Below are 458,069 nucleotides of genomic sequence, written 5' to 3' on the forward strand. Positions count from 1 at the left end.
GGCGCATTAATGCTGCAGGCCATGGGTCTGGGTGGCTGGATGTATGATGGCCTTAATCCGTTCAGCGTTTTGGGCGCAAGCGGTGACCCGCAAGTGCCTGGTCTGGGCTTTCGTTTCGACATGCTGCCGGATCAGCCATTGCCTCACGTAACCGGACTGGATGGCATATTGGAGGGGCATTGCCAGCCCCATTTCAAGGATATGCGCGCCGCGGTTGAATCGGTAGTGAAACGCAAATTTGGAAAAGGCGGGCCGTTTAACGGCAATACACCCGGCCACTATAAGGAAACCGACGCCGTGCGGCGAAGCGCAGCGCCGATTGATGATGAGTTTATCGATTGTGTGGCGACTATGGCGCAATATGTACAGGACACGTTCGGTCGGTTTCCTGCCAAAGTTCCGGCCATATTAACGCTGATGTATCTTCAGGCCCATAAGCTGGATACCGGCTTTTACGATACGCATTTCGATGCCGGTGCCTATCTGAAAACCCACGCTGATCACCAGAAAAACTGGAACTAAACCAATAGCAAGCCGCCCGCAAAAGGCGGCTTGCTATTGGTTCCTCTCGATAAGGATCATGATATGATACGCAAAAGTCTGATGCTACTCTATGCCCTTGGTGCCTATATTGTTGGCATCGCTTCCTTACTCTACATCATGGGTTTTCTTATCGATTTTGGAGTGCCCAAGGGAATAAGCGGCAATGAGACAGGTGGTGGCAAATCTTTTGGGCTTTGGCCGGCCATATTGATCAATTCGGGACTGATAGGCTTTTTTGGCCTGCATCATTCGGTTACTGCCCGAACATCGTTCAAGCGTTGGTGGACAAGAGTGATTCCCGCGCCAATCGAACGGGCAACCTATCTGTACATGACCGTGGCGATGACAGCATTACTGGTATTTTTCTGGCAACCTATCCCGATAACGATATGGCATGTTCCATCCGGTCTGGCTGCTGGCGTGATATATGCGGCTTATGCCTGCATATGGCTGATGATGGTCGCGGCCACATTTCACTTTGGTCATTTTGGATTTATGGGCGTTGCACAGGCTTGGCAAAACTTTCGGAATGCGAAACCGGATCCGTCCGATATGACCGCCCGTTATCTCTACGCGCTGGTGCGCCATCCGATCAGTCTTGGCTGGATGGTTGCCCCTTTAACGACACCGCATTTCACCGTTGGGCATATGGTCTTTGCAGGCGCTACTTTTGCTTACATCATTCTCGCGACGCCATTTGAAGAGGCAGATTTGATCGAAGAGATTGGAGAGCCCTATCGCGATTATCGTGATCGGGTGCCCAGTTTTGTGCCCTTTCTTAAAGCGCGCCGCTAAGAAGCGGTACCTATGTGCAAACCTTGGTCATCCTTCGCCATCATTATTTATGGATCAACCGGATCGGTCGAATAATAGCCCATGATCGGTTCGGTCTTTAAAAGGCTATTGATATGGGCCCAATCTCCGGATGCAACTATGCGATCAAAATGTTCACCGTGTTTTTCTTTCGAAGCCCACACTTCCTGCAGTACAAATGCAGTAGGCCTTTCGACATTCTGATAGACAATCGCTGACACAAAACCGGGCTCTGAAGCCATTGCGTCTGCTACACCGGCCATTATGTCCGAAAACTCAGACAGCCCTTCGTCGCTTGCCTCGAAGTTAATGATCAGCGTCACAGGCGGCCCTGAATCTGATGCGGCGGGCACATCTGTGCAAGCCGCGATTAGTGTCAGGGCAAATGCAGCCAAGACATATCTAGAAATAGTCTTGAATCGATTCTGTATCATTGGGGGGGCTCCTTGTTCGTCGACCAGAGGGGTTGCGCGGCCTCATCTGGCTCAGGACCCAAGCCAGCGACTGCCAATAGTTCATTGATGAAATCCTCGTCCGGCCGGGCCTTCAGCACACTGCTGCTGTGAAGACCGATCCCCCCATGAACCAGCATCCAATAGCGCATGACGGCTCTACGCTTGTCATCGTCACTGCCTTGCCCAGGCGCGAGCAAGGCTATTGACCTGCCAATCATCGCATCGGCACCCGCCCGCAATGCTGGAATATTTTCAAATTGTGTGTAGCTGCGGTTCATCATGATTGCATAGAGATTGCGGTGGCTGAGCGCGAAGGTCGCATAGACGCGGACAAATTCTGCTGCATCTTTGGTTTTGCCGAGCAGATTGGCTAACTCATGATAGCCGGTTGCCGCAACTGCGGATAACAATGCATCCTTGTCAGCAAAGTGATTGTAAATGGCCCGGTGGGCGACACCGATTTCCTTCGCCAGAGATCGCATACTAAGCTTATCGACATCGCCCTGATCAATCCGCTTGCGCGCAAGGTCCAAAACCGTCTGATGCAGATCACCATGATGGTAATTTTCGCGCGCCTTTTTTGTCATGCGGCAGCCTTGGAAACATGCCAGTCGACCAGCATGGTTGCGACTTCCGTCTCTGCTTCATCGCGCATACCGACCTCCACCGCAAATTGAACCTTACCGACCTCGTCCAGTTCATGCAGCAAAGCCTCGGCAGGGTCAGACAGCTTTGCAAACGCGCGGATTGGCCCTTTGGCAACCTTGAGATATAGGATGGAAGCATTGGCAGCCACAGGCCTCACTGCCATCAGGACCGATATAAAGCCCCCAGCCATAGCTGCGCCAGAGGCCGCTTCGCCGAGCGTGAACAACGCACCGGCATGTTGGCTGCCAATATGGTTCAATGTTACATCCTGAGCGGGGAGTAGCGCCTCACCGATCCCATTCTCGATAGAAACCAACTCAATTCCAGTATGACTGGCAAATGGGACGGTCTGGGAAATGCTTTCCCGTATCATGTCATATGGTGTCAAAGCAGGTTCCTTAATATATCCAATGGATATATTTATCGCTGCCGATAGCAGAATTGTCAACCGGGCACAGGTTTAACTTGGTCTTACAAAAACCTCACTCGCACCCAGGCAAACAGTTCTCCCGCCGTCATTGCTCTGCCCCGCGAGCTGATCCCACTACCTTTTCACTCACCTTGTTCTTCTCCAGCGCCGCTGGATCAAACCAGACCGGTTTCAGCTTCTTGTCCACAAATAGCTGCATCTGGTCGGTATAATGCGGGCTGTCGGGACGGGTGGTCGCGGCACCGAAGGGCTGGATCGAGCGTGAGTTCACAGCACCGGCCTTGTCCCACTCGACGAACATGATGAAGCTGTCGCCATGACGAACGGAAAGGCGGCCATCATCTTCAACATCCCATAAGGTGGAGGCTCGGATAGTGTCATTGCCGCCATCAATGGGAAGGTCCACATCGCCCTGACGCAGGCGGAGCACCTCCAGCATCGGCGGGTCGATACGGCCGAAATATTTGTTCAAATGATCGACGGTCTCCTGCAATATCTCTCGCGGATCAGGAACGGTACCACGCTGATAATGTGCCTTGTTCGCTGGGCGCAGCATTTTTAGCGCCAGCGCATCGGCGGGCCCCTTGCCATCAAGATCCCAGTCCCATTTTGCGAGCAAAGCCTGTGCTTTGGCGAGTTCCGGATCATCTTTCAGGTCCAATGCTGCGACCTTATCCAGCCAATCTTTGGCATATCCTGCCTGAGCATAGGCGGTGTCATATTTGATTCGGCGGATTTCTGCATCACCGATCTTGCCAGTGGCTTCCAGCAAATCGATCGACCGGCGTGACCGGTTCGTCTGGTCATCCTCAATCCCCATCAGTGGAGAAAAATTCTCCGGGTTCAGTTCATCACCTGGCCCTGCCGCAACATAAGGCGTGTTATTCGCGTTCATTACATAGCCGGAGCCGGGATTAATCAGCGCGGGCACGCGCGTAAACGGTAATGTATTCTGCCACAGCGCGTTCGGATTGTCCCCGGGCAGAACCGTCCGCCAGTCAAAACCCGGCGCGCGGTCGGGGAACATAGCGTTATAGAACATCCCAATATTACCCTTGGCATCGGCATAGATGAAATTGGTCGCAGGAACGCCCTGCCCGGCCATGGCGGCTTGCCATTCATCAAAATCCTGCGCCTTGTTGATCCGGTAATATTGGGTGAGCATGTCGAGCTGGTCCATGCCCGCATAGCGCAGCGCATAAGCGCCACTGCCGTTCATGATTACCGGGCCGTGGACGGATCGGTAGACCATTTGCGGATAGGGAATGACAAACGGCCCATATTTGATTTTCAGCCAGATGCGCTTTTTCTCGAGCGGCAACCATTCGCCATCATATTTATAGGCATTGCCCTTTTCGTTGAGCGTCAGCTTGTAAATATCGATAAGATCAGGCCGATTGACCGTATTGGTCCAGCCCAAATTCTTGTTATGCCCCAGAAACGGGAAAGGCGATCCAGGGAAATTGGCACCAGCGAAATCCCAACCTTCTTCACTATGCACGACCAGTTCATACCACGCGACATTACCGCGCAACGGCTGGTGCGAGTTGGAAATCAGGCGGGTTTTATCATCGGTGGAACGCTCCGGTGCAATCGCATAAGCGTTGGAACCATTTTCATCAGGATCGGGGCCGACCGGTGTAATGATTTTGTCTTCGCTCAATGGATGTACGGTACGGTTCTCAATCGGAACGGCCAGACTGGGGCCTCCCTCCCGGCGCAGCGGCTTGCCTTCCGTCAGCGCCTGTATCGGGCCATTAAGGCCAAAGAAAAACGGCGAGCGCAGGGCGAAACCAGCGGCAATATCCCGGCCATTGACAGGGAATAGCTTGGAAAGCTCTACCTCATCCGGATGTTCGTCGGCATAAGCATTTAGTCCCGACGCATAGCCATCCAGCACTGCGCGCACGTCTTCCGGCAGATCATCATATTTGCGTTTCACCGTACCATCGACATCAAGCAACGCCGCGACAAAATCAATCGGTGCGCCATCTGCACCGTTGAGGGTTGCAAGCCGACCCCGGGTCATCGCGGTGACTTCTTGCAGTGTTATAAAATCATCCTCGGCATGAGCATAGGCGACACCATAGGCGACATCCGCATCGGTCTTGCCGAAAATATGCGGCACGCCAAAGCTGTCGCGCACAATCCGCGCCTCATAGTCGCGTGCCGAAGGTGCTTTTCCTTCTGTAACGGAAAGCGGCTCCCAAACCGCCAGCGCGATGGCGACCAGCAAAATCAGGATCAACAATCCTATTCCAGTTCGCTTGATCGCCTTCATTTCATTTCCTTTTTCTATGGCAATCGACCTTGCCCTTTTAATCGTTCTTGCGCAAAGTTGTAACGTTGGTCAACCGGATTACCTCCCCATCGTCTCAGCCAAAGGATTGTTCATGCCGAAATCAAAAATTTCTCACCTAGCCCTGTTCTCCGCCTTGTCTGCACTTACATTTGCCGCCCCGACAACAGCGCAAACCGTTGTTGGATCAGGTGTCCCGGCCAGTACCGTTCCCAATAGTACCGAACGTCCGATTGCCTTTGCCGAGCAGGCACCCGCCGATGCCGGTCTGGTGATCCTGATGCAAGGCGCTGCATTGCCGAACATCCCTGCCCTTTCTCCCGCTGAACGGAGTGCCGTGGAAGCGGCAATCGCCTCTGCCGACTTCAAGGGCAAAACAGGAAGCACTCTGAAACTGCGCGGGATCGGCAGCCGTCCGCTTATCATGCTCGCCGGTGCAGCCAAGCCAGATGACCAAGGAGCAGACTGGAAATCTGCTGCTGGCAAAGCCGTGCAAAAGTTGATTACGGAAGACACGGAGTTGGCACTAGTTGGTCCTCCCGATGCTGCAGCGATGGCAGATGCGGCACTTGGTCTTGATCTCGGCCAATACCGTTTTGACCGCTATCAGACGGATGTCGAAACAGCTCCGGCAAGCCAAGGGGTGACAATTTCCGGACCACAGGCATCTGCTGCCCAAGCCCTCTGGAATAATCGCCACAAACATCTTGCTGACAGTGTCCGGATGACCCGCGATCTGCAGAGCGAACCGGCCAATACACTCTATCCACAGAGCTTCGTTGATCGGGTTAGCGCTGCGTTCAAAGGTGTCCCGAATATCCGCATCGAAGTCCTCGACGAAGCCGCGATGCGAAAAATGAACATGGGCGCAATTGTCGGTGTCGGTCAGGGCAGCCCGCGCGGTTCGCGGATGATGGTCGTCCGCTATACGGGTGGAAGCGGCGCGCCGCTGGCCCTGGCTGGCAAGGGGATCACTTTTGACACCGGCGGTATCTCTATCAAGCCCAACAAGGGCATGTGGGCGATGAAGGCCGACATGTCTGGCGCCGCCGCTGTGATGGGCGCGACATTGTCGCTGGCCAAGAGCCGTGCGCCGGTGAATATCGTAGCGGTTGCCGCACTTGCCGAAAACATGCCGGGTGCCAATGCTCAGCGACCAGGCGATGTGGTGCGCACCTATGGCGGCAAGACCATCGAAATCCTTAGTACAGATGCGGAAGGCCGGTTGGTGCTCGCGGATGCCGTGCAATATGTGGCGGATCGGTACAAACCATTTGCGCTAGTTGATATCGCGACTTTGACCGGATCGGTTGGACGGGCCGTGGGTGATCAATATGCTGGACTATTTGCGCGTGAGGACGAAATAGCTGATCGTTTACTTAAAGCCGCTGAGGATAGCGGCGAACATCTATGGCGGCTCCCCCTACATCCTGCCTATGCCAAAGCCATCCGCTCGGACATTGCCGATGTAAAAAATTCGGGTGTTACGGACGCGCCAGGCGCGAGTGCCGGGGCTCATTTTATCGGCTATTTTGTGGATGAATCCCTGCCTTGGGCGCATCTGGATATTGCCGGCGTGGATTGGAATAAGTCCGCAAAACCACTGACGCCCAAAGGGGCATCTGGATATGGTGTCCGTTTGCTCGATCAACTTGCGCGCGACTGGACCGCTGAATAGGCTTCGATAACAATTATTTGTCCCGCTCCCTTGTGTGATAAAAACATCACTCCATATCGGTTGAGAACCATGAACGAGGGAACGGGACAATGAATCTCGAGAAATTTACCGATCGCGCCAAAGGCTTTTTGCAATCCGCTCAGACCGTAGCGATCCGCATGAACCATCAGCAGATTACCGCTGCGCACTTGCTCAAGGCGCTGCTCGAAGACGATCAGGGCATGGCATCCGGCCTAATCACCAAGGCGGGCGGTAACGCCAAACAGGCGCATCTCGAGATTGATGCGACATTGGACAAAATCCCTGCCGTGTCGGGCAGCGGGGCACAGCAAACACCGGGACTGAACAACGACACCGTGCGTGTATTGGATCAGGCAGAGCAAATCGCGGAAAAAGCGGGCGATAGCTTTGTCACGGTCGAACGTCTGTTACTTGCTCTGACACTGTCCAAAGATACTGCGGCTGGCAAGGCACTGACCAACGCGGGCGTGACACCTGATGCTCTGAATGGAGCAATTAATGATTTGCGCGGTGGACGTACAGCCGACACAGCCTCTGCCGAAGATCGTTATGATGCGATGAAGAAATTTGCGCGCGACCTCACCGAAGCGGCACGCGAAGGCAAGATGGATCCGGTTATCGGCCGCGATGAGGAGATCCGTCGCACGATCCAGATTTTGGCGCGTCGGACAAAGAACAACCCGGTCTTGATCGGCGAACCGGGCGTCGGCAAGACCGCTATCGCCGAAGGACTAGCGCTGCGCATTGCCAATGGCGATGTACCAGACAGCCTGAAAGACCGCCGCTTGATGTCGCTCGATATGGGCGCGCTCATTGCGGGTGCGAAATATCGCGGAGAGTTTGAAGAGCGATTGAAAGGTGTACTTGATGAAGTACGCGGTGCTGATGGAGAAATCATCTTGTTCATCGACGAGATGCATACATTGATCGGAGCAGGCGCATCAGAAGGTTCGATGGATGCGAGCAATCTTTTGAAACCAGCGCTGGCGCGGGGCGAACTGCATTGTATTGGCGCGACAACGCTGGATGAATATCAAAAGCATGTTGAAAAAGATCCGGCTTTGCAGCGGCGGTTCCAACCCGTTGTTATCGGCGAGCCGACGGTGGAAGACACCATTTCAATTCTACGCGGCCTGAAGGAAAAATATGAACTGCATCACGGCGTGCGAATTACCGATGGCGCACTTGTGAGCGCAGCCACCCTGTCGCACCGCTATATTTCCGATCGCTTCCTGCCGGATAAAGCCATTGACCTTATGGATGAGGCGGCATCGCGCATCCGGATGGAAGTAGAGTCCAAGCCAGAGGAAATCGAAACCCTCGACCGGCGGATTATCCAGATGAAAATTGAACGCGAAGCCCTGTCCAAAGAGAATGATGACGCATCCAAAAGCCGTCTCGAAACGCTGGAAAAAGAACTCGCCGAACTGGAACAGGAATCGACCGAATTAACCACTCGCTGGCAGGGTGAAAAAGACAAAATCCATGCAGAAGCCCATGTGAAGGAAGAACTGGATGCTGCGCGTCTGGAGCTGGAGCAGGCAGAACGTGCCGGCGATCTCGCCAAGGCAGGCGAGCTGAGCTACGGCACAATTCCCAACCTCGAAAAGAAACTGGAAGAGGCTGGCGATGCGACCGAAGGTGCGATGTTGCGCGAGGAAGTGGTCAGCGAAGATATTGCCTCTGTTGTTTCCAAATGGACCGGTATCCCGGTTGACAAAATGCTCGAAGGCGAACGCGAAAAACTGCTCGCCATGGAAGAGTTGATCGGCAAGCGGGTTATCGGTCAGAAAGATGCGATTGAAGCGGTATCCTCCGCTGTCCGGCGCTCGCGTGCCGGGTTGCAGGACCCCAACCGTCCGCTCGGTAGCTTCCTGTTCCTCGGCCCCACTGGTGTCGGCAAGACGGAGCTTACCAAGGCACTCGCTGGATTTCTGTTCGATGATGATCAGGCAATGGTCCGTATCGACATGTCCGAATTTATGGAGAAGCACAGCGTCGCAAGGCTAATCGGCGCACCTCCGGGATATGTCGGCTATGAAGAAGGCGGCGTGCTAACAGAAGCGGTGCGCAGGCGACCCTATCAGGTGATCCTGTTTGACGAGGTTGAGAAAGCACATAGCGATGTGTTTAATGTGCTGCTGCAGGTGCTCGACGACGGGCATCTCACTGATGGTCAGGGCCGCAAGGTTGATTTCTCGAACACGTTAATCATCCTCACCTCCAACCTCGGCAGCCAATATATGGCGAACCTGAAAGATGACGAGAAGGTCAAGGATGTCGAGCCGCAAGTCATGGAAGTCGTCCGCTCGCATTTCCGGCCCGAATTTCTCAACCGGCTGGACGAGATCATCCTGTTCCACCGGCTGGCCGAAGAGCATATGGCACCGATTGTAGAAATACAGGTCGCCCGCGTGCAGAAACTGCTCAAGGATCGTAAGATCATTCTTGAATTGACCGATGCCGCCAAACGCTGGCTCGGCCGGGTCGGCTATGATCCCGTTTATGGTGCAAGGCCATTGAAACGTGCGATCCAGAAATATCTGCAGGACCCGCTGGCTGACATGATCTTGCGCGGCGATGTGCCGGACAACAGCACTGTACAGATTGATGAAGGCGACGGCGCGTTGAAAATGGAATCAGCAGCAACAACCGAAGGTTGATCTTGCGCTATTTGCCGATGTTCGGCAGATAATATCTATGATCAACACTGTGCAACAGAACGAAATATTGGGTGATGCCAACTATCTGGCTCATCGCTATGATGAAGTGAATGATGCTTTTCGGTTCCTTGATGTTCCGCGCGATGTCCATCGCCAATGCACGTTCATCACGGACGAGCATCTGCCCAATATTGAGCAATTCCATTCTATACCGCGATCGGAGGTAGCCCAGGCGTCTCCGCCGACAGCGCCGGTCCATTTTATCTTTCATTCCGCTTATTGTTGCTCAACGATGCTGGCGCGGGCCTTCGATATCGAAGGCGTCTCCATGGGACTCAAAGAGCCAGTCGTCCTCAACGACATGATCGGATGGCAACGGCGCGGCGCTGATGCAGCGAAGCAAAGAGAAGCGATGGACCAAAGCCTGACCTTACTCTCCCGCCCCTTTGGCGAAGATCAAGCGGTCATCATCAAGCCTTCGAATATTTGCAATCCGTTGGCGATTGAAATGCTGAAGATGCGCCCGGAGGCCAAAGCATTGCTACTCTATGCGCCGATTGAGGGGTTTCTCAAATCCATCGCAAAAAAGGAAATGTGGGGCCGTATCTGGGTACGCGATGTGCTGATTGGTACGTTGAAAGACGGCTATGCGATTGGCGGCTTTTCTCACGAAGAGCTACTACAACTAACGGACCTGCAAGTCGCCGCAATCGGATGGCTGTCCCAGCATGCGCTGTTTGCTAGAGTTATCGAGGAAATCGGCGCAGATCGTGTCAAAACGCTGGACAGCGATACTTTTCTCGGACAGTCGCCGGAGACTATTGCGGCTCTGTCAGAGCTTTATGGATTGGGAATGAATAAGGCGCAAATTAGAGCCGTTATTGAAGGCCCCGCATTTACCAGCCATTCAAAGCTCGATCAGGCTAAGCGCGGCCAAGTTTTCGATGCGAAAACACGCGATGAAGAACAGCAAAAAGTGGCGCAGGTTCATGGAGCCGAGATTGAAATGGTGGCCACGTGGACAAAGGCCGTGGCCGAAAGTCAGGGGATCAACTTCTATCTCGAGCCACCACTTCTTTGATTGCTTACACCTAGTTTGGCGTTGCCATGAAACCCGGCTGGTTATCATCAACAAATTCTTTGGACTCGCTGCTGCCCTTGCGGGTATAAGCGACCCATTGGGCATTGGTCATGCATATCCGGCGTTTGCGTGAAAGCGAACCTATAATCGGCTCCGACCTACATCTCACATAGTCAGGATGTCCACGGTCGGTAATTTTCTCCGGCTTTTTCTCTTCAGTTCCTTCTATAGTACCGGTTTCCTCAGCAAAAGCAGAGGGTGCAGAAAGTGCCAGCCCCGACAACGCAATGATTGAAATGCTTCGGACAAAATCTTTCACAAATACTCCTTTGTCAACCGCCCTGATGCAGTGGGAATTTCCCACCGCACAGGCAAAATAATCGCTCTATTATTATCACTATTGGACTAGTTATTTCCTGGCGCAAATGTTGGTTGATTGTCATCTACAAACTCACGAGAACGTTTACTGCCTTCAATATTGTGGGCAGCCCACTCCCGGTTGGTCATGCACACTCTTTTTTTGCGAGCCAAAGAGCCAATGATGGGCTCAGAGCGACAGCGAACATAGTCAGGATGCTTTCGATCCGTAATTTTCTTTGGTTTTTTATCCTTCTTTGCCACATCTTCTGTAGTGGCTGTTTCACCGGCGAAAGCGGTAGAACTGGATACCGCAAGAGCGGATAAAGAGGCAATTGCTGCCGTACGAGTTAAAATCTTCATAGATACTCCATTGTAAATCTTGATAGGGGACGGTGATGGTTCTGGCCGCTTTATTGTGCAAAAAAGCCAGGCTGATTATCAGCTACAAATTCGGTGGCATATTTATTACCCAGTCTTATGGCCAATTTCCATTCGCGGTTGGTCATGCAGACACGGCGCGTTTTTAAGATAGAGCTCGCTACCGGCTCTATTCTGCAACGCACGTAATCAGGACTACGCTTGTCGGTAATTTTCTGTGCTGGTTTGGCTTTCGCATCGGGCTGGGGCATTTCTAGCTGCTCCTCTGACTGCAGCATCTTGACGATAATCAGACCCGACGGCGTCGTATCTTCCTTTTGATTTACAGAAGGATTCAGTTGAACAGATGCGAAAGCAGGGGGCGTAGTTGCACTGACTGCAATAACAATAGCGACTTTTAACGTTTTCATCGCCGTTTTCATCTTCAATACCCTCCACGTGCATCGCTGTATTGAAATAGTATCAAATTTACATTTATGTGCAACGAAAAAGGGCGGACCAATTGGCCCGCCCTCTTCATTTCAGTACTAATCGTTTGGATTAGAAGCTGAATTTCACGCTCGCACCATAACGACGACCCAGAGCATCATAGCTTGATGGGTAGATGTTACCGCTGTTGAACGCCGTTGAACCAATGTTCGAACCAACAACAGATGGTTGATTGTCGAACAGATTCTGCACGGTGATGGTGAGCAGTACATTTTCGTTAATGTCCCACTGACCCGTCAGATCGAAATAGCTCTCTGCAGGGATCTGCGTGAAGTCTACATCACCAAACAATGGAGAATCACCGATAAAGGCCTGGCCGTTATCAATAATATCCTGTGGCTCTTGCTCGACACCACTCAGGAAACGCCAGCGAAGAGACAATGTGTAGTCTTCGTCAAACGTCAAAGAGGTACGCTGTGTGAACGCGAACTCAGACTGTGGATTACAGTTGACTGAGTAGAAGCCTACACACTCACGATTGATCGACGTTGGAGTAGCTTGGAACAAGTTCTTGTTGGTCCATGTTCCGTCGAACGACATTGCCAGACCGATATTGTCTGTCAGATCCGTATTATAACGAACACTGAGGTCAAGACCATCGGTTGCAATGCGGCCCAAGTTACTCTGCTGAAGGATCAAGCCTTGTACCTGTGCTGGATCACCGTCGAGCCCGCCCGTAAATGCGCTACGAGAGATAAACTCTTGCTGACAGAACGGGTTGGTTCCTGATGGATTATCGAAACAAGCTGCAATTGAGTCACCTGGAGTAGGTGCAGAAATTGCATCGGTGACTTTGATGTTAAAATAATCAAGAGTTACCGACAGGCCAGGAACGAAGTCAGGCTGGAATGCCACACCAATAGTCCAGGTTGTTGCTTCTTCCGTACCGAGCTCGAGATTACCACCAGTTGTGATGTTAATCTGACCCGCAGCCGGTGGGGCAACGTTACCCGATGTGATAGCAGCTGCACCAGGGCTACCCGCAGGGACCTGAGCCAAACATGCTGCAAGCAGGTTTCCAGTTGGAATGCTACCAGTGGTAACGCCCATGGCATCAGTCACAGGACCCTGACATGGATCATTGGCGAGGTTGCTCAGCTGTGTAGATACAGGCGTAAACAGCTCACCAATATTTGGTGCGCGTGATGAACGTTGGTAGTTACCGCGGAAGGTCAGGCCAGGAATAACTTCCCAAGCACCACCCGCCTTCCAAGTAAACTCGGTTCCAGCAGTAGAATAATCGGAATACCGAGCACCCAAATCAATGGTGAGGCTTTCAGCGAAAGACTCCCCTTCGAAAATAGGAATACTGAGTTCACCGAAAGCATCATATACATCGTATGAGCCGTTAATGTCGGGAGCAGCACCGCCGCCGCCAACAACTGCACCAGGTGTCTGAGAAGCTTCATCAGACAAACGCGATGCAGTGAACTCACGATATTCGCCACCAGCAGCAAACTGGATTGGGGTTTCAGAGAAACCAAAGCCCAGATCACCAGAAACGGTACCGTTAACGGTAGCAATGGTTGTACCGGTGATCACTTGCTGCGTCAGATTAAATACATAATCCTGTGCCGCCTGAGGACCAAGGTTACCCAATGTGCCAAAGAAGTTGATTGGAACACAACCGTCTCCACCACCATTTACACAGGTCCCATCTGGAAGAGCCAGAATGGCTTGGTCGATACGTGCGCGACGGGCAAAGCCACTCTGACGCTGAATCCGCTCGCTCTCACCATAGGTAGCTGAAACATCATAGTTGATGTTGTCAGTAATGGCACCACGTGCGCCAACTACGATGTTGAACAATGTAGAAGTGAAGTCAGAATTACGCGTTCCAACTTCAACCGTACGACGACGAACTTGTGCTTGGAAAGTTTGGTAGTCTGGGTTTGCTGTACCATCGGCCAATGTTGGACCGTCTGGCGTGTTACGAGCTGCAGCAAATTGCGCCGCATCCAGGCCCAAACCAGTGCCTATCCGCTGTGCGATTGCATCAGGGATATTCGGGTTGTTCAGGTTGAACGTGTAAGTGTTAAAGAACGAACCACCTGGTGCGATAATTGTCGAAACTGTCTGCTTCGAAAATGCCGCCTGAGAGTAAAGTTCAATATTTTCATTGATCTCATAACGCGCAGCACCAAAAACGTTAAACCGTTCAAATGGTGTTTGGAAAATGTTGAACGGGTTAAAGTTAAACGGCGTTGGGTTGAACTGACCATTGTCCAGCAAATTGGCTGGGTCATTCGATATAATATCGGTACCCTCATTATTTATCTGAGCAGAGATACCACCGGTAAATCCAAGGCCGCCGAACGTGCTTTGCTGACCGTCTCTCAACAGGCTTCCCGTGATCAACGGGCAAAGCGTTGCATCGGTTGGATCTGCCAATGTTGTCGGATCACAAATAGTTGCCGGATCGATTGCGGAAGCAAAAACGATATTCGCAGGAACAGCGTTTGAAGAACCACCAGGGTTTCCTGAGAACGAGCTCACATTGAATTCGCCAAATGGACGATCGCCTTGGAAAACAGCGTCCTGATCCTGATAGCCAACGCTAAGAACCGCATTACCGCGTCCATCGTCAAAATTGGCACCAATGGTCAAGTCTGCACGGAACACGTTTCCGTCGCCTTGCTCAGTGATTTGCTCGCTGAGGTTCAACTCAACGCCAGCGAAATCACGCTTAGTGATGAAGTTAACAACACCTGAAATCGCGTCGGCACCATATGTGGTTGTAGCACCACCGGTCAAAACATCGGTACGTTCAATAACTGCCAATGGAATGGAGTTAAGGTCAACACGACCGGTTGTGTCAGCAGGAACGAAACGACGTCCGTCAAGTAGAACCAAGTTACGAACCGAACCGATGCCGCGCAAGTTAACGAAGGAAGAACCGCCGTTACCGTTGTTCACTGCAGAGCCGGTGCTTGGAATTGCACTTGGCAGTTCGCGAAGGAATTGCTCAGCAACGTTGGTTTGACGCAGTTCCAATTCTTCGGATGTCACAACACCAACTGGGCTAGAAAGCTCAAGGTTAGGGTTGCTGATACGAGAACCGGTAACAACGATGACTTCCTCATCTGCTGCATCCGCTTCTTGTACGTCTTGATCCTGCGCGTAGGCAGGTGCTGAAACCATTGCGAGACCAAGCACGACAGGTGCTGTTCCGCTCATCAGCTTCGTAAATTTTTTCATGTTATTCCAGTCCCTTATTCTGGAGGAGCAGGGCCCCCAATGGCCCGCTTCTTTGGTTGCCCAATCGAATCACACACGTTTTGGACACGCGCTAAATCCCATCGGAATGGCTGGCAGATGCCGTAAATGTACAATACTGTAAAGCTCATGTTCAGGTTTCAGGCGCGGTTTTGTAGATAATGTAACTATTTTGCCACAGTCACGTTGAGGCAGATATGCAACCTTCCGGTCGAATAAACGAGACTAATCTGACTATTCAGCCCCTAGAATTCGGCCTATTTCTTCTGATTCTAGCTGTAAATCATTGCACGACTGCCCGGATTTGCTAGGTGTAGATGCAATATTTTCGGTGCAACGGAGTAAGAAATGAACGATCGAAATAACATAGCGCGAAAGTTATCGGCTATACTACTATGTGCATCAACTGCCTTGAGTGCCCCCGCGCTGGCTGCAGACAAAGACGAAGCCATTTCGAAGCCTCCGGCCATTTATACGGATTTGGTCGCCTGCAAAAATATAACAGAAGCAGAGCAAAGGCTTGCCTGCTTTGATGAAAAGGTTGCTGCGTTGGAAACTGCGCAAACCAATAATCAGGTCGTCATTGCAGATCGAGAGCAGGTGCGTGAAGCTAGACGCGGTCTCTTTGGATTATCACTGCCTCGTATCAAGCTATTTGATGGAGATGGCGACGATGGAGATCAGATCGATCAAATCGAAGGTATAATCGCTTCTGCTCGTGCCTCACGTAGCGGTAAATGGGTAATCAAACTGGAAGACGGAGCCGTTTGGCAACAAACAGATGCGCCTCGAAGTACTTCGAGGCGACCGAGGGCCGACGATGCAATAGCCATAAAACGCGGCTCACTTGGAAGCTTTGTCGCTAAAGTAAATGGTGGTCGCGCGTTTAAGGTCAAGCGGATCGTAAACTGAACCGTATCTCTATACCTTTAAGTCTAGTCCATCGGCCCGGTTAACAATATCGGATCGATCCGGGCTTTATTCCACTTCATTGACCAGTGCAGATGCGGCCCTGTTGCGCGGCCCGTAGCACCGATGCGGCCAATAGGTTCGCCGCGCTTCACTTGCTGACCCTCTTTTACTAATATCTTCGAGGCATGGAGGAACGCGCTGTTCAGTCCCATACCATGGTCGATCATCAACAAATTGCCTTCCAGCGAAAAGGGTTTATTCGCAGCCAGCGTGACCACGCCATCGGCGGGTGCGACAAAATAAGTGCCTGCACCACCCGCAATATCGACGCCGCTATGATAGCTGCCCGGCGTGCCTTTATATATACGCTGTGATCCAAACATGCCCGAGATGCGTCCCTTGGCGGGCCAAATAAAGGTCTGACGCCAGCCTTTGCTGCCGCTCTTTACTTGCCGCGCTGCATTAATCTGCGCCAGCTCGGGACGCCGCCGGGCCATGAAGGCTGAACTCGGACCGCCACTGCGCTTGGCGACATTGACATGTTCAATCTTCCACTTACGCGGCGCTATGTTGAAAAACTTCTTGATCGTCTGGCCATTTTCCAGTGTCGCAACCATTTGCGCCGACTGACCGGCATCGCGGTTAAAGGCGATGATAAACTTGCCGTCCTCGTCCACCGGAACTGGCTGCCCGTCAAAAGACAGGCTTTGGGTACCAGCAGGCGCATCGCCCAGCATCACACCGCCTTGAATCTCTTGCCCGGAAAAACCGAATTTGACAGCTTGGCGAAAGGCCGATTCTTCCGCTTCGGCCTCACCCGTTTTAGCCAATGTGGAAGATAGAGGCAGGGAGATCGCGGCAACCGCGGCCAGTGCTACAGAACCAAAAATCGTGTTTTTCTTGAACCCCATCACTTTTCCTCTTCCGGTAAATGCGCCTGAGCGGAGATTTGGGCCGTTGCATAGGCCTCTTGTTTCTCGACACTCCAATAGCGCAGGTCTTCCAACGGTATCTGTTCGCTAGTCACTGCGCATAGTACATGGTCACCCGAAGATAGCGGGCGAAACCCGTTTGGCATATAATAGAGCTTTGCGACTTTGTTGCGATTGGACATTAACATAAGAAAAACCTTACTCTCTGCAGCATTTACCCCCGATTTACCGGCGTTTATTTACAGGTAAATATTTACGACTTTCATAACAAAAAATTACCTAGAACAAATCCTGTTGCCTGTCATCCGCCGGTTTTTTTACTCGGGCTAACTTCGGTTTTTTCCGGGATTTGTGAGTTTTCGGTGCCGTTTTTGGACTTGCCACGGGTTCATCGGTAATCTGTGCCCCGACTTTACCATCATGGAAATGCAGGTTTACGGCGCCGGCACGCTGCGCTTCATCGCGGCTGCCAACGAAGCTGCCATCCACTGCCGATATTCTGGCATAGCCGCGCTTAAGCGGTCCGTCTGGCGATACTTGCTGCGCCAGCCGCCACAGGCTGTCGAGCCGCCCGCGCGCATCGTCCAGCGGACGCTTCACCAAAGCCACAGGCAGATCAAATCTATCCAACCGGTTTCTGGCCGTGTCCAGCCGCTGCCGCAACATCGCGGGCCGCAAAGCCCCTTCCGATGCCGAAAAGCGACTACGCGCCTGAGCGACATTCTGGCCCATGGCATATTTCATCCCGTCGGATAGCTCATCCACGCCCTGCTGATGCGGGCGCAGCAAGTCAATGAGCGCAGGCATCAACCGGCGCTGTGCCTCCAGCCGCTCCTGCGCTGTCGCAAAGCCGCGCTGGACAGACCGTGCCATCCGCGCCTTGGTTTCACTGAGCGACGCCAGCCACTCGGCCCGCACGGGAACAGCCATTTCTGCCGCTGCTGTGGGAGTTGGCGCGCGCAGATCAGCGGCGAAATCGCATAACGTCGTATCGGTTTCATGACCCACAGCAGAAATAACGGGAATCGAACAATCCGCTACTGCCCTCACCACTTCTTCCTCGTTAAAGCTCCATAGGTCTTCGATTGAACCACCGCCGCGCGCAACGATGATCAGATCGGGCTTTGTGAGCGTGCCACCTAGCTCCATGCCCGAAAAACCGTTAATCGCTCTGGCAATCTGTTTGGATGCGCCTTCGCCTTGCACCAATACCGGCCATACCACCACATGACTGGGGCAGCGATCTGCCAGCCGGTGCAGTATGTCGCGGATCACTGATCCGGTTGGCGATGTCACAACGCCAATGGTTTTGGGCAGAAACGGAATAGGTCGCTTACGATCCTGATCAAACAGACCTTCACCCTGCAGCTTGGCCTTCAGCTTTTCAAAAAGCTGCATCAGCGCGCCCTCGCCTGCCAGCTCCATCTTGTCGATCACGACCTGATATTTGGAACGCCCGGGATAGGTCGTCAGCTTACCGGAAACGACAACTTCAATCCCGTCCTCCGGCTGGAACGGCAGCCGCCCGGCATTACCCTTCCACATCACGCCGTCGAGCACTGCTTTGTCATCTTTGAGCGCCAGATAGACATGGCCGGATGCAGCGCGCTTATAGCCGGAAATCTCGCCCCTGATCCGCACATAGCCAAAGCGATCTTCGACGACCCGTTTCAGCGTGCCGGAAATTTCTGAAACAGATAGTGGAGCGGCATTGTCGCCTGCACCGCTCTCCGCTAACAGCTTCGCATCTAATGAGAGGGAATCGTCCATGAATATCCTGTTGCTCGGGTCCGGTGGCCGTGAACATGCCTTGGCATGGAAGCTGGCGCAATCCCCGTCTGTCGAGAAATTTTATGCCAGCCCCGGCAATCCCGGCATCGCGCAACATGCTGAATGCGTGAAATTGGATGTTCTGGATCATGGCGCAGTTGTTCAGTTTTGCGGTCGCAACAGGATTGATCTGGTGGTGGTCGGACCGGAAGCCCCGCTGGTCGACGGATTGGCGGAGAATCTCCGCAGCGCTGATATTCGGGTCTTCGGTCCGGACAAAGCTCCTGCCCAGCTGGAAGGATCAAAAGGCTTTACCAAAGATCTGTGCGCCCGCGCAAACATACCCACCGCTGGTTATGTCCGCACGACCAATGCAACCGACGCGCTGGCTGCGCTCGACAAATTCACTATCCCGGTAGTGATCAAGGCCGATGGCCTGGCCGCTGGCAAAGGCGTGATCATCGCGGAAACACGCGAGCAGGCAGAAGAAGCGATCGCGATGATGTTTGAAGGCGGCTTTGGCGATGCGGGCGCAGAAGTGGTGATCGAAGAGTTTCTGACCGGAGAAGAAGCGAGTTTCTTTGCGATTACCGATGGCAAAAATGTCATCCCCTTTGGCACGGCACAGGATCACAAACGGGTCGGCGAAGGCGATGTTGGTCCCAATACCGGCGGCATGGGTGCTTATAGCCCTGCCCCCGTTCTGACCTCCGTGCTGCAAAAACAGGTGATGGATGAAATCATCCAACCGACTGTCGACACGCTCGCCGCAGAAGGCACGCCTTATAGTGGTGTTCTTTTCGCGGGCCTGATGCTGACCGAAACAGGCCCACAGCTGATTGAATATAACGCTCGTTTTGGCGATCCGGAATGTCAGGTGTTAATGATGCGCCTGAAATCCGATCTTGCCGCAATCATGTTGGCCACGGCCAAAGGCGAACTCGGTCAAGTCAGCGCGCCTCAATTTGATCCGCAATCCGCACTTACGGTAGTGATGGCTGCCAAAGGTTATCCAAGCACACCAGAAAAAGGCGGGAAAATCCAAAACCTTGGCCGCGCGGAACGCGAAGGCACGAAAATATTCCACGCGGGAACCGCCGAAGTGGAAGGCAAGCTGGTCGCCAATGGCGGGCGCGTCCTGAACGTCACTGCTTTGGGAGGCAATACCACCGAAGCGCAAGCCAAAGCCTATAGTGCGGTGGATCTGATTGATTTCGAAACTGGCTTTTGCCGCCGCGATATCGGCTGGCGGGAGGTCGAGCGAGAGGGCGTTTAGTCAAGCGCTTCTCGCAAAGTCCCACATTGCTATGAGACTGCAGCCCATCCCATTTTCTCATTCAGGCCCATCAGAAACGGCGGGCACATAGCGCAGCAAATCTCCGGGTGTGCAATCGAGATATTCACAGATTTTGGCAAGCGTTTCAAATCGAATGCCTTTGACCTTTCCCGATTTTAGCAGCGAGAGATTGGCGTCCGTAATGCCAACATGCGCGGCAAGATCTTTGGATTTAACTTTCCGGACGGCAAGCATCACATCAAGGGTTACTTCTATGGTCATCAGACGATCTGCCTCAGTTCATCTTGAAGTTCCCGTCCTTCGCGTAGAGCTCCGGCCAGTGCCAGAAGGACAATACCGACGAGCAAGCCCAGAGCATTGAGGTCAATCAGATAGATAAAGAAATCAACGCTATTTTCGAGGATCGATTCCGGTTCGATCAGCATCGGCAGCAGAACGTCGAAACTGAGGAAAACCACATATAATAATATCATTGAGACACCCATTCTGGACAGCGCATTGGCCGTACTATCCAGAAATAGCTCGCCTTTCTCTGCGTGCGCTAGAAACCGATTGATAGACCGGAACAGCAGCAGGAATGTGAAAACCGCGAGACTGCATGTGACAACAAGAGCAATCTGGGCAACCAAGCCCAGTTTGGGATCGTCCGACTCGATTTCGACCATATCGGTCAATAGCTCCAGATCTCCCATCAGAGCAGTCACGGCTGTCAGAATAATGGTCAATCCGACCAGCGACGTCATCACCCCGGAAACAATGCGCAAGAGCCGATAAAGCCACCGATTCTGGATACTGGCTTGCTGATTCATAGAAACTACCTTCTGAATGACAGATAAAAAATATTGTAAAACAATAAAAAATATTCATGTTTCAGAAAGATTTTAGAGTGTAGCGGGCGATATGCAATCGAAATATGCATGGAAGGAAACGCAGAAATGAGAATTCAAAAAACCAACGCCATCATGGCAATCGCCTGCGGCAGCCTTGCCCTTGGCGGATGTGCAAACACCGCATCTGGATATCGGCCAATCGTGGATGGCTATGAAGATGAAGTCTATCATGCAGATCTTGCCGACTGCCAGGCTCTCGCGAAAACGAAGCGCTATGATAATGGCGAAACCAAAACCGCAGCTCTGGCAGGTGCAGTTTTGGGAGGTGCAGTAGGAGCTATCGAAGGTGATTCTGTCGAAGGTGCCATTGCCGGCATATTGCTGGGCGGACTAATCGGTGCAGCGGGAGCTGCTGAAGAGACGCGGACGGACCGGAAACATATTGTTATCCGCTGCATGGATGGCCGTGGTCACGCCGTTGTGGGTTGATGAAATACCGGATTTCTTAGCAACCTGATCCAGCCGGCTACGACCGGAAATTTCACAAAATTAACAAAACTACCATCGGGCCTTGTTTTCCGAAGAAGGAACCTTGCGCCCAAATTTTCCCCAAAATGTCATGAAAGGACATAAAATGAAGAAGACCCTAATTATTTCCACCATCGCTGCTTTCGGCGTTCTGACCGGAGCATCAGCTGCTCATGCGCAGAATGACGATGAAAATTTTGAAGGCGTAAAAGTAGGCGTGCAAGGTGGCTGGGAACGCCGCAAGATAGACGAAAACTTGCTACCGGCCCCTAACAGTGCGCGCCTAAATGACAAATCCAGCGGTATATCCTATGGCGGCTTTGCCGGATATGATGCTCAATTTGATGAATTTGTGCTAGGTGTCGAAGCTGATTTCAGCCCTAATGGCAAAACGCTAAGCTCTGCGCTGCCCGGCGGTGGTTCGATTGAGCTAGACTCAAAATGGGCCGCAAACGTTTCCGCCAGGGCCGGCATTGCCATTGTTCCAAAGCTTCTGGCTTATGGCCGGGTCGGCTATGGTTTAAACCGCTATACTGTCAGCAGGTTCGCCGCAGGAAACGACACGGCTGTGGCGACTGACAAGGAGACAGGCAAAGGTATGCTCTACGGCGGTGGTCTGGAATATGCGATCAATCGGAACGCCTCGTTTCGTGTCGAGTACCGGCGCAATGATTATAAAGGCACGCTTGCCTCGAACCAAGTTCTCGGCGGCTTGACCCTGCGCTTCTAGCCCCCTCAGAAGCGCACCTTTGAAGGTCGGGCGATAGCGATTACTCCCACTCGCCTATCGCCCGACCTTATCATATCAAATCGCACCAACTGAAGGGTTCACACATCAGATGAAAGCGAACACATATAAAAGAATATACAAAAAGCAGCGCCGTCATCGGCGCTCACAGGTTCGGCAGAAATCTTCCTTGGTCGATAGCAAATCAGCCGGTTGTAACTGCAGCTATTGGCTGGTGCGTTTATTGATATGGGGTACTCGAAATTCCTGATACAGCTGTTAAATCAGCTCCCTCCATTCATTGATATGTTCAAGTCGCCTGCCGCGCTTCAAATGTGACAACATATCATTGGTTCATAATCCAGTCAGCTTGCTCTTGGCACTTTCTATCCTGGGTTGAATATTACGGGAGTGGATAGTCATGCGGCGTTTTTCAAATATTTCCAAAATCTTGTGCGGGTTTGCCGCCATTAGCTTGATCGGCACGCCCGGCGCGGCGTCCATGGATACCCAGTCAAGACTTGGAAAACAGATTGACCGCACGAGAATAGCCCCTCCGCAACCTGTGAATTGCGGCCTTTTTACGCGCTATGATCGTGATCAGGTGATAGCTAAAGGCTCAAGAAACAGCCGGGCAAGCCGCATTCAGAATTCCCCAGTTTCTGCTCTACCACCTCCACCGCCACCTCCCAACGCATCCCCCGTTAGACAGTCGGTCGCGGGCGGAGCTTTGTCTAGTCAGCGCCGCATCACACGCCCAGGTCCTTACCCCTATCCATATCCGCGCCCACAACCACAAGATCGCGAAAAATATGCTGGCGAGGATGTTGCGAGCATCAAGCGGGTAGCCGATGAACCGGTTTCCACCTTTGCCGTGGACGTAGATACTGGCAGCTATTCGAATGTCCGTCGCTTTCTTAATGACGGCAAGATGCCGCCGGAAGCTGCGGTAAGAACCGAAGAAATGATCAATTATTTCCGCTATGATTATCCGGCTCCCTCAAGCCGGGAAACGCCATTTAGCGTATTTACCGATATCTCGACCACGCCTTGGAATGATGCCAGCCGGCTGCTCCGCATTGGGCTGCGCGGTTATGATATTGACAGCAAAGATAGACCCCGCGCTAATCTGGTATTTTTAGTGGATGTGTCCGGATCCATGGGCAGCAAAGACAAACTGCCACTGGTTAAATCAACGCTGACAGCGCTGACCAATGAGCTGCGCCGCGATGACCGCGTGTCAATTGTGGTCTATTCTGGAACGGTCGGCCTGTTGCTTGCACCGACCTCGAACAAAGACCATGTCAAAGAAGCGGTTGACTGTCTTTACGCCAGTGGATCAACCGCCGGCGGTGATGCCTTGAAACTCGCCTATTCGACGGCTCGCCAAAATTTCCTAAAAGGCGGCATCAACCGGATCATCATGGCTACGGATGGTGACTTTAATGTCGGTACATCCAATACTGAACAGCTAAAAAAGATCGTCGCCAAAGAGCGGGAATCCGGCGTCACGCTGACCATGCTCGGCTATGGCACTGGTAATATCCGGGACGAGTTGATGGAAGGTATCGCCAATGTCGGCAACGGCAATTACGCCTATATAGACAGCGCGATGGAGGCACAGAAAGTGCTCGGAGACGAGCTCAGCTCAACGCTGTTTACGATTGCCCAGGATGTTAAGATCCAAATCGAGTTTAACCCAGCGCATGTGAAAGAATATCGACTGATCGGTTATGAGAACCGACTGCTGGCCGAGGAAGATTTCGACAATGACAAGATCGACGCTGGCGATATTGGCGCTGGCCACCAGGTCACTGCACTTTATGAAATCATGCCCGCCAAATCGTCAGGCTGGTTACCCGAACGCCGCTATCCCGCCAATCGCACTGTCCAACGTCAACAGGATTTCAACGGAGAGATCGCACAGGTGAAATTGCGCTACAAACTACCCGGCGGCAAAAAATCCCGCCTCATCAAACGACAGATAGGTGCAAGCGATCTGCAAAATGCAACCACGCCCAATGGCGACATGGCCTTTGCAGTGGCGGTTGCCGCCTTTGGCCAGAAACTACGCGGCGATAAATATCTCGGTGATTATGGCTTTCGGAATATTGAGAAGCTATCCGGCAATGGCGGTGATTTCTGGCGTCAAGAATTCCGCAAATTGAGCAGCTTGGCGCAAAATCAAAGCTGATAATGATTCGGCCACCGGCATGCTTTTCTGGAAAACCATTAACCCGTTAACCATATTTGCTAAGTAACTGTATCATATGGGGACAAATTCAGCCCGTTTCATCAGATAATGGACGGCCTGTCCAAATGGCTGAACTAGACTCATCGTTAATTATCCTTCATTTTGGGGGTGATTGAGAAGTACAACAAGAACTTAGTAAGGGGTTCCGTAATGGAAGTTGGGGGTAAGATATTGGTTGGTGCCGCCGCCACTGCAATTTTGGCGCTCGTCGGCCACTATGCCACTGGCGATGGTTACATTGCCGGTCTTGAAAATGCAGCGCAGACCGAATTGACCGCGCAAGGCATGGACGGCGTTAAAGTTGCGTTCGCGCGCGATCCTCTGTCCCGTAGGGCTGTTCTGGATGGCGATGTTTCCGATGATGTGAAGCTAAAAGCGCTGAATGCGGTTTCCGAAGTTACTGGTGCCAGCGCTGTCTGGGCTGGTGGTTCACCAGTCGATACCAGTGAAGCGAACGGCAGCGATCAAGGCACTGATCCAGCTGCAACCGGAGCGGCTACAGAATGCCAAAACGGCGTGGACACGGCTATTGCAGGTGAAAAACTCAGCTTTCGGTCTGGCAGCGCCTATATATCGCCCGCATCGAATAAATTGCTGGATAAGATTGCGACCGCCCTCAAGCCCTGTTCCGGCCTTGTCGTTGCCGTCGGTGGTCATACTGATGATAATGGCAATGCCCAGGTCAACAAGATCCTGTCACAGGAAAGAGCAGACCGGGTCCGCGCTGGCTTGATTGAACGCGGCATCCCGGAAAATCTAGTAACAGCAACGGGTTTCGGCGCTGAAAAACCGTTGGCTACAGGTGGAGGAGCCGATGCCGACGCACAGAACCGCCGCATCGAATTCAACGTGCAAGCTGCAAATAAAAATCAAATAAATGATGCGAAATCGCAACAGGAGGGATGAACCATGCCACTATTATTAGAAAATCTGTTGCTCCTGCTCACCACTTTTGCGATTGGGCTTGGGATTGGCTGGCTCATCTGGGGCCGGAATCGTGATGAGATTTGAATGGAACTGGTTTGTAGCGCAAAATATTGCCGCTCGACCTTCCAAATTTAAGAATGAAAATAGGGATTTAATACAATGATATCGCTGATTTCTGAAAATTGGCTGCTTGTTCTGATCGCTCTGCTAATTGGTGTTGCGACAGCATTTTGGGCTTGGGCTGTATCAGGCCGTGATAACTCGATCGATGGTTTTGACGCCGATGATGGGTTGCTGGAAAAAGCCGGCGACGCTGTCACCCCGGCACCGGAACCAGTGGCCCCGGCTCCCGCACCAGCACCAAAACCTGCCCCGGCACCAGCGCCCGCGCCAGCACCCGTAGCCCCAAAAACTGTTGCCCCGGCTGCGGTAGCTACGGCGGCTGTTGCCAAAGCCGCGCCTGCACCTGCGCCGCGCCCGCGCAAGCGCCCAGTTGTCGCTGACACAGCGCCTCCAGCACCAGCGGGAAAACCGAACATCGCTGAAGCAAAGGGTGATCCCGATAATCTTCGTCTGATCAAAGGCGTTGGTCCAAAACTAAACACGCTGCTCAACAATCTGGGCGTGACGCGCTATGATCAGATTGCCTCTTGGAAAGAAGCGGAAATTGAGGAAATGGACAAATATCTGGAGAGCTTTAGCGGCCGGATAACTCGTGATTCCTGGATTGATCAGGCCAAATATCTCGCAAAAGACGATATCGCCGGATTTGAAAAGAAATACGGCAAGCTCTGAAGCCTGGCTTGCTTAGTTGACAGGCATAACGGGCACATAAGAGGTCGTGCCCACCCTCGCCTTTAATGCCCCATTAGCAGCGGTATCTTTGCATCGTTGAGCAGGTTTTTTGTTACGCCGCCAAATAGCGTTTCACGCAAGCGGCTATGCCCATATGCGCCCATCACCAGAGCAGTAGCACCTTGCTCCACGGCAAATTCAGTGATGACTTCGGAGGCTTCATTGCCCTTGCCCTTCAATATGTGGAGCACGGTCGAAACGCCGTGTCGGGCCAAAAATGTCGAGGCAGCGACATGGGGGAACTCGCTGTTATCGTCGCCAACCGTGACCAAATGAACCTCGCTGGCCAATTTCAGCATCGGCAAAGCCAATCGCACGGCCTTTGCTGCCTCTGCAGATCCATTCCAAGCGACAGCCATTGGTCCCTGACAATCAAAAGAATCATTTTCAACGGGTACGACCAATATGGCGCAATGAGCATGGACCGCGACATCCCCGGCAATTGGCAAAGGCTCATCTCCGGCATTGCGTTTGCCATAGGATTGGCTGACAACCACCAGATCAGCAAGGCGGCTGCGTTCGGTCAATAATGTTGCCGGATCACCCAGCCCGGTTTGCCAGTCCCATGAAACATCTTCCTCTTTCAGGCGCTGTTCGATCCGTTCGCGATGCGATCGTTCCGCCGCATCCATATCTTCAAAATTTATACCGGTGACGAAATCACCGCCCAGCGGGCCAAAGGACATAGGTGCAAATTGTGTCGTGGGCTGAACGCAAGTCAGATGCCCATCATAACCACGAGCAATATCCAACGCGACCTGCAACCGCGATTCAAAACCACTATCTTCAAACACATGCAGTAATATCGTTTTCAAGACTCGTCTCCCATTGGCCCCTGTTTTGGACAAGCTGGGATTATTGCTTTGCCAGTATCATTTGCATTGATCTGGCTCAAAATTTTTACTCATGTTACTGCACAAGCAGCGGATCGTTCAAACGATCTCCATGATATCGCCAGGCTGAAGCTTTGGTAGCAAGGTATCCATTTCGGCTCGATCAATAGCAACACAGCCTTCCGTGGCTTTGCCTTTATAGCATATATGGAAGAAAATCGCACTGCCCTTGCCAGCTACTGGCGGACTATCGTTATGACCGAGGATGACAATAATATCATATAGGGGATCGTCTCGGATCAAGGTTTCGGCGCTGAACGGATGGGGCAGTCTGACTGGCCTGTTGTAACAGGGCGCGGAGGGATCATCCGACCAGCCATCCTGCGTGCCAATCCAGCGCCATGGAAGTTTTACCTGCGGTGGCGGTGCGCTGCGTCCGGGACGAAACAGAACTGCTCGAACTGGCCAGATACCAAGTGGCGTATGACCATCCCCCTCCCGTTTTTCGTCAGCCGGACACGGACCACTGCGCCCGATAATGCAATCGATAACGTCTTGTTCAAAGCTGAGTGTCAGAGTTTCCGTATCAACGCGAATTACGCTCAAAGCTTATGACCCGTACGGTCTCGCTTGGTATCAAGATAATATTCGTTGTGTGGATTGGCAGCAATTTTGACCGGAAGGCGTTTTTCGACCGAGATCCCGCAGTCCTCGAGCCCCTCAACCTTTTCTGGATTGTTGGTCATCAGCTTAACGGCCGGTATGTTCAACAAATCAAGCATCCGCGCCGCGATCGAAAAATCGCGCGCATCGATAGCAAAGCCCAGCCGCTGGTTAGCATCAACCGTATCAAAACCCTGATCCTGCAAAGCATAGGCGCGAAGCTTGTTGATCAGGCCAATTCCGCGGCCTTCCTGGCGCAGATATAAGAGTACACCCCAATTGGCTTCGCTCATCTGATCCAGAGCCGCATGAAGCTGCGGTCCGCAATCGCATTTCAGGCTGCCAAGCACATCGCCGGTCAGGCATTCGCTGTGTAGACGAACCACAGGGGTCGTGTCGTCGCGTTCACCAACAACCAACGCGACATGATCCGTAGAATCGGCTTCGCTACGAAAACCATAGATGTGCGCCTGCGTATTTGCAGCTACCGGTAATTTCGCATGGGCACTGATAATCAACGCATCGGAGTCGGCATAGGCGGCGACATCTTCGGTTTGCAGGCGGTCTTCAGCCGTTTCATCGACGACTAAAAAGGCCGGCAGCAATCCCCCTTGGCGCGCCAGCTCCATGGCCGCTTTCGCAGCCTCGGGATGGGTTAGCTCTTCGCTGCGAAACGGTCCTTTCATCGGGTGTCGCATGTCTAGCACGGGATCGGTAATCGCGATAATTTCAGCGGCACTGACCCCATCTGTAAGGCTAATCTGCACTGGCAAAGCCGGGTCAGCCGCTGCGCGCTGGTTGAGCAATTTCAACGTGTCCGCCCGGCTGGAAGAAATTAGCAGCGTGACTTGTGATTGTGTAGACAGATAGGCGTCCAGATCGACCGTTTCGACCGGCAACAGATTCAAGGTTCCTTGATCTGTCTCCACGCCTATTGGCCAGCCGCGCCGCAGCGCGTCTATCGCCCGCGCAGCACGCCGGGCGCCTTTGGAATCAGAGGCTACAGCGCCCCCCATTCAAAATTTAAACTCCGTAATGAGCGGCGCGTGATCGGACGGTTTGGTCCAGCCCCGCGCATCTTCGTGAACAACATGGCTCACCGCTTTATTTTCAAGTTCAGGGCTAACCCAGACATGGTCGAGCCGCCTTCCCTTGTCCGACTCGCGCCAATCACGGGCGCGGTAGCTCCACCATGTATAAAGGCGTTCAGGATCAGGGATGAATTTACGCCCAATATCGACCCAATCATGCGCAGCCTGCAGCTTGGCCATAATGTCGATCTCAATTTGCGTGTGGCTAACGACATTGATCAACTGTTTATGGCTCCAGACATCGGACTCCAGCGGCGCGACGTTGAAATCACCAAGCAATATGGTGGGCGTATCCAAGCTCGCAGACCAATCCGTCATGCGCTGATAGAAATCCAGTTTCTGGCCAAATTTCGGGTTTTCGTCCCGGTTCGGAACCTCGCCACCGGCTGGAATATAAACATTCTCGATACGAACACCATTTTCCAGACGCGCACCAACATGTCGGGCCTCGCCATTGGCTTGCCAGTCAAACCGTTCATCTTTGTGCAGTGGCACGCGGCTGATCATCGCGACGCCATGATGCATGGGCTGACCGTTTAATATCAGGTGATTATAACCCAATTGGCGGAAGGCCCCTTCCGGAAACTGGTCATCACGCACCTTGGTTTCCTGCAAGCAGAGCACATCCGGTGCTTCTTCCTTAAGGAAACGTTCGACAATTTCGATTCGGGCGCGGACGCTGTTAATATTCCAGCTAACGACTTTCAGGCTATCACTCATGGCTAAACTCCTAGCCATGAAAGCGGAAAAAAGCCAAGCCAAAAGCCAAGTAAAATCCTATATTTTTTGATGGTTTAAAGACGAAAAACCCCCACCTCCGGGGGCATTTAGGAGGTGGGGGCTAACTCGCGTTCGTCACGCATAGGATGGTCCGAAACTTATATAATCAGGTAACAGGGGGAAAACCTGATCGCCTCATCTCATCCTGTAACCCTTATAGAACCGTGTTTCTGTCGCTCAGATGAACGAGACCTGTCAGCCCTTCCGCTTGTCGAAAGCGCGCCTCCGTTCATCGTCTGCCGCGTCTTTTTCTTCGTGGATCTGTCCATTTGAACGCGTTTTTGGCCACTGGAACACCGAATTTCTGGTCGGAAAGCCGGATAGATGTCCGGTTATTCTTCGAATCGAGCGATACCCAGCCATCGAGCCGCAAACCTGCAGGAGCGCCAGCGACCTTAGTGAAAACCATGGTAATGACGCCATATTCAGGCCGTTTCGGGTCCCGAACTTCGACGCTCAGCACATTGGGATTACGAGTCGGGATGATTTTCCCATATTTGGATAAATCCCGTTCAGGATTAAGCAGCGCGCCCAAGGGGCTATTCCTGATCGGCCAGCGCTGAACCTGATTCACTTCATAATCAATCATCGTCAACGCTTTGCCGTCACCGACAATTAGCAAATTGGCTTTCTTGCCATATTGAAAGCGAATCCGGCCTGGCTGCCTTAACGTCAGTTTCCCGGGCAATAGCTGCCCGCTGCGGCTGGTTTGCGTGAAATTGGCCGTCATGGTGGTCATAGCGCGCAAATGGGCGGAAATCGCGTTGATATCGTCTGCTGGACTTTGCTGGGCTGTCGCTGGAACCGAGGCGGTGAACGCCAAAGGCGCCGCGACAAGGGCAAAAGCATATCTCAACATATTGAAAACTCCTGAAAAACCTTCTCAACGCTTAGTAGAAAGCGATTGAACATCACCTGAATTGCGACTTTTTAGATCACTTCACCGTTTTGATCGCGCAACACTTCGCGGCGGCCAATATGGTTGGGCGGACTGATAAATTCATCTTCTTCCATACGGTCGATAATCCGGGCTGCTGTATTATAACCGATTCTCAGTTGCCGTTGCAGCCAGCTGGTCGAGACTTTCTGGCTTTCGAAGATAATCTGACAGGCCTGCGCATATTGCCGGTCTTCCTTGCTATCGGAGAGATCAGCGCCATCGAGAGCATAGCTGCCGTCTTCTGGCTCCTCCGTGACCGCCTGAATATATTCCGGCGAGCCCTGTGCGCGCCAATGATCAGCAATCAGGCGGACTTCATCATCCGAAACAAACGGTCCGTGGACACGGGTCAATTGCTTGCCACCAGGCATGTAGAGCATGTCGCCCTTGCCGAGCAGTTGTTCCGCGCCTTGCTCGCCCAAGATGGTTCGGGAGTCGATCTTCGAGGTAACGTGGAAACTGATCCGCGTCGGCAGGTTGGCCTTGATCACGCCCGTGATAACGTCAACTGAGGGGCGCTGCGTTGCCATGATAAGGTGGATACCAGCGGCACGTGCTTTTTGGGCAAGGCGCTGGATAAGGAATTCGACCTCTTTACCGGCTGTCATCATCAAATCGGCCAACTCGTCGACGATGATCACGATTTGCGGCAGGACTTCATAATCCAGCTGCTCTTCTTCATAGATCGGCCGTGATGTCTCGGGATCATAGCCGGTCTGGACCTTGCGGCCGAGCGGTTCGCCCTTGGCTTTCGCAGCCTTCACCTTCTCATTATAGTTGGCAAGATTTCGAACAGATATGGACGACATCATCCGGTAGCGTTCTTCCATCTGCTCCACCGCCCATTTGAGAGCCCGGACCGCTTTGGCTGGCTCAGTGACAACCGGCGACAGTAAGTGCGGGATATCGTCATAGGTGCTGAGTTCCAGCATTTTCGGGTCAATCATGATCATTTTGCACTGATCCGGCGTGAGCCGATAGAGCAGCGATACAATCATGCAGTTGAGGCCGACCGATTTACCGGAGCCAGTGGTACCGGCAATCAGAAGGTGCGGCATTGGTGCCAAATCAGCGATCACCGGATCGCCAGAGATGTTCTTGCCAAGGATGATCGGAAGCTGTCCGGTCTGGTCCTGAAAACTGTCGCTGCCGATCATTTCATGCAGAACCACGGACTCCCGCTGCGCATTAGGCAGTTCGATGCCCATGACCGTGCGGCCCGGTATCGCCGCGACACGGGCGGAAAGCGCCGACATATTGCGTGCTATATCTTCGGCGAGCTGGATAACCCGGCTGGCCTTGATGCCCGGAGCCGGTTCCAGTTCATACATGGTCACCACAGGGCCCGGACGCACAGCGTTGATCGTGCCCTTCACATGGAAATCATCGAGGACGGATTCCAGCAGGCGCGCATTGCGTTCAAGTCCAGCCTTGTCGATTACGTTATTTGCCTCTTCTGGTCGCGGCGTAAGCAGGTCAATTGAAGGCAAAGAATAGGGACCAAAAAAATCGCCTTGCTTGCCGCTCGACAGGCTCGCTTTTTTGGGCGGTAACGCGCGGTCGCTAATTTCTGGCGGCGGCCGATTATCCGGCTTAACCTCTTTGCGCGGAGCCGGTGCTTTTTTCGGTTTCGCTGGAGCAGCACTTTCTGGCTCGATGACCAAACCACTGTCTTCCTCATCCGATTTGAAGCGTGGCAATTTCAATTGCGGCATGGAGAATAGCGGCTTGTCGAGCCGCAGACTGAAATAACCTAGTACGAGGCCGCCGGTAACAGTTATCGCTGTCAACACACCGGAAGCAATTCCGCTCCAGCTTTCAGAAATCGCGGCCAAGGCCGCGCCGATCCCCTTGCCAGAAACCATGCCAGCGAGCCCACCCCAGCCGGACGGCAGGTCTGCCTGACTGTCTGGAAACCACAAGGACAGGCCTGTGCCGATGAGGAAGGCGGCAATCAAGCACCAGAATAGCTGCTTTTTCCATTCAGCTTGCGGGATATCGCGCCATAATCTGCTGGCGAAAACCAGGATAAGCGGCAAGAATAGAGCCACCGGCACGCCAAGCAGGGACAGCAACAAGTCCGAGCTGTAAGAACCAAATACGCCCATCCAATTATGCTCGACACTGCCAGCAGCTGTGTTCAAAGACGGATCGCTAGGCGAATAGCTCACAAGAGCGAGAAACAGGAATGCAGCCAAAAGGCCAAGCGCAATCGCGCCAATCAACGCACCACTGCGCAGCAGGCTAAGACGCATCACTTCACGCCAATTTGCTTCTTTCGCTTTTCCGGCCATATTCTACTCCCGGGGCCCGTCTATTTTTGTGCAAAGGCCCGAACCCGCATTAACTATCCCTCCTTTGCGCGAATCGGTGACTCCGCGTCAAGTTTTGTCGGCCATAAGTTTACCGGAACATACTTTCTTTTCGGCCCCATGAAGCCTATCTTACGGGTAGCAACCAGCAAGATAGAGATCTGCATATGACCAGAAAAGCAAACCAGAGCGATGTGATCATTTTGGGCGCTGGGCTGATTGGCCTTACTCAAGCGCTAACGCTGGAAGCACATGGACTAAAAGTTACCGTGATTGATCGCGCCGACCCAGCCGATTTGCTAGATCCGAAAAATGATGGACGCGTTTCGTCTATTAACAGTGCCAGCTGGAACATGCTGTCAGCTATTGGCCTGACCGAGAAGCTGGAACCCCATGGCTGCAACATTGATAAAATCCTTATCAATGATGGCCTGAAACCCGGCAAGTTAGACTTCGCGCCCGATGAAAATGACGGCCCATTGGGCATGATGATTGAAAATGGTGTGTTGCAGCAGACGCTGTTTGAAGCGGCGCAGGCGCATGGCAAGATCGAATTGCTCCTGCCGAAACAGGTCCAACATATTGATCGCGGCGATCATCATGTCTCCATATCTCTGGATAGTGGAGAGCAATTGTTCGCCCCGTTGCTGATCGCTGCGGATGGCCGCGGTAGTGCGGTACGGGACGAGGCTGGCATCGTCATGGCAAAATGGCAATATGACCATAGCGCGATTATCTGCACGGTGACCCATGAGCAACCGCATGGGAATACCGCCTATGAGATTTTCTATCCCTCCGGGCCTTTTGCGATTTTGCCGATGCGTAAAGATGATCAAGGCCGCCATCGCTCCGCTATCGTGTGGACGGTGCCACGCGAGGATGGGCCGGCTTTAGCCAAAATCAATACGCGTGCGTTTCAAGCGGAATTGATGAAAAAAACCGGCGGATTTTTGGGGCAGATGGAGCTGCAGTCTGATCGCGCGACCTATCCGCTTGGCTTTCATCACAGCACCAGCCTAACAGCGGAGCGGCTCGCTTTGGTCGGTGACGCGGGCCATGGCATCCACCCGATTGCTGGCCAAGGGCTTAACCTTGGTATGCGCGATGTCGCAGCGTTGACCGAGTGCATTGTGGACGGGGCTCGCACTGGCCTTGATTTGGGTGATGCGCAAATATTGGCGCGCTATGATCGCTGGCGCTCGCTTGATAATCTGATGATGTCCGCTGCTACTGATATATTGACACGGCTTTTTGGATTGCCCGGCGATACATCCTCAGCCATCCGGCGATTTGGCATTGGCATGGTCCAGCGCATTCCACCGCTCAAAGATCAGTTTATGGCCGAAGCACGAGGCGAAAGTGGTGATTTGCCGCAATTGCTAATGGGTGATCTAGTTTAGGCGATCTATCGTGGTCCCTGACCGTCATCTACCTTGATGATGGTGCCGGTCACACATTCCGATGCTGGCGATAGCAGATAAAGCAACGTACTATCCATCTGATCCGGCTGGCAAATGCGCTTGCGAGGGAAGTTTTCGTAAAAATTACCCATTCGGCTCGTCATCCCGTCGGACATATCAGTTGCAAAAAGCCCGGGTGCAATTGCGTTGACGTTGATGAAGAATCTAGACCATTCAACGGCCAATGCTTCTGTTATTCTCGATATTCCAGCCTTAGTGGTCGAATAGAGCGCTGCACCGCCGCCGTCATAGTGAGTGCCCGCTATCGAAGATATATTGACGATCCGACCCGGTGTTTTTTGTTCGATGAGTGGGCGCGCAAACTCACAGGACAAAATATACGCAGCGCGCATGTTGGTATCGAGCACATCATCAATCAAGTCCGTGGACATCTTAACCGCGCGAGCGGCATCGACAATTCCGGCATTGTTGATCAAAATATCAGGCTGTCCGAGTGATTCAGATACGGCTGGGATGATTGCTTTCAATTGTTCGGCATCGCGAACATCCAGATCAAAGGCCTGAGCGGTGCCCCCATCGGCCGTGATTTCGTCAACCAGTTCATCCAATTTTTCCCGCCGCCGCGCCGTGCAGGCAACTTTGGCTCCACAAGCTGCCAAAACGCTGGCAAAGCGGCGTCCCAAGCCAGCCGACGCCCCTGTAACAATAGCAGTGCGGCCGGTCAGATCGATGGAAAAGTTTGGCGTCGTCATATGCGGGCATCCCTATTCTGTTCTCAGGAAAAGGATGCCCGAATGATCATCATTTTGGCAAGCAGAAGTTTGCCCGCTTAAAGGTCCTGCTCACGGATCGGTACGATCTTTAGCTCAACCCGGCGATTTGCAGACCGACCCTCTTCGGTGCTGTTACTCGCAATCGGCTGACTCTCGCCATAGCCGCGAGTTTCGAGACGTGCACGCTGGACACCGCTGTTGCTCAGATAATTAGCTACCGAGGAAGCACGGCGTTCGGATAGTGACTGATTATAGCCGTCTGACCCAGTGCTATCGGTATGGCCATAAATGTCGATATAGCTCTTTTCATATTGCGACAGGGTATTGGCAACACTACCCAAAGTTTCCTGAAATTGCGGCTGGATAGCGGCGCTGTTCACAGGAAAGGTTACGTTGGACGGCATGTTGAGAATAAGGTTGTCGCCGTCGCGGGTTACATCAATACCGGTACCCGCCGTCTGTTCACGCAGCTTCTTTTCTTGCTCATCCATATAGTAACCGACGCCCGCGCCAGCGAGACCGCCAAGCCCAGCACCGACGATTTTCGCGGTCCGGTCATTCCGACCGCCGATGATATCACCGAGCAGATAGCCACCCAATGCACCGCCAATGCCGCCAATCGCAGCCTTCGAAATTACCCGATTTCCGGTTTCTGGATTGGTGGTGCAGCCGCTGGACAGTGCCATTGCACTTACCGAAAGCGCCGCAATCAATATCTTTTTCGTCTGCATATTCTAATCCCTCATATTGAAGCTGCTATAATAAGCTTACTGTTTTCTGATGTGATGCCAGTAATTAACCATAGGCAAGATGAACCCAAAATTATGAACCGCCACTGACAGCAAATTTGATATTTTGTAAAACATGTGGCTATAGAGATTTTTTCGGGCTTATTCCCTATCTATTGGACAATATGACAGCTTTTCCTTGGTTTGATGTCGCAATCATCGTTATTCTGGTCCTGATCAATGGCGTTTTCGCTATGTCGGAACTGGCAATTGTTTCTGCGCGCAAAGCCTCTCTTCACGCATCCGCCGACAAAGGCAGCCGCGGCGCAAAGGTTGCGTTGCGTCTGGCTAGCGATCCCGGCAAGTTTTTATCTACGGTACAAATCGGCATCACGCTGATTGGCATTGTCGCTGGCGCCTTTTCGGGAGCGAGCCTCGGCGGCCCAGTGGCAGAACGACTTGCAGCAATAGGAGTACCGTCGGATTTGTCGGTTAGTCTGGGTTTTGCGCTGGTCATTGGCCTGACAACTTTTGCGTCTCTGGTCATTGGTGAATTGGTACCCAAACAGTTTGCGCTGCGCTCGGCTGAAAAAATTGCCGTTATCATGGCGCCGCCCATGGATTTACTCGCCAAAGTGGCGGCCCCGTTGGTGTGGTTGCTCGATGGCACCAGTGCCTTGATCTTCCGGATGCTTGGACTGAAACGTGATCAAGCCAATCACGTGACCGCCGACGAACTGCAAATGGTTTTTGCCGAGGCTACCCGTTCCGGTGTGATCGAGGAGCATGAGCGGGCCGTAATCGCTGGTGTCGTCCGCATGGCTGATCGTCCGATCCGCGAAGTGATGACGCCGCGCACCGAGGTTGACTGGCTCGACATCAGCGCCACCACAGAAGAAATTCATGCAATGCTGATTGAATCGCCACATAGCCGCTTGCCAGTGGCAGAAGATTCGGTGGATGAGATTAAAGGCGTTGTTGTAGCGCGCGATATTGTTGCTGCGCAATTTAGTGGACAGAAACTCGATCTGCGTAAATTGATGCGCCCGCTCGAGAAAGTGCCGGATCAGTTAGATGCGTTGGACGCACTGGATATTCTGCGCGAGGCGGATGTCCCGATGATATTGGTTCATGACGAATATGGTCATTTCGAGGGCATTGTAACGCCCAATGACCTGCTCCGTTCGATTGCCGGTGAATTTGTTTCTGACCAGGACGAGAAAACGCAACGCAGCCTTATCGAGCGCGCCGATGGCAGTTTTTTGGTGTCCGGCGCGATGTCTATGGATGCGCTGGCCGACCGACTGGGCATCAAGCTACCAGATGATCGGGACTATGCTACTGTTGCAGGACATGCATTGGGTCAGCTGCGTCACCTGCCCGAAGAGGGCGAGAGTTTTGAAGACCAGGGCTGGTTGTTCGAAATTATCGACATGGATGGCCGCAAAATTGACAAGTTGATCGTGCGCGCCTCCCATCCCGATGCGGATTAGGTCAGCCAGATTCCTTTGAAGCACTGAATACCCTATCCTGAAATAGCCTGTCGCTTCTCAACCCTCTGCGTCATCTCCATCATCAGAAAATTGCTTGCGTGAACAAAAGCCATGACAGGCTTTGACGCAATCATCGCGCTCTTCCTGCTCGGGATCAACTGGCACAGATACGGTGCGTGTCACACCATCGGCACCGCATACTGACAATGTCATCCTGCCGCTAGCAGGCGCAAGCGGTGTAATGACCAACATGAAGACCGCCAGAGCAGATAACTGGATCGGAAGTTTATGCTTCTGCATTGTTTGCCTTTCCTCTGACGTCTTCATCATCAGACGGTGTCCGGTCAGCAGGTGCTTCCTCGTCAATCAAGACGCGCTGGGCAGCGCCGTCCAGATCCTCAAATTGACCATTGCGCATGGCCCAGAAGAAAAATGCCAGGCCAGCCAGCCCCATCAGCAGGGCGACCGGGATAAGGATCGCTAGGCCGCTCATTTTTCTGACCCGTTCATTTTGCTGCTCCATTGAGGCGCAACGCATTGCCGACCACGATTAACGACGAGAGCGACATGGCAATGGCAGCGATTAGAGGCGTAACCATCCCGGTCAGCGCCAGCGGAACCGCCAATATGTTATAACCAATGGCCAAAGCGAAATTTTGCCGAACAATCTGCATTGTGCGTTGCGCGGTCTGAACCGCAAGTGCGACTGGCAGGAAGGAATCGCTCGTAAACACGGCATCCGCCGCCTGCTGGCCGACATCGCTGGCCGAACCGGGAGCAATAGACACATGCGCAGCGGCCAGCGCAGGTCCGTCGTTCAGTCCGTCCCCGACCATCAGCACCTTCGAACCGCTGGCGCCAAGCCGGGCGATGGCTTGCAATTTATCCTGCGGGCTAGCACCGGCTTGTGATGTGAGGCCTGTTGCTCTGGCAATTTTTGCAACCGAAACAGCATTGTCACCCGATATGATTGTGGCGGGCAAACCAAGGGCCATTAACCGTTTAATAGCCTCGACAGCGTCGGGACGAATTTCGTCCTGCAATTGAATATCAACCTGCTCATCGCCGATTCTCAGCTGACAGGAGAGATGATCGTCCGATTTAATCGGCTTACCTAGCGTAACGATGACACCGTCCCAGCGGCCAGACATACCTTCACCAGCCACTTCGTCCAGAGCATCAATCTGTACCGGTGCAATATCCTGTTCCAACAAGGCTGTGCGTATCCCCCTGCTCACCGGATGATTGCTGGCCTGCGCGAGCGCCAGTGCCACCTGTTTTTGCGGAAGCGACAAATGGTTCAAATCTACCGGGACCGGACGACCGAGAGTTAATGTTCCCGTCTTGTCAAACAGCGCGCGATCGGCTTCGGCGAGCCGCTCCAGCGCGCTGCCATCCTTAATCATCACGCCTTTGCGGAGCAGCGCACCAGAGGCCACGACCTGGGCCGCCGGAACCGCTAGTCCCAATGCGCAGGGGCACGTGATGATCAGCACCGCAACTGCAATCAACAGCGATTGATGCCAGCCCACGCCAGCAAACATCCAGAAGATAAAAGCCAGCAAGGCCAGACTATGCACGGCGGGTGCATAATAGCGTGCCGCCTTGTCTGCGATCCGGACATAAAAGGACCGTTGTTGCCCCGCCTCGTCCATCAGGCGCGCAATGTCGGATAAGCTGGTATCCTCACCTGCTGCAGTAATCCGCACGGTGACGGGGGCAGTTAGATTGAGCGTTCCAGCAAGCACCAGATCACCTGATGCCTTGGGCTGAGGTTCGCTCTCCCCGGTCATCAAAGCAAAATCAAAATTGCTACTGCCCTGTTCGATCACACCGTCGGCGGCAAGATTATCCCCTGCTGCCACAACCATGCGCATGTCAGGGCGCAGCTCTTTGACCGTTACCCATCGAGTGCTGCCATCATCATTCAATACCATCGCGCCCGGTGCGGTTTGCTTGAGCAACGCCGATATGCCATTTCGCGCCCGGTCACGCATCATGCCGTCCAGGACGCGACCCGCAAGCAGGAAGAAGATCAGCATGACCACACTTTCAAAATAAGCATGCGCGCCGCTGGTCATGGTTTCAAACAGGCTGAGACCAGTGGCAAGGATGATACCAATGGCTATGGGGACATCCATATTGGTGCGACCATAGCGCAGCGCCATGAACGCTGAGCTGAAAAAAGGCCGTCCAGAATAGAGAATGACCGGCATGGCGATCAAAGCTGATATCCAGTGGAACAGATCGCGGGTCGGGCCAACTGCGCCGGACCAAACACTGACCGACAACAACATGATATTCATCATGCCAAAACCGGCCACGGCGAGCGCGCGGATCAACTTGTCCGTGCCGCCTTTTTCTTCCGCCAACGGATTGTCGGCCAATATTTGGACGTCAAAGCCCAATTGCTCAATATTCGCTTTGATTTGATCTTCGCGTAGCCCCGGCAGATGTGAGACTGCGACCTGCTTGGTTGAGAAGTTGACGCGTGCAGAAATGATATCCTGCTCCTTGAGCAACCCATTCTCGATCTTCGATATGCATCCGGCGCACCGGATAGCGGGCACCGCGAAACGGGAGACCATGCTGTCCGCGCTATCCGCCGTAGCGGTGTCAAGATGGACGGCTACATTCAAAGAACTTCCTGTGCCAGTGCCATTTTATTGCCGCCATGGCTTATCGCGATCCGCAATTTCCAACGGCCTTCGGGCAGCGCGTTCCGGCTGACATAAGTTCCCGCATCATTCTCAACAAAGCTCAATATAATCGGGTCCGATCGGCCAACAGGGTGTTCAGCCACCGCAGTAATCTCTGCATTTTTCAGCGCACTTTCATCGGCTTGACGCACCATCACTGCAACTCTGTCTTGCACACGGATAATCTGTGAGGCGGTCCAGCCATGGGCTTGCTGTTTGCGGGCCTCCGCCAGCCACTTGTTATATTTCTGGCTGGCAACATAGCTGTTATCGACAACGGTACCGCCAAAGGTCGAGACGGCGAAACGCGCCATCACCATATTGACCGAAACGACGACTGCAAAAAAAGCAACAATCATGGCTGTGGCATGGTAGCCTGTAAATTTCTTGGGCTTTATAATTTCCATTTTCATTCGGCTATCTCCGGGCGTTCAAAGAAGACGTCATCGGTATCCTGTGCTGTCCGATCATCTTCGGCCCGAACAGTAAGCGTGAACTCTTCCCTTGCTGGCCCGTCACCCGAGGCAGCAACGAATAGTCGCACCCGGCCGACACTGTCAGCCGGTACCTTCACTATGACGTTCTGGCCGGCCGTTTCCCGTAATCCATCGCTCGACCATAACACAGCACTGTGAAGGCCTGACATGGAGATTTCCATGTCTCGCGGCCGGTTCTCCATATTGCGCAGGTTCACTGTATAGGCATTGCGCACATCGCCATCGGCAAGCTGCACATAGAGCGGATTGCGGTCATGATTGGCGCTGATATCAATGCGGGTACGGTTACCGACAGCAAACAGCATCGCCAGACCAATGGCACCCCATGCAGAAAAATAGAGTATCGTGCGCGGCCGGAACAACGTTTTCAGAACCGGGACATGAGGCTGGCCAGCCTTTTCAAGCGCGGTATCTTCTTCCGTGACATAATCAATCAATCCGCGTGGACGACCGACCTGATCCATCACCGTGTCACAAGCATCAATGCATAGCGCGCAAGTGATGCAGCCGATTTGCGGTCCTTCGCGAATGTCGATGCCGGTCGGGCATACCGCAACGCATTGATTGCAGTCTATACAATCGCCGAAGCTGCCGGGTTGTGCTTCCGCCTTTTTCACGCTGCCGCGCGGCTCCCCGCGCCAATCCTTATAGGTCACGGTGAGCGACTTTTCGTCCATCATCGCCGCCTGTATGCGCGGCCATGGACACATATAAATGCACACTTGTTCACGCATGAAGCCACCAAAGATGAACGTTGTCGCGGTCAGAACACCGACCGTGGCATAAGCGACAAAGGCGGCTTCACCAGTGAAAAAATCCTGCGCCAGAGTAGGAGCATCAGCAAAATAGAATATCCATGCGCCGCCTGTGGCCATCGCCACCAAAAGCCAAATCGACCATTTGCTGAGCCGCTTGACGATTTTCTTTGGCCCCCACGGTGCATCCTGTAATCGGAACTGGGCGTTGCGGTCACCGTCGATCGCACGCTCGATATGTTGGAACAGGTCTGTCCATACTGTTTGCGGGCAGGAATAGCCGCACCAGGCGCGACCAACAGCAGAGGTCACCAGAAACAGACCAATTCCGGCCATGACCAGCATTCCAGCGACATAGTAAAATTCATGGGGCCAAATTTCGATGCCGAACATGAAAAACCGCCGATTAGCCAGATCGACCAGCACAGCCTGATCCGGAGCATATGGCCCGCGATCCCAGCGGATCCATGGCGTGATATAATAGATACCCAGTGTCACCGCCATGATGAGCCATTTCAACCGCCGGAACGCACCATCTACTGCCTTAGGATAGACGCCTTTTCGCTTTTCATAAAGCTGTAGCTGGGGATCAAGAATTTCTTCAGGATTGCTCATCTGCCGGAGTCTCCGTTGCTGCCTGCTCTGTTGCAGCGTCCTCTGGTACTGGCGCGGCTTCACCGCCACCCAGTGAATGTACGTAGGCTGTCAGCATCCTGATCGTCGCCTCATCAAGCCGGTGCCCCCAGCGCGGCATTACACCATAGCGGCTGTTGGCAATCGTGTCGGTCAAAGAAGCACGGTCCAGCCCATAGAGGTTGATCGCATCCGTCAGATTGGGCGCACCTTGCGTCCGATCACCCTTGGCATCGCTACCATGGCAAACCGCACAATTGACCTCAAACAACTCTGCTCCGCGGTCTGACGAAGCGCTTTGCTCCTCGCGACTGCTCAGCACCCGGACATAAGAAACCAGGTCTTGAATTTCGTTCGGCTGCAATATGCCGTCGCGGCCAAAGGCTGGCATCTGCGAAAAACGTGTTTCCGCATGATCCGGGTTTCGAATGCCGTGGATCAGCGTATATTCAATCGCTTCCATATCGCCGCCCCATAACCATTCATCATCATTCAGATTGGGATAGCCCTTGGAGCCCGCAGCACCGGCACCATGACATTGCACACAATGCACTTTGAAAGCCGAGCGCCCGCCCTGAATCGCTTCATTGAGCAGCTCAGGATTATTAGGCAGATCATGGATGTCCGTGTTTACCAATGCAACGCGGATCGGTTCCAGTTCAGCTTCGCGTGCAGCGACAGCCTTTTGATAATCACCGCGACTCGACCAGCCCAATACGCCTTCAGTAGCGCTGTTGACCATTGGCCATGCCGGATAAAGCACAACATAGACCAGCGCCCAGACGATAGTCGCATATAGGGTCCACAGCCACCAACGCGGCATCGGGGTATCCAGTTCCTCGATCCCGTCCCATTCATGGCCCACCGTTTTGGTGCCCGTTGCTTCGTCAATTCTCTGTTTATCAACCATCGTCGTGATCCTCTTCAAAGATCATATGGGCCGCTTTTTCATTTTTCTGGCTTGATCCGGGCCGGAACACCCAGCCGATCAAAGTCAGAAAAACCATGCCTAGAAACACAAGGCCCCAGCTATCCGCAAAATGCCGTAAGTCTTCATAGTTCATCGCGGCTCCTCCAGAGCTTCGACCGCCTCAAAGTCAACCAACGTTCCAATCATCTGAAGATAGGCGACCAACGCATCCATTTCCGTCAGTCGGTCTGGATCACCATCAAAGTCGCGCGCCTGCGCCTTAGGATAGCGTTTGATGAGATCCGTCGTCACTGCTTCGGGATCGGCCTGCGCCATCAGGTCTTCATTGGCAGCGGCAATCGCTTCCTCGGTATAGGGCACACCCACACGCCGCTGTGCTGTTAGATGTTTGACCATATCGCCAGCTTTCAGGTCTTTCTCAGCCAGAAACGCATAAGGCGGCATGATCGATTCCGGCACCACCGAACGGGGATCGATCAGATGCTGGACATGCCATTCATCCGAATAGCGCCCACCAACCCGCGCCAGATCAGGGCCAGTTCTTTTCGAGCCCCATTGGAACGGATGGTCATACATGCTCTCCGCCGCTAGGCTGTAATGGCCATAGCGTTCCACTTCATCACGGAACGGCCGCACCATCTGGCTATGGCAGCTATAGCAACCTTCGCGAATATAGATGTTACGCCCGGCGAGTTCGAGCGGTGTATAAGGTCGCACGCCTTCGACTTTCTCAATCGTATTATCGATCCAGAATAGCGGAGCAATCTCAACAATACCTCCGATCGCCACAGTGACAAAGGCAGCCGCGCCAAGCAGGGTAACATTGCGTTCAAGCTTCTTATGTTTTTCAGCAAAGCCGGACATTTTCTCGTCTCCCTTATTCTGCTGGCGCAATTGCAGGTTTGCCCACAATCGGCTTGTCCAGGTCCTCGTTATGAGGCGTTTCGGTCATCGGTTTTTCGTCGCGCTGTTTGCCCGCGATCGTCATCCAGACATTGTAGACCAGCACAATGGCACCAGCGAGATAGAGCAAACCGCCCGCTGCTCGGATGAGATACATAGGCAGCATGGCAGACACGACTTCGGAGAAGGCATAAACCAGATAGCCATCTTCACCATATTCGCGCCACATCAGACCCTGCATAATGCCAGCGACCCACATAGACGCGGCGTATAGAACGATACCGAGCGTCGCGAGCCAGAAGTGCCAGTTCACCATGCGCAGCGAATAAAGCCGCTCTTTGCCCCACAGACGCGGGACCAGATAGTAAAGACAGGCAAAGGTAATCATACCGTTCCAGCCCAATGCGCCGCTATGTACATGGCCGATGGTCCAGTCGGTATAATGCGACAGGCTGTTCACGGCCTTGATTGACATCATCGGCCCTTCAAAGGTGCTCATTCCGTAGAAGGCCAGCGCGAGGACCATCATCCGGATGATCGGATCGGTACGAATTTTGTCCCATGCACCGTTCAGCGTCATCAGACCGTTGATCATACCGCCCCAACTTGGCATCCACAGCACAACCGAAAAGACCATGCCGAGCGTCTGCGCCCAGTCGGGCAGCGCCGTATAGTGCAGATGGTGCGGACCCGCCCAGATATAGAGGAAGATCAGGGACCAGAAGTGAATGATGGACAGGCGATAGCTGTAAACCGGCCGCTCTGCCTGTTTCGGTACGAAATAATACATCATCGCAAGGAAACCAGCTGTCAGGAAAAATCCAACCGCATTATGGCCATACCACCACTGCGTCAGCGCATCCTGCACCCCAGCAAAAGCGGCATAGCTTTTCGAACCAAGCAGGCTCACCGGCATGGACAGTCCATTGACTACATGCAGCATCGCGATGGTCAGAATGAAGGAGAGATAGAACCAGTTGGCAACATAAATATGCGGCTCTGACCGGCGTACAACCGTACCGATGAAAACAGCGGCATAGCAAAGCCAGACGATGGTCAGCCACAGATCGACATACCATTCGGGTTCGGCATATTCCTTAGACTGGGTGACACCCATAAGATAACCGGTGGCAGCCAGCACGATGAACAGCTGGTAGCCCCAGAAAACGAAACGGGCGAGGCCGGGGAAGGCCAACCTCGCCCTGCAGGTGCGCTGCACGACATAATAGCTCGTCGCGATCAGTGCATTGCCTCCGAAAGCAAAAATAACGGCAGAGGTATGGAGCGGCCGCAAACGACCGAATGTTGTAAATTCATTGTTGAGATTGAGTACCGGAAACGCCAGTTGCAGGGCAATGATCAGCCCAACAGCCATTCCGGCAATGCCCCAGAAAATCGTCGCAATCACGCCCCAGCGGATCGGATCGTCATCATAGATACCCGGATCGGCAGGCGCCTTCAAAATTCCGCGGCCGATCGCCGCATAGTCGGCCTTGTTGATGGTCACCCATAGGGTGATCCCCGCAGCCAAAGCGATAATCGCCATATGCACGGCAAAGCCAGCATCTGCTGCCAAGACCATTGCGATAAATGCAAGAAATACGATAGCCAGCCAGCCGCCAGCCTTCAATAAGAGCGTATCCATAATGTCCTTCCCAGTGTCGACAGTTCAAAACCGTCTTCAACAGAGAGGGGCATGGCAGGCCGCTGATCGATCCTCATTGATCTAGATCAACGAACGCTCCATCTCGGAAAATCAAACAAAATCTATCGCTAACCGGTGGTCTATTCAATGAGCAGTGATAGCACCCGCATCTGCAATATCCTGCAATCGGCTAGGATCGAGAATTTGAACATTGCGGTGATCCGGCAGTGCGATCACGTCATTTTTCTTTAACTGAGTGAGCTGGCGGCTGACCGTTTCGATGGTCAGACCCAATATATCCGCCACCTGCTGACGCCCGAACGGCAAAGCAAATAGCTGAAGATTGCCACCCACCACGCTACAGCTTGAATCCGCCAATCTCTCCGACATTTCAAGTAGGAAAGAGGCGACCCGTTCCGCTGCAGTTTTCCGGCCCAGCAACAGCATTGACCGACGAACGCGGTCGAGCTCCGTTAACGTACGCTGCAATAGCTTATGTTCAAGATCAGGATGTTCGCGGACAAATTCGTCAAAATCGGAGCGTGAGAATACACAGACTTTGGAGTCCGCCAGAGCCGTGACCGAATATTCATTCTTGTCGCCAAATGGCCGGCCAACAAAATCTGACGGGTATAGCAAGCCGATAATCTGTTCCCGGCCATCTTCCAAAGAAGAAGTAAGCTTGAAGGCACCTTCGACAACGTTGGCGACGATCAGACTATCGTCTCCTTCCCAAATCAGCGCTTGTCCGGCCTTGATCGCAACCTTGCGGGTGAGACGGTTAATCGCAATTAATTCATCTGGGTCGAGAGCAGAACAGATAGACTTGTTCCGTACAACACATTGTTCGCAATTGCTCAGCATGAATCATACACCTCGTCGAATTTTATGGGCACCTGCCCTTAACTATTCCCCGGTTGCTTTGACCGCCAAATTTCTTGACCAATAATATCCTGTCTTTGCGCCGCTCCCTCCTACAGAAACGCCGTCTAGACTCTACTAGAACGGAACGTCGTCGTCCAGATCGCTGTCAAATGCGCCGCCGCCCTGACCGCCTGATGATCCGCCGCCTGATGATCCGCCACCGGTACTGCCCCAACCGTCATTGGAACCACCGCTGGAGCCGCCACCAGAACCGCCGCCACTCCAGCCATCATTGCCGCCACCTTGGCCGCCCATGCCGCCGCCCTGACGGGAATCGAGCATTTCTAGTTTGCCGTCAAAGCCCTGCAAAACAATCTCGGTTGAATAGCGATCATTGCCGGATTGATCCTGCCATTTGCGGGTCTGCAGCTTGCCTTCAATGTAGACCTTGCTACCCTTGCGCAGATATTTTTCAGCTACTCCCGCCAGCCCTTCAGAAAAGATTGCGACACTGTGCCACTCGGTCTTTTCCTTGCGCTCTCCGGTATTGCGGTCTTTCCAGCTTTCGGATGTTGCGATGCGCAGATTACAGACTTTGCCACCATTGTTAAACGTACGCACTTCGGGGTCGGCACCCAGATTTCCTACGATAATTACTTTGTTGATGCCGCCAGCCATTTGCATTTCCCCTTGGATTATCTTTGATGTTTTTCGAGTCTCTGGAGGCTCTTTACAAGCCGAGTGCAACCGCCGTCCAGTAGGTAATCCCGGCAGCCAAATATGCGAGCCCGAAAAGATAGCCGAGCATGAACATAGGCCATTTCCAGCCGTTGGTTTCACGGCGCGTCACGGCAATGGTCGAAATACATTGCGGCGCAAAGACAAACCAGGCGAGAAACGCCAGCGCGGTTGGCAGTGACCAACGGCTCTGCAGGCGTTCAGTCAAGGATTTGGCTTCGGTTTCTTCATCCGGTGCATCGATCGCATATGTTGTAGCAAGCGCTGCCACTGCCACTTCGCGTGCGGCCATGGCCGGGATCAGGGCCAGAGCGATATCACGGTTGAAACCAATTGGTGCAACCACCGGTTCAATGACATTGGCAATCCGGCCCGCAGCGGAATAGTCCACCTGACTCACCGGACTATCGATCGGTACTTTGGGATAGGTGAGCATCAGCCACAACACTACAGTTGCTGCAAAAATAATCGTACCCGCACGGCGCAGGAATATCCACGCCCGCTGCCATAGACCCAGCAAGATATCCCGGATCCGCGGCATCTGATATTTTGGCATTTCCATCAGGAAGCCGCTATTCGGCCCCTTGGCCACGGTGCTGCGCAACACGAGCGCAACGATCATCGCACCGGCGATACCGAATATGTAGAGACCGAACAGCACCAAACCCTGAAGACCAACACCGCCGCCAACATCACGCGCGGGAATGAAGGCGCCAATTATAATTGCGTAAACCGGCAGGCGCGCAGCACAAGTCATCAGCGGAGCAACCAATATGGTGGTCAACCGATCCTTCGGGTCAGCAATGCTCCGTGTTGCCATGATACCGGGAATAGCGCAGGCGAAAGATGACAGCAGCGGAATGAAACTGCGCCCCGACAGACCAACACTGGCCATCAGCCGATCCATGATAAAGGCCGCGCGGGTCATGTAGCCGCTGGCCTCCAGAAGCAGAATGAACAGGAAAAGGATTAAAATCTGCGGTAGGAACACGACTACCGAACCGACACCACCAATGGCGCCTTCAATGATGAAATCGCGGAAAAAGCCTTCACCGAGATTAGCCTCCACGCCAGCGGCCGCCCATTCGGTTGCGCCCTCAATCCAGCCGATGGGAGCTTCTGACCAAGCAAAGACTGCCTGAAACATGACAAACATAATCGCCAACAGGATGATCGGGCCAGCAATCGGATGCAAAAACATCGCATCAGCCCGCTCCGACCAACGGCGCCCGGCGGTTTCCGAAACCACCGCCAGATTGGCAATTTTCTTCGCCTGTTTGCGCAGCCCTTGATCGCGTTCTTTGGAAACCACGACATCTTGCTGGTCGGTTTTCTGACCCAGCCGTTTTTCTATCGCCGCAGATAAATCTTCAAGTCCGCGGCGGCGTACGGCCACGGTCGGTACAACCGGCACACCCAACTCTGCTTCAAGCTTGGCAGGGTCCAGTGTCAAACCATCCCGCTCAGCCAAATCCATCATGTTCAGGGCAATCACCACCGGAAGGCCCAGCGCGATGACTTCCAGCGCAAAACGCAAATGATTGTCGAGGTTCGCAGCGTCCAGCACGATGATGATAGCATCGGGTTTGCGCTCGCCTTCCTGCAAACCCATGATCACACTGCGCGTTACCGCTTCGTCAGGGCTTGTGGGATCAAGACTGTAGCTGCCCGGCAAATCGACCAATTCCGCAGGACGCCCATCGGGAATCTGGAAATGACCGGATTTACGCTCCACAGTTACGCCGGGATAATTTGCAATTTTCTGACGTGCACCGGTAAGCGCATTGAACAAGGCGCTTTTGCCAGCATTGGGGTTGCCCGCGAGGACAATCAGGGGCGCTAGTTCACTCATGGATTATGCCGGAATAACTACCGATATCGCCGAGGCGTGAGATTTGCGAACCGCAATCATCATCCGGCCTACTTTTAGCGCGATGGGATCATTGAAACCGAACATGCCTTTGTGAAGTTTCTCTACCGAAACCCCTTCATCTATACCCAAAGCGCGGAGCCGAGCGCCTTCATTTTCTGACATAGCTTGCCAGTCAATGGCAGAGATTTCAGCGCGCTGGCGCATAGAAAGGCGATCCAGCGTAACCGCTAGTGTAACCGGTGCGTTCATAGATAAACTCAATAGATCTCAGTTGCGACTGATTATCAATATAGATTGCTTCTGGCGAGTCTTTTGTTTGTCCGTCTCATATATTCTATTGATAAGTCAGGCAGAAATCTATGGTCAGGCTCCGCGATAGCGCAGTCGCCCGATAAAACGCGCCATGCTGAAACGGTCGCCACTGGGCCGGGTGATCTTGGCTTTGACCTTTTCAAACTGCATGACATTCTCAATCCGGCGATCGAGAAACGCCTTGGTGTCAGCATGTTCTTCGCTTTCATCATCCAGAAAAACACTGATCGTGCTGCCATAGACAGCGGATAGCAAAGTACGCTTCGTATAATGATTATAGTCGGTTGCGGTATCACCCGCGAGCCGCCACATTTTGTCCGCCGCGCGCCAACCGAGCTTGGCGGCCGTTCTGAGGTTGGGCGGTGCTGCGAGTATCGCCAAGGCCCGGCGCAACCCTTCCCGGTCAGCCTCCAGTGCCTCCAGCCGCGCAATCACTAGCGCCGTAATCCGTTCTCGGATTTTCATCGCGCTCAGTATTTCTTCGGAAAATTTGGCGGCCATTGCTTCGTCGACCGACTGAAACCAGGCATCAATCATATCAACCGGACCGTCGTTAAACGCCAGTCGCGCCATATCTGTATCAACGCCGGTTTGCTGTGCCGCCGCTGCAACGGCTTCTTCATTCCAGCCATCAAAAGCGGCCTGCGATGCCAAAAGCGGTGCAAGATAGGAACGAACTTCGTCCAGCGTAGGATCGTCTCTCAGCGGCTCCAGAGTTTTAGCATACATATCCTGATGTTCCTCGATGGTTCGGCGGCCAATAAACAAGAGGGCCAACAAATCCGATATAGGCTGAAAGAAAAGATTTTCAAACCATTGCATTGCAAAGCACCACTGGTCTGACTAGCTATTCATCAAGCAGTTAAAAATAGCGAAAGAGCAGATATATGAGCACATTATTTGATCCCATTACTCTTGGCGCCATCGAAGCTCCCAACCGGATGCTAATGGCGCCCCTCACCCGGTGCCGTTCCACGATGGAGCATGTGCCAACACCGATCATGGGCGAATATTATTCCCAGCGCGCCGGCGCTGGTCTGATCATTTCGGAAGCCACCGGTATCAGTCAGCAAGGTCTCGGTACGCCCTTCGCGCCGGGCATCTGGAATGATGAACAAACCGAAGCATGGAAGCCAATTATTGAACAAGTTCATGCAGCTGGTGGCAGGATCATCTGCCAGCTTTGGCATATGGGCCGGATTGTGCACCCTGATTTCCTCGGCGGCGAAAAACCCGTTTCATCTTCTGCGACAACCGCGCCGGGCAGCGTGCGTACCTATCAGGGCAAGCGCGACTATGCCGAAGCCCGTCCGCTGGAATTGAGCGAAATTCCCGGCTTGCTCGACGATTACACCAATGCCGCAGAGAACGCCAAAAAGGCAGGCTTTGATGGCGTGCAACTGCACAGCGCCAATGGCTATCTGATCGACCAGTTCATCCGCTCCGGTACCAATTTCCGAACCGATGAATATGGCGGCTCGATCGAGAACCGAATCCGCCTGCTAGGTGAAGTCACGCAGCGGTTGGTCGATGTCTGGGGCAGCGACCGCGTGTCCGTGCGGCTTTCCCCCAATGGCGATTCACAGGGCGCGGATGACGCAACCCCGGTAGAAACATTTACCGCCGCAGCCAAATTGCTCGATGGCATCGGCATCGCGTTTCTCGAACTGCGCGAACCGCCGGCGCACGGCACCTATGGCAATACTGATATTCCAGCTGTCAGCCCCGATATTCGTCCTGTTTTCAGCAAACCTTTGGTGCTGAATAGTGATTATTTCTATGATAATGCCACGGAGGCTCTAGCCAACGACAACGCCGATGCGATCAGCTTTGGTCGGACATTCATGACCAATCCCGACCTGCCAGAGCGATTCCGCGCAGGCGCAGAGTTGAACCCGATCGACTTCACGCCATCATGGTATAGTCAGGGCGCAGAAGGTTATGTGGATTATCCTACGATGGAACAGGCCAAAGCTACGGCCTAAGGCAAACGCCTTTTAACCTTAGAATGAACTTTCGAGCCGTCGGAACATATCATGGACCGGCGGCTCTATCATTTCTTCATATTCCATCCGCGCCGAAAGGCGTTGCAGGCGCTGGAACAGCTCTTCGCTGTCATCGATAATTTGCCGCGCTTCCGCTGGGAATAGTTCAACCACCGGACCGTCACTGGCGGCAGCATAGCCCAATTCGCGATTATGGTTCCATGCCTCACCCTCGGTAAGATCTTCACCGTGAAGCGCCCGCTGGTTGAGCAACCACGCAATGCAATGCATCAGCCGGGTAGTGACTTTCAGGGACTCACATGAAAAGGCTACCGACAGCGCCGCTTCATCCTGGCATTCGTCATTGAAGCGGCCGGATTCAAAATAAGAGCGTGCCTCATCCGCAAGCACCATTGCCTGCGTATAAAGCGCATCCAATAATTTGGGCGTAATCAATGCTTCGCTGTCAGCCATTTGGAACTCGTAGCAAATTTTATATGAGCAAGGACAGTTAAAATTCGAGGGTCACAGAGTTAATTTGCAAGATGTTTCAATGTGACACGCCGCACGCCAAGGGGTTAATTGATGCACAAAAGCAGTTAATAGGGCCGGACCGTCGCAAATACGCGATCCCTAGGCTATAATATCCGGTATCAGCTGGTTTTCGATTTGTATGATGCGGTCCCGCAGGTGCAATTTACGCTTCTTTAAACGCGCCGCACGCAGCTGATCATGGCTTCCCGCTTCCATCAGGGCCGCGATAGCATCATCAAGATCACGATGCTCAACCTTCAGCAGTTCGAGCCGCTGTCGCAACTCTTGATCGCTTATCGCCATAATGGATCCATTCGCCCCTTGCATCGCTGCAACATTTTTGTCATCTTCACCCTATTCATGGTTCATGTCTAAACCAAGACAATAATATCATGAAGATCGTCGGCGACTTAATCACAAGCGCGACAGAAAGAAAGGGACACCCGCAACCACTTTCAATCAGCAACCATATAATAATCAGGAGAATATTATGGATCAGAATCATGTGTCAGCCCTGCGCGGAAAACACGAAGCCCTCGACCGCAAGATTAGCGACGAAGAGGCCCGCCCGGTTCCAGATACGATTCGAATCCATGACCTGAAAAAGCAAAAACTGCGATTGAAAGACGAATTGCTGGCCGACGCCTAATCTTTTAATGATCTAGCTTCATAAATTGAACCCGGTGTTTTGGATCGGGTTTATGGCACCCGCAAACTAAGCTAAATCATTCGCGTCATTGACTTACTCTCTGGTTTCCCCAAGGATTTGGGAATTAGATGTTAAGAGGACTGATCCGATGACCACAAACCAGATTTGGTATTTGCGCAAACGCCCTGTCGGCAAGATAGCTGAAGGTGATCTTGAGCTTGTGACCGAAGAAATGGCTCCGCTAGGCCCCGATATGTTACGCGTGCGGACGATCTACCTGTCGCTCGACCCTACTAACCGGATCTGGATGAGCGATATGGACGGCTATTTGCCGCCGGTTCCGATCGATGACCCAATGCGTGGAGGCGGCATCGGTATCGTTGAGGAAAGCAATTTTGATGACGTGCCGGTCGGCACCCTGATCAATACCGGCCTCTCCACCTGGTCCATGTATAACGACATTCCAGGCGGCATGGCGAGTGTATTGCCATCCATTCCGGGCGTTCCGTTGACGGCCTATATGGGGCCCTTGGGCGCGACCGGCATGACTGCTTATTTTGGTTTGATGGATATCGGCAAACCAAAAGAAGGCGACACATTGGTTGTTTCGGCGGCGGCAGGAGCTGTCGGATCCATGGTCGGGCAAATTGGCAAGATCCACGGATGCCATGTTGTTGGTATCGCCGGATCAGATGACAAGTGCAACTGGCTTACCGAAGAAGCAGGCTTTGATGCCGCCATCAACTATAAGACCGAGGATGTCGGCGCCGCGCTGGACAAGCATTGTCCGAACGGGATTGATATCAACTTTGAAAATGTCGGCGGAGACATCATGGATACCGTGATCGCACGACTGAACGACTTTTCACGCATGCCGTTATGCGGATTGATATCTACTTACAACGACACGGACGGGTCGCCCGGTCCTTCCAATTTCGCAAACCTGCTGATGCGGCGGACTAATTTACGCGGGTTTATCGTTCTGGACTATTTTGATCGCTTCCCTGAAGGCGCACAAGCCATGGCAGGATGGTTGATGGAAGGCCGCATCAAATTCGAAACGGATGTTGTTCAGGGGATAGAAAATGCCCCTGCATCGCTGGACCGACTGTTCACCGGTGCCAATTTGGGCAAACTCGCCGTGCAATTTGGCCCGGAACCGGACTAAAACACTTTAATCATCTAGCACAAGTCGCAGGGCGATATGTATTTTCTGGCTTTGGGCCTGTTTTGCATATCGCGCCTGCGAACCGTTTCTGCTAGATCATCGTCATGGCCACCAAACATACGTCTAGTCCTGTAACAGCTCGTAACATATTGACCGGACTCCGGTCGATTATGGCCTCGCCCGGCAATGCCCAATCCAAACTCAACCATGTCGTGGAAACTATTGCCGAAGCGGTGAGCAGCGAGGTTTGCTCGATATATTTACGCCGCGAGGGCGTGCTGGAATTATATGCCACACGCGGCCTTAATCAAGAAGCGGTGCATGTTACCAAATTGGCTTTTGGCGAGGGATTGACTGGCTATATCGCTAAGAATGTCGAAACGTTGAACCTTGACGAAGCGGCAAGCCACCCTGATTTCCAATATCGCCCGGAAACCGGGGAAGAGAAATTTCATAGTTTTGCTGGCGTACCGATCATCCGCAATCAGCAAGCCGTCGGGGTATTATGCGCGCAACATATGGAGCCGCGCAAATATTCCGAGGAAGAGATTGAATCCTTCCAGACAGCGGCGATGGTGCTTTCCGAACTAATTTCCAACGCAGAATTGATCGATGAAGAGTCTGGTGATGCTTCAGAAATCCGAAATGACGGGGCTGACCGGCTTAGCGGGCTGCAACTGGTCAAAGGCAAAGCCAGCGGCTTTGCGGTCTTCCATCAGCCGCGGGTAAAAATCGAACATACCGTTGCAGAGGATACCGAGGCAGAACGCCACCGAGTCTATTCAGCCTTTGACAAGATGCGCAACCAGATTGACCATATGACCAACCAGGCCGAATTTGGTGTCGGCGGTGAGCATGAGGAGGTGCTGCAAACCTATAAGATGTTCGCCTATGACGAGGGTTGGAGCCGCCGGATCAACGAAGCGATCGACAGCGGCCTGACCGCCGAAGCGGCGATTGAACGTGTACAGCAGCATACCCGCATGCGGATGCGTCAGATTGATGATCCCTTGCTTGCCGAGCGCATGCATGATCTGGAAGATCTCGCCAACAGGCTCTTGCGCATTGTCTCCGGCCAAATGGGTACGGCGGCAACCATGGGTCTGCGGCAGGATACGATTTTGGTCGCCCGCAATCTTGGACCGGCCGAATTGCTCGAATATGATCGGCGCCGCCTGAAAGGCGTGGTGCTGGAAGAAGGGTCGCTGACTGCGCATGTCACGATAATCGCCCGCGCCATGGATATTCCAATATTGGGTCAGGTCAAAAATGTCCGTCAGATTGTCCGGGAAAATGACCACCTGCTGCTCAATGTTGACGATAATGCGCTGTTCGTGCGCCCCAGCCCGTCAATGGAAGATGCATTTGAAACGCAGATTGAGCTGACCCAGAAAAAACGAGCAGCCTATACAGAGTTGAAAGACAAAGAGCCGGTTACCAAAGACGGCACGCGTATCACCCTCAATATCAATGCAGGCTTGCGTGACGATATGGGCATGCTGAATCTAACCGGTGCTGATGGCATCGGATTGTTCCGTACGGAATTCCAGTTTCTCGTCGCCGCCAATATGCCCGGGCGTTCGGGACAGCTGCGTTTTTATCGTGATGTGCTAGATGCCGCTGGCGACAAACCGGTTGTTTTCCGCACTGTCGATATTGGCGGAGACAAACCCCTGCCCTATTTTCAGGCCAGCGAGGTCAAAGAAGAAAATCCCGCCATGGGCTGGCGCGCACTGCGCATCGGCCTGGAACGCGATGCTCTGATGAAGGTGCAGGCCCGCTCGCTCATCGAAGCCGCAGCCGGACGAAAATTGAACGTCATGTTCCCGATGATTGCCGAGCCATGGGAGTTTGATGAAGCCAAGGCCGTATTCCAAAAACAGCTCGAATTTTTGAGGAGCCGTAAGAAGCAGGTTCCGCTTTCGATCCGCTATGGCGCGATGCTGGAGGTACCGGCACTGGCCGAATGCTTGGACCTGATGGCGCCACGTCTTGATTTTCTCTCGATCGGAACCAACGATCTCACACAATTTTTATTTGCTGCCGATCGCAGTAATCCCAAACTTGCCGAGCGGTTCGATTGGCTCAGTCCTGCAATATTGCGCTTCATTGGCCGGGTTTCACGCCAAGCCGATGATTTGGACATAGAGCTGAGCGTATGCGGTGAAATGGGCGGACGGCCTTTGGAAGCGCTGGCGTTATTGGGCCTTGGAATCAAACGTCTTTCCATCACACCGGCATCAGTGGGTCCAATAAAAGCCATGGTCCGTTCATTGGATTTAGCCGCCGCGAAAAAACAGCTACAAGCGACTTTGTCGGAGCCTTCGAGCGATCCGAGAGCGGCCTTATATCAATGGGCGCAGCAACAGGATATCGATCTCGATTGATCTGGAAGAGGTAACAAATTGTATCACGCTTTCGGAGGTGTTCGATTATCTCCGATCCATAGCGAATTCACGGTCGCTATGATTGTGATAATCATTGACTTTTCATTACTCTAGTGGCTTCTTCGGATTCATAGTATAAACGGGGTCGCACCGCGGACCGGCCGAAGGAGAGTATGATGGCCGAAGAGACTGACGCAGAAGAAACAGTGAATGAAAATGCTGAGTTGAACCTGCATAGCGTGGGCGACATGCTACGTCATGCGCGCGAGCAGAAAAATCTCAACATTGAAGATATCGCCAAAACAACGCGTATTCCCCAGCGCCATCTGGAGTCGATTGAATCCGGTGACTTTGCCGCATTGCCAGGCCGTACCTATGCCATCGGCTTTGCAAAATCCTATGCGCGCGCTGTGGGTTTGAGCGAAGTGACCATTGGCAGCCAGTTGCGCGAGGAAATGGATGACCAGGGGCATAGCGCCTATGAACCAGAAACCAGCGGCTATTCCCCAGCCAATCCGGGCAATATTCCGCCCAGATATCTCGCATGGACAACCGCAGGTATAGCAATAGCCCTAATCATCGGTTTTGCAGTTTGGCGAACTGTGTTCTTTGAAACCGATAGTTATCTGGAAGATGGTTCAGACACAGAATTTGTTGACGGCAGCGGCGAAGCCGATGGCACTCTGGACACCACGATTGAACCAGTTGGTCCAGCGCCCTCCCTTACAGGCACGGTGACGCTGACCGCAACCGAAACGGTTTGGTTGAAAATATATGATGAAGATGGCGAGCGTTTGTTTGAAAAGGAAATGGCGGCAGGAGAACAATATGCAGTCCCTGCCGATGCCAATGGCCCGCAAATCCTGACCGGTCGCCCCGATGCCCTGACGGTTACGATAGACGGCAAAGTCGTGCCACCACTGGGCACGGCCGATCGCACGATCAAGGATGTGGGGATTAGCGCTGCTGCATTATTGGCGCGCGCCGATCCGGGCGGATTGACCTCTGACGCCAGCGGTCAATCCACTACCAACCAAAATATAACCCAGTAAAACGGATCACCCACAACCCCATAGCTTTGTGGCCCGACGTAAATCTGTTTACTTTGCCCCGCAATTTATGGTTAACACAATCCAAATAGTTGGAGGCTGCTTATGAAATCCGTCCTGTTATCGACCCTTTGTGCCAGCGTATCGGCCAGCCTGCTGATCGCTACCCCTGTTTCTGCGCAAGACAGAAATGTCGGCAAAAGAGTAGACCGCCTCGAGCAGGAAATGAGGGCTGTGCAGCGCAAGGTCTTTCCGGGCGGTTCATCGCGCTTCTTCGAGCCGGAAATAAAACCCGACGCTGAGACGCCAACAACGCCAGCGACAACCAGTTCCGCGGTATCTGACCTGATCGCGCGGGTGGACGCTCTGGAACGCAGTCTTGCGACACTTACCGGCCAGGTGGAAGAAAACGGCTTTCGGTTGAAGAAAATCGAAGATAAATTGGCAGCAGCAGAGGTTCCGCCGGTCAGCACAAATCCGGGACAATTGTCTGCGATACCGTCCGGTGCACCTGATGCGGAAAACACACAAACAACCGCCACGCCCGATCCAGAACGCGTTACCGGCGTTGAGTCGATCGTGATGCCCGAAACCGGTGATGCCGGCGAAGATGCCTATATTTATGGCTACCGGCTGTGGGAGGCGAAATATTATCCCGAAGCGCAAGCGCAGCTCAAAAAAGCTGCTACCGATCATTCCGAACATCGCCGCGCCAGTTTTGCCAAAAACCTATTGGGACGCGCCTATCTGGATGACGGTAAACCGGCGCTCGCCTCGGTTGCACTATACGAAAATTATCAGGAATTGCCGCGCGGCGAACGCGCACCCGACAGCCTCTATTTCTTGAGCACCGCTCTGGTGCAACTCAACAAGAAAGCCGATGCTTGCCGCGTTCTTTCTGAATTGCAGGAAGTCTATCCCAGCGCGGCATCTGGCCGCCTGAGCGCACGTGTTACAAGAGGAAAGGCAGCGGCGGATTGCAGTTAAAAACCGCGCCAGACCAACTTAACCCATGACGGGCAACGCGCTTACCGATCGTTTTCGCAAAGCGGTAGTGGCGCTTGTTCCTGACTTTGAAAATGGCGATGCTACGTTGGGACTGGCAGTCTCTGGTGGGCCGGATAGTCTTGCGCTATTACTGTTGGCTCACGAGAGCTTTCCCGGTCGGATTGCTGCTGCCAGCGTCGATCATCAACTGCGCCCGGAAGCCCATGATGAATGCCTGTTTGTTTCCAAGTTGTGCGCAGAGCGAGAGATTCCTCATAGGATATTAAAGCCCTCCACTCCCATTCGTGGAAGCATACAGGCGGAGGCACGCAAAATGCGCTATTCCCTGCTCAATGGCTGGATGGAAAATAAGAATATCGCTTGGCTGGCAACGGCCCATCATGCCGATGATCAACTTGAGACGCTAGTCATGCGAATATTGCGCGGCAGCGGCATAGACGGCATGTCCGCGATCCGGTCAAAACGTGGGCATGTCATTCGCCCGTTACTTCCTTTTTCCAAGGAAATGCTGGTCGAGTTTGTCATCACTCAGGGTATCAAACCAATTGATGATCCGTCCAATAAAGATCAGAGTTTTGACCGTGTTCGTGTGCGACAAGCACTGTCGCAGCTATCCGGCTTTGATGTGGGACTGGCCAGCCAAAGTGCGGCAGCGCTGAATGATGCGCGCACTGCAATCCACTGGATGGTCGACGAATTGGCGGCAGTCCATATCCAAAAAACGAGTGAAGGCTGCCAGCTCAATAAACATGACTTTCCCCATGAAATTGTCCGACGGCTATTGCTCAAATGCCTGCATGTCTGCGATCCGGCCCTTTCCCCGCGTGGCAACCAGTTAGAGCCGCTGATTAAGGGTCTTATGCAAGGTGAAACGCTGACTATCGGAAATATCTTGTGCAAAGGCGGGTTAACCTGGACCTTTGCTCCTGCGCCAAAACGGAACAATAGCTAAATATTTCAACGTTTTGACGGCATATCCAGATATACGATCAGGGTGATCAGTAAAAACATTGCCGCTTATATTGTTATCCCGCGCAAAACCCCTATCTTTAAGGGATAGATTCGGCGGCGGTCTAAACCGGCGACACCAACACAGGACGTAATACATCATGAATGACGAACAGGATCCCAAGGAAAATCCGTGGATGAAAAGTATGCTCATCTGGGCGGGCGTAATCGTCGCCTTGTTGCTCACGGTTTCCATGTTCGGCGCTGGCGCTGGTGCGGACTCAGGCGATGCGATCAGTTACTCCTCTTTCCGTGCGAAAGTTGCTGAGGGCAGCGTCGAGAAGGTTGCAATTGCCCCAGATAAAATCACGGGCGAGCTCACTAATGGTGACAAATTCGCAACCACACCGGTTGGTAATGATCCCAGCCTCGTCAAACTGCTTGATGAAAAAGGCGTTGAATATAGCGGTCAGGCAGAAGAAAGCCCGAGCATCTGGCAATATCTGTTGATCCAGTCGCTTCCGTTCCTGCTCATTCTCGGTATCGCCTTTTTCGTATTGCGTCAGATGCAAAAAGGCAGCGGTTCCGGCGCGATGGGCTTTGGCAAATCCAAGGCCAAAATGCTGACCGAAAAGCAAGGCAAGGTGACATTTGAAGATGTTGCCGGCATCGATGAGGCACGCGAAGAACTGGAAGAAATCGTCGAATTCCTTAAAAATCCAAGCCGTTTCTCCAAGCTTGGCGGACAAATTCCAAAAGGCGCTTTGCTGGTTGGCTCGCCCGGTACCGGTAAAACTCTACTCGCCCGCGCTATTGCTGGAGAGGCAGGCGTACCGTTTTTTACCATTTCCGGCTCCGACTTTGTAGAAATGTTCGTCGGTGTTGGCGCTAGCCGCGTCCGTGACATGTTTGAACAAGCCAAGAAAAGCGCGCCTTGTATCGTGTTTATTGATGAGATTGACGCCGTCGGCCGTCATCGTGGTGCCGGGCTTGGTAACGGCAATGACGAACGCGAACAGACATTAAACCAGCTTTTGGTTGAGATGGATGGTTTTGAAGCCAATGAAGGTATCATCATCATCGCTGCGACCAACCGTCCTGATGTCCTCGACCCCGCGCTGCTGCGTCCGGGGCGTTTTGACCGCCAGGTTGTTGTTCCGCATCCCGACATCGAAGGCCGTGAGAAGATTCTTCAAGTACATATGAAAAAAGTACCTTTGGCCCCTGATGTGGATGCACGCACGATTGCGCGCGGCACACCGGGTTTCTCTGGCGCCGATCTCGCCAACCTCGTTAATGAGGCTGCCTTGATGGCTGCCCGGCGCGGCAAGCGTCTCGTCGCGATGGATGAGTTTGAGACCGCCAAAGACAAGGTCATGATGGGCACCGAACGTAAATCCATGGTGATGACCGAGGACGAGAAGAAAATGACCGCTTATCATGAAGCCGGTCATGCGATTGTCGCGGTTCATGAGCCTGCGTCTGATCCGATCCACAAAGCGACAATCATTCCGCGCGGTCGTGCGCTGGGTATGGTGATGCGCCTGCCGGAACGGGACAGCTACAGCTATCATCGTGACAAGATGCATGCGAATATGGCGGTATCTATGGGCGGCCGTGTCGCCGAGGAAATCATCTTCGGTTATGACAAGGTATCGTCCGGCGCCTCTGGCGACATTCAATATGCCACCAAATTGGCCCGAGACATGGTCACCCAATGGGGTATGTCGGACGAAATGGGACCGTTGCAATATGAAGAGGAGCAAGGCGAGACCTTCCTTGGCTATTCGCAATCCCAACGTGCCCATATGTCTGATGAAACCGCCAAGAAGATCGATAGCGAAATTCGCGGTTTGGTTGATGCGGGCTATGACCGGGCAAAAGATGTACTTACCAAGCATGAAGATCAGCTACACCTGCTGGCCAATGCCTTGCTCGAATATGAAACCCTGTCTGGCGATGAAATTGACTCGCTGGTCGAAGATGGAAAATTTGAACGCCCCGATGGCGACGTGGTCAAACCATCTTCCGTTCCAACCATCGGAACATCAATTCCGAAAGCGGGCAAGAAACGTAAAGGCCCATTTGGCGATCCAAAGCCGCAAGGGGCTTAATGACCATAGTAGCAGATTTTATTCTCGTTCCTATGGCCAGTATTTCATTTTGCTAAAGCGATCGGGCAAGGTTAATTTTTTGTTTATTTTTGTTCGCCGTTGTGCAATGCACAAATCGAAGATAGAAAAAGGGGCCTTAATATGAAAAAATATCTTGCGATAGCTACTTTGGCGGCATTGGCTTTGCCAGCTACTGCTAATGCAGCATCAGTTCTCGAAACACAGGCACAAACAAGCAGTGGCCAATTGTTCTCCTATAGTTTTAGCGGGCTAGGTACACCTACAGGGCCGGGTTCAATTACGATTACCGCACGCGGAGACTATACATTTGGTTTTCCTCAAATTGAGTCCTTGGACTATGATATAGAAGGCTTGCTTACCGGCAATCTTTCCCTTGAATCGGCGGATACAACCACTGCATTCTCTTTTGATGACAATCAGTTTTCGTCGACGTTCGCCCTATCTCTTGCAGATTTCCAAACTTTGACGGCAGACGGTGTTATCGACATAACATTAGACCTGTCGGACGGAGTTAATCTCTTCAATCCAGACACGGCATTTACATCCGTTGGCGTAACATTGGAATCCGTTGGTGCTGTTCCAGAACCAGCAAGCTGGGCGTTGATGATTGGTGGATTTGGATTAGTTGGTGGTGCGATGCGTCGTCGTCGCAAAGCAAATGTCAAAGTAGCTTTCGCCTGATCGAACTGAAATTGTTGACCGGGACACCGCGGCTGGATCGCCAGCCTATTGGTTGAGCAATTCACCCAACATTCACAAAAATTAACACAAAAGGCCTCTGTCGATATCGACAGAGTCCTTTTTTCATGACGCTAACCATTCGGTGCATCGCCACAATCCTGTTTCTATCATTGACGATACCGGCTTCCGCCATGCCTGTCTCCGAATTTCTGCCTAAGGCTGACAAGCTAATGAACGCCGGAATGGGCGCGATGTTCTCGAAACATCGCAAGCCGGTTATGGCTGAAATGAAAAAAGTCACCAAAGGCTATCGCGCGGATATAAAAGCCGCACGCGCAGCTGGGATAAAAACATCCAGCTGTCCGCCGCCGAAAGGAAAAGGCAAGCTCAATGGGAAGGAATTTCTCGCGCATCTCAAAACCATTCCGGTGGCCCAACGCGATATAGAAGTGAAGACCGCCTTCCACGGCTTCATGAAAAAGAAATATCCATGCTGAAGAGCATATTAACTTGATAGAAAACAGGCTTTCCTGACAGATGCAAACTGGCCCTGCGCCCGCGCGCAAGGCTCGATAAATTCTGGTGTGATTTGTGTGAACTTTAGATTTCCGTCACCGGATCCTTGCACCCATTCCACATAACTGCGAGAAAAGCCTATGTCCTTTCTCGAGCAATATGAAGCCATAATCAGGCTGACAGTCTTCGCGGGTATATTCCTGATCATGGCGCTGCTTGAGATCGCAATGCCGCGCAAACAACGCGTCCTTGCCAAAACCATCCGCTGGTTCACCAATATCTCGCTTGTGATTGTCAATACACTGACCTTGCGCCTGATCATGCCGATACTGGCGGTCGGCATGGCTGACTATGCTGCGGCGCGCGGTTGGGGTATATTAGTTTTCGTCGATCTACCGCTATGGATTGAAATCATCATCGCGTTCCTGCTGCTCGACATGCTGATCTATGCCCAGCATATCGCCTTCCACAAAATCCCGATCCTGTGGCGTTTTCACAAGGTCCATCATGCTGACCGTGATCTTGATGTCACCAGTGGCGCACGATTTCACCCGATAGAGGCCGTCTTTTCGATGGCCTATAAACTGCTCTGCATCGTGCTGATCGGACCAGCGGCTTTCGCCGTATTTCTGTTTGAAGTCGTGCTCAATGGCGCCTCGATGTTCAATCATGCTAATGTGCGACTACCGCTTGGCTTTGACCGGCTACTGCGTTTATTCATTGTAACCCCTGACATGCACCGCGTGCATCATTCGGTCATCGAACGGGAAACCAACAGCAATTACAGTTTCTTCCTGACCATCTGGGACCGGATATTTGGAACCTATATTGCCCAACCGGAAAAGGGACATGACGCGATGACAATCGGCCTGTCGGAATATCAGGATAGCAAACCAGCTAATCTTATCTGGAGCCTGATTGTACCATTTGCGCGCAATCGGAGCACCAAAACAAAAACAGGCGACAACTCTATCGAAGAGCGCCGCCCGGTTTTTAAATCAGATTGAAAGGTCGCGTGTTAGCGCCGGCCATATTCGTTTGATACGCCCGCACTGCGTGGCGGAGCCGCAGCCGTAAGGCGAAGCGCCTCAGCAGACTGGCTGATCGAGCCAATTTCATCTGGCGTATCGTCATCGTCAATCTGCACTTTCTGCAGCGACTGAACGAGGCTTTCTTCGAGATCCTTTGGCTTGATCGTTTCTTCTGCAATTTCACGCAGCGAAACAACCGGGTTTTTATCACGGTCGCGATCAATCGTCAGTTCAGCGCCGCCGGAAATCTCACGGGCACGCTGCGCTGCAAATAAGACCAAATCAAACCGATTGGTGACTTTATCAACGCAATCTTCAACGGTAACGCGAGCCATAAGGCGCTCCTGATTCTCTAAAATAGGTGAAATGAGGCTTGCATCTAGGGATCATGCCCCGTTTTGTCAACAAAATGGATCGTCTCACCGATGCCTGGCCCGGTTAAGCAATTGTCCGTTCAAGGCTAATAATCTATGTTGAAGCGCATGGACCAAGTTCCTCCCAGCCATGCCAATTCCATTGGTAACCCATCACAAATAACGGATGATCAAAAATGGTTTGATGTTGATGGCAACAAACTCAAGTTAATTCGCGAAGGGTCAGCACGCCTCAAAGCGCTGACCGACATTATCGAGCAGGCGAAAAAGAGCTTGAGCCTCTGCTTCTACATGTTTGAAGATGACGCTGTCGGGACGTTGATCCGAAATATGCTGATCAAGCTATGCAAACGCGGAGTCTCAGTGGAGCTGATCATCGACAGCTTTGGTTCCAATGGTGCGCCGACGGGGTTCTTCGATCCATTTATTCAAGCCGGCGGCCAGTTTGCCATTTTCAGCCCAAGATTTTCAACCAGCTATTTCGTCCGCAATCATCAGAAAATCGTTATTGCTGACAATTCCCGCGCGATGATCGGTGGCTTCAACATCACTGACGAATATTTTGATCGACAATCCGGCTTAGAAAATAGCACGGTTGATGAGACAAGTTGGGAGGATTTGGGCGTTGTCATTCATGGTCCAGAAGTCCGCAATCTCGCCGACTATTTTGAAAAACTGTCCGGTTGGGTACACCAGAATAATGGCAATATCCGATTGTTGCAGAAAATGGTGCGCGGATGGGATGCTGGCGACGGCAATTTTCGTTGGCTATTGGGAGGGCCTAGCAATCGCCTCAGCCGCTGGGCTGCTGCGGTAAAAAAAGACCTCGAAACCGGCGAGCAACTGGATCTGGTCAGCGCCTATTTCTCACCGGGCCAAGGTCTTTTGCGGCGGATCGCCCGCTTGTCAAAACGGGGCGGGCGGAACCGGCTCATTCTGGCAGGCAAAACTGACAATGGCGCCACCATTGGGGCAAGTCGTCTGCTATATGGCTATTTACTCAAACGCGGGGCCTGCATTTACGAGTATCAGCCCCGGCGACTACATACCAAAATGATAATAATCGACGATTCTGTTTACATCGGATCGGCCAATTTTGACCTTCGTAGCCTATTCATCAATGTCGAAATAATGGTACGGATAGAAGACGAAGCCTTTGCCGACCATGCACGCCTTCTTGTTGACAATATATGTGGTGACGCCCTTCCGATTTCCAAGCAACTGCACAAGGCACGAAGGGGGTGGATCAACCGGCTGCGCTGGACCTTATCCTATTTTGTCGTGAATATATTGGATTACTCAGTGACCCGGCGTTTCAATTTTGGGGTAAAAAAATAATCGATCATTTCGTCGCACACGCAGAATCGTTCGTCGCAAACATTGGTTTTGGCTCTGTTCAGGCAGAATCGTGTACGTAAAGCGATAGTTTGTAGTCGATATTACCGGCAGATTATTTTGACCGGGAACATCTCAACAGGGATCGGTAATAGTTTATGGTATTCGCACGGTTTGTGGTCATTCTCTTTGGTGTAAGTATCCTGACCGCCTGCGTGGCTCCGTCTCAGGGGCGACCGGTGGTTTCAAACGACCAGCGGGAAACACAGCGTCCACGCTACGACAATCCTCCACCGAAACAAACATATACACCGTCACGAAATCAACCTGACCCAGCCCTTGAAAAAGAAGTTGCTGATTTATGGCGCAGTTTCCCTGGGAAAACGGGCATCGCTATTAAAAGCATCGATGGCGGCTGGAGCATCGGTCATCGCGCCGATCAAAATTTCCCTCAGCAGAGCGTGTCAAAACTCTGGGTTGCAATGACCCTGTTGGACAAAGTCGATCAGGGACGTGTGTCACTTTCTGATGCGATCCAAATTGGCCCAGATGATCTGACTCTGTTTTATCAGCCGATGGCAGCAGAGGTGAAACGCGAAGGCAGCGTCGTAAAAAGCGTGTATACATTACTCGAAAGAGCTCTCGCCTATAGTGACAATACCGCAAATGATGCACTATTACGCCATGCTGGCGGGCCAGATGCAGTCAATGACTTCATTCGCCGACAACGCCTAGGCAAGATAAAATTCGGCCCCGGCGAACGGTTGATGCAGAGCAAAATTGCTGGACTGAAATGGAACCAAAGCCTTTCCCAAGGACGTAAATTTTATACCGCACGAGCAAATTTGCCGCTTGAAACGCGCCGAAAGGCATTGGCGGATTATCTTGCCGATCCCATAGACGGTGCCAGCCCGGGTGCCATTGTGGGTGCTCTCGATCAGCTTGCGCGCGGCGAATTGCTGTCGGAAAACTCCACCCAATTGCTGCAATCTATTTTAAAACGGACCCGCAGCGGGCCAAAACGCTTGAAAGCGGGCGTACCAGCTGGATGGGAGTTTCTTCACAAAACCGGCACAGGGCAGATTCTGGGCGCCGTATCAACGGGCTATAATGATGTGGGTATTATGACGGCACCGGACGGAAGTCGCTATGCTGTCGCAGTCATGTTGGGTGATACCACAGCCTCTGTGCCAGAACGGATGCGGTTGATGCAGTCGGTTACGCGCGCTGTTGGCCGATATCACCGGCGGTAAATCGGCCAAAGTTTATCATTGTGATCAAGGTTGCTGAGTAGCTTTTTCACTCGATGGCTCTTCCGGCGAGGCATTGCGCTCATCAAGCATCTCGGCGGCCTCATCCAATGCTTGGGCTTCTCCAACCGTTACGCCGCCTGGACCAGGATCATTCTGAGCAGGTCCGCAAGCCACCAATGATAACAAAGCTATATAGCCAACATGTCTTTTCATCATAATCTGCACCTTCAACGCTGAATAAAAAAAGGGCCACCCAAAAGGCGGCCCTTTCTTAAAATATGTCAAAAAGGCCTATTCAACTGCGCGTTTTGCAGCATCTGCGCCTTTTTCGATCAGGTCGTTAGCTGCGCCCTTTGCGGCGTCCTTAGCAGCATCTGCTGCAGAACCAGCGGCTTCGCCAGCTTCTTCAGCAGCGCCTTCAGCGGCATCTGTAGCTTCTTCGGCAGCGCCTTCAGCAGCTTCGCCAGCTTCTTCAGTTGCTTCAGCAGCAGCTTCGCCCATGGCGTCTGCAGAACCTTCAGCAGCAGACATCGCGTCGTCAGCAGCTTCTTCAGCTGTTGCTTCCGTGCCTTCTACAGCTTCTTCAGCACCAGCTTCTGCATTGTCAGCAGCACCGGAACAAGCGGCCAAGCCAAGTGCGCCAGCAAGAACGATAGATGTTGTAACTTTTTTCATTGGGTAAACCCTCTAATTTATTCCTCAAAAAACCAAGTAAACAGCTGATAAACTCCCTCAAACTGCTTACGGCCACGTGCTTTAGCTGTATGGAAAAAGGATAGCAATGGCGAACATTCTTACCCCATGATCCAGTGAGACTTTTTTTTGTAACATTTTGAAAAATACATATTCAAACTAAGCGAATCTAATAGATTGACTACATATAAAGAATTCTTTATATGATTTGTCAAATGAATGACCTCCTCACCATATTCAGAGCTTTGGCAGACCCTACACGGGTTCGAATCATGCTTCTGCTACTTAACATGGAGCTCGCCGTCGGCGAACTCGCTCAGATTTTAGATCAAAGCCAACCGCGAATTTCCCGCCATATCCGAATTTTGGATGAAGCCGGTCTAGCAGAACGTCGAAAAGAAGGGAGCTGGGTTTTTCTGCGCCCAGGGAAGGCACCGCAGCTTGAGATATTACGTCGTTTGTTCCGGTCTGATGATGTTATATCATCCAAACAAGCCCTTGCCGACCAGGTACAATTGTCACTTGTCCGAAAGGCCAGGGCCGAAATGGCCGAACGCTATTTTGAGGCGCATGCTGAAGAGTGGGATGCAATCCGATCGCTTCACCTGCCAGAAGACGATGTTGAACAGGCAATGCTGGCCCTTCTGAAAGATATCGATTTAGGCCATATGCTCGATATCGGCACGGGAACTGGCCGGATGGTTGAGCTGTTTGGGCCGAATTCGCAAAGAGTCACCGCGCTCGACAAGAGCCCTGAGATGTTGCGTCTGGCTCGCGCGAAATTGCTGGGGAATGAATCCGACCAGACCGACCAAGCGGTTTTGGCACGTAAGACAGAACTCAAACTCGGTGATTTCAATAATTTGCCTGTTGACGATGGACAAATGGACAGCGTTCTTTTGCATCAAGTACTCCACTATGCACAGCATCCAGAAGCGGTGCTCACAGAAGTATCAAGAGTAGTTCGTAAGGGCGGCACGGTGATGATCACAGATTTTGCCCCCCATGATCACGAAGAGTTACGGACCGCCCATGCCCACGCCCGGCTGGGTTTTTCTGATGATAGCATGAAGCGGTGGTTCACCGCTTCCCAGATCGATATGGTGCAAAGCCGAACGTTGGATGGCGGCAAACTGACCGTCAAAATATGGGTTGGCCGGAAATCAGGGCTTTCTCAAATTCATTCAAGTAGCGACGCCGACCTATCCAACAATTTCCCGCAAAAAAGAGCGCAATTATGAACGGAAACAATAGACCCTTAGGCTTGACGGAACTGGAGGAAGCAAAACGGGCGCTGGACGTTCCGCTGTTTGCTGGATTGAACGGCGATGCGGATGTTTCGTTTGAATTTTTTCCGCCGAAGACGGAGAAGATGGAGCAGACATTATGGGACAGTGTGGTTACACTCGAGCCGCTTAATCCGCGCTTTGTATCCGTCACCTATGGGGCTGGTGGCTCAACGCGAGAACGGACGCATGCTACGGTTGCGCGGATCGCCAAGGAAACACATATTCCAGCTGCCGCCCATCTGACTTGTGTTGGGGCTAGCAAGTCGGAAATAGCCGAAGTCGCGCAATCCTATTGGGAAGCTGGTGTGAGACATATAGTCGCCTTGCGCGGTGATCCACCTGCGGAAGGGCAGGCGTTTGAACCGCATCCGGAAGGTTACAAAAGTGCCGCAGAGCTTGTTAAAGAGTTGAAGGATATTGCCCCTTTTGAGATTTCGGTGGCGGCTTATCCGGAGACCCATCCTGAGGCGAGTTGTCCGCAGACGGACCTGGACAATCTCAAGCGCAAGCTCGATGCCGGTGCAAGCCGCGCGATTACGCAGTTTTTCTTTACCGCTGAAGCGTTTTTCCGGTTTAGGGACGCGGCGACCGCCGCAGGGATTGACGCCGAATTGGTGCCAGGCATCTTGCCGGTATCGAATGTTGCCCAGACGCGGAAGTTTGCGGGTATGTGCGGCGCAGAGATCCCGGCGTGGATGAATGACCTGTTTGAAGGGCTGGATGATCACCCTTCGGCACGTCAGTTGATCGCGGCCACTGTTGCCGCGGAACTCTGCCGCAAACTTTATGCGGGCGGCGTCCGGCAGTTTCATTTCTACACACTTAACCGGGCTGAGCTCAGTTATGCAATCTGTCACTTGCTCGGCAAACGCCCCTCCGGCGCGGCACAGGAGCAAGCGGCATGACCAGTCCCGGTGATCAACTTCGCGCTCTGGCGGCAGAACGTATCCTCGTGTTCGACGGCGGCTACGGAACCGCGATCCAGGATCACGGGCTGGGCGAGCGCGATTATCGCGGCGCATTGGAGCTTACCGATGATCAGAAGGGCAATAATGACCTGCTCAGCCTGACGCGGCCCGATATTATCGAAGGCATTCACACCGCCTATCTGGAAGCGGGAGCAGACATTGTCGAAACCAACACGTTCAGCTCGACCGAAATCAGTCAGGCCGATTATAGCTGCGAGCATCTGGTCAAAGACCTGAACATTAAATCCGCCGAAATTGCCCGTCGAGCATGCGACAAAGCAGAGGCCAAAGATGGCAAAAAACGCTTTGTGGCGGGCTCCATCGGACCGACCAACAAGACTTTGTCCTTGTCCCCAGACGTCAACGACCCCGGCTTCCGCGAGATTGATTTCGACTATCTCAAAGGTGTCTATCGCGAGCAATGCGATGCCCTTATTGAAGGCGGCGTCGATTTTCTGTTGATCGAGACAATCTTTGACACGCTCAACGCCAAATGCGCTGGCATGGCCGCTCAGGAAGCCGCCGATGCCTGTGACCGGGATGTGCCGTTAATGATTTCAATGACGCTGACCGACCTGTCGGGACGCAACCTATCGGGCCATACGGTCGAGGCTTTCTGGCACGCCGTGCGTCACTTGAAGCCGCTGACCATCGGCCTCAACTGTTCCTTTGGCGCAGACCAACTGCGCCCGCATCTCGCGATGCTGACCAAAGAAGCGGACACGCTGATCATGGCCTATCCCAATGCTGGCCTGCCCAACGAACTTGGCGAATATGATGAAATGCCGGAGCAGACAGCCGCCCTTATCGGCGAGTGGCTGGATGATGGCCTCGTCAATATTGTCGGCGGTTGTTGTGGCACGACGCCGGAGCATATTGGCGCCATTGCCAAGGCGGTTGAAGGTGCCGAGCCGCGCGCTATGGCGTCGCCAGCTGTCCAAACCCGCCTGTCCGGCCTTGAACCTTTCACGATGGCTGCCTGATCCGTTCACCGGCACCTTGCAAAAGAAAATCTGTAAATGACCACACCCCCTTCTTCCGCGCAATTCGTCAATATTGGCGAGCGCACCAATGTCACCGGTTCTGCACGGTTCAAAAAGCTCATCCTCAATGATGATTATGAAGCCGCCGTCGAAGTCGCGCGGCAGCAAGTCGAAAATGGCGCGCAGATTATCGATGTGAATATGGACGAAGGCCTGCTTGACGCGGAACATGCGATGACAACCTTCCTCAAGCTCATCTCGGCCGAACCCGATATTGCCCGTGTGCCGGTGATGATCGACAGTTCAAAATGGTCGGTCATCGAAGCAGGCCTGAAATGCGTCTCGGGCAAACCCATCGTCAATTCCATCTCGATGAAAGAAGGCGAAGAGGAATTCTTGAAATATGCGCGCAAGTGCATGGCCTATGGCGCAGCAGTTGTCGTCATGGCGTTCGATGAAACCGGGCAAGCTGACACCAAGGAACGCAAGGTCGAAATATGCGTCCGTGCTTATGAACTGCTAACCGGTATCGGCTTTCCGCCCGAAGATATTATCTTCGATCCCAATGTATTCGCGGTCGCGACCGGGATTGAAGAACATCGCCGCTATGGGCTCGACTTTATCGAAGCCACAGAAGAGATTAAAAAGCGCTGCCCGCACGTTCATATTTCGGGCGGCCTTTCCAACCTATCGTTCAGTTTTCGAGGCAACGAACCCGTGCGCCGCGCGATGCACAGTGTATTCCTCTATCACGCGATCCCGCTTGGTATGGATATGGCGATTGTCAACGCGGGTCAGCTCGACATTTATGATGATATCGACCCCGAGCTGCGCGAACATTGCGAAGATGTCGTTTTCGACCGCCGCGATGATGCGACCGACCGGTTGATCACGCTGGCCGAGAAATTTCGTGGCACTGATAAAGCGGCGGAAAAAGCCGCTGCCGAGTGGCGCGGCTATGACGTGACCAAACGGCTCGAGCATGCGCTGGTCAAAGGCATTGATGCCCATATTATCGAGGATACCGAAGAAGCGCGCCTCAATATTTTCAATGCTGGTGGCCGCCCGATTGAGGTTATCGAAGGCCCATTAATGGGCGGCATGAATGTCGTCGGCGACCTGTTCGGATCCGGCAAGATGTTCCTGCCGCAGGTAGTGAAATCCGCCCGCGTGATGAAAAAGGCCGTCGCGCATCTCTTTCCCTATATCGAGGCGGAAAAGGAAGAAGGCGCGAAGGGCAAAGGCAAGATCATCATGGCGACCGTCAAGGGCGACGTGCATGATATTGGCAAGAATATTGTCGGCGTCGTGCTGCAATGTAATGGCTTTGAGGTGATAGACCTCGGCGTAATGGTGCCCTGGACCGATATTTTGAAAGCCGCCAACGAAAATGACGCGGACATGATCGGTCTGTCGGGCCTGATCACGCCCTCGCTGGATGAAATGGTCACGGTTTCGGAAGAGATGGAGCGCGCCAAGATGACCATGCCGCTGCTAATTGGCGGGGCTACCACATCAAAAACCCATACAGCCTTGCGTATTGAACCCGCCTATTCCGGTCCTACTATCTATGTGCTCGACGCCAGTCGGGCAGTCGGTGTCGCCTCACAATTGGTCAGCGATACACAGGCAGAGGGCTTCGTCGCCAGCACCCGTGAAGATTATGAGCAAGTTCGAATAGCCCGCGCTGGCAAGACGGCGAAGAAGCTCGCCTCCCTTAATGAGGCCCGCGCCAATGGTGCTGCCTTGGACATGAGCAAAAAACCTCCTGCCCCCAAAAAACCCGGCCTGCATGTCTATGACGACTGGGATCTGGCGGAGCTACGCGACTATATTGACTGGACACCGTTTTTCCGTGCTTGGGAACTGGCTGGGACATATCCGGCCATCCTGACCGATGAAGTGGTGGGTGAGAGCGCCAGCGATCTGTTTAAAGATGCACAGGCGATGCTCGATACGATTATCGCGGAGAAATGGCTAACCGCGAAAGGTGTCGCAGGCCTATGGCGAGCACGCCGCGATGGTGATGACATCATGGTTTCACCCGAAAATGACGAAATCGCCCTGCCCATGCTGCGCCAACAGGTCAGCAAGCGAGCGGGCAAATCGAACAACTGCCTCGCCGATTTCATTGACACCTCCGATGACTGGATGGGCGGCTTTGCGGTCACCGCGGGTCACGGCATTGACGAACATGTTGCCCGGTTTGAAGCCGACAAGGATGATTATAACAGCATCCTAATCAAGGCGCTGGCCGACCGGCTGGCTGAAGCCTTTGCCGAGCGTATGCATGAGCATGTCCGCAAGGATCTGTGGGGCTATGCAGCGGATGAAGATCTCAGCAACAAGGCGCTAATAAAGGAACAATATCAGGGCATAAGGCCAGCACCCGGCTATCCCGCCTGCCCCGACCACAGCCTCAAACCTATATTATTCGATATGCTGGATGCGACGACCCATACCGGACTAGAACTGACCAGTAGCTTTGCGATGACCCCGACAGCTGCCGTTTCTGGCTTTTATTTTGGTCATCCGGAAGCCGATTATTTCGGCGTGGCACGCATCAGCGAGGATCAGGTGGAGGATTATGCAGCGCGGCGCGATATTTCGCTCGATCGGGCGCGGCAGTGGCTGCGGCCCAATTTGAACGAATAAAGCCGACCTCTCTCGAGACCGGCCTTATTCTTCGTGACGATTCGATTGTTAGGCGTAGCTGACCTTAGTGGTCATCTTGCGACGACGGCGCATGGCTCCGCCAACCAGACCAAAACCGCCGATCATCATTGCCCAGGTAGCAGGTTCCGGAACCGCCGGAGCAGCCGTAAGCACACGAACATAATCGCCCGGATCCGACGCGCGGAAGTTAAGGTTCAGCCTGTCGCCAACCACATTGAAGCTATCCGCACTTTCCAGTCCGCGAAGAGCCACGCTGAGATAGTTGACATTGGGATTGCCCAACGACGCGTCGGTCAAGTCCATATCACTTTTGGCATCCAGCACGCCCAATATATCACCGTCAAAGTCGACATAGCCAATCGCTCTGCGACTCGGACCGGGATCAAAGAAGACATAATGGCTATTCACCACCGTGCCCGCAGCCAATCCGCCGACGGCAGCTGCCAACGTCACACTCTGTTGCTCATCAAAAGCAAAAAGATTGTTCGATTGTTGGTTATTATCACCAAGCGTAAAACCAGGTGCAGGATTAAGTTGTTGAAAAACACCGCCATTTGCTTCAGCAGATCCACCAGTAAGTTCGCCCATGACGATAGCGGCATTTGCAGTTCCGCTGGTAGCTAAGGCCGCAACCGCGGTGGCGGTTAACAGTAGTTTGTGCATTGTAATTTTCCTTTTGCGAGCAAAAAGCGCGCGTTACAATGCGACCCGATTCGGAGCTTTAACAAAAAAATAACCATATTGCTATGATCAGGCGCACAGCTGTCCTGTTCCGGGACTCCAGCCTCTGCCAATCTCAAATTTTGTGATGCACCGGAATGTTAACCGATATCACTCAATGTGCATATTTTTGGGACAGAGCGATAGCTGATATTGTGCCTGGTGCTCCAGAACGATATCAGAAAGCCATATTTCCCCGCTTTTCCAGGAGCTTCAGACGTGAAAATTTCGGCCCATATTCTTATTGCCGCTGCCTTGGCGACCGTCGCTAGCCCTGCGGCATTAGCGCAAAATCGCGCGCCTTTTACTGTCGCTGAAAACGGGCAGGGCTTCTACAAGCTTTCAGACGCAGTCGAGGCAATTGGCGCGCGTAGAGGCACCATCGCAATTGCACCGGGTGCTTACGGCGATTGTGCGGTCCAGACGGAAGGACAGATCACCTATCGTGCGGTGGTGCCCGGACAAACCATATTGGACGGCGGTATTTGCGAAGGCAAAGCCGCCTTGGTCCTGCGCGGTCAATCCGCCGTGGTCGATGGCATTATCTTCCAAAACCAGCGCGTTCCCGATGGCAATGGTGCTGGCATCCGTCTGGAACGCGGCAATCTTACGATTACCAATGCGCTGTTCCGTAACAGCGAACAGGGTCTGCTAACCGCCGATGATGTCAGTGGTAGCATCGTGATTGATCGTTCGACATTCCAGAGGTTAGGCCGATGCGACCGAGGGCTATCCTGTGCACACAGCGTCTATATTGGCGATTATGGTTCGCTCAGCGTTACAAACAGCCGTTTTGAAAAAGGCAGTGGCGGCCATTATGTCAAGAGCCGTGCGCCGCGTATCACCGTGACCAATAGCAGCTTTGACGACACACAAGGCCGCACAACCAATTACATGATCGACCTGCCCGCTGGTGCATCCGGCGCGATTAGCGGCAACGTCTTTGTGCAGGGCCAGAATAAGGAAAACTGGAGCGCCTTTATCGCGGTCGCAGCCGAAGGCAAAAAGCATAGTTCGGCCGGACTCAACATTCACTCCAACAGCGCATCTCTCGCCAAGGGCGTTGAGCGCAATACCTGGTTTGTCGCCGACTGGAGCGGCGATCAAATGCGGATTGCGAATAACAGATTGGGCCGCGGACTGACCCGCTACGAGAAGCGGTAGCGTAGAAATTACTGGCAGCTATCCCCCGGGCCACCATCAATATCGAGACAGCGTCCATCGGTTGCGTCCGACGGAAGGTCCACACCAATTACCGCCGCCAAAGTTGGTGCGATATCGACAGTTTGGACAGCAAGCGGTTGTTCAAAATGGCTCATACCCTTGCGCCAGAACAGGATCGGAACGCGGCGGTCATAATCCCATGGACTGCCATGGGTAGCGACATAGCCGCGCATGGCAGTCGCAATCGGTGTCACTGCTTTTTTCAGTAACACTATGAAATCACCCGACCGGTCAGGATGGAAAGACACGCGTGTACGCTCAGCCATTGTCCACTCCTCTACAGGTCCTCGCGGCATCGGCATCGCGGCGAGATCTGCTCCATCAAATACGGCATGGACCTGGGGATGATCGCTTATCTGCTTGATCGCCTCGGCCTTCACTCTGGCCTTGGTATCGGCATCCAGCGCTAGACTGACATAATAGTCGCCAAATGGGCTGTCGGCATAAAGCAGCGGTTCCTCACCGGTCAGGGACAGCGCCTGCTTGATCTGTGCACCGATATCTTTCGCATTAAGCTTGGGGTCGACCCGCTGCGCTTTGGGAACACCTTGCAGCGTAAGCCGTTCAGGCAAGTCATGGCCGCCATGATCGGCAGTGAGTACGACCAGATAGTCGCGATCCATTTTGTCCAGATCATCAAAAAATTGCCCAAGATTTCTATCCAGCTCGGACAGATTGATGCACATTTCAACGCCGCCAGTGCCAAAGGCATGACCGACATAATCTGTCGCGGAAAGGCCGACATTCAAGACATCAGTAAACTCAAACGTACCCAACCGTTCATCCGCGATCATCTTTGTCGCCAGCGCCAATATCGCAGCATCGAAATCTGGGGACGCGCGAAAGATACGCGCCCCATTTTCCGGCCGCTGAAACCGATAAGTACCAATCGGATTGTCAGCGCTAACCGGAATGGGCCGATTACGGGCTTCGCAATGCGCGGGCACGGCGATGGGCGCACGTGGTTTGGCCAGCATCGCCTTTAACTCTGCGTTAAATTTGGGCAAAGCGGGCAGCATCAGGCCGCCTTGTTTGGTTTCAAAACCCTCGCCGCGCCACCAGAACACCATGTCAGGTGCATTGCCGCCCATCATCAAGGCCGACCTATCTTTCCCAGCCACTGCCATATTACGGGAACCAGGAGATTTTTTCTTCAGGCGCTCGCCCAAGGTAGGAACGAGCAAATGCCAGGCAGATGCAACATAGTCACCCTGCATAGGGGCAGTAATGCTGCCGAAACTCGTGCCTTCAATCCGTTCGTCTTCTGCACAATAAACGGTTTTATCATCACGCTTTATACCTAAATCGATCCAGTTATTGGCGATGATACCCGCACGCCCAGGATGAACGCCGGTCATGATCGTCGCGTGCCCCGGACAAGTCTCAGTCGCAGCATGGCCTTGATATCCCGATGGGAAAACGGCCCCACCCGCCAGCCGTTTCAGACCGCCCGTGAAGGTGCTGCGATACTCGCTGAACAGATCAGACGAAAACTGGTCGACCGATATCGCAATCACAAGTTTCGGTTTGCCGGATTTTGCTTCGCTGTGATGTTCCGCATTGGCCGCGCTGGAAATTGCAATAAAAGCTATGAAACTTGTAACATATTTGATGAAGCGCACGAATAATCCCCATGGTATAAAGCGGCTATGGCAAGAGAGCCGCAGATAGCCTAACAGCGTTAAAGTTTAAATGGTGAGTTTTTATGACATCTAGCAGCTCTTTGCCGACCCTCCGGTCAGCTCAGAATATTCGAACAGCTTTGCAGGCCTTATTTGCAGCGATTTTCTTCGCCGCGTTGATGAGCATCAGCTCGGCCCAGGCGCAGGTTGATCTTAACAAACGCGAGCTCAACGTACCGGCCACTCTGGTCGCGGAATCAGAGCAGGTGCAGGCCGGGCAAAGCGTAACGCTGGCCTTTGTCATGAATCCCAAGCCCACATGGCACGGTTACTGGGAAAATCCGGGTGACGCAGGCATTGGCATGAGCTTTGACTGGAAGCTGCCGGATGGTGTGACCGCCGGACGGGCACAATATCCAGTGCCGGATAGACTGCTGATTTCTGGTATTATGAATTATATTTACAAGGGCGATTATGCCGTCCTCGTCAATCTCGTCGTGTCTGAAAAAGTGAAGCCGGGGCCACTCCCAATCTCGGTTAAATCCGAATGGCTGGCCTGTACAGATGAAGTCTGCGTGCCGGAACAAGACGAACTGTCGATCAATCTACAAGTGGTTGGGCCCGATGCCGCTGTATCGCTCAACAATGCATTTAACGACTATCGCGAAGCATTACCGCGCCAGTTGGGCAGCGCCGCAACCTTCACGGTAAAAGATGACCTGTTCCGTCTGTCCGTTCCCTTCCCTGCCAATATCGACGTTGAGACACCCTATTTCTTCATCAAGGAAGATGGGGTTGTCGACTATGCTGCACCACAAAAGGTCAACCGCGATGGCGATAGGCTGATCATCGAAACCGCCGCGCGCGGTGATGAACTGCAAAATATCTCCGGCGTCCTGAAAATCGGTCAGGGCATGGGGCTCTCCTTGAAAGCGTCCAGCGGTGATGTCGCGATGTCGGGCGTTCCGCTCAGCAGCGGAGGGGATAGCGGAAATTTTATTGGTGGTGGCGACCAATCTAACGCCTCCTTGCTGTTCATCGCCTTGGGCGGGGCCATTATCGGCGGCTTGCTGCTCAATCTGATGCCCTGCGTCTTCCCGATACTCAGCCTGAAAGCGATCAGTCTTGCCAAAGCGGGCGGCGATGAAGGCGTCGTGCGCCGTGATGCCTTGGCTTATACCGCTGGCGTTGTTGTTGTTGCGACGGCCTTAGGCGCATTGCTACTTGCATTGCGAGCCAGCGGAGCAGCGGTAGGCTGGGCATTCCAGCTGCAGGATCCGCGGATCATTTTCGTGCTGCTCTCATTGGTGACCGCCATCGGATTAAACCTCGCGGGGCTGTTTGAGCTGCCCAATGTCAATTTTGGCAACAAGCTCGCCGCAAAAGACGGCCCTGCCGGTTCCTTCTGGACCGGAGCGCTCGCTGCTTTTGTCGCGACCCCCTGCACCGGCCCGTTCATGGCGGCAGCCTTGGGTGCCACCATCGTTCTGCCGCCCATCGCGGCTCTCATCATTTTTGCCGGACTAGGTGTTGGACTGGCCTTGCCCTTCTTGCTCATCGCCTTCGTGCCCGCCATTCGCAACCGCTTACCTAAACCGGGCGCCTGGCTGGACAGCTTCCGCAAAACCATGGCAATCCCGATGTTCCTGACCTCCATCGGCCTGATCTGGTTGCTCGGTCGTCAAATTGGTGAAGACGGATTGGCACTATCGCTGATCTTCCTTCTGCTCGTCGCATTGATCCTCTGGTGGTTCGGCGGCGGTCAGATGAAAGGTCTCTCACGCGGTATGGTGACCACCGGCGCTCTGTTCGCTGCGATTATCGGCGGCGTGATGTTCCTGCCCAATGAAGAAGCAATGGATAGTCAGCGGGTGGCAACCGCCTCCTCCGCCACTTTGCCCAGTGAACCGTTTAGCGAGGCGCGATTGGCAGAATTGCGTGCTACCGATCAACCGGTCTTCGCTTATTTCACCGCCGACTGGTGCATTACTTGTAAAGCCAACGAAGCCGCCGCGGTCCAGCGTCAGGAAACCGCCGATGCTTTTGCCGCCGCCAATGTTGCGGTTTTGATGGGAGACTGGACCCGTCCTGATCCGGTAATCAGCAAGTTTCTCGAAAAGCACGGCCGCGCTGGCGTGCCCCTCTATCTCTATTATGCACCGGGCGAGGAACCTGTTATATTACCGCAGATATTGACGGTTGGGACGCTCACCGATCTGGTCACATAATTTGAAATTCACTATTTGGACTGAATAGAAAGAAGACCATCATGTTTTATAAATCCGCCATCACATCCGCAGCCGCGGTCGCCGCAATCGGCATTGCCATGCCCCTCGCCGCCGCTCAGAAAAATGGAGCGATTGCACAGGATTTCAAACTGACCGACATGTATGGCAAAACTGTGCAGCTCTCCAGTTTTCGCGGCAAAACCGTCGTGATGGAATGGCATAATCCAGGATGCCCATTTGTCGTAAAGCATTATGACAGCGGCAATATGCAAGCCACCCAGGCCGCCGCCGACAAGCAAGGTGTCGTCTGGTTAACGATCAACAGTGGTGCTCAGGGCAAGCAAGGTCATATGAAAGGCCCTGAGGCGCAAAAGCTCGCCAAAAAGCAAGGTATGAAGTCAGACCATTATCTGCTTGATGCCAAAGGTGTTGTTGGCAAAGCTTATGCTGCCAAGACGACGCCGCATATGTATATTATCGATGGTTCCGGAAAACTCGTCTATCAGGGCGGTATTGATGACAAACCCACCGCCAACAAAGCCGATATAAAGGGCGCACGTAATCATGTCATGGCTGCGTTGAATGAGTTAAAGGCAGGCAAAAGCGTCAGCGTTGCGCAGTCACGGCCCTATGGTTGTTCTGTCAAATATGGAAGCTGAATGCTGCAGTTGAAGCAGAGAGAAAAGTAGGGCCGTCGCGCGATACACAACCAGCGCGCCAGCCCTACTTCCCCAAAAGTCCGGCGGCTTACAACCCCCTGAAAGCCCCCGTAATACGGATTGCCGGACCTAAACTAAAATCAAAAAAACTAAATCTTGGTCAAAGGATCGAGGGACAGATTTAATACACAACACAAATCTGTCCCCCGCCCTTGTTCCGACGGCAAGCGACCCTGAGCCGCCGCCGGTCAAACACGTGACGTCAAACTAGTGACCTGTCAGGTTAAACTTCTTGGTGCCATTGGCGCCAACAAGTTCAATGCCCTTAGTACCTGACAGGCCAGAAAGCGGCATTGATTTCTCATATCGTTCGACCCCCATCGAAACATCATGATCATTTGCCGCGCGCGCTTCCCACGCTAACTCAATCTGCTGATATTCGGGCTTAGTGTCGCCCAATACCGGCAGTAGTCTTATATTCGCACCTGGTCTGGGTGTCGGACCCGAAACAATGAGGTACAGCCCCTGGCCCAAAGTCGGACCAGCCCGCAATTCGGCAGTGTCAAATACCGCTGCATTTACGCGAGCGGATTTCGCCGTCGCGGCAATAATGCCAGCATTCTTCTTTTCATCATTGTTCACAACAAGCTCCATAAGAACCTCTCTGTCCAAAACCGAGATGCTGACCGCGGCTCATCATTGTGGCCGGTGTTTCACTTTTCGTGTCAGTTCGTAACTACGCAACTTATGTAGGACTCTTTAGCCCAACTGAGCATGAACCGTCTTGTAAACTATTGTAACTATCCGTAAACTATTGAAATTATATTACAATTTTGCGTAATTTTATCGGCAAATCGCCGTTGCTCTCTTCAAAAAATGCTGCACTGCACAAAAATCGGGGAGAATCGATTCGCCCCGACTGTCTTTTTTAGATGTGATTCGCCGTCAATCAGGCGCCGGCAGCAGCGCTTACGCTGGTTTGCGAAACTTCATAACGAAGCGGTTGGTTTTGCCGCGCACCGATGGATCGAAGACATTTTTCTCCAGATCATCATCCGAATTGACGAACATATCGCTTTCCGTTTCCAGTACGAAGCCGGCTTTCTCAAAATCAGCTTTAGCAGTCGCTGGATCAATCCGATGGGTTTTCTCCACCACGGCTCTCGTGTCTCCGGCATTGCCGACATGATCTATCACCGCGACGATACCGCCCGGTTTCATGCCCGCATATAGCTTCGTCAAGAAAGCTGCTGGGTCCATCCGGGGGACCTTGAATTTTTCGCTTTCCCAATAGAGATCATGATAGATGAGATGCATCATGGCAAAATCAAAGCTGTCCGGTTCTGGTGTATAGTCCCCCAGCTGTGACGGCTTCAGCGAAACACCGGGTTGCCGCGTTGCGATTCCTGCCCACTTTGCTTTAGCGGCATCGCTGGATACAAATTGCGGAGGGTTTACAGCGACAACCGATCCTGCCGAACCAACGGCCGCGCCCATGACTTCGCTATAATATCCGCCGCCAGCAAAGATATCGAGCACCGCATCGCCGGTTTCCAAACCCATGAACGCCAGAGTTTCCGCTGGCTTACGACTGATATCCAATTTCACGTCGGCTTCGGTACGGCCGGGCGCAGCCACTGCAGCAGCAAAATCAGTTCCGCTTTGTGCTGTGCTATCTTGCGTGACGACCGCAGCTTGATTGCTATCAAAACCAGCGGCGCCAATTGCCAGAGCGGAAACCGCCAAGGCCATAAAAATCTTCGATTGCATCCTGTCTCTCCCCATTTCGTTATCTCAGCAGCATGAACCTTGCCCCTTTGACGATCAAGCCGAGCAGTGGTCGTTAGTCTATGAGAAGATGTCGTTGGTCGAGAATAGCAGACTGGTGACAATCACCACATCATCGAAGATCGTTCAGAATTTCCGCTGCGTCTTGCCATAGCGCATCTTGCGTGTACCCGGCTTGCCTTCCGTCGCCCTGCCCTTTGGCTTAGTCAGTTGCAGATCGGCGGGCAGACCCAATTCATCGGCCTCCAATTTGCGAATTTCATCGCGCAGCCGTCCAGCTTCTTCAAATTCCAGATCAGCCGCGGCATCACGCATGCGCTTTTCAAGGCTTTCTATATGACTGCGCAGATTGTGTCCGACGAGATGCTCGGTATCGTCATCAATCGGCACCGTAACCTGATCCTTGCTTGCCACATGAGCAACAATATCACCGATATTCTTCTTGATCGTCGTCGGGGTGATCCCGTGCAGCTTGTTATATTCTTCCTGCTTTTCCCGGCGGCGCCCGGTTTCATTGAGCGCCCGCTCCATTGAGCCGGTAACGCGGTCAGCATAAAGGATCACCCGGCCCTCCACGTTGCGTGCGGCTCGGCCGATGGTCTGAATCAGTGACGTTTCGGAGCGCAGAAAGCCTTCTTTATCCGCATCTAATATCGCGACCAGTCCGCATTCCGGAATATCCAGACCTTCGCGAAGTAGGTTGATCCCGACCAGCACGTCATAAACGCCCAGCCGCAAATCCCGGATCAACTCGATCCGCTCCAAAGTCTCGACATCACTATGCATATAGCGAACCTTCAGACCCGCTTCATGCATGAACTCGGTCAGGTCTTCGGCCATGCGTTTGGTTAGTGTCGTGACCAATGTGCGATAGCCTTGCTGCGCCACCTTCCTGCACTCGTTGATGAGATCATCGACCTGATCTTCGACCGGTTTAATCTCAACCGGCGGATCAATCAGTCCAGTGGGGCGGATGACCTGCTCGGCAAATACGCCGCCGGTCTGTTCCATTTCCCATGATCCGGGTGTCGCTGACACACTGACCGTCTGCGGGCGCATCGCATCCCATTCATTGAAACGCAGCGGACGATTGTCGATACAGCTAGGCAGCCGGAAACCATATTCGGCCAAGTTAATTTTCCGACGGTGATCGCCTTTTGACATCGCACCAATTTGCGGAACGGTCTGATGACTTTCATCCACAAACAGCAGCGCATTGTCAGGCAGATATTCGAACAATGTCGGCGGCGGTTCGCCCGGCAAACGGCCCGTCAGAAAACGGGAGTAGTTTTCAATACCGGCACAACTGCCGGTTGCGGCAATCATTTCGAGATCAAAATTCGTCCGCTGTTCCAGCCGCTGATGCTCCAGCAGCTTGCCTTCGCTCTCCAGCTCTTTCAGCCGCACGCCTAGTTCCAGCTTAATCGCTTCCATCGCCTGCTTCATCGTCGGACCAGGCGTTACATAGTGGGAATTGGCAAAAATCCGTACTTGGTTGAGGCTAGCACCCTTTTTGCCAGTCAGTGGATCAAATTCGACAATCTCCTCAATCTCATCACCGAAAAAGGAAATTCGCCAGGCCATATCTTCATAATGCGAAGGAAAGATTTCCAGATTGTCGCCACGCACCCGAAAGTTACCGCGCGCAAAGGCTTGATCATTACGTTTATATTGAAGCGAGACGAGCTTGCGGATGATATCGCGCTGATCAACAGCCTGCTCTTTTTTGAGATCAAAGATCATCGCCGAATAAGTCTCAACCGACCCGATACCATAAAGGCACGATACGGACGCAACGATGATCACGTCATCCCGCTCCAGCAGCGACCGGGTCGCGCTGTGCCGCATCCGGTCAATCGCTTCGTTTACCGAGCTTTCCTTTTCGATATAGGTGTCCGACCGCGCGACATAGGCTTCGGGCTGGTAATAATCATAATAGCTGACGAAATATTCAACCGCATTATTCGGGAAGAAACTCTTAAACTCACCATATAATTGTGCTGCCAAAATCTTGTTCGGCGCTAATATCAAGGCCGGGCGCTGGGTCTGCTCGATAATCTTGGCCATGGTAAAGGTTTTACCGGAACCGGTAACACCCAGCAGCACTTGATCCAGTTCGTCCTCACCGATTCCCTCAACCAGTTCCCTAATCGCCTCAGGCTGATCTCCAGAAGGTTCAAAATCACTGACGAGCTCAAACGCCCTGCCGCCTTCTGATTTATCCGGGCGAATGGGCTTGTGGGGAACGAAATTTTCGTCTGTTTCAGGCTCTGTCAAACCTTCTCTGATAACCAGTTTTGCCATGGCGATGATATGGAACAAAACGGGTCCATTGTCATCCCCCAATATCGCTGTCGTTGAGATGTTACACTTCCCAAATTTACAATATTGATCAATCGGGTTATGGCCGTTGCGGTTTAAGTAAATAGACGAGGGAAATCCAAGTGAAGAAGATAGTTTTATCGGTTGCCGCCGTAACATTAATGGCGGGCTGCTCCAGCAACAAAGCCGATGCCGATGGCGATGGCAATATCAGTGCTGATGAAGTCGCTAAGGTGATGAACGAAGTCACCCTTGAGCCAGGCGAATGGGAAAATACGGTTGAAATCGTTGATGTAGAAATCGAAGGCCTGCCTGAAGGCGCCCCTGCCGGAATGATTGATGGCATGAAGGGAAAGAAAACCGTCACGAAGACCTGCATCACGGAAGAGCAGGCTAAAAATCCAGGTGCAGAATTTTTTGCAGCACAGGAACAAACCGACTGTAAAATCAAGAAATTTGATATGAGCGGCGGTGCGATCAATTCCGAAATGTCCTGCTCCAATGTTGGCGCTCCTGGCGACATGAACATGGCAATGAACGGCCAATATGGTCCGAGCAGCTATGAAATGACAATGACTATGGACGGCGGCGCAGGTGGTATGAAGATGAACATCACCGCCAAAAATAACGGCAAACGTATTGGCAAATGCCCAGCGGGTTAGTCAGTTGTTTCCCAATTTAGTCAAAAACGGAGCAAGAGCCTTGCGCTTTTGCTCCGTTTTTATTTGTTTTACGCTTTTCTTTACCGCTGAACTGTCTGCGCAGAGCGAAACACCACCGGCGGCAGTGATGGTTGAGTTTGATAGCGAAGCTATTGCGACCACGGCCATTCAGGGATTGTCCAATCGCAATATCGGTCGCGCCCTGATGCCTGATGATCCCGTTCGGATCGCCTCGATTTCAAAGCTATTTGTAAGTCTTGCGGTCATGCGCCTCTCCGAACAGGGGCTCCTGCAACTTGATGCGGATGTCTCGGACTATCTTGGCTGGTCATTACGGAACCCCGGCTATCCAGACATACCGATCACACTGAGGCTTTTACTCTCCCACCAATCCGGCCTGCGCGATGGCATCAACTATGCGCTGCCGATGGATGCGAGACTGGAAACCGAACTGAAAAACCCCAAGGCGTGGGATACCAATCATCGACCCGGTCAGTATTTCGCTTATGCCAATCTTAATTTTCCGGTCGTTGCTGCGGTAATGGAAGCGGCGACGGGCAAACGCTTTGACCAGATCATGAAGACGCAAGTTTTTGATCCACTAAAACTCGACGCCTGTTTCAACTGGACCCTATGTAGCGATCAGAAAATCACCGCCGCTGTGACCCTTTACCGCGCCAATAGCGAAGTCGCTCGCGACGATCTACGCGGAGTGAGAGAGGAGTGCTCGGTGGTTCCGGCAAGCGATGGTGATTGCGACCTCACAGCCTATCAACTTGGCAAGACCGGCTCGATATTCAGCCCCCAGGGCGGTTTGCGCATATCCGCCAATGATCTCGCCAAGGTGGGTCAGATGTTTGTACAAAATGACGGAGGTTTTTTGAACAAAGCCAGTATCGCCACGATGACAAAACCCGCCTGGCAATATGATGGTATTAATGGCGACAGCGAAGACGGCTATTTCTGTGCATATGGCTTGGCGGTCCACATACTAGCAACACCGGGACGCCCCGCATCCTGCAAAGATGATCCGTTCGGCGATGGCCAAATGCGCTTTGGGCATAGCGGAGAGGCCTATGCATTAGAGTCCGGACTCTGGATCAATCCAGCGCGTAGGCGCGGCACCGCTTTCTACCGTACACAGGTTCCCGAAAATGATCCCTCAGGTCATTGCATCTATTTCTGTGAGTGATAGGTTTCACTCCGAAACCGAATCAACAAACCCTCAATCGGTTCTCAATCAGGAGAAATACAGATGATCGCCTACACCATGCTCGGCACCAACGATAAAGACAAAGCCGTTGAATTTTACGACAAGCTTTTCGAAGGCACCGATATCAAAAAACTGTTCCAAACGCCGCTTGGTGGTCAGTTTTACGGCAAAAAACCCGGCCAGCCGATGATCTGCATTACCAATCCTTATGATGGCAACGAAGCCTGTTTCGGCAATGGCACGATGGTCGCCCTGTCCTTTGATGACACCGACCAGATTGATGCCTTGCATGCCAAGGCACTTTCGCTGGGTGCAGCCGATGAAGGAGAACCGGGCTGGCGCGCGCCGGACGTTTTTTACGGGGCCTATTTCCGTGATCTCGACGGCAACAAGCTGTGCGTCTGCAAAATGAATATGGGAGGTTAAGCACATGATCGGATATGTTACACTGGGCGTGAATAATATTGAGAAAGCGCAGAATTACTATGACGCGCTGCTCGGCGAAATCGGTGCGAAACGATTGATGGAACTCGAAGAGGGTGGTTTCACGCTCTATGGAGCGGAAATGGGCGCGCCCTCGCTTGCCATCACCCAGCCTTATAATGGCGAATCGGCTGTCGCAGGCAACGGCAATATGATCGCTATTCCTTTCGAGGAACGATCCCAGATCGACAGCTTTTATAATAAAGCCATCGAATTGGGCGGCAGTGATGAAGGCGGACCAGGCGTACGCGGCGATGAAGGGCCGCAGGCCTTTTACGCGGCCTATTTTCGTGATCCGGAAGGCAACAAGCTTTGCGCTTTCCGTGTGGGGCCTGCATAAGGCGGAAAAATTAGGAGAAAATCGTGAAACAATATATTCTGGCTTTGGCCGCTGGCGGCGCATTGGTTTCCATGCAACCCGCTCTGGCACAATCTGAATCGGCAACCGATCTTGGTAAAGCGGTAGCTGCAGATTATGACAATAAGCTCGAAGCCTTGTTTCTCGATTTTCACCGCAACCCCGAACTATCCTATAAAGAAGTACGCACCGCCGGCATCATTGCCAAGGAATGGCGTGCGGTGGGATGGGATGTCACCGAAAAAGTAGGCGGCACAGGCGTTGTCGCGGTCATGAAAAATGGCGAAGGTCCGACCTTGATGCTCCGTGCCGATATGGACGGCCTGCCTTTGGTCGAAGATAGCGGGCTGGACTATATGTCCACGGTCAAACAGGTCAGCATCGATGGTGAGGAAAAGCCAGTCATGCATGCTTGCGGCCATGATGTGCATATCACCTCGCTCATCGGTACGGCGCGCCGTTTGTCGGCAATGAAGGACCAGTGGAGCGGCACGATTGTTCTAATCGCACAACCGGCTGAAGAGCGTATTGGCGGCGCGAAGCTGATGATGGATGACGGTCTCTACAGCCGCTTCCCCAAACCCGATTTTGCGATGGCTTTCCATGTCTCCGCCGACACGCCGACCGGTAAAATGGCGCTAAAAGAGGGCATCACCTATTCCTCATCCGACAGTGTCGACATTACGGTGCACGGCGTCGGCGCCCATGGTGCATCGCCGCATCGGGGCAAGGATCCGATTGTCATGGGCGCGCAGATTATCATGAATTTACAGACCATTGTCAGCCGCGAAATCGCGCCTCTTAAACCCGCAGTCGTGACGGTTGGTGCGTTTAACAGCGGTTTCAAACATAATATTATTTCCGACAAAGCGACGATGCAGCTTACCGTCCGTTCCGATGATCAGGAGACCCGCGATAAGCTGCTCGAAGGCATTCAGCGCATTGCCGAAAATGTGGGGCGGATGAACGGTTTGCCCGAGGATAAATTGCCCGAGGTCAAGGTCTCGCATGAGCGAACACCAGCGACCTATAATGACGCGACGCTATCACGGCGGATCAGAGGCCTGTTCACCGAGCGTTTCGGGGCCGATGTTTTTGACGATAAACCTCGCGCAGGCATGGGCGCAGAGGATTTCGCCTATTTTGTCGCACCCAATACCGATGTGCCAGGTGTCTATTTCAACGTCGGTGGCACCCCGCAAGCAGACTTTGATCGCGAAGATGCTGGCGGTGCGCCAGTGCCATCACATCACTCGCCTTTCTTCAAGGTCGCGCCGAGAGAGTCCGTGACGTTGGGAACCGAAGCGATGACTGTAGCGGCGCTGGACTTGCTGGCTCCTAAAACCGAATAAACGGCCATGGCTGACGATCTTTCCGACAGCCGGATCGCGACCTTGAAAGGCCTTTTGCTCGAACGAAAGGCTGAACTCAAAGCACTGGATGAGGAAGCATCCGGTTGGAGCGATACGGTGGAGCTCGACCAGCAAAGCGTTGGCCGCCTGTCGCGCATGGATGCGATGCAGCAACAGGAAATGGCACAGGCCGAGGCGCGTCGGCGCAACAGTGATCTGGCCCGCATCGACTTCGCTCTCAAACGCATGGACGAAGACGAATATGGCTGGTGCGCCGAATGCGGGGAACCCATTGCCTATAAGCGTCTGGAAATTGATCCAGCGGCGGCATTGTGTGTGAGCTGCGCACGCTAAAAAACTTGCCGCACGAGCCACGGGAACGCTTCATCTTGCGCTCATGCTGAGCTCGTCGAAGCATCCTGAAGGAAGTCGCGACCGTGGCACCAAACACCCTTCGACAAGCTCAGGGTGAGCGCAGCAGGTGGTTTTCGCACATATCGTCTCAAAATAGGGTCACACAGGGTCACACCCCCCAAAGCAGGACTTTCTTTTCCCGCAAAAAGATCGAAATTTTGGGGTTTATCGATATTCAAAACTAAGAAAGAGTCGGCACAGCCATAGCTTTTCGAAAGCATGTAGGAAAGCCGATTACCGTACTTTTCTCTCTCGCAAAGGCCAAGAAACGGCAAAAAATAGGCAGTGGCCTTGACATGTAACTATATGGTTGCATAATAGCGAGCATGACTGATGTATTCCATGCCCTTGCCGATGAGTCGCGCCGCCTGCTTCTCGACCGCCTGTTTGAAAAAGGCGGACAGAGCCTGAATGATCTATGCGAGGGCTTCCCCATGTCCCGTCAGGGGGTCGCGAAGCATCTCGGTATATTGGAAAAAGCCAATCTGGTCTCTGTCCATTGGCAGGGCCGGACCAAGCTTCATTATCTCAATCCCGTGCCGCTCGGCGATATTGTCCACCGCTGGGTCGGCAAGTTTGAAGATGCCCGCATAGCCGCGCTGACCGATTTCAAAGAACAAGTTGAAGATGACCAAAAGCCAAAACAGGAGAAACGCCGTGCCTGATACAGTCCCCGTAGAAACCATCGCTACCCGTGCCTCGACCGGAGAACCATGCGCGCCGGATTTCGTCTACACCATCTATATTGCCGCCAGCGCGGAAAAAGTCTGGAACGGCTTGATCGACCGTGAGATGACAAAAGCCTATTGGGGCCATTATAATGAATCCGACTGGAAACAAGGATCACGCTGGGAACATGTCGGCAGCGACAGCGGCAAGGTCGACGTAAGGGGTCAGATTATCGAAATCGATCCGCCGAATAAAATGGTCTGGAGTTGGGCCTTTGCAGATGAGGCAGACGAACCGACCAAGCTGTCACGTGTGACTTATGAATTGGTCGCGCTGGGCCCTGATACGAAACTGACTGTGACCCACAGCGAATTGGAACCCGGTTCTTCGATGGACAAAGGTGTTCGTGAGGGCTGGTCTGCCGTTCTCAGCAATCTCAAGAGCATGGTCGAAACCGGAAGGGCCATGTCGGAAGAGGATTGGAAATGATTTCCAGCAGTTAACCGCCAAATAGACTCAAATTTACGCTGAACGGAATCATTTGCGCTTTCCCCTTTGAAATCAGGTGACTAATATCCTGAAGATGGATGTCACCAGCAACCTTCCGTCTGATATTACCCCGCATGAAGGCCAGTTTCGCGACCGCCATCATTATTTCGCGTGCCGCGTCTATTATGAAGACACGGATTTTTCCGGGATTGTCTATCACGCCAATTATCTGAGATATATGGAGCGGGCGCGCTCCGACATGCTGCATCAGCTCGGCATGGATCAGCGCGCCGCGTTTGAGGCGGACGACGGCGCTTATGCCGTGGTCGATATGCACATTAAATATATTGCACCGGCTAAATTTCAGGATAATTTGCTCGTCATTAGTCATGTCAGCAAATTGCGCAAAGCCAGCGTGAACATCGAACAAATCATCATGCGTGGAGACGAGAAAATAACGTCAGCCAGCGTTCAGGCAGCCTTCCTTACGCCCGCCGGGCGACCAAGGCGGCAACCGGAAGAGTGGACGAAAGCCTTTGCGGCTGTCACCGCGGATGATAACGAACAAAAATAAAAGGATACACCCTTGCTAGACAGTCTTTCCATCCACGCAGTATCTGGCGAATTTTCGCCTTTTGCCTTGTTTTTACAAGCAGATATCATCGTGAAAGCCGTCATGATCGGCCTGCTGCTTGCTAGCGTCTGGACCTGGACGATCATCGTCAGCTTCGCGATGAAAATCGGCCGCATTGGAAAAAAATCAGAGAGATTTGAACAGTCTTTCTCGAAAGCCGATGATGTTGATAAATTTTACGACAATCATGGCAAATCCGGCTTGCCTATGGCCAAGGTGCTGGCCTCTGGTATGCGCGAATGGCGGCGTTCCACCGCACGCGGCCCGATTGACCGGGATGGCACCCGCCAACGCCTTGCGACCGCGATGAATGCGACGATTGCGCATGAGGTGGACAAACTCGCTGACCGGCTGAATTTCCTTGCCACCGTCGGCAGCGTCGCGCCCTTTGTTGGCCTTTTCGGCACCGTCTGGGGCATTATGCGCAGTTTTTCCGCCATTGCTGCCGAACAGAATAGTTCGCTAGCCGTGGTTGCGCCCGGCATCGCCGAGGCGCTGTTTGCCACTGCCATCGGCCTTTTTGCTGCTATTCCGGCGGTGATTGCCTATAACCGTTTCTCACACCGGCTGAACAAGCTGGAATCCCGCATGGGCCGCTTTGCCGACGGGTTTCACGCGACCTTGAGCCGCGAGCTGGAATTGGGGGAGTAAGCGATGGCCATGAACCTCGCCCCCGGCAATGGCCGCCGCAATCGCGGTCGCGCACCGATGTCGGAGATTAACGTCACGCCTTTTGTCGATGTGATGCTGGTGCTGTTGATTATTTTCATGATTACCGCGCCTTTGCTGGTCACTGGCGTGCCGGTCGACCTGCCGGAAAGCCGCGCCAATGCGCTGGATCAGGATCAGGATCAGGAACCGGTCCAGATATCGGTGGATCAGGAAGGCCGGATTTACCTCGATGACGAAGAAATGAGCCGAAATGCTCTTGCAGCGCGGTTAAACGAAATCGCCGCAAATCAGAGCCCTGAGGACCCTCGGCAGATCATGCTGCGGGGTGATAAAACACTGGACTATGGGCTAATCATGCGGGTCATGGGAGAGCTCAACCGAGCGGGTCTCAATCGGGTGTCATTAGTCACAACAGGTTCATCTGAGTGAAATTAGAAATTAAAGGCTGTTATGGAAAGAGCTGAAAAAATTGGCTTAGGCGTCGCGGCTGGTGGGCATATCGTCCTGTTCGGTGTGCTTTCGCTCAGCCTGCTGTCTCAGCCTGACGATGCCTATAAGCCAAAATCCATTGAGGTTATGATTGCTGACGAGGTTGGTCTTGAAAGCGCTTCGCCCAATCCCGCTTTGGTCCCGCCCGCCACTAGCGTTGCCCCAGAACTCGGAGATCCCGATCCAGCAGATCTCAGCAGGCCCGACCCTGTAGAACTTGCACCGGCGCCAGATATAAAGCCCGCTCCGCCACGGGAGAGACAGGCTGCCAAGCCCAAGCCAAAACCCAAGGATAAACCCAAACCGAAGCCTAAAGGATCGCGTCTCGGCAAGGATTTCCTGAAAGGCGTGACGGATCAATCGTCGGTCAGCCGCAATCAGAATGTTACCGGTGAGAAAGCATCTGCCCGGGCTGTGGCATCCTTGCAGCAGGAATTATACCGACAGGTTAAACGCAAGTGGAAGCCGCCAAGCGGTGCAGACGCTGAACTGCTACGTACCAAGGTAACCGCGCGGCTTGACCGCAACGGCAATATTGTCGGCACGCCTACCGCGACGACCACTGGGATCACCGCCAGCAATCGTTCCCAGGCGGGTATTCACAAGGAACGCGCTATTGCAGCGGTCAAACTGGCCGCACCATATAAGACATTTCCCGAGAAATATTATACTGAGTGGCAGGTCATAGAACCCGTGCTCTATCTCGGCATATAGGAGAATATCATGGCTATAACAGCCTCTAAGCATATCAGATCGTGGTTTATTGCCTTCACTTTATTGGCAGGCCTGACAATGCCTGCGCAGGCCCAACTAACTGTCGATGTGGATAATGCCGGTGCCGATGAACTCACCATTGCCGTGCCCGGCCTGCCGACGCCGCAAAGCGCAGATACTCCGGCCGGCACCACCGCCGAATTGGGTAACAAAATCAGCGATGTGATCGTCAGCAATTTACGCTCCAGTGGCCTATTCAAACCGATTGGCCGCAATCAGGTGCGTGGAATCAGTTTCGCCGAAGTGACCGCACCGCAATTTCCTTATTGGGATGGAACAAATGCTTCTGCGTTGATACAGGGGTTTGTCCGATCCAATGGCGATGGCAAGCTCACCGTGGGTTGTTATCTCTATGACGTGGCGCTCCAAACAGAACTCACCCGGACAGGCTTTGTTGTCGCTCCTGCTGATTGGCGGCGCGCAGCCCATAAATGCGCTGATAGCATCTATTCGCGCCTGACCGGAGAATCGCCATTTTTTGACAGCCGGATCGCCTATATTGCCGAGACGGGTCCCAAGGATAACCGCCGCAAAAGGCTGGCGATCATGGATAGTGACGGGGCCAACCACCGGTTCATCACCAATGGACAGGCAACCGCCCTCACCCCGCGTTTTTCGCCCGATTATTCCAAGATCGTCTATCTCAGCTTCCTCGACGGCAATCCACGTATCTATGTCTATGAAATTGGCTCCGGCCAGCAGAAGCTGATTACCCAAAGCACGAATCCGACTTTTGCTCCGCGCTGGTCGCCCGATGGCAAGTGGATTCTCTATTCCATGGCCATTGCCGGCAACACCGATATCTACAAAGTATCAGCACAGGGTGGTACACCCAAGCGGCTCACTTTCTCGCCCGGTATCGATATTGGCGGCAGCTTCTCGCCCGACGGCAGCCGGATCGTGTTTGAAAGCGACCGTTCAGGCAGCCAGCAGCTTTATGTCATGGGTGCCAATGGCGGCAATGAAAGACGGATCAGTTTTGGCGGCGGACGCTTCGCAACGCCGGAATGGAGCCCGCGCGGAGACTTGATCGCATTCACCAAAATTGCCGGAAACTTCCGCGTTGGCGTGATGACACCCAGTGGTGGCGGGCAGCGCTTGCTGACCAATAGCTGGCAAGACGAGGCCCCGACATGGGCACCCAATGGCCGGATCATCCAGTTTTTCCGGACCTCTCGCGGCAGCGGCAAGACCGGTATCTGGCAGGTTGATTTGACCGGTCGGAACGAGCGTCAGTTGCCCACACCCGTAAATGGATCTGATCCTGCATGGGGTCCATTGCTGCCATAGAAATCGAATAAAAAGTACAAATTATGTAAGACAAGTAACTGAAAAAAGGTTATAACTACCCGCAAGGGCAAATTAGACTAGGAGCAGAAATATGTTGAAATATGCGACCCCCCTCCTGATTACCTCCAGCTTGGTTCTTGCAGGCTGCGCCAAAAAGGCACCGGAAGAATTGCCGCCAGCACCCGCTGGGACCAGTGAACCGGTTGCTCCACCAACGCCTACCGGCCCTGGCTATGCACCGGGCTCGCAAGGTGATTTCCTGGCAAATACCATGTCGGACCGTATCCTGTTTGATACCGATCGTTATAATGTGGATGCGCAGGATCAGGCGGTCCTTCAAAGCCAGGCCCAGTGGCTGGCACAAAATCCCAATGCGCGGATCACAGTGGAAGGCCATGCCGACGAACGTGGCACGCGGGATTATAACCTTGCCCTTGGTGAACGCCGGGCCAATGCAGCGAAAAACTACCTCGCTTCGCTAGGTGTCAGTCCAACCCGGATGACCACCGTGAGCTATGGTAAGGAACGTCCTGATGCTTTGGGGTCCAATGAAGCGGCCTGGGCACAAAACCGCCGTGCTGTGAGCATCGTCGTTCAATAGGCGCGTAACACACCAATAAAAAAGGCCGCTAACCCGATGGGATAGCGGCCTTTTTTGTGTCTTGCATAAAGACTTATTTCTTGGTGCCGCTCATCGCCATTTCACCAAAAGCGCCAGCATTGACAGAACCGGTTAGAACGCCATCCGCAACGGTTGCGGTGCCTTCCAATTTCATTGGCATTGGCACGGTCATGTTCATGACCCATGTCAGCGTATCGCCATCAATCTTGCCGTCTTCCAATTCCATAGAACCCATGGCGCCTTCATTGGTGCCCGTGAACGTGTCGCCATTGGTGACGATTGTCACGACAGAGGCTTGGTCGCCCATGGGGGATTTGGTTACGCAATCATATGAACCATCAATAGACATAATATTCTCCTTTTAAATCTTAGCCCTGAACCGGTGGTCAGTCTTGGCCGACTGCCGAATCATTTGAACTGCCTGCTTTACTAACATCGGTGTTACCAGCTTCATAGCCGCGATATTCGATCGGCATATCAAGCGCTTCCAGCTGCGTCTTGATCTTGTCCGCATCACCGACAATCACCCAGGTAAATTTGTCAGGGTCAATCGCACCCGCCATAGCCTTGTTGAGATCATCAGCAGTCAAAGCCTTGTAGCGATCAGCCACGGTTTCAGCATAGTTGGAAGGGCGCTTGAACATCACGTCCCCCTGCATTTGACCCAATACCCGGCGGGATTGTTCAAACTGTCCGGGCAGTTGGCGGACATTACCATTGACCGTGCGCTCGAGTTCAGCCTGCGTCACGCCGTTATCGCCGAGAAAGTCCTTAACCTGGCTCATAATCGCCGCAACAGCAGGACCCGTTTGATTGGTCTGAACAGGCGCGCGCATGATATAAGGGACATCATGTTCGCCGCGCAAAATCGAATTGCGCGTGCCATAGCTCCAGCCTTTGGTTTCACGCAGATCCATATTGATCCGCGACAGGAAACTACCGCCCAAAACCTCGTTCGCGGCATTTAGCGTCAACAGATCATCGGTCCCTTTAAAGGGCAGAACTTGCCCCGCGAGGATCATCGACTGCGGGCTATTCGCGCGATGGATAACGACGATTTTGCCTTGTGCTTCCGGAATGGCAGCACTGAAATTCTTGCTTGCTGCCGGTTGGCCTTCTGGCTTCCACTGCCCAAAGCGCATTTCGAGTTTTTCGAGCAAGGCCTGCTGGTTAATCTGGCCAACCGCGAAGATGGTCGCATTTTCAGGACGCATCCAGCTTTGATGGAAATTCACCAGATCATTCTGCGTGATTGCTGCCACCGACTCTTTCGTGCCATTGCCAGACAGGCCGCGGCCATAAGGATGGGAATCACCAAAAATCAGCGGCGGCAAGGCATTGGTTGCGACGCTGCGCGGATTGCTCTCTTCCCGGTCGATAGCAGTAATCTGCTGGACCCGCATGCGCTCGATATCGTCCGTATTGAAGGCCGGATTTTTGACAATATCCGCCATCAGGTCGAGCGACGCATCAAGATTGGGATTAACCGCGCTCAAACTAACATCCGTCCGGTCGCGTCCGCCGCCAACACTGACATTGGCGCCCAAACGCTCTTGCTGCTCGGCAATTTGTACCGAGGTCAGGCTGGTCGTGCCTTCTTCCATCACCGCGGTGGTGAAATTTTGCAGACCGATCTTGTCGGCAGGATCAGCAGAAGCCCCGGCATCGAATGACAGAGTCACGCGGGTCATCGGAACCGCATTACGCTGCGCAAAATAGACTTTGATACCGTTCGACAATGTTGCGGTTTCGACATCCGGAAAATCAACATTGGGAATGTCGCCCACCGGCGGCAGAGAAGAGCGATCGACCGTTGCGGGAGCGGCTTGCTCGCTATCACCCTGCATATAGAAAGCCGGGCTGGTCAGCGATCCGGTGCGGGCACCCTGACCGGATTTAACTTCCTGATAAGCTTCTCGCTCACCGGGTACCACGCGAATGCCGACAACTGGCCGTGTCAGCCATTTTTTCATCGCTGCGGTCACGGATGCCGGCGTTGTGGAGGCCAATCGCTCCAGTTCTCTTTTATAATATTTCGGATCATCCGAATAAAGTTCACCCTGCGCCAGCGCAGTTGCCTTGCCGTTAAATCCGCCAACCTGCTCAAGACCCGAAATCCGGGATGCTGCATCGCGTGTCGCTACCCGCTGCACTTCGTCTTCGGTTGGGCCGTTTTGAATGAAATCGGCAATAATATCATCTAGTCGTTTAGCGACCACATCCGCATCTTCGCCAGGTTTCACATCCGCCTGAATTTGGACGAGGCTGCCATGAACAAAAGGAAGGACAAAGGCAGAAACCGCCACCGCATTTTTCTCTTCGCGAACCATGATATTATCGAGACGCGAGCTGGCCAATCCGCCAAGCACCGTCATGCCGACATCCAGCGGCGTATAATCGGGGTCATTCAGCCCCGGCACCACCCAGTTGCGATATATCCGCGTGGTCGCAACCTTGTCTTTCATCACATCATAAACCGGTGCATCCAAAGTGGGTAGTTCCGGGCTCAGCACCGGAATTGGCTTACCCTTGGGAATGGCACCAAACCATTTTTCAACCAACGGTTTGGCTCCAGCGGCATCAATATCACCAGCCAGTACCAGTATCGCGTTGTTCGGCCCATAATGGTCGGTAAACCATTGCTTCATGTCATCCAGCGAAGCGGCTTCAAGATCTTCCAGCGAACCGATGGTGCTATGGCCATAAGGATGTGCGTCCGGGAAAAGCAATTCCGTCTGGCGATAGCTGACCAGTCCATAGGGCCGGTTATCCCCCTGACGCTTTTCATTGGAAACAACGCCAATCTGGTTGTCGAGTTTTTCCTGCGTCACCGCGCCAAGCAAATGGCCCATGCGGTCGCTTTCGAGGAATAAAGCGACTTCGAGGGCTGATTTTGGCACTGTCTGAAAATAGTTGGTGCGATCGAGCCAGGTCGTGCCGTTAAGATCCGTCGCGCCAATTTGCCGCAGCGGCTCAAAAAAATCACCAGGCGCATTTTCCGAACCATTGAACATGATATGCTCGAAAAGATGGGCATAGCCGGTCTTGCCTTTCGGCTCATGCGCAGAGCCGACCCCGTACCAGATCGAAACCGCCACAATCGGCGCCTTGCGATCAGTATGGACCAACACCTTCAAACCATTGTCGAGGGTAAACTCCTCATAAGGAATGTTGACGGCATCGACCAATTCACTGACCGGTGCAGGTTTTGGGGTTTTGTGATCATCGGCAAAGGCCGGAGCGGCAAAGCTCAAGGCCGTTGAAGTAAGCGCAACGGCAACCGTGCGGGAAAAGCGTGACATGCGGGAATCCTCTCGAAGATTTTATTTCACTGGAAACTACTATGGGCATGCGGACTTGTCGCGCAAGTCCCGTTTGATCTTCGACCAACGGTCAACCTGCATCGACGAACAACAACGCAAACTATTTGGGCCTATTTCTTTTTCCAGCCCCAGAACAAGTGGCAAGGTAATATGTTCCAAATCGAATAGCCATTGTCGATCCGCTCAAAATGCGGCGCCATGAAATCGCGCGCCCGTTTGACGAACTGATAGACAAGAAATGCACCGCCTGGGCGAATGGCTTCATAAGTTTCCTTGGCAATTTTAGGACCAAGTTGATCTGGCAAAGTGGAAAATGGCAGGCCAGACAGGATATAATCCGCCTTTTCATGTCCCAGATCACGAATGATTTGTTGCACATCAGCCGCCGACCCGTGAATGGGATAGAAGCGGCTGTCGCGGATAGACTTGCTGAGATAATCAATAAAATCAGGATTGAGATCAATGACGATCAATGTCGCATCGGGCTTCATCCGTTCCAGCACCGGCCGACAGAATGTACCGACCCCGGGACCATATTCGACAAACACATTGCATTCATTCCAGTTCACCGGTTCCAGCATCTTTTTGATAGTTACTGCCGATGACGGAATAATCGATCCAACCATCACCGGATGCTTCAAAAAGCCTTTGAAAAACACACCCCATGCGCCAAATGTCCGAGCCGCGCGTAGCTTGATTCGGCCCCATAATGGCGCTTTTGCAATGCTATTGGTCAATCATATTCTCCTGTATCATCCCGCTGTCTTATTAAGCCATAACAGTGTTACATTCAAACATCTTCGCGCTTGTCCGGGGCCAAGAGAGGTTTAAAAGAGCAATATGAAACTGCATCCCCCTGGCTGTATAGCCGTTATCTTTTGCGCCCAGCGCACCAAGGTCGATGACGAGGCCTATGAATCGGCCGCGGGGGTCATGAGCAACCTCGCCGCCCAGCAATCCGGCTATCTGGGACAGGACAGCACCCGCTCGGAAGACGGGCTTGGTATTACGGTCAGTTATTGGAAAGATGATGAAGCCGCCAAGGCGTGGCGTGATCATCCGGTCCACTCTGCCATTCGGGAACAGGGCCGAGGCAAATGGTATGAAAGCTATACGCTGCACGTCGCGCGGATAGAACGCAGCTATGACTGGAATAAATCTGGGAACGACAAAAATAGCATGCCATAGGGAAGTCCATGGCTGATTCTCCCGCCCCGCAAGTCGCTGCGAAAAAGCACAAACCGATAGACAGCACCCGTATGACGGTTCTGTTCGCGGTGATGCTTGTCACCGCTTCGGGCAATACGGCGATGCAATCGATATTGCCGACCATCGGGACACAGCTGCAAATTCCTGATTTCTGGGTCAGCGCAGCCTTTAGCTGGTCTGCCTTGCTGTGGGTTTATACAGCGCCGAAATGGGCGCGTATGTCAGATCATCGCGGGCGCAAAGCGTTGATGCGACTGGGCATGATAGGTTTTACCGCGTCCATGGCCTTGGCCGGACTAGCGCTCTTTCTGGGACTGCTGGGCTGGTATAGCGCAATCTGGACCTTCATATTATTTGCGATATTCAGGAGCCTTTATGGTGGATTAGGGTCTGCAGCACCGCCAGCGGTACAGGCCTATGTCGCCGCCCGCACAGCGCGCGCAGATCGCACCAAGGCGCTATCGCTCATCTCCTCCTCCTTTGGTCTCGGCACGATTGTCGGTCCAGCCATCGCGCCCTTGCTGATCTTGCCTGTGTTAGGCTTGTCGAGCCCGATGTTTGCCTTCGCCCTTATCGGTATAGTGGTGATGGTCGCACTGGCATTGAAGCTACCCAATGATGATCCGGGCTTTGAAGCCCGCGGCGTCGTGACTTCGGAACCCTATAGTGCTGCACCCTCAGCAGGCAGCCTGAAAGATGATGGCCACGAAGACCAACCAGCGGGCAAGCCATCGCCAGACAGCATCCCACCCCGACTGCGCTGGGGCGATAAGCGGATCAAACCGTGGCTGATCACCGGGATCATGGGCGGCAACGCTCATGCGGTCATATTGGGCGTGATCGGTTTTCTGGTACTCGACCGGCTCGGTCTGCGCGGCGATCCGAAAACCGCCATTGAGATGACCGGAATTGTTCTGATGTCAGGCGCCGCCGCAACCTTGCTGGCGCAATGGGGCTTGATCCCGCTGCTGCAAATGGGCCCGCGTTCCTCGGTATTATGGGGCATGTTGCTCGCCGCAGTGGGCTGCTTGATTATCGGTGTGTCTCAAGATCTGTATGGCATCATTATCGGCTTTGCTGTCAGCTCTCTTGGCTTTGGCCTTTTCCGCCCCGGCTTTACAGCAGGGGCGTCGCTAGCTGTGGATCGATCCGAACAAAATGGCGTTGCAGGTATTGTCGCTTCGGTGAACGGCATGGCGTTCATCGCCTCACCGGCGCTAGGCGTATTGCTTTATACCTATGTCAGTTCGCTGCCATTTTGGATTGCGGTGACGATGTGCCTATTCATTTTTGGCTGGGGCCTCAAAACATTGAAGCTTGATGAAGCACCCAGCCTAAATCACTAAAACTCGTGCTTGCTGTCCCGCACCGGCGTCAGCATTCCAGGCGCAACAAACCCAATCGGTTCGGCGCGCATCGCATTTTGTTTCAGCTGCGCTTCCATTTTGGAATATTCTTCCTCCATTTCCGGCGTGACCGAGGCACGGCTGTCTTTCAGTGCCTTTTCAAAATGCTTCATCGATACCGTCTCAACCAGCCCGCCATGTTCGCGCAAGGCGTAGAGCCCGGCACGGCGCACCAGATCTTCCAGATCGGCACCGGAATAACGCTCCGCCCGTTCAGCAATCTCATCGAGATCAACATCTTTGGCCATCGGCATTTTGGCCGTGTGGATAGCCAGGATGCGGCGGCGACCATCTTTCTCTGGAACAGGTACATAGACCAGCTCATCAAAGCGGCCAGGGCGCAGCAGTGCCGGATCGACCAGACCGGGACGGTTGGTTGCTCCGATCAATATGACCGACTGCATTTCTTCTAACCCGTCCATTTCGGCGAGAATTGTATTTACCACCCGCTCAGTCACCTGTGGCTCGCCCATTCCGCGCCCACGCGCAGGTACCAAACTGTCAATTTCGTCGATGAACAAGACAGTTGGAGCAACCTGACGTGCACGCGCAAAGAGCCGGGCAATCTGCTGCTCACTCTCGCCATACCATTTGGACAGGAGATCGCTGGACTTGGTTGCAATAAAATTGGCCTCCGCTTCCCGCGCCACAGCTTTGGCGAGCAAAGTCTTGCCCGTACCCGGTGGTCCATAGAGCAGAAAGCCTTTCGCCGGACGAATACCAAGGCGCGTAAACGCCTCGGGGTTTTTCATGGGCAACTCGATACCTTCTTTCAAACGCATCTGTGCGTCATCCAGACCGCCAATATCTTCCCAGCGGACATCGGGTGCCTGCACCATCACTTCACGCATGGCGGATGGCTGCACACGTTTCAGCGCCTCGACGAAATCATCGCGGCGTACCACGAGCTCCTCAAGCACTTCGGGCGGCACGGTTTCGGATTCCAGATCAAGCTTCGGCATAATCCGGCGAACCGCCTCAATCGCCGCCTCGCGTGTCAAAGCCGCTAGATCAGCGCCGACAAACCCGTAAGTTGTTCGGGCCAATTCCGTCAGGTCCACCGCCGGTTCCAAAGGCATGCCGCGGGTGTGGATGCCCAATATTTCCTTGCGGCCGCGCAAGTCTGGAACACCAACAATAATCTCGCGGTCAAACCGGCCAGGACGGCGCAACGCCTCATCAATGGCCTCGGGACGGTTCGTAGCAGCAATCACAACCAGATTGAGACGGGACTCCAACCCATCCATCAATGTCAGCAGCTGCGCGACCAGACGTTTCTCTGTCTCCCCCTGCACTTCCCCGCGCTTGGGGGCGATGGAATCGATTTCATCAATGAACAGGATCGATGGCGCAGCCTTCGTGGCCGCTTCAAAAACCTCGCGAAGTTTCTTCTCCGATTCTCCATAGGCGGATCCCATAATCTCAGGACCATTGATCAGAAAAAATTCGGCGTCACTTTCATTCGCAACAGCGCGCGCGAGACGAGTTTTGCCGGTACCCGGAGGACCATGAAGCAACACGCCGCGTGGGGGATCAACGCCAAGACGAGTGAATAGTTGCGGATAGCGCAGCGGTAGCTCGACCATCTCGCGCAACTGATCGATTGTTTCATGGAGCCCGCCAATATCATCATAGGTCACATCAGCTCGGCGATGTTCGGTGGACTCTTCATATTCTGGGCGCAGTTCGACTTCGGTATTCTCGTCGATATGCACAAAACCCTTGGGCACTGTGGAAACTACCATCAAGCGGATTTGCGTGAGCGAAAACGCCGGTGCGGCTAGCATTTGTTGCAATTGTGGCGGCATGTCACTGCGATCAACCTGCTGTTGACCATGGGTCGCGACAAAATCACCGGCATTGAGCGGTCGTTCCATGAAACTGCGCTTCAGCCCAGCACCACTGCCATGCAGACGCAGGTCTTTCTGGGCCGGGGCAAAAACAACTTTCTTGGCCGGCTTCGATTCAACCTTGCGAATCTCGACAAAATCACCCGACCCGACACCGGCATTGGCGCGCTGCAACCCGTCCAGCCGGACAAAATCCAACCCTTCATCTTCCGGATAGGGCAAGACCGCACGAGCGGGCGTTGCCTGCTTGCCGCCTATCTCGACAACATCGCCTTCCATCAAACCCAGTTTGCTGAGATTATCACGCGACAATCGCGCCAGCCCGCGACCACTATCTTCTGGCCGCGCGTTGGCAACTTGCAACTTGATCATCGGGGAATCGGATTTTTCTTCTTCAGAGCTTGGGTCGGATTGGGGATCAGATTTTGGATCAGACATGGGGGATGAACTCCTACCGCTTTTATTGTTTCCAACAAGATAGGGAGGCCGTCGCCATTATGCGACTCTGAATTTTCCTAGATTCTCCTAGTCAGGATAAGGGGAGACGGATTTCAGGCAAAAAAAAGGCCAATCCCGAAGGACTGGCCTATAAAAGTTTTTAGGAGAGGATGCCTGAAAGGCGAGTTCTATTTGGGCCAGAATCAATTATGTTGCAAGTGCGAAAAGAACATTGTCAGTTGCGTATTATGCAACTTATTAATTATGATAGGGCCGCGATTTAGCCAATCTATATAAATTTAGTGCAGTTTTGCGTTGCACAATTCGCATTTAACTCCGATATTGCGCGAACCATGCGACGTCTCCCTCCCCTACGCGCTCTGGAAGCCTTTATCCGTGTCGCAAGACTCGGTTCTTCCAAGGCAGCAGCTGCCGAATTGGCGCTATCAGCCCCAGCCCTTAGCCGGCGAATCAAATCGCTAGAGGATCATATTGGCAAGCCGTTATTCGAACGGCGTAATCAAGCCATGATCTTGAATGAAGACGGCCACACGCTGCTCGATGCTGTTGCACCGGCCATGGAAACTATTGGCGAAGCTGTGGACCAGATGACCGTCAGCGGTGGCGATTTACGCCTGCGTCTTGGCGTTTTGCCGCTATTTGGCGCCACCCGGCTGGTCCCACGTTTGCCTGAATTGCGCAAATTATATCCCAAACTGCATATTGACGTCGACACGTCCACACATGCCGAAAATATGCTGGGCGACGTTATTGATGCAGCGATCATCATCGCCGATCATGTAGATCCCAATCTCCATTCTGTAAAACTGGACAGCAATAAGGTGTATGCGATTGCCGCGACGGATCTTGTCAACGGGCCCAATGCCATCAAGACACCGGATGATCTGAAGGAGCACAATATCCTAATCCATAGTGATATGGCCAAAGCCTTTGATCGCTGGAAAGAAGCGGTGGGCCTACCTGACCTTGATCCGGCCAGCGTCGATCACATGAATAGCGGACCGTTAATGCTCGAAGCCGCCGCTCAGGGTCTGGGCGTGGCGATCATGCATGGCGGTCATTTTTCGGATGCCAATGATCCGCGTCTCGCCCGGCTGTTCGATTATGATATCGACAGTCCTTATTCCTATTGGTTCGTATGCCGCAAACGCGACAAGAAAAACCGTGCGGTGCGGATTTTCCACGATTGGGTTGTAAAAGCAGGACTTTAAGCGACCAACCGTGCCTGTTTGGCTGTTGGACTTCCATGACATTTATTTGATTTTATGATAGAAGATAAAAATCGTCACGCATGATGCGACAACTATTGTCGTAAAAACCAAATATTAGGGAATTTTCTATGAATAATCATGGAAGAATATTCCGAGCGAAATATTGGAGAAAATACATGCGTTTTAAGACTTTAGCTGCCCTATCAGCTTTATCCCTTTCGGCGGCGCCCGTAGTGGCGCAGTCGCAGGCGGTCGCTCCTGTGACCAGTACGAGCGTTGAGCGCGTTTCTGCCAGTCAGGAACAAGCCAGCAACCTAGGCGGTGGTAGCGATACCATCATAGCCGTACTGGCCGGTGCCATTGCCGTCGGTTTTATTACGCTGACAATAATAAATAATGATGATGACGACGACGATAATCCGACTAGCCCCTGACAGAAGTGAAAGCTGATTTCACTTCATACCCGCGATAATCACTCAAGATCAGGCCCTCTTCAGGGCCTGATTTGCGTTAAAATATGACCTATTGCTTGGCCGCCAGTTTCGCCAATATGGCAGATGCAAACAGGCTCAGCGTATCATCACGTGCACCCATGATGACTATGCGATCGCCAGGCTGAGCAATTTCAACGATTTGCGCGCCGCAATCCTCACGATCAGCAATATGGTCGGCGTTACCAGCGGCCGCTGTGACGGCATTTGTAATGGATTCACTGCCAATGCTGCGATCAACAGTCCCGCCGAAGTAAACGGGATCGCACAGGATCACGCGATCATCGCCATCCAACAGCTCGGCAAACACCTCGGCCAGTTCAGCTCCCATTTTATGGATCGGGCCAAAACCATGTGGCTGGAAAAAAGCGATGATACGGCCGGGAAATGCCTTCATCGTTTTCAGGGTTGCCGCGATCTTGTCGGGATTATGCCCGAAATCGTCGATCACGCTGATGTCATTCGCTGTACCAACAACATCGAAACGCCGTGCAAGGCCATTAAATGTGGCGATCGCCGCGACGCTGGTCGCCACCGGCACACCAACGGCAGATGCCGCTGCAATGGCGGCGAGTGCGTTAGCGATATTGTGACGCCCCGGCACTTGCATGGTGACGGGAAAAGTATCTCCATCCACAGCTAGTGTGAAGCGGCTGCTGACCGGAGCTTCTTCGATATCAGAGGCTTGGAAATCTGCGCCATCGGAAAAACCGAAACTGATGGCATCATGCAAATCAAGACCATCTACCAAGGCAGCCGTTTCGGCATCATCCTTGTTCCAGATGCAATGCTTAACCTTACCGGCAAAATCACCGAACAGCTGACGCAATTCCTCCAGGCTTTTGTGGTCCAGGCTGACATTGTTCAGCACCGCGATCTCCGGGTCAAACAAAGCGATAGACCCATCACTTTCGTCGACCTCGCTCACCATGATGCCGCCATCGCCAACCCGCGAACTGGCGAAAGGCGCATCATCTGCGACGAAGTTTTTCATCACCGCGCCGTTCATGATTGTCGGATCCAGACCAGCCTCGGTTAATATCCAGCCGATCATCCCGGTCACGGTGGACTTTCCGCTTGTCCCGCCAATGGCAATGCTGCGCGGCGATGCATTAAATTGTTCCGCGAGTAATTCCGCGCGGGTCATCCGGGCACAGCCAAGACTATTGGCTTTGGCGACGTCCGGCACGGTGTCTTCAATAGCCGCCGACGCAATCAATATCTGATTACCCGAGGTCAGCCCGCTACCATCTTGCGCAAACAGGCCTACTCCTTTTTCTTTCAGCCATTCAAACTTGGCTGCGAGCCGTCCTTGATCCAAGGCCCGGTCTGATCCCGAGACCTCCGCGCCGCTTTCCCGAACGATCATTGCCAGCGGCAGCATGCCTGATCCGCCAATGCCACAAAAATAATAGGATTTGTCTTTACTCATCATCCCCCGCTATGGCCTCGACAGCTTTTTGGCAATTGCATTGACGCAAAAATATGATCGGGGGAGTGAAAATATCGTGGGACAGGTCAGGATCGGCATTTGTGCGCCTTCAACGCCCTTGTACAAAGAGGAAGCCGAGCAACTTACCGCCCTCACCAGCCAAAGCCATCCCGAGGCCGATTTGGTTTTTCACGATCAATGCTTTGCGATTGAGGGGCATTTTGCTGGGAAGGATGACGAGCGGTCCTCCGCTTTCTTGTCTCTCGCCAATGATCCGACATTAGATGCTATCTGGTTTGCTCGCGGCGGATATGGTGCAGCGCGGATTGCTGATACGATTTTGCCGCAGCTGGAACCTGCAGCGCACAAGAAAACCTACATGGGTTACAGCGACGGCGGCAACTTGCTCGGAGCGCTATACAAAGCAGGCATTGGCACACAAGCGCACGGCCCGATGCCAGTCGATATGCGGCGCGACGACGGTATGGCAGCCGTTAACCGGGGACTAGACTGGCTGGTGAGACAGGATAAAACTGCACTGGAACCGCATGTTGAGACCGGCCAGAAATATGCCGCGTTCAACCTGATGACCCTGGCGATGATGGTCGGTACACCGTTACTGCCAGACCTTAAGGGCCATGTTCTGATGATCGAGGAAATCGCGGAATATCTCTACGCTTTCGACCGCGCGCTTTTCAACGTCACCACGCATCTGGCAGTTAAAGGCTTGGCCGGAATACGTTTGGGCCGGGTCAGCGAAGTGCCGGAAAATAACCGGCCGTTCGGCGAGGAAGCTGAGGAAATCGTCCAGCGCCTATGCAACCGCTACGCAATCCCCTATCTGGGCGGGGCCGATATCGGCCATGATGTGGATAACAAGGTTGTACCGTTCGGAGCCATACCGGCTTAAGGCTCGGCCTAAGCTTTTAAATCTGGGTCCAGTTCCAAACCTTCATCCAGCTGCACACCATAGCTGTTTAGCATCATCGAAACCTGCGTATATTGGCCGACGGTCATGACCAAGTCCATGCGCTGTTTCTCGGTCAGTTCCGAAAGCTCTGCCCAAGTCGCATCGGACACAAAGCTGTCACTAGTCAGCTCATCCGTCGCCCGCAACATCGCGGCTTCGAGTGGCGTCCAACCCAGCGCATCCGGCCCCTGCTTGATCCGCTCAATCTCTTCGTCGGTTATCCCGCAATCTTTGCCAATGCGGACATGCTGCGCCCATTCATAGCCGGATTTCCAGTTAAATCCGGTCCGCAGGATGATGATTTCCCGCTCGCGTTCCGGCAGGCTATTGTGCCGCGACAACATATAACCGCCCCACCACATGAATGCTTTGAACGCCTTTGGCGCGCGGGCCAATGTGCGGAAAATATTGAACACCGGACCTTGCTGAAAACGCTCGCCCAGCATGGCCTTTTGCTCATCGTCCATTTCCGCATCGGATAGCGGAGTGATGCGGGGTTTATTAAGCCGCATTATTCCGGCGCTTCGACTTCACCGCGCGCTATTCTTTTATCTTGTGTATTGGTTTCAAAATCGCTGGCATCATGACGTTCGTGCAGCTGCGTCTCTGGTTCGCCATAGGGGCGATTGACCATCATACCGCGTTTCACGGCTGCCCGGTCACCTACCTGCGCTGTCCAGCGTTGCACGTTTTTATAGTCCTGTACGGCCAGAAATTCGCCGGCCTCATAAAGAACGCCGCGTGCCAAACCACCATACCAAGGGAAGATCGCCATATCCGCGATACTATAGTCGTCGCCTGCAAAATATTCGTTGTCGGCAAGATGACGGTCCAGAACATCCATTTGCCGCTTCACTTCCATCGCATAGCGGTTGATCGGATACTCATATTTTTCGGGTGCATAAGCATAGAAATGCCCAAAGCCGCCGCCAAGGAAAGGCGCGCTGCCCATTTGCCACATCAACCAGTTAATGGTTTCCGCTCGCGTCGCACCGTCTTTCGCAAGGAACATATCGAATTTTTCAGCCAGATAGATCAGCATGGAACCGGATTCAAACAACCGGGTTGGCGGGGTGGTGCTGTGATCCAACAACGCAGGAATTTTGCTGTTCGGATTAATGTCGACAAAGCCGCTACCAAATTGCGCGCCTTCACCAATGTTGACGAGCCATGCATCATATTCCGCCGCCGAAAGACCCGTTTCCAAGAGCTCTTCGAACATGATCGTGACTTTCACCCCATTGGGCGTCCCGAGCGAATAAAGTTGAAAGGGATGCTTGCCGACCGGCAGTTCCTTGTCGTGGGTAGGCCCCGCAATCGGTCGATTAATATTGGCAAAGCGCCCGCCGCTCTCACTATCCCATGTCCAGACTTTGGGCGGGGTATATTCAGGAAGATTGTCGGTCATTGCACTTGTCTCCAATTGTCAGTCTATTCTTTCCGCGTGAAACGCGATGTTCTCCCGCGGGTGCCATCAATATAGCTCAGCTTTTTTTCTGACACGGAATAGAGGAGATAGCAGGCCTGTTTTTCTTTGCCGTGCAAAATGAAAGCTTTTCCCTGCATATCCCGGTTTTGCGTTTTGCAGCTGTCGACGAAAACGATCGGGACGGCATATTGTGGATCGCCGGTATAACTTTCCTGAAAATTACTGCCGTCTATTTCGATGGTTCTGTTGGGATCCTCGTCGGATGCCCACTTCCCTTGCATCTCTGCAAGGGCTCCGGTTTCCGAGGCTGCCGGATCAATGGCGACGGCCTCTTCCTTTTCATCACCCTCTTTTTCCTTATCTCCGGCCGTGCAGGAAACCAGCAACAAGCTGGTCAATGCAAGACCGGAGAGTAAAGTGGTTTTCATATTTCAGAGTCGTGCGGGGTTTAGCCGAGGGTCACGTTCTTGATTGAACCTGGCTGCGCTGGTGGCTCGCCTTTAGGCAGAGCGTCGACCGCATCCATGCCGCTCGTCACTTCGCCCCAGACGGTATATTGGCCATCGAGGAAACCGGCATCGTCGAGACAGATGAAAAACTGGCTGTTCGCGCTGTTCGGATCCATGGTGCGAGCCATGGAGCAAACGCCGCGACTATGCGGGGCATCGCTGAACTCAGCTGGAATATCTGGTTTATCAGAGCCAGACATGCCGGTGCCGGTCGGGTCGCCGCCCTGCGCCATGAAGCCATCAATCACGCGGTGAAAAACAACGCCATCATAAAAACCTTCCGATGCCAGCTCGGTAATCCGCTCAACATGGCCCGGCGCTAGATCGGCGCGCAATTTGATTTCGACATCGCCAGTATCAAGATGGAGGGTCATTTTTTCGTGCGCCATGGGCAGTTCCTTGTAATTTATGTTTGGGTCATGAATCTTCTGAACCTGCATATAGAGACGCTGTTCAAAAAAATCACCCGCTGCTTTCGATAAATGTCACAAAAGATTGCAATTATAGCGGCACAGCTATTACAAACCCGGCTTATGTGACGCCAAGCACCAAAAGGGGAGCATCGACATGACCGAGATGACGGACGCTCCTGAAGTGGAAGATATTGCGCCACCTAGCCTGGATGAAGACAACCGCCTGACCAACGAATTTGTCCGTTCGGTTTCCGATGCTGTCGATCAGGGTGACAATAATCTCGCGCAGGAACTGGTCAATCCGCTGCACAATGCTGATATTGCCGATCTGTTCGAACTGGTCGACGAGGACGAGCGCGCACCGCTGGCCGGTGCTCTAGGCGACCTGGTCAGCGCCGATGTGCTGGCCGAGATGAATGAGCATGTTCGCGAAGATCTGATCGAAATACTCGAACCCGGTCAGATTGCCGACTTGACCGAACAGCTAGAAACCGATGACGCGGTCGCGATTATCGAGGATCTTGAGGAAGGGGAACAACAAGCGGTTCTGGCAGAACTGGAGCCGGAAGATCGTGCGGCGATTGAAAGCGCCCTAACCTATCCCGAAGAATCCGCTGGCCGGATCATGCAGCGCGATCTGGTCGCGGTGCCAGAGCATATGAATGTTGGGCAGTTGATTGATTATCTGCGCGAACATGGCGACCTCACCACAGAATTCTGGGAAGTCTATGTGGTCGACCCGTCTTATAAGCCGGTTGGGACTTGTCAGCTTAGCTGGATATTGCGTGTTCCCCGCGACATCGCGGTTGCTGACATTATGAAGCGAGAACAGTCGCTGATTCCGGTCGATATGGATCAGGAAGAAGTGGCACTACGTTTCCAGAAATATAACCTGATCTCCGCTGCCGTGGTCAACGAAGACGGCCGGCTGATCGGCATGATCACGGTGGATGACATTCTCCACATTGTCGAAGATGAAGCCAGCGAGGATGTCTTGCTGCTGTCCGGTGCCGGCGAAGGCGATATTAACGAACCGATCCGCGACAGTTATAAATCGCGGGTCAGATGGCTGATCGCTAACCTTGCCACCGCGATGGTTGCGAGTTTCGTAATCTCGATATTCGGTGCCGCTATTGAGCAAATGGTCGCGCTCGCAGTCCTCATGCCTATTGTCGCCTCTATCGGCGGCAATGCTGGCACACAGACGATGGCAGTTTCTGTTCGTGCGCTCGCCATGAATGAACTGACCCGGTCCAACACTCGCAGGGTCATTGTGCGCGAATTCCGCATCGCTATTCTCAACGGCGGAACCATTGCCGTTTTGATCGGCATAGGAACCGGTCTGATATTTGCCAATCCGGTACTTGGCGGGGTCATCGCCGCTGCCATGTTGATCAATATCGTGATTGCCGGTTTTGCCGGGATATTTGTCCCGGTCATGCTCGAACGCATGAACCAGGATCCGGCGCTGGCATCCTCGGTATTCGTGACCATGATCACCGACACAATGGGCTTTTTGGCCTTTCTCAGCCTCGCGGTTGCGAGCGGTATGGTCGGTTTTTAGTGAACGAACATGATTGAAACAGAGCGGTTATTGCTCCGCCCTCATATCGCAGATGATTTTGATGATTACAAAGCGATGTCGCAAGACCCGAAAGTCATGCGATATATAGGACGAGAACCATCAGCAGATGACGAGGCTTGGTTGCGGTTTCTAGCGCATTTCGGTCGATGGGAATTGTGCGGTTACGGTTTATTTGCCGTCATTGAGAAAGAAACCGCTCGCTATGTTGGAGATGCCGGTTTCAGTGATTTCCGTCGCGGTCTGGGTCCCGATTTTGACCCTTTTCACGAGGCCGCCTGGATGTTCTCGACCGCTGGTCAGGGCAAAGGATATGCATTTGAAGCCATGTCTGCCGCGCAAAAGTGGTTGGACGGCAAATTCTCGCCCGAGAAAACAGTGTGCATCATCAGTCCCGATAATGAGCCGTCAATCAAGTTAGCTGGTAAGCTGGGATATCAGGAGACAGGAAGCAGCAGATATAAAGACAGCGATGTCCTTATGTTTAAGCGGGCCAAACCATAAAGACTTACCCCTCACCACCTACAGCCGACGTCCCGTAAGCCGCTACAAAATTGGTCATATCCAGATAAATCCGGTCACGGCTACAAGGATCAATCATCTCACAGATAAGCGCATCAAAAGAGGGACGACTACCCTGCACTGCGCAGCGCAACATGTTGAGCAACAATATCTCATCCGGCATAGTATGCGGGCAACAGGCGCGGCCAATTTTGACGCTCTCCGGCCAAGCCGCTCCAATGGACTCAACCAGAATCAGGAAACGGTTTACGGCAAGTTCGCTGCCCAGACGTTCTTGCAGATAGGGCCGAGCATCACGATAGCATTTTTGGCTCATCACCACCACGCGCAGCGCCGTGATAATCTGGGCTTCTGCTCTGCCAAGAGACATTAAATCGGGCAAAGGCGATATCAGTTTTGCAAGATTTCCCGGCCCCAGTTTTCCCGACCATAGTCCCATTTACCATTCTCCTCTTTCTGAATCGAAGAACAATAATATGATATTGATAATCATTTGCAATATAAAATATCGATGATGCGGTGAATTGTGGCCTCGGGACTATAAGAAGCGAATATCAATCCCGTCTTGCTTGACTAATCCGGCCGCGCCCCACACATAGACAGCATGCCGCTCAACATGACAAAAATCGCGTTTCGTAGCGAAAGTCCCGCGACTTTACGGGCATGGCTGGAATCGCATATCGGCAACGAAGCGACCAATGGCGAAGCACGGCTCACCACCCGCTATTTACCGAAACGGCATGTCGAAATGATCGGTGGTTCGCTCTATTGGATCCATACTAAAAAAATTGTTGGCCGCAGCCCGATTATCGGTTTCCAGGACAATGGCGAGGGCCGCCAGTGGATCAGGCTGGAACCGAAACTCATTGCTGTGCAGACGATCCCGCGCCGCGCCCATCAAGGCTGGCGCTATCTTGAAGAGAAAGACGCGCCGCCTGATCTTGGCCAGGGTGCCGAAGGGGCAGAGGAAATGCCCGCTGAAATGCTCGGAGAGCTATCCAAACTTGGGCTGGTATAGTTTCCGTCTAGGCTTGAATAAAATTTCTTTGTAATATCAATGGGCTAGAAAATTAGCGCGCATTGGTGCTGCCTCTGCATAATCATAATATTCTCATCCACTTAGCCTTCGAATAGGATAAATTCGCCGTGTTTCCAAAGGCTTGCATGTCCGATTCATCCAATATGGCGGGATTGTCTTAGTTGTATTTGCATCTCCACGAGCAGCGATCCTCCCCCAAGAAACAGGACACTGCTTTAGGTCGCATTTTCTATATCCACGGAGATGTAAAAGTGAAAATACCCCATAGTGTACCCTGCCCCAATGGCTCTGAACGCGCACGCAAAGCAAAAGAGCTTCGCGAACTGGCAGCCAAAATTTCGCAAACCCGACCACATGCCGCTTCGCGCAATAATGCCGAAGAGCTGGATTATGCTGGCTCCAAATTTCCCACCAACTTTACCAAAGGACTGCATCATGATGAATTTGGCATTCTCAGTTTTGGCGACGATTATCGCACATTTGTCGAAGCAATAAACAGCGTCGACACCAACCTGTTTGAAAATCATGTCAAGGACGCCACCGACCGCGCTACCGAGCTTGGCAGCTCTACCTTCCTGTGCACCTACAACGGCAATGCTCCCGAATGGCGCGGCTGGGAAAGCCCGCGCGCCGGGCATGTCTATGAGTTGCAGGGCCCCGATGCAGACAGTGTCGGCATGGCTCCTGCTCCGCGCGTTGGTTCATCCGAAAAAGCGGCGGAGCTTGCAGAGGTTTATGGTCTAGCCATTCTGCGCGATGTGCCATTTACCGATATTTGCTCGGGTGACAGTGCAAAACAACTTTGTGAAGGCGATAGCGACGCGCAGTTGACATCGGTCCAGGTTGTGGATGCACTAAACAGCATGCCTTTTTTCGCTGGCGATAGCACGGCGGGCTTGGTTACATCGTCCACACCGGCCTATGTCGATGACAGCGGATTGAACAATTTTGAACGGGATCGGCGTTTTGCCCGAACTCAGGATGACGGCGACCCTTTCACCGCAGCGCTGACCACCCAGACCGTATTTCGCGGATCGACCAAGGGAGCGCTGGTCGGGCCCTATCTGTCGCAGTTTATGCTGATCGGCAATGTTGGCCTCGCTGGCCCTGGTGGCGGCGCAGCGAGCTTCCCCGGCAAGAGCGCAGGCTATGATTTGCAGGACGGCTTCGTCCGCTATGGCAGCCTTTCCATCGATCAGCGTACGACAGTTCATAAATCCTGCCTGGACCATATGACCGACTGGCCCAGCTGGCTCGACGTACAAAATGGCGCGAACTTCAAGGGCGCGGATCTGTTTGAAGAAAAGCGCCGGTTCATCACAACGCCCCGCGACCTGTCGACCTATGTGCATTTTGACGCGCTTTACGAAGCTTATCTCAACGCGGTGCTGATCATCGACTCCATGGGCGTGCCGGCATCCAAAGGTTTCCCCGAACCGGGCTTCCGCGATGGCGGTGGATCAGCCAGACGGACCGCTTTTGCAACCTTTGGCGGACCGCATGTTCTTTCACTGGTCACCGAAGTGGCAACGCGCTGCCTGAAAGCGGTGCGCAGGGAGAAGTTCAACTATCATCGCCGAGCACGTCCCGAACTGATGGGCGGCCGCATGGCGCTGGTTGAATGCGGCAGCGGAGCCAAATTAGGGGATGCGCAGGCACCAATTGAAAAAATGCATGATGAGCTGCCGAACGCTTTGAAAGCCGCAATCATTGCCCATAATGAAGCGCAAAATGAGACGGCAATGAATGACATGCGCCTGACCGATTGCGCCGGCGGAGCCGCCCCGTTCAGCAATTTCGACGATTGCAACCTACTGCTACCGATGGCCTTCCCCGAAGGATCGCCCATGCATCCCGCTTATGGTGCTGGTCATGCGACGGTGGCGGGCGGCTGTGTCACCATGGTTAAAGCGTTTTTCGAGATGTTCGAAAGCCATGACAGCGGCGTTGAACGGCCGCTAGTTGAGCCAGATGGATCCCCCATCGCCTATGTCCCCAATGCCAATGGCAATCGCCTGGTGCAGGACAGCAAATTTAGCGGCACGCTGACCATTCAAGGCGAACTCGACAAGCTGGCGGCGAATATCTCGATTGGCCGGAATATGGCCGGGGTGCATTTCTACTCCGACTATTATGACAGCCTGCGCATGGGTGAGCGCGTTGCAGTTGGCATCTTGCTGGAACAGGCACCAACTTATGGCGATCCGATGGAGACAACCTTCACCAGCTTTGACGGTGATTTCATCTCAATCAACGGACAGGCCGATGCCGCGCCGACGCTGACTATCATCGACCGCGATGGCAAACAGATTTCCAATCAGGAATGGTGGCTCCGCCATGTCCCTGGGGAACAAATGATTTTGTGAATGTCGTCACGTTCACAGAATAACAGGGGAGCAGGCCGGAGCGATCCGGCCTGTTTTCTTTTGGGGGCTGGCCGAAATTAAAATATGTCCGCTTCATCCCGAAAGCGGACATTCACGGTCACATCAATCGTTATTTGGATATCGACTGGCGACCCATCCATTCGCCCTTGCTGATCCAATATAAAGCCACCTCGACGCCCCCCTTATATTCGTGGCTTCCGCAGTTACACTCCGTTCTCGCGACGCATGCCTCTGCGCCAATGCCATGTTGCGATGGTTGGGCTGGAAATCTCTATTTCGGGTTCATCTAGTGATTTTAATCAGATGCCGTAGCGTTTTTTGATATAGGCGAGCACGGCGTTACGGCGATTGCCTTTGATCTCAAAGCGACCAGCGCGCACGGCCTGAGCAACTTCAGGCGCTGTTTCGCGATTGAGCTTGTTATGATACTCACAGCTTTTACAGGTGATGTACCGGCGCACTTGCGCGCGGCCTTGGCTTACCAGACGATTCTCATTTGAGATAAGGCTGTTATTGCCTTTCCTGACTGTCGTGCCCCAATCGTTGCCAGCGGTACCGCGGCCAGTCGAACCAGAAGCTAATGCAACTGTAGAACTGGCAACCAATGCTAACAATGTGGCAGAAATCAATGTTCTCTTCATCGGTCGTTACCTTTTCTATACGAACAAAACTTCGCTTTCTCGCTCTCGCGACTTTTGCTGAAGAGATAGTTAGTATCGGAGATTTGGCATCGATGGAAGAATAATGTGCCCGATTGTAGTTTCACGCGTGAACAGCGGACACCGCCTAATGTGCTTCATCCCAGCTCTTGCCGGTTCCGATATCGACATCCAGCGGCACGGATAATTTCACCGCCGGTTCCGCCGCGCCGGACATGACCGTGCGGATGACGTCGGACGACGCCGCAACATCGCTTTCGGGCAGTTCGAAGACCAGTTCGTCGTGGACCTGCATCAGCATCTTGACCTTAGGCAGGCCTGCCTCGGCCAGCGCGGGGAGCATGCGGGCCATGGCGCGTTTGATAATGTCGGCGCTGGTGCCCTGTATCGGGGCGTTGATCGCGGCGCGTTCGCTGCCTTGGCGCTCGGTTTGGTTAGCGGATTTCAGGCGCTCGAACCAGGTTTTGCGGCCGAACAGTGTTTCCGTGTAACCGCTTTCCCGCGCCGCTTGCAGGGTTTCGGAAATATAGCGGTTGATGCCGGGGAAGCGTTCGAAATAGGTCTCGATCATCTGCTGCGCCTCATCGGCATCGACTTCCAGACGCTTGGCGAGACCCCAGCGGGAGATACCATAGAGAATGGCAAAATTGATTGTCTTGGCGCGGCCACGTGTATCGCGATCGACCATGCCGAACAGTTCCTGTGCCGTGCGATTATGGATATCCTCGCCCGCTGCAAAGGCAGCCTTCAGCGTATCGACATCGGCAATATGTGCGGCGAGGCGCAGCTCAATCTGGCTATAGTCGGCGGCAAGGATCACATTACCCGGTGCCGCCACAAAGGCCTGACGAATTTGGCGGCCGATTTCGGTGCGGATCGGGATGTTTTGCAGATTGGGTTCGGTCGAGGACAGTCGCCCGGTCTGCGCGCCGCTGAGAGAATAGCTTGTGTGCACGCGGCCGGTTTTCAGGTTAATCTGCTCCTGCAGCGCGTCGGTATAGGTGGATTTCAGCTTCGACAATTGCCGCCAATTGACGACTTTTTGCGCAATCGGTTCGCCATCGCCAGCGAGCCGTTCGAGCACGGTCACATCGGTCGAGTATTGACCGCTCTTGCCTTTCTTGCCACCTTTCAGGCCAAGCTTGCCGAACAGGATTTCGCCCAGTTGCTTGGGGCTACCAATGGCAAAGGGCTCGCCCGCGAGGTCGTGAATTTCTTTCTCCAAACTTTCCATATTCTCGGCAAAGCTTTGCGACAGCCGCGCCAGTTCCTCGCGGTCGACCAGCACGCCGGTTTGTTCCATCTTGGCGATCACTGGGACCAGCGGACGGTCGACCATCTGATAGACGCGCGTCGCCTGTTCCGGTGCCATACGCAGACGCAATATCTCCCAAAGGCGCAGGGTCACGTCGGCATCTTCGGCAGCATATTCGGTCGCTTTGTCGAGCGGTACTTCGGCAAAGGTGATCGCTTTCTTGCCCGTGCCGGTTAGCGATTTGAAGCTGATACATTCATGGCCGAGATGCAGCTTGCTAAGCTCGTCCATCCCGTGCCCGTGCAGGCCCGCGTCGAGATTGAAACTCATCACCAAAGTGTCGTCAAACGGGGAGATTTTAATGTCATGCTGGGCCAGCACGGTCATGTCATATTTGAGATTCTGTCCGACCTTCAGCACCGCGTCGTCCTCAAGCAATGGTTTCAGGCGCGCCAAAGCTTCTTCGGTCGCAATCTGCTTGGGCGATTCCGCGAACATGTCGCCGCTGCCATGGCCGAGCGGAATGTAGCAAGCCTCATTGGGACCGGTCGCCATACAGACACCCACGACCCGCGCGGTGACGCTCTCCAGGCTATCCGTCTCGACATCAACCGCCAACACGCCCTTGGCGCGCGCCCGATCAATCCATTTCTCGAGCGTCTCCAGATCCTGCACACATTCATATGCACTGCGATCAATCTCCGGCGCTTCAACCGGTTTCGCCGCTGCGACTGGAGCGCTATTGCCGATACCACCATCCACATCGGGATTTTGCGGCTCCGCCTGTCCGCCGCCCAGTTTCTTGAGCAGCGAGTTAAACCCGTGATGACTCAGAAATTCCCGCAAAGGACCATCGGGAATATCCTGCAGCAGGAAACTATCGAGCGTATCGGGCAAGGGGCAATCTTCTTTCAGTGTCACCAGCACCCGCGACAGACGCGCCTGTTCAATATTCTCGAGAATATTTTCCTTCATCTTGGACTTTTTCATATCCGGCGCAGCGGCAAGAACCGCTTCGATATCGCCATATTCGTTGATCAATTTGGACGCGGTTTTCGGACCAATGCCGGGAACGCCGGGAATATTGTCCGCGCTGTCGCCCATCAGGCCGAGCACATCGCCCAGCTTTTCCGGACCAACACCGAATTTTTCTTCAACGGTTGCTTTGCCCATGCGGACATTTTTCATCGTGTCGAGCATGTCAACGCGGCTGTCATCCGATGGCTCGATCAGCTGCATCAGATCCTTGTCGGACGAAACAATCGTGACCTTCCAGCCTTCGGCGACCGCTGCCTTGGTATAGCTCGCGATCATGTCGTCGGCCTCGACATTTTCTTCCTCAATCAGCGGCAGCGAAAAGGCGCGCGTCGCATCACGGATCATCGGGAATTGCGGGCGCAGGTCCTCCGGTGGTTCCGGGCGATGCGCCTTATATTCGCTGTACAATTCGTTGCGGAAACTTTGCGATGACTTGTCTAGCACCACCGCCATATGGGTCGGGCCGTCGGCCTTATGCAGCTCGTCCGCCAGTTTCCAAAGCATGGTGGTATATCCGTAAACCGCCCCCACTGGCTCACCATGAATATTGGTAAGCGGCGGCAGGCGGTGATAGGCCCTGAAAATATAGGCCGAACCGTCGACCAGATAGAGATGTTTTTGCGTGCCGGAATCAGTGTCTGTCATAGAGACAAGCACTAGCAGCGGCGGCGGTGCCCGTCATGACTAATTTATAGCAAAAATTCGGAGATTATTTTTCGGCAATTACCAAATCCTGATCAGACACGCATCGGGATCGGACCTTGCACATTTCCCGCTTCATAAAAGGGTCGGGGTTTTTCACGCATACCCGGTGTATAAAGCACACATTGGTTCCGGCCCCGCCGCTTGGCTTCAAACAAGGCGCTGTCGGCATTTCGCATTGGCAAGGCCCTTTGCTCAAAAGGCGAAACCCCGGTTAAGCCGATGCTGACCGTGATCCGGTGCGGTACACCCTCTTGCGGTTCAAACAGCGTATTCTCAATTTCATGGCGGATCATTTCGCCGATAATTTCGCCTTCCGCCTCAGAAGTATTGGGCAGAAGAACACCAAATTCCTCACCGCCAATGCGGCCAACCAGATCCCCCTTACGCAGGATCGATTTGAACACAGAAGATAGCAGGATCAACGCCTTGTCACCAACCGGGTGCCCATAGCCGTCATTTATATTTTTGAAATGATCCGCATCGACAATCATCAGGATATTATTTTCCGATGCCATCCGCCGTTCATCAAAAAGTTTGATGAAATGTTCGCGATTGGCAAGCCCCGTCAAGCCATCAATACTGGCCCGGCGTTGCAGATCCTTGTTCACCCGCTGCAATTCTTCCTGCGTTTCTTGCAGCTTGTCGGCCATGTCGATCAGCTGCTTGCGCTGTCTGGTGACAAACAGATTGGCAGGGATGCAGATGACCCACGGCACGATGAATGCCAGCGTCATGACGTTCCAAAAATTATCATCAACGCCAAAGATCGTCAGATAGATGAGCGCCGTCACCGCAAAGGCCAACAGCACTTCCGCTGCTGACATCATACCCGCCTGACGCGTCGGAGATAGTTTCGCGATTACTCCAGCCATGTTCGAGATTACGTCGTTCATGACGTTCATCATAAAGCCGATAGATTGCGGGCCTGTGCAATTTTATGGTTAAGGGAGTATCGAAAAAATCCCTTGTTTTCAGTCCGGTTTTGCGAAAACTGGTTAACAGGTCCGTGTCAATTTACCGTATCTGATAACTGTCCTGTCAGCATCGCTTTATTGTCGCGCAGCACCATTTCAGCAAAATCCATAAATGCTCGCACTCGGGCCGTTCGGCGCAGGTCGTCATGAGTCAATATCCAGATGTCCCGCGACGGAGTCGGCTCACGCTTCGTCGCCCGCACCAGGTCGGGCGTACTATCACCGGCGATACAGGGGATCATCACCAGCCCCATGGCCGCCCGCGCCATTTCGATCTGCAGCGAAATACTGGCGAAATTACCCCAAACAGGAACACGGGCAAATTCGGTATCCTGTGTCCAGTCCGGAAACCGGCTTTCGCGGTCGGTCCAGCCCAGCCAGCGTGCCCGTTCAGGATGATTCACCAAATCGTGACGCGCCAGATAATCGGGATGAGCATAGATCGACGTGGTATAAGCAAACAGTCTTTTTCCGACCAAAGTATCGGGCGGATTATTGTCCATGCGAATAGCGACATCCGCCTCTCGCCGTGCGACATCAAGCAAGTCATAGCTGGTCAATATTTCAAGCTCCAAACCGGGATAGGCATCACAGAATTCAGGCAGCCGAGAGGCAAACATCGACGTCGCAAATGGCTCTGCCATCGTCACCCGGATTGTCCCGGTCAGTTCATTATCCCGTCCGGCAATATGGCGTTCCACCGTTACCAGATCATCGGCAAATATACCGGCGGCGCGAGCAAGATCTTCACCGGCAGACGTCGGAAAATATCCTTCAGGCCGACGTTCAAACAAGGTCACGTTGAGCGCCTTTTCCAAATGTTCAATCCGCCGACTGACAGTACTGTGATGAACATTCAGGGATTTCGCGGCCGCTCTCACCGTACCGCCTGTCATCACCTCCCGAAACGTTTTGATATCTTCCCAGTCCATATCCTTATCCACGCCGTCACCTATCCTGCTACCGGTCAACGCTAGCGGAAATTCGAGCAAAAGGCATGGCTCATTTTTGCACCATCAATGTGCATATACTCTCTTGGACTTTGCTTTTTTTAGCCGATAGCAAAGGATAACGGTCGCGCTTTAGACGGCCGATAACGGTAGACACCCGTACAAGCAGGAAAACAGGAGAATTCCAATATGCCCGATATTACTGTACCGATTATTTCCGCTTATGCAGGCGGCATATTGATCATCCTGCAAGCCTTACTAATGGTCCTTACTGGCCTGCATCGCGGTAAAGCAGGGATTAACCTGGGTACCGGCGGCGACCCCGTGATGGAGCGGAAAATCAGACGTCATGGCAATCTGGCTGAAAATGCAGGACTTTTCGTTGCTGTACTGGCCATTGCAGAGATGACCGTTGTCCCGTCCTCCACGATTATGATCATCGCCATTGGCTTTTTGGTTGCGCGCTTCTCCCACGCGATTGCCCTTTCTACCGAAGCCGGGTCACAGGGTGCGGAAGGAGGCAAAATATTTGTTCTCGCACGGATCATCGGCGCTTTCGGTACGTTGCTCAGTTTTCTTGCGCTGGGTGGTTTTCTTCTTTTCAATCTCATGTGATAGCCCCCAATATCAACATCATGAATGACACCAGCAAGGATCCCTAATGACCACAGCCCTCTCCCACATCTTCAAATCCTCCACCGCCCAGGCTTTTCGCGGACTGACCAATATCTTGGAAAAAGCCAAGGCCCATGCAGAGGCAACCGAAACAACCGACGAAGCCTATATGAGCAACCGCCTGTTTCCCGACATGAATGACATGAAATGGCAAGTGCAGATGATCACCGAATTTGCCGTCCGCGGAGCAGCGCGCATGTCCGGCGTTGCGACCGATGACCTGCCCAACCTGCCCATGGAAGGCGACACGTTTGACGCCTTGATCGCACGCATAGCCGAGTGCGCCGAGACCGTTGCCGGGGCAGATGATGCCGTGATTGACGGCAATGACAGCCTGCAAATTTCCATGCCCATTGGTCCTGACCAGACGATGGATATTGACGGCCAAAGCTATGTTCTGAGCTTCTTCCTCCCAAACCTGTTTTTCCATGTCACGACTGCTTATAACCTGCTGCGCATGCAGGGCGTGGCCGTGGGCAAAAAGGATTATATGGGCATGTAAGGGAAGACCTTGCGGTTCATCATGTGCTGCAATGAACTATGTCCCAATTTGACACATAAACGCTGGCCCTAGGCTACAGATTGCTCAAACCTGTGAATCATGTTAACGCTTTGTTAGGGTTCGCATCATCCGCGGCGGCAAAGCTGTTTCGCAAAGATTAACGGGATTACAGAATGAAAAAACTATTACTCGCCACGGCGGCGACACTGCTGATCAGTGGAACAGCCAATGCTGCACTGGTCGACATGGAAGTGCCAGACAACGCTTATATCACAGTCGGCGGTCTTGATTGGGCATGGGCCGCGCCTCTGCCTGGGATTGTTGATCTCGGTTTCCAGAGTCAGTTCGGTTGGCGGCTACCAACGGCAGAAGAGCTGGCCAACGCACCGACGGCCGGACAGTTTCTGTTTGATGGCGCCAATGTGCCCCTGGGCGGGAGTGATCCAGTCTCCGGTGCCACATTCCAATTTACGGATTCGGCTTTAAATATGGCGGGTGCTGTTGCGTCCCCTTATTTCAACAACTCATTTTTCCATGTCGATTTTTGCGAAGGCTTGGGCTCTGGCTGCGATCGATTCAGCGGCGCACCTTGGGCTGGCCAACCCGGCTCTAGCAACACCGCAGAATCGCTGGTCGTGCGTTTCGCTAGCGCGGGCGCGGTTCCAGAGCCTGCAACATGGGCCTTCATGATCTTTGGCTTTGGTGCCATTGGCGGCGCGCTTCGTCGCAACCGTAAAGCCAACGTCAAAGTCAGCTACGCTTAAGCGTTTTTTGACCGAACAAGTTTGAAAAACCCCGCTGGTGCCGATCCAGCGGGGTTTTTTATGGCTTTGGCTTCAGTCGTTTACCGGAGCCCCGAACAGATCATGCGCATCGGCTTCTTCAATCTCAGCGTCGATAATATCGCCGACTGCGACATCCCCGCTCACATTACGCAGGAAGACGTTGCCATCGATTTCCGGCGCATCGGCCTGCGATCGTGCGGTTGCACCGATGTCGCCATCCTCATCAGGCTCGCCGATTTCGTCAATGATGACGGGCAGCGTGCGGCCCACCTTGGCCTGCAGTCGCGCGGCACTGATCGCAGCGGTTTTTTCCATTAGGCGTTGGAAGCGGTCTTCCTTGACCTCCTCGGGTACAGCGCCGTCTAGGGTATTGGCCGCGGCGCCTTCGACCGGTTCAAAGCGAAAGCCACCGACGCGGTCGAGCTGCGCTTCGTCAAGCCAGTCGAGCAGATACTGGAAGTCCTCTTCCGTCTCTCCCGGAAAACCAACCACGAAGGTTGAACGGATGGTGAGGTCGGGACAAATGTCGCGCCAGCTTTTCACCCGCTGCAGCACTTTGGCTTCATTAGCCGGGCGCTTCATTCGTTTCAGGACATTGGGCGCAGCATGCTGGAACGGGATGTCGAGATAGGGCGTGATCTTTCCCTCGGCCATCAGCGGTATGACCTTGTCGACATGCGGATAGGGATAGACATAATGGAGCCGCGTCCATACGCCGAGTTCGCCCAGCGCCACCGCCAGATCGGTCATATGCGCGCGCACTTCGCGGCCCTGCCCTATCGGGCCGTTCCAGATTTGCGGCTTATGCTTGATATCGACACCATATGCCGAGGTGTCCTGGCTGATAACCAGCAATTCCTTGGTGCCATTGGCAACCAGCTTTTCAGCCTCACGCAGGATCGCATCGGGTCGCCGCGATACCAGATCGCCGCGTAGCGATGGAATAATACAGAAGGAACAACGATGGTTGCAGCCTTCGGAAATCTTCAAATAGCTATAATGGCGCGGCGTCAATTTCAAACCTGCGTCCGGTACCAGATCAACAAAAGCACCGCGTGCTGCCGGTGCAGCTTCATGGACGGCACCGACCACATCTTCATATTGGTGGGCGCCGGTTACGGCCAGCACATCTGGGAAACGGGCACGGATGGCTTCGGCTTCATTGCCCATGCAACCGGTGACAATCACGCGGCCATTTTCGGCCATCGCTTCACCGATCGCCTCGAGTGACTCTTCCTTGGCGCTGTCAAGAAAACCGCAGGTATTGACCAGCACCACATCCGCGCCGGCATAGTCCGCCGACATCTGATAGCCATCAGAACGCAACTGCGTCAAAATGCGTTCACTATCGACGAGCGCCTTGGGACAGCCAAGGGATACCATGCCGACTTTGGGCGGAGAAGGAATTGCAGTTGCCATATGCAACGCCGCATAGTCCCATTGTGCGCGCTTGTCATCGATAATGTCCGTCTCTATTTCAATCACATGATCATCAGCATCACCAAAGGAACGGATCGCGACTGGATAAAGATCGAGCGGCAGGATGGTTCGGTTGAGCAAACCACATTCCCCAAAAAGGGAATCATTCCGCACGATGCCGTCCACTTTCATGTTGAACGGGAACTAGAGATGCGCGCAGGTTTCTGGGGCCATGTCGCTGGTGGAACCCACCCGGAGGATATCCAGCATATCGTCAAACAGGCGGGCCATGCCAGCTCTGTCCGCGCCGCCACGCCTGATGCCCACATCGTCGAGTTGCTGCAGGCCGAGCGGCTGGTAGAATGTTTCGAAGCGGACATGTGGAGCGAGCCCAGTGATTATCAGACGCTGCGCGACGTATTTAGCGCTGCCTGCCAGTCGTCTCACATAGATCCGCCAGAGCTGTCTGATGACCAGATAGACACAATCCGCTCATCGATCAGCGCTTTTGCAAAGCAGTGGATAGCCGCCGAAATCGGGGAAACTTTCCAACTCCACTGGAATTGATGTATATCGATGTAACTAGCAATTTTCTGGGAGGGAAATCATGAATTTATTGGAGGTAAACTGGCTAGCTATCATCTTGGCAGCGGCATGCGGATTTCTGGTCGGCGGTATTTGGTACGGACCGATCATGGGCAAGAAATGGATGGGCGCGGTCGGTCTGACCGAAGAAGAGATACAGGGCGGCAATATGGGCTTGATCTATGGTGGTGCCTTTGCGTTCAGCCTCGTCGCCTCGGCCATGCTTGCGCATATGTTTTTCCGGCTCGGCCAGCCGCCATTTGCGATCAAGATGATGATGTCGACTGGGATCGCGCTGGGTTTTATTATTCCGGCGATCGGTACCAATTATTTGTTCTCGCAGAAAAGCAAAACCCTATTCTTTATCGATGCCGGCTATTGGCTGCTATTCTATGCGGCCATGGGCGCTGTCCACGCCTGGCTAGGCTAGGGTTGCTCTAGACAACTACACCGTTTCGCTGGAGCGCCGACTGACACTTTTATAAAGATCGTCACCGTCGCTCCAGTCGGTCACCTTGCCGGAGAAGAGAAACTCCGGTGGCACCACCTCGGGACCGTCGCCCGGACCAGTAGGCGGCGTATAGTATCCAAGCGCATAGCTGCCCATACAATAGCCGAGCAGATCCCGTAGTGCCGGATCGAAATCCTTTGCGATATGCGGCGGGCAGGAGAGATATTGATTCTCCTCTTGCCGCAACCAGCCAAGTGCATAGGTGATATTAAGCCCCATCCGATCATGATCGGCCTCATTGGCGCCGCCACTATGAATGACTGATCCCGAATAGACGAGAACAGAACCGGCTTTCATCTCGGCATATTGGACTTCATCGGGCTTGGCATCGCGGCCTGCTTCCCATTTGTTCGAACCGGGTACAACCTGCGTCGCGCCATTTTCCTGCGTAAAATCTGTAACCGCCCAGATCGTGTTAAACTGCGGCTCGATACTATCTTGCAGAAAGCCGCCCCAGGCCAGCCGGTCGCGGTGAAGCGGTTGCTTGACCTGTCCTGGCTGAATACGGATCAGCTGCGTTAGGTGAAGCTGCACCCGCTCGCAAAAGGGTTTCAAAAAGGCATTGGCACCGCCCAAGATTAAATCATGCATGACAAGATCGCGGCACGCTTCGGACCGCGCTACCAGCGCACCGGTCCGCGTCGTATTGCGCCCGGTAAAATCATCCCGCCCCAGCTCAGTGGCCTCGACATAGGGCATGATTTCGGATTTTAGCCTTTCCAAAGCCGCGGCATCAAGGACATCTTCGACTATCGCGGCGCCATCATCGCGTAAAACCTGCGCCAGCTTTTCCGGATCACTGGTGGCGGATAGGCGTTGTAATTGCGGCATATTTTCTCTCCTGCGCAGGAGGATATGCTGAATTTTGTCCGGTTACAAGGTGTAGGCGGTCACGCCCGTCCTGCCAGCGTATCAGCGATAATCCGCCACACTTTGGGATTGAAACCAAGCCCCAGATGCCCGCCATCGACTCTGATATTACGGGCTTGGGGATTGTAGATATCCTTGGCGATATCCGGACCGACAATGCCATCACGGTTGGAATAGAGCACCGTCAGCGGCTGGCTGAACCCAATGCTGTTACGTGCATGCACTTCTTTTTCGAAGCTATCCAGATTGATCTGCGCCGATTTCGCATAGCGCTGACCGGGCGTCGTATATTTCGGACCGCCGATAATCGGCGTGCCCATGGTGATGACTTCGCGGACCAGATCAGGAGATAGCCGAGCGACTTCGCGCGCAATAATCCCTCCAAGTGACCAGCCGATCAACGTCAGCGGCTCCCGGTCATTGCTATAATATTGTTCTTCGGCAACGGCGGTAAACCGTGCGATATCGCGATTAACCGAACCCTGGTTCCTGCCCAGCCCCCAATCGGATACATCATAATCCAGCCTGGTCAAAAAGGCTTTTAACGGCCCCATCGACAATTCGCTACCGCCATAACCAGGAATCAAGAATATCGGACGCCCGTCACCTTTGGGCGCGGTAACAACCCGCGGCCATTGCAAACCAAAGTGCACAAAATCGAGCGGCAGCGCCAGTTCGCTAAATTGCGCCAACCGGTTCGGCGGACGCAGGCCGCTTGGCATCGGTATCGCATTGGTTTGTGTCATGGCACTTATCCTGCAGAAAAACAGCTATCTTGCAGATGTCATAGCAGGTTTGTTCGCAGGTGCAACATAGGCGGCTCTACTCGCTTATGCTTCTTCCTCGGCAGGACGGTTACCAGAGCCATTGCCGGGCATGATCTCCACGATAATATCGCCAGCCTCCAGCTTTTTGGCTTCTTCTTCCCAAAATCCGTACATATTATTCTCACGATAGATACGGACGCCGAGCCCCTCTTTGACAATGTCTTTCATCGCCATGCCGACTTCGTTGTCTTCAACCGGGCGCTGGACCAGTTTGACTCGTCCGGTCGCCGACGCCAAATCGCTGAGATAATCGGATATTTTCGCACCCTCACAGCTACCGGCAAGCAACAGCCCGGCAAAGCTCACCGGATTGATCACCGTGGTCGCTCCGGCTTGCCGCGCCAGCAATTCGTTGTCCGCCGCGCGTACAGATACGCTGATCGGCAGATGATAGGCGAGATGGCGCGCAGTCAGCACGATTAGGATGCTGGTATCATCGCGCCCCGCCGAGACAATCATCGAGCGCGCCCGCGATATCTTGACGTTCATCAGCGTCACGTCACGGGTGGCATCGCCATTAATCACCGCACAGCCCAGCTTCTCGGCCTGTGCCAATGCTTCGTCAAACGGATCGACGACGACGATTTCTGCTGGATTGGTTCCGCGCGCGATCAATTCCTGCACCGCTTCCTTGCCGCTGGTTCCGAAACCGGCGATCACGATGTGATCGTGCAAATTATTCTGGATGATTTTCATGCGCCAATTATCCCAGGTTCTTTTGAATACGAAATTATAAGCCGTGCCGACAAATATAAGCACAACGAAGATGCGAATGGGAGTCACGACCAGCGCATCGAACATGCGCGCGCGCTCCGTAACAGGGGCGATATCCCCATAGCCCGTCGTCGTTATCGAGATCATCGTGAAATAGACGACATCGAGAAAACTGACGTCCCCGTCATAACTGTCCTGCAAACCGTTGCGGTCGAACCAGTGCACCGCGACAGCCATACCAATCAGTCCCAATACGAACGCCACGCGCCAGGCAATGTCGAGCCAAACCGGCAGGCTCGATTGACGGCGCAGCGTCAGATAATCGGAAATATTGCGGGAAGAGCGCCGGGCCATAGGGCGATTAGGTCCGCGTCGGCAAATGGGAGACGGGGTTTACCGGTTTACGATTCTTACGGATCTCAAAATGCAATTGCGGTTCCTGTACATAGCCGCTGTCTCCAGCCAGACCGATGATATCACCCGCTTTGATCTTTTGTCCACGCGTAACATGTAATTTGTCCGCATGACCATAGGCGGTGACCCAACCATCGCCATGATTGAGCAGGATCAAACCGCCAAAAACATCGATTTCATCGCCGCTATAAGCCACTACACCATCGGCCGCTGCGCGAATTGGGGTTCCTTTGGCGACCGCGATATTCAACCCGTCATTGACCTTGCCGCCGCCCTTGCTGCCAAAGCTGGAGATTAATTTTCCGTCTATCGGCCAATTAAACTGGCTGGTAAATGCCGCTGGCACGGCAATGACAGCCGGAGTTTTTGCAGGCGGTGTTTTTACTGGCCCGATGGCCTTGCGCCAATCCGATGGTTCCTCCGCAGCCACCTTCTCGGCCAGCGCCGGTTGGCTGCCGGTCATTATATCATCGATATCGAGATCAAAAGACGCCGCGCGCTGTTCGATACTCAAGGCCTGTGGATCAACAGGAGCCTCTGCGGGCAGCAACAATTTCTGGCCGACCCGCAAGACAAAGGGCTCTTCCAGTCCATTGAGCGCCACCACTTCGCGCCACGGCACACCATAAGCGCGGGCAATGGCGATGCCGGTTTCGCCGCCATTGACCCAGTGATAGCGGCCACCGGTAATATTCAGTCGCTGCCCCGGTCGAATGATATAGGGAGCAGCGAGGCCGTTTTCCGCCGCTATAATCTGCGAGCTGGCGCCGGTTTTATTGGCGATACCGCGCAGCGTGTCACCGGCCTGCACGGTGTAGATGCCGTCCTCGATCGTCATAGCATTGGGAGTAACCGTTTGCGCAGTCCAGGTAGGCGGCGGCGCATCAGCCGGGCTCTGTCCAAAGACCGATATGTCGGTTGCCAGCGTTGGCGCTGCTTCCTGAGCCGCCTCATTTTGCGGCCAGCCATTATCGCGGCCTGGCGGGATGCAGGCAGACACCGACATGACCAGAAAAAGGATTATCATCTTACGCATAGAACGCCCCGTTCACTTGCTCTCACCCCAATGAGAAACCGTTACCTAGCAATAAATCCACCCATTGCCAGCCCTGCTTCGCGATCGCAGATGAAAAAGCCTGTTTTTTGATTCATGTTCGGGCGGAGGCAGGAGCGGGCTGGTCGATGGGCAGCGCTATACTGCCAATTTATGGCGAAACTGGCGACATGGACAAGATCTATTGAGGCGCCTTCTGATCATGCGAGTAAGTTGGGCAGAATACATCCTTCTGCACATTGCTTGACTCATATTCAACTTTTGTCATATATATTCCACTAATGGAATATAGGGGGATGTGATGGCCTTACGATATGCTATTTTGGTTTCGCTGTCTGAGGGGGCGAAATCAGGCTATGATGTTGCGAAACAGTTTGATGAGAGTATCGGATTTTTCTGGCGGGCGCGGCATTCACAAATCTATCGAGAGATGGGCAAGCTTAAGGATAGCGGCTTGGCTATTGCCGAAGAAGTGCAGCAATCCGGCAAACCTAATCGTATCGTCTTCACCATCACCGATGCCGGGCGGGAGGCATTGCTCCAATGGTCCCGGGAACCATCCGAGCCTCCGGAAATGAAAGATCATTTCCTCGTTCAGTTATATGGAATTGAATCGGTCGATCTGGATGGCGTTCGTCAAAATCTGTTGCGGCGGATTGAACGGCATCAGGACCGGCATGCAGAATATGTGATAAAGCATGAATTGCTGGAAGACAGCAACTCACTAGCTGATCTCGGCAAGCAACTGGCTTTGGAAGTCGGAATGAGATGGGAGTGGGAATGGGTTGACTGGTGCACAAAGGCGCTGGAGCGACTGGCGCCGGAAGCGATTGAAGGCATGACCAATGTCGTTCCCTTCAAACAGCGGGAGAAAAAACATGCTGAGTGACAAGAGACGAGCGTTGCTGGTCCTGAACGGTGTAGGTCTCTTAATTTCAGCGGCCTTGAGCGGTTGGCTCTACTTTTTCTTCCTACTCGGCGCGTTAGACTTGTGGCCGCTCTTTACTGATATTCCTGTGGAAATTGGCGGTGACCGGAGGGCCTGGAATATGGCGCATCTGGAGGGTATTACCAATGGCCTGATCCTGATTGCGCTGGCAGCAGCAGCGCCATTTGTGACACTTGGTTCCAAAGGGCAGACTTGGCTCTTCTGGTCATCGCTCACTTACGCATGGTTGTTCACATTGCCCGCTATTGCCAATGCGGTTTTCAGCACGCGCGGTCTTGAATTTGGTGGCGGTCCGTTTCCCGGCGACGTGACCATAAACAATATCATTTATCTGTTTGGCTGGCCGCCAATCATCGCTGTTCATATCGGCTTTGGTCTATTCGCATGGGGCGCATGGAAAAAATACAAATCACTGGAGTCAGAGGCATGAACGCATCCACTAAAACCCCTCATCCCGAAGCTGGTGGCATAGTTGTCCGCGCCATTCCCTTCTCATTTGATGAAGGCATCGAACCTGTTTGGCATCCCGAACGCCCCGAGTGGAGCCACATGGCCAATGGTGCATCACTTACAATGCCCTATTTGGAGCCCTTTCTGATCAAGACGGTCAGAGAAGCGTTAAAAAACGCCAGCAACAAGCAGCTGAAGGATGATGTCCACGGTTTCATGGCGCAGGAAGGCAATCATTTTCAAAACCATCGCCGCTACAATGAAATTTTGAAACGCCATTATCCTGAACTGACCGACGTGGAAGACGAGATGACGGCGCAGTACAAGAAATTTCAGACGAAGAGCCTCCGTTGGCGCCTGGCCTATACGGCCGGTTTTGAAACCATGACGATGGGCATGACCGAATGGTTGATTGAGGAACGGCGGGACCTGTTCAAAAATGCCGACCCCTCTGTCTCATCGCTGATTCTCTGGCATATGGTGGAAGAGACCGAGCATAAAAATGTCGCCTATGACCTCTATCAGGATTTATATGGCAGCTATTGGCCGCGCACTTGGGGTTTGATCTTCGGCAGTTTTCATGTCGCATGGTGCAGCCGCAAAGGTTACATACGCATGCTTAAACGGGATGGTCTGTGGAACAAGGCCAGCAGCCGTATGCGGCTCTGGTACATGGTGGCGCGTTTTCTGATAAAAGCGTCTCCTGCCATGTTGCGGTCCTTGATTCCTGGTTATCACCCTAGCAAGGTCAATGATCCCAACTGGGTATCACGCTGGGCTAGTGCTTATGCAGACCTGCCGGAGGATATTATTCCCCTACTCGATACCGAAGATCCTGATATTCCAGCGCAGTTTGCGCGCTAAATTCCGGTAATTGGTTATGTCCGCTCTCGGGATGAAGCAGAAACAAACAACTGCCTTGTGCGACCAGCAGCCCCTCACAGCATTGTTGCCGGCAGCGGAAGCAGAACTTGCCCTACCCTATTGATAATAATCGATTTCTGGAAAAATTGTTCAGCTAACAATCATTCAACCTGAATGAGTTTATACAGCTTCTACACAGAATCGTCCATAAATTTGGTGCTGCTCCGGACAAGGGAAAGTCTTGTTGATATTGAAGAATGAGAAAGAACCGAACGCGTAATATCATAGCCTCAGGGCTGTAGGAAAGCGCCAAGCATCGTGCGTCTGGTCGGTCCGTACCGGCTGAGAATGCCCTAGCTATCGTATAGCTTGCTCAAGCTATCCATCGACTCATAGTGGGTCAGGTCCAGATGCAACGGTGTGATCGAGACATAGCCGTCTTCGATAGCCTCCAGATCGGTGCTATGGGCCGGAGTTTCGACCATCGGGCCGAGGCCGAACCAGTGATATTCAAAGCCGCGCGGGTCGCGGTTGCTGACGATTTGCAGGCGGCCGTAGTCGCGAATGCCCTGGGACACCACGCGGATACCTTTGACGTCGTTGGCCGGCAAAGCTGGAAAATTGATGTTTACCAATGTCCGATGATCCATGCTTTGCTTGATGAGCGGGCGCAAAACCCGCTCGCCCCATTGCAGCGCCGCTTCAAACGGCACATCATCACCCATTTCTCCGCGTGCATAGGCTTGGCTCAACGCGATGGACGGGATTCCGGCCAGCGCACCTTCCATAGCGGCTGACACCGTCCCGGAATAGGTGACGTCTTCACCCAGATTGGCACCGCGATTAACCCCGGACAATATGAGATCCGGCGGACCATCCTTCATGATTTTTGCGACCGCCATCATCACGCTATCAGTCGGCGTTCCATCAACCGAATATTGTTGATCCCCGCGCTTGCGGATGCGCAAGGGGCGGGTGAGCGTCAGCGAATGGCCGGCGCCGCTATTTTCGTCCGAAGGCGCGACAATCCAGATATCATTGGAAAAATGCTGGGCAATGTCGAGCAGGACTTTCATGCCCGGTGCGTCAAATCCGTCGTCATTGGTCAGCAATATGCGCATCAGTTTGCAGGCTCCAGTTTTTCAATCCCGCCCATATAAGGCTTTAACGCATCCGGAATTATGACACTACCGTCTTCCTGCTGATAATTTTCCAGCACGGCAACCAATGTGCGGCCAACCGCAAGGCCGGAACCGTTCAATGTATGCACAAATTGCGTGCCCTTGGTTTCGCCTTCCGCACGGAATCGGGCGTTCATCCGCCGCGCCTGATAGTCGCCGCAAGTCGAAACGCTGGAAATCTCTCGATAGGTATCTTGTCCCGGCAACCATACCTCCAGATCAAAGGTTTTACGAGCTGTTGCCCCCATATCGCCGGTGCAGAGCAGCATCTTGCGATAGGGCAATTCCAGCGCTTTGAGGATAGATTCCGCCGCCTCGGTCATCCGCAGATGTTCGGTATCGCTATGATCGGGATGAACGATCGCAACCATCTCGACTTTTTCAAACTGATGCTGACGGATCAGGCCTTTTGTATCCTTGCCTGCCGAGCCTGCCTCGCTGCGGAAACAGGGAGTCAGTGCAGTTAAGCGGATGGGCAGCTGTGCCTCGTCCAAAATCTGACCGTGCACGCTGTTGGTCAGGCTGACTTCTGCGGTCGGGATCAGCCAGCGGCCATCGGTGGTCTGGAATGAATCTTCCGAAAATTTGGGCAGCTGGCCCGTACCGAACATAGCCTCGTCGCGCACCAATACGGGTGGCGCGCATTCCTGAAAGCCGTTTTCCATAGTCTGCTGGTCGAGCATATATTGACCGATAGCGCGCTGCAACCGCGCCATTTGCCCACGCAGAAACGCAAAGCGCGCGCCAGACATTGCCGCAGCTGTTTCAAAATCCAGCCCCAGCACAAGACCGAGATCACTATGCTCACGCGGTTCGAAATCAAAAGTGCGCGGTGTGCCCCAACGGTCCACCTCAACATTATCTTCTTCATCCGCGCCTTCAGGGACATCGGACAGAGGAAGGTTAGGAAGCCCGGCCAGAACATCGCGCAATTTACCAGCAAGCTCGCGGCCTTGCTCTTCCATTGCCGGAAGGCTCGCCTTCAGTTCCGACACCTCTGCCATCAGCGCCTGCGCGGTTTCCTCGTCGCCCTGCCCCTTGGCTTTGCCTATTGCTTTGGAGGCCTCATTGCGGCGCGCCTGGCCTACCTGAAGCTTGGTCGCCAGGCTGCGATTTTCTTCGTCCAAGGTCAAAATCGTTGCCGCAACGGGTTCAACGCCACGCCGCGCCAATGCGGCATCAAAATCGGCCGCGTTTTCTCTGATAGTTTTTAGATCATGCATGGCCAAAGCCTATGCCGAGACAGAGGCTTTGGTTCAAGTGCAGAGCATCGCCTGTGCCACAAAAAAAGCGGCCGGATCGCTCCAGCCGCTTCTTGAATTGGTGTGATCGGGTAGTCGTTTAGGCCGCAACCGCTTTCTTGGCCTTGCGGCTGCGTGCGAACAATGCCGCTGCCGCTGCACCAAAAAGCAAAACCACAGGCGGCGCTGGAACAGGCGTGCCGCCGGTAGAACCACCGGTTGATCCGCCACTGCTGGAGCTTGAACTTGAGCTGCTGCTCGAAGAACTGGAGCTCGACGTGCTGCCACCAAAGCTCGATGAGGTGCTGCTCGCGCCAGAGGATGTCGATGTCGAGCTTGACGATCCGCTGCTACCCGAAGAACCGGAACTGCCATTAGAGCCGCCGCCGCTAGAGCTAGACGAGCTCGAGCTACTCGATGAAGACGAACTGGAACTGCTGGACGACCCGCCGGATGATCCGCTGCTGCCCGACGAGCCAGAGCTGCCGGATGAACCAGAACCGCCCGAAGAGCCTGTGCTGCCGGTTGACCCGCCGCTGCTCGACGAACTGGAGCTGCTGGAACTGCTCGAAGACGAGCTTGAACTACCCGATGAACCGCCGGACGAGCCACTGCTACCGGAGGAGCCGGAGCTTCCCGAAGAACCTGAACTGCCAGACGAACCCGTACTGGTATTCCCACTGCTGGTTGACGTGCCGGGGTGACCACTTGAGGTCATTCCACTCGAAGTCATACCGCTAGACGTCATGCCGCTCGAGCCATTTCCGCTAGAACTGGATGAGCTGCTCGACGAACTACTGGAAGAGCTGCTCGAGGAGGAGCTGGAACTGCTTGATGAGCTGACACCGCCGGTGGACGTACTCACGCCGCCGGTTGAGGTGCTCACACCGCCAGTTGATGTGCTAACTCCACCGGTAGACGTGCTTACACCACCTGTTGATGTGCTTACACCACCTGTTGATGTACTGACACCACCGGTTGAAGTGCTAATGCTGCCGGATGACGTACTGGTGGAACCACCAGTTGAGGTACTTGAAAATCCGCCGGTTGAGCTACTTGTAGAACCGCCCGTACTGGAGAAGCCGCCGGTAGATGTACTTGTTGATCCACCGGTGCTGGAAACACCGCCCGTTGACGTACTAGTTGAACCGCCGCTGCTCGTCGAAGAGATGACTACTGAGCCACCACCAGATCCGCCGCCGCCACCAAAGAAACCGCCGAAGAAACCGCCGCCGAAACCGCCGCCATAGCCGCCGCTGCCGCCAATCACGACAGGAACCGAGCCGCCGCCACTTTCCAGAACAGGAATTTCAGGCAAGGGCGCAGGAATATAAGGTGGTGGAGGTAGTGGTACGGCTTGAGGAGCTTGCGTAATGGTCACAACGCTCGGCGCACAGGCCGTCACTGTCTTTTTCACTACGCGCCGGGTCCGCTTGACTTTACGCGCAGACTGGCCGCGTTTCAAAACACGGGCACGAACCTTCTTTTTGTCGACCTTTTTAACATAGGGTGCCGCCGGTGCTTCGGAAACATGCACCGCACCGCCGCCAATTAGTGCCCCACCGCAAGTGCAGGCGCATAATTTTGCTAAAGCCATTCGAACCGACATAATCTCTACTCTCTTCCGCTCTGGAACCGACGGGAAAGCCTGCAACCATATGCTGGCGATCTATTTTGGGCTCCGACATCACTCAAGAACGCAGAAGGAGGGATTAATCACAATTGCGTTAACCTTGTTTGGGTCGCCAAAATAAAAAAAAGCCTTACCAACCCCTATCGAAGTAGAGTTAATGTCCCGAATTGAGACCATTTACAGCGAACATCTTTCTCGCGGCTAAGAAAAAGCTCGATAAAATCGAGATTTAACAATGATCAGCTCCCCCAATAGCTTTACAAGAAACGTTGCTATTGGGGTGATTCTTAACCTCCAAAGAGGCAGAATAGGATAAATTGTTCAACCGCAGCACATTGCATCTTGTCTCAAGCCAATGCCAAGTTTATAGGCCCGCTGATAGCCGGTCCTTCGCCAACTCTAAATCGGAGTTGGGGGCAGAAGTTGGAGAGTATATTTGGCGTCCTCAGCGAAAAATTCATCCGCTAAAGATAGAGACTCGAAAGGCGAAATTATACTGGATGATGACTATCGCCCCAGTGCCGACGAGGAATTCATGAATGAGCGACAACTGGCTTATTTCAAACGTGCGCTGGAACAGTGGAAACAGGATATCATTGAAGAATCCAAGGAAACACTGGCCCATTTGCAGGACGGCCCCATTCAGGAAGCCGATCTTAATGACCGCGCATCAAGCGAGACGGATTGGGGTCTGGAACTGCGGACCCGCGACCGCCAACGCAAACTGACTTCGAAAATAGACTCGGCGCTACGGCGTATCGAAGAAGGCGAATATGGTTACTGCCAGGTTACCGGCGAGCCGATTTCGCTCGAACGCTTGGAAGCGCGGCCCATTGCAACGATGAGCGTAGAGGCGCAAGAAGCGCATGAGCGCAACGAGAAAATCTCGCGTGATCAATAACTTCGTTATCACCGTCTGAATAATCCGGTAGTTAGAATAGCTCTTTCGAGCGCATTTCCGGTTTAGCCTTAATGCGCCAGCATCATCGCGTCGCAGTACCTGGAATATGGTATCATCCCAATTGTGCTGCCGCGAATAATCTCTGGCTGACATTAACCAATTTTCCATCTTTATGCGGCAAATATCCCAGCTCAGAAACGTTGTTTTACATCAACCCGCGGGATGCACATGAAAGAACCCTTTGACGATAATCTGGGAAAAAATGCTCAGACAAGTGGCCTGCCGAAGCGCGAACTCGATCGCGATAGCCTCTTTCTGAAAGCCGTTCTGCGCTTTGTAGATGGCGATGATTGCGGCGAAGTGCGGATTCGTAACTTGTCTGCTGGTGGTTTGATGGCAGAAGCACCGGTAATTGCCAAACGTGGCGACAAGGTGGAGCTGGAATTGCGTAATATCGGCCGCATCACTGGCTATATCGCATGGGTTGCTCAAGGCCGTTTGGGCATTGCGTTTGATCATGCGATTGATCCAAAGCTAGCGCGCCAACCGGTTGGTAAATCGAAGCTGGAATTGCCCCGCTATTTGAAACAGCATAGTGCCAAACGCCAACCGCTCGGGCATGGTCAACGTCCCCGCTAAGGGCCCTAGCATAAATCTGCTTGATTAGAATCCAACCGCTGCATAGGACCGTTTAATCATCTGATTAAACAGGAGCAGGATATGGCTGGGCCACTGGCAGGAATCAACATTGTCGAATTTGCAGGTATTGGGCCCGGGCCTTTTTGCGGTATGATGCTTGCCGATCAAGGCGCCACTGTCACCGTATTGCACAGACCTGGCGGCGCACCAGATGGTCGCCTCGCACTCTCACGCTCTCGTAACCTCGTCGAGATCGATCTGAAATCCGAGACCGGCATCCAGCAGGCTCGTGATCTGGTCAAACAGTCGGACGGCCTGATCGAGGGCTTTCGCCCCGGTGTGATGGAAAGACTGGGCCTGGGTCCGGATGTTCTTTTACAGGATAATCCCAAACTGGTTTACGGCCGGATGACTGGCTGGGGCCAATATGGACCGCTGGCGCATGCGGCGGGGCATGACATAAATTATATCTCCATTTCCGGCGCGCTGCATGCCTTTGGCCGCGCTGGCGAAAAACCGACCCCGCCGGTTAATATGGTCGGCGATTTTGGTGGCGGTGGCATGATGCTGGCATTGGGCATGGTATCGGCTTTGCTGCACGCGAAAACCGGCGGTGTCGGTCAAGTGGTGGACTGCGCAATGACCGACGGATCAGCCGCGCTGATGGCGATGATTTTTGACTTTCACAATATCGGTCAATGGCGCGATGAACGGGGCGTCAATCTGCTCGATACCGGTGCGCATTTCTATGACAGCTATGAGACAGCTGACGGCAAATATATCTCGATCGGATCGATTGAACCTCAATTTTATGCGCAATTGCGCAAAGTGGCAGGATTGGAAGAGGATAAGGATTTCGATCTTCAGATGAATCCAAAATCATGGGAGCCATTGAAAGAAAAGCTGACCACCTTGTTCCAGTCAAAATCTCGTGACGAATGGTGTGCGCTGATGGAAGGGACGGATATTTGCTTCGCGCCGGTCTTGTCTCTCGCTGAAGCAAAACAACATCCACACAATGTCGAACGAGAGACATTTGTCGATGTGGGGGGGCATATGCAACCCGCTCCGGCTCCACGCTATTCCGTCACTGTTTCCGACAAACCAAAACCGCCCAACTAACTAGCGTACAGAGCGGCCTAATTACTGAGCGTGCCCATAACAGCTTCAACGAAACTCGGTCCTATTGTGAGTTCCGTTCCATCTAGCATAACGATATATTTGCGCCGCCCTTTGCGGCGAATGTCACGTACAAAATGCCGGTTAACCGCGACGGAACGATGAATGCGAACAAACATATCACTAGGCAATCGTTGCAGCAGCGATTGCATGGCTTCATGTAAAAGGTAGCTCCGCTCATTCAAGCATAGACGCATATAGTCGCGATCCGCTTCTATCCATCCGATATCAGCACTGCTAATTTGTACTGCACTGTTTCCGTCCTGCACCCAAAGTCGTTGTTCACCGGCAGGTTGGATATCTGTTTGGACAGCCTGTCGTTTTTTCTGGACGCGCGCCACCGCCTCCCTGAGCAACTCTTCCTTCACCGGCTTAAGAAGATAGTCGGTTGCATCAAATCGAAAGGCTTCAACGGCATATCGATCATGGGCGGTCGTAAAAATAATCTCTGGCACTCTGTCCAGCTCTCTGCACCGCTTTGCGACCTCCATTCCCGAAATATCCGGCATATCGATATCAAGCAGCACAATTTCGGGACAATTTTGCGAGATGACATCCAGAGCTTCCCGACCTCCGCTTGCCATATCGATACGGTTTACACTGGTCATCCGGTTACACAGGGATTTGATCCGTCCCCGCGCCAGTGGTTCGTCATCGACAATCAGGATATCTAGCTTTTCGCTTGGCATCATAAACAATAATCTCGAAAAATCTGTTTCTCATCGGGAATGATGATCGTCGCGACCATTCTGTCATTATCATCATTGCCCGTGAACAAGGCAGCAGCAGGTCCGTAAAGCGCAGCCAGCCTCTCTCTGATATTGGCCAGCCCCGTTCCCGTGCCGTTACCCTTATCCTCGCTTCTCTGCATTCTGCCGTCATTGGTGACCACAAGCTTCAGTCGGTCGGCATCCCTGATTGCGGCAATGGTAACAGCAACCGGCGTGCAGGAGCGCGCGACGCCATGCTTGATCGCATTTTCCACCAGCGGCTGGATAATCAATGTCGGAATTTTCCAGCCACGTACGTCATCATCGATATTAACACTGAAGGACAGGCGTTTGGGAAAACGGACTTGCTCAATCTCAAGATAACGGACCTGTTGGGCAATTTCTTGCTCGACAGTGATCATGTCACTTTCGTCATCATGGAGAACGGAGCGCATATAATCAGCCAATCCATCCACAAGATGCTCAGCCTGACCATTTTTCTTGTCGATGATCAAACTGCTGACAGAGTTAAGCGCATTAAAAACAAAATGCGGGTTCAACTGATAACGAAGGGCACGCATTTCGCTTTCCCTGGTCACACGCTCCAGATTTCTGCTGTGGATCAGCGCGGCCTGCGTCTTACGGCTATTGGCCATGGCCAAATAGAGTCCGCCCCAACCAACCAATATGAGATAATCGACAAACGCTGTGTCAAAAAAATGAGACAAGACCTGGTCAGGTGGAAGATTATGATTGGCGCCGATATGGTCGAGTATCGGCATTGGAAAAGCCAGCATCAAATCGGTCAAATAGGCGATGGCAAGCGCCAGAAATATGGTCGGGATCGTTAAGATCAATAAAGCACTCGTGGTCCGATCGCCAACCAGAATCAAACAACGGTATAAGGCCCAAGTGACTGTCACCGAGATAATCGCAGTTATCAGATAGGTCGTAAGCGAATGGCTGTGATCGGGGGCGCCCCAGAGAATGACCCTCAGCGCATTGACCATGAAATAAGCCGACCACACACCAAAGATACTTTTCATCGCCAAATCGATGTTGATCGGGAAAATCCGGTGCCAGAAAGGCGACACTCTTGGCGACAAATCATCTGCAAAGGGGATGGGTTGCGTGGCCATGGCCGCTTACTCCGCACCTACTTCTGAAGCCGATGGGGGAACTTCCTCTTGCTGGTTACTCGCAGCCGGTTCGCGGTTCAATCCCCGCTCGGTGCGCCAATAGGTTGCAAAGCTGGCCAACCAGTGGCTACCGGCATAATGGGGCGTACGAACAGATTCTTCACCCGCATCCCCGTGCAGTTTTGCAGAAGCCAATAGCGATGCTTTTCGGGCATCTCCATCAGGCAGCGCCGTTGCAATACCTTCCAAAGCCCATGCGCGCGACAGGTTCACTCCGTCGAGATGGACAAGCTTGCCATCGGTCGGGTCATTGACGATTCCGACCGCCAGCCAGTCGGCGCTGCCATCTGTTGGTATATCCGGCAAAAAGGCGGTCAACCACTCGGCAAATTCTGTTGCGGTCAAGATCCGCCGCATCAAATCTGCTTCCATCAGGCACGGCGAGAGAAAATCTTCACCGGACGGTTCATAGGCAATTGGGCAGTTACGATCACCGCTATGGAAGGCCTGGCTTTTGTCAGCAATCAATTTTGCCATCTGATCATCGCCCGTAATCCACGCCCAATCGAGAAACAGTCCAAAAGCAAAAGCAGACTGATTGTGGGTACCCAGCCGGATCGGATAGGCAAGCTTGGGAACCCATGTGATGATGCGATCCTTGATTACCGATTCCAGTGGCTTCAACCGGTCCAGCCATATCTGCGCCTGCTCCGCCTTGGTATCATCCCGGGATGCGATTTCGGTTAACTCTGCGGTCAACTGCAAGAACCAGGCAAGCCCATAAGGCCGCTCAAACGAAGCCCGGCCGCCGCTATTGAAATAGGCGACCTCTCCGGCAATTTTCTCGGCAGTGAAATTACTGGAAAGCGCGGCGGCAATCTCGTCATCCATTTCCGGCACCGAACCATTGCCCCACAACCGGGTCAGCAGCCAGTGGCCATGCACCGCACTGTGCCAATCAAAACATCCGTAAAATACAGGAGTTAGCCGAACCGGCTCTTGTACATCGCTGGCGCTGCTCATCACATGGCTGATTTTGTTGGGATATTGTTTGTTCACACAATCCAATGCGATCCTCGCATAGGCATGTTCCGGCTTGCGCGGTGACTGGCTGTTATCCGCAGGATTCGGCGCAACATTTTTGCGCTCAAAATATCCCTGTTCGGATGTATCTCTCTGCCCTTCATCATTGCTCACAGAACAGGACGACATGATGATCGTCAACGACAACAGAAAACTAAAGCGCAGTAGCATATATTGCTCCCCAAAAAGCTATTCTAGCATAGAGAGGAATTGACCGGATGGCAAAACGCTATAGTGCAAATATTCAATAGAATTTTGCCGATTCCGGCCAACATATTCATTTTTCAGGATCATCTTATCGCCAGTCAGTCCGCAATATTTCTTACCGGCAATCCAATGCGGCATATTACGGTGATGACATTAACGGCCAGCATCGGCTTGCTGACCATGTTCATCGTGGATTTTGTCGATCTACTTTACATAGCGCAACTGGGCGACAACGCGCTGACGGCCGCCATGGGCTTCGCTGCCACAATCCTGTTTTTCGGAACCGCTTTCAATATCGGTTTGATGATTGCCGCGAGCGCTTTGGCGGCGCGTAAAATCGGCCAAGGTGACGCCGCCTATGCGCGACGATATTTGACCAATATCCTCGCGCTGAGCATGATGCTGATCATCCCGCTTGCGATCCTATTCTTTGTTTTTGCGCCGCAGATATTATCGCTTGCTGGTGCGACCGGAACCGCCAAAGAAGCCGCTACCGGCTACATCCGGATCGTCGCGCCGTTCATGCCATTTAGCGTAACTGCCATGGTCTGTTCCGGATTTCTGCGCGCCCATGGTGCCGCGCGGCGGGCCATGACGGTGACGCTCAGCATGGGTATTGCCAATGCAATATTGGACCCCATTTTCATCTTCGGTTTTGGCCTCGGCATCAATGGTGCGGCCATGGCCACGGCCTGTGCGGCCATTGTCTCATCCATCCTCGCGGTTGTGCCCATCATCAAGCATTATGGTGGCTTTCAACGACTTTCATCCATCCTGTTCAAAGAGGATTTGAAGCCGGTTATCGCGATCTTGGTACCGGCCATATTGACCAACGTCGCGACCCCGGTAGGCGGCTTTATCTCCTATCGTTTCATCGCCAGCTATCCCGATGAGGTCATTGCCGGGTTTGCGGTTATGGGGCGTGTGGTTCCGGTTGCCTTTTGCTTGCTCTTCTCCCTGTCAGGAGCCGTTGGGCCGATTATCGGTCAGAATTTCGGGGCCCTGCAATTTGACCGCATCCGCCTTACCATCCAGCAAGCCATGGGTTTTGCGCTTGGCTATACGTTACTGATTTGGCCGCTTCTATACCTACTCCAAGGTCCCATCAGCGATGTTTTCAATTTGCAAGGCGAAGGGCGTGATGTGTTTTGGCTGTTTGCAACCTATCTGACGCCACTATTCTTCTTCAACGGCATATTGTTTATCTCCAATGCCGCTTGCAACAATCTGGAACGTCCCACCTGGTCGATGGTGATGAACTGGCTTCGCAATACGCTGGGAATATACCCCTTTCTGTTGGTCGGAGGTGCTCTTTACGGCTTGCCAGGCATTGTCATCGGGCCCGCTATTGGCGGCGTTCTATTTGGTATTATCGGCTATGGCATTACGCGTTATCTGGTGAATATTCAGGAAGCGAATCACATTTCGGATTAGCATATCCAAATTCGCATTTTTGTTTGGTTTGTTTGGATAGTCGCACCAACCGACTTGCTCATTTTCTCCCGTTTCTTGGCCCGACACTCGTTGAGCGGCGGAATTACTGCGTTAACCATTTAATACCAAAGAGCGCCTCGTCCCATCTTGAAACAACCTGTTTTTGGTCAGCGATAACTGCAAAAAAGACGGTATTTCCATCGCTTCCAGCCCGACTGGGCCTTTGCAGGTGTGTCGACAAATTACAGATCGTGTTCCTCCTCCCTATGTGCCGCAGCTCAGCAGCGGTGGTTCAGCTGTTGCTGGACCGGCGGGATATGCGTTTTCGCCGTCGCCAGCTGCCGCCCAAACCCAAATTGTTGAGGAACAGGAACCGGAACAGACAGGCTTTACCCCACAGGCCACGGACCCATCCCAATCAAAGTCCAAAGCGACTTGGCATCTACCGCGTTGGTTGATGTTGAACGTCCGTGAACGGATATTGCTGGGTCTGCTGGTTTTCAGCCTCGTCATGATCCCTGCCACAATGCCGCAAGCAAGCCTTGACGCGCAGCAATATAATCCCAGCAACACCGACTTGCAGCCGGTCGAGCGTGCAGAAGAAAATTTCGCGGGCTCAGCTTTCTACTTTATTGATCCCGGCTATGCGATTCCGCAAAATTATGGAGATCTCGCGATTGATCCGCTCGCCGAACAGGGCAGCGACGATATTGATGAGTTGCTGGCGAATGGTAACGCGCTAGCCTCTGCTCATTTAATTCGCCCTGTCGCTTTCCGGGCATCCGCAATCGACAATAGCCGTGCGTTGCAATGTCTGACCTCCGCCGTTTATTACGAGGCTGGACTGGAACCCGATGCCGGGCAACGCGCTGTTGCACAAGTTGTGCTGAACCGGGTACGCCATCCCAGCTATCCAGGAACGATCTGCGGGGTTGTTTTTCAAGGTAGCGAACGCCGAACCGGATGCCAATTTTCTTATACATGCGATGGGTCGCTGCGCCGCGCACCGTCAAAATATCATTGGAACCGTGCCAAAAAGGTAGCTGCCTTGGCGCTCGCAGGGACAATCGCGTCGCCGGTGGGGACCGCGACACATTATCACACAACGGAAATCTATCCTTATTGGGCGCCCAGCTTGCGGTTCCTTGGCACTATCGGCGCGCACCGCTTTTACAGCTGGAAGGGTAGTGCCGGTAAAGCCAAAGCGTTTAGCCACAAATATCGCGGCGGCGAACCGCTGCCCGCACCAAAACCGCGCAAATATGATCCAGATCCTGCTTCATCGCTCGATCCCGTCACCCTCGAAAAGGCCTATGAAGCCGGGCGGCGCAAGGCAGAAGCAGAAGCGGCCAAATCAGAGAAGGCAGCGGCAATCGCGGCCGACAATGCGCGACGACACAGTTTACCGGCACCTGCCATCACTTCCGGAAGGCCTAAAACCTATCAAGCGCCCAGCTATAGCAAGGAAGCGTTGAAAAAAGGCGGAGAAAAAGCCTTTGCGGGTCAGAAGTTGCCAAATGTTAGCCAAATAAAACCGGAATATCGCAATGCCGGTACGTGGAAAGACAAACCGGGTAGCTAGACCTGCACCGTCTGCATTTTGTTAGTTTCGGCCGCAACCAAACGGCGCTTTTGCTTGCCATTGCCCTTGAAACGAGCCTAAAGCCACCCGATTTTAAGTAAAAGACATTGGAGTGTGCTCATGGCGACGAATTGGACGCCGAACGGTTGGAGAAATTTTGAAGGGCTGCAAATGCCTGACTATCCTGATGCTGCAAAGCTGGCGGATACAGAACAGCTCCTCGGCAGCTATCCGCCATTGGTATTTGCCGGCGAAGCGCGCAGTCTGAAAAAAGATCTGGCGGAAGTCGCTGAAGGCAAGGGATTCTTGCTACAAGGTGGTGATTGTGCGGAAAGTTTCGCGGAATTTCATCCGAACAATATCCGCGACACATTTCGGGTCATTCTGCAAATGGCTGTCGTCCTGACCTACGCATCGAAAATGCCGATCGTGAAGCTGGGCCGCATGGCTGGGCAATTTGCCAAGCCGCGCTCTGCGCCTACCGAAACGCAAGATGGCATCGAAATGCCAAGCTATCGCGGCGACATTATCAACGGCATTGAATTTGAAGAAGGCCGTCGTCAGCCCGATCCAGATCGGATGGTCCGTGCCTATAATCAGGCCGCGGCAACGCTCAACCTGCTGCGTGCTTTTTCAACCGGCGGCTATGCCAACCTGCAACAAGTGCATGGCTGGACCCATGATTTCATGAGCCGCAGCCCCTGGGCGAAAAAGTTTGAAGAAATGGCAGATCGCATCGGCGAGGCACTTTCTTTCATGGAAGCATGCGGGATTAACCCGGACACCGTGCCACAACTCAAGGCGACGTCTTTCTACACCAGCCATGAAGCCTTGCTGCTACCCTATGAAGAAGCATTGACGCGGCAGGATAGTCTGACCGGCGAATGGTATGACACCAGCGCCCACTTCCTGTGGATTGGCGACCGGACCCGCTTTGAAGGCTCAGCCCATGTCGAGTTTCTCCGCGGCATCGGCAACCCAATTGGCATGAAATGTGGTCCATCGCTAAAAGCCGATGACCTGTTAAAAATGCTCGATACGCTGAACCCTGCTCGGGAAGCGGGCCGGATCACGCTGATCTCACGCTTTGGTCATGACAAAGTGGAAAGCGGATTGGCGCCGCTGGTTCGTGCAGTCAAACAGGAAGGCCACCCGGTCATTTGGTCCTGCGATCCGATGCATGGCAATGTCATCAAGGCGGATAGCGGCTATAAAACCCGGCCGTTTGAGCGCATTCTCGCCGAGGTTCGCGGCTTTTTTGCAGTACACCGCGCAGAAGGCACTTTTGCTGGCGGCATCCATTGCGAAATGACCGGTCAGAATGTCACGGAATGCACCGGCGGCGCCGTTGCCATTACGGACGCAGCGCTTGGTGATCGCTACCACACCCATTGCGATCCCCGGCTCAATGCAGCGCAGTCATTGGAACTGGCTTTCCTTTTGGCAGAAATGCTCAATCAGGAATTATCCGACCGTGCTCAGGAAGCCGCATAAGCCATGGCAGAAAAAATCAAACCGGAACGTATGCGTCCTGAAGATTATGCAGAAGGAGGATCACCGATGAGCAGAGGGGCCACCTATGTTCGCAAGGAAATCGTCAGCAAAGGCGTAGGCTTTGGCAGCGCGCTGGCCATTGCGATTAGCTTTACGACACATAAGTCGATCGTCTGGGCGATCATCCACGGTTTCTTTTCATGGCTCTACGTCATCTATTACGCACTGACCCGTTAAAGTATGGCAGTAGCCATCTGATGACTATTGCCAATTATCGTGACATTACAGAGCTTTCCGGTTATTGATACATTCGGTTACTAACGATCCTAAGGACTGCTATGCGCCGACTTGCCATCTTGATGACACCGATATTGGCCATCACCGCGAGTTGCAGCGGCCCGATCGAAACCCGAATTCAGACCGAAGCCGGATCAGCTCTGCCTGCCCAAAAACAATATAGCTTCACGGCAAAACCGGAACAAAATAGCGAAACCTATCAATCCGCACGCAAGCTGGTCGCTGAAGCACTAGCAGCGAAAAGCTTTATCGCAGCGGATGAAGCACCGATATTGGTTCACATCGCCTTGGCTGGTCGCCCCGCATCCATTGCTTTGACGGCAGGTGAAAAAGACAATGTCAGCACGATTGCCGGGCAAAAGGAACGCAAACCATTGCAATCCTGTGACGATGTGGAACATCGCCTGACCATCAATATGGTGGCTGCCGCTGATGGATCAGTCATCTATTCCGGAACAGCAGCGGAATATCATTGCAAAGGATCAATGGAACAATCATTGCCTTTTCTGATCGATGGGGCACTTTCTGATCTTGGGAATTCGGGTCCAACTACCGACAGTAAAACCCGCACCCGTACGGGGATCGAATAGCCCTTTTTGTCAGTCCGCTTCTGCAGGTTCCGGTGCCAACGGCAACAATATCGTAAAGCGCGCGCCGCCATCCCTGACATTATCCGCTCGGATAGTGCCACCATGGCGCTCAATCACGGCCGCAACGAAGTTCAGCCCCAATCCCGCACCTTTGACGGCTCCTTTGGAGTCCGCGTCGTCGCTTGCGAACCGCTCAAACAAATTGTCCAGCATGCCTTCCGCAATACCGTTGCCCTGATCGGTGATTGCCACCGATACAAAGGGCTGCTTGTCGATACTGATATTACGGAGCAGGATGGTTATCTTGCTATTGTCAGGGCTGTATTTGATCGCATTGTCGATGAGATTAGCGAAAGAACGGTAAAGGCTGGATGGCTCACCGATAATGAAGGCATCATCCGATTGATCATCAACGGTCGATTTGACCCCGCGCTGTTTGGCAAGCGGCCACAGGCTGTCATTTGCCTCGATCACCAGATCGGACAATAGAATTTCCTCACCGGAAAACTCGCTCGATTTTATCCGGGCCAAGCCGACAAAATTATCCGCCAGCGCCAAAGTCCGGCGAGCATGACTTTCAATCCGCTTGTTTTCATCGGTTTCATCCTGACCATCGAGCAAGGCCAATATCGCGGCCTGTGGTGATCGCATATCATGTGACAAAAGTTGCAAGACTTCTTCGCGTTCCTGGGCCGCATTGGCAACTTCGGTAATATCCGCAAGATAATGGATATGTCCGCGCAATTCTCCCTCATCAGACAGGACCCTTGCCCGCCGCATCGCAAAAACTTGATCATGAAGCGAGGTGAAGTCAATATAGTCATGTTCCCGCAACTGCTGATCCAGTGCGAGATAGTCCCTCACATCTCCCAGATCGTCAGGCGTAACAAAACGCGTCAGCATATCGTCAAGCGCCAGATCCTGCACGCCATCTTCAAAGCCTGTCTGCGCCAACTTGTTGACGAATTTCACCTTGCCATCAAGATCGGTTATGAACATTGGGTCCGGCAAATTTGTCAGTGCATCGGTAATGAAGCGGCGTAGGTCGCGCATATGTTTAATCGCATGAGCCAGCTCCTCTGCTTGTTCCGTTACCAGATCAACCGGGCCCAATGAAGCCTTCAAAACCGGGATATCAGGCGTTTCAGAATGATAGTTTTTCAACTCTTCGTCCATGAAGTCGCTGGTTACCTGTAATCGGCGCCATCCCCACACTGGATAGACCAGTGCCAATCCCACCAGTGCAGCGCCCGGTGCAAACCAGATTTTCCACGACAGCAACAGCGCGCTCGTCATCAATATGATCGCGACCAATCCAAACGAGACCAATATCGTTGTTCGCGGCCGCCAGCGCCAGAAACCAATCAGCAATATCCATGTGGGAATCAGCGAAAGCAGGATTTGGGTGCCCATCGAAACCGGCGTGATAAAATTATCAGCCATGATATCGTTCAGCATATTGGCCATGATCTCAACACCAGCGATCGTGCCGCCATCTGCAAGCGGCGCGGGGTGCTGATCTCCCAACCCTTGCGCTGTCGCGCCCACCAATATGATCTTGTCTTTCAAAAAAGCAGTTGGAATTTCGCCATTTACAACGGCTGCATAGGGGATGCGGGAAAATGCACCGCGGTTCGCATAGGGCATAAGCAGCGGCTGCTGACAATTATTTAGGCGATCAAAAGCCGCCGAGTTGCCGTCGTTCACGCTGCGATAGACCTGCTCCATCAGATGCGGCCAGATCGTCTCTACACTTTCCGTTCGGTCGGCAATCCCTCCAAAGCATAATGACGTCCGGCGCACCACGCCATCACGGTCAAACAACAGATTCACGTGACCTATGCCGGTGGCGGCTTGTTTGAACGGTGCGATAGGTTCCTTAATATCAAAGTCGGTGCCATTGCTGCCGGGAAAAACAAAGTGCAGCGGAAGGAACAAATTCTCATTCTTCGCAGCAGCTTCTGCCAAGGCACCGTCTTCATCCAAGTTACCCGGTTCACTGAGCAATATATCAAAGGCAATGGCTTTCGGAGCAGCGTCTGCCAAACCATTCAGTAAATCAGCATGGCGATTGCGTGGCCATGGCCATTTTCCGAAAGCGGCCAGGCTATCTTCGTCGACGGCAATGATCAGAATTTCTTCCGATGCGTCCGGCCGATCATATTCCGAAAGCTCATCATAAAGCAGGTTGTCGAAACCAGAAAGACTGTTCCAAAAAATTAGTGCGGCAACAATCAGGGAGGCGACCAGCGCAACACCCGCCCATTCAATCCCCAAACGGCGACGCAGTTTCATGGGCTGTCAGTTCTCCAAATAGGTCCAATGGCCCCGATTTGGCCCTTGGTGGCTATGCTTTTAACCAGCCACCGTCAATTTTTCAAAGTCAGTCCATTTCTGAAAGACTTCCTTATCTTCCGGATCGGACGAATATTGGGTCACCCCGACGCGCCAAAAATATTCTCCGTCAGGTAGGTCAGACAAGGTGATGGCATCTTGAGTCAACCCTGCTTCATCGACAATCGGAATGGCTTTTGTATCACCAAGCAGCAGCTGAAAGCGATAGACCCGCTTGCCCTTGCCTGCACCAGACCACTTGAACCGATAACCGAAATCACCCGTGCCGGCGCTTCCGCTTAGCGTGCTCAATTGACGCTTGAAGGAATAGGAAGCCGGCATGCCTTCAAAACCATCTTGGCCGATGGCGGTCGCTTTGGCAAAATAACGCCCGTCTTCGATGCTGGGCAAGCTAATGCTTGTGCCATTGACAAGTTGTTCGGCGACAATATCGACAAAGCCGGCATCCGACGAAATGAGTATGCGGTGCCCCGATGCCGCTTCACGCGGAGTAACAGCAAACTCAAGTGTCTCTTCGGATTGCACCTTGGCTGGATCAATAAGTTCCGGCGGCGTTAGCAAATCTGCTTTGGCGAGATCGCCGGTGACTGTGGCAGCAGCGCCAGTCCCTGCTGGCACGGAGACAATATTTGCGCCCTCAAGGCTATCACCTGATGCAACGTCAACCGCACCTTCTACCGTTTCTGAATAAGCGGTTCCCGTACCTTCGTCGACGCGCGTCCGATAATCCGTGCCTCGCACAGCAGAGACAGCAACCGGCGTCCGAACCCGATACCGGTCTTCTTTTTTGTCAAAGGGCGTGACTTTGGAACGCATCCGTCCGCTATCGACTGCAAGTTCATAATCCACGCTATCGGTAAGCAGAATATGACGCAGCCGCATAATACGCATTTTGCTATTTGATGGCATCGAAATACGCGACCCATCCTCCAATTGAAGGGTTAGAAAGCTCCCTGCAGCCGTAGCAAGTCGGCTACCCTCGGCAATTTCTATGCCTCTCGCTGGTGTGATCGGCCGGCCGCCGCGGGCAATGGACACATTTCCGCGAAAAGCGCTTAAACTGGCTTCGCTTGGACGATATTTCAATAAACGAAATGGGATCAATACAGTTTTACCAACCGGGATAAACCGCGGATTGGCTATCCGATTAAGCCGTTGCACTGCGACATAATCGGAGCGTTTACGCATATATTTTTGAGCAAGGTCGATCAGCGTATCACCGCGCTTGAAGACATATTCGACGCGAGAATTATCCCCAGAAGTCTGAGCCTGCGCCACCAATGGCGTAATAGCAACAGGGGCCAGTGAAACGAGAGCTAAAATCCGCAGATATTTGGAATATTGCCGTCTACTTGTTCCAAAGGCCATGTTCATACCCCGTTGCTCAGTGTCTCCAATCTATAGCCATAGCCGAAAACCGTGAAAATCCGAAACCCGTTCTCAGGCGTAAGTGACAATTTCGAGCGCACCCGCGACACGTGCATGTCGAGTGTACGGGTCGCAAGATGCGCATTGGTCCGCCAGACAGTTTCCATGATGTAACGGCGCGACAAGGTCCGGTCGCGGTTGCGGAACATCAGGTCGGTTAGTTCGAATTCTTTAGCCGTCAACGCAACTTCTGTTTCCTTATGCCGAACCTTTTGCTCGATACGGTCGAGTATATAGTCACCATATTGTGCCGATGTTTCCATTGCGGTTGCACCGCTGCTGCGCCGCAGGATGGCGTTGATGCGCGCGGCGATCACCTTCGGATCTTCCGGTTTGGTAATATAGTCATCTGCCCCGGCATTCAGCGCATCACTAATATCCTGTTTCGCGGTGCGACTCGTCATCATTATGACGGGCGGCCGATCGTCGACCGCTTCTTCCATCCATTCGAGAATCTGCATTCCGGTTTTGCCCGGCATATTCCAATCAAGGATCACCAAATCAAAAGTATCGCGCAGCAACGCATTGGTCAAAGCGTTCCCATCCGCAAAGCCCACAAAAACGTGGCCCTGCCCCTCAACAATTTTTCCTAAAAATTCGACGATTTCTTTGTCATCGTCTGCAATAGCTACACGCATACATGTTCCCCGGTCGCGAATAACAACATCAGAGTTGCTTTCGCTTCTTATTAATCCCTACCCAGAGTCCGTTTACATCCATGTTCATGGATTTTACCAGCACTACTACATGTAATTTACAACCCTTTACATAATTCCGGTGAATTCTGCCAAATCGGCGACAAAATAGAGGCTCAGCCTGTAAATTTGACGCTATCGGAGCATTGGAGAGCCTTCTCAGCACATATTTGCCCTGCGGAGGATATCAATGATCGGATTCGTTTTTTGGAAAGTTGGTTGGGGTGGCAGGATTCGAACCTGCGCATGGCGGCATCAAAAGCCGCTGCCTTACCACTTGGCGACACCCCAACACTTGCTGCTTCGTTGGCCAGCGAAGGGCCTAATATCCAACTTACTCCAAAGGGGCAAGGGGCAGTTACAGCTATTTTCAGAACAATATTTTAGAACAGGCGTTTCACCCAGCCATGCTTATCTTCAACAAGACCGCGCTGAATATCCACCAGCCGCATCCGCAGTTTCTCGGTCAATTGGCCCGGGCCGCCACCGCCAATGGTAAAATCACCAGTTTCGGATCGGACGGTGCCAACAGCCGTTACGACCGCAGCAGTTCCGCACGCAAAGGTCTCCAGCAATTTCCCGCTAGCGGCATCTTCGCGCCATTGATCGATGGAATAGGGCTCTTCACTGACTTCCAAGCCCTCTTCACGGGCCAATATCATAATCGATTCCCGCGTAATCCCTGGCAAAATCGTGCCCGTCAGCGGCGGTGTGATTAGCCGGCCGTCATCCATCACGAAAAACAGGTTCATCCCGCCCAGCTCTTCCACCCAGCGCTGTTCAGCGGCGTCGAGAAATACCACTTGGTCGCAATCCTGCGCAATCGCTTCGGCCTGCGCGACAAGGCTAGCGGCATAGTTTCCGCCACATTTTGCAGCACCGGTGCCGCCGGGCGCGGCGCGGCTATAGTCTTTGGAAACCCAGATCGTGATCGCCGAAGCACCCGCCTTGAAATAGGCACCAACGGGAGAGGCGATGACCATATAGAGATATTCTTTCGCCGGGCGGACGCCTAAGAACACTTCACTGGCAAACATAAACGGCCGCAGATAAAGTGATCCACCTTCTGCAGAAGGAAACCAATCACGGTCAATATCAACCAGTGCTTCCACTGATTTCAAAAATAGCTCTTCGGGCAATTCGGGCATCGCCATGCGCTGCGCGGAGGCCTTAAAGCGCCGGGCATTTTGCTCAGGCCGGAACAGAGCCGTCGTTCCGTCGGCAAGCCGATAGGCTTTCATGCCTTCAAATATTTCCTGCGCATAATGGAGTACCGATGAGGCAGGGTCCATCGGGATTGGCGCACGTGCTTCTACCTTGGCGTCATGCCAGCCCTGTCCCTCGGTGTAACGGATGACCACCATATGATCGGTGAACAAATTTCCAAAACCGGGGTTTTCCAACAGCTTTGCGCGATCGGAATCCGCCACAGGCTGCGGGTTCTGTTGGACAAGGATTTCCAGACTATCGTCGTTCGCCATATCCCGTCTCTTTCACTGTGCTGATTGGAGGATTCGCAGACTAGTTTATCTTGCAATCACCTAAACAGCATGTCAAGATACGTCAACATGGCTGACATATCTCGTCCCTCCGCTTCTCCGGGAGCATCGCCGCTTTTCCTCCGCGAAGACGAAATTAGACGCGGGGTAGAGTTGCTCTATTTCGGCTATACCCGTCTCACCAACGCGATTGATCAGGAACTTGGTAAACAGGGTTTGGGCCGGGCACATCACCGAGCGCTCTATTTTATCGCGCGCCAACCGGATTTGACGGTCGGGGAATTGCTGCGGTTGCTGGCAATCACCAAACAGTCTTTAGGCCGGGTATTGAAAGAGTTGCATGACCGCGATCTGGTCGTGACCAAGACCGGCGCGCTGGACCGCCGCCAGAAATTGTTGCGGCTGACAGATGCCGGCGCAGCCTTGGAAGCCGAGTTGTTCGCGCAATTGCGGGAGCGGCTATCAGCAGCTTATGTGACAGCTGGACAAGAGTCCGTCACCGGATTCTGGCATGTGCTGGAAGGACTGGTCCCGGAATCAGACCGTCAAATGGTGTTTGATCTGCGTAAAGACAAGAGCTGAATCCGGTACGAAGTTCACAAAGTACACAAGCCCCTTTGGGCTGTTTTTTCTGGATGAAAAATTCCAAAATTCACACAGTTCTCACCCCTTCATGCAGGAACAATGCTCTGATCAAAGCCATGGTCGGATCGATATTCAAAACTGAGAAAGAGCGCCGTGTCACTATCACAGCGCCCTTCTTGTAGGAAAGCTCAGGCCTTCGCTTCCTCGGCCATTTCCCGGTTGCGCTCCATTGCCGCTTTCAGGACATCATGGAGCAGCGCATTCACCCGGCCATCGGCATCAAGCACATCAAGACCTTTACGGGTGACGCCATTAGGACTTGCTACCTGCACAGCTAATTCCCCCGGACTGACATCCGAGCCCGCTGCCAGCGTCGCTGCGCCGTCAACCATAGCCAGTGCCAAACGAGCAGCCTGATCCCTGTCCATGCCCAACTCGGCCGCCGAAAACGATAGCGCATCAATGAACCGGAACAGAAAGGCAGGACCAGAGCCTGACAGGGCCGTTGCGATATGCATCTGGTCTTCATTCTCCAACCATTCGGGTCGCCCCAGTGGCGAGAATAGCGCGTTCATCTGATCTTTCAGAGGCGCATCTTCGGTTTCGCCAATCAGGATCATCGGTGATTTGGATACAGTAACCGCCATATTGGGCATCAAGCGGATGACCTTGCCTGCCTCGGGAAACGCCGCTCGCAGGATATCAATCTCGGTTCCCGCTAGCACTGACACAATATGCGTATTTTCGCCAACCAGAGGCGCGAGGTCCGCCGCGACATCATCCAGTTGATAAGGTTTCATCGCCAGCATCACCAGATCAGGTGCTGGTTTTTGGGGATAGTCAGGCTGTGATTGCAGTCCCCCGGGAAGCGGCGACTGATGGGGTTTTATCACGGTAACTTTCGCGCCATCCAGTCCATTGTCGAGCCATGCCTGTAGTATCGCACCACCCATATTGCCGCAGCCGACAAACCAGATGCTGTTAAAGCCTTCTGCGATCATGTCTTATTCCCTTATGCCTCGCCCCTGCCTAAACTGCACCCCGGCCTATGCTTCACCTTGGGTGTCGATCATTGCATGTTCAAGCGCGTCCTGCGGGCTTTTGTCGCTCCATAGGACAAATTGGAACACGGGGTAAAAACGCTCCCACTCATCAATCGCCATATCGACAATTGTCTGCGCCTGATCGAGACCCAGCATGCCGCTGCCACCCAGCATTATCGCATGGCGGAACAACAACAGGTTATTGGTCGACCATAGATCAAAATGGCCCAGCCAGAGTTGTTCGTTGATTAACCCGAGCGATTCATAAATGGCGATTTTCTTGTCATCGGGAACGCGGATATCGGGGAGCAATAGCAATTGCAGAACATGATCTTCATTGCGCCAGATCGCCCGCAACTGATAGCTGGTCCAATTGCCCTTAATCTCTACCGATATTTCATCTTCGCTAATATGCTCAACGGACCAACCGCGCGCCTCAAAAAAGGCGACCAGCATATCAACCGGCGGTGCCTCTTCCTGATCAAGCTCAGACCACATATCGTCAAGCATTACGGTTCCACATCATCTGATCATTGCCCCTGCATCACGAGCCTTAGTGGCCCAGCCCATCATGCAGAGCAAGGCGGCGCTGGGCCTCCGATCATATTGTTTGTGGGAAGACTGTGGATAATCGCCGAGGATTTTTCGCTGCGAATTAGTCGCCCAATATTGGGACGGAAGCTAGCTTCCGGATTTTGGCGGCGTGGTTTTCTTTGGCGCTGCCTTGCGTGCGGCAGGCTTGCGCGCAGCCGGTTTTGCAGCAGCAGTCTTGCGCGCCGCGGGCTTCTTGGCCGCGGCTTTAGGCGCTGCTTTCTCTAGATCATCGAGACGCTTTTTCAGCGCGTCGGCTTCGGCACGGGCCTTGGATGCCATTTCCTTGACCGCTTCAAATTCTTCGCGCGACACGAAATCCATACCGCCAAACCATTCCTTTGCACGCTCCCGTGCGCCTGCCTCGGCTTCGCGTCCAACCCCTGCCACGGTCCCCGCCAAGCCATTCAATACTTTGGAAAGGTCATCGAAAAATTTGTTCTGGCTTTGCATGTCAATTACTCCGTCTGGGGGTCAGGATCTGGCTATTTATTATATTTGGGTACTCGCCGCCGGGACGACAAGGGTTTCGGCACCCGGATTAAGGTCAACAATCTGCTTGTTCAATATCGCTGCGAAACAGAGCCATGCCAAATAAGGCACCATCAACCAAGCGGCGGCTTTCCGGACCCGTCCAAATATCAGGGTGGTGACAAAAGCCGTCGCGAAAATCGAGATGAGCAACCAAAAGGCAGCGGACACCTGATGCATGCCGAAAAATAGCGGCGACCAAAACAGATTGAGCGCATATTGAATCAGGAACAATATGATAGCGAGACCACGCAGCGGCGCACCGCGTGCGTGCAATATCATCGATAGCGCGATACCCATCATGATATAGAGGATTGTCCATGCCACACCGAACATCCAACCGGGCGGCTGCGCCTCCGGCTTGGTCAATGCTTGAAACCAGCGGTTTTCCTCACCGGACCCAGCAACTTGTCCAGAGATAAAGCCAAGCGCAACGATCACCGGAACGATAAATAAAGCCCAGCGTAACAGCGACATGCGCAGCTGACCTTTGGATGCAATTTGGTTCACGGTGTCATTCCCCTAACCCACGCTGTCCTATCGCAGCCTAATACCGCATAGAACGAATCATACAGCGGAAAACCGCCATGTTTCTATGGTTTCTTAGGCAATGTTACGCCGCTTTGCCAGTGGATTGGGCGCAGCATCAACGATGATCCCAATTTGGGCCGTTTGATGGGTCCGGTGCTTGGCATCGGACAAATACATCCTATGTTAGAAAGACTGGTATGATTGCGCGCATGATTTTCCGTCTGCCATGACCGCCAACAGGATTGTCGCCCAAAGGTCGGGCTGCTAGGGGCTTTTTATGAGTGAAATTACCAATGACAATGCCCCTGAAAAGGAGCCGTCAGACACAGCAAAACCCACGACCAAAAAGATAGGCAATTTGCGAATGGTCTGGGATCGGGCTATTCGTTATCCTAGACAGATTGTTTTTGCCGCCATCGCCCTTTTCGTTGCGGCCATGGCAACATTGGCCATTCCTTGGGGCTTTAAGTCTATTGTCGATGAAGGCTTTGCCTCTGGCGTGGCCGATATTGCACCCTATTTTCAGCTTCTGCTGGTGATTGTCGGCATATTGGCGATCGCTACTGCCCTTCGTTTCTATTTTGTCAGCTGGCTCGGTGAACGGGTCGTTGCCGACATCCGATTGGCCGTTCAACGCAATTTACTACGTCTCGCCCCCGGTTTTTTTGAGGAAAACCGGCCATCAGAAATCGCATCGCGGATGACGTCGGACACGGCCATTATTGAACAGGTTGTTGGCACGACCGTATCTGTGGCTCTTCGGAACATCATTATCGGCATTGGCGGAATTATCTTTCTGTTCACGCTGGCACCGACACTAACCGCCGGGCTGCTGCTGGGTATTCCCATCGTCATTTTGCCAATCGTGTTTATCGGCCGCAAACTGACCAACGTGTCGCGATTCAGTCAGGATCGGGTTGCCGATGTCGGGGCCATGGTTTCCGAGACATTGGGCGCGATGAAAATTGTCCAGGCCTTTGGTCAGGAGAAGCGCGAACATGAAAGATTTGGCGGCGCTGTCGAAAACACATTTGACATGGCCAAACGGCGCATAAGATTGCGCGCCGCTTTAACTGCTGTGATCATCGCACTGGTATTTACTGGTATCACACTACTGATGTGGCGTGGTGCTCTTGGCGTAGCAGAGGGGACGATTTCCGGCGGAACCATTGCTGCTTTCGTTCTCACTGGCGGCTTGGTAGCAGGTGCTTTCGGAGCTCTGACCGAGGTCTATGGTGATCTTCTGCGCGCGGCTGGCGCAGCAGGCCGCTTGGCAGAGCTATTGTCGGAAGAACCGGGCATTGCGGCTCCCGCCTCTCCTATTGCTTTACCCGAGCCACCACGTGGCCAAATCTCCTTTGATAATGTCACCTTCGCTTATCCGACCCGTCCAGAAACGGCTGCGCTCAAAAACTTCTCGCTAAAGGTATCTCCCGGCGAGACGGTTGCGGTTGTCGGCCCTTCCGGCGCCGGTAAATCGACCCTGTTTCAGCTGGCTCAACGTTTCTATGATCCGGAGGGCGGAAGCGTCAGAATTGACGGCGTTGCGCTGCCTTCCGCAGATCCAGCCGATATCCGCGAGCGTATGGCGCTGGTTCCCCAGGATACCGTATTATTTGCTGCATCGGCCCGCGACAATCTGCGCTATGGCAAATGGGATGCGACGGACGAGGAAATTTGGGCTGCCGCTCGTGCTGCCAATGCCGAGAAATTCCTGCTGGAACTGCCCGAGGGTCTCGACAGCTTCATGGGCGAAGCGGGCACGCGCCTATCTGGCGGTCAGCGCCAGCGTGTCGCTATTGCCCGCGCTTTGCTGAGGCACACGCCCATATTATTGCTGGATGAGGCGACATCAGCTCTGGATGCCGAGAGCGAAAAACTGGTGCAGGATGCGCTCGACCGTCTCATGCGTGATCGCACCACGATTGTCATTGCTCACCGCTTGGCCACCATCCGCTCAGCAGACCGCATCATCGTCATGGATGAAGGCAATATCGTCGAGCAAGGCGATCATGACAGCTTGATCGCCCAGAACGGCCTCTACGCCAAGCTTGCGGAGTTGCAATTTAATGGCGGCGATCAGTCCAAAGCCGCTGTAGCCGTGTAGGAAGCGCGGTTAAACCAGCAGACCCCGCCAAACGATAGGCGGGACTTTCTGTCGGTGAGGGGCAAGGTGACTTCTGCATAACGCCTCCCGCGCTCAGTGTTATAGGGATTATAGGGAGCGCCATACATCATGGGGATACCGTCGGTCAGGGCTAGTAAACAGCCATATTGATCCGACACTGGTCTGTTGTCTCAGGAAGGCCGCCATTTAGCAAACGTCAGAGCTAGAGCACATCTGACGAGACTGGCACTTGAACCGAACACGCCATGGCTCGGCTGATCACCTTGTGGCAAAAATAGGTCATCTGCATAAAAGCAATATCGCTAAGATGACAATAAAAAAGGCGATGGATCGCTCCACCGCCCTTTTATAATAATCGTCAGCTGCGCTTAGTTTGGCAAGCGTGATGCCTTACTAAAGCTGCTATATTGTTCGTTACCGACAAAACCAAACTTGGTTACACCGCTATCCTTAATCTCCGCGAGAACACGGTCGACCGTCAGATAGGCGCTAACCGCATCTGGCTGGAACTGGAGCTCAGGCTCTGGAACCATCGATTTGGTCTGTGCGAGATATTGTTTAACCTGTTCCAGCGAAACTGGTGTGTCATTCCACAATATCTGGTTGGTCGGGGTAATACCCAGACGGTTTTTAACAGGATCAATGTCCGGTGGTGGTGGTGGATTTGGATCATCTACCGGTAGATCCAGTTTCACCGCGTGAGTCTGGACCGGGATAGTAATGATGAACATGATGAGGAGAACGAGCAAGACGTCGATCAACGGCGTCGTGTTCATTTCCATCATCGGCTCACCATCGTCTTTGCCGCCGCTCATGGCCATTAGTGCGTCTCCTTAAAAATTCTAAACTTCATGCCGTATCAGGGCTATTCAATTGCAACCGGTGTTGACAGGAAACCAACCTTGGCGAAACCAGCGCGCTGCATGGCGAAAATTGCGCCACCAATGCACCGATATGGAGTGTTGATATCACCGCGAATATGCACTTCTGGCATATCGTCAGCTGTCATATTTTCCACACCGCCAAAGGCTTCGATCTGATTTTCCAGCTGGGTCACAGCCCTCTGTACCAATTCAGTGGAATCGATCGGAGTCGTATTCCAATAAATTCTGCAATTCCCGCCTGGATTGGCGCCCGAATAGTCCGGATCACCAGGATCACGCCCTGCCGAATCAGTCGTCGTGACAGCAAGCAAAACATTTTCAGGTTTTGTCGTCGTCACTTCAAATGGTAGAACCGGTAATTCCAATTCGACCGTCTGGATCACAACCGGAACAGCGATCAAGAAAATGATCAGCAAAACGAGCATGACGTCCACGAGCGGGGTCGTGTTAATGTCCGATAGAGGAGTTTCTGCTCCACCGCCGTCCCCAACATTCATCGCCATAAGATTCTATCCTCTTATAATTATACTGTATCGAATTAGCGGGATGACCCCGCACATCCGAAAATCAGGAGCAGCCCAAGCCGTTTGCGGAAACCTTGATTTCCGGCAAACGGCTTTGGCTAGCGCCTTACTTCTTTACTGCTGGCTTTGCTGCAGCTGCTGGCTTCGCTGGAGCCGCACCTTTCAAGGCAGATGGCTTCACCGCACCGTCAGATGAGATGTAACCCAGAACATCGTTTGAGAAGTCGCTGATATCTTCTGCGATGCGCTTGTTACGGCCCTGCAACCAGTTATAGGCAAGAACAGCAGGAACAGCCACACCAAGACCAAGTGCGGTCATGATAAGAGCTTCACCAACCGGGCCAGCAACAGCATCAATCGATGCCTGACCAGCAATACCAATTTTAATCAGTGCGCGATAAATACCGATAACCGTACCGAACAGACCGATAAATGGTGATGTTGCACCAACGGTTGCGAGCCATGGAAGACCGGTTGCCAGTTTGGAGTTGATCAGCCCCTGCGAACGATGCAGCGAACCGTGCAGCCAGTCATGGGCTTCCACTGGGTCGGTCAGACGCGCGTGATCTTCTTCGGCTTTAATGCCATCATCAACAATCTGACGATACGCACTGTTTTTATCGAGCTTCGCAGCGCCTTCTTTCAAGCTATTTGCTTTCCAGAAAGAGGCCCGAGCCGCCTGACCCTGCTTCATCACTTTATTTTGTTCAAAAAGTTTTGAGAACAGGATGTAGAAAGAAGACACGGACATGATCGCCAAAACAGCAAGCGTGAACCAAGCGATGACACCGCCCTGTTGCATCGCTTCCCAAAAGCCGAACTGATTCTTCGGAGCGGCTGAGCCCGCTGCAGATAAGATTTCAATAAACATTATATATTCCCCTCAAGGATAGATTAGAATTCAAAATTTAGCAGCGAAGCAGCATTGGGCCGCTCCGCTGCGGTGTTACTTATTTCGGTATCTGCCAACGAACCCGACTGGCCCATGTGCCGGTCGTTTTGTTCCCTTGCGAGTCAAGAGACGGGCGAAAACGTCCACGTCGCTTGATGTTCTTACAGGTAGCAGCGTCCAAATCACTATGACCGCTCGAACCAGTAACCTGACAATCCGATACACGACCATTGGCACCGACCGTTACCCGGAAGCTGGTCGTACCTTCGCGTTCCTCACGCAGAGCGCGTGATGGATAGTCGTTGGCATTCGCCCAGTTACCTGGATTACCACGCGGTTCGGGGTTTGCCCGTTGCGGTGGTGGCGGTGGTGGTGGAGCTGGTGGTGGAGCCGGAGCAACAGGTGCAGGCGCCGGAGGCGGTGTTTGCACTTGTTGGATAACCGGACGCGGCGCAGCGGGCGGCGTCACGATCGGTGGAGGCGTCACCACTGGCGGTGGTTCAATCGGCTGATCCGGTGGCGGTGGAGGTGGTTCCTCAATCTCTTCCGGGGGTTCTTCTTCTTGGATATCGATCATATCAAGCTCTGAAGCCACTTTCTTGACTGCACTATAAGCCAATCCGGTGACCAAAGCATATCCAAACAGCGCGTGAATAAGAACGACAAGCACGATAGAAATCAGCTTGCTCGAGCTCATTTGTTGTTGGTCAGCATAAGCCATTCAGAAATAAAACTCCTTTTCTTCCCTAAGGAATCGAAACCTCGCAAAAGATTCTTTTCGAGAATTGCTGGAGTCTAACCCGCGCCAATCCCTAGATTCCCCACGACAGCTTTTCGTTGCAATGAAAGCCGTCTTAAAAATGTTTTAACGTGGTAGATAGGGACAGGCAATCGCTTTGTTAGTTCAGGGTTGATTAAGCTGTCAAAAACACAAGATGACAGGTAGAGAATAGCGTCTCAAAAGCGGAAATTTACAGGATAATCATGCACCCCATACCCTATATATTCATTGGCTTTCTAGTGGCGCTAACTGCGTGTTTCCCTGCCTTTTCGCAGTCCGATACAAATGCCGACCCGCTACAATATGCCGACGTTGCTGACCTTAGTGTAAGTGCGCCCCTTATAGCGCATGTTACGATCAAAGAAGCTATTAAGGTTGACCCAAAAAGGGTCACTAACGCCCCTGCGGGAACGCAAAGATATTATATTGTAGCGACAACTAACGCGCTGATTCGGGGTCAGGGCGGAATACCGGAAACGATTCGCTATATCATTGATCTACCATTGGATGAGCGCGGACGAGCACCCAAGATAAAGAAGAAATCGTTTATTATTTTTGCACGCAATCTTACCGGCGCCAGCGGTGATATTCAGCTCGCCGCGCCAGATGCACAGATTAGCTGGACGCCCGCCAGAGACCGGCGCGTACGGTCACTGGTACGGGAGATCGTCGCCCGCAATGCTGCGCCGGCAATTGTTGAAGTCGGCAGCGCTTTTCATGTTCCCGGCACAATTATCGGCGAAGGGGAAACGCAGATATTCCTTGAAACCAACAGCGGTGACCCTGTTTCCATAACCATATTGAGCCGGGAAGGTCAGAAGAAGGTCTGGGCCGTATCTTTGAGTGAAATAGTGGACGAAGCAGCGCGTGCGCCCGTTCGCAACAGCTTATTATGGTATAGACTGGCTTGCTTCCTTCCAAGATCACTTCCCGAAGAATCGCTTGCTGGCGATTCGGCGGCCAATGCCAATCAGGCACGCCGGGACTATAGTCTGGTAATACAGGATCTGGGCAATTGCCCGCGTACCCGCCCGGCGGAATATCGCCCAAGCTGATCAGGCACAAAGCAAGTCTGTCTATATAGTCTGCCAGACTCTTGAAAGACGGGCTGGCATTATAGTGCCGCGGCGCTATTAAACAGGCGCAATCACAACGTCGCCTATTATATCAGCCCGAATTCAAGGTCTCCATATCATGACAACACCTCTCCGCATCGCTCTGGCTGGCCTTGGCACCGTAGGATCGGGGGTCATTCGCCTGATCAACGAAAACGGCGCGATGATCGCTCAGCGTGCCGGACGCCCCATTGAGGTTGTCGCCATTTCCGCACGCAATCGTGACCGCGATCGCGGCGTTGATCTCAGTCCCTATAAATGGGTTGATGATATGACCGATTTTGCCAGCGATCCCGACGTCGATTGCGTCGTGGAAATGATTGGCGGTTCTGATGGCCCTGCTCTTGAGCTGGCGCGCAACAGTTTGAGGGGCGGCAAATCATTTGTCACCGCAAACAAAGCGATGATCGCGCATCATGGGATGGAACTCGCTGGTCTGGCCGAAAATCAGAATCTGGCGTTAAAATATGAAGCCGCCGTAGCTGGCGGTATCCCAGTCATCAAAGGCCTGCGGGAAGGTGCCTCGGCCAACCGTATCGAGCGTGTTTACGGGATCCTCAATGGTACCTGCAATTATATCCTCACCACCATGGAAAAACATGGCAGTGATTTTAATGCCGTATTGAAGGATGCGCAGGACCTTGGTTATGCAGAAGCCGATCCCAGCTTTGATATAGATGGTGTTGATGCGGCCCATAAATTGGCTATTCTTGCGGCGCTTTCCTTTGGCACCGCGGTTGATTTTGACGGCGTTGAAATTGCGGGTATCCGAAACATAATGGCGGCAGATATCGGTCAAGCCAAAGCGCTGGGATACCGCATCCGGCTACTCGGCATGGCCCGGATTGATGACGGAAAATTGTTCCAGCGCGTTAATCCTTATCTGGTACCAGAAAGCCATCCTCTCGCTCATATTGATGGATCAACCAACGCGGTGGTTGCCGAGGGCAATTTTTCCGGTCGGCTGATGTTTCAGGGCGCCGGTGCCGGTGATGGCCCCACCGCTTCAGCGGTTGTCGCTGACCTGATCGACATTGCCCGCGGCGATAGCGGAACTGTTTTCGCTATGCCAGTCGATGAAATGGCCCAAAGCGAACGCGCCGAAAGCGGCAATCGCACTGGCAAAAGCTATATTCGTTTTGTGGTGGCTGACAAACCCGGTGTGTTGGCGGAAATCACTGCCGCCATGCGGGATGCGGAAGTTTCGATCGAGAGCCTGATCCAGACCGAGAAAACCGAAGAAGGGTCCGTCTTAATCTCGATGGTGACACATCAGAGCATGGAACGCGATGTTGTCCTTAGCTTGCAGAAACTATCCGATTCCAGCAGCCTGCAAGGCGCACCGGTTGTCATGCACTTGCTAAGCGACGAAGACTAGAAAGCCACTCGTCACTCAGGTTCATTCGGCTTTATCTGCACCTGTTTGACATAATCCTCATCCGGAACAGTGGGCTCAATGACCCGCCACAGACGTCCTGCCGGACCGCCAACGCCGCCGCCTGCGCCACCAAAAGAAACGGTCACAAGAGGCAGACCTTTGAAACATTGCCGCTCGCTGGCATCAATATAGCATCGTCCTGTATTGACATATTCCGCATTTCCCTTGGGAATAAGCTCGCGAACCCGTTCACCGCGCGGCAAAAGTTCCGGAAACGGCACACGATATTTGCGATTGGCGTCAAATCTCGCACAGACCACAATCTCATCGGGGTCAGAGTTTTTCAAACAGCCATCAGCATCGACGGCGACCAGACGGTGGGCGTTTTCGATCAGCTGATGCGTGCGATCATCCGTCGCTATTTGCGCATGGGCCGTCTCTAAAACAGCGCCCGGTGTCAGGATTAAGGACAAGATTACAAGGCTTCTCGACAATGTCATATAGCTCCCCTATCGAGAGTTCAAAATCTGCCCCTTAAAGAAGGACTAGACATTCAAATGCCTAAATCAAGTGATATTCTCGAACGCATTCTCGTATTGGAAATGGTACGCGTGACCGAGGCAGCGGCGGTTTCCGCTGCAAAACTCATCGGACGCGGTGACGAAAAGGCAGCGGATGCGGCGGCTGTGGAAGCGATGCGAGCAGCGCTGAATGGACTGGATGTCTGCGGAACCGTGGTCATTGGTGAAGGTGAGCGCGATGAAGCGCCGATGCTGTTTATCGGTGAGAAAGTGGGCCATGGTTGTGCTGGCGAATCGCCGGAAATTGATATCGCGCTGGATCCGCTGGAAGGCACGACAATCACCGCCAAAGCTGGCGCCAATGCTCTAGCCGTTCTTGCCATTGCCGAGAAAGGCAATCTGCTCAATGCGCCGGATGTCTATATGGACAAGCTTGCCGTTGGTCCGGGCTATTCCGATGATATTATCGATCTCAACAAATCCGTGCTCGAAAATGTCTCTGCTGTGGCTAAAGAAAAAGGCGTCGAACCCGCTGACATCATTGTCTGCGTCCTCGACCGTCCGCGCCATGAGAAGATTATTTCCGAGCTGCGCGAAATTGGCTGCGGCATCATGTTGATTCCCGATGGCGATGTTGCCGGCGTTATCGCAACGACCGACGAAGAAACCACTGTCGACATGTATATGGGCAGTGGTGGTGCACCCGAAGGCGTATTGGCCGCTGCGGCGCTGCGCTGCGTCGGCGGGCAGTTTAAAGGCCGCCTGACCTTCCGCAATGATGATGAGCGCAAACGCGCTCATAAATGGGGCATCGAAGATCTCGACAAAATCTATGACCTGAAAGAGCTCGCCAAGGGTGATGTCATTTTTGCAGCCACCGGCGTCACCGACGGTTCGCTTTTGGAAGGCGTCAAGAAACTGCGCAACGGTATCATGACGACCGAAAGCGTTGTGATGCGCGCATCTTCGGGCACAGTACGCTGGGTCAAGAGTGAGCATCGCTCCTAATTTATGATGGGCGGTGTTCTCATAGCATTGGTCGGTCGATTCAGACCCCTGATATTGGGCCTACCGCTTCTGGCCACTGCCTGCATTTCACCGGTTGATTATGGCGCAATTCGCCATGCCGACTATGTCGCCAATGGGCGTTGTAATCCCGCAGCCTCAGATGCCTCGCCCGGCAATTTGACCAATGGTGTAACTGATGGAGCGACCTTACCCGACAAACCGTTTTTTGTGGTCACCAGCCGATTGCCCGATTGCCGCAACAACGCGATAAAGCTGCTCAATCATCGTGCGGATAAAGTCCGCTTTGGCCGCTTTGGTGCGCCGCAAGATGTCCTTAATGAAAAGGGGAAAGTAGACGGCCAGCGCATCCCTTTTGCCATATCCAACGAAGCGGCATGGTGGACAGACCTGTCGGAAACTATGGGCAATCGCGAAGGCCGCGTTTTGCTCTATGTTCACGGCTATCGGGAAACATTTTTCTCCAGTTCCCGCGATGCCGCCCAAATTGCGCGGCTCTCCAATTTCACCGGTCCTGTCATCCAATATAGCTGGCCCTCGCAGGGGCAGCTGCTCAAATATGCAGTTGATGAAACCAATATGTATTGGGACGAGCGCAATTTTCGCAAGTTCCTGACCAAGCTCGCACAGCAACCGTGGACGAAAGAAATCGTCCTGGTGTCCCACTCACTCGGCGCGCGGCTGGTGCTGCCAGCTGTGGAATTTGTTGATCGCAATAGCTCGAATGCTGATTCGAGTAATATCTCCAACATCATTCTCGCCTCCCCTGACGTTGATCGGCAGGATTTTGAACGCGATATTGCCGAGGAAATACTCTCCGCCCGCCGGGTCAATAACGACCGGCGGATCACCGTCTATGCCTCAGCAAAAGACCGCGCCTTGTCCCTGTCGGACGATGTCCACGGCTATCCCCGCTTGGGTCATCCGCGCTGTTTCGATCCGTTCAAGGCTGCCGAACTGAAAGAAAAGGGCCTGCCCGAACGTTGCTATGCCGCAAAGTCGGAATATGATGTGCCGCCAGAGAAAAGCGGCCTGACCATAGTAGATACCACAGCCGTTAGTCAGGGCCGGGTTGGCCATGGTGATTATCTGCGCAGCGCCGTCGCTTGCCAGGATTTTGCTGCCGTTGTTAACGGAGAACGCGGGGCGATGAACGGCCGCGACCCAACCCATTTATCTTATGTATTTGCTCTGGCGGCTCCTCCCAAGGATGAGGAGCCGGACCATTTGGCAATATGCCGCCGCGAACGGAAGTAAATGACAGGTGATACAGGCCCTCTCGACACGCTTCTCAAAAATGTCCGCGCCTGCACTATTTGTGACGGACTGCCTTTAGGGCCCAGCCCCTTGCTGCAAGCGGGAACAGGCGCAAAAATCCTGATCGCTGGACAGGCTCCCGGCAGCAAGACCCATGAAAAAGGCCGCCCTTTTGATGATCAAAGCGGTAAACGCCTCCGTAACTGGCTCGGGGTGACCGAAGAACAATTTTACGATCCAGCGCTATTCGCAATTATTCCAATGGGCTTTTGCTTCCCCGGGACCGGAAAAGGCGGTGACCTCCCGCCACGCACAGAATGTGCACCGCAATGGCGCCGACCCTTGCTTGATCACTTGCCCGCTATCGAGCTGACCCTGATCCTCGGTCAATATGCGCTGGACTGGCATCTCGGCGACGCCAAGTCCAAAACGCTCACCGCTACCGTCGAACGGTGGGAGGAATTTTGGCCTGATGCCCTGCCCTTACCGCATCCCAGCCCGAGAAACATCCGCTGGTTCAAGGCCAACCCTTGGTTTGAGGCTGATGTCATTTCGGTGCTGCAAAAGCGCGTCGCGCAATTGATCAGAAAACACCCATAGCCAGACCGGCCGCCAAGGTCGCGCCGATTTCAGCACATTGCGCCTTATCCTTCTCGCTGATCGTCTTCGGCGCCAAAATCGCTTCCTCGGTTTGCGCGCGGGTGCAGATAATTGGCGTATCGATCACTTTTTTGAGCCGCCATCCGGTCGCAATCCGCTCCAGCTGTTTCCGGGCATTTTCCCCATCCGAACCTGCACAGATCATCGCAGCATAGGGCCGACCTTCAATCTGACCCAGCAGCGGATAATAGCAACGATCAAAAAAGGCCTTCATCACGCCCGCCATTGCCGCCAGATTTTCCGGCGTAGCGAAAATATAACCATCGGCACCCAGCATATCAGCGGGCTCACAATCCTCGGCCCGCATCAGCGAGATTTTGACACCCTCTTCGCCTTGCGCTGCTGCCGCAGCGGCTTCGGCCATCTGACGGGTTCCGCCGGTATAGCTATAATAGACGATAAGCAGGTTTTTCATCCGCCCTGCCCTAACAGTGATCAAAGCAATTGTCAGCGGACCATGGTTCGCGCATAGCTAATGACATGAATGCAGTTCTCAACGTTACCCAGTCGCTATCCGGACAGTCGTGGCAATGGCGCAGCACCAGCGCCGACGCACGCGACCCCGGTTTTCAACCGGATGACCTGGTCACACAGCTACTGCTGGCCCGCGGCGCAACACGCGAAACGCTGGATATCAACAAGGACCCGACCATCCGGGGTTTCATGCCCGATCCGTCGGTTTTTCAGGATATGGATGCGGCAGCCGAACGACTGGCAAATGCCGTGCTGAATGAGGATAAGGTCACCGTTTTTGGTGACTATGACGTCGATGGTGCGACCAGTGCCGCGCTGTTGATCCGCTTGCTCCGCGATCTTGGTCTGGCAGCCGGCTATTATATCCCCGACCGCCTGATGGAAGGCTATGGCCCCTCGGGTGAGGCTCTGGTCAAACTGGGTCAGCAAGGTTCTGATCTCGTGGTCACTGTGGATTGCGGAGCCATGGCTTTCGATGCGCTCGATATGGCGCACAAGGCAGGCGTAGAAGTGATTGTCGTCGACCATCACAAATGCGCCGCCGAGCTCCCCAAAGCTAGCGCACTGGTCAATCCAAACCGGCTTGATGAGAGTGACGCCGGGGCTGAACATGGTCATCTCGCCGCTGTCGGCATGGCGTTCCTGTTGGGCGCTGCCCTCGTCCGCAATTTGCGCGGCAAAGGTTTTTTTAAAGATCGCGCCGAACCGAAATTGCTGGAACTGCTGGATATTGTCGCGCTCGGCACCGTCGCCGATGTCGCGCAACTGCGCGGGCTAAACCGCGCCTTTGTGGCGCAGGGGCTCAAAGTTCTCGCAGGTCGCAAAAATATCGGCCTCTCCGCATTGATCGACGCCAGCCGACTGAAACGCGCCCCGATTTGCTCCGATCTCGGCTTTGCCTTGGGCCCAAGGATCAACGCAGGTGGACGGGTTGGCAAATCCGATCTGGGCGTGCGTTTGCTGACGACCCAAGACCCCGAAGAAGCGCAGAAAATATCGGCCGAACTAGACCATTTCAATCAAGAGCGCCGCGCAATAGAGGCCCATGTGCTGGAAGAAGCCGAGGCCATGTGTTCATCTCAGCAGAATCAGGCAGTCGCGGTTTTATCGTCCAAAGGGTGGCATCCCGGCGTGATCGGAATTGTCGCGGGGCGGATCAAAGAGAAGCTGGGCCGCCCGGCAATCATCATTGCTGAGGATGACGAGGGCATTGGCAAAGGATCCGGGCGTTCGATTTCCGGTGTTGACCTGGGCGCGGCGATAATTGCGGCGAAAGAGCAAGGCTTGCTGGTCGCAGGCGGCGGTCATGCGATGGCGGCGGGCGTCACTATTGATACGTCCAAAATTGACGCGTTTAGCGAATTTTTGAACGACCGGTTGGCTGATACCGTGGGCACGGCGCAGGCCGGAAAGGCTTTGCTGCTTGACGCCGTGCTATCTCCCAAAGGGGTCAATCCATTGTTCGTCGAGGCTATGGATGGTGCAGGCCCCTATGGCATGGGCTGGCCAGCGCCGCGCATTGCCGCTGGGCCGGTGCGGATCATCAAATGCGATATAGTCGGCAAAGATCATGTCCGCATGATTGTCGCGGGCGACGACGGCGGCTCCATCAAGACCATCGCTTTCAGGGCAGCAGAAAGCGATTTGGGCCAAGCCTTGCTCAGCGCGCCCAAAAATCGTAAATTGTGGATCGCGGGCCGCGCCAAGATTGACGATTGGGGTAGCCGCCCCGCCGCCGAAATCCATCTGGAAGACGCCGCCTGGGCCGAGTAGATCTATCGGGAGACGCCATGATGTTTAGTCATATCACGCTCGGCATTGATGATTTTGCAAGAGCGGAGCCTTTTTACGATGCGATCATGCAGGTTTTAGCGATCGACCCATTCATGCGCCGCGATGATGGCAAGGCCTATGGCACCCCAACCGGACCGAAACTGTTCATCGGCCCCGCTTATGACGGTCAGCCCATGAGCATAGGAAATGGCAGTCATGCGGCCTTTCTGGCGCCTTCCCGAGCAGCGGTAGACGCTTTTCATGCCGCCGCTCTAGCCCATGGTGGCAGCGATGAAGGCGCGCCCGGACTGCGCCCGCATTATCACCCCAATTATTACGGAGCCTATGTCCGCGACCCGGAAGGCAACAAGCTCCAAGCCGTTTGCCACAGCTCGCGCGAATAAGCTGAATTTTAGACAGTTATGGGCTTGACCAACGCCTCCCGAATCCGTAATGGCCCAATCTCGCTGTTCAGTGATGCCTTTGGGCATTGGTACGGCCCCTTCGTCTAGCGGTTAGGACGCGGCCCTTTCACGGCTGAAACACGGGTTCGATTCCCGTAGGGGTCACCACGCATTCCCTTGATATTGAAAATTTTTTGATCTCTTGGGGATTGGTGTGTGGTGCGCCTCTTTCTGTAGATCTTTATCTCCAATTTCCGACAAATTCTGATTTTCTTGTTTCCAATAGTAATTTGCTTGCATTGCCGGTGCAATTTTCTCGGTCCACCTAAACTCACTTTCTTTTCTCTCGGCATATCCAGTGCGAGCGAACCACTTCATCGATTGAACATATTGGACCGGAGGATGAAACCAACCTCGTACGTCTGGCAAAAGAGCGTCGCCATATCCGCAGGCAAGTCCAATGAAAGCCTCAATCAAGATGGAAATTCTTTTATCATCGGTTTCTGTTTTTTGAGCTAAAAAATCCGGCATTGCATCCGCGTCCATTGAAAACGCCAGAACTCGATAGTTCGAATTTCTCGCAACTTCTTCCATTACGCCAATATCATTTAAAGCATCTTGAGCATTTTGAAAGTCTCCCAGATCGAGACTTGGGACAGATGAACCTTTTTCACCTCGCTCACCGTTCCTACAACAAAGTTTTGCAAGAGCAGCTGCGAGATTGCCACATAACCTACCCTCAAAGGAACCGATTTCATTGATTTGGGACATATAATTTCGATAACGCATCATGGTTAATGGAAGATGATTTACGAAAAAATAGTGTCCGCTTTTGCGCCCAAAGCGGACACTAGCATTATGTCCGTAACATCCCGAAAGCGAACAACTGATATCGTCCAAGATTTGGTCCAAAACCAATGGTCCGTTTCAATTATAGCAGCCAAATAGCCAGCATTCACCAAAGCCGTAAAACGCACACCGGCTTTGCTTTATCTCGTGGAGGAAAACTTCAAGCTAAAACTCGCTCAAGATTGTATTGGGGAGAAAACTATTGTCCCACACAACCGATTTGGGCGGCGATGAGCCCAATCGGAGGATCACCATTTTCTCGGATGGGATAATGTACGCGACCTGATTGCCATTGCCATCGAAAAGAAACAGATCATCTGCAAGATAGGGCGCGCTGTGCAAAACTTTTGGTGCTGAGGATTTCGGTCCCATAAAACCCCGTCGCTCGGCATAAGGCTGCCCCAGCCAGACTCCCAACCCGTAATAGAGATTATGCACGGATGGCTTGCGCATTTCGGCGACAAAGTTTTGAGGTAATATTTGTTCAGCTCCGACGCGCCCATTTTCAGACAGTAAAATTGCAAGCTTCAACCAACTTTGAGCCGGTAGATTGATACAGCAACCCGAGTGGGGAAACCCGTTTGCCCGGTTTAACCAGATGGTGCCACCGACTGCTCCGATCGGAGCCAGAACCTGCTTTCCAATAAATTCATCATAGCTCTGTTCCGTTGCACGAGCGATAATGATTGCGATAAGATCGGCTGCCGCATTACTGTAAGAATAGGTTGACCCCGGTTCGTCGGTCAGCGGATATTCGTGGATAAGATAACGCTCGTGGTAAGGGTCCATATAGGCGCGTGCCCAATGATTATCTGGTCCAGGCGCAAATGCCTGTTCCAAGAATCCTGTCTGCATGGCTAGAACATGCCGGATAGTCATTTTTGCTTTGGGAGTGCCGCGCCATTCCGTGATGAAATCTGATGCCGATTGGTCGAGACTTGCTATATCCCCCATTTTGATGGCTCGGCCAATAGCAATGGCCGAAAGCGGCTTTGCCAGCGACTTCGATACCAACGCGGAGTCAACTTTGGTATCGCCAAAATAGCGTTCAGCAACAAGCTCTCCATCATGCCAAATAAGCAACGCAGAGCTATTGGTAGCGCCCGCGTAATTCATTACTTTTTCAATCGCGGATTTGGAGATTGGTGAACTATCCTGGTCCGATTTGGTCATAAAGCGCGCGTCCGCGCCCTGAACCGGCTTCAATATGTCATAAGACAAATAGCCGCCCGCTTTTGCCACGGCAGCAAAGCGCTCGAGATAAGCGGATTCTGCAGATGCGGGCCGGTCTTGCCAGCTTGTCGAAGCGGTTGTTTGTCCAATATGCTGGCACGCCGTCAACAGGAGCGCAGTGAGCGCGGAAAATCCAATTCCAATTGACCGTCGCATCGGATCCATAACATAGCCCTCACTTGCTGTTTATTTCAGTGTATCTTCGCCAATCCAACCCGCTAGGTTTCAGCAATATCTTTCAGCACTTCGTGGTAACGTTCTTCGGTATCGTTGCTAGATTGTTCGGCAGCTTTCTTCTGTGTCACATAATAGAGTCGTTCCAAAAACCCCTGGCGCCGTTTCTCCCGTTCTTCGAGGATAGGCAGATTAGGTTCGAAACTCTCTATTTCTTTAGCCAGATCGACACCCTTTATCCGGGCGATATGTTCAATCGTATCAACCCGATCTCGCAAAACGCAAAATTCACTCGCCAGCACCATGATCATTGACATGGCCTCGTCCATGCCTCCGGTTTCATAAAATCCTGGACGCTTGCCCTTTGCATGGCGTTTGAGTTCGGGAACTGGACTGTCTTCCGGCAAACTATCGGACATCAAGGATCCTTTCTTGCAATCAAGACTTCCCAACCGCCACCGGGAGCATATTCGCCCGCAACAAATTCGCGGTCTTCCAGTTCAGCTTGGTCCTCCGCGGATAATTCCATTACCGCCATCGGGGCCGTATCAAACCGAACGGAATCAGGATCGAAACCGGCATCTATCGCTAGCTGGATCTGGTCCATTGTCCGCATCGCACCCCAAAAGGGTTCGTTATTGTAGTAGGTCTCGTTATCCAGAATGAACTGCATGAACGGTCCCATTTTTTCGAATGGCGGAAGATCGGCATGGATCATATAACCCCCGGGTTTCAGCAACCGGTAACCTTCCTCAAAGATTTTCGGCATCGCCTTGCCACTGGTTTCGTGCAGCAGGATATGACTGACAATCAGATCAAAGCTGCCATCTTCAAATCCTGTATTTTCGGCGTTTCTTTGCAGAAACCCTACATCATGACCCATCGCAGCGGCGCGGGCATGGGCATAGCGGATGCAAGGGGCTGCAACGTCAATCCCAATCACATCGGCGTCCGGAAACTCCTTTTTATAAGGTAGTGTGGAGTGGCCGATGGTGCAGCCTAAATCCAGGATATATTGTGGAGAAAATTCTGGAAGATTGCGTTTGATATAGTTGCAAACCGACTGTCCCATATCGTCATTATCGGGGCCCATAAAGCCCATGGAATAGAGATAGACCCCGCGGTCATAAAGCGCGCCTGCGGCAATATCATGTTCGGCATGGCTCGTTGCATAGCCGCCGGGCATGCAATGAATATCGAGCTCGCTGATGTAGCGGGGGACCGAAAAATCTGAATCAGTTTCGAGCGGCGAGTTTGATTGATCGGAAAGAGCAACAGCTTTATCGGTCAATTCTGGAAGTTCTTTCTGCAATGGCTTGATGACTGACTCCCAGAGCATTTCCTGCGCGATGCGGGTCGCAGATGCATAGGTCTGGAAATAGATATCAGGAACCATTGCCTTACGGATCTCGTGACGGTCAGCTGGCGGGTGGCCATTTTCGTTCTCAAATTTCCTTGAAGCGCGGCCTTCAAAAACAGGCGTCAGTCCAGGCAGAAGTTCGTTCTGAATATATTGTCGGAAACTTTTGCTAAATTCCTGGCGCACGCGGTCGTCATGGTCGCCGATTGGGAGGACTGCGTGGGGCTGTTGCTGAAATATATTAAGTTGCATAAGTGCCGCCTCTTGCTGTTCTGATCTGCTGGAAATGTACAAGCTACCGTCGAGAATGATAATAGACTCAGCTTGGCCATTCGTCTCATAGCTATTTTGACTATCCGACAGGCGGATATTTGAGACAGCGTGGTTGGTCCCAGCCGATTTATCATGCGTTTTGATTGTGCAAAAAAAGGGAACTCAATGCCACAATCCGACCGCTCCAAATTTGCGCAATGGCTCGAGCGTTCCAACTGGCTGGGCTATGTCTGGGCGATCGCCTTTTTTGTTCTGACCATAACGACAACGGTTTTGCCGCGAACAGACAAGGCGGATCCGTTTCGCGAAACCATGCGGGGCTATCATTATTCCATTGGAACTATTGTTGGCATTTTGAGCCTGCTGGTCTTTCTGAAATGGTGGAAACGGCGAAAAATACCGGTCAATCCGGCTCTTTCGCCGCTAGCCAATCGCTGGTCCATCAACCTGTCGTTGTTCGGTGTTGCCGCTCTGGTCATCGGTCCTTTTTTAGGTGCATTGAGCGGATGGGCTGATGGTCTATCCATTCATTTTGGGCCGTTACCCCCTCTCCCGGCACTGGTAGAAGAAAACCGCTCGCTTTGGCTCTTTACAGGTTATTTTCATTCGGGAATTGGTTTCTCCTCACTGGTTCTGAAACTCGTCTGCCTTTTTACGGCGCTCTATTTTCTATTCCGCTATGGCAAGGGATTGTTCGCCGCTTTTGTTCCTGGCTTCGGTCTGTATGTCTTGTTGGGCGCAGCGTCGGCCATCTATGCATCTGCGACCTTTAGCGGACCAGAACCGGGGCCCCGGGCGGTCGGTATTTTTCTGGCGATCTGTCTGGCTGCTTGGGGCTTGGCCAAACTGCTCAAAAGATGGCCGGGAATGTCGGACCGAGAACAAGTGCCCATCGCAAGAGCTGCGATATTGGCACCGCTATTTGTTGTATTGTTTATGGCAGCCGGCCTTTACGGTCCCTATGCTCTTTTCCGTGTGAGTCCGATCCAGATTGGCGAACGTGTTGAGGCAGCGGAAGGGGTCACCTCGCATGATGATCCTGTTATCACCGTAAACATCACCCCGGAAACGCCGTTAGAACGGGACGTGCGGAAAGTAAATTTTAAATGGTGTGGCTTTTGTCATACGATGAACAAGGGCGGTAAGCATCTCGCGGGCCCTAATCTTTATGGTATTTTCGGCCAACCAGTGGGGCAAGTGCCCAATTTCACTTATACCAAAAATTTTGCTGCGCATGGCAAAGCTGGAGAGATCTGGACCGACGAGTTAATGGATCAGCTGATTGCTAATCCGGACAAGTTCGCGCCAGGAACCACGATGGTTGTTTCTTCCGGAAATGAGCAGGATCCCGAACGGCGCAAGGCAATGATCAATATCCTGAAAAAGGAAACCATGGGCACTGCCGTCAAAACCGTTCCCGCATCATGAGCAGCGGTGAGTTTTCAAAAGGCTGGAAGCCGCTTTTTTCCGGAGTGATCGGTGTCGCGACCGGGGCTTCGCCGATACCGTTTAATGTCCTGCCGATAGTTTTGGGGCCAATTCACTATGCCATGGGCTGGTCCTTTCTCGAGATCAGCATCGGCATCACGATTTATGGCATATTAGGGGCTTTACTCGCTCCAGCCGTAGGCGCTCTGGCCGACAAATACGGCGTCAAGCCCATTGCAATGCTTTCGTTATTCGGTTTTGGCATTGCATTCTCATTACTCTATTTTACGCCTTCCAATATTTGGGGCTTCTACGCCATGTGGGCGCTGATCGGGATTGTCGGCATTGGTTCTACACCGGTGACATGGAGCCGCACGATCAACATGTGGTTCTTTGAGCATAAGGGATTGGCTCTTGGAATATTGTTGCTTGGAACCAGCATCGCCGGATTGATTGTCCCACAAATTGCTAATGCGGTCATAGAGGCCAGCAACTGGCGCTTCGTATTCCCGGTCATGGCCATGTTGCCCCTGTTTGTCGGATTGCCTTTGGCCTATTTTCTATTCCGCGATCCGAGACCCGAAGAACGTCCAGCATCGATACGGGATGACAGCGGTGAACTGGCAGGATTAAAGCTGGGCGAGGTTTTCAGGGGTTACCGTTTTTGGGCTCTATTTCTCTCGGTCGTTGCCATTGCTCTGGCCTATGGGGGGGCACATATTCACATGGCGCAGATGGTCCAGCTACATGGGTTTAGCCCCGGACAGGCAGCCATGGTTATGGGAGTCGTCGCCAGCGGTATCTTTACCGGCCGAGTAATAGTGGGACTTTTATTTGATCGCTTCTGGGCACCCGGGGTGGCATTTCCAGTGTTGTTGCTTCCAGTGATCGCATGCTGGCTTTTGCTTGGAACCACAACTTCGGCACCGCTGATCTACGCAGCCGCATTCATGCTTGGGTTTGCTGCAGGCGCAGAATCCGATGTCATATCCTATCTCGCGGCCCGCTATTTTGGCATGAAGGCATATGGCCGGATCTATGGTTTTCTCTACGCGCCATTCGGGATTTTTTCGTCCATCTCACCCATTTTATATGGGTATACGAGAGACACGACCGGCAGCTATGACAATATGCTGATGGTCGCGATGGTGTTGTTTGCGATTGGGGGCAGTCTGCTTTTGACATTGGGCCGATATCCCAGCTTGGGTCAAAAGAAGGAGGCTTTTGCATGAAACGGGAAGATATAGCTCCGCCTTACACAGCGGTCACCCAGCATGAGGTGTTTCCACAGCCAAAGCATGACGAGGTTGCTCGGTTCAACTTTCTGGCCAATTTCAATCGGTTTATGGCGACTGCCTTAGGTCCTGGAAACAAGCGCGCCTATGACAATCGCGTGCTGCCAAAATTCATCACGGAACATGGCCGCGAACCGCAGGACCGGTTCGAGATTCGAAAGGCGATGAATCAGGATCCATGGCACCAGCTCTGGTCAGCGTTGAAGCGCAATTCGATGGAGATGCGTCAGCAGAATGGTCGCGCTTTGGTGCTGCGCCAGATTGATAAACTGAAAGCCAAAACCGAGGAGCTGAACCGGGAAAGTGATCGTCTTGAACTAGATAGCTCAGTCAGAATCCCGCGTTATCAAGCGGCCGTCGATATCCACTGCATGCCAGGCAGCTATCATGGCGAAGAAGTCAAGAATGATATATCGGCAGCCGCCAACTATGACTGCGGCATCTTTGCTACAACCGCTGGCGGGATCGGCGCGCTATCGGACGGCGGCGGTCAAGCGCTGGTGAAATGGATTCACCAACAACGTCCTGGTTGGATGCCTAAGCGTATTTTGGATATCGGAGTTACCGTTGGTCATAATATCGTTCCACTGGCGCTAGCCTTTCCCGACACCGAAATTGTTGCCATCGATGTGGCGGCTCCGGTCTTGCGCTATGGGCATGCAAGGGCTCAAGCACTGGGGGCGAAAAATATTCGGTTCATCCAGAGCAATGCCGAAGATCTTTCGCGCTGGGCCGATGGCTATTTCGACTGGGTGCAAACGACCATGTTCTTGCATGAAACGAGTGGAACCGCTTTACCGAAGATCATCAATGAAGGTTATCGGGTGCTGAGTGATGGCGGACTGATGTTCCATCTGGAGCAACCCGCTTATACGGATGCCATGCCGCTCTATGAACAATTCATCCGGGACTGGGATGCGTTCAACAATAATGAACCGTTCTGGTCATCCATGCACGCAATCGATTTATATGCAGTCATGGTCGGGGCCGGATTTGATCGTGAAAAGCTGTTTGAGGCGCATGTAAAAGCCGTTGTCGATCGGTCGGTTTTCCCGGCAACTGCAGATGAAGGCGAGACCGAGGATCATGGCCGCGCAGCTGCCTGGCACGCTTTTGGTGCCTGGAAGTAAGGTGCCGAAAGCATCCAGTTTTCGGGCTTCCATCAAGACCATCTCTTTGGCGACTAATTTTCACAAAACTATTCTCACTTTAGCGATGGTCTTTGTAGTCATCGGACTTCCGGCGTGCGCATTTGGTAAAACGTCCGGCGCGACACAGAACTGCTATGGCGAGGCCAAGTCTGCCGTCCGGATCAAAAAAATCACAATGGAAACGATGAACGGCAGAACTCTGCCGTTGGAGATGGTTCATCCCGATGCCCCCGGGAAATATCCGCTGGTCATTTTCTCGCATGGTGCTTTTGCCAGCCCAAATCGATATTATGCATTGCTCAAGCCGGTCGCTGCGGCGGGTTACATCGTTCTTGCACCACGGCATCTGGACTCGGAAGACTGGGACAGGAAGGAAAGACCGTCTCAAACCGAAATCTGGGAAAGCCGGGGCGAAGATATGTCCTTCATCATCTCCCCAAATTCCGAACTGGCTCATATAACGGCAAAACACGGCATCATATTGGATTATGAACACATCGCTGCAATGGGCCACAGCTATGGCGCATTGATCGCACAAATCGCTGCAGGAGCGCGGGCTATTTTGCCAACGCCGCTAAACCGCAACCCATCTGTGAAAGCTGTGATCGCTTTGTCGCCTCCCGGTATCACGCCGAATCTGATCGATAAAAATGGTTGGGAACGCATGTTTGTGCCCAGTCTCACGATAACTGGCACGGCCGATATTCTACCTGGATTTATTGATGACTGGAAACAGCATAAACACAGTTATGATTTCGCGCCAACCGGTCAGCGTTGGCTATGGGTAGGTGAAGGAGTCGATCATTATTTTGGTGGGATGATTGGTAGAGAGAAGCCTGCTCCCAAAAAATCCAAAGCGCTTTTTGAACGTTCAGTTGCGACGACTATTTCCTTTCTGGATGCTGCAATGGATAAACCACTACAATGTGCATTGGATGAGCCCATTTCCGGAGAAAAATTGATAAAGGATTGAATGTTCGATGATTTATCTGAGATATCTAATGCTACTGGCGCTGAACGGCACTGTCGCTTGCAGTCCAAATTTGAATGTGCCCAGCCAGCCCATTCCCGAGCGGGACATTGCAGCCAAGGCAGCGGCCATGGCCGGAGCATCCATTCTTGATATTGATCTCTATACGCCATCGGCAGTTTTGCCGGGCTGTTCAGGCAAAAACGAATTGGTGGTCCGAACTATCGAAAGCCCAACACTCCAATCTGCGCTCCAGCAAGCGCAAGCATATTCGGATTCACAAAGCGGTCTTGCCCTTATGGTGATCCACCAGGATGCTCTCATCTACGAATCTTATGCCGACAATGTCTCGGTACGGTCGCGAACCGAGAGCTTTTCGATGATGAAATCAGTCACCAGCCTAATGGTAGGGATCGCTTTGGAAAAAGGCGTTATCAAAAATGTCGACGATCCCATTGGCAATTACTTGGACGAATGGCGCAATGATCCTCGTGAGCGGATAACAATTAGACAATTGTTGACCATGAGCAGCGGGCTTCAAAGCTTCCCATTTGGTGTGCCTGGAGGAGAGACCGAAAAGCTCCTATACTCGACAAACATCAATGCCGTTGCATTAGGCTATCCCTTGTCAGGAACACCCGGCGCTGTTTTTCAATATAATAATGTGAATAGTCAGTTGATCGGAGCCGCGATCGACCGCTCTCTACGCCGCCAAGGCAATGGCAGTTTTGCAAAGTTCATGCAGGAAAATCTATGGTGTCCATTAGGCAATGGTGAAGCGACACTTTGGCTTGACCGGAAGGGCGGATCACCGCATTTTTATTCTGGCCTGCAAGCAAGTGCGAGAGATTGGGCGCGGTTGGGCGAACTCATCCGCAATCAGGGCAAGGTTGGTGTCAAGCAGATCGTTCCCCAAAACTGGATCAGCGAAATGCTAAGGCCTAGCGATACCAATCCGGCTTATGGGCTTCATATTTGGCGCGGCCAGGCATGGCAGAATGTCAGGAAATATGATCCAGCGAGCTCGTTTGGCGTATCCCATTCTGAGGCCTATCTCGCGCCCGATGTCTATTTCTTCGATGGCTTTGGTGGTCAGCGGGTCTACATAATTCCGTCAGAAAACCTTACAATTGTGAGGGTTGGCGAGGCGAGTATGACTTATGATGATTCAATCATAGTGAACCTTCTCCTTGCGGCTATTTAGCAGAAACATATCGAACGATAACCCGGAAGGTTTATCCGCATGATGGATAGATTGGTTTTTGAACTGCTCGAATTTCACTCCCCCGATAGACTGAATGGATCATGGCCGCTCCAGACAACCAAAAACCAAAAAATCTGCCGCGCCTCGAAAAACCGACAAGGGGGATTGTGATGAACAATTTAACTATCAAACTGATTGCGACCAGCGCCACTTCAGCACTGACTATTGCTACCGCCGCGTCTGCATTTGCACAGGAAGAAGAAGGCGCTTCGGAATCTAACATGATTATCGTAACCGCTCGGAAGGTCGAGGAACGTCTTCAGGATATTCCTGGGGCAATAACGGCTTTCAATGCCGAGGAATTGCAGAACCGATCTATTTCTGAACTGGAAGATGTCGCATTGCAGACCCCGGGCCTCGTTTTTGAAGATTTCTCGAATGGTGGTTTTGGTACCCCGACTATTCGCGGCGCGACCCAGTTTTCGATTACTTCTTTGGAGCAGAATGTTTCTGTATTTCTCGATGGAATCTACATTCCACGCGGATATGCCTTTGATGTCGGGTCCATGAATCTCGAGCGTATCGAAGTCGTGAAGGGCCCGCAGAGTGCGCTTTACGGTGCAAATGCATTCATGGGTGCGATCAATTATGTATCGACATCGCGCAGTCTTACGGAAATATCTGCTAGCGCTGAATTGGAAGTTTCCGAGAATGGCGGCTTAGACCTATCAGGAAAGATTAGTGCGCCTCTAGTTGAAGATGTGCTGTCGATGCGACTTGCACTGGGCTATTCAGAATTTGACGGTGATTTTACAAATAACCATCCCGACGCCGACGCCGGTCTGGATCCTGGCACAAGCGGAAAAATCGGCGGTTTCGAAAAATCGATGGTACAGGTCGGTGCGAGTTTGAAGCCGGTTGATGCGCTGACTATTGATTTCGACTATTATAACTTCAAAACCGACTCCGAAACTCGTGCGCAATATCGTCTGTCGAGGGGGGCGGGTGACTTTAATTGCAGCCTAGGCGGAGCGTTTGGCGGGTTTGGTGTCCCCGATTCCAATCAGCTTTTTTGCGGTGAACTTCCTAGTACACCCATTGCAGGTGCAAGCGGTACAGAAGGTTTTGTGATTGATCCACGGACTTATGGACTTGATTCAGAATCCAGTATGGTCCGTGTAAATGTGGCTGCGCAACTGACCGATCAGATTAGTGCAAACTACTTGTACGGGCATTCCGAGGGTGACGTGTTCTCTGCTGGTGGAAGTGATCGAGATGCACTGGTGCCCACGGTGTTTGGCGGGGCAACCGGCAATGCTTTTACCTTCAACCCGGTTGGCGACTTCAAATATGATTCCCACGAATTGCGCCTTCAATATTCGGGTGACAGCGGCATCTATGCAATGATCGGCGGTTTCATTCAAAATGGTGAAGATCTGGAGTTAGGAACCGGTGGTCTGGTTCCATTTAGAGACCTGACGCCGCTCATAGCAATTCCAGCGGGAGCGACGCCGTTTTCGGCCTTTACCGAAACCGACACTAAAGCCATTTTCGGTCGCGTCGCGGTACCCCTGCTCGGCGAACGGCTGACGATCGAAGTAGAGGGGCGTTACACGGATGAAGAGAAAGTACTCACTGATTTAAGCGTAAACTCACCCTATACATATTCGGACAGCTATTTCACACCGCGTGCCAGCATCGATTATAAGATCACGGATGACAATCTTGTTTATGTCTCGATTGCAAGAGGCGTTAAATCGGGCGGCATCAACTCCACCAATGGAGATTTGTTGGATGATGAACGGTTTTATGACCCGGATACCAACTGGACTTATGAAATAGGGCTGAAAAACAGCTTTATGGGTGGGCGCGGGACACTAAATCTGGCAGCCTTCTATATCGATTGGAGCAACCTGCAGCTGCAGGTTGCGGCTGAGGGAGCCACATTTTTCTCCCCAAATATCGTCCAGAGTATTGGTGGAGCTTCTTCGAAGGGCGTTGAAGTCGAAGGTACCTTCGAAGTCATTGACGGTTTGGTTGTAAATGCCGGTCTGGCCTACATTGATGCAACATATGATGATGACGTAATTTCAGCTCGTATTACGCGATCCAATTTGTGCGGCGACGGTACAGTCTGCTCCACAGACGGATCAATTGGCGGTAATGACTTGCAGCGGTCATCCAAATTGCAATGGAATGTAGGCGCATCTTTCGACACCGGTATTACCAGTGATATCGACTTTTTCAGTCGCCTCGATGTCGCCGGTCAGTCGAAACAATATGTGTCGGAGATCAATGTTGCAACAATAGAACCCAGAACTTTAGTAAACGGCCGTCTGGGTGTACGCAGTGACAATTGGTCGCTTTCAGTTTGGGGTAAAAACCTGTTCGACAAAAAATATGTGTCCAACGCCTTCTTCATCGCCACTCCGTTCTTTACAGATTACGTTCCGACAGTTGGCAATCGCCGTAGGTTGGGCGCTACGTTGACGTTTGACTATTGATCGGTTTCGTCTTTCAGCTCGTGCTGCCGATGCGCGGTTGGGGGAAAAGTAGCGGGCGGATAGATTTATCTATTCGTCCGTTATTCTGTGGGGCACAATCTGGTAACGAGTACCTGATATGAGCCTTTAACTGAGGATCAGACGAATGGACAGACGCACTTTTCTAACGATAAGCGCAACCGGCGGCATCGCTGCGGCTATGCCGGTCAGGGCCAACGAAAAGCGACCAGTTACAATTGCTACAACCAATCCTGGCATCGACCGTGCGCGCGCCTCCTTTCTTTTGAAGCAGGCCGGATTGGATGCGATCATAGTCGGGCGTCCGGAGAATATTTTCTACGCAACAGGCAATCGGCCATTGACCACCCGGCTCGGCTTTGCGGACACTGCCTTTGCGATTATTCCTGCGCATGAAAAATCTCCAATAATCTATGTTTTGCCGCAATTTGCTTATTACTTCACAACCGTTGATCCCGGCTTGTCGGATGGCGTCCTGCCCTATCTTGTGACGGGCAAGAATGATGATGAAATTGCCGGCGCTTCCTATTTCGCCAATCCGCTGGATAACCAGCTACCCCTGCGCGAAGCGAGACGAAGGCAAGCAACATCGGCTGCAGGGCCATTTTTTGGGTCAACGCGGTCAGCAGTGACCGCCGCGTGCGACAATCTGGGAATCGATCAGTACAAATTGGGCTTCGATTGCATGGAAGCGGGAATGACAATCGAAAGTACATTCGAGACCACAAGGGTTCAGCGCACAGAATATGTGATAAAGAGCCTTCGTCTGATCAAGACAGATTGGGAGATTGCCTTGATGAGTGCGGCTTCGAGCGCGAATGTTGCGGCGGCTCAAAAAACCGCTCGTCAAATCCGGACACTCGGCACGATCAAAAACGTCAGGAACTATTTCAACGCCGAGGTTTCGCGATTGGGTAACCTGCCGGGTTTCATGGTTGTGAACGGTGCGATCGACGAAGCCTACGATGAGGAATTTGTTGACGGGACCAGCATCCTCATCGACTGCGTCAGCAGCTTGCAGGGCTATCACGGTGACTATGGCCGGACAATTTTCATGGGAGAGCCGTTGGAGCCTATGGCAACGAAAGTTAAGACCACTGGATTGGCCTGGAACGAGCTGAGAGGGCAGCTAAAACCGGGCATGCGCTTCTCTGAGATAAGAACAACTGGAACCGATATCGTCACGAAGATGGGACAAAGCCTCAACGTTCCATTTAATCCGCATTGCGTTGGCCTGGCCCATACCGAACAACCCATGGTGGATCAAAACGGCGCACCAATCGACACAATGCTGGAACCGGGCATGATCATCAGCGTCGATTGCCCACTAATGGAGGCGACCACCCAAGGGACAGCACATCTGGAAGACTTGACGCTGATCACAAAGGATGGATGCATACCCATTCACGATGTCAGCAATCCCACCATTATTGTGTGAACTATTGGAGGCCATCGGAACATCAAAATTAGATGCTATGCTAACAATAGAGATTATCCGATCTGCGGATAGAACATGCTACGATGAGACCGACGCATCACGCTTGGGTTAGGACTATCTTGATATGAAGGAGCCCCCGTTATGAATCGAAGAAATCTTATCGTTGGTGGAATGGCCGGAGCTGCCAGTCTCGCATTTGGGACAGGTTCTGCCGCAGCAAAGAAACAAGGGAAAAAACCATTAGCCGGCGTCGACAGAAATCTGACGGGTGACTATCTCGACCTCACAACAACGGCAGGAAACCGGGAAGCCTTTGCGCGGATCATGGGCAATACCGATATGCAATCCACGAAATATGGATGGTATTCTGGTGTGGTCCACGGTGTGCTACCGGGCGAGAAAATCCGTGATCTGGTTGGTTTTTCTGGATTTTCCGTAGCCAAACTCATGCCAACGATTGAAGGTGAAGATCCGGGCTATCGAAAAGTGTTACGCGAAGTGGGATTTTATACCGATTTGAAAACCGGCGAAGTTCTGGAAGAATGGGAAAACCCTTATCTCGACGAAAAAGTCCGAGTTGTTCCTATCGCTAACGATCCCTTCAACCACACTATTACAGACTATTTTTATGCACCGCCGACCTATGGTGGCTTAAACGCTGCGCCGCCGCCGAAAATTCCTTTTCTCATGGATTGGCAGCGGAAGGGCAAATCGCTCAATCTGGCGAGCCGGATTAACCTCTTCTATCCTGCTGCCCTCCAACCTGAAAAATGGCCGCGTGAGAGTGGGGGCAAGTTTAATCAGGTTTCCGAAATTTTTCTCTACCAGATTGACTGGGACGAAATGCAAAATCCCGATCTCACCGCGATAGAAACACGCGGTACCTGGAATAGGATCACACCATGGTTGCCATGGATGCTGATGGGGCCTTCCGAAGGCCACTGTGTATATACTTGCTTCATGGGTTCCGGAGATACGCTGGATCTCGCCGATCCGAAAATCGTTGAATATACAGCCAAAAATTATCCCAAATATCTCGAAGCACCGGAAACTTGGGAGGAACCATCACTATCTTCGCTCGAATGGTATGCGCGCGAGCAAAAACCAGCACCTCTCCCAGCGGATGGCGTTATTCCGGTGGCAAAGGCAAAACCACCGAAATTCTGAGCGACGAGCAGTTGAGGTTTTGCAGTCTGGCCAGTTTTGAGATTTACGGATAGAAAATAGCCTATGACCGATATCAATTGCACTCGCGGACCTGTCGGTCAGGAAACAGAAGCCTTTCTTGCAGCGGAAACGCACAAATTGTTGTTGGACGGCCAATGGGTCGAAAGCGCCAGCGGAGAAACATTCGAAACATGTGATCCGGCAACCGGCGAAGTAATCGGGCATGTTGCCCGTGGCGATATAGCAGATATCGACGTAGCCGTCAGTGCGGCCCGGAACGCCTTTGAAGCCGGTCCATGGCATGCCATGACACCGATGGAGCGCAGTCAGCTATTGTGGCGTATTGCCGATATCATGGAAACCAATATCGACGAACTGGCCGAGCTGGAATCGCTTGATCAAGGCAAGGCGCTTTATGTTGGTCGGTGGGCGGAAATACCCGGTGCGATCAATCAGTTTCGCTATTTTGCGGGCATGGCAACCAAGATTGAAGGATCTACCATCCCGACATCGATAAACTATCAGCCCGAAGGTAAAGAGGTTTTTGCCTATACGCAAAAAGTCCCTGTCGGCGTTGTTGGGGCAATTGTTCCCTGGAATTCACCACTGGTATTGACGGCAATGAAGCTTGCTCCGGCCCTAGCGGCTGGCTGCACGATTGTGCTCAAGCCGTCCGAAGACACCTCGCTGACGGCCATACGGTTGCTCCAGCTAATGCAGGAAGCGGGATTGCCCAATGGCGTGGTCAATCTGGTTACCGGTTATGGCAATGAGGCCGGCGCTGCCTTGGCGGCTCATCGGGATGTCGACAAAATTACCTTCACCGGATCTACCGCTACTGGCCGGAAAATTCTTGAAGCTTCCAAGGGCAATTTGAAGCGGGTCACTTTGGAACTGGGCGGAAAGTCGCCGGTTATCATCATGCCAGATGCGGATTTGAGTGCTGCCATTCCTGGTGCAGCGAACGCCATTTTTTTCAATGGCGGTCAAGTTTGCATCGCAGGGTCACGCCTCTACGCGCATCGCACGATATATGATGAGGTGGTCGAGGGCGTTGCCGAAACCGCCGCTCAGATGAAATTGGGCCATGGTTTGGATCCCGCAACACAGATGGGACCACTGGTATCCGCCAAACATGCAGCAAAAGTGGCTGACCATGTGTCAGAGAGCAAGAATGATGGCGCTTCAATCATATGTGGCGGGGAGATATTCGGGGTGAACCAGAGTTTCGTTTCGCCCACCGTGGTGGCCAATGCCAAGTCAGACTCGCCCATAGTTCAGGAGGAAGTCTTTGGACCTGTGCTGGTAGTCACACCTTATGATGATTTTGATGAAATGGTCACGTTCGCCAATCACAGTCCCTATGGCCTGGCGGCGGGCATCTGGACCGAAGGCTTGTCCAGCGCGACCCGACTAGCAAGTCGGATCAAGGCAGGAACTGTCTGGATTAACAGCCATGCTATGTATGATGCCTCGCTTCCCATTGGCGGAGTGAAGCAATCCGGCTTCGGTCGGGACAGCGGTCAGGTGGCACTGGAAAATTATCTTGATCTGAAGACGGTCTGCGCGATCGTTTAAATCGAACCAGCGATATTAACCCAATTGCCCCGGAAAATGGGCCTCGTGATTGTCCGCATACCAGTCTGCGATTTCCTCGCGTTTGGGCCACCAGACACTATCATGAGACTGCACATGTGCAACAAATTCACGCAAGGCTCGGATTCGATGAGCCCGCCCGGAAACATGGGGATGCAGGCCGATATTCATGATCCGCGCGGTCTTTTTGCCGTCGGCATAGAGCGCATCAAATTCTTCAATCAGCTGGTCGCGAAACTGATCTGTCGTCAGTGATTGCCGAGTGACCATGGTGAAATCATTGATGACGTTGGAATAAGGCAGGCCAACAATCGGACCATGCTGCGTCCGGATCATGAAGGGTTGATCATCGTTCATTATGTCGCAGTAAAATTTGAACCCCTGCTCAGCCAATATTCCTGCCGTATTCATAGTGCCGCGCAACGAAGAGGATAACCAACCAACCGGCATCCGTCCGGCATGTTTTTCATAGGTCTCGATGGAGCGCAATATGACGTCTCGTTCAGCGGCTTCATCTTCTGCATAATTTGTCAGCAATTCGCCTTGTTCGAAATTATGGGCGAGTAGTTCCCATCCACGCTCCAGAACGGCGTCCGTCATGGCACCCCGCCGCTCAAAGGTCACGGCATTGGTAGTGCAACTCGCCGCAATGTTCATTTCATCAAACAATTCGAATAGCCGCCAAATGCCGACGCGCTGTCCATATTCCCGCCAACTGTAATTGGGGAAATCGGGAATATTGCCGGGTAGAATATCGGGCAGGATTGCAGGACCACCCGCATAATATGGCTTGTCGGTATCCTTGGTCAGATCCCAGGTTTCGAGATTGAAGGTAAAGATGATCGCCAGACCCTCTCCCCCTGGCCATTTGATAGGATTGCGGTGGGGCAGCGGAACATAATCATATTCGAGCATGGCGGGCTTTCTAATATTCTTCCATTAATCGCCCGAAACCGGCGATTTGGTCGGTGATGCCATTTTGGCGCAACGCATTCCAGTAGGTTGCTGTGTTAATTGCGATTACCGGTTTGCCAAGATAAAGTTCGGCTGCCGCTGCAAGCCGGGTCATCGAAAGGTTGGTACCTACTTGCACCAACGCATCCACATCATCACCATCAAGCTTTCGCAACTCCTCGCGCAAGGTGGAGGAAGGCACCTGTGCGATTGAAGTCCAACTAGGGCAGCGCAGGCAGCTGTCGCGAACGGTTTCGATGCCATAGTCGGCCATAAATTGGGCAACCTGCTGGTTGGCGGATGGATAATAAGGAGAAAGCACCGCTATTTTGCCAATTCCGCCATACGCACCAAAAGCCTCGATCAAGGATTGTGATCCGGTGCAGAGACTGAGACCCGCCTCCCGCTCAATATTCTCCCGCCATTTCAAGGCACCTTCCGCACCACCATAAAAGGTGACAGCCGACATGCCCATGACCAGATAGTCGGGATTGCAAGTTAAGACCCCTCGCACGGCCTCCAGCGTATTATTCGATATTTCGAGCGTCCCGGCCATGAACGTTTCATCCGATATGGCTTGCGCGTCTTCCACCACTATCCGGCTATAGTGATTAGTCACGCCAATTGGGCGCAGATCATCAAAATCAGGTTGAACGACTGTATTGGTGGATGGGCCAAGCACACCGAATAATTTGCGCCAGCCCAGACTATCGGGATTAGGACGCGGCTTGATCGGCATCAAACCAATTCCTTTTCCTGTTCAAGGCTTTGTATCATAGATTGGCGCAATAGAAATTCCCGCCGTGCCATCGGATCTTCATGAACCCGCTGCATCTCGTTCTTGCGCTGCTGGTGCTCCAATCCTTCGCCTCTGGAGAGATATTCCATATTTCTTATCGTTTGCGCCTGAATAAAATCATGCGTGGTTTTTCGGCGCTGCCGCTCAAACATATCGAGCAAGGTCGTTGCATCCTTGTTTCGTTTGAAAATACCAACGAATTTCTCACAAAGATTGAAGGCATCATGGATGCCGCTGTTCATTCCAAATCCACCGATCGGATTATTGAGATGGGCCGCATCACCGATAATCGCTACCCGTCCATGCATAAAGCGTTTCGCCACTCGTTGATGGACGCGATAGATGGTGCGATGTTCCGTTTCTACAGCCTCCCCATCGCCCAGCAAACCATCGAAAACCTGGTTCTTTTTCGCATCAGCCAGCAGTTCACTATCGTCCTGACCCTCTTTTGCCGGCACCAGCACCCGCCAGAGAGATGGCACCTTTAAAAGTACCATCCATTCGTCCGGATCGGACACGTAATTTACATAGCATAAATTGGGCAGTCTTTGCTCAAGAGCTTCTGTTGTCGTGTAGCAAAGAAATTTTTCGGGATAAGTGAAACCATCGAAATCGGTGTCGAGCCATTTGCGGATGATGCTGTTCGATCCGTCCGCTCCGATAAGAAATTGAGCTCGAACATGCACGATCGCGTTCGGAGTTTCCGCATATACATCCACCCCATCCTGATCCTGGTCAAAACCGATAACGCGATGGTCAAAATGGACGTCAGCATTTGGCTGGTTCAGCACATTTTCGGTTAACATCCGGGACAAGTGATATTGTTCACACTGGATACGAAAAGGAAAGTCAGTCGTATCCGCAATTTCCCCGAGATCAAAATCGATGATCTCGCCTGTATTCCGCTCTCGAAAATGGTATATTGGTGCCTTGAGGCCCCTTGCGATCAATTTCTCGGTAATCCCGAACCGATCAAGCATCTCTAGTGTCGGAGGATGAAAGGTGGACGCCCGCAAATCCTGTGCGCAATCGCTTCCGGATTCAAGCAAGATCACGTCGATTCCTTCGCTAGCCAAATAGAAAGCCGCAACGGTTCCCACGGGTCCGGCGCCAGCTATGACTATTTGCGTTCGAAGATGCTGCATCCAATAGCTCCAACCACCAATTGTTTTTGCATAGATGCCGACACCGATGCGCTGGACAGCTTTGTTCCCTAGTCTTCGCTCTGCGGTAATGCTGATTGCCCAGACTATCCGATGCGCGGATAGAAGGTGCCGTTTACAACTGATTTTTGGTCAATTTACGATCCTAGCCGTTACACGGCTGTCTCTATCTGCCGTTGGATTGCCAACGCAGTTTTTTGCAGTGGTCCAAAAAACTGCTCAACGGCTGGCCCGGCTTTCAGGGCGGAAGCGAAATAGATGATGGCCAGAGAACCGATAAGCTCGCCGTCATTTCCATGAATCGGCACAGCTATCGAAGAGGTTTTTCCCGGCTCTGCGTTATAAAGGTTGCGCATCTGCAATGCGTAACCATCAGCCCGAATTTGATTCAGGACACTATCATCATGGACAATTAAAAGCCCCTGTTTGGAGGTCTCATTGTCCGTCGCCCGCCAGCCAGTAATGATCGCTTCTCGTTCCTCGCCGCTGCAAAAGGCAAGATATGCCTTACCGGTAGCACATTCCGCAATCGGCAATGTGAAACCGGGATAGTAGTTGGAAAATGTTAGCGATGTTAATTTGTGAGTGGAATCCCGAACCATCATGCGTGTCCCGACTCTGGTCGCTAATGATATCGGCCATTTGATTTCGTTGCACAATGCTTCGATATGGGGCCGGGCTGCAACAACCAACCGGTCTTCGGCCTGAAAGCCCATGGACAACGTATGGACCAGCGCCGTAGCGCGATACCGTTTACGGGCTGACTCCCGCTCAATCAGGCCTTCGTGCAACAAGGTTTGCACGATGCGTGATGCCGTAGGATAAGGGATTTCTGCGCTCTTCGAAATTTCCATCATCGTCGCCGAGCCACTGCGATTTATGGCTGACAATACTGATATTGCCCGAGAGATTGCCCGAATGGGAACACCGCGCTCCATTAGTCATATCCTCCATGTCTATCCGTCAGGCGGATAATGTTGCATGGAATTGGGAGTCGGACAATATGCCCGCGGCTTCTAAACGAATTTTGTCCGCCTGGCGGATATGAGCCATGCCCAATCTATGTGTTCTGAATAATCCGTCTTTACTGGCTGCATGTCCATCGACACGCTCTTAAAATCAGGCGCAATTGATCGCAATAGCTGCCCGACCAGCGAAAGGCTTGTCGACTGTATAATTGCTGCCGGCAACGTGGATTTCGATGAAGGCACCATGTTTACCGCAAAGACCTTTCTGGCAGATACGCTGGCTGTCGGTGTCGCTGGCACGGTAAACCCCGCGAGCGAAAAACTATTCGATGCTGTATCTCACTGGAATGAAAGTGGGGATTGCAGAATATTGGGACGGCCGGGCGTCAGGATGTCGGCTCAATCTGCTGCGGTGATAAATGGTTTTCAAATTCATTGCCTGGAATGGGATGCTTTGCACGAACCGTCTGTCGTTATAGCATTATGTACAACGACCGCCGCATTGATTTCTGAAGCGGAATGCACCGCTTCGTCAATGGATGACATAGTCAAAGCGTTGATCATTGGAGTCGAAACGGCCGTGTTTTTTGGTGCTGGCGCCACTACCGAACCGCGCTTTTTCAGACCATCTGCCGCTGGTTTGATGGGAGCGTCAATGGCGCTGGGATATCTTCGCGGCTATTCCAGATCGCAGATGCTCGATCTTTTGGGTCTCGCCTATAGCCAAGTAGCAGGAACAATGCAGGCCCATTGGGAAGGTTCGGAGGCCTTGCCACTGCAAATCGGCCTCGCTGCGCGTTCGGCTCTCACCGCCGTGGACTTGGTAGCTGCGGGCATAAGCGGACCGCACGACGTGATCGATGGCAAGTTCGGTTACTTTAGACTGATTGAGCAAGCTGACAGTTTGGATGCTCAATTTGAACAATGGGCCCAACCTTGGAAAGTGAAGGAAGTCGCCCACAAACCCTTTCCTGCCGGCAGGGCCACACAGGCAACATTAACCGCGATAATGGATGTCTGTGATAGCGAGCAACTTGATCTGGATATGATTGAAACGATTACAGTACATGTGCCATCGCTTATCATGCTGCTGGTAGGACGCCCATATGATAGGGATATGAGCCCGGCTTATGCGCGGCTATGTCTACAATTTATCGCTCCAATGATGATCCGTGAGGGCCGCATTGATCCGCGCCGCTTTACAGCCGGAATTATGAATTCCGAACAAGTGGCCGCTGATGCGAGGAAAGTCACGATCATATTGGATGGCAACCCTGATCCCAACGCGCTCTCGCCGCAACGCATTGAGATATTGTTTAAGGACGGCCGACGAATTGAACGGGTCATTGATGCGCCCTTCGGGTCTCCCGATTTTCCAATGTCACGTACTGACCAACTCGCAAAAGCTGCATTTTGCTTCGAAGTTGCAGGCTTTGCAGACAAATCTGGAGCGCTGTTCGACAAAATTTTCAGATCCTCACATGATTTCCCGATGAAAGACGTGCTCGACATTGTCTCAGGATCAAGGGAACCGCGAGTATGAACCAGGCAAGAGAACAACTTGTGGCAACTTGCATCAAAGGGTTTTTTGAAATGTTGAATGCGCATGACCTTGAGGGTGTCATGCGAGGCATTGCCGATGATTGCGAGATGCGCATTCCAAGCAGCAATTTCACTTATACAGGTAAGGCGGCGTTGCGCGACCATCTCGAGGATTTCATTCAAAGCTTTCCATCGATCCACTTCAGGGATTTTGTCACGGCAGCCGATCCACATGAAAACCGGGTCGCAATCCGGTTCAATATCTCCCTGATCGACGATGAAGGCGAAGAAACGCATATGTCCAACTGCAACTTTTTCGAAATCCGTGAAGATGGGCAAATTGAAGACATTTTAATCTTCGCCTCTGCTCCACTGAGCAAAGGCTTTGAAGTCGGCAACAACCAATGATCCAATGGCACAACTGAAGGAATATTCTGATGGGTATCAAGCAAGAAATACAAGAAAATATGCCACTTCTGGCCGCCGGAGAGGGTGTATGGGAGGGTGTTTATCGCTATTACGATGCCGTGACCGGCGAGCTGGTCGATGCCCATAAATCCCGGCTCGTTTGTCGCATTCCTGAAGATGGCAAACCGTCGGATTACCATCAAACAAACTATTATTATTGGGACAATGGCAAGACTGAAACTAGGGACTTCCCCGCTAATTATCATGATGGCAGAATCTGGTGGGATAATGATTTGATCAAGGGTTGGGCAGCCGCCATGCAGCCAGATGATAATAACTTATCAACCTGCCTGAACTGGGTTCGCAAGGGTGAACCTGGAGTCTATCTATATGAGATGATCCAGGTCGATGAAGCGAACAAAAACCGTGCGCGCACATGGCAATGGTTTCGTGACGGCAAATGCTACATGCGCACGTTGATTGACGAGCATTTTGTCACTGAAGATTGGCAAAACTGGTCAAATTTTGAGAGCCCTACATAAACTCTTATGCATTGGATCTAGTCCTTTCTAACTCGGTTAACTAAGATGAAAAAGACCGTGCGCTAGGCGCAGAGTCAGGGTCTTGCTGAGTCCATTCAGGACAAATCGGACATTAGCGCAGAGGTTAGTTTCATTCCAATTCGATACAATTTCTAACGGCCACTTTTGCGCCTCAAACGGACGCCAAACACCTTCTCTGCATGATCGTATCGATTCCCTGAATCACACAGAGATTTCCCTGTTATGCTTGTTAGGGAATTCTTGGTCAAAACCTGCTGAAACGCCGCCTCCCAATCGTACTGCTCAGAGTAATATGATTGAATTTCGCCGAAAATCCCTGCAAATTCACGTGGAGCAGGGAATGTCGGCGGAGAGACGGGTTCGCCAGGAACTGCAACCGTCACCATATTTTTCAATGAGTTACGAGAAGTATAGGACTCAATATCGGTTTTTCCGGTAATACATCAGTTATATCCAAGACTGGACAGTCGTGGATTATTTAGACTTGAAATCGTTAAAGTGCTTATTCTCGATCAGTGCGAAAATCGGCCAATTAACTGACCGTTTCCTCTGAAACAGTTGTGCTGGCACGATCTGCACTTACCCTAGTCAAAATAGCTCCTGGAAAGTGCTCTGCTAAAACTGATTTCAACTCGCATTCGAGCGAATGCGGAGACCGCAGACCTAGGATAACCCGTTGCACCGCAGGGCACGGAAACTCCACAAGGTGTATTTTCTCGCTTATAAGATCAATGACGTTGGTGGCACTCAATCAGGAGCGATCCGTTGATGAAAAGCACGGCATTGTCCGATGGTTGCGTCCTGATTTCCCAATCCCGGGCCTTGGCCACAAAGTGCAGGGCGTGGAGCAACAGGGAGCTGATTTGGGCGAAGCGGTGCTGGTCGCTGAAGATATCAAATGGCCTACCGATGGCCTCGACCAAATACGTACCCTTCGAGATTTTCTCTCTATGGCAGAGGGCCCAACTCAAGTCCCCGAGCTATCGGCTGCGCTTGAAGGACACAACACTTCTAAACGCCGTGACCAAATCGAAGCTGTTTTGGAAACGCTCATCACCGCGGGAGCGGCGCGTGCTGCTAGTGATGGATATTTCTTGCCGCGTTGAAAATGGATAATTCTGACAGTTCGATAGTCTGTTGTCCTAATATAACGTGCTACCTCAGTGCTGCCCGGGGCATTTTCTTGCCCTATAAAATTCCATTAAGTCATTGAAAAATATGGCGCACCCGACAGGATTCGAACCTGTGACCTCTGCCTTCGGAGGGCAGCGCTCTATCCAGCTGAGCTACGGGTGCCTGGGCAATGGATGCCGCAGAAGCGCTTAGCAGCGGCTATGCTGCTTTGCCAATCACTAATTTCGCAGATGCGGGGCTATTTTAGTTGCTGATCTTTTTAAGATCGTTCTTTTCGCGTTTGGTCTTGGTAATCTCTTGAAATTTACCGAGACCGCATGCTGCGCGAGTATCAATGCGGCCAGCGGTATTGTCCAGCACGCGGATGATATCAACATTGCAAAGCCGGTTGGTTGATGTGCGGTAGGAAAAGGCTTCTTCAAAGGCCAGACCGCTGCATCTGTTCGGCAACTCGTTGCGATAAATGTCGCCGTTGCGCATTTTGAAATCGATCGTCTGATCATTAATGACATCGGTGGAACGAATCTGGGACCGGTTGATGCAGGTTTTGGGTTCACCGACTTTCTCGATGATATATTTGTCGTCTTTCGAGCTTTTCTTACCCGCATAGGCCGCTCCACCCATGATGATGGAACCGATAAGAATTGGGGCTAATAGCTTCATAAGGTATCTCCTATATATAAACGCCGACCCTCACTTTCAAAAAATACGCCTCTCAGGATTTCGGAAAGCTGAACGGTGATCTGAGCTATTGGCGGGTCAGGGCGTTTGGATCACGGCCCGATCAAGCAAGGTGCCAGTGGATCAGGGAGCAGGTGTCTTCTTTTTGAAGCGGCACAGGTCATCCAACGGACAACGCCAGCATTCCGGCTTGCGCGCTTTGCAGATATAGCGGCCATGCAGAATCAGCCAGTGATGAGCATGGACGCGGAACGGACTGGGCGTTTGTTTTTCAAGCTTTTTCTCGACCGCCAACACGGTTTTGCCCGGTGCCAGCCCGGTGCGGTTACCTACGCGAAAGATATGGGTATCCACGGCGAATGTCTCGGCACCAAAAGCGCAGTTCATCACGACATTGGCAGTTTTGCGGCCAACACCAGGCAGCTTGGTCAATTCATCGCGGTCCGCAGGAACCTCGCCATCATAGTCGGCGATCAGCAGTTCCGACAAAGCGATCACGTTTTTGGCTTTGGTATTATAAAGCCCGATGGTCTTGATATGCTCTTTCAGGTCATCAAGGCCCAGGTCCACCATTTGCTGCGGCGTTTTCACCTGTTCGAAAAGCAACCGTGTCGCCTTGTTGACGCCAATATCCGTAGATTGCGCGGACAGGGCCACTGCGACGACCAGCTGATAGACATTGCCGTAATTCAGCTCTGTCTCTGGCGATGGATTATCGGCGGCTAACCGCGAATAAAATTCAAAAATATCATCCTTTTTCATAAGCGCTTCATGGCGGCCCAGCGGCGAAAATACAATTGCTTAGACGGAGGTGACAAAGATGGTACTGTGTCGCCTGCGCGGTTTGCATATTTCTTTTGATATTAGGATATTTGTAGAAGTGTTCCAGAGCACAGTTTGATATGAGATTTTATGCTGCCAAGATGAATCAATTGCATATCGATTTACGGCCCTGAACGAAGGTCGGGGTTCTCGTGGTGAATATTCGGTTTTTGTGGTGCCGCGCGCCGCCAATCTTTGCCTCAGACATCGGCGTTGACTTGGCTGATGCGCTGTGTAAGTCTCCATGAACGCTGTAGCATGAGTTGCTGAAAGCGAGGTTAATCGAGGTCTCAGATGCCGAGTGGGCAGGACCAGGTTCCACCTAATCGGAAGAGAACTATTTAGCCGATAATCATGGTCGCAGTTAGAACTGCCATGCTGGCAGCCTCTGACGCCTTATTGGAGTGCCCCGCTAGATGTCCCCATACACTAGGCTAAGCCAGGGCATCGCCCGCGTTTCAGTCGTGGCCGCATGTGCATTTCTTTTGACTCCGGCCCTCTTCGCTTCTCAAACTGATGTTGAGAACACCAGTGAAACCCCTGTGGTAGAGCTTGAGGCTGGTATCTCGACGCTCGCGCGGGAAGAGCTTGAAGAGACCGGGTTGTCATCTCTTCAGATCGCGATCGCCCGCGACGGTGTTGTCGTATTTTCAGATGCATATGGCAAAGCCGACGTCGAATTGAACGTGGAGGCGACTCCTGAGACGCGATATCGTATCGCGTCGATCTCAAAATGGCTGACAGCCACGGCGGCCCTTCAGTTGGCAGATTCGAACGTACTGGATCTCGATGCGCCTATCCAGACTTATTGCCCGGAATACCCCGAAAAGCGCTGGCCGGTCTCGGCACGCCATCTCCTGGGGCATACATCCGGAATCCGTCATTATAGAAATTACAAGGAGGAATACGACGCCGCCGAAAGCGATGAGGAACGACAGGCCATAGAATTCCTTTACCTGAAAGACCGCCATAGCTTCGTAAAGCGGTATACAGATGTTGTTGAGCCCCTGGCCGTTTTTTCCGATGAACCACTGTTGTTCGAACCTGGTACCCAATATCTTTACACCTCGTTCGGCTATCGGGTGCTCGGCTGCGTTCTTAAGGGAGCGGCAGGACAGCCTTATAAAACCATTCTTCGAGAACAGATATTTTCCGGCATTGGCATGGATGATACGGTGGAGGACGATGCTCGGTCGATTATCCCAAACAGAGCTTCCGGATATGACCTGCAGGCCGACGGTACCCTGAGGCGTACGACAGCGAGGGACGTAAGCGAAAACCTTCCTGCCGGCGGACATTTGTCGACGGCAGAAGACCTCGTTCTTTTCGCACAGGCCTATGGACGGGGCGATTTGGTATCTGCAACCAAACAGGCGGAGATGCTTAAAGATCCGGTCGACAAGAATGGAAAGCGTCTGAACGAAGGGTATGGTTTGGGCGTCATGACGTATGCTTTTGGCGAGGATCAGCTCATCGGCCATGATGGCACTCAAGCCGGTTCAACGACGATCGTCTTTCATGCAGCGACAACCAATATATCCATAGCGATTATGACCAACACGCGCGGTTGGGGATGGCCAAGGATGCAGGAATTCGCGCGCAAAGCCTACGAAGTCGCCAAGCGCGGCACGGGCCCTTTGTTAGCTACCAAGGAATGACTAAAACAAAGGTCGATAGCCGAACTGCAGCTACCCTATCCGTAACTTCCCTTGCGCGCGCAAAACAAACCTAAATCAAAGCCCCAGCACACCATCCATCCCATAGCGGCCGGGCTGTTGCCGGGTCAGCCAGAGCGCCGCCTTGACCGCGCCGCGCGCGAAGATCATCCGGTTTTCTGCACGGTGGCCCAGTTCGATGCGCTCCTCGTCAGTGGCCAATATGACTTGATGATCCCCGGCGACCGATCCGCCGCGCAGCGATGCAAAGCCGATCGCGCCTTTGCCGCGTGCACCCGTATGGCCATCGCGGCCACGCTCGCTATGGTCGTCCAGATCAATTCCGCGCCCTTTTGCCGCGGCTTCGCCTAACAGGATGGCGGTGCCGGATGGCGCATCGACTTTGTGGCGGTGATGCATTTCGACAATTTCGATATCCCAGTCATAACCGAGGCGGGACGCGGCTTCTTTGACCAGCGCCGCCAGCATATTGACCCCCAGTGAGGTGTTGCCGGTTTGCAGCACGGCTATGGTCTGTGCAGCGGCATCGATAGACAGATGATGGGCGGGTGCAAGACCGGTGGTGCCAATCAGCATGGGCTTGCCAGCTTCAGCGCAAAGATCGAGTCGTTGACTCAGCCCATCAGGGACCGAAAAGTCGACCAGCACATCGCTATGCGCAAGCAGCTCGGCAAAATCATCGTCCTGATCCACACCCCCGGCATGGCTGAGTTCTTGCTGCTCGCCAATGGCGTTGACCAATGCATGACCCATCCGGCCTTGGCTGCCAATAATCCCGATTGCTGTCATAAGTTTCCGTCCATAGGCTTGCATTATTGTGCTTAAACTGCTGGCATAGCGGTATGCGCGAAATAAACAATATTGTCATTCTGACCGGTGCCGGGATTAGTGCGGAAAGCGGTGTTGCAACCTTTCGCGGGCCCGATGGCCTGTGGGAGGGGCACCGGGTGGAGGACGTGGCTACGCCAGAGGCGTTTCAGCGCGACCCTGTGCTGGTCCAGAAATTTTACGACGAGCGGCGCACCAAATTGCAGACTGTCCATCCCAATGCCGCGCACAAGGCGCTGGCGCGGCTGGATGCGGACTGGGGCGGGGATCTTTTGCTGGTCACGCAAAATGTCGATGATCTCCATGACCGCGCGGGATCACAGCGGTTGCTCCATATGCATGGGGAGCTTTTAAGCGGATTATGTCTGGCTTGCGGTGAGCGTTCTGCCGTTACCGAAAATCTGTCGGGCGGTCCCGCCTGTCCTCATTGCGATCAGATCGCACTCAGGCCCGATATCGTCTGGTTTGGCGAAATGCCGTACCAGATGGAGCGCATTGAGCTGGCTTTGGCGCAATGTGATTTGTTCGTTTCAATCGGTACGTCTGGCGCTGTTTATCCGGCGGCGGGGTTTGTCCGGTCAGCACAACATTACGGGGCGCAGACCTTGGAGATGAATCTCGATCCCTCTGACGGCAGCCTGTATTTTGACGAAAGCCGGATGGGTAAAGCGGGGAAGCTGGTTCCGGCCTGGGTCGAGGATATTTTGAGCGATGGTTGAAATGAAGGGCCAGTGTCATTGCGGCGCGGTGCAGATCACGGTTCCGTCACCGCCAACAGAAAGAGTGCAGTGTAATTGCTCATGGTGCACGAAAAGCGGCTGGACCGGAGGATATTGGAATCCATCGGCCGTGACGGTCGATGCAAAGCCCGAGGTGCTAAATGGGCATGTGCAGGGCGACAAGACCATCACGTTGTGGAATTGCAAAATCTGCGGTTCCCATACCCACTGGACGCCGCTCACAGCCCTGCCCGAGCGCATGGGCGTCAATATGCGGATGTTTGATCCGAAAGACTGGCACCACTTGCCGGTTCGGAAAGTCGATGGTGCCAGTTTCTAGATCAGCACGTCAGTTGAGCAGATTGACCGTTACAAACAGATAGATCACCCAAAGCGCCATCGCGAGGATGGATAGCGTGGAGCCCATCACGCCCAGCTGGCGAAACTTGACCGTCTTGTCGGCAAAATGTTGATACATGCCGTATATGTGGACCACGCGCGCGACAAGAAAAAGCCCGGCCAGTCCGGTTAGAGCCCAGTGATGGGCGTTGGTCATTTCGAGCAAGGCGAGCAATAAAATCGCCATTGGTGCATTTTCGATCAGGTTAGAATGACAGCCGCGCACCATATCCATTTTCGGATCACTGCCAGCACCGAAACCGGTTTCGGTGCGCAGCCGCTGGCCGACCACCTTGAACAGTAGAAATATCATCAACAAGGCGCAGATAGCGGCGGTTAAGGCGGTTACTGGTAATGTCATAAACGTGTCTCCCCTGTTGCCATCGACAATTGCGCAATATCGGGAGAAAGGCAATTAGCTGTCTTGTTGCTAGCTGTCTGGCAGCGTCCCGCAGCTTTTGCATTCCGGGTCCTTGGGCAGATTGATACTGCGCATTGAGGGTTTGAGACCGTCGAACAGTTGCAACTTGCCGGCCGGATCATCGCCGAAGCCGGTGACAACCCGGATCGCTTCCATCGCGGCAAAGCTGCCCATCAGGCCCACCATGGCCCCTAATACGCCAACTTCGGAACAATTGTCACAATCATCCGGGTCGAGTGCGTCGCCGACAAAACAGCGATAGCAGGGCTTGTCATCTTCCCAGCCACGAAATATTCCGAGCTGGCCCTGAAACTGCCCGATAGCAGCCGACACCAACGGAACGCGATGGCCGAGCGAATAGTCCGACACCAAAAGCCGGGTCTGATAATTGTCGGAACCGTCCAGTATGACGTCAAACTGCCCAAAAAATGCTGCAGCATCATCAGAAAAATGCTGCGCGGTAAGTCTTTGATTAACTATATTAATTGCGACATCAGGATTGATTTTTTGTGCTGCTTTTTTTGCGACATCAACTTTTGGCAATCCGATGTCTTCTGTAGTGAACAAAACCTGACGCTGAAGGTTAGATAGCGACACCACATCATCATCAATAATCGTGAGGCCGCCAATTCCAGCAGCGGCCAGATATTGAATCGCGGGACAACCGATACCGCCCGCGCCGATGATCAATATATGAGCGTCGAGAATCTTCTTCTGACCGATGCCGCCTATGTCTCTAAGGACAATATGGCGGGCATAACGGTCAAGCTGTTCGTCGGTTAAATCGCTCATTCAGGCCAGTGAAAATGCATCGCTGTTTTATACCAAGTGGCTTTCTGGCCGCCGCTCAACGGACCTGCTTTACCAACATATTTGGTCAAATGATTGACGGTGTAGGTTTCCAGTTCCCGGCAACCGCTTTCGACTGGTACGACCTTCATCAATTCTCCGTCCGGCGCTACCAAAATGGCTGCCTCAATCTTGGCATAAACCCATCGCTCTGCCGTGGGGAACTTGCAATTGGCCTTCTTTGCCGCGCGTTCAGCTGCCATCTCATGACGCTGCGCATAGTAAATTGGTTTCCTAAATTGCGCCGTTTCGAGCACTGAATAGTCTGCTGGCATAGCAGTCGCAAGGTTAACGTCCTGTGTCGTTGTCGTAGCAAGAACCATAGCAAAAAGAAGGTCAATCATAGGTCATTCCTTTCCAAAAAACGTGCAATTCGCAAACTATACACCGGTGGAACCGAAACCACCAGTACCGCGTGCAGTATCATCAAGTATTTCTACTTCCACCAAATTTCCTCGTTGCACCGGTGCTACGACGATCTGCGCAATTCGGTCGCCGCGTTCGATGATGAATTCCTCTTCGCCAAGATTGGCCAATATCACCTTTATCTCTCCGCGATAGTCGCTGTCGATTGTCCCGGGCGAGTTGAGAACGGATATACCCTTTTTTAGTGCCAATCCAGAGCGGGGACGCACCTGCACTTCATATCCTTCGGGAATGGCAAACGCGAAACCGGTACCGACCAGACCACGCTTTCCCGGAGCAATAGAGGCTGCTTCAGCAGCACGGACATCCATGCCGGCCGAGCCGCTGGTTTCATAACTGGGCAAAGGCAGATCGCCAGCGCCGTCGAGCCGTTTTACGGCTATCTCGATCGGTTCAAACATTAGTCCCTCAAATTTCTTCGATGATTTTGCTTACCAGACGCCGTGCGACTTCTGGTTTGGGAAGGCGTTCCCATATTTCGGTGCCATCAGCGGTAACAATATGCACGCTGTTCTCTGCACCGCCCATGACGTCGCCAGACACATCGTTGGCGATAATCCAGTCACAGCCCTTTTTGGCTAGCTTCGCACGGGCATGTTCCTCGATCTTTTCGGTTTCAGCGGCAAAGCCGATGAGCAGGCCGGGGCGATTTTCATGCCGCGCAAGACCGGCCAATATGTCAGGGTTTTCGATCAGTGCGAGCGGTGCGGGTGCATCGCCCTTTTGCTTCTTGATTTTCTGTTCCGCGCGCGCGTCGGCTCGCCAATCGGCAACGGCGGCCACCATGATCGCAACATCGGAGGGTAAAGCGTCCTGCACGGCGGCTTCCATTTCCAAGGCCGTCTCTACATCGACCCGCATCACACCTGCAGGTGTTGGCAGATGAACCGGCCCAGCCACCAAGGTCACTTGTGCGCCCGCTTCCGCGGCAGCAGCAGCAATCGCAAAGCCCTGACGACCAGACGACCGGTTGGCAATATAGCGCACTGGATCAATCGGTTCGCGCGTTGGGCCTGCGGTTATAAGTACATGTTTACCGTGAAGTGGCCGATGTTGGTCGGGTGCAAAGGCAGGCTGCCCTTCCAGCGGATTACGACCGAGTTCATTTTCACCAACGAGTGAGGAAGAATCAGTCGATTCACCAAGGTGGCGCATAATCTCAGCCATCACAGCCGGCGGTTCGGGCAAGCGGCCCGGACCAAATTCACCGCAAGCCATATCGCCTTCATCGGGCGGCATCACGACAAGCCCATCAGCGCGCAATTGTTCTATGTTGCGCTGGGTCGCCGGATGATCCCACATGCGCACGTTCATGGCGGGTACGGCCAGCACCTGCGTATCGGTTGCGAGTAACAAGGTTGTCGCCAGATCGTCAGCAATGCCGCCCGCCATCTTCGCCAGCAAATTAGCCGTCGCGGGACAAACCACCACCAGATCCGCCTCACGGGACAATTGGATATGCCCCATCTCGGTTTCGTCTTTCAGCGACCAGAGCGTCGTGTGCACTTCATTTTCGGAGAGGGCCGCCAATGTCATCGGCGTCACAAATTGCGCGCCCGATTCGGTGAGAACACAGCGGACCGTCATCCCAGCCTTCTTGATCAGGCGGATCAGCTCGCTGGCTTTATAGGCCGCGATGCCGCCGCCGATGATCAGCAGGATATGTTTGGGTTCGTTCATGATTGCGATTGTGGCCTGCTATATTCGGAGAGTCCAGTCACTGACCGGCAGATTGTTTTTGGAATGTTGTTTTGTTGAATTCTCTCCATCCGTCATCGGTCAAAAGCCAGTCGGTAACCTGGAGCCCGCCATCAGGCAGCAAAAGATATTCCGTGAGACCCTGCTTGCTTCCGGCTTCGCCCCAGATCGTTCTCAGACGATCGCCTTTAACCTTTCCGTTCAACGGATGAAGATCGCCGCTATTATCTACCCAATAGCCGGTGACATCAGGCCGATCCGCCATTCGATAGTGGCCAATCCCGGTAAAGCCTTCTTCCGCTTTTCCGGTCGTCGAAAAGCTGTAGTCGATACGATAAAAATGGTCGCCCAGCGTCTTGGACCAGACCATCTTGGATTGCGCTTTTTCGTAAAAACTATTGCCAGTGGCGCGCCATGTGCCGTCGAGTTTTTCAAAAAGAGATGTCTCGCTCTGCGCCAAGACCGGATTGATGACCATGAAGAATGCCGCTGCCAATATCATTATATATCGCAAGATCATTTTTACCCCCACATCCATAGCGCGCCCGCACCAGCCGACGCTGCTATAACAGCTGTCAGGGCATAACGCCAAAACCCTCCGCCATTGCTCGGCTTGCTTCTGTCCCAGAGCAACTCGACGTCAGCCACCGGCGGAGGCGGCGGAGCGCCGCCTTGGCGCGGAAGCTGTTGATCGAGCCGCCGCACAATGTCGGGCAGCATCATCAGCGTATCCATGTCAGAATTAATCCGGTCGGCTATGGCCGCTTCCGGCCCCAATTCACCCCGAATCCAGTTTTTCACATAGGGTCCGCTAGCGTCCCACATATTGATGCTGGGATTAAGATCGGTCGCTATCCCCTCAACCATCACCATGGTTTTCTGCAGCAGCAGCAGATGCGGCTGGGTTTCCATATCAAAATCGCGGGTGATGGCGAATAGGCCATCGAGCATATCACCGACCGAAAGCTCGCTCACCGGCTTGCCGCGCATCGGCTCACCAACGGCCCGCAGCGCTGTTGCGAAATCCTCCATGCTATGATGGTCGGGCACATATTGCGCTTCAAAGTGGATTTCCGCGACGCGCTTATAGTTGCCGGTGGTCAGGCCGTATAAAATCTCCGCCAACCAGAAACGCGCTTTCTTGTTGATCCGTCCCATAATGCCAAAATCGATCGCGACAATGGTCCCGTCGGCTTTCACGAACAAATTTCCCTGATGCATATCGGCGTGGAAATAGCCCGCCTCAATCGCCTGTTTCAGGAACGTGTGGACCAGCCGATTGGCAATATCATTCAAATCATGACCAGCGGCGATCAGATCATCGCGGCGCGAAATCTTGATACCATCGACCCAATCTAGCGTCAGCACCCGGCCAGATGTCCGGTCCCAGTCAATCGACGGAATTTCAAATTGCTCGACATTGGCCATATGCTCATCAAGCTCAGAGGCAGAGGCTGCTTCGCGGCGGAGGTCCAGCTCGCGCATGGTCCAACGCCGGAAATTGGCAATAACCAATTGCGGGCGGAGCCGTTTCGCCTCGCCGCCCATGGCTTCGAGATGGGCGGCCGCCCATTCATAGGTTTCGATATCCGAAGTGAATTTCTTGATAATACCAGGGCGCAGCACTTTTACCGCGACGTCCTTGCCTTCAATAGTGGTCGCGCGGTGGACCTGCGCAATAGACGCAGCGCCCACCGGTTCAGGGTCGATATGGCTGTAAAGCGCGTCGACCGGCTTTCCGAGGCTTCCCTCAATTTCATTCTTGATACTGTCGAAGGAAACTGGCGGCAGATTATCCTGCAATTGCAGAAGATCGCGCGCGGCCTCCTCGCCAATAATATCGGGCCGCGTTGCCAATGTCTGCCCCAGCTTGATCGCAGCAGGACCGATAGCCTGAAGCGCTGCGGAGTAATTGGGCGTCTTTGGCTGGATCGTACCCAGCCGGGCAATCCGAAACAAACGGCGCACTTGCGGCGGTGTCGTCTTATGCTTTTCTATATCGCGCAACGCACCGTGCTTGGCGAGCGTGCGGCCCCATTTGAGCAGGCGAAAGATATGGGTTCGGGATGATGTCATGCTATGAAAATGCTCAGACTTTCCAGCCGCTATGGATGGCGACCAGCCCGCCCATCATCGGCTCGACCTTGGTCTGCCCAAAGCCGGCATCTTCAATCATAGCGCGAAATTTCTCCATCGGCGGAAAGCGGTCAATGGACTCGGCCAGATAGCGATAGCTGTCTTCATCGCCGGCCACAGCCTTGCCAATTTTTGGCAGCACCCGATGCGAGTAAAAATCATAAACCTTGTCAAATCCGGGCCACAGCGTCTTGGAAAATTCCATGCAGTAGAAACGTCCGCCATAGCGCAACACGCGATGGGCTTCGGCCAGCGCTTTTTCGATATGGGTGACATTGCGGATACCGAAGACGATTGTATAGGCGTCGAAATGGGCATCCGGGAAGTTCAGTTCCTCGGCATTCTGTTCGCTCCAGACTAACCGCCCCTCTCCTTTCTTTATCGCCCGGTCGAGACCTTCCGACAGCATGTCGGGGTTGATATCGGCAACCGTAATATTCGCGCCGCTATCGACCATCCGAAACGCAATGTCGCCGGTACCGCCAGCCATATCGAGTATTTCTTCCCCTGCCCGCGGTTTTACCCGGCGCGCAAAGCGATCCTTCCACAGCCGGTGCGTGCCCGCACTCATGGCGTCGTTCATCACATCATATTTGCTCGCGACGTTGGAAAAGACCTGACCGACACGGCCGACCTTTGCCTCTTCATCTACCTCTTCATAGCCGAAGGAGACTGTCTTGGTTTCGATCATAAGATGGTTGCTCACGCCCTTGGAATTATGCCCCCGAAAAACATGGCGAAATCTACATGGCAGAATCGATGAGTTGGGGTTTTCGATGACAAGCATTAGACGACGCTTGGCAGCACTGCAATCACCCTGTAGCTGCTGCACAGAGCGATGTTACGATTATTAGAGGGGCGCAATGCCAGAACTGCCAGAAGTTGAAACTACGGTCGCGGGTTTGCGGCCTGTGTTGGAGGGCAACAGACTGACCTTGGTCGAGCCGCGCCGGGCCGATTTGCGCCGCCCTATCCCGGCCGACTTGCGCCAGCGGATGACCGGCGCACGGGTTATCGGGTTAACACGGCGCGCCAAATATGGTTTGATCGAAACGGATCGCGGAGACGTGATGATCTTTCACCTCGGCATGTCGGGGCGCTGGCGGATTGATCCGGCCGAGTTGGAGAAACATGACCATCTGCTGCTGGAAACTCAAGAAAACCGGCGGTTAGTGCTCAACGATCCGCGCCGCTTTGGCTCGCTTGATTTGGTTCGAGCGGATGAAGTCGACGCATTCGGACCGTTCGCCGCAATGGGCCCAGAGCCTTTAAGTGATGCTTTTAACGGTGCCTATCTGAAAGCCGTCACAAAAGGTCGCAAGGCACCTATCAAACAACTGTTACTTGATCAGCGCAATGTCGCTGGCCTCGGCAATATCTATGTCTGTGAAGCCCTGCATATGGCCGGTATTTTGCCAAGCCGGATGGGCGGCGGTATATCCAAACCGCGCTATGACAAGTTGGTGGAGGCGATCAAAATAGTGCTCGATGCAGCCATTGCCGCTGGTGGATCATCTTTGCGCGATTTCGTCCAACCAGATGGCGAATTGGGCTATTTCTCAAAGGAATGGCTGGTTTATGGCCGCGAAGGCGAAGATTGTGCCTGCGGTGCTCCGGTCTTGCGCAAAGTCGATAGTGGCCGATCGACCTTTTACTGCCGGAAATGCCAGAGTTGAGAGTGGGGCTGAAAAGCCTCAATTGATGTGTGACTAAGCTATTGACGGGAATCATCTAGGAAGCTAATGACCGCCGACTTGAGCCGAGGTTACATATGTGATTTGCGGCTACCCAGCATTTCAGTTTTGAGGAAATTTCATGGCTAATACGCCGCAAGCAAAGAAACGTATCCGTCGCAACGAGCGCCGCACGGTCATTAACAAGAACCGCGTGAGCCAGATTCGCACGAAGATTAAGTCCGTTGAAGCAGCTTTGGAAGCTGGCGATAAAGCCGCTGCAACCACTGCTCTTGCTGCTGTTCAGCCTGAATTGGCTCGTGGCGTGGCTCGCGGTGTGTTCCACAAGAACACCGCATCACGGAAATTCAGCCGCCTGACAAAACGGGTTGCTGCGCTGGGATAAGCGCTTCTGGCCCAGACCAGATAAAAAAGTTCAAAAAGAATCACCCGCCCGGTAACTGGCGGGTTTTCTTTTGCCCGAATCAGATCAGCATCAACCCTTCGCGGCGGACGCTGGCAAACAGCCCCACCATGCCTGCCGCCGCGCCTTCGCTTAATTCTATAAATATCCGGCGGCCATCTTTTTCATCGGCCTTGCGCTCAAACACGCCTTCTTCGGTCATGGTCTTGATCCAACGCAGCGCTGTGGTGGGCGGCACTGAAGCGGCAATGCACAGGCTTGAAACGGCAACCTTGGTTCCCTCTAGCTGCGCCGCCATCAGATCAAGCAACATGTCCCATGCAGGATCGGCAAATAGCTCTGCATCAAAATATTGATCCCGCAATCGCCGTGCCCGGATCAGTCCCCGTACCTCGTCGGCAGCAATCTCGCCGCCGCGCAATCCGGTTGAATATTCTGCCCCGCGATCAGCATCGAGACCCTGTAGATCTGCCGATGCTCCGGCTTTGAAACTGATCGGAGATTCAGCAAGCTTGGTGTCCGATTCCAGAAACGGGCTGTTGACCAGGCGCCTTTCGCCAGCAGGCTCTTCGGGGCCGGATAGCTTCACCAGCGCTCTCGCAATACGCTCCACATCGGCGGATATCTTTTTCAGATCGGTCAGATCTATTTCGTCCCTGTCCGCGAACAGGCTGCTGATTGGGCGTTGGGTCCGATGTTCCAGTGATACAAATAGCTCCGCGACGCTGTCACTTAGTAGATGTTCAACATGAGGATAATCTACCTCAACCAAAATCGTATCGAGCAGATCAAGATCGGTCCGGATCAGCATCGGTAAGCTGGATGCCTCGCAGAACTGCTCAACCTGCTCCAGCGCATTTTGCTGGACACTGTCCCACGCGGTCATCTGAACCACGATGGCTGCAACATTCATCCGGCTAGCGAGATCATCGGCATCAAAATCTATAGGCATTGGCATGCAACGACCGCCAAGCAGTTCAATAGCGTGGACATAAAGCGCACGCAGTTGCGTATCATCGGAGACTAGTAGAATCTGCCCGCCCCAAATGTCGTCCGGTATATTCTGGTCCATAGTGATATATTACTTTTCTAAAGTATTCGGTTTGATAGCCTTACAAATATTACCTAGCATCATCTGATGCATCATTACCATTTGTATCTACATGTAACTCGATGTTTCATTATACTCACTCTGACTATGCTGGACCTTTTATTGAATCACGGCTGATTTGAAACTTTGTCGCGCTACACTAAGGACACTAAAGGAGCGATCATGCTTTATATATTTGTAAAATATAGTATTTTTTATCTCAATTACCTACCCAAAGCAAAAATTATCGTCACAATCTACCGGGCTGGCGCTAAATTTTATCGACGAGTCGCATTATTTTATCGTTCAATGGTGGTTCAGCATGATAGCCTTACTATATTAAGCAGATGGCGGGCAAGTTGAAGGAATGACGATGACAGTGTCTCGATTTAAAAATTCAAAACATATGAAATTGAAAATTCTTGCGCCCGTCGCCTTTCTGGCGCTGGGTGCCTGTGCAAGTCCTTTTCGTGCAGATGTTCAGCGGTTTGAAGCCTTGCCGCCCGCGCAAGGGCAAAGTTTTGCTGTGGTAGCCGCCGATCCGGAACTTTCCGGTGGATTGGAATTTGGCCAATATGCTGCACTGGTTGAACAGCGTATGGCCGATCTTGGCTATCAGCGCAGCGAAGACCCAGCAGCCGCGCAGTTAATTGTCAGCATGGATTATGATGTCGATAATGGCCGCGAAAAGGTGGTCTCGGACTATGATCCCTTTTTTGCTACAGGCTACAGGGGCTTTCGCGGCCACCGCGGTTTTTACGGCCGGCATCGCTATCGCTTAGGCTATTATGACCCGTTCCTGTTCGGCGGCCACGGTTTTTCAGGCTATGGCGGCGTCCGCAGCTTTACCGTTTACACATCGGAACTGGATCTGAAGATCGACCGGAAAGTCGATGGCGAGCGGCTGTTTGAGGGCAAGGCAGAGGCTAGGTCACGGTCGAAAAACCTGACTTATCTGGTGCCTAATCTGGTTGAAGCCATGTTCACTGGATTCCCTGGCAGCAGCGGCGAAAGAATCCGCATCTCCGTAGCGCCAGAGAAAAAATAGCGCTCACATACAAACACAATGTCAAAAGCAATAGGTCATCCCAGCACAAGCTGCGGTGACCTATTTTTTAGAACCTTAGCTTTCCAGCTGACGGAGCAGCATGCGGACATCATTGTCCATTTCCGTATCCTCGCCCCGCAATTGTTCGACCAGCTTCACCGCATGGATAACCGTGCTGTGATCCCGGCCGCCAAATTTGCGGCCAATTTCCGGATAGCTGCGCGGGGTCATCACCTTGGCAAGATACATGGCCACCTGTCGCGGGCGTGCTACAGCGCGCGCCCGGCGTTTCGATGACATCTCGTTACGATCGAGCCGGTAATATTCACAGACGGTGCGCTGGATTTCATCAATCGTGATCCGGCGGCGACACGCGCTCAATATGTCTGATAGTTGTTCTTCGGCCAGTTCCTTGGTGATCGGGCGTCCTGTCAATTGAGCATAAGCCAGCAACTTGTTGAGGCCGCCTTCCAGTTCGCGCAAGTTGCGGCTGATGGTGCGAGCAAGAAAATCGACCACCTCTTCGGACACTTGTTGATGCGGCATGCTGGCGAGCCGGTGGTTCAGAATGTCGCGGCGCAGTTCAAGACCAGCAGACTGGATGTCAGCCACCAATCCCATGGACAGCCGTGACAAGAGCCGTTGGTCGACACCATCAAGCGCTTGTGGCGGGCGATCGGCGGCCACGACTACGCGTTTGCCGCGGCTGATGAGAGAATCAACCGTGTGGAGGAATTCTTCCTGGGTCGAATTCTTGCCAACGATAAATTGAATATCGTCGATCATCAAAAGGTCTGCTTCACGCAGCACAGCCTTAAACTCCATCGTTTCATTGCGCCGCATTGCGGAGACAAATTCAATCATGAACCGTTCGGCTGACATATAGATGACGCGTGCGGCCGGGCATTCGGCGCGATAGGCGTGGCCGATCGCATGCATCAAATGGGTTTTGCCCTGGCCTGTAGACGATTGCAGATAGAGCGGATTGAACAGCGGCTTTTCCGCTGCGGCCATACGCTGTGCTGCATTTTGTGCCAGCACATTGCTATGTCCGGCAATAAATTCTTCGAATGTCATGCGCGGATCGAGATCGAGCTGGAATTTTCCGGTCTGTGGAGCCGTCCTGCCCTGATTGGCCGCTGCACCACTGGTCTGCTTGACTTGCGCTATCCGGGCAGCACCGGCCTTGGCCGAAAAGCTGATATTTTTCACGTCGGAAAAGTGGCTCTTCCATGCGAGGGTCAACCGCTCGGCATAGCGTTCGCGAACCCAATTGGCGGCAAATTCGGAGGGCAGCACAAGCTGCAGATCACCATTGTCGGAATCGAAACGCGCGAGTTTGATCGGCTTAATCCATTGGCCAAAAATCTGGGCACCCAGATCGCGGCGCAGTCCGGAACAGATGGTCTGCCATACATCCGCTAACTGCGAAGCAACATCACCCTGCCCTGCTAAACTGTCATTTTCCACGCCAGGATTTTCCACACTAATTGCTGTTGCCTTAGTATCTATATTGGTGCCCGCATTTTCTGATTCTTGTACCACTAACATCCCCCGATTATCTTCAACCCGCGTCTTTGCAGGACCGCTCATCGACCAGAAATTTTTTGTCCTTTCCAATGGGTTCCCAGCCAAAGGAACCGCAAGGCACAGAAAACCCCATGTTGAAAACACTTTTTCAACGGTGCTTTTTTCAATGTCATAGAGGCCCGAATTGTCGAATCCGTAGCCACCAGCCGATGTCTCTTAGTAAGCGCCTCGGAACGAGTCGAGCAAGGCCGCAGGTGTAAAAAAAATGAAATAATTAGATTGACAGCGGCAACCTGTGGAAAAATCGAATAATCGCACTTACTTATTGATATATATAGATTATTTCCTGTGGATAGTCAGGCATAAGCTGCGAATCGCGGATGCACCTCAGGTTTTACAATCTGTCACAATTATGTGCAGCCGCATCATGCGCGGGCTGCACTTATTTTTCGATTTTGCAAAATGCTGAGGAAAGGTGCTTGCCAAAGCCCTCATGATTTGGCAATGGCCCCGAACACTTCATGGGGTTGACCTATGTAAGGGCGATTAGCTCAGTTGGTAGAGCGCTTCGTTTACACCGAAGATGTCGGCAGTTCGAGCCTGTCATCGCCCACCATTTTTTGGGATCAGAGCCCGTCCGGCGGACGGGCGACCCAAAAAATCCCGTAGCGTAAGCGAAGGGTTTGGAGTGATTATCTTTATCCAAACTCAAGCGCCGGGCGCGGGCATCCGCCCGCTTGGCTATCCTCGCATAAGCTCGGGCGCGCGGTCGCGCTTGCCGACGCGGTGCGTCGGATCAGCGCGACATTCAGAGGTTACGACTTTGGGCAGACCTCAAGAGCATCTTCCGAGCGCAGCGAGGCAAGGCCGACCGGCCGCCGCGCCTTATTGGCGCGTAGCCAAGGGCCCGGATGGGCCCGCCCGGCGCCTGAGGTCTAACAAAACACCTCGCCGCGCCCGGCGCTTGAGGGAATCTAAAAAGATTCCTCCAGCGTCTCTTCCATCAACATTGCCGCACGCGCGCCATCCCAGTCCATCGCGCCGATCACGCGCCACACTTCCTTGCCTTGCGCATCATAGAGCACAGTGGTCGGCATCAACCCTGATCCGAATCCAAAACTCAACCCATTTTCCTGATCGGTATAAGCTTCCAGCTCATTGAAATCCGCCTTGGCAAAAAACGGATCCACTTTCTCTGCTCCTTGAATATCCTGCGACACGACAAGCACTTTCATCCGGCCTTTCTCGCGTGCAGCCAATTCATCCAGCATCGGCATTTCAACAATGCACGGTGCGCACCAAGTCGCCCAAATGTTCACCAGCACCGGTTTGCCGACAAAGTCTGACAGACTGACCGTCTTGCCTTCGGGGTCCTTGAAAGGCGTATCGACCATCGCGCTGCCGCGCTGGGAAATATCCAGACGCCCGACCAGACCGCTATCGCTTTCGATGGTCTCGCCCTCTTGAGCACCATCATTAACTTGCTCCGCTTCATCAGATTGCTTATCGCCAGATTGTACACCACAACCAACAAGCATCGCCGGCAGGTATAGAAACAGGAATAATCGCATCACTAATCGCACATCAGATTCCAACAGCATGTGGGGCGGCAGGTTTGCCGATGGCCCTTCATCAATCATGCGCGAGATAAACGCGTCTATCCCGTTCGACAAGAAATTATGGCGGCAGGATATCCGCGCATCGCTCGCCCATGTCGAGATGCTTTCCAAACAAGGCATTGTCGAGGCGGAAGATGCGGCCAAGATCATCGATGGCCTCAATCAGATTGCTGAGGAATATGAAGCCGGCGGTGTTCCAGAAAATCTGGACCTTGAAGATATTCATATGACGATCGAGGCGCGGTTGACCGAGATTGTTGGCCCCGTTGCTGGACGTCTGCACACAGCGCGGTCTCGCAACGATCAGGTCGCGACTTCCTTCCGTCTATGGGTGCGCGATGCCATGGATGACGTATCGAGCGGACTTTGGGATTTACGGGAGGCATTGATCGCCCGCGCCAAGGAGCAGGCCGATACGATAATGCCCGGCTTCACCCATCTGCAAGTCGCGCAGCCAATCACCATGGGTCATCATCTGCTTGCCTATTATGAAATGTTCACGCGCGACAGCAGCCGGTTCTGGGCGGCCAAGCAGCGCTTGGATGAATGTCCACTGGGTGCGGCTGCCCTCGCCGGCACCGGTTTTCCCAATGATCGGCAAATGACCGCTGAAACTCTGGATTTTGGTGCTGCAACGGCAAATTCGATGGACAGCGTCTCTGACCGAGATTTTGCGCTCGATTATCTGATGGCCGCTTCACAAACGGCGTTGCATCTATCGCGGCTGGCGGAAGAGATTATCATCTGGGCTTCTCAGCCCTTTGGCTTTGTGAAACTGTCCGACCAATGGTCCACCGGCAGCTCAATCATGCCGCAAAAACGCAATCCTGATGCCGCCGAGCTTGTGCGCGGCCATGCAGGGCGGATTGTTGGCTGCCTCAATGCGCTCATGATGACGATGAAGGGCCTGCCGCTCGCCTATTCCAAGGATATGCAGGATGATAAGCCGCCGGTGTTTGAGGCGCATGATCTGCTCGGCCTCTCGATCGCAGCGATGACCGGCATTATTGAAAGCGTGACCTTTGTACCCGAAAAGATGCGCGATGCTGCCGACAGTGGCTTTTCTACTGCAACTGATCTGGCTGATTGGTTGGTGCGAGACATCAACATTCCGTTCCGAGAAGCGCATCATATTACCGGTGCGGCGGTCAAACTATGCGAAGAGCGGGACTGTGGCCTTTCAGACCTGAAGCCTGCCGACCTTGCCGCCATTGATGCCCGCGTGGAAGGCCATGATATGCCGGATTTAAGCGTCGAAGGATCGGTTGCCAGCCGGACCAGCTATGGCGGAACCGCGCCGGAGCAGGTAAGACAGCGGATCGCAGAATTGGAACAGACGAATCGCTTATGAATAATTTTGGAAAAATAGCGGCCCTGGCGGCAATGGTCATTCTTTCCGCCTGCGGTAATCGCGGGACGCTGGAACCGCCCAAGGGGCAATCATTGCCGCCCGCAGTTTACGGCGAGGCCGAAAAGCCAAGTGGCGAGGAGTTGATCACACCTTCTACGCAGGCACAGCCAGAACGTAGCGACGAATTGCTTCGCCGGTCGGAGAAACGGCAGGATGATAAATTCGACCTGCCGCCACCCGGCTAAAACTGCACTCCTTCTTTTCTAACATTTCGCCAGATTCTAATTTCGAAAGCCCCGCTCGATGGACCATTTTCAACTCAAAGATGGCGTGCTGCATGCCGAAGATGTCGCGCTTCCCGATATTGCCGATCAGATCGGTACGCCGGTCTATGTCTATTCCCGCGCCACGCTGGAACGCCACGCCCGCGTGTTTCGGGAAGGGCTGAAAGATGCTGGCAAGATCCATCTTGCCTTTGCTGTGAAATCCAACCCCAATCTCGCGGTGCTCAAAATTCTCGCTAATCAAGGCTATGGCGCAGATGTCGTTTCCGGTGGCGAACTGGAGCGGGCTTTGGCCGCCGGGATGAAGGCAGAGGATATTGTCTTTTCCGGCGTTGGCAAAAGCCGCGCCGAACTCACGCTTGGCCTCGACAAGGGCATTGGACAGTTTAATCTCGAGTCCGAAGAAGAAGGTCAGATGCTCGCCGAGATCGCAGCGGCACGCGGCGAAAGAGCCTCGGCAACGCTGCGCGTCAATCCTGATGTGGACGCAGGCACGCATGCGAAAATCTCGACCGGCAAGGCGGAGAATAAATTCGGCGTCGCAATTGATGTTGCTCCTGATATTTTTGCGCGCCTATCCAAGCTGGAAGGCCTGAACCTGCGCGGTGTTGCCGTGCATATTGGCAGCCAGCTGCAAAAGCTCGATCCGCTTGAAAAATGCTATACACGCATGGGCCAACTGGTCGGCGATTTGCGCAACGCTGGCCACACTATCACCCATGTCGATCTCGGCGGCGGTCTTGGCGTGCCCTATAAGCCCGAAGAAAACCCACCTAGCCCAGCCGACTACGGCGCGATGGTCACTCGCGTAACCGAGGGTTGGGACGTCACTTTGATGTTCGAACCCGGCCGCGTGATTGCCGGCAATAGCGGTGTGATGATGACGCAGGTCATCCGCATCAAGCCTGGCGTGAACAGCGATTTTGTGATCGTTGATGCAGCGATGAATGATCTGATGCGGCCCGCCGTTTATGATGCCTGGCATCATTTTGAAGCGGTCCAACCAACCGGTGACAGCATGACCGCATCGATCGTCGGTCCGATTTGCGAGAGTAGCGATATCTTCGCGAAGGAACGGGAAGTGGACCGGGTACAGACTGATGATCTGGGTATATTTCGGACCGCAGGCGCTTATGGTGCGACCATGGCCAACACCTATAACAGCCGTCCGCTTGTTCCAGAAGTGCTGGTCGATGGCGATAAATACGCGGTGGTGGCCGAGCGGATTGAACCGTCGACCATCATGGCCGCCGAACATGTTCCCGACTGGCTGAAATAGCCGTGGACCAGCTACCGATCTATGTGACGCTGAAAGACCGCAAAGTCATATTGCTCGGCAGCGGAGAGATGGCGGATGCGAAGCGGCGGCTCTATCAACGCGCCGGGGCAATCATTACCGATGATGAACAGGCCGATGCCGCGCTGGCGGTGGTTGCGCTTGAAGATGATGATGAAGCCGCAGCGGCGGTCAAGCGCCTGAGAGCGCGCGGCCTGCTGGTCAATGCCGTCGATCGGTCCGTCCTCTGCGATTATACCACGCCAGCCATTATCGATCGTGATCCGGTGCTGATCGCCATTGGCACCGGCGGCGCATCTGCGGGACTGGCAAAAGCCGTACGGCAACGGTTGGAACAAATGCTGCCCGCGGGATTGGGGCGGCTTGCCAGCGGTCTGTTTGCCGCTCGTGACCGGATCAAAAGCCTCTGGCCGGACGGGGCCGACCGTCGCCGCGCAATAGATGCCGCGCTTAATCCCGGCGGGACGCTCGACCCATTTACCGATCATGATGGAGAAGCGATTGACCTTTGGCTGGAAGATCCGGCGGCAGGCAATCCGACAGGAGTGATTGCGTTAAAGCTTCACAGCGCCGATCCAGATGATCTGACTATCAAACAGGCACGGCTTTTGGGTCAGGCCGATGCGATATATGCACAAAGCAATGTTCCGGAAGCGATATTGACCCGCGCACGCGCGGATGCAGAACGCTTTGATCTGGAGGCATTTGATGCGACACAGGTCACAGGGCTGACATTAGTGATACGCTACGAGTGAGCGAAGCAAGGGGTTAATATGACACTGGCATTGGCACAGAGCGATATCATAACGGTGCTGCAAACCGCGCTGGCACCGGCCTTTCTCTTGGTTGCGGTCGGTGGGATGCTGGGGCTATTTGCCGGCCGGCTCGCCCGGATTATTGACCGGTCGCGGATCTTACAGGACTTGTTCAACGAGACCGAAGGCTATGAGCATCAATGTATTGTCGATGAGTTGCACGACCTACAACTGCGGATCAAAATCGTGAACAGCGCGATATATCTCAGCGTTATAAGCGCCATTGTTGCCTGTATTCTGATCGGATTGCTCTTTGTGATGGGGCTAACGGGTTTGAACCTGTCCGCTGTCATTGCGGGGGCGTTCATTATCGCGATGAGTTTGCTGTCGGTCGCCCTTATCCAATTCTTGCGGGAAGTCCGCATTGGCGTGAAGGACTTCATGATCCGTGAGGAATATCTGGAAAGTCACGACAGCAACGCGAGCTGAACACTTTCAAGCAAAACCCGAGAAATGGTCAACACACCGCAATCTGATCGTCACTGGTTGTTCGTCCTGTAGAATGAAGGCCTTCAAAGCAGGCGGGACCAGCTGAAGGAACTATCATGCACAAACTAACAGCCCTCGCAACCGCGGCATCCCTGACTCTTATCCTGGGAGCTTGCGTCGCTGGCAATGAAGATATCGAGCCATCATCGGGCAAATATGAGCCAGAAGGATTTGATCCCGAACGCGGCTTTGAACCTCCCGAGACCGAGTCAACTGAGCCATCAGAACCGCAAAAATGAAAAGAGCCAAAAGTGAAAAGAGGCTGTCGATCGCGATTGGATCGACAGCCTCTAAGCATGGGTCAGCGGTTGGAAGTGCCGCTGCCGGGTTGCCTGATCGCTAAATCAGATACGCCCCCCGAACGGATTTTTCCGACCCCTGTGCTGAACCATGAGACATCGGACCACCTCCTTTCGCTTGTTGATAAGATACGAACTGTTGCATTGAAAATCTCCGCTTGTTCGACGATTCGAATGTGAATCATTCGACACTCAGGAACAAGACTTGAAATTTTTTAATTTGCTGTCAGAATCCCGCGTTCTGCCTCAGGCGCAGCTGACCGCTCGCGCCTCACCATCCAGCTCAGACATGTGCGCTGCCTAGGTTTAGTTGTGACGGCTAGCTGCGGCAATCCTCAACAACCCGCGTAAACTCCGGCCAGATCGGAATGGCGAGCGATGCCAATCCGGTTGTTTCGACCGCAAACCGGCCGCGACTAAACGTAATACGATCCATCATGTAATCGTCCACCGGCAGCGCTATCGCCGCATAATTAAGCGCTCCGCCACTATTGCGTGCGGGATAGCTTTGCAGACCGGAGCTTGCCCGCAGCGTCATTTGCGCGCCGCTATTGGCAACTGTGCCTTCACGCGACAGAAACAGCTGATTGCGCGCCGTATCACAGCGGATCATGAAGGTGGCCTCCGCATTGGGCGGGCCAAATAGTGCGATAGAACCGCGATCATCCTCACGGTATACCCAGTCGCCTTGCGCGATTGGCCAGTCCGTCCAGTCCCCTTTCATCGGTTCCGGAGCCGGAGGTGGCGGTGTGGGAGCTGGCGTTGGGGCGGGAGCCGGTGCAGGCGCTGTCGTCTCTGCAGGGGCGGGCGTCGGGGCCGGCACCACCGCCGAACAACCGGCCGCTAACAATATGGCGGAAAAGGGTAAAGTGATTCTCATGACATCGAATATGGTCAAAAGCTTATGCTTCGGCTAGTCCCATTTTGATATGGCACAAAATGATACGCGCCCCGCGAAAACCGCCCCACCCGCTGAGGTAGGCCAAGCAAAAGCAAAAAAATTGCGGATTGACCAGATATTGGTCGAACGCGGTCTGGCAGAAAGCCGCGCCAAAGCGCAGGCTTATATCATGGCCGGACTGGTTACGGTTGGTGATCACAAGGTGGACAAGCCGGGTCAGAAATATCTCAATGATATCGCCGTCAACCTGAAAGGCAAAGACCATCCCTGGGTCTCACGCGGCGGGATAAAGCTGGACCATGCGCTGGATCATTTCGATATTGCCGTGACGGATATGACCGCAATTGACGTGGGCAGCAGCACAGGCGGCTTTACCGATGTCATGCTGAGCCGCGGCGCGGCCAAGGTTTATGCAGTGGACAGCGGTACCAATCAGCTCGCCTGGAAATTGCGGCAGGATGAGCGGGTTGTCGTCCATGAACAGACAAGCGCCAGGATATTGACCGCGGATCATATCCCCGAACCGGTTGATCTGATTGTCTGCGACGCCAGCTTCATTTCGCTGACCAAAGTACTCGAACAACCCATGACCTTTGCAAAACCGGGGGCGCAGCTGGTCGCGTTGATCAAGCCGCAATTTGAAGCGGAGCGCGAGGATGTCGGCAAAGGCGGCGTTGTTCGCGATGCGGCGGTGCATGATCAGGTTTGTGAAAAGGTACGCGATTGGTTGACCGGCAAAGGATGGACCGTGCAAGGCATCGCGGCAAGTCCGATCACGGGCCCCAAGGGCAATGTCGAATTTTTGATCTTTGCCGTTAAACCGCAATAATGGCTCGTACTGAGATCAGACGGCTTGCCATTAGTCTCGGCGGCTATTAGCGCATCATGACATGGCAAATTCCACAGACAATACGCCCGTTCCTTTCGCAATTGACGAAAGTATTTCGATGATGCGCCTATTCGACGAAGGCGTAACATGGCTGAGCAATAATTATATTGAGCTGCTTGTCACCATCGCTATCGGCACCCTCATCTTCTTTGTGCTCGGGGCGATAAAACGATACGCGGCCCGGCAGGTGAGCAATAATGAAGGCCTGATCGGTTATCGTGCCATCATCACCCAGGCGATTGCCCGGACCAGCAAATTTTTCATGTTCATGGTCTCGGCGCAATTGGTGGTAAGCTATTCCAATGCGCCGGCCGACATTACCCGGACCGTCGGCTTTCTGTTCACAATTTCTATAGTGGTGCAGGTCGCGATCTGGCTGCGGGAACTGATCCTCGGCTTTTTCACCCGTAAACTGTCCGCTGATCCGAGCCAGAGCGATACTCTGCAGAACGCAATGTCGCTGATCCGTTTGCTGGTTACCTGCGTGATTTTTGCGATTGCGACCATTGTCATTCTCGACAATCTTGGTGTGGATGTTACCGGCCTGGTCGCAGGTCTTGGTGTGGGCGGTATTGCCATTGGCCTTGCTGCACAGGGGATATTTTCCGATCTGTTCGCAGCGCTTTCGATCATCTTCGACAAGCCGTTTCGACGCGGTGAATTTATTAGCTATGACAATACCACCGGTAGGATAGAAGAAATTGGTCTAAAAAGTACCCGGCTTCGGGCCGTTACCGGAGAGGAAATCATCATCTCCAACACCAATTTGCTCGATAAGGAAATCACCAATCTCACCCAATTGGGTCGTCGCCGGACGCGTTATGGCATTGGGGTTATCTATCAAACTGAGCCAGATGATGCGCGGCGTATTCCGGGCCTGTTGAAGCAGATAGTCGAAGATAATGGCGCCAAATTTATCCGCTCCGGCTTTGTTGGTTTTGGCGACAGCTCGATCAATTTCGAGCTGGATTTCGACATTATGAGCAGCGACTATGAGGTGGTCTATGAAGGTCGCCACAAAATCGGCTTGGCTATCCTTCAGAAGTTTAACGAGGAAGGTCTGGAATTTGCCTATCCAACGCAAACAAGCTTTACCTCCGCACCCGATGGCACGATGATCATGCCCTATCCTGAAGGCGGCTTCCCGGTTCATATACAAGAGGGCTAGCTTGCCGTAGCGTCAGCGCAAAGACAAAAACTTGTCAGGACCAGTAGCAAAGAAAAACCTTGTTAATTGGCCGATTAAAAGAGAATATAGGCGTCAAATTCGACTCAGAAATCTCACAATAAAGGATCATTATCATGCGTGACGCAGTCATCGTTTCCACCGCCCGGACCCCCATCGGGCGTGCTTATAAGGGCGCCTTCAACGCCACCGCCGGTCCAACACTCGGCAGCTATTCCGCCAAAGCCGCCGTCGAACGCGCGGGCATTGATCCAGCGACTGTAGAAGATGTGGTTTGGGGCAGCGCGCTGCAGCAGGGCTCTCAGGGCGGCAATCTTGGCCGTAACGTGGCGCTGCGCTCCGGTTTCCCGATCGAAGTCCCCGGCATGACGCTGGACCGCCAATGTTCATCCGGCCTGATGGCCATTGCCACAGCCTCCAAACAGGTCACGATTGACCGCATGGATGTCGTGGTTGGCGGCGGACAGGATTCCATCTCCACCGTGCAGACCCCGGAAATGCGGATGGCGCCGGACAAGGCGTTGGTGGCGATGCATGACGATATCTACATGCCGATGCTGCAAACCGCTGAAGTGGTTGGTGAACGCTATGGCATCTCCCGCGACGCGTGCGACGAATATGCGCTCAAATCCCAACAACGCACCGCCGCGGCGCAAGAAGCGGGTAAGTTTGACGACGAGATTGTCGAGGTCACGGCCACCATGGGTGTGCAGGACAAGGAAACCAAAGAGATTTCCATGCATGAAATCACGCTCAGCAAAGATGAGGGCAATCGCCCAACGACAACGTTGGAAGGTTTGCAAAGCCTTGGCCCGGTTCTTGGCCCAGACAAGATCATTACCGCCGGTAACGCATCACAGCTATCTGACGGTAGTTCCGCCAGTGTGGTGATGGAAGCCAGTGCTGCTGAAAAAGCCGGCCTTAACCCGCTGGGCCGCTATGTCGGTATGGCAGTGGCAGGTACAAAGCCGGATGAAATGGGTATCGGCCCTGTTTTCGCTATCCCCAAATTGCTCGAAAAATTCGACCTGAAAATGGACGATATCGGTCTTTGGGAACTGAACGAAGCCTTTGCTGTTCAGGTACTCTATTGCCAACAGAAACTGGGCATTCCTGACGAGCTGTTGAACGTCAATGGCGGATCAATCTCCATCGGTCACCCTTACGGCATGACCGGCGCACGTTGCACTGGCCACGCACTGATCGAAGGCAAACGCCGCGGCGCGAAATATGCCGTTGTCACCATGTGCATTGGTGGTGGTCAGGGCGCAGCCGGACTGTTCGAAATACTCTAGGCACAAATGTTCAGGGCTGGCGCTACGGCGCCGGCCCCGATCCCATAATCAAATATAAGAGGATGTATCATGGCAGTAGGCGTAGTGGCGACTTTAACGGTTGCAGAAGGCAAGAACGCGGATTTTGAAGCGGCATTTACGGAGTTAATGGCAGCCGTCAGTGAAAATGAACCTGGCAACGAGTTTTACTCCGTCTTTCAAAGCAAAGAAAATCCCCAGCAATATAAAGTACTGGAACGCTATGTCGATCAGGCAGCGCTGGATGCTCACGGTAAATCCGATCATTTCCGCGCCAGTGGCCCCAAGCTGGCCCCTTGCATGGCTGCGGCGCCAGTAATCGAATATCTCGACGGTATTTAGATCAGCGAAAGCCGCGAACCTTCAATCTTCCTGGCGGGAGGTAAGCTCTTTCTCAAACCGGTGCAACATGGCCGCGCTCTGCATCGAAGCAGAGAGATCAGCCGGAGAGTTATAGAGCGAACTGAGCAACACCAGATCCATTTCACTGACCGAAGCGGGGCGCTTGTTCTGCGGGTTTGCAGTATCGAAAAGCGATAGAATGGAATAAGCCGGCGCTGCACTGGTGGAACCGTCTCTGGTATCCATATAAGAACGCATGGCCGCATAGTCCGCAATCTGTATCGTCGTCAGATCAACCAACGCATCCCTTTCAAGCAACAGGAAAGAGTGAGTCATCGCCTGTTCGGTCGTCCGCTTGATCCGCGACTTCACATTTGAATTCATTGTCGCGACTTCGGTCTTTGCCATTTCATCGGTCGGAAGAATATCCGTTTCATCAGAATTTTGCAGAGCGCCGGTTTCCGCAGAACCGGTCTGAATGCGTTTCCAAGAATAAGAAGGCCCGCCACTTTTGGCGATCCGTTCTCTTTCATAGTGAGGCATGCCGCCAAATAGACGTGACCTTTTTTTGCGTAATTTCGTCACAGCCTCGTCGCCATCCGCCACAACCATCACAAAGACATTCGGAGTACATCCTTCTCCCGCAACCCTCATATCAGCGGCCAGCGCAACACCGCGCATGCGCTTTTCTACTTGCTTCTTATTCTCTTCCGACAAACCAACGACTTTTGGACAAACCGCGCTGGGAAAGCGGGCATATTGCCCCTCATGTCTTCCGCCTTTGGGTGTTGCGATTGTTGCTTTTATAAAATCTGCAATGGCACCTTTTGTCGTTTTATTGCCGGTGACCACAATATCCTCATTAGGTGCGCGAGGATCCGTGAGCGTTGCTGACAAAGGTGATGAAAAGAGCGCAAGCCCTGACATTAAACCCAAGGTGACGAGAATATTCCGCTTAATTTCCATTGCAAGCTCCCTTTAACTGCCGAAGCTGGCACAATATCGACTAGGTGTAAAGGAAGCGGCTTTAGCGAAAGACACGCGCCGATCATCGCAGGTCAGCCGTTCGCCATCAGGCGCTTCTCTGAATAGTAGACAGAAAAAAGGCCCCGATTTTCATCGAGGCCCGATTTCAAGTGCTCTTGGCAGCGCTTATTTCGGCCTCAAAACACCATCGATAATATGAACGGTGCCGTTGCTCGAATCTATGTCGGCTTCGATCACATTGACCTTGTTACCTGCGCCGTCCTCAAGCACCACTTTGTCACCATCCAGCGTCGCCTTAAGGGTCCCGCCTTGCAAAGTGGTCAGGCTCGCTGTCCCTTCGCCATCAGCAATTGCCTTCGCGATATCAGCGGCTTTCATATCGCCTTCAACCAAACCAAATTTGGCCATGCTGGCGAGCTCGGTTTTGTCCTCGGCCGTCATCAGGCCATTAAGTTCTTCCGGGTCCATCTTGTTGAACGCATCATTATTCGCAATAAATACTGTGAAGGGACCATCATCTTTAAGGTCCACAGCAATGCCAGATATGGCGACCATGGTGCTGGCCGTGGACAGGTCCGGATTGCCCTGAACTACCGCTGTAAGATTGGTCGGTTTTTTTGCTTCTTCCGCCTGACGGGCGTCATAAATGGCTTGTTCGTCCTCGCTCATTTCAGAGGAGCAAGCCGGGATTGTTGCCAAAGCTGCGGTTGCGATAAATAATTTGGATAGGGTCTTCATGATATACCTTTCGTGGGGATTCTTTCCCTCTATATCATCAATGATCTGGCGATGGCAAAGAGTTAGAAGACCAGAACTGCCATATTATTGATTTTGGCAGGGCTCTTGAATTGTCCCGTGGGGAAATTTGTTACCCGGCAAACCAGCGCTTTCCTACAATGTACCATATAGGTTAGTATGGAGATTTCATAATCTAAATATGGAGTTCCCCAATGACCAATCTGCCCCCTGAATATGATGAACAATCCATGCCGGAGCCAACGTCGCGGCCGCAGCATAATGGTTGGAGCAAGGCGAAGATGCGCCGTTTTCTGGAGGCGCTGGCGGCGTCCGGGTCGGTGACGGCGGCGGCCAAGTCTGTCTATATGTCGCGGGACAGCGCCTATAAGCTGCGCGCGCGGCTGGCCGGAACGCCGTTTGACCTGGCCTGGGAGGCGGCTTTGGAAAATGCGATCCGGCAAGTCACCCATGAAGCGATTGACCGCGCGATCAATGGCGTGGCGCAGCCGATATTCTGGAAAGGTGAGCAGATTGGCGAGAAGCGCGTCTTCAACGAAAATCTGACCAAGTTCATCATGTCCAACCCCTCGCGCATCGGACGCAATCCAGTGGCGCGGGAATTTGCCCTGACCAAATGGGACAGCATTTTGGACCGGGTGGAGCATGGCGCGCTCGACTGGAATGATAGCGAGCGTGAGGATGATCCCGAAAGCACAGCGGCAGCGCGCGACTATATCAAGGAGGGTAGCGAATACGCCGCGGGCTGGATGTGGGAGCTCAGTCCCGATATCCCGCGCACAATGCGCTGATTTCTATGGCTTCTTCGGCAGCGTAGAGTGATTTTCGTTTTTGACCATCCTGTGTCGAAACCGTATAAACTCAGCGCCGCGATCCACGCCGGATAGGCTCCGAAACTCGGTATCTCGCTCCAGCCGCCCGCATCTGGTCCTCTCTTTAACCAGGTTCAGGCCTCCAGCATCACCTCTCCGCCCGCAAATTGCATGGCGGGCTTTCGGTCCTGCGCGAGCAGCAGAGGGCCGTCGAGGTCAACCCATTGGGCGCGCTGGGCCAGCGCAAAGGCTGGGCGGATGGCAAGCGAAGTGGAGAGCATGCAGCCAACCATGATTTTCAGACCGGCCTGCTCTGCGGCATCGGCAATCTTGATAGACTCCGTCAGGCCGCCAGCCTTGTCGAGCTTGATATTCACGGCCTGATAATAGGGCGCGAGGGCTGCTATGTCAGCGCTGGTATGGCAGCTTTCATCGGCACAGAGCGGGATCGGACTATCGACGTCGGCCAGCAGATCATCTCGTCCCGCGCTAACCGGCTGTTCAATCAGCTCGACGCCCCACTGCGCCAATATTCTGGCCTCGGCGGCAATGTCGAGATCGTTCCAGCTCTCGTTGGCATCGACGATCAGGCGGGCTTCCGGTGCCCCGCGATGGACCGCGGCAACACGCTCATGATCATCGCTACCGGACAGTTTGAGCTTGAGCAGGCTGTGAGTGTCAGCGGCGGCGCGGGCATCGGCCTCCATCTGGGCTGGATCGCTAAGCGAGATGGTGAAGGCGGACGTGAGGGCACGGGGTTCGGGCAGGCTTGCCTGTTGCCAAAGGGGCTGGCCGGTCTGCTTGCAAGCAAGATCCCACAGGGCGCAGTCCAGCGCGTTGCGGGCCGCGCCTCTTTGCATATCGTCGAGCAATATCTGCTGGTTGAACCGGTCATGAGCCGGGGCAAATGCCTCTATGGCGGTGATGCAGTTTTCGGCTGTCTCGCCTTCATAATAGATCGGAGTAGCTTCGCCCATGCCCTGATGCGTGCCGTCGCTGACCGTGCAGACGACGACATCAACATGGGTTTTGGCTCCGCGGCTGATGACGAAGGACCCGTTGACGGGCCAGCGTTCAGCGGCAGCCGTGACGATAAGAGGAGGGCGATCAGATTCCATGGATGGACCGTAGCGAACACGGCGCGCCTGTCATCTGCTTTATATGGTTTGTGTGATCAGGAGGTGGCCTGCGACCATGTGCTGCTAGGCAGGCGTCCTGCAATCGGGTTCCATTTCGCTTCCTGCGCGCGGCGACTCATATAGGTGTCGAGGCCGATTTGCAGGGCGACCAGCATATAGACAAAAGGCTGGAACGCCACGCCAACGAACAGCGATCCGACCATGTAGATGATATGGGCGTTTTCCAGCGCGATAGCGAGCGGGGCGACCCACATCTCTCCTTCCTTGGTGGTCTTGCGATAGCGCCGCCGCAACACTTCCATGCGCCAAATACCGCCGATATGAATGAAAAGCCAAAGGGCAAGGCCGGGATAGCCTTGCTCACCCAGCATTTCGAAATAGCTGCTGTGGAAGGCGCGAGCTTCATCAATCACTTCGATCGGACCGTCATCCTCCAGCTCGTAATCATATTCCTGTTCCGGTTGATCACCCTTCTTGTCGGGCGCCAGCTCATAGCGCAGCTTGTTGAGCCGGTAGACGTTGAACCCGCCGCCCATTGGATTGGCATTGGCATATTCGATGGTCCACTCCCACACAGCGATGCGGGTCGAGGCGGACTCATCCGCCTGGTAATTCTGGATCGTGCCCATGCGGTCGGAAAAGCTTTGCGGCAGGAACGGGATTGCCATCAGGCCAAGGGTCACGGCCATACCAGCATAGAGGAAGCGATATTTAACAAAGCGCAGCTGCAGCACCGCCAGCACGGCAATGCACACCAATCCGGTCCGCGCCTGCGTTCCGATCGGGATCAGCAAGGCAGCAAAGATCAGCGCCAAAGTGAAATATTTGACCCGCCAGTCGGGTGGGAAGATTGTGCCATGTTTCGATAGCCACAGCATCAGCGGAATGATGGCAATTGCCACCATCGAGATGATCGAGCCTTCGTAAAGCCCGGCATTATCGTCGATCAGCAGCACGAGCGCGCCATAGCCGCCGCCCGAACCCAGCGTCTTGATCCCGCCAGTGATGATCAGGGTCGCGGCACAAAGCACCATGAACAGGGTCAACGCCTCAATGCGCAACTTGGTGCGGAGCGTCAGCGGCAGGAATATGGCGAAGACCAGAGCTTTCCAGACCCAGTCCCATTTTTCCATCGCATCTTCGGGCAAGGCCCCGGTAAAAGTGGTGTAACCGCAATAGAGCAGCAGCAGAACCATCGCTCCCTGCCGCACCGAAAAGCGACTGTCTTTCTTGTCGTCTGCGACCACATAGCCAAGAAAGGCCATGCCGAACACAATAAGCGACAAGGGTATGGAATTGAGCAGGAAATAGCTCAGCCGCTGCGGCGCAACGATGTCGATATAGGCATAGACCAGCGTGAAGATAAACGGGCGCTTAAACGCCAGAAACAACAGCGCCAACAGATAAGCGACAAAGACCAGATCACGCATCGGACTAGTTTCGCTTTACCTGAAAGCCCTCAGGCTCTGCATCGGGTTCCGGGGGATCTTCATGGTCGAGGTCTGGGCGATGAATCAGGCGCCATACCGCAATCAGCAGCAATCCATGGGTTAGAGCGATGGAAAAATTATCGATCATATGGAGTTTGGCGGCCTCAACTAACGCATCAGATTCATGTGTATCTGTGCACGCGATACAGGCTTTGGGTTGACGGGACGTTAATCCTTTTCTGGCAACGGTTTGCGCCATGACGCGGATTTTGCACATATTGGATCACAGCCTGCCTTTGCACAGCGGCTATTGCTTTCGCACCCGGGCAATTATGAAGGCGCAAATTGCCAGCGGCCTGCATGTTGCCGGCGTAACCGGTGTTCGGCAGGATCAGCATGGATTTGAAGCGAAAGAACCGCTGGAACAATCTGACGGATTGAGCTTCTTCCGGACATTGAGAGATGTCAGCGGACCTTCGCCGGTGCGCGAATGGCGGGAAGTATCGGTCTTTGCCGATCGCATTGCCGACGTGGTGCAGGAATGGCAGCCAGATGTGCTGCACGCGCACTCCCCGTCCCTCAACGGCCTGGCCGCACTTCGTGTCGCACAGAAAACCGGACTGCCGCTGCTGTACGAGATCAGAGCATTCTGGGAAGATGCGGCGGTTGGCAACGGGACCGGACGCGAAGGCAGCCCGCGTTACTGGCTTACGCGACAGCTTGAAAACCACGCCGTAAATGGCGCTGATGCAGTGGCGGTGATTTGCGAAGGCTTGAAAGCCGACCTCGTCACACGCGGCGTGGCGAAAGAGAAAATTACCGTATCACCTAATGGCGTTGATCTGCGGCTGTTCGGCAACCCGCCTGCACCAGATGAACAACTGCGCACGGAAATGGACCTCAACGGCAAGTCGGTGCTGGGCTTTATCGGCAGCTTCTATGACTATGAAGGTATCGACGATCTCATTGCCGCCATGCCGATGCTGCACGAATCCTGCCCGGAAGCGCATCTGTTACTGGTCGGCGGCGGACCAATGGAAAAGGCTTTGAAACAGCAGGTGGCGGAATCGGCCGCCGCTTCAGCCATTACATTCACGGGGCGCGTACCCCATGAAGATGTTGAGCGCTATTATGGCTTAATGGATGTGATGGTCTATCCACGCAAATCAATGCGGCTGACAGAGTTGGTGACACCGCTGAAACCGCTCGAAGCTATGGCGCAAGGAAGGATTGTTGCGGCCTCTGATGTCGGCGGGCATCAAGAACTGATCGAAGACGGCGTGACCGGCACATTATTTCCGGCTGGATCACCGGAAAAAATCGCCCAAAAACTGGCCGATTTACTGAAAAATCGCGACGAATGGCAGCAAACTATTGAAACAGCAAAGAAATTTGTTGAAGCGGATCGTAACTGGTCGTCAAACATTTTGCGTTACAATCCTGTTTACCAAAGGTTGATTGCGCACAAATCCTATCAGCGCGCAGCCTGAGACGGTGGAGAATGACGTGGAACTAACACAGCAATATCTGGATGCAAAAAAGGTACCGATCATGGCGATCGCTGCTGGCATCGGTGCAGCGCTCGTCGTTGTTACGTTGCCGCATGTTTATCTGGAAACCACCATTGGCGCGACGGGATTATCCGAAATCCTGCCCGCAGCCGCACCGCCGCTGGGCAATACGGCTCGCGGCCTGATTGCCATCATGGCGGGTCTGGTATCCGCATCCGCTATCTACTTTTTTCTAAATCGCAAAGGGAGCTCTGACATGGGCGTTGCACTTCGAGAACAAATTAATGCCGCTAGCCCGATTGAGCTAGACTTGGAAGAAGAGGCCAAGAAAACGAAGCGTTTTGCGCTGCCGAAATTTGATGCCAAATCTCTCACGAAATTTCTCAAAAAGCCTAAGAAGGACAAGGCCCGAGTGATGGACCTTTCTGATTTGCCGCAATTGCGGAAACCGGAAGGTGAAGCAGAAGAAGCGGAGCGGCCATCAATTTTCAGCGTGCCAGATGCAGACGAGCCTTTGGCCGAAGCAATTCAGGCATTTGAGGAGCCAGCTGCACAGGACGTATCGGTTGCCGATACTGCATCGGCTGAACCGCAAACCGCTTTTGAAAATGTAGAGCCGGTTGCAGCCGCTCCGGTTGAAGCAGAAGCAATATCGGAACCGGTACAGAAAATTGAGATGCCAACAGAGGATCTGTCCGCTCTCAATATCGCGCAGTTGGCCGATCGCCTTGAAGCTGGACTAAACCGTTTGAAACAGTTGGAGGCCGCCAGCTTGAGCGCCGCTACCGTCGCATCACCTGCCGCTGTTGCGGAACCATCAATGCCAGCTCCGCAAGGCCAGCAGCCAGACAGTCCCGTTCCGCATCAGCCCGTTCTGCATCAGGAAGCCGCGCCAGTTGCTGACCTTGTTCGCGACGAAGCGCCAGCATTCGCACCTCCCACGCTCAAAGAAGTGGAAAAAACAGCTGAGCCATCTTTGGAAGCGCGTCAGGCAGATATGGATGTTGCCTTAAAAGCCGCTTTGGGGACATTGGAAAAAATGACGGCCCAGCGCTAAGCACAGCCGGCAGTTGATGCTCGACGGTTTTGCTATCGTACCACCGGATCGTCTATCGCCAATATCTCGACAATGACCGTCTGATCCCGGCCATCAGCTGGCCGTTCGATCACGAGATCCGCAACAAAATAGCCATGGAGATCATAAGGGTAATGTAGCAAACGGGCGCCGCAAGATTGCGAGATGGCGCGACCACCTCTCCACAGCGGCACAATTGCAAACTGGCAACGCAAACCGGAAAATGTGATACTGGCCCAGGGGCGCTCGCGCAGCATACGGACCTGATAATCCAGACCGACAAGCATTTGCATCTGTTCCGTCAGTTGATCTGTAACATCCTTTGGCTTTTTCGCCCATCGTGTGGGGACATATTGTGGTTCAAGAGGCATGATCATTCCGCCATTTGTTCATGAAATGTTCCGCGCGAAGTGAAATTTTTTTGCCCGGTTGGCGGCCATTTCGCAGATCCTCGACAAAGCGGGGATCGCGAACCGAAAGCCGGCCAAATTTGGTCCACGGCATCTCGGTCTCACGCATAAATTTCTCAATTTCTCGTAGTAGATACATTGGCTATTCTCCATTTGCAGCAGTCTATCCTAGAGGCGATGTTACCCTACCGACTCGATCTCAGTAGGTAATTTCCTATCTGAAATGCAATTTCCTACATGTCTAGGATTTTTCCTATTGTCTTTTTCGGCCAGTGCCGATAAGGTTGATCCATGGCTCAGAAATTTCCTGAATTGGGTGATGGCCCGCGCGCCAATCTGGAACGATTAATCCGGAAAAATGGTGATGATTTTTCATCGCTGTCGCGCATGCTTGGCAAAAACCCTGCCTATATCCAGCAATATATTAAACGGGGTACGCCGCGAAAGCTGGATGAAGAAGACCGCCGAAAATTGGCAGAATTCTATGCCATCGATGAACAGTTGCTGGGCGCCAATATCCCTGCTGTGACGACGCAGACATCCTCTCTGAGCAGCCAGAATATGGTCAGGATCAAGCAGCTACAGCTTGGTGCATCCGCTGGACCGGGATCGCTGGCAGACGATGAAGCGCCTCAAGATAGCATGGCTTTTGGCGCCAAATGGTTGAAGCAGATCGGTACGGATCCCAAGAAACTATCGCTGATCGTGGTCGACGGCGATTCGATGGATCCGACGCTATGTGATGGCGATGACATCATGGTTGACCACAGCGCTGCGGAACGACCGCTGCGCGACGGCATATATGTTTTGCGCATGGACGATGTTCTGTTGGTTAAAAGGCTAGCGCTGCGTCCATCGGGCCAATTGTCTATCCGCAGCGACAATGAACGTTATCCCGACTGGGATGATATCGATCCGGCAGAGGTGAATATTATCGGGCGCGTTGTGTGGAAGGGGCGGCGATTGTAGAACCAAGTTTAACTCGCCGAACCGCGCCTGCACCAAACCATGGGCGAGATTCGAAAAGCAGATAGAAGTAAATTGTGGAAATATCTCAGCCCGTAAGCGGCTCGGTATCTTGCAATTACCAATGAAAGACTTTACCGCCCAGCGCCATGAAGCTGATCCGAGATCTTTTTCAATCCCACCGAATTTGTTTCTTAGCTCTATTCATCGCTGCCATCGCGATGAAGGCCTTGGTCCCTAACGGCTATATGGTAAGCGCAGATAATAAAACGATCACCGTGAAAATCTGCAACGGTTTGGACAATGCCCAGCAGACCGTTGAAATACCGATGGCTTCCGATACCAGTGATCACGATAGCGGATCGGATAAAACTGAAGAGGCTTGCTCCGCCAGCAGCGTCTCTCAATCCGCCATGACAGCTGCTGATCCGATCCAGCTTGCCTTGGCGCTGGCATTCATCATGGTGGTCGGTCTTAAACCCGATTCTGCCATATCGAGAGATGGCACTTCCCGCCTGCGACCGCCTTTGAGAGGGCCTCCTGTTCCCATCTGAATCACATTTGGTCTGTCGAAATGGCATTCCCCATTTGAATTCATTTGGAAAGTATAACAAAAATGAAAAATCGTTTTTTGCTGCGGTCTGCGCCGATATGCGCGGCTGCATTCATCTCGCCTCCCCTTATCGCCCAGCCTGTCCCAGAATCGCGAAACTCATCGTCGACCGAGCAATCCTGGACACCGTCCAATACCATCGTGGTTACTGGGAGCCGTGAAAATTACGCGGTTGATGTCGCCAGTGTCACACGCACCCCTGTCCCGCTCATAGAAGTGCCGCAATCCATTCAGGTATTGACTGACACGTTGATCAAGGAACAGGAACTCAACACACTGGACGAGGCGTTGCGCAATGTCTCGGGCATCATTCCATCGCTATCCTCGGAACTGGTGCTGGCCAACCCGATCATCCGCGGTTTTGAGGCGGAGCTGTTTACCGATGGCCTTATCGGTTACGCAGACACGGCAGTGGCAGACCCGGCGAGCCTGATCGCGGTTGAACGTATCGAGGTTGCCAAAGGAGCGACATCCGCACTGTTCGGTGGCGGTACCGGCGCGCCGGTGGGCGGACTAATCAACATTGTCAGCAAAACCGCTGAGCCAGGCACTAAATTTTCTGTACGCGGCCGTGCTGGCAGCTTTGACACATGGCAATTAGGCGGTGACGCCAATCTGCAGCTTGATGATAATCTGTCGGTGCGTTTGATCGCGGAATATCAAGACGCCGAAGATGCTATTGATGCTGTTGAGATCGAACGGTTCTACATAAACGGCTCTATACGCGCCGTACTGCCAACTGAGACAGATATCATCGCCCGGTTTACCCACAGCCGGGTAGAGCAACTTGAATATGTCGGGTTGCCGGCGTCCGTGGTCCATCTCCCCGATATTGATCCGTTCCGCTTTTCCGGGGCTACCAACGCGCCAAAGACCGTTGTTGAAAATCTCAGCGCCGATTTCTCCCTTTCTCAACCACTGAGCAACAATCTTACCTTTGATTTTAGAGCCCGGCGCTACGAAAATGATTATCGGGAATTTGCTACAACCATCTTCGCTTCCTTTTTCCCCGGTACTGGTAGCGAATTTCCAATCATCAGTGCGCAATTGCCGGCAAAGGTTGACGAATGGACACTGGATGCCAGTGTAACCGCGATTTTTGATACTGGTCCGGTGAATCATACCCTGCTTATCGGAGCGCAATATGACGCAACCGATTACGAAGCCGCATCGGGTTTTAATCTTGTTCCACTCGGCATTCTGGATTTTGCTGATCCAGACAGCGGTCTTGATTTTGGTGCTATACCCCCGCTCGACACGTTTGTAGCCAATGATTACCGGACAACGGCTTTCTATGTGCAGGACCAGATATCGCTCTTCGATCGCCTGCATATTCTGGCCAGTATACGATTTTCGGAACTGACTCTGCGTGAACCTATCGGCGGCAATGGCAACCGGGAAACCTATAGGGAATGGGACCCTCGCATTGGCGCGACCTTTGATATTATCGACGGATTGGCAGTATTTGCTGGCTATGCGGAGGGCGCACGGCTTTCGATTTTCTTCAACAATCCGAAGACTGTGCCGAAACCGGAAAGGGCACGCAATTATGAAGCCGGGATCAAGCTAGGGCTGGCGGATATTGGTTTGAGCGGAACGCTGGCATGGTTTGATTCAAACCGGTCCAACGTGCCGACCCCGGATCCGACTACTTTTTTCTCGTCCATTCAAACCGGCGAACAACGCAGCGAAGGCATTGAGCTAGACCTGATCTGGGAACCCAATAGCAACTGGTCCTTCCTCGCCACCTATGCCTATACCGATGCCCGAGTGACATTTGATACCGTCATCCCATCGGGAGACGAACTGCCGCGTGTCCCGAAACATGCTGGGCGGTTTGCTGCACGTTACCGGTTTGCCGACGGCGCCGTGGATGGGTTGGCAATCGGCGCCGGGCTGACAGCAGCGAGCAGTGCTGAACTGACTTTGCCAAACAGTGCGCGCAGCGACAGCTATGTCGTGTTTGATGCTCAGGCGAGCTATGATTTGGGACCCGCACGATTGGGGCTGCGGATCGATAATATTTTCAATGAGCAATATTTCCTTCCCTATCAATATCTCGCCCAATCGGTGGTGCGTCCCGGTAACCCGCGCTCTGCTTATGTCACTCTCAATTTCGATTTCTAAGCAATTACAGATTTATTCAGGAGACAAATCATGACCCTCGACAGACGTTCTCTACTTCTCGGTGCTGGTTCAGCATTGTTTGCAGCGCCCTTTTTGGCAATCGCACAGGCTGCTGCGCAAATCGCTAAAGGCGATATCTCACCAGCACTGGCGGCCGCGCAAAAGGAAACCGAGGCTGCGCATTTCGACTTGATGAAAATCGAAGGCATAAAGATGCATGGTAATGAAAAGGTGGCGATGCTGCTTTATCCAGGCTTTACGGCGCTAGATCTAGTCGGGCCGCATTTCTTCTTTGCCTGTATGATGGGAGCCAAAGTTGATTTGGTGACCACGCAGGATAGTCTTGCACCGGTTGCTTCCGATTTGCAGTTGGCTATCGAACCCACGGCAAAGCTGGAAGATATTGAGGGGCCATTGGACATCATGTTCGTGCCCGGCGGGACAACGGGCACCGCGAAGGTGATGGCGGATCAGCCATCTGTAGACTGGATTGCGAAACAAGCCGAAACTGCTCGTTATATTACTAGCGTTTGCACTGGATCGATGATTTTGGGCAAAGCTGGCCTGCTCAATGGAAAGCGAGCGACCTCACATTGGGGTGCTCATGCTGTTCTGCCTGATTTCGGGGCCATTCCGGTCGACAAACGGGTGGTGGTCGATGGTAATATTATTACCGGTGCCGGTGTTTCTGCTGGACTGGACTTTGGGCTGTCGATTGTCGCCGCCTTGCGCGGTAAGAAATACGCTGAAGCCCTGCGCCTCCAAGCGGAATATGCTCCGGAACCGCCAGTTGATGGCGGGACGCTAGCGACAACTGACCCAGCCGTTGCAGATGCAATGAATGGCATGTTTGCATCCACTCGCGAGCAATTTCGTCAGTTGGCCATCTAAGACGTATTTACCGGATCGATACAGGAATGGGGAACCTGTATCGGTTCCCGCTCGCATTCGACCTGTATAGCGAAAGGCTTTAATATCGCTCGCCAAATTGATTGCGTTCGGCGATAGATGCCCCATGTGTATCGTCGCTTTTGCTTGGCAGTCCCATCCGCGTTGGAAGCTTGTTGCCATTGGCAATCGCGATGAGATGCATGCTCGACCAGCACAGCCGCTGGCCCGCTGGGATACTCCGACCCATTTACTTGCTGGGCGTGACACCAAAGCAGGCGGAACCTGGCTGGGCGTCTCTGAACAGGGGCGCCTTGCGATCGTAACCAATTTGAGCGGCTATGGCACGCCAGATAGCGAGAAACACTCTCGCGGAGACCTTTTGAAAAGCTTTCTGTCTGGTGAAGGGCCTTTGGCAGATCTTTCGGCTCGCCAATTCGCAGATTTTAATCCGTTCAATCTGATTACAGTAGAAGGCGACAAAGCCATCGTCCATTCTAACCGCCCCAAACCGGTCAGCAGTGTTTTGGCAAGTGGAACATATGGCCTTTCCAATGGCCCGCTGCAAAGGCCGTGGCCAAAATCCAGCGCCCTCAAAAATTCCCTAACAGCTTGGATGAAGGATGATTCAGAACATCCTGAACATTTGCTAGATGCCTTGATGGATCAGACCGCACACTTCCCAGAAGTGGGAAGAGAGACCTATACGGAAGAAAACCTCGCACTCTATCCGCAATATTCACCAATATTCATCCGCAATCCCGCTTACGGAACGCGTTGCAGCACCGTGGTCGCGATTGACCATGATGGAAATGGAACAATTATCGAAAGGCGCTATGCTCCATCGGGCACAGCAACCGGGCAAACCGCTCTTTCCTTCTCCTGGCCATTTTGACGTTGCAGTTCAGAGCATATGAGCCGCAGCTTCATCTCGATGCTTTTTGAGATATTTCATAAATGGTGTGCCGCCAGTTCCGACATCTGATGTGTTGCCAGCACCGCCCTTTGACTGTTTGTTGATATAGCTCGCTGCATATTCGAGATGCCGCGTTCGAAACCGCGTCAAATTATTGACGCAGTCATTGTAAAGCGCTTTCAGGTTCGCTGAGTCGGTCGCCTGGACATAGGGTCGCAAGACGCTGTTCGCGCGAATATCATCTATATATTTGCGATGTTCGGGCGGGCGATAAATATGCAACTCATCCAGATAGGTGCGCAGCGGATCGCCGGCATGATCAACACCCAGAAAGGCATCCATTGATGGCACAATCGACGATTGCGACCCCGTTTGCCCCCGAAAAACCTGCGGCTTCCCGGCGGTTTCTTCCACACCTTCGTATATCAGCCCGTCGGACAGCGCCGGATTGTCTTTCCAGCCGTGAATCCAGGGCCGGACACGATGAAAATAAATATAGGGGTCACAGCGTTCTGGCATGCGATCAAAAATGTCGTTCATATCATCCCACACTGCGGTCATAGCGGTTAAGCCGGCTTCTATCGTGGTGTTATCGTGATCCCGGCACGCTTGAACAAGCGTCGGAATGGAGGCAAGCATTTCGCCTGCTCGGGCTTCGATCGCAACATGGATGAGCACGAACCACGCTTCATCCTGCCCACCCAGAAATGGCTGTAACATGTGTATATTGGAGAGATCTATCGGACCAGCTTGATCAATCCGGGCCCAATTGTCGAGCACATAGCATGAATAGGTTAGCAAGGGCGGCTGTCCAATCGATTGGCCCAATTGCCAGATGGGCACCGCAAGGCATTGGGGGAGATGCTTGGGCGGCTCCGGCTCTCCCCATATATAGGCCTGCACCAGAAATGAATAATGTACCATCGCAACACGCCGCTGGCTCAGACTGGATGAGGCGCAAAAATCGGTAAGATCCAACCGCGGTAGACGCTCGATATGATGCCGAATCGCCCCAGTAGGAATTGTCTTCGGCAGCGCCATCGCCGCTTCGCGGACGACTTCGAGATCTTGGGGTAGTTGAACATTTTCGGGATCAAAAGACGAGAGGAAACCGCGCTCTTTGGAAATATCATATTCATTAAGGTGAAAGGCCGTCACATCATGTTCCTTGCGATAATCAATTGGAAACACAATAATACAGCAAATGGAGCACAAGGTGCTTGCCTATTGACGTCATTACAAACATTATACGCAATATATGATCGAAATAGACGCCATAAGCCGTAATATATTGCATGCACTCGAACATGACGGGCGCTTGAGCAATATCGACCTTGCCGCCAGGGTCGGACTGTCACCATCAGCCTGCCTTCGGCGCGTGCAAGACATGGAACGCAAAGGCTTAATCCAAGGCTATCGGGCCATTCTCGATCCGGCCGTTCGCGGTGCGGCCATTACTATTTTCGTCATGGTCGGACTGTCGGAACATCTCAAAAAAGATGCTCAGGCTTTTGAACAGGCGGTTGCGCGAGCGCCCGAGGTCCGCGAATGCCACAATATTACAGGTTCCGTCGAATATCTGCTACGTGTGGAAGTCGCTGACCTCTCGGCCTATAAAGCCTTTCATGCGGATGTGCTGGGCACCCTATCGCAAGTTGGCAGTATTACCTCCCACATATGCTTGGGTTCACCCACAGACAAACGGGCATGATCCGCTTTAGCTTCAGGCGCGCTGATAATGCTCGCGATGATCCTGCAAATGCGTAACCCTGAGTCCCGGCATACCGGCACGCTCAATCGCTTGTTGCCAGGAGATGAATTCCTCGAGCGACAAACTGTAACGATCACAAGCTTCATCTGTAGTCAGCATACCACCATTGACGGCAGCAACGACTTCTGCTTTTCGGCGGACAACCCATCTTGTGGTCGATCGATGGGGCAAATCATCCCTCGTCATCGCTTCGCCTAAAGGGCCGATTACTATGGCTGGTCTTGGACGTTGATTCTCGCTCATATCTATCTCTTCCTTTGCGTTTGCCCCGCAGGAGAAAAATAGCGTCAGGGGGATAAATCAAAGTCGAACAGATAAGGTTAACGGATCTGTCTTTATTGAAATGGATATTAAACATCAGAAAGAAATATTGGATTTATTGGAATATGGTGTCGGAAAATAATCACTATTCACGTAATATTGTATAAGTCGCATCCACGAGCGATTGTCCTCGATCATTCAACAATAATCCCATCCCCATCTGGTTCATGGTGTAACTGAAGGCAAGGCCATATTCGGGGTCGGCAAAGCCGATCGAACCACCAGCGCCCACATGCCCAAAGGCTGCGTCGCCAAGAATGGCAGACATTTGATCGCCCGATGGATGGGCCCGATTGTCCATGGACTTCATGAAGCCTGATGCAAAGCGGGTCGGCGCAAGCAGCGTCGCATCAACCTGAGTCGCCGTTGAAACCCGCGCCATATGCGCCAGCCGCTCCGATGATACCAACTTAACCCCATTGTGAGATCCGCCAAGCGCCAACGGCTCATACATCGCTACCTGGCCGCGCGCATTGGACAGCCCGCCTGCTCCACCAATTTCTGCTTTGTGGGCTACGGGGTCGTTTTGGTTCCAGCCGCCACTATTCAGAAAAGAAAGCGCTTGAATTGATTGCGGATCGGTGAGCAGTTTTTTGGTGAATGGGCTCATCGTTACTTTTGGGTCCGGTGTTGCCAGGATTATCGGCGCGATTGGATGCGTTATATGATCAGGCAATCCAATCCAGAAATCTGAACCCAATGGCCCCGCTACCTCGTCCTGAAAAAACTGACCCAATGATTTACCAGATACACGCCGAACCAACTCGCCAACCGTCCAACCAAAGCTGACCATGTGATAGCCGTTGCGCGTTCCCGGCTCCCAAAAGGCTTCTTCATCTTCCAACCGCTTGATCATATAGTCCCAGTCGAGATAGCCACCTGGCTTGACTGGGTCGCGTAGCGCGGGGACAGCACTTTCATGATTAAGCATCATCTGGACGGTGGTTGTCTCTTTACCGTTTTTGGCAAATTCCGGCCAATAGTCAGAAACCAGCGCATGCAATTTCAGCAAGCCGCGATCCACCAATATATGCGCGCATAGAGCGGTAGCCGCCTTGGTACATGAAAAAACGATCGAGATTGTATCCCGTTCCCATGGTGTGTTGGTCGCCGGATCTGCAATACCGCCCCAAAGGTCGACAACTGTCTCGCCGTTGACACTCACACAAACCGATGCACCGACTTCGCCACGTTCGGCAAAGTTGCGAGCAAACTCATCCTTTATACGCTGAAATTTTGCAGAGGTCGTACCGTCGATATTTGCCGTCATGCCAATGATGCCCCGATCGCTATTACTATTCGACGGCTTGGCTCATTTGATCAGGTTTTACAACAGGCCCTTATTATGGACGGCACGATCAGGCTGCAGCGCCTAAACCATGTCATTGTCGACAACTTCTTCTCGATCATAGCCGTCAACCTGAAGCAGCCCCTCCATCACCGCGCACGCAACCATATGGGTACGGTTTTTTGCGCGAAGTTTGAGGCGTACATTTTCAACATGACGATCAACCGTGCGTGGAGCGATATCAATGTGCTGCGCCACTTCTTTTGTTGATAGCCCCTGGGCAATAAACTCCAGTATCTCATGCTCTCTCAGCGTGAGCACGGGACCGCTGGCCAAACTCTTTTGCTGTAACATCACGAGGATCACTTTCTATAATGTCAGACAAGCTGCAAAGCTTGCTAACCCACAAATGCCCCCATTTGTTCAAGTCATTCAGCCACCAACAGCCATAGCGCAAAGCACAGGCCGTAGTCGCAATATGATGCGGTCCCAAAAACCGACTAAACTGATTGTTGGTGGTTCCCTCCCCAACAAATCATCGCATAACATTATCGCTGTAACATTACTCTTTAGCGATGGATAATCTTCTACTCTCATAGCATAGAAATTGGATAGGATAAAAACGTCCATGCCAACTGTTTGAATTTACAGTAGTTTACATATTCGCAGGATTCCATAGGTAAAATCCCCTAGTAAAATATAGCAGGGAGAATCGCTTGGCGTTCGAAACAGGCGAATCGCTGGATAGACCGTATCTGCCCTCTTGCCGTACATAATCCCCACAAAACAACAAATGGTCGCATCTGAGGCCGCGCCTATATTCTCGGAATATCGACGCGGAATGAACGAAAAAGGGTCGTGCTGAGGGTCTAGAGGAGACAGCACGGATGCAATCGCTATTAACCGCCCCCGCGATGATGCAGGGGCTTCATTCAAATTTGCGCTCGACCACCTTACGGTTTCGTGCAGGCCAACTAATATTTGACGAAGGACAAAAAGCCAGCCGCTGGTATGAAGTCGTTCAGGGCACCGTTCGCACCTGCCGATTTCATATGGATGGCCACCGGCATCTGACCGGTTTTTTCTTCAGCGGTGACGTGTTCGGCGCCGACCATGGTACCTATGGCACGGCAGCAGAGGCGGTCACGGATGTGGTTGTGCGCTGTTACCGGGTCGGAGATATCACGCAGGATTCAACGCCAAAGCCACAGCTGGATGAGGCCGTTTCGATATTGTTTCGCGCAATGTCGACCGCGCAGCGCTATCTGTTCATCATGGGTCACCGGACTGCCACAGAAAAACTGGCGGCCTTTTTGCTCTGTCTGAAACAGCAGGCCAATGATGATCCCAATATCTTTGTCCCAATGTCGCGGAGTGATATTGCTGATTTCCTGGGCCTCACGGTCCATACCGTCAGCAGGACATTTTCCGATTTAGCGCGCCGCGGCCTGATTCAGGTCAATGGCCGAGACTCTGTCATCATCACCAACAATGCCGGACTATGCCGCCTCGCTGGCGAGTATCAGGACAGCCTCGCGGCTGATCCAGAAGCCGACATTCATCCCACAGCAGAGCTTTGCCTCGGCGAACTATCCGCTGCCTAGAAATTTGCATGCGCAAGCATGCCTGGAGAAGACCCATGACCATTCATCGTTTAACCCCCATTACCGCCATCATCACCCTTCCTGTCGCTGCATTTTACGGAGGGTCGGCAATGGCCGCCCCCACTGACGATGCTGATACCGACCATATCAGTCCAGCGCCCCGGCTAACCGCTGCCGAAGCAGAAGCGGAAACGGCCCGGATTCTAGCCCGATTGAAAGCCGTCCAGTCGCCAGTCGCGCAACAGAAGGAGAAACCGGCAAAACAACCGACCGCGCTGACTGTTGTTCCCATCGAACAATCATCGATCAAACAGCTGCAAATAGAGCAACCAGCAGCGAAGCAACCTCCCGCCAAAAAACTAGCACCAAAAGTCACGGCTCAAGACACGACCAATATCACCGCCGCTTTGCAGGCAATCCAATCCGAACTTTCGGACCAGAAAAAACTGATCGCCAGTCAGAGTGCTTTGATCCAGTCGCAAAATGACAAGATCCAGCAGCTGGAGCTGCACAACCAACTGGTGCGTGCCGCCACCCCCGTTGAACCCCCCTTTGCCCTATCGCAGATGCGCGGCGCCGGTATTCAGCGCAGCCAGGTCGAGACGGCCGCTGTGCAAATTGGCACCACCCCTGATGACGAACTGACCATGCCGGAGGGACCGGTTGGCGAAGCGCCACCGGAAGCCAATAATATCGAACAGAAGGTTGAAGCCGTACCGGAAGGGCAAGGCGTGCTCACACCGCAGGGTCAGTTTGTGCTTGATCCGTCCATAGAATATACGCGATCATCGACCAATCGGCTGGTTTTCCGTGGCATTGAGTTGATCCCCGGCATCCAGATTGGCGCGATTGAAGCCAGCGATGCCGATCGGGATACCATTATCGGAACATTCGCGATGCGCTATGGTCTGACCAATCGGCTAGAAATTGAGGGCCGCGTTCCCCTGCTCTACCGCAAAGACCGGATTCAGGTCGTTCAACAGCGCGATGAACAGATTACCCGCGAAATCGGTTTGGAAGAAACCGGCATTGGTGACGCGGAAATATCGCTGCGCTATCAGCTCAACCGGCCCAAACCGCAGAATCCGATCTGGGTCGCTGGCCTACGTGTCAAAACCGATACCGGCACCAGTCCCTATGAGATCCCGTTTGACGAATTCGGTGTTGCCACGGGCCTCGCCACCGGTTCCGGATTTTGGGGCGTGCAGCCCAGCCTCAGCTTCCTGCTGCCCTCTGATCCGGTCGTCATCTATGGTGGGACGGGCTATTTGTGGAATATCGAACGCAATATTGACAAAGTGATCGGCGATGTGTTTGTCGGAAAGGTCGATCCCGGCGACGCGATTAACGCCAGCGTCGGCTTTGGCTTTGCGCTCAATCCGCGCTTTTCCTTTTCGCTCGGCTATCGCCATAATTATATTTTCTCGACCAAGACCCAGCTGGGTGACACGCTTCAGGAAAGCAATGACATTCAGGTCGGATCACTGAACTTCGGCATGTCCTATCGCCTGAGTGAAAAGCAATCGATGAACCTCGGCTTCCAATTTGGCGTGACCGAGGACGCACCGGATGTCAGTATCGTCGCCAGAATCCCGTTCCGCTTCTAAATCGTAAGATATCAAACCAAAGGGGTGAAGTTCACAAAGTGCACACACCCCTTTGCCATTTCTGTCAGGCGCGAACGGAGGGCAAAGTTCACACAATTCACAGTCCGCTAGAATATCGGTTTTACTGTTCAAAGATGGGAAACAGCCCAGAAAATCATAGCATTAGACCAACCATGTAGGAAAGCATTGTCCCGACTAAGAAGCGACCGTCTAACCGCTCGCCGCGCCGTTGTTTGGATCATTCGACAGAAACTGCCGGACATGGGCAACAAACAGTTCCGAGCTATGTTCCCGCCCCAACAAAAGATGATTATCGGTCGGCAGCGTGACAAATTCTGCCCCGCTGATCTGGCTGGCTAACTCAGCCCCCTTGGCCACGGGAACGCGTTGATCGCCGCGCGCATGCATTACCAAAGTCGGGCATTTTATCGCACTCAGTCTATCGCGCACATCTATGTCTGCGAAGATCTCCAAAAACCGGGCCGCGTTGGTCGGCGAAACCGTTTTTCTCTGGAACTCGTCAAAGGCCACACGTTCTGCTTCGGTTGCACCGGGAATCAGTGCCCGGGAAAACAGATTCCGATAGCTTGAATCATCCCGTCCCCAACCGTTTGCGACCAGAGTGATCAGCGCCTCTCGCTCTGCTTTCGATTCAGCACTCTCTTCATCCACGCGCCAGCCGGCGGCATATCCGCCCCACAATATGAGATGACTGACACGATCGGGATTGCGAGCGGCATATTCAATCGCAACGGCGGCGCCTTGTGATATGCCCAGCAGGGGAAATCGCTCCACACGGCTCTGTTCAACCACGCTTTCGAGATCGGTGACGAATGCATCAAAGCTAAGATTTTCCACTTCCCAATCAGACATCCCGTTGCCCCGCTCATCATAGCGAACAAGGCAATGATCGCGCGCCAGTTCCTGAAACAAAGGCGACCAGACTTCGCTGTCCCAATCCAGTTCTAAATGGTTGAGCCAATTGGCCGCTTTCAGCAAAGGCGGCCCAGCTCCAATCCGGGCCCAAGCGATGCGTGTGCCATCTTTCGCGCCTGCAAAGCCGATTTGTTGCCGCGCAAGATGCAGCTGACTCGGCTTATCCAGGGGAGATCCGCTCCGTGCGCCCAAGTCCGGCAAAAGCCGCCCGCGCAATGTCTCGGCTTCCTCTCGCATCGCCGACAGCCAGGCCTGATACTGTGCATGATCCGGCAAATCGAGTCCGGCCAATAGCGGCTGATCAAGAACTGCCCGCGTTTCCGAAAATTCTTGCCCATTCAGCGCCTCATCACGCAGGGCGCGTTCCGTTAGGTTCGAATAGTCGACCTTTACCGCAACTGGCTCGAACCGAACCCATTCCCGGTCGGCCACAATCCGCTCCGCCTCGGAATCATTCAACAGTCTCCGCAATTTCCAGATTGCAGACCGCAGCGCGCCTCTGGGATCATCCGGCCCCTCCCAGAACAGATCACATAGTCGCTCACGATGTTGCGGCTTACCGGTCAGCAAAAGAAAGGCCAGCATCGCCCGCGTCTTGCGAGATGCCGGTAATTTCAAAGCATGGTCGTCGCGGCGCACCGACAAACCGCCGAGCACACCAATTTCCAATTCATTCATAGCTACTTCACTCACTAGCCCCGCGAGTAATCTGGCTTTTTCTGCCCGCCATTAGTCTGAGCCGCTCCCTGCAGCGACCCGATAATTTTAATGCCATCGAGCGAAAAAACAACGGAAATGAAATGCCCATGAACATGCTCCCTAACACGCAAGGACAGCAAAGGAGTGCCGCTTTTGGAAAGCAGTTTCAACCCCCCGATGAATAGAAGGAATCGATAATGTTACCCCACCCAAACATGGTCAGACGACGACGAAGGCAAGGATCACTTGTCGGCTGCGCCGTCCTCGCAACAATGACGCTCGTGACAGCCATTATTGCGATCATGCCATCTACTGCATCCGCAAAAAGCCGGGAATATACCAGCCAATTAGTGCGCTATGATGATCTGAATCTAGCTCACTCAAAAGATGTCACCAAGCTGCATCGCAGGGTCGACCGGGCAGCGAAAAGCCTATGTTCGCTGCCCGGCATCGCTGCCGAAATTTTGAGACGCGATATCAACGATTGTGTCGATCAGACGAGAGCAGAGGCTCTGCAAAATCTTGAACTAAAGATTTCAATGTTGACCGCGGATACCCCGCCGAAAAACTGAGTTTATTTTATCACACGACCCACACGACCCGATGACTACCGCAAGAGAGGACATCCTCAGTGTTTTCTCTTGCCAACCGGGGGTGCACGAAAGTGCATCCCCATCGTCAAAACAAGTTCAATTCTGCCGCATTTTACCGCGCAGATTTTCCGAAAAGGTAATCCTTATGATGGGACAGTCACTCGCTTTGATCAACGATCCGATACTCACGAACAGAGAGATAGAAATATTGGAATATGTAACGCTCGGACTATCCGCCAAGGAAGTCGCTCGCCATGTCGATATCTCCCCGCGCACCGTTGATCGGCACGTTGAAAGTGCCAGGCTGAAACTGCGCGCGAGAAACCGAACCCATATGGTCGCTTGTGCGGTCAAGGCAGGGTTATTGAAGGTGAACGAAAGCGGAGTTCGAGGAATATTCAAGCTGAATTCCGAAACCGGATAGTTTCACTTACCTGGCACTCGGTCGCATTTTTTTAGAATAATCACTCAATTTGATAGGGCTTTTTCTCATATTATTCCCTCAAGGGTATATTTCTTGACCTTTTCGTTAGTTGAGTAAGCAAGCAACTCAGTTCAGTCTCTTCCTACAACAATGCTGGAGAAACCAGCAGGCAACGGAAGTTCGTCACAAAAGTGATGAACAGGATTGGGAGAGAATTATGAACTTGCTCGCAAAACGTCATGAAACAGGTGCTGCCACAAAATCTGTAAAAGGAATTTTGATGGGAACGGCGGCGACCTTAGCTATCTCATGCTTCGCAACACCGGCCGTCGCACAGGATGCGGAAGAAGTGGACGACAGCAATATCATAACCGTGACGGCACGAAAGCAGACAGAGACACTCCAGGAAGTGCCGGTTACGGTCACCGCCATTGGCGGCGACACGCTCGACAAATTTCAAGTCAATGAAGTGGCGGACGTTGTTAGCCGGGTTCCGGCGCTAAACGTCCAAGTTGGCGGCTCTGGAGCGGGCGGCCAGATCAGCCTGCGCGGCGTCGGTACGACAAATATCTCAGCTGCGTTCGACTCTGCTGTCGCCTTTGATTTTGATGGTGTGCAAGTCAGCACAATGCGTTTGGTTCAAGCATCCTTTTTCGATGTTGAGCAAATTGACGTTCTCAAAGGCCCGCAATCCTTGTTCTTTGGCAAGAGTGCGACAGCAGGGGTTTTCTCCGTTCGGTCAGCCAACCCGACGCCCGATTGGGAAGTTGGGGTAAAGGTTTCTCAGGAATTTGAGGAAAATGGAACGACGATAGGCGGTCATATATCAGGCCCGCTGAATGATACGCTTGGCATCAGGGTTGCTGGCCAATTTCAGAATATCGAAAAATATGTCGAGCTGGAGGCTGGCACCCCTTCAGTATTCTTGAACACAGGCAAAGGGTTGGAGAACATTGTTGGTCGCGTTACTTTGCAATGGGATCCGGCAGACAATTTTTCTGCAAACCTAAAGCTCAACTATAATCGCAACGAAGGCGATAGCTTGCTGGGGCATTCCGATATTGATTGCGGTGCAAACGGTGTCGCGGACCCGGTATTTTTTGCATTAACCGGCACATTCTTTGAATCAAACTCTTCATGCGACATCCAAGATGGTCTCTATCCGCACCCCGACGGCAATCCCGATTTGCTTGTAATTGCGCCCGGAACGACTGGCGCGGATCGTTATGTTGGCCAATCCTATAATGAAACCGAAACATTCTTTGCCCGGTTGGCGATGGACTTGGACATTTCAGATACTCTCACATTGTCGACGGTAAGCGGCTATCTGGATCTCAAAAATGAGCATCTTGATCATTTCAGCTATGTCGGCGTTCGAGCCGATGGTCTACCCGGCGGTGCCCCTGCCCCATTCTCCGATGCTTTAGAACAATTTACGCAAGAGATAAGACTGGCCAGCGACTTTGATGGCATGTTCAACTTTGTCGTCGGCGGCTTTTGGGAGAGCAGGAAACAGCCCTTAGAGACGTCCCAAAACGCGTTTCTGGGTGCCTTCCTCTTTCCTGATTCCCGCGGAATTACCTATGATTGGGTGGCGCAGCGGACGACGAAAAGTGAAGCGCTGTCCTTCTTTGCTAGCGGAACGTTGGATATAACCGATCAGTTGGAACTGTCTGGCGGCGTGCGCTGGACGGATGAGCAGAAGACGCACAGATCGAATTTCCCGTTTGTGCACAATGCGCTGTCGTTCTTGAACCCGATCGTCGGCGGACTGGGACTGGTTGTTCCGGAAGGCTTTAACACTGGCCCGATTAAGTTTTCTGACAGCAATATTTCACCGGAAGTCACCCTGAAATATCAGGCAACACCTGATCTCAATTTCTACGCATCCTATAAAACCGGCTTTAAATCCGGTGGGATAGACAATAGCATCTTGCCTACCGCTTCCGTGCAATTGGTCGTTCCCGGCTTTGCTGAAATGTTCCCGGCCCTCTTCCCAGACCCTGAAGCGGCGCGAGAGGCGGCCCTCAGTTCAATTGTTTATGATTCTGAGACCGCTAAAGGCGGCGAAGTTGGTATGAAGGCAATATTGGGTGGGGGCGCATTACGGGTAAACACCTCGTTCTACTATTTCGTATTTGACGACTTGCAGGTTCAGAATTTTGACGGCGCCAATACGCGTTTCCTGACAGTCAATGCGGGTGAGCTGACCACCCAAGGCTTTGATGTCGATTGGGCTTGGCGGACGCCGCTGGAGGGACTGAACCTCTCTGGTGCTTTTGGTTATACCGATGCCAAATTTACCGATACTTTCCTTGCAGACCCAGGACCCGATGGTGTTGGCGGCAATGCCGATGATATTGATATCGATGGCCGCCGCGCAGCGCGAGCCCCAAAATGGTCGGGCAACATCGCCTTCGATTGGACCATTCCCGTGGGCGACGCGCTGGAATTTGGCCTCAACGGCAACGCCGCATACAGCGGTTCCTATTTTGCCGGAAACAACAATTTTGCTGATTTTGTGCAGGATGAATATGTTTCCCTTGATGCGTCCGTCTCGGTTGGTGATCCGGACGGCAAATGGAAACTCTCTCTTGTCGGGGTAAACCTGACCGACGAAATCTGGGCTAATACCGTCGGCGATCGGCCATTTCTGGATGCTGGTAACGTACTCGGGCGAGCCACCGGTGGAGGCGATGACCGGGTGGTCACGCAAAACCGCGGCCGTCAGGTGTTCGTCGAAGCCGCCTTCAGATTCTGATCAACTCTCTTGTTGATCAGAATCTGACCGGAATGCCCCATGGTCGGGAGCCATCAAAAAAAGCACCACAAACCTCCTGTCCGGTTCGTGGTGCTTTCAGTTTCAGACCAGCCGGATTGGCAACCAGTCCGTCCCTCCCCCTTCAATTTCCAAGGGCTCCAATGCCAGCTTGGCCGGCTATGTTATCCAGCGCGCTTCCGATGCGGTCCATCATCAGGTCGCTGTTAAAACTCTCATAGCCAGAGAGGGTGAGTGTGGCGTCCACTTCCTGAACGGCTTCAAAGCCGTTAGCCGTGTTGATCAGCATGTTTTGGACACCATTGGCGGTCTCATGAACAATTGCGGTTTGACCGTTGTTGAGCAGATAGACCGGCGTATTGCCAACCTTCATGCGGATATTGCCATTGGATAAGACACCATTTTCCAGCGCAGACACATCAACCGGGCTTAGTCCGGCAGCGGCCGTCTGAGTCGTATGCGCGCCGTCGTCGTTCAAGTTCAGCACCGTCTGCAGCAGCAGTTCGCCATTGACATAGGTGCGGATATCGGCACCGAAATTGACGCCTAGCCCATTTACAACGAACCCACCGCGCAACTTGTCCAGATCTTCGTCTGGAACAAGTGCGGGCAGACCAACCGCCGCCACGGGGTTAGCTTTGGCGGTTTGGGGCATTAGCATCGCAGTAGAGGACGCGATGCAGGCGACCGTGGCGAAAAATTTTTGTCTATAGTTCATGGCTCTTACTCTCATCTGACAGTACCAACCCGCACGTCGAGCAATAGCTCCGGCGAGATCTGGTACAGGGGGGGAAGGTGGTTTGTTAAATTACCGATAGCCGCAGTCGCAGAAACCTGATCAGTGGGCGCGGTAGACCAGCGGTTCCAATCACCATCAAGATTATATTTTGGCAGGCTTTTTATCGGGCCGCCGACAATCGCGAGAGCGACGCCGTTCCAGTATTTCTCAAAGTCTTTGGTCGAATATTTGTTGATGCCCAGAACGGAATCACCGACCAACACCTGATCCTCTGTCTGGCCTTTGACCACAACAAAATGTTTGAAGCCATCAAGATCGAGCAGCACGATGACCGGCCTTTTAACCTGGGAAAGCTGATCTGGCGTCAGTTTGAAACCTTCGGCACGATAGCCGATGGACTCCAGATAGTTGCGCATGTCGAGCATTGAAAAGCCGACCTTTTTTATAGCCTCTTTATCACCCAATTCCCACATCGATCTGAACGGTGTCCGTTCATTGGTGGGGCGGTCATAATGATAAGTCAGCAAGGTCGCCACAGCTGCGGAACCGCAGCTGAAATCATAGCGCTGGCGAATAACCGAACGGAACGGAATATCCCACCATGTCATCACGCCGATTGAATAGTCCCCGCCAATTGATTCCCGGGCCAGACGGACCTCGGCATTGGCCAAGGCACCGCAAAACAGCGACATCCCGGTTACAGCCAGCAGTCCGCCCTTCAAGATGGTTTTCAAGCTATTCTTGAAGGGCGGAAAGGCTGGGAATAGGCCATATTTGATGGGGGGAGTGAGGGTCATGGCCTATACCTTACCTAGTCGGTAATATTGATTGTCACGCCCAGGCCCGCCTGGAGTGCCGACTGTGCGCCGGTGTTGATCACAATATTACCAAGACCGTTAAAGCTGGACAGGGAATTGTCCGACAAGTTGACATCGCCGGCGGTATAGTCGCCGCCTATCGTGTTGCCGGTATTGTCCGAGTTAAAGGTTTGTTCGTTGATCGCAATTTGTGTACCACCGCGCAGCTCGTCGAGCTCGTCCATCGACATTAGCGGGGATACAGATTGCTGCTCGATTGTCGCGGGTGCCTGAGGCGCAGTTTCCTGATCCGCGACTTGCGCGCTTGCATGGGTTGCGGCCATTGCCAAGGGAGCTATCGCAAGAAGCCAATAGTGCTTTTTCATCGTTTTTCTCCCGGTTGGGGGTTTGGGGGATGGAGGGGCCGGTTCCATCGGCTGAAACCGGCCCGCCCTTCATCAAGTCAACAAGTGGCGATTAATCGCCGCCACCGCCGCCTGCTGCTGCTTCACCAGCACCATCACCGAAGTTGATGCTGCCTTGTGCTGCAATGTTCGTTGCAGACTGCGCGTTGGAGTACACGCCAGTGTTCCAAGACTGGTTGGCGATACCAGCGAAGGCCGAAAAAGCGCTTCCGCTGTTATAGTTGTCACCGCTATTGTAGCCTACAGGTGCAGGGGTACCGTCTTCACCGTCGAGATCGACCATTTCGTCGAATTCATAAGCGGTGTTGGTTGCGGTCAGCGTTTGCACAGCAATAACAAGATCGTTGTTGTTGTTATTGTTGCTGTTGATGTCATTGGCCGTAAACGTGTTCGTTGTGCTGGCGTCTGCTGCCAGATATACATCGAGCAGGTCATTGACCACAACGGCACCGTTGTTGGTGTCTGTGACATCGTTATTCTGGTTTTGCTGAGCCATGGCAGGGGCGCCAACGGCCAAAGCAACTACTGCAGCTGATGCCGCCATTACTTTAGTCATTTTCATTGGTATTCTCCTTAGGGTCTAAGGCATCTCATCTTTCCCTGAACAAACAAGGAAGGGGGTAAAGAGGCCCTGTTATTTTGCCGCTTCATGCGACAACCCTTTGTTAGGCCGATTCGCTTTTTCGCTTGTTGCGATTTGGCAATTGGCGGGAGAATTTTGGTTTTTTGGCTTAAATCCGGCCGTTTTTGTCAAAGAAATAGTGCAGATCGTCCCATGAACCCGTGCTCATGGGGTGCAAAAATGAGTCGGGCGGCAAGCTTAACTGCCGCCCGACTAGGGTCATTGAGAATTTAAGCCCGGCGTCAGCCAAAGCCAATTTGCTTAAAAGCCGACACGCAGGGATAGGCGAACACCGATCGAGACATGATCTCGCAACTGTTCCTCTGCACTCACTTCGCCCGCTACGAGCAGATTGCGAGATCCGCTTACAAGCCGAAAGCCCGCCAGCCAACCATCCGTTCGGGTATCAGGGGACAATGTAAACGCATCGCCATCCTTGAACCTGGCAGTGGTGTTGCCAAGCTCGCCGCCAATGATCTGGCGGTAGCCGCCTTCTACCTCTGCGCGGAACCAAATCCCATCGGGATCCGTGTCACCGAAGTTCAAGGCTGCTGCCAATGTCGTATTCAAAGCCAGCTCGTCGCTGTCGCGATCCTCGACGATCAAGTTGAACGCATCACCGCCTTCGGTTTCAGTATAGCCTTCTTCTTTCAGGTTATAATAATCGACAGAGACGGAGGGGCGTAGAGACACCCGTCCAATGTCCATTTCATAGGCTAGGCCGCCGGCAAGGCTGTACAAATCGCCGGACCAGTCCGCGACAGCAAATCGCGGTGCTGGCTGTTCATCGCCTTCGACTTTCGTTTCGAACCGGCGCTGTGAATCAAATTCGACCTTTGCGTAGGAGCCTCTGGCAAAGGCGCGCAAACCGCCCCACCGTGCCCGCCAATAAGCAGCAAATTCATATTGGTTGCTATCCACTTCGTTCGCAGCGTCATCATCGCTATCGTTGCTGTTCAAATAGCCCAGAGAAATACCAAAATTACCGATACCGCCTGCCTCGACTTCAATGCCCGCGGTCGTACCAAGACCGGTAATGTCATAGCTGTCGGTTTGTCCACGATCCTTGGAAACGCCCCAAACGGTTTGTTGCAACCAAAAGCCCCAGCCGCCCTGATCGCTATAAGGCGCAACCGGGTCGGTCAGGAAACGGGCCGTGGAGCGTGACCCCTGACTAAGGGTCGCAAATACGCCGCCCGCATGGTCTGGTAGCATTTGTTGGATAGTTTCGTCAAAAACCTCAGCTGTGGTTGCTCCCAGGAAACCGGACGCAACCATTTCATCATTGTCGAGTACCTTGAATATTGCGTCATAAGCGCTCGCCTGCGACCGCGTGAGATTCAACTCGGTCGCCGTCTTGCGTTTTATATCCACCCAGACCGCACCCTCGGCATCATCACCTGACACGCTACTCTTGAACATGTAAGCCGCAACGACTCCGTCGGATGCCAGGTTTTCACTGCCGGTCAGGGTATCGGCATCGACGATCTGATAGCGTCCCTCTGACTCGCTCACGCTGACCAGATCGATTTCCAATTTAGTGCCTTCATCAAAATTGGCCGTATCAGCGACCCGGAATTGCGTGAAATTTCCGGAACGGCCATCAATGGTAACCCCAAGCGTACCTTCATCGGTAACATTGAGCGATGTGACATCGATGCCAGTAGCATTGGTGACGATCAATGTGCCGCCATTGACATTGATTGCTGCGCCTGCCGTACCTGCAAACGCACCGCGAAACGAAGCGCCCTCCGACACGGTCAGGCGATCAGCGCCGCCGCCAAAATCCAGCCGTCCGGCGACACTGCCTCCAGCAATATCGAATATGTCGTTACCGGAGCCAAAACGGACTTCGCCAGCAATGACCGGTGCGGCAGCGTTCTCGCGCGCAAATTGCCGGACGGTCGCTCCACCATCATTCTCGGATAGATCGATCGCGATGGCTTTGCCAACGCCGCCATTTTCGCTGACTGCCTGGATAGTACCGCTATTCTCAACAGAACTCAGTGTGCCGGACCGATCGATAATTGCGCCCGCCGACCCGTCTTTGGCCGCGTCCGCACTAATTGTTCGTTTGTTGACAATAGAATCGAGCGAACCATTTTCGTCCACCACAATAGCGTAGACGGCTGAACTAGCCGCATCACCGCCGCTTGCGCTGATCTCGCCGTTATTGGAGATTGATGGTACCGTGGTGCGATTGCCAACGCGGATGGCCGTTGCGTCATCATCAGCCGATTTCGCATCGACGGTCCCGTTGATCAGGATACCGCCTTCAATTTCCGTTGCGCCGCCAAGACCACCGATCAACAGGGCGTTGCCGGCGACACCGTCATAGACACCGCTGCCTCGGATTGATCCGTTGATCACAATCCCGTTACCATCTGCTGCATCACCGGCAACCGCACCGATGGTTACGGTATCGCTGGTTGAACCGATCTGTACGGCCGGCGCTTCGCCAAGAGAGGTAACAGCCGCGCTGCCTTCCTCGTCATCATCAATACCATCACCATCTTCATCATCTTCATCCGGATCATTGTTGGCGGGTCGGATATCGAATATTATACCGCCAGCAATATCGTCCGATATCGACAGCGCCGGACCACCTTGCAGCAAGTCATCCGCGTCCAGATTGGAAACGTCCCCAGGGCGGGTGGTGATGCGATAGCCGGTTGTGCTGATTCTGCTCTGTATCAACAGCGCGCCCCCTACCGGGCCAGTGATCGCGACGCCAACCGCATCATCGCCGCGTGCTGTGACGGAACCACGGACCGTTACATTCCCGGACACGGCGCCTGTACGTATCCCGACGCTGTCATTGCCCGTAACCGTTATGGTACCGCTTTGATTAAGCGATCCGGTGAGTGGGCCTTCCAGCGATATCGCGGTGCTGTCATTGCCTTCAATGGTGATCGTACTGCTATTGACCACCGAACCCGTGAACGCGCCAAGGGTTCGGATGCCAAAACGATCTCGGCCCTGCGCAAAAGGGCCATCGAGATCACCATCGTCGTCAGCATCCTCCGGCGTAAAGTCTTCATCCATGATGATCGAACCACTGTTGGTAATAGTGCCAGAGCGCCCCGCTTCCGCGACAATACCGCTGGCGCCGTTGGATCCGGTAATCTGGATTGTGCCTTGATTGTTGACATCATGATCGCTGTTAATCGTGACAGCGGTACCGCTGGTTGGCTTGATTGAACCCTGATTGGTAATCCGGATATCATCATTGTCTGTGCCGGTCGCAATTGGTGTCGTGCGTGCTGTGCTGATCTCTGTGTCAGCATGGGCCGGACCAGCGGCAATCAACATTATGGGGGTAAGGCTAGTACAGGCGAGAAGTAGACGCATGGGGGTTCCTTGTCTGAAAATCTAACTTTGATATTCGACAAGACGTCACCGATCGGAGCTAACCGTAAGGCGGAATTAAACTCACCACATGATTGGCAGCTATTGGTCTGTAATATTTGGCTTTTAACAGAGACGATTTGGATCGATTAGAATTTGGCGTCGAAACCAATTCTGATGGTGCGCGGACGCAAAGGCGTAATCTGATCGCCAAACGGCAGTGTGAAGGGTGATCCCAAAGCAAAACGATTACCGGTTGCATTGAAAATATTCGATGCCTCCAGCCAGATCGACCGCCGACCGAAATCAACGCTCGCCGACAGGCCGGTATCGATGAAATCGCCTTGCTTCACGTCCAATATCGAACCGATACCTAATCGAGATTCCCCTGTATAGCGTCCCCAGGCGGATAATGAGAGATCGATATCATCGGATAAGGCGCTGGTATAGCCGATAGCTAACCGCCCTGAAAAATCTGACACATTGGGCAGATTATCACTTTGAACGACCACTGCCCCTTCCGGTAGATCTTGCGTAAATTCCGCCTCTGGATCGCTGACAACAATTGTCTCCGCAGGTTCCGTCAAGCGGCTATCGGACCAGATGGCGCTCGCCTCAATCGACAAGCCAGGTAGCGGCCGCCAGTTCATTGACCCATCAATTGTCCATATCCGACCACGGCCAATATTCAATGTGCCCGGAAGGCCGTCACTGCCAATCAGATCAGCTTGAATGTCATCCCATTTGGTATGCGCAACAGAGATACCGGCATCAAAGCCGGTCTCGCCGCCGCTGCTATAGACAAATCCCGCCTCGATTGCGGCAACTTTATCATTGCGGAAACGCTCAACCCGATCGTCACGCACGGCAATGCCAGCAGCGCGAAAACCTTCCTGATAGCGCACATGGCCAGTCAAGCTATCCGCAAACTGGTACTGGACTCCGACCGAAGGTAGAAAGTCGGTCTGGCTCCGTTTTCCGCCCGTTTCGGATACAATTCTAGCAAAAGTCGGTGAATCGAGTGCCTTACCGTCTAACCACACATGACTGATCCGCCCACCGACATTGACCATTAGACTGTTTAACAAGGGCCAGGTAATCTCACCAAAAGCAGTCGCTTCACTGGTTTCATTTTCAATTCCCGCGATGCCGTTCATGAAGAAATCACTCTCGACTGATCGCCTGATGCGATAGCGATTGTTCACTAAGCTAGTGCCCAAAAACCAGCTGCCGCCATTATCTAGCGAACGGGACAATCGCGTTTCCGATGTGAGCAGACGAATTTCACCGCGCTGGCGAAACAAGCCCGGCTGTTCTGGGAAAAACGGTTCAAAGGCAGGCAGCGTCAAGTCGAATGTTTCGGAGACTTTCTGATCAACAATATTAACTGCCGTCGTCAGTTCCATGTCATTCCAATGTTTACGAACGACCAGTTGCCCGAGAGCAAAGCGATTGCGATAGGGTTGCGCAAACGGCGTAGCTCGATCGAGCTTGTCACCTTCGCGGTCAGCATATTGACCATCACGTCCGTCAATTTCCTGTCCGGCTACCATGACATCGACTGACCATCCAGCGCCGGGATCAGCGCGGAACATGAACCGGCCGCCGATAGTCTCCATCTGGTTGACGTCTTTCAGGTCGCGCCGCCGGTCGTCAATATAACCGCCCTGGCGACCGCCGTAGATTGACGTGCGAATACCGATTGTCCCATCGACCAAGGGGATATTGAACGTGGCGTTGGCATCTACCGACGGGTCGCCATCTTGCGTGGCTGCCAACGCAAACGAAGCCTTGCCACTCAATTCATCAAGCTGAACCGCATTCGGTACTAGTCTTATAACACCGCCCAATGTACCGGCGCCAAATCGCGTGCCCTGCGGCCCCTGATAGACTTCAATGGTGCTAAGATCGATCAGCCTTAAATCCGGATCCGGCGCATTATAATTGAGCCGCGCTTCGCCAAGATATTGACCCGAAACCGCTTGATTTGGTCCGTTGAAACTGGAATCCGCTATGCCGCGAATGAACAAGCGATTGCGGCCGGGGCCCAATTGTGTCGAGCTGAGATTCGGTAACGTCTCCAAAAGCGCATCCGTGCCGCGAATTTCCGCTGACGGACCAATTTCATCCAGCGACAGAGAAAGCCGACTGCCTGCAGCGTCGGATTCAATGGTGTGCCGCACAAGCTGACCCGTTACCACAATATCAGGATGGATGACGGGTGGCGGTGACGGCGGCAAAGACCGGGCCGCAGCATAGGTTCGTCTACTAACGGTTCGCTTGGAGCGCTTGGGCATGGCAATAATCCGCCAGTGACGGGCATCCACCCGCTGCGGTTTTGCACTGCTGCCAGCAAGCAAACGGGTTAGCGCCTGATAAGAGGTCATCCGCCCCTTAACGCCAGGTACACGGCGCGCACCCATGCGCGGATCCGCCAATCCGATGCTAATCCCTGCCTGTTCCCCAAGCGCAAAAATCGCAGAGTCGAGACGACCTGCGGCAATATTTACTTCAACCTGACTATCGGCATGAGCAGGTGCAGCTATAACCACTCCCAATACAGCGGCCGCTATACTGCTATGGTACCGCATCATCCCCGATCAAGATCCATCCCTTTCCTTGTTTTTTTGCTTGCACACCAAGCACCGCTGCAATTGGTCCGATATTTTGGGCATCGCCATCGCTGATCTGAATCACACCACTAAATGGCCGAGCTGCTATATCGGGGGACACTGCGATATCGGCACCAAGATTCCGGCCCAGCGCCTCGGCAACTTGGCCCAGTGTTTCACCGGCGAAACTCAAACGCCCGGTGCGCCATGCCCCAACCTGTTCAATGGCAATATTCGAGACGGTCACGCGGTTCTTCGACGCTGGTCGATAGAGGCGTTTTCCGGCAGGCAGACTCACATTCTCACGGTCCGGATTATAGATGACCAATCCCTCTGAAACCGTGACATCAAGTGTACGAGCATTGCTGATGACATTAAACTCTGTACCAGCATCGATGAGGCGAACATCGGCGGTATCTACGATGAAAGGTTTTTCATCATCATGGACCACGGTGAACAACGCCTCTCCCTGTTCCAGTCGCGCATAACGTGGTTTTTGGTGGTCCAGTGCAATTTTTGTATTGCCGTTTAGAGAGATTTTGCTGCCATCTGAAAGCGCCACAATTTCACGCTGACCGGGGGCAGTGATGATATCATAAGGCTGCGGCATCTGCGTCCACAATCCAGCGCTGACAGCAACCACTAATGATGCAGCTATCGCCCCAAACATTACCCGCCGACGGTTTGTTTGCACACCCGGTGATATAAACTCATCATTTGCAGGCACTGGCAAGGGCGTCCCGTTTTCTTGGTCGTTTTCGCCATTTTCTGTCAGATCAATATATTGGTCTTCTGTGCTCAGCACATGCTCATAGGCCAGATTATGCCGATCATCTGCTTCCAGCCACAGGGTAAAATCCTCCCAATCGGCGAAATCAACCGCACGGGTTCGTATTGCCCAAGCGATTGCCTGGTCCTGGATATTATCGTGTTTATCAGCCATCATATATGTCCTGAAATAAAGACGTCGCCAGTGCCCGGATCCCGCATATTGTCTTATTCGCGATCACGCATCTTCCCCATCTCGCCAAGCCGCCAGCGCCCGATAGGCTTTTTGCAAGTCTTTCTCGACTGCGCTCAGACTGATCCCCATTTCTTCAGCAATCTGGCGTTGACCGATACCATCAACGCGGAATCGACGAAAAATAGCGAACACACGTTGTCCCTCCTTGCCGATCCTCTCCTCGACCGCAGCAAGCCGTTGATTGGCAATCAAAGTACGGTCAGGCAGCGGCAAATCAGAGGCCTCTCCGGTTCCCCTATTAATGTCGCTCCAGTCATTGTCTCGCTGCCGCGCACGCTCGTCCTTGCGATAGCGATCATGCATCGCATTGTTGGCGGCGCGATATAGATAAGGCACCGGGCTGAGGATATTGCTGTCATCAACATCGGACAGCTTCAGCCAAAGATCCTGCAAAATATCATCCGCATTGTCGCCAGCACCGCGCGCGCGCAAAAACCGCACAAGTGCATCACGCTGCGCAAGGAAAACGGTCTGGAGTTTCTGATGCTTCATGGGGTGAAGAATCTTTGCATTCGGGGGACGGCGGGCCTTAATGAACGGAGAGATGTCATTCTGCAAGCCCTGATACGTGCGAAATCAGCTTGTAGCATAACCTATTTTGCAACTGAATCATCGTAGAATTTTACACATAGATACAATGACTTTTACCTGTCTGAAAAAAAGTCTGAAAAACTTTTGCGGGTTTCGGGAAGTGATGACGTCTCAATTATCGGACCCATCCCGAACCCTGCGGGTCCTAATTTTCCGAATCTTTCCCCGAAGATCGGAACTCCGGGGGAAGATTGAGATTGATCTTCCCCCGGATCTTTTCGGATTTACATTTTTTGGAGCAAGCACATTGAAGCGTTTGGGATTTTTGATGCTGCCAGCCATGCTCGCGGGTTGCGCCTCTTCAACTTCGGGCGAAAGCTTAGCCAGCAAACGAGAGATGATTTTTGTGCCTCCTGTGGACATTTACGAGACGACAAATTGTATTTCTCTCAATCAGGTCCGCTCCACCAAAGTCATTGATCGCATCGGAATTGCGTATGAGATGCCGAACCGCAAAATATGGCTAAATCGGCCCAAATGGGGGGCTGCGACCCTCGATGAAGATCTGGTCATGGTCACACAAAATGGCAGCAACAGACTTTGTTCTGGAGATATCGTCCGCTTTCTTGATAGTTCTCCTGTCGGATATCGCGGTGCCGTAGCGCTAGGGCCATTTATTAGCTATTCGGAGAGCCAATAAACGCCTATCCTTTCGCCGTCATGATTGCGCTACATAACAAAGACATAGCTCTGCATATCGATCCTGATCGTGGGGGTGGTATATTGCGATTTGACTGGCGTGGGAACGCGATATTTCATCCCGTAAGAGAGGGTGATAGCGGACCGCTCGGTTTGGCCAATTTCATACTGGTGCCGTTTTCCAATCGCATTGCGAATGGTCGTTTTCTGTTTGACGATATTGCTGTCACCATCCCGCCAAACTATCCATCTGCATCATCACACCATGCTATCCATGGCCACGGCTGGATTGCTCCCTGGGATGTGATTGCGCAGTCAGAAGACCAGCTCCACCTGCGCTATATCCATGCCGCCGATAGCTGGCCTTGGGACTATATCTGTGATCAGGAGATCAATCTGACGGCGGACGGCTATATTCACGAGCTGTCCATCACCAACACCAGTGCGACCAACATGCCAGCCGGCTTGGGCTTGCATCCGTATTTCCCCCGCGCTGACGCCACATTGCACACGATATTCGACGGTTTTTGGGAAGGGACAGCGGACGGACTCCCGACCCATTGGATCGAACGCGCCGGGCCTTATGACCTTACGATAGATGATCCGGTCGACACTGTTTTTACTGGCCGCAAAAATGCTTTGGAGTTTGAATGGCCGAGCCACAGACTAACCATGACGCCGGATGCAGATCTCCCCGAAACGCATATTTTTGCGCCCGACGGAGAAGATTATTTCTGCGTAGAGCCGGTCAGCCATATGACTGATGCTGTCAATCGCGATGGTCTTAAGACATTGGCACCTGGCGAGCGTTGGTCAACGCAAGTCAGCTTTGCGGTGACCCCAAAGGTCAACTCGCCTGAATAGCCGCAGCAGCAAGCGCCAACTGTTTCACCTGATCGAAATCCTCCGCCCCCTTCGGCACAACCCAGCTGCCGCCGACGCAAAGCACCGCATCAAGAGCCAGCCAATCGCCCGCCGTCTTTGGACCAATGCCGCCGGTTGGGCAGAACAGGCAATCCTTAAACGGAGCGGCAATCGCCTTTAAAGCGGCAGTCCCGCCAGAGGCTTCGGCAGGGAAAAATTTGAAATGACGCAGCCCCATGTCCATGCCGCGCATGATATCGCTGGCGTTGGAAATACCGGGGAGCAAAGGCACATCATGTTTCAGAGCCGACTCAACCAATGCTTCCGTCAGGCCCGGAGAGACAATGAATTCGGAACCGGCATCCATCGCGGATGTCAGCTGTGCATCATTCAATACCGTTCCGGCACCGACAATCGCACCATCGACCTTTTTCATTTCGGCAATGGCGTCCAATGCGCAATCGGTCCGCAATGTAACTTCCAAAATCGGTAATCCGCCAGCGACCAAAGCCTCTGCAATCGGCCGCGCCGTCGCGACATCATCGATAACCAACACAGGGATAACCGGCGCAGCGCGCATGAGTTTCTCGATCGGTTTCAAAGTTCATGCTCCTGCAAAAAGGCTGATGCCGCGCCAAAAAGACCCGGCTGTGGATGGTTCAGTAATTTGACCGGAATATTCTGCATAACCGTTTCAAAACGCCCCTTGGCGACAAAGCGTTCACAAAATCCCGATTGCGGCAATATGTCGGCAATTCTTGCGCCGACGCCGCCGCCAATGACCACGGCTTTCGCCCCTTGCGCCAAAGCCAAATCGCCCGTGACCGAACCGAGGCTGAGACAGAAACGGTCCAATGCAGCAGCCGCCAGACTGTCTTCGCCCGCTAACACCAGCTCCCACAGTTCACGATCGCTCATCGGTGCGGCTGACCGACCTTCCAAATCTGCCAGAACCGCATGGATTGCAACCAACCCGGGACCGGACACAATCCGCTCAACCGACACCCGCCGATGGCGTTTCCGCAGCGTCTGCAATATCTTGTCTTCAATGCTGTCCAGCGGCGCAAAATCGATATGACCGCCTTCGGCTTCGATGACGTGATAATCATCTTTGGTACGCAGCAACTGTACCGTTCCCAAGCCGGTGCCGGGACCAAATATCGATATCGGGCCGGTCGCGGGCAGCGACACATCAGGACCACAGCAATGCATCAAATGATCGCCATTCAGATGGGCGACGGCGTGCGCGACAGCGCCAAAGTCATTGATCAATGAAAAGCGATCAAGCCCCAATTTAACCGGAATGGCATGGGGCCGAACAATCCAGGGGTTGTTGGGCAAGCGCAACAGCGACCCGCCGACAGGACCCGCAACCGCAATCGCACCATCCTTGGGCAGCGCGCGGCCGATCTGATCCGCATAGGCTTCCCAGGCGGTTTGCAGGCTGGCATGTTCGGCGCTTTTCATGACCACTTGATCGGTCAGGGCTTCGACATGATGACCATCCACCTGGGCAATCGCAAAACGCGCATGGGTGCCGCCTATATCGGCTGTCACAATTTCCTGAGTCAAATCTACAATCCCGCCTGGTTGAGCATGGCTGACGCCCCTGCTTCTGCATTGTCAGATAGATTGCGCATCAGCGCGAATAGTTCCCGGCCGGTGCCAGCGCTCTCAACCGGCGTTTCGGCAAGCGGCCGTGCCTGCCATTCTGCTTCGTCAACCAAGGCAGTCAACTCGCCGGTTTTGGCGCAGATACGAACGATATCGCCATCCTGCAATTTTGCCAAAGGTCCACCGTCTTTCGCCTCTGGCCAGCAGTGGATCGCCGCGGGAACCTTGCCGCTGGCCCCCGACATGCGTCCATCGGTGAGCAATGCGACCTTATGACCACGGTCTTGCAAAACGCCCATTGGCGGGGTCAGCTTGTGCAGCTCCGGCATACCATTGGCGCGCGGTCCCTGGAAGCGGACGACGATGATGACATCGCGGTCCAGTTCGCCAGCATCAAAGGCGGTTTTGATATCATTTTGATCCGCAAAGACCCGGACCGGCGCTTCGACAGTCAATCGGCTGGGATCAACGGCGCTGGTTTTTATCGCCGCGCGGCCCAAATTGCCGGTCAACAATCGCATCCCGCCATCGGGCGAAAACGGATCGGACACCGGACGGAGGATCTGGTCATTGCGGCTTTCCGATGGAGCAGCGCTCCAGCCCGGCTTGTCGCCTTCCAATACCGCTTCTTTCGCATAAGCATCCATATCATTCCCCGCGACGGTCATGATATCACGATGCAACAGGCCCGCATCCAGCAGTTCGCGGATCACGAACGCCATCCCGCCAGCCGCATGGAAATGATTCACGTCGGCCGATCCATTGGGATAAATGCGGGTCACGAGCGGTACGACTGCCGAAAGCGCATCAAAATCTTCCCAATCGATAATGACACCAGCCGCACGCGCAATGGCTGGCAGGTGGATTAGATGATTGGTTGAACCGCCGGTGGCCAAAAGACCAACCGCCGCGTTTACAATCGCCTTTTCATCGATACAGCGCCCCAGCGGACGATAGTCATTACCTGCTTTTCCAATGGCGGAAAGCTGGTGCACCGCCGCGCGGGTCAGTTCTTGCCGCAGCTTGGTGCCCGGATTGACAAAGGCTGCACCGGGAACATGCAGCCCCATCATTTCCATCATCATCTGATTGGAATTGGCCGTGCCATAAAAGGTGCAGGTGCCCGCGCCATGATAGCTTGCCGCTTCCGCTTCCAGAAGCTCGTCCTTGGTCGCCTTGCCCTCGGCATAGAGCTGACGTACGCGCTGCTTTTCCTTGTTGGCAAGACCCGACGGCATCGGTCCAGCGGGAACCAATATCGTCGGCAAATGACCAAAGCGCAGGGCACCGATCAACAGACCCGGCACGATCTTATCGCAAATGCCGAGCAGCAACGTGCCTTCAAACATGCCGTGGCTGAGGCCGATGGCGGTACCCATCGCGATATTGTCGCGGCTGAACAGGCTAAGCTCCATGCCCAATTGGCCCTGCGTCACGCCGTCGCACATCGCCGGAACGCCGCCTGCAACCTGTGCGGTGGCGCCCGCTTCGCGCGCGAAAATCTTGATCTGTTCGGGATAGCGCCCATAGGGCTGATGCGCCGACAGCATGTCATTATAAGCGGTGACGATACCGATATTCATCGCCGCGCCGGAACGGATGGCAGGCTTGTCGTCGCCGCTGGCTGCGAAACCGTGGGCAAGATTGCCGCAAGATAGGTTAGGCCGGTGAACGCCCTTGTCACCTTCACGATCGATCAGATCAAGATAGGCCGCGCGCGATGCTTTGCTGCGCTCGATAATGCGGCCGGTTACCGCGTCCAGAGTGGGGTGCAGGCTTATGACTCGCTCCAAAAAATTGTTATCGGGCAGGAAGCCGCCTTGATCAGCTTTGCAACCGGCAAATCATGCTCTTCCTTGATTGCTTGTTCCAATATAGTTTTCTTATCGGCTCCGCGCACGACAATAATTATCGCATCGGTGTCGATGAGCGCAGCCATGTTGAGGCTCAACCGCTCGAAAGGCGCCTCTGGCGGCAGCGGGTCAGGCACGGTTCGAACAACCAGAGGACTGGCTTCATCACCCTGCACCGGTGCTTTCATGGTCGGGAACAGCGAAGCAATATGCCCGTCCGCCCCCATGCCGACCCAGACAAGATCAGCGCGCGGCGGGGTCGTGCCCTCCGTCAAATCGATCAGTTTGGCGTCACTGTCCGCAAAGGCTTTGGTAAGCTTGCCGAAATTGCTGGCTTCATGATCTTTGGCGACGATCCGGTCGTCGGTGAGCATCAAGGAAAGGTCACTCCACGGCAGATCCATAGTCGATAATTTATCGAATATCGCCACGGGTGTGCTGCCGCCGGGAACAGCCAACAGACGCACGCCTTGCCGCTCAATTGCCGCCGCAAGATGCGCAGCGACCGCTGCGGCATCGGCACAATCCGCCCAAGTGATATTTGCAGATATGGCAGCGTCACTCATGCCAGCTCACTCCATCCCGCTCGGTCAGGGCAATCGCCGCGGACGGCCCCCAACTACCGGCGCCATAGCTTTTCGGCGCAACCGCATGATCGCTCCAGATTTTCCGAATGGCATCGACCCACGACCATTGCGCCTCAACCTCGTCGCGGCGGACGAACAGGGTCTGATCCCCCTCAATCAAGTCGAGCAACAAACGTTCATAAGCAATCCGGCGACGGGCGCTGGCAAAGGCCTGTGTCAGAGACAGATCGAGCGGCACTTCGCGTAGGACAATGCCATCGCGGTCGAGACCCGGCTCTTTGGCCATGACTTGCAGCCGGACATATTCCTCCGGCTGCAACCGAATGACGAGTCGGTTGGCAATCGGTTTGCCCGAGCGGTCACCAAAAATGCTGTGCGGTACGTCCTTAAACTGGATAACGACTTCGCTCCGCCGTTCGGCCAGACGTTTCCCGGTACGCAGGTAAAAAGGCACGCCCTGCCAACGCCAATTGTCGACATGGGCTTTCAGCGCCACAAAGGTTTCCGTGTTCGATTGGTCGCCCAAATCAGTCAGATATCCCTCGACGGCTGCGCCATTTACCGCACCGGCTTCATATTGACCGGTGACGACTTCCGCCGGGTCGAGCGCGCGCAGCGAGCGCAGCACTTTGACTTTTTCATCGCGAATGGCGGCTGCGTCGTAATTGGCCGGCGGTTCCATCGCGGTAATCGCCAACAGCTGTAACATGTGGTTCTGCACCATATCGCGCAAAGCACCGGTATCATCGTAAAAGCCGTGCCGTCCTTCTAGACCGACGACTTCCGAAACGGTGATCTGGACATGATCAATACCGCCCGCATTCCACAGCGGTTCAAACATCATATTGGCGAAACGCAGCGCCAATATATTCTGCACGGTTTCCTTGCCGAGATAATGGTCGATCCGGAAAATCCGGTCTTCGGGAAACGCGGCGGCCACTGCATCATTAATCTCGGTCGAGGACGCAAAATCATTGCCCAGCGGTTTTTCCAGCCCGATACGGACATTGTCGCCGGCCAATCCAGCCGATTGCAGCCCCTTGATCGTTGGCTCAAACAAGAACGGCGCGGTAGACAGAAAGATCGACATTCCTGATGAAATGTCGCCAAGCTTTTCGGCCAGATCCGCAAAGCCCTCGGTCTTGGACGCATCAAGTGGCTGATAGAAAAGCCGCTCTAGAAACTGAGCGATATTAGCGGCATTTTTGCGTTCTTCGGGGAGAAACTCGTGCAGCGCCTCACCGATCATCTCACGATATTCTGCATCGTTCAAGCCGCTGCGCGCCGTTCCAAAAATCCGTAAATCCTTGGCAATCAGGCCATCGGCGTGCAACGCATAGAGCGACGGCAACAGCATGCGCCGCGCCAAGTCTCCGGTGGCCCCGAAAAGAAGCAATGTGTTGGATGGATGGGAATTCAACAAATTTCTATTTTCCCTGTTGGCGACGCATTTCCTATAGAGATGCTGCGCTCATGAAAATGCCCATGAAGCAAGTTTGAAGAGCCATTTCTTTTAATCGGCATCGGCAACCTGTCAACGTTGTCTCGCTTGCAAAAACTGCAGTTTGATGACTGAATTCGTATACAGGAGCTGCGGCCCGAACACAGGCCGCAGCTTCCGCAATTCCAAATGGATCAGCCCTCCATTTCCTCCAGTTCCTTGCCGCGGGTCTCCTTGACCATCTTGTAAACGAAGAAGACCGAGATTGCTGCACAAAGCGCATAGAAACCGTAGGCACCCGCCAGGCCAATGCTGACCAGCATGATCGGAAACGCCATGGTAATGCCAAAGTTGGACAACCATTGCGCCAGGCCGCTGACCGCGAGACCGGATCCGCGAATCTGGTTCGGGAACATCTCACCCAGCATGACCCACATGACCGGACCCCAGCTGAAGTTGAACAAGGCCGCATAGGCATTGGCGCTGATCAAAGCGATCGTGCCGGCATTGTCAGACAATACCAACTGGCCATCGACAATAGAGCCGCTGGAAAAGGCGACCGCCATGATGCCTAGCGTCACTGCCATCCCGGCAGACCCGATGATCAACAAGGGCTTGCGGCCGATTTTATCAATTAAGGCAATGGCCGCGAGACAAGCGATGATCGACAATGATCCGCTCAAGATGTTGATCAACAGCGCGTCATTTTCACTGAAACCAACCGCCTGCCAAAGCACCGCGCCATAATAGAAGACGATATTGATCCCGACCAGTTGCTGGAAAGTTGCAAGGCCGATACCGACCCACACAATTGTCCGAACCTTGCCGGTTGTCTTGTCCATCAAGTCGGAGAATTTCGGCGCATGATCATCGGCTAATGTTGTCCGAATCTCTTTGACTTTCGATGCTGCTGAATCACCGCCAAACAAGCGAGTCAGGACGTTTTCTGCTTGCGCATCACGCCCTTTCACCACCAAGAAACGGGGGCTTTCCGGAATTGCCAAAAGTGCCAGCAAAAAGATTGTCGCCGGGATAATTTCAATCCAGAACATCCAGCGCCATGCTTCATAGCCCATCCAGAAGGCATTGGTCGATGCACCGGCAGAAGCTGCCAGCAAATAGTTGGAGAGGAAAGCCGCCGTCAGACCGATGATGATCATGATCTGCTGAATACTGGACAAGCGGCCACGCATCGACGCTGGCGTGACTTCGCTGACATAGGCCGGTGCGGTTACACTCGCTGCGCCTACAGCCAGACCACCAAGGATGCGATAAATCACAAACTCGATTGATGATCCGGCAATACCCGATCCAAACGCACTGATGATGAAGAACAGAGCAGCGACCAGCAGCAGGTTCCGACGTCCGAACATGTCAGACAGTTTACCCGCTGCGAACGCACCCGCAGCACAGCCGAGCAGCATGGAGGCCACATTGAAACCAGTACCGACGCTATCAGAATTAAACGCGGCTCTCAGACCATCGACGGTGCCGTTAATGACCCCGCTATCATAGCCAAATAGAAATCCGCCAATCGTCGCAATCGACACGATAAGCGCGATGAACCCCATATTCGTCTGTTCATTTTCATGCGTCTGCATGGATTGATCCTCCCCTTCCCTAAAAATAGACAACGTTGACTTCTATCGTTGCACGTTGCCGCTATATGTTTTTACGTCTTAAAATCTATGCTGAAGCTTTGGCTTTTGCGGGTCCGGCGGACTCACGTTTTACCAGATGATGGTCGAGAAATATCGGCTTGGACCGATCACCCGACTGAAATGTTTGATCCGTCAAAAGACCAACGGCTTCCGATACCAGGTCGGCAATCGGCTGGTTGATTGTCGTCAATTGCGGACTGATCACGGCAGCAACCTGCGTATTGTCAAAGCCGACAACTGAGAGGTCATTCGGCACATGAATATTACGGCGATAGGCGGCCGCAATGACCGCTGCGGCCATATCGTCGTTGCTGGCAAATACCGCGCTCGGTGGGTTAGGTAAATCCAGTAGTTTTTCAGCGCCTGCCAGTCCCGAAGCCCACGAAAACTCACCCTGCTCGACCAGCTCGGGATCGATATCGAGACCAGCGTCCTGCATCGCTTTGGAATAGCCAGCATAGCGCTTGGCCGACACGCTATGGTCAGGATGGCCCTTTATAAAGCCGATGCGCTTGTGCCCCAACGACACAAGATGCTCAGTCATCTCCTGAGCGGCACTTTCGTCGTTGATATTGATTGACGCCTGCGCAGCATCCGGATTGCGCGGGGCGATCAGAACACAACGAATCTTTTTGGCATCCAGCATTTTGATAAGCTCTGGATCATCGCAAAGTGGCGGCGTGACGACAACGCCCACCGGGGAGGTATTGTTAATCATGGCCTCTATCTCGGCCAGACCGTTTTCGCATTCCTCCATGATCAGGTGCATGCCGGTTTTATGGCAGCGTTGCAGCGCACCAAGGTGAACGCTTTCAATATAGCTGCGGCTTGGGTTCTGGACGAGCAACGCTATGATCTGCGGCCCACCGACACGCAAACTGCGGGCCGCAACATTGAGTTGATAATTCAGCCGCTCCGCCGCATTCATTACCAATTGGCGGGTTTCTTCACGAACATTGCTTTCGCCGTTCAGCACGCGGGACACCGTTTTAAAGGACACGCCTGCATCTTTCGCGACATCAATCATGGTCGCGCGCTGATGCGGCCCGTCGGACGTACTATTCTCCAAACCTCATCCCTTTCGGCGAACGCCGTTCATCCTCTGGATCTTGCTTAGAATCAAATTGGCACAAGAACAAGGTTTTGACAAGGTTGTCATTGTCGCAGACGCCACTGCACGACTTGAAGTTAAGCGTCCGAAACCCCTGCATAGCGAGCAGAATCCTGATGACTGGATGGTCGCTGTTGATGAAGCCATTCGTCAATTACCGATAAACCTAAAGAAAGATATCGGCGCGATGGGCCTTGCCGGCCAGATGCACGGCGCGGTCCTGCTGGGTGAAGACAACGAAATTCTGCGACCCGCTATCTTGTGGAATGATGGTCGCAGCCATGACCAGTGTCAGACATTGGAAAGTGCGGTTCCCCGGCTGGATGAGATTACCGGCAAATCAGCCATGCCGCACAGCTCTATACGGTCCGCCATCAGTTACAGTCAGATTTTGCCGGAACCCTGAAGCAAGTGGCGGCACTCGGCTACCGGAAGATCGAGCTGGCCGGCCTTTTCGACCAAGACCCGGCTCGCGTGCGATCAATGCCTGATGCACTGAACCTGCAAATTCTCGGATCACATATCAACTGGAAACGTCTGCGCGATGATCCCGATGGGCTTATCGAAGAGACTCGCATATTGGGCGCTGAATATATGATTCTCGCGTGGCTACCGGTTGAGGAACGACAGACGCTGGCCCAATGGGAAGCCTGGATCGAAATCATAAATGATGTTGCTGCCCGCGCCCATCAACGGGGCATCCGTTTTGCCTATCACAACCATGAATTTGAGTTTGAACCGATTGATGGTGTCGAACCCTATGGTTTGTTGATCGCCGGCGTGGATCGCCGCTATGTTTCGTTTGAGCTCGACCTCTATTGGTTGACGTTGGCGGGGCGTTCACCCGAACCTTACTTTCAAGCCTATCCTGGCGGATTTCCACTAATCCACGCGAAAGATATGCACCTGCAGACCACTGCCATGGTTGATGCCGGCGATGGGCGCATCGATTTCCCTGCCGTACTGCGACAATCCGAATTGGCCGGTATTACACATCTTGTCGCTGAGCATGATGTGTCGGACCAGCCCTTCCGGACGTTGCGGCGCAGTCTTGCCTATTTTCAATCCCTCCATTCCCAATCGGATCCGACTCAAAGGAGAAAATGATGAACCTCAAAAAGCTAATGACCGCCACGGCCTGCGCCGCCCTCGCGTTCAGCCCTGCCCTCGCCGCAGCGCAAACTGACAGCCTGCCGGTTGGCCGCTGCGTTAATATGGGCAATCATCTTGAGCCACCCAAAGAAGGCGATTGGGGCCGCAAGATTGCTGATAATGATTTTCAGATCATCGCCGCCGCTGGTTTTGATACGATCCGCTTGCCCGTCCGCTGGTCGGCCTATGCCGATGACGCCGCCCCATACACGATCCAGGAATCCTTCATGAACCGGGTCAAGCATGTCGTCTTCCTGGCGCGCGAAGCCGGGCTCAACGTTATATTGGACGACCATCATTATGAAGAGCTTTACAAAGAACCGGCCAAACATGCGCCGCGCCTTGCAGGCCTATGGTCTCAGATTGCCAGCGAATTTGCCGACCAACCAACGGAGCATCTCTGGTTTGAAATAGAGAATGAGCCACATGATAAACTCACGCATAAGAACCTGCTCGATACATTGACTCCAGCCCTGAGTGCGATCCGCGCAACCAACGCCGATCGCCCGGTCATCATCGGTGGTGAGCTGTGGAGCGGTATAAATTCCCTAGCGACATTGCCGCTGCCTGATGATCCGCATATCGTACCAACGTTTCACTATTATGATCCTTTTCCGTTCACCCATCAGGGCGCGACCTGGGTTGACACGCCGCCGCCCTTGGGCCGCAAATATGGGACACAGGAAGATCAAAAGGCGCTCGACGACGACGTTCAGAAGATCCGCGACTATATCACTCGCACAGGAAAAACGCCTTTTATGGGTGAGTTTGGTGCCATCGACCTGATCCCGGTGGCTGAGCGCGTGCAGTATCAAAAAGCGGTCCGGACCGCATTTGACGCTGTCGATATCGGAATGTGCGCTTGGGCTTACACCAATACCTTCCCGCTCTACGACAGCCGCACAAAAAAATGGCTGCCCGGCATGCTCGACGCCATGGGCTTGAAAGATAAATAGTTTTCCAGCCCAGCAAACCCAAAAAGCAACATCGACGGCAGCCTTGTAACCAGTTATGCCTTAGCCACGAACTATAGAAAATCATTCTGTTCAGGGGTTAAGGAAAAACCGGCATGGCGAAGAAATTATTACTACTGGCCGTTATCGTGGCCGCGATATTTGCGTTTTTTCACTATGATCTCGGCTCCCAGCTAACGCTCGAAAATCTGAAGGCGCAGCAGGACGCGATTGATGCGCAATATCGCGCCAATCCGCTGGTCATTATCGGCGTATTTTTTCTGTTCTATGTCGCGGTAACGGCTCTTTCGATTCCGGGCGCAGCGGTGATGACGCTTGCCGCCGGTGCGCTTTTTGGCGTGCTGGTAGGTACGATTGTCGTCTCCTTTGCCTCGACCATCGGTGCCACAATAGCCTTTCTCACCTCACGCTATTTGCTCGGCGACTGGGTCGAGAATAAATTTGGCCAGCGACTCAAGAAGATCAACGAAGGCATCCAGCGCGATGGCGCTTTCTACCTGATATCGATCCGGCTGGTCCCGGCCTTCCCCTTCTTTGTCGTCAACATGCTGATGGGCCTAACCAAAATCCGCGTTGGCACCTATTTTGTCGCCAGCCAGATCGGCATGCTTGCAGGGACGATCGTCTTTGTGAACGCAGGGACACAGCTGTCACAGGTCAATTCAGTCGGCGAAGTCTTTTCGCTGCCCGTCATTGGTTCTTTTGTTCTGTTGGCGATTTTCCCTTGGATCGCTAAGGGCATCATCAGCATTTTGAAGAACCGCAAAATCTACAAGGGCTGGACCCGACCGAAAAAGTTCGACCGCAACTTGATCGTGATCGGTGCGGGCTCCGGCGGACTGGTGTCATCACTGATCGCTGCGACAATTAACGCGAAGGTCACGTTGATCGAGTCCGGAAAAATGGGCGGCGATTGCCTAAACTATGGCTGCGTCCCTTCAAAGGCGCTCATCAAAAGCGCCAAAATTGCGGAGCAGATGCAGCATGCCGATCGCTATGGTCTGACCGCCACTAAGCCGGTGATCAACTTCAAAAATGTGATCGCCCGGGTCGAAGATATCATCAAAACCATCGAACCGCATGACAGCGTCGAACGGTTTGAAGGCCTGGGCGTGGATGTGGTGCAGGGCTATGCCCGGCTAACCGATCCATGGACCGTCGAGATTGAGCGCAATGACGGCGGCACACAGACGTTGACCGGCAAAGCGATTGTGCTGGCAACGGGCGCACGGCCGTTTGTTCCGCCCCTGCCGGGCTTGGAAGATACCGGCTATCTGACCAGCGATACGCTGTGGGAAGAAATGGCCAAACGCGATGCAGTACCGGAAAAAATGGTCGTGCTCGGCGGAGGTCCGATTGGCTGTGAGTTATCGCAATCCTTCGCCCGCCTTGGCAGCAATGTGACCCTGATCGAAATGGCCGACCGAGTCATGGGTATAGAGGACGAAGATGTCTCCGAGATCGCGTCCAAAGCACTGGGCGATTCAGGCGTTACGCTGCTCTGCAAGCACAAGGCTTTGCGCACCGAGATGCAGGATGGCGCCAAAATGATCATCGTCGAGAATGACGGCGGCGAACAGGCTCTGCCCTTTGATGACTTGCTCATCGCCGTCGGTCGCGCGGCGCGGCTCGAAGGCTTTGGTCTGGAAGAGCTTGGCGTTGAAACCGATCGGACGCTGGTGACCAATGAACATCTTCAGGCCACTTTTCCGCATATCTATGCCGCGGGCGACGTCGCCGGCCCCTATCAGCTGACCCATAATGCCTCGCATCAGGCATGGTTTGCGACAGTCAATGCGCTGTTCGGGCGGTACAAGAAGTTCAAACCAAGTTATGAATTTCTGCCGTGGACGACTTTTCTTGATCCCGAAATTGCGCATGTCGGTCTCAATGAACAGCAAGCTATCAAGGACGGCGTCGAATTTGAGGTCACCAAATATGGCCTTGATGATCTCGACCGAGCGATTGCCGAAAGCGCCACAGAGGGCTTCGTCAAAGTGCTGACACCGCCGGGCAAGGACCGCATATTGGGCGTGACCATTGTCGGCCAAAATGCCGGGGAATTGCTCACCGAATATGTGCTGGCGATGAAACATGGCTTGGGCCTTGGCAAGATTCTAGGAACGATTCACACCTATCCAACGATGGCAGAAGCGAATAAATTTGCTGCCGGAGAATGGCGTAAGAAGCACAAGCCGGAATGGGCGCTGAAATGGCTGGAACGCTATTTCAATTGGGCGCGGAGCTAGGCCAGAACGCTACGAAGTTCACAATCTTCACACAGTCCTTTTGGGGTTTTCAAACGAAGAGCCTAGGGTGCGAAGTTCACAATGTTCACAAGGTCCCTTTGAGGATTTTGGCTGATAAGATGTCGGTGCGAAGTTCACAAAGTGCACATAGTCTATTTGCAGATTTTTCGCGCAAAGGCGCGAAGACGCAAAGACGGCTTCCCAAGTGAAATAAGTTCGTCATCCCAGCGTACGCTGGGATCTCCTTTGAGCCATGCGCAGCCTCGAATAGATCCCAACTTGCGCTGGGATGACGGAGACTTTCGGGTGCCACAACTTCTTCGCGCCTTCGCGCGATCAAAATTTCATCCAGGTCATAATATTCAAAACTGAGAAAGAGCCGCTCTGAATTTACTACAACTCATGCTCTGTAGGAAAGCGGAGAGTGTCCTGCCGCCAAACGGCTCAGCCACGAAAGCTAAGCCATGCCAGCACCGTCCGCTGCAGCACTGTCACCACACAAAGCCCTGCGAAAATATAGGCCAGCGTCGCAAAATGCATCGGGAACAGACACATGATGAGGAAGAACGCGATCGTTTCCCCGCCTTCGGCCAGACCCGTGCTGTAAAAGAAGCCCTTTTCGCCATGAGCGCTCGTTTCAGCGCCCTGCTCTGCCGCTGTCACGGCAAAGGCGAGGAAGCTGACCCCGGTGATGGTGAAGGCCGCGACCAGCACCAAGGCGGGCAGCAATTGAGCCGGATTGGCAATGCCGAAAGCCAGCGGGATTGATACGTAGAAGATAAAATCGCAGACGATATCCAGATAGCCGCCAAAGGCGGTCTTCTCTGTTGCGCGGGCAACGGCTCCATCGAGACCATCCAATATCCGGCTGATCACAACCAGTGCCAGCGCCCAGCCAAAATGCTGAAGCGTGATCGCATAAGCCGCGCTCAAGCCAAATCCCAAGCCAAGCAGAGTGACGCTGTTAGCGGTAAAGCCGATCCGCGCCAGTCCGCGACCGGCAGCATTAAGCGGCGGATCAATCAGCGGACGGATTTTCGCATCAAACACGGCGGCTTTCTCCTATCCTGCTTTTTCCATTGCGCTCATGCTGAGCCTGTCGAAGCATGGTGGCAGACACCCTTCGACAGGCTCAGGGTGAGCGCAGGAGTACGATGTCGCAACGGAACGAACCTCAAAGCTTATACCCATGTAATGATACCGATCACGGCTCCGGTCATCGCCGTCGCGCAATTGCCAGCGAACCAACTCTTCATCCCCAGTCCAGCGACTTCGGCTCGGCGCTCCGGGCATAAGGTACCGATGGTCGAAATGATCAGGCCGACACTGGCGAGATTGGCGACGCCGCAAAGCGCATAGGTAACGATCAACTGCCCCTTGGCGCTGAATGTATCGGCTGGCAGCGCGGCCAATTCCAGATAGGCGACATATTCATTGAGGATCGCCTTGGTTCCCATCAGCGACCCCGCTGCAGCCGATTCCTCCCACGGCACACCGATCATCCACATCAGCGGCGCGAATATCCAGCCGAATATCCGCTTGAGCGTGACCGCCTCGCCGGCAACCAATGGGAAGATTGTCAGTATCTGGTCAATGAGGGCAACAAAGGCAAAGATGACAATGATCACCGCAATGACAGCGAGGAAAAGTTGCACGCCGTCGATCGTACCTTTGATGATCGCATCAAAACTATTCTCATATTTAAGGCCCGGTTCCTCGCGGTTGACCTTGGTGTCTGACAGCCCCGGAACCATCAGCCGCGCCAGCAGGATCGCCGCTGGCAGCGATATCAGCGAAGCCGAAATCATATGGCCCACGGCATTGGGAACCGTCTTCTCCAGCGTCGTCGCATAGAGCACCAAAATCGCACCCGAAATCGTCGACATGGCGAGCACCATGATCGCAAATAGCTCGGCCCGGCTCATCTTCTCAAAATAGGCGCGCACCACCAACGGCGACTCCACGACCCCGAGAAAGATATTCGCGCCGCCGCTGAGGCCCACGACACCGCTCACTCCCAAGGTTTTTTGCAAAGCCCAGGACAGGCCTTTGACGATGATCTGCAACACCCGCCAATGCCATAGCAGTGCCGCCAGCGCTGAAAAGACAATCACCAGCGGCAATATCTGAAACGCGATGATCAGGGGCGGGGCCGCGCCTTCTTTGAGGACAAAGGGTAGCTCTGCGCCGCCGACATAGCCGAACATATAGCTGGAGCCCGCCAGTGTCGCCTGTTCAATCGCTTGCACGCCCTGATTGGCTAGGCCGATAATGTCCCAGATGAAGGGTATGCGAACAATCGAAACGGCAAGGATGAATTGAACCGCTATCGCCCCCGCGATCCAGCGCCAACTGGGCCTGTCCTTGCGGTTCTCAGACAAAGCCCAGGCGATGGTCAGGATGAAGACAATGCCGATCAGGCCCTGAAACTGGCTCAATATATCAAGCAATTACAATCTTCCCCGTGCCGATGCATTATTGCACCTTCATGGAGGAAAATTACCGGAGCGCCAACAGGGATTTGCGCGGTCAGTTATTGAGCGGCGGCAACAGCCCCCATCATCAACTCCTGATCCTTGCGGGTCGGATTACCGCGCAAGCAAAGCCCGCCATTAACCTGCAAATTTTCACCCGTCATGAAACATTCATCACTGGCAAGGAACACGGCGGCGGCGGCAATATCTTCGCTGGTGCCAATCCGGCCCAGAGGATAGCGTGCTTCGAAGGACTCCACCAATCCCGGCACCTGATCGACACCCGCCGTCATCGGCGTGCGGGTGAGCCCTGGCGAAATGCTGTTGGCTCTTATGCCGCGATCGCCGAATTCATGGGCAATACAGCGAATGATATGATCGGTTGCGGCTTTCGTACCCATATAGGCAGCATGATCGTTCAGCATGATCTTTGCAGTCGCCGAACTGATCTGGATGATCGAACCACCATTTTTCATGGCTTTAATCATCGCCTGATAAAATTGGAAAGGACCGACCAGCTGTAAAGCCGACATCATTTCCAGCTCTTCTCTGGTATTCTCCAGAAACGGTTTCAGGAACCCGAGACCGGTGGCATTGATCGCAACATCCACACCGCCCATTTTATTGGCAGCGGTTTCTGCAAGCGCGTTGACATCATCTTCCTTCGTCAGATCACATAGCGCATAATGGCCACCAAGCTCTTCAGCGAAGCGTTTGAGTTCGTCTTCTTTGCGCCCGGCGACGAGCACCTCTGCGCCTTCATCGCGAAAACGTTTTGCAATAACCTGTCCCATATTACCGGCGCCAGCTGCACCCAGAACTATGGCCTTTTTACCTTCGAGACGTCCCATGATCTGCTCCTCAATCTTTCTGGAATTTATCGGTACATACTAGCTGCTGCCGGTAGGCCCGCTACTCTCAATATGGCTATCCAACGCGCTTGCTGTCCCAATAGAAAAGGCCGGGCGCAGCCCCCCAGCTGTCCCGGCCTTCTATGATCAACGGGAGAGTTGATCAGAACTTGAAGCTGGCCTCCACAAAGACCTGGCGACCACGGTTTTGGGTGACAACAAGATCATCACCAACACCTGGCTCAAGGAATGGACGGCCGCCACTGGTATTGACCCAGATTTCATCGGTCAGGTTCACACCAACCAGCGACAATTTCCATGCACCGTCAGGATCACCGACCGAGATGGAACCATCGATCGATACATAGCTATCTTGCTTAAGATCGGTCAGTGAATCCTCGTTTGTGAAATAGGAACCGCTATATTGCAGGTTACCATTCAGTCCGAATTCAAAGGCATCGCTCATTGGGATCGACCAGTCAAAGGCAGCGTTGGCTGCAAATTTCGGAGCGCGTGCCGCTGCCCGACCATTGATATCTTCACCCGATGTGGTCACGAACGGAGCCGTGAACTCAGCATCAGTATAAGCAATGGAACCGGAGAGATTCAGACCATCGACCGGTGTCCGCCATGCCCATTCCACATCAACGCCTTGGCTGGTCAGCTGACTGGCGTTGAAGGTTTGGAACTGAATGGTCGTTGCGTCGAAATTCTGGACCTGCAGGTCATCAAATACATAATAGAACACGGAAGTATTCAAAGTAATTGTGCGATCAGCAAATTGCGCTTTGACACCAACTTCGCCGCCGAGACCGGTTTCTGACTCATAGATCAGAGCACCAAAATCACCTGATGCAGCTGCCGCGCTCAGAGAGCTCGATGGCAACGCACTATTGTCAATTCCACCAGACTTGAACCCAGTTTTGAAGGCCGCGTAGATGTTAATGTCATCTGTTGCTTGATATTTGATGGAAACTTCGGGTGAGAAATTGCTGTCGCCAAATTTAATGGGACCAGAGAAGAAACCGCCTTGAATAAATGCGGGGCTTGGAACGAACAGGCCTGAAACCGGATCCGGCACGAATGCCAACAGGTTATGCACATAAGGAACCGAAATAGTGTTGACTTTTTGCTCGTCAGTCCACCTCACGCCACCAGAAAGTTCCAGCTGGTCCGTCAAGTCTAGCGTAACACTACCGAAAAAAGATAGCGCTTCAGTTTTTGTGTTATGCTTCTTGAACCAATCATATGTGTTGCCTGTACCTTGCACGACGCCACCACTCAAAAGAGGTAATGTTGGATCCGCGCCAGCTAGAGAAATATTCACGCCTTGTTGTGAGGTGTCGAAATCAATTTCTCGGCTCTCATAAAATGCCCCTAGCATGAAGTTGAACATACCATCGTAGTCACTGGCGATACGAAGTTCTTGCGTATATTGCTCCGAACGGTTCCGGGGATCACTACAGCCAACGCCGCCTGGAGCACCGCCTGGAAATACACCAACATAGCCGTAACAGTCCGTATCAACCGCATCTAGGCTCAGATAGCCAGAGACCGACGATAGGGTCAGGGAATCGGAAAGATCAAGATCCCATTTTAGACGGCCAAAGAATATTTCTGTTTCACCGAACGGTATTCCGTTTTCGAACCGTCCTTTGCCTGCTGATCCATCAGGAACCTGACTCACCAAAGCAGTAGCACCATCCGCATGGTGATAAAGACCGTCATTGTCGTTACAATCTGCATTGGAAGGGATTACGACACCGCCACCGAGCAAGAATATGGAATCCGCAACGCCATTTGGCCCACAATTAATATCTGAATGGGCGATTGCGCCGTCATTTTCATTCTTGATATAGTTTAGCTTCAAATTGGCATTGAAATTGTCAGAAGGATCCCATTGCAACGTCACGCGGCTAATGAAATTTTCCAAGCCGCGACTAGTCCGGCGGGAACCATTGGGATTAAAGGCTGGTGTACCGGGTGCCAGATCCACATAATCTTCGATATTGTTGAACTGAGCGGCAACTCTGACACCCAAAGTATCCGAGATCGGACCGGAAATGTAACCACCGACCGTTGTGCCATTTTCCTCAAATTCCTGAGAAACTTTCACGCCGACTTCCCAATCCGGTGTCGGATTGGCCGAACGGACGGCAAAAACACCGGCCGAAGCACTTTTACCAAAGAAGAGGGATTGCGGCCCTTTCAGAACGTCAATCTGCTCAACGTCAAAGAAGCCCGCTTGTACGATCCGCATCGTGCTGACCTGAACACCGTCAAAGTCAAATGCGACGGCTGAATCGAATGAAGCGGAGATATTGGATGAACCCACACCACGCAGACTGATCTGACCACCAGAGCCAGAACCGCCGACTTGAACATTCAGCGCTGGAACGCGGCTCACCACGTCAGCAATTTCATTCACCTGGAATTTCTCCAGCGTATCGCCACCAATCGCGGTGACCGTCACCGGAACCTCTTGCAGCGTTTCCGTCTGCTTACGCGCAATAACCGTAATGACATTACTGTCATCATCTTCGGCAGCATCCTGTGCATGCGCTGGAGCAGCAGCACCGGCCAAGGCCAAGCTGGCTGCAGAACCCATCAGCAGTCCCCGTACTGATTTGCTCGCAAAGATATTTTTGTGGCGTTGTGATTGTGTAGTCATCGCTCTCTCCCAAAAAGCCCCGGTCTGTGACCTGGGTCCCATCCAAAATAACTGGCGGTTGTACCGCGCTAATTATGGGATCATCTTAAGCAGGAGTTTCCGGGCGCTCTGCTAGCCAATTTGATAGCAAATATGCAAAACTGTGATATTCGCGCAACATTATAGCTGAGGCAAATCAGGAAACCGTTACGGAAACTAACGATAATGGGAATTGCTATGGCGAGCATGTTTACAGCCTATGTGATCTGAAATCAGGTTTGGAGAGTGATATTATGGGCCGGTTAGATGGTAAAATTGCGATAGTTACAGGTGCAGGTTCGGGATTGGGCAAAGCAATAAGCGAGACCTTTGCCAGTGAAGGGGCAAAGGTGGTCGTCACCGATGTTAATGCCGAAAGTGCCGAGGCGGTCGCCGCGACTATCGGCACCAATGCAACAGCTATGCATCAGGACGTTGTCGACCAGCAACGCTGGCAGGATGTGTTTGATGAGACCGAAAAAACCTTCGGAACACCGCATATATTAGTCAATAATGCCGGTCTGGTTATTCCCGCCACGATCGAGGATTGCACTTTGGAGCAATTTCGGTTGACCAATTCCATCATGCTCGAAGGCGTGTTTCTCGGCTGTCAGACAGCAGTGCGAGCGATGAAGGCCAATGATCAACCCAGTTCGATCATCAACCTCAGTTCCATGGCAGCACTGCAGGGTTATTCGCCATTCCTCGCCTATGCTGCGGCCAAAGGCGGCGTTCGGTCGATGACAAAATCGGTGGCGCTGCATTGCAAGGAACAAAATTACCCGATCCGCTGCAACAGTCTGCATCCCGCAGGGATCGATACGCCGATGGTACGGCAAGCCGCTGTGGGTGCAGAAGGTGATCCGACACCAGAAACCGGTATGATCCCGCTGGGCGGTCTCGGCCATCCTAATGATGTTGCGGAGCTATGCGTCTATCTGGCAAGCGATGCGTCTCGCTTTATGACGGCGGGAGAATATCCAGTGGACAACGGGACGCTGTATCAGCCAAGCTGAACGGTCATGCGTTGCCCGAACCCATCACGCGCGCCATTTCGCCCTGAAACTGGCCAAGATCGAAATAGTCGCGCCATTTAGCGATCTTGCCGTTCTCAATTTCGAACGTGCCCATCACGCGGATGGCGATCCATTCGCCATTGATCCGAAACTTGTCGGTCCGCTCCGTCAGCACGACATTCCCGTTGGTTGCGATATGGTGGGTTATCCATTCCGCGCCGTCGGACCCCATGCCGGAGCCTTCGAAAAAAGCGCGCACGGCTTCAATCCCTTCGCAGGGTTCCATCGGGATATTGTGGTAGAAAATATCATCCGCCATCGCCGCGTAGATGGAGTCATAGTCCATCCGGTTCCAGCTTTCGATGAATTCGACGACGATTTGTTCGGCAGCATTTGACATCGCGAAACTCCTTATTCCTCGGGTGAAACGTCCAGGATCATCTTGCCCTGATTGCCGCCGGAGAACAGCTTCATGAAGGCATCATAGCTATTCTCTATGCCCTTTTCGATGTCCTCATCATGCTTGATCTTACCCTCGGCCAGCCATTGCCCCATTTGCGCAATGCCTTCGGGGAAACGCGGCGGATAGTCGCGGACCAGAAAACCCTTGATCGTCGCCTGACGCGAAATGAGATACCATAAGTTGCGCGTGCCCACAGGCTCGGGACTATTATACTCGCTGATCAGACCGCACAGCACCACGCGGCCATATTCGTTGATCGACGCGATCCCGGCATCCATGATTTCACCGCCGACATTCTCCCAGATAATATCAACACCATCTGGCGCGGCAGCAGCGATTTCAGCTTCCAGCTGCGCCTGGCTCTTGCCGCGATAATCAATCGCTGCGTCAAAGCCATAATCGCCAGTCAGTTTCGCACATTTGTCTGTGCCGCCTGCGATCCCGACGACCCGGCAACCCTTGATCTTGCCGATCTGACCAACCAGCGAACCCACGGCTCCCGCCGCTCCGGTAACGAGCAGCGTCTCACCTTCTTTGGGTTTGCCGTCATCGATCATGCCGAAATAGGCGGTCATGCCGACCGCGCCCAATACCGAGAGGAAATTGGTTGGCGATGGGACCAGCGATGCGTCGACAGGCGCAGTAAAGCCGCCCGCCTGAACTACCGAATATTCCTCCATGGCGGCAAGGCCGACCACCCATTGCCCTGCCGGAAAATCGGGATTTTTTGAGGCATGAACCCGGCCGACAGCGCTGGCCGTCACTGCTGCGCCCAAGGCGATTGGTGGCATATAGCTTTCCGCATCGCTCATCCATCCGCGCTGGGCTGGATCGAGCGAGATATAGTGGTTGCGGACGAGAAACGAACCATCCTGCAATTCGGGCAAGTCTTCTTCGACCAGCGCGAAATCGCTGGGCTTTGGCTCGCCATCTGGGCGGCTAACAAGCGTGAATTTGCGGTTCTTGGTCATGGGATTTCCTCTGCTTAAATCTGATGCGATTTCTTTATTTTCTTGGCCAGCGACCATTTGTGGACCTCGGTCGGGCCGTCATAGACGCGGAAAGCGCGGACTTCGCGGAAGACTTGTTCGACAACCGTATCCTGACTGAGGCCAGTGCCACCCATAACTTGCACGCATTTGTCGGCAATGCGGAACAACGCTTCCGACACAGCGACCTTGGCCATCGAGCTTTCGGTTGTGCCAATGTCCCCGGTATCGAGCACCCGCGCGCACCAGTCGATCATCAACTCCGCCTGCTTCAGATCAATCTGGTTTTCCGCCAGCATGAAACCCACGCCTTCATGATCAACCAGCGGCTTGCCAAAAGCCTTGCGCTTGCAGGCATAGTCGGTGGCAATTTCCTGCGCTCTGTCACAACATCCAAGCCAGCGCATGCAATGGGTTAGTCGTGCGGGAGCCAGACGGACCTGCGCATATTTGAAACCTTCGCCGCTTTCGCCCAGCATCTGGTCTGCGGGCACCCGCAAATTGTCGATATTCACAACCGAATGACTGCCCGGCATCGAGCTGTCGATCGTGTCGAGTACCCGTTCGATGGTAATCGCGGGATCGGGTAAATCGACGAGGAACATGCAAGCGCCGTCTTCGGATTTTGCCATAACAATCCCGACAGTCGCACCCTTGGCGCCAGTAATGAAGGTCTTGCGGCCGTTTATAACCCAATGGTTGCCATCCGGCTTGGCGGTGGTCTGCATCATCATGGGATCGGAACCCGCGCCATTTTCGCTGGCCGGTTCGGTCATGAAAAAGGCCGAGCGCGTGGTGCCCTCGATAAGCGGCTTGAGGAAATGTTCTTTCTGCTCCGGCGATGCGCATTTGCCGAGCAGATACATATTGCCCTCATCCGGCGCGAACGTGTTGACCGCTAGCGGGCCGAGTGGAGAAAGGCCGGATTTGCGCAATACCAGAGCCGTTTCGAGATGAGTCAGATGACTGCCGTCGTCGCGAATATGCGGCGTAAGGACACCGGCTTCTTTTGCCAACGCGCGCATTTCCTGCACCAGCTCATCCGTCGGCCCATGATCCTCGCAGCGCGGGTCTTTTTCAAAGGCAAAAATTTTATCGCGGACGAAGGTTTCGACTTTTTCGGCTATGGTCCGGGCTTCGGCGCTGATTTCGTGGTTCAATTGTTTTCCTTTTAGAGCTTCGTCATGCTGAATTTGATTCAGCATCCAGAGTTGCAGAGCACAACGCTAAACGCTCTGGACCCTGAATCAAGTTCAGGGTGACGGTAATGACAATCAACGCTGCAATATCGTGACAGCCGAGACACCCGGCGCGCCATAAACCTGCGTGTAAGCGGTCTTCGGATCACCCTGCACCTGCCGTTCGCCTGCGGTTCCGCGCAACTGCACGACATTTTCATAGACCTGCCGTAAACCGGATGCACCAATGGGCTCTCCGCACGCCAGACAACCACCATCGGTATTGACCGGTAGCGCCCCGTTTATCTCGGTGCGGCCCTCGATCAGCCATTTTTCCTGATCGCCATGGGGACAGAAACCGTTTTCCGCCATGTGCATGATCTCTGCGCCGGATTCTGTATCCTGAAGCTGTGCGACATCAATATCTTCCGGTCCCATGCCCGCCTGCTCGAAAGCTGCTTTGGCGGCGAGTTCAGTCGCGGTACCGCCGCGCTCATTATCTATCGACGCTGCAAAAACCTCAAACGATCCCGGCGGACGCGTGCGCATGACCGAGGTCTTCAAACGGATCATCGGTCCGCCCAGTTCCTTAGCCTTTTTCTCGCTGGCGAGGATCAGGGCAACAGCTCCTTCGGCGGGTGAACAGAACATATATTTGTTGAGCGGATCGCTGATCATCGGCGCGTTCATGATGGTTTCGAGATCCACCTCGCTGCGCCGCCACGCGTGATCGGTCTTCGCGCCATTGCGAAAGGCTTTTTCCGAAACCCGTCCCAGTGCTTCCCGGCTCAAGTTATTTTCGTGCAGATAACGCATGATCTTCGCGCCGAAAAACTGTGTCGTCAGCATATAGCCGGCTTCGCCATACCAGTTCGGTAGCCCATAAGCGCTCGGGTCCGCGTTAAACGCACCACGGGGGTGCTTGTCGAAACCGACCGCCATGCCGAGTTCATATTCGCCGGACTTGATTGCGCTGGCTGCTGCATTGAGCGCCGAGCCGCCAGTCGCGCAGCCGTTGGAAACATTGATAAACTGGATACCGGTCAACCCCAGTTTCGACACCATGGTATCAGCGGCGCCCGAGGCAGCCGAGCCGCCAAAAGCAAATTCGACATCTTCCCAGGCTATGCCGGTATCGGCCAAGGCCTGTTTGACGGCGTAAACGCCCTGATCCATGCCGTCACGGCCCTCTGTCCGGCCAAAGGGATGGATACCCGCGCCTACAATACATACGTCGCTCATTGTATTTTCTCCTCAAACAGGCTGGAAAGCGTGGATCATTTTTTGTTCACTGGCCGCTGCATCCGGGTCCAACGGGATGGCTGTCAACTCCACTTCCATTCCGATTTTAACATCTTCCGGTTCCACACCCGTCAACCGCGATTCCACCATCGTCTGGCCCGGCAGCGACACATAGGCCACGACATAAGGCTTGAACGTCTCCGGATCGGCCGGACCAGCATAGGGCGTTTTCGGAGGGAAACGCTGAACTGTGTAGGTCCAAACCGTACCGCGGGAGGCCAAGGCTATCGGCTCAATATCATCATTAGGCGTCAATGGCAGCGGGAAGAATATCTGGCCCGTCTGCTTGTTCCGCGCGCCGACCAGGGCCGTCATATTGTCATCTGTAAACAGATTATCTGCGATTGGCTGTGCGCCCATTCGCCCTCTCCTTTTCTATGCCTTAGCATTAGGCCAAAGCCAGTCGGTCAATAACTGCCAAAACGGCTAGTTAGAAATTTGATAGCTGGTCGGATTAATAGCCGGGATGCACGGCGAGCATCCCCCCGTCCACGAGCAGATCGCTGCCAGTAACAAAACCCGCATCATCGCTGGCCAGATAGACCGCTGCCCCGGCCATATCCGCGCCCTCGCCCATACGGTTCATCGGCGACATGGCCGCGACCCGGTCATAGATATCCGGCACCACCTGTTTGGCCGCATCGATAATCCCGGTATGGGTGCCACCGGGAACGATATTATTGCAGCGGATATTCAAACCCGCTTGCGCACAATGCACGGCCACGGACCGCGTCAGCATCCGCACAGCGCTTTTCGAGGCCGTGTAGGTCACGTCACCCGGCAACGCCGCAAAGGCCGATGTCGAAGCGATATTGATGATCGAACCACCCGATCCGCCGGGATTCTGCTTCATCGCCTTAATCGCATTCTGACAACCCAGCATCACGCCGGTCAGATTAATACCCAGCAAATGATGCCAGCTTTCCAGATCAATATCCTCAATCGATTTTGCCGCCACGATCCCGGCGTTGTTGACGAGGACATCGAGACGACCAAATTCTGATTGTGCCTTGGTCACCACAGCCTGCCAGCCTGCTTCGCCTGAGACATCCTGCTCCATGAAAAGCGCACCGGCCTCGTCAGCAACCTTTTGACCAAGCTCGACCTGAACATCGGTGGACAGCACCTTCGCGCCTTCTTCGGCAAAGCGCTTCACCATCGCCGCACCAATCCCGCTGGCACCGCCCGTGATGATCGCCGTTTTTCCCTGCAACCGCTCCGTCATGTCATTTCTCCTCAAGTCCCTATCAAATTAGGGAGACGCCGATTTGCTCCCTGCGCCTCTATTATTCATGTCATTCTTCAGAAAGGAAGCCAGATGCCAACGCCCGAACATATGACCGATGTCGTCCACCGCTATCTGGCCGCCATTAATGCCGGTGACATGGAAGCGGTTATGGAGCTTTTTGCGAACAATGCCGCGGTTGAAGATCCGGCTGGTACAGAACCCAAGACGGGTCCAGCTATCCTGACCTTTTACCAAAATGCGTTTTCTGGCGGCGCGAAAGTGGAACTTACCGACAGCATCAGAATAAGCGCCAAGACCACGGCATTCCCATTTCGCGCAGCCATTGGCCAAGCGGATGGCAAGGTCCTTAACGTAGAAGTGATCGATATTTTTGAATTTAACGAGGCTGGTAAAGTCGAAAAAATGACAGCCCATTTTGGCCCAGCCAATATCACGATGAGCGAAGGCTAAGCCGTCTGCCAACGGCTCAATAGCCGGAGCGCTTCGCCAACCGGTCGGCATGAAAACCGGCATCACCGAACATTTGCTGCGCGACATGGACACGCTTGAAATAGAGACCGACATCATATTCGTCGGTCACACCAATGCCGCCATGCATCTGGATCGCTTCCTGGGTGGATAGCTGTGCTGTCATGCCCGATTTAGCCTTTGCCATCGAACAGGTAGCGGACGCGCTTTCAAAATCATCGTCCAGCAATTGCAGCGATTTCAATACTGCGGATTTGGTCATTTCGATTTCCGTCGCCAGATGCGCGGCGCGGTGCTGCAACCCCTGAAACGAACCGATTTTCTGACCAAATTGCTCGCGTTCTTTCAAATAGTCAGTGGTGATCGAAAAGGCCTGTTGCGAGGAGCCTGACATTTCTGCGCCCAATACGGCGCGGCCGGCAGCTAAAATTCCTTCGAGGGCTTCATAGCCCTTGTCGACTTCACCTAATATATCGTCGCCAGTAACCGCTAGCCCATCCACCTTGATGTTCGCCGCATTGCGGCTATCTATCATAGGTGTTTGGGTGCGCTCTATTGCATCCACATCTGCATCGACCAAAAACAAGGTAATACCGGATGGGTCATTGGCTTCGCCTGATGTACGGGCCGCGATAATCAACTTATCGGCGACATGACCATCAACCACAAACGTCTTTGAGCCTGACAATATATAACCGTTACCATCCTGGGGGGCTGAAAATTCAATATGCTCGGGGCGATGGCGCGGTCCCTCGTCAACCGCTAACGCAAATAGGCTGGAGCCATCGCAAATTTTTCCAAGATGCTCGTCTTTTTGCTTTGCCGTGCCATAGCGCTGAACGGCGGTTGCGCCCAATACAGATGTCGAGAAAAACGGCGAAGCTGTCAGATTTCGGCCCATTTGTTCGGCAAGCACACCAGCGCCAACATAGCCAAATTCACTGCCGCCAAATTCCTCGCCCACTATGATTCCAGCCCAACCCATGTCGGCCATTTCTTTCCACAAATCACGGCAAAACCCGTCCGGATTCTTGCTATCCCTAACCTCGCGAAACGCAGCAACAGGCGCATTTTCGGTCAAAAACCCATTAGCCGCATCTTGCAGCATTTCCTGTTCTTCGGTGAGAATTAGGGACATATCTATCTCGCCTTCTTACGCGCTGGGCAAATCCAAGACGCGCTTGGAAATGATGTTGAGTTGAACCTCGGTCGTGCCGCCAAGGATGGAATAAGCGCGATTGTAAAGCCATGTGTTAGCCAGACTGCCATATTCAATGCCGTCCGGGCCAATTGTCGCCGCCTTCGTCCCACCAATGTCCATACGCAGCTGACTGCCCTTCTTGGTTAGTTCAGACGCGGTATATTTCAGCATGGACGATTTCGCACCAAGCCCGTTCCCGGCATTGGCCTCGTCATTCATCCGTTCAACCGTCAAATTATAGGCCCAGTCGTCAATTTCGGCCTGCGCAATTTTTTGCCGTAAAGCCGGATCATCGAGCCGCCCGGTTGCGTCCACGCCGATTTCACCAGCAGCATAACCGCCAAGATTTTCCGGCCCGGTAGCCCCGCGAAGTGGCGACATCGTGCCCAGCATGCCGCGTTCATGAACCAGCAGGTTTTTCGCCACGTCCCAGCCACGATTGACCTCACCGACGACGGACAAATTGTCGTCGCCATAAGCTTTCGGAACCTTCACATCGTCAAAGAATGTTTCGCAAAAGGGCGAATGACCGGAGATCAAGATGATCGGCTTTACGCTAATCCCTTCACTCGCCATATCGAGCAATATGAACGTAATGCCTTTATGTTTCGGTGCGTCGAAGTCTGTACGAACCAGACAGAATATCCAATCGGAAATATCCGCATTGGATGTCCAGATTTTCTGACCGTTGATCAGCCAGTGATCGCCCTTATCCTCACATTTAGTTTTTAGCGAAGCGAGATCGGAACCCGCACCCGGCTCCGAATAGCCTTGGCACCAGCGAATTTCACCGCGAGCAATGCCGCCAAGATGCTGCATTTTCTGTTCATGTGTTCCGTAAGCTAGCAAAGCGGGGCCGAGCATCGATATACCGAAATTGCTAAGCGGTTTGCGCGCGTTGATCCGGTCGCGCTCTTCGGTGAGGACTTTGGCTTCATCTGCGGTCAATCCAGCGCCGCCATATTCTTTTGGCCAGGTCGGAACCGTATAGCCTTTGGCCAATGCCGCTTCGAACCAGCGTTTCTGGGCATCGGACTGGAACTCCCACTGACGGCCACCCCAACACTGATTCTCTGCTGTAATGTCGCCATCGCGCATTTCTTCCGGGCAGTTTTCTGCCAACCAAGCCCGTGTTTCCGCGCGAAATTGTTCCAGATCGCTCATAATTTGCCTCTCGTAATCAAACAGTCATATTGCAGACGGCGAAGGGCTGGCACTGCGCAAATAGTTAGCGCAAAAAATAGACCAGCCCAATGGCTTGTCAGTCCAGCCGCAACATTTGCTTCCCGAAATTCTGGCCTGCAAATAGCCGTTTCAGCGTATCGGGAATATTATCGAAACCCTCCTGAATGTCTTCCTTGAAGGTGATTTTGCCTTCCTTGATCCATTGCCGCATGCGTTTCTGTGCTTCGGGATATTCACTCATATAATCGAGCACGATGAAACCAGACATCGTTCCGCGTTTAAAGATCAAGTTGAAATAATTTTCCGGACCGGCGGGCATATCGCCTTTCTCATAGCGGGAAATACCACCGCAAATCACAACGCGGGCGTGCATAGCGATATGGGCCAGAGCATCGTTTAAAATCTTGCCGCCGACATTGTCGTAAAAGACATTGATCGACTGATTGCAAAGCTCTTTCAGCTTTGCTCGAACGTCCTCGTTTTTATAGTCAATCGCATGGTCATAGCCGACATCCTGCGTCAGCCAGTCGCATTTTTCTTTACCGCCCGCGATGCCGATCGTGCGGCATCCAGCAATCTTGCCGATCTGACCAACCATGGACCCCGTTGCGCCCGCTGCGCCTGAAACAACCAACGTGTCGCCCGGCTGCGGCCGGCCATGTTTCAGCAATCCGAAATAGGCGGTCATCCCGGTTGTTCCCAGCGCGCCAAGGTTGGCACCGAGCAATTCATCATCCGGCACTTTGTTCAGTTCGCTACCCGGAACCATCGCGTAATCCTGCCAGCGCAGCATGCCCATGACCTTGTCGCCAGCCGCAAATTTCGGATCACGGGACTCGACCACGGTTCCAACGCCACTCCCCCGCATCACTTCGCCAATTTCGGTTGGCGCAACATAGCCGCCAATATTTTCCATCCAACCTTTTTGGGCAGGATCGAAGCCGAGAATCTCATTCTTGACCAGCACATGGCCTTCGGCAACTTCTGGAACCGGCGTCACGACTTTCTTGAAGTCATCGTCCACCAGCCCGCGTCCTTTTGGACGTCCGTTGATCAGCCACTGTCTGTTGTCGGTCATTATCTTCTCCCGTTACGCAATAAGAGCAGCTTGATAGATCACCGATAGACCAAGACATAACTGGCAGCTTTGATAGCAGTCAAAAAGATAGCGAATTTCCGATTCTATGGCATATCGAGCCTATGAAGAAATTTTTTGCCTTCGCCGTCTTGCTGATCCTCCTGCTAATCGGGGCCGGTTTTCTGATCCGCGCCTCTCTCGGTTGGAATGACGGAATGCGCGAAGCGCGCTCGGAAATTCACGCGACAACGCTCAACGGAAAACTTTACGTCGCTGGTGGTATCGGTCTGTTCCGTGTGCTCGATAGTTGCGAAGCGCTGGATCTGAAATCGAACAACTGGTCAGGATGCGGCAAACTGCCGCGGGCCTTGCATCATGTCGCGATGGCGGCAGATGAGCAGTATGTCTATGCATCGGGGGGATATGTCTCGCTGCCCTTCAAGGCCGACCAAGATGCCGGGCTTTTCCGTTATGATCCAGGCATCGGCACATGGACGGAGATCAGCAAGCTGCCGCATCCGATTGGCCAGCATGCCATGGTCTATTTCGGCAGCTCGCTTTATCTAATCGGCGGTCAAGATGACGGGAAAGATCTCGATTCTGTCTGGCGTTACAATATCGCGACTGACAAATGGTCAGCCATGCAATCCATGCCGACAGCGCGCCATTCCCACGCCATCACCCGCGCCGGACCGCTAATATATGTGACCGGCGGACGCAGTGCTGAAGCTGGCACCGAAATGAAGCGAGTCGACGTCTATCATGTGACCGAAGACCGATGGGATAGTTTGCCCGATATGCCGATCGGGCGTGGCGGGCACGGCGCCTTTGCCAGCGGCAACAGACTGCATATATTTGGCGGCGAGTCGCTCAGCGCGGGGAAAGTTCTTGCTGATCATCACATATTGGATCTTGAGACACTGCTATGGTCTGCCGGAGAACCTGTCGATCAACCGCGTCATGGCTTTGCGGTCAGCGACAGGGAAATATCGGGTGGCCTGACAATAGTTGGCGGCGGCGCACTGCCCGGAATGGAGACCATTTATTCTGTAACTGGCACGGCTCAGACACTGGCCCTCAAACCACCGGGATCAGCATCTGATACTACCGAATGATAATCAGGGGAAGAGAACGAAAATGAGAACCAGCAAAGATGAAGGCGTTCTGCTCTATGCATTTACTTGCGGCTATATCACCCTGCCGATGAGTTTCTTTCTCGACGGCGAACCGGGCAAAGCCAAGGTTCCAGCCTGCGTCTTCCTGATCGACCATCCCAAAGGTTTGGTGCTGTTCGATACCGGCTTCAGCGACCGCTTTGTTGGAATGGAAAAGGGACTCGGCAAAATTGTCGACATGCCCGAAGGTGAGAGCGTAGCGGATCGATTGCGCGATCTGGATATTGATCCGACCCGTATCGATTATGTGATCAACTCGCACCTCCACATTGATCATGCTGGCGGTAATTCCCTTATCCCCGACGCGACAATCGTCGTACAGGGGCCTGAATGGGATTTTGGCATAACCGGCGAAGATACCGCCTATGACTTACAAGATTTCGATACAGGTCAACCGGTAAAGCGGACTAGCGGCGAACATGATCTCTTTGGTGACGGCACCGTGATCATAATTCCAACCGCTGGGCATACGCCGGGTCATCAATCCGTGCGGGTCAAAACCGCAACCGGTAAGGCCGTACTGGCCGCTGATTGCTGCAATATGCGGCGATCTCTGGATGAGATGCATTTGCCCGATCATTGTTACAATGTGGACCAATATCGCGGATCGCTCGAAAAACTCTCCCAGCTACGGCGAGACGGAGCGCGGATTTTCTATGGTCATGATCCGGATTTCTGGGCCACAATTCCGCAGGCGCAAGCACTGGATCTCAGTGGCTCTGGCGCAATCTGACAAACCGCCTACTCCCTATAACAATAGTGGCGAGCGCCCCTGCCTGCGCTATGAAGATTTCAGAGCAAATTCCCCGGCAGAGGGCAATTACCAAAGGAGCGAAGCCTTGAGCGATACACAGATGGCAGACAAAGATGTCATGATCGACATTTTCACCCGAGCAGACCTGATCATGCAGTCGGATATCAAATTCCGAAAAATGATCGGTGCCGGGCAGTTGCAAATCGTCTATTATCCCGTGCGCGGACAGGAAGTGGTTTCTGCCGCGATGATGGCGGCGGTCAATCAGGAAGACTATCTCGTCACGATCTATCGCGGTCTGCACGACCAGCTCGCCAAGGGCATTCCTTCCAAGGACCTTTGGGCGGAGTTTGCAGGCAAAATGGCTGGTACCTGCAAGGGCAAAGGCGGTCCTATGCACATTACACATCCTGAGACCGGCGTGATGGTCACAACCGGTATTGTCGGATCGGGTATTCCGATTGCCAACGGCCTGGGTCTGGCGAGCCAGCTCGAAAAAGATGGCAAGGTGACGGTATGCTGCTTCGGCGATGGCGCATCCAATATTGGCGCTTTCCACGAAGGTTTGAACATGGCGCAGGTCTGGAAGCTGCCAGTGATTTTCCTTTGCCAGAACAACCTTTACTCCGAACATACACCAATGGCTTTTGCTACCAGTTCCGAGACAATTAAACAGCGTGGCGATGGTCTCGGCATGCGTTCGGTGCGGGTAAACGGAAATGATGCCAGCGAAATGTATGCAGCAGCAAAAGAGGCTGTCGAATATGCGCGCGCCGGAAACGGACCGACATTGATCGAGGCAATGACATTCCGCTTCCACGGTCATTTGCTCGGCGATACGGGCCACTATATTCCTGAAGCGGAAATGGAGCAGGCGCTGAAAGACGATCCGATGCCGATCCTGCGCCAGCAACTGCTCGACATGCAGATTAGCGAAGCGGATATCGCCGCGATTGAAGCGAAAAATACCGCGATTATTGACGAAGCCGCCGAATTTGCACTCGCCGCGCCTTATCCTCCCGGGGATGAATATCGCATCGATGTTCTCGATGAGGAGATTGCAGCATGAGCGCCAAGGAAAAAAGCGACGCCCCAGCAGAAATCATGTTCGCACAGGCCTGTAACATGGCGATGGCCAAAGCGATGGCCGATGATCCCAAAGTCATCCTGATGGGTGAAGATATTGCCGATGAACAAGGTGGCGGGGTATTCAAAGTGACTCTCGGTCTGTCTGAAAAATTTGGCACAGACCGCGTTCGCTCAACGCCTATTTCGGAGCAGGCAATTGTCGGTGCTGCGGTAGGTTCGGCATTGGTCGGATACAAACCGGTCGCGGAAATCATGCTGATGAACTTCATCACCGTGGCGATGGATCAGATTGTCAATCACGCGGCCAAATTGCGCTTCATGTCCGGCGGACAGACGAGCGTACCACTGACCATTCGTACCACCACCGGCGCAGGCACCGGCCTTGGCGGGCAGCATAGTGATATGCTCGAAGCATGGCTGGCCCATGTTCCCGGTCTGAAAGTCGTTGCGGCTTCCAATCCGGCCGATGCCTATGGCTTGCTCTATTCTTCAATCATGGATCCCAATCCGGTGATCTTTATCGAGAATACACCAACTTATTTCACCAAGGGTCCAGCGCCCGCACCCGATCATGTCGTGCCTCTCGGCAAGGCATCCGTCCCACGCGAAGGCAGTGATATCAGCCTGATCACCTATAGCCGCGGTGTTGGCGCCTGTCATGCGGTTGCCGAGAAACTGGCTGGTGAAGGCATTTCCTGTGAAGTGGTTGATCTGCGCACCATCGCGCCATTTGACGAGAAAACCGTGCTGAAAAGTGTCGCCAAGACCAAAGCTGCGGTTGTCGTACATGAAGCGGTGAAGAATTTCGGCACCGGTGCTGAAATCTCCTCTCGCATCCATGAAGAATTATTCTCTGAACTCAAGGCTCCAGTGGGCCGGGTTGGATCGGGCTATGCGCCGGTTCCTTTCTCTCCCGCTATCGAAAAAGCATGGATGTTCAGCGAAGATGATATCGAACGCGAAATTCGCAAAATATTGGGGTAAAAATGGCTACGGAAATACGCATACCGAAATTAGGCTTCAGCATGGAAGTTGGCACGCTCGCAGAGTGGCTGGTACCGGATGGCGCAGACGTCACCGAGGGCCAGGATATCTATGCTCTGGAAAATGATAAGTCGACGCAAGAAGTGGAATCACCCGCAACCGGCAAGCTCAAGATCATTGTCAGCACGACGGGCGAGGAATATCCGGTTGGCGAGCTGATTGGGACGATTGAATAATCATCAGTGAAAGGGGTTTATCAAAGCCCTATCAACATTATTAGTAATGTTTGGTTGACTGCAAAACCAAACAACGCGACAAGTATCCCAAATCGAGGGCCCAAATGTAAGGGCTCCGTGGAGGACAAGCGTTACCATGGCCGAAAATTTCGTCGCAGAAATACCTGATGTTTCAAAGGCTACATTCCGGCGGAATGTAGACAGCGTTACCATCACCAGCGCGGCGGAAATCCGTCCTGCGGCAGAAGCGATCCACAAAATCGCGCAATCTTATGGCTTCCGGATTGCCGTCAGTGCGGACATCTCGTCAAAAGCCCATTTGGTGGATGCCGAGGGCGAGCTCATCAACAAGGATATTTTCGGCTGGGTCGCAGAAGGCGAACGCTGGTGGGAAGATACAAGGTTGGCGCTCAGTTCACCGCTGCCCCGGGCCTGCCGCTATGAAAGCGAGCCGATCTGGTGCAATGCGGACGGCTTTCACGGGCATTGGCAGAATGAATATCTCGATGAGATTGATCTGAAGGATTTCTACGACAATGGCGCCACCGCCAAATCTGCCATCCTGATTCCGGTCCATTTACCTTTTGGTCAGATCGCAGCGGTTAGTTTCACACCGATAGATTATAGTGTCACTGATTTAAGCGAGCCTTATCGGATTTACTCGGACTTCTTGTCCATCGTCACCAGCCGTTTTGTCACAGGCTATGTGCTGGCCATGCGCAAGAAGCACCGGATGCCGACCAATTGCATCCTGTCGAAACGCGAAGCTGAATGTCTGCATTGGGCGGCCATCGGCAAGACCGACAAGGAAATCAGCATGATCCTGTCACTCAGCCATGCGACGATCCGTTATCACGTCAATCGGGCTGGGCAAAAGCTTAACAGCGTCAATCGCGGCCAGACGATCTTTAAGGCTGGCCAGCTCGGTTATTTGGGCGCGACCGACTAGCGTCCGTTATTTGCGTAGCAACGCAAACACACCGGTCATCGTCATCAACAACCGGTCTTCGGCGATAATTTCCCCGTGGCAATAAGCCGTCCGCTTGCCCTTGCGATCAATATGCGCGTGGGCCACGACCCAATCCCCCAGTTTCGCACCGGTCAGGAAATTCGTATTGAGATTGATCGTAGCAATCGGAAGGCGAGGTTTCTCGCTGACAAAAAGTTGATAGCTGAGCGCGACATCGGCCAAAGTTGTCAGCACACCACCATGAGCTACGTCAATTCCGTTAAGATGACCTTCCGCTATGCGAATACCGACCGCAATATGATCAGCCTCCTTACGCGTAAAATACGGGCCAGCAACATCCAGGAAACCAGTCGAGAAACTAGCGGGTTCAAATCCTTCCGGAACAGATGTCAAAGCCTTATTCAGCCGCTTGCAGCTTCGGACTTTTTGGCGGCTCTTCGCTATTCAACCATAAATCCAACGTCTCATGAAAATGACGCAGTTTTGATTCCTGATAGCTGGCAAAGATAGAAACGCCATGCGGCTGATTTTTCACGCCCTTTTGCATCGCTTTGTGATTGATATAATCCTGATTGAACACCTTGTTCAAATAGCTGCCAAATTCGGTTGCTTCCGTATAATCATCGTGCAGATCAAGGAACGTGCATTTTGCTGGTTCCGGCCGCTCGGCACCTTCCGGCAGCGCCACCATGAACATGACTTCATGCAGAGATTGCTCCGGATTATCCCCGTCAGGACGGAAGCGATAAAAAATCGGATTATAGTCCGCCCAAGGACTCATATTCGGGAAAACGCTGTAGAAGATCGCATCGGTTAAATCGGCGTCACTAATCTTGTCGACGTCATCGCCCCATGTCGGACGCATTTCTTCCCGCCTTGCCTGTGCCGCCTCGTCGCGCATCATATGAGCCGACACGTCGGTAAATACCATCGGCATATCTTCTTCTTCTGGCGCAATTTTACCACCGATCCAGTTACACATATGGGGGTCAGCGGATTTCAAATCGCCTTCGATATAATTGGCTTCCATGTCGAAAATACCACTTTTGCCATTGGGCAAAGAGACCTCAACCCGGTTTTCTTCGAGCCGTTTGAACGTATGCTTGCTGATCGGATGAATAAAACTCTGAAAAGCCTTTTGATCGGGAAAGGCGGTCGGATCCGGATTTTCAAGGTCTGTATGCGGGCTTGGCGCACCGTGAGCAGACATAGCGCGCGACACATTAGGCCATACGTCATATTTACTATTCGCATCAGCAAAAGCAGGCATTAGCTCGGGATGCGTGCCAACCACATGATAGGATTCCATAAACGCTTCCTGCGCAATTTTCCAATTGCACGGCAGACGCTTGACCATATGTGCGGCCTTGTAACGGCGCTCAAACGGTACCTGAAAATGCCGGTCCAAGTCGCCGAGAAAATCCTCCAGTGGTTCGCAATCACGATCCGGGTTGATAAAAACAAAACCGCCCCATTCGCCAACGCTGATTTCCTTCAGACTATGTGTTTCTTCGCTGACGGACGGAAAATCCCACTGGCAGGGCACTTCTTTTAGCTTACCATCCAGTTCCCACGACCAACCATGGAACGGACAGCGCAGCGCTTTCTGACCCTTTTTATGATTGTCGCAAATCGCGCGGCCACGGTGCATACAGCTGTTGGGATAGGCTTTGATCTCGTCTTCGGATACGCGCACAACGATGAACGACAATCCGGCAATATCATAGACATGCGTGTCGCCAACGTCCTTGATATCATCTTTGTGGCAAGCCATTTGCCAGACCCGTTTCCAAAGCATTTCCACCTCGCGGTCATGCTCTTCCTTGGTCCAGTAGCGACTGACTTCAACTTCGGTCAGGCCGGGTTCCATGGGAGATTCTTCAAAATACACTTCGGGAGCGCGCACTTTGTCGCCTTCCAACAGCTCGGTATAGGAAATGCCGTTTGACCGATTATGACCCGTTAATGTCTCGACCATTATTTTCTCCTGAAAACTAAACTTATTTGCCGTCAGACTACCGCAAGAAGTTGCAAACTCCACTAGTGAATCTGGCAGCCTGCTGAATCGATCAGGCCGATTGGCGCCAGTGAATTTCGACGGCAGAACCTAATGTTTTTGAGAGGACCGTTCGACCCTGTTACCTGTGTATCTTCGTCGCAACGAGGCAGCACCGAATCTGTCCAAAAGGAGAGTAAACCCGTGAAACTTTATTCCAGCCTAGGTCCCAATCCTCGGCTAGCCCGCATGTTCCTGGTGGAAAAAAACATTGAGGTGGAGCGAATCCATCTCGACATTATCACCGGCGAAAATCGCAGAGACGATTATGCCACAAAAAATGTCATGCAGACGACGCCGACGCTGGAGCTAGATGACGGAACATTGCTGAGCGAATCCACGGTCATCTGCGAATATCTCGAAGAGATTAAACCCGACCCCGTGCTGATCGGATCAACAGCAGAAGAGCGTGCGGAAACAAGGCGCTGGGCACGCCGCATTGATCAGGAAATCGCAGTACCCATGACACTCGGCTTTCGCGGTGGTGGAGGCCGGCCGATGTTCGAACCGCGCATGAACGTGGTCAGCCCTGAGGCCGCCGCTGAGTTATCAGCCATGTCGGATAAACATTGGCTGTGGCTCGACGGCCAGTTGGGCGACAAAGATCATATCTGTCACGGCATGTTGACGCTGGCAGACCTTGTTGCCTTTTGTTTCATCAAATTTGGCGGCACCGTAGGATGGTCGTTGCCAGAAGGCGCTGATAATCTGGCGCGCTTTGCGGCAAAGATGGAAGAGCGGCCCTCAGCGGAAATCTGGCGCGGCGAAGAATGAGCACTTCTCCCGCTACTTTAGCCAAGCTCGGCACGATCATGCAGATCAGTTACGTGCCCGATGATTATGATGCTGCACTCGATTACTGGACTCAGAAAATGGGCGCGGGTCCGTTTTTCCATACCGAAGGCGTGCAGGTCGAGAATGTCAAATATCGTGGCGAACCATCAGATATCCAGTTTTCCATGGCCATCGGCTATTGGGGCGATGTGCAGGTCGAATTGATCCGGCCTGACAATGATGCCCCATCCATGTTCAAGGACTGGCGCGCCAAGGGCCTGCAAGGGGTGCAGCATCTCTGCATCATCGTCGATGATTTGGCCGAAGCGCGTCAAATTACCGAGAGCAAAGGCGGCGAAGTGATTCAGGAAGTCAGCCTGCCCGGCGGGGTCGGAGGCGCTTTCTATGCTGATTATGGCGGCGGTCCCGGCACGATCATCGAATATCTGCAAATCCCGCAAGCGGGCCTCGATGGCTTTGCGGCCATGCGTCAGGCCCATCTCGACTGGGATGGCACAAGTAACCCTGTGATCGGAAAAGAATAGATGAGCGATACACCACCAGAACGCCGCCCGGACCAGAAGCCGATTAAATGTGTGCTGGTTGCCGCGGGCAAATATCACGACATTGATTTTGCTCGGCTCGAAATTTTGAAGCTGCTTGCCGAAGATGATCGCATTCGGGTTCGAGTATTTGAAGATTATGAAAATCTTGAAGCCATCAAAAACGCCGATATTCTGATCAGCTATACCTGCGATCTGTTGCCTAGCGAAGCGGCGCAGAAAAACATTCAGGCCTTCGTCAATGGCGGCGGACAATATTTTGCGCTGCATGGCACCAACAGCGTGCTCAAGTTTCTCGAAGACGGCCGGGTCGATGCGCCCGATGATATGCCCACCTTTGTCGACACATTGGGCAGCCGGTTTCTGTCCCATCCGCCGATCATCCCTTTCACCGTCGACAATGCCCAACCCGATCATCCATTGGTCAAAGGCATTCCCAGTTTTGAAACGGTTGACGAGCAATATCTCGTCGAAACCCGAGCCGAAATCGACGTGCTGCTGGACACCGAATATAATGGCACCGACGATATTAGCGGTTTCGTGCATAGCGACATTGAAAAAAGCCGCCACCCGGTCTTCTACATCCGTAAAATGGGTGAAGGCGCTGTGCTTTATCTGACCATGGGCCATTGCCGCGGCCATTATGATATGGATCCGGTGCTGGACTGGTGGCCTGAAGTGGATCGTTCCGGTTGGCAGCAGCCGATTATTTATGACCTGCTCCGCCGCGGGATCAACTGGTGCTGCCAGCCCGCTATTTCAAAATTCTAAAAGCAAAATTCTAACCCTGAACATCACTTAAAGGAGAGCAAAAATGGAATTAGGACTGAAGGGCAAAAAAGTCATTCTCACAGGCGGTAGTCGCGGACTAGGGCGCGCTGCGCTGGAGCATTTCGCAAAAGAAGGCGCGGATGTCGCGTTTTTCTCGCGCAATGCGGAACAGGTCGCAGCTGCCAAGAGCGAATTGGAAGCCCATGGCGGGAAAGTCTTTGCTGAATCATTCGATATGACAGATGCTGAGGGCTATCCAAAATGGCTGGAAAAAGCAGCTGGCGAACTCGGCGGTTGTGATATTTTCATCCACAATGTCAGTTCTTCCGGTGCCGGCGGAACGGGTGACTGGGACATGACATTCAACACCGACATTATCGGTGCGGTCAAAGCGATGGAAGTGCTCGAACCACATCTGGAAAAATCAGACGATGGCTCGGTGATCTTCATGTCATCGACCGCTGCGTTTGAAACATTCGTGGCGCCTCAGGCGTTTAACGCGATGAAAGCGGCGCTGATCACCTATGGCAGTCAGCTAAGCCAGGCGCTTGGCCCCAAAGGCATAAGAGTCAATATGGTGTCTCCGGGCCCGATTAAATTCCCGGGCGGCAACTGGTCCCAAATCGAAGCGGGCATGCCTGAATTTTATGAGATGACCAAAGCAGGCTTTGCTCTGGGCGACTTTGGCGGTGCCGATGATGTGGCGCGTAGCGTTGTGTTCCTCGCGAGCCCTGCGTCCAGCTATACCACAGGCGCACATCTCGTCATCGACGGCGGCTTTACCAAGCGCGTCCAGTTTTAAAACATTTAATCCTCTCCCCTCGAGGGAGAGGAAACGGAGACTTGGCAGCTTGCTGCCTAGTCGAGTTGGAGAGGGGGTTGGCTTGGCGCTTCCTCTCGACCCCTCTCCAAGATTTTCTAGTCAGTAAACTGACAAGCAAATCTGTCCTCTCCCTCAAGGGGAGAGGATGAGTTTGTCTAATTAACCGCCCGGTCTTTTCCTTCCCAATAAGGCGCGCGCAATTCGCGGCGCAGGATTTTCCCTGATGGATTGCGCGGCAGTTCCGGAATGAAATCCACAGACTTCGGACATTTGAACCCGGCAATATTGGTCCGAGCATGGGCAATTAGATCAGTCTCCGCAATTTCCGCGCCGTCTTTTAACACGACACAGGCTTTGACAGCCTCTCCCCATTTTTCATCAGGCACACCGATTACCGCGACATCCGCAATGGCCGGATGGCCGTAAATCGCATTTTCAACCTCGGCCGGATAAATATTTTCCCCGCCGGAGATGATCATATCCTTCACCCGGTCATGGATATAGAGATAGCCATCCTCATCAAAATAGCCCGCATCGCCGGTCCGCAGCCAGCCATCGGCATTGATGGTCGCTGCGGTGGCTTCATCCATGTTCCAATAGCCTTTCATATTGAACGAGGAGCGGGTGGCAATCTCTCCCACTTCGCGCGCAGCGACTGTGTTGCCGTCATCATCGATAATCTTGACCTCAACACCCTGTAGCGGTTTGCCGACCGAGCGCATTTTGTCATTCCCGTTCGGATCATGGTCCTCAGGCGGCAGCGCCACAATCGTTCCCGATGTTTCGGTCATGCCGTACATCTGGATGAACTCACAGCCGAACATGTCGATGCTCTGCTTCATCATTTCCAGCGGGATCGGTGACGCGCCATATGAGATATATTTGAGCTTGGAAAAATCGACCTCGCCGACCCTTGGATTGTTGAGCAAGATCTGGATCGCGGCTGGCACCATGAAAATCTTGCTGATGCCATATTGCTCAATGAAATCAAGCGCCTGTGCGGGATCATATTCGCGCACCACAACCGCGTGGCCGCCGCTGTACATATTGCCAAGGCCCGACCCCGTGCCGCCGATATGGAAACACGGCATGGCCAGAAGCATCGTCTCACCCGGCTGCGATCTCTGCCAGTCGGCCAGATCATCGTCGGTCAGCTTGGCCCGCGCGCCAAAAATCGAATAGCCGGTCATGATTGCACCCTTGGGATGGCCAGTCGTTCCGGAGGTGTAGAGTTGAAGGGCGTCATCATCTGGCGCGCAAGTCACCATCGGATCAACATCCGGAAACCCGTCACGCCAGGCCGGATAACCAGCAAATTCCTCGTTCGCCTGTTCCGAACAGAAGATGGTTTCGACATATTCAAACTGCGGCTTTATCTGCTTAACCAGATCAACAAATTCCGGCCCAATGAACAGGATCTTGGCTTGGCAATTGTTGACGATGTAAGTAACTTCCGGACCAGCCAGTCGCCAGTTCACCGGCGTCATCACCGCGCCGATCTTTGCCGCACCCAATAATATCTCGAAATAGAGATGGGAGTTTTTGCCCATATAGGCGATCCGGTCACCCTTGGTTACACCCAGCGAAGCCAGCGCATTGGCGGCTCGACTGCTTCCCGCATCGAGCTGGGCATAGCTCATCTCTTCACCTTCAAAGGTGAAAACGAGCGCGTCGCCCTGATCCTTGGCTTGGTGCCGGATCACATCCGCTACGGTAACAATTTCTTCTTTCAGCATGGTCCTGTCCTATTCTGGCGACCCTCATCGTGGCCGATTCTCACATCTCTATCTAATCGCCGCAGCGGCGCAAACAGCCTAGCATATTGACTAGCCGTCTTGGCCGCACGCTTGGATTAGGATTGGTTTATGCGCGACTTAGCCCTCCATCAAATTACTATGACCAAGGGCGGGCCAAACGAACTTGTCCGGTTCGCGGCTAGGGCTGGACTCAAGAAAGTCTGCCTGTTCACCGCATCACCGCTGACAGCAGATGGTGAGCGGATGTTTGCGATTGTGGAACCATCGGACAAAGCAGTGTTTCAAAGCCAGCTCGCCGATAATGATGTGTCGATTATCAACGCGGAATATTTCCCGGTCATACCCGAAGTCGATGTTACCGGATATACAGCAGCACTGGAACTGGCAGCTGAGCTGGGTGCGAAACGCGCCGTCACCCATATTCATGAGGCTGATCCTACACGTATCGCCGATCAACTCGGTAGGCTGTGTGCAATGGCTAGTGATTTAGACATGGAAATCGGACTGGAATTTACCGGTTTTGCGAAGGGCTGTGACAGCCTTGAAAAAGCGATGAACTTGCATCGAGCCATGAACCAGCCGAACTTGAAGATCGCTATTGATGCGCTGCATTTGTTCCGGACAGGCGGAACGCTCGATCAGCTAAAGGCCGTCGATCCTCAGATTATCGGCTATGCCCAGATATGCGACGGTCCGCATTTTCGAAAATCTGACGATTATGTCGAAGAAGCCATGAACCGAATGATCCCCGGCGAGGGCATGTTCCCGCTTCGCGCATTGATTGACCTCCTCGGCCAGCATGTCGACTTAGACATTGAAGTACCCCACTATGCTTCTGCGCCACATTTCGATGCAGAAAATTGGGCTCGAGAAGCAATAGCGGCAAGCAAGACATTATTAGAATGATCGGAGACCGTAATGACTCATGATGATTTGATCGACCGGGCAAATATAACCGACCATGTGCTAAAATATGCCACCGGCATCGATCGGCACCAGTGGGAGCTATATCGCTCGATCTTCGCGGACGAGATCACACTCGATTTTTCCAGCTGGTCCGGAGATCCGGCCAGTAAAATGCCGGCCGACGACTGGGTTGCCGGGGTGCGAGGGACGCTGGAGCCGTTTGATGCGACCCAACATGTGCTGACCAATTTCGTGGTCACCCTCGACGGCGATAGCGCCACCTGCACCTGCTATATGGCCGCCCATCATCATCTCGTCGTCGATGGCGACCGGCAGATGCATAGCATTGGCGGCTTTTATGTGCACGAACTGGAGCGAACGGGCGGTGGCTGGCTGATCCACAAAACCCAGCTCAATGTGACATGGGAAATGGGCGATCGCGGCCTGTTTGAACTGGCCGCCAAGCGCGGTGCGGCATCGATGGCCTGAAGCGGTTGCGTCCTGCACAATTGATGCTAAGTTGTCCGGACAAATTTAACGAAGGATCAGCCTTATGTTTCTCACCAGCCTCTCCGCTTTGGCTCTCGCCGCCGGATCGCCGCAGACCCTTACCCTGGGCGAGCAGTTGCCGGGCGTCTTCACTAATGAGGAACAGGCCTATTTTGAAAAAGATGCGGGCCGGACTCCGCCGCCATGGATCGCACTGAAAATTGAACAGCGAGGTTCCGGGCTCGTCGTCACCCGCACGGATGCCTTCGGCAAAGCGGTTGCGGCACCACTCACGGGGCTTGCTGCCACAGGCGTGCATCGCGACAGCCTGACATTGGGCAATTGTACCCGCAATTTTGATCGCACGGACACGGGCTGGGTCTATAGTAAGCTACAAAATAGAATGGCCTGTCGTCAGGATTATCAAATTACCGGCGTCAATGCCGACGGGCTGACCCTGCGTTTTGCCGATGGCACCGAAACCCAGCTGAAACGGGCCCGTCCGGTCGAATGCTGGGCCGCCGCGAAGAAGACCGAACCCAAGGCAGATGGCAGCCCGGACTGGCTGTTCGCCCAGAAATTAAGCCTGCATGATCAAGGAGGACGGGTCATGGTTGGTGGCGGAGACAGTGGCGCCGAACCGCTGATCCTGCGCATGCGGGCGGTCTATTGGCCCAAGCCCAGCACCAACCGCCCAAGCATGGTGCTCTATGTCCATAAGCCTGATAATCCGGATAGCGCCGTCAGCTATAGCTGGGCCGATATCAATGCCAGCCGGGTTGGCTTGAACCTGCGTTGGATGCAGGCTAGCTGCACGATTAAGGGTGCAGAGCGATCGTCCGATGTAACGAGCAAAAATTTCCGCGGCTGATCATCTGGATGGCGGCGCGAACAACGCTGCATCAATCTCCGCATTCACTGTGGTCTCTGTCCAAAAAACCTCATTGGATTTGCGCCCGTCATAATAGAGCGTGACATGGCGCGCCTGCAGCCATCGCGGATCTGCAAGGCTCACGAAATCATCATAGACCCGTAGATGCCAACCCTTTGGCGTGCGAAAGCCCATGGTACGGATCGCATGGCTTTGCTGATCGACACCAAATAGGGTCTTGCCGCCCTTTGGGTCGGTTAGCTCCACCATATAGATCGCATGGCCGCCCACATCATCGTCCGGCAAACGGGTCGCGACAAAGCCGGGTTTGTCAGCCTGCCGGATGATCCCGAAACCGAAATTGCTCGCCCAGAACTTATCAGCCTCCGCCTTGGGTGTGATCCCGCGCTCGGTCCACGTGGTCTCTCCATCATAGCCGACTTCGAAAATTAGTTTTTCCGCGTTTTTCGCTATGATACGGACTTTGCCATCCGCGCCATGAGCGACGGTACGGCCGGGATCAAATACGCGCCACATCCGATAATCGCTCGCCTTGGTGCGTGGTTCGTGGCTTTGAGGCCCATAGAAAACGGCATAACCCGATAATGTTAAAGTCCGTGCATTAGCCCAATCATCCCCGCCCGCCGCTTCCCGGGCCATCGCCAATATCAAGGCACCATTGGGCTCCGTTTCTGCGGCAGATAAAGGATGTGCGATCATTACCAGAAAGAGCAGCGGCAATATCAACAGATATCGTATCATAAGAAGCACCTTCTAATTTTTGTCCGGACAAATTTACCTTGCCTTGATGCCCCGGTTTCTGTCAACATGCAGTCATGGCTAGCAGTGTTTCTTTGATCAGCAGGCGCGCCTTTGTCGGCGGGATGAGCGCATCGCTCATTGCCTGTGCAGCCCCCCGCAGAACATGGAGCAAAACCACCGCCGATGTGATTGTCATTGGCGCCGGTCTCGCCGGGCTACATGCGGCAAGCCTGATTGAGAATGCGGGCTATAAAGTGATTCTGCTGGAAGGCGCGGGGCATGCGGGCGGACGGCTCCACACGCTACAAGACTTACCGGGCAATCCCGATGCTGGCGGCATTCAGATCGGCGCGAGCTACAAACGCTTTCATGCCATTGCCGACAAATTGGGCGTTGAACGTTACATCCCGCCCCCATCCGGGCGCGGTTCGCTCTATCATGTCGGCGGAGCGTCCCTGACCGCCGATCAATGGGCCAGCGCACCTCAGAATAAATTGGCCGACCATGAAAAGGCGATGCCCCCGGATCGTCTGTTTTTCTCCTATCTCAAAGACTTGCCAAAATTTGAGAAAATCACCGACTGGATGAACCCGGACGCGCAGAAAATCGACATCGCGCTCGGTCAATATCTTCTCAGGCAGGGCGCATCGGAGGAAGCTTTGCGGCTGATCGACGCTAATCTCAATGGCAACAGCATAAAAGAACAATCGGCCCTGCATATGGCCCGCTCGCTCGCGATATTCCGCGCAGGCGGCGGCCCGGTGCGCTATGTACGCGGCGGGTCGCAGCGGATGACCGATGCCATGGCGGCTTCGTTGCGCAGTGAAATACTGCTCAACAGTCCGGTCCAGGCGATTGAGCATGAAGACGACGGTATAGAAATCAGCCTGACAGACGGGCGCAAATATGGTGCCTACCATGTCATTTGCACCGCTCCTTTTTCTACCTTGCGGTCGATGCAGATTGAAGCGGATTTGCCGCCAGAACTGCGGGCAATGATCGCGCAGCTGCCTTATACAAAAGCAAGCTTCGCCTATCTCTCGGCCAGTGAGCCCTTTTGGAAAGATGACGACTTGCCGCAAACGATCTGGTCGGACGATCCTATGCTGGGCCGAATGTTTGTGCTCGGTGATGATCCTGCCATGGTGAAGATTTGGCTCAATGGTGCCAGCGCGGACCTTGTGGATCAGATGGATGATGCGGCCGCAGGCGCAGCGATCATAAGCAAGATTGAAACGGCGCGCCCTTCAGCCACCGGAAAGCTAAAGTTTCTGAGGATGTTTAGCTGGCAGAAAAACCCGTTCGCGCGCGGCATATATCATCATATCGGAGCCGGTCAGGGATCCGCCTTGGCAGCGGCCACACGGTATCGCGGGGCACACCTGCATTTTGCTGGAGAGCATCTCGCGCAACAAGGCTCCGGCATGGAAGGAGCGCTTGAGAGCGGCGAGCGCGCGGCCAAGCATGTGCTGAAAAGCCTGTAATCAAACCTTCCGGAAAGAACGACCCAATATGACGTTAGAGAAGCAACGGAAATGGAATCGACGTCAGATCATGGCAAGCACCGCCATGCTCGGGCTTTGGGCGTCGGTAAGTGCATGTGCCAGTGTCAGGGCACAGCCTGCCATTGCTCCATCCAAGGCTGCAAAAACATTCATGCTTGTCCACGGGGCCTGGCATGGCGGCTGGTGCTGGCGCGATGTGCGATCGCAACTGGAAATGCAGGGCCACCGCGTGTTCACGCCTACCCTTTCCGGCCTGGCAGACCGGGCGCATCTGTTATCAGCAGATATCGGGCTGGATACGCATATCAAGGATATCACATCACTGATCGACTATTATGATTTGTCCGACATAGTTCTGGTCGGGCATAGCTATGGCGGGATGGTGATTACCGGTGTCGCCGATGCGATGAAGGATCGGATCAGCGCTATTGTCTATCTCGATGCCGCCTTACCAAAAAATGACGAGACAATGATCACGCAAGGACCGGAGCGCAGCCCTGCGATCATCGAACAGACCCGCAAAGCGTTGACGGGACTTGCCCCTGACGGCATCGGCATGGCGGCCTTCCCCCCAGATATTCTCGGCATCCCGAAAGATCATCCCGGCTATGAGTGGGTTGCCAGAAAATTGACGCCGCATCCGCTCAAAACCTGGCTCGACCCTATCCGGTTGAAGCATGGCGGATCGCAAGGCTTGAAGCGCAGCTACATCCATTGCATCGCCCCAGCCTTACCCAATAGCAGCTTTCCCTATCACGCAGAGCAGGTTCAGAAAGACGCAAGCTGGACCTATCATATGCTTGCCACCGGCCATGACGCGATGGTGACGGCGCCCGATGAACTGGTGCGGATATTGACTGAGTAACGAAAGAGCGGCGCCCAACGCAGCATTTCATTCCGTTTGTCAGAGCAAGAGATAAAAAAAGGCGTCCCTAAGAGACGCCTTTCTTATTGGTGAAATATGCGATCAAGCGCGCTATTTGAACGTATATTTCAACTTTACACCAAATTGCCGTTTGTCACGCAGGCCAACACGGTCGCCTTCGCGGCCAAAGTTAAAGAACCCGCCGGGAAGTGCGCGCGTGCCAAAACTCGTATCTGCAAAGTTAAACGCGGTCGTCGGGGCATCTTCGTTCAAAAGATTGGTGACGAAAAATTCGATGCCCGCATTTTCGCCTGTTAGGCCCAGACGAAGATTGACGTCGGTTGCTTCCTCAACCTTGGCGACATTGGCATTGCTGTCAAAATAGTCACCCGTAAAATAAAGGTCACTGCGCAAATACCAGCTGTCGAAAAAATTACCAAATCCGCTGAAATCATCCTCATAGGTGGCACCCAATGATAGCGTCAGAGGTGGGAAGCGCGGTGCCCGTTGTCCGGAAATATCTGCATCGGGGCCAAAGATATCACCGAAATCTCCGGTTCCACCCTCGGCAGGAAAGGATGAAATCTTAGCATCAATATAGGCAAAAGAGCCCTGCATGGACAGATTTTCACTGACATTCACCGTCGCATCAAATTCGACTCCGTAAATATTGGTGCTCGCCCCGTTCGACGTGAAGTTGACCGTACGAACCGGATTGGGTGCTCCCGGATCAGTGTCGGTTATCACCTCAATGGAGCTGAAAATTTCATCACTCCGCTTCATGTAAAAGGCAGCGAGATTGAACGCGAAAATGCCGCTAGGATGCTGCTGCTTCCAGCCAAATTCATAGTTGGTCAGCTGCTCCTCACCAAAAAGCACATTGGCGTCGGGTGCCAAAGCGGCCAGTTCGGCAAGCTGCAGTGCATCCAGTCCCGCGATTTGCGGATTGAAGCCGCCTGGCAGATTGCCTTCGCTGTAAGTCACATAGAAGGTGGTGTAATTTGACGGTTGATATCGCAACGTGCCACGCGGCAGGAAGCTGTTGATTTCGCCCGGCGAAATCGGTGTTGCCAGGCCGTCATTGACCTCAGGATTGCTGAACTCGTCTTTCTGAAAACGGCCCTCAAGTGTAATCGAGAGCTGGTCTGTAATTTGGTAATCTAGCGAACCAAAAAAGCCCAGAGTTTCGGCGCCTGATACAAATGGGTCAGACCGGAAAATGTCACCAAAGAAAATCGGCGGGCCAAAGAAACTCGCCGTTCCACCCAGTTCATCAATATCGATTTTCACATAGCTCGCACCGGCCGAAATATTCAGGCGGTCATCGAACAGGGATGCGGACAGACGTCCTTCGATGGTCACATCTTCTGTTTCACGAGCCGTGAAGCTAGTGAAGCTATTGTCGGGGGTTGAATCGAAATCGGTATAAAAACCAAATCGTTCCTTGTTATATCCCGCCAGGAAACTGAACTCGATATTGTCGGTCAGATCTGCAGAGCCAACGGCACTCAGACGCAATGAATCCAGATTCAGACCAAAATCATCCACCGTGGTTGGATTATATTTGAAATCAAATATCGCGTCGCTGGGATCGGAACGTCCATCATTCAAGAAACCCAAAAATGCCTGAAGATTTTCCGGCGCTGTGTTCAGTCCAATGCGATCAGCAGGAGGCTCCGTGATCCGTCCACGGAAAACCGATTCCCCGCGGCCACCGCCCGGCGAAGGCACTACCGAATCCGTTTGATCGGCAATTCCGTTGACGAACTGGAAACCGCCGAAATTGTGCTGGCTGGTCCCGAAGTACAAAACAGAAGCGGCAGGACCATCATCAATTTCCTGATAGGAGCCTCTCAATTTAAGGCGGATGCCATCACTGGGCTCGATCAGCAACGTGCCAGCGATGGCCCATTGTGATTCATCTCCCAGGCGCTGACCGGGGACAGCAACATTGTCAAAATGGCCGTCTTTTGAATCGTAATTACCACTCAAGCGGAAAGACAGACCATCTGTAATGGGTCCTTCTACCCCTGCGGCGAAATTATACTCGCCCCGGGTTGCGGCGGTAACGCTCATATCAACCTGGAACTCGTCGCTGGGGTCTTTGGTCACATAGTTGATCGCACCGGCAAAGGTATTACGACCGAACAAAGCGGATTGCGGGCCTTTGATAATTTCCACGCGCTGTAATTCATTGATACCGATTGTCTGCGCGCCGCCGCTGAGAAATACGCCGTCAAGAAACACCGTTGCAGTCTGTTGTAGCCGGTTGCCACTGATCAACGTGATGCCGCGAAACCGAGGCGTTGAGTTAATGCGCGCCGTGCCGTTGGTATTATCGCCAAAAGGCTCAACAAAAGCGCCCGGAGCCGCCTTGGTGACTTCCGTAATGTCGCTGAAACCTGCCCCTTCAAGCTCGGTTTCACCGATTACGGTAACCGCCAAAGGCGCGTCCAACAGAGTCTCTTCTTTCTTACGCGCGGTAACAATGATGACATTGGAATTGTCATCAGCGCCTTCTTCAGCCGTATCCTGCGCATAAGCAGGTGCACTGCCCAAAATCGTAGCCGACAATAGCCCGGCTTTTAATATCAATCGCATCCCCACATCTCCCTGATTATTTGTCTGGACAAATTTATCAAACCTCAACTCTCATTGATTTGATTATTTGTCCAGACAAATTTTGAGAGAGATCAAAATTTGCGATGCTGGTGTATTATTTGTGCCAATTTTCTTCGATAGAATGAAAAACGCCCCGCCGCCCAAATTTGGGGAGCGGGACGTGTCACATAGTCTGGATTGTCAATATCTGGCGGTCAGAACCACGCCAAATCTGCGCCCGGGACGCAGGCCTGCGATAAAGTTGCGCTTGAACGTGTCATCGCCATCGGCGTAACGAATAATCTGCGCCACAGAATCTTCATCAAACAGGTTTTTGACATAACCTTGTATCTTGAAATTCTCATTCTGGAAGCCGAGCCGGAGATCAGAGACAACCGATCCGCCAGTTTCAGCAAGATTATGGACCTGCGCAAAGCTGGTCGAAACAACACTGACATTGGCACCGGCAAACAGCTCCCAATCGCCTGAGCCAACCGGCATCCGCCAATCTGCATCAGCAAATATCTGATGGACTGGTGCCCGCGGTATACTCTTGCCTTTGATGGAACCAAAGAGCGATTGGCAGCCCGCTGTATTGGGGAATTCATCTCCGGTCGAGCAGTTCACGAGATTATCGTCAGCGACGTCATTCAACACACCCTGGTTTTGATCAAAACCCGATGTAAATTTGCTGTCCGCAAGGGCATAATTGACTGTAAAGGTAAGGTTGTCGCTTGGCTTTAAAACCGTTTCCAGCTCGAGGCCAAATACCCGTGCATCGCCTGCATTCACTACAGCCGAGACCACACTGGTCGGTGACTGCACATTCTGGGTCAACTGATAGCCTTCGATTTCATTATAGAAAGCCGCCAAGTTCACTGTCAGTGCGCCGTCCAGAAACTGGTTTTTCGAACCAATCTCATATGCTGTTGCTTCCTCTTCCTGATAGTCAGGCACATTGGCATTGATTGCCGTGACGCCATTGAAGCCGCCGGGCTTCTGGCCCTGAGCAAATGTTGCATAGAGCATGTTGTCCGGCGTGGCCTGCCAGTTTAAAAGCACACGCGGCGAAAATTTTGTGAACGTTGCAGACGATTCAACCGGCGCTACCGGAGGATCGTCTAAGTCCCGGTCAATGACCGATTGGTCGATCTTTTCCTCCGCATAGCGCGCTTCAACGCTCAAGGTCAAAGTATCCGTTATATCAAAGCCGACGGCACCAAAAATAGCCCAGTTTCTGATATCCAAGTTGTTCACATTGCGCGGTACAATTACGGCTCCCGCAGCCGCAGGATCGGTCAGGAAGTTAAAAAAGCACCCATTTGCAGGCGAACATAGCGCTGCGCGCCGAGCTTCCGAATTAGCCAAGGCCCTTGCATTGGCGTCGGCAGGAAGCGTCCGGATATCCCGGCCATCGTCACTTTGGTCGAAATAATATCCACCGACCATCACGTCAAAACGATCACCATCATAGGCTAAGCGGAGTTCTTGCGACCAGTCTTCTGTTTCTCCGGCGTTAGCAAAAGAAAAGTCGGTAGGCCCTCCATTGACAATGCCAATGCCGACTGGTCCTGCAGGAAACGTAGCAAAAGTTGATGCTTGAAAACTGTTCGGACCATAGTCGCCATCAGTGACAAGACTGTTCCGCACACGGTTATAACCGGTTAGAGAGGTCAATGTCAGCTGGTCTGTTATATCATAATCCATCCGCAGACTGGCGTTGAATGTTTTCACATTCAGACCCACATCGTCGGGGTCAGCAAACTGACGGGTATAGTCAGTATTGATTTGCCCCGGTTGAATTACGCCGCAGAAATAGCGCCCTGCTCCGCCATAAAAACCGCCATTGTCGAAGAAACAGTTATTGTCGCTAGCACTTGTTGCAAAAATGGCGGGTTGGCCATCATCGGTACGATTATAATAGGTACGCACTTGCGCCGTGAACGGTCCGCCATTGTCAAACGCAAATCCGCCGGAAAAGGAATAGGACTTTTGCTTGCCGACCTTATTGCCGTCAAACAAGTTGGTATACTCACCACCAAATTCGAAATATCGGCCAGATGCAAATGCCGTAATGGAATCGGTCACAGGACCCCGAATATTAGCATTTATGTCAAAGCGACTGTTCTCGGAAATGTCCGCCGAGATGCTGCCGGTCAAGCTATCGGCACCGGTTTTGGAGATAATGTTAATCGCGCCAGAATAAGTATTACGTCCATAAAGGGCACTTTGCGGACCTTTTACGACTTCTATCCGCTCGATATTATCGACATTATAATCACCGATCGAACCACTGAAATAAATCCCGTCGATAAAAATCGCGACACCTGAAGTACCCAAAACATTGGCCTGGCCGCGAATGACCGGGCGGTTTGCGTCTCGGCCCAAACTATCATCAAATGTCAGACCAGCGGTGACTTTTGAAATATCGGCTACACTATCAAGTGCCAGGTCATCGATCGTCTCCGATGAAACAACGGCGACTGATGTTGGAATCTCTTGCAGATTTTCAGAAAACTTGCGTGCAGTCACTATGATGACGTCAGAATCATCCTCGACCGCCGCGTCGTCCGCCGTTGAATTTTGTGCATATGCTGAAACTGGAATGGCGGCTGTTGCTGCCAAAAGCGCAGCCTTGAATATCGTTTTCATTTTTTTCTCCCTGAAACCGGCGGTTGCCAGTTTTATCGACCTCCATACTCAAACTTTCATTGTAGCGATAATTTGTCCAGACAAATTTTTGATCATCGTAGTTTGTGTCGAGAAACTGTCACAAAAATACAACGCTTGCTGGCTGCTTTAGGTGAAACAACGGGCATCCGGAGATCCGGTCAAATAATTTGTCCGGACATTTTATTCATATTCTGATATCCGAAGCAAAAAAATAGCTGAGGGTAAAGTTGATGCGACTACATAAAAATCATGTTTTTCTGTTCTGTTTCATGATGTTAGCGCTATTCTCATTCACTCCAGACAGCGCTGCCAAATCTCATTCATCAACTGAGCCAAAAACATCGTCAGTGGTGATAGAACGAGACTTCATCCCAGGCCCATTTGGTCAGGTCCATGTCCGGATCGCACGGCCAACGGCAAAAACCCAACATCCACCATTGGTGCTTTTTCATCCCACACCTTATTCCGGTGACTATTTTCTGAAGTTCATGCGCCTTATGGCCAGCGACCGGATAGTCATTGCCATCGACACACCCGGCTATGGAGATTCCGATCGGCCAAAGAAATTGCAGTCGATTGATGGCTATGCCGAATCCGCTGCCGCTGTGCTCAACGCGATGGGCCATGGTGGCGAACGGGGGCCGCCTGTCGATCTACTCGGTTATCACACCGGCACCCTGATCGCGACCGAGCTGGCCATCCGCCATCCCGGCCTTGTCCGCAAACTGGTATTGCCCGGACTTCCCTTTTTCACAGGCGAGGCGCGCCAAAAGGCCTATCAGGACAATGCCAAGCCGGAGCCCGTAACGCCCGATGGATCGCATCTTGCAAAGAAATGGGGATTCGCAGCAGCAGCGATTGACGCTGGCCTATCACTTGACCGCGCACAGGAGCATTTTAGCGACCTGATGCAGTGCTATCCGCATTGCTGGGAGGCCTATCATGGCGTCTTTACCTATCCGGCTGAGGAACGGTTCGGCGCGGTTCAACAGCCCGTTTTACTCATTACAAATGACGGCAGCCTCAAGCAGGAAACCGAAGCGGCTCTACCCCTTTTTCCGCAGGCCAAGCTAATGCATATCGACGGTGTTACGCTAGGTGGCTTTGATCTTGCGCCAGAGAAATATGTAGCGGCTATCCGTCCCTTTCTTGAGAATGATACCCCCCAATAAAAGCAAGGAATGAGAGGAATTTGAAGATGGACGAGAATGATGGCGTTTCGCGGCGTGGCCTGTTTACAGCCGGGGCGGGCCTGGCCGCTGGAGCCGCGTTAAGCTGGACCGATTATACCCATGCCGCCAAGAAAGGCGGGCCGGACAAGCTCAGTATCACGCCCGATGGTCGCTATGAAACCGTTCCGCTGGTCAAAGATACTATATCGCTAGGCGTTGCTCAGGCGCGGGTCGTTCCAGTCGAACTGTCTAATCTCAAACAGACGCGCCGCGCCAATGTGCAGCACATGATGGACCTGATTGATGCAGCAAACGGCTTTTCCGGACCGAAAGACCTGATCTTTTTCCATGAATTCCCGATTACCGGCTATTATCACAAATGGAATATCAACGACGCGCGAAAAGTGGCTATTGAGATTCCTGGCGAGGAGACAGAGATGCTCGCCCGCAAGGCCCGCGAATATGGTTGCTGGCTCGTTTTCGGATCTTATGTGCGCGATCCGGATTGGCCGGAAAGCCTGCTATCCATCACCACAATCATGAACGGCAAGGGCGAGGTTGTCGACAAACACTGGAAGGCACGCAACATCAAAGGCTTTTTCGGCGGTGATTTCGAACTGTTTACCACCACTATTTATGATGTGCTGGACCGCTATGTCGAAATGTACGGTGCCGATGCGGTGCTGCCCGTCACGCGCACACCGATTGGCAATATTGCGACTAGCTCGGTGCAGCGTGAACCGGAGCTTTTCCGAGCCTTTGCCATGAAAGGAGCGGAGATCATCCTGCGCACCGCAACCGGCGGCTTCAACCCAGTCGATATGCAGGCAACGAGCCTTTATAACGGCGTTTATACCGCCGTCGCGAATAATGCTGCATCGCCAGAAAATCCCTATTATTTTGCCGATGCCGGTGGTGGCGGATCCGCAGTTTATGGGCCCGATGGCGATGTGATGAATATCGCCAAGACCGCTTTTGAAACACTGGTTTCCGCACGCATCCCGATCGCAAATTACCGCGCACGCAACCGCCAGCCAATTGTCCACAACGAGCTTTTCATGCCCGTATTCGAACAATATCGTTCGCGCTACGGTCCCAATCTTTTTGCAGAATATCAACCCAAAGATACCAAGGATTCCGGACGCTATTTGCGCGACAAAGCCAGATGGCCGAAATAGTGTAAAATAGCGGTTGCAATCGGTGGCCTCTCGCGTAATTTGTCCGGACAAATTTTGAAGAGGACTCACCCATGCCCGCCTATATGATCGTTACCGCCAAAATTGCCGACCGTGACAAATTCATTGCTGGCTATGGCGCTGCTGCTGGCGCTCTGGTTGAAAAATTTGGCGGCAGATATGTATTGCGCGGCCCCGGAGCAGAGCTTTTGGAAGGCGACTTTGGCGATGGTGCTTCCATGGTCATTTCCGAATGGCCGGACAAAGCGGCCGTCCATAAATTCTGGAACAGCCCGGAATATCAGGAAGCCAAGAAATTGCGCGCCGATATCGCCGATTGCCAGGTCCTCGTTATCGAAAGCCCCAAAATCGCATGACTGATATCATCAAACGCACCACGTTAATGGTTCGCGACGGCGACGCAGCTTCCAACTGGTATGAAACCGTTTTTGGCATGACCAAATGGATGGACACGCCCTTCACGCTCTCCGGAACCCAACTGGCCGCTGGCAAGAAAGGCGATCAAACCCGATTGATCATCCTGAAATGCGAGCATGACATGATTGGCATGATCGGTCTGCTCGAATGGCTCGATCCCAAACAGGATGCGCCAGAAGAACTGCCCACCGAAATCAAATTTGGAGCGCCGGTTTTTGTCGTCGCATCGGAAGATGCCAAGGGCGCGGTGGAAAGGGCCCGTGCGCTCGGCTCGCGTATACATAGTGAGCCGCTTGAGTGGACCGTCACCGGCGCTGATGGCAAACAAAAGGATATGATCGGCTGTTCCTTCTGGGATCTGGATGGCTATTTCTTTGAAGTGAATCAGGTCGTGAAGGTTCATGATTAGTGACCGCCTCCGGTTCGTCTCTTACCGATTTTGATGCCCTGTCTGCGGGCAAGCAGATTGACGATGACGCCAATTATCAATGGCGCGTTGCGGCAAGGCCGGTTGGCAATGTCGTTCCTTCGGACTTTCAATGGGCGGTGACCGACATACCCGAGCCCGGCGAAGGCGAGGTGCTGCTCAAGACCCATTATCTCGGCCTGGCGCCGGTCATGCGCTTCTACATGCAGGGCACCAGTGCCGCAGGAGAACGGGCTCTGGAGCCCGGTGATGTGATCCACGGACGCGGCGTTGCGCAGGTGGTAAAATCGCGCCACCCCGACTGGCGTGAAGGCGAGATGGTGCAGGGCCAGATGGGATGGCAGACATACAAGGCCTCCAAAATGACTCCGCAGGAGAAATTTTTCCGGATGCCGTCCAATGGCCTTCCGGCAGCGCTCGGCTCTGGTGTGCTGGGCATGACCGGACTGTCTGCCCATGCCGGGCTGTTTGCCTGCGGCGACCCGAGAGAAGATGATCGGATGGTGCTGTCTGGTGCCGCTGGCGGGGTTGGATCGATGGTCAGCCAGATGGCGGCCAACGTCGCTGGCTGTGACGTGGTCGGCATGGCGGGCGGAGCCGAAAAATGTGGGTTCATTCTCGACCATGGTTGTTCCCATGCGATTGACTATAAATCAGAAAATGTCGAAGCGCGGCTTGATGAGCTTCGGCCCAATGGCATCGACTTATATTTTGACAATGTCGGCGGTGAAACGCTGGAAGCCTGTCTCGAACGGCTGCGTCTGCACAGCAGGGTCGTGCTGTGCGGATCGATTAGCGAATATACGCGCGATGAACCATTCAAGCTGTCCAACTATACCCGGCTGCGCGCCACCGAAACGCGGATGCAGGGCTTTTTTGTTTATAATCATCTGGACCGCTGGGATGCGGTTATGGATGATCTGGCGGGATGGATTCACGACGGCAAGCTAAAACCGGTACAAGATGTCGAACAGGGTTTTGAAAATATGCCACGCGCGCTCGCCAACCTTTACTATGGTCAGAATGTTGGCGTGCAATGTTGTTCGGTCCGGGGTGAGCCAGATAATTGGATTTGAGGGAGATTAGCTATGGGTGAGAAACAACAGACGCGGTTTCAGCGCGGCAATTTTGTGGTTGCAGATATCGACCGGGCGCTGACATTTTATCGCGATGTGCTGGGTTTTGAGGAGACGTTTCGCAAAGGCCATAATCCCGACAGCTATTCGTTTCCGGTATTCGAAATTCCCGAAGAGGCGGAGATTGGGTTTTCGATCCTTTCGCTTCCCGGTCAGCCCCGTGTCATGGCTCTTTCAGAGGTTAAAAATGTTCCGTTAGAACCTGTGCCCCATCCAAGACGCGGCGCCATTGTGCTCGACGTTGCCGATCCCGACGCGGTTATGGAGGGGGCACGAAAATTGGGCTTGCAAGTTTATGAAGAAGGGCGGCTCGAAACGCATGATGGGCGGATCGGGCGCGAGATTGGCATTGTTGATTTTGACGATAATCTGGTGGTTATCTATCTGATTCCGGACGCGCAATAATGGCTAGTCAAGCAGACACGGATGCTGCGCCCAGCGCACCTGCAAAGCCGTATCCCAGTGCTACAGCAGGGTGGTTTCTGGTGGTCATGCTAACCATCGCCTATATTTTTAGTTTCGTGGACCGCTATATCCTCGGACTGTTGATCGAACCCATTAAAGCCGAATTTGATCTGTCTGACCGTTCCATCGGTTGGCTGCTCAGTGCATTCACTTTGGTCTATGGCTTTGTCGGCATATTCATGGGCTGGCTCATTGACCGGGGCAAACGGATGTGGATCGTATCCATTGGCGTCGCTCTGTGGTCGGCCGCGACGGTCGCCACCGGGACGGCAAAAAATTTCTTCCAGCTGTTCGCGGCGCGGATGGGCGTCGGTGTCGGCGAGGCGACCCTCAGCCCTGCAACATTCTCGATGATCGGGGATAGTTTTCCGACCGAGAAACGCGGCAAGCCCATAGCTTTCTACTCTTCTGCATTGCCAATTGGTGCCGGGCTGGCATCCTTGCTGAGCGGCGCGATAATTGCTTGGACGGCATCCAGTGGAACGCAATCCTTACCCTTTTTCGGCGAGCTTTCACCCTGGCGCTTCACATTAATCCTCGTCGGTCTGCCAGGCATATTGTTCGCTGCGTTTTTCCTGTTCATGAAAGAACCTGCGCGACGTCCAGCACCCGTTTCCTCTGACGTTATCGGCGGTAGTGGTTTTCTTGATGCACTTAAATATATCTGGAAAAACAAGGCGCTTTATATCGGCTTTGTTCTGATCATCGGCACGATGACAACCATCGCCTATAGCCAAGGTTTTCTCGCCCCCACATTTGAACGCACCTGGGGTTGGTCTGCCCAGAAATACGCGTTCGTCAACGGCGTCGCCTTACTGATTATCGGCCCTGCAAACATGATGATCATGGGTACCATTTCCGATTGGTGGACCAAAAAAGGGGTGCAGGATGCATCCTTGCGCATTCTCTATATCGGCTTTTTCATCATGGTCCCGACCGCTGCCATCCCCTTGTTCATGCCCAGCGCAGAAATGGCCTTTGCGATATTGTGCATCAATACCATCGGTATCGGCATAGTCTCTGCCATTGGTGTGACATCGCTACTGGTCATTACACCGGCCCAGATTAGGGGACAGGTTGTCGCGCTCTACTATCTCTCGATTAGCTGGTTCGGATCGCTTGGGCCTATTGCCGTCGGAGAATTGTCGAGCAGCGTTTTTGGCGAGGACAACTTGCGCTATGCGGTGGCGGCAGTCCCCCTGATCTTTGGCCTCATCCCGTTTTTGATGATGCCCATGACACGGCGGCTCTATCGTGAGCAGATGGTGCGCCTGGGAGCGGCCAGCGAATGATCCGCAAAGGTTATAGTGACGGCCCCTTTGGCCAGCTCCATTGGCGGATGCTGGAGCCTGCAGGAAAAGTGAGCCAACCCGACCTTTTTTGCCTTCATCCCGCGCCTTTTAGCGGACTCGCTTTTACCGGCATCATGCCGCATCTGGCCCAAGGGCGCAGGATCATTGCGCCAGACTATCCAGGTCATGGTGGCTCGGATGCATTTAAGACCGAACCATCTATTGAAGAATATGCAGCAGCCATAGAGGCCGTGATAGCCGACCTTTCGGCCAACGCTGCGGTTGATCTCATGGGCTTTCATACCGGCAATCTTGTCGCGGTTGAGATAGGCCTGTCCGTTGCGGATCGCGTTCGCCGTCTGGCGCTGGTCGACGTTCCTGCCTTTGACCCCAAAACCCGTGACAAATATCGCGGCGCGATGTCCAAACCGTTGGAGATCACGCCCGAAATGCAATGTCTTGAGGCAGCATGGGATCGCGGAATGACCAAAAGATTGGCAAGCCAAGGCCCAGACCGCAGCTTTGACATGTTTGTCGAACAACTACGCCATGGCAAAAATATGAATGCGGCGTTTCATGCCGGATTTAGCTATGATGTCGACGGCAAGCTTCCTCAAGTCGCGCATCCGACACTGATATTGGCTTCTCAATCTGCGTTGCTCGAAGCTACGCATCGGGCGTCCAAATTGATACCTACCGCCAAATTGGTCGAGAGGCCCGACATCGCGCGTGCTGTGCTTGATGAGGCCGCTGCGATAACAGCATCAGAAGTCCTGATGTTTCTAGACAAGGAAGACCCATGAAATCCTATGCCATCTATTGCACCGACAAACCGGATACTGCTCAAAAACGGCTTGATGCGCGCGACGCGCATTTCGCGCATATAGAAAAGACGCTGGATAATTTGCTCATTGCCGGTCCGCTGCTAGACGAAGCCGGCGAGACCATCGGATCACTGTTGGTTGTCAAAACCGACAATGCGGAACAGGCTCGGAAACAGTTGGAGGCCGACCCCTATTTCAGCGCTGATATCTGGGTCGATATCCGGATAACGCCGTTCATGCCAGCCGCTGGCGATTGGATTGGCGGCAAGATATGGTAGGCTTTCACAATTGCTGAGGAGATCAGAAAATGACCCGCATCACGCCGTTGACCATCGACGAATTGCCCGACGAGACACAGGCTGCTCTTAAATTCTCTGAAAATCTGATGGGCTATGTCCCCAATTCGGTGATGACCATGGCGCACTGGCCGGAATTGCTGGGCGCATTTCGCGGGTTGGTGAGTATAATCTATGGCGAGAGCACGATCGACAATGGCCTGAAGCGTCTGATCGGCGCGGTGGTCAGCGCAGCAGCCGGATGCCAATATTGCAAAGCGCATACGACATTAGGAGCCCGCGATGTTGGCGTGGATGAGGAAAAGGTCAAAGCCGTCTGGGACTATCAGTCGAGCGATTTATTCAACGCCGCCGAACGGGCCGCCCTTGATCTTGCCTTTGCCGCCGGACAGGTGCCCAATGCAGCGACTGACTCGCATTTCACCGCGCTCGATGCCTTTTATGACGAACGCCAGAAAACTGAGATTATAGCGGTAATCAGCATGTTCGGCTTTCTCAATCGCTGGAATGACAGCCTCGCCACGGAGCTGGAAGACAAACCGTTTAATTCCGCTACCGCGCTTTATACGCCGGACCAATGGCAAGCAGGTCCCCATCGCCGCCAGGAGGCATGAATAGTGCAAATGAAATCAACTTTGATAGCCGCCGTACTTGCAATCACGCTCCCCATGGCCTCTCCCGCAAATGCGCTTGATGGTCAGGCAGAAATGTCGCCAACAGATGCGCAGATGATCGTCGAGTGGGGTAACAAGTGGCAACAGTTGTTCGAGGCTGGCGATATCGAGCAGATGCGCGATATGTATGAACCCGACGCGGTTCTGATGGCCCATGGCGCCTTGCCGCAAACCGGCGTTGATGAAATCCTGTCATTTCTGGGCCGCAACAAGGCCGCTGGCAACAGAGTCACCATCGATTTTGCCAATGAAGACATCACCATCGACGGCCAGCGCGCTTATCTAACCGCCAAATATTGGATGACAATCACCTTAGCCAACAGTCAAGTTCTGGACTTCAAAGGCCGATCCTTTCTGGTTTATAAGAAAAGTGGCGAGGGTCAGTGGCGGCTGTGGCGCGATATGGATAATCAGGCACCAGACGTGGCGGTGGAAGAACGCCCTACCCGTTAACCGATTTCAATCAGTTCTAACAGTTCACCAGCCGGACCATAAGCAGTCGCCGTTCGACGATCCCGATAAAGCGCCCCTGATCGGATCACAGGTGGAGCGATCCAGTCAATCTGGATCGCATCCAGATTGGAGACGGCCAGCGTCACGAGCGCATTTCCAGGTGGCAACATTCCGGCATGCTTTGGTCGCAGCGTTGCTTCTTCAGGATAATCGTCCACTTCAACAATCGGCAAGCGTTCGATCTGGACCATGGTCAAATCAGACACTGTTCCTGCCGGCTTTCCGAACGCTTCATTGATCATGGTATATTCCAACGTATAGGTATCGCCTTCTGTCAAATGAAGCTGATCGCGATACCAGTTCACGGTTTTCACGCGGTCCTGAGCCGCTAAAATGACGATGAATATGTGATCTGTCAGCGACCGCGCTTTGGGCAGATCTGTTGTTGGCGTATCCTCCCGCACCTCATTTAGGTAAATCATTTCGCGACCGGGGCCGAGTGCCTGCATCGGCACAAAATAGGGTAGAATATCAATTTCCTTGGGCGGCCCGATAATATCAAAGCTACTGCCTTCCAAGCGCCCGGGCCAACCGAAGACATCTTCAACCGTTAATTCATAGGCCGCCCAGCCATAAGTTGTGGTCGGTTTAAAATCGGGATGGGCAGGCTGCTCGACAAGGCGGATGAAGCAATCAGCGCCGCTAGTCGGCTGCAAGACGGCCATCGGTGCTCCGGCTATCTTTGGACAGTCCCAGCTTTGCGCCAGATCTTCGGTCAATGTGCCACTTTCCACAAGCTGCATGCCCAGCACATCATGATAATCTTTCAGAGCCACTTCCAGATTCGGGACAGTGACAACACCGCCCAATATCGAACCATGTTGCAAAGCATGTGTCATATCAAAACTCCGGCTTTCTCTTTTCCATGAACGCGCTCACGCCCTCTTTGAAATCATCGCTTTCAAAAGCAGAGTCAAACAACCGCTCCGTCTCCGCATCATCATCGGCTTGCCCGTCCAATATCCGTTTGATGATGGATTTGCTCATGGTCTGGCTGTGCGAAGAAACCGACGCCATAGTGTTCGCTAACGCTTCAGCCTCGCTATAGGGATTATCAACCAGCAAGGTAATCAAGCCGATATCCAAGGCTTCCTGTGCTGACAGCAATTGCCCGGTGAATAATATCCGCTTCGCTTGCGATGGTCCGACCAGATCGACGAGCAATTTGGTATCGTGCAATGGATAGACGAGCCCCAGTTTGGAAGGCGTAATTCCGAAACGTGCTTTCGGACCAGCCACACGCATGTCGCAGGCCAGCGCTATGCCGCAACCACCGCCGACACAATCACCATCGATGATCGCGATAGTCGGCTTGGGTGCCTGCGCTAGCTCATGCTGTACCTTACCAATGGCCGCCTGATTTTTGGCCCGCCATTCAGGATCGGTAGAGCCAGTTGCAAATTCACCAATATCGGCACCGGCACAAAAGGCGCTGTCCTTTCGGCTTGCATGCAAGGTCAACACGCGGATCGCATCGTCGGCCATTGCATCAGCCAGCAATTCGGGCAGCAGTTCCCACATCGCTTGATTAAACGCATTGCGCTTTTCCGGCCGGTCAATGATCAGATGTGCGACCTTGCCCTCTTTTTCGAGCCGCAATGTCATGCAGGATCAACCTTCGCCAGATGCTGTGCAATCTGATGCCGGGTGGTCACCCAGACATGTTTTTTCGACCGCACATGTTTCAAAAATTCTTCGAACGCCCAAATCCGGCCCGGACGACCAATGATGCGTAGATGCAGGCCGAGCGACATCATCTTGGGATTGCCTTCTTCGCCTTCGCGATAGACTTGATCAAAATTGCGCTTGGCATAATCCAGCCATTGCTGCGGTGTCATTGCCGGGTCGGTCCACATTTTCATATCATTGCTATCGAGCTGATAGGGTACAATCGCAATCGGTTTTTCCGGAACCGTCTCCTTGTCCCAGAACGGAATATCGCCCGAATAATCATCCATATGATAGGCGAAGCCCTCTTCGATCAACAGGCGGCGGGTATTATCGGTATGGAAATAGCGCGACAACCATCCATAGGGCCGCGTGCCCGTGGTTTTCTCAATCGATGAAACAGCCTTGCGAATGAAATCGCGTTCCTTTTCCTCATCCATCTTGAACTGATGCACCCAGCGATAGCCATGGCTTACTGGTTCATGGCCCATGTCGGCGATAGCCTCGGCAATCTCGGGATGATTTTCCAGACTCATCGCGGCGACGGTCCAGCTCGCCATAATCTCATATTCTTTCAGTAGCTTAACGATGCGCGGCGCACCCGCCTTGATACCATAGAGATAGTTGCTCTCATTGCCATAATTGCGGATCGGCGATTTAATGTGGATGCCCAGCTCATCAACCGGTTCCATTCCGCGATCGCCGCGCGCAATCGTCATTTCACTGCCTTCTTCAACATTGACGACAATGCTCAGCGCCATTTTCGCGCCATCGGGCCAGTCCATTCGTTCTTCCTGCATATCAGTTTTTGTCCTTGATCGTGGCCGGTGTCCAGCCCTTCGCCCTTCGGTCCAGGCGTGAATCCAGTATTTCCCCATCGAGATCCATCGGGGCTGCTTGCGCGAGAAAGGCCGCGCTTTCTTCCAGGCAGTTGACCCGGATCACGCCGCGCAACTGTCCTTCAATTTCACTGACCACTGCTGGGACAACACCGCAGTTGGCGCAGACCAGAAAGTCAGCGGTTTTGGTTCCAAACCGGTATCGGGATACCGGACCAGTCAATGTGATATCGACATTGCCCTCAGGATCGGATATCCATGAGGCACCATGTTTCTGACAAAAGGAACATTGGCAAGTTCTTGCGCCAAGTTCCGCGGGCGATTTTTCGCTATGAAAATCCAGCGTTAGTGCGCCGCAATGACAGGCTCCGGCATAGTGCATCATCAGTGCATTTCCTCTCCGCCAGAGACATTGATCGCCTCTCCGGTGACATAAAAGGCATCGTCACTGGCCAGCCACGCACATGCGGCAGCCGTATCAGACGGCAGGCCGGGCCGGCCCATGGGATTGCTCTTGCTCATATTGGCGAGATAGGCCTCGACACTGTCAAAGCCGAGCAGCTTTGAGAAATATGCATTCTGCTGGGCACCCAGACCGGTCGTCACATGGTTAGGACAGACCGCGTTGACCGTAATGCCGTGCGCGCCCAATTCAACGGCGCTGGCGCGGGTCAGGCCTACCATGCCATGTTTGGAACTGACATAGGCGGGTAAATGGGGGAAACCGGTTTTCGCGGCTTGCGATGCGATATTGATAATGCGTCCGCCTTTGCCAGCAGCAACCATCGCTTTGGCAGCCGCCTGCGTGCAGTAAAAGGCACCGGACAGGTTCACACTGATAACCTGATCCCATTCTTTCGCCGTGTCGACTTCCAAAAGCGGTTTCATCATGAAACCAATACCGGCATTGTTGACGAAAATATCAACCGCGCCAAAAGCATCCACGCTTTGATCGACCAAGGCCTGACATTGCACCGCATTGCTGACATCACAGGCGATGGTCGCGACTTTGGCACCGCGCCCGCGCAACTCTTCGGCCACGCCTTCTTCCTGATCGCCAATGGTGAGATCCGAAACCACGCAATTCGCGCCTTCGTCTGCAAAGCGTTGCAATATGCCCTGCCCGAGCCCCTTTTCCTTACCGGAACCGGTAACGACAATGGTTTTTCCCGCAAACCGGCCAGACATCAGAGGTCTTCTGTCAGAATGAATTGTGGACCATCGGCATAATCCTGAAACGGTGCTGCCATCGCCTGAAATTCTGGATCAGACACATCGGCCACAAATGCGTCCATGCCGGTGATGTCGATAATCTCGAAATACTCATAAGGAGACGGATCATCCGAACCAAACAGCCCGGTGGCCTTGTGCACGGTAAAGGATGTGACCGAGCTCAGCGCGCTGGCCGTTGGAATATCGCGCGTCTTAGCCCATTCTTCATATTCGCCAATATCGACGCCTTCTTTCAGGTTAAACAATACAATGATGCGCATAGTCTCTCTCCTCTTATGTTATTTCCAAATAGGTTTGGGGGCGACGATAACCGCGTAACTTCTCGTCCAGCTTCCGCGCCAGAGCAAATAGGTCCGCTTCACATCCTTTTGACGCTATAATCTGGAGCCCCAAAGGCATGCCATTATCGTTAAAGCCGGAAGGAATGGTAATCGCGGGAAGGTCTGAAATATTGGCAAGGCAGGTATAATCAGCCTGATTGGCTGGTGCGCCCTCGCTATGCGGAAAGGCGCCTTGCGGGGCGGTCGGCAAGATACAAAAACCGTGTTTTGAAACCAGCATCTGCATCGTTTCAGAAGTCTGTTCAAGAATCGCCTGATCCTCATCCCAATCATCGGCACTGCGTTTCGGGCCATAGGTAAGCAATTTTTTCAAACTATCGGAAAGCTTGCTTTGATCTTCGTCCGCAAAATGTGCAGCCATGGCTTTCGTTGTTTTTATGAACCCGGCAAAACGGATGCGCGACAACGGGTGTTTCAGCTGAGCCACGGCAATAGTTTCCCCCGCCCAGCGCATGATATCGCGGAAATTTTCGATGACTTCCAGTTCGCAATCAACACCGGTTTCGACCAATGTTGCCAGCGATCCTGTCGCAGCCTTATCCTCACCGAAATCGCTAATGACCCGTGCCACCTTTTCCAACAGGTCCAAATTCTGGGCCAACGGTCCGATGCAGTCCAGCGATTGTTCCGCCAGCTCCAAACCATCTTGGCTGATCGCCGATTGCGCGGGTTTAAATCCATACACCCCGCAGTAAGCAGCCGGTATACGCACAGACCCCATTGTGTCCGTGCCCAATGCGACATCGCATAGACCAGCCGCAACTGCAGCTCCGCTTCCGCCAGATGAACCGCCGGGCGTATAACCTTCCTTGTGCGGATTATATGTTTTGCCGAACCACGGATTGTCGGTCTTTGCGCCCAGCGCGGCCTCCTCCATATTCAACATCCCTATCAAGGCCCCTCCAGCTGCCCGCAGCCTTGCAACTACCGCCGCGTCTTCGCTTGCAACGCGGTCACGATAGAGTTCGCAACCGGCGGTCCAGGGCATGTCTCTAACCGCGATATTGCCTTTCACACCGACGGTGACCCCGGCAAGAGGTCCCGTACCACCCGTCGCGGTCCGATCAAAATCGGTAAAGGCGTTTAACCGCCTGTTGACCGTTTCCAAGGCGTCCCAGTCGATCATAAACCCCGCTCATCTATCAGGCGAATGGGCTTCTGGCGCGTATCAATTTGCGTATCTTTTGCAGTCTCACCGGCCTCAACCAATGCCACGCCGACTTCAATACCAATGCCTTTACGTAGCAGTTCCGCCAGCTCCGCCTGGCTACTGCTGCCTTTGCTTTCCAGCGTGACATGCATATCGTCCCGTCCGGCATCATCCCGCGTGACGCGGCACACATATTCGCCGGTCAGGTCGCTGCGTCCTTCAATAATGGCCCCAATGGCATGCGGGAATATGTTGATCCCGCGCAGCTTGACCATATTGTCGCTGCGCCCCTTGAAACCGGTAATGCGCTTGAACACCATGCCCGTGGCATTGCTGTCGGTGCGCTCCTCGGTAATGTCATGGGTGTTGAACCGGATACAGGGCGCGATGTCGTCCTTGAACAAGCAGGTAACGACCATGTCGCCGGTTTCTCCGGCTGGCACTGACGCGCCGCTATCGACATCAAGCAATTCGAGATATTGCGCGTCTTCCCACACATACATACCGTCGCGTTCGGGCCCTTCGCCGGCAATGCTGCCGGTATCGCCGACGCCGTACCAGTCATAGGCTTTGGCCCCCTGCCAGGCAGCCTCAGTCGAAGCACGGTCTTCGGTTCCCAGATGACCGATAATCATCTTCAGATTGATCCGATCAAACAATTCCTCCGCCGCGGCAACATCGGCCAGCTTGCGGATATAATCGACAAAACCAACCATGCAGGTCACGTCGAAATCCGCCATCAGGTTGACTTGGTTGATTGACCGGGTTTCAATCCCGGTGCCCGCGCTAAGGAACAAGGCATTGGTGAAATGGGTGACAGATTCGCGAATATAATGCCCGCCATTGATCATTCCGTGTCCATAGACCGACTGCACCACATCGTCGCGGCCCAGGCCCATCCAGCGATACATCCGTCCAACCAGCAAATTGGTAATTTCTCGCCCCTTTGGTCCAAACATCAACGGTTGCGGACGACCTGTCGTTCCCGACGTGGTGTGGAACACCACCGGCGTATCGCCGCGCCCATCAAAGTCACCATATGGCGGATAGTCATTGACCGAGGCCATGAGATCGCTTTTGTCATAAACCGGAAGCTTGGTGATATCGTCTAGCCCCCCGATATCACCCGCCTCAATTCCCTGATTGCTCCACAAACGCTGGTAAAAAGGTATCTCCCATCCGCGCTGCATCAGCTTCAAAAATTGCTTATTTTGAATGGCAAAAAGCTCATCCCGAGACATGCCGATGTAGCGCGCGGTAAAAGCGTCCCCAACGGGATAGTCAGCGAGCATCTGTTTGGCATCAAAGGCTTCGAAATAGGTCGGAAAAGTCATTGGGGCTCCGTGGCATAGGCTAAGGGGTCATCGAATATTCTGGGGTCACAGTTTTCGCTCGCAAGTGAGCGCGCGAGATCGCATTTGGATTGCGTCTGGGCATCCGACATCGGCGCGGTTGGACTGCCGAGATTGTCGGTGATCACATGCTCGATCACAGTGCCGTCCGAAAGCGTAATGGACAGCTTTTGCGGGGCCAGTGCATTATGATCGGGATTATCGTCGATACGCACGATCACGTTGCTGCCAAGCTTCACCAGATCGGGATTGGCAAATTCTTGCGAATGGAAACAACCAGGATCAATGATCCGGTCACGCAGCATTAACGGCACCAAAAAAGGTAGGCAGAGCCGCGCATAGCTTGGCGTCATATCCGTTTTATAGGGACGTCCAACCAGCCGGTGGATTAGCGGTGGCGCCACGACATCAACCGATTGCACCAATGCCGGGTCCAGGGATCCATCACGGATCATATCATCAATCGCGCCCAAAATTCCGTGGCTGGCGCGACCAGATGGGAAAGGTTTGATACTGACTTCCTCGATCAGCCAGCGATTTCCGATATCATCAGTGTAGCGCATCAAATCGCCGGGTTCGAACAGCTTAAAATATCCAAATGGCCCTTCAAGCGCATCATGGGGGCCGTCCATACCAGCCTTTGCCAGATCAACAGCAGTAATCGCTGCGCGAGAGGCATTGGCGATCTGCAATGGCAAAGCAATTGACGCTTCAACATGAGCCTCCATCGTGCCCGCCGCTTGGGAATATGCAAGTCCGAGAACGTCCGCGAACTTTTCTGCTGGAAGACCTTCCAGTCTTGCCACGGCCGTAGAAGCACCGATTATACCTGCCGTTGCCGGGCGGAAAAACTGCATCGCGCCAATCGCAGCGACACCAATACCACTGGCAATATCCACCCCGACGGCCAAAGCGGTGAGGAACTGATCCTCTTTGCATCCGCCCATCCGGTCGGCGCTCGCTAGCAAAGCAGCCGTTACGACCGACATGGCATGAACAACCGCGGGTTCATGCACGGCATCCCATTCCAGACAGTGGATCGCAAAACCGTTAAACCAGGCTGCCGATGGGGTGGGGAGCCTCTCACCGATTCCCGAAGCCCGCGCATCAATTCCATCACCCCATTTTCGGACGGCGGACAGCATATTTTGCGCTTCGTCGGAGGCCGCACCAGCCGCGCCGCCAGCCAGAGTGTCGCTCAATAAATGGATAGCAGCGGCTTTGGTACTTTCTGGCAGCACATGATCCGCAGCCGCAAAATCCAATATTTGCTTCGTTGCACTCATGACAGCCAATCTTCCAGCATCTGGTTTATTGCCTGCGGATCATCGCCATTCAGGGCAAGGTCTACCGCGCGATCTGCCTCTTTCGGCGGCAATCCACCCCAAGCGATCAGCGCCCGCGCCTTGTCTATTATGCCCTCTTTGGACAAAGGCCGTTCCGGATCGCCAAGTGTATCAACAAGCTCAACGCTTTCTCCACCACAAGTCACGCGCGCACCATAATGTTCGGGATAACGGGCGGTGATGTCGTTTGTTTCCGAAACCGTGACCCGGCCACGCTTTTCCGCCAGCGCAGCAATCGCGTCCGGTTCAAAATCTTTCAGTTGTGGCACTCCGTATTCGGCCACGATCGCTATTGCATGCTGAAGCGAGAACTTCGCATCGATAACAGTCTGCGGATCAGGGCGATCGCAAAAACTGATCGCATCGGCATAGGTTTCAATATGGATATCGCCGTCAAGTGAACCAAGCTTAGTCTTCAGTTCCAGCGCTGCATCAATCGCCGGATGGGAATGTCGGCAAGCCCCCCATGGCTTGAAGCTGACTTCATGGATACGCCATTGATCGGGGAAAGTCATAGGTTTGGGGTTTTCGCAGGTGGCGGCGTAGAGGCCTTGGGGGCCTTCCAGAATGAAACGGGGGCCGATAATTCCATCCCAAGCATAGCAGCACGCGCTTTGTGCTGTTTGGATCGCATGAACAATATGCCATTGTTTTGTATCTCCCTGTTCATGCCGCATCTGCCAAAGTCCGCCACTTACTGACCCTACTAAACCAAAGGCCGAAGTCTGTTCTATAACGTCTTGAGAAGTAGTTTTAGTTTCAGATTCGCCATAAACCCAATGCGCAGCGACGCTACCGAATACACCTGCGGTTGCTGTATTATGATAACTCCCGTAGTGCTCGCTATCGAATGTTGAACCCACCGCGATCATCGCTTCGTAGCCCTTAATCGCTGATTCTAAGAGATCATCAAAGTCACCAGCACATGACAAAACCGATGGCCAAACAACGGGACCGGGGTGAAGAATAGACGTTCGGTGCACATCGTCCATTTCAAACAAGTTTCCGAGCCATTTGGCTATGTCGACAGAGTCGTATTCAACATCAACCTTTTCTATAACACGTCTGGCCACTTCACTCTTTCGCGCACCCGCCACACACCCCAACCAATCCAGCAAATGCAGCCGCGCCCGTTGCCGTGTCGCCTCATCAACCGGCCGCATCAAATGTACGGACAATTTCTCGGTCAGGCTCTCTTGCGTCATAGCGGCGCCCGTCCTAAGACTGGCACATGTCCGGGAAAGAAAAATTGGCCGCCAAAGCGCCCGCTAAATCCAAAGACTCGTCCAAGAAGAAGCCGCGCTATCTGGAATTGGCCGACGAACTGCGCGAAGCGGTTTTGCGCGGTGACTATCCCGATCCCGGTGATTTTCCGACCGAATCTGTCCTGTGCAAGAAATATGATGTCAGCCGCTTCACGGTGCGAGAGGCTTTGCGGAAGCTGACCGCCGAGGGTCTTATCACCCGCAAACGCGGCTCGGGAACGGTGGTTCAACCCGCCACCGCGCGTGCCGGCGCGTTGCACCAGCCGCTGAGCAATGTCGGTGAGATTTTGCAATATGCCCGCGACACCACGATTGCTTTTGAAAAGAAAAAAGCCGGTGCCATTCCCAAAAATGTTGCGGAACAAATTGGCGCGAAAGCCGATGGCGACTGGTTCGCCTTTCGCGGCAAGCGGATGAAGCCCGGACGCAAGCGGCCTATCGCTGTGACCGAGGCTTGGGTTCACCCTGAACTGGCCGATGCTGTCGCTCAGATCGACGTCAACGCCACGACCCTGTTCGGGCAGATTGAAACGTTGGGCGAAGTCAGTGTCGCCCGCGTGACGCAGGATATTCAAGCGATTAAGGGTGCGAAAGATATATTGGCAGAACTTGGCCTGGAAAAAGGTGATCCGGTGCTGCGCATCCTGCGCTGTTATTTTGATGAAAGCGACCGGATGTTTGAGATTTCGGCGAGCTATCATCCCGGCGAACGCTTTGCCTATTCGATGCATATCGAGGTGGATTAAAGCCAGCGTCATTGCGGCTTATCCAAGGTCGGCGCATCTTCCACCTGCCAATCTGTTTCCGATGCAAAGCGGAAAGATGGTCCGATTTGATGGCTGCCATGGGCTTCGATCAGTAGGCCGCGCTCGCGCAGAAAATCCTGATCGAGTGCTTCGCGAAAATCCAGAACGGGGGAGAAGGCGACGTCTTTGTCGGCAAACCATTGGACCCATTGGTCGCGGGTTTTGGTTGCGAAGGTTCCGCGCAAATAGGCAGTTAGCGGCGCTTGCCCCGCGCCGGGCTCAGCTTCGGCGAGCGGTAATAAATCTATTCTTTTCAATGCAATAAGCAGATTTCGTGCGAATTTTACTTCCCGCGCGCCGAGCACGACATGTTTATCATCCGCGGTTTTGTAGACATTGTAAAAAGCCGCGCCGCCCAATGAGCGTTGTGATTGGGATTGCGGGGAAGCCCTGCCAGCAATGGCCGTTCCGGCAATATGAGCACACCAGGGAAGTATCGCATCAAACATGGCAATGTCGATATAATCACCCTCGCCCGTTTTCTCGCGCCCAATCAGCGCCATTAAAACCGCTGACAATCCATTGAGGCCCGCCGCCATATCCGCTGATGGCACGCCCGGTACGACCGGCATTCCATCTGCGCCGTCATTGACGGACAAGAACCCGGACAGCGCCTGCACGGCCAGATCATGCGCCGGATGGTGCGCCATTTCGCCCTCCTGCCCAAAGGCCGAGATCGAACAATAGACAATCTTCGGATGACGCGCCGATACGGTTTCATAGTCAAAACCAAGCCGCTTCATGACGCCGGGGCGAAACCCCTCGATCATAACATCAGCATCAGCCAGCAAATCCCACAGCTGCGCACGGCCCGCATCGGATTTCAGATCGAGCGCCAACGCCTGCTTGCCGCGATTAAGATTGCGGAACCACACAGACTGCTCCGCCTCCATCGGCTCCATGGTGCGCGCGGGGTCACCAGTGGGCGGCTCAACCTTTATCACTTCGGCGCCATGGTCGGCCATCATCATGCTGAGCATCGGGCCCGGCAGAAAAAGCGAGAGGTCAACGACCTTGATACCCGTCAGCTTGGCCATAAGAGGTTCAGACTATCCCTTTCGCACGCAGGTCGGCAATCGCATCGGCATCATAACCTGCCTCAGCCAACACCGCATCACTATCCGCCCCAAGCAACGGGCCGACCTTATTAGGCAAACGTTCGCCATTCAGTTTGATCGGACTGGACAGGACATTCATATCCGCGCGGTCAGGATGGCTTACCGTGTCGCGCATGCCAATGGTTTTCAGCCACGGGCTGTCCAGCGCCTGATCAAGACCATAAACCGGTGCCACCGGCATCAGGCCCTGCAGCAAGTCCAGCCAATATGCCACCGGGTGCTCCGCGAAAATATCGCTCAAAATATCCGACAAAGCCGACCGGTTGGTCAGGCGATTAGCCGGCGTGTCAAAGCGTGGATCGGTAATTAGTTCGTCATGGCCAATCCGTTCACACAAGATCGTCCAGAATTTCGGCAGCTGCGCCATAACAAACATCCAGCCATCGGCAGCCTTGAACATCTGGCTAGGGGTTGCGGACGGATGCGCGCCAAAAGGTGCACGGCCCGTCACATCTTCTTCGTTCATATACCAAAGCGCAGGATAGCTGGTCTGATGCACGGCGGCAGATAATAGATCGACATCGACGTCACAGCCTTCGCCGGATCGTTGCGAGTCTAGCAAGGCCGCGAGCAAGCCAACAGCCGCCATCGTGCCGGTCATAAAATCGACCATCGACAGGCCAAAGCGCACTGGCGGCCCGTCAGGATCACCAGTCAGCGCACAGAAACCAGCCTCGGCCTGCATCAGATAATCATAGCCCGGCCATTTTGACCGCTCATTGCCGCGCCCATAAGCAGAGATATGCGCGCAGACGATGGCCGGATTGACTGCTTTCAGCGCATCATAGTTCAGGCCGATCTTATCTGGCACATCGCCGCGCAGATTATTCGCCACGACATGCGCGTCTTTGGCGAGATCATGCAATACTTGCTGACCTTCGTCCGTGCGTAGGTCGAGGGTCAGGGACCGTTTGTTCAGATTGAAACTCTGAAAATACAGACTTTCCTGTTCGCGGAGCCAATGCGGTCCGACATGGCGCGCCGTATCACCACCTTTTGGTGGTTCGATCTTGATTACATCCGCACCCATTTGGGCGAGGAACATGGTGCCATAAGGTCCGGCCCCATATTGCTCGGCGGACAGGACACGAAAGCCCTTCAGCGGCTGCTTGACGCTCACGAAGGGTTCCTCTTGACCCATTGTTTGGAAATAATCATCCGCTGCATCTCGTTGGTCCCCTCACCAATACACATCAACAAAGAATCGCGATAATAGCGTTCAATCTCATATTCCTTGGAATAGGCATAGCCGCCGTGAACCCGCATCGATTCCTCCGAATTGCGCACGGCCGCTTCCGAGGCAAAATATTTCGCCATGCCCGCTTCCAGATCACAGCGTTCGCCGCGATCATAAGCTTCCGCCGCATCAAGCGTCAGCAAACGTGCCGCCCTTGCCCGCGTTACCATTTCACCCAGCTTCAACTGAATGGCCTGATGCTCAGAAATCGGTTTGCCCATGGTTTCGCGTAGTTGCGCATATTCTGTCGCCAGCCGCAAGGAACCTTCCGCCAGGCCAACACCCCGTGCAGCGACATTGATCCGGCCGAGCTCCAGTCCGCCAGTGGCTTGGAAAAAGCCCTGCCCTTCCACACCGCCGATCAGATTGTCCGCCGGAATGCGATAATTATCGAACACCAGTTCGGCGCTATCGATGCTGTTATAGCCGAGCTTCTTGAACTTCTTGCCAACCGTAAAACCCTCACCTTTGGGCGCGATCATCAGGCTCATACCCTTATAGCGCGGGTCCGCCTTGGGATCGGTTTTAACCAGCAGTGCAAAGCAGCTGCCGTTAATGCCGTTGGAAATCCAGGTCTTGGTTCCGTTGATGACATATTCATCGCCGTCCCGAACCGCGGTCGTGCGGATCGCTTGCAAATCGGTGCCGGCATTGGGCTCAGTCAGTGCCAGCCCGCCACGAATTTCACCACTGGCAAATTTTGGCAGCCATTTGGCTTTTTGTTCTGGCGTGCCGAAACGTTCGACCGCACAGGCCATGATCAGGTGCGAATTGAAAATACCGGTAATCGCCATCCAGTGCGAAGCAATTTCCGCAACAATTTTCGCATAGCTGGTCGCCGGCAGACCAAGGCCGCCATATTCCTCGCCAATAGTCGCGCCGAACAGACCCATGTCCGCCATTTCGCCGACCAATTGTTCCGGCCATTTATCCTCATGATCATGCTCCATGACCACCGGTTTCACCGAACGATGAATCCATTTCTGGATCGCATCCATGAAAGCCTGTTCTTCTTCCGGATCAATCATATGCTGCGCATTATCAATTGCCGTTGCCATTATCGTCGCTCCTGAATGTCTTAAAACTGGGGTTCCCTCCCCCGGTTATCTGTCGTCGACTTTTTAGTCGTCCGCGCCGCCAAAACCGCGTTTCCAGATCAGCATGGTGCGCTCAAACGTGCACACAACTTTATCGTCCTGGTTTTTCCCGATGGTTTTGATGGTTACGATGCCTTGTTCTGGCCGTGACGCAGATTCTTTTTTACCCAGCACTTCGCTCTCCGCATAAAGCGTGTCACCAGGAAATAGCGGATGGGTCAGGCGGATTTTGTCCCAGCCGAGATTGGCCACCGCTTTCTGACTGGTGTCCGAAACGCTCATCCCAACCATCAACGCAACGGTGAGCGGAGAGCAAACCAGCGGCTTTTTAAATTCTGTCTTCTTGGCAAATTCATAATCGAAATGCGCCGGATGTGTATTCATCGTCAACAATGTAAAATGCACATTGTCTGTGTCGGTAATCGTCCGGCCAGGACGATGCTCGTAAATATGGCCGACTTCAAAATCTTCATAATAGCGTCCGAATGTTTCGCGGAAACGTCCCGGGCTAACTTCAATCACTCCATCACGCATGTATTTGTCCTTGCCTATTAAACATATTTGTCTTTCGCTTTATCCGGCTGCTGCCGCGATATGCCGGTATCGTTGCATAACCGGCGCCTCTAACATACGCCCATTATGACTAATCGCTTTACCGCCCGCTGCATCAAACGCATTGATCGCCTCTATCGCCTCGGTAATTTCAGCATCCGTTGGTTTCATCGCCTTGGCAATGGCGGAAATTTGTTTGGGATGGATAGCGGCCTTGGCATGAAAGCCCATCGCCTTTGCCTTACGGGATTCCTCATCCAGTCCGGCTTCGTTGCCCATATCAATATAGGGCACATCTATCGCCGCCACGCCTGCCGACGCACAGCATAAGATGAACGCTCCGCGAGCTGCGAGCAAAGGCTCCCATTCCAACTTGGTGCCAAGCTCAGCAGAAAAATCGCCACCGCCAAACATCATACCGGTCACGCCAGCACTGGCGGCCAGCGCATCGCCGACCCGCAGGCCTTTGACGGTTTCAATCAGCGGAATCAGTCCATCAGTTCGGTCGCCCAAAATGCTATGCGCGATTTCGACCTCTGCAGCGCTTTCGACCATCGGCAGAAAAACCAGAGATGGAAGATGATCAGAAGAAGATAGCGCAAGCAAGTCAGCCAAACCCGTTTCCGTCTTGAGACCGTTGATTCGCACTGCCGTTTTTGACCGGTCGAGCGTCTTCAGGGCATCCAGAACGGATTCGCGTGCGCTGTCTTTCTGATCCGCAGGCACCGAATCTTCTAGGTCAATACAGATCAGATCTGCACCACTATTCGCCGCTTTCTCAAAGCGTTCAGCCCGATTGGCAGGGACAAAAAGGAAGTTGGTAAAACCGGTCATAGGGTCCAATATCGTGTCAGATGAATATTACCTCTTCACAATTTGTCCGGACAAATCTAAAGTCAACCGGAAAGTGAAATTAATTGTCTTTTTTGCTATTGGGAGAATGAAGAAATGAAGCGTGTTTTGAAAGCGAGTTGTGTCACCGCCAGTCTATTGGCACTGGCTGCAACCAGTCCATCAAATGCGCGCATGCTCGATCCCGACAAACCAGAAGATGCACTGGAAATTATGAAGCGGACACAATGCGGTGAAGCCGATGGCGTACCCGCCGTCTATCACTGGTCCGGTAAAGTCTATTCCCGCGTACAGGGCGAGCCCGACCGACATCTCTACAATGGTGAGGGCATGAATATTCGGCAATGCGTGAAGATCGAAGATCCCAAGCGCGGCGTCGGATACCGGCAGGTCAGCCGCGAAGTAATGTTCTATCTCGATCCCAAGACCAATGAAGTCTTGCGCACTTGGGACAATCCATGGACCGGCGAAACCGTCAAAGTCATGCAAATCGCCAATGACCCGGTGAATAGCCGTCCTAACTATCCATACCGCGCAGATGGCACGCCTTACACACTCCCCAATATTCGCACACAGGGCAATTGGATGTTCATGCCAATCGAGGTGCCGCTCTTTTACCACAACGTGCTGGCTGGTGATTATCAAGATTATGTCGGCAACAAATATCATGCGATGGAAATTTTCGACTTCACCATGCTCGCCGACGAGATGCTTGATACGAAAAATCCGACCGCCTATCCGTCAATCAGCTGGGTACGGATTTCAGACTGGATGCCGTGGATGAAAATGCGCGGACGGCAGGGGCAGATGGTGTTCAACGCTATGGGCGCAAAGCTAAAAAGCTATGATGAGCTGCCGGACGTGATCAAGGACGAGATTGCCCTCAACTATCCCGAATATACAGCGCCGCCACCAGGCGATGATCCGCGTAAAAATGAAACCACTTGGACGGTGTTCAAGAAGATGATTGATGCGGAACGGACAGCTGAAGCGGATAAGAAATAACGCTTTTCGTCAGAGTTTTCTCCCTGGGGGTCGGCCATATTGGTCGGCCTCTTTTTTTGCCCCAGAAAAGAATGATTCTAAAACGGCTTCATATTGCCGAGAAACGCGGTGGCGAGGAGCAGCAGATAGACGATCCAGACCCAGATGCGCGTGGTGTCCATCGTCTTGCGCAGCGGTATCTCGGTTTCATCTGATGATCCCTCCGCGATCAGCTTGCCGAGTTGCGGTCCGACCGGTTTGAACGCGACATCGATCATGATTGCCGCGGCAAAGATCAGACCGAACATTAACGCCTTGGTCGCCAGCCACACTGGCATCAGTGGCTCGCCCTGCGACAGGGAGAGAATTCCGAGACCTAGGTAAAAGGCAGTAAGGCCGATTTTCAGAACGAACTCGATTTTCCGGTCACGCGCGGCGCGCTCGGTCTGGTCATGAATATGCGCGTCCCACACCAGCCACAGCCAGACAGCGCCAACCGCCCAGGATAAAGCCACACCCCAGCCTGGCACATCCCACCAGCCGCCAGCATCGACCATCGTAATCGTCAGCGGGACCATCAACGCCCAAGCTGTCCGCGGCGTCATGTCGAGATTGACGAGCAATTGCAGCAGGACCAGCCGCTGCGGCAGATCATATTTTTCCCGCTTGCGAAAATGCTGGCCGAGCATGAACACACCAACATCAGCGCCGAGCCACAGGACGAACAGGATGATGTGGACGAAGACCAGCAACTGATAAAAGGAAAAATTGAGTAGCTCTGTCATCGCGGCGGACCCCCGTTTGTTACTTGATGGTGACCATGATCATATATGTCCGGACAAATTGCAATGCCGATCCGCGAGTCCCAGCAGATTGACTAGTCCAGGACCCGATGCTCGTCGCACAAAGTCCGCTTGAACAATTGCCCGTCCTTGAACCAGTGCCAGGTCCGGGCGCGGTGGTTGCCGTCATCGCCAAGGCAGATAATCTCATAGAAATTCGCCCCCGGATCATCCTTGCGGTTGAGATTGAGCAGGACAAGCCCAAAGTCCGTTTCCCAGCCGCAGCCATCGAAATTCTCATTATCCCACCACAGCTTGCCGTCTCTGAGCACGCCGTTGAGGGTGGATCGATATTCCCGGCCATCGTCCCACTGGAAGAGGTTTTTCTGAATATAGGCATAGGGACCATCATGCGGGAATATGCATTCGACGCGCGCCGTGTGCTGATCGACCAACTGATTGTCGCTATCGACATAGCGATAGACCCCGGTCCAGATGCCTTCATGCTTCATCATGCCTGGCATGATGTCGGTCAAAATTGCCTTGGTCTGGACTGTCAACGTCACTTTCCTCTGCTGCTGCCTGAGATTTGCTTTCGTTAATCGACATGATATGAGCCAGCTAACAACCGATTTTGGTTTTGACACATCTGTTGATTGTAACAGTGTTGCAAAGGATCCATTCATGAGCCAACCTGACCTGCGCCAACGCTTCATCAAGCCATCAATGGATCCCCAGAAATTGCAGCATTTCCTCTCGGTCTATGACACGGGAAGCTTTTCTCGCGCGGCCAGCAACAATGATGTTAGCCAGCAAGCGGTTTCAAAAAGTGTCGCGAAGCTAGAGGAAACACTCGGCGTGCGGCTGTTCGAGCGCGGCGCATTTGGTGCGGAACCTACGCAGTTCGGCCACGCGCTGGCCCGGCGAGCGAAAGTCATTACCGCCGAAAGCCGCCTCGCTGCTGCGGAGATCAGCGCCTTGCGCGGGGCCGACAGGGGTTATGTCCGAATCGGTCTTGGCTGGTCTTTCCTCACCCGCATTGCGCCGATGGTCATCAATCGTTTCAGCGAAAAGCAGCCGGGCGTAACGCTTAGCATCACATCCGGCGACACCAAATCGCTTCACGAGAAATTACTGCGCGGCGAAGTGGAGTTTGTCGCCAGTGCGCCGCCCACGGATCTAGTGATCGACAATGCGATTGAGACAATGGAGATGTTCGAGGACCGCGATGTCATCATGATGCGAAAGGGTCATCCGCTAGCTTCCAAGTCCGACATAACGCTGGAAGACTTGTCTTCCCAGACATGGCTGGTGTCGATGCAACTGCAGATGCAATGGCAGCGTATCTGCAACGTCTTTCTTGCCGCCGGTCTCGCCCCACCAGCTAAATATGTCGATATGGACTCGGTGATTCTCGCCAAATCAACCTTGTTGCAAAGTGACGCGGTGATGTTGCTCGCCAAGGAATTATTCGCCACCGAAGAAGAACGCGCCCAATATCATATCGTCGAAGGCACCGAGTTTCCGGTGGCGCGCACCGCCTATTTCGCGATTCGCCGCAATTCTGTACTGCAACCGGCGGCCCAGAGCCTGAAAAACGAGCTAATCGCCGCCTGTCGCACCGTGGTCGGCATCAATCAATTGCGCGGAATGACTGTGGCGGAAAAGCCATAGAAGACTGAATAAATCACTTGGTTGTAGCTACCGCCTAATTGGTTGTTAGCGTTTCCCCTATCAAGAAGATTAGCCCTGTTTCCACAAATTTGTCTGGACAACTTCAATGCAAATCAAGCATTCTAGATATGTCGGGAACCAGGGAGTCAAAAAATGATATCGCGCAAAGCAACCTTCAAGAATACCGCCATTTTTGGATTGGCATTAGCGACATTGGTGAGCAGACCTGTCTATGCACAGGAGGTTGATCAAGCGGATGAGGCGGAAGCCGATAGCAATGTCATCATCGTGACGGCCCAGCGCCGCGAGCAAAGCATTCAGGATGTTCCGATCGCGATTTCGGCCTTCACCCCAAGGCAGCTTGATACGCTGGCAGTGAAGAAAACCATCGATTTGGTGGATACTCTTCCCAATCTGGTCGGCAGCAACAACACCTCGCTGGGTAGCGCCAATGTCTACTTCCTGCGCGGTCAGGGTCAGGATGAATCCTTCCCAACTTTTGACCCGGCAGTGGGCACGTATGTCGACGAGATTTTCTATGCCCGCCAAAACGGCAACAATATTTCCCTGTTTGACATCGAGCGCACAGAAGTTCTGCGCGGGCCGCAAGGGACGTTATTTGGTAAGAACACCACCGGCGGCGCAATCAATGTCTTGCTCCGCAAGCCCGGAGAAGAATTTGGCGGCTTTGCCGAAGCAAGCTATGGCCGGTTCGATGAGATAACCCTGCGTGGTTCCGTCGATCTACCACTATCGGAACGCGTCCGGTTCCTTGTCAGCGGATTCTATGTCGATGATAATGGTTGGCTGGAAAACACAGCCCTCGACCGCAATATTAATGACCGCAACGCTTATGGCGGCCGCATTGCCATTGATATCGACCTGACGGACGATCTCAACTGGTATGTCGTCGGCGACTATATTCGCGATAGCGGTACCAACATTACGGGCCGGGATATCAATCTGGATACCGACGCTGCCACAGGGCCAGTCAGAACATCTGGCAATTATGGTGACGTTGATTTGGTATCCACCTCCATCCTCCCCTTGGGGCTGGATGCCGTTTTCCCGGGTGCTGTGTCCAAGGCGGATTATGGCAGCCTGACCAAATCCTATAACACGTCATCCAATCTTACATATCAAATGGACAATGGATCCATCTCGTTGATCATGGGCTATCGCAAGGTTGAAAATGACTTTCTGGTGAATTTCCCACTACCGCAATTTGATGCGTTCATGCAGTTTCCATCACCAGCGAACCCGGCATTGGATGACATTTTCATCATCGACAATATTGGCGATTTCAAACAATATTCGGCCGAACTCAAATATAATGGCTCGCTGTTTGATGATTTCCTCAACCTGACAGCTGGCTTGTTCTATTTGAAAGAAGAAAACCGCAGTGACTTTGCCGCCTATTTTGCCGGACCGACACCATCACGCGATCGTATAATCAGCAATGATACGGAAAATATTGCCGGCTATATCCAAGGCGATTTCGCGCTCACCGACCAGATTACGGCAACAGCCGGTGTGCGTTACACGGATGAGAAAAAGGATTTTCGCATTTCGGATAATCGCCCGATAGGTGATATCACAGACCTGACTACGGCAAACATGATCGCGCTCGGCATTCCCATCGACCAGCGCGAAAAAGTTTGGACACCGCGCTTTGCTCTGCAGTTTGAACCCGATGACGATTTGATGTTCTACGCTTCTGCCACCCGTGGTTTTCGCTCCGGCGGCTGGAACGCTCGTGTCAATACGGCGTCCGGACTGCAGCCCTTTGGATCGGAGAAAGTCTGGTCTTACGAAGCTGGCACAAGGCTGAATTTCGGTCGTGACTTCTCTATTGCTGCGACCGCCTTCTATCTCGAGGCCAAAGACCTGCAGGTCAACACGGCCATTGCCCAAGGCGTATTTGCCATCGGTAACGCAGGTAAATTGCTCAATACCGGCCTTGAGGTGGAAGCGTTTATTAGTCCGGTTCGGAATCTGAATCTCTATGCGGCGTTGGGTATAATGGATGCCCGATATGAAGCCAGTGACGCAGACATAGCCGCTTGCGTTCCGCCGAATGGAACCGTGTCGGTTTTTGATGTGAACTGCGAACTGATCGAACCTAAACGCAGTCCGGATGCTCAAGTAACGCTGGGCGGATCCTATGATATCGAAATCGGCGATGCGATGATCAGCCCGCGTGGCAGTATTCGCATGGTGTCTGATCAGGAAGTATCAACGCGCGGCGTGGGCCCGGCGGATGGTTATGTTCTGGTAAATGCCGGGATCGACTTCAAACCTTTTGGTGATCAGCTGAACTTCGCGGTCGAATGTTCAAACTGTTTCAACAAGCGGTATCTGGTGGCATCCTTCGGTAACCAGGACACATATTTTAACCAGCCTGGCCGGTGGACACTCCGCGCCACCTATAAATTTGGCGGCCGTGTTAACTAGAGCGCCCGAGATAAATGGGGGAGAAGGCGGGTCAGCAATGGTCCGCTTTCTTTTTTTGGCTTTTTCTGGCCTATAAGGCAAATAACGCTATACAAAATATGTCCGGACAAATTTTAATATCATAGAGGGTGCATGACAGACCAGAACACAAGCAGTAATGAGTTTGCACTAGGATGGAAGGTCCTGCTTGCTGGCGTTCTCGGTGTAGCATGCGGCGCATCGCCAATTCCATTCAATGTCATCGGCTTCACGGTCGAACCGTTGATTGAGGAATTTGGCTGGACCCGCACGCAGATATTATTCCCGATCACGATTTTCGGGATCATCGCATCTTTACTTGCACCGTTTTTTGGGTCACTTGCCGATAAATATGGCGTCCGGAAAGTGGCGCTATATTCGCTCCTCGCCTTTGGTCTTTCCTTTGCAGCTATCTCATTTACGCCAACGGCTCAGGTGACATCGACTCTGTATATTTACTATGCGCTTTGGGTTGTCGTCGGTCTGATTGGCATTGGCTCCACACCCGTGAGCTGGAGCCGGGCGATCAACTTGTGGTTCTACAAAAATCGCGGACTGGCTCTGGGTATCTTGTTGCTCGGAACCAGCCTCGCTGCGATTGTTGTTCCCAAGCTCGCCGTTTGGGGCATTGAGAATTATGGTTGGCGGGCAATGTTTGCGATTGTCGCGGCGTTGCCGCTGTTCGTCGCCTTGCCGCTTGGTTATTTCCTGTTTCGCGAACCGCGACCAGAAGAACGCCCCAAAGCGATATTGAGCGACAGCGGCAATTTGACCGGCGTGACTTTGGGCACGGCGTTGAAAGATTATCGTTTCTGGCTGATCTGGCTGTCGATCGCGGTGATTGCCACCGCCTTTGGAGGGGCGTTTATTAATTTACCGACGATGCTTGGTGATCGCGGGCTCGATGCACAAACGGCGGCATCCGTAATGGGCGTGTTAGGCATCGGCATCTTGTCCGGACGGATTATAACCGGCGCGCTGCTTGACCGGTTCTGGCAAGGCTTTGTGGCCTTTCCACTGCTCTGCCTGCCCGCCATTTCCTGCTATATTTTGTTAGGCGATAGCATTGCATTTTCGATGGCAGCGCTGGCCGGCTTTCTTCTCGGCTTTGCCGCTGGCGCGGAAAGCGACCTGATCGCCTATCTCACTGGCCGCTATTTCGGCATGGCCAATTATGGTAAAATCTATGGCATGCTCTATATGCCCTTTGGGTTTTTCTCGGCCTTGTCGCCAATCATCTACGCCAGCGTGCGTGATAATATGGGTAGCTATGACCCGATCTTGAGTGTCGCTATTTTTGCCTTTGTCATTGGCGGCGGCCTGCTGTTGTTCCTCGGTCGCTATCCAGACAGCTTCCCGGAAACCGATCCCTCCCCCACAGAAAAACTAGCCACGGAGCCAAGCTAATGGCCACGAAAGCCAATCCGACCGCCGCAGATTATATCGCCGAGACCGGCGCCGAAGTTCTGACCGATGATGAAACACTGAACTTTTTTGCCCATGATGTGTATCAGCGCGGCGCGGACCTGCTGGCCGTGGTTCGCCCGAAAAATACCGACGAATTGTCCGCCGCAATTGCAGCAACCACAGCGCAGAATATTCCGGTTGTCCCGCGCGGCGGCGGCATGAGCTATACCGGCGGCTACACGACAACCAAGGCCGGCGCAGTGTTATTTGATCTGGCCGCGATGGACCGGATATTGGAAATTAACGAAACCGATATGACGGTGACGGTCGAGGCCGGATGCACCTGGGCGAAGCTTTATGAAACGCTGGCACCCAAGGGATTGCGCACGCCGTTCTGGGGCACTTTGTCGGGCTTGAAAGCTTCGATTGGCGGGGGAATGAGCCAGAACTGCCTGTTTTGGGGATCGGGTCGCTATGGCACCGCAGCGCAAAGCTGCATAGCGATGGAAGTGGTATTAGCCGATGGCACCATCCTGAAAACCGGTACGGATTTCACACGACCTTATGGTCCGGACCTGACCGGCCTTTTCCTCGCCGATACCGGCGCGCTGGGCATGAAAGCGACGATCACGCTTCGCCTGATCCCCGAGGCCGAGGCACATGGCTATGCCAGCTTCACCTTTGAAAATCACGAGGACATATTGGCGGCAATGGGCGCGATTGAACGGTCCGGTGTCTCTACCGAATGTTTCGGGTTCGACCCCAGTCTTAATGCCCTGCGGATGAAGCGCGATAGTCTGGGCAGCGATGCCAAGGCGCTGGGCCAGATGATGAAGAAACAAGGATCTGTCTGGGGCGCAATCAAGGAAGGTGCCAAGGTTGTCGCGGCGGGCCGTGATTTCATGGACGAAGCGAAATTCTCGCTGCATGTGCTGACCGAAGCGCGCATACAGGCGGCGGCGGATGATGATCTGGAACGTGCGCGCAAATTGGCTTTGGATAACGGTGCGACCGAGACAGAAAACACCATTCCCAAAATCATCCGCGCCAATCCATTCGGACCGCTGAATAGCATGCTTGGGCCACAAGGCGAACGATGGGCCCCGGTCCACGGCCTGCTGCCACATAGCCGCGCATTGGCATGCTATGATGCGATCCTTGCATTATTTAAAGAGCATAGCGAAGAAATGGATCGCCATGGCATTTTCACCGGCACCCTTGTGTCCGCCGTCAGTGGTTCGGGCGCGATTATCGAGCCGTGTCTCTATTGGCCCGATGCGTCTAATCCGGTCCATGAGGCAACGATCGAGCCTTCCCATTTCGCCAAGCTACCGACACTGGAAAGCAATGCCGAAGCATGGGAATTGACCCAGAAGCTGAAACAGGCACTGGTTGACCTATTTCACGATCAGGGTGCGGCGCATTTGCAGATTGCGAAAACCTATCGCTATCGTGACAGCCTTGATCCCGCCGCCGATGCTTTACTGCAGGATTTGAAAAAAACCGTTGATCCAAAGGGTCTTATGAATCCGGGATCACTCGGTTTATAAAATGGAGCCTATAGGGTTGAGCCAAGATGGACTTTGACCGCAGACAGATGATGGCCGCGGCGCTTTGTGCCACTGTCACACCGCCTGCTTTCGCTACGACCGGAAAGAGTGATAAAGACAAAACTATGACCGAAACTAAAAACTACGCCGCCGTCGCGATGCAACTGGCCGCGCGTTCGATTGAAAAGACGCCGGACAAGACCGCGGCCCGCGCGCAAATGCTGGCGATGATTGGCGAGGTCGAGACCAAGATCCGCTCCGCCACAATCTTCATCCAGCAATATGGCGGCAGTCCGGTCAAACTGGCGGTGCTGCCCGAATATCTGCTGACCAGCTATCCGGGGCGCATTTCCATTCCCGATTTTGCGGACAAGGCTGCTCTGGAAGTCAATGGACCGGAATATGAAGCACTAGGCGCAATGGCGCAGCGGCTGAAAATGTTCATCGCCGGCAATGCCTATGAAGTCGATACCAACTTTCCCGGTCTTTATTTCCAAGCGAGCTTCGTCGTCGCGCCTTCCGGTGATGTCGTGCTGCGTTATCGTCGGCTGAATTCGATGTTTGCGCCAACACCCCATGATGTCTGGACCAAATATCTCGACATCTATGGCTTAGATGGTGTGTTCCCGGTTGCGAAAACCGAGATCGGCAACCTCGCCGCCATCGCATCGGAAGAGATACTTTATCCTGAAATAGCCCGCGCCCATGCGCTGCGCGGGGCCGAGATTTTCGTCCATAGCTCATCGGAAATCGGATCGCCGCTCGACACGCCCAAGGATATCGGCAAGCGTGCGCGGGCGCAGGAAAATATGGCTTATGTCATCTCTGCCAATACCGCCGGTATCGAAGATACGACCCTGCCGCTCGCCTCGGCAGATGGCAACAGCATGGTGGTGGACTATAAAGGCCGGGTCATGGCAGAATCGAACAGCGGCGAGACGTTCACCGCCTTTTCCGACATCGATATAGGTGCCCTGCGCGCCGCACGGCGCAAACCAGCGATGACAAATTTCCTCGCGCGCCAGCGACTGGAGCTTTTCGCGGCCACTTATGGAAATTTGTCCGTACAAAAGGCTGATGGTTTGATCGAGGTCAATGACGTGAAGACCCCTGATCGCGACTATTTCCTGCGCACTCAAGAAGAGACGATAGAGCGCATGATAAAGGAGGGCTTGATATGAGCAACACCCCGAACGACCAGAAATTGGACGTAGCACCACCCTATAATGCGGTAGCCAAACATGGCGTATCGCCAACGGTATCTCATGATGAAATTGCGCGTTTTGATTTTCTTGCGAATTTCAACAAATTCATGGCGAGCGCTCTCAGCCCCGGCAACAAGCTGGCTTATGACAAAAAAGTCCTGCCCGCCTTCCAGAAAGACCATGGCCGCGATCCCAAAGACCGCTTTGAGATTCGCCGCGCTATGAACGAGGACCCGTTCCACACATTTTGGTCCGCACTCAAACGCAACTCGATGGAAATGCGCCAGCAAAATGGCCGCGCAATCGTGCTGCGTCAGATTGACGAACTCAACGCCAAGGCAAGGCAATATAATGAAGGCCGCGATACGCTGGAACTGAATCCGGAAATCGAGATACCGCGCTATCAGAGCGCAGTGGACATTCACTGTATGCCAGGCAGTTATCATGGCGAAGAATTGCCGGGAGACGTGTCAGCCGGCGCCAATTATGATTGCGGGATTTTTGCGACGACCGGCGGCGGTCTGGGCGCACTAACCGATGGCGGTGGTCAGGCACTGGTCGATTGGATCAAGAAGGAACGACCCGGCTGGGAACCCCGCCGGGTGCTCGATATCGGCACAACCGTGGGTCATAATATCGTCCCGCTGGCGCTCGCTTTTCCCGATTGCGAGTTTATCGCGATCGACACGGCCGCGCCAATCTTGCGCTATGCCCATGCCCGCGCGCAATCGCTGGGCGCGACCAATATCAAGTTCATTCAGGCCAATGCCGAGGACCTGTCCCGCTGGGATGACGGGGCATTTGACTGGGTACAAACCACTATGTTCCTGCATGAAACCAGCGGCAAGGCGCTGCCGAAAATTATCGCCGAGGGCTACCGGGTACTCGCCGACAATGGCTTGATGCTGCATCTCGAGCAGCCGGAATATTCCGATGCCATGCCGCTATTTGAACAATTTTTGCGCGACTGGGATGCGTTTAACAATAATGAGCCGTTCTGGTCATCCATGCACGCGCTGGACATGAAAACGGTCATGACGCAAGCCGGGTTTGACCGGGAAGAACTTTTCGAAAGCGGCGTGCGCGCCGTGGTGGATCGCGAGATTTTCCCAGAGGCACCAACCGGCGAGGATGAAGATCATGGCCGGGCGGCCTATTGGCATGCCTATGGCGCCTGGAAAAATGCTGATCAGATACAGGAGGCCGCAGAATGACCGATCAAGTTTTCGACTGGATGGCTGCGGCCAATAAAAAAGCCAAAGGCAAGCGCCCGGAATATTTCGATGATCCCGAAGACGAACGGATGCTGTCCATCCTGATGGCGGTCGTCGGCGAAGTGTCCGTACTGCGTGAGCGCATGGACACGGTTGAACGGCTGCTCGATGCCAAAGGGACAATTAGCCGGGATGATATTGAAGGCTATACGCCTGACAAACAGGCTGCCTATGAGCGCGGCGCGATGATCCGCGAATATATCTACCGGGTGATGCGCGGACCGCATCAGATGGTGGAAGAATTGCAGCAGGCCGAACCACCGGTGGAAGAAGTCAGCCGCGAATTGAAGGAAATCTAGCCCATTCTCAAGTCTCTAGGGTAAAAAAGAACCTGTCGGACATCGCTGTCCGACAGGCTCTTTTTCCTGAGGAACTAATCGCTAGAACGGTTTGACCGCGCCCAGAAAACACACGCCGGAAATCGTGATCCAATAGATATAGGCAGCGATACGGGCCTGTCCGATTTCGCGCTCTAGTGCTGCTTCTTCTGCCGCATCGGGACCTTCAGCCAGCTTGCGGAACCGGATTGTCCAACGGCGCATCACAACGCGCAGGAACAGGCCGATACACAAGGCAAAGGCATAAAGACCAATTTTAGCCGGATACCAGTGATTGCCCTCGCCCGAGGTAATCGGACCGCTGCCTTCCAGAGCCATGAAAGTGACGATGAACAAGGCCGCGATCAGGGGATAGCGGAGCATCTCTTCTACCTTTGTAACGGCCACACCAATATCGGTTTCACGCTTTATAAAAGCGGTCCATGTCATCGCCAGCCAGATCGCAAAAAACAGCCACATCCACCAGATACCCGCGCCATCGAGAAAGGGCACAAAACCATAAATCTTGCCCATATGCAGGCCGAGCGGGAGCAGCAGGACGATACCGGTCCGCGCCAATATGTCGATCCGGTAGGCGGTTTCCATATGCCGCCGGCGTTCCTCCAGCGAAAGATTGCGGTTCGTGACATTATAACTGGTCTGAAAAACGCCCCATTCGCCGCCCAGCCAGTAAACCATCGCCAGGATGTGTATCCAGCGCAATATGCTCAGTTCGTTTGTTGTGAGAAATTCCATTACCAACGTCCTCCCAGACCGTGTAAATAGCTGATTACAATTTGTCCGGACAAATTCCTCTTGGCAAGAGAAAAATGCACTGGCATGAAGAAAAGTAAGGAGAAAACGGATGAAGCACCGCATTATCGAAGGTCGTCTGGAATATACGTCGCGCAAACCGGAAATGGAGGGCCAAAATCGCGGTTTTGAGACATTTATGTTTACCCATCACGGTGATGGCAAAGTGATTATGCGGGCCCATTGTGAAATCTATGAGCCAGAGCCAACGGTGATGCGGGATATCATCTATGCGATGGATGGAAATAAGCAGCCCACTGACCTTCATGTGCATTTAACTATCGGGGACGCGTTCATGGGCACCGGATGGATGCATTTTGACGGGAAGGATATCGCTATGGAAAGCTATGGCCCTTCCATCGGCCGGCTGTCGCAAAAAGTTGAGGCAGAGCTTCCCATGACCGGTTTTGGAACCCATCCGATTGTTTCAGACGGCTATATGCTCTCGACGATGGAGTGGGAGGAAGGGCAAGCCCGCTTGCTCAATTGCTATCTACCCTCGCCCGATCATCGCGGAGCGACACCTCCGCAAGTCGCGCAGGTCAAAATCGGGGCGGTTTATATTGGCAAGGAAGAAGTGACCGTTCCCGCCGGTACCTTCCAGTGCAAACATCTGCAATTTGTGGACGATGCCAGCATTGTGCCGGGAACCGGCGGGATGGCTGGCGAACATCCCGCTTATGACGTCTGGATCACCGATGACGAAGACGGCATATTCGTGCAGGGCGGCGTCGGCGGTTATATGATGACCTGGTACGAGCTGGTCGAACTTAAACGGTAATCATAATCTTGCCCATGTGGCTGCCGCTTTCCAGATGCGTGAAAGCCGCAGGCGCATCGCCGAAATCAAAGACGCTTTCGACCAACAGTTCGATGTTGTTTTGGGCCACCACATCCAGCGCCTGCTGCAACATCTCGCGATTCCCGGACGCGATGCCCTTAATAGCTATATTCTTGCCAATGATCGCGCCCTGACTGGCGCTGGATTGATCTTGCGGTGTCCCGGAAAGCGCGCCCAGAGATCCGATGCGCGCATTAACGGCACACGCAGCCACGGTTTCGCCCATTGCTGGAAAACCTAGCGTATCGACGACAACATTGGCACCGCGGCCGTTAGTGGCTTCCAGCAAAGCGGCAGCCCAATCCGGCCGGTCGCGATAGTTGATGCCGTAATCCGCGCCCATATCTTTTGCGCGAGCGAGTTTTTCGTCGCTCGATGACGTGATTGCAAATTCCATGCCCATGGCTTTGGCCAGCTGCAGCGTGAATATCGATACACCGCCGGTTCCTTGCGCGAGCACAAGATCGCCGGGCTTGGCTTCGCCAAAAGCGATCATGGCATGCCATACTGTGCTACCAACCACCGAAAAGGTCGCCGCGCTGCTGTCACTGACATTGTCAGGCACCACGATAGCGGCATTAGCCGGCAATATGATTTTCTTGGCCAGCCAGCCATTGGCCGTTACGCCGAGATCTTTGGCAAATACGGCAAAACTATAGGCTCCATCCAGCCATGTGGCGAAATGCGGCGCCATCACGCGCATACCGACATCAAGTCCGGTAACACCGGAACCAACCGCTTCGATCACGCCGACGCCGTCAGACAAAGGTATGCGATCTTCCGGCAGATCCGTTCCATAATCTCCCCGCAACACCATCAGGTCACGATAGTTGAGACCGGCTGCCGAGACCTTAATCAGAATTTCTCCGGGACCAGGCTCCGGTTCGGGATGATCTACTAGCTGCAGTCCGCCAATGCCGGTCCGTGAACCCATTTGCCATGCCTTCATGTGTCGTCACTCCCTTGCTCGCGCAGCGGCGCGAAAATACGATCGATAAACTCTTTTAGCTTCGCTTCACGGTCGGCCGCAGACGCCTCCAACCCTTCGAGCACCATCAGTCGCTCTTCCTGCACCCACATTTCCTGCGCCATATTCATGACCACCGCGACATATCTATCCATGCCGGGGTCATCGAAAAATTGCGGCTTGCCATCCGGACCGTAAATTTCCTTTGGCGTATCGTCGGGTTTGAACGCTGGGCCGACATCTTTGGCTTCTGGGTTCATCGTTTCCATGCTCCGAAACCAAACCACATAATGCCTTCGGCTAAGCGTCCGGTGGTTTCGCTATCGACGGCATGGGCACCTTCATCGGCAATCGCCTGCTCTACGGCTTCCTCACCGTAAATGCCAATGCTGGGCACGACGAACTGGAAATAGTCATCGGCGGCAAAACCACCCGCTTCGCAAAGCGCTGGAGGGCTCTCATCGCGATAGCCTTTGTAGAACGGCTCCGAATTATACCAACTGTCCCAGTCGAGATAAAAGCCGTCAAAGGCGTTCATCTGATCATTTGGCGGCAATTCCATATGAAGCAGCAAGCCGCCGGGTTTCAGCACCCGATAGGCCTCCTTAAATGCCGCTGCACGTGCCTTTTTCGACAATTCGTGTAGGAACATCGAGGAAAATACGAGGTCGAAACTGTCATCGGGATAGTCCAGCGCATCGGCAGACATTTGCGCGAAGCTCACCTCCAGCCCCTGCATTTTAGCGCGGGCTGAAGCATAACGTAATCCGCCAGCTGCCGCGTCAATCGCCTCGACCTTCGCGTCTGGATAGGTCCGTTTCCACGGCAAAGTATTATGGCCGATAGTGCAGCCGGTATCGAGAATGTTCTGCGGTTTGAAGTCTGGAAATTTGCCTTTCACATAAGCGGCCATGGACAGGCCGATATCATCGAGATTGGCACCCATCAGACCCATGGAAAAGACCGCCAGACCCTGATCATAAACTGCACCGGCTTCCAGTGATTCACCGCCGCGCGTATAGCTGCCCGGCATAAGATGGACTTCAATCGCATCGACATTGCGGGGAATATCCAGCTCAGGATTCAGGTCAACCGAGCCGGGCTGATCGGCAACTTTCGCCGCCTCCGCTTCCATCCGTTCCATGTCGCGGGCGACGACAGCGCCCGATGCCTGCCAGACCATTTTTTGCGCCTGTACCCGCATCGCCGAATAGATGTTGAACGCCGGGTCACCGCGCAGGGCCTGATGTGCCTCGTTGCTGGTTTCCGGGGCGCGACCCTGTTCACGGGCGAAAGCCGGAGCGGCCCGCTTGTCATAAGCGGTGCGCAAATCACCAGCGAGATCGTTAAGAATAAACGCTCTGATGCCAGACACAAAACGCCCACGTGCCGCCTCCTCTGCGGTCAATTCCGGTTTCATAGGATGCTGTAATTCTACGCCCATCAGAAATTCTCCTCTGCAAAAGCCTCTATCCGCGCCGCTTCGCCCGATTGCCGGATCAGCGCCTGTTTGCGGAAAAAGCGCATCAATCCGCTTGCCCCCATCCGTGATGCACCAAGCCCGGAATGGCCAAAGCTCGATTTCTCCGCTTCCCAAACCATCGAGGTCAAGGAACCATCATTAATCGATACTGCACCCGCATTGAGGCGCGATGCAACTATTTCAGCCTCATCAACTGATCCTCCAATGACCGCTGCAGACAAACCGAACTGGCTGTGATTGGCCATCATCACGGCTTCATCCACATCGTCAAACACCCGTACAGGGATAACGGGTCCGAAATTCTCATCAGAAATTACCGTCATCGATGAGGTCACATTGGTCAGGATCGTTGGCCGCAAATAAAGACCACCACCGAGTTTTTCGACTTTGCCGCCCGAAAGCAACTCCGCGCCTTTTTTAACCGCATCATCAATCTGAGACTGCGCTATCTGCGCCTGTTTCTCAAAGATAAACGGCCCGATATGGCCTTGGTTGATATCAGGGTGATTGAGCTGCACCGCCTCTGCCTGAGCGACCAGACTGGTGAGGAAAGGGTCTGCGATTGCCTGGGCTACATAGACCCGCTCAATCGACTGACAGGCCTGACCGGTATTGACGATGCTAGCCCTAAGCGCCGTCGCTGCCGCCTTTTCCGGATCTGCGCTAGCAAGGACAATCATTGGGTCTTTACCGCCTAGTTCCAAACTGGCCGGAATGAACGCCTTCGCCGCCGCTTCACCAACTTTACGCCCGGTTGCAACAGATCCGGTGAAGCAGACATAGTCCACGTGATCAACCATCGCCGCACCGGTCGGACCATCTCCTTCAATGATCGACAATACGCCAGTCAGTGCTGGAATTTTCTTCACAGTTTCCATCAGCGGCTTGATAAAACGCGGCGTCACTTCCGATGGTTTGATCAATACCGCTGATCCTGCCATCAGCGCCGGAATTGCGTCAATGAGCGCGAGAGTCATTGGGAAGTTCCAAGGGCTGATCACACCAACTAAAGCATAAGGCACTAGTCGCGTAGAAGTAGTGATTGTCGGCACGGATGTAGGTTGATCAACCGGTTGGCCATCGGCCATGAGCTGTGGCGCCATAGCGGCCCATCGTCTTATCTGCCCCGGTACGCCCGCTGCTTCAATTTTTGAGATACCGCCGCGTCCGGTATCAGCAGTCAAGGCCGGAATGATATCGCCCAGATTGGCCTCTATCGCATCAGCCCATTGCAACAATATCCCGCCGCGCGCTTCCGGTGTTTTCGCAGCCCAATCTTTTTGTGCATCGCGAAGCCGCTTTGCTTCGTCGGCAACCGCCTCAACGTCTAGGGGCGCGATTGCATAGTCTGCTTTGCCCGTACGCGGATTGCGTATCTTCATTGCTGTGCCTTCATTTTTGGGCCTTCATTTTTGGGCCTTCCAGCTATCGAGTATCGCATCACCCCGTGCGAACCCGATATCATTGCGCTCAGCAAAGCCGGCGATCAACTTCTCAAAACTGCTAATGCGATAGGGTAGGCCCATAATATAAGGCGTTAGGTGCATAGGTAGCATTCGCCCGCCATTTTGCTCCGCCTCTGCGAGCAGCCAATCCGCAGCATCTGTCATCTGTTGAGCATAGCTATCAACCGATTGCTGCTGGACATTGATAATCTGCCGATCCGACAATTCATGGTTGAGCGGGATGTTGGTAATCGCTCCTGCATCCGTCTCAAACGAGTAAGGCAATTCATCATTCGCCCAGTCGCACATATAATCGACACCGGCCTCGGCGAGCAGCCTTGCCGTGTTGAAACTTTGCGAACGCGCTATCGACAACCAACCGCGCGGGCGCGTACCGGTTGCCTTTTCTAGCGCAACGAGCGAACTTTCGATGAGCGTTTTTTCATCCATCTCGGCCAGTCCGCTGGCAATAGTACCGTTCATGTCCGTGCTATGAGCGATGATTTCATGACCACCGAAGACAATATCCTCTATCAACTCAGGGTAGCGGTCGGCGATGACGCTGTTGGTCGCTACCGAAACCTTAGTCCCGACCTTCTCAAACGCACCAAGCAACCGGTAAATCCCGATCCGCGTGCCATATTCGCGCGCTGTATAATGCCGATAGTCAGGATAGGCAGTCTGCATATGCCCCGGCGCGGGGAATGGATCGTCACTCGGCACCATCGGGAAATATTCGAGGGAGATGACCGGCCAGATGAGTAGCTTTTTATGGTCAGGCCATTGCACCGGCTTGCGATCAAACAGATTGCTGTACGGATAATAGTCATGGTCCATTCCGTGGCGGCGCTTGGGATAGTCAAGATAGCTCGCATCAAGGCTCATGATAAGCCTCCCGTCTGTTTGCGGAAGGCGTCGACAATATCACCCGCCTTGGTGATCCATGCCCGGCCATCCGCGGCGATATGTTCCAGGACCGCTTCAAACGGTCCAATGCGATGGGGCTGTCCAATCAGATAGCTGTGCAGCGGGATGCACATCACCGTGCCCGATTGCGCGCCCTCTTCAGCGAGCCGGTCATATTGCCGGATCAGCGTATCGGCATATTCCCGCGGGCTCATGTTATAGATAAAGAACCCATAATGATCATTGACCTCTAGGCTGTAGGGAATAGCAGTCAGCTGCCCGGATTTCACCTTCACGTCAGTCGGCTGGTCATCATGATAAAGGTCACAGGTATAATCCATGCCATATTCCGCAAGCAGGTCGAGCGTGCGCGGCGTGTGGGTCAGCGCTGGCGCCAGCCAGCCTTTGATCCGTTGGCCGGTAGCGCGCTGAACTGTTTCAATCGAATCCTCAATGATCGCGCGTTCCTGCGCCTCATCCATCCCGTACGAATAACGGGTATTGTAGATACCATGGCTGAAAAACTCCCAACCGCGCTGGTTGGCGTCCTCGACCACTTCGGGAATATGGTCACACAGCGCCACGGACAAGCTGACAGACCCCGGAAAACCATGCTTGGTCATCATCTCAGCCATGCGCCAATGCGACACGCGATTTGCATGATCGCGATGACTGTAACCGACTACATCGGGATGTGGTTTTGGCCAGCTTTTCCGGTGCGGATTGACCGCCGGATCGAGTTCATAATATTCCAGATTGGGCGCGACCCATACAGCGCAGGCCTTGCCCTCCGGCCATGTGATTTTTGGGCGTCCGCGATAGGCCGCATAGTCATATAGTCCCGGGTCGGATTTCTGCACGTCTGACACTATCGCGCCTCCAACCAGTCAATCACTGTCTGCACCGGCTCCACATCTGCATATTTAATCTGCAAATCAGTAAGGTTGGCAAAATGGTAGCTCTCATGCTTATCGGCGCAGGTTTCAATCGGGACAATCGTGCGATAGCCATAGCTCAAGGCATCCACCGCCGTGGCCCGAACACAACCGGATGTCGAACCGCCCGTTACAATCACCGTATCCACTTTATGCCACGTCAAATAGCTCGCCAACTGGGTTTCAAAAAAGGCACTGGGCATACGCTTGGTATATTGCAGGTCATTGGCGTCCACCTCACAACGCGGATCAAGCAGATGCCGCTCGCTGTCATATTTGATATTCTGGAGCGAATCTTCGGTATCGGTGCGCGTGCCCCAGACACCGGCATCGCCTGCATCCGCTTTATAAGCGACGCGGCTCCAGATCACCGGCATGGCCTTTGCTCGTGCCAAAGCTGAGATCTGATTAATATAGTCAATCTGCTTCGGATCGGTCTCATAGGCGGTTTTGAACATATCCATCCGGGTATAGGCTTGTTGTACATCAACATTGACGATGGCGAGCTTTTCTCCGAAGCCGAATTTCTTGCGCGCGGGATTGCCGATCAATTCTTCAAAAATTTCCCGGGCCGTACGCCCGTCTTCAACCATTTTCGTGCCTTTGACGTCCATAAAGTTTCTCTCCGGAATCGATAAAAATGTAATAAACAACAGAAAAGACTTGTCGAGACAAATTTGTCCGGACAAATATAGAGATTATGATTACACGCCATTTTATAGACGTAGAGAATGACGGCAACACACGCCGTGTCCATTATCGCAAGGCGGGCAAAGGCCCACCGCTGCTGATGGTGCATCAAAGCCCACGCAGTTCAAAAGAATATGAAGCGTTGATGGAAAAATGGTCTTCCCATTTTACCTGTATCGCTCCCGATACGCCGGGTTTCGGGCAATCCGATCCGCTGCCTGGTCATCCCGAGATCGCCGAATATGCAGACGCGGCCATCGAATTTCTTGATGCTTTAGGTATCCAAAGATGCGCCGCTTATGGTTTCCATTCCGGCGGGATCATATTGGTGACGGCCGTCAAACGGCATCCGACTCGAATCACAACTTTGGCCGTCGGCGGCTATGCCATCTGGTCCGCCGAAGAAATGGCCTTGTTCAGCGACCGCTATTTGCCTGAATTTCATCCATTCGATTATGGCGAGCATCTGACATGGCTTTGGAACCGCATTCTCGAACAAAGCTGGTTCTTTCCATGGTTTGCCACCGATGATGCCCACCGGTTATCTGTCGCCAATGATGATCCGGCGCGAGTGGATGCGATTGTCCGCGAAATGCTTGATGCGGGCAATGCTTATCAGGCTGGCTATGGCGCCGTGCTGCGTGCGCCGCGGGATATTCCGGCGGTAGATGCTAATGTCCCGCCTTGCCTGATCAGCGCTTATGATGGTGATCCACTGCAAGAGCATATTGACCGGCTCGGCGAGATGCCGCCGACCTGGTCTGCCCAGAAAGTAACCACACCAGCGGACCATCAGGCGGCCAGCCTGAACCATTTATTGGCAACCGAAACGGCAATGGTCGATGGTTTGCGTGAGGCAGGCGATGAAGGCTTTGTCGCGATACAAACCGATGATTTTAATGGCTTGATCCACTGGCGCGGAGACAGAACCGCCAATCAACTCATTCTTCACGCCCCTGCCTATGCAGCGGCAGACGAGCAACCTGCAGGGCAAATTGCGATTGATTTGCCGGGCCATGGCTTGTCCGATAATTGGAACGGCGAAGCATCTACTTGGGGGCCTTGGGAGGCCGTCATTGCGGCTGTGGCCGATGCGCTCGATACCAGCGAGACAATCTATCCAACTCTACCTGATGGGGAACCGGATCAACTTTATCCGGATTTATCCCCTGACCGGTTTGGCAATTATCTAAATATGGCGTGGCAAATTGTTCGCGCCCGGCACATGTTTGCTCCTTGGTATCAGGTAGATACAGCCCATGCCGTTGCTTTTGATACAGAGCGGCTGCGGCCTGAACATCTCGCCGCCGAGCATCTCTCGCTAATCAATGCATCAGCCGCCAAAGAATTTCACATCGCCCTCCAATCCAGACAAAAGGACAACTAATGGGAATCAGAGAAGACATGCCGCTTTTGGCCCGCCACGAAGGGGTTTGGGACGGTACTTATACCTATTTCAATGCACAGAATGAAAAGATTGACGAGCATGCTTCCCGCCTGCTCTGCCGCTTCCCTGACACAGGTGATATCCCTTATCATCAGACCAATCATTATACTTGGGCCGATGGTAAAACGGAGATGCGCGAATTTCCAGCCGAATATCGCGACAAGCGCGTATGGTGGGACAATGAACTGATTAAAGGCTGGGCTGCCGAAGTGCCGCTAGACGAATATAACCGCACCGTGATGTTGTATTGGCAGCGGCAAGGTGATCCATCGCTATATCTTTACGAGCAGATCCAGATTTCGGATGACGGGCAGAACCGCTGCCGCACATGGCACTGGATTCGCAACGGTATGCTGGAAACACGGACCGCGATACAGGAGGCTTTTGTGACCAAGGATTGGCGCAGCATTGATGCGGAAATGGGGGCTGTTTCTGCCTGAACCTTCCAGTCTCTTTGACAAATTATGGGATAGCCATGTCGTCACCGCCCTACCCGGCGGTGGCGCATTGGTGGCGATTGACCGTGTGTTTCTGCATGAACGAACGGGTGCATCGGCGCTCAATTCCTTAGCCGAGGCTGGGCGAGCAGTGGCCGATCCGGAACGGGTCTTTGCGGTGACAGACCATATCGTCGATACCCGTCCCGGACGCACCGACAAGACGTTAATGCCGGGCGGGCAGGCTTTCATTACAGAAACGCGCGCTGCGGCCAAGGCGGCGGGTATTACCCTGTTTGATGTTAACGATCCCGATCAGGGGATTGCCCATGTGATCTCGCCGGAACTCGGTATCGTTTTGCCAGGATGTACGCTGGTGGCGCCCGACAGTCATACCTGCACACAGGGTGCTTTTGGAGCGCTCGCCTGGGGCATTGGATCATCGGAAGCGGAACATGCGATGGCAACCGGGACATTGCGGCTAAATAAGCCAAAATCAATGCGCGTTCGTTTCTCGGATCAGCCTACAAAAGGCGTCACTCCCAAGGATATCATCATGACGCTGATCGCCCGTTATGGCGCAGCGGGTGGCAAAGGTCATGCGATCGAGTTTGCGGGCGAGGCGGTCAGCGCGCTGGACATGGAAGGACGGATGACGCTCTGTAACATGGCAACGGAATTTTCTGCCATGTCCGGCTTTATCGCCCCTGATGCAAAAACTTTCGAATATTTGGAAGGTCGGCGCTATGCGCCAAAAGGCCGCGATTGGGATCGAGCAGTTGAAAGCTGGACACAATTGGCTAGCGAGACCGGCGCAGTTTTCGACACTGAAATTGAGATAGAGGCCAATGCCATCACCCCGATGGTCAGTTGGGGTACCAGTCCAGAAAATAGTATCGGCATAAGCGGCACGGTCCCTGACGATGCGGGCGAACGCACTCTTGAATATATGTCATTAGATAAAGGCCAGAAACTCGCCGGAACGCCTATTGATGCGGCATTTATCGGCAGCTGCACCAACAGCCGCCTATCGGACCTGCGCCGAGCGAGCGTATTGCTCAAAGGCCAAAAAATTGCCAGCCATGTCAAAGCTATATGCGTCCCCGGCTCGTCCCGGGTGAAACGGGAAGCAGAAGCAGAAGGGATAGACGCTATTTTCCGCGAAGCCGGATTTGAATGGCGGGAAAGCGGTTGTTCCATGTGTTTCTACGCGGGCGGCGAGAGCTTTGACGCTGGATCGCGGGTCATTTCAACGACCAACCGTAATTTTGAAAGCCGCCAAGGGCCAGGCGTTAAAACGCATATCGCCAGTCCCGAGACTGTTGTGGCTAGCGCGCTAGCTGGTGCGATTGCGGATGTACGGGAGTTGGTTTGATGGCTCAACCGTTCACCACCCTCACCATCCTGCCGATGCCGCTGATCCGCGACAATATCGACACGGACCAGATCATCCCCTCTCGCGAGATGAAGAGCACGGGCAAAACGGGCCTCGCCGACGGCCTGTTTGCGGGATGGCGCTACACAGAAATTGGTGGCCGCAAAGCCGATCCCAATTTTGTGCTCAATGACTCTCATTATGCCGATAGCCAGATCATCTTGGGCGGTGCCAATTTCGGTTGCGGGTCGAGCCGCGAACATGCGGTCTGGGCGCTGGCTGAATATGGCTTTCGCGCTGTGATAGCACCGAGTTTCGCCCCCATTTTTGCCGGCAATTGCGTGCGCAACGGTATATTGCCAGCGGTGATCGATGCCGATGCGATTGCTATCATAGCAAAGGCGGACGGCCCGGTTACCATCGACTTGGGCGCTCAAAAGATCAGTATCGACGATAACCAGAGCTGGTCCTTCGCGATCGACGAAGAAGCCAAATCGATGTTGCTGGAGGGATTGGACGCTATCGACCTTAGTTTGAAAATGGCCGAAGACATTGCCACATGGCAAGAGGCCGACCGCGCACAGCGGCCATGGATTTACCTAGGAGCCAAGTAATGACCACATCTGTCACGATCAGCGAAGTCGGGCCACGCGATGGTCTGCAAAGCGTCGATGCCGTCATGCTAACCCGAGCCAAGAAGGCGTGGATCAAGGCAGAAGCCGAAGCTGGTGTCAGCGAGATTGAAGTGGGTAGTTTTGTACCACCTTCCCTGCTCCCACAGATGGCGGACACGGCGGAAATCGTCGCCTATGCGAAAACGCTTCCCAATCTGGATGTCGTCGCGCTGATTCCCAATCTGAAGGGCGCGGAGCGGGCTATTGCAGCGGGCGTCGACAAAATGTCGATCCCCTTTTCCATGTCCGAAACCCACAGCATCAAAAATGTCCGAAAGGATCATCCAGCGATGCTGGCCGAGATCAAAGCCATTGCAGAACTCGTCGCAGCGCAGCCCGAAGGACAACGCCCACATTTTGAGGTTGGTCTCTCCACCGCCTTTGGCTGTACCATCGAAGGTCCGGTCAGCGAAGATCAGGTCGCGCGCCTCGCAGAAGCGGCCATAGAAGCCGGTGTGGCAGAAGTCGGGCTGTCCGACACCACTGGCTATGCCAATCCAGCGCAGGTCACGCGCATGGTGCGTCAGATTAAAGGCACAATCGGCAATGATAAGCTCAACACCTTGCACCTCCACAATACGCGCGGACTTGGCCTAGCCAATGTCATGGCAGGGCTAGAGGAAGGCATTAGTACCTTTGACGCATCCCTTGGAGGCCTTGGCGGCTGTCCTTTTGCACCCGGAGCATCGGGCAATATTGTCACGGAGGATTTGGTGTTCATGCTTGAAGCCATGGGTATCGATACCGGCATTAATCTCGACAAGCTTTTGAAAGTTAGAGAAATTATCGCGGAAGCCTTGCCCGGGGAACCACTTTACGGCTTCACGCCGGACGCCGGCCTTCCATTAGGATTTGAAAAGGCAGCCGCATGAATGCACCCACACCCCTCGCCGGACTGAAAGTCATTGAATTCACCCACATGGTGATGGGACCCGCCGTGGGCGCCATCTTGGCATCACTGGGCGCTGAGGTGGTCCGGGTCGAACCAATTGGCGGCGACCGTACTCGCAATCTGGTTGGCTCGGGTTCGGGTTATTTTCCTATGTATAACCGCCATAAGCAGAGCATATCGCTTAACCTGAAAGACCCGGACGGACTTGGTATCGCGCGTCAACTTGTCGAAGGCGCAGACATATTAGTAGAAAATTACCGTCCCGGCGCAATGGACCGGCTGGGACTGGGCTATGAAGAACTCGCCAAGACCAACGCCCGTCTGATCTACGCCTCCGAAAAAGGATTCCTTCCCGGTCCCTATGAAAACCGCACAGCCCTCGATGAGGTAGCCCAAATGATGGGCGGCCTCGCCTATATGACTGGACCTCCTGGGCAACCCTTACGGGCTGGCTCCAGCGTCATTGATGTGACCGGCGGCATGTTCGGCGTCATCGCGATTCTCGCTGCGGTCGAGGAACGTCATCGGACCGGCAAAGGCCAGAAGGTCCAAAGCTCGCTCTTTGAAACGACCATTTATATGATCGGGCAGCATATGGCTCAAATGGCAGTAACCGGCAAAGCCGCCGACCCGATGCCAGCACGCATTTCTGCTTGGGCAATTTATGATGTTTTTCAAACCAAGGACGAACCTATTTTCATCGGCGTGGTCACCGATGCCTTGTGGGAGAAATTCTGCAAGCTGTTTGCACTGGACGACCTATGGGCCGATGATAGCGTCCGCGAGAATAACAACCGCGTCGCCGCGCGCGACCGGATCATGCCGCAAATTCGCGAACTGATTGCTGGCTTTGGCCGGGATGAATTGATCGCTAAGCTGGAAGGCACAGGTTTGCCCTTTGCACCCATCGCACGGCCACAAGACATGTTCGACGACCCCCATCTAAATGCCAGTGGCGGATTAGAGGCAGTAACACTTGCAAGTGGCGAGCAAACCAAACTACCCGCGCTACCTATTGAAATGAATGGAGCGCGACCCTCTGCCCCTGCCAAACTGTCGAACATCGGCGAGCATAGCGAGGCTATTTTAAAAGAACTTGGCCTTAATGCAGACCAGATTCAGACGCTGCGAGACGCAGGTGCAGTCGACTAGCTAGAGCTTATCTTGGCCTTTACCGGCCCAAAAGTAACAGTGGCCGCGCTGAAAGAAACTCCCTTATCTAGAACGATGATTAGGGAGAGCCAATGTCATGAAAACGGATATTCTTATCGTCGGAGCCGGTGCAGCGGGTTTGAGTGCCGCGTTGGCCGCGCATGAGGCTGGTTCGAGCGTAACCGTCATTGAAAAACAACCAAAGCTGGGCGGCACTGCATCGATATCCGGCGGCATTGTCTGGATACCGGGCAACCGCCAGATGCAGGTTCATGGTATCGAAGATAGCCGCGAAGATGCCCTCGCTTATTTCCGTTCGCTCGATCAGGGCGATATTGATGACACCAGTTTGACCGCCTTTGTCGAAGAAGGCCCACGCGCGCTCGCCTTTCTCGAAGATCTCGATGCTGCCCGCCTGAGCCTGCTCGAAGGTTATCCTGATTATTATCTCGACCGCCCCGGAGCCAAGCCGGATGGTGGGCGTGCACTCGACAATGATCTTTTCGATTTTACAACGCTAGGCGACTGGGCGGATAAAATTTTTCATCACGGTCCCGCACCCCGCATGATGCTGCGCGAAACACCGCTCGGCGGCGGTACCGGACAAGTCGATCCAGTGGAAATGGCTCGCCGCGAAAGCGAAGATTTGCGCGGCTGGGGACAGGCGTTAATAGGACGCTTGTTAAAGGCCTGCCTCGACCGAGGGATTGAGCCCTTATTGGATGTAAGCGGCTATCGCTTGATCGTTGAAGAGGGCCGGGTAACGGGTGCGACCGTGCACCGTGATGACACCGATTTGGCTATCGAAGCCTCGCAAGGCGTGATCCTCGCCACTGGCGGTTTTGAATGGAATGAAGAACTCAAACAGACCTTCTTGCGCGGACCGCTGGATGCACCCGCTTCACCTCCGGGCAATCAGGGTGATGGCCTGAAAATGGCGATGGCGGCTGGTGCAAGTCTAGGTAATATGACCAGCGCTTGGTGGGTTCCGACTCTATCCATACCGGATGTAAAGTGGGAAGGCGGCGAGCAGCGCTCTATGCCCGTATTAATCGAGCGGACCTTGCCACACACGATCATGGTCAACAGCACCGGCCAACGCTTTTGCAATGAGGCGAATAATTATTCAGCCCTCGCAGGCGCTTTCCACCAATTTGATCCAGCGACCTATTCCTATCCCAATCTGCCTGCCTATCTGATTTTCGATTCACAATATATCTCCCGCTACCCGTTGGCCTCGGTCATGCCCGGCCAACCGATACCGGATTGGATCACAAGAGCGGATGATTTGGAAAGCCTTGGCGCTGCTATCGATATCGACGGAGCGCAGCTCGAAGAAACCGTTGCCCGTTTCAATGCCCATGCGATCAAAGGCCACGATCCTGATTTTGCCCGTGGTGAAAATGCCTATGATCGCTTTTATGGCGATCGCTCACGCGATGGCGCAGCTGCCACATTGGGTCCGATTACAAACGGGCCTTTTTACGCTGTGGAAATTAAGATGGGCACACTCGGCACCAATGGCGGCGCAAAAACGGATGGATCGGCGCAGGTACTCGATCTCGACGGCGAACCGATTTCAGGCCTGTTCGCCGCTGGCAATGTCATCAGTTGTCCGACCGGCGGCGTATATGCAGGCGCTGGCGGAACACTCGGTCCGGCCTTGACCTTTGGATATATTGCCGGGCGCGCAGCAGCGCGTCGGATCAACAGTTAAAACAACCAACGACATTTAAGAAAAGGATAGAACCATCAAAATATTGACCATCGGCGCCACCGGCGACCAAGGCCACCCTTTGCTAGAACGATTGCTAGGCGCTGGCATGCATCCGGTAGCGGCGTTGCGCAACCCGGCCGCACTGGCCAACACGCCCTTTTCCGATGTCGAAACCATATCCGCTGATCTATATGATGAACAGTCGATGGTCGCCGCCGCACAAGGTATGGATGCCATCGCGATGCACCTGCCCTTTGTTTTTGATCTGGAAAAAGCAACCCAGCTAGGCCGTAATATAGCAGTAGCGGCCAAAGCCAGCAGCGTCAGGAAAATCGTTTTCAACACCAGTTGCTACGTCGCCGACAAAGACAACGGCAATCCGGCCCACGATGGCCGCCGGGCGATTGAACAGGTGATTATGGACAGCGGCGTGACCTATGCGATTTTCGAAACCAAAGTGTTCATGGACAATATGATCCGCAGCTGGAACAAACCATCGATCGTCAACAGTTCGATATTTGCCTATCCGGCAAAACCGGATTTGAAAATATCCTGGATATGTCTCGACGATGTCGCAACCTTCATGGTTGAAGCCCTGCAAAATGATGATTTGCCGAGCGGGCGTTATGCAGTTGGCGGACCACAGGCGTTGGTTGGTGATGAGGTCGCAACCATTCTCAGTAAAGTGATCGGCAAACCGATTGCATTCAAAAGCCTGACACCCGACGCATTTGCTTCGGCAATGAGCCTGCTCGTCACAGGGTCGGCAACAGTCGAACCCCAGTCGATTTATAGCGGCATGGCGAGCTTCTACAGCTTTTATAACGAGCAACCCGTATCACCGTTGATCGCTGACACAGCCGAAATGGCAAAATATTTCAAGACGCGGCCAACACCGCTGGCCGAATGGGCGGCGCGCCAAGACTGGACCGATCCCACCGACCCGGCGCTGGCGATCAGAATGGCGGGCATGTAATAAAGAGCATAATGGCCCAATTCTATTGGTCACGTTCAAAAATCTGTCATGTTGAACGGCTAAGTAAGCACGATATTCGACAGACAATGTGACCTTACAGGGTAGCCAACATGCAGTTAAATCGACGTAATTTTACCGGAGGTCTCACTGCTCTGGCGTTTTCTGGTCTCGCCCAGCATAGCAGCCTGGCGCGTAACGGTGCGACCATGTCCCATAGAGGCTATGGCGCATTACAGGTTGATCCAAACGGGTTGATCGATCTTCCCAAAGGCTTTTCCTATCGCGTCATTTCAGAATTTCGCGGTGCCATGTCCGATGGCAACCGCGTTCCGGACCGTGCCGATGGTATGGGCTGCTTTGCCATGCCGGACGGCAAGATCGCATTGGTGCGCAACCATGAACTGAAGGTCAATAATTTCAGCGATGGCCCATTTGGCGATATCCCATCAACGCTGGAGACCTTTGACCATAGTGCAAACGGCAAACCGTTAGTTGGCGGCACCACGACCTTGCTGCTTGATGGGCAAACTCTAGCGGTAGAACGAGAACATTTGAGCCTGGTTGGAACCATCAGAAATTGTGGTGGCGGTGTGACCCCGTGGGGCAGTTGGCTAAGCTGTGAAGAAGATATGACCCGCGCTGGCGACAATGTGAAGCGCGATCATGGCTGGATTTTTGAAGTACCGGCAGCGCACGAAGGCCTTATTGATCCGGTGCCACTGAAAGCCATGGGCCGTTTCAATCATGAGGCCGCAGCGGTCGATCCGGCAACCGGGATTGTCTATTTGACAGAAGATCGGGACGACAGCCTGTTCTATCGCTTTATTCCCAATGAAGCCGGTGAGCTCGCCAAAGGCGGGCAGTTACAGGCCCTCGCCTTTGCCAGCGAGACGCTGAACAATGACAGCCGCAATTGGTCGGGTCAGAATTTTCAGCCCGGTGCGTGGAAGTTTGTCCGCTGGATCGATGTCAGCAATGTCGAAAGTCCCGAAGACGACTTGCGGACGCGCGGTGCCAGCGACGGTGCCGTCAAATTTGCGCGCGGCGAAGGTATTATTCACGGCGATGGTGAATTATATTTCTGCTGTACGTCTGGCGGCGCGGCCAAAGAGGGTCAGATTATGCGCTACCGGCCATCACGCTTTGAGGGACGGGATGACGAATCCAGAGCACCGGGATTACTGCAGCTGTTCATGGAATCCACTGACCGCCGGCAATATAGCTATGGCGACAATCTGACCGTGGCCCCGAACGGGCATCTGATTGTCTGCGAAGATCAATATAGCGCGACGGTGGATAACCATTTGCGCGGCGTTACACCGCAAGGGGAATCTTATGCTCTAGGGCGGATCAGAGTTCAGACAGAACCGGCTGGAGCCTGTTTCTCCCCCGATGGTCAAACGATGTTCGTGAACCTTTACAGCCCGACCAAGACTCTGGCTATTTCAGGACCTTGGCACAAATCAATCTAGCCGCCTTCTGTTTCTAGAGACGAAGGTCGCCGAGATAGTCCAATATTGCAGCGGTTGGCATTACGTCGGCATATTTGGCCTGCATATCGAATAAATTGGCTTTATGCGGTGCCTCATGCCGATCCCCGACAGCATCTTCGGCAATGATCGGGATGAAGCCATGCGAACAGCAATCGACACAGCTGGCTCGCACACAGCCGCTAGTCGACAGACCAGTGATGATCAGGCTGTCATTGCCGTTGGCCGTTAGTGTGGATGCCAGAGAGGTACCGAAAAAAGCGCTGGGATAATGTTTGGTGATGACCAATTCATCGTCTGCTGGTTCCAAACCCTCGGGCCACGCACCCATCGGATGACCAGCTACAAAATTCTCAAGCGGCGGTACTTTCTGAGCAAAGCGTCCGCCATCGATCATCGACTGGGTGTAGCTGACATTGGTATAGATAATCAGCAGGCCCGCCTCGCGAGCCGCCTCCCGCAATTTCAGTGCGTTTTCTAACGCATCCTCAACCCCGGCATAAAGTGCACAGGACGGATCAAAATAGGCTTCGACGAAATCGATGAGAATGAGTGCAGGCTTTGCACCAAATCCCATCGATCCGTCGAAGACCCCCCCGTAATTATCCGCCGGACCTTCTGTCATCGGTCAGAATTTATATCCGACCTCGACACCAAAGCGGCGCAGGTTACCCGGTGACAGGAAGGACCCGCCAAATTCGATCGCCGGAATAACCTCGTTGAGATACTTCCGGTTAAGCAGATTGTCGGCAAAAGCGGTGACATTCCAGTTATCCCCTTCCAGACCGAAGCGCAGGTCGAGTACACCAAAGGCTTCGCGCTCGGTAATCGAATAATCTGCATCGCCGACAAACGCCGGTAAAACAAGTTTGTTCGGTGAGTTTGCGTCTGCGGGTAGAGGCAGCAAACCGCTGAACAGGGTTGGGCTGGTATTATTCTGGACCGAATGAAACCATGTCGGACCGGTAATCCGGTAGTCGGCCCGCATCACCAGATCAAAACTGCTGGCAATCGGTGCCACCACTTGCGTTCCAATATTTATCGTATAATCGGCAGTGTAAGGCGACTTATTACCAACCGTATTGGGCCGCGACGCATTGGCCTTGATTTCACTCTCAGTCATGTTGACTGAACCGAAAATATTCCAACCTTCCACGATTTCGGCATTTGCGTTGAATTCCAGACCGTAAAGCTCAACTTCATCGATATTGGAAACCACCCGCAAAAGACCGAAACTGCCGACGAAAAACTCGAAGAACTGCATGTCATCGACATCGGTATAATAGCCTGCCAGATCAAAGGTAATCCGGCCATTGGCCAGCGACCCTTTGAAACCAGCCTCGAACGCACTGGATGTTTCCTTGCGGAAAATATCATTGATCAGGACATTGGTACCAATAAACTGATTGAAATTCTGGTCAACAATCGCGGCAGAACCCTGATTGTTGAAACCGCCGGATTTGAAACCTATGCCCCAGTTCGCGTAAAAATTGATATCATCGGACAGTCCATAACGCAGCGATAATTTGGGCTGAAGTTGCTTGAAGGTTTCGGACTGATCAGGGATGGCGCCAAAGGCTTGACCCGGATTGATCGGAGCTCCGGTAATCGGATCAATAGCCACGGGTACTTGGCTAGAAACTTCACGATCTTCAACGTCATAGCGCAGGGCTAATCCGACATCAAAATTATCAGCAACTTCATAGTCGAGCGAACCAAAAACAGCATAGACATTGGTGTTGAAATTATCCGCAAAGAGCTGCGAAGTCGGGTTGCTGCTATTCGCATCGTTGAACAATTGCCGGGTTACACCTTGTCCCAGATCAGCGCCCAAGCTGACCCCGACATCGCGGTCGATATTCAGGAAGTAGCCCCCAATTTGCCAACCGAGCGGACCATCGCCATTGGACGCCAGCCGGACTTCGGCACTGATATCGGTTTGCTCACGAATCTGAAACTGCGTTCCGTCACAAGTTGTTGGACTATAAGGTCCAAAAGTGGAGCCATTAATGGGGTCAAAAATAAATGGTATCGGATTGTTACCAACGAAACCCGGTTGATTGACCGGAAAGCCGGTCAGAGCGGCCGTGGAACCGAAACAATTATTGGATGCATCAACCGATGCTGGCGTTGCTCCCGGAAAGGTATAACGAGCGAAATCAGCGGACGTACCATCGGCCGTCAGCGCTTGATCAACATCAGCATAGAGCGCCCAAGCAGTCAGCGTGGCAAAATCAAATTCATGGGTCAGTTTGACCGATGCTTCAAATGTCTGTTGCTCATTGGTTGGACGAATATTCGAATAATAATTGAACGGGTGGTCGTTCACATCCTCGAAAAAGGCAGGGTTCACACCAGCAAAATTCGGCAGATGGAATGCCGCGTTGAAGTTGATCGATGCGCCAGATAGGTCGGCATAGCGAGCCTTTACATCGACTTCCGTATCCGGGCCCAGTTCAGCAACGAAACGCCCGTCAATCGACCATGTTTCCTGATCATCAACGACTTTGCGATTATTGAGGAAGCTGTTCCGGTAAAAACCGTCCGTGGTATTATAAGATCCGGACAATACGAAACCTGCGCTGTCCCCTATGGGAGCGGAAACATAAGCGGAAGCCTTGTAAGTGTTATCTTCTGCTGCGCTTAATTTCACACCACCTTCCAGCTCATCGCCGGGTTTCAAGGTCTGAATAACAATCGCACCAGCTGCCGCGTTACGGCCATAAAGCGCACCTTGCGGGCCTTTCAGGATTTCGATTTGGCGGAGTGTGCCCTGATCCTGATTAAGCTGGGCAGTGTTAGTTTTTAATATGCCATCGACGACCAACGCGACCGAGCTCTCCGCATCGCGTGCGCCATTTATGCCGCGAATATTAATTTGTGTATCACCAGCTTCTGCGGTGCCGCTGACGATCGTCACACCCGCCGTTAATTGAACAAATTCGTCCGCTTGCTCAATCCCTGTGCGGGCCAATGTCTCGGCCGTGAACACCGTGACCGAAGCGGGAACTTCAGCAAGCAGTTCGTCCTGCCGCCGCGCGGTGACAATGATGACATTGCTGTTATCCGCATCATCCGCTGACTGATCGGCAGCCGATTGGGCGATGGCCGGATTGAAACTGACAAGAGCGGCAAAACCAGCCGAAAGTGACAGTGCTGTTTTTAAACGATGCATTAGATTTTCCTTCCCTGAATGGAATATGGCGCGGATCTTTTGATCCTTCACCGAGTTGTTTCACACGAGGACATTTTCCCCGCTCATATAGACATAGACTTCCTGAAATTTGCCGTCGCGCATGCGCCAGAAATTCGTATTGTTCAGCAATGTGACATTGCCATCCGCATCTGTGAGTTCCGCAACAAAGCTGGCCGCGATCCGGCCATTGGCCTCATCGACGGTGCAGTTGAAATCGCGATGAACAATCGTTTCATAGGCGCCGAAAAAATCTTCGAACATGCGCTTGATTTCTGCTTTACCCGCATGGCGCGTAAAGCTCGTCTGGACACAGAATAGAGCTTCGTCGTGAAAACAGGCCAAAGCGGCATCCATATTTTTCGCATCGACGTTTCCGAAATATGTCATCGTCGCAAATTCTATCAGTTCTGCGCGGGATAAGCCGGGTTCATATTGCATCAGGCATCTCCTTCTTTAAGCAGATTATCGCCGCTCATATAGACGAAGACATGCTGGAACAGCCGGTCCTTGCAATAGAAGCGGTTACAATTTTCATAGCGCAGTTGATCGCCTCCATTGGGCGTGATCAGCACTGTGAACTGCGAGCATACGGCATTGGTTTCAGGATCTGCGACATGAACAAAATTGCCATGCCAGATGGACTCAAAATCCGCGAACAGCTTTTCGAACATCGCTCTAATCGCGTCACGGCCTTCATGAATGGTGTTGGAGGTAGCTTCATGCAAGATCGCATCCGGCGCGAAGCAATTCAGCACTTGCGTCATGTTCTTATTATCGACGCCGTCAAAATAGCGCTTCGTAACGATGTCGATGTAAAAGGGATAAGGCAGCGGGACCTGCCCTGCCATTCCGGGGGTCCAGTCTGCCATTAATACCATCCTTTTCTGATATCATCATCTTTGGGCACTTCGGGTGCCGGAAACGCTTTCTTGCTGTGGGTCAGCCCCAATTCGATTAGCGTTTCGAGAAACTTATAAGCGACCTGCCCGGGGTTCAGGACGGGGATCGGCATATTGTCATCGAGATATTTTGCCGACTGGTGCATCGTCGTAGAGCCCAGCACAATCACGTCTGCGCCATCCTCTTCCATCGCTGCCGTTGCTTCGGCTTTCAGCTTGTCGAAAATCACTTCTTCCTTACCCGCCAGCAATTCCGTCACATCGGGGCGTGTATCGATTGACCGCAGCGAAGCCACGCGGTCGTACCAACCATATTCATTCAGGGTTTTTTCATAGAGCGGGAACCATTCAGGCCACATCGTTAGCACCGTGAACTTCTTGCCCAGCATCATCGCGGCGGCAAAAGCGGCTTCACCAGGGCCGACAACCGGAATATCAAGGCGCGAACGAAGGGCACGCATGCCGCTGTCGCTCACCGTATCAATTAGCACCCCGGCATAGCCTTCTTCTTCTGCCTTGATGCCTGCCTGAAAAACGGTCCAGTCCATCAGCATGGTATCATGATAACTGTCGCCCAGCGCAGCGCCCCAAGGCACAGCCACAAATTCGGGCGCAAAGCCCTCTCGAACGAAATCAGCGGGCAATTGTTCTGCGCGGGCAGCAACGCCGGCTTCATCCATCGGGATGGGAACAATGACTTTAATACGTTTTGGGTCTGGCATAGCGATTGACAATTCCCTCCGCACAATCTTTATTGTATACAATTCATGCCCGTCAAGCGGAAACTGGTTTGCACTGTCATTCTTGCCTGCAAACTTGCCTGGAAAGGAAATAGGAGCCAATGCTGTCGATATGAGCCGCGCATCGGAAACCGCTTATCAAAAAATACGCTCCTTCATCCTGCAAGGGGAGGCGGTGCCCGGTATGCAATTGACCGAGGAAAAGCTGTCGGAAATTTCCGGAGTATCCCGAACACCAGTGCGCGATGCGGTCAGACGGCTGGAAAACGAGATGCTGGTTGTGCGCAGCGCTTCCAAACGCCTGTCGGTTGCCGACTGGTCAGAGGGAGAGGTCGATGAAATGTTCACGCTGCGCGCTATGCTGGAAGCACATGCAGCCGCGCGGGCCGCACAGCGGATTGACGGAGATGCGCTCAATGCCCTGCGCGGCATCAACGATGAGCTGAAACAGGCGATCAATCAGTCCCCGCCGAACATAACGTCGTTTCTGGAAGCGAATCGGCGCTTTCACGACCTGATACTGGAATGCGCGAGATCCCCTCGCCTCAGCAAGTTGATGCCCGCACTGGTCGAGCAACCCGTGGTGCGGCGGACGGCCCATCAATATTCCAAGACACAGCTTGATCAGTCGGCGGTGGATCATGACGAGTTAATCGCTGCCTTTGCTGCCAAAGATGCCGACTGGGCGAGATCCGTGATGACCAGCCATATCCGGCGAGCCTTTCACTCGTTCAGTATTACAGCCGCGCCGGAGCGTTCGTGATTTAGATAATTCCCCGATCCTGAAGATCAGCCGTTTTGGCGCTGTCCATACCAAGCAATTCGCCATATATCGCTTCGTTATGCGCACCCAATTCGGGACCGATTGTTTCAACCTTGCCCGGTGTTTCAGACAATTTCGGTGCAACACTTTGCATCACAAAATTTTCATGCTGCGGGTGATCCATAGTCACTAAAGCCTCTCGTGCCTCGAAATGCGGATCAGCCAGCATTTCCGGCGCGCGGTAAATATTGCCCGCAGGAACACCGTTTTCTTCGCACAAGTCCAACACTTGCTGACTGGTCAACGTCCGCGTCCAGACATTGATGAGATCGTCCAGCTCAGTTTGATGCTCGCCGCGCGCGACATGGGTGGCATAGCGAGGATCGTCGCCTAGCTCTGGCTGCGCCATCATCGCCGACATGCGTTTCCAAACGCTATCCTGATTACCACCGATAAGAACACTGCCGTCTTTCGTTTCGTAGACATTTGAAGGAGCGATTTTCGGCAAAATCGAGCCGGTCCGTTCGCGAATATGTCCAGCAACCGTATATTCCGCGACGGTGGATTCCATATTGGCGAGCACCGCTTCGTAAATAGCCGAGTCGACAACCTGTCCCTTGCCCGTCACATGCCGGTGATGCAGTGCCATCATCGCGCCAAGGCAAGCATAGGTCGCAGCAAGCGAGTCACCGATCGACAGGCCAGCACGGCTAGGCGGCCGATCCGGTTCGCCAGCAATATAGCGCATGCCGCCCATTGCTTCACCAATCGAACCATAGCCTGCGCGGGACGCATAAGGTCCGGTCTGACCATAGCCAGAGACACGAATCATAATCAGTGCCTGATTGATCGCACTCAGCTGATCATAGCCCAGACCCCATTTCTCCATTGTGCCAGGGCGGAAATTTTCCAGCAGAAAGTCGCTTTTTTCGACCAGCTTCTTAACGATCTCCTGACCTTCTTTTTCTCGCAAATTCAGCGTGATCGACTTCTTATTGCGCCCGACAACCGAGAACCAGAGCGGTATTCCCTGTCCCCAGCTGCGCATTGCGTCACCGACCTTTGGCGGCTCGATCTTGATGACCTCCGCGCCATGGTCCCCCATCAGCTGCCCGCAAAATGGTCCAGCAATAAGTTGCCCCATTTCGATCAATCGGAGTCCGGTCAGTGCCCCTTGCGCCATTAAAAAACCTCCTGCATGATGCTTTTGCTATACAAAGCACAATATGGATTGTATACAATTTCTATGGCTCATGAAAACCCCATATCTGTCGATATCGTCGAAGTCGGCCCGCGTGACGGGTTACAGAACGAAGCCGATATTATATCGACCGCCGACAAGCTGGGACTGATCAACAGAATGATTGACGCCGGTATCCGCCGGATGGAAGTTGCGAGCTTTGTCCATCCGAAGCGCGTCCCGCAAATGGCCGATGCCGAAGCTGTTATCGCTGGCCTGCCTGAACGTGATGATGTGTCTTATATAGGCCTCTGCCTCAACAAGCGCGGAATATTGCGCGCGCTAGCCACCAAGGAAGGTAGCAAGCGTGGAATTGATGAAGCTGGCTGCGTCATTGTCGCTAGCGACACGTTCGGAGAGAAGAACCAGGGCCAAACAATCGAACAGGGCATAAGAGAAAATCGCGAGATGATCCGTTTTGCCAAGGGCGAGGGTCTGAAAGCACAAGTTACTATCTCCGCCGCCTTTGGCTGTCCCTTTGAAGGCCATGTCCCGCCCGAAACCGTTTTGAACATCGCGACCGAAATGGCTGAAGAAGAGCCACTCGAAATCGCGCTCGCTGATACTATCGGGGTCGGTGTGCCCGGGCAGGTCGAGGATCTGTTTGGCCCCCTCAAAGAGATATTGCCTGATCACATCACCATGCGCGCGCATTTTCATGACACGCGCAATACCGGTATTGCCAATGCCTGGGCCGCGGTCCGGTCTGGCGTATCAACTCTGGATGCCAGTCTGGGCGGTCTTGGCGGTTGTCCGTTCGCACCCAATGCCACCGGCAATATCGCAACAGAGGATCTGATCAATCTACTTGATCGGTCAGCGGTCAATCATGGCGTCAATCTGGCAAAAGCCATCGCCACCAATCAATGGTTTGAAACCATAATGAAACGCCCCTTGCCATCACTTGTCGCAAGGGCAGAAGCCTGAATGCATAAATAATAAGAGAGAGAATGATATGGGGTATCGACTAGGCGTTGATGTCGGGGGAACCTTTACTGATCTGCTGCTGTTCAATGATGAAACAGGACAATTCTGGCGCACCAAAACACCGTCTACGCCCCATGATAGCTCAGAAGGTATATTAATTGGCGTAAATGAAATTTGCGCAGATGCTGATGTTAAGGCCAGCGAAATTGAGTATTTTTTGCACGGCACAACCGTTGCGACTAACGCCGTACTGGAGGGCAAGGGTGCAAAAGTCGGTCTAATCACAACCGAAGGTTATCGAGACATCATGCAGATTGCTCGGAGCTTTGTACCTGGCGGTCTGGCCGCCTGGATCATTTGGCCCAAGCCACAGCCTTTGGCGGCTCTGGAAGATACGGTGACCGTCAAAGAACGCATGGACGCCGATGGCAATGAAGTGCGTCCGCTCGATGAAGCCAGCGTCACGACAGCTATCGCGTATCTGAAAAACCAAGGCGTGGAAGCGGTCACGGTGTCTTTGATGAACGCCTACACCAACGGCGCACATGAAAGCCGGATCGGCGAGATGGTTGCGGCCGAAATGCCGGATGTGCCCTATTCTTTGAGTCACGAGGTCCTGCCCGAAATGCAGGAATATGAGCGAACGTTGACGACAGTAGCTAACGCAGCCGTACGGCCTGTGGTTGGTCACTATGTCTCCAATCTGCGCGCCAAGCTGGCCGATGCCGGTATGGCGGGGCGCTTCTCATTATTGCGCTCGGACGGCGGCCTGATGTCTTCGCAGAAAGCGGAGGAGCATCCGGTCAATATATTGATGTCCGGTCCAGCCGGCGGTGTGACCGGAGCCGTCTGGGTTGCGAAAAACGCTGGATTGAAAAACATCCTGACGCTGGATGTTGGCGGTACATCCACCGATGTCGCGCTGATTGAAAATTTGGAACCGCGCAGGGTCCGCACGACCGAGGTCGGTCATTTATCGGTGCGCGCTTCTTCGTTGGACGTGAAAACCGTTGGCGCAGGTGGCGGTTCGATTGCTTATGTGCCAGAGCTAACCGGCGCGCTGCGTGTCGGTCCGCAATCGGCTGGCGCGGTGCCGGGACCAGTGGCCTATGGCAAGGGCGGTGAAGAACCAACTGTCACCGATGCCAATGTTGTACTCGGCTATCTGCCCGAAAACCTGCTCGGCGGTTCTTTCCAATTGGACCGTGAAGGCGCGAAAAAGTCGGTCCAGAAAATCGCGGACGCGCTGGGCATTGACCTGATGGCTGCTGCGCGCGGCATCATCGACATAGTGAATGAGAATATGTTCGGCGCGCTGCGGATGATCTCTGTGCAGCAAGGCTATGACCCGCGCCACTTTGCCCTAATGGGCTTTGGCGGAGCAGGACCGCTGCATGTCAACGCAGTGGCAAAACTGATGGGTAGCTGGCCCGCCGTATCGCCCGTATCGCCCGGTGTGCTTTGCGCCTTGGGCGATGCAACAACGCGCATGCGCACGGAAACGGCACGATCCTTCTCGCGCCTCGCAACGACTACTGATGCATCGGAGCTGATCGCTGTTCTCAAGGAAATGGCTGATCAAACCCGCGCGGAGTTGCTGTCCGATGGTGTCGCTGAAGAAGATATTACCAGCGAATTTGAAGTCGATGTCCGCTATGCCGGACAAGCCTTTGAGGTGCCATTGACCATCACGCCAGAGGTCCTCGAGCAGGATGGCATAGACGGCATATTGGCCCGCTTTGATGAGGAGCATCATCGGTTATTCACCTTTAACATGGATACACCGCATGAAATTGTGAACCTACGCGCTGTCGCCATGGGTCAATCGCTCAACTTGCCAGCCGCGGAATTGCCCAGAGGCAATGGCGATCCATCCGACGCCAAGATCCGGGATCACAAATTATGGATGGATGGTGCGGAACAGGATGGTGCGATTTATGATCGCGCCAAACTGAAACAGGGCGACAAAATCACCGGGCCGGCCATTGTCGTGGAAATGGATTCCACCACCCTTATCGAAACAGGCTGCGTCGGCGAAGTAGACGCGGTCGGCAATATCCTCATCAATCTGGCGGAGGGACAATAAAATGCCTGCAACAATCATTCAAACCAATGACACGCCATTCACCAAAATCGATATCGATCCGGTCACGCTGGACATTATTGAAAACGCGCTGCGCAACGCCCGAATCGAAATGGACGCGACGCTCGTGCGGACGGCCATGTCTCCCGGCATCCGGGAACAAGGCGACGCCTTTCCCTTAATCGCAGATCATACCGGCAAGATGATCGTTGGCCAGTTTGGCAGCTTCATCGGCGGTTTTCTGGAGCAGTTTGATGGCACATTGGAAGATGGGGACATGATCTTCCTGTCCGATCCTTATAGCTGTGAAGGTGCTGTCAGCCACAATAATGACTGGTTGATATTGCTACCCATATTCAAAGATGGCCGGCTCATCGCCTACACAGCCATGTTTGGACACCAGTCTGATATTGGCGGAAAAGTGGTTGGCTCGATGCCCATCGATGCCAAATCCATCTTTGAAGAGGGCGTGCGCATCCCGCCGGTAAAAATCTGGAAAAAAGGCGAGTACAACGAAGACCTGATGAAGCTTGTCATGCATCAGACCAGAAAACCGGATTGGTGTCAGGCTGATCTTAACGCGATTATTGCTTCCTGCCGCGTGGCGGCGCGGCGTGTCATCGAAATGGCAGAGCGGTTTGGTGATGATGTCTATGTTTCCGCGACACAGGAATTGCTGGCGCGCAATCATCGGGCAATGAAAACGCTCATCGGTCAGGCAATCGGTGAAGAGCCGGTCAGCTTCGAAGACTATATTTGCGACGACGGCATTGGCGCTGGACCTTACAAGATAAAATGCACCATGCGGCGCGTAGGCGACAAGGTTATTCTCGATTTTGACGGAACCGACCCACAAAGTGCGGCGTCCATCAACTTCTTCTTGAACGAAAATATGTTCAAGATGTTCTTTGGCATCTACATGATCATGGTTTTCGATCCGCAGATCCTGTTCAACGACGGCTTTTATGACTTGATCGAAGTGCGAATTCCCGAAGGATCGTTGCTCAAGCCTAAATTCCCGGCCGCGCTCTCTGGTCGGACGCATGCGCTGGGACGCATTTTCGATATCCTGGGTGGGTTGCTCGGCCAGAAGACACCGGAATTCCTGAACGCAGCAGGCTTCTCTTCCTCGCCGCATCTATTCTATTCCGGTAATGATAAAAATGGAGATTGGTTTCAGCTATTCCAGATTGGCTTTGGCGGGATACCCGGGCGTCCTCTGGGCGATGGTCCAGACGGTCATTCGCTGTGGCCTGGCTTTACCAATGTTCCGAATGAATTTCTGGAGCGCTATTTCCCGCTGCGTATCGAACGGTATGAAACAGCACAGGATAGCGGTGGGGCGGGATTGCACCGTGGGGGCAATGGTATCTATCTCACCTATCGCTTCCTCGCTGCTGGCACGATTTCCATCCATGATGATCGCTGGTTCGTCCCGCCATGGGGTGTGAATGGCGGCGAGCCTGGCAAACGGGCCCGTAAAATCCTCGAAAAAGCGGACGGCACAAGCACGATCGTCGCCAACAAGGTGGAAGAAGTCACCGTGGCAGAGGGCGATCAATTGCACTTTATCACTTGGGGTGGCGGCGGATGGGGCAATCCGCTGCAACGCGACCCGGAGCTGGTAGCGCTAGAAATCCGCCAAGGTCTCGTCAGCATAGATGGCGCGCGCGAATATGGTGTCGTGATCACGGATGACGGATCGGTCGACCAAAGCGCGACGGACAGTCTGCGGGCCGATATGGCGAGCCAGATCGTGGAAACCGACAGTCCGTTTAACTTTGGACCTGATATCGATACGCTGCGCGCCAATTGTCTGGAAGAAACCGGGCTGCCAGCGCCGGTGCAACCGGGGCATGCGGCTGCCTAACAACCAATGCTTCTGTTAGTGGACTTCCCCCTTGCCGCCGATCATCAAGGCGGCAAGGGAGAGCTTTGCACATGAGCATATTGGACAATTTCAAACTGGAAGGCGACGTTGCTGTCGTTACCGGCGCTGGCAAAGGTATTGGCCGCGCGATTGCCTTGGGTCTGGCAGAAGCCGGCGCGGACGTGGCATTAGCTGCACGCACAGCCGGTGATCTGGAAGCCGTGGCGGAAGAGATCCGTGCGCTTGGCCGCAAGGCGATAACCGTCGCCACCGATGTCACCGATATGGCCGCGCTTGAACATCTGGCAGAGCGAACCGTCTCGGAATTGGGAAAGCTCACCATCTGGGTCAGCAATGCGGGAGGATTGCCAGACGGCACGCCGCGCTATCTGACCAAAACACCGGAAGCCAATTGGGACGCCCAGATTGACCTCAATCTCAAAAGCGTCTGGATGGGCGCCGTTGTCGCGGCCAAACATATGAAGGAGCATGGCGGCTCAATCATCAACACCTCGTCCCGCGCGTCCTTTGGCGGACAGGTTAAAAACGGCCCCTATGGCGCATCGAAAGCGGCGGTCAACAGCCTGACCAGCACATTATCGCTCGAACTCGCGCCAAAAATCAGGGTCAATGCCGTGGCGCCGGGTCCGATCCCGACCGAGAATTTCGATGAGTCTATGGGGATAGAATCCGAGGAGGACCGGGAAAAACTGCTCAAACATATTGGCATTCCCCTGCAGCGCTATGGCACCGAAGACGATATCGCCGCAGCCGTCATCTATATGGCCTCACCGGCGGCCAGCTGGGTAACCGGTCAATGCCTGTTTGTGACCGGAGGACGCTAAAGGAAAGATTGCAGGCATCATCGAAACTGGGCTAGCATCTATGAAACAATAGATTGCGGCGCGCTTGAACAATATATTTCCGATATTCGAGTTTCTGAAAGACAAGTCTGAAGCAGGCCTGGGCTGCGCTCTGGTGACATTGACGGCGGTGACTGGCGCTTCGACACGCAATCCCGGCGCGCATATGGCCGTCGCTGCGGATGGTAGCGCGGTCGGGTCCTTTTCCGGCGGTTGCATTGAAACAGCGGTCGTTGCCGAAGCGGTGGACTGCATCAGCGCGAACGCCCCTCGCGAGGTCCGCTTTGGTGCGGGATCGCCCTATCTCGACATTCGTCTGCCTTGCGGCGGCGGCATAGATTTGCTTTTTACGCCCTTGCCTGATGCGCGCGTTGCAGCAGACCTGTTCCAAGCGGTTACTGAAAGACAACCTTTCACCATCAGCATGGATCGCGAGACAGGAGCACTAACCAGCGCGCCCGCTGAGCAGGATCAAGCCGTTGTCAGCAGCGGCTCATTGGTTCATGTCAACCATATCCCCGCTGCCAAAATCATCATCTTGGGCCACGGTGCGGTTGTGGAGAATCTCGCTAATCTCACAGCATCCTATGGGCTCGACTGCAAAATCCTCACACCTGATGCAGACATTGTTCAAAGCGCCGATAAACAAGGCGTAAAAGCCAGTCTGCTAAAAACCCCGGCGGCGACCAATCTCTATCGGGCCGATCCATGGACAGCGTGCGTCTTTTATTTCCACGATCATGACTGGGAAGCGGAGTTGATGAAACAGGCACTGGCATCCCCCGCCTTTTATGTTGGCGCGATGGGTAGTTTCAAAACCCACGATACCCGCAAGGTCTTGCTCAGTGATATTGGCGTCAGCGAGGACGACATAAAACGTATGAAAGCACCCATAGGTATCATCCCCTCCACGCGCGATCCGGCAACCTTGGCGCTATCCACCCTCACCGAGATTATCGAAACCTATCACAGCCGGTTTAGCCGAACCCACGGCAATATCGCGCTATAGGGACTGCCTCAAAGAGACTGGCCATCGTCCACAACCATGTCCGAGCCTGTGACCGACTGGGATGCGTCGGACGAGAAGTACAGCATCATGGCATCGAGCGATGACATGTCCTGCAACCGCCGCCGATGGAAACTGGCAATCTGGGCCTTACCACCTTCGGTTTGGTACCAGTCGCCCTGAATCTCTGTCGCGATATAGCCGGGATGGATGGTGTTCACGTTCACCCCTTGCCGCACCCACTCACGCGCGAGATTGCGGCCAAGATGGGTGACGCCCGCCTTGCTCGCGGCATAGGCGCTATCGCCCTCACCTGTCAGGCGTGACGTGATCGATCCGATTATCGTGATCCGGCCATTTTCCTTGGCACGGCTGTCATTGGCAATAAGCCGTTTGGCCCCTTCTCTGGCGACCACATAGACGCCGGTAAAATTCGTCCCGATAAGAGTCTGCAAACGGTCCAACGGCACATCGGTGGAACGTCCAGCGGCACTCACGCCGGCATTGGCAATGATCGAATCCACCACACCAAATTCGGCTTCGGCTGCATCATAGGCGGCGATAACCGATGCCTCATCGGTGACATCCAGTGGCACCGCCAAGGCATTGCCACCCCCGGCAATTATTTGTTCCGCCACTTCCACCGTGCGATCCGTGCGCCGCGCACCCAGCAGCACATTGGCTCCGGCGGCTGCGAATAGTTCAGCAAAATGCGCCCCAAGACCCGATGATGCCCCTGCAATCAAAGCGGTCCGGCCCGCCAGTGAAAATGGAATGTCCATATCTGTCCTCTGGATTATGCGTTATCACAATAGGCCCTAGACCATCGCCATCCGCTCGGCCAATATCGCTTTGCATAGGGGCAAATAGAAGAGGATAGATATGATCGACGCATCCCAAAATCAGCAGGCACTGAATTATGAAGGCAAGATAGTTTCCGTCATTGGCGGCTCCAGCGGGATTGGCAATGCCACCGCGCAGGCCTTTCGCGGATGCGGCGCAACGGTCCATGTTACGGGCACACGCGCGGGGGCCGACGATTATTCCAAGGATGAAGGCTCTGACCTGGACGGTCTGCACTATGCACAGGTCGATGCCGCCGATGATGCGGCCATAGCGGCCTATCGCCAGACGTTCGACAGGCTGGACGTTCTAATCTGTTCGCAGGGCATGGTGCTCTATAAGCGCGCAGAATTTGAACCGGAAAATTTTGCCAAGGTTATTCAAGTCAATCTCAACAGCCTGATGACTTTTGCGGGGCAGTTTCACGACCTGTTGAAAGAGGCTAAGGGTTCGCTGATTATCATCAGCTCTACCGCCGCTTTCCATGCGACTGTTGGTAATCCGGCCTATAATGCATCGAAAACCGGGGCGATGGGATTGACCCGTACATTGGGCAAAGCATGGGCGCCCGATGGTATCCGCGTAAACGGAATAGCACCGGGGTTAATCGCCACCAAGATGACGGCTGTGACCACCGAGAATCCCAAACGGCGCGAAGCAACAACCCGGAACATTCCGGTCGGCCGGATTGGTGATCCCGAAGATATGGCAGGATTGTCGCTGTTTCTGGCCTCTCCGCTCGCTAGCTATGTGGTTGGGCAGACGCTTATCGCAGACGGGGGATTATTGTTATAATGTCTCGCCGCAAGAGCCCGTTGGCCGGGCCAGTCCTTTCAGCGTTTATCATCGCTGCGCCGGTGCACGCGGCCAATGCTGAGGGGTATCGTTATGATCAATATAGCGCCTCTACCGATTGCGGAGACCGTAAGCCGCTGACGGAAAAGGAGCAAATGGGCTTGTCCCGTTCTGGCGATATATTCCGTATTTTGACGATGACGGGCACACAGGCAGAGAAGAATGAAACTGCCCACTGGATGGTGTTGGCTGTCGATGACACACCGTTAAGCAAGGCGATGGATTTTCCGCCGGAACGATGCGCTAGTGCCGCTATGCTGCAAATGTCTGATGGAAAGGAATATCGCGGTCTGTTGGAATATCAAGACATGTCGGGTGAAAGCGAGCATCGGCCGCGCGCCTATCGCATTCTATTTGAGCCAGGCAGCCCCATTCCCGAACTGCGCTATGATTATGGCGGCTATCGCATTAACGGACATCTCAGCTATCCGGAACATGGTAACAAGCCGCGCCCTTTTGCGGGGTGGTGGATTATGGTTGAACGCTGATCAAACGGTTTTGAGCGGTGTGTTCGGAACCGCTCGAGAGGCATAGAGATAAGCCAATATCGCCAAGGTCAGGCTCAATATCGTGATACCGATCACGGCATAATTGAGTGATAATGTGCCATAGTCCGGTGCCAATTTATCGCTGATGGCCCCGGCCACCGCAGGGCCAATGAAATAGCCCAGAAATGTAGCCGACAGGCTGGCGATGGATGAGGCTGTACCGCGTTCAGTTGGCGATACGGATGATTGCATCATCGCAATCGCTGGTCCTTGGGTGGACGAATGTACGCCATAGCCCAGCGCATAGAGCACAAGAGCCAACACCAAATTATCGGTGAGCAGGCAGAGGCACAAAAGCGGCAGCGACAACAACACGGCAATGGCGCTATACCAAGCACGCCACTTCGGGTTTTTTAGAGCAAGCCGATCGGTAACATAGCCGCCAATAATCATCCCAGGAACGCCGCCGGCAATCCACACGATCCCAAGATAAATACCCACCTGCGACACTGGGATTTCAAAATTGCGGATTAGGATCGGCGCCAACCAGATGGCGAAGGCATAGGAAGCGGTGACCGCCAGCGCGTTGGCCAATGCAACTCGGATGAAGATCCGGTTCTTCCAGAGCGAAGCCATGGTTGTTGCAAAAGGCTCCTGCGTCGTCGCTTTGGCTTTGTCCTCACCAGCTTTTGAAAACTGGCCACGATCGGGCTCGCGCACCGTAAAGTAAATTAATAGCCCGAGCAATACACCCGGTAGTCCGAGAATGATGAACGTCCACCGCCAACCATAGGCTTCAGCTAGCAAACCGCCTGCTACAAATCCAATCACCGGACCCAGCACTGCGCCGACAGAGAAAACCCCCATCGCTCTGGAAAGTTCGTGCGATTGAAAATAATTGGTCAGGATAGAGATTGCCGGAGGATTACCGCCTGCCTCCCCTACCCCAACGCCGAGGCGCGCCAGAAACAGCGTCCAGAAACCGGTCGCAACACCACAAAGCGCGGTCATCAAACTCCATAAGCTAACGGCAATGGCGACCATCTTCTTACGATTGGTGCGGTCGGCCAGTCGGCCTGCCGGTATCCCGAGCAGCACATAGAAAAGCGTAAAAGCCGTGCCCGCCAATAGCCCGATTTGTGTGTCAGTGAGAACGAAGTCGGCTTTGATATCCTCGATCAGGATCGACATGACCATGCGATCGGTGATGTTGAACATATAGGTCAGCATCATCACGAACAGGATGTAATAGCGGTACATGTTACCCGTCACTTTTCCGGGTACTGCGGCAGATTGCTGAACCATCCTCATCCCCTCCCTTGGGAGGAAGAGCGATAACGCGAAAAAGGGGGCGCAGCCAGTCCGGCCGCACCCCCTTTTATGATAGGGCTATGACGTTTGTCTTAGGCCGCAGCGGTCAGTTTAATATGCCGCCGCATGTGATGATCGACACTGCCAAATTCGCTTTCGATGATCGACAGCCGTTTGAAATAGCTGCCGACAGCCGTTTCATCGGTTACGCCCATGCCGCCATGGGTCTGGACCGCAGACTGGCCGACAAAGCGTGCCGATTGTCCGACACGAACCTTGGCCGATGATACCGCATGTTTGCGTGTCGCTTCGTCTTCAGCGAGTTTGATCGTTGCGAGATAAGACATGGAGATTGACTGCTCATATTCCATGAACATATCGACCATCCGGTGCTGGAGCACCTGGAAGGTGCTGATCGGAACACCGAATTGCTTGCGCTGCTTGGCATATTCCAGGGTCATTGCGTGGGTAACCTGCATCGCGCCCGTGGCTTCTGCGCAAACCGCCGCCGTGGCTTCATCAACAACCGTCTCGATCATTGGCAGACCATTGTCCAGTTCACCAATCAAGGCATCGGCCGGAACCGAAACATTTTCAAAATAGACTTCCGAAGCGCGGCGACCATCGACGGTTGCGTAGTCACGCAAGCTGACGCCATCGGCATCTTTGGCGACGATGAACACGGACACGCCACCTGCATCCGACTGTCCGCCAGAGGTCCGCGCTGTCACCACAAAATGAGTGGCCCAAGGCGCGCCGATCACGACCGCCTTTTGGCCGTTTAATGAAAAGCCTTCACCGTCTTTCTTTGCTGTGGTCGTCAGGTTCGCCAGATCATAGCGCCCCTGCGGCTCTGCATAAGCAAACGCAAAAACCTTCTCACCAGCAATGATGGCACTGAGATATTCTTCCTTCTGCGCCGCTGTCCCGGCATGTTTCAGGAAACCGCCCGCACAAACCACGCTCGGGATAAATGGCTCGACTACCAGCCCTTTACCAAATTCTTCCATGATCAACATGGTTTCAACAGCACCGCCGCCAAAACCGCCATCTTCTTCGGAGAAAGGCGCTGCCAACATGCCTAGCTCTGCCAACTGTGCCCAAAATTCGGGGCTCCAACCAGCATCGCTCGCGATTATGCCGCGCCGCGTATCCCAGTCATATTGTTCCCGAACCAGCCGTGAAATACCGTCACGAACCATATTTTGTTCGTCAGAAAAATTGAAATCCATAGTTTCGCTTTCTTATTGTGTTTGCGGGTTGGATCTAAAGTCCGAGAACCATTTTGGTGATGATGTTACGTTGGATCTCGTTCGATCCACCGTAAATTGATGTCTTGCGCATGTTGAAATAGGTCGGCGCTGCGCTGTGCGCATAATCCGGCCCAATCGGGAAGTCATTCGAGCCATCAGCCGGGAAGCTGCGGAAATCGGGCGTGCCATAGTGACCAACCGCTTCCAGCGTCAGTTCCGTCAGGCGCTGTTGAATTTCCGTACCCTTCACTTTCAATAGTGAACTTTCAGGACCCGGGCCTTTGCCCGCCTGCTCACCAGCCAAAGTCCGCAGCTCGGTAATTTCCAATGCCGAAAGATCAATTTCCAACTGGCTGATCTTGGTTGCAAAACCCATATCCTGAATCAATGGTTCGCCGTCCAGCAGCTCATGCTTGGCAATGTCTTTCAGCTGCTCGACACCGCGTTTGGAGCGGGCGACACCAGCAATGCCGGAGCGTTCATGCGCGAGCAGGAATTTTGCGTAGGTCCAACCCTTATTCTCTTCGCCAATCAGGTTCTCGGCTGGCACGCGAACGTCAGTCAACCAAACTTCATTCACTTCGTAGCCGCCATCGATCAGCTTGATCGGGCGCACTTCGATACCGGGCGTTTTCATATCTACCAGAATAAAGCTGATGCCTTGCTGTTGCTTAGGTGCATCGGGATCGGTCCGGCACAGGAAGAAGCCCCAATCGGCATGCTGCGCTAGGGTCGTCCAGGTTTTCTGACCGTTGAGAATATAGTCGTCGCCATCGCGGACAGCAGTTGTTTTCAGCGATGCAAGGTCTGAACCAGCGCCCGGCTCTGAATAACCCTGACACCACCATGTATTGCCGCTCTTAATGCCCGGCAGATGCTTAGCTTTCTGTTCTTCATTGCCAAATGTGTAGATAACCGGGCCAACCATGGCGACGCCGAATGGCAATGGCATCACGGCATTGACCCGCGCGTTTTCTTCGGACCAGATATAGCGCTGTGTCGGAGTCCATCCGGTTCCACCATATTGCTCGGGCCATGCTGGAACGGACCAACCTTTTTCGCCGAGAATTTTATGCCATGCCGTCATATCTTCAGGACTCATGTCATCCTGAACGGCGGCCCGTTCGATATTCTGCGGATAATTATTCTCGATAAAACTGCGCACTTCGTCGCGAAATGCCATTTCCTCTGCAGTGAATTCCAGGTTCATGACCGACTCTCCATTAGTGAATTTGGCGCCAACATAGGCCAAAAACCGCAGAAAACAAGCTGATCTAAAGACCGTAGCAGGTGACGCTACGGCAAGCAGTACTCCCGTGACATTTTCCTATCCGAAATATCCTCGCAGATTTAATCGACTCATTAAATGTCGCTCGAAAATTTATCTTTGCGCCTTTTTCCAAACCGCATACCGCGCTCCAATTTGCCCCGCAGTGCCGTATAATAAGCCTCTAGGAATATCCGCTCGTCACCGCTGCCTGGTTCCCAACCAATCTTGTTGCAGATCGAAGCGGTCACCGTTTCCAGTGCTTCATCAGTCCCGGTCCGAAGGACGCTTTCAAGGGTTTGGAGTTCATACTCCCCATAAACCGACAGATCGGAATCAGAAAATTCATAACGGCTGGCCGTCTCACCGGTAACAGGATCAGCCGATAGCTCTGCCGAGGGGGCCACGACACCATCCAGATTCCGTTTCACATTCTGGATGACCCAAGTCCCGGCGATCAGATCACCACAGCGCAAACGATCCTTGTTGAACAAAGGAAATAGCAGGAACATCAACACCCATAGGAAACCGGCCCAAGCGGTAAAGTCGCTCATTGTGCCTTCCGCCTCTCCGGATGTCAGGAAAACCAGAGGCAGGAACAGTTCAATATCCCGGATAATATTGCGCGCGATGATGGCCTCTGCAGTCAACCGCCCGCCGTCACGCGCCGCAACCCGAATACCAACAGCGCGCTTTCCCCAGGTCGCAGCGCGATCGCCTAGCTCAAAATAGAGAAAATAAGCGTTACGGAATAGAAAAACCGCGATGATCCAAAGGACCGCGACAACACTTAGTGGACCGCTTTCTTCCAGCACTATGCTACCATCGAAAGCCGCCTCAAAGCCCCATAAGACCAAAAAGCCCAATAAGGTCACACCGAGAATCAGGCCCAATATAATGATGATATCCAGCGTCAAAGCTCCGGCACGTGCGCCGGCTGTAGCGACCGTCACATTGAGCGGCACACCCTCCGGCGAGACCATGATCCGGTCCAGTTTAGGGGTAGTTGATCGCCTGATCCAAGGGTCGGTTGTCGTACTGTTCATGAATTGCCCTCCGCCCGGTTACGGCCAAAGACAAAGAAATAAACCAACCAGAATGTCAGCATGACGCCGCCGACCAAGTAACGCAGGCCTGTGTCATTGATAAGCTGGCGCGCAAATCCTTCCAGCAGTCCGGCGCAAATCAGCATGATCACCACACCTGCCATGACCAAAGCGGCACGTTTACCGGCGTCGCTGGCCGCTTTCAGATGAGATTTTGCGCCCGGAAAAGCTATGGACCGCCCGACATGTATGCCGGCGGCTCCGGCCAGTAAAATGGCAAATAATTCCGTCGTCCCATGGATTGATAGCCAACCGAGAAATTCAACCGTCAAGCCGCGCTGGGCAAATACCCAGACCATGGCACCCAGCAACGCCATATTATGGATGAGCAACAATATGCTCGGTACCGCAAAAGCGAAGCCGAGCGCAAAAGCCAGGATCGCGACCTGTGTATTATTGCTAAACAAATAGGCCGCAAATATCCCTAGTCCATCATGCTCTTTGGTGCTGAACAATGTCTCGCGCAGCGCCGCTTCGCTGGCCCCTGGCACACGCGTATCGGCAAAATTTCCTGGTACCAACGCATAAAACCAATCGCTGTCGCCCGCTACCAGGACATAGCCGATAAGGGTTCCGGCAATCATAACGAACAGAGCAATCCAGATATCCAGCTTAATCTCGCGGATCGACTGGCTCCAGCCGCCACCGAAAAAACCTTTGAGCCACCGTCCGAAACTCGTCTGTGTCCCGTAAACCATGAAATAGGACCGCAGCGCCAATCCTTCGAGATAGTCGATCAATCCGGCATCCAGCGAACTTTCACGCGCAATTGAAAGGCTGGACAATAATGTTCGATAGAGTGTGGGAAGCGCCAGCACGTCTTCGTCACTTAATCGCCGCGCTTTGCCCTTTTCCATCTTGGTCACTATGTCTTCAAGCCGCACCCAATCTGCTTCACGCTCCAACCGGAAGCGATCACTTTTGAGGGCCGCGGTTTCGATGGCCTGTTCGATGGCCGGGTCTGTTACCATATTGGCCATCAGATTGCCCCTCGCCGTTTGATCTTGAGGTAGCTGTTGATCAGCCGCGTGCCGATATGTTTGTGGGGGCCTTCGATCACATCAATACCCATATGCTGCAGCCTTGTGACGACCAGTTTCTTCTGTTCCAGCAGGCTTTGTGCCGTGACACTGCGCGCTACATCTTCAGCATTTTCCGGTTTCTTTTTGATAAACTCGGAAAGCTCTTCGTCTTCCAGTACCACAAACAGCACCAGATGCTTGTCAATCAGCCGCCCTGCCGCCTCCAGCATCAAATCGGCGCTGGTCGGATCGGTAAAATCGGTAAAAATGATGATCAGCGAGCGCCGCCGCAAGCGATTGGAGAGCGCCGATAGCGCCAAGGTGTAATTGCTTTCCTGATGCCGGTAATCAATTGTCGCCGCATCTTGCTGCATCCGATAGAAATTCCGGCTACCGGACAAAAAGGGCGTAGATAATTCGGGTTTGGCAGCGAAGCTGAACAAACTGGTTTGGTCACCAGATTTCAGAGTAATATAGGAGGTTAGCAAGGCTGCGGAGACGGCACGATCAATGCGCGGCAAGCCGTCAATTGGTTCGCACATGGCCGATCCGCAATCCAGCGCGAACACTATCTGGTTGTTGCGCTCGGTATCATATTCCTTGGCCAGCAATTTACTATGCCGGGCAGATCCTTTCCAATCGATGCTGCGCCGATCCATGCCCCGTTGATATTCCGCCAACGCTTCAAACTCGCTGCCCTCGCCGCGAAATTTGCGGGCCAAAAGACCAAAAATGGAATCGCGCAAGAACATCTGAACTGTTGGGCTGCGCACCGCCGAGATATTCGGCATGACGGCGACAGATTGATCGCTTTGCTTGGAGGTTTGACGCCACGCGAGACCAAGTGGCCCTTTCCAGCGCAGCCAGAGCTTGCCGATATCCCCAGTTCCCCGGCGGCTCGGTGTTGTCGTTGAGGCACCGCTATAGATGCGCTCTTTTGGTTGCGATCTGTCGAGCGTAAACGCGACCCGGCCATTGTCTGACAACCTGTCATCAACGCCAAGATTTCCGCTGATCATGCGCGGTGCCATCAGCCCGGCAAATTCAGCTTGCACACCAAGTTCCAATGGTGCGCCAATTTCGGTTGTCTTGGGAACTGCCAGTTGAACATTGCCCGCCTTTGCCGCGATCAAACCGTCAATCACCAAGAGCACCATGAGCATTGCAGCCCAGGCGATACCTATGGCCCACAGGTTCGGCATCATGGCAGCGAGCACTGCCGCAATGGGCGCCCCTATTGCGATAAGAAAAACAGCACGGGCGGTCGGGTAGATCAACGCGGTGCTTCCGTCCGTTCAACCAAAGCTTCGATAATCGTGTCGACCTGGCGACCTTCAATCTCCGCCGCGGGTGACAAGAGCGTGCGGTGACGCAAGACAGATGGGGCGAGCGCTTTGACATCATCCGGCACGACATAGTCGCGGCCCGATATCGCAGCCCGCGCGCGCGCCGCCGTTGCCAGCATGATCGCTGCCCGCGGACTGGCACCATTTTCCAAATCAGCGGTTTCACGGGTCGCACGAACCAGCCGGACGATATAGTCGGTCACATCCTCGACCAGCTTGACCGATTTCACAACTTCTGACGCTGCGAGGAGTGTTTTTTCATCCACTTGCGCGCTGATACCAAAATCCTTTGGCCCCGGTGCACCGATACGCTCACCATATTGGCTGACAATCTTCTTCTCTTCCTCGGCATTGGGATATTCGATCAACAGCTTGAACAAAAACCGGTCGAGCTGCGCTTCGGGCAGCGGATAAACGCCTTGCTGTTCAATCGGATTTTGCGTGGCAACCACCATGAACTGAGAAGACAAGTCGTGGGTCTCTCCATCAATCGTGACAGCGCGCTCCTGCATCGCTTCCAGCATCGCAGCCTGCGTTTTTGGTGGCGTCCGGTTGATTTCATCAGCCAGCAGCAAGTCACAGAATATCGGGCCACGCGTGAGAGTGAATGTGCTGGTCTGGAAATTGAACAGATTGGAACCGACAATATCGCCGGGCATCAGATCAGGGGTAAACTGGATCCGGCCAAAGTCGAGACTGAGGGTCGCAGAAAAACATTGCGCAAGGAAGGTTTTAGCTGTCCCAGGCGGTCCTTCTAGCAACACATGGCCAGAGGAAAACAGGGCGATAAGCAGATGATCGACAGTCTCTTCCTGCCCGATAATTGCTTTGGCGACCTCCGCTCGGATATTGTCCGCTAGCGTTTTCAATTCCCCTATGTTCATCCGATAAGTTCCTTTTTCCAATTATAGAGCGCCGCTGCATGTTCTGCAGTTTCGCGAGAATTTTGGGCCTGATTGAGATTATGGAGCAATTCCGAGAACCGGCTACCGCCGACCTCGCCAAGCATATCCAGCTTGCGGTCCAGCTCTTCGCGATCCGCGCCCGGCGACAAACCGATGGCGTCGATCGCTTCGCTGCGGATCATCTCCCCATAGGGATCGGCGACCAGTCGTTCGCGCTGCATCCGGTGGATGAAGCCTGCGCTATTATTAACCAGCGCCGTCTTGCCAAAATCAATGCTGCGCTGTTCGCGCACTGGCGGTCCGAAGCGGTTAAACGCCATCCACGCTGCTGCCAAAGCCGCAATTATCAAACAGATTGTTGCGGACAAGAAGGGCGGTTTAAATGCCAGTGTCAAAAGATTGTCCGACGAACCCAAGCCATTAAACGTGAGGTCGAAGATAATCGGGCCGTCTGTCTGCGCCTCAAGCGCGGTGATCAGGTCATAGGCGTGGCGCGCAATACGCTTGTTGCCCATCCCGGTATTGTTCATCAAATCGGCATCTGCGACGATGACAACCGGATAGTAAGACGCATCTATTTCATCATCGGCCGTGATCTGCGAGGGATCAAGCCCCTCCAAACTGTCATAAATACCGCCATCGTCGACATAGCCGATCAACGACTCTCCATTTTCCGGATCCTCAACAATATTCCGCAGATAGTCACCGGTCATGGTAATATGGATTTCCGGCAGAGGGATCGCATCTCCAACGGCGGAATCAGCAATTTCGGAAGTGTTGAATTTGGATTCCGTTGACTGCCGTTCACTGGCAATCACAGCATCGCTTTTGCCCTCATTCGCTTTTTCATCTTCTTCCGGACTGATCGTTTGCAGCTCGATATCCACAATCTCGCTCAGCATCTGCACACCGGAATCGCTGGCAACTGTACCCAGCCGCTGCGCCCAGCCCTTTTTCGATTCCATCCCGACAAGATTGGTCGTCGCCACATTCCATTTGGGCAGGATGATCATCGTCGGCCCGACATAAGCGCGCTCTTGTATGACCTCGGCTATCTTATCCGCTTCGGCATAGGCATTGGGCGTTACTATCAGCAAGCCGGGTTTGTTGAAGCCAGCGGCATTGCGCGACAATTGCACCTCGCGGCCAGTTTTTTCCAACAAATTTGCAAGGGCCTTATAACCGACCAGACTATTCGATGCCCCGTGGGCCCGGCCATTATTGCCAGAAGACAAACGGTCGCCAGCGCCCAATCCATAGAGTAACGCCACAAAGGCCGCGAAACCAATGGCAAACATGATGATGATTGTTGTTCGCTTGAATGGATTGGCCTGAACGCTCATTTCGCGCCAGCCTTTGATTTGCGCCAACTGTCGGCCAGTGCGAACTCACCATAAGCGTTGCGCGAAGCGGTCCATCCCGCTTCGCCGATTGGTGTGGCCGCAAAAATACCGCGTTCGACATGCTCTGCGATAACCGCAAACATGGCTCGCGCTGTTTCAGGAAGGCTATCAAATCGTTCAATTTCGCGGGACGTATTGGACGGCCGCAAAAGATCGGGACGCCGCTTTTCAATATCCTCGATACTCCGGAACAATAGAAGGTGCGCAGCTTCATCAAATTGTCCTTGATCTGCCAGCGTGTCCGCTTCTTCCAATAGCTGCCGCGCAGCACTGTGATCAGGCCGCCATTCTTCCACGTGCTTGGGTTTGCGGCCACGCCATTCTTCCCAATAGGGCGATAATATCACCCATAGCAGGGTCAAAACGCCTGCCGCCAACAACACCAGCAATATAATTCGAAGAACAGGCCATGCTGCAACCACGGCCTCAGCGGCAGGAGCGAGAACCTCCCCTAGCCATTCCAGAAAATTCGTCCACCATTCTGGCGGCTCTTCGGGCGGTTCCGGGGTGATATTGGCAAATTGAATTTCTTCATCAGCGCGCACGTCTTTCCACGCGGCGTCAAAAGAAGCGTTCTCATTATCACCCTGTACTATAGCGTCTTTTGCCACCCATCCGATGTTGCAGAAACGAGGAGCAGGAGCAAGAGTGAAGATTGCCTGCCAGAAGGCGAGCATCGGCCACCGTCTGATTGACAGAGCGGACCAGAGCAGGAATAAACTGGCCATAGCAACAGGGGCATGAGCATAATGACATTTGATATTGGCCGGGTGATGAGCGCCACCTTCACCGTTATATCCCGGCATCTCGTTGTGTTTCTGGGGCTGTCCCTGATCATTGCGGGCATGCCTTATGGGTTGATGCAATATTTTGCCCTGAATCCCGATGGACTTGCTGCCCCGTTTCTTGATGGAATGTTTGACGATGTGGGGGATTATTGGCTGACATTTATCTTCGCCGGTACAGGTATGTTCTTCGTCTATTTCATTTTGACGATTTTGCTGCAAGCGATGCTGATCGTTGCAACCATACGGGATATGCGCAGTCAGGATGTTGATATTGGTCTGTGTTTTGCGGAAGCCATGAAGCGTTTCTTGCCTCTTATCGGATTAGCTATTTTATCGCTGCTAGGCATCATGCTGGGTCTGATGCTGTTCATCGTCCCTGGCATCATATTATTCCTGATGTGGATGGTCGCTGCGCCGGTGATGGTCATCGAAAATCTCGGGATCACAGATTCACTCAAGCGCAGCGCCGAACTGGCCTCCGGATCCAAGGGTATGATGTTCCTGCTGATGATCATCTTCATGATCGCATCCGGCATGCTATCGGGCATGGCCGAAGGACTCGGCTTCTTCAACAGCACCGCGTCCGTGTTCCTCACGATTATCGCGGAGACAGCTATTGCAGCCGTGCAAGCTGCGGGCGTCGCTGCGCTATATGTGGAATTGCGCACGGTGAAAGAAGGGCCGTTTACCGACACGTTATCCGATATTTTTGCTTGAACAGACGCTGTCCTATTGTGCCACTTGGCGAAACTCCTACCATCGGGTATAGGTTGCATAATGATATTGAATTCCAAAGGGTGAGGCTTCCATGATTACACTAAACGTCAACGGTCAGGCGAAAGAGGTCGATGTCGACCCGGCAACGCCCATATTGTGGGTCGTGCGCGAAAACCTGAAAATGACTGGTACCAAATTTGGCTGCGGCGTTGCTCTATGCGGTGCTTGCACAGTACATCTCGATGGCAAACCTGTCCGGTCTTGCTCCACCCCCGTTTTCGAAGCCGATGGCAAAGCCATTACAACCATTGAGGGTCTTGCCGAAGAAGACGGAACGTTCAGCAAAGTGCAGCAGGCATGGGTTGATCAACAAGTGGCCCAATGCGGCTATTGCCAGTCGGGTCAGATCATGTCCGCCACCGCCTTGCTAAAAAATAATCCCAATCCCAGCGACGAACAAATTGATGCCGCCATGGCCGGCAATATCTGCCGCTGCGGTACTTATGTCCGGATACGCAAGGCGATCAAGACAGCCGCTGGCACATCCTCTGAAACGCAGGAGGCTTGATCATGGCGGATACAAAAACTTCTGAAGCAGCCCCCAAAAAAGGCAAATGGACACGCCGCGCCTTTATCGGTGCCGGCGTTGTCGCTGGCGGCGCACTGGTCGTCGGCGTCGCGGTCCGCCCTGGCAATCCGATTGACCGGCTCAGCCCGATGCTGGCCAAGGGTAAAGGCGAACAACTGATCAATGCCTGGGTCAAGATTGATGCGGATAATATCGTCACAGCAATCATTCCCCATGTCGAAATGGGTCAGGGGATTTTCACGTCCCTGGCACAAATGCTGGCCGACGAACTCGATGCCGACTGGAGCAAGGTCAAAATCCTCGAAGCACCAGCAGACGCGAAATATGTTTCGCATGACATTGGCCGCGAATTTCTGGCCCCTAGTCTTGAAGTACCGGCCATATTGGAACCCACAGTCGGCGGAACATTTTTGCAACTCGCCACGGCGATGAATCTGCAAATTACCGGTGGTAGTTTCTCCATTCGCGGAACCGGACAGCGCGCCATGCGGGTTGCTGGTGCGGCAGCCAAGGAAATGCTGATTGCCGCAGCGGCAGAGGACTGGAAAGTTCCCGCCGGTGAATTGCGCGCGGAAAATAGCATGATAATACACGACAAGAGCAGCAAATCGGCACCATTTGCAGATTTTGCTGCCGCCGCAGCAGAGCAAGGCCTGCCGAACAAACCAAAGCTGAAATCACCCAAAGATTACAAGTTGATGGGCAAAACCATTGCCCGCACGGATATTCCGGAAAAATCCAACGGCGCTGCCATTTTCGGGATTGATGCTGATCTGCCCGGCATGAAATATGCCGCTGTAAAAGCGGCACCGGTTGTCGGCGCGACGGTAGAGTCGATAAATGCTGATACCGCCAAAACCATGCCCGGTGTTTTGCAAATTCTGAACATGGGCGATTTTATCGCCGTGGTCGCGGATGGTTATTGGCAGGCTGAGCAGGCTCTCGGCACAATTGAGGCAAAATATTCCAAAACCGAGGGTGACGCGCTGGATCAGGACGCCCTGTTCGCTCGCTATGCGACTATGCTTGATGAAGCCGGTGACAAAGACGGGGATGTTGAAACCGAAGAAGGTGATGTTGGCGAAGCCTTTGCCAGTGCGGCGACCAAAGTCGAAGCAGAATATAAAGTGCCCTTCCTCGCCCATGCCACGATGGAACCAATGAATTGTACCGCTTGGGTGCGGGACGGAAAATGCGATGTCTGGTCCGGCCATCAAGCGCCGCTGATGGCGCGCAAAGCGGCCGCCGATACGCTGGGCATTGATATGGATGATGTGACCTATCACAATGCTTATCTTGGCGGTGGTTTCGGCCGGCGATCAGAAACTGACGTGATTATAATGGCGACCCGTATTGCCAAAGCGGCGAAATATCCGGTCAAGATGATCTGGTCGCGTGAAGAAGATACCATGCAGGATCATTATCGCCCGTCGGCCACGAGCCGTTTCCAAGGCGGTCTTGATAAGGACGGCAAAGCGGTAAGCTGGAGCAATATCCACACCCATTTGTTCGACCCGCAAGAAGCGCCAACAGTGCCTTATTACAATATTGCCAATCACAAGATCCGCAAAATTGATGTGCCGACCCATTTGCGCTTTGGCCCATGGCGTTCGGTCGATCACAGTCAGCACGGCTATTTCATTGAAAGCTTTGTCGATGAGATGGCGCATGCGGCCGGCAAAGATGGTTATGCGTTTCGCCGCGAGTTGCTCGCGGGTTCGGCGCGCCATTTGAAGGTTTTGGACAAGGCCGCCGAAATGGCGGGTTGGGACAAACCACTGCCAGAAGGCCATGGCCGCGGCATTGCCTTTGTTCCATCATTCGGGACAATCGTCGCAGAAGTGGCCGAAGTCGACATGACCGGCAAGAAACCGAAGGTGAAAAAAATCTACGTCGCGGCCGACCCGGGCTTTGCAGTCAATCCTGACGGCTTCGCAGCTCAGATGGAAAGCAGCATCGCTTACGGCCTGACCGCCACGCTCTATGGCGAAATCTCGGTCAAGGATGGCGCGGTACAGCAGAGCAATTTCCATGATTATCCAATCCTGCGCATCAACGAAATGCCCGAAGTGGAAGTCGAGATTATCAACGGTGATCACAAGCGTCTCGGCGGAGCAGGTGAACCGGGATTGCCGCCACTGGCTCCGGCCGTTACCAATGCTATTTTCGCCGCCACTGGTAATCGCGTCCGCGAACTGCCATTGAGCAAAGTGAATTTCGCCTAAAGCCATTCGTGCTGTCATTTAGAGGATAGATTGATGAAAGCAGTTTTTCGCGCCTCCGCGCCCGTTCTGGTAATCGCGCTTGGAGCATGCGGGTCCGATCCAGCGCCAGAGCCCACCGAACAGATTGTGGTTCGTGAACCGGGTCAAGATGGTTCTGATGCAGCTGCTGCTGCACCGGCCGAGGAAGCAACCGACAGCTTGGTTGCTGCCGGTAAGGCTGCCTTCAATACCTGTGTCGCTTGCCATGTCGTTGACGACAGTGGCATCAATCGTATCGGCCCCAATCTCTATGGTGTTATTGGGCGCGCCGCGGGTAGTGTGGATGGCTTCAAATATTCCGATGCAATGACATCCTCCGGAATCACTTGGACCAAAGAAGAATTGGACAATTACCTTGCCAATCCAGCTGCCAAAGTACCGGGCACTACGATGATGGCCGGCGCGATTAGCGACGCTGGACGGCGGGAAGCGATTATCGCTTATATTGAGGATGCATCCGCCAATTGAGTGAAACAGCCGGTAACGGGATCATGCTGGCTCTGCTCGCCGCAGGCCAGTCCCGGCGATTTGGCGATCAGGATAAGCTGGCCGCCCTGCTGCACGGTAAAATGCTGGGTTTGCATGCTGCGGAAACGCTGAGCAACCTGCCCGTTGATCACCGCATCATCATAGCATCCGATCCAGACCATCCTTGTGCCGCTGGCTGGGAGAAAATGGGCTATCATATCATCGTCAATGAACATGCTGCTGAGGGGCAATCCACGTCGGTCCGATGCGCGGCAAATAGCGCAGCAGCTTCAGGCGCCTCCGCCTTGCTCATCTGCCTAGCCGACATGCCCTATATTGCGCCCCAGCATCTCCAAAACTTGTGCCAGACTTTCAAGGATGGCGAACAAAGCAAGGTCGTAGCATCAAGCGACGGCGGTAAAGCCATGCCCCCAGCAATCTTCCCTGCGGGCCAAATTACTGCCCTAAAGGATCTGCGAGGTGATCAGGGCGCGAGGCAATTGCTGCAAACTGCGCATCTGGCAGCGGCTCCCGACGGCAGCTTGTTGGACATTGATACGCCAGAAATATTGGTAGCGGAAAACCGAAAAGGATGTAGCGCTTAATCTGCAAACAGGTCCGCTGCATCAATTAGCTGTATATCGCTCCGCGTCTCCAGTTGTTCCAGAAACCAATATTTGTGCCAAGCGCCATAGAGGACCAAAATACGCTTTTGCTGACCTTTTAAATCATCCAGTGCAGCGGCGACTTTCTGATAATGGGCGGCATTGATATTCTGCCAGCCGCCCGGCCCGAGATCATCACCGAACAGCTTTTCATAAACTTCCTGCCGCGCTTTTACCGCGCCATCATAGCTTCTGCTATGAATGAAGGAGGGATTATCAGAGCGGCCACTAACGGCTTTGTTATAAGTGATAATTGCAGCTTGATAGGCAGACCAGTCTTTGATTCGCTCTGGATCATTTTGAAGCTGCCTCAAAGCCATCCGCCGATCATCGGCAATTTTCTGTGTCCATGCCGCGACCGGGATCATCTCAAAACCGAGCTTTTGTCGCAGCGGGAAAACTACATCGATCAGTTCCGGAAAATCATCAGCACGGCTTTCCCGGACTTCGCCGAATTTTGTGTAATTTGCGGAGGCCTTGGTAAAACGTTCCGGCGGCAGTTCGACCATGACGATATCGGGATCAAATTTGATGATCGCCGCCCGCAAGACTGCTAGCGAATAAGCCTCGCTGCGACGGTGTTGTCCATGGATTGCTCCGACGATCGTGACAATATTAGCATCAAGCGACGGAACGGGTTTTTCTGCAGGTGCGGAGCAGGCCGCAGTGAAGGTCAAGCATCCGAACATTGCCCATTTGAATAGGGAGAGACCAAAAACTTTCACTCAGCGTCAAGGCGCTTGGCCATCCGCACAATGCCATAGATCAGCGGCGGTACCAGCACGGCCGACAATATGACCTTGGCTAACAATTGCCCGGGCATGATTTTCATCAGCGGAGCAACATCATAGAAGGCCACCGTGATGAAAATCACCGTATCGACAGCTTGGCTAACCACGCCTGCAACCATGCTTCGGAGCCACAGCATCTTGCCGCCCTCCCCTCTGAGCCGCGTGATAATGAAAACATTGAGCAATTGGGATGTTCCATAGGCGATGATCCCGGCAAACATCAGCCGGGTTGACTGATTCAATATGATGTCGAAAGCAACCCGCTTTTCTTCTTCCCAAAATGACGCGGGCGGTAAAGCCAGAACCAGTTGAATCAATATCATCGACACGATGATCGGAACGAAACCAAAAACGACTATCCGATTACCTACAGCCCGACCGTAAACCTCGGCCACCGCTCCAGCCAACACCACCAACAGGATGAAAGCGAATATGCCCGCTTCGACCGCCAATGGGCCGAGTGCCACCAGTTTATTACCCAAAATTCCCGCCAGACTGGCCATCCCGCCATAGAGAACGGAAATGACAAAGAGCCCGCGTGGGATGTGCTTTGTTTCTGATATCGCTGTCATCTTTATTGCTTAGCGCGGTCTGGATTGAAAAAAAAGCACCAAAAACAAACAGGAAAAAGGAATCGTGACTCTCCGCCATTTTCCTCTAGGGAGGAATCAATAATGTTCTGGCTTAGCTAGCCAGGAGCATCTGGGGGCAAAGGTCGGTCCAAAGGGGAATTTGTGCAGAGACTAGCGGTTTATTGCGGCGCAAGCGCTGGGGGGGACCCCGCTTTCGCCGAGACAGCAAAACAATTGGGCCAAGTAATGGCACAGCGTAACATTGATCTGGTCTTTGGCGGCGGTCGCCTGGGCCTGATGGGAATCATTGCTGATTCCGTACTTGCCGGCGGCGGTAAAGTTTACGGCGTCATTCCAGAAATGCTGAAAGATCACGAGGTCGCTCATACTGGATTGACCGAGCTGCATGTCGTAACTTCGATGCATGAACGCAAAGCAAAAATGACCGAACTAACCGACGGTTTTGTGGCCATACCCGGCGGCATTGGGACTTTAGACGAATTGTTCGAGGCTTGGACTTGGAAAGCGCTTGGCTATCATGGCAAGCCCATCGGTCTGCTCAACGTCAATGGCTATTGGGATTCCCTTACAGCCTTTCTGGACAATGTCGCGGGCCATGGGTTTATGTCCTCGGCGCGCCGTGAACAATTGATCTTGAGTGACAATATCGGTGACATCTTGGATCAACTGACATCTGCTTATACAGGATCAAATGGGGAAGTGACGTGGTAAATTCAACGGGGACGGGTTGCTCATGACTTCTATTCTGACAAGCATCGCAGGCATGGCAGTAATCCTTTTGCTCGCCTTCGCCCTTTCAACCGGGCGGCGCAAAATTCGGCTTCGTGTCGTTGCAGCGGCCTTTGCACTTCAAGCGAGTATCGCAGTTCTCGTGCTTTATGTTCCCGCTGGCAAAGACATTATCCAGGGCATGTCTACTGGAGTGTCCAACCTTCTCGGATATGCAGCCGATGGCACGAATTTCATATTTGGCCCGCTAGCAAGCCCAGAAATGGGCGGAAACAGCTTCGCCATCGCTGCGCTGCCCGTCATCATTTTCTTCTCCGCTTTGATATCGATTCTCTATTATCTCGGCGTGATGCAATTCATCATCAAATGGGTGGGTGGCGGAATCCAGAAAGTCACGGGGATATCCAAAGTTGAATCCCTTTGTGCCGCAGCCAATATCTTCGTTGGGCAATCGGAATCGCCGCTCGTTATTCGGCCGTATCTAGCAAAGTTGACGGAATCCCAGCTCTTCACAGTAATGAGCGTCGGCATGGCCGGTGTGGCCGGGACGATATTAGCCGCCTACGCCTCAATGGGCATAAGGATCGATTACTTGCTCGCCGCTGCGTTTATGTCGGCTCCCGGCGGTATCTTGATGGCAAAAATCATCATGCCCGACGATCCCGATGCCGAAGCGCCGGAAGAACTTGTAGTCGCTGTCGACTATGAAGAAGAGAAACCAGCCAACATCATTATGGCCGCTTCAATGGGTGCACAAACTGGCGTCAAAATTGCCGTCGCGGTAGGTGCGATGGTACTCGCCTTCGTCGCACTTGTGGCCCTAGCCAACGGCATATTGGGCGGGATTGGTGGCTGGTTTGGGCAACCAGATCTGAGCTTCCAGCAAATTATTGGTTATGTCTTTGCCCCCATTATGTTTCTGCTTGGCGTGCCTTGGGAAGAGGCTTTTGCAGCTGGGGGCCTGTTCGGAACCAAAGTGGTCTTGAACGAATTTGTGGCCTTTAGTGATTTGGGTAATATGGGTGATACATTGTCGCCCACTACCGTTGCCATCGTGACTTTTGCTTTGTGCGGGTTTGCCAACTTTCTGTCGATTGCCATTCAACTGGCCGTTACCGGTGGCCTCGCGCCCAACCAGCGCCCCGTAATTGCGCGGCTTGGTCTCAGAGCGTTGGCCGCTGGCTCGCTCGCCAACTTGATGAGCGCTGCCTTGGCTGGTCTATTATTATCTCTCGGTTAAGCCCGATAGATTGACAAACTGATTTAGCAGAGCATCATAGAGCCATGTCACAACCCCATGATACGCTATCTTCGATTTCTCTCGCCTTGGCCGATCAGGACAAGGACGCTTTTGCAGCACGCATCGGCCAGTCCTTCTCCGATTGGGGTTTTGCCGTCATCGGCGATCATGGCATCTCAGATGCCTTGATCGAAAAGGCAGAACACATGTCCCGCGCCTTTTTCGCATTGCCTGACGATGTGAAGCGGAAATATCATATTCCCGGCGGCGGTGGTGCCCGAGGATATACGCCTTTTGGGACGGAGGCGGCCAAAGATTCCGACATTCACGACCTGAAAGAATTTTGGCATATCGGTCGTCAGCTCCCAGGTGGTCATCCCTTTGAATCCTTTATGAGCGCAAATATTTGGCCAGAAGAACTGGATGGTTTTCGCGAGTGTTATCTCGAATTGTTCGCCGCCTTTGATAAAGCAGGCCAACGGATCCTAGAGGGGATAGCCCGTTTCCTGAAACTGGACCCAAATTTTTTTGATGACACAGTGCGAGACGGTAATTCCATTCTACGCCTGATCCACTACCCACCAGTACCAGCCGACTCGCCCGCTGTACGTGCCGCTGCGCATGAAGACATCAATACGATCACTCTGCTCATCGGCGCAGAAGAGGCAGGACTAGAACTTTTGGACAAGCGAGGCAATTGGCGCCCGGTGACACCGAAACCGGGTGAACTGGCCGTCAATATCGGCGATATGTTGCAACGATTGACCAACAACAGGCTGCCATCTACTACCCACCGGGTGGTCAACCCAGCACCGGAACGGCGTGGGCATTCGCGATATTCCATGCCATTTTTCCTGCATTTTCGTCCGGACTATCTTATCAAGACATTGCCTGAGGCAATAACTGAAGATCATCCCAATCTTTATCCCGAACCAATCACTGCGCATGACTATTTGATGGAACGTCTGCGCGAAATTGGATTGGCATGACTCCAAAAGTTGTGGGGATTAGCGGGGGCAGCTGTTCGGGCAAATCAACGCTGGCTGCCCATATCCATGAGTCACTGGGCCCTGACCAATGCGTCATCCTACCTCAGGACGATTATTTTTTTGGTTATGGCGATGCGCCAGAGGGCAAGGGAGGCCCCAATTTTGACCATCCCGACGCGGTCGATTTTGATAAGATGTGCACACAACTATCCTTGCTAAAATTGGGCCACGCAATTGATCGGCCACTTTATGACTTTCCGACACATCTGCCGAAAAGCGAAACGGCGCTTACCGAACCGCGTCCGATCATTTTGGTCGACGGCATATTGATCCTGCACCACGCGCCATTGCGGCAACTTTTTGATCTGTCTGTTTTCGTGCGATGCGATAGTGCCCTCCGATTTGAACGGCGCCTGGAACGCGATGTCAGAGAGCGCGGCCGCACGGCCGACTCGGTGCGGGAAGTTTTCGCCAGTCAGGTTGATCCGATGCATGAAAAATATGTAGAACCTTCACAGGTGTATGCAGACGTAGTGATAAATTCGCAACAGTCAAAAACAGTCGTTACGAGCAAATTTTCCGCTGTTTTGGAATCAATAAATACTTTAATTCAATAGGATAGCTTCACTCCTCTGTGAAGCTTGGCTGTTTATCGACTGATTTTCCAAGCCCTTGATAAACTGTGGATAAAAATTAATTGCTGCAGCGCAAAACAAAGTCGTTGCGATTGAGACAAAACTGTCATTTTACCCCCCTAGGGAGCATTTCGATTACACAAATGTGTGCCGACCGCCGCACACTCAGATTGTGTCCATCGATTGTACAAGACCGCAAATGGGGAACCTTAACATGAAAATGAAATATCTATTGGCAGCCAGCGTTGTCAGCCTTTCCACAGCCGGCCTGATGGCAACACCAGCCGCAGCACAGCAGATTACATCTGGCGTTGAAGGCCAAGTAAGAGATGAGCAAGGCAACTCTATTGGCGGGGCGTCTGTTGTCGTCACAGACACACGGACCGGCCAAGCTCGTACGGTTATAACATCAGCCAACGGACAGTTCCGTTCTACATCGCTGGTTCCGGGCGGCCCTTACACGATCACTGCGACCGCTCCGAATTTCGAAGGCCAAACCGTTGAGGATGTTTTCATTAACCTCCAAGGCAATACGAATTTTACGTTTGAACTGGCCTCAGGCTCTGACGGTGATGTTATTGTCGTAACCGGCACACGTGCCAATGTCACACAACTGGCGGTTGGCCCCGGTCAATCTTTTGGTGTCGATACACTGGAAGGTTTCCCGAGCCTTTCCCGCGACGTTCGTGATATTATTCGACTCGATCCGCGCGTCAGCCTTGACCGCGCCAATGAAGTCGACCGGATCAGTTGCTTGGGCGGTAATGACCGGTCCAATACATTCACCGTCGATGGTATCGTACAAGCTGATACATTTGGACTGAACGGAACGCCATTTGCCTCTCGGAATTCGCTCCCATTACCATTTGATGCCATCCGCGAAACGTCCGTTGAATTCGCGCCATTTGACGTCGAATATTCTGACTTTACCGGTTGTGCCGTTAACGTGGTCACCAAATCTGGTGAAAACCAATTCCATGGCACTGCGTTCTTCACTTATCGCGACTCCGGCCTTCGCGGTGATACTGTTGATGGTCGTACGTCAAATGTTGATCCGTTTAATGAAAAGCGCTGGGGTGCGACCCTATCTGGCCCGATCATTCCTGATCGCCTCTTCTTCTTCGCGGGTTATGAAGAAACAGATCTGGGTGATGCCAATGAATTTGGCCCCAATGGCGGCGGCTTCCCCAATGAAGCCACGTTCGTTACGCAGGCTCAGTTTGACCAGTTCGCAAACATCGCGAATACGGTATATGGCCAAGATGTTGGTGGCTATCCAAGAACGTTGCAGGAATCCAGCGTTCGCTATTTCGGACGCCTCGATGCCTACATCACCGAAGATCATCGATTGGAGGCCACCTATCAGCGTCTTGAAGAAACCAATGTCGAAGCAGACAGTGGCAACCAGGAACTGACTGGTCTAAACAGCTTTGAGGATGAAGGTACTGTTTCTGATTACTATTCAGTGCGTCTTTATTCCGATTGGTCGGACAGCGTTTCAACCGAGTTACGTCTGTCTCGTGCAGATGTGACGGACGTACAAGGTCCTGTTGGCGGCGGCGAAGCGCAAGACGCCAATCCTATAGTTCGCTTGTCGGTGGGTCTCGACAACGAAACCAATGGCTTGATCCCGAACGGCCAAAATGGCCGCCTTTCAACTGGCCCGGGTATTTTCCGTTCCGCTAATGCGCTCGAACAAACTGTTGATCAGGCCAAGTTCCAGATGAACATCAATTCCGGCGACCACAGCATCAAGCTCGGTGCCGAATTAAACGATCTGGAAGTCTTCAACCTCTTCGCAATCAACGCGACTGGGACAATTTTCTTCCGCAACCTGACTGACTTCCAAAACGGCGTCGTGGCAAATGGCGGATTTTCAAGCGTTTTCGGAAGCTCCGATGACCTTGTCGGCGGCGGCCTAGGGGGTGCCACTATTGCAGTAACGCCATCCGGAGATATCAACGAAGCGGCGGCAACATTTGGTCGTCAAATTTATTCCTTTTACGCTCAGGATGAATGGCAGGCGACCGATCAGTTGAACCTTACCGCTGGTCTTCGGGTACAGATCTATGCAGGCGATGCACCACGGGCCAACCCATCCTTCCTTAATCGGACTGGCTTCACAAATGCTAATTCCTTTGGTCGGCTTGACCCGGTAATTTTACCGCGTTTGGCTGCTACTTATAATCTTGATAATGACGGTTTTTTCCATAGCACTTCGGTTACCGGTGGTGTTGGTATGTTCTCCGGCGGTGATCCCGTTGTGTTCTTCTCAAACGCGTTTTCAAACAACGGATTTTCTTCGGCAAATGGTGATACTTTCAATAGTGCATGCGACTCCATAAAGGACGCCAATGGCAACTTTAATGTTCTGAACAATGGTCAGTTTACAGGAATCCCGGCCTGCGCGATCCAGGCAGGTTCTGACCGTGCAGCAGGCGGTGGGGCAGATGTTCAATCAACCGATCCTGACTTTGATGTGCCGACCGTTTTCCGTCTTAACCTCGGCGTCGATACCATGTTCGGTACCGACAACGGTTTCTTCTCCGACTGGAACTTGAAACTCGACTACATTTATTCCAAATTCATTGATCCACTCAACTTTGTTGATCTTGTTCAGGCTCCTGATGTCACTCGCGGCCTAAACGGCTTCACGGTAGATGGTCGTCCAATCTATCAAGCACTTGATGTCAATTTTCCTGGTTGCAATGCGACATTGCAGGGGACCGGCGGAACACCGCCAACCTATGAAAACTTGACGGCGGATTGTTTTGTGAACAGCACCAACGGACGTCGGCCTCGTGTGGATGATTTCATCCAGCTAACCAATGGCCGTTCCTATGACACTCATGTCGCCTCTTTCTCTCTGTCGAAATATTTCAATCAGGGAATTATTACTGACGGTGGTAGTGTGAATGTAACCATGGGCTATGCGTTCACGGATTCAAATAACTACCGTAACGTCGGTAGCTCAACGGCTACTTCGAACTTTGACGTAACAGCGGCGTTCGACCGGCAGAACCCGGCCACCTCGACATCAAATTTTGAAACACGACATAACCTTACTTTTGCTGTGAACTGGAAAGAACAGTTTTTCGATGAATTTGATACCTCGCTTGGTGTCTTTTTCACGGCTCGCTCAGGACGCCCGTTCAGTTTGACCTTTGATGGCGGCGGCGTATTTGCTGACGGTTCATCCGGTAATGACAATGCGTTGCTCTACATCCCAACCGGTGTGGACGATCCAAACTTGTCAGTGCGTCCTACCGCTGCTCTTCAGGCGACCCAGGATGCCGCCGTCCAAAGTCTACTTGGCTATCTCAACAATGGCGAATTGGCGAACGATGGCGAAAATAATGTCTTCGGCAAATGTAATTTCTCAGCCGGTCAATCGATCAGCCGTAACAGCTGCCGCAACGACTGGATATTTGATCTCGATATGCGGTTCAGTCAGGAAATTCCAGGGCCTGGACGTTTGTTTGGCGTCGAAGATAAGATTGAGCTGTTCGCTGATTTCGACAACGTTTTGAACATGTTGGATAGCGGCTGGAACACATTCAATCCTGTCGGTGAGTTTGTTGATCTTGTCGATGGCGGTGTGGATGCACAAGGTCGCTACATTATCGAGGGTTTCAACCCAGATGATAATAACAATGTTGGCTTCTCATCTTCCATCTGGCGTATCCAGCTGGGCGTGCGTTACGAATTCTAACGCCCCAAACATTACTCGGACCTATCAGTCCAAACAACGGCGGCGCTGGAAAGCGTCGCCGTTTGTGTTTGTTGCTGCCTCTCGATAAAACTCCCAATCACTGAACGAAGCGCCATACCAGCCAAAAAAAGGGCCGCCCCATTTCTAGGACGGCCCTTTGCAATTTCTCTCGATAGTCAGATCGTTGTAATCAGTCTTCCTTCACCTCATAATATTGCGGCGCCGCAATATTTAGGATTTCCAGAATTTTCGTCAGAGCGGTTGGCTCGTCAGTCTCTTCCATTGCAGCTAATTCGCGAGCCAGACGGCTAGAGGCCGCTTCGAAAATCTGACGCTCGGAATAGCTTTGCTCTGGCTGGTCATCAGCGCGGAACAGATCGCGAGTCACTTCGGCAATTGAGACAAGGTCACCCGAGTTGATTTTCGCTTCATATTCCTGGGCGCGGCGCGACCACATGGAGCGTTTCACTTTCGGTTTGTCTTTTAGTGTTTCAAGAGCCTCTTTCAGCGTCTTGTCAGAAGACAGCTTGCGCATGCCGACGCCTTCTGCCTTGTTCATTGGTACACGCAACGTCATGCGTTCTTTTTCGAAGCGCAGAACGTAAAGTTCCAGTTGCATACCTGCAATTTCTTCATTTTGTAGTTCGATTACACGACCCACACCGTGTTTTGGGTAAACAACATAATCGCCCACATCAAAGGACAGCGTATTCGCAGCCATAAAAAGCCTTTCTTTCTCGATGGAAAAGAAGGTTTATTTCGGTCAAATTTTTCAAAACCCCGACGAAAAAACCCTTTTGTTCATATACATAACGACCGAACACCCCCCGTGCCCAGTCGCTAACCAACATCAGTGTTAGCAGATTCGTCACAAAAAAGCAATTTATCGTTGCAACGCACAACTTTTGTTGGCCCTCAAGCGCCGGGCGGGGGAGGGTTTTTTAAACCTCAGGCGGCGGGCGGGCACATCCGTGCCGTTGGCTACGCGCCATAAGGCGCGGCGGCCGGTCGGCCTTGCCTCGCTGCGCTCGGTTATATGGTTTCAAGCGAAGCGTTTAGTGTCGCGCCGAACCGACGCATCGCGTCGGCAAGCGTGACCGCGCGCCCGAGCTTATGCGAGGAAAGCCAAGCGGGCGGATGCCCGCGCCCGGCGCTTGAGGTTCTAAAAAGAACCCTCCAAATAAACCTAATCGCCTTCGCCGGGTTTCTCAGAGAAATGGGCTTCAAACTTACCTTCGACGCCTTTGAATTCATCAGCATCAGCAGGTGGTTCGCGGCTAACCGTGATATTGGGCCAGCTTTCGGAATATTTCGTATTCACTTCCAGCCATTTTTCCAGACCGTCTTCTGTATCTGGCAAAATAGCTTCGGCAGGACATTCCGGCTCGCACACACCGCAATCGATGCATTCGCTGGGATTGATGACGAGCATATTGTCGCCTTCATAGAAACAATCGACGGGGCAGACTTCAACGCAGTCCATATATTTGCATTTGATACATGCGTCGGTAACAACATAAGTCATCGGGTCGTCTACTCCATCCATACAGACCGGTATTTTTGCGGTCGTTAAATCACTGCTATTGCGCAAAATTGGGATCGTCAACAGTTGGTTTTCGGTCCTAATTCATTCGCCAGTACGCAGTCTCTCAAAACAGCTTTGCGCATCGGGGGCACTACCACGCCTGAGTGGTAGCTCTTCTATTCGGATGACATGCACCTCACGTCCTTGCGGAATCGTTAAGATATCCCCCTGTCGAACCATCATATGCGCACGATCCACCCGGCGACCATTCAAACGAACATGACCTTTAGCAGCAAGCTTTTTTGCGATCGCTCGGTTGCGGGCAAAACGTAGATACCAAAGCAACTTGTCGATCCTGATTGCCATTGGATCAGGTTCGGGTTTAGCAGCTTTTTTGCCTCTCAAAGCTGCATCCTATTTTTTCATCGCCTCTTTCAGGGCCGCCAGTTCAGCAAAGGCGCCACCAGCAGTGGCCAGGACTGGCTCTGCCTTACGCGGCGCGGAACCAGATTTTTTGGGCCGCTTACCTTGGGGTTTTTTGTCATGGTTTTTGTGCGGTTTTCCTGAACGCGGCTTACCCATCCCTTTCCAACGCCAATATGTCGACGGTGTTTCGGGTAGAGCGGTATCATCCGAGCGAGCCGGCTCGGTTGTTTCAACGGCTACAGCTTCGGTTGAGCCGTCAACTGCCGGCACCTCTGTTTCAGCGGCCTCAGCCACTTCTGTTTTTTCCGGCTCGACAGCCTGAGGCCTGTCATCTGTTTTCACAAACCCGGCCATGTCGAGCAGCGCCTCATGCACTTCCGTTGACAATCCCAGAGAGGTCGCCAGCGCAGGATCCACGGCAAAAACCGCTCCAGAATGCCTTGCCTCATGCGCCTGCTTTACCAGACGCTCTGCCATATCGACGCGGACATATTCACCGCCAATCTTGCGAAACCCTAGTCTGCTGGCATGATCGGGAGCAGCAAATTTCCAATCCTTCAGATGCACTGCATTGTCACCGGGAAGCGCAATCATGGGCTGCTCGTCCAGTGCAGCGAACAGAGCATTTCGCCAGAGTACGGCTCCTGGCTTCATCAACGCATGGTGGAAAATATCAAGCGCGCCAAAAACCAGTCCGCCCCGCCTTGCGACGCCGCGCATATCATTGTCGAGGGCCCGAACCGCCTGATCAATCTGGCGGCGCATAATGATCCCGCCCGCTTCGACAATCTGCGCGAACAGCGCACGAACCGAAGCTGGTGTGTTCTCATCATTGGCCAGCGCATCAATTTTGACGAGCCCTTCCAGATGCTTCGCCTTCATCGCTTCTACCCATTGCTTGACACGCTCTTCAGCCTTTTTGCTGTTTTCAGGCGAAATATCTTTAAGCGCACGATCAAATTTGATTTCAGGATGGAGGAGGTTTTTCCCCTTTGTTAGCATGGCAAGCTTTGCCTCTTGCCAATAGATGACCGGCTGACCGGCTTCATCGGCAGCCAGCGCCAGTTCGCTATCGGGGGCTTTTGCCAAAGCGTCAGCTTTATCAGTCATAATCGGTCCTAAATATCTTTCCGCTGCGGCAAGCAGCATCTTGCGGTCTTCCCTCCGGCTATCCGAAGGCACGATAAATTGAAAGCCCTTCAGCGTTCCAATTTCAAGCCCGTCGACCAATACAGCACCGTCCGTTTCCAATGCAACATCTTGCGGTAGGGCTCCTTTCAGCAGACCGCGCATCAACACGCGGGTACGTTTGTCGACAAATCTCTGGGTGAGCTGACTGTGCATGGCATCGCTAAGCCGCCGTTCCAGCACACGTGTACGCTCTACCATCACCTCTGCCTGCTCCACCCAACGCGACTTTTGCGCAATATAGCTCCAGCTGCGGGCTGCAGATATGCGGGCCGCGAGGGTCGAAATATCGCCCTGAACATTTTCCAGCCGAGCAATTTCCTGCGCCATCCGCGCATGGGGAATACGGCCATTGCCCTGGGCAAGATAAGGCCAGAGCGAAGCAACAAAACGCGCCTGATGATCTGCACCCACTTTACGAAAGTCTGGAATACAGGCGGCTTCCCAAAGCAGGCGCACCTTATCGCGTCCAGTCGCCAGCCGACTGACACCCGGATCTTGTGCCAGCCGTTTTAGTACCGCCAAATCTATTGCTTCCGGTGCAGCCTGAAGTAGCCGATCCTTTGGCTTGTCTTCCAGCGATTGGATAAGACTGGTGACGCTCGCCAAATCCGGTTCGGCATTCCGCCAATAGAGCCATTCCAAACGAGGAAATTCATGATCCTCCAGCCGTTCAATTTCTTCAGGCTCCAATTCATCGGAAGAAGCAAGGCCAGACAATACACCGAAACTGCCGTCTTTTTGATGACGCCCGGCTCGGCCTGCAATTTGGCCGATTTCCGCGAGTGTCAGGCGACGGCGGCGGCGACCGTCAAATTTCTTCAAGGCCGCAAAGGCTACGTGGGAAACGTCGAGGTTCAACCCCATCCCGATTGCATCGGTGGCGACGAGATAGTCAACCTCGCCATCCTGATACATTTTGACCTGCGCGTTTCGGGTCTGCGGCGACAGTGACCCCATTACTATCGCCGCACCACCATGTTGTCGGCGCAGCATTTCGGCAATCGCATAAACATCTTCGACGGAAAATGCGACAATCGCTGATCGCCGCGGTAGCCGGGACAATTTACGCGGACCTGCATAGCTGAGCGTCGAAAAGCGCGGGCGAGAGATAATTTCGGCATCGGGTATCAACTGTTCCACCAAGGGCCGCAGACTATCGGATCCGAGAATCATCGTTTCATCCCGGCCGCGTATATTCAGCATCCTATCGGTAAAAATATGACCCCGCTCAGGGTTTATGCCAAGCTGTGCCTCGTCAATCGCGACAAAGCTGAAATCCCGGTCAATCGGCATCGCTTCAGCCGTGCACAGGAACCAGCGCGCATCGGGCGGAATGATCTTTTCTTCACCGGTCACCAAAGCAACCCTATTGGCACCTTTTAAAGCAACCACGCGATCATATACTTCTCGCGCCAATAGTCGCAGCGGAAAGCCAATCATCCCGCTGGAATGGGCACACATCCGCTCGACCGCCAAATGGGTTTTACCGGTATTGGTCGGACCGAGAACCGCGATAATAGGAGACTGGGAGAAGTCGGACATTTGCGCTACCTCACCGCATCTACATCAAGCTGGCAAGCAGAAACCTTGTAAAATCGGTCAGATTTTTGGCCGAAGCGCTGGATATCCGCGATTTTACACGTTTTACCGCATAGCGTGCAATCCAACCCCCATCTTAATTTGACATTAACCCTATTCCTTCACAGAGAAAGAAATAATATTGCGATGGAGTTCTATCTTTTGAGTATCTGAAGATAGCGTCGCCAAGGGGTGCATTTGTACAAGAGTATCGACATGCTTGCCGATCAAGGAAATGGGGCTGCAGCTATCGCAGCAGGCCCTCCTGCGTCGACTTTTGCCATGCCGGAAATCTTCACCAGCATATCGGATGAATGGCAGGAAAAATTTGCACAGACCGATTGGGTACCGGACCTAGGCCGGGATATCGGCAGTTTCACTTGGTTTCGCGGTCTCATTACGTTGGTACTACTCTGCGGGATTGCCATATCCTGTTTACCTGATTTTGGTCCGATTAACGGTCACCAAAATGCAGCGCTGACCGGTTTCCGCGCGGATCAAGCCCGCTCACAAACCATCGCACCATTGGCCTATGGATCGGATACCGGCATCCGCATGGCCGCTACTGACGCGGTACGCCCGCTGGCCCAAAGCCCTGAGCGGCCCTCGATTGAATTGGTTGCCACCTTGGGCCGAGGCGACAGTCTCCGCCGAGTTTTGCAACGCGCTGGGGTTGCTAGTGCGGAAGCGCGCGAAGTAACCGATCTGGTCTCCGGCGCCGTTACATTGGGTGAGATCGAGCCAGGCACAAAAATTGATGTGACCTTGGGTCGTCGCCCCGCCAAAAATCAACCGCGCCCACTTGACCAACTGGCTTTTCGGGCACGCTTTGATTTGAATTTGGAAATTTTGCGGAATAGTGGTCAGCTAGAACTAAACCGCAAACCGATCTTGGTCGACGACACGCCGCTCAGGATCAAAGGTGTTGTTGGTTCCAGCCTATATCGCTCAGCCCGTGCCGGTGGTGCACCAACCGAAGCCGTCCAAAAATATCTCCAGGTCATTGGCAAAAAAATGTCCGTATCACGCGATATCCGTTCGACCGATGAATTTGACATCATCCTTGGCTATCGCCGCGCTGAAACAGGCGAAGTGGAAGTCGGTGATTTGCTGTACGCGGGCATAGAGCGGGATGGCAAAGCCAAGGCTCAGATGGTGAAGTGGACCAGCAACGGACGTGCAAACTGGTTTGAAGCATCTGGTGTGGGTCAATCTCGCGGCGAATTGGTCCGCCCGACACGCGGGAGAAAAACGTCCAGCTATGGCATGCGCCGTCATCCGATTTTGCGTTATAAACGCATGCATAGCGGTATCGACTTTGGTGGCGGCTATGGTGCTCCAATTTACGCCGTAACTGATGGTAAGGTCACCTATGCCGGTCGCAAAGGCGGCTATGGCAAGTTTGTAAAAATCAAACATAGCGGCGGACTGGCATCAGGCTATGCACATATGAGCCGGATCGCGGTCAGCAATGGCAAGCGCGTTCGCAAAGGACAGATTATCGGTTATATTGGCTCTACCGGCCTGTCGACCGGCCCGCATCTACATTATGAGCTGTACCGCAATGGCCGGACTATCAACCCGAACTCCGTAAAATTTATTCAACGCGCAGAACTAAGTGGGAAAGAGTTGAGACGGTTCAAAGGTGAATTGCAACGCCTGCAACAAGTGACACCTGGCGCGGCTCTTGGTGCTTTGAAAAGCGCATCAACCGGCCCCAAAAAACAGCGTGAAATTAGCAGGCTGAGCAAAGAGTCGATCAGCTAAGACCAGTTATCTCTAGATATCACCCAGGCAGATTTCGGTGGCCGCCTCCAATTTCGCTTCAGGCGGATTCATCTTCTCGCTAATGCCATCCAGACTTTTGCCTAATTCTTCGGCTAAGCAATTACATATCGGAGTAGCGTCGGCTTCGGTCGCCCCCGCCTTTTTGGACTCGGTGACGCATCCAGCCACAAATTCGGTGCCCCAACTCTCATCGAAACCTTTGCTAAAAGCACCGGTCAAACTGTTCTCATCATCCGCGCTGCCGCAAGCCGACAGCACCAAGGGCAAAACCAAAATGGTGGGTAAAAGGGTCCGGGATTTCAGTGTCATAGAGGTTTCCTTGCTGGAGGGATTGGAGACGGTTGCAGGCTATATCAACTTCATCGTCAAGAAACTCATAGGCCAGGCTTTCTTCGCCTGCATTTCATTAAACTTTACAGATGTGTGAAAACAGACGTCTAAAATATGTAGCCGATCGCTGCAAGCTGTTCGAAATGCTATTTCAATTGCCCTACGGTGCTGCCGCTCTATATTGCGGCATCATGACCCAAGATCCTGCTTTCCCCCGCACCCGTTTGCGCCGCACCCGTGTCTCTACCTGGAGCCGCGCGATGGTTCGCGAAAATATATTGACGCCCGCTGATCTGATCTGGCCCCTGTTCATTTCGGATGGGGACAAGGTTGAAGAACCAATTGCTTCGCTGCCCGGCGTTTCGTGCTGGTCTGTGGACCTAATTGTTGAGCGCGCCAAAGAAGCCCGTGATCTCGGCATTCCTTGTGTTGCGCTATTTCCCAACACGCCGACCGATAAACGCAGCGATGATGGCTCAGAAGCGCTCAACATCGACAATCTCATGTGCCGGGCGACCAAGGCGATCAAAGACGCCCTGGGGGATGATATCGGCGTGCTCACCGATGTCGCGCTCGACCCCTACACAACCCACGGGCAGGACGGCCTGATCAACGCCGATGGTTATGTCGAGAATGATCGCACGCTCGACATGCTAACCAAACAGGCATTGAACCAGGCCAATGCGGGCGCGGATATTATTGCACCGTCGGACATGATGGATGGCCGAATAGGTGCTATCCGCGACACGCTGGAACTGGCACATCATCATAATGTTCAAATCATGTCTTATGCTGCCAAATATGCCAGCGCCTTTTACGGTCCGTTCCGTGATGCGGTGGGTTCCAGCGGCACCCTGAAAGGTGACAAGAAAAGCTATCAGATGGATGCCGCCAATAGCGATGAAGCGATGCGCGAAATCGCTCTCGACATTGCGGAGGGTGCTGACAGCGTGATGGTCAAACCGGGCCTTGCCTATCTCGACATTATTTATCGCGCCAAGAGCGAATTCAACGTGCCGGTCTTTGCGTATCAAGTGTCGGGCGAATATGCTTTGGTAGCCGCTGGTGCCGCCGCCGGCATTGGTGACCGCGATGCGCTAATGATGGAAAAACTGATCGCCTTCAAACGCGCGGGCTGTTCCGGCATCCTGACCTATTTCGCCGCCGATGCGGCCCGGCTCCTCAATGGCTGATATTATTATCGAGACCGATCGGCTGCGGCTGCGCAATTGGCGGGACGACGATATCGAACCGTTCATGCAATATCTCAACACACCCAAAGTCACCCGGTGGCTTGGCGGTGTCCAAACCCGTGAAAAATTCCTCGAGGCGGTTGAGAGGATCAGGGGATATGACCGTGAATTTGGGCACACATTCTGGATTGTTGAACGAAAATCAGACAATGCTCTGCTCGGATTTTGTGGCTTGAAGCGCGTCAATGCACCGCAGCCGAAATTAACCGGTGCGTTCGAGATCGGCTGGCGGCTGCGCGAAGACGTCTGGGGACAAGGCTATGCCAAGGAAGCGGCCACCGCTACAATGGATGCCGCCTTTACCCGGCACAAAGCGCCCTTTGTCGTTGCTCTTACCGTACCGGGAAATGAGCCGTCCTGGGGCCTGATGAAACGGTTGGGCATGAGCCATCGGCCAGAACTCGATTTTCACGATCCCAACTATGGCGAAGAGCTGAACCCGACCGTTGTTTATCGAATCGAGGCTAAAGACTGGAAATCTGATACATGACGGAGCTGCTGATAATGCCGTTTAATGGCTCCTCGAAAATCCTTGGCACAAATACAGTAAGCGTGATTCATGGCTGACTTCCAACTTGAAACTGACCGGTTAGTCATGCGCAAATGGCGGGAAGATGATCTTGGCATTTTCCATGCGATAAACAGCGACCCTAAAGTGAGAAAAACACTGGGGCCAATTATGACGAGACAACAAGTGGCAGATCTCATCACATGGCAACAAGATTATCAGCAACAGCACGGTCATTGTTTCTGGGCGCTGGAAACAAAAGCACAAAACGAACTGATCGGATGGTGCGGCATTATTAGAGGCGGTGAAGGAACACCCGTTTGTGATAAACTGGAAATCGGTTGGCGATTGGCCTTTGCACAATGGGGCAAAGGCTATGTGACCGAGGCCGCGCAAAAATGCTGTGAATGGGCAGCTGCGACATTCCCGGATGAACGGGTTTGGGCCATAACCAGCGAGCATAATCATCGCAGCAGAGCCGTAATGGAACGGCTAAATATGAAGCATTTTCCAGAACTTGATTTCGATCATCCGAAAGTTGATCCTAAAAGCGATCTGGTTCGTCATGTCACCTATTGTAAGGAACCATCTAAATGACCGCCCCACTTATCCTGCCGTTTAATGGCAAAACGCCGAAAATTCACGAATCGGCCTTTATTGCCCCCGGCTGCAAGATTATTGGCGATGTAGAAATCGGGCCAGAGGCAAGTATCTGGTATAATTGCGTGATCCGCGCAGATGTCAATTTCATCAAAATAGGCGCGCGGAGCAATATCCAGGATGGCACAACCATTCACTGTGACAGCGCCACTCCGGCTACGCCCAATGGACATCCGACGATAATTGGTGAGGACGCACTGGTTGGTCATATGGTCATGTTGCACGGAGCAACGCTGGAAGACCGGGCTTTTGTTGGCCTCAGTACCACGGTCATGGATGGCTGTGTCATCGAAGGGGACGCGATGCTCGCCGCCGGCGCTACATTGACGCCCAACAAACGAATTCCGACCGGTCAGCTTTGGGCTGGGTCACCAGCCAAATATATGCGCGACCTAACCGAACCCGCCATTGCCGGAATGCGTATGGGTGTTGCCCACTATGTAGAAAATGCCAAGGCCCACAAAGCGGCGGTAGAAGCCGCGCGGAAATAGTCGGCCGCTCAACGCATCTTAGATTTCAGCAGCTCAATCTCGCGTTGCTGAGAGGAAACCTGTGCCCCAATCTTTTCTCTGGATTTAGCGATTAGCGCCGCCGCGCCTTTATCTTCGCCGGTAAATTCCTGATCAAGCCGTTGCACGTAAAGCGCATCAATATCGGCCAGCGCGGATATCGACGGACTGCGATCCATCTCCAGTGATGAGAGTTGAACCTGAGCCACCACCCATGATTCGCTGGATGGGGCCGCCCCGCGTGCCGCCGATACACTCTGCTTCACTTTGGGCAAGTCAGCCAAAAAAGCTTGGTGCGCTGCATCGCTTTGCCGGATAGCCGCATCGACGGCGTTTTTGAGTGCGGCGGGCAACGTAGCCATCTGTGCTGGTGACGGTGCGACCGTGTTCGCTATGGCCGGGCCATCCTCATAGGGTCGTTTCGCTAGGGACGGGAAATCCCCCTCTTGCATAGCGCAGGCGGATAAAGACAGGCCGAGAACCGGAACCAAAAACAGGGATAATTTCATAAAAACATCTTTAGGCCGTGGTTATTGTTGCGGCAATGGCCTTTGCAATGGAATAAAAGGGTGCGATGACGTGACTGCAAAGGCTGGACCACAGGAAAGCAGAAGCTTGCCTAAAAATCGGCCAATACTGGTTGACACAGCCATGCCCATCTAGTAGCTGCGCACTCTTTCCAGCGTGAGCCGAGAGACTCGCGTTTCCTTGCTTGCGCGCTGGAACCACAAGATTGAAACGGAAAAATGCCATGTTCGCTATAGTGCGCACCGGCGGTAAACAGTATCGTGTTGCCGCAGGAGATATAATCGCAGTCGAGAAACTAGCTGGTGAAGCTGGTGATTCGGTAACCCTTGATGATGTTTTGCTGGCCGGTGACGGCGGCGAGATGAAAGACGTCAAAGGTCTGACCGTAGCTGCTGAAATTGTTGCGCAGGAAAAAGGCGAGAAGGTCATTATCTTCAAGAAACGCCGCCGGCATAACTATCGCCGCAAAAATGGCCATCGTCAGCAGCACACCGTGTTGAAGATCAGTGCCATTGGTGCTGAGAAAGCTGCGAAGAAAGCCGCTCCTAAAAAAGCCGCTGCCAAGCCAGCTGACGAGAAACCGGCTGCTGAGAAAAAAGCAGCACCTGCTAAGAAGGCGGCTCCAGCCAAGAAAGCTGCTGCCAAGCCAGCCGCTAAAAAGGCCGCTGCTAAAACAGAAGCAAAACCAGCTGCAGCCAAAAAAGCTCCGGCAAAGAAACCAGCCGCTAAAAAGCCGGCTGCGAAGAAGAAGGACTAAACCATGGCACATAAGAAAGCAGGCGGTTCGTCGCGTAACGGCCGTGATTCAGAAGGCCGCCGTTTAGGCGTCAAGAAATATGGCAGCGAAGCTGTTGTAGCTGGCAATATTATTATCCGCCAACGCGGAACCAAGACCCATCCGGGTCGCAATGTCGGTATGGGCAAAGACCACACCCTATTTGCGCTCATTGATGGCAAAGTGGAATTCCACAAGGGCAAGCTCGGCCGTAAATATGTGTCTGTCGATGCCATGGCGGAAGCCGCCGAATAACCGGATAACCGATAACGGGTTATCCTTTGAGGGATGACCCGGATGGTTCGAAAGAACTTCCAAATTCAAGGGAGAGGGTCACCCCCTCTCCCTTTTTTTGTCTCTCCCTGTCGAAATTGTCACTGCGTTGTCATCGCTCCCTTGTAGGGGACGGTCAAACCAACACAGGGGCGGTTAAATTTGACTTGGCTGAAAAGGCCAAAAACGGAGAGTCCCAATGTTTGCAAGAACGCCAAGATTATTGTTGAGACCGGGTTGGCCCGAAGATGCAGGTGCTTTGCATCAAGCGATCAACGATGAAGCCATTGTTCGCAATCTCGCCAGAGCCCCATGGCCCTATACCCGGCATGATGCAGAAGAGTTTCTTTCGCTTCCCCATGACCCCAAAAGCCCGCGCTGGCTGATTTTCCGGCGAACGGCTGGTGCCCCCTGCCTGGTTGGTACTTGCGGTGTTGATGCGATGCCCGATGGTAGTGTCGAACTGGGCTATTGGATCGGACGGGACCATTGGGGCTTGGGCTATGCAACCGAAGCGGGCCGGGCAGCACTGGAGACAGCAAAGGCTCTGGGTCACCGTGAAATTGTCGCAAGCCACTTTATCGACAATCCCGCCTCTGGAAATGTACTGACGAAATTAGGGTTTCGCCGGACTGGGCGCACAGGACCGAGGTTCAGCAAAGGGCGCAATCAATCAGTCGCAGCCGTTGAATTTGAGCTGTCTTTGGAAAGCGATATGGAAAGCGATGTCATGCGACCGCTAGCGGCGTAAAAGCTTCAAGCTACCTTGGGTAGGCGCTTCTTCTTGCGGTGCTCACCCAAGGTCGCCACCGTTTCTTTTTTCGCCGGTTGATCCATGATCGCCGCTTCATATTCACTTTCGGCAAGCTGGATGAGGTCACGATCATCTTTGTTCCAGGGATGGAAACCAGGGAGGAAAAACTGGAACCATGGCAAAAGGGTTCGCCGAAATGGTGCGGGACTGATCAAGGCAAAATGGAGAAAGCCAAACCATGCGCGCGGGCCGGTAATACCGTCCTGCCGCAACAGATCAAAAATACCTTTGGTGCGGTTCTTCGCGAAACCCAATGAAATGCGGATCATGAACAATGACTTGGTCGCCCATCGCTTCATCCGGCTCCAGTCTTTGGTTGCGTGCAACCAGGTATCATAAGCGACGCCCTTATGCTCCACCTCTTCCGAGGCATGCCAAAGCCACATTTTACGTTGCTCTTCATCGGCATCCTGAAAATGCTTTGGATTGGCAATAAACTCCGCTGCCATGATCGCGGTCAGATGTTCCAGACAGGTAGTCGCGACCAATTGCCTGACAAGCGGCATGCTAGCGATATTATCGATGACATCGGTTAGCGTCTGTTCCAGACGCGAGATATCAAAGTCAGAATCTTCGATATGTTTGTTAAAAAACAAATGTTCCCGGCTGTGGACCGCCTCTTGCTGCACAAAGCCGCGAATTTCCCGTGCGAGTTTTTCCGGTGCCTCGTCGCGATATTGCTTGAGAACCTTCATGAAGAAAGTTTCACCCTTGGGAAAGGTAATCGATAATGCGTTGAAAAAGGCCGTGGCATAGGGATCACCGCCGACCCAGTGCCGACGTTCCATCGCCGCGTTGGCAAAGTGCCGGTTTCGCGATTGAATATTAAGATCAGCCGGGGTTGCGCTGCCTGCAATTGCAGGCGCAGCGTCTGCCACGTCAGTATCTGGTGAAATGCCGCCCATTTCTATCTATGGCCTCCTAAAAAATCCAATAGCTGTGCGACCAGTCTTTTGGTTAAGCAATTTATAGATTGGGAGGGTTAACAAAATACCTACAGAGGTGAACAAATTCACGGTTAATCTACTGTTTACAAGGAGATTCAAATATAGATTGCAGTAAAACGACGTTAACGCGAACGCGCTCTACAGTCTCATCGACGCTGATAGCGAAAATACCAAACCTCATGCCCCTGTCGTCGGGCTTTGGCTTCATAACGTGTTTCGGGCCAACCGCCGGGGCGGATCATCCAGTTTTTGGGCCCATCGCAAAGCCAATTAAATTCCTCGCGCTGGTTCATGATCATCATCGCCCATTCCAGATAAACGGGATGATCGGTACCAAAGCGGAACTCCCCACCGGGCTTTAACTTGGCGGCGATCATGTCGACCGGGCCATGGTTCATAAAACGCCGCTTGGCATGGCGCGCTTTGGGCCAAGGATCGGGATGTAGCAGATAGACAAAGCTCAAGCTGCCATCCGGTATCCGTTCCAGTACATCCAGCGCATTGCCCATATGCAGCCGGATATTTGGCAATATACCTTCCTGGATATGCTGCAACGCGCCTACCATCCCGTTGAGATAAGGCTCACAGCCGATAAACCCGTGATCGGGCAGCATATCGGCTCGAGCTGCCATATGCTCGCCTGCGCCAAAGCCAATTTCGAAATGCAGCGGCCGATTGTCACCGAACAGGACGGGCGAGGACACGGCTCCTTCGGGCGGCACACTAATCTGCGGCAACAGCTTTTCGACCAGTTCGACTTGCTGATCCCTGAGCGCATGACCCTGCCGCCGGCCGTAAAGCTGCCGGATAGTGGTTGGATCCTGATTGTTTTTGCTCGTCATCCGGGGGCGACTAGCACCAGCTGCCTGAATTAAACAGCCGCTTTTAACGCGTCTACCAGATCGGTTCTTTCCCAAGTGAAAAGATCACCGTCGGCTTTACGGCCAAAATGCCCGTAAGCCGCGGTCGAGCTGTAGATCGGCTTGTTAAGACCCAGATGTGTACGAATGCCTTTTGGCGTCAAGCGAACCAGTTTCGGAAGGATTTCCTCAAGCTTTTCTTCGCTTACTGTCCCGGTGCCATGCAGATCGACATTGATAGACAGCGGTTCGGCGACGCCAATTGCATAAGACAGCTGGATGGCGCAGCGTTTGGCAAGGCCAGCTGCAACAATATTTTTCGCCAGATAACGGGTAATATAGGCCGCTGAGCGATCGACTTTGGTGGGATCTTTACCCGAAAACGCACCGCCGCCGTGCGGGCTGGCACCGCCATAGGTATCCACGATGATCTTCCGGCCTGTCAGACCAGCGTCACCGTCGGGTCCGCCAATCTCAAAACGCCCGGTCGGGTTGACGTGAATAGCGGTATTGCCTGTGATAAAGCCATCGGGCAGCACCGAATGGAAAACGCCCATCACATATGCGCGCAATTCTTCGTAAAGGGCAGGATTGTCACTATCCTTATAATAGCCCGGAGCGTGCTGTGTGGACACGACCAACGCGGTCGCCTCGACAGGCACTTCATTAACATAGCGCAGGGTTACCTGGCTCTTGCTGTCCGGTTCCAGGAACGGTGCCTTGCCGCTGTGGCGATCTGCCGCCATTTGCTTCAATATCTGATGCGAATATTGCAGGGTCGCTGGCATGAGGTCCGGTGTTTCGTCGCTGGCATAGCCAAACATAATGCCTTGGTCGCCAGCACCTTCATCCTTGTTGCCGCTCTCGTCCACGCCTTGCGCGATATGAGCGGATTGCGGGTGAAGGTGGTTTTCAAAGGTCAGGTTCTGCCAGTGGAAGCCTTCTTGCTCATAGCCAATTTTCTTGACCGTCTCGCGAACGACCGTCTGGATTTCTTCCTGTGCGCCAGGAGCCCAATTGCCATCGGTATCGATCATGCCCTTGCCGCGCACTTCGCCCGCCAGTATGACCCGATCCGTGGTCGTCAGAGTTTCGCAAGCAACCCGCGCTTCCGGGTCTTTGGATAGGAACAAATCGACAATGGCGTCGGAAATCTGGTCTGAAACCTTATCAGGGTGGCCTTCGGATACGGATTCGGAAGTGAAGATAAATTCTGAGCGCATGACTTTTCCTACTATTTGGTCGCTTGGGGGAGCGTTATTTGGATATAAAGAAAGGTTTATATGCGCCTCTTAGCGAGCGCGAAGCCGGATGGCAATGGCACAGATCAGCAAAATGAGCGCAAAGGCCAGCGAGAGGATATTGCCAAACCGAGAGAATAATGTTGGCTTTTCCGGCAGCGGCAAGGTTGCGTCAATCCGGCCAGCCTGTCCCATTGCTATGCTATCAACAATCTTGCCCGTGCTCGTAATGACAGCGGAGATCCCTGTCGGCGTCGAGCGAATGACCGGCAGACCTTCCTCTATTGCGCGCAGTTGCGCTTGTGCGAGATGTTGCGGCGGTCCCCATGCGCCAAACCAGGCATCATTGGATGGGTTAAAGATAAAGTCCGGACGATTTTCTCTATCCACCACTTGGCCAGAGAAGATAATCTCGTAGCAGACCTGCAAACCTGCTTTGCCAAATGTGCCTATGTCCAGCGATTGCGGCCCCGGGCCGGGCCAGAAATCAAAATCACCGGGTGCCAGGCGCGACAAGCCAATGGCGGAGAGCAGCGGCCGCATCGGCAGATATTCGCCATAAGGTACCAAATGGCTTTTATCATAGCGCCCGAGCAGTTCGCGGTCCGCATCCATCGCAAAGACACTGTTGCGCGCACCAATGGCCCGCCTTGCATCCGGAGCGCCAGCCTCATCAAATTCGAGTTTCAGCGCACCAAGTACCAGCACATCTCCGGGCTTCATCAGACTGGCGAGCTGTGTGCGCACCAATTGTGGTGAGCGTCCGTAATAATAACGCTGCGGATAGCCGGCTTCGAGATAATCGGGGATCGCGGCTTCCGGCCAGAATAATATACGTGGCTCGTCGTCTTTGCGCACAGTCAGCCCAGCAAGTTTGGAGAGATTACGTTCTTCAAATCCCGCCTGCCATTTATCCTGCTGGCCAATATTCGGCTGGACCACCGTGATCTTGGGCTGCTGGTCTAATGCAGGCTGATCATTTTCATCACCGATAATATCATTGAAGCTGCCGATGAGACCGAGCGAAGTTGCAGCAAGAGCAAGGATGATAAGATCAAATGCTCTGCGTATGATGATCCGTCCTTGCCAGTTAAGCAATCCCGTGATGAAGGCGCCAACCAACCCAGCGAGGCCAATCACGATACCGGATAATCCATAGGTTCCGATTGACCGGGCACTGAAGGCATAGGGCCCTTCGACCATGATCACGCCCAAGGGATTCCAGATAAATCCGCTGAAGACCCAGCTGCGCAGCCATTCGGTGATGATCCAGAAACCGGCAAAGGCGAGCACGAACACAATGGGCCGCCCTTTGCCCAACCACCATGCCCCCAGTGCCGTTAAAGCAGGGTAGACGGCGAGATAAAGTGATAGCAAAACCACCGCAACATAGCCCAGCCATTCGGGCATCGCGGCCTGAAAAGTAAAGGCCTTCGCGATCCAGTTGAGCCCGACAACAAAATGGCCAAGACCAAATAGCCAGCCTGACAGGAACGCTGCTTTCCGGCTTTCGAGGCTATCGACAATCGCAATCCATAAGGCCAGCGCGAGCAGGCTGAGTTGCCACAAGCCCAATGGCGCAAATCCGGTCGCCGATAGCGCCCCTGCAATCAGAGACAGCCAGAATGGAAATTTGCGAAACAAGTCGATCAGAATATGCACCGGCGGCTTGTGCCGTTTTCGAAGAGCAGGTTCAAACATTAATTACTAGCCGCCATTCACTTGTTCATTTTAATTACATGATATCTGAACCAGATTATACAGGTTCGACACTGAATCGACCTAAAAAAGCGGTTCAATTTACCTTTTTCGGACATTAGTTTGGGCCAGAAAATTATGATCCGTGATCGGCTGCCCTTGGCAAATATCATTTTGTCGGGCCTGTAGGAAACCCTTATTCCGCAATTGTTGTTTGCTGCAAAGGCTGATGCGCCGCTATAGGATTATTATGGAAAAATTCTTGCTGATATTGCTGGCAATTGCACAACCTGCTCCAGCCCAAAACGAACCGGCAGCGACCGCGTTGACCGATGTTCACAAAAGAGACCTGTCCTGCGTCGCGGCCTTTGCGATTGTGGCTTCAGAACAGGAGCGCGGAATTGAAAGCGCGCTGGACTATCCATTGCTCACCGAGCGTGGCCGGGTCTACGCTGGTCAAACTGGCGAGCGGGTTATGGTTGAGACAGGACAAACGCGTGAGCAAGTGCGTGACGCAATCTTGGCAGCGGTCGCCGATCAACAGGCCAAAGTCAAAAATGTTGCCGAGCCGGAACAGGTCGTTGCCGCCGAAATGGAAAAATGCCTACCCCTGCTTGATGTCGAAGTTGCCCCCAAACCCAAACCATCGCTCAATCAGTGTGCTGCGATGTTACAGCTTGCCTATGAAACCGTTTATGCGCGGGAAAAATTGTCGAAAAAGGCGCAAGACCTGAAAACGCTCGCCTTTGTCCTCGACAGCCGTGCGCGCGAAAAAATGCGCGGCGAAGGCAAGAGCGGTTCTGAAAGCGATATCATTCTCACACAGCTGCGCGAGGAAATCCGCGCATCGGAACTAGACCCTAGCAAGCAATCAGCATTGGACATCGATCATTGCTTCGCGCTGGCCGCACCGGAGAAGAAAGGGCAGAATTTTGAACATTGAACGGCGCCCTTTCCATCTTGCATTTCCGGTCGATAACCTGTCAGCGGCACGGCATTTTTATGGCGATGTGCTGGGTTGCGCAGAGGGTCGGAGCAGCGACTGCTGGATTGATTTCAATCTCTATGGTCATCAGATCGTGACCCATTTGAATCCCGATGCGAAGGCGCGCACGATGACCAATCCGGTGGATGGTGAAAATGTCCCAGTACCCCATTTTGGTGTGGTTCTGACCCTTGTCCAATGGGACGCGCTGGCAGAGCGTCTAAAACAGCATGGGACCGAATTTGTTATCGCACCCACGGTGCGCTTTCGCGGCGAGGTCGGGGAGCAAGCAACGATGTTCTTTCTCGACCCCAGCGGCAATGCGCTCGAGTTCAAAGCCTTTGCCGATGACGATCAGCTATTCGCGGCGGACTAGCTCCGACTGATTGCCCGAGAGGACCATTTTGCGAACAATTTTGTGGCGGCGCATTTTCTCGACAAAGGTTGTCCGGCGCAGGCTGACGAGATGCGCGGCTTCCGCGACTACACCTTCCGCCATTCTGAGCGCCGACAATAGATATTTGCGCTCCTCTTCCATCAAATGTTTTTTCAAATCAAAGCCGTCCCCCAAAGTACCGCGATCATATCCGCGATCATCGCTGGTCGTCCTGAACGGCCTCGCCTCCGCCCCGCCGGCATAGCTTGATGGCAACGCAAAGCGGTGATGCGTTGGCGCGTTGGACGCACGGCGACGAAACAGCGAGGATAGTTGGCTGGCCGTTATCATCACACCGGGGAATAGCACCACCGCCCGCTCGACAATGTTGCGCAACTCTCTTGCATTTCCGGGCCAGCCATAGTTTTCGAGCTCATCCATCGCTTCGGTTGAAAAACAGATCTCCTCCCCGCCAATTTGCTTGATGAAATGGCGGATCAGCGGCGCGATATCGTTGCGGCGATCCTTGAGCGCCGGGATATCGATCGGGAATACCGAGAGGCGATAGAAAAGATCTTCACGAAAGCGCTTGTCGGCAATGGCTTCATCGAGATTTTGATGGGTGGCCGAAATGATCCGCGTATCAATGGCGATGGATTCGGTGCCGCCAATCCGCTCAATCTGCTTCTCCTCCAGCACCCGCAGCAGCTTGACCTGCATGTCAAAAGGCATGTCGCCAATTTCATCGAGAAACAGGGTGCCCTTGCTGGCATCCTCAAACTGCCCCTTGCGCTGGGCGATAGCACCGGTGAAGCTGCCTTTCTCGTGACCAAATAGCTCTGATTCCAACAGATCGCGAGGGATGGCCCCGCAATTCACGCCGACAAATTTTTCCGCCGAGCGGGCCGAACATCGGTGCAGCGCTTTTGCCACCACTTCCTTGCCGCAACCCGAAGGCCCGGTGATCATCACCGGTATGGTTGTCGCCGCGGCATAGCGGATCAAACTGCGCACCTCTTCAATCGCAGCGCTGTCGCCGATCAGATGAAGGGCAGGATCATCGGGGTGTAATGTTCGCGCACTGCCGATGGCGTCGGGACGGTGTTCCATAGCATTTCCCTGTCGTTTCAAACTGGGCTTCTCTCACGAGAGCTATGGGACTCTTATATGTAAACGATGGTAAAATACCGTATAACTTGGTCCATTTTATATAGCAAAATGGTTAGATTTTCGTTTGCTTAAGCGCCGTGCTCGGCTTTCCAGCGATCCAGCGCATGCTGCAAATGTATCTCGGCCAGATCACGCGCGCTGCTACGCGGCAGGTCCAGCGAACCGGCGAGCCGCTCCCCGATCAACGCATCGCCCAATGCCATCAGCACCAATGTCAGCGTGTCCTCATGCATTTCGCGATCTTCATGCCCATCCTCGCCCAGTTCATCGACCAAGGCGTGGATCGAATCAATAATCGGATCCAGCGCGTCTTCATTACCGGTCAGCAACATCCACGAGGACAAAGCTCCCGCGCCTTGTTTGTCAAAGGCATCAAAGGTCAGATCAACAATATCGCGGACCGTACCTTCACCAGTCCGGGATTTCAGAACCGCCTCGGCAATCGATCCACAAACCCGGTCCGTTAGATATTGCGCCAGTGACTTTTGCAGTCCTGATGCAGAACCAAAATGATGGAGAAGATTAGCATGGGTCCGACCAATCCGAGAAGCGACCGCTTTCAGCGTCACCGCTTGCGGCCCGGCTTCGATCAACAAATCCAGCGCGGCGGCTAATGCCATACCGCGGCTTTCTTCAGGAGAGAGGCGTCGTTTAGCTATTGACATCTATGTAAGTAACCCTAATATCTACTCTGCAAGTTAAACAATTTTTTGTGTAAAAGCGAACGCTTATGAATATGCCCCTTATGGACAAGCAGGGCGGCCTGCAAGCCCGACCGGAAACAATTGATACGCCGACCCCGAAAGATCACCAGATCACGCCGCGCGATCGCCGCTTTGGCCGTGATGCAGGACATCAGCCTGGCCGCTGGTGGTTAAACAATGATCCGGTTGCGACGGCCTTTTATAACGCGCTATCGCTTACTTTTCCGCGCGGCGAGGCCTTTTTCATCGAAAGCGTAAAATCCTTTCGCGATGTCACCCCCGAAAAACTGCAAAAAGAAATCCGCGCCTTTGTGAAGCAGGAAATCATTCACACCCGCGAACATGTTGCACTGAACCGCCGGGTTGAAGAATCCGGTTATGATACCGCCCGCATAGAAAAACGAATTACCGAGTCGCTCGAATTGACCAAGGGCCGGCCCGCCATCGCCAATCTGGCCGCGACGATGATTCTGGAACATTTTACGGCGATCATGGCGCAGCAATTTATCGCCAATCCGAAACATTTTGAAAAAGCGGACAAGGAAACCGCCGACTTGTGGCGCTGGCACGCGCTCGAAGAAATTGAGCATAAAGGCGTCGCCTATGACACCTGGCTCTATGCCACTAAGGACTGGTCACGTTGGCAGCGCTGGAAAGTTAAAGCGCTGATGATGCTTATCATCACGCGGAATTTCTGGACCAACCGCTATAATGACACGCTCGACCTGCTGGCACAGGATGGCTTTACCGGCCTTCGCACCAAGATGAGCGTGCTGCGCTTTCTGCTGGCAAAACCCGGTGTCGCGCGAAAAATTATCGTGCCTTGGATCAAATTCTTCCTGCCCGGCTTTCATCCGTGGAACGAAGATGACCGGCACCTGATCGATCTTGCGGAAAGCGAATTTGAAGCCGCCCTGCCCGACGGCGCGCAGGCTGCGTAGGGCTGAGTTCGTTCAAAGCTGAATGATGCTCCAACTCCCAATCTATTCCTCAGCTTTCAAGCTCTCACCACCAAATTTCAAAGACACCGCCTGCCCGACCTGATCGCAGCGCGCGGCGATATCCTGTTCGGCAGTGAATATGCAGACTGTGCGGACATGACCGGTGGAACTGAAGCGCATGATTTGGCGCAGGGAGATTGCCCGTCCGTCTTCATCCTTGCCCTTGCCCGCAATCAGGACATCGCCATCCTCTTCCACATCGGTGCTTTCCACCTGCACATCCTTGACGGGCAGGCCTTTCAGCGCATTAAGCGCCAACTGCATCCGCTGGTCTTCGCTCAGCGCGCCGACCGCCGGATTAGTACCGAGGCTGGATGCAATGATGACCAGCGGCTGGGATGCATCCTTGACGATGTCCTTGGGCCCGTCGGTCAGGAGCAGGCCACTACCCACCAAGGTCCGCACCGCGCGAAAATCGGCGCGCTCCGTCACGGTGAAAGGCAGCCGCGATATCTCTTCTTCCAGCGATCCTCGCGGCTGGAACCGGACGGAGTTCAACGCCGCCCGCACTTGCTCATCCGAATAGGCTTCGCTAGTGCCTGGAATCTGCACGGTGATCATCGCAGTGATATCTGCACCGCGCGCAATCATCACCCATTTGCGATAGGATATGCCCTGCTGTTCTTGCACGCCCGTCACCAATAGCGCTTCGACATCGCCGGGCAGTGTCAGCTTTTGCACAGCCCCGTTCACCGTCATACGGGCGGACAGGGTTTCGGCATTAAATTGCGGCGCGATTTCGGCATAGGCTTCGCGCGGAAATTCGGCGACCAGTATCGATGCGCCTTCTGCGCTATCGCGAAAACCGGCAAAGCTGTCAGCGACAGTCATCGCTCCGGGAGGCTCCAGACCTACGGCACCATTGCCAGGAAACACGACTGTGCCTGCCGATGCGGGGACGGATAAAAACAGGCCCAGAAATAGGTACAATCCCGCCGCGATCAGTTTTGAATAGTTACGCATTTGCTTGTCGTTTTCCTCTTTCCCCGAGTGATGCACCTCTATCAGGTAGCCACACCATGAGCGCAAGACCCATTTGATGGGATAATCGCTGTAGTCCGGCCATTGTTGCAAAAGACCGAATGGCCGGAGCCTGCCCTTATCGCTGCGCGGTGGTTTCTATTTCCTCGTCATCGCCAGCGTCCCTGCCCATGCCCACGCCCCGCCAGGCACCGATAGCGGGGAGCAGCAGGAATATCAGGCTTTCGAGCGCCCAAAATAGCTTCATCCAGACGGGGTCAACCTCCACACCCAACTGATAGCCAAGCAGCGCCACATAGCCTGAACTGTTCACTGTATCCAAAACCCCGTCAAAAATTTTGTCGTAAAAAACAATCGGCAGAAATATCGCCGAAAGAAAATCGGTTTCCATCCAGAGCCAGCCGAACCACATCATCACAAAACAGAGCAACCCGCCCGGGATAGCGACCATCAGGCGCACTCCGCGCGACGCACCCGTCATGGCAAAAATGCCAAATATAATGACCGCAGCGATGAACAGAAAAATGAGATCAATAAGAGCAACCCGAAAAAAGGCCGCTGCTGCACCGATGATTAGAGCGAAGACCGCTCTCTTTATCGAAATGGATCTGCCCGACCCCATGCGGGATGCAACGTCCGGTCCGGTGCTTATCCGGTCCTCCATCATAATATTCCGGGTCATTCTTCCGGCGGGGCCTTGCGGAACTGCAAGGTTCGCAGCGCGGCCTGCATCAACGCGTCGGAATAAACTTTACTGTCCGCCGGAGCCCGCGCGAACAGGATCGCGAGTAGGTCGGCATCCTGCGCCGCCATCGTCCAGTGGCGTTGGACTTTGCCCCCTTTATTGACAGTGTAGACCAACAGATAGGCTTCAATGCCTTCGGCGAGCTTCCAATATTGGACGGGACCTTCCAATGTCTTGTCCGGCGGCACCTTGTCGATTTTACCAAATTCCGAAAAGGGCTGTTCGTGCGCACCTGTATTTGGCTCCGCAAAAAGGCTTATGACGGCGTCTTCCGCCTCATCCTCAAACATGGATAGACCGACATGCGCTTTCATGGCACCGGGCGGCTTCAGCCCGATAAGGCTATTTGCCGGGAAAACCGTGTCATTTGCAAGCGCGGGTAGAGACAGAAAAAGACACAGGCCTGCTGCAATAAACGGGTATAGGGGGCGCATATCATCTTGCTTTCTGTTCGATTTGCCCATCGGTCCGTATTGGTCCGTCAGGCACAAACAAGACTACGCCCCGATGCGCAATTCGTCTGACAGAAAGGTAGTTAAAGACTCTAAGCGTTGCCGTCACCTGGGCTGGCCGAAACTGTTAACTGTTACCGTCTTTAACACGTGACTTAGAAATAGAACCGGCTTAGCTTTAAATCATTATGTAGAATATTTTTGTTCAATTGAACGCGGGGCAAATAATGGGGCGTTATATATTAGATGTCAGTGTGTTTTTCATACTGATGTTCAACGGGCTATTTTCGTCGTTACAGGCACAGACGCCGCTGGAAGACTTTGCCGCGCTGCCAATGCTGAACAGTCCAAAACTGTCCCCATCAGGCGACAGATACGCAGCCTTGATAGCGACTGGCGGCAAACAGATTTTCATGATTTCGCCGATATTGGCATCGGGACCCAAGCGCGTAGTTTTGAATATTGGTGACATAGACATGACTGACTGGCGCTGGGTGAATGATGACTGGTTGATCGCTCGCGTTGCTGATGTCAAAAATGTGCAAGGCGATGATTGGCTTGTTACCCGCACCGTTGCGATCAAGGCAGATGGCAGTTCCACAGAGCTGCTGGTCAACCGTAAGGCTGCCCAAAATGCTTCGGATGTCCTTTGGGTCGCCAAAGACGGATCACCGGAAATTCTACTGGCTTATCAGACATCAATCTATTCAAACTATCCCGGTTTTTGGGCGCAGGTTGATCATATCAATCTGGAAACAGGCAAGAAGAAAACGGTCGTTAAACCCAAAAATGGCGTCCAGAATTGGTATGCTGATCAGATGGGTAATGTCAGGTTGGGCATTGGCCGCAGCGATAAAAATCTGACATCGAAACTCTATTATCGGGAGAGAAACGGCAGATTGTTCAAGATTGTTGATCGTGCCAAACGAAAAAAAGGAGAGGGATTGACCGTCCCTACTCTATTCCTGCCCGATCCAACCAAGGCGCTGGTTTTTGACGACAAAGACGGCACCGATGCCCTCTATCATTATGACCTCGAGAGCTTGACCATCGGCGACAAAATACATGCTGTGGACGGTTATGATATCGACCATATTCACACCAATGCCGACGGCAACGCCCTGATCGGCTATGGCTATACGGACACGCGTTACAAAGTCGAATGGCTGGACCCCACACTTAAAGAACTGCAACAGGCGCTGGACAAATCCGTGCCTGGCCAATCTGCCACGATCATTTCCCGAAATCGGGCCCATACCCGCTTCATCGTGTTTGTCGGCAGCGCGTCACGCCCCGGCAGATATTATATTTTTGATCCTGAATGGGGCACGATGCAGAAGCTGGGCGAGATTAATGATAAACTCGGAAACAAAAGCTATGCGCCGGTTAAGACGGTCCGCTACGAAGCACGCGACGGCTTGTCGATCCAGGCCGTCCTTACCGTCCCCAAAGGGCGGGCAGCGGAAAAGCTGCCGCTTATCATGATGCCGCATGGCGGGCCCTTTGCTCGCGATTCCGAAAGCTGGGACTGGTGGGCACAATTTTTGGCCGATCGCGGCTATGCGGTTTTGCAGCCCAATTATCGCGGTTCGTCTGGCTATGGTGTGGCCTTTGCCCAAAAGGGGGAAGGTCAATGGGGACTGGCCATGCAAGATGATCTGGACGACGGCGTGAAATGGGCGGTGGAACAGGGCATTGCCGATCCCGATCGCGTCTGCATAATCGGCGGATCTTATGGCGGCTATGCCGCGATGCGCGCGGCACATCGCAATCCCGATATCTACAAATGTGCGGTCTCTTTTGCCGGCGTATCCGATCTGCAAGCAATGATCCGCTATGACCGGCGCTATCTAAACAGCAAATGGAGCCGGACCTGGGTTAAGGAACAGGCGCCAGACTTAAGGTCGGTATCACCCATCCACTATGCCGAAGAAGTGCAGGTGCCGGTGCTGCTCATCCATGGAAAAAAAGACCGCAGGGTCAAGGTCAGCCAGAGCAAGCGTTTTGCCAAAGCGTTGAAAAAGGCCGGCAAAAATGTCCGCTATATTGAGCAGAAAGAGGGCGATCACCACTTCTCACTAGAAGCGGACCGCGTGCAGTTTCTTCAGGAAATGGAGGCATTTCTCGCACAGCATATTCCGGCTGGATGATGCCGAAACAGCAGTGCGTTAGTGCGCCGCCTTGCTCATATCGACCTTTTCCACCCATTCGGGGAAGAAGCTCGGCTCGCGCGTGGACCATCCGGGTGCCGTGGCAGCCGCTTCACTGATCGATTGTAGCAAGCCCTTGCGGGTCTTTGGATGAAGATGCGGCAAGGATGCGGCAGCACAGAAGCTGCCGGGCAACCATGGCCGAGCATCGGGGCCAAGCAGCCGCTCGTATAGGAAACGATAGGCCGAGAAACTACTGATGCGCCCCTGCCCCAAATCATAAGCAGATAGCGAAATCAAAGCCGGCATGAAGCCTTCAATGCCGTCAATCGCACAATCCTGAGGAATGGCTTTGCGAATATCGGCAAGCCGTTTGTAGAGTTTCATCTGCACCTTGATACCGGCTTCCTCAACCGCATCACGCGACCAAGTTTCGATGGCATCAGAGCGATCCAATCCGACATCAAGCGACCGGCGGATATAGCGTTGGGTCGCCGAGCCAAAGCTGGCAAATTCCTTCATTTCCGACAGCGTCATTGCGCCTGGTACCGGTTGCATCGCTTTGGTCATCGTAACTCCTACTCTGGAACAGTGTCTGTCCCCACAAGAAACACTTGACCAAAACATGGTTAGGATTTGATTAAGCACGATCCAAACAGACCGATATTTATTCCCAAGGCGTTCAAATATTTTGAAAATTAGGTGGATGCGACCGAAAGTTTCGACCAACCGCAAGCATGTTTCGACCGGTCACGATTCCGATAGAGACAATTGATACCATTTCATTCTAAGCTGCACGGCAACTAGAAATTAGGCGCATAATGAGAAAATTCGACATCGGAAATCACAAACCATCTGTGGGACAGCAAGTTGCTATCCTGTCGATCCTCGGTTTTTGGCTTTTTTACGTGATCATCATCACGCTGCGCGCCGCCGTCGGCGACTGGCCGGCACAGGAAGAATTGGCTGTGCGGCGTGTCGTAGTGACCATCTTGGGTATCGTTATCACCTATATGCTGTACAGATTACTGCAGCTTTTTGAGGACAAGATGCTGTCGACGCGGATCATCACCGCTTTTGCCGGAGCGATCCCCTGCGCCATCGCAATCGCGGCTTTCAACTTTTACATGTTCAACGTCTACGATCCCCAAAGCCTGTTCGATGAAAAGAATATGGAGGAGATGCGCAAATATATGGAGCAGGAGAATTTTGCGCTGAAAGTCATTGTCGAGGACAGTATTTCACGCTTCTTCTTCATGATCAGCTGGGCTTCGCTCTACCTGACGCTCAGCTATGCCAGCGAGGTCCGCACTGTCGAACGCAAGGCCGCGCGATTTGCGCAAGCCGCGCAGGATGCCGAACTGCGCAGCCTACGCTATCAGGTCAATCCGCATTTCCTGTTCAACACGCTCAATAGCCTCAGCACATTGGTAATGCGCAGCCAGCCGGAAGAAGCCGAGGAAATGATCCTCAACCTGTCGAAATTCTATCGCACCAGTCTGTCCGGCGATCCGCTGGAGGACGTCGCGCTGTCCGAAGAAGTGCATCTCCAAAATCTCTATCTCGATATTGAAGCGGTGCGCTTTCCCAAGCGCCTCAAAACCGAGACGGATATTCCCGAAAAGCTGATGGATGTGCTGGTCCCTGGCCTGATCCTGCAGCCACTGGTGGAAAATGCGATCAAACATGGCGTGGCCCACTCGAAACGACCGGTCACGATCAGTATCAGCGCCGTAGCTGAAGGAGACTTTCTTAAACTGACTGTCGCCGATGATGGCGAGGCGCAGATGCTGGGTAAATCCAAAGCACAGAGTAATGGCATTGGTCTAGCCAATGTCCGTGACAGGCTGGAGACTAGATTTGGTTCCCAGGCCAAGCTAAAGACAGTACACCCTGAATCCGGTGGATTCATTGCGGAACTGACCATGCCTCTCTTAGCGGATATCTGAATATGGCAGACGACACGGCGCCTACTCCATCACAGCTCAAGACCTTGATTGTCGATGATGAACCGTTGGCGATTGAACGCCTGCAGCTTTTGTGCGCGAGGCAAGAGCATATCAATCTGGTTGGCACTGCCAGCGATGGTGAAGCGGCGATCCGCCTTGCCGAACAGCTGGAGCCGGATCTGTTGCTGCTCGATATTGCCATGCCCGGTATGGACGGGCTGGAAGTTGCGAAAAATCTTGCTGGCCTTAAGAAAGCGCCAGCGATTATTTTTGTCACCGCATTTGATAAATTTGCCGTGGAAGCCTTTGGCGTTGCAGCCATCGACTATGTGCTCAAGCCGGTTGAAACGGCGCGACTGACAGTCGCCATATCCCGGGTGCTGGAACGAAAAACAGATCAACTGCTGGCTCCCGCTGAAGAATCCCCGTGGGCCGAGGAATTCTGGGTACCCTATAAGTCAGAATTGCGCCGGATTGCCGCGTCGGAAATCAACCGCATCGAGGCTGAGCGTGATTATATGCGACTGCATGTCGGTGGCGAGCAGGGCGGCACCAGCTATTTGCTGCATCAAACGATTACCGGACTGGAAGGACGGCTCAATCCAGAGCATTTTATCCGTCTGCACCGGTCCCATCTGGTTCGCCGGGACTGGATTGGCGGCCTCCGCCATGATGGAGGCGGCATCTGGATCGCTTGCCTGAAATGCGGCACCGAAATCCGAATCGGCCGCACGCATTTGGCCGAAGCCAAGAAACTGGCCGGGCGTTAAGGCCGCCACCCCAAACGCATAACGCATTCCACAGTCACAAATATATCGTCCAAAACAGACGCCCAAAAATAAACCCCGGTGTAAGGGCACCGGGGCTATCAGTTGGTTTGGCCAAATTGGGGCCGCTTAATTGGGATTCGCGGCTCTTGGATTGATTTTAGTTGCCGCCGATTACGACGGTGCTTGTGCCAAGTGTTCCTGCTTCTGCTCTGGCGATCAGCGACACTTTGGCGCGCTTGGCAGAGAATTTTGCTTCTTTAACGCAGCCTTTGTGATCGGCCATGTCACGAAGACTTTTCGAGTCATAACTACCGCAGACTTGGCGTACCGCTCCTTTGATCCGGCCATCCAGTGTGTCCTGACCATCTGCACTCGTCAGATCGAGGTCGGCATAACTGATTTCAACAGACCGTGTCATGCGATTCTGGGCACTGGCGCTGCTGGCGCTAGCGGCAAAACCGGTTGCTGTTACGGCGATGGCTGCAGCGGCACATAGGCCTTTGCTCAAGATAGAATTTTTCATACGTTCACTCCTCACTCATATATCGGGGAAGCGCTGGCATAAAGGGGGACCAGGCTACCCTCTGGGGTTATGAGTGCGGGAGCAGTTGTTTTGACCAGCTCGGGGAAGAGCTTTGAGACTTATGCTGCTGCTCCCGCCTCGAATATTTAGATACGGGAAGGTCGGTCCGCGAGCATCTGAAACTCTACAAACAGCCATTTTGGTCGTTCAACAGCAAAAAGCTTCGACCAACGACCTTGGAACGTCGATCAAAGTAAAGTTACGTAACTTTTGTTACTATTCAGATAGTTATAGATGACACCGAATCAGGGTGTATTATGGGGTTAAATCAGCCCGATTCGATTAAATCAGTCCAGAAAGCGGACTTGACGGGTCTGCATACATCCGCCGGCCCATTCGCCCAGACAGATAGGCTTCGCGTCCCGCCTCTACCGCAAGCTTCATCGCGCGCGCCATGCGCACCGGTTCCTTCGCTTCGGCAATGGCAGTATTCATCAGGACACCATCGCAGCCCAGTTCCATCGCCACAGCGGCATCGCTGGCCGTACCTACGCCGGCATCAACCAGCACCGGCACATTGGCACCTTCGACAATCAGACGGATCGTCACGCGGTTTTGAATACCCAGTCCGGAGCCGATTGGTGCGCCCAAAGGCATGATCGCAACCGCCCCAGCATCCTCAAGCTGTTTCGCGGCAATTGGATCGTCCACACAATAGACCATCGGCTTGAAGCCTTCTTTGGCCAGCACCTCGGTCGCCTCCAATGTCTCGCGCATATTGGGATAAAGCGTCTTCGCCTCGCCCAGCACTTCCAGCTTCACCAGATCCCAGCCGCCGGCCTCGCGGGCCAAGCGCAAAGTCCGAATGGCGTCATCGGCGTTAAAGCAGCCGGCGGTATTCGGCAGATAGGTGGTCTTCTTGGGATCAATAAAGTCCGTCAGCATGGGCTGATTACGATCCATGACATTGACCCGTCGCACCGCCACGGTAACAATCTCTGCCCCTGCCGCTTCAACCGCAGCCGCATTTTCTTCGAAATCCTTATATTTGCCGGTCCCGACAATCAGGCGCGATGAAAAGTTTTGACCGGCCACGCTCCAGCCATCATCAGCAGTCACATCACCGGCATGATCGCCGCCGCCAACGAAGTGGACAATTTCCAACTGATCGCCATCTTCGACCATGACATCGCCCAGCGTTGAACGGGTTACGATTTCCCGATTGCGCTCCACCGCCACTTTCTCTGGTTCCAAATCAAGCGACCGGACCAGATCAGCGACGGACATGCCGCTCGCTACTGTCCTGCCGTCGCCATTTAGCTGAATTGAAATTTCCGGCATTACTAATGTTTCCATTTGTTTGATCTCGCTTTTCGGAATCGAGCCCTATAAAGAGGCCATATAAACAGCTAAGCAGTGCCGCAACCAAAAGCACGATATGGGGGACATTATATTGTCAGAGGGAAAAAGCACCAAAAAGACCGTCTTTGTCCTGAACGGCCCCAACCTCAATCTGCTGGGGATGCGGGAGCCGGAAATCTATGGCTCTGATACATTGGATGATATTGCCGGACGATTGGAAGATCAGGCGCATGATCTGGGTTTCGATGTAGATATCCGGCAGAGCAATCATGAAGGCCATCTGGTTGACTGGTTGCAGGAAGCGGCTGCTGATGACGCGCAGGCAGTGATCCTGAATGCCGGCGCTCTCACCCACACATCCATTGCGCTACATGATGCGATCAAGGCGATCGACGTCCCGGTCATAGAGGTGCATCTGTCCAATCCGGCGGCGCGCGAAGATTTTCGCCACAAGAGTTTAGTCGCACCGGTTGCAAAAGGAACCATTTGCGGCTTTGGTGCTTTGGGATATCAATTGGCGCTCGATGCGGCGCAAAAACTCTAGAACTAATTTTAATTTCAAAATGGGAACCAGAAATGGCCGCAAAAAAAGACAGTGATGGCAGCATGAATGTGGACCTCGACATTGTTCGGGAACTTGCCGGGATATTGGATGGCGCTGGCCTCAGCGAAATTGAAGTCGAAGATGGCGACCGCAAAGTCCGTGTCTCTCGCGGCGGCGGCGGAGTTGCTGCCCCGGTTCATGCCGTGGCTGCACCAGCACCGATGGCGGCACCGGCCGCTGCCCCGGCAGCCAAAGCGGCACCGGCAGCGGCAGATGATCATGCAGGCGCGCAGAAATCACCAATGGTCGGTACGGCCTATCTGGCACCGGATCCTGAGGCGGCCAATTTTGTCAGCGTAGGCGATAAAGTCGCTGCAGGTGACACGGTCTTGATCATTGAAGCCATGAAAGTAATGAACCCGATTGCTGCGGAAAGCGCCGGCACAGTCAAAGCCATATTGGTCGAAAACGGCCAGCCGGTCGAATTTGACCAGCCGCTGGTTGTGATTGCGTAGATGAGGCCCGGCGCATGACCATCAACAAAATCCTGATCGCCAATCGCGGCGAAATCGCGCTTCGCATCTTACGCGCGGCGCGGGAGCTGGGCATCGAAACCGTTGCCGTGCATAGCACTGCCGATGAAGATGCAATGCATGTCCGGCTGGCGCATGAGGCTATTTGTATTGGACCGCCTTCCGCGACCGATAGCTATCTCAGCATACCGGCGATTATTTCCGCTGCCGAAATCAGCGGCGCGGATGCGATCCACCCCGGCTATGGCTTTCTGTCCGAAAATGCGCATTTTGCCGAAGTGGTCGAAGCGCATGATATTAAGTGGATCGGCCCCAAGCCCGAGCATATCAAGATCATGGGCGACAAGGTTGCGGCCAAGAAGACGGCTGGCGAACTTGGCATTCCCTTGGTCCCTGGCTCTGACGGAGCCGTCAGCGAGGTCGAAGTGGCCAAACAGGTGGCGGCTGAGGTCGGCTATCCGGTGATCATCAAGGCCGCTTCTGGCGGCGGCGGGCGCGGCATGAAGGTCGTGAACAGCGAGGAAGAGCTGGAAACGCAGATGAAGCAGGCTGGTACTGAAGCCAAAGCGGCTTTCGGTGATGCGACGGTTTATATTGAAAAATATCTCGGCGATCCGCGCCATATTGAATTTCAGGTTTTTGGCGACGGCCGCGGCAATGCCATTCATCTGGGCGAACGCGATTGTTCGTTGCAGCGCCGCCACCAGAAGGTTCTCGAAGAAGCGCCTTCCCCAGTGATCAGTGCAAAGCAGCGCGAAGAGATGGGCAAAGTCTGTGTCGATGCCATGAAGGGCATGGGCTATCGCGGCGCGGGTACGATCGAATTTCTCTACGAGAATGATGAATTCTACTTCATCGAAATGAATACGCGTCTGCAGGTAGAACATCCGGTGACGGAAATGATTACCGGCTTTGACCTGGTCCGCGAACAGATTCGTATCGCTGATGGACGTGATCTGTCAGTCACACAGGAAGAGCTGGAATTTACCGGCCATGCGATTGAATGCCGGATCAATGCGGAAAATCCGAAAACCTTCGCGCCCTCTCCGGGCAAGGTGACCAGCTATCACGCCCCCGGCGGCATGCATGTGCGCGTCGATAGCGGTCTATATGCCGGATATTCGATCCCGCCTTATTATGACAGCATGATCGCGAAGCTGATCGTTTATGGCCGGACTCGCGACGGCTGCATGATGCGGTTGGCCCGTGCGCTGGATGAATTTGTCATCGAAGGCGTGGAAACGACCATCCCGCTGCATCAAAAGCTGGTTTATGATGAAGGTTTTCAATCCGGCGAATATACCATCAAATGGCTGGAAGAGTGGCTCGAGAAGGATGAAAAAGCCTAGTTTACCGTCGCGACTGGGTGATTTTCATTCATATAAATCGATTCTTTCCTGAACATTACAGCCGAGTTCAGGTGTCCGACAGGGTTAATAAGCTATGACTCGTTCCATAGATGCGGCAAATGGGGTCGCGTAGTTATGGAGTGAGCCTATGCGACTATTTTTTATCACCGGCTTGATGGCAGCCACTATGTTGACGCCTGCAACCGCGTCCGCTGCAGATATTGCACCTAATTTGAACAAGAATTCGTCGGCTGTCACTGTTGACCTGACCGGCAATGTTGCCCTGCAACGCGATGGCCGCGGAGAGCGCCGTGCCAATCGCGGAAATCGTGGCAACGGGAACCGAGAGGCTCGAAGGGCCAACCGGGGTAACCGGGAAGCTCGACAGGCCAATCGCGGCAACCGCGAAGCCCGCCGGGCAGCGCGAGCAGAAAACCGCAATAATCGCGGCCGCGCCAACATAATGACCGATGGCGATCGCGCCGAAAGGCGGCAGCAGCGCCGCACCGTTCGCCAGCAAAATGGCAATGTCGACCGTGATTTCTCGCGGAGCCGCAGCCGTGCCGATGTGGGCCGGTCCAACCGTCAGGCCCGCCGGGATGCTGTACGGAGTGACGGTAACCGTGCAGAACGACGCGCTATCAGACGCGGGGATCGCAACAGAGACGGCCGTGTAGATCGCCGCTTTGACCGGAACCGGGACGGGCGTATTGACCGCCGGTTCGACCGCAACAATAATGGCCGCGTCGACCGCCGGGTAGACCGCAACCGCGATGGCCGGATTGACCGTCGTTATAAGGAAAATCGCCGTGCCAGTGCACGGGGTGACCGTAATAGAGACGGCCGTGTAGACCGCCGCTGGGATCGTAATCGCGATGGTCGGATAGATCGCCGGTTCGACCGGAATAACAATGGCCGCGTGGACCGCCGTTATCGTGACGGACGCCGTGATGGCTATCGGAACGACCGTCGTGGCTATCGCAATGATCGGCGGGGATACCGTAAAGGCTATCGCGACGCACGCCGTGATTATCGCAAATGGAATCGTGGATGGCGCAATGACCGGCGCTATAACTGGCGGAACTATCGCAAAGCGAACCGCCACTATTATCGCCCGGGCCGTTATTATTCCCCGTATCGGAACCATAGTTACCGGCGCTGGAATATCGGTATCTATCTGGGCTCGTCCTTCTACGGATCACGCTATTGGATAAACGATCCTTGGCGCTACCGCTTGCCGCCAGCTTATGGAGGCTATCGCTGGGTCCGTTATTATGGCGATGTCCTCTTGGTCGATACTTATGATGGCCGCGTGGTCGATGTGATCTACGACTTTTTCTACTAAGCCGGACAAAGCAAAACCGATTTTCCTTAGGCAGGGCCCGTAATCAGCGATGATTGCGGGCCTTGATCTATATTATCTCTTGAAACCATTCGCTGCCCGTCGCACACAGGTCAAAACACCAATAGGGGATGATTGAGACATGATCCGGCATATGATTGCAATTGCAGCACTGGGCCTTGCCGCTCCAGTTTTGGCAGCGGACGAGAAACCAATGGCGCCGGTCACCATCATCAAAGTCGGTAATCTGATCGCCGATCCTGCCAAGGGCGCTTCCGGTCCGGCAACCATTACAGTCAGCGGCGGCAAAATCATCGATATTGGCCAAGGCGATGTCGTACCTTCCGCGCCTGAGGATCATGTCACGATTGTTGATATGTCGGAAAAAACCGTCATGCCGGGCCTGATCGATCTGCATGTCCATCTGACCGGTGATCCGGGCGGAGATTTCTGGAAACAGGCAACCGAACCTACCGAATGGGGAGTCGTCGTGGGTGCGAAAAATGCGCTGCTCACTGCAAAGGCGGGCTTCACTACCGTGCGCGAGGCCGGTTCCTCGCAATATTCGGCCTTCTCGCTCCGCAAGGGCACCGCACAAGGCGTCATTCCAGGACCACGCATTATCGCTGCGGGTCCGGCCCTGGCCATTGTTGGCGGCCATGGCGACACGACTGGCTTTAAGGAAGATATTAATGATGCGCTCGCCAGTGGATATAGCTGTACCGGAGCCGTGGAATGTGCCGCGAAGGTCCGGAAAGCCTCACGCGCGGGCTCCGATATTATCAAAATTACTGCAACAGGCGGCGTGCTCTCTCAACAAGGCCGTGGTCTCGAAGCGCATTTTACCGACGCGGAAATGACTTCCATTGCCGATACGGCGCATTCACTTGGACTGAAGGTCATGGCGCATGCTCATGGCGCGCGCGGGATTGAAGCAGCAGCGCGTGCTGGCATTGATACGATCGACCATGGAACTTTTGCGGATGAGGCGGCACTGAGAGCCATGAAAGCCAATGGCTCCGCACTCGTACCGACTCTGATGGCATTTCAGGGTGTAAGCGAAGGCCTCGGCAAAGGCATTTATACGCCGGTGGTAGAGAATAAAATTCGCGAGACATTGGGTAGCGTCGGCAAGGCGGTGACGATGGCGAAGAAAATGGGCGTACCGGTTGCCTTTGGAACCGATGCGGGCGTATTCGGCCATGGCCGCAATGCCGAAGAATTTGCGCTGATGGTCCGCCACGGACTGACGCCGCGTGAGGCCGTGGCAAGTGCCACCACCTTGGCCGCTGAAGTGCTTGGTATGGAAGGGCAAATCGGCCGTATCGCTAATGGCTATTCGGCCGACCTGATTGCCTTTGATGGCAATCCGCTGGAGGATGTGACGGTATTGGAAAATATCGACTGGGTCATGGTTCGCGGCAGGGTTATCGATTGAATCATGTCATGACGAATATTGCACCCAAAACCAAAGCGACCAAATTTAACAGCCCGAAACGCATGATCGAGCTGAGCCAGCGGGTCACAGACAAGTTAAATGCCCATCCCCATGTCCAATGGCTGGAAAGCCCGCATGCGCAGTTATTTGTACATCAGAACTTCCTGTCCGATGACGATTGCGCCTTGCTGATCGACATGATCGAGTCCGATTCAACGCCATCGGATCTCTATGAGACGATCAAGAGCGAAGGCTTTCGGACCAGCTATAGCTGCAACGTCAAGATTGATGATCCAGATATAAAGCGGATCGAAAAATCCATCTGTGATCTGATGGGATTGGATAATGACCATAGCGAAGTGTTGCAGGGGCAGCGCTATCAAGTTGGTCAGCAATTCAAGGACCACCATGACTATTTCCACGAAACCGAGAAATATTGGAAGAAAGAAGAAGCCAATGGCGGGCAGCGCAGCTGGACGGCCATGGTTTATCTCAACGAACCGGAAGAAGGCGGTGCCACCGCTTTCCCGCAACTCCAATATCAGGTGGAACCGCGCAAGGGCATGTTACTGATCTGGAACAATATGGGGCCGGACGGTAGACCCAATCTCAATACGCTCCACGCCGGAACGCCGGTTGTCAAAGGCACGAAATATATCATCACCAAATGGTTCCGCCTCAATCGCTGGCATGGACGATCGTTTCAATAACGCGCCGTAACGGGAAGTGGATTTGATGCTGCCCGACAACAGGCAGTCATTCATCACTGACCAACAACCTATGTTCTTCGACGAACGACATGAGCAATCGTTGCAGGTGAAACCAAGGCGTGTTAGCCATACATAACAGCTTTTAAAACTAGGGATATATCATGATCAACAAGACTCTTACCCTGCTCGCTGGTGCCAGCCTGCTGGCCACCGCTTCGGTTGCAAATGCCAATAGCCTTTCCGTGGTCAGCGCCGCATCGGTACAAGAAGGAACCGAGAAGGCTCCTGAGAGCGAGAGTGAGAGGCTGAAGGCCCTGTTCGCAAAAAGTGATGCAGATAGCCTGAACCGCAATCCGATTGGCGCACTGTTCCGTGGTGATGAGCGTTATGCCGACCGCCTTGGTGATTACATCAGCGATGAATATTTCGCTGCCGAACTGGCTGCTGAAGAAAGCGAACTGGCGGCATTGATGGCAATTGATCGCACCAAACTCAATGTGACCGACAAGATTGCCTATGACGTGTTCATGCGGGACAAGAAACAAGCAATTAAAGGCATGTCCAAAGAAATTATGGACCTCAGCGTTGTCCGCCCACTCAATCACTTCAGCGGCTTTCACACCTTTTACCCGACCTTTGCATCCGGCAAAGGCGCAGCTCCGTTCAAGACCGTTAAAAATTACGAAGACAATCTAAAGCGCCATGCAGAGTTTATCACCTTGATCGACCGTTCGGTGGGCCGGTTCCGTCAAGGCATGGACAGCGGCGTGGTTGAAACCAAGCTGACGGTTGGCAATGTAATTGAGCAACTCGCCACGCAAATCGGACTGGGCCTTGAGAAAAGCCCGTTCATGGCACCGACACAGGCCTTTCCGGAAGATTTCAGCGATGCGGACAAGACCCGTTTGACGGCTGAATATGAAGCGATGACGAACAAGATATTCGCCTCCTATCAGACCATGCATGATTTTCTCAAAAACGAATATCTACCGGTGGCCCGCGAAGGCGTTGGCCTGTCCTACATGAAGGGCGGCGACGTGATGTACAAACATCTCATCGAAGGCACGACTACCTTGCCTCTCGAAGCCGACTATATCCATAATCTCGGCGTCAGCGAAGTCGCCCGGATCAAAACGGAAATGGAAGCGATCAAGGATGAAGTGGGCTTCAAAGGTACCTTGTCCGAATTTTTCACCCATTTGCGCACCGATCCGAAATTCCAACCGAAATCCCGAGAAGCATTGACGCAGGGCTATTATGACCTTGGCAAGGAAGTCGACAAGGTTATCGCAACCCAGTTCAAAATACTGCCGAAATCACCACTCGAAATCAGGCCCTATGATGAGTCGATTGAGAAGTTCCAAGCTGGCGGCTCTTATCAAAGCGGCACTCCTGATGGCTCACGCCCCGGTGTTTTCTATTTCAACGCCTATGACCTGCCATCTCGCAATACATCCGGCATGACGACGCTGTACCTGCATGAGGGCGCACCGGGTCATCATTTCCAGATTTCTCTGGCGCAGGAAAATGAAGACCTGCCCAATTTCATGCGTTTCGGCGGCAACACCGCTTTTGTCGAAGGCTGGGCGCTCTATTCAGAGAAACTGGGCTTTCCAATGAAAATGTTCGACGATCCTTATCAACGTTTTGGCCATCTCGATGACGAAATGTTGCGCGCGATGCGGCTAGTGGTTGATACCGGTTTGCATAGCAAGAAATGGACCCGTGAGCAGGCAATCAAATATATGCTCGACAATAGCAGTATGGGAGAAACCGATGCGACGGCAGAAGTCGAACGCTATATCGCGATCCCTTCTCAGGCGCTGGCCTATAAAATTGGTGCCTTGACCATCCAACGTCTTAAGAAACAGGCGCAAGACAGCCTTGGCGACAAGTTCGACCCGCGTGAATTTCACGATCAGGTGCTGAACACCGGCGCCCTGCCGATGACGGTATTGGAGAAAAAGATCGAAGACTGGATTGCTACGCAGATTTAAATTGATCTGACTGGCCGATTTTTCAAATCACTATTGCCCTTATACTCACGATTCACATATAGTGACGGGAGTATAGGGGCAATTATTAGATGATACGTTTTTTTCTTTTGGGATTATTATCCCTACTCTTTCTGTCGCCAGCCCAGGCCGCCTGGCATGAAGCAAGCAGCGACCACTTCCTGATCTATTCCAATCAAAAGGAAAAGGACGTCAAGGCCTTTGCCGAACGACTGGAGCGCTACCACGACACCATGCGCTTTCTATTCAACCGACCGGCAACCAAACCAAGCCCTTCAAACCGTGTCACCATCTATGTTGTTAAAAATCTCGGTGACGTACGCGATCTTTACGGAGGCAAAAACAAATATGTCGGCGGCTTCTATATTCCGCGCGCTGGTGGCTCACTGGCGATCGTCGCCAAAGTCAAGTCATCGCGCTATGAAATGTCGCAGTCTGAACTCATCCTTTTACACGAATATGCCCATCACTTTCTGATCGGATCGGCCGCTCGTGCTTATCCGCGTTGGCTCAGCGAGGGGTTTGCCGAATTTTATGGCACAGCGAAATTCGGCAGTGATGGTAGTGTCAGCGTTGGCCTTTCCTCCAAAGGCCGCGCTTACGAACTCGCTCTTGCAAGGGACGTACCGATAGAATTGCTTCTCGATACCAAGGCATATGGCGAGAAGAAGTCGAAGAAGTATGACTCCTTCTACGGCCAGAGCTGGGCGCTCTATCATATGCTGCATTTTTCACAGGAACGAAAAGGACAGCTATCCGACTATGTGTCTCGCCTTGCGCAGGGTGCCGATGAAATTTCCGCTGCGAAGCAAGCCTTTGGCGCTCTGAAAGAGCTGGACAAGGACCTCAACAGCTATCTGCGCAAACGGAAGATAACGACATATCGTATTCCAGCCAACTATCTCAATATTGGAAACATCGACGTGCGCCGTTTGCGCGCGGGCGAAGCAGCAATGATACCAATCTTGATTCGATCGAAGCGGGGCGTGAACGAAGAACAGGCCGCCAATCTGTTGGTTGAAGCAAGACAGGTCGCTGTACAGCATCCTAGTGATCCCGCTGTCCTGACGGCTTTGGCAGAGGCGGAATATGATGCAGGCAATGATGCTGAAGCCATCACAGCCGCGAACCAAGCGCTGGCTATAGATGCCAATTCTATCAATGCTTATGTTCAAAAAGGCTATGCACTAGCTCGTATGGCTCCCGATGCAGAAGACGAAGCTGCTGCGTGGAAGAAAATGCGTCGGCAATTTGTAAAGCTCAACAAGATTGAAAATGATCATCCCATTCCGCTGATTCAATTCTATCGCAGCTATCGGGAACAGGGCATTGAACCGCCAACAATCGCCGTAGATGGGCTCGCGCGAGCATTGGAACTAGCGCCCTATGACAATGGGCTGCGCTGGATGATGGCCAATGAGTTTATGGAACAGAAAAAATATGACTGGGCCGCTCATACTCTAGGTCCACTGGCTCACAATCCGCATCAATCGGAAATGACGGAACGCGCCCTGGCTTTGCTGAAAAAAGCGGAAGCGAAGGCTCTGGAGGCGAAAGGTCAGAAGGAAACTGCCGTCGGCTCGTGATCATCGCCAAAGGCTAGCTCCGTAATTCATCCAGAGATACCCTGATCCGGTTTAGCGGCGGCAATAATGCCTCCCATTCCGTTGCCGGTATGTTTTTCCGCAATTTCTCAGCCATTGGCCCAAGCGCCGCCACCGCATCGTTGCGGCACTGCGTGCCAGCGGCTGTCACCGCCACCCGTCTTATCCGGCGATCATCCGGTTCATAGATCAGCTCGATGAGTCCCTTATCCTCCAACTTGCGCACGGTTGATGACATGGTCGGCTGCGCCACCTGCATCGCACTGGCCAGTTCGCTGATGGTTTGCTGCACTTCGAGGCGCAAAAGATGGTTGAGCACCGAAAATTGCGCCACCGTCATGCCTTTCGGCAAATGCGACTGAAACAGATTGGTGGTAAGCTGGTTGATGATGCCAATTTCTGTCATCACCGCAAATTCTATCGGGTCGCCTTCCAGCCCTGCTGGCTTAGGTGTTGAATCGTCAGTCATATGCTCTCCTTAGACGTTCAGGATGAGCGATTCCACCGGCCATCTGGGCGAAGGTTCCGGCGCAGCAGCATAACCGAAACGGAAAAAGCCCTGGACCCTCGCTGGTGCATCCACAGCTAGATAGGCATGATATTCATTATAAAGATCAGCCATTTCGGGAAATTCCTGCAATATCTGGCTGACCGGATGCATCGCCAGCCCTAAGGCGGTCGCCGCCTGATTAATCCGTACCCAGGCCGCACCAGATTGCAATTGTGTTGTCCGGCTATTGTCCGGTGAGATCAACCAGCCAAAGCTACTCGTATTATCCAGCATCTCTTTATACATGGAGATACCGGACTCATAAGCCGTGGATCCCTTTGTCGCGAGCTCTTCGCGTGAGACGATGCCGCCCAGCCGCAGCGCTTCCATCATCGGTCCGCTCATATCAATGCCGTCGGGGCTCGCATTTACTTCGGCCGCGCCAATCCGCATCAAATCGACGCTCTCTTTTTGGGTGCGTGCGGTATCATATTCCACCAACCATGCTTTCCAATTCAGCTCCCGCAATTGGGCGACCTTCTCGGCATTGCTTGTCGTGGCAAGTGATGTCACCGGTTCAGATTGTCCAGCAAACGCCATGGTCTGTAGTTTGGCAAATGTCTCTTCATCGACACTGCGCGGAGCAAAAGCCTCTTTGGTACTACGCCGGTTCAATATAGAACCGAACAGAGGATCGCCGGAAACTGACGCATCCTTTGTCAGCGTGACATAAGCAATAGGCCGATTATCGAGCACCGGTTCAGGTTCGCCTTCAGGGAAAGGCGTAATATCTGCACGATATCCTTTTTCAGCAGCCGCCTGCCGGAACAGTTCCAAAAACGTACCGAAGCCGATTGTGATTTGGCGATTGGGCGGATCAGTATGAGGCAGGTGTTTGTCCGGATCGCAATAAAGCGTGAAACTGTCATTGCCCTCCAACCGCACCTGCCAGGGTTGGCGATTGTGCGGATTGGGTGCCAATATGGCAAAGGCCAGCGCATCGAGCCGCGGGTCGCCAAAACCCGTTGCCGCCTGTTTCCAAGGCTCTTGCGCCTTGGCGATTGAGCGTGTTCCAACATAAGCACCGAAACCACCGCCGAGAAGTACAAGCGATGCACCGCCGGTTACCAGAACCTGTCTACGCGAAATCATATTCGAATCTCCATATCTATCTAATATATAGATATCTATGTTTATGGATATGCAATGTCAAATCGGCGCTTCACGCAATTATGGGCATTTCTCTTTAGGGAAATCACCCATATCCCCGATATTAAGATTCAACTCGTCTGGTGTTAAGGGCAGAACAACCGTCTTCGCTATCATCCCGGCGTCAAAAATCTGTAAGGGGCTGACATCGTTCAGAGCTAGCTCTAAACTGGCTTTGCGCCCTGTCAAAATGGCTCTGAATGTCCTGAAAAGTCAAAGGAGTGGTAACCGCTTGTTAACACTTTTTTAACTTTTTAGTTTAATAAAGGTTAACACAATCAAAGCGAGTGGGGCATACTTAATTTGATCTGGTCTGCGATAGAAAATGACTTCTGCTTACTCCCCCGAAGCGAACTTGTCCGAGACGGAACGTTATGTTCTCGGGTCGCTCAATCAAACCTGGCCGTCGGCGGCAACCATGACTCCAGATGTAATTGAGTCAGAGGATAATGGCCGCAATCCTGCGCTTTTCGTGGATACTGTCCAAACGTTGAGCGACAATGGCATGATCCTGTATGAAGCTTTCCTGACCGGCACGGGTTCTGGACCCCGCTTTCTCGACACCATGATCACGGCACGCGGCAAAGCGGCTTTGCAGTCTGTGGATATCGACGCCTAGGTACGAACCAGACGACCTTTACAAATCCCTGTAATGGTTAACCAATAAGTTAACAGTTTAAGCGTGAATGACAGCCGAGGCTAAGGCTGTGATATGCTTTAGCATGCCCAGTTCCTGATCACTCAAATCTCTGGCCTCGTCGCCCGCACAGGCGACCATGCCTATGGTCGAGCCGTCGCCATTTCTAAGCGGAACAGATGCGTATAGTCCAAGATGTTGCGTCATGGCGGAACGCGGACTGCCCAATTGCGCAATGTCTATGTCGGGATGGCTCTTCGCCCAGTCTTCATCACACGCTACCGCAGTATGCGTGATATGGTCGGCCGTGCCATGTCCGTCTTTGCAATTCGACTCATATAGCGTGATCGTCGCTACCGGTGTCGAGAGCAATCTCGCAGCCAGACTAGCCAGCGCTTCCAAGTCCTGTTCAACTGAAATAACTCTGTTCATACCCGATTTAGAACCCTCTATCTCAGCTTGTTTTACAAGAAACCGTAAAGATTTGATTAACCATTGATGAACACGCTGTAGCCAGATTCTTCCTTCTCTCCAAATGCCTCCATGTAACATGCTGTAAAGCAGCTGAAAGATAAAGCATTTTTGTAAGAAAGTTTCATTCTGAATAGCGCACGTTTATGTGAACCTTATGACAAATCCCCTTCTTCGTTCATCTTTAGCGATTCTCGATTCGCTAATTTCCTTCGATACAACCTCCCGGAACAGCAATCTGGACCTAATTGCGTGGGTAGAGGATTATCTCGCGCAATATGGGATCAGCGCCACCCGGGTCATCAATGCCGCTGGATCCAAGGCCAATCTCTACGCCACCATCGGCCCTGATATAGAAGGTGGCATCATCCTGTCAGGCCACAGCGATGTTGTGCCAGTGGATGGGCAGGACTGGTCGAGCGAACCCTTTGCGGTCACAGAACGCGAAGGCTTGCTTCACGGACGCGGGACTTGCGACATGAAGGGTTTTATCGCTCTTGCTTTGGCGGCCGCCCCATTGCTGAAAGATGGCAAGCGACCGGTGCATCTGGCGATCAGCTATGATGAAGAGGTTGGCTGCCTTGGCGCACCCGCAATGATTGAGGAAATTGCTGCCACCCTGCCCAAACCGGCCCTAGCTATTATTGGCGAGCCGACCATGATGAAGGTGGTGACGGGTCACAAAGGCATTTGCGTCCACGAAGTGGAAGTGCTCGGTCATGAAGCGCATAGCAGCCTGACTCATTTGGGCGTGTCCGCCAATATGGTTGCGATAGAGCTGATGCATGATCTTGCCAATCTCGCACGGGAGCTTTGGGAAAATGCCAATCCGGAATCTCCATTCACACCGCCTCATGCAACTCTTACGGTTGGGAAGATGGAAGGCGGCACAGCGGCCAATATATTGGCACGGCGCGCGCATTTCGTTTTTGACTTGCGCTGTCCGCCCGATGTCGATCCGGATGAGATCCTGAAACCGTTCAAGGAGAAAGCTGCCGCTATTGACGCTCAGCTGAAGGACGCCTTTCCCGGAACTGGTGTCCGCGTGGAACAATTGTCCAACGCGCCGCCTCTCGGTCAATCTGGTTCCGCAGAAGCCGAAGCCTTTGTTCGCAAACTCACCGGCGACAATAGGCCAGCTGGCGTTGTTTCCTATGCCGCCGAGGCAGGGCAGTTTCAGCAAGCAGGCTTTCCGACCGTGATTTGTGGCCCAGGGTCGATTGAACAGGCGCATCAGCCGAATGAATATATCAGCCTTGATCAATTCACGCGCGGTGCCGTCTTTATGCTAAAATTGGCTGAAGAGTTGAAGCAGGAGTAAGCACATGACCAAACTCAGCGCCTATGCTGGACGCACCGCTCTCGTCACCGGAGCCGGTGATGGCATTGGCAAGATGCTCGCGATCAAACTCGCGGAAGCTGGCATGATCGTCTGCGTTCAGGATATCCGCGAAGAGGCCGCCGCCGCCGTGGCACTGGCAATTGGCGGCGGCGCTTTTTCGATGAGCTTCGACATTAGCGACCGTGACGCTGTTGCGGCAGCGGCCAAGCGTTTTGGTAGTGATCATGGCGATCTTGCAATGCTGTGGATCAACGCTGGCGTTGGCGTGGGAGCATCCATATTGGAGGGGAGGCCCGATCAGGTACGCTGGGCCTATGATGTGAATGTGCTGGGTGCGATCTGGACAGCGCAATGTTTTGTACCTTTGCTGGAGGTTCATCCGCGCCATGTCGGCATTACCGCTTCAACGGCTGCACTGCGGACACCAGAAGGCGACTTTCCCCTTTATGCCGTCACCAAGCATGGCACGATGGCGGTTGCTGAAGCCCTGAGTGGAGAGCTGGCGGCTAAGGATATTGATACGACCATCTTATGCCCTGGCCTGCTCAATACCGAGATTTGGGATGGCGCCAAAGCCCGCCCCGAACGCTTTGGCGGCGAACGCCACATGGATCCAAAAATAGCTGGCATGTGGCGAGAGGCCCAAACACCCGATGCGATGTGGCCGGACATAGAGCGCGTCATGGCAGCAGGCGGCGGCACTTTGGTTTGCGCTACGGATGATGGAGAAACCCGCATCGCGATGCGGCAGCGGATGGACGCTATCGAGAACGGACTGGTCGAAATTTAACCGGCAGGCTTATTTTACGTTACGGAATACCCAGCTTGCCGCTTTTGTCGTAAAAAGTGGATTTTTGGCGGAAATTAGCCTATTATAGGCTCATGCCAACCGTTAAAGCCGCCCGACCCACAGAGATTTTTGCCCGCGACGATTGGGTGCGTTTGACGCATGTATCGCCCTCGCGGGGCCTTTGGTTGACGCTGCATGGCTGGTTGACGACTGCCGTTGTTTTAGCGGGCACGGCATTGTTATGGGATTGGCACTGGTTAGCGGGCCTCGTCGCCTTCCCTTTTGCAATCGCAATTGTTGGCGGGCGGCAGTTGGGCCTCTCCATTTTAATGCATGAAGGCGCGCATGGGCTGCTCCATCCCAATCGCAAGGTTAACAATTTCGCCGGCCAATGGCTGACTGGCGCCGCAACGGGAAGCGACCTTCATAGCTACCGGGCCTATCACCTGACTCATCACAGATATACGCAGCAGCCAGAGGATCCCGACCTGGCGCTGTCAAAGCCGTTTCCGACGACACCAGAGAGTATGAAACGCAAAGTCTTTCGCGATTTGACCGGGCAGACTTTTTTGAAGCAGCGCAGCGGTCAGATGGTCGCGGCATGGCTGGGGCTCAAGGCAATGCTGCGAGGATCGCCTTCGACCGAAGGTAAGGGCAAGCGCGACACATCTGCTGGTACAGCGCTCAATCGCGGCGGTGCGGCTGGCGTATCTGCGCCGGTAACGGACTTGGACGGAGCCATCCGGACAACAAAAACGGTCGGTCGCTTTCTCCTGATCCAACTTATTGTGCTGGTCGCCAGCCTGCTCACATTTGGCATCATTCCATTCCTGATCTGGACCATTGCGCTGGCGACGACGTTCCAACTCTTTCTGCGCATCCGCAATATTGCCGAACATGCCTGCACCACGACGGGAAGCGAAGACCCGTTCACCCACGCTCGCACAACCTATGCGAACCTATGGGAACGCACCACAGTTGCACCCTATTGGGTGAACTATCATAGCGAACATCACCTGTTCATGGGCGTGCCGTGCTATAATCTGCCAAAAGCACATGCGCTGCTACTAGCGGAAGGTATGGACAAGCGGATGACAATTGCGAGCGGATATCGGGATGTATTGAAACAGGTAACTCGACCCGCCGCAGCCTAAGCGGCAAATTTCCCAAGCTTTTCAGGTGTCAAATGGCCGGTTTTCGTCCAGGCAAGACATCCCTCTTCGCTATAGGGCGTGTGCGTCCATCCCGGCGGCGTCCGATCCCATGTTCCGGTGGGATAATCGCCATGTTCGTCGGACAGGCTGCCGTCAAGGATGTAGGTTTCACTGCCGCCTTCATGGACATGTTCAGGATAGCTGCTACCCGGTGCCCATCTGACGATTTTCACTTCCTCGCCCTCAAAGTGATGAAGCCAGGCGAATTCCACACCCGGCGCGCCACCATCCTCAAAATCCAGTGCGTTGATATCGAGCGAGAAATGCGCTGTATCCGCAGCATCAAACTGGTGCAGCTTCACCAATATGATGCAGCCATCCTGACTATGTGGTTTGTGACTGGTGCCGATGGGATTGCGCACATAAGTCCCAGCTGGAAAGTCGCCATGTTCGTCAGAGAACACGCCTTTAACCACCAGAAATTCCTCTCCGCCGCTGTGAACATGCGGATCGAAATAACTGCCTGGGGCATAACGTACCAATGATGTGGCGCGCGCAACTTCTCCGCCCACCCGGTCAAGCATTTTGCGCTCGACACCGGGCAACGGGGAGGGGACCCATTTCATATCCTCCGGTCTGAGGACCACGGGTTTGTCAAAATCGGCGTTGATCCTCATCTCAAAGTCTCCGTCTAGCCAGCAATGCTCGGGCGTGTTTCGACCTTTGCACGCCATTGCGCAAGATTTTTGCAATCGGATGGGGTTTCCACACCGGCAAAATCGGCAAAGCCAAGACCGGCAAAGGCAGTGATATCAGCAACCGAGAATTCGTCGCCAGCGACATAGGGTTGGTCAGCCAATACGCCATCGAGATAGCGCATGGTCGCAACCGCACGCTCACCCTGTTTGCTGCCCCATTCAGCATTCTGATAGGTTTCTATATCAGGGCCCAGTCCGGGCGTAGCGTGATGGAAATAGGCACCAACTGCATCAAGCAATCCTGCCTCGGTCCGGCGCTGCATCATCGCAATCACGCCGCGTTCCTTTGGTGACTTGCCGGTAAGGTCCTGCTCATCAGTCAGATTATCAAGATATTCGGTGATCGCGCTACATTCGGAAATGGTGGTGCCGTCTTCCAGTTCCAGGACAGGTACAGCTGCTGACGGGTTCTTTTCCAGAAACTCGGGCTTGCGATGTTCGCCTTCAGGAACATTGATCGAAATAAACTCCACCTGATCAAACAGGCCTTTTTCTTTGAGCGCAATGCGAACGCGGGCGGGATTGGGGAAACCTTCAAAATCATAAATCTTCATAGTAGGTACCTTTCTTGTTAATTACCTATCGGTAGGTAGGTATCACTGGAATCACACTTGATCAACCCCTATCTTGTGATAGGTAAACAAACAGGTGGGAGCAGACACGATTAGCAAGCGCGATCAGATATTGGATATTGCAGAACGCGGCTATCGGCAGGGCGGCTTTGCCGGGATTAGCTTTCGCGACATTGCTGCTGCGCTGGATATGAAAAGCGCGTCCGTGCACTATCATTTCCCGCACAAGGAAGATCTCGGCAAGGCAGTAGTCGAGCGTTATACTGAAAATTTGCTGGATAGTCTGGGCGCGCCCGATGCAGTGGGTGATACGGCAAAGGATCGGCTCACCCGACTGGTCGGGGCCTATCGCGCCGCTTATGCCGAGGGAGAAAGCAGCTGCCTATGCGCCGTCCTAGGGTCGGTCAGCCCGCAATTGCCGCCAGCTGTACAAGAGTCGGTGAACAGCTATTTCACACGGTTGATGACATGGACGGAAACGGCTTTGGCGGGAACAGAACCGGCCACAAATCTCAATGCCTCTCACATCATTGCGGCCTTGCAGGGCGCGATGATCCTCTCCGTCGCAATGGGCGATGCGCGCTATCTTGATGAGGTTGCCGAGGGCTTGGCTGAAAAGAGCGGCATTTAGGTGACGGCGTTCCTCATCATTCCGCTGGCTTTTCTGCTCGGCTTTGCCTTGGTACGCGCCGCGACCTGCACGGTTGCGGCCACCATGCGCTGGATCCATAACGGCAAGATGGACTGGCTGTTCGGCTTGCTCATCGTTGCTTCATGGGCGGGGCTGGTGCTGTTTCTGCTTCTGCAATATTCCGGACGCGCGCATATTCCGGTCGATATAGAAATTGGCTGGCAACTGTTCTTCGGCGCGGCGATCATGGGCGTGGGTGCGCTCATCAATCGCGGCTGTTTTGTTGGCACGGTCGGCTATATCGGGGCGGGCAAGTTCAGCTATGTATTGACCTTTGTTGGCCTGGCACTCGCCATGTTGTTGCTACGCGTTGAAACACTTAACCCCTTTGGTCCGGTGGTGACCATTGGACGGACCGCGATCGAAGACAGTATTTTCAAACAGGGTGTGCTGCTCGGTTTTGCGGTCCTGTCTCTGCTCAGTCTCTGGCTCATCATCATCAAGCGCAACATGGCGATGCTCGCCTTGCTCACCATCGGAATCACAGCCGCTCTGATCTATGGCACGCGCCCGGAATGGTCCTACGCGGCGGTACTCAACAGCCTGCTCGCTGGACAGGGCCTGTCTGTTGGCATGACCGTCGAGCTAGCAGTCATGGCCTTATTCGCCGGTGCGGTTTTCAGCAGCTGGCTCAAAAACAAATTTCACCCGCAATTCGGGACGTGGAAGCTGGCCGCTGCCAATCTGATTGGTGGCTTCCTGATGGGTATTGGTGCAGCTGCCGTCCCGGGCGGCAATGATGTTTTGCTGCTGTGGACCGCGCCCGGACTGACGCTTTATGGCGCGGTGGCTTATCTGGTGATGATCGCTACCATTGCAGTGCTGCTGGTGGCTATGCCCTATGCAACAAAAGCCCTTGCCCAGAGTCCGTTGTTCAAAAAACCTACGCACGAATGAAGCGGTGCGCGTCGCGATCCTTTTTGGTGCTCGCGGGATCGAATACCTCGCCGTTCATCGCGATATAAACCCCATGCGGTAATGTTTGCGTCGCAGCCAATGCAAAGCCGACATTAAATTCGGCATCGCTATTGCGTAGAGTTGCTGGCTGCATTGCACCCGTTAGCACAATGGTCTTATCCGTGATATCCGCCAGTACCATCCCGGTTTGCACCATAGTATCGGTGCCATGAGTCACGAGTATCTTGTCGGCATCGCTGGCCGCCACGGCATCATGGATCGCCTGACGATCGTCATTCGTGAGTTCCAAACTGTCCTTGCGCATCAACTGCGTCACCCGGTGCGGAACATAGACATTATTTTCCGCCAATATATCCGGCAAGGGAGTCGGGCCGATATGATATTCCGATAATGCATCGAAATAGATCTTGTCGATCGTGCCGCCGGTGGTGAAAATATCGATCATCAGGCGCATTCATCCAGCACAGGTATGGCAGGCGTCCCGTCCGGAGCATCAAACGGCTGGCGAAAGGTGAAGGCATCTGCCGATGCACCATTTTGTTCCAGCAATTCGATTTTCTCCAAACCTTCTTCCACCGATGGAACATGGCCAATCGGAACCCACCATAAGGCCTGATAAGCCTCAATGTGCTCCGCCCATTCTTTGCGGCGGCGCATGATCGCAAGATGCTCGGGGTTTTTGTAAACGAAGTCACCCAGTGACTGGACATCTTCCCAGACCGACATATTTACGGCCAGACGCGGATCGTCCGGAACCGGATCAATATCGACAGCATCATTGCCCTCTCCCACCAACCGCCAGATAAATCCCGGTGCCTCGTCCGCCAGTGCGTTTACCGGATCGAGAGCATCCATAAAGTCAGCGTTGGCCGGATGGTCTTTCTCCCGCTTGAAGCGCAGGATATTAATCTGTGCGAGATGATAGCCACTGATGCCGCTACTCATAACAGGGCCTCCGCGATCAGCTTGCGCGTGTTGTCAACGCCATAGAGAGCAATAAAGCTGCCCATGCGTGGTCCCTGCGAGCTGCCGAGTAGGGTTTCATAAAGCGCCTTGAACCAGTCGCGCAGGTTATCGAACCCGCCCTCTTTGCCGATCGTATAAACGATCGTCTGGATATCTTCGGCAGGCGCATCATCCGGCAATGCGCCCAGCTCGCTATCAAGCCTTTCCAACGCTGCGACTTCGACGCCTTCCGGCTTCCGGCGATGCAGCGTCGGCGCGATAAAATCTTTATGATAGGCCATGGCGTTGCCGATCAACTCATTCAGATCAGGATATTTTTCCGGCGTCGCATCCGGTGCATATTGCCGCAAATAACCCCAGATTTGTTCGCGATCCGCATCACCCATCACACCAACAAGATTGAGAAGCAATCCGAAGGTCACCGGAATAATATCCTCGGGCACATCGCCGCCGTGAACATGGTGCGCAGCGTTACCGAGCTGTTTGTCCGGCGCTTGATCATGCCAGTTAGCCCTGAACTGAAAATATTCGTCCACGGCTTTTGGGATCACGCCCATATGGAGCTGCTTGGCGGATTTCGGTTCGCGGTAAATATAGAAAGCGAGGCTGTTTTCAGAGCCATAGCGCAACCACTCGTCGAGGCTCAGGCCATTGCCCTTCGATTTGGAAATCTTCTCGCCTTTTTCATCAAGGAACATCTCGTAGATGAGCCCGTCGGGCTTGCGCGCGCCGAGTACCTTGGCAATCTTGCCCGACTGCACGCCGCTGTCAGTCAGGTCCTTGCCATACATTTCATAGTCGACGCCCAAAGCCACCCAGCGCATTGCCCAGTCGACTTTCCATTGTAGCTTTGCACCGCCGGTAAGGGCATTGTGCTCAATCATTTCACCGTCATCTTCAAACCGGACAATGCCCGCTTCCGCGTCGACAATCTCAACAGGCACCTGCAAGACATGGCCGGTTTTCGGACTAATCGGCAGGATCGGCGAATAGGTTGCCTGACGTTCCTTGCCGAGAGTTGGCAGCATGATATCCAATATCTGCTGATTACGCGCCAGCACGAGCTTCAACGTCTCATCAAAAGCACCGCTTTGATATTGCTCAGTCGAGGACATGAACTCGTAATCAAAGCCGAAGCGATCGAGAAAATCACGCAGCATCGCATTATTATGCGCTGCAAAGCTCTCATATTCCGTGTCGAAGGGGTTCGGTACCTGCGTCAATGGCTTGTGGAGATGCTCGGCCAGCATATCCTGATTAGGAACATTGGTCGGCACTTTGCGAAAGCCATCCATATCATCGGAAAAGGCAATCAGCCGCGTCGGGTTACCCGTCAACGTCTCATAGGCACGCCGCACCATGGTGGTGCGCAACACTTCGTTGAATGTACCGATATGCGGCAAGCCGGATGGACCATAGCCGGTTTCGAACAACATGGGCTCAATTTCACCATCGGGGCCGGTCTTAGGCGCAGGTGCGCCGCGCTCACCGCGATAGCGTTTGAGCAATTTGCGGGCTTCTTCAAAAGGCCATGCTTTGGATTGCTGTGCTGCTTCACGATAATCGGTCACGATGAGATAGTCCTGTTCAATCAATTAGGTCGTTTATTTTTCTTGGTTCTGCGCCAATAGTGGCATTACCGTCTATAGCAAGTTAGAACAGCACAAAAACAGGAGATTTCAAATGGGTGCATTGATCGCGGGCGTGTTGCTCTGGAGCATCGTTCATCTCGTCAAATCGGTGGCTCCGGGCCTGAGAACCAACATACGCACAAAGATTGGAGAAGGCCCGCATCAGGGGCTGGTGGCTTTGCTGATCGTCGCTGCGATAGCGTTGATGATCTATGGCTGGCGCACGGCACAATATGAATTTGTCTATGACCCGCCGACTTGGGCCCGGCATCTGAATATGCTGCTCATGGTCTTTGCGATTTTCCTCTTTGGGGCGGCGCAAGGCAAATCCCAGATTAAACAGTTTATCCGCCACCCGATGTTGACCGGCATGCTGGTCTGGGCCGGGGGGCATTTACTGGCCAATGGTGACAGTAGGTCGGTGGTATTATTTGGTGGTCTGGGCCTGTGGGCGTTGATCTCGATTTTCACCGTGTCCCGAAACGAAGGCGCTTGGGTGAAGCCAACCGAAACCGCCACTGTCGGCCGTGAGGTCTTGGGCCTTGGCATAGCGCTGGTACTTTACGCGGTCTTGTTCGGCATGCATCGTTTCTATGCCGGCGTGGCCTTGGCAGGTCCCAACGCGCCCGGATGATTGTAACATTTGACTGATCTTACCCTCCCCTATCCCGCGCTGCATGCCAGCCATAGCGGCATCTGGATTTGCGGCAGCGATGGCGTGTCCCGCGCGATTGGCAAGGGTGAGGCGATTGGCTGTGTCGCCGAAACCCCGCATATCTTGCTCAACGCGCCACTTATGGGGCAGCGATTGGGCTATCCTGATCTATCCGGTCTGGACCTGTTGGAGCTATTTGCGTTCATCCATCCGGCGCAATTTGTGGTTCCGACCCCGGCTGGTCTGGCCAAGTCATTGGGATTGAAACCCGCCGAACAAGAGGCGGATATTGCCAAACTCTATCGAATGGCGGCCGAGCATCTATTGACTGGGTTGCAAGCGCCGCATTGGCCGGAACGCGAAGGCGCCTGGAGCAGCGCGCAGGCCATGTATCGGCTGCGCTGGCCATGGGCGGGAGAAGTATCCAAACGGCTGAACAAACCCGCCGAGGCGGAACGCTGGCTGTTTTCCAAACTCGAAGAATGGGAAGAAGAAACCCCGCGCCCGGCTCCGCGATCCATAACGATGGACGAGAGCGCAACACTGACCCAGCTTGGCAGCCTGACCGGTCAGGGATCGGAGGAGCGAGCGGGCCAGAAAAGCTATGCCGCCGCGGTTGCCAAAATATTCAATCCGCGCCGCGTAAAGGGCGCGCCCAATATGCTGCTGGCCGAGGCGGGTACCGGCATTGGCAAGACTTTAGGCTATCTGGCACCCGCGTCGCTTTGGGCGGCGGAGGCGGGCGGTGCGGTCTGGATTTCTACTTTTACCAAAGCGCTTCAGCGCCAGCTCGACCGCGAAACCCGGCGTATCTATCCCGACGAGGAAACCTTCCGCAAGAAAGTCGTGGTTCGTAAAGGCCGTGAAAATTACCTCTGCCTGCTCAATCTGGAAGATGCGCTGCAAGGCGGCTTTGCCGGACGGGCAGCAATCCTGGCGCATCTGGTCGCGCGCTGGGCGGCCTATTCGAAAGATGGCGATATGGTCGGCGGCGACCTGCCCGGTTGGTTGACAACCTTATTCCGCCGCAACGGAGCTACCGCGCTAACCGACCGGCGCGGTGAATGCGTCTATGCGGGCTGTCCCCATTACCGCAAATGCTTCATCGAAAAATCAGCGCGTGCCAGCCAACAGGCCGATATCGTCATCGCCAATCACGCTCTGGTCATGGTCAACGCCGCCCGCGGACGCGAACAACAGAACGCCCCAACACGTTTGATTTTCGATGAAGGTCATCATCTATTCGACGCCGCAGATTCCATGTTTGCCGCGCGTCTGTCCGGGCAAGAAGCCATCGAAATTCGCCGCTGGGTAATCGGCCCTGAAAGCAAGAACCGTGGACGGCGACGGGGCCTCGCCGCGCGTCTCGCCGACCTCGCCTCTTATGATGACGAAGGCGGCCGTGCGATTGAAAGCGCCCGCCATGCTGCGGAATCGCTGCCTAGCGATGGCTGGTTGCAACGCCTGTCCGAAAGCGAGCCCTTCGGCCCAGTCGAAGCCCTGCTCGGCGAAGTGCGCCATATGGTTTTTGCCCGCGACGAAAGCCAGAGCGCGGATGCCGGCTATGGGCTGGAAACCGAACTTACCGATGTTGAAGGCCCGATGATCGATGCTGTTGCGTCTGCTGCGCAAGCGATTGACGCTTTGCTCAAGCCGCTGGTCCGGCTTGGCCAACGGATCGAGCATCTGATCGAGGAAGGCCCGGACTGGATGGACGGGCCCGCGCGAGCGCGCATGGAAGGGGCCTTGTCGAGCCTCGGTTGGCGCTGCGACACCTTGTCCGGCTGGCTCTCTTTATTGTCGCGCATTGGCGGTCCGGCTGATCCCGATTTTGTCGATTGGTTGATGATCGACCGGTTTGAGGGCCGCGAATATGATATAGGTATCTGCCGCCACTGGCTCGACCCGACCATACCGGTGACAGAGGTCGTCACGAAACCCGCCCACGGCTTGATGATCACATCGGCCACGCTGAAAGGCGGGGGTAATTGGGAGACGGCACGGGCGCGTAGCGGCGCGGTGCATCTCGACCAGGCAGTACAGGAATTTGAGGTACCAAGCCCGTTCAACTATGCAGAGCAAGCCAAAGTCATCATCGTCACCGATGTAAAACGCGGCAATATGGCGGGACTGGCCGGTGCCTATGCGCAACTGATCGAAGCGTCCGGCGGCGGCACGCTCGGCCTCTTCACCGCCATCCGGAGGCTACGCACTGTTTATGCTCGCATTGCCGACCGCATGGCGCAAAGCGGCTTGCCCATCTACGCGCAACATGTTGATCCGATCGATACCGGCACGCTGGTGGATATTTTTCGCGATGATCCAAAGGCCAGCTTGCTCGGCACCGATGCCTTGCGCGACGGCGTCGATGTGCCCGGACGAAGCCTGCGCCTCGTGGTGATGGAATCGGTCCCCTGGCCGCGTCCCGATATATTGCACAAGGCTCGCAAACTGGCAGGCGGAGGCACCGCCTATGATGATCGCATCATCCGCGCGCGACTCGCCCAAGCCTTTGGCCGGATCATCCGCCGCGCCGATGATCATGGCCATTTCGTGATCCTGTCATCCGCTTTCCCATCCCGGTTGCTGACGGCGTTTCCGGAAGGCACACCGGTGGAACGCATGCCGCTCGCCCAAGCATTGGCCGAAATAAAAGCGGCTAAATCCAAAACTGTGCAATCCAGTCTTTCCCCTGACATATCTTTCGGGCATGACGCTGCGCTGAGGGATAAAATGCGGGATAAATCGGGCGGTATATGAAAAGACTGACACTTTTACGGCACGCAAAATCAAGTTGGGATGACCCTGTAGCACGTGATTTTGACCGACCGCTCAACGAAAAAGGCAAGCGCGCCGCCGCGATCATGGGCAAGTTTGTAAAGCGCAATGATCTGGCCTTTGATCAAGTCCTCGCCTCTCCAGCCGTCCGGGTCATCGAAACACTAGAGCATGTGGAACCCGCCAGCGGCCTATCTTTTGAACCGCAATGGGACCGCAAAATCTATCTCGCCTCTTCGGTGACTTTGATGGATGTGCTCCGAGGTGCGAATGCCGATGCGAACCATGTCCTGATGGTCGGGCATAACCCCGGCCTCGAAGACTTGATCTTCGATCTTGTCCCCGACGATGGCTCATCCGAAGCGCGCGGTGCAGTGGAGGTCAAATATCCGACAGCTGCATTGGCCGAACTCAGTCTTAACATTGAGAACTGGTCAGACATTAAAGACAGCTGCGGTACATTGAGCCGGTTTACCCGGCCACGTGATTTGGACCCCGAACTCGGGCCGGACTATGTTTAGCGGAACGATTAAATCTGCTTTGGATGCAAAAGCGGTTATAATATCATATGTTGATTTTCTGAGTTTCTATACAACGATTCTCTACATCGCTGGTACAAAAAGCTAACTATAGATCCAATCGTACAGCAGCATCAATGATTGCGGTATCGGCGCCCGGTTTCATTAATATCCCCTCGTCTATTTTGAGAAGCCCAACGGCTGTTCCGGGCATTGATTTCTTGTCACCGGTCAAGCCACCTGTAGCAATCGGTGACACCGTTATCTTATGGTTTTTTAAGCCACTACCAGCACGCGGCGAAGGATCATGAATGACAAATTGACTGTCTCTATTGAAATCATAGCCAACCAGTGTGACCCAATGCCCACCGATCCGCCTGTAGCGATCTTCCTCTTCGGTATGAACATACCAGCCGATATTTAGCCAAACTGCAGAACGATTGCTGACACCGGCCGCAAGCCAGTCAACTGAGATCAGCTTGTCACTGTCAAAGCGCTCATAACCATCTGACAGATGGCGCCAGCCTCGTCGCTGCAATCGCTTATAGGCCCTAAAATTTTCCCGCGCGAAACGATCAACCCCGAAAATAAACCCATCGAGGCCGGTCCCGTTCTTAAGGCTCGTATTCATATAGTCATTGGAAGCGAGTTTCAGCATTGTGACCCGTGCCTTATCCGGCTCACCAACAAGCCAGCTCAACGCATTTGCGGCAGAAGCAGGACCGCAAAACTGCTGTCCGTCGCCGAAGTTCAATCCTTTGGCACTGGTTTGTGGGACATCCGGAATTGCGTCTACATATTCAAGGTTTTCCGTTGGAAGCGTTTCCAGCAGCGCGCAGGAAGGCAAGGCAATCAAGCCGAGCGTTAAACCGAACAAGGTCAAAGAGTGTTCACTGAACGACATGATGCTCCCTTTTCCCTCTGCCTCGCCTGCGTAGGCGATTATTAGATCTAACCTCGGCAACTTATACAGGATATCTTGGCAAAAGGTTGATAAAGACGGCATGATCAGGACACGTGGGGTATAGATGGTTAACTCATAGTGCGACTAATACACAGCATTTGATCTACCCAAGTCGATGCGGCTTGAATTTTTTGTGCTCGACCTCCGGAAGGGATCATAACTATCTGAGCTCCATTTCCAATGTCCGCTTTGGGCGCAAAAGCGGACGTCAGATATACTACCATGGCGTTACGGTGGCTTAGTCTAGATTTGCCCGAACTGCCGCAATCATCTGTTCTCGCCCACTTTCATAATCGCTCAGGAATGTGGCAGGTGCGTTGGATTGACTGTCATGTTTCGCGCTCCATGCCGTGACCTCAAGCATGATAGGGATCAAGTCCTTTCCTTTGTCAGTGAAACGGTAAATCAACTTGGATCGATTATCCTTTGCCACTGTTTTTCGAACAATTTCGTGCGCCTCTAGTCGGCGCAGCCGATCAGCCAGAATATTAGTGGATATTTGCTCCTCCGATTCCAGAAAACCACCATAGGTCTGCTTACCCTTAAACATGAGGTCCCGTACGATAAGCAGCGTCCAGCGATCACCGAATGTTTCAAGGACAAAGTTGATCGGGCAGTTTGAACGACAAACATCAGAATTTCGTATCATGTGAGCGATGTTAGAAAAAGAACTTGCAAAATGCAATTACTTTACTGAATAGAGTACTTGCAAAATGCAATTGGATTCGGCGGAAGGTTGATCATGAACATCGTCAAACGAATTGGAATTAGTGCGTTAGCTGGCGGAGCGGTTTTTTTGGCGTTGATATATTGGTACCAATGGAGTGCGAGTCGGCTGACAGACGCGGATGTCGATGACTATATGAACCGCATCGAAGCCCAATCACAGAATCCAGGTGGCCGTCATG

Annotated in this window: 453 protein-coding genes and 4 tRNA genes (2 of these 457 running past the window's edge); 232 read left to right on the forward strand and 225 right to left on the reverse strand. The window is 53.4% G+C overall.

Going from position 1 to position 458,069, the window contains the following annotated elements:
• Positions 1-522 carry the final stretch of a hypothetical protein gene (locus ABJM21_RS12520; protein WP_348302577.1) on the forward strand. It extends 906 nt beyond the left edge of the window, so 522 of the gene's 1,428 nt are visible here — the last part of the coding sequence; its start codon lies beyond the left edge, outside the window; its stop codon occupies positions 520-522.
• Between the two features lie 63 nt (positions 523-585).
• A complete protein-coding gene (locus ABJM21_RS12525) occupies positions 586-1,338 on the forward strand; it encodes a hypothetical protein (protein WP_348302578.1) in 753 nt (250 codons plus the stop codon).
• A 47-nt stretch (positions 1,339-1,385) separates the two neighbouring features.
• Here ABJM21_RS12525 and ABJM21_RS12530 read toward each other — a convergent pair whose 3' ends face one another.
• From ABJM21_RS12530 to ABJM21_RS12545, 4 genes are all read right to left on the reverse strand, one after another.
• Positions 1,386-1,790 (reverse strand): antibiotic biosynthesis monooxygenase, encoded by a 405-nt coding sequence (locus ABJM21_RS12530; RefSeq protein WP_348302579.1) that lies wholly within the window; start codon positions 1,788-1,790, stop codon positions 1,386-1,388.
• Entirely contained in the window at positions 1,787-2,398 is a 612-nt protein-coding gene (locus tag ABJM21_RS12535; protein ID WP_348302580.1) for a TetR/AcrR family transcriptional regulator, read from the reverse strand. The genes ABJM21_RS12530 and ABJM21_RS12535 overlap by 4 nt, the downstream gene beginning before the upstream one ends.
• The gene (locus tag ABJM21_RS12540; protein ID WP_348302581.1) at positions 2,395-2,847 is read right to left on the reverse strand and encodes a DUF4442 domain-containing protein; all 453 of its coding nucleotides are present in this window, start codon (positions 2,845-2,847) and stop codon (positions 2,395-2,397) included. Before ABJM21_RS12540 ends, ABJM21_RS12535 begins: the two co-directional genes overlap by 4 nt.
• 127 nt (positions 2,848-2,974) lie before the next feature.
• Positions 2,975-5,170: an acylase gene (locus tag ABJM21_RS12545; protein WP_348302582.1), complete on the reverse strand. Its 2,196-nt coding sequence runs from the start codon at positions 5,168-5,170 to the stop codon at positions 2,975-2,977.
• A 112-nt stretch (positions 5,171-5,282) separates the two neighbouring features.
• Here ABJM21_RS12545 and ABJM21_RS12550 point away from each other — a divergent pair, with 112 nt between their 5' ends.
• The 3 genes from ABJM21_RS12550 (at position 5,283) to ABJM21_RS12560 (ending at position 10,631) form a co-directional block, all read left to right on the forward strand.
• Positions 5,283-6,866 (forward strand): leucyl aminopeptidase, encoded by a 1,584-nt coding sequence (locus tag ABJM21_RS12550; RefSeq protein WP_348302583.1) that lies wholly within the window; start codon positions 5,283-5,285, stop codon positions 6,864-6,866.
• A gap of 89 nt (positions 6,867-6,955) precedes the next feature.
• Positions 6,956-9,550, forward strand: a complete 2,595-nt coding sequence (gene clpB / locus ABJM21_RS12555) for an ATP-dependent chaperone ClpB (protein WP_348302584.1) — start codon at positions 6,956-6,958, stop codon at positions 9,548-9,550.
• A gap of 37 nt (positions 9,551-9,587) precedes the next feature.
• The gene (locus ABJM21_RS12560) at positions 9,588-10,631 is read left to right on the forward strand and encodes a hypothetical protein (protein ID WP_348302585.1); all 1,044 of its coding nucleotides are present in this window, start codon (positions 9,588-9,590) and stop codon (positions 10,629-10,631) included.
• Between the two features lie 10 nt (positions 10,632-10,641).
• On the opposite strand, the gene ABJM21_RS12565 is transcribed toward ABJM21_RS12560, so the two are convergent.
• The 4 genes from ABJM21_RS12565 to ABJM21_RS12580 form a co-directional block, all read right to left on the reverse strand.
• Positions 10,642-10,950: a hypothetical protein gene (locus tag ABJM21_RS12565; RefSeq protein WP_348302586.1), complete on the reverse strand. Its 309-nt coding sequence runs from the start codon at positions 10,948-10,950 to the stop codon at positions 10,642-10,644.
• An 86-nt stretch (positions 10,951-11,036) separates the two neighbouring features.
• The gene (locus tag ABJM21_RS12570) at positions 11,037-11,351 is read right to left on the reverse strand and encodes a hypothetical protein (protein WP_348302587.1); all 315 of its coding nucleotides are present in this window, start codon (positions 11,349-11,351) and stop codon (positions 11,037-11,039) included.
• A gap of 50 nt (positions 11,352-11,401) precedes the next feature.
• The gene (locus ABJM21_RS12575; RefSeq protein WP_348302588.1) at positions 11,402-11,791 is read right to left on the reverse strand and encodes a hypothetical protein; all 390 of its coding nucleotides are present in this window, start codon (positions 11,789-11,791) and stop codon (positions 11,402-11,404) included.
• A 118-nt stretch (positions 11,792-11,909) separates the two neighbouring features.
• Positions 11,910-15,056 (reverse strand): TonB-dependent receptor, encoded by a 3,147-nt coding sequence (locus ABJM21_RS12580; protein WP_348302589.1) that lies wholly within the window; start codon positions 15,054-15,056, stop codon positions 11,910-11,912.
• Between the two features lie 366 nt (positions 15,057-15,422).
• On the opposite strand from ABJM21_RS12580, the gene ABJM21_RS12585 reads away from it, so the two are divergent.
• Entirely contained in the window at positions 15,423-15,986 is a 564-nt protein-coding gene (locus ABJM21_RS12585) for a hypothetical protein (protein WP_348302590.1), read from the forward strand.
• 23 nt (positions 15,987-16,009) lie between these two features.
• On the opposite strand, the gene ABJM21_RS12590 is transcribed toward ABJM21_RS12585, so the two are convergent.
• From ABJM21_RS12590 to xseA, 3 genes are all read right to left on the reverse strand, one after another.
• Entirely contained in the window at positions 16,010-16,897 is an 888-nt protein-coding gene (locus ABJM21_RS12590) for a M23 family metallopeptidase (protein WP_348302591.1), read from the reverse strand.
• A complete protein-coding gene (locus tag ABJM21_RS12595; protein WP_348302592.1) occupies positions 16,897-17,106 on the reverse strand; it encodes a DUF2093 domain-containing protein in 210 nt (69 codons plus the stop codon). The genes ABJM21_RS12590 and ABJM21_RS12595 overlap by 1 nt, the downstream gene beginning before the upstream one ends.
• A 91-nt stretch (positions 17,107-17,197) precedes the next feature.
• Positions 17,198-18,688 carry an exodeoxyribonuclease VII large subunit gene (gene xseA / locus ABJM21_RS12600; protein ID WP_348302593.1) on the reverse strand — a complete coding sequence of 497 codons (1,491 nt, stop codon included), beginning with the start codon at positions 18,686-18,688 and terminating at the stop codon, positions 17,198-17,200.
• Between xseA and purD the strand changes: the two genes are divergently transcribed.
• Complete coding sequence (gene purD, locus ABJM21_RS12605; protein ID WP_348302594.1) at positions 18,687-19,964, forward strand: phosphoribosylamine--glycine ligase; 1,278 nt, start codon at positions 18,687-18,689, stop codon at positions 19,962-19,964. The genes xseA and purD overlap by 2 nt on opposite strands.
• 57 nt (positions 19,965-20,021) lie before the next feature.
• Here purD and ABJM21_RS12610 read toward each other — a convergent pair whose 3' ends face one another.
• Both ABJM21_RS12610 and ABJM21_RS12615 read right to left on the reverse strand, forming a co-directional pair.
• A complete protein-coding gene (locus ABJM21_RS12610) occupies positions 20,022-20,246 on the reverse strand; it encodes a helix-turn-helix transcriptional regulator (protein ID WP_348302595.1) in 225 nt (74 codons plus the stop codon).
• Positions 20,246-20,794 (reverse strand): hypothetical protein, encoded by a 549-nt coding sequence (locus ABJM21_RS12615; RefSeq protein ID WP_348302596.1) that lies wholly within the window; start codon positions 20,792-20,794, stop codon positions 20,246-20,248. The genes ABJM21_RS12610 and ABJM21_RS12615 overlap by 1 nt, the downstream gene beginning before the upstream one ends.
• Before the next feature lie 126 nt (positions 20,795-20,920).
• On the opposite strand from ABJM21_RS12615, the gene ABJM21_RS12620 reads away from it, so the two are divergent.
• The 5 genes from ABJM21_RS12620 (at position 20,921) to ABJM21_RS12640 (ending at position 26,046) form a co-directional block, all read left to right on the forward strand.
• Complete coding sequence (locus ABJM21_RS12620; protein WP_348302597.1) at positions 20,921-21,304, forward strand: hypothetical protein; 384 nt, start codon at positions 20,921-20,923, stop codon at positions 21,302-21,304.
• 145 nt (positions 21,305-21,449) lie between these two features.
• Positions 21,450-22,073 carry an outer membrane beta-barrel protein gene (locus tag ABJM21_RS12625; RefSeq protein ID WP_348302598.1) on the forward strand — a complete coding sequence of 208 codons (624 nt, stop codon included), beginning with the start codon at positions 21,450-21,452 and terminating at the stop codon, positions 22,071-22,073.
• Positions 22,074-22,491: 418 nt separating this feature from the next.
• On the forward strand, positions 22,492-24,264 hold the full coding sequence (locus ABJM21_RS12630) for a VWA domain-containing protein (protein WP_348302599.1): 1,773 nt from the start codon (positions 22,492-22,494) through the stop codon (positions 24,262-24,264).
• Between the two features lie 210 nt (positions 24,265-24,474).
• Positions 24,475-25,230: an OmpA family protein gene (locus ABJM21_RS12635; RefSeq protein WP_348302600.1), complete on the forward strand. Its 756-nt coding sequence runs from the start codon at positions 24,475-24,477 to the stop codon at positions 25,228-25,230.
• 180 nt (positions 25,231-25,410) lie between these two features.
• On the forward strand, positions 25,411-26,046 hold the full coding sequence (locus ABJM21_RS12640) for a hypothetical protein (RefSeq protein ID WP_348302601.1): 636 nt from the start codon (positions 25,411-25,413) through the stop codon (positions 26,044-26,046).
• A 62-nt stretch (positions 26,047-26,108) separates the two neighbouring features.
• Here ABJM21_RS12640 and ABJM21_RS12645 read toward each other — a convergent pair whose 3' ends face one another.
• The 6 genes from ABJM21_RS12645 to ABJM21_RS12670 form a co-directional block, all read right to left on the reverse strand.
• Positions 26,109-26,921, reverse strand: a complete 813-nt coding sequence (locus ABJM21_RS12645; RefSeq protein WP_348302602.1) for a universal stress protein — start codon at positions 26,919-26,921, stop codon at positions 26,109-26,111.
• Between the two features lie 117 nt (positions 26,922-27,038).
• Positions 27,039-27,545 carry a L,D-transpeptidase family protein gene (locus tag ABJM21_RS12650; protein ID WP_348302603.1) on the reverse strand — a complete coding sequence of 169 codons (507 nt, stop codon included), beginning with the start codon at positions 27,543-27,545 and terminating at the stop codon, positions 27,039-27,041.
• Positions 27,542-28,618, reverse strand: coding sequence for a GTP cyclohydrolase II (gene ribA / locus ABJM21_RS12655; RefSeq protein ID WP_348302604.1), 1,077 nt, complete (start codon positions 28,616-28,618; stop codon positions 27,542-27,544). The genes ABJM21_RS12650 and ribA overlap by 4 nt, the downstream gene beginning before the upstream one ends.
• A complete protein-coding gene (gene xth, locus ABJM21_RS12660; protein WP_348302605.1) occupies positions 28,619-29,413 on the reverse strand; it encodes an exodeoxyribonuclease III in 795 nt (264 codons plus the stop codon).
• A 289-nt stretch (positions 29,414-29,702) separates the two neighbouring features.
• Positions 29,703-30,332 carry an outer membrane lipoprotein carrier protein LolA gene (locus ABJM21_RS12665; RefSeq protein ID WP_348302606.1) on the reverse strand — a complete coding sequence of 210 codons (630 nt, stop codon included), beginning with the start codon at positions 30,330-30,332 and terminating at the stop codon, positions 29,703-29,705.
• Between the two features lie 71 nt (positions 30,333-30,403).
• On the reverse strand, positions 30,404-32,707 hold the full coding sequence (locus ABJM21_RS12670; RefSeq protein WP_348302607.1) for a DNA translocase FtsK 4TM domain-containing protein: 2,304 nt from the start codon (positions 32,705-32,707) through the stop codon (positions 30,404-30,406).
• Between the two features lie 185 nt (positions 32,708-32,892).
• Here ABJM21_RS12670 and ABJM21_RS12675 point away from each other — a divergent pair, with 185 nt between their 5' ends.
• A complete protein-coding gene (locus ABJM21_RS12675) occupies positions 32,893-34,125 on the forward strand; it encodes a UbiH/UbiF/VisC/COQ6 family ubiquinone biosynthesis hydroxylase (RefSeq protein ID WP_348302608.1) in 1,233 nt (410 codons plus the stop codon).
• A 5-nt stretch (positions 34,126-34,130) separates the two neighbouring features.
• On the opposite strand, the gene ABJM21_RS12680 is transcribed toward ABJM21_RS12675, so the two are convergent.
• Positions 34,131-34,898, reverse strand: a complete 768-nt coding sequence (locus ABJM21_RS12680) for an SDR family NAD(P)-dependent oxidoreductase (RefSeq protein WP_348302609.1) — start codon at positions 34,896-34,898, stop codon at positions 34,131-34,133.
• 77 nt (positions 34,899-34,975) lie between these two features.
• Entirely contained in the window at positions 34,976-35,650 is a 675-nt protein-coding gene (locus ABJM21_RS12685; protein ID WP_348302610.1) for an OmpA family protein, read from the reverse strand.
• A 182-nt stretch (positions 35,651-35,832) separates the two neighbouring features.
• On the opposite strand from ABJM21_RS12685, the gene ABJM21_RS12690 reads away from it, so the two are divergent.
• Complete coding sequence (locus tag ABJM21_RS12690) at positions 35,833-37,140, forward strand: hemolysin family protein (protein ID WP_348302611.1); 1,308 nt, start codon at positions 35,833-35,835, stop codon at positions 37,138-37,140.
• Between the two features lie 57 nt (positions 37,141-37,197).
• Here the strand turns inward: ABJM21_RS12690 and ABJM21_RS12695 are convergent, their stop codons facing one another.
• The 14 genes from ABJM21_RS12695 to ABJM21_RS12760 all read right to left on the reverse strand — a co-directional run bounded on the left by ABJM21_RS12695 (position 37,198) and on the right by ABJM21_RS12760 (position 49,719).
• Complete coding sequence (locus tag ABJM21_RS12695; protein ID WP_348302612.1) at positions 37,198-37,440, reverse strand: hypothetical protein; 243 nt, start codon at positions 37,438-37,440, stop codon at positions 37,198-37,200.
• A complete protein-coding gene (ccoS, locus tag ABJM21_RS12700) occupies positions 37,427-37,633 on the reverse strand; it encodes a cbb3-type cytochrome oxidase assembly protein CcoS (protein ID WP_348302613.1) in 207 nt (68 codons plus the stop codon). Before ccoS ends, ABJM21_RS12695 begins: the two co-directional genes overlap by 14 nt.
• 13 nt (positions 37,634-37,646) lie before the next feature.
• A complete protein-coding gene (locus ABJM21_RS12705) occupies positions 37,647-39,728 on the reverse strand; it encodes a heavy metal translocating P-type ATPase (RefSeq protein ID WP_348302631.1) in 2,082 nt (693 codons plus the stop codon).
• 47 nt (positions 39,729-39,775) lie between these two features.
• The gene (locus tag ABJM21_RS12710) at positions 39,776-40,252 is read right to left on the reverse strand and encodes a FixH family protein (RefSeq protein WP_348302614.1); all 477 of its coding nucleotides are present in this window, start codon (positions 40,250-40,252) and stop codon (positions 39,776-39,778) included.
• Complete coding sequence (gene ccoG, locus ABJM21_RS12715; RefSeq protein ID WP_348302615.1) at positions 40,249-41,706, reverse strand: cytochrome c oxidase accessory protein CcoG; 1,458 nt, start codon at positions 41,704-41,706, stop codon at positions 40,249-40,251. Before ccoG ends, ABJM21_RS12710 begins: the two co-directional genes overlap by 4 nt.
• Positions 41,693-42,634, reverse strand: coding sequence for a cytochrome-c oxidase, cbb3-type subunit III (gene ccoP, locus ABJM21_RS12720; RefSeq protein WP_348302616.1), 942 nt, complete (start codon positions 42,632-42,634; stop codon positions 41,693-41,695). Before ccoP ends, ccoG begins: the two co-directional genes overlap by 14 nt.
• Positions 42,627-42,788: a cbb3-type cytochrome c oxidase subunit 3 gene (locus ABJM21_RS12725; protein ID WP_348302617.1), complete on the reverse strand. Its 162-nt coding sequence runs from the start codon at positions 42,786-42,788 to the stop codon at positions 42,627-42,629. Before ABJM21_RS12725 ends, ccoP begins: the two co-directional genes overlap by 8 nt.
• Entirely contained in the window at positions 42,785-43,519 is a 735-nt protein-coding gene (gene ccoO, locus ABJM21_RS12730; protein ID WP_348302618.1) for a cytochrome-c oxidase, cbb3-type subunit II, read from the reverse strand. The genes ABJM21_RS12725 and ccoO overlap by 4 nt, the downstream gene beginning before the upstream one ends.
• 13 nt (positions 43,520-43,532) lie before the next feature.
• A complete protein-coding gene (ccoN, locus tag ABJM21_RS12735) occupies positions 43,533-45,203 on the reverse strand; it encodes a cytochrome-c oxidase, cbb3-type subunit I (RefSeq protein ID WP_348302619.1) in 1,671 nt (556 codons plus the stop codon).
• 144 nt (positions 45,204-45,347) lie between these two features.
• The gene (locus tag ABJM21_RS12740) at positions 45,348-46,067 is read right to left on the reverse strand and encodes a helix-turn-helix domain-containing protein (RefSeq protein WP_348302620.1); all 720 of its coding nucleotides are present in this window, start codon (positions 46,065-46,067) and stop codon (positions 45,348-45,350) included.
• Positions 46,068-46,202: 135 nt separating this feature from the next.
• Complete coding sequence (gene ssb, locus ABJM21_RS12745) at positions 46,203-46,745, reverse strand: single-stranded DNA-binding protein (RefSeq protein WP_348302621.1); 543 nt, start codon at positions 46,743-46,745, stop codon at positions 46,203-46,205.
• A 52-nt stretch (positions 46,746-46,797) separates the two neighbouring features.
• A complete protein-coding gene (locus ABJM21_RS12750; RefSeq protein ID WP_348302622.1) occupies positions 46,798-48,657 on the reverse strand; it encodes a ferrous iron transporter B in 1,860 nt (619 codons plus the stop codon).
• A gap of 3 nt (positions 48,658-48,660) precedes the next feature.
• A complete protein-coding gene (locus ABJM21_RS12755; protein WP_348302623.1) occupies positions 48,661-48,927 on the reverse strand; it encodes a FeoA family protein in 267 nt (88 codons plus the stop codon).
• A gap of 114 nt (positions 48,928-49,041) precedes the next feature.
• Positions 49,042-49,719, reverse strand: coding sequence for a COQ9 family protein (locus tag ABJM21_RS12760; RefSeq protein WP_348302624.1), 678 nt, complete (start codon positions 49,717-49,719; stop codon positions 49,042-49,044).
• 158 nt (positions 49,720-49,877) lie between these two features.
• Here ABJM21_RS12760 and ABJM21_RS12765 point away from each other — a divergent pair, with 158 nt between their 5' ends.
• Positions 49,878-50,975 (forward strand): alkene reductase, encoded by a 1,098-nt coding sequence (locus ABJM21_RS12765; protein WP_348302625.1) that lies wholly within the window; start codon positions 49,878-49,880, stop codon positions 50,973-50,975.
• Positions 50,976-50,993: 18 nt separating this feature from the next.
• Here the strand turns inward: ABJM21_RS12765 and ABJM21_RS12770 are convergent, their stop codons facing one another.
• On the reverse strand, positions 50,994-51,449 hold the full coding sequence (locus tag ABJM21_RS12770) for a DUF1465 family protein (protein WP_348302626.1): 456 nt from the start codon (positions 51,447-51,449) through the stop codon (positions 50,994-50,996).
• Between the two features lie 159 nt (positions 51,450-51,608).
• Positions 51,609-51,806 (reverse strand): DUF465 domain-containing protein, encoded by a 198-nt coding sequence (locus ABJM21_RS12775; RefSeq protein WP_348302632.1) that lies wholly within the window; start codon positions 51,804-51,806, stop codon positions 51,609-51,611.
• A gap of 193 nt (positions 51,807-51,999) precedes the next feature.
• Here ABJM21_RS12775 and ABJM21_RS12780 point away from each other — a divergent pair, with 193 nt between their 5' ends.
• The 10 genes from ABJM21_RS12780 (at position 52,000) to ABJM21_RS12825 (ending at position 63,057) form a co-directional block, all read left to right on the forward strand.
• Positions 52,000-52,158: a YdcH family protein gene (locus ABJM21_RS12780; protein WP_348302627.1), complete on the forward strand. Its 159-nt coding sequence runs from the start codon at positions 52,000-52,002 to the stop codon at positions 52,156-52,158.
• Between the two features lie 148 nt (positions 52,159-52,306).
• A complete protein-coding gene (locus ABJM21_RS12785) occupies positions 52,307-53,326 on the forward strand; it encodes an NADP-dependent oxidoreductase (protein ID WP_348372436.1) in 1,020 nt (339 codons plus the stop codon).
• A gap of 104 nt (positions 53,327-53,430) precedes the next feature.
• The gene (gene ptsP, locus ABJM21_RS12790) at positions 53,431-55,713 is read left to right on the forward strand and encodes a phosphoenolpyruvate--protein phosphotransferase (RefSeq protein WP_348300371.1); all 2,283 of its coding nucleotides are present in this window, start codon (positions 53,431-53,433) and stop codon (positions 55,711-55,713) included.
• Between the two features lie 176 nt (positions 55,714-55,889).
• Positions 55,890-56,765 (forward strand): RodZ domain-containing protein, encoded by an 876-nt coding sequence (locus ABJM21_RS12795; protein WP_348300372.1) that lies wholly within the window; start codon positions 55,890-55,892, stop codon positions 56,763-56,765.
• A gap of 102 nt (positions 56,766-56,867) precedes the next feature.
• Entirely contained in the window at positions 56,868-57,749 is an 882-nt protein-coding gene (locus ABJM21_RS12800; protein ID WP_348300373.1) for a hypothetical protein, read from the forward strand.
• 25 nt (positions 57,750-57,774) lie between these two features.
• Positions 57,775-58,722 carry a tRNA lysidine(34) synthetase TilS gene (gene tilS / locus ABJM21_RS12805; RefSeq protein WP_348300374.1) on the forward strand — a complete coding sequence of 316 codons (948 nt, stop codon included), beginning with the start codon at positions 57,775-57,777 and terminating at the stop codon, positions 58,720-58,722.
• A 157-nt stretch (positions 58,723-58,879) separates the two neighbouring features.
• Entirely contained in the window at positions 58,880-60,832 is a 1,953-nt protein-coding gene (gene ftsH, locus ABJM21_RS12810; RefSeq protein WP_348300375.1) for an ATP-dependent zinc metalloprotease FtsH, read from the forward strand.
• A 141-nt stretch (positions 60,833-60,973) separates the two neighbouring features.
• Positions 60,974-61,534, forward strand: coding sequence for a PEPxxWA-CTERM sorting domain-containing protein (locus ABJM21_RS12815; protein WP_348300376.1), 561 nt, complete (start codon positions 60,974-60,976; stop codon positions 61,532-61,534).
• Positions 61,535-61,659: 125 nt separating this feature from the next.
• Positions 61,660-62,031, forward strand: a complete 372-nt coding sequence (locus ABJM21_RS12820; protein ID WP_348300377.1) for a hypothetical protein — start codon at positions 61,660-61,662, stop codon at positions 62,029-62,031.
• 159 nt (positions 62,032-62,190) lie between these two features.
• Positions 62,191-63,057, forward strand: a complete 867-nt coding sequence (locus ABJM21_RS12825; protein ID WP_348300378.1) for a sterol desaturase family protein — start codon at positions 62,191-62,193, stop codon at positions 63,055-63,057.
• A gap of 11 nt (positions 63,058-63,068) precedes the next feature.
• Here the strand turns inward: ABJM21_RS12825 and rpoZ are convergent, their stop codons facing one another.
• The gene (gene rpoZ / locus ABJM21_RS12830) at positions 63,069-63,416 is read right to left on the reverse strand and encodes a DNA-directed RNA polymerase subunit omega (protein WP_108810948.1); all 348 of its coding nucleotides are present in this window, start codon (positions 63,414-63,416) and stop codon (positions 63,069-63,071) included.
• A 135-nt stretch (positions 63,417-63,551) separates the two neighbouring features.
• Between rpoZ and ABJM21_RS12835 the strand changes: the two genes are divergently transcribed.
• Together ABJM21_RS12835 and ABJM21_RS12840 are read left to right on the forward strand one after the other, a co-directional pair.
• Complete coding sequence (locus tag ABJM21_RS12835) at positions 63,552-64,793, forward strand: phosphatidylserine/phosphatidylglycerophosphate/cardiolipin synthase family protein (protein WP_348300379.1); 1,242 nt, start codon at positions 63,552-63,554, stop codon at positions 64,791-64,793.
• A gap of 155 nt (positions 64,794-64,948) precedes the next feature.
• On the forward strand, positions 64,949-66,043 hold the full coding sequence (locus ABJM21_RS12840) for a serine hydrolase (RefSeq protein WP_348300380.1): 1,095 nt from the start codon (positions 64,949-64,951) through the stop codon (positions 66,041-66,043).
• Positions 66,044-66,067: 24 nt separating this feature from the next.
• Here the strand turns inward: ABJM21_RS12840 and ABJM21_RS12845 are convergent, their stop codons facing one another.
• Positions 66,068-66,259, reverse strand: coding sequence for a hypothetical protein (locus ABJM21_RS12845; RefSeq protein WP_348300381.1), 192 nt, complete (start codon positions 66,257-66,259; stop codon positions 66,068-66,070).
• A 75-nt stretch (positions 66,260-66,334) separates the two neighbouring features.
• On the reverse strand, positions 66,335-66,718 hold the full coding sequence (locus ABJM21_RS12850) for a hypothetical protein (RefSeq protein ID WP_348300382.1): 384 nt from the start codon (positions 66,716-66,718) through the stop codon (positions 66,335-66,337).
• Positions 66,719-66,951: 233 nt separating this feature from the next.
• On the opposite strand from ABJM21_RS12850, the gene ABJM21_RS12855 reads away from it, so the two are divergent.
• Genes ABJM21_RS12855 through metH form a run of 4 tightly spaced genes read left to right on the forward strand, consistent with a single transcriptional unit; the run spans position 66,952 to position 72,631 of the window.
• Positions 66,952-67,977, forward strand: coding sequence for a metalloregulator ArsR/SmtB family transcription factor (locus ABJM21_RS12855; RefSeq protein WP_348300384.1), 1,026 nt, complete (start codon positions 66,952-66,954; stop codon positions 67,975-67,977).
• Positions 67,974-68,930, forward strand: a complete 957-nt coding sequence (metF, locus tag ABJM21_RS12860; RefSeq protein ID WP_348300385.1) for a methylenetetrahydrofolate reductase — start codon at positions 67,974-67,976, stop codon at positions 68,928-68,930. Before ABJM21_RS12855 ends, metF begins: the two co-directional genes overlap by 4 nt.
• A complete protein-coding gene (locus ABJM21_RS12865; protein ID WP_348300386.1) occupies positions 68,927-69,976 on the forward strand; it encodes a homocysteine S-methyltransferase family protein in 1,050 nt (349 codons plus the stop codon). Before metF ends, ABJM21_RS12865 begins: the two co-directional genes overlap by 4 nt.
• A 36-nt stretch (positions 69,977-70,012) precedes the next feature.
• Positions 70,013-72,631 carry a methionine synthase gene (gene metH, locus ABJM21_RS12870; protein WP_348300387.1) on the forward strand — a complete coding sequence of 873 codons (2,619 nt, stop codon included), beginning with the start codon at positions 70,013-70,015 and terminating at the stop codon, positions 72,629-72,631.
• 48 nt (positions 72,632-72,679) lie between these two features.
• On the opposite strand, the gene ABJM21_RS12875 is transcribed toward metH, so the two are convergent.
• Complete coding sequence (locus ABJM21_RS12875) at positions 72,680-73,315, reverse strand: PEPxxWA-CTERM sorting domain-containing protein (protein WP_348300389.1); 636 nt, start codon at positions 73,313-73,315, stop codon at positions 72,680-72,682.
• A 276-nt stretch (positions 73,316-73,591) separates the two neighbouring features.
• Between ABJM21_RS12875 and ABJM21_RS12880 the strand changes: the two genes are divergently transcribed.
• A complete protein-coding gene (locus ABJM21_RS12880) occupies positions 73,592-74,536 on the forward strand; it encodes a right-handed parallel beta-helix repeat-containing protein (RefSeq protein WP_348300391.1) in 945 nt (314 codons plus the stop codon).
• An 8-nt stretch (positions 74,537-74,544) separates the two neighbouring features.
• Here the strand turns inward: ABJM21_RS12880 and ABJM21_RS12885 are convergent, their stop codons facing one another.
• Positions 74,545-76,218 carry an alkaline phosphatase family protein gene (locus ABJM21_RS12885; RefSeq protein WP_348300392.1) on the reverse strand — a complete coding sequence of 558 codons (1,674 nt, stop codon included), beginning with the start codon at positions 76,216-76,218 and terminating at the stop codon, positions 74,545-74,547.
• An 83-nt stretch (positions 76,219-76,301) separates the two neighbouring features.
• Here ABJM21_RS12885 and ABJM21_RS12890 point away from each other — a divergent pair, with 83 nt between their 5' ends.
• Together ABJM21_RS12890 and ABJM21_RS12895 are read left to right on the forward strand one after the other, a co-directional pair.
• A complete protein-coding gene (locus tag ABJM21_RS12890) occupies positions 76,302-78,446 on the forward strand; it encodes a protein-disulfide reductase DsbD domain-containing protein (RefSeq protein WP_348300394.1) in 2,145 nt (714 codons plus the stop codon).
• Between the two features lie 41 nt (positions 78,447-78,487).
• Positions 78,488-79,105 carry a thioredoxin family protein gene (locus ABJM21_RS12895; RefSeq protein WP_348300395.1) on the forward strand — a complete coding sequence of 206 codons (618 nt, stop codon included), beginning with the start codon at positions 78,488-78,490 and terminating at the stop codon, positions 79,103-79,105.
• Between the two features lie 267 nt (positions 79,106-79,372).
• Here the strand turns inward: ABJM21_RS12895 and ABJM21_RS12900 are convergent, their stop codons facing one another.
• From ABJM21_RS12900 to uvrB, 3 genes are all read right to left on the reverse strand, one after another.
• Entirely contained in the window at positions 79,373-79,747 is a 375-nt protein-coding gene (locus ABJM21_RS12900; protein ID WP_348300396.1) for a hypothetical protein, read from the reverse strand.
• Between the two features lie 327 nt (positions 79,748-80,074).
• Positions 80,075-80,875, reverse strand: a complete 801-nt coding sequence (locus ABJM21_RS12905) for a methyltransferase (RefSeq protein ID WP_348300397.1) — start codon at positions 80,873-80,875, stop codon at positions 80,075-80,077.
• A 144-nt stretch (positions 80,876-81,019) separates the two neighbouring features.
• The gene (gene uvrB / locus ABJM21_RS12910; RefSeq protein ID WP_348300894.1) at positions 81,020-83,197 is read right to left on the reverse strand and encodes an excinuclease ABC subunit UvrB; all 2,178 of its coding nucleotides are present in this window, start codon (positions 83,195-83,197) and stop codon (positions 81,020-81,022) included.
• Between the two features lie 140 nt (positions 83,198-83,337).
• On the opposite strand from uvrB, the gene ABJM21_RS12915 reads away from it, so the two are divergent.
• The 14 genes from ABJM21_RS12915 to pal all read left to right on the forward strand — a co-directional run bounded on the left by ABJM21_RS12915 (position 83,338) and on the right by pal (position 93,315).
• Positions 83,338-83,877 carry a DUF3617 domain-containing protein gene (locus ABJM21_RS12915; protein ID WP_348300398.1) on the forward strand — a complete coding sequence of 180 codons (540 nt, stop codon included), beginning with the start codon at positions 83,338-83,340 and terminating at the stop codon, positions 83,875-83,877.
• A gap of 40 nt (positions 83,878-83,917) precedes the next feature.
• Positions 83,918-85,069, forward strand: coding sequence for a serine hydrolase domain-containing protein (locus tag ABJM21_RS12920; protein ID WP_348300895.1), 1,152 nt, complete (start codon positions 83,918-83,920; stop codon positions 85,067-85,069).
• Between the two features lie 63 nt (positions 85,070-85,132).
• Positions 85,133-85,516, forward strand: coding sequence for a VOC family protein (locus ABJM21_RS12925; RefSeq protein WP_348300399.1), 384 nt, complete (start codon positions 85,133-85,135; stop codon positions 85,514-85,516).
• Between the two features lie 4 nt (positions 85,517-85,520).
• A complete protein-coding gene (locus ABJM21_RS12930; protein WP_348300401.1) occupies positions 85,521-85,913 on the forward strand; it encodes a VOC family protein in 393 nt (130 codons plus the stop codon).
• 23 nt (positions 85,914-85,936) lie between these two features.
• Positions 85,937-87,283, forward strand: a complete 1,347-nt coding sequence (locus tag ABJM21_RS12935) for an amidohydrolase (RefSeq protein ID WP_348300403.1) — start codon at positions 85,937-85,939, stop codon at positions 87,281-87,283.
• 6 nt (positions 87,284-87,289) lie between these two features.
• Positions 87,290-87,637 carry a TraR/DksA family transcriptional regulator gene (locus tag ABJM21_RS12940; protein ID WP_348300404.1) on the forward strand — a complete coding sequence of 116 codons (348 nt, stop codon included), beginning with the start codon at positions 87,290-87,292 and terminating at the stop codon, positions 87,635-87,637.
• 386 nt (positions 87,638-88,023) lie between these two features.
• On the forward strand, positions 88,024-88,362 hold the full coding sequence (locus ABJM21_RS12945; RefSeq protein ID WP_348300405.1) for a metalloregulator ArsR/SmtB family transcription factor: 339 nt from the start codon (positions 88,024-88,026) through the stop codon (positions 88,360-88,362).
• Entirely contained in the window at positions 88,355-88,855 is a 501-nt protein-coding gene (locus tag ABJM21_RS12950) for an SRPBCC family protein (protein ID WP_348300406.1), read from the forward strand. Before ABJM21_RS12945 ends, ABJM21_RS12950 begins: the two co-directional genes overlap by 8 nt.
• Positions 88,856-88,949: 94 nt before the next feature.
• Entirely contained in the window at positions 88,950-89,429 is a 480-nt protein-coding gene (locus ABJM21_RS12955; protein WP_348300896.1) for a YbgC/FadM family acyl-CoA thioesterase, read from the forward strand.
• 12 nt (positions 89,430-89,441) lie between these two features.
• Complete coding sequence (tolQ, locus tag ABJM21_RS12960; RefSeq protein WP_348300408.1) at positions 89,442-90,140, forward strand: protein TolQ; 699 nt, start codon at positions 89,442-89,444, stop codon at positions 90,138-90,140.
• Positions 90,141-90,143: 3 nt separating this feature from the next.
• Entirely contained in the window at positions 90,144-90,590 is a 447-nt protein-coding gene (gene tolR / locus ABJM21_RS12965) for a protein TolR (protein ID WP_348300409.1), read from the forward strand.
• 21 nt (positions 90,591-90,611) lie between these two features.
• The gene (locus tag ABJM21_RS12970; RefSeq protein ID WP_348300410.1) at positions 90,612-91,364 is read left to right on the forward strand and encodes a cell envelope biogenesis protein TolA; all 753 of its coding nucleotides are present in this window, start codon (positions 90,612-90,614) and stop codon (positions 91,362-91,364) included.
• A gap of 78 nt (positions 91,365-91,442) precedes the next feature.
• On the forward strand, positions 91,443-92,714 hold the full coding sequence (gene tolB / locus ABJM21_RS12975) for a Tol-Pal system beta propeller repeat protein TolB (protein WP_348300897.1): 1,272 nt from the start codon (positions 91,443-91,445) through the stop codon (positions 92,712-92,714).
• Positions 92,715-92,808: 94 nt separating this feature from the next.
• A complete protein-coding gene (gene pal / locus ABJM21_RS12980; protein ID WP_348300898.1) occupies positions 92,809-93,315 on the forward strand; it encodes a peptidoglycan-associated lipoprotein Pal in 507 nt (168 codons plus the stop codon).
• 73 nt (positions 93,316-93,388) lie between these two features.
• On the opposite strand, the gene ABJM21_RS12985 is transcribed toward pal, so the two are convergent.
• From ABJM21_RS12985 to ABJM21_RS12995, 3 genes are all read right to left on the reverse strand, one after another.
• Positions 93,389-93,685 (reverse strand): hypothetical protein, encoded by a 297-nt coding sequence (locus tag ABJM21_RS12985; RefSeq protein ID WP_348300411.1) that lies wholly within the window; start codon positions 93,683-93,685, stop codon positions 93,389-93,391.
• A gap of 37 nt (positions 93,686-93,722) precedes the next feature.
• Positions 93,723-96,638 (reverse strand): pitrilysin family protein, encoded by a 2,916-nt coding sequence (locus tag ABJM21_RS12990; protein WP_348300412.1) that lies wholly within the window; start codon positions 96,636-96,638, stop codon positions 93,723-93,725.
• 131 nt (positions 96,639-96,769) lie between these two features.
• Positions 96,770-97,396 (reverse strand): methyltransferase domain-containing protein, encoded by a 627-nt coding sequence (locus ABJM21_RS12995; protein ID WP_348300414.1) that lies wholly within the window; start codon positions 97,394-97,396, stop codon positions 96,770-96,772.
• A 103-nt stretch (positions 97,397-97,499) separates the two neighbouring features.
• On the opposite strand from ABJM21_RS12995, the gene ABJM21_RS13000 reads away from it, so the two are divergent.
• Both ABJM21_RS13000 and ABJM21_RS13005 read left to right on the forward strand, forming a co-directional pair.
• Positions 97,500-97,847, forward strand: a complete 348-nt coding sequence (locus ABJM21_RS13000) for an antibiotic biosynthesis monooxygenase (RefSeq protein WP_348300416.1) — start codon at positions 97,500-97,502, stop codon at positions 97,845-97,847.
• A gap of 8 nt (positions 97,848-97,855) precedes the next feature.
• Positions 97,856-99,214, forward strand: a complete 1,359-nt coding sequence (locus ABJM21_RS13005) for an MFS transporter (protein ID WP_348300417.1) — start codon at positions 97,856-97,858, stop codon at positions 99,212-99,214.
• Here the strand turns inward: ABJM21_RS13005 and ABJM21_RS13010 are convergent.
• Positions 99,211-101,496, reverse strand: coding sequence for a CDC48 family AAA ATPase (locus ABJM21_RS13010; RefSeq protein ID WP_348300899.1), 2,286 nt, complete (start codon positions 101,494-101,496; stop codon positions 99,211-99,213). The genes ABJM21_RS13005 and ABJM21_RS13010 overlap by 4 nt on opposite strands.
• A 419-nt stretch (positions 101,497-101,915) precedes the next feature.
• Here ABJM21_RS13010 and ABJM21_RS13015 point away from each other — a divergent pair, with 419 nt between their 5' ends.
• Both ABJM21_RS13015 and ABJM21_RS13020 read left to right on the forward strand, forming a co-directional pair.
• The gene (locus ABJM21_RS13015) at positions 101,916-102,794 is read left to right on the forward strand and encodes a LysR substrate-binding domain-containing protein (RefSeq protein WP_348300419.1); all 879 of its coding nucleotides are present in this window, start codon (positions 101,916-101,918) and stop codon (positions 102,792-102,794) included.
• Positions 102,795-102,970: 176 nt separating this feature from the next.
• Positions 102,971-103,228 (forward strand): hypothetical protein, encoded by a 258-nt coding sequence (locus ABJM21_RS13020; protein ID WP_348300420.1) that lies wholly within the window; start codon positions 102,971-102,973, stop codon positions 103,226-103,228.
• 88 nt (positions 103,229-103,316) lie between these two features.
• Here ABJM21_RS13020 and ABJM21_RS13025 read toward each other — a convergent pair whose 3' ends face one another.
• Entirely contained in the window at positions 103,317-104,717 is a 1,401-nt protein-coding gene (locus ABJM21_RS13025; protein ID WP_348300421.1) for a Mur ligase family protein, read from the reverse strand.
• Positions 104,718-104,793: 76 nt separating this feature from the next.
• Here ABJM21_RS13025 and ABJM21_RS13030 point away from each other — a divergent pair, with 76 nt between their 5' ends.
• Complete coding sequence (locus ABJM21_RS13030; RefSeq protein ID WP_348300900.1) at positions 104,794-105,627, forward strand: LD-carboxypeptidase; 834 nt, start codon at positions 104,794-104,796, stop codon at positions 105,625-105,627.
• Between the two features lie 8 nt (positions 105,628-105,635).
• Here ABJM21_RS13030 and ABJM21_RS13035 read toward each other — a convergent pair whose 3' ends face one another.
• The 4 genes from ABJM21_RS13035 to ABJM21_RS13050 are packed head-to-tail and all read right to left on the reverse strand — an operon-like array spanning position 105,636 to position 108,014.
• Positions 105,636-106,199: a carboxymuconolactone decarboxylase family protein gene (locus tag ABJM21_RS13035; RefSeq protein ID WP_348300422.1), complete on the reverse strand. Its 564-nt coding sequence runs from the start codon at positions 106,197-106,199 to the stop codon at positions 105,636-105,638.
• Positions 106,199-107,095: a glutathione-dependent disulfide-bond oxidoreductase gene (gene yghU, locus ABJM21_RS13040; protein ID WP_348300423.1), complete on the reverse strand. Its 897-nt coding sequence runs from the start codon at positions 107,093-107,095 to the stop codon at positions 106,199-106,201. The genes ABJM21_RS13035 and yghU overlap by 1 nt, the downstream gene beginning before the upstream one ends.
• A gap of 23 nt (positions 107,096-107,118) precedes the next feature.
• Complete coding sequence (locus ABJM21_RS13045; protein WP_348300424.1) at positions 107,119-107,544, reverse strand: hypothetical protein; 426 nt, start codon at positions 107,542-107,544, stop codon at positions 107,119-107,121.
• A gap of 20 nt (positions 107,545-107,564) precedes the next feature.
• Positions 107,565-108,014, reverse strand: a complete 450-nt coding sequence (locus ABJM21_RS13050; protein WP_348300426.1) for a peptidylprolyl isomerase — start codon at positions 108,012-108,014, stop codon at positions 107,565-107,567.
• A 178-nt stretch (positions 108,015-108,192) separates the two neighbouring features.
• Between ABJM21_RS13050 and mgtE the strand changes: the two genes are divergently transcribed.
• Both mgtE and ABJM21_RS13060 read left to right on the forward strand, forming a co-directional pair.
• Positions 108,193-109,602, forward strand: coding sequence for a magnesium transporter (gene mgtE, locus ABJM21_RS13055; RefSeq protein ID WP_348300427.1), 1,410 nt, complete (start codon positions 108,193-108,195; stop codon positions 109,600-109,602).
• Between the two features lie 9 nt (positions 109,603-109,611).
• Positions 109,612-110,124, forward strand: a complete 513-nt coding sequence (locus ABJM21_RS13060; RefSeq protein WP_348300428.1) for a GNAT family N-acetyltransferase — start codon at positions 109,612-109,614, stop codon at positions 110,122-110,124.
• A gap of 4 nt (positions 110,125-110,128) precedes the next feature.
• On the opposite strand, the gene ABJM21_RS13065 is transcribed toward ABJM21_RS13060, so the two are convergent.
• Positions 110,129-110,581 carry a hypothetical protein gene (locus ABJM21_RS13065; protein ID WP_348300429.1) on the reverse strand — a complete coding sequence of 151 codons (453 nt, stop codon included), beginning with the start codon at positions 110,579-110,581 and terminating at the stop codon, positions 110,129-110,131.
• A 165-nt stretch (positions 110,582-110,746) separates the two neighbouring features.
• Here ABJM21_RS13065 and ABJM21_RS13070 point away from each other — a divergent pair, with 165 nt between their 5' ends.
• Together ABJM21_RS13070 and ABJM21_RS13075 are read left to right on the forward strand one after the other, a co-directional pair.
• Positions 110,747-111,160 (forward strand): DUF1489 domain-containing protein, encoded by a 414-nt coding sequence (locus tag ABJM21_RS13070; RefSeq protein WP_348300430.1) that lies wholly within the window; start codon positions 110,747-110,749, stop codon positions 111,158-111,160.
• Positions 111,161-111,432: 272 nt separating this feature from the next.
• The gene (locus ABJM21_RS13075) at positions 111,433-113,547 is read left to right on the forward strand and encodes a hypothetical protein (protein ID WP_348300431.1); all 2,115 of its coding nucleotides are present in this window, start codon (positions 111,433-111,435) and stop codon (positions 113,545-113,547) included.
• A gap of 320 nt (positions 113,548-113,867) precedes the next feature.
• On the opposite strand, the gene ABJM21_RS13080 is transcribed toward ABJM21_RS13075, so the two are convergent.
• The 4 genes from ABJM21_RS13080 to ABJM21_RS13095 all read right to left on the reverse strand — a co-directional run bounded on the left by ABJM21_RS13080 (position 113,868) and on the right by ABJM21_RS13095 (position 119,191).
• Complete coding sequence (locus ABJM21_RS13080; protein ID WP_348300432.1) at positions 113,868-114,209, reverse strand: hypothetical protein; 342 nt, start codon at positions 114,207-114,209, stop codon at positions 113,868-113,870.
• A 145-nt stretch (positions 114,210-114,354) separates the two neighbouring features.
• Positions 114,355-117,165 carry a DNA polymerase I gene (gene polA, locus ABJM21_RS13085; RefSeq protein WP_348300433.1) on the reverse strand — a complete coding sequence of 937 codons (2,811 nt, stop codon included), beginning with the start codon at positions 117,163-117,165 and terminating at the stop codon, positions 114,355-114,357.
• A 92-nt stretch (positions 117,166-117,257) separates the two neighbouring features.
• On the reverse strand, positions 117,258-118,118 hold the full coding sequence (locus ABJM21_RS13090) for a GGDEF domain-containing protein (RefSeq protein WP_348300434.1): 861 nt from the start codon (positions 118,116-118,118) through the stop codon (positions 117,258-117,260).
• 116 nt (positions 118,119-118,234) lie between these two features.
• Positions 118,235-119,191, reverse strand: coding sequence for a LysR family transcriptional regulator (locus ABJM21_RS13095; protein ID WP_348300435.1), 957 nt, complete (start codon positions 119,189-119,191; stop codon positions 118,235-118,237).
• A 147-nt stretch (positions 119,192-119,338) separates the two neighbouring features.
• Between ABJM21_RS13095 and ABJM21_RS13100 the strand changes: the two genes are divergently transcribed.
• From ABJM21_RS13100 to ABJM21_RS13110, 3 genes are all read left to right on the forward strand, one after another.
• A complete protein-coding gene (locus tag ABJM21_RS13100) occupies positions 119,339-119,764 on the forward strand; it encodes an MAPEG family protein (protein WP_348300436.1) in 426 nt (141 codons plus the stop codon).
• A 46-nt stretch (positions 119,765-119,810) separates the two neighbouring features.
• On the forward strand, positions 119,811-120,326 hold the full coding sequence (locus ABJM21_RS13105; RefSeq protein WP_348300437.1) for a DUF1993 domain-containing protein: 516 nt from the start codon (positions 119,811-119,813) through the stop codon (positions 120,324-120,326).
• 173 nt (positions 120,327-120,499) lie between these two features.
• Positions 120,500-121,090, forward strand: coding sequence for a PEPxxWA-CTERM sorting domain-containing protein (locus ABJM21_RS13110; RefSeq protein ID WP_348300439.1), 591 nt, complete (start codon positions 120,500-120,502; stop codon positions 121,088-121,090).
• Positions 121,091-121,162: 72 nt separating this feature from the next.
• Here ABJM21_RS13110 and rimO read toward each other — a convergent pair whose 3' ends face one another.
• On the reverse strand, positions 121,163-122,530 hold the full coding sequence (rimO, locus tag ABJM21_RS13115) for a 30S ribosomal protein S12 methylthiotransferase RimO (RefSeq protein ID WP_348300901.1): 1,368 nt from the start codon (positions 122,528-122,530) through the stop codon (positions 121,163-121,165).
• Between the two features lie 210 nt (positions 122,531-122,740).
• Here rimO and ABJM21_RS13120 point away from each other — a divergent pair, with 210 nt between their 5' ends.
• Together ABJM21_RS13120 and ABJM21_RS13125 are read left to right on the forward strand one after the other, a co-directional pair.
• A complete protein-coding gene (locus ABJM21_RS13120; protein ID WP_348300441.1) occupies positions 122,741-123,097 on the forward strand; it encodes a hypothetical protein in 357 nt (118 codons plus the stop codon).
• Between the two features lie 40 nt (positions 123,098-123,137).
• A complete protein-coding gene (locus tag ABJM21_RS13125) occupies positions 123,138-123,545 on the forward strand; it encodes a DUF1761 domain-containing protein (RefSeq protein ID WP_348300443.1) in 408 nt (135 codons plus the stop codon).
• A gap of 15 nt (positions 123,546-123,560) precedes the next feature.
• On the opposite strand, the gene ABJM21_RS13130 is transcribed toward ABJM21_RS13125, so the two are convergent.
• The 4 genes from ABJM21_RS13130 to ABJM21_RS13145 form a co-directional block, all read right to left on the reverse strand.
• Complete coding sequence (locus ABJM21_RS13130) at positions 123,561-124,457, reverse strand: phytanoyl-CoA dioxygenase family protein (RefSeq protein ID WP_348300444.1); 897 nt, start codon at positions 124,455-124,457, stop codon at positions 123,561-123,563.
• Positions 124,458-124,516: 59 nt separating this feature from the next.
• The gene (locus ABJM21_RS13135; RefSeq protein WP_348300445.1) at positions 124,517-125,242 is read right to left on the reverse strand and encodes an alpha/beta hydrolase; all 726 of its coding nucleotides are present in this window, start codon (positions 125,240-125,242) and stop codon (positions 124,517-124,519) included.
• Positions 125,243-125,326: 84 nt separating this feature from the next.
• Positions 125,327-126,391, reverse strand: a complete 1,065-nt coding sequence (locus ABJM21_RS13140; protein ID WP_348300446.1) for a potassium channel family protein — start codon at positions 126,389-126,391, stop codon at positions 125,327-125,329.
• A 7-nt stretch (positions 126,392-126,398) separates the two neighbouring features.
• Complete coding sequence (locus ABJM21_RS13145; RefSeq protein ID WP_348300447.1) at positions 126,399-127,487, reverse strand: M23 family metallopeptidase; 1,089 nt, start codon at positions 127,485-127,487, stop codon at positions 126,399-126,401.
• Positions 127,488-127,806: 319 nt separating this feature from the next.
• Between ABJM21_RS13145 and ABJM21_RS13150 the strand changes: the two genes are divergently transcribed.
• The 3 genes from ABJM21_RS13150 to ABJM21_RS13160 are packed head-to-tail and all read left to right on the forward strand — an operon-like array spanning position 127,807 to position 129,768.
• On the forward strand, positions 127,807-128,394 hold the full coding sequence (locus ABJM21_RS13150; protein ID WP_348300448.1) for a PadR family transcriptional regulator: 588 nt from the start codon (positions 127,807-127,809) through the stop codon (positions 128,392-128,394).
• A complete protein-coding gene (locus tag ABJM21_RS13155; protein ID WP_348300450.1) occupies positions 128,384-128,884 on the forward strand; it encodes a hypothetical protein in 501 nt (166 codons plus the stop codon). Before ABJM21_RS13150 ends, ABJM21_RS13155 begins: the two co-directional genes overlap by 11 nt.
• The gene (locus tag ABJM21_RS13160; protein WP_348300451.1) at positions 128,881-129,768 is read left to right on the forward strand and encodes a metal-dependent hydrolase; all 888 of its coding nucleotides are present in this window, start codon (positions 128,881-128,883) and stop codon (positions 129,766-129,768) included. Before ABJM21_RS13155 ends, ABJM21_RS13160 begins: the two co-directional genes overlap by 4 nt.
• A gap of 353 nt (positions 129,769-130,121) precedes the next feature.
• On the opposite strand, the gene surE is transcribed toward ABJM21_RS13160, so the two are convergent.
• Positions 130,122-130,889 carry a 5'/3'-nucleotidase SurE gene (surE, locus tag ABJM21_RS13165; RefSeq protein ID WP_348300452.1) on the reverse strand — a complete coding sequence of 256 codons (768 nt, stop codon included), beginning with the start codon at positions 130,887-130,889 and terminating at the stop codon, positions 130,122-130,124.
• A complete protein-coding gene (gene serS / locus ABJM21_RS13170; RefSeq protein WP_348300453.1) occupies positions 130,889-132,172 on the reverse strand; it encodes a serine--tRNA ligase in 1,284 nt (427 codons plus the stop codon). The genes surE and serS overlap by 1 nt, the downstream gene beginning before the upstream one ends.
• Before the next feature lie 137 nt (positions 132,173-132,309).
• Here serS and ABJM21_RS13175 point away from each other — a divergent pair, with 137 nt between their 5' ends.
• From ABJM21_RS13175 to ABJM21_RS13195, 5 genes are all read left to right on the forward strand, one after another.
• Positions 132,310-132,894, forward strand: coding sequence for a hypothetical protein (locus tag ABJM21_RS13175; RefSeq protein WP_348300454.1), 585 nt, complete (start codon positions 132,310-132,312; stop codon positions 132,892-132,894).
• 42 nt (positions 132,895-132,936) lie between these two features.
• Entirely contained in the window at positions 132,937-133,440 is a 504-nt protein-coding gene (locus ABJM21_RS13180) for a hypothetical protein (protein WP_348300455.1), read from the forward strand.
• An 873-nt stretch (positions 133,441-134,313) separates the two neighbouring features.
• Positions 134,314-134,724 carry an RNA polymerase-binding protein DksA gene (gene dksA / locus ABJM21_RS13185; protein WP_348300902.1) on the forward strand — a complete coding sequence of 137 codons (411 nt, stop codon included), beginning with the start codon at positions 134,314-134,316 and terminating at the stop codon, positions 134,722-134,724.
• A gap of 228 nt (positions 134,725-134,952) precedes the next feature.
• Positions 134,953-135,363 carry a PilZ domain-containing protein gene (locus ABJM21_RS13190; RefSeq protein WP_348300456.1) on the forward strand — a complete coding sequence of 137 codons (411 nt, stop codon included), beginning with the start codon at positions 134,953-134,955 and terminating at the stop codon, positions 135,361-135,363.
• Between the two features lie 81 nt (positions 135,364-135,444).
• A complete protein-coding gene (locus ABJM21_RS13195; RefSeq protein ID WP_348300457.1) occupies positions 135,445-136,485 on the forward strand; it encodes a CaiB/BaiF CoA-transferase family protein in 1,041 nt (346 codons plus the stop codon).
• A gap of 17 nt (positions 136,486-136,502) precedes the next feature.
• Here the strand turns inward: ABJM21_RS13195 and ABJM21_RS13200 are convergent, their stop codons facing one another.
• Genes ABJM21_RS13200 through ABJM21_RS13210 form a run of 3 tightly spaced genes read right to left on the reverse strand, consistent with a single transcriptional unit; the run spans position 136,503 to position 139,645 of the window.
• Complete coding sequence (locus ABJM21_RS13200) at positions 136,503-137,234, reverse strand: LytTR family DNA-binding domain-containing protein (RefSeq protein WP_348300458.1); 732 nt, start codon at positions 137,232-137,234, stop codon at positions 136,503-136,505.
• Positions 137,231-138,391: a histidine kinase gene (locus ABJM21_RS13205; RefSeq protein WP_348300459.1), complete on the reverse strand. Its 1,161-nt coding sequence runs from the start codon at positions 138,389-138,391 to the stop codon at positions 137,231-137,233. Before ABJM21_RS13205 ends, ABJM21_RS13200 begins: the two co-directional genes overlap by 4 nt.
• 6 nt (positions 138,392-138,397) lie before the next feature.
• A complete protein-coding gene (locus tag ABJM21_RS13210) occupies positions 138,398-139,645 on the reverse strand; it encodes a DUF2891 domain-containing protein (RefSeq protein ID WP_348300460.1) in 1,248 nt (415 codons plus the stop codon).
• Between the two features lie 63 nt (positions 139,646-139,708).
• On the opposite strand from ABJM21_RS13210, the gene ABJM21_RS13215 reads away from it, so the two are divergent.
• From ABJM21_RS13215 to ABJM21_RS13235, 5 genes are all read left to right on the forward strand, one after another.
• Positions 139,709-141,115 (forward strand): MATE family efflux transporter, encoded by a 1,407-nt coding sequence (locus ABJM21_RS13215; RefSeq protein WP_348300462.1) that lies wholly within the window; start codon positions 139,709-139,711, stop codon positions 141,113-141,115.
• 229 nt (positions 141,116-141,344) lie between these two features.
• Positions 141,345-142,697, forward strand: coding sequence for a cell wall hydrolase (locus ABJM21_RS13220; RefSeq protein ID WP_348300463.1), 1,353 nt, complete (start codon positions 141,345-141,347; stop codon positions 142,695-142,697).
• Between the two features lie 120 nt (positions 142,698-142,817).
• The gene (locus ABJM21_RS13225; protein ID WP_348300464.1) at positions 142,818-144,191 is read left to right on the forward strand and encodes a 3-deoxy-7-phosphoheptulonate synthase class II; all 1,374 of its coding nucleotides are present in this window, start codon (positions 142,818-142,820) and stop codon (positions 144,189-144,191) included.
• Positions 144,192-144,194: 3 nt separating this feature from the next.
• Positions 144,195-144,428 carry a hypothetical protein gene (locus ABJM21_RS13230; RefSeq protein WP_348300914.1) on the forward strand — a complete coding sequence of 78 codons (234 nt, stop codon included), beginning with the start codon at positions 144,195-144,197 and terminating at the stop codon, positions 144,426-144,428.
• Positions 144,429-144,529: 101 nt separating this feature from the next.
• Positions 144,530-145,078 carry a DUF4136 domain-containing protein gene (locus tag ABJM21_RS13235; RefSeq protein ID WP_348300465.1) on the forward strand — a complete coding sequence of 183 codons (549 nt, stop codon included), beginning with the start codon at positions 144,530-144,532 and terminating at the stop codon, positions 145,076-145,078.
• A 9-nt stretch (positions 145,079-145,087) separates the two neighbouring features.
• On the opposite strand, the gene ABJM21_RS13240 is transcribed toward ABJM21_RS13235, so the two are convergent.
• The 5 genes from ABJM21_RS13240 to ABJM21_RS13260 form a co-directional block, all read right to left on the reverse strand.
• Positions 145,088-147,373 carry a CHASE2 domain-containing protein gene (locus ABJM21_RS13240; RefSeq protein ID WP_348300466.1) on the reverse strand — a complete coding sequence of 762 codons (2,286 nt, stop codon included), beginning with the start codon at positions 147,371-147,373 and terminating at the stop codon, positions 145,088-145,090.
• Between the two features lie 60 nt (positions 147,374-147,433).
• The gene (locus ABJM21_RS13245) at positions 147,434-148,801 is read right to left on the reverse strand and encodes a FecR domain-containing protein (RefSeq protein WP_348300468.1); all 1,368 of its coding nucleotides are present in this window, start codon (positions 148,799-148,801) and stop codon (positions 147,434-147,436) included.
• Positions 148,802-148,803: 2 nt separating this feature from the next.
• Positions 148,804-149,499: a response regulator transcription factor gene (locus ABJM21_RS13250; protein ID WP_348300469.1), complete on the reverse strand. Its 696-nt coding sequence runs from the start codon at positions 149,497-149,499 to the stop codon at positions 148,804-148,806.
• 273 nt (positions 149,500-149,772) lie between these two features.
• Positions 149,773-149,847, reverse strand: a tRNA-Gln gene (locus ABJM21_RS13255).
• Positions 149,848-149,939: 92 nt separating this feature from the next.
• Complete coding sequence (locus tag ABJM21_RS13260) at positions 149,940-151,037, reverse strand: branched-chain amino acid aminotransferase (protein ID WP_348300470.1); 1,098 nt, start codon at positions 151,035-151,037, stop codon at positions 149,940-149,942.
• Positions 151,038-151,124: 87 nt separating this feature from the next.
• Here ABJM21_RS13260 and ABJM21_RS13265 point away from each other — a divergent pair, with 87 nt between their 5' ends.
• Complete coding sequence (locus ABJM21_RS13265; RefSeq protein ID WP_348300472.1) at positions 151,125-151,637, forward strand: MarR family transcriptional regulator; 513 nt, start codon at positions 151,125-151,127, stop codon at positions 151,635-151,637.
• Between the two features lie 191 nt (positions 151,638-151,828).
• On the opposite strand, the gene ABJM21_RS13270 is transcribed toward ABJM21_RS13265, so the two are convergent.
• The 4 genes from ABJM21_RS13270 to ABJM21_RS13285 form a co-directional block, all read right to left on the reverse strand.
• On the reverse strand, positions 151,829-152,641 hold the full coding sequence (locus tag ABJM21_RS13270; protein WP_348300473.1) for a pyrroline-5-carboxylate reductase: 813 nt from the start codon (positions 152,639-152,641) through the stop codon (positions 151,829-151,831).
• 45 nt (positions 152,642-152,686) lie between these two features.
• Entirely contained in the window at positions 152,687-153,193 is a 507-nt protein-coding gene (locus tag ABJM21_RS13275; RefSeq protein ID WP_348300475.1) for a YbjN domain-containing protein, read from the reverse strand.
• 171 nt (positions 153,194-153,364) lie between these two features.
• Positions 153,365-153,727, reverse strand: a complete 363-nt coding sequence (locus ABJM21_RS13280) for an accessory factor UbiK family protein (RefSeq protein ID WP_348300476.1) — start codon at positions 153,725-153,727, stop codon at positions 153,365-153,367.
• A gap of 39 nt (positions 153,728-153,766) precedes the next feature.
• Positions 153,767-154,315, reverse strand: coding sequence for a TspO/MBR family protein (locus tag ABJM21_RS13285; protein WP_348300477.1), 549 nt, complete (start codon positions 154,313-154,315; stop codon positions 153,767-153,769).
• Between the two features lie 298 nt (positions 154,316-154,613).
• On the opposite strand from ABJM21_RS13285, the gene ABJM21_RS13290 reads away from it, so the two are divergent.
• Complete coding sequence (locus ABJM21_RS13290; protein ID WP_348300478.1) at positions 154,614-156,443, forward strand: ABC transporter transmembrane domain-containing protein; 1,830 nt, start codon at positions 154,614-154,616, stop codon at positions 156,441-156,443.
• 389 nt (positions 156,444-156,832) lie between these two features.
• Here the strand turns inward: ABJM21_RS13290 and ABJM21_RS13295 are convergent, their stop codons facing one another.
• The 4 genes from ABJM21_RS13295 to ABJM21_RS13310 all read right to left on the reverse strand — a co-directional run bounded on the left by ABJM21_RS13295 (position 156,833) and on the right by ABJM21_RS13310 (position 159,485).
• Positions 156,833-157,285 carry a biopolymer transporter ExbD gene (locus tag ABJM21_RS13295; protein WP_348300479.1) on the reverse strand — a complete coding sequence of 151 codons (453 nt, stop codon included), beginning with the start codon at positions 157,283-157,285 and terminating at the stop codon, positions 156,833-156,835.
• Between the two features lie 44 nt (positions 157,286-157,329).
• Positions 157,330-157,851, reverse strand: coding sequence for a biopolymer transporter ExbD (locus ABJM21_RS13300; protein WP_348300480.1), 522 nt, complete (start codon positions 157,849-157,851; stop codon positions 157,330-157,332).
• Between the two features lie 127 nt (positions 157,852-157,978).
• A complete protein-coding gene (locus ABJM21_RS13305; protein ID WP_348300481.1) occupies positions 157,979-158,743 on the reverse strand; it encodes a MotA/TolQ/ExbB proton channel family protein in 765 nt (254 codons plus the stop codon).
• A 79-nt stretch (positions 158,744-158,822) separates the two neighbouring features.
• Entirely contained in the window at positions 158,823-159,485 is a 663-nt protein-coding gene (locus ABJM21_RS13310; RefSeq protein WP_348300483.1) for an energy transducer TonB, read from the reverse strand.
• A gap of 263 nt (positions 159,486-159,748) precedes the next feature.
• Between ABJM21_RS13310 and ABJM21_RS13315 the strand changes: the two genes are divergently transcribed.
• Complete coding sequence (locus tag ABJM21_RS13315) at positions 159,749-160,600, forward strand: hypothetical protein (RefSeq protein WP_348300484.1); 852 nt, start codon at positions 159,749-159,751, stop codon at positions 160,598-160,600.
• Positions 160,601-160,739: 139 nt separating this feature from the next.
• The gene (locus ABJM21_RS13320) at positions 160,740-162,038 is read left to right on the forward strand and encodes a homoserine dehydrogenase (RefSeq protein WP_348300486.1); all 1,299 of its coding nucleotides are present in this window, start codon (positions 160,740-160,742) and stop codon (positions 162,036-162,038) included.
• Between the two features lie 11 nt (positions 162,039-162,049).
• Here ABJM21_RS13320 and ABJM21_RS13325 read toward each other — a convergent pair whose 3' ends face one another.
• Complete coding sequence (locus ABJM21_RS13325; RefSeq protein ID WP_348300487.1) at positions 162,050-162,538, reverse strand: hypothetical protein; 489 nt, start codon at positions 162,536-162,538, stop codon at positions 162,050-162,052.
• Between the two features lie 57 nt (positions 162,539-162,595).
• On the opposite strand from ABJM21_RS13325, the gene glpX reads away from it, so the two are divergent.
• Genes glpX through ABJM21_RS13340 form a run of 3 tightly spaced genes read left to right on the forward strand, consistent with a single transcriptional unit; the run spans position 162,596 to position 165,442 of the window.
• On the forward strand, positions 162,596-163,567 hold the full coding sequence (glpX, locus tag ABJM21_RS13330) for a class II fructose-bisphosphatase (protein WP_348300488.1): 972 nt from the start codon (positions 162,596-162,598) through the stop codon (positions 163,565-163,567).
• Positions 163,568-163,570: 3 nt separating this feature from the next.
• On the forward strand, positions 163,571-164,842 hold the full coding sequence (locus ABJM21_RS13335; protein WP_348300489.1) for an alpha/beta hydrolase: 1,272 nt from the start codon (positions 163,571-163,573) through the stop codon (positions 164,840-164,842).
• The gene (locus ABJM21_RS13340; RefSeq protein ID WP_348300490.1) at positions 164,843-165,442 is read left to right on the forward strand and encodes a uracil-DNA glycosylase family protein; all 600 of its coding nucleotides are present in this window, start codon (positions 164,843-164,845) and stop codon (positions 165,440-165,442) included.
• On the opposite strand, the gene ABJM21_RS13345 is transcribed toward ABJM21_RS13340, so the two are convergent.
• Positions 165,426-165,917, reverse strand: a complete 492-nt coding sequence (locus tag ABJM21_RS13345) for an NAD(P)H-dependent oxidoreductase (protein ID WP_348300491.1) — start codon at positions 165,915-165,917, stop codon at positions 165,426-165,428. The genes ABJM21_RS13340 and ABJM21_RS13345 overlap by 17 nt on opposite strands.
• 65 nt (positions 165,918-165,982) lie before the next feature.
• On the opposite strand from ABJM21_RS13345, the gene recJ reads away from it, so the two are divergent.
• The 3 genes from recJ (at position 165,983) to ABJM21_RS13360 (ending at position 168,321) form a co-directional block, all read left to right on the forward strand.
• Positions 165,983-167,749, forward strand: a complete 1,767-nt coding sequence (recJ, locus tag ABJM21_RS13350) for a single-stranded-DNA-specific exonuclease RecJ (RefSeq protein WP_348300492.1) — start codon at positions 165,983-165,985, stop codon at positions 167,747-167,749.
• Positions 167,750-167,766: 17 nt separating this feature from the next.
• Positions 167,767-168,153: a VOC family protein gene (locus ABJM21_RS13355; RefSeq protein ID WP_348300493.1), complete on the forward strand. Its 387-nt coding sequence runs from the start codon at positions 167,767-167,769 to the stop codon at positions 168,151-168,153.
• Between the two features lie 93 nt (positions 168,154-168,246).
• Positions 168,247-168,321: transfer RNA gene (locus tag ABJM21_RS13360), tRNA-Glu, on the forward strand.
• On the opposite strand, the gene ABJM21_RS13365 is transcribed toward ABJM21_RS13360, so the two are convergent.
• From ABJM21_RS13365 to ABJM21_RS13380, 4 genes are all read right to left on the reverse strand, one after another.
• Positions 168,316-169,053, reverse strand: a complete 738-nt coding sequence (locus ABJM21_RS13365) for a hypothetical protein (RefSeq protein WP_348300494.1) — start codon at positions 169,051-169,053, stop codon at positions 168,316-168,318. The two genes, ABJM21_RS13360 and ABJM21_RS13365, sit on opposite strands and share 6 nt — an antisense overlap.
• A gap of 114 nt (positions 169,054-169,167) precedes the next feature.
• Positions 169,168-170,400: a serine hydrolase domain-containing protein gene (locus ABJM21_RS13370; protein WP_348300496.1), complete on the reverse strand. Its 1,233-nt coding sequence runs from the start codon at positions 170,398-170,400 to the stop codon at positions 169,168-169,170.
• 53 nt (positions 170,401-170,453) lie between these two features.
• Positions 170,454-170,828, reverse strand: a complete 375-nt coding sequence (locus ABJM21_RS13375) for a hypothetical protein (RefSeq protein ID WP_348300497.1) — start codon at positions 170,826-170,828, stop codon at positions 170,454-170,456.
• Positions 170,828-172,021 (reverse strand): class I SAM-dependent methyltransferase, encoded by a 1,194-nt coding sequence (locus tag ABJM21_RS13380; RefSeq protein ID WP_348300498.1) that lies wholly within the window; start codon positions 172,019-172,021, stop codon positions 170,828-170,830. The genes ABJM21_RS13375 and ABJM21_RS13380 overlap by 1 nt, the downstream gene beginning before the upstream one ends.
• Before the next feature lie 186 nt (positions 172,022-172,207).
• Between ABJM21_RS13380 and ABJM21_RS13385 the strand changes: the two genes are divergently transcribed.
• The 9 genes from ABJM21_RS13385 (at position 172,208) to ABJM21_RS13425 (ending at position 184,795) form a co-directional block, all read left to right on the forward strand.
• Positions 172,208-173,470 (forward strand): hypothetical protein, encoded by a 1,263-nt coding sequence (locus ABJM21_RS13385; RefSeq protein WP_348300499.1) that lies wholly within the window; start codon positions 172,208-172,210, stop codon positions 173,468-173,470.
• A complete protein-coding gene (locus ABJM21_RS13390) occupies positions 173,467-174,702 on the forward strand; it encodes an MFS transporter (protein WP_348300500.1) in 1,236 nt (411 codons plus the stop codon). The genes ABJM21_RS13385 and ABJM21_RS13390 overlap by 4 nt, the downstream gene beginning before the upstream one ends.
• Positions 174,699-175,895, forward strand: a complete 1,197-nt coding sequence (locus tag ABJM21_RS13395; RefSeq protein ID WP_348300501.1) for a class I SAM-dependent methyltransferase — start codon at positions 174,699-174,701, stop codon at positions 175,893-175,895. Before ABJM21_RS13390 ends, ABJM21_RS13395 begins: the two co-directional genes overlap by 4 nt.
• Positions 175,852-176,889, forward strand: a complete 1,038-nt coding sequence (locus ABJM21_RS13400) for a hypothetical protein (RefSeq protein WP_348300502.1) — start codon at positions 175,852-175,854, stop codon at positions 176,887-176,889. The genes ABJM21_RS13395 and ABJM21_RS13400 overlap by 44 nt, the downstream gene beginning before the upstream one ends.
• Positions 176,890-176,896: 7 nt before the next feature.
• Positions 176,897-178,090, forward strand: coding sequence for a serine hydrolase (locus tag ABJM21_RS13405; RefSeq protein ID WP_348300503.1), 1,194 nt, complete (start codon positions 176,897-176,899; stop codon positions 178,088-178,090).
• 170 nt (positions 178,091-178,260) lie between these two features.
• Entirely contained in the window at positions 178,261-180,594 is a 2,334-nt protein-coding gene (locus ABJM21_RS13410; protein WP_348300504.1) for a TonB-dependent receptor, read from the forward strand.
• 145 nt (positions 180,595-180,739) lie between these two features.
• On the forward strand, positions 180,740-182,050 hold the full coding sequence (locus ABJM21_RS13415; protein WP_348300505.1) for a M24 family metallopeptidase: 1,311 nt from the start codon (positions 180,740-180,742) through the stop codon (positions 182,048-182,050).
• 141 nt (positions 182,051-182,191) lie between these two features.
• Entirely contained in the window at positions 182,192-183,217 is a 1,026-nt protein-coding gene (locus tag ABJM21_RS13420) for a DUF1838 family protein (protein WP_348300506.1), read from the forward strand.
• A gap of 63 nt (positions 183,218-183,280) precedes the next feature.
• A complete protein-coding gene (locus ABJM21_RS13425) occupies positions 183,281-184,795 on the forward strand; it encodes an aldehyde dehydrogenase family protein (RefSeq protein ID WP_348300507.1) in 1,515 nt (504 codons plus the stop codon).
• Positions 184,796-184,810: 15 nt separating this feature from the next.
• On the opposite strand, the gene ABJM21_RS13430 is transcribed toward ABJM21_RS13425, so the two are convergent.
• From ABJM21_RS13430 to ABJM21_RS13445, 4 genes are all read right to left on the reverse strand, one after another.
• Entirely contained in the window at positions 184,811-185,728 is a 918-nt protein-coding gene (locus ABJM21_RS13430) for a polysaccharide deacetylase (protein WP_348300508.1), read from the reverse strand.
• A 10-nt stretch (positions 185,729-185,738) separates the two neighbouring features.
• Positions 185,739-186,506 (reverse strand): arylmalonate decarboxylase, encoded by a 768-nt coding sequence (locus ABJM21_RS13435; protein ID WP_348300509.1) that lies wholly within the window; start codon positions 186,504-186,506, stop codon positions 185,739-185,741.
• Complete coding sequence (locus ABJM21_RS13440) at positions 186,506-187,711, reverse strand: NAD(P)/FAD-dependent oxidoreductase (RefSeq protein WP_348300510.1); 1,206 nt, start codon at positions 187,709-187,711, stop codon at positions 186,506-186,508. The genes ABJM21_RS13435 and ABJM21_RS13440 overlap by 1 nt, the downstream gene beginning before the upstream one ends.
• A gap of 170 nt (positions 187,712-187,881) precedes the next feature.
• Positions 187,882-188,667 carry an IclR family transcriptional regulator C-terminal domain-containing protein gene (locus ABJM21_RS13445; RefSeq protein ID WP_348300511.1) on the reverse strand — a complete coding sequence of 262 codons (786 nt, stop codon included), beginning with the start codon at positions 188,665-188,667 and terminating at the stop codon, positions 187,882-187,884.
• Positions 188,668-188,824: 157 nt separating this feature from the next.
• Here ABJM21_RS13445 and ABJM21_RS13450 point away from each other — a divergent pair, with 157 nt between their 5' ends.
• The 4 genes from ABJM21_RS13450 (at position 188,825) to ABJM21_RS13465 (ending at position 192,316) form a co-directional block, all read left to right on the forward strand.
• Positions 188,825-190,240, forward strand: coding sequence for an MmgE/PrpD family protein (locus ABJM21_RS13450; RefSeq protein WP_348300512.1), 1,416 nt, complete (start codon positions 188,825-188,827; stop codon positions 190,238-190,240).
• A complete protein-coding gene (locus ABJM21_RS13455; protein ID WP_348300513.1) occupies positions 190,237-190,647 on the forward strand; it encodes a nuclear transport factor 2 family protein in 411 nt (136 codons plus the stop codon). The genes ABJM21_RS13450 and ABJM21_RS13455 overlap by 4 nt, the downstream gene beginning before the upstream one ends.
• A gap of 29 nt (positions 190,648-190,676) precedes the next feature.
• On the forward strand, positions 190,677-191,189 hold the full coding sequence (locus tag ABJM21_RS13460) for a DUF3598 domain-containing protein (RefSeq protein ID WP_348300514.1): 513 nt from the start codon (positions 190,677-190,679) through the stop codon (positions 191,187-191,189).
• 752 nt (positions 191,190-191,941) lie between these two features.
• Positions 191,942-192,316: a hypothetical protein gene (locus ABJM21_RS13465; protein ID WP_348300515.1), complete on the forward strand. Its 375-nt coding sequence runs from the start codon at positions 191,942-191,944 to the stop codon at positions 192,314-192,316.
• A 113-nt stretch (positions 192,317-192,429) separates the two neighbouring features.
• On the opposite strand, the gene ABJM21_RS13470 is transcribed toward ABJM21_RS13465, so the two are convergent.
• The 3 genes from ABJM21_RS13470 to nth all read right to left on the reverse strand — a co-directional run bounded on the left by ABJM21_RS13470 (position 192,430) and on the right by nth (position 193,787).
• Positions 192,430-192,506 (reverse strand) — tRNA-Arg (locus ABJM21_RS13470).
• Between the two features lie 81 nt (positions 192,507-192,587).
• Entirely contained in the window at positions 192,588-193,007 is a 420-nt protein-coding gene (locus ABJM21_RS13475; RefSeq protein WP_348300516.1) for a hypothetical protein, read from the reverse strand.
• A gap of 141 nt (positions 193,008-193,148) precedes the next feature.
• Positions 193,149-193,787, reverse strand: a complete 639-nt coding sequence (gene nth, locus ABJM21_RS13480) for an endonuclease III (RefSeq protein ID WP_348300517.1) — start codon at positions 193,785-193,787, stop codon at positions 193,149-193,151.
• A 476-nt stretch (positions 193,788-194,263) separates the two neighbouring features.
• Between nth and ABJM21_RS13485 the strand changes: the two genes are divergently transcribed.
• Entirely contained in the window at positions 194,264-195,505 is a 1,242-nt protein-coding gene (locus ABJM21_RS13485) for a serine hydrolase domain-containing protein (RefSeq protein WP_348300518.1), read from the forward strand.
• Between the two features lie 75 nt (positions 195,506-195,580).
• Here ABJM21_RS13485 and dapB read toward each other — a convergent pair whose 3' ends face one another.
• On the reverse strand, positions 195,581-196,312 hold the full coding sequence (dapB, locus tag ABJM21_RS13490; RefSeq protein ID WP_348300519.1) for a 4-hydroxy-tetrahydrodipicolinate reductase: 732 nt from the start codon (positions 196,310-196,312) through the stop codon (positions 195,581-195,583).
• 53 nt (positions 196,313-196,365) lie between these two features.
• Here dapB and ABJM21_RS13495 point away from each other — a divergent pair, with 53 nt between their 5' ends.
• Positions 196,366-197,070: an NAD-dependent deacylase gene (locus ABJM21_RS13495; RefSeq protein ID WP_348300520.1), complete on the forward strand. Its 705-nt coding sequence runs from the start codon at positions 196,366-196,368 to the stop codon at positions 197,068-197,070.
• Entirely contained in the window at positions 197,063-197,410 is a 348-nt protein-coding gene (locus tag ABJM21_RS13500) for a GFA family protein (protein WP_348300521.1), read from the forward strand. The genes ABJM21_RS13495 and ABJM21_RS13500 overlap by 8 nt, the downstream gene beginning before the upstream one ends.
• A 9-nt stretch (positions 197,411-197,419) precedes the next feature.
• Here the strand turns inward: ABJM21_RS13500 and ABJM21_RS13505 are convergent, their stop codons facing one another.
• From ABJM21_RS13505 to ABJM21_RS13540, 8 genes are all read right to left on the reverse strand, one after another.
• Positions 197,420-197,830 (reverse strand): MAPEG family protein, encoded by a 411-nt coding sequence (locus tag ABJM21_RS13505; protein WP_348300522.1) that lies wholly within the window; start codon positions 197,828-197,830, stop codon positions 197,420-197,422.
• Positions 197,831-197,899: 69 nt separating this feature from the next.
• Positions 197,900-198,682 carry a HesA/MoeB/ThiF family protein gene (locus ABJM21_RS13510; protein WP_348300523.1) on the reverse strand — a complete coding sequence of 261 codons (783 nt, stop codon included), beginning with the start codon at positions 198,680-198,682 and terminating at the stop codon, positions 197,900-197,902.
• Entirely contained in the window at positions 198,679-199,083 is a 405-nt protein-coding gene (locus ABJM21_RS13515; protein ID WP_348300524.1) for a hypothetical protein, read from the reverse strand. Before ABJM21_RS13515 ends, ABJM21_RS13510 begins: the two co-directional genes overlap by 4 nt.
• A 36-nt stretch (positions 199,084-199,119) precedes the next feature.
• Positions 199,120-199,566, reverse strand: a complete 447-nt coding sequence (gene dut, locus ABJM21_RS13520) for a dUTP diphosphatase (RefSeq protein WP_348300525.1) — start codon at positions 199,564-199,566, stop codon at positions 199,120-199,122.
• A 7-nt stretch (positions 199,567-199,573) separates the two neighbouring features.
• Positions 199,574-200,845: a bifunctional phosphopantothenoylcysteine decarboxylase/phosphopantothenate synthase gene (locus tag ABJM21_RS13525; RefSeq protein WP_348300526.1), complete on the reverse strand. Its 1,272-nt coding sequence runs from the start codon at positions 200,843-200,845 to the stop codon at positions 199,574-199,576.
• A gap of 37 nt (positions 200,846-200,882) precedes the next feature.
• On the reverse strand, positions 200,883-201,383 hold the full coding sequence (locus ABJM21_RS13530) for a hypothetical protein (protein WP_348300527.1): 501 nt from the start codon (positions 201,381-201,383) through the stop codon (positions 200,883-200,885).
• 2 nt (positions 201,384-201,385) lie between these two features.
• The gene (ubiB, locus tag ABJM21_RS13535) at positions 201,386-202,939 is read right to left on the reverse strand and encodes a 2-polyprenylphenol 6-hydroxylase (RefSeq protein WP_348300528.1); all 1,554 of its coding nucleotides are present in this window, start codon (positions 202,937-202,939) and stop codon (positions 201,386-201,388) included.
• 13 nt (positions 202,940-202,952) lie between these two features.
• Positions 202,953-203,690 carry a class I SAM-dependent methyltransferase gene (locus ABJM21_RS13540; protein WP_348300529.1) on the reverse strand — a complete coding sequence of 246 codons (738 nt, stop codon included), beginning with the start codon at positions 203,688-203,690 and terminating at the stop codon, positions 202,953-202,955.
• A 172-nt stretch (positions 203,691-203,862) separates the two neighbouring features.
• On the opposite strand from ABJM21_RS13540, the gene mutM reads away from it, so the two are divergent.
• Positions 203,863-204,675, forward strand: coding sequence for a bifunctional DNA-formamidopyrimidine glycosylase/DNA-(apurinic or apyrimidinic site) lyase (gene mutM, locus ABJM21_RS13545; protein ID WP_348300530.1), 813 nt, complete (start codon positions 203,863-203,865; stop codon positions 204,673-204,675).
• A gap of 139 nt (positions 204,676-204,814) precedes the next feature.
• On the forward strand, positions 204,815-205,078 hold the full coding sequence (rpsT, locus tag ABJM21_RS13550) for a 30S ribosomal protein S20 (RefSeq protein WP_108811207.1): 264 nt from the start codon (positions 204,815-204,817) through the stop codon (positions 205,076-205,078).
• A 79-nt stretch (positions 205,079-205,157) separates the two neighbouring features.
• Here the strand turns inward: rpsT and ABJM21_RS13555 are convergent, their stop codons facing one another.
• Positions 205,158-206,168, reverse strand: coding sequence for a winged helix DNA-binding protein (locus ABJM21_RS13555; RefSeq protein WP_348300531.1), 1,011 nt, complete (start codon positions 206,166-206,168; stop codon positions 205,158-205,160).
• Positions 206,169-206,559: 391 nt separating this feature from the next.
• On the opposite strand from ABJM21_RS13555, the gene ABJM21_RS13560 reads away from it, so the two are divergent.
• Positions 206,560-207,234 carry a DUF4136 domain-containing protein gene (locus tag ABJM21_RS13560; RefSeq protein ID WP_348382163.1) on the forward strand — a complete coding sequence of 225 codons (675 nt, stop codon included), beginning with the start codon at positions 206,560-206,562 and terminating at the stop codon, positions 207,232-207,234.
• A gap of 75 nt (positions 207,235-207,309) precedes the next feature.
• Here the strand turns inward: ABJM21_RS13560 and dnaA are convergent, their stop codons facing one another.
• The gene (gene dnaA, locus ABJM21_RS13565; RefSeq protein ID WP_348300533.1) at positions 207,310-208,779 is read right to left on the reverse strand and encodes a chromosomal replication initiator protein DnaA; all 1,470 of its coding nucleotides are present in this window, start codon (positions 208,777-208,779) and stop codon (positions 207,310-207,312) included.
• 525 nt (positions 208,780-209,304) lie between these two features.
• Here dnaA and ABJM21_RS13570 point away from each other — a divergent pair.
• Positions 209,305-209,380 (forward strand) — tRNA-Val (locus ABJM21_RS13570).
• Positions 209,381-209,738: 358 nt separating this feature from the next.
• Here the strand turns inward: ABJM21_RS13570 and ABJM21_RS13575 are convergent.
• Positions 209,739-210,365, reverse strand: coding sequence for a TlpA family protein disulfide reductase (locus tag ABJM21_RS13575; protein WP_348300534.1), 627 nt, complete (start codon positions 210,363-210,365; stop codon positions 209,739-209,741).
• Between ABJM21_RS13575 and argH the strand changes: the two genes are divergently transcribed.
• From argH to ABJM21_RS13605, 6 genes are all read left to right on the forward strand, one after another.
• The gene (gene argH / locus ABJM21_RS13580) at positions 210,364-211,734 is read left to right on the forward strand and encodes an argininosuccinate lyase (RefSeq protein ID WP_348372508.1); all 1,371 of its coding nucleotides are present in this window, start codon (positions 210,364-210,366) and stop codon (positions 211,732-211,734) included. The genes ABJM21_RS13575 and argH overlap by 2 nt on opposite strands.
• A complete protein-coding gene (locus ABJM21_RS13585) occupies positions 211,731-211,979 on the forward strand; it encodes a hypothetical protein (RefSeq protein ID WP_348300536.1) in 249 nt (82 codons plus the stop codon). The genes argH and ABJM21_RS13585 overlap by 4 nt, the downstream gene beginning before the upstream one ends.
• A gap of 58 nt (positions 211,980-212,037) precedes the next feature.
• Positions 212,038-213,297 (forward strand): diaminopimelate decarboxylase, encoded by a 1,260-nt coding sequence (gene lysA / locus ABJM21_RS13590; protein ID WP_348300537.1) that lies wholly within the window; start codon positions 212,038-212,040, stop codon positions 213,295-213,297.
• Positions 213,298-213,299: 2 nt separating this feature from the next.
• Positions 213,300-214,070 (forward strand): siroheme synthase, encoded by a 771-nt coding sequence (locus ABJM21_RS13595; RefSeq protein ID WP_348300538.1) that lies wholly within the window; start codon positions 213,300-213,302, stop codon positions 214,068-214,070.
• An 18-nt stretch (positions 214,071-214,088) separates the two neighbouring features.
• Positions 214,089-214,559, forward strand: coding sequence for a DUF2721 domain-containing protein (locus ABJM21_RS13600; protein ID WP_348300539.1), 471 nt, complete (start codon positions 214,089-214,091; stop codon positions 214,557-214,559).
• A 116-nt stretch (positions 214,560-214,675) separates the two neighbouring features.
• Entirely contained in the window at positions 214,676-214,858 is a 183-nt protein-coding gene (locus ABJM21_RS13605; RefSeq protein WP_348300540.1) for a hypothetical protein, read from the forward strand.
• 379 nt (positions 214,859-215,237) lie between these two features.
• On the opposite strand, the gene ABJM21_RS13610 is transcribed toward ABJM21_RS13605, so the two are convergent.
• Positions 215,238-215,816 carry a hypothetical protein gene (locus ABJM21_RS13610; RefSeq protein ID WP_348300541.1) on the reverse strand — a complete coding sequence of 193 codons (579 nt, stop codon included), beginning with the start codon at positions 215,814-215,816 and terminating at the stop codon, positions 215,238-215,240.
• 31 nt (positions 215,817-215,847) lie between these two features.
• Between ABJM21_RS13610 and ABJM21_RS13615 the strand changes: the two genes are divergently transcribed.
• From ABJM21_RS13615 to ABJM21_RS13630, 4 genes are all read left to right on the forward strand, one after another.
• Positions 215,848-216,648 carry a TlyA family RNA methyltransferase gene (locus tag ABJM21_RS13615; protein WP_348300542.1) on the forward strand — a complete coding sequence of 267 codons (801 nt, stop codon included), beginning with the start codon at positions 215,848-215,850 and terminating at the stop codon, positions 216,646-216,648.
• A gap of 61 nt (positions 216,649-216,709) precedes the next feature.
• Positions 216,710-217,876 carry a mechanosensitive ion channel domain-containing protein gene (locus tag ABJM21_RS13620; protein WP_348300543.1) on the forward strand — a complete coding sequence of 389 codons (1,167 nt, stop codon included), beginning with the start codon at positions 216,710-216,712 and terminating at the stop codon, positions 217,874-217,876.
• A 134-nt stretch (positions 217,877-218,010) separates the two neighbouring features.
• The gene (locus ABJM21_RS13625; RefSeq protein ID WP_348300544.1) at positions 218,011-219,189 is read left to right on the forward strand and encodes an acetyl-CoA C-acyltransferase; all 1,179 of its coding nucleotides are present in this window, start codon (positions 218,011-218,013) and stop codon (positions 219,187-219,189) included.
• A 69-nt stretch (positions 219,190-219,258) separates the two neighbouring features.
• Complete coding sequence (locus ABJM21_RS13630) at positions 219,259-219,549, forward strand: putative quinol monooxygenase (protein WP_348300545.1); 291 nt, start codon at positions 219,259-219,261, stop codon at positions 219,547-219,549.
• Between the two features lie 21 nt (positions 219,550-219,570).
• Here ABJM21_RS13630 and ABJM21_RS13635 read toward each other — a convergent pair whose 3' ends face one another.
• Positions 219,571-220,515, reverse strand: coding sequence for a hypothetical protein (locus ABJM21_RS13635; protein WP_348300546.1), 945 nt, complete (start codon positions 220,513-220,515; stop codon positions 219,571-219,573).
• Positions 220,516-220,701: 186 nt separating this feature from the next.
• Positions 220,702-221,274: a fasciclin domain-containing protein gene (locus ABJM21_RS13640; protein WP_348300547.1), complete on the reverse strand. Its 573-nt coding sequence runs from the start codon at positions 221,272-221,274 to the stop codon at positions 220,702-220,704.
• 212 nt (positions 221,275-221,486) lie between these two features.
• Here ABJM21_RS13640 and ABJM21_RS13645 point away from each other — a divergent pair, with 212 nt between their 5' ends.
• On the forward strand, positions 221,487-222,083 hold the full coding sequence (locus tag ABJM21_RS13645) for a hypothetical protein (protein WP_348300548.1): 597 nt from the start codon (positions 221,487-221,489) through the stop codon (positions 222,081-222,083).
• 155 nt (positions 222,084-222,238) lie between these two features.
• Here the strand turns inward: ABJM21_RS13645 and dgcA are convergent, their stop codons facing one another.
• The 3 genes from dgcA to ABJM21_RS13660 are packed head-to-tail and all read right to left on the reverse strand — an operon-like array spanning position 222,239 to position 224,821.
• A complete protein-coding gene (gene dgcA / locus ABJM21_RS13650) occupies positions 222,239-223,222 on the reverse strand; it encodes an N-acetyl-D-Glu racemase DgcA (protein WP_348300549.1) in 984 nt (327 codons plus the stop codon).
• A gap of 56 nt (positions 223,223-223,278) precedes the next feature.
• Positions 223,279-224,673 (reverse strand): putative O-glycosylation ligase, exosortase A system-associated, encoded by a 1,395-nt coding sequence (locus ABJM21_RS13655; RefSeq protein ID WP_348300550.1) that lies wholly within the window; start codon positions 224,671-224,673, stop codon positions 223,279-223,281.
• A gap of 4 nt (positions 224,674-224,677) precedes the next feature.
• Positions 224,678-224,821: a hypothetical protein gene (locus tag ABJM21_RS13660; protein ID WP_348377599.1), complete on the reverse strand. Its 144-nt coding sequence runs from the start codon at positions 224,819-224,821 to the stop codon at positions 224,678-224,680.
• 109 nt (positions 224,822-224,930) lie between these two features.
• Between ABJM21_RS13660 and ABJM21_RS13665 the strand changes: the two genes are divergently transcribed.
• Both ABJM21_RS13665 and ABJM21_RS13670 read left to right on the forward strand, forming a co-directional pair.
• Entirely contained in the window at positions 224,931-226,163 is a 1,233-nt protein-coding gene (locus tag ABJM21_RS13665) for a TIGR04063 family PEP-CTERM/XrtA system glycosyltransferase (RefSeq protein ID WP_348300552.1), read from the forward strand.
• Between the two features lie 16 nt (positions 226,164-226,179).
• Positions 226,180-227,241: a hypothetical protein gene (locus ABJM21_RS13670; protein ID WP_348300553.1), complete on the forward strand. Its 1,062-nt coding sequence runs from the start codon at positions 226,180-226,182 to the stop codon at positions 227,239-227,241.
• Between the two features lie 32 nt (positions 227,242-227,273).
• Here ABJM21_RS13670 and ABJM21_RS13675 read toward each other — a convergent pair whose 3' ends face one another.
• Both ABJM21_RS13675 and ABJM21_RS13680 read right to left on the reverse strand, forming a co-directional pair.
• Positions 227,274-227,630 (reverse strand): hypothetical protein, encoded by a 357-nt coding sequence (locus ABJM21_RS13675; protein WP_348300554.1) that lies wholly within the window; start codon positions 227,628-227,630, stop codon positions 227,274-227,276.
• Complete coding sequence (locus ABJM21_RS13680) at positions 227,620-227,808, reverse strand: hypothetical protein (protein WP_348300555.1); 189 nt, start codon at positions 227,806-227,808, stop codon at positions 227,620-227,622. The genes ABJM21_RS13675 and ABJM21_RS13680 overlap by 11 nt, the downstream gene beginning before the upstream one ends.
• Before the next feature lie 152 nt (positions 227,809-227,960).
• On the opposite strand from ABJM21_RS13680, the gene ABJM21_RS13685 reads away from it, so the two are divergent.
• The 5 genes from ABJM21_RS13685 (at position 227,961) to ABJM21_RS13705 (ending at position 233,158) form a co-directional block, all read left to right on the forward strand.
• On the forward strand, positions 227,961-228,638 hold the full coding sequence (locus ABJM21_RS13685) for a S24 family peptidase (protein WP_348300556.1): 678 nt from the start codon (positions 227,961-227,963) through the stop codon (positions 228,636-228,638).
• Positions 228,639-228,856: 218 nt separating this feature from the next.
• On the forward strand, positions 228,857-229,189 hold the full coding sequence (locus tag ABJM21_RS13690; protein WP_348300557.1) for a hypothetical protein: 333 nt from the start codon (positions 228,857-228,859) through the stop codon (positions 229,187-229,189).
• Positions 229,190-229,251: 62 nt separating this feature from the next.
• Complete coding sequence (locus tag ABJM21_RS13695) at positions 229,252-231,375, forward strand: TonB-dependent siderophore receptor (RefSeq protein WP_348300558.1); 2,124 nt, start codon at positions 229,252-229,254, stop codon at positions 231,373-231,375.
• Between the two features lie 30 nt (positions 231,376-231,405).
• The gene (locus ABJM21_RS13700; RefSeq protein ID WP_348300559.1) at positions 231,406-232,266 is read left to right on the forward strand and encodes a DJ-1/PfpI family protein; all 861 of its coding nucleotides are present in this window, start codon (positions 231,406-231,408) and stop codon (positions 232,264-232,266) included.
• 124 nt (positions 232,267-232,390) lie between these two features.
• On the forward strand, positions 232,391-233,158 hold the full coding sequence (locus ABJM21_RS13705; RefSeq protein WP_348300560.1) for an NRDE family protein: 768 nt from the start codon (positions 232,391-232,393) through the stop codon (positions 233,156-233,158).
• A 9-nt stretch (positions 233,159-233,167) separates the two neighbouring features.
• On the opposite strand, the gene ABJM21_RS13710 is transcribed toward ABJM21_RS13705, so the two are convergent.
• Positions 233,168-234,337 (reverse strand): indoleamine 2,3-dioxygenase, encoded by a 1,170-nt coding sequence (locus ABJM21_RS13710; protein ID WP_348300561.1) that lies wholly within the window; start codon positions 234,335-234,337, stop codon positions 233,168-233,170.
• A 100-nt stretch (positions 234,338-234,437) separates the two neighbouring features.
• Here ABJM21_RS13710 and ABJM21_RS13715 point away from each other — a divergent pair, with 100 nt between their 5' ends.
• Entirely contained in the window at positions 234,438-234,890 is a 453-nt protein-coding gene (locus ABJM21_RS13715) for an Lrp/AsnC family transcriptional regulator (RefSeq protein WP_348300562.1), read from the forward strand.
• Between the two features lie 12 nt (positions 234,891-234,902).
• Here ABJM21_RS13715 and ABJM21_RS13720 read toward each other — a convergent pair whose 3' ends face one another.
• The 3 genes from ABJM21_RS13720 to ABJM21_RS13730 all read right to left on the reverse strand — a co-directional run bounded on the left by ABJM21_RS13720 (position 234,903) and on the right by ABJM21_RS13730 (position 236,913).
• Positions 234,903-235,193: a DUF1153 domain-containing protein gene (locus ABJM21_RS13720; RefSeq protein WP_348300563.1), complete on the reverse strand. Its 291-nt coding sequence runs from the start codon at positions 235,191-235,193 to the stop codon at positions 234,903-234,905.
• Between the two features lie 163 nt (positions 235,194-235,356).
• Positions 235,357-236,541 carry a serine hydrolase domain-containing protein gene (locus tag ABJM21_RS13725; protein WP_348300564.1) on the reverse strand — a complete coding sequence of 395 codons (1,185 nt, stop codon included), beginning with the start codon at positions 236,539-236,541 and terminating at the stop codon, positions 235,357-235,359.
• 102 nt (positions 236,542-236,643) lie between these two features.
• Positions 236,644-236,913 carry a helix-turn-helix transcriptional regulator gene (locus tag ABJM21_RS13730; protein ID WP_348382164.1) on the reverse strand — a complete coding sequence of 90 codons (270 nt, stop codon included), beginning with the start codon at positions 236,911-236,913 and terminating at the stop codon, positions 236,644-236,646.
• 533 nt (positions 236,914-237,446) lie between these two features.
• On the opposite strand from ABJM21_RS13730, the gene ABJM21_RS13735 reads away from it, so the two are divergent.
• Both ABJM21_RS13735 and ABJM21_RS13740 read left to right on the forward strand, forming a co-directional pair.
• On the forward strand, positions 237,447-238,163 hold the full coding sequence (locus tag ABJM21_RS13735) for a helix-turn-helix domain-containing protein (protein WP_348300566.1): 717 nt from the start codon (positions 237,447-237,449) through the stop codon (positions 238,161-238,163).
• Between the two features lie 35 nt (positions 238,164-238,198).
• Complete coding sequence (locus ABJM21_RS13740; RefSeq protein WP_348300567.1) at positions 238,199-239,770, forward strand: transporter; 1,572 nt, start codon at positions 238,199-238,201, stop codon at positions 239,768-239,770.
• A 210-nt stretch (positions 239,771-239,980) separates the two neighbouring features.
• Here ABJM21_RS13740 and ABJM21_RS13745 read toward each other — a convergent pair whose 3' ends face one another.
• The gene (locus tag ABJM21_RS13745; RefSeq protein WP_348300568.1) at positions 239,981-241,384 is read right to left on the reverse strand and encodes an alpha/beta fold hydrolase; all 1,404 of its coding nucleotides are present in this window, start codon (positions 241,382-241,384) and stop codon (positions 239,981-239,983) included.
• 218 nt (positions 241,385-241,602) lie between these two features.
• On the opposite strand from ABJM21_RS13745, the gene ABJM21_RS13750 reads away from it, so the two are divergent.
• From ABJM21_RS13750 to ABJM21_RS13760, 3 genes are all read left to right on the forward strand, one after another.
• A complete protein-coding gene (locus ABJM21_RS13750; RefSeq protein WP_348300569.1) occupies positions 241,603-241,977 on the forward strand; it encodes a UrcA family protein in 375 nt (124 codons plus the stop codon).
• A gap of 166 nt (positions 241,978-242,143) precedes the next feature.
• A complete protein-coding gene (locus tag ABJM21_RS13755; RefSeq protein ID WP_348300570.1) occupies positions 242,144-242,422 on the forward strand; it encodes a helix-turn-helix transcriptional regulator in 279 nt (92 codons plus the stop codon).
• 217 nt (positions 242,423-242,639) lie between these two features.
• Positions 242,640-245,183 (forward strand): TonB-dependent receptor, encoded by a 2,544-nt coding sequence (locus ABJM21_RS13760; RefSeq protein WP_348300571.1) that lies wholly within the window; start codon positions 242,640-242,642, stop codon positions 245,181-245,183.
• Between the two features lie 142 nt (positions 245,184-245,325).
• On the opposite strand, the gene ABJM21_RS13765 is transcribed toward ABJM21_RS13760, so the two are convergent.
• From ABJM21_RS13765 to ABJM21_RS13800, 8 genes are all read right to left on the reverse strand, one after another.
• Positions 245,326-245,919 carry a hypothetical protein gene (locus ABJM21_RS13765; RefSeq protein WP_348300572.1) on the reverse strand — a complete coding sequence of 198 codons (594 nt, stop codon included), beginning with the start codon at positions 245,917-245,919 and terminating at the stop codon, positions 245,326-245,328.
• A gap of 11 nt (positions 245,920-245,930) precedes the next feature.
• Positions 245,931-246,737, reverse strand: coding sequence for a C39 family peptidase (locus ABJM21_RS13770; protein WP_348300573.1), 807 nt, complete (start codon positions 246,735-246,737; stop codon positions 245,931-245,933).
• A gap of 14 nt (positions 246,738-246,751) precedes the next feature.
• The gene (locus tag ABJM21_RS13775) at positions 246,752-247,123 is read right to left on the reverse strand and encodes a hypothetical protein (RefSeq protein ID WP_348300574.1); all 372 of its coding nucleotides are present in this window, start codon (positions 247,121-247,123) and stop codon (positions 246,752-246,754) included.
• 91 nt (positions 247,124-247,214) lie between these two features.
• Positions 247,215-247,724, reverse strand: coding sequence for a hypothetical protein (locus tag ABJM21_RS13780; RefSeq protein ID WP_348300575.1), 510 nt, complete (start codon positions 247,722-247,724; stop codon positions 247,215-247,217).
• A gap of 321 nt (positions 247,725-248,045) precedes the next feature.
• Entirely contained in the window at positions 248,046-251,135 is a 3,090-nt protein-coding gene (locus tag ABJM21_RS13785; protein ID WP_348300576.1) for an autotransporter domain-containing protein, read from the reverse strand.
• Between the two features lie 146 nt (positions 251,136-251,281).
• Positions 251,282-253,726 carry a TonB-dependent receptor gene (locus ABJM21_RS13790; protein WP_348377264.1) on the reverse strand — a complete coding sequence of 815 codons (2,445 nt, stop codon included), beginning with the start codon at positions 253,724-253,726 and terminating at the stop codon, positions 251,282-251,284.
• Positions 253,710-254,687, reverse strand: coding sequence for a FecR domain-containing protein (locus tag ABJM21_RS13795; protein ID WP_348300577.1), 978 nt, complete (start codon positions 254,685-254,687; stop codon positions 253,710-253,712). Before ABJM21_RS13795 ends, ABJM21_RS13790 begins: the two co-directional genes overlap by 17 nt.
• 63 nt (positions 254,688-254,750) lie before the next feature.
• Positions 254,751-255,260: an RNA polymerase sigma factor gene (locus tag ABJM21_RS13800; protein WP_348300578.1), complete on the reverse strand. Its 510-nt coding sequence runs from the start codon at positions 255,258-255,260 to the stop codon at positions 254,751-254,753.
• 436 nt (positions 255,261-255,696) lie between these two features.
• On the opposite strand from ABJM21_RS13800, the gene ABJM21_RS13805 reads away from it, so the two are divergent.
• Positions 255,697-255,999 carry a hypothetical protein gene (locus ABJM21_RS13805; protein WP_348300579.1) on the forward strand — a complete coding sequence of 101 codons (303 nt, stop codon included), beginning with the start codon at positions 255,697-255,699 and terminating at the stop codon, positions 255,997-255,999.
• Between the two features lie 20 nt (positions 256,000-256,019).
• On the forward strand, positions 256,020-256,862 hold the full coding sequence (locus tag ABJM21_RS13810; RefSeq protein WP_348300580.1) for an aldose 1-epimerase: 843 nt from the start codon (positions 256,020-256,022) through the stop codon (positions 256,860-256,862).
• Here ABJM21_RS13810 and eda read toward each other — a convergent pair.
• The 7 genes from eda to ABJM21_RS13845 form a co-directional block, all read right to left on the reverse strand.
• Positions 256,846-257,442: a bifunctional 4-hydroxy-2-oxoglutarate aldolase/2-dehydro-3-deoxy-phosphogluconate aldolase gene (gene eda / locus ABJM21_RS13815; RefSeq protein ID WP_348300904.1), complete on the reverse strand. Its 597-nt coding sequence runs from the start codon at positions 257,440-257,442 to the stop codon at positions 256,846-256,848. The genes ABJM21_RS13810 and eda overlap by 17 nt on opposite strands.
• A gap of 17 nt (positions 257,443-257,459) precedes the next feature.
• The gene (locus ABJM21_RS13820; protein WP_348300581.1) at positions 257,460-258,434 is read right to left on the reverse strand and encodes a glucokinase; all 975 of its coding nucleotides are present in this window, start codon (positions 258,432-258,434) and stop codon (positions 257,460-257,462) included.
• Positions 258,435-258,436: 2 nt separating this feature from the next.
• Positions 258,437-260,257, reverse strand: coding sequence for a phosphogluconate dehydratase (gene edd / locus ABJM21_RS13825; protein WP_348300905.1), 1,821 nt, complete (start codon positions 260,255-260,257; stop codon positions 258,437-258,439).
• A complete protein-coding gene (locus tag ABJM21_RS13830) occupies positions 260,254-260,895 on the reverse strand; it encodes a 6-phosphogluconolactonase (RefSeq protein ID WP_348300582.1) in 642 nt (213 codons plus the stop codon). The genes edd and ABJM21_RS13830 overlap by 4 nt, the downstream gene beginning before the upstream one ends.
• Complete coding sequence (gene zwf, locus ABJM21_RS13835) at positions 260,888-262,336, reverse strand: glucose-6-phosphate dehydrogenase (RefSeq protein WP_348300906.1); 1,449 nt, start codon at positions 262,334-262,336, stop codon at positions 260,888-260,890. The genes ABJM21_RS13830 and zwf overlap by 8 nt, the downstream gene beginning before the upstream one ends.
• 215 nt (positions 262,337-262,551) lie before the next feature.
• Positions 262,552-263,958 carry a sugar porter family MFS transporter gene (locus ABJM21_RS13840; RefSeq protein ID WP_348300583.1) on the reverse strand — a complete coding sequence of 469 codons (1,407 nt, stop codon included), beginning with the start codon at positions 263,956-263,958 and terminating at the stop codon, positions 262,552-262,554.
• An 85-nt stretch (positions 263,959-264,043) separates the two neighbouring features.
• Positions 264,044-265,087, reverse strand: a complete 1,044-nt coding sequence (locus ABJM21_RS13845; protein ID WP_348300584.1) for a LacI family DNA-binding transcriptional regulator — start codon at positions 265,085-265,087, stop codon at positions 264,044-264,046.
• 55 nt (positions 265,088-265,142) lie between these two features.
• On the opposite strand from ABJM21_RS13845, the gene ABJM21_RS13850 reads away from it, so the two are divergent.
• From ABJM21_RS13850 to ABJM21_RS13865, 4 genes are all read left to right on the forward strand, one after another.
• Positions 265,143-265,535, forward strand: coding sequence for an FGGY family carbohydrate kinase (locus tag ABJM21_RS13850; RefSeq protein ID WP_348300585.1), 393 nt, complete (start codon positions 265,143-265,145; stop codon positions 265,533-265,535).
• A gap of 5 nt (positions 265,536-265,540) precedes the next feature.
• The gene (locus tag ABJM21_RS13855) at positions 265,541-266,236 is read left to right on the forward strand and encodes a sugar phosphate isomerase/epimerase (protein ID WP_348300586.1); all 696 of its coding nucleotides are present in this window, start codon (positions 265,541-265,543) and stop codon (positions 266,234-266,236) included.
• Positions 266,236-267,237 (forward strand): glycoside hydrolase family 5 protein, encoded by a 1,002-nt coding sequence (locus ABJM21_RS13860; protein ID WP_348300587.1) that lies wholly within the window; start codon positions 266,236-266,238, stop codon positions 267,235-267,237. The genes ABJM21_RS13855 and ABJM21_RS13860 overlap by 1 nt, the downstream gene beginning before the upstream one ends.
• 113 nt (positions 267,238-267,350) lie before the next feature.
• Complete coding sequence (locus ABJM21_RS13865) at positions 267,351-269,504, forward strand: FAD-dependent oxidoreductase (RefSeq protein ID WP_348300588.1); 2,154 nt, start codon at positions 267,351-267,353, stop codon at positions 269,502-269,504.
• 444 nt (positions 269,505-269,948) lie between these two features.
• On the opposite strand, the gene ABJM21_RS13870 is transcribed toward ABJM21_RS13865, so the two are convergent.
• The 4 genes from ABJM21_RS13870 to ABJM21_RS13885 all read right to left on the reverse strand — a co-directional run bounded on the left by ABJM21_RS13870 (position 269,949) and on the right by ABJM21_RS13885 (position 275,500).
• A complete protein-coding gene (locus tag ABJM21_RS13870) occupies positions 269,949-270,554 on the reverse strand; it encodes a CDP-alcohol phosphatidyltransferase family protein (protein WP_348300589.1) in 606 nt (201 codons plus the stop codon).
• Between the two features lie 131 nt (positions 270,555-270,685).
• Positions 270,686-271,954, reverse strand: a complete 1,269-nt coding sequence (locus tag ABJM21_RS13875) for a nucleoside transporter C-terminal domain-containing protein (RefSeq protein ID WP_348300590.1) — start codon at positions 271,952-271,954, stop codon at positions 270,686-270,688.
• A gap of 83 nt (positions 271,955-272,037) precedes the next feature.
• Positions 272,038-272,829 (reverse strand): SDR family oxidoreductase, encoded by a 792-nt coding sequence (locus ABJM21_RS13880; RefSeq protein ID WP_348300591.1) that lies wholly within the window; start codon positions 272,827-272,829, stop codon positions 272,038-272,040.
• Positions 272,830-272,992: 163 nt separating this feature from the next.
• Complete coding sequence (locus ABJM21_RS13885; protein ID WP_348300592.1) at positions 272,993-275,500, reverse strand: TonB-dependent receptor; 2,508 nt, start codon at positions 275,498-275,500, stop codon at positions 272,993-272,995.
• Positions 275,501-275,772: 272 nt separating this feature from the next.
• Here ABJM21_RS13885 and ABJM21_RS13890 point away from each other — a divergent pair, with 272 nt between their 5' ends.
• Positions 275,773-276,534: an SDR family oxidoreductase gene (locus tag ABJM21_RS13890; RefSeq protein ID WP_348300593.1), complete on the forward strand. Its 762-nt coding sequence runs from the start codon at positions 275,773-275,775 to the stop codon at positions 276,532-276,534.
• 4 nt (positions 276,535-276,538) lie between these two features.
• Here ABJM21_RS13890 and ABJM21_RS13895 read toward each other — a convergent pair whose 3' ends face one another.
• The 6 genes from ABJM21_RS13895 to ABJM21_RS13920 form a co-directional block, all read right to left on the reverse strand.
• A complete protein-coding gene (locus tag ABJM21_RS13895; protein ID WP_348300594.1) occupies positions 276,539-276,934 on the reverse strand; it encodes a limonene-1,2-epoxide hydrolase family protein in 396 nt (131 codons plus the stop codon).
• 11 nt (positions 276,935-276,945) lie between these two features.
• On the reverse strand, positions 276,946-277,968 hold the full coding sequence (locus ABJM21_RS13900) for an NADP-dependent oxidoreductase (protein WP_348300595.1): 1,023 nt from the start codon (positions 277,966-277,968) through the stop codon (positions 276,946-276,948).
• 14 nt (positions 277,969-277,982) lie between these two features.
• Positions 277,983-279,191, reverse strand: a complete 1,209-nt coding sequence (locus tag ABJM21_RS13905) for an acyl-CoA dehydrogenase (RefSeq protein WP_348300596.1) — start codon at positions 279,189-279,191, stop codon at positions 277,983-277,985.
• Positions 279,192-279,260: 69 nt separating this feature from the next.
• Complete coding sequence (locus ABJM21_RS13910; RefSeq protein ID WP_348300597.1) at positions 279,261-280,406, reverse strand: thiolase family protein; 1,146 nt, start codon at positions 280,404-280,406, stop codon at positions 279,261-279,263.
• Positions 280,407-280,418: 12 nt separating this feature from the next.
• Positions 280,419-280,826 (reverse strand): OB-fold domain-containing protein, encoded by a 408-nt coding sequence (locus tag ABJM21_RS13915; protein WP_348300598.1) that lies wholly within the window; start codon positions 280,824-280,826, stop codon positions 280,419-280,421.
• A gap of 94 nt (positions 280,827-280,920) precedes the next feature.
• Positions 280,921-281,691 carry a glucose 1-dehydrogenase gene (locus ABJM21_RS13920; RefSeq protein WP_348300599.1) on the reverse strand — a complete coding sequence of 257 codons (771 nt, stop codon included), beginning with the start codon at positions 281,689-281,691 and terminating at the stop codon, positions 280,921-280,923.
• Between the two features lie 93 nt (positions 281,692-281,784).
• Here ABJM21_RS13920 and ABJM21_RS13925 point away from each other — a divergent pair, with 93 nt between their 5' ends.
• Entirely contained in the window at positions 281,785-282,165 is a 381-nt protein-coding gene (locus ABJM21_RS13925) for a nuclear transport factor 2 family protein (RefSeq protein ID WP_348300600.1), read from the forward strand.
• Positions 282,166-282,181: 16 nt separating this feature from the next.
• Here ABJM21_RS13925 and ABJM21_RS13930 read toward each other — a convergent pair whose 3' ends face one another.
• The 3 genes from ABJM21_RS13930 to ABJM21_RS13940 form a co-directional block, all read right to left on the reverse strand.
• Complete coding sequence (locus ABJM21_RS13930) at positions 282,182-283,321, reverse strand: acyl-CoA dehydrogenase (RefSeq protein WP_348300601.1); 1,140 nt, start codon at positions 283,319-283,321, stop codon at positions 282,182-282,184.
• Between the two features lie 15 nt (positions 283,322-283,336).
• A complete protein-coding gene (locus ABJM21_RS13935; RefSeq protein WP_348300602.1) occupies positions 283,337-284,548 on the reverse strand; it encodes an acyl-CoA dehydrogenase family protein in 1,212 nt (403 codons plus the stop codon).
• Positions 284,549-284,645: 97 nt separating this feature from the next.
• Complete coding sequence (locus ABJM21_RS13940) at positions 284,646-285,647, reverse strand: NADP-dependent oxidoreductase (protein ID WP_348300603.1); 1,002 nt, start codon at positions 285,645-285,647, stop codon at positions 284,646-284,648.
• A 122-nt stretch (positions 285,648-285,769) separates the two neighbouring features.
• On the opposite strand from ABJM21_RS13940, the gene ABJM21_RS13945 reads away from it, so the two are divergent.
• The 6 genes from ABJM21_RS13945 (at position 285,770) to ABJM21_RS13970 (ending at position 290,834) form a co-directional block, all read left to right on the forward strand.
• Positions 285,770-286,762 carry a kelch repeat-containing protein gene (locus ABJM21_RS13945; protein ID WP_348300604.1) on the forward strand — a complete coding sequence of 331 codons (993 nt, stop codon included), beginning with the start codon at positions 285,770-285,772 and terminating at the stop codon, positions 286,760-286,762.
• Positions 286,763-286,784: 22 nt separating this feature from the next.
• Positions 286,785-287,555: an N-acyl homoserine lactonase family protein gene (locus ABJM21_RS13950; RefSeq protein WP_348300605.1), complete on the forward strand. Its 771-nt coding sequence runs from the start codon at positions 286,785-286,787 to the stop codon at positions 287,553-287,555.
• Positions 287,556-287,661: 106 nt separating this feature from the next.
• Positions 287,662-288,645, forward strand: coding sequence for a thiamine pyrophosphate-dependent dehydrogenase E1 component subunit alpha (locus ABJM21_RS13955; protein ID WP_348300606.1), 984 nt, complete (start codon positions 287,662-287,664; stop codon positions 288,643-288,645).
• Positions 288,642-289,649 (forward strand): alpha-ketoacid dehydrogenase subunit beta, encoded by a 1,008-nt coding sequence (locus ABJM21_RS13960; protein WP_348300607.1) that lies wholly within the window; start codon positions 288,642-288,644, stop codon positions 289,647-289,649. Before ABJM21_RS13955 ends, ABJM21_RS13960 begins: the two co-directional genes overlap by 4 nt.
• 2 nt (positions 289,650-289,651) lie before the next feature.
• Entirely contained in the window at positions 289,652-289,885 is a 234-nt protein-coding gene (locus ABJM21_RS13965) for a biotin/lipoyl-containing protein (RefSeq protein WP_348300608.1), read from the forward strand.
• 136 nt (positions 289,886-290,021) lie between these two features.
• Positions 290,022-290,834, forward strand: a complete 813-nt coding sequence (locus tag ABJM21_RS13970) for a helix-turn-helix transcriptional regulator (protein WP_348300609.1) — start codon at positions 290,022-290,024, stop codon at positions 290,832-290,834.
• Positions 290,835-290,840: 6 nt separating this feature from the next.
• On the opposite strand, the gene ABJM21_RS13975 is transcribed toward ABJM21_RS13970, so the two are convergent.
• Positions 290,841-291,248, reverse strand: coding sequence for a PaaI family thioesterase (locus tag ABJM21_RS13975; protein WP_348300610.1), 408 nt, complete (start codon positions 291,246-291,248; stop codon positions 290,841-290,843).
• A 4-nt stretch (positions 291,249-291,252) separates the two neighbouring features.
• Complete coding sequence (locus tag ABJM21_RS13980; protein WP_348300611.1) at positions 291,253-292,833, reverse strand: aromatic ring-hydroxylating dioxygenase subunit alpha; 1,581 nt, start codon at positions 292,831-292,833, stop codon at positions 291,253-291,255.
• A 222-nt stretch (positions 292,834-293,055) separates the two neighbouring features.
• On the opposite strand from ABJM21_RS13980, the gene ABJM21_RS13985 reads away from it, so the two are divergent.
• Genes ABJM21_RS13985 through ABJM21_RS14000 form a run of 4 tightly spaced genes read left to right on the forward strand, consistent with a single transcriptional unit; the run spans position 293,056 to position 295,821 of the window.
• Positions 293,056-293,685 carry a glutathione S-transferase family protein gene (locus ABJM21_RS13985; protein WP_348300612.1) on the forward strand — a complete coding sequence of 210 codons (630 nt, stop codon included), beginning with the start codon at positions 293,056-293,058 and terminating at the stop codon, positions 293,683-293,685.
• Positions 293,682-294,230 (forward strand): VOC family protein, encoded by a 549-nt coding sequence (locus ABJM21_RS13990; RefSeq protein ID WP_348300613.1) that lies wholly within the window; start codon positions 293,682-293,684, stop codon positions 294,228-294,230. Before ABJM21_RS13985 ends, ABJM21_RS13990 begins: the two co-directional genes overlap by 4 nt.
• Entirely contained in the window at positions 294,231-295,019 is a 789-nt protein-coding gene (locus tag ABJM21_RS13995) for a ThuA domain-containing protein (protein WP_348300614.1), read from the forward strand.
• A gap of 43 nt (positions 295,020-295,062) precedes the next feature.
• Positions 295,063-295,821 (forward strand): SDR family oxidoreductase, encoded by a 759-nt coding sequence (locus ABJM21_RS14000; protein ID WP_348300615.1) that lies wholly within the window; start codon positions 295,063-295,065, stop codon positions 295,819-295,821.
• Between the two features lie 176 nt (positions 295,822-295,997).
• Here ABJM21_RS14000 and ABJM21_RS14005 read toward each other — a convergent pair whose 3' ends face one another.
• The gene (locus tag ABJM21_RS14005) at positions 295,998-297,578 is read right to left on the reverse strand and encodes a fatty acid--CoA ligase (RefSeq protein WP_348300616.1); all 1,581 of its coding nucleotides are present in this window, start codon (positions 297,576-297,578) and stop codon (positions 295,998-296,000) included.
• 129 nt (positions 297,579-297,707) lie between these two features.
• On the opposite strand from ABJM21_RS14005, the gene ABJM21_RS14010 reads away from it, so the two are divergent.
• From ABJM21_RS14010 to ABJM21_RS14020, 3 genes are all read left to right on the forward strand, one after another.
• On the forward strand, positions 297,708-298,505 hold the full coding sequence (locus tag ABJM21_RS14010) for a sugar phosphate isomerase/epimerase (RefSeq protein ID WP_348300617.1): 798 nt from the start codon (positions 297,708-297,710) through the stop codon (positions 298,503-298,505).
• 12 nt (positions 298,506-298,517) lie between these two features.
• The gene (locus ABJM21_RS14015) at positions 298,518-298,994 is read left to right on the forward strand and encodes a nuclear transport factor 2 family protein (protein ID WP_348300618.1); all 477 of its coding nucleotides are present in this window, start codon (positions 298,518-298,520) and stop codon (positions 298,992-298,994) included.
• Between the two features lie 64 nt (positions 298,995-299,058).
• Positions 299,059-299,865: a hypothetical protein gene (locus tag ABJM21_RS14020; protein WP_348300619.1), complete on the forward strand. Its 807-nt coding sequence runs from the start codon at positions 299,059-299,061 to the stop codon at positions 299,863-299,865.
• Here ABJM21_RS14020 and ABJM21_RS14025 read toward each other — a convergent pair whose 3' ends face one another.
• Complete coding sequence (locus tag ABJM21_RS14025; RefSeq protein ID WP_348300620.1) at positions 299,866-300,627, reverse strand: hypothetical protein; 762 nt, start codon at positions 300,625-300,627, stop codon at positions 299,866-299,868.
• A gap of 74 nt (positions 300,628-300,701) precedes the next feature.
• Here ABJM21_RS14025 and ABJM21_RS14030 point away from each other — a divergent pair, with 74 nt between their 5' ends.
• Together ABJM21_RS14030 and ABJM21_RS14035 are read left to right on the forward strand one after the other, a co-directional pair.
• Positions 300,702-302,111 (forward strand): NAD(P)/FAD-dependent oxidoreductase, encoded by a 1,410-nt coding sequence (locus ABJM21_RS14030; protein WP_348300621.1) that lies wholly within the window; start codon positions 300,702-300,704, stop codon positions 302,109-302,111.
• Between the two features lie 28 nt (positions 302,112-302,139).
• The gene (locus ABJM21_RS14035) at positions 302,140-302,997 is read left to right on the forward strand and encodes an alpha/beta fold hydrolase (RefSeq protein WP_348300622.1); all 858 of its coding nucleotides are present in this window, start codon (positions 302,140-302,142) and stop codon (positions 302,995-302,997) included.
• A 111-nt stretch (positions 302,998-303,108) separates the two neighbouring features.
• On the opposite strand, the gene ABJM21_RS14040 is transcribed toward ABJM21_RS14035, so the two are convergent.
• Positions 303,109-305,598, reverse strand: coding sequence for a TonB-dependent receptor (locus ABJM21_RS14040; protein WP_348300623.1), 2,490 nt, complete (start codon positions 305,596-305,598; stop codon positions 303,109-303,111).
• Between the two features lie 201 nt (positions 305,599-305,799).
• Positions 305,800-308,250 carry a TonB-dependent receptor gene (locus ABJM21_RS14045; protein WP_348300624.1) on the reverse strand — a complete coding sequence of 817 codons (2,451 nt, stop codon included), beginning with the start codon at positions 308,248-308,250 and terminating at the stop codon, positions 305,800-305,802.
• Positions 308,251-308,501: 251 nt separating this feature from the next.
• Between ABJM21_RS14045 and ABJM21_RS14050 the strand changes: the two genes are divergently transcribed.
• The 11 genes from ABJM21_RS14050 to ABJM21_RS14100 all read left to right on the forward strand — a co-directional run bounded on the left by ABJM21_RS14050 (position 308,502) and on the right by ABJM21_RS14100 (position 316,623).
• The gene (locus tag ABJM21_RS14050; RefSeq protein ID WP_348300625.1) at positions 308,502-309,443 is read left to right on the forward strand and encodes an alpha/beta hydrolase; all 942 of its coding nucleotides are present in this window, start codon (positions 308,502-308,504) and stop codon (positions 309,441-309,443) included.
• A 26-nt stretch (positions 309,444-309,469) separates the two neighbouring features.
• Entirely contained in the window at positions 309,470-310,621 is a 1,152-nt protein-coding gene (locus tag ABJM21_RS14055; RefSeq protein ID WP_348300626.1) for a nitrilase-related carbon-nitrogen hydrolase, read from the forward strand.
• A 71-nt stretch (positions 310,622-310,692) separates the two neighbouring features.
• Positions 310,693-310,995: a DUF1330 domain-containing protein gene (locus tag ABJM21_RS14060; protein ID WP_348300627.1), complete on the forward strand. Its 303-nt coding sequence runs from the start codon at positions 310,693-310,695 to the stop codon at positions 310,993-310,995.
• The gene (locus ABJM21_RS14065) at positions 310,992-311,465 is read left to right on the forward strand and encodes a VOC family protein (protein WP_348300628.1); all 474 of its coding nucleotides are present in this window, start codon (positions 310,992-310,994) and stop codon (positions 311,463-311,465) included. Before ABJM21_RS14060 ends, ABJM21_RS14065 begins: the two co-directional genes overlap by 4 nt.
• Complete coding sequence (locus ABJM21_RS14070; RefSeq protein WP_348300629.1) at positions 311,465-312,559, forward strand: NADP-dependent oxidoreductase; 1,095 nt, start codon at positions 311,465-311,467, stop codon at positions 312,557-312,559. Before ABJM21_RS14065 ends, ABJM21_RS14070 begins: the two co-directional genes overlap by 1 nt.
• A gap of 12 nt (positions 312,560-312,571) precedes the next feature.
• Positions 312,572-313,024 carry a VOC family protein gene (locus ABJM21_RS14075; protein ID WP_348300630.1) on the forward strand — a complete coding sequence of 151 codons (453 nt, stop codon included), beginning with the start codon at positions 312,572-312,574 and terminating at the stop codon, positions 313,022-313,024.
• A complete protein-coding gene (locus ABJM21_RS14080; protein WP_348300631.1) occupies positions 313,024-314,376 on the forward strand; it encodes an MFS transporter in 1,353 nt (450 codons plus the stop codon). Before ABJM21_RS14075 ends, ABJM21_RS14080 begins: the two co-directional genes overlap by 1 nt.
• Complete coding sequence (locus ABJM21_RS14085; protein WP_348300632.1) at positions 314,373-315,179, forward strand: alpha/beta hydrolase; 807 nt, start codon at positions 314,373-314,375, stop codon at positions 315,177-315,179. The genes ABJM21_RS14080 and ABJM21_RS14085 overlap by 4 nt, the downstream gene beginning before the upstream one ends.
• Entirely contained in the window at positions 315,176-315,478 is a 303-nt protein-coding gene (locus tag ABJM21_RS14090; protein WP_348300633.1) for a YciI family protein, read from the forward strand. The genes ABJM21_RS14085 and ABJM21_RS14090 overlap by 4 nt, the downstream gene beginning before the upstream one ends.
• 29 nt (positions 315,479-315,507) lie before the next feature.
• On the forward strand, positions 315,508-316,110 hold the full coding sequence (locus ABJM21_RS14095; RefSeq protein ID WP_348300634.1) for a carboxymuconolactone decarboxylase family protein: 603 nt from the start codon (positions 315,508-315,510) through the stop codon (positions 316,108-316,110).
• Between the two features lie 9 nt (positions 316,111-316,119).
• Positions 316,120-316,623 (forward strand): DUF4440 domain-containing protein, encoded by a 504-nt coding sequence (locus tag ABJM21_RS14100; RefSeq protein ID WP_348300635.1) that lies wholly within the window; start codon positions 316,120-316,122, stop codon positions 316,621-316,623.
• Here ABJM21_RS14100 and ABJM21_RS14105 read toward each other — a convergent pair.
• From ABJM21_RS14105 to ABJM21_RS14150, 10 genes are read right to left on the reverse strand one after another with little or no spacing between them, the layout of a single operon-like run.
• Positions 316,620-317,522 carry a hypothetical protein gene (locus ABJM21_RS14105; protein ID WP_348300636.1) on the reverse strand — a complete coding sequence of 301 codons (903 nt, stop codon included), beginning with the start codon at positions 317,520-317,522 and terminating at the stop codon, positions 316,620-316,622. The two genes, ABJM21_RS14100 and ABJM21_RS14105, sit on opposite strands and share 4 nt — an antisense overlap.
• A gap of 1 nt (position 317,523) precedes the next feature.
• Positions 317,524-318,288 (reverse strand): enoyl-CoA hydratase-related protein, encoded by a 765-nt coding sequence (locus ABJM21_RS14110; protein WP_348300637.1) that lies wholly within the window; start codon positions 318,286-318,288, stop codon positions 317,524-317,526.
• Entirely contained in the window at positions 318,285-319,151 is an 867-nt protein-coding gene (locus ABJM21_RS14115) for a polysaccharide deacetylase family protein (protein WP_348300638.1), read from the reverse strand. The genes ABJM21_RS14110 and ABJM21_RS14115 overlap by 4 nt, the downstream gene beginning before the upstream one ends.
• 1 nt (position 319,152) lies before the next feature.
• Positions 319,153-319,575, reverse strand: coding sequence for a hypothetical protein (locus tag ABJM21_RS14120; RefSeq protein ID WP_348300639.1), 423 nt, complete (start codon positions 319,573-319,575; stop codon positions 319,153-319,155).
• A complete protein-coding gene (locus ABJM21_RS14125) occupies positions 319,575-320,378 on the reverse strand; it encodes an SDR family NAD(P)-dependent oxidoreductase (RefSeq protein WP_348300640.1) in 804 nt (267 codons plus the stop codon). Before ABJM21_RS14125 ends, ABJM21_RS14120 begins: the two co-directional genes overlap by 1 nt.
• The gene (locus ABJM21_RS14130; RefSeq protein ID WP_337658843.1) at positions 320,378-320,683 is read right to left on the reverse strand and encodes an REDY-like protein HapK; all 306 of its coding nucleotides are present in this window, start codon (positions 320,681-320,683) and stop codon (positions 320,378-320,380) included. Before ABJM21_RS14130 ends, ABJM21_RS14125 begins: the two co-directional genes overlap by 1 nt.
• Positions 320,684-320,696: 13 nt before the next feature.
• Positions 320,697-321,890 (reverse strand): amidase, encoded by a 1,194-nt coding sequence (locus tag ABJM21_RS14135; protein ID WP_348300641.1) that lies wholly within the window; start codon positions 321,888-321,890, stop codon positions 320,697-320,699.
• Positions 321,887-323,248 (reverse strand): phenylacetate--CoA ligase family protein, encoded by a 1,362-nt coding sequence (locus ABJM21_RS14140; protein WP_348300642.1) that lies wholly within the window; start codon positions 323,246-323,248, stop codon positions 321,887-321,889. The genes ABJM21_RS14135 and ABJM21_RS14140 overlap by 4 nt, the downstream gene beginning before the upstream one ends.
• Positions 323,245-324,552: an MmgE/PrpD family protein gene (locus ABJM21_RS14145; protein WP_348300643.1), complete on the reverse strand. Its 1,308-nt coding sequence runs from the start codon at positions 324,550-324,552 to the stop codon at positions 323,245-323,247. The genes ABJM21_RS14140 and ABJM21_RS14145 overlap by 4 nt, the downstream gene beginning before the upstream one ends.
• On the reverse strand, positions 324,549-325,817 hold the full coding sequence (locus tag ABJM21_RS14150) for an MmgE/PrpD family protein (protein WP_348300644.1): 1,269 nt from the start codon (positions 325,815-325,817) through the stop codon (positions 324,549-324,551). The genes ABJM21_RS14145 and ABJM21_RS14150 overlap by 4 nt, the downstream gene beginning before the upstream one ends.
• 26 nt (positions 325,818-325,843) lie before the next feature.
• Between ABJM21_RS14150 and ABJM21_RS14155 the strand changes: the two genes are divergently transcribed.
• Positions 325,844-326,623, forward strand: a complete 780-nt coding sequence (locus tag ABJM21_RS14155; protein ID WP_348300645.1) for a GntR family transcriptional regulator — start codon at positions 325,844-325,846, stop codon at positions 326,621-326,623.
• An 8-nt stretch (positions 326,624-326,631) separates the two neighbouring features.
• On the opposite strand, the gene ABJM21_RS14160 is transcribed toward ABJM21_RS14155, so the two are convergent.
• The 5 genes from ABJM21_RS14160 to ABJM21_RS14180 form a co-directional block, all read right to left on the reverse strand.
• The gene (locus tag ABJM21_RS14160; RefSeq protein ID WP_348300646.1) at positions 326,632-327,720 is read right to left on the reverse strand and encodes a CoA transferase; all 1,089 of its coding nucleotides are present in this window, start codon (positions 327,718-327,720) and stop codon (positions 326,632-326,634) included.
• Between the two features lie 7 nt (positions 327,721-327,727).
• A complete protein-coding gene (locus tag ABJM21_RS14165) occupies positions 327,728-328,921 on the reverse strand; it encodes a CoA transferase (protein WP_348300647.1) in 1,194 nt (397 codons plus the stop codon).
• Positions 328,918-330,096 carry an acyl-CoA dehydrogenase family protein gene (locus ABJM21_RS14170; RefSeq protein WP_348300648.1) on the reverse strand — a complete coding sequence of 393 codons (1,179 nt, stop codon included), beginning with the start codon at positions 330,094-330,096 and terminating at the stop codon, positions 328,918-328,920. The genes ABJM21_RS14165 and ABJM21_RS14170 overlap by 4 nt, the downstream gene beginning before the upstream one ends.
• Before the next feature lie 63 nt (positions 330,097-330,159).
• Entirely contained in the window at positions 330,160-330,669 is a 510-nt protein-coding gene (locus tag ABJM21_RS14175; RefSeq protein ID WP_348300649.1) for a MaoC family dehydratase, read from the reverse strand.
• Positions 330,670-330,708: 39 nt separating this feature from the next.
• Positions 330,709-331,521 carry a CoA ester lyase gene (locus ABJM21_RS14180; RefSeq protein WP_348300650.1) on the reverse strand — a complete coding sequence of 271 codons (813 nt, stop codon included), beginning with the start codon at positions 331,519-331,521 and terminating at the stop codon, positions 330,709-330,711.
• Between the two features lie 114 nt (positions 331,522-331,635).
• Between ABJM21_RS14180 and ABJM21_RS14185 the strand changes: the two genes are divergently transcribed.
• Entirely contained in the window at positions 331,636-332,544 is a 909-nt protein-coding gene (locus ABJM21_RS14185) for a DUF1838 family protein (protein ID WP_348300651.1), read from the forward strand.
• A gap of 77 nt (positions 332,545-332,621) precedes the next feature.
• Here the strand turns inward: ABJM21_RS14185 and ABJM21_RS14190 are convergent, their stop codons facing one another.
• Together ABJM21_RS14190 and ABJM21_RS14195 are read right to left on the reverse strand one after the other, a co-directional pair.
• Entirely contained in the window at positions 332,622-333,308 is a 687-nt protein-coding gene (locus ABJM21_RS14190) for a hypothetical protein (RefSeq protein WP_348300652.1), read from the reverse strand.
• 92 nt (positions 333,309-333,400) lie between these two features.
• On the reverse strand, positions 333,401-333,871 hold the full coding sequence (locus tag ABJM21_RS14195) for a hypothetical protein (RefSeq protein ID WP_348300653.1): 471 nt from the start codon (positions 333,869-333,871) through the stop codon (positions 333,401-333,403).
• Between the two features lie 118 nt (positions 333,872-333,989).
• Here ABJM21_RS14195 and ABJM21_RS14200 point away from each other — a divergent pair, with 118 nt between their 5' ends.
• From ABJM21_RS14200 to ABJM21_RS14230, 7 genes are all read left to right on the forward strand, one after another.
• Positions 333,990-334,979, forward strand: coding sequence for a LysR family transcriptional regulator (locus ABJM21_RS14200; RefSeq protein ID WP_348300654.1), 990 nt, complete (start codon positions 333,990-333,992; stop codon positions 334,977-334,979).
• Between the two features lie 153 nt (positions 334,980-335,132).
• Positions 335,133-337,433, forward strand: coding sequence for a TonB-dependent receptor (locus ABJM21_RS14205; RefSeq protein ID WP_348300655.1), 2,301 nt, complete (start codon positions 335,133-335,135; stop codon positions 337,431-337,433).
• A gap of 132 nt (positions 337,434-337,565) precedes the next feature.
• Positions 337,566-338,858: an MFS transporter gene (locus ABJM21_RS14210; RefSeq protein WP_348300656.1), complete on the forward strand. Its 1,293-nt coding sequence runs from the start codon at positions 337,566-337,568 to the stop codon at positions 338,856-338,858.
• Positions 338,858-340,408, forward strand: a complete 1,551-nt coding sequence (locus ABJM21_RS14215; RefSeq protein WP_348300657.1) for an FAD-binding oxidoreductase — start codon at positions 338,858-338,860, stop codon at positions 340,406-340,408. The genes ABJM21_RS14210 and ABJM21_RS14215 overlap by 1 nt, the downstream gene beginning before the upstream one ends.
• Before the next feature lie 125 nt (positions 340,409-340,533).
• Positions 340,534-341,589, forward strand: coding sequence for a nitrilase-related carbon-nitrogen hydrolase (locus ABJM21_RS14220; protein ID WP_348300658.1), 1,056 nt, complete (start codon positions 340,534-340,536; stop codon positions 341,587-341,589).
• Positions 341,586-342,827 (forward strand): class I SAM-dependent methyltransferase, encoded by a 1,242-nt coding sequence (locus tag ABJM21_RS14225; protein ID WP_348300659.1) that lies wholly within the window; start codon positions 341,586-341,588, stop codon positions 342,825-342,827. Before ABJM21_RS14220 ends, ABJM21_RS14225 begins: the two co-directional genes overlap by 4 nt.
• Complete coding sequence (locus tag ABJM21_RS14230; protein ID WP_348300660.1) at positions 342,824-343,186, forward strand: hypothetical protein; 363 nt, start codon at positions 342,824-342,826, stop codon at positions 343,184-343,186. Before ABJM21_RS14225 ends, ABJM21_RS14230 begins: the two co-directional genes overlap by 4 nt.
• An 81-nt stretch (positions 343,187-343,267) precedes the next feature.
• On the opposite strand, the gene ABJM21_RS14235 is transcribed toward ABJM21_RS14230, so the two are convergent.
• Entirely contained in the window at positions 343,268-343,960 is a 693-nt protein-coding gene (locus tag ABJM21_RS14235) for a hypothetical protein (protein WP_348300661.1), read from the reverse strand.
• Positions 343,961-344,069: 109 nt separating this feature from the next.
• Between ABJM21_RS14235 and ABJM21_RS14240 the strand changes: the two genes are divergently transcribed.
• The gene (locus ABJM21_RS14240; protein ID WP_348300662.1) at positions 344,070-344,798 is read left to right on the forward strand and encodes a hypothetical protein; all 729 of its coding nucleotides are present in this window, start codon (positions 344,070-344,072) and stop codon (positions 344,796-344,798) included.
• Here the strand turns inward: ABJM21_RS14240 and ABJM21_RS14245 are convergent.
• From ABJM21_RS14245 to ABJM21_RS14275, 7 genes are read right to left on the reverse strand one after another with little or no spacing between them, the layout of a single operon-like run.
• Positions 344,788-345,807 carry an NAD(P)-dependent alcohol dehydrogenase gene (locus ABJM21_RS14245; protein ID WP_348300663.1) on the reverse strand — a complete coding sequence of 340 codons (1,020 nt, stop codon included), beginning with the start codon at positions 345,805-345,807 and terminating at the stop codon, positions 344,788-344,790. The genes ABJM21_RS14240 and ABJM21_RS14245 overlap by 11 nt on opposite strands.
• On the reverse strand, positions 345,804-346,094 hold the full coding sequence (locus tag ABJM21_RS14250) for a hypothetical protein (protein WP_348300664.1): 291 nt from the start codon (positions 346,092-346,094) through the stop codon (positions 345,804-345,806). The genes ABJM21_RS14245 and ABJM21_RS14250 overlap by 4 nt, the downstream gene beginning before the upstream one ends.
• Positions 346,082-347,269: a class I SAM-dependent methyltransferase gene (locus tag ABJM21_RS14255; protein WP_348300665.1), complete on the reverse strand. Its 1,188-nt coding sequence runs from the start codon at positions 347,267-347,269 to the stop codon at positions 346,082-346,084. The genes ABJM21_RS14250 and ABJM21_RS14255 overlap by 13 nt, the downstream gene beginning before the upstream one ends.
• Entirely contained in the window at positions 347,269-348,690 is a 1,422-nt protein-coding gene (locus ABJM21_RS14260; RefSeq protein WP_348300666.1) for an aldehyde dehydrogenase family protein, read from the reverse strand. Before ABJM21_RS14260 ends, ABJM21_RS14255 begins: the two co-directional genes overlap by 1 nt.
• 24 nt (positions 348,691-348,714) lie before the next feature.
• Positions 348,715-349,638 (reverse strand): polysaccharide deacetylase family protein, encoded by a 924-nt coding sequence (locus ABJM21_RS14265; RefSeq protein ID WP_348300667.1) that lies wholly within the window; start codon positions 349,636-349,638, stop codon positions 348,715-348,717.
• Positions 349,635-350,528 carry a polysaccharide deacetylase family protein gene (locus tag ABJM21_RS14270; RefSeq protein WP_348300668.1) on the reverse strand — a complete coding sequence of 298 codons (894 nt, stop codon included), beginning with the start codon at positions 350,526-350,528 and terminating at the stop codon, positions 349,635-349,637. Before ABJM21_RS14270 ends, ABJM21_RS14265 begins: the two co-directional genes overlap by 4 nt.
• Positions 350,528-351,208 (reverse strand): isochorismatase family protein, encoded by a 681-nt coding sequence (locus ABJM21_RS14275; protein WP_348300669.1) that lies wholly within the window; start codon positions 351,206-351,208, stop codon positions 350,528-350,530. Before ABJM21_RS14275 ends, ABJM21_RS14270 begins: the two co-directional genes overlap by 1 nt.
• Positions 351,209-351,294: 86 nt before the next feature.
• Here ABJM21_RS14275 and ABJM21_RS14280 point away from each other — a divergent pair, with 86 nt between their 5' ends.
• From ABJM21_RS14280 to ABJM21_RS14320, 9 genes are all read left to right on the forward strand, one after another.
• Positions 351,295-352,671 carry an alpha/beta fold hydrolase gene (locus tag ABJM21_RS14280; RefSeq protein ID WP_348300670.1) on the forward strand — a complete coding sequence of 459 codons (1,377 nt, stop codon included), beginning with the start codon at positions 351,295-351,297 and terminating at the stop codon, positions 352,669-352,671.
• Positions 352,671-353,171, forward strand: coding sequence for a DUF3598 domain-containing protein (locus ABJM21_RS14285; RefSeq protein WP_348300671.1), 501 nt, complete (start codon positions 352,671-352,673; stop codon positions 353,169-353,171). The genes ABJM21_RS14280 and ABJM21_RS14285 overlap by 1 nt, the downstream gene beginning before the upstream one ends.
• Positions 353,143-354,543: a 3-isopropylmalate dehydratase large subunit gene (locus tag ABJM21_RS14290; RefSeq protein ID WP_348300672.1), complete on the forward strand. Its 1,401-nt coding sequence runs from the start codon at positions 353,143-353,145 to the stop codon at positions 354,541-354,543. Before ABJM21_RS14285 ends, ABJM21_RS14290 begins: the two co-directional genes overlap by 29 nt.
• The gene (leuD, locus tag ABJM21_RS14295) at positions 354,543-355,157 is read left to right on the forward strand and encodes a 3-isopropylmalate dehydratase small subunit (RefSeq protein ID WP_348300673.1); all 615 of its coding nucleotides are present in this window, start codon (positions 354,543-354,545) and stop codon (positions 355,155-355,157) included. Before ABJM21_RS14290 ends, leuD begins: the two co-directional genes overlap by 1 nt.
• The gene (locus ABJM21_RS14300; protein ID WP_348300674.1) at positions 355,157-356,089 is read left to right on the forward strand and encodes a hydroxymethylglutaryl-CoA lyase; all 933 of its coding nucleotides are present in this window, start codon (positions 355,157-355,159) and stop codon (positions 356,087-356,089) included. The genes leuD and ABJM21_RS14300 overlap by 1 nt, the downstream gene beginning before the upstream one ends.
• The gene (locus tag ABJM21_RS14305) at positions 356,086-357,261 is read left to right on the forward strand and encodes a CaiB/BaiF CoA-transferase family protein (RefSeq protein WP_348300675.1); all 1,176 of its coding nucleotides are present in this window, start codon (positions 356,086-356,088) and stop codon (positions 357,259-357,261) included. Before ABJM21_RS14300 ends, ABJM21_RS14305 begins: the two co-directional genes overlap by 4 nt.
• A 97-nt stretch (positions 357,262-357,358) precedes the next feature.
• Positions 357,359-358,978, forward strand: coding sequence for an FAD-dependent oxidoreductase (locus ABJM21_RS14310; RefSeq protein ID WP_348300676.1), 1,620 nt, complete (start codon positions 357,359-357,361; stop codon positions 358,976-358,978).
• Between the two features lie 43 nt (positions 358,979-359,021).
• Positions 359,022-359,954 (forward strand): NmrA family NAD(P)-binding protein, encoded by a 933-nt coding sequence (locus tag ABJM21_RS14315; RefSeq protein ID WP_348300677.1) that lies wholly within the window; start codon positions 359,022-359,024, stop codon positions 359,952-359,954.
• A 110-nt stretch (positions 359,955-360,064) separates the two neighbouring features.
• A complete protein-coding gene (locus tag ABJM21_RS14320) occupies positions 360,065-361,426 on the forward strand; it encodes an alkaline phosphatase PhoX (RefSeq protein WP_348300678.1) in 1,362 nt (453 codons plus the stop codon).
• A gap of 13 nt (positions 361,427-361,439) precedes the next feature.
• Here the strand turns inward: ABJM21_RS14320 and ABJM21_RS14325 are convergent, their stop codons facing one another.
• The 5 genes from ABJM21_RS14325 to ABJM21_RS14345 are packed head-to-tail and all read right to left on the reverse strand — an operon-like array spanning position 361,440 to position 366,261.
• Positions 361,440-362,069 (reverse strand): isochorismatase family protein, encoded by a 630-nt coding sequence (locus ABJM21_RS14325; protein WP_348300679.1) that lies wholly within the window; start codon positions 362,067-362,069, stop codon positions 361,440-361,442.
• Between the two features lie 3 nt (positions 362,070-362,072).
• Complete coding sequence (locus ABJM21_RS14330) at positions 362,073-364,619, reverse strand: TonB-dependent receptor (protein WP_348300680.1); 2,547 nt, start codon at positions 364,617-364,619, stop codon at positions 362,073-362,075.
• A gap of 60 nt (positions 364,620-364,679) precedes the next feature.
• A complete protein-coding gene (locus tag ABJM21_RS14335; RefSeq protein ID WP_348300681.1) occupies positions 364,680-365,078 on the reverse strand; it encodes a nuclear transport factor 2 family protein in 399 nt (132 codons plus the stop codon).
• Complete coding sequence (locus ABJM21_RS14340) at positions 365,078-365,509, reverse strand: nuclear transport factor 2 family protein (RefSeq protein WP_348300682.1); 432 nt, start codon at positions 365,507-365,509, stop codon at positions 365,078-365,080. Before ABJM21_RS14340 ends, ABJM21_RS14335 begins: the two co-directional genes overlap by 1 nt.
• Positions 365,509-366,261, reverse strand: a complete 753-nt coding sequence (locus ABJM21_RS14345) for an aspartate/glutamate racemase family protein (protein WP_348300683.1) — start codon at positions 366,259-366,261, stop codon at positions 365,509-365,511. The genes ABJM21_RS14340 and ABJM21_RS14345 overlap by 1 nt, the downstream gene beginning before the upstream one ends.
• A gap of 130 nt (positions 366,262-366,391) precedes the next feature.
• Between ABJM21_RS14345 and ABJM21_RS14350 the strand changes: the two genes are divergently transcribed.
• A complete protein-coding gene (locus tag ABJM21_RS14350; RefSeq protein ID WP_348300684.1) occupies positions 366,392-367,042 on the forward strand; it encodes a GntR family transcriptional regulator in 651 nt (216 codons plus the stop codon).
• 1 nt (position 367,043) lies between these two features.
• Here the strand turns inward: ABJM21_RS14350 and ABJM21_RS14355 are convergent, their stop codons facing one another.
• On the reverse strand, positions 367,044-368,225 hold the full coding sequence (locus ABJM21_RS14355; protein WP_348300685.1) for a CoA transferase: 1,182 nt from the start codon (positions 368,223-368,225) through the stop codon (positions 367,044-367,046).
• Positions 368,226-368,288: 63 nt separating this feature from the next.
• On the opposite strand from ABJM21_RS14355, the gene ABJM21_RS14360 reads away from it, so the two are divergent.
• From ABJM21_RS14360 to ABJM21_RS14380, 5 genes are all read left to right on the forward strand, one after another.
• Positions 368,289-369,209 carry a hydroxymethylglutaryl-CoA lyase gene (locus ABJM21_RS14360; RefSeq protein WP_348300686.1) on the forward strand — a complete coding sequence of 307 codons (921 nt, stop codon included), beginning with the start codon at positions 368,289-368,291 and terminating at the stop codon, positions 369,207-369,209.
• A 28-nt stretch (positions 369,210-369,237) separates the two neighbouring features.
• Complete coding sequence (locus tag ABJM21_RS14365; RefSeq protein ID WP_348300687.1) at positions 369,238-371,295, forward strand: hydantoinase/oxoprolinase family protein; 2,058 nt, start codon at positions 369,238-369,240, stop codon at positions 371,293-371,295.
• Between the two features lies 1 nt (position 371,296).
• A complete protein-coding gene (locus ABJM21_RS14370) occupies positions 371,297-373,162 on the forward strand; it encodes a hydantoinase B/oxoprolinase family protein (RefSeq protein WP_348300688.1) in 1,866 nt (621 codons plus the stop codon).
• Positions 373,163-373,233: 71 nt separating this feature from the next.
• Positions 373,234-374,007 carry an SDR family oxidoreductase gene (locus ABJM21_RS14375; protein ID WP_348300689.1) on the forward strand — a complete coding sequence of 258 codons (774 nt, stop codon included), beginning with the start codon at positions 373,234-373,236 and terminating at the stop codon, positions 374,005-374,007.
• 64 nt (positions 374,008-374,071) lie between these two features.
• Positions 374,072-375,034 (forward strand): XdhC family protein, encoded by a 963-nt coding sequence (locus ABJM21_RS14380; RefSeq protein WP_348300690.1) that lies wholly within the window; start codon positions 374,072-374,074, stop codon positions 375,032-375,034.
• An 8-nt stretch (positions 375,035-375,042) separates the two neighbouring features.
• Here ABJM21_RS14380 and ABJM21_RS14385 read toward each other — a convergent pair whose 3' ends face one another.
• Entirely contained in the window at positions 375,043-375,813 is a 771-nt protein-coding gene (locus tag ABJM21_RS14385; RefSeq protein WP_348300691.1) for an SDR family NAD(P)-dependent oxidoreductase, read from the reverse strand.
• A 100-nt stretch (positions 375,814-375,913) separates the two neighbouring features.
• On the opposite strand from ABJM21_RS14385, the gene ABJM21_RS14390 reads away from it, so the two are divergent.
• Together ABJM21_RS14390 and ABJM21_RS14395 are read left to right on the forward strand one after the other, a co-directional pair.
• Positions 375,914-376,669, forward strand: coding sequence for an SDR family oxidoreductase (locus ABJM21_RS14390; protein ID WP_348300692.1), 756 nt, complete (start codon positions 375,914-375,916; stop codon positions 376,667-376,669).
• Entirely contained in the window at positions 376,669-377,217 is a 549-nt protein-coding gene (locus tag ABJM21_RS14395) for a hypothetical protein (protein ID WP_348300693.1), read from the forward strand. The genes ABJM21_RS14390 and ABJM21_RS14395 overlap by 1 nt, the downstream gene beginning before the upstream one ends.
• On the opposite strand, the gene ABJM21_RS14400 is transcribed toward ABJM21_RS14395, so the two are convergent.
• From ABJM21_RS14400 to ABJM21_RS14440, 9 genes are all read right to left on the reverse strand, one after another.
• A complete protein-coding gene (locus ABJM21_RS14400) occupies positions 377,218-378,522 on the reverse strand; it encodes an MFS transporter (RefSeq protein ID WP_348300694.1) in 1,305 nt (434 codons plus the stop codon). It abuts the gene before it with no gap.
• A gap of 98 nt (positions 378,523-378,620) precedes the next feature.
• Positions 378,621-379,760 carry an acyl-CoA dehydrogenase family protein gene (locus ABJM21_RS14405; RefSeq protein ID WP_348300695.1) on the reverse strand — a complete coding sequence of 380 codons (1,140 nt, stop codon included), beginning with the start codon at positions 379,758-379,760 and terminating at the stop codon, positions 378,621-378,623.
• Between the two features lie 34 nt (positions 379,761-379,794).
• Entirely contained in the window at positions 379,795-380,991 is a 1,197-nt protein-coding gene (locus ABJM21_RS14410) for an acyl-CoA dehydrogenase family protein (RefSeq protein WP_348300696.1), read from the reverse strand.
• Between the two features lie 152 nt (positions 380,992-381,143).
• Positions 381,144-382,094: an RDD family protein gene (locus tag ABJM21_RS14415; protein WP_348300697.1), complete on the reverse strand. Its 951-nt coding sequence runs from the start codon at positions 382,092-382,094 to the stop codon at positions 381,144-381,146.
• A complete protein-coding gene (locus tag ABJM21_RS14420) occupies positions 382,091-383,134 on the reverse strand; it encodes a stage II sporulation protein M (protein ID WP_348300698.1) in 1,044 nt (347 codons plus the stop codon). Before ABJM21_RS14420 ends, ABJM21_RS14415 begins: the two co-directional genes overlap by 4 nt.
• The gene (locus ABJM21_RS14425; RefSeq protein WP_348300699.1) at positions 383,134-384,453 is read right to left on the reverse strand and encodes a DUF58 domain-containing protein; all 1,320 of its coding nucleotides are present in this window, start codon (positions 384,451-384,453) and stop codon (positions 383,134-383,136) included. Before ABJM21_RS14425 ends, ABJM21_RS14420 begins: the two co-directional genes overlap by 1 nt.
• Positions 384,450-385,406 carry a MoxR family ATPase gene (locus tag ABJM21_RS14430; RefSeq protein WP_348300700.1) on the reverse strand — a complete coding sequence of 319 codons (957 nt, stop codon included), beginning with the start codon at positions 385,404-385,406 and terminating at the stop codon, positions 384,450-384,452. Before ABJM21_RS14430 ends, ABJM21_RS14425 begins: the two co-directional genes overlap by 4 nt.
• Positions 385,403-386,770, reverse strand: coding sequence for a hypothetical protein (locus ABJM21_RS14435; protein WP_348300701.1), 1,368 nt, complete (start codon positions 386,768-386,770; stop codon positions 385,403-385,405). The genes ABJM21_RS14430 and ABJM21_RS14435 overlap by 4 nt, the downstream gene beginning before the upstream one ends.
• Positions 386,767-387,558, reverse strand: coding sequence for a hypothetical protein (locus ABJM21_RS14440; protein WP_348300702.1), 792 nt, complete (start codon positions 387,556-387,558; stop codon positions 386,767-386,769). Before ABJM21_RS14440 ends, ABJM21_RS14435 begins: the two co-directional genes overlap by 4 nt.
• A 12-nt stretch (positions 387,559-387,570) precedes the next feature.
• On the opposite strand from ABJM21_RS14440, the gene ABJM21_RS14445 reads away from it, so the two are divergent.
• From ABJM21_RS14445 to ABJM21_RS14465, 5 genes are all read left to right on the forward strand, one after another.
• Entirely contained in the window at positions 387,571-388,335 is a 765-nt protein-coding gene (locus tag ABJM21_RS14445; RefSeq protein WP_348300703.1) for a hypothetical protein, read from the forward strand.
• 91 nt (positions 388,336-388,426) lie between these two features.
• On the forward strand, positions 388,427-388,903 hold the full coding sequence (locus ABJM21_RS14450; protein ID WP_348300704.1) for a (2Fe-2S)-binding protein: 477 nt from the start codon (positions 388,427-388,429) through the stop codon (positions 388,901-388,903).
• Between the two features lie 2 nt (positions 388,904-388,905).
• Positions 388,906-391,149: a molybdopterin cofactor-binding domain-containing protein gene (locus ABJM21_RS14455; protein ID WP_348300705.1), complete on the forward strand. Its 2,244-nt coding sequence runs from the start codon at positions 388,906-388,908 to the stop codon at positions 391,147-391,149.
• 33 nt (positions 391,150-391,182) lie between these two features.
• Positions 391,183-391,656 (forward strand): c-type cytochrome, encoded by a 474-nt coding sequence (locus tag ABJM21_RS14460; RefSeq protein WP_348300706.1) that lies wholly within the window; start codon positions 391,183-391,185, stop codon positions 391,654-391,656.
• Positions 391,653-392,261 (forward strand): nucleotidyltransferase family protein, encoded by a 609-nt coding sequence (locus ABJM21_RS14465; protein ID WP_348300707.1) that lies wholly within the window; start codon positions 391,653-391,655, stop codon positions 392,259-392,261. The genes ABJM21_RS14460 and ABJM21_RS14465 overlap by 4 nt, the downstream gene beginning before the upstream one ends.
• On the opposite strand, the gene ABJM21_RS14470 is transcribed toward ABJM21_RS14465, so the two are convergent.
• Positions 392,258-392,998, reverse strand: coding sequence for a hypothetical protein (locus tag ABJM21_RS14470; RefSeq protein WP_348300708.1), 741 nt, complete (start codon positions 392,996-392,998; stop codon positions 392,258-392,260). The genes ABJM21_RS14465 and ABJM21_RS14470 overlap by 4 nt on opposite strands.
• Before the next feature lie 44 nt (positions 392,999-393,042).
• Positions 393,043-393,684 (reverse strand): queuosine precursor transporter, encoded by a 642-nt coding sequence (locus tag ABJM21_RS14475; RefSeq protein WP_348300709.1) that lies wholly within the window; start codon positions 393,682-393,684, stop codon positions 393,043-393,045.
• A 162-nt stretch (positions 393,685-393,846) separates the two neighbouring features.
• Here ABJM21_RS14475 and ABJM21_RS14480 point away from each other — a divergent pair, with 162 nt between their 5' ends.
• The 5 genes from ABJM21_RS14480 (at position 393,847) to ABJM21_RS14500 (ending at position 401,010) form a co-directional block, all read left to right on the forward strand.
• Entirely contained in the window at positions 393,847-394,416 is a 570-nt protein-coding gene (locus ABJM21_RS14480) for a TIGR00730 family Rossman fold protein (RefSeq protein WP_348300710.1), read from the forward strand.
• 22 nt (positions 394,417-394,438) lie between these two features.
• A complete protein-coding gene (locus tag ABJM21_RS14485) occupies positions 394,439-395,674 on the forward strand; it encodes a NupC/NupG family nucleoside CNT transporter (RefSeq protein WP_348300711.1) in 1,236 nt (411 codons plus the stop codon).
• Positions 395,675-395,718: 44 nt separating this feature from the next.
• Positions 395,719-396,663, forward strand: a complete 945-nt coding sequence (locus ABJM21_RS14490; protein WP_348300712.1) for a 2-oxoglutarate and iron-dependent oxygenase domain-containing protein — start codon at positions 395,719-395,721, stop codon at positions 396,661-396,663.
• Positions 396,660-397,280 carry a uridine kinase gene (gene udk, locus ABJM21_RS14495; RefSeq protein ID WP_348300713.1) on the forward strand — a complete coding sequence of 207 codons (621 nt, stop codon included), beginning with the start codon at positions 396,660-396,662 and terminating at the stop codon, positions 397,278-397,280. Before ABJM21_RS14490 ends, udk begins: the two co-directional genes overlap by 4 nt.
• Positions 397,281-397,512: 232 nt before the next feature.
• Positions 397,513-401,010 (forward strand): carboxypeptidase regulatory-like domain-containing protein, encoded by a 3,498-nt coding sequence (locus tag ABJM21_RS14500; RefSeq protein WP_348300714.1) that lies wholly within the window; start codon positions 397,513-397,515, stop codon positions 401,008-401,010.
• A gap of 190 nt (positions 401,011-401,200) precedes the next feature.
• Here the strand turns inward: ABJM21_RS14500 and ABJM21_RS14505 are convergent, their stop codons facing one another.
• The 4 genes from ABJM21_RS14505 to ABJM21_RS14520 all read right to left on the reverse strand — a co-directional run bounded on the left by ABJM21_RS14505 (position 401,201) and on the right by ABJM21_RS14520 (position 405,694).
• Complete coding sequence (locus ABJM21_RS14505; RefSeq protein WP_109355750.1) at positions 401,201-401,731, reverse strand: CarD family transcriptional regulator; 531 nt, start codon at positions 401,729-401,731, stop codon at positions 401,201-401,203.
• Positions 401,732-402,196: 465 nt separating this feature from the next.
• Positions 402,197-402,535, reverse strand: coding sequence for a ferredoxin FdxA (gene fdxA, locus ABJM21_RS14510; RefSeq protein ID WP_348300907.1), 339 nt, complete (start codon positions 402,533-402,535; stop codon positions 402,197-402,199).
• A gap of 102 nt (positions 402,536-402,637) precedes the next feature.
• A complete protein-coding gene (locus tag ABJM21_RS14515) occupies positions 402,638-402,901 on the reverse strand; it encodes a S4 domain-containing protein (RefSeq protein WP_348300908.1) in 264 nt (87 codons plus the stop codon).
• Between the two features lie 48 nt (positions 402,902-402,949).
• Positions 402,950-405,694, reverse strand: a complete 2,745-nt coding sequence (locus ABJM21_RS14520) for a helicase-related protein (protein ID WP_348300715.1) — start codon at positions 405,692-405,694, stop codon at positions 402,950-402,952.
• 234 nt (positions 405,695-405,928) lie between these two features.
• On the opposite strand from ABJM21_RS14520, the gene ABJM21_RS14525 reads away from it, so the two are divergent.
• Positions 405,929-407,497: a M23 family metallopeptidase gene (locus ABJM21_RS14525; RefSeq protein ID WP_348382168.1), complete on the forward strand. Its 1,569-nt coding sequence runs from the start codon at positions 405,929-405,931 to the stop codon at positions 407,495-407,497.
• Positions 407,498-407,509: 12 nt separating this feature from the next.
• Here ABJM21_RS14525 and ABJM21_RS14530 read toward each other — a convergent pair whose 3' ends face one another.
• Positions 407,510-407,827 carry a hypothetical protein gene (locus ABJM21_RS14530; RefSeq protein WP_348300717.1) on the reverse strand — a complete coding sequence of 106 codons (318 nt, stop codon included), beginning with the start codon at positions 407,825-407,827 and terminating at the stop codon, positions 407,510-407,512.
• Positions 407,828-408,039: 212 nt separating this feature from the next.
• Here ABJM21_RS14530 and hemB point away from each other — a divergent pair, with 212 nt between their 5' ends.
• The 4 genes from hemB to ABJM21_RS14550 all read left to right on the forward strand — a co-directional run bounded on the left by hemB (position 408,040) and on the right by ABJM21_RS14550 (position 410,760).
• Positions 408,040-409,041 (forward strand): porphobilinogen synthase, encoded by a 1,002-nt coding sequence (hemB, locus tag ABJM21_RS14535; protein ID WP_348300718.1) that lies wholly within the window; start codon positions 408,040-408,042, stop codon positions 409,039-409,041.
• Positions 409,034-409,591, forward strand: a complete 558-nt coding sequence (locus ABJM21_RS14540; protein ID WP_348300719.1) for a GNAT family N-acetyltransferase — start codon at positions 409,034-409,036, stop codon at positions 409,589-409,591. The genes hemB and ABJM21_RS14540 overlap by 8 nt, the downstream gene beginning before the upstream one ends.
• 69 nt (positions 409,592-409,660) lie before the next feature.
• Positions 409,661-410,206 carry a GNAT family N-acetyltransferase gene (locus tag ABJM21_RS14545; RefSeq protein ID WP_348300720.1) on the forward strand — a complete coding sequence of 182 codons (546 nt, stop codon included), beginning with the start codon at positions 409,661-409,663 and terminating at the stop codon, positions 410,204-410,206.
• Positions 410,203-410,760 carry a gamma carbonic anhydrase family protein gene (locus tag ABJM21_RS14550; protein WP_348300721.1) on the forward strand — a complete coding sequence of 186 codons (558 nt, stop codon included), beginning with the start codon at positions 410,203-410,205 and terminating at the stop codon, positions 410,758-410,760. The genes ABJM21_RS14545 and ABJM21_RS14550 overlap by 4 nt, the downstream gene beginning before the upstream one ends.
• Before the next feature lie 8 nt (positions 410,761-410,768).
• On the opposite strand, the gene ABJM21_RS14555 is transcribed toward ABJM21_RS14550, so the two are convergent.
• A complete protein-coding gene (locus ABJM21_RS14555) occupies positions 410,769-411,287 on the reverse strand; it encodes a hypothetical protein (protein ID WP_348300722.1) in 519 nt (172 codons plus the stop codon).
• Between the two features lie 242 nt (positions 411,288-411,529).
• Here ABJM21_RS14555 and rplU point away from each other — a divergent pair, with 242 nt between their 5' ends.
• The 3 genes from rplU to ABJM21_RS14570 all read left to right on the forward strand — a co-directional run bounded on the left by rplU (position 411,530) and on the right by ABJM21_RS14570 (position 413,105).
• Positions 411,530-412,063: a 50S ribosomal protein L21 gene (gene rplU, locus ABJM21_RS14560; RefSeq protein WP_348300723.1), complete on the forward strand. Its 534-nt coding sequence runs from the start codon at positions 411,530-411,532 to the stop codon at positions 412,061-412,063.
• Positions 412,064-412,066: 3 nt separating this feature from the next.
• Entirely contained in the window at positions 412,067-412,336 is a 270-nt protein-coding gene (gene rpmA / locus ABJM21_RS14565; protein WP_108811240.1) for a 50S ribosomal protein L27, read from the forward strand.
• 217 nt (positions 412,337-412,553) lie between these two features.
• Complete coding sequence (locus tag ABJM21_RS14570) at positions 412,554-413,105, forward strand: GNAT family N-acetyltransferase (protein ID WP_348300724.1); 552 nt, start codon at positions 412,554-412,556, stop codon at positions 413,103-413,105.
• A gap of 5 nt (positions 413,106-413,110) precedes the next feature.
• On the opposite strand, the gene ABJM21_RS14575 is transcribed toward ABJM21_RS14570, so the two are convergent.
• The 4 genes from ABJM21_RS14575 to lnt all read right to left on the reverse strand — a co-directional run bounded on the left by ABJM21_RS14575 (position 413,111) and on the right by lnt (position 417,917).
• Positions 413,111-414,073: a metal-dependent hydrolase gene (locus ABJM21_RS14575; protein WP_348300725.1), complete on the reverse strand. Its 963-nt coding sequence runs from the start codon at positions 414,071-414,073 to the stop codon at positions 413,111-413,113.
• Between the two features lie 188 nt (positions 414,074-414,261).
• Complete coding sequence (locus tag ABJM21_RS14580) at positions 414,262-414,957, reverse strand: tRNA (guanine(46)-N(7))-methyltransferase TrmB (protein WP_348300726.1); 696 nt, start codon at positions 414,955-414,957, stop codon at positions 414,262-414,264.
• A 29-nt stretch (positions 414,958-414,986) separates the two neighbouring features.
• On the reverse strand, positions 414,987-416,198 hold the full coding sequence (gene metK / locus ABJM21_RS14585) for a methionine adenosyltransferase (RefSeq protein ID WP_348300727.1): 1,212 nt from the start codon (positions 416,196-416,198) through the stop codon (positions 414,987-414,989).
• Positions 416,199-416,267: 69 nt separating this feature from the next.
• Positions 416,268-417,917, reverse strand: coding sequence for an apolipoprotein N-acyltransferase (gene lnt, locus ABJM21_RS14590; protein WP_348300728.1), 1,650 nt, complete (start codon positions 417,915-417,917; stop codon positions 416,268-416,270).
• 247 nt (positions 417,918-418,164) lie between these two features.
• On the opposite strand from lnt, the gene ABJM21_RS14595 reads away from it, so the two are divergent.
• Together ABJM21_RS14595 and ABJM21_RS14600 are read left to right on the forward strand one after the other, a co-directional pair.
• On the forward strand, positions 418,165-418,857 hold the full coding sequence (locus ABJM21_RS14595) for a hypothetical protein (protein WP_348300729.1): 693 nt from the start codon (positions 418,165-418,167) through the stop codon (positions 418,855-418,857).
• Entirely contained in the window at positions 418,853-419,275 is a 423-nt protein-coding gene (locus tag ABJM21_RS14600) for a VOC family protein (protein WP_348300909.1), read from the forward strand. The genes ABJM21_RS14595 and ABJM21_RS14600 overlap by 5 nt, the downstream gene beginning before the upstream one ends.
• Here ABJM21_RS14600 and ABJM21_RS14605 read toward each other — a convergent pair.
• Entirely contained in the window at positions 419,258-420,385 is a 1,128-nt protein-coding gene (locus tag ABJM21_RS14605; RefSeq protein WP_348300730.1) for a sigma-54 dependent transcriptional regulator, read from the reverse strand. The genes ABJM21_RS14600 and ABJM21_RS14605 overlap by 18 nt on opposite strands.
• A 128-nt stretch (positions 420,386-420,513) precedes the next feature.
• On the reverse strand, positions 420,514-421,110 hold the full coding sequence (locus ABJM21_RS14610; protein WP_348300731.1) for a TetR family transcriptional regulator: 597 nt from the start codon (positions 421,108-421,110) through the stop codon (positions 420,514-420,516).
• A gap of 71 nt (positions 421,111-421,181) precedes the next feature.
• Between ABJM21_RS14610 and ABJM21_RS14615 the strand changes: the two genes are divergently transcribed.
• Positions 421,182-422,090, forward strand: coding sequence for a metal-dependent hydrolase (locus ABJM21_RS14615; RefSeq protein WP_348300910.1), 909 nt, complete (start codon positions 421,182-421,184; stop codon positions 422,088-422,090).
• Between the two features lie 42 nt (positions 422,091-422,132).
• Here ABJM21_RS14615 and ABJM21_RS14620 read toward each other — a convergent pair whose 3' ends face one another.
• From ABJM21_RS14620 to ABJM21_RS14630, 3 genes are all read right to left on the reverse strand, one after another.
• Positions 422,133-423,113: a hypothetical protein gene (locus tag ABJM21_RS14620; protein WP_348300732.1), complete on the reverse strand. Its 981-nt coding sequence runs from the start codon at positions 423,111-423,113 to the stop codon at positions 422,133-422,135.
• A gap of 136 nt (positions 423,114-423,249) precedes the next feature.
• A complete protein-coding gene (locus ABJM21_RS14625; protein WP_348300733.1) occupies positions 423,250-423,813 on the reverse strand; it encodes a hypothetical protein in 564 nt (187 codons plus the stop codon).
• The gene (locus ABJM21_RS14630; protein ID WP_348300734.1) at positions 423,810-424,310 is read right to left on the reverse strand and encodes a hypothetical protein; all 501 of its coding nucleotides are present in this window, start codon (positions 424,308-424,310) and stop codon (positions 423,810-423,812) included. Before ABJM21_RS14630 ends, ABJM21_RS14625 begins: the two co-directional genes overlap by 4 nt.
• 245 nt (positions 424,311-424,555) lie before the next feature.
• On the opposite strand from ABJM21_RS14630, the gene ABJM21_RS14635 reads away from it, so the two are divergent.
• A complete protein-coding gene (locus ABJM21_RS14635; RefSeq protein WP_348300735.1) occupies positions 424,556-426,478 on the forward strand; it encodes a S9 family peptidase in 1,923 nt (640 codons plus the stop codon).
• A gap of 18 nt (positions 426,479-426,496) precedes the next feature.
• Here the strand turns inward: ABJM21_RS14635 and ABJM21_RS14640 are convergent, their stop codons facing one another.
• Positions 426,497-427,048 carry a hypothetical protein gene (locus ABJM21_RS14640; RefSeq protein ID WP_348300736.1) on the reverse strand — a complete coding sequence of 184 codons (552 nt, stop codon included), beginning with the start codon at positions 427,046-427,048 and terminating at the stop codon, positions 426,497-426,499.
• 251 nt (positions 427,049-427,299) lie between these two features.
• Here ABJM21_RS14640 and ABJM21_RS14645 point away from each other — a divergent pair, with 251 nt between their 5' ends.
• Complete coding sequence (locus ABJM21_RS14645) at positions 427,300-428,427, forward strand: histidine kinase (RefSeq protein ID WP_348300737.1); 1,128 nt, start codon at positions 427,300-427,302, stop codon at positions 428,425-428,427.
• Positions 428,428-428,429: 2 nt separating this feature from the next.
• Positions 428,430-429,197 carry a LytTR family DNA-binding domain-containing protein gene (locus tag ABJM21_RS14650; protein ID WP_348300738.1) on the forward strand — a complete coding sequence of 256 codons (768 nt, stop codon included), beginning with the start codon at positions 428,430-428,432 and terminating at the stop codon, positions 429,195-429,197.
• Positions 429,198-429,354: 157 nt separating this feature from the next.
• Here ABJM21_RS14650 and ABJM21_RS14655 read toward each other — a convergent pair whose 3' ends face one another.
• Positions 429,355-429,720: a UrcA family protein gene (locus ABJM21_RS14655; RefSeq protein WP_348300739.1), complete on the reverse strand. Its 366-nt coding sequence runs from the start codon at positions 429,718-429,720 to the stop codon at positions 429,355-429,357.
• A 342-nt stretch (positions 429,721-430,062) separates the two neighbouring features.
• On the reverse strand, positions 430,063-431,076 hold the full coding sequence (gene thiS / locus ABJM21_RS14660) for a sulfur carrier protein ThiS (protein WP_348300740.1): 1,014 nt from the start codon (positions 431,074-431,076) through the stop codon (positions 430,063-430,065).
• Positions 431,077-431,173: 97 nt separating this feature from the next.
• Here thiS and aroQ point away from each other — a divergent pair, with 97 nt between their 5' ends.
• From aroQ to ABJM21_RS14700, 8 genes are all read left to right on the forward strand, one after another.
• Positions 431,174-431,626: a type II 3-dehydroquinate dehydratase gene (gene aroQ, locus ABJM21_RS14665; protein WP_348300741.1), complete on the forward strand. Its 453-nt coding sequence runs from the start codon at positions 431,174-431,176 to the stop codon at positions 431,624-431,626.
• A 32-nt stretch (positions 431,627-431,658) separates the two neighbouring features.
• Positions 431,659-432,141 carry an acetyl-CoA carboxylase biotin carboxyl carrier protein gene (gene accB / locus ABJM21_RS14670; RefSeq protein WP_348300742.1) on the forward strand — a complete coding sequence of 161 codons (483 nt, stop codon included), beginning with the start codon at positions 431,659-431,661 and terminating at the stop codon, positions 432,139-432,141.
• Positions 432,142-432,155: 14 nt separating this feature from the next.
• Complete coding sequence (gene accC / locus ABJM21_RS14675; protein ID WP_348300743.1) at positions 432,156-433,508, forward strand: acetyl-CoA carboxylase biotin carboxylase subunit; 1,353 nt, start codon at positions 432,156-432,158, stop codon at positions 433,506-433,508.
• Between the two features lie 148 nt (positions 433,509-433,656).
• Positions 433,657-434,853 (forward strand): RcnB family protein, encoded by a 1,197-nt coding sequence (locus tag ABJM21_RS14680; RefSeq protein ID WP_348300744.1) that lies wholly within the window; start codon positions 433,657-433,659, stop codon positions 434,851-434,853.
• A 139-nt stretch (positions 434,854-434,992) separates the two neighbouring features.
• The gene (locus ABJM21_RS14685; protein WP_348300745.1) at positions 434,993-436,288 is read left to right on the forward strand and encodes an amidohydrolase family protein; all 1,296 of its coding nucleotides are present in this window, start codon (positions 434,993-434,995) and stop codon (positions 436,286-436,288) included.
• An 8-nt stretch (positions 436,289-436,296) separates the two neighbouring features.
• Positions 436,297-436,998, forward strand: a complete 702-nt coding sequence (locus ABJM21_RS14690) for a 2OG-Fe(II) oxygenase (RefSeq protein WP_348300746.1) — start codon at positions 436,297-436,299, stop codon at positions 436,996-436,998.
• A gap of 161 nt (positions 436,999-437,159) precedes the next feature.
• Positions 437,160-438,995, forward strand: coding sequence for a DUF885 domain-containing protein (locus ABJM21_RS14695; RefSeq protein ID WP_348300747.1), 1,836 nt, complete (start codon positions 437,160-437,162; stop codon positions 438,993-438,995).
• A gap of 89 nt (positions 438,996-439,084) precedes the next feature.
• A complete protein-coding gene (locus ABJM21_RS14700; RefSeq protein WP_348300748.1) occupies positions 439,085-440,599 on the forward strand; it encodes a hypothetical protein in 1,515 nt (504 codons plus the stop codon).
• 13 nt (positions 440,600-440,612) lie between these two features.
• Here the strand turns inward: ABJM21_RS14700 and ABJM21_RS14705 are convergent, their stop codons facing one another.
• A complete protein-coding gene (locus tag ABJM21_RS14705; protein ID WP_348300749.1) occupies positions 440,613-441,086 on the reverse strand; it encodes a MarR family winged helix-turn-helix transcriptional regulator in 474 nt (157 codons plus the stop codon).
• Positions 441,087-441,095: 9 nt separating this feature from the next.
• The gene (locus ABJM21_RS14710; RefSeq protein ID WP_348300750.1) at positions 441,096-442,259 is read right to left on the reverse strand and encodes a nitroreductase family protein; all 1,164 of its coding nucleotides are present in this window, start codon (positions 442,257-442,259) and stop codon (positions 441,096-441,098) included.
• Between the two features lie 382 nt (positions 442,260-442,641).
• Between ABJM21_RS14710 and ABJM21_RS14715 the strand changes: the two genes are divergently transcribed.
• A complete protein-coding gene (locus ABJM21_RS14715) occupies positions 442,642-442,935 on the forward strand; it encodes a hypothetical protein (RefSeq protein ID WP_348300751.1) in 294 nt (97 codons plus the stop codon).
• A gap of 57 nt (positions 442,936-442,992) precedes the next feature.
• Here the strand turns inward: ABJM21_RS14715 and ABJM21_RS14720 are convergent, their stop codons facing one another.
• Positions 442,993-443,385 (reverse strand): hypothetical protein, encoded by a 393-nt coding sequence (locus ABJM21_RS14720; RefSeq protein WP_348300752.1) that lies wholly within the window; start codon positions 443,383-443,385, stop codon positions 442,993-442,995.
• 196 nt (positions 443,386-443,581) lie between these two features.
• Between ABJM21_RS14720 and argE the strand changes: the two genes are divergently transcribed.
• From argE to ABJM21_RS14735, 3 genes are all read left to right on the forward strand, one after another.
• Entirely contained in the window at positions 443,582-444,745 is a 1,164-nt protein-coding gene (argE, locus tag ABJM21_RS14725) for an acetylornithine deacetylase (protein ID WP_348300753.1), read from the forward strand.
• Positions 444,746-444,749: 4 nt separating this feature from the next.
• Positions 444,750-445,556 (forward strand): SDR family oxidoreductase, encoded by an 807-nt coding sequence (locus tag ABJM21_RS14730; protein ID WP_348300754.1) that lies wholly within the window; start codon positions 444,750-444,752, stop codon positions 445,554-445,556.
• A 92-nt stretch (positions 445,557-445,648) separates the two neighbouring features.
• A complete protein-coding gene (locus tag ABJM21_RS14735) occupies positions 445,649-446,710 on the forward strand; it encodes a fatty acid desaturase family protein (protein ID WP_348300755.1) in 1,062 nt (353 codons plus the stop codon).
• On the opposite strand, the gene ABJM21_RS14740 is transcribed toward ABJM21_RS14735, so the two are convergent.
• Positions 446,707-447,387: a cupin domain-containing protein gene (locus tag ABJM21_RS14740; protein WP_348300756.1), complete on the reverse strand. Its 681-nt coding sequence runs from the start codon at positions 447,385-447,387 to the stop codon at positions 446,707-446,709. The two genes, ABJM21_RS14735 and ABJM21_RS14740, sit on opposite strands and share 4 nt — an antisense overlap.
• 14 nt (positions 447,388-447,401) lie before the next feature.
• Positions 447,402-448,022 (reverse strand): glutathione S-transferase, encoded by a 621-nt coding sequence (locus ABJM21_RS14745; protein WP_348300757.1) that lies wholly within the window; start codon positions 448,020-448,022, stop codon positions 447,402-447,404.
• A 94-nt stretch (positions 448,023-448,116) separates the two neighbouring features.
• On the opposite strand from ABJM21_RS14745, the gene ABJM21_RS14750 reads away from it, so the two are divergent.
• Positions 448,117-448,671: a TetR/AcrR family transcriptional regulator gene (locus ABJM21_RS14750; RefSeq protein WP_348300758.1), complete on the forward strand. Its 555-nt coding sequence runs from the start codon at positions 448,117-448,119 to the stop codon at positions 448,669-448,671.
• On the forward strand, positions 448,672-449,628 hold the full coding sequence (locus ABJM21_RS14755) for a YeeE/YedE thiosulfate transporter family protein (RefSeq protein WP_348300759.1): 957 nt from the start codon (positions 448,672-448,674) through the stop codon (positions 449,626-449,628).
• On the opposite strand, the gene ABJM21_RS14760 is transcribed toward ABJM21_RS14755, so the two are convergent.
• The 3 genes from ABJM21_RS14760 to ABJM21_RS14770 are packed head-to-tail and all read right to left on the reverse strand — an operon-like array spanning position 449,615 to position 452,186.
• On the reverse strand, positions 449,615-450,094 hold the full coding sequence (locus ABJM21_RS14760) for an asparaginase domain-containing protein (protein WP_348300760.1): 480 nt from the start codon (positions 450,092-450,094) through the stop codon (positions 449,615-449,617). The two genes, ABJM21_RS14755 and ABJM21_RS14760, sit on opposite strands and share 14 nt — an antisense overlap.
• On the reverse strand, positions 450,094-450,594 hold the full coding sequence (locus tag ABJM21_RS14765) for a DUF3291 domain-containing protein (RefSeq protein ID WP_348300761.1): 501 nt from the start codon (positions 450,592-450,594) through the stop codon (positions 450,094-450,096). Before ABJM21_RS14765 ends, ABJM21_RS14760 begins: the two co-directional genes overlap by 1 nt.
• On the reverse strand, positions 450,591-452,186 hold the full coding sequence (locus ABJM21_RS14770; RefSeq protein ID WP_348300762.1) for a lysine--tRNA ligase: 1,596 nt from the start codon (positions 452,184-452,186) through the stop codon (positions 450,591-450,593). Before ABJM21_RS14770 ends, ABJM21_RS14765 begins: the two co-directional genes overlap by 4 nt.
• Before the next feature lie 112 nt (positions 452,187-452,298).
• On the opposite strand from ABJM21_RS14770, the gene ABJM21_RS14775 reads away from it, so the two are divergent.
• From ABJM21_RS14775 to ABJM21_RS14785, 3 genes are read left to right on the forward strand one after another with little or no spacing between them, the layout of a single operon-like run.
• Positions 452,299-452,880, forward strand: a complete 582-nt coding sequence (locus ABJM21_RS14775; protein WP_348300763.1) for an NnrU family protein — start codon at positions 452,299-452,301, stop codon at positions 452,878-452,880.
• Between the two features lie 9 nt (positions 452,881-452,889).
• Positions 452,890-455,661, forward strand: coding sequence for an ATP-dependent DNA helicase (locus tag ABJM21_RS14780; protein ID WP_348300764.1), 2,772 nt, complete (start codon positions 452,890-452,892; stop codon positions 455,659-455,661).
• On the forward strand, positions 455,658-456,200 hold the full coding sequence (locus ABJM21_RS14785; protein ID WP_348300765.1) for a histidine phosphatase family protein: 543 nt from the start codon (positions 455,658-455,660) through the stop codon (positions 456,198-456,200). The genes ABJM21_RS14780 and ABJM21_RS14785 overlap by 4 nt, the downstream gene beginning before the upstream one ends.
• 106 nt (positions 456,201-456,306) lie before the next feature.
• Here ABJM21_RS14785 and ABJM21_RS14790 read toward each other — a convergent pair whose 3' ends face one another.
• Together ABJM21_RS14790 and ABJM21_RS14795 are read right to left on the reverse strand one after the other, a co-directional pair.
• Positions 456,307-457,101 (reverse strand): C39 family peptidase, encoded by a 795-nt coding sequence (locus ABJM21_RS14790; RefSeq protein ID WP_348300766.1) that lies wholly within the window; start codon positions 457,099-457,101, stop codon positions 456,307-456,309.
• A gap of 298 nt (positions 457,102-457,399) precedes the next feature.
• Positions 457,400-457,810 (reverse strand): helix-turn-helix domain-containing protein, encoded by a 411-nt coding sequence (locus tag ABJM21_RS14795; protein WP_348300767.1) that lies wholly within the window; start codon positions 457,808-457,810, stop codon positions 457,400-457,402.
• 93 nt (positions 457,811-457,903) lie between these two features.
• Here ABJM21_RS14795 and ABJM21_RS14800 point away from each other — a divergent pair, with 93 nt between their 5' ends.
• Positions 457,904-458,069, forward strand: partial view of a hypothetical protein gene (locus tag ABJM21_RS14800; RefSeq protein ID WP_348300768.1) — the start only. The gene runs 479 nt beyond the window's last position; the window shows 166 of its 645 coding nt (coding positions 1-166); it begins with the start codon at positions 457,904-457,906; the stop codon falls past the right edge of the window.

Origin of the sequence: Parasphingorhabdus sp. (assembly GCF_039977335.1) — a bacterium.
GTDB lineage: Bacteria > Pseudomonadota > Alphaproteobacteria > Sphingomonadales > Sphingomonadaceae > Parasphingorhabdus.

What these genes read in the sequence shown, in the direction of transcription:
- ABJM21_RS12525 (WP_348302578.1), top strand. Translation starts at nt 586, where the DNA reads ATGATACGCAAAAGTCTGATGCTACTCTATGCCCTTGGTGCCTATATT.
- ABJM21_RS12530 (WP_348302579.1), bottom strand. Translation starts at nt 1,790, where the DNA reads ATGATACAGAATCGATTCAAGACTATTTCTAGATATGTCTTGGCTGCA.
- ABJM21_RS12535 (WP_348302580.1), bottom strand. Translation starts at nt 2,398, where the DNA reads ATGACAAAAAAGGCGCGCGAAAATTACCATCATGGTGATCTGCATCAG.
- ABJM21_RS12545 (WP_348302582.1), bottom strand. Translation starts at nt 5,170, where the DNA reads ATGAAGGCGATCAAGCGAACTGGAATAGGATTGTTGATCCTGATTTTG.
- ABJM21_RS12550 (WP_348302583.1), top strand. Translation starts at nt 5,283, where the DNA reads ATGCCGAAATCAAAAATTTCTCACCTAGCCCTGTTCTCCGCCTTGTCT.
- clpB (WP_348302584.1), top strand. Translation starts at nt 6,956, where the DNA reads ATGAATCTCGAGAAATTTACCGATCGCGCCAAAGGCTTTTTGCAATCC.
- ABJM21_RS12560 (WP_348302585.1), top strand. Translation starts at nt 9,588, where the DNA reads ATGATCAACACTGTGCAACAGAACGAAATATTGGGTGATGCCAACTAT.
- ABJM21_RS12570 (WP_348302587.1), bottom strand. Translation starts at nt 11,351, where the DNA reads ATGAAGATTTTAACTCGTACGGCAGCAATTGCCTCTTTATCCGCTCTT.
- ABJM21_RS12575 (WP_348302588.1), bottom strand. Translation starts at nt 11,791, where the DNA reads ATGAAAACGGCGATGAAAACGTTAAAAGTCGCTATTGTTATTGCAGTC.
- ABJM21_RS12580 (WP_348302589.1), bottom strand. Translation starts at nt 15,056, where the DNA reads ATGAAAAAATTTACGAAGCTGATGAGCGGAACAGCACCTGTCGTGCTT.
- ABJM21_RS12585 (WP_348302590.1), top strand. Translation starts at nt 15,423, where the DNA reads ATGAACGATCGAAATAACATAGCGCGAAAGTTATCGGCTATACTACTA.
- ABJM21_RS12590 (WP_348302591.1), bottom strand. Translation starts at nt 16,897, where the DNA reads ATGGGGTTCAAGAAAAACACGATTTTTGGTTCTGTAGCACTGGCCGCG.
- ABJM21_RS12595 (WP_348302592.1), bottom strand. Translation starts at nt 17,106, where the DNA reads ATGTTAATGTCCAATCGCAACAAAGTCGCAAAGCTCTATTATATGCCA.
- purD (WP_348302594.1), top strand. Translation starts at nt 18,687, where the DNA reads ATGAATATCCTGTTGCTCGGGTCCGGTGGCCGTGAACATGCCTTGGCA.
- xseA (WP_348302593.1), bottom strand. Translation starts at nt 18,688, where the DNA reads ATGGACGATTCCCTCTCATTAGATGCGAAGCTGTTAGCGGAGAGCGGT.
- ABJM21_RS12610 (WP_348302595.1), bottom strand. Translation starts at nt 20,246, where the DNA reads ATGACCATAGAAGTAACCCTTGATGTGATGCTTGCCGTCCGGAAAGTT.
- ABJM21_RS12615 (WP_348302596.1), bottom strand. Translation starts at nt 20,794, where the DNA reads ATGAATCAGCAAGCCAGTATCCAGAATCGGTGGCTTTATCGGCTCTTG.
- ABJM21_RS12620 (WP_348302597.1), top strand. Translation starts at nt 20,921, where the DNA reads ATGAGAATTCAAAAAACCAACGCCATCATGGCAATCGCCTGCGGCAGC.
- ABJM21_RS12625 (WP_348302598.1), top strand. Translation starts at nt 21,450, where the DNA reads ATGAAGAAGACCCTAATTATTTCCACCATCGCTGCTTTCGGCGTTCTG.
- ABJM21_RS12630 (WP_348302599.1), top strand. Translation starts at nt 22,492, where the DNA reads ATGCGGCGTTTTTCAAATATTTCCAAAATCTTGTGCGGGTTTGCCGCC.
- ABJM21_RS12635 (WP_348302600.1), top strand. Translation starts at nt 24,475, where the DNA reads ATGGAAGTTGGGGGTAAGATATTGGTTGGTGCCGCCGCCACTGCAATT.
- ABJM21_RS12640 (WP_348302601.1), top strand. Translation starts at nt 25,411, where the DNA reads ATGATATCGCTGATTTCTGAAAATTGGCTGCTTGTTCTGATCGCTCTG.
- ribA (WP_348302604.1), bottom strand. Translation starts at nt 28,618, where the DNA reads ATGGGGGGCGCTGTAGCCTCTGATTCCAAAGGCGCCCGGCGTGCTGCG.
- xth (WP_348302605.1), bottom strand. Translation starts at nt 29,413, where the DNA reads ATGAGTGATAGCCTGAAAGTCGTTAGCTGGAATATTAACAGCGTCCGC.
- ABJM21_RS12665 (WP_348302606.1), bottom strand. Translation starts at nt 30,332, where the DNA reads ATGTTGAGATATGCTTTTGCCCTTGTCGCGGCGCCTTTGGCGTTCACC.
- ABJM21_RS12670 (WP_348302607.1), bottom strand. Translation starts at nt 32,707, where the DNA reads ATGGCCGGAAAAGCGAAAGAAGCAAATTGGCGTGAAGTGATGCGTCTT.
- ABJM21_RS12675 (WP_348302608.1), top strand. Translation starts at nt 32,893, where the DNA reads ATGACCAGAAAAGCAAACCAGAGCGATGTGATCATTTTGGGCGCTGGG.
- ABJM21_RS12680 (WP_348302609.1), bottom strand. Translation starts at nt 34,898, where the DNA reads ATGACGACGCCAAACTTTTCCATCGATCTGACCGGCCGCACTGCTATT.
- ABJM21_RS12685 (WP_348302610.1), bottom strand. Translation starts at nt 35,650, where the DNA reads ATGCAGACGAAAAAGATATTGATTGCGGCGCTTTCGGTAAGTGCAATG.
- ABJM21_RS12690 (WP_348302611.1), top strand. Translation starts at nt 35,833, where the DNA reads ATGACAGCTTTTCCTTGGTTTGATGTCGCAATCATCGTTATTCTGGTC.
- ABJM21_RS12695 (WP_348302612.1), bottom strand. Translation starts at nt 37,440, where the DNA reads ATGCAGAAGCATAAACTTCCGATCCAGTTATCTGCTCTGGCGGTCTTC.
- ccoS (WP_348302613.1), bottom strand. Translation starts at nt 37,633, where the DNA reads ATGAGCGGCCTAGCGATCCTTATCCCGGTCGCCCTGCTGATGGGGCTG.
- ABJM21_RS12705 (WP_348302631.1), bottom strand. Translation starts at nt 39,728, where the DNA reads ATGGTCTCCCGTTTCGCGGTGCCCGCTATCCGGTGCGCCGGATGCATA.
- ABJM21_RS12710 (WP_348302614.1), bottom strand. Translation starts at nt 40,252, where the DNA reads ATGAAAATGGAAATTATAAAGCCCAAGAAATTTACAGGCTACCATGCC.
- ccoG (WP_348302615.1), bottom strand. Translation starts at nt 41,706, where the DNA reads ATGAGCAATCCTGAAGAAATTCTTGATCCCCAGCTACAGCTTTATGAA.
- ccoP (WP_348302616.1), bottom strand. Translation starts at nt 42,634, where the DNA reads ATGGTTGATAAACAGAGAATTGACGAAGCAACGGGCACCAAAACGGTG.
- ABJM21_RS12725 (WP_348302617.1), bottom strand. Translation starts at nt 42,788, where the DNA reads ATGAACTATGAAGACTTACGGCATTTTGCGGATAGCTGGGGCCTTGTG.
- ccoO (WP_348302618.1), bottom strand. Translation starts at nt 43,519, where the DNA reads ATGTCCGGCTTTGCTGAAAAACATAAGAAGCTTGAACGCAATGTTACC.
- ccoN (WP_348302619.1), bottom strand. Translation starts at nt 45,203, where the DNA reads ATGGATACGCTCTTATTGAAGGCTGGCGGCTGGCTGGCTATCGTATTT.
- ABJM21_RS12740 (WP_348302620.1), bottom strand. Translation starts at nt 46,067, where the DNA reads ATGCTGAGCAATTGCGAACAATGTGTTGTACGGAACAAGTCTATCTGT.
- ssb (WP_348302621.1), bottom strand. Translation starts at nt 46,745, where the DNA reads ATGGCTGGCGGCATCAACAAAGTAATTATCGTAGGAAATCTGGGTGCC.
- ABJM21_RS12750 (WP_348302622.1), bottom strand. Translation starts at nt 48,657, where the DNA reads ATGAGTGAACTAGCGCCCCTGATTGTCCTCGCGGGCAACCCCAATGCT.
- ABJM21_RS12755 (WP_348302623.1), bottom strand. Translation starts at nt 48,927, where the DNA reads ATGAACGCACCGGTTACACTAGCGGTTACGCTGGATCGCCTTTCTATG.
- ABJM21_RS12760 (WP_348302624.1), bottom strand. Translation starts at nt 49,719, where the DNA reads ATGTATGCTAAAACTCTGGAGCCGCTGAGAGACGATCCTACGCTGGAC.
- ABJM21_RS12765 (WP_348302625.1), top strand. Translation starts at nt 49,878, where the DNA reads ATGAGCACATTATTTGATCCCATTACTCTTGGCGCCATCGAAGCTCCC.
- ABJM21_RS12770 (WP_348302626.1), bottom strand. Translation starts at nt 51,449, where the DNA reads ATGGCTGACAGCGAAGCATTGATTACGCCCAAATTATTGGATGCGCTT.
- ABJM21_RS12780 (WP_348302627.1), top strand. Translation starts at nt 52,000, where the DNA reads ATGGATCAGAATCATGTGTCAGCCCTGCGCGGAAAACACGAAGCCCTC.
- ABJM21_RS12785 (WP_348372436.1), top strand. Translation starts at nt 52,307, where the DNA reads ATGACCACAAACCAGATTTGGTATTTGCGCAAACGCCCTGTCGGCAAG.
- ptsP (WP_348300371.1), top strand. Translation starts at nt 53,431, where the DNA reads ATGGCCACCAAACATACGTCTAGTCCTGTAACAGCTCGTAACATATTG.
- ABJM21_RS12795 (WP_348300372.1), top strand. Translation starts at nt 55,890, where the DNA reads ATGGCCGAAGAGACTGACGCAGAAGAAACAGTGAATGAAAATGCTGAG.
- ABJM21_RS12800 (WP_348300373.1), top strand. Translation starts at nt 56,868, where the DNA reads ATGAAATCCGTCCTGTTATCGACCCTTTGTGCCAGCGTATCGGCCAGC.
- tilS (WP_348300374.1), top strand. Translation starts at nt 57,775, where the DNA reads ATGACGGGCAACGCGCTTACCGATCGTTTTCGCAAAGCGGTAGTGGCG.
- ftsH (WP_348300375.1), top strand. Translation starts at nt 58,880, where the DNA reads ATGAATGACGAACAGGATCCCAAGGAAAATCCGTGGATGAAAAGTATG.
- ABJM21_RS12815 (WP_348300376.1), top strand. Translation starts at nt 60,974, where the DNA reads ATGAAAAAATATCTTGCGATAGCTACTTTGGCGGCATTGGCTTTGCCA.
- ABJM21_RS12820 (WP_348300377.1), top strand. Translation starts at nt 61,660, where the DNA reads ATGACGCTAACCATTCGGTGCATCGCCACAATCCTGTTTCTATCATTG.
- ABJM21_RS12825 (WP_348300378.1), top strand. Translation starts at nt 62,191, where the DNA reads ATGTCCTTTCTCGAGCAATATGAAGCCATAATCAGGCTGACAGTCTTC.
- rpoZ (WP_108810948.1), bottom strand. Translation starts at nt 63,416, where the DNA reads ATGGCTCGCGTTACCGTTGAAGATTGCGTTGATAAAGTCACCAATCGG.
- ABJM21_RS12835 (WP_348300379.1), top strand. Translation starts at nt 63,552, where the DNA reads ATGTTGAAGCGCATGGACCAAGTTCCTCCCAGCCATGCCAATTCCATT.
- ABJM21_RS12840 (WP_348300380.1), top strand. Translation starts at nt 64,949, where the DNA reads ATGGTATTCGCACGGTTTGTGGTCATTCTCTTTGGTGTAAGTATCCTG.
- ABJM21_RS12845 (WP_348300381.1), bottom strand. Translation starts at nt 66,259, where the DNA reads ATGATGAAAAGACATGTTGGCTATATAGCTTTGTTATCATTGGTGGCT.
- ABJM21_RS12850 (WP_348300382.1), bottom strand. Translation starts at nt 66,718, where the DNA reads ATGAAAAAAGTTACAACATCTATCGTTCTTGCTGGCGCACTTGGCTTG.
- ABJM21_RS12855 (WP_348300384.1), top strand. Translation starts at nt 66,952, where the DNA reads ATGAATGACCTCCTCACCATATTCAGAGCTTTGGCAGACCCTACACGG.
- metF (WP_348300385.1), top strand. Translation starts at nt 67,974, where the DNA reads ATGAACGGAAACAATAGACCCTTAGGCTTGACGGAACTGGAGGAAGCA.
- ABJM21_RS12865 (WP_348300386.1), top strand. Translation starts at nt 68,927, where the DNA reads ATGACCAGTCCCGGTGATCAACTTCGCGCTCTGGCGGCAGAACGTATC.
- metH (WP_348300387.1), top strand. Translation starts at nt 70,013, where the DNA reads ATGACCACACCCCCTTCTTCCGCGCAATTCGTCAATATTGGCGAGCGC.
- ABJM21_RS12875 (WP_348300389.1), bottom strand. Translation starts at nt 73,315, where the DNA reads ATGCACAAACTACTGTTAACCGCCACCGCGGTTGCGGCCTTAGCTACC.
- ABJM21_RS12890 (WP_348300394.1), top strand. Translation starts at nt 76,302, where the DNA reads ATGACATCTAGCAGCTCTTTGCCGACCCTCCGGTCAGCTCAGAATATT.
- ABJM21_RS12895 (WP_348300395.1), top strand. Translation starts at nt 78,488, where the DNA reads ATGTTTTATAAATCCGCCATCACATCCGCAGCCGCGGTCGCCGCAATC.
- ABJM21_RS12905 (WP_348300397.1), bottom strand. Translation starts at nt 80,875, where the DNA reads ATGCAATCGAAGATTTTTATGGCCTTGGCGGTTTCCGCTCTGGCAATT.
- uvrB (WP_348300894.1), bottom strand. Translation starts at nt 83,197, where the DNA reads ATGGCAAAACTGGTTATCAGAGAAGGTTTGACAGAGCCTGAAACAGAC.
- ABJM21_RS12925 (WP_348300399.1), top strand. Translation starts at nt 85,133, where the DNA reads ATGATCGCCTACACCATGCTCGGCACCAACGATAAAGACAAAGCCGTT.
- ABJM21_RS12930 (WP_348300401.1), top strand. Translation starts at nt 85,521, where the DNA reads ATGATCGGATATGTTACACTGGGCGTGAATAATATTGAGAAAGCGCAG.
- ABJM21_RS12940 (WP_348300404.1), top strand. Translation starts at nt 87,290, where the DNA reads ATGGCTGACGATCTTTCCGACAGCCGGATCGCGACCTTGAAAGGCCTT.
- ABJM21_RS12945 (WP_348300405.1), top strand. Translation starts at nt 88,024, where the DNA reads ATGACTGATGTATTCCATGCCCTTGCCGATGAGTCGCGCCGCCTGCTT.
- ABJM21_RS12955 (WP_348300896.1), top strand. Translation starts at nt 88,950, where the DNA reads ATGGATGTCACCAGCAACCTTCCGTCTGATATTACCCCGCATGAAGGC.
- tolR (WP_348300409.1), top strand. Translation starts at nt 90,144, where the DNA reads ATGGCCATGAACCTCGCCCCCGGCAATGGCCGCCGCAATCGCGGTCGC.
- ABJM21_RS12970 (WP_348300410.1), top strand. Translation starts at nt 90,612, where the DNA reads ATGGAAAGAGCTGAAAAAATTGGCTTAGGCGTCGCGGCTGGTGGGCAT.
- tolB (WP_348300897.1), top strand. Translation starts at nt 91,443, where the DNA reads ATGCCTGCGCAGGCCCAACTAACTGTCGATGTGGATAATGCCGGTGCC.
- ABJM21_RS12985 (WP_348300411.1), bottom strand. Translation starts at nt 93,685, where the DNA reads ATGTCTATTGATGGTTCATATGATTGCGTAACCAAATCCCCCATGGGC.
- ABJM21_RS12990 (WP_348300412.1), bottom strand. Translation starts at nt 96,638, where the DNA reads ATGTCACGCTTTTCCCGCACGGTTGCCGTTGCGCTTACTTCAACGGCC.
- ABJM21_RS13000 (WP_348300416.1), top strand. Translation starts at nt 97,500, where the DNA reads ATGAAACTGCATCCCCCTGGCTGTATAGCCGTTATCTTTTGCGCCCAG.
- ABJM21_RS13005 (WP_348300417.1), top strand. Translation starts at nt 97,856, where the DNA reads ATGGCTGATTCTCCCGCCCCGCAAGTCGCTGCGAAAAAGCACAAACCG.
- ABJM21_RS13010 (WP_348300899.1), bottom strand. Translation starts at nt 101,496, where the DNA reads ATGATCAAGTTGCAAGTTGCCAACGCGCGGCCAGAAGATAGTGGTCGC.
- ABJM21_RS13015 (WP_348300419.1), top strand. Translation starts at nt 101,916, where the DNA reads ATGCGACGTCTCCCTCCCCTACGCGCTCTGGAAGCCTTTATCCGTGTC.
- ABJM21_RS13020 (WP_348300420.1), top strand. Translation starts at nt 102,971, where the DNA reads ATGCGTTTTAAGACTTTAGCTGCCCTATCAGCTTTATCCCTTTCGGCG.
- ABJM21_RS13025 (WP_348300421.1), bottom strand. Translation starts at nt 104,717, where the DNA reads ATGAGTAAAGACAAATCCTATTATTTTTGTGGCATTGGCGGATCAGGC.
- ABJM21_RS13035 (WP_348300422.1), bottom strand. Translation starts at nt 106,199, where the DNA reads ATGCGGCTTAATAAACCCCGCATCACTCCGCTATCCGATGCGGAAATG.
- yghU (WP_348300423.1), bottom strand. Translation starts at nt 107,095, where the DNA reads ATGACCGACAATCTTCCTGAATATACCCCGCCCAAAGTCTGGACATGG.
- ABJM21_RS13045 (WP_348300424.1), bottom strand. Translation starts at nt 107,544, where the DNA reads ATGAAAACCACTTTACTCTCCGGTCTTGCATTGACCAGCTTGTTGCTG.
- ABJM21_RS13050 (WP_348300426.1), bottom strand. Translation starts at nt 108,014, where the DNA reads ATGGCGCACGAAAAAATGACCCTCCATCTTGATACTGGCGATGTCGAA.
- mgtE (WP_348300427.1), top strand. Translation starts at nt 108,193, where the DNA reads ATGACCGAGATGACGGACGCTCCTGAAGTGGAAGATATTGCGCCACCT.
- ABJM21_RS13060 (WP_348300428.1), top strand. Translation starts at nt 109,612, where the DNA reads ATGATTGAAACAGAGCGGTTATTGCTCCGCCCTCATATCGCAGATGAT.
- ABJM21_RS13065 (WP_348300429.1), bottom strand. Translation starts at nt 110,581, where the DNA reads ATGGGACTATGGTCGGGAAAACTGGGGCCGGGAAATCTTGCAAAACTG.
- ABJM21_RS13070 (WP_348300430.1), top strand. Translation starts at nt 110,747, where the DNA reads ATGCCGCTCAACATGACAAAAATCGCGTTTCGTAGCGAAAGTCCCGCG.
- ABJM21_RS13080 (WP_348300432.1), bottom strand. Translation starts at nt 114,209, where the DNA reads ATGAAGAGAACATTGATTTCTGCCACATTGTTAGCATTGGTTGCCAGT.
- polA (WP_348300433.1), bottom strand. Translation starts at nt 117,165, where the DNA reads ATGACAGACACTGATTCCGGCACGCAAAAACATCTCTATCTGGTCGAC.
- ABJM21_RS13090 (WP_348300434.1), bottom strand. Translation starts at nt 118,118, where the DNA reads ATGAACGACGTAATCTCGAACATGGCTGGAGTAATCGCGAAACTATCT.
- ABJM21_RS13100 (WP_348300436.1), top strand. Translation starts at nt 119,339, where the DNA reads ATGCCCGATATTACTGTACCGATTATTTCCGCTTATGCAGGCGGCATA.
- ABJM21_RS13105 (WP_348300437.1), top strand. Translation starts at nt 119,811, where the DNA reads ATGACCACAGCCCTCTCCCACATCTTCAAATCCTCCACCGCCCAGGCT.
- ABJM21_RS13110 (WP_348300439.1), top strand. Translation starts at nt 120,500, where the DNA reads ATGAAAAAACTATTACTCGCCACGGCGGCGACACTGCTGATCAGTGGA.
- rimO (WP_348300901.1), bottom strand. Translation starts at nt 122,530, where the DNA reads ATGGCAACTGCAATTCCTTCTCCGCCCAAAGTCGGCATGGTATCCCTT.
- ABJM21_RS13120 (WP_348300441.1), top strand. Translation starts at nt 122,741, where the DNA reads ATGCGCGCAGGTTTCTGGGGCCATGTCGCTGGTGGAACCCACCCGGAG.
- ABJM21_RS13125 (WP_348300443.1), top strand. Translation starts at nt 123,138, where the DNA reads ATGAATTTATTGGAGGTAAACTGGCTAGCTATCATCTTGGCAGCGGCA.
- ABJM21_RS13130 (WP_348300444.1), bottom strand. Translation starts at nt 124,457, where the DNA reads ATGCCGCAATTACAACGCCTATCCGCCACCAGTGATCCGGAAAAGCTG.
- ABJM21_RS13135 (WP_348300445.1), bottom strand. Translation starts at nt 125,242, where the DNA reads ATGACACAAACCAATGCGATACCGATGCCAAGCGGCCTGCGTCCGCCG.
- ABJM21_RS13140 (WP_348300446.1), bottom strand. Translation starts at nt 126,391, where the DNA reads ATGGCCCGGCGCTCTTCCCGCAATATTTCCGATTATCTGACGCTGCGC.
- ABJM21_RS13145 (WP_348300447.1), bottom strand. Translation starts at nt 127,487, where the DNA reads ATGCGTAAGATGATAATCCTTTTTCTGGTCATGTCGGTGTCTGCCTGC.
- ABJM21_RS13150 (WP_348300448.1), top strand. Translation starts at nt 127,807, where the DNA reads ATGGCCTTACGATATGCTATTTTGGTTTCGCTGTCTGAGGGGGCGAAA.
- ABJM21_RS13155 (WP_348300450.1), top strand. Translation starts at nt 128,384, where the DNA reads ATGCTGAGTGACAAGAGACGAGCGTTGCTGGTCCTGAACGGTGTAGGT.
- ABJM21_RS13160 (WP_348300451.1), top strand. Translation starts at nt 128,881, where the DNA reads ATGAACGCATCCACTAAAACCCCTCATCCCGAAGCTGGTGGCATAGTT.
- surE (WP_348300452.1), bottom strand. Translation starts at nt 130,889, where the DNA reads ATGCGCATATTGCTGACCAATGACGACGGATTTGACGCACCGGGCATG.
- serS (WP_348300453.1), bottom strand. Translation starts at nt 132,172, where the DNA reads ATGCATGATCTAAAAACTATCAGAGAAAACGCGGCCGATTTTGATGCC.
- ABJM21_RS13180 (WP_348300455.1), top strand. Translation starts at nt 132,937, where the DNA reads ATGCCGCTCGAGCCATTTCCGCTAGAACTGGATGAGCTGCTCGACGAA.
- ABJM21_RS13190 (WP_348300456.1), top strand. Translation starts at nt 134,953, where the DNA reads ATGAAAGAACCCTTTGACGATAATCTGGGAAAAAATGCTCAGACAAGT.
- ABJM21_RS13195 (WP_348300457.1), top strand. Translation starts at nt 135,445, where the DNA reads ATGGCTGGGCCACTGGCAGGAATCAACATTGTCGAATTTGCAGGTATT.
- ABJM21_RS13200 (WP_348300458.1), bottom strand. Translation starts at nt 137,234, where the DNA reads ATGATGCCAAGCGAAAAGCTAGATATCCTGATTGTCGATGACGAACCA.
- ABJM21_RS13205 (WP_348300459.1), bottom strand. Translation starts at nt 138,391, where the DNA reads ATGGCCACGCAACCCATCCCCTTTGCAGATGATTTGTCGCCAAGAGTG.
- ABJM21_RS13210 (WP_348300460.1), bottom strand. Translation starts at nt 139,645, where the DNA reads ATGCTACTGCGCTTTAGTTTTCTGTTGTCGTTGACGATCATCATGTCG.
- ABJM21_RS13225 (WP_348300464.1), top strand. Translation starts at nt 142,818, where the DNA reads ATGGCGACGAATTGGACGCCGAACGGTTGGAGAAATTTTGAAGGGCTG.
- ABJM21_RS13230 (WP_348300914.1), top strand. Translation starts at nt 144,195, where the DNA reads ATGGCAGAAAAAATCAAACCGGAACGTATGCGTCCTGAAGATTATGCA.
- ABJM21_RS13235 (WP_348300465.1), top strand. Translation starts at nt 144,530, where the DNA reads ATGCGCCGACTTGCCATCTTGATGACACCGATATTGGCCATCACCGCG.
- ABJM21_RS13240 (WP_348300466.1), bottom strand. Translation starts at nt 147,373, where the DNA reads ATGAAACTGCGTCGCCGTTTGGGGATTGAATGGGCGGGTGTTGCGCTG.
- ABJM21_RS13245 (WP_348300468.1), bottom strand. Translation starts at nt 148,801, where the DNA reads ATGGCCTTTGGAACAAGTAGACGGCAATATTCCAAATATCTGCGGATT.
- ABJM21_RS13250 (WP_348300469.1), bottom strand. Translation starts at nt 149,499, where the DNA reads ATGCGTGTAGCTATTGCAGACGATGACAAAGAAATCGTCGAATTTTTA.
- ABJM21_RS13260 (WP_348300470.1), bottom strand. Translation starts at nt 151,037, where the DNA reads ATGGCGAACGACGATAGTCTGGAAATCCTTGTCCAACAGAACCCGCAG.
- ABJM21_RS13265 (WP_348300472.1), top strand. Translation starts at nt 151,125, where the DNA reads ATGGCTGACATATCTCGTCCCTCCGCTTCTCCGGGAGCATCGCCGCTT.
- ABJM21_RS13270 (WP_348300473.1), bottom strand. Translation starts at nt 152,641, where the DNA reads ATGATCGCAGAAGGCTTTAACAGCATCTGGTTTGTCGGCTGCGGCAAT.
- ABJM21_RS13275 (WP_348300475.1), bottom strand. Translation starts at nt 153,193, where the DNA reads ATGCTTGACGATATGTGGTCTGAGCTTGATCAGGAAGAGGCACCGCCG.
- ABJM21_RS13280 (WP_348300476.1), bottom strand. Translation starts at nt 153,727, where the DNA reads ATGCAAAGCCAGAACAAATTTTTCGATGACCTTTCCAAAGTATTGAAT.
- ABJM21_RS13290 (WP_348300478.1), top strand. Translation starts at nt 154,614, where the DNA reads ATGAGTGAAATTACCAATGACAATGCCCCTGAAAAGGAGCCGTCAGAC.
- ABJM21_RS13295 (WP_348300479.1), bottom strand. Translation starts at nt 157,285, where the DNA reads ATGGCCATGAGCGGCGGCAAAGACGATGGTGAGCCGATGATGGAAATG.
- ABJM21_RS13300 (WP_348300480.1), bottom strand. Translation starts at nt 157,851, where the DNA reads ATGGCGATGAATGTTGGGGACGGCGGTGGAGCAGAAACTCCTCTATCG.
- ABJM21_RS13305 (WP_348300481.1), bottom strand. Translation starts at nt 158,743, where the DNA reads ATGTTTATTGAAATCTTATCTGCAGCGGGCTCAGCCGCTCCGAAGAAT.
- ABJM21_RS13310 (WP_348300483.1), bottom strand. Translation starts at nt 159,485, where the DNA reads ATGGCTTATGCTGACCAACAACAAATGAGCTCGAGCAAGCTGATTTCT.
- ABJM21_RS13315 (WP_348300484.1), top strand. Translation starts at nt 159,749, where the DNA reads ATGCACCCCATACCCTATATATTCATTGGCTTTCTAGTGGCGCTAACT.
- ABJM21_RS13320 (WP_348300486.1), top strand. Translation starts at nt 160,740, where the DNA reads ATGACAACACCTCTCCGCATCGCTCTGGCTGGCCTTGGCACCGTAGGA.
- ABJM21_RS13325 (WP_348300487.1), bottom strand. Translation starts at nt 162,538, where the DNA reads ATGACATTGTCGAGAAGCCTTGTAATCTTGTCCTTAATCCTGACACCG.
- glpX (WP_348300488.1), top strand. Translation starts at nt 162,596, where the DNA reads ATGCCTAAATCAAGTGATATTCTCGAACGCATTCTCGTATTGGAAATG.
- ABJM21_RS13335 (WP_348300489.1), top strand. Translation starts at nt 163,571, where the DNA reads ATGATGGGCGGTGTTCTCATAGCATTGGTCGGTCGATTCAGACCCCTG.
- ABJM21_RS13340 (WP_348300490.1), top strand. Translation starts at nt 164,843, where the DNA reads ATGACAGGTGATACAGGCCCTCTCGACACGCTTCTCAAAAATGTCCGC.
- ABJM21_RS13345 (WP_348300491.1), bottom strand. Translation starts at nt 165,917, where the DNA reads ATGAAAAACCTGCTTATCGTCTATTATAGCTATACCGGCGGAACCCGT.
- recJ (WP_348300492.1), top strand. Translation starts at nt 165,983, where the DNA reads ATGAATGCAGTTCTCAACGTTACCCAGTCGCTATCCGGACAGTCGTGG.
- ABJM21_RS13355 (WP_348300493.1), top strand. Translation starts at nt 167,767, where the DNA reads ATGATGTTTAGTCATATCACGCTCGGCATTGATGATTTTGCAAGAGCG.
- ABJM21_RS13370 (WP_348300496.1), bottom strand. Translation starts at nt 170,400, where the DNA reads ATGGATCCGATGCGACGGTCAATTGGAATTGGATTTTCCGCGCTCACT.
- ABJM21_RS13375 (WP_348300497.1), bottom strand. Translation starts at nt 170,828, where the DNA reads ATGTCCGATAGTTTGCCGGAAGACAGTCCAGTTCCCGAACTCAAACGC.
- ABJM21_RS13380 (WP_348300498.1), bottom strand. Translation starts at nt 172,021, where the DNA reads ATGCAACTTAATATATTTCAGCAACAGCCCCACGCAGTCCTCCCAATC.
- ABJM21_RS13385 (WP_348300499.1), top strand. Translation starts at nt 172,208, where the DNA reads ATGCCACAATCCGACCGCTCCAAATTTGCGCAATGGCTCGAGCGTTCC.
- ABJM21_RS13390 (WP_348300500.1), top strand. Translation starts at nt 173,467, where the DNA reads ATGAGCAGCGGTGAGTTTTCAAAAGGCTGGAAGCCGCTTTTTTCCGGA.
- ABJM21_RS13395 (WP_348300501.1), top strand. Translation starts at nt 174,699, where the DNA reads ATGAAACGGGAAGATATAGCTCCGCCTTACACAGCGGTCACCCAGCAT.
- ABJM21_RS13400 (WP_348300502.1), top strand. Translation starts at nt 175,852, where the DNA reads ATGGCCGCGCAGCTGCCTGGCACGCTTTTGGTGCCTGGAAGTAAGGTG.
- ABJM21_RS13405 (WP_348300503.1), top strand. Translation starts at nt 176,897, where the DNA reads ATGATTTATCTGAGATATCTAATGCTACTGGCGCTGAACGGCACTGTC.
- ABJM21_RS13410 (WP_348300504.1), top strand. Translation starts at nt 178,261, where the DNA reads ATGAACAATTTAACTATCAAACTGATTGCGACCAGCGCCACTTCAGCA.
- ABJM21_RS13415 (WP_348300505.1), top strand. Translation starts at nt 180,740, where the DNA reads ATGGACAGACGCACTTTTCTAACGATAAGCGCAACCGGCGGCATCGCT.
- ABJM21_RS13420 (WP_348300506.1), top strand. Translation starts at nt 182,192, where the DNA reads ATGAATCGAAGAAATCTTATCGTTGGTGGAATGGCCGGAGCTGCCAGT.
- ABJM21_RS13425 (WP_348300507.1), top strand. Translation starts at nt 183,281, where the DNA reads ATGACCGATATCAATTGCACTCGCGGACCTGTCGGTCAGGAAACAGAA.
- ABJM21_RS13430 (WP_348300508.1), bottom strand. Translation starts at nt 185,728, where the DNA reads ATGCTCGAATATGATTATGTTCCGCTGCCCCACCGCAATCCTATCAAA.
- ABJM21_RS13435 (WP_348300509.1), bottom strand. Translation starts at nt 186,506, where the DNA reads ATGCCGATCAAGCCGCGTCCTAATCCCGATAGTCTGGGCTGGCGCAAA.
- ABJM21_RS13440 (WP_348300510.1), bottom strand. Translation starts at nt 187,711, where the DNA reads ATGCAGCATCTTCGAACGCAAATAGTCATAGCTGGCGCCGGACCCGTG.
- ABJM21_RS13445 (WP_348300511.1), bottom strand. Translation starts at nt 188,667, where the DNA reads ATGGAGCGCGGTGTTCCCATTCGGGCAATCTCTCGGGCAATATCAGTA.
- ABJM21_RS13450 (WP_348300512.1), top strand. Translation starts at nt 188,825, where the DNA reads ATGTCCATCGACACGCTCTTAAAATCAGGCGCAATTGATCGCAATAGC.
- ABJM21_RS13455 (WP_348300513.1), top strand. Translation starts at nt 190,237, where the DNA reads ATGAACCAGGCAAGAGAACAACTTGTGGCAACTTGCATCAAAGGGTTT.
- ABJM21_RS13460 (WP_348300514.1), top strand. Translation starts at nt 190,677, where the DNA reads ATGGGTATCAAGCAAGAAATACAAGAAAATATGCCACTTCTGGCCGCC.
- ABJM21_RS13465 (WP_348300515.1), top strand. Translation starts at nt 191,942, where the DNA reads ATGACGTTGGTGGCACTCAATCAGGAGCGATCCGTTGATGAAAAGCAC.
- ABJM21_RS13475 (WP_348300516.1), bottom strand. Translation starts at nt 193,007, where the DNA reads ATGAAGCTATTAGCCCCAATTCTTATCGGTTCCATCATCATGGGTGGA.
- nth (WP_348300517.1), bottom strand. Translation starts at nt 193,787, where the DNA reads ATGAAAAAGGATGATATTTTTGAATTTTATTCGCGGTTAGCCGCCGAT.
- ABJM21_RS13485 (WP_348300518.1), top strand. Translation starts at nt 194,264, where the DNA reads ATGTCCCCATACACTAGGCTAAGCCAGGGCATCGCCCGCGTTTCAGTC.
- dapB (WP_348300519.1), bottom strand. Translation starts at nt 196,312, where the DNA reads ATGACAGCAATCGGGATTATTGGCAGCCAAGGCCGGATGGGTCATGCA.
- ABJM21_RS13495 (WP_348300520.1), top strand. Translation starts at nt 196,366, where the DNA reads ATGCGCGAAATAAACAATATTGTCATTCTGACCGGTGCCGGGATTAGT.
- ABJM21_RS13500 (WP_348300521.1), top strand. Translation starts at nt 197,063, where the DNA reads ATGGTTGAAATGAAGGGCCAGTGTCATTGCGGCGCGGTGCAGATCACG.
- ABJM21_RS13505 (WP_348300522.1), bottom strand. Translation starts at nt 197,830, where the DNA reads ATGACATTACCAGTAACCGCCTTAACCGCCGCTATCTGCGCCTTGTTG.
- ABJM21_RS13510 (WP_348300523.1), bottom strand. Translation starts at nt 198,682, where the DNA reads ATGAGCGATTTAACCGACGAACAGCTTGACCGTTATGCCCGCCATATT.
- ABJM21_RS13515 (WP_348300524.1), bottom strand. Translation starts at nt 199,083, where the DNA reads ATGATTGACCTTCTTTTTGCTATGGTTCTTGCTACGACAACGACACAG.
- dut (WP_348300525.1), bottom strand. Translation starts at nt 199,566, where the DNA reads ATGTTTGAACCGATCGAGATAGCCGTAAAACGGCTCGACGGCGCTGGC.
- ABJM21_RS13525 (WP_348300526.1), bottom strand. Translation starts at nt 200,845, where the DNA reads ATGAACGAACCCAAACATATCCTGCTGATCATCGGCGGCGGCATCGCG.
- ABJM21_RS13530 (WP_348300527.1), bottom strand. Translation starts at nt 201,383, where the DNA reads ATGATCTTGCGATATATAATGATATTGGCAGCGGCATTCTTCATGGTC.
- ubiB (WP_348300528.1), bottom strand. Translation starts at nt 202,939, where the DNA reads ATGACATCATCCCGAACCCATATCTTTCGCCTGCTCAAATGGGGCCGC.
- ABJM21_RS13540 (WP_348300529.1), bottom strand. Translation starts at nt 203,690, where the DNA reads ATGATCGAAACCAAGACAGTCTCCTTCGGCTATGAAGAGGTAGATGAA.
- mutM (WP_348300530.1), top strand. Translation starts at nt 203,863, where the DNA reads ATGCCAGAACTGCCAGAAGTTGAAACTACGGTCGCGGGTTTGCGGCCT.
- rpsT (WP_108811207.1), top strand. Translation starts at nt 204,815, where the DNA reads ATGGCTAATACGCCGCAAGCAAAGAAACGTATCCGTCGCAACGAGCGC.
- ABJM21_RS13555 (WP_348300531.1), bottom strand. Translation starts at nt 206,168, where the DNA reads ATGGACCAGAATATACCGGACGACATTTGGGGCGGGCAGATTCTACTA.
- ABJM21_RS13560 (WP_348382163.1), top strand. Translation starts at nt 206,560, where the DNA reads ATGACAGTGTCTCGATTTAAAAATTCAAAACATATGAAATTGAAAATT.
- argH (WP_348372508.1), top strand. Translation starts at nt 210,364, where the DNA reads ATGTGGGGCGGCAGGTTTGCCGATGGCCCTTCATCAATCATGCGCGAG.
- ABJM21_RS13575 (WP_348300534.1), bottom strand. Translation starts at nt 210,365, where the DNA reads ATGCTGTTGGAATCTGATGTGCGATTAGTGATGCGATTATTCCTGTTT.
- ABJM21_RS13585 (WP_348300536.1), top strand. Translation starts at nt 211,731, where the DNA reads ATGAATAATTTTGGAAAAATAGCGGCCCTGGCGGCAATGGTCATTCTT.
- lysA (WP_348300537.1), top strand. Translation starts at nt 212,038, where the DNA reads ATGGACCATTTTCAACTCAAAGATGGCGTGCTGCATGCCGAAGATGTC.
- ABJM21_RS13600 (WP_348300539.1), top strand. Translation starts at nt 214,089, where the DNA reads ATGACACTGGCATTGGCACAGAGCGATATCATAACGGTGCTGCAAACC.
- ABJM21_RS13605 (WP_348300540.1), top strand. Translation starts at nt 214,676, where the DNA reads ATGCACAAACTAACAGCCCTCGCAACCGCGGCATCCCTGACTCTTATC.
- ABJM21_RS13615 (WP_348300542.1), top strand. Translation starts at nt 215,848, where the DNA reads ATGGCACAAAATGATACGCGCCCCGCGAAAACCGCCCCACCCGCTGAG.
- ABJM21_RS13620 (WP_348300543.1), top strand. Translation starts at nt 216,710, where the DNA reads ATGGCAAATTCCACAGACAATACGCCCGTTCCTTTCGCAATTGACGAA.
- ABJM21_RS13625 (WP_348300544.1), top strand. Translation starts at nt 218,011, where the DNA reads ATGCGTGACGCAGTCATCGTTTCCACCGCCCGGACCCCCATCGGGCGT.
- ABJM21_RS13630 (WP_348300545.1), top strand. Translation starts at nt 219,259, where the DNA reads ATGGCAGTAGGCGTAGTGGCGACTTTAACGGTTGCAGAAGGCAAGAAC.
- ABJM21_RS13635 (WP_348300546.1), bottom strand. Translation starts at nt 220,515, where the DNA reads ATGGAAATTAAGCGGAATATTCTCGTCACCTTGGGTTTAATGTCAGGG.
- ABJM21_RS13640 (WP_348300547.1), bottom strand. Translation starts at nt 221,274, where the DNA reads ATGAAGACCCTATCCAAATTATTTATCGCAACCGCAGCTTTGGCAACA.
- ABJM21_RS13645 (WP_348300548.1), top strand. Translation starts at nt 221,487, where the DNA reads ATGACCAATCTGCCCCCTGAATATGATGAACAATCCATGCCGGAGCCA.
- dgcA (WP_348300549.1), bottom strand. Translation starts at nt 223,222, where the DNA reads ATGGAATCTGATCGCCCTCCTCTTATCGTCACGGCTGCCGCTGAACGC.
- ABJM21_RS13655 (WP_348300550.1), bottom strand. Translation starts at nt 224,673, where the DNA reads ATGCGTGATCTGGTCTTTGTCGCTTATCTGTTGGCGCTGTTGTTTCTG.
- ABJM21_RS13660 (WP_348377599.1), bottom strand. Translation starts at nt 224,821, where the DNA reads ATGATCGATAATTTTTCCATCGCTCTAACCCATGGATTGCTGCTGATT.
- ABJM21_RS13665 (WP_348300552.1), top strand. Translation starts at nt 224,931, where the DNA reads ATGACGCGGATTTTGCACATATTGGATCACAGCCTGCCTTTGCACAGC.
- ABJM21_RS13675 (WP_348300554.1), bottom strand. Translation starts at nt 227,630, where the DNA reads ATGCCTCTTGAACCACAATATGTCCCCACACGATGGGCGAAAAAGCCA.
- ABJM21_RS13680 (WP_348300555.1), bottom strand. Translation starts at nt 227,808, where the DNA reads ATGTATCTACTACGAGAAATTGAGAAATTTATGCGTGAGACCGAGATG.
- ABJM21_RS13685 (WP_348300556.1), top strand. Translation starts at nt 227,961, where the DNA reads ATGGCTCAGAAATTTCCTGAATTGGGTGATGGCCCGCGCGCCAATCTG.
- ABJM21_RS13690 (WP_348300557.1), top strand. Translation starts at nt 228,857, where the DNA reads ATGAAGGCCTTGGTCCCTAACGGCTATATGGTAAGCGCAGATAATAAA.
- ABJM21_RS13695 (WP_348300558.1), top strand. Translation starts at nt 229,252, where the DNA reads ATGAAAAATCGTTTTTTGCTGCGGTCTGCGCCGATATGCGCGGCTGCA.
- ABJM21_RS13700 (WP_348300559.1), top strand. Translation starts at nt 231,406, where the DNA reads ATGACCCTCGACAGACGTTCTCTACTTCTCGGTGCTGGTTCAGCATTG.
- ABJM21_RS13705 (WP_348300560.1), top strand. Translation starts at nt 232,391, where the DNA reads ATGTGTATCGTCGCTTTTGCTTGGCAGTCCCATCCGCGTTGGAAGCTT.
- ABJM21_RS13715 (WP_348300562.1), top strand. Translation starts at nt 234,438, where the DNA reads ATGATCGAAATAGACGCCATAAGCCGTAATATATTGCATGCACTCGAA.
- ABJM21_RS13720 (WP_348300563.1), bottom strand. Translation starts at nt 235,193, where the DNA reads ATGAGCGAGAATCAACGTCCAAGACCAGCCATAGTAATCGGCCCTTTA.
- ABJM21_RS13725 (WP_348300564.1), bottom strand. Translation starts at nt 236,541, where the DNA reads ATGACGGCAAATATCGACGGTACGACCTCTGCAAAATTTCAGCGTATA.
- ABJM21_RS13730 (WP_348382164.1), bottom strand. Translation starts at nt 236,913, where the DNA reads ATGTTACAGCAAAAGAGTTTGGCCAGCGGTCCCGTGCTCACGCTGAGA.
- ABJM21_RS13735 (WP_348300566.1), top strand. Translation starts at nt 237,447, where the DNA reads ATGCAATCGCTATTAACCGCCCCCGCGATGATGCAGGGGCTTCATTCA.
- ABJM21_RS13740 (WP_348300567.1), top strand. Translation starts at nt 238,199, where the DNA reads ATGACCATTCATCGTTTAACCCCCATTACCGCCATCATCACCCTTCCT.
- ABJM21_RS13745 (WP_348300568.1), bottom strand. Translation starts at nt 241,384, where the DNA reads ATGAATGAATTGGAAATTGGTGTGCTCGGCGGTTTGTCGGTGCGCCGC.
- ABJM21_RS13750 (WP_348300569.1), top strand. Translation starts at nt 241,603, where the DNA reads ATGTTACCCCACCCAAACATGGTCAGACGACGACGAAGGCAAGGATCA.
- ABJM21_RS13755 (WP_348300570.1), top strand. Translation starts at nt 242,144, where the DNA reads ATGATGGGACAGTCACTCGCTTTGATCAACGATCCGATACTCACGAAC.
- ABJM21_RS13760 (WP_348300571.1), top strand. Translation starts at nt 242,640, where the DNA reads ATGAACTTGCTCGCAAAACGTCATGAAACAGGTGCTGCCACAAAATCT.
- ABJM21_RS13765 (WP_348300572.1), bottom strand. Translation starts at nt 245,919, where the DNA reads ATGAACTATAGACAAAAATTTTTCGCCACGGTCGCCTGCATCGCGTCC.
- ABJM21_RS13770 (WP_348300573.1), bottom strand. Translation starts at nt 246,737, where the DNA reads ATGACCCTCACTCCCCCCATCAAATATGGCCTATTCCCAGCCTTTCCG.
- ABJM21_RS13775 (WP_348300574.1), bottom strand. Translation starts at nt 247,123, where the DNA reads ATGAAAAAGCACTATTGGCTTCTTGCGATAGCTCCCTTGGCAATGGCC.
- ABJM21_RS13780 (WP_348300575.1), bottom strand. Translation starts at nt 247,724, where the DNA reads ATGAAAATGACTAAAGTAATGGCGGCATCAGCTGCAGTAGTTGCTTTG.
- ABJM21_RS13785 (WP_348300576.1), bottom strand. Translation starts at nt 251,135, where the DNA reads ATGCGTCTACTTCTCGCCTGTACTAGCCTTACCCCCATAATGTTGATT.
- ABJM21_RS13790 (WP_348377264.1), bottom strand. Translation starts at nt 253,726, where the DNA reads ATGATGCGGTACCATAGCAGTATAGCGGCCGCTGTATTGGGAGTGGTT.
- ABJM21_RS13795 (WP_348300577.1), bottom strand. Translation starts at nt 254,687, where the DNA reads ATGGCTGATAAACACGATAATATCCAGGACCAGGCAATCGCTTGGGCA.
- ABJM21_RS13800 (WP_348300578.1), bottom strand. Translation starts at nt 255,260, where the DNA reads ATGAAGCATCAGAAACTCCAGACCGTTTTCCTTGCGCAGCGTGATGCA.
- ABJM21_RS13805 (WP_348300579.1), top strand. Translation starts at nt 255,697, where the DNA reads ATGATTTTTGTGCCTCCTGTGGACATTTACGAGACGACAAATTGTATT.
- ABJM21_RS13810 (WP_348300580.1), top strand. Translation starts at nt 256,020, where the DNA reads ATGATTGCGCTACATAACAAAGACATAGCTCTGCATATCGATCCTGAT.
- eda (WP_348300904.1), bottom strand. Translation starts at nt 257,442, where the DNA reads ATGCGCGCTGCGCCGGTTATCCCTGTGTTGGTTATCGATGATGTCGCG.
- ABJM21_RS13830 (WP_348300582.1), bottom strand. Translation starts at nt 260,895, where the DNA reads ATGAGTGACGCTGCCATATCTGCAAATATCACTTGGGCGGATTGTGCC.
- ABJM21_RS13840 (WP_348300583.1), bottom strand. Translation starts at nt 263,958, where the DNA reads ATGCAGACGCATGAAAATGAACAGACGAATATGGGGTTCATCGCGCTT.
- ABJM21_RS13860 (WP_348300587.1), top strand. Translation starts at nt 266,236, where the DNA reads ATGAACCTCAAAAAGCTAATGACCGCCACGGCCTGCGCCGCCCTCGCG.
- ABJM21_RS13865 (WP_348300588.1), top strand. Translation starts at nt 267,351, where the DNA reads ATGGCGAAGAAATTATTACTACTGGCCGTTATCGTGGCCGCGATATTT.
- ABJM21_RS13880 (WP_348300591.1), bottom strand. Translation starts at nt 272,829, where the DNA reads ATGGGACGTCTCGAAGGTAAAAAGGCCATAGTTCTGGGTGCAGCTGGC.
- ABJM21_RS13885 (WP_348300592.1), bottom strand. Translation starts at nt 275,500, where the DNA reads ATGACTACACAATCACAACGCCACAAAAATATCTTTGCGAGCAAATCA.
- ABJM21_RS13890 (WP_348300593.1), top strand. Translation starts at nt 275,773, where the DNA reads ATGGGCCGGTTAGATGGTAAAATTGCGATAGTTACAGGTGCAGGTTCG.
- ABJM21_RS13895 (WP_348300594.1), bottom strand. Translation starts at nt 276,934, where the DNA reads ATGTCAAATGCTGCCGAACAAATCGTCGTCGAATTCATCGAAAGCTGG.
- ABJM21_RS13900 (WP_348300595.1), bottom strand. Translation starts at nt 277,968, where the DNA reads ATGACCAAGAACCGCAAATTCACGCTTGTTAGCCGCCCAGATGGCGAG.
- ABJM21_RS13905 (WP_348300596.1), bottom strand. Translation starts at nt 279,191, where the DNA reads ATGCTGAATCAAATTCAGCATGACGAAGCTCTAAAAGGAAAACAATTG.
- ABJM21_RS13910 (WP_348300597.1), bottom strand. Translation starts at nt 280,406, where the DNA reads ATGAGCGACGTATGTATTGTAGGCGCGGGTATCCATCCCTTTGGCCGG.
- ABJM21_RS13915 (WP_348300598.1), bottom strand. Translation starts at nt 280,826, where the DNA reads ATGGGCGCACAGCCAATCGCAGATAATCTGTTTACAGATGACAATATG.
- ABJM21_RS13920 (WP_348300599.1), bottom strand. Translation starts at nt 281,691, where the DNA reads ATGACGGAGCGGTTGCAGGGAAAAACGGCGATCATCACGGGCGGTGCC.
- ABJM21_RS13925 (WP_348300600.1), top strand. Translation starts at nt 281,785, where the DNA reads ATGCCAACGCCCGAACATATGACCGATGTCGTCCACCGCTATCTGGCC.
- ABJM21_RS13930 (WP_348300601.1), bottom strand. Translation starts at nt 283,321, where the DNA reads ATGTCCCTAATTCTCACCGAAGAACAGGAAATGCTGCAAGATGCGGCT.
- ABJM21_RS13935 (WP_348300602.1), bottom strand. Translation starts at nt 284,548, where the DNA reads ATGAGCGATCTGGAACAATTTCGCGCGGAAACACGGGCTTGGTTGGCA.
- ABJM21_RS13940 (WP_348300603.1), bottom strand. Translation starts at nt 285,647, where the DNA reads ATGACCGACAACAGACAGTGGCTGATCAACGGACGTCCAAAAGGACGC.
- ABJM21_RS13945 (WP_348300604.1), top strand. Translation starts at nt 285,770, where the DNA reads ATGAAGAAATTTTTTGCCTTCGCCGTCTTGCTGATCCTCCTGCTAATC.
- ABJM21_RS13950 (WP_348300605.1), top strand. Translation starts at nt 286,785, where the DNA reads ATGAGAACCAGCAAAGATGAAGGCGTTCTGCTCTATGCATTTACTTGC.
- ABJM21_RS13960 (WP_348300607.1), top strand. Translation starts at nt 288,642, where the DNA reads ATGAGCGCCAAGGAAAAAAGCGACGCCCCAGCAGAAATCATGTTCGCA.
- ABJM21_RS13965 (WP_348300608.1), top strand. Translation starts at nt 289,652, where the DNA reads ATGGCTACGGAAATACGCATACCGAAATTAGGCTTCAGCATGGAAGTT.
- ABJM21_RS13970 (WP_348300609.1), top strand. Translation starts at nt 290,022, where the DNA reads ATGGCCGAAAATTTCGTCGCAGAAATACCTGATGTTTCAAAGGCTACA.
- ABJM21_RS13980 (WP_348300611.1), bottom strand. Translation starts at nt 292,833, where the DNA reads ATGGTCGAGACATTAACGGGTCATAATCGGTCAAACGGCATTTCCTAT.
- ABJM21_RS13990 (WP_348300613.1), top strand. Translation starts at nt 293,682, where the DNA reads ATGAGCACTTCTCCCGCTACTTTAGCCAAGCTCGGCACGATCATGCAG.
- ABJM21_RS13995 (WP_348300614.1), top strand. Translation starts at nt 294,231, where the DNA reads ATGAGCGATACACCACCAGAACGCCGCCCGGACCAGAAGCCGATTAAA.
- ABJM21_RS14000 (WP_348300615.1), top strand. Translation starts at nt 295,063, where the DNA reads ATGGAATTAGGACTGAAGGGCAAAAAAGTCATTCTCACAGGCGGTAGT.
- ABJM21_RS14005 (WP_348300616.1), bottom strand. Translation starts at nt 297,578, where the DNA reads ATGCTGAAAGAAGAAATTGTTACCGTAGCGGATGTGATCCGGCACCAA.
- ABJM21_RS14010 (WP_348300617.1), top strand. Translation starts at nt 297,708, where the DNA reads ATGCGCGACTTAGCCCTCCATCAAATTACTATGACCAAGGGCGGGCCA.
- ABJM21_RS14015 (WP_348300618.1), top strand. Translation starts at nt 298,518, where the DNA reads ATGACTCATGATGATTTGATCGACCGGGCAAATATAACCGACCATGTG.
- ABJM21_RS14020 (WP_348300619.1), top strand. Translation starts at nt 299,059, where the DNA reads ATGTTTCTCACCAGCCTCTCCGCTTTGGCTCTCGCCGCCGGATCGCCG.
- ABJM21_RS14025 (WP_348300620.1), bottom strand. Translation starts at nt 300,627, where the DNA reads ATGATACGATATCTGTTGATATTGCCGCTGCTCTTTCTGGTAATGATC.
- ABJM21_RS14030 (WP_348300621.1), top strand. Translation starts at nt 300,702, where the DNA reads ATGGCTAGCAGTGTTTCTTTGATCAGCAGGCGCGCCTTTGTCGGCGGG.
- ABJM21_RS14035 (WP_348300622.1), top strand. Translation starts at nt 302,140, where the DNA reads ATGACGTTAGAGAAGCAACGGAAATGGAATCGACGTCAGATCATGGCA.
- ABJM21_RS14040 (WP_348300623.1), bottom strand. Translation starts at nt 305,598, where the DNA reads ATGCGATTGATATTAAAAGCCGGGCTATTGTCGGCTACGATTTTGGGC.
- ABJM21_RS14045 (WP_348300624.1), bottom strand. Translation starts at nt 308,250, where the DNA reads ATGAAAACGATATTCAAGGCTGCGCTTTTGGCAGCAACAGCCGCCATT.
- ABJM21_RS14050 (WP_348300625.1), top strand. Translation starts at nt 308,502, where the DNA reads ATGCGACTACATAAAAATCATGTTTTTCTGTTCTGTTTCATGATGTTA.
- ABJM21_RS14055 (WP_348300626.1), top strand. Translation starts at nt 309,470, where the DNA reads ATGGACGAGAATGATGGCGTTTCGCGGCGTGGCCTGTTTACAGCCGGG.
- ABJM21_RS14060 (WP_348300627.1), top strand. Translation starts at nt 310,693, where the DNA reads ATGCCCGCCTATATGATCGTTACCGCCAAAATTGCCGACCGTGACAAA.
- ABJM21_RS14065 (WP_348300628.1), top strand. Translation starts at nt 310,992, where the DNA reads ATGACTGATATCATCAAACGCACCACGTTAATGGTTCGCGACGGCGAC.
- ABJM21_RS14075 (WP_348300630.1), top strand. Translation starts at nt 312,572, where the DNA reads ATGGGTGAGAAACAACAGACGCGGTTTCAGCGCGGCAATTTTGTGGTT.
- ABJM21_RS14080 (WP_348300631.1), top strand. Translation starts at nt 313,024, where the DNA reads ATGGCTAGTCAAGCAGACACGGATGCTGCGCCCAGCGCACCTGCAAAG.
- ABJM21_RS14085 (WP_348300632.1), top strand. Translation starts at nt 314,373, where the DNA reads ATGATCCGCAAAGGTTATAGTGACGGCCCCTTTGGCCAGCTCCATTGG.
- ABJM21_RS14090 (WP_348300633.1), top strand. Translation starts at nt 315,176, where the DNA reads ATGAAATCCTATGCCATCTATTGCACCGACAAACCGGATACTGCTCAA.
- ABJM21_RS14095 (WP_348300634.1), top strand. Translation starts at nt 315,508, where the DNA reads ATGACCCGCATCACGCCGTTGACCATCGACGAATTGCCCGACGAGACA.
- ABJM21_RS14100 (WP_348300635.1), top strand. Translation starts at nt 316,120, where the DNA reads ATGAAATCAACTTTGATAGCCGCCGTACTTGCAATCACGCTCCCCATG.
- ABJM21_RS14105 (WP_348300636.1), bottom strand. Translation starts at nt 317,522, where the DNA reads ATGACACATGCTTTGCAACATGGTTCGATATTGGGCGGTGTTGTCACT.
- ABJM21_RS14110 (WP_348300637.1), bottom strand. Translation starts at nt 318,288, where the DNA reads ATGACATTGCGGCTCGAAAAAGAGGGCAAGGTCGCACATCTGATCATT.
- ABJM21_RS14115 (WP_348300638.1), bottom strand. Translation starts at nt 319,151, where the DNA reads ATGCAGGAAGAACGAATGGACTGGCCCGATGGCGCGAAAATGGCGCTG.
- ABJM21_RS14120 (WP_348300639.1), bottom strand. Translation starts at nt 319,575, where the DNA reads ATGATGCACTATGCCGGAGCCTGTCATTGCGGCGCACTAACGCTGGAT.
- ABJM21_RS14125 (WP_348300640.1), bottom strand. Translation starts at nt 320,378, where the DNA reads ATGTCTGGCCGGTTTGCGGGAAAAACCATTGTCGTTACCGGTTCCGGT.
- ABJM21_RS14130 (WP_337658843.1), bottom strand. Translation starts at nt 320,683, where the DNA reads ATGCGCATCATTGTATTGTTTAACCTGAAAGAAGGCGTCGATATTGGC.
- ABJM21_RS14135 (WP_348300641.1), bottom strand. Translation starts at nt 321,890, where the DNA reads ATGATCGACTGGGACGCCTTGGAAACGGTCAACAGGCGGTTAAACGCC.
- ABJM21_RS14140 (WP_348300642.1), bottom strand. Translation starts at nt 323,248, where the DNA reads ATGACTTTTCCGACCTATTTCGAAGCCTTTGATGCCAAACAGATGCTC.
- ABJM21_RS14145 (WP_348300643.1), bottom strand. Translation starts at nt 324,552, where the DNA reads ATGAGTGCAACGAAGCAAATATTGGATTTTGCGGCTGCGGATCATGTG.
- ABJM21_RS14150 (WP_348300644.1), bottom strand. Translation starts at nt 325,817, where the DNA reads ATGACGCAAGAGAGCCTGACCGAGAAATTGTCCGTACATTTGATGCGG.
- ABJM21_RS14155 (WP_348300645.1), top strand. Translation starts at nt 325,844, where the DNA reads ATGTCCGGGAAAGAAAAATTGGCCGCCAAAGCGCCCGCTAAATCCAAA.
- ABJM21_RS14160 (WP_348300646.1), bottom strand. Translation starts at nt 327,720, where the DNA reads ATGGCCAAGCTGACGGGTATCAAGGTCGTTGACCTCTCGCTTTTTCTG.
- ABJM21_RS14170 (WP_348300648.1), bottom strand. Translation starts at nt 330,096, where the DNA reads ATGGCAACGGCAATTGATAATGCGCAGCATATGATTGATCCGGAAGAA.
- ABJM21_RS14175 (WP_348300649.1), bottom strand. Translation starts at nt 330,669, where the DNA reads ATGCGTGATGGAGTGATTGAAGTTAGCCCGGGACGTTTCCGCGAAACA.
- ABJM21_RS14180 (WP_348300650.1), bottom strand. Translation starts at nt 331,521, where the DNA reads ATGACCGGTTTTACCAACTTCCTTTTTGTCCCTGCCAATCGGGCTGAA.
- ABJM21_RS14185 (WP_348300651.1), top strand. Translation starts at nt 331,636, where the DNA reads ATGAAGCGTGTTTTGAAAGCGAGTTGTGTCACCGCCAGTCTATTGGCA.
- ABJM21_RS14190 (WP_348300652.1), bottom strand. Translation starts at nt 333,308, where the DNA reads ATGACAGAGCTACTCAATTTTTCCTTTTATCAGTTGCTGGTCTTCGTC.
- ABJM21_RS14200 (WP_348300654.1), top strand. Translation starts at nt 333,990, where the DNA reads ATGAGCCAACCTGACCTGCGCCAACGCTTCATCAAGCCATCAATGGAT.
- ABJM21_RS14205 (WP_348300655.1), top strand. Translation starts at nt 335,133, where the DNA reads ATGATATCGCGCAAAGCAACCTTCAAGAATACCGCCATTTTTGGATTG.
- ABJM21_RS14210 (WP_348300656.1), top strand. Translation starts at nt 337,566, where the DNA reads ATGACAGACCAGAACACAAGCAGTAATGAGTTTGCACTAGGATGGAAG.
- ABJM21_RS14215 (WP_348300657.1), top strand. Translation starts at nt 338,858, where the DNA reads ATGGCCACGAAAGCCAATCCGACCGCCGCAGATTATATCGCCGAGACC.
- ABJM21_RS14220 (WP_348300658.1), top strand. Translation starts at nt 340,534, where the DNA reads ATGACCGAAACTAAAAACTACGCCGCCGTCGCGATGCAACTGGCCGCG.
- ABJM21_RS14225 (WP_348300659.1), top strand. Translation starts at nt 341,586, where the DNA reads ATGAGCAACACCCCGAACGACCAGAAATTGGACGTAGCACCACCCTAT.
- ABJM21_RS14230 (WP_348300660.1), top strand. Translation starts at nt 342,824, where the DNA reads ATGACCGATCAAGTTTTCGACTGGATGGCTGCGGCCAATAAAAAAGCC.
- ABJM21_RS14235 (WP_348300661.1), bottom strand. Translation starts at nt 343,960, where the DNA reads ATGGAATTTCTCACAACAAACGAACTGAGCATATTGCGCTGGATACAC.
- ABJM21_RS14240 (WP_348300662.1), top strand. Translation starts at nt 344,070, where the DNA reads ATGAAGCACCGCATTATCGAAGGTCGTCTGGAATATACGTCGCGCAAA.
- ABJM21_RS14245 (WP_348300663.1), bottom strand. Translation starts at nt 345,807, where the DNA reads ATGAAGGCATGGCAAATGGGTTCACGGACCGGCATTGGCGGACTGCAG.
- ABJM21_RS14250 (WP_348300664.1), bottom strand. Translation starts at nt 346,094, where the DNA reads ATGGAAACGATGAACCCAGAAGCCAAAGATGTCGGCCCAGCGTTCAAA.
- ABJM21_RS14255 (WP_348300665.1), bottom strand. Translation starts at nt 347,269, where the DNA reads ATGGGCGTAGAATTACAGCATCCTATGAAACCGGAATTGACCGCAGAG.
- ABJM21_RS14260 (WP_348300666.1), bottom strand. Translation starts at nt 348,690, where the DNA reads ATGAAGATACGCAATCCGCGTACGGGCAAAGCAGACTATGCAATCGCG.
- ABJM21_RS14265 (WP_348300667.1), bottom strand. Translation starts at nt 349,638, where the DNA reads ATGAGCCTTGATGCGAGCTATCTTGACTATCCCAAGCGCCGCCACGGA.
- ABJM21_RS14275 (WP_348300669.1), bottom strand. Translation starts at nt 351,208, where the DNA reads ATGGACGTCAAAGGCACGAAAATGGTTGAAGACGGGCGTACGGCCCGG.
- ABJM21_RS14280 (WP_348300670.1), top strand. Translation starts at nt 351,295, where the DNA reads ATGATTACACGCCATTTTATAGACGTAGAGAATGACGGCAACACACGC.
- ABJM21_RS14285 (WP_348300671.1), top strand. Translation starts at nt 352,671, where the DNA reads ATGGGAATCAGAGAAGACATGCCGCTTTTGGCCCGCCACGAAGGGGTT.
- ABJM21_RS14290 (WP_348300672.1), top strand. Translation starts at nt 353,143, where the DNA reads ATGCGGAAATGGGGGCTGTTTCTGCCTGAACCTTCCAGTCTCTTTGAC.
- leuD (WP_348300673.1), top strand. Translation starts at nt 354,543, where the DNA reads ATGGCTCAACCGTTCACCACCCTCACCATCCTGCCGATGCCGCTGATC.
- ABJM21_RS14300 (WP_348300674.1), top strand. Translation starts at nt 355,157, where the DNA reads ATGACCACATCTGTCACGATCAGCGAAGTCGGGCCACGCGATGGTCTG.
- ABJM21_RS14305 (WP_348300675.1), top strand. Translation starts at nt 356,086, where the DNA reads ATGAATGCACCCACACCCCTCGCCGGACTGAAAGTCATTGAATTCACC.
- ABJM21_RS14310 (WP_348300676.1), top strand. Translation starts at nt 357,359, where the DNA reads ATGAAAACGGATATTCTTATCGTCGGAGCCGGTGCAGCGGGTTTGAGT.
- ABJM21_RS14320 (WP_348300678.1), top strand. Translation starts at nt 360,065, where the DNA reads ATGCAGTTAAATCGACGTAATTTTACCGGAGGTCTCACTGCTCTGGCG.
- ABJM21_RS14325 (WP_348300679.1), bottom strand. Translation starts at nt 362,069, where the DNA reads ATGACAGAAGGTCCGGCGGATAATTACGGGGGGGTCTTCGACGGATCG.
- ABJM21_RS14330 (WP_348300680.1), bottom strand. Translation starts at nt 364,619, where the DNA reads ATGCATCGTTTAAAAACAGCACTGTCACTTTCGGCTGGTTTTGCCGCT.
- ABJM21_RS14335 (WP_348300681.1), bottom strand. Translation starts at nt 365,078, where the DNA reads ATGCAATATGAACCCGGCTTATCCCGCGCAGAACTGATAGAATTTGCG.
- ABJM21_RS14340 (WP_348300682.1), bottom strand. Translation starts at nt 365,509, where the DNA reads ATGGCAGACTGGACCCCCGGAATGGCAGGGCAGGTCCCGCTGCCTTAT.
- ABJM21_RS14345 (WP_348300683.1), bottom strand. Translation starts at nt 366,261, where the DNA reads ATGCCAGACCCAAAACGTATTAAAGTCATTGTTCCCATCCCGATGGAT.
- ABJM21_RS14350 (WP_348300684.1), top strand. Translation starts at nt 366,392, where the DNA reads ATGAGCCGCGCATCGGAAACCGCTTATCAAAAAATACGCTCCTTCATC.
- ABJM21_RS14355 (WP_348300685.1), bottom strand. Translation starts at nt 368,225, where the DNA reads ATGGCGCAAGGGGCACTGACCGGACTCCGATTGATCGAAATGGGGCAA.
- ABJM21_RS14360 (WP_348300686.1), top strand. Translation starts at nt 368,289, where the DNA reads ATGGCTCATGAAAACCCCATATCTGTCGATATCGTCGAAGTCGGCCCG.
- ABJM21_RS14365 (WP_348300687.1), top strand. Translation starts at nt 369,238, where the DNA reads ATGGGGTATCGACTAGGCGTTGATGTCGGGGGAACCTTTACTGATCTG.
- ABJM21_RS14370 (WP_348300688.1), top strand. Translation starts at nt 371,297, where the DNA reads ATGCCTGCAACAATCATTCAAACCAATGACACGCCATTCACCAAAATC.
- ABJM21_RS14375 (WP_348300689.1), top strand. Translation starts at nt 373,234, where the DNA reads ATGAGCATATTGGACAATTTCAAACTGGAAGGCGACGTTGCTGTCGTT.
- ABJM21_RS14385 (WP_348300691.1), bottom strand. Translation starts at nt 375,813, where the DNA reads ATGGACATTCCATTTTCACTGGCGGGCCGGACCGCTTTGATTGCAGGG.
- ABJM21_RS14390 (WP_348300692.1), top strand. Translation starts at nt 375,914, where the DNA reads ATGATCGACGCATCCCAAAATCAGCAGGCACTGAATTATGAAGGCAAG.
- ABJM21_RS14395 (WP_348300693.1), top strand. Translation starts at nt 376,669, where the DNA reads ATGTCTCGCCGCAAGAGCCCGTTGGCCGGGCCAGTCCTTTCAGCGTTT.
- ABJM21_RS14400 (WP_348300694.1), bottom strand. Translation starts at nt 378,522, where the DNA reads ATGGTTCAGCAATCTGCCGCAGTACCCGGAAAAGTGACGGGTAACATG.
- ABJM21_RS14405 (WP_348300695.1), bottom strand. Translation starts at nt 379,760, where the DNA reads ATGGATTTCAATTTTTCTGACGAACAAAATATGGTTCGTGACGGTATT.
- ABJM21_RS14410 (WP_348300696.1), bottom strand. Translation starts at nt 380,991, where the DNA reads ATGAACCTGGAATTCACTGCAGAGGAAATGGCATTTCGCGACGAAGTG.
- ABJM21_RS14415 (WP_348300697.1), bottom strand. Translation starts at nt 382,094, where the DNA reads ATGAACAGTACGACAACCGACCCTTGGATCAGGCGATCAACTACCCCT.
- ABJM21_RS14420 (WP_348300698.1), bottom strand. Translation starts at nt 383,134, where the DNA reads ATGGCCAATATGGTAACAGACCCGGCCATCGAACAGGCCATCGAAACC.
- ABJM21_RS14430 (WP_348300700.1), bottom strand. Translation starts at nt 385,406, where the DNA reads ATGAACATAGGGGAATTGAAAACGCTAGCGGACAATATCCGAGCGGAG.
- ABJM21_RS14435 (WP_348300701.1), bottom strand. Translation starts at nt 386,770, where the DNA reads ATGAGCGTTCAGGCCAATCCATTCAAGCGAACAACAATCATCATCATG.
- ABJM21_RS14440 (WP_348300702.1), bottom strand. Translation starts at nt 387,558, where the DNA reads ATGGCCAGTTTATTCCTGCTCTGGTCCGCTCTGTCAATCAGACGGTGG.
- ABJM21_RS14445 (WP_348300703.1), top strand. Translation starts at nt 387,571, where the DNA reads ATGAGCATAATGACATTTGATATTGGCCGGGTGATGAGCGCCACCTTC.
- ABJM21_RS14450 (WP_348300704.1), top strand. Translation starts at nt 388,427, where the DNA reads ATGATTACACTAAACGTCAACGGTCAGGCGAAAGAGGTCGATGTCGAC.
- ABJM21_RS14455 (WP_348300705.1), top strand. Translation starts at nt 388,906, where the DNA reads ATGGCGGATACAAAAACTTCTGAAGCAGCCCCCAAAAAAGGCAAATGG.
- ABJM21_RS14460 (WP_348300706.1), top strand. Translation starts at nt 391,183, where the DNA reads ATGAAAGCAGTTTTTCGCGCCTCCGCGCCCGTTCTGGTAATCGCGCTT.
- ABJM21_RS14475 (WP_348300709.1), bottom strand. Translation starts at nt 393,684, where the DNA reads ATGACAGCGATATCAGAAACAAAGCACATCCCACGCGGGCTCTTTGTC.
- ABJM21_RS14485 (WP_348300711.1), top strand. Translation starts at nt 394,439, where the DNA reads ATGACTTCTATTCTGACAAGCATCGCAGGCATGGCAGTAATCCTTTTG.
- ABJM21_RS14490 (WP_348300712.1), top strand. Translation starts at nt 395,719, where the DNA reads ATGTCACAACCCCATGATACGCTATCTTCGATTTCTCTCGCCTTGGCC.
- udk (WP_348300713.1), top strand. Translation starts at nt 396,660, where the DNA reads ATGACTCCAAAAGTTGTGGGGATTAGCGGGGGCAGCTGTTCGGGCAAA.
- ABJM21_RS14500 (WP_348300714.1), top strand. Translation starts at nt 397,513, where the DNA reads ATGAAAATGAAATATCTATTGGCAGCCAGCGTTGTCAGCCTTTCCACA.
- ABJM21_RS14505 (WP_109355750.1), bottom strand. Translation starts at nt 401,731, where the DNA reads ATGGCTGCGAATACGCTGTCCTTTGATGTGGGCGATTATGTTGTTTAC.
- fdxA (WP_348300907.1), bottom strand. Translation starts at nt 402,535, where the DNA reads ATGACTTATGTTGTTACCGACGCATGTATCAAATGCAAATATATGGAC.
- ABJM21_RS14515 (WP_348300908.1), bottom strand. Translation starts at nt 402,901, where the DNA reads ATGGCAATCAGGATCGACAAGTTGCTTTGGTATCTACGTTTTGCCCGC.
- ABJM21_RS14520 (WP_348300715.1), bottom strand. Translation starts at nt 405,694, where the DNA reads ATGTCCGACTTCTCCCAGTCTCCTATTATCGCGGTTCTCGGTCCGACC.
- ABJM21_RS14530 (WP_348300717.1), bottom strand. Translation starts at nt 407,827, where the DNA reads ATGACACTGAAATCCCGGACCCTTTTACCCACCATTTTGGTTTTGCCC.
- hemB (WP_348300718.1), top strand. Translation starts at nt 408,040, where the DNA reads ATGACCCAAGATCCTGCTTTCCCCCGCACCCGTTTGCGCCGCACCCGT.
- ABJM21_RS14540 (WP_348300719.1), top strand. Translation starts at nt 409,034, where the DNA reads ATGGCTGATATTATTATCGAGACCGATCGGCTGCGGCTGCGCAATTGG.
- ABJM21_RS14545 (WP_348300720.1), top strand. Translation starts at nt 409,661, where the DNA reads ATGGCTGACTTCCAACTTGAAACTGACCGGTTAGTCATGCGCAAATGG.
- ABJM21_RS14550 (WP_348300721.1), top strand. Translation starts at nt 410,203, where the DNA reads ATGACCGCCCCACTTATCCTGCCGTTTAATGGCAAAACGCCGAAAATT.
- ABJM21_RS14555 (WP_348300722.1), bottom strand. Translation starts at nt 411,287, where the DNA reads ATGAAATTATCCCTGTTTTTGGTTCCGGTTCTCGGCCTGTCTTTATCC.
- rplU (WP_348300723.1), top strand. Translation starts at nt 411,530, where the DNA reads ATGTTCGCTATAGTGCGCACCGGCGGTAAACAGTATCGTGTTGCCGCA.
- rpmA (WP_108811240.1), top strand. Translation starts at nt 412,067, where the DNA reads ATGGCACATAAGAAAGCAGGCGGTTCGTCGCGTAACGGCCGTGATTCA.
- ABJM21_RS14570 (WP_348300724.1), top strand. Translation starts at nt 412,554, where the DNA reads ATGTTTGCAAGAACGCCAAGATTATTGTTGAGACCGGGTTGGCCCGAA.
- ABJM21_RS14575 (WP_348300725.1), bottom strand. Translation starts at nt 414,073, where the DNA reads ATGGGCGGCATTTCACCAGATACTGACGTGGCAGACGCTGCGCCTGCA.
- ABJM21_RS14580 (WP_348300726.1), bottom strand. Translation starts at nt 414,957, where the DNA reads ATGACGAGCAAAAACAATCAGGATCCAACCACTATCCGGCAGCTTTAC.
- metK (WP_348300727.1), bottom strand. Translation starts at nt 416,198, where the DNA reads ATGCGCTCAGAATTTATCTTCACTTCCGAATCCGTATCCGAAGGCCAC.
- lnt (WP_348300728.1), bottom strand. Translation starts at nt 417,917, where the DNA reads ATGTTTGAACCTGCTCTTCGAAAACGGCACAAGCCGCCGGTGCATATT.
- ABJM21_RS14595 (WP_348300729.1), top strand. Translation starts at nt 418,165, where the DNA reads ATGGAAAAATTCTTGCTGATATTGCTGGCAATTGCACAACCTGCTCCA.
- ABJM21_RS14605 (WP_348300730.1), bottom strand. Translation starts at nt 420,385, where the DNA reads ATGGAACACCGTCCCGACGCCATCGGCAGTGCGCGAACATTACACCCC.
- ABJM21_RS14610 (WP_348300731.1), bottom strand. Translation starts at nt 421,110, where the DNA reads ATGTCAATAGCTAAACGACGCCTCTCTCCTGAAGAAAGCCGCGGTATG.
- ABJM21_RS14615 (WP_348300910.1), top strand. Translation starts at nt 421,182, where the DNA reads ATGCCCCTTATGGACAAGCAGGGCGGCCTGCAAGCCCGACCGGAAACA.
- ABJM21_RS14620 (WP_348300732.1), bottom strand. Translation starts at nt 423,113, where the DNA reads ATGCGTAACTATTCAAAACTGATCGCGGCGGGATTGTACCTATTTCTG.
- ABJM21_RS14625 (WP_348300733.1), bottom strand. Translation starts at nt 423,813, where the DNA reads ATGACCCGGAATATTATGATGGAGGACCGGATAAGCACCGGACCGGAC.
- ABJM21_RS14630 (WP_348300734.1), bottom strand. Translation starts at nt 424,310, where the DNA reads ATGCGCCCCCTATACCCGTTTATTGCAGCAGGCCTGTGTCTTTTTCTG.
- ABJM21_RS14635 (WP_348300735.1), top strand. Translation starts at nt 424,556, where the DNA reads ATGGGGCGTTATATATTAGATGTCAGTGTGTTTTTCATACTGATGTTC.
- ABJM21_RS14640 (WP_348300736.1), bottom strand. Translation starts at nt 427,048, where the DNA reads ATGACCAAAGCGATGCAACCGGTACCAGGCGCAATGACGCTGTCGGAA.
- ABJM21_RS14645 (WP_348300737.1), top strand. Translation starts at nt 427,300, where the DNA reads ATGAGAAAATTCGACATCGGAAATCACAAACCATCTGTGGGACAGCAA.
- ABJM21_RS14650 (WP_348300738.1), top strand. Translation starts at nt 428,430, where the DNA reads ATGGCAGACGACACGGCGCCTACTCCATCACAGCTCAAGACCTTGATT.
- ABJM21_RS14655 (WP_348300739.1), bottom strand. Translation starts at nt 429,720, where the DNA reads ATGAAAAATTCTATCTTGAGCAAAGGCCTATGTGCCGCTGCAGCCATC.
- thiS (WP_348300740.1), bottom strand. Translation starts at nt 431,076, where the DNA reads ATGGAAACATTAGTAATGCCGGAAATTTCAATTCAGCTAAATGGCGAC.
- accB (WP_348300742.1), top strand. Translation starts at nt 431,659, where the DNA reads ATGGCCGCAAAAAAAGACAGTGATGGCAGCATGAATGTGGACCTCGAC.
- accC (WP_348300743.1), top strand. Translation starts at nt 432,156, where the DNA reads ATGACCATCAACAAAATCCTGATCGCCAATCGCGGCGAAATCGCGCTT.
- ABJM21_RS14680 (WP_348300744.1), top strand. Translation starts at nt 433,657, where the DNA reads ATGCGACTATTTTTTATCACCGGCTTGATGGCAGCCACTATGTTGACG.
- ABJM21_RS14685 (WP_348300745.1), top strand. Translation starts at nt 434,993, where the DNA reads ATGATCCGGCATATGATTGCAATTGCAGCACTGGGCCTTGCCGCTCCA.
- ABJM21_RS14690 (WP_348300746.1), top strand. Translation starts at nt 436,297, where the DNA reads ATGACGAATATTGCACCCAAAACCAAAGCGACCAAATTTAACAGCCCG.
- ABJM21_RS14695 (WP_348300747.1), top strand. Translation starts at nt 437,160, where the DNA reads ATGATCAACAAGACTCTTACCCTGCTCGCTGGTGCCAGCCTGCTGGCC.
- ABJM21_RS14700 (WP_348300748.1), top strand. Translation starts at nt 439,085, where the DNA reads ATGATACGTTTTTTTCTTTTGGGATTATTATCCCTACTCTTTCTGTCG.
- ABJM21_RS14705 (WP_348300749.1), bottom strand. Translation starts at nt 441,086, where the DNA reads ATGACTGACGATTCAACACCTAAGCCAGCAGGGCTGGAAGGCGACCCG.
- ABJM21_RS14710 (WP_348300750.1), bottom strand. Translation starts at nt 442,259, where the DNA reads ATGATTTCGCGTAGACAGGTTCTGGTAACCGGCGGTGCATCGCTTGTA.
- ABJM21_RS14715 (WP_348300751.1), top strand. Translation starts at nt 442,642, where the DNA reads ATGACTTCTGCTTACTCCCCCGAAGCGAACTTGTCCGAGACGGAACGT.
- ABJM21_RS14720 (WP_348300752.1), bottom strand. Translation starts at nt 443,385, where the DNA reads ATGAACAGAGTTATTTCAGTTGAACAGGACTTGGAAGCGCTGGCTAGT.
- argE (WP_348300753.1), top strand. Translation starts at nt 443,582, where the DNA reads ATGACAAATCCCCTTCTTCGTTCATCTTTAGCGATTCTCGATTCGCTA.
- ABJM21_RS14730 (WP_348300754.1), top strand. Translation starts at nt 444,750, where the DNA reads ATGACCAAACTCAGCGCCTATGCTGGACGCACCGCTCTCGTCACCGGA.
- ABJM21_RS14735 (WP_348300755.1), top strand. Translation starts at nt 445,649, where the DNA reads ATGCCAACCGTTAAAGCCGCCCGACCCACAGAGATTTTTGCCCGCGAC.
- ABJM21_RS14740 (WP_348300756.1), bottom strand. Translation starts at nt 447,387, where the DNA reads ATGAGGATCAACGCCGATTTTGACAAACCCGTGGTCCTCAGACCGGAG.
- ABJM21_RS14745 (WP_348300757.1), bottom strand. Translation starts at nt 448,022, where the DNA reads ATGAAGATTTATGATTTTGAAGGTTTCCCCAATCCCGCCCGCGTTCGC.
- ABJM21_RS14760 (WP_348300760.1), bottom strand. Translation starts at nt 450,094, where the DNA reads ATGATCGATATTTTCACCACCGGCGGCACGATCGACAAGATCTATTTC.
- ABJM21_RS14765 (WP_348300761.1), bottom strand. Translation starts at nt 450,594, where the DNA reads ATGAGTAGCGGCATCAGTGGCTATCATCTCGCACAGATTAATATCCTG.
- ABJM21_RS14775 (WP_348300763.1), top strand. Translation starts at nt 452,299, where the DNA reads ATGGGTGCATTGATCGCGGGCGTGTTGCTCTGGAGCATCGTTCATCTC.
- ABJM21_RS14785 (WP_348300765.1), top strand. Translation starts at nt 455,658, where the DNA reads ATGAAAAGACTGACACTTTTACGGCACGCAAAATCAAGTTGGGATGAC.
- ABJM21_RS14790 (WP_348300766.1), bottom strand. Translation starts at nt 457,101, where the DNA reads ATGTCGTTCAGTGAACACTCTTTGACCTTGTTCGGTTTAACGCTCGGC.
- ABJM21_RS14795 (WP_348300767.1), bottom strand. Translation starts at nt 457,810, where the DNA reads ATGATACGAAATTCTGATGTTTGTCGTTCAAACTGCCCGATCAACTTT.